The organism is Pontixanthobacter sp. CEM42, from assembly GCF_017812015.1.
In the GTDB taxonomy this organism is placed as follows: domain Bacteria; phylum Pseudomonadota; class Alphaproteobacteria; order Sphingomonadales; family Sphingomonadaceae; genus Pontixanthobacter.
In genome coordinates, this window is sequence record NZ_JADQTN010000001.1 from 275515 (window position 1) to 736887 (window position 461373).

Sequence of the window (461373 nt, forward strand, 5' to 3'; positions counted from 1 at the left end):
ATATCGTTGATGCAGTCAGAACAGCCGGTGGCAAACGCGGAGGCCGTTTGGCCGGTGTTCACCCGGTGGACTTGGCCGCAAAGTCGCTCGATGCGCTGATGGAGCGTACCGGTGTCGATCCGAACGCCATCGATGATGTTGTCATGGGCTGCGTCAGTCAGGCTGGTCAGCAAGCGATGCAAGTGGGTCGTAATGCGGTTCTGGCGTCCAAGCACTTGCCGCAATCGACCCCTGCTGTGACTATTGACCGCCAGTGCGGCTCCTCGCAGCAGGCAATCCAGTTCGCAGCGCAGGCAGTCATGTCGGGCACGCAGGATGCGGTGATCGCGGCGGGCATCGAAAGCATGTCACGCGTTCCGATGGGATCGAACGCGACGTTCCATATGAAAGAGGGATTGGGGCATTACAAATCGCCCGGTCTCGAAGAGAAATATCCCAATGTGATGTTCTCCCAGTTCATGGGTGCAGAGATGATCGTGAAGAAGCACGGTTTCTCCAAAGATGATCTCAATCAGTTTGCCTTTGAAAGCCACAAACGCGCCATCGCGGCGACCAATGCGGGTGCGTTCGAGAACGAGATTGTTCCGGTCACGGTGGAGACGCCTGAAGGCGAAGAACAGCACACCGTTGATGAAGGGATTCGCTTCGATGCGACGTTGGAAGGCATTGCTTCGGTTAAGCTCATCCAAGAAGGCGGCTCTGTGACAGCTGCCAGCGCCAGTCAGATTTGCGATGGCTCCAGCGGCGCACTCGTCGTGTCAGAAGGATATCTGAAACAGCATAATCTCACGCCAATGGCGCGGATTCACAATCTGACTGTGACTGCAGGCGATCCGGTTATCATGCTGGAAGAGCCGCTTTTCGCGACTGATAAAGCGCTCGAACGTGCTGGCCTCAGCATCAATGACATTGATCTGTACGAAGTGAATGAGGCGTTCGCGCCCGTTCCGCTGGCGTGGCTGAAGCACACCGGTGCCGATCCGGACAAGCTCAACGTCAATGGCGGTGCGATTGCGCTGGGTCATCCGTTGGGTGCATCAGGCACTAAACTGATGTCGACATTGGTCCATGCGCTGAAAGCGCGCGGCAAGAAATATGGTCTGCAAACGATGTGCGAAGGCGGCGGTGTCGCTAACGTGACGATTGTCGAATCGCTTTAATATCTACCCCCAGTTTGTAATTTGAATTCAGAGAGGAAATTTCCATGGAAGTAGGCGCAAACACACCCGCAGTCGTAACCGGCGGTGCATCGGGCCTTGGTGCAGCAACTGCGCGCGCATTGGCGGCAAAAGGCGTGAAGGTCGCAATTTTCGACCTTCAGGAAGAAAAGGGCCTCGCAGTCGCTGCCGAGATTGGCGGCGTTTTTTGTGAAGTGAATGTCACTGATGACGCTTCGGTTGATGCCGGCTTTGCCAAGGCGCGTGAGGCGCACGGACAAGAACGTATTCTCGTGAACTGCGCTGGTACCGGCAATGCGATCAAAACGGCTAAGCGTGACCGCAACACCGGCGAAATCTCGCATTTCCCGCTCGACGCGTTCAACTGGCTGATCCAGATCAACCTTGTCGGCACATTCCGCTGCATCGCCAAGTCGGCAGCAGGTATGATGACGCTCGATCCATTGAGTGAAGACGGCGATCGCGGTGCTATCGTCAACACAGCATCGGTTGCCGGTGAAGACGGCCAAATCGGTCAGGCTGCCTATTCCGCGTCCAAAGGCGGCGTGATCGGCATGACTCTGCCGATCGCACGCGATCTGATGCAGGAAGGCATCCGCGTGAACACGATCCTGCCAGGCATCTTCGAAACACCGCTGATGGCAGCTGCACCGCCGCAAGTGAAAGAAGCGCTGGCGGCGTCGGTTCCATTCCCGAAACGTCTGGGTCACCCCGAGGAATATGCGCATCTCGCACTGACCATGATCGAGAACGGCTACTTCAACGGTGAAGACGTCCGTCTAGACGGTTCGATCCGTATGGCACCGCGCTAAGGTGCTTTCCTACTCGCCAGCGTTGCGGGTACGACTAGACACATGATTATGCCGCCTCTTTCTGTTCTTAGCGCTTTTAAAATGCGCGAGAATGGAAGGGGCGGTTTTTCTATTTGGACCCTGTTCCATGTGTTCCATCCTGTAGGGTTTCCCGAGGAGAATCAGCCATGACCGACTACACCCAGATCCTGCTTGAGAAAGACGGGCCGATTGCGACGATTACGCTCAATCGTCCTGAGAAAATGAACGCCTATACGCGTGTCATGATGCAGGAAATGATTGATGCATTCGATGATACCGACGCTGACGATGCAATCCGGGCAGTGATTGTGACGGGTTCGGGCGAGCGGGCATTTTGCGCCGGCGCTGATCTGACGCCCGATGATGGATCGAAGCCTTTCTCCAGCCAGACCGAAGTCACTGACCTGTCTGATGAAGTGGTTCGGGATGGCGGCGGGCGACTGACCCTGCGGATGTTCCAATCGACCAAGCCGTTGATCTCAGCCTGTAATGGCGTAGCAGTGGGCGTGGGCGCGACGATGCAATTGCCTATGGATATCCGCCTGGCATCGGACAATGCGCGCTATGGCTTTGTGTTTGCACGGCGCGGGATCGTGCCGGAGGCGTGCTCGAGCTGGTTCCTGCCGCGTCTGGTCGGGCAGCAGCAGGCGCTTGAATGGTGCATGACCGGGCGTATTTTCGATGCAAAGGAAGCGCTGAAGGGCGGACTAGTCCGCTCAATCCATCCGCGGGCTGAACTGATGGATGCGGCGTGCGAACTGGCCAATGAAATCGCTGAGAACACGTCGGCCGTATCGGTGGCAATGACGCGGGCAATGTTGTGGCGTTTGCCGGTTGAGGACCATCCGATGAAAGCCCACCGGATTGACAGCCGGTCGATCTACAAACTCTCGCGCGGCAAGGATGCAGCGGAAGGCGTGCAGAGCTTCTTGGAGAAGCGTCCACCGAGTTATCCGGGCAAAGTCTCTAAAGACATGCCGGATTTCTATCCGTGGTGGGACGAGCCGGAATATAAATAGGGCGAGTATAAGTGCGCCTGAATACGAATGATCCCATGCCGCTTGGCTATTCGCGCACTTGCCAAGCGAAACGGTTTCATTAGAAACCTTCTGGATGAGTGACACGCCTTTCCGCCTTACAGATTTTCTGCCGTACCAATTGTCGGTCGCGTCGAATGCGGTCAGCAACAGGATTGCGGCGGCATACCACGACGCGTTCGGTCTGAAGGTGACCGAGTGGCGCGTGATGGCGATGCTCGGCGATGCGGGCGGACTGACCCAGCGTGAGCTGACGGAGAAGACGCTGATGGACAAGGTTGCGGTGAACCGAGCCTGCAAAGTCCTTGAGGTTCGGGAACTCGCTGTGCGTATTCCCAACAAGAGCGACGGACGCTCGCATCATCTCGAATTGACCGATGCGGGTGCAGAAATGCACGCCAAGATCGTGCCGATGGCGCGAGAGATCGAGGAGAGCTTGCTGGCTCTGATGAGTGATGAGCAGCAGACAATGTTCCGCGATCTACTCGATCAAGTCCGCAAGCAGGCTGAATAGTTCAAACAGGAACGAGTTCGGCCTCGAAGCCGTAAAGCTTCGAGGCCGAACTCGGTGGTTAGTAAGGGCCTCTCGGCTCTGGTTTTTACAACGAACTCCCGCGCGTTTTAGCTCGGGGTTCCGTCTGCAAAGGCATCGCTGATCGAACAGGCTGCAGGGCCCAAGATCACAACAAACAACACAGGTAGAATGAACAGGATCAGCGGAATGGTCATAATCGCTGGAAGACGTGCTGCTTTCTCCTCGGCGCGCATCATCCGCTCGTTACGGAATTCGGCTGAGAGAACGCGCAGGGCCGATGCCAACGGTGTACCGTAACGCTCGGTTTGAACCATAGTGGTCACCACGCCGCGGACCGATTCCAGATCAACGCGGTATGCGAGGTTATCGAATGCCATCTTCCGGTCGGTCAGGAAGGACAGCTCAATCGCGGTAAGGGCAAATTCGTCACCCAGTTCCGGATAGGCCCGGCCCAGTTCCTTCGCTACGCGGTTGAACGCGGCGTCGACTGTGAGACCAGCCTCGGCGCAAATAACCAAAAGGTCGAGCGCGTCAGGCAGACCCTTACGGATCAGGTCCGTACGCTTCTTGGACTTGTTCGAGAGATAGATCTCCGGACCTTTGTAGCCCGCAAACAGCAAGGCTGAGAACGCACCAAGGCGCTTCATATTGCCCCATTCGGGGAAGTAGTCGATCACATAGATAAACAGGAAGCCGAGGCCGCCTAGAATGATCGGCGCAACCAAGCGCAATGCAATGACGATAACCGCCAATTCTTTGTTGCGGTAACCAGCATGGGCCAGCTTTTGCTGGATGATTGCGACTTGGCTGTCCTGAAGGACTTTCATCCCCTCCAGCCGGTCTTTCATCTTTTCGGTCTGATCGGTTTTGCGGATCAGACTAGCGCGTTTTTTGCCGCTTGATGTGACAATGCCGGCCTTCAGCTCGTCGCGGCGGTCATTGAGTGCTTTGACGCGCTTGGCCATCGGATCTTTGACCGTGACGGCAGCATAAATCGCGAGAACAACGGCGAGCGCTGCGACACCTGCGAGGATCGTCCCGACGAGAATAACGTCGAAACCGAGCAGAGTTGGTCCTGGTGCTTGGTTGAGCATGTTCTATCTATCCTCGCTCAGATCTCGAAATTGACCATTTTGGCCATGATGAAGGCGCCGATCGACATCCACAGCATTCCGCCAAGGCCGATTGCGATCAGGCGATCATCGGAGAAGAAGCCGCCGAGATAGCCCGGGTTGATCCACCAGATCATGCCGAACACGATGAAAGGCAGAGCGCCAACGATATAGGCCGAGGCTTTCGATTCAGAGCTCATTGCTTTGATCTTCAGCTTCATTTGCATACGCTTACGCAGCACGTCGGACAGGTTGGATAGCGTTTCCGCAAGGTTACCACCGGTCTCACGCTGAATCGCGAGCGTGATACAGAAGAAGTTGAATTCCGGAATGCCAAGGCGGTCAGCCGTGTCCTGGAGAGATTCCTCCATTGTTCGGCCAATCTTGATCCGTTCAACAATGCCTTTGAATTCTTCGCCGACAGGGCCGGGCAGTTCTTGCGCGACTACGGCGAGTGTTTCCGTTACCGGTAGGCCCGAGCGAAGTCCGCGGACTAGCAATTCGATCGCATCGGGAAATTTAGCGTTGAACTGGGCTGTTCGGCGTTTGATGAAGAAATTCACCACCATATGTGGGAATCCTAAGCCGACGACAGCGCCAATGCCGAGCGCCATCATCGGCGCTCCGGAACGCAGATAGATCAATACTGCTGTGGCAAGGCCGAGACCGAGCGATGAATAGAAATATTGCGACAGCGACCAGCCCTTGCCGGTCCGGTCGAGCCGAATTGCAAGTGCGTCAATCCGCGAGCCTGAGCCAGCAACTTTGTGGCGCATGGGCTTGCGGTTGGCGATGGCCTTTTTGAACTGCGATTCCACTTTCGTATCGGTGTTTTCCGAGTGACGAAAACGGAGCGATTCAAGCCGGCGCTGTCCTTCTTTGGCGGCAGATGGCCCTGCGAACAGCGTGTAGCCGATCACCATCAGGGCCATAAGCCCGCCTCCGACTAGCAGGAGCTGAAGAATATCCATGCTCTTTGTCTGCCTTTCCTACATCCGCGCGGGCCGTGGCTCGCAAAAGTTTCTGGGTGACCGCGATCCGGTTGGGGACCGCAGCCGCTCAACGTCTCGATCAAGCCGTTGCAGGCTCTACGTTCTTGCTTTTCTTCGTCGGCAGAAGCGATTTAAGATCGAAGCTACCGAGAAGCGATTTCTTGGCAGGCTCTTCACCATCGGCGTCCTCATCGACCGCACCAAGGATGCGTTCGGCAAGCTGTTTTACGACGTTGGTCGCCTTCGCCGATTTGTTCGCATCGACAAATGTTTGTCCAAGCTTCGCGGCATTGGCAGCAGCCTTAATGTCGAACGGAACGGTGAAATCGATCTTACGTTCGATTGATGCTTCGAAATCGGCTTTGCTGATTTCCGCAGTGCCCGGCTGGACTTTGTTGGCCACAACGATAGGCGTTGCGTGCTCAGCATTGGTTTTCAGCCACGACAGGATACGGATCGTATCGCGCGCCGAAGCCAGCGTCATTTCAGTGGTCAACACCACAACATTGACGTCCGCCAGCAAGTGCGGGAAGTTGATCAGCATGTTGCGCGGCAGGTCGATCATGGTCATTTCGAATGCCTGACGGAACTCTTCTTCCAGCTGGATGAAGGCCGAACCATCGGTCATCAAAGGTGAGTTGATCGGGGCTTCTGCCGACAGAATCGCCAGATTGTCATTGGCACGGATCATGGCGCGTTCGATAAACAGACCGTCAATCCGGCTTGGGTTATCGATAGCGTCAGTCAGACCTCGGCCGGGCTCCAGATCGAGCGCGAGAGCGCCCGTTCCGAAGTGAACGTCGAGATCCAGTAGAGCCGTTGGTAGCTCATGCTCGTCACTGAACAGCCATGCCAGTGATGTCGCGAGCATCGAAGCGCCGACCCCGCCGCGTGTTCCCACGACGGCCGTGGAAATATGGCGCTTTGCTGCTTCAGGATCGCTTGCACGCGGTGCAGAGAATACGGCTTGAGCCTGATTCAGCGAGTCGCGGAGTTGACCCGCGGAAAGCGGCTTCAGCAGATAATCATGAATACCGCTGGCGAGTAGGTCGCGGTACAGACGAACATCGTTCACCTGACCAACCGCGATCACCACAGTTCCGGGCTCACAAACCTCAGCCAGAGCGTTGATGTCGTTCAGCGGATCGCCGCTTTCCGACAAATCGACCATCAAGATGTTCGGGCTTGCGGCAACCGAGAGCGATTGGACGGCGTTACGAAGGCCGCCTTTCGCGCATTTTTCGGGCTGCCAGCCCATTTCGATGACGACCGGGCGCAGAGCGTCCAGAGCGGCTTCATCGCAAATGAAAGCGGCGAAAGGATCGCGGTTACCCGCTGCGCCTTGTTTCCATGGAGCGTTCATGACTTATCCTCCTTCACCGGTTCCGCCTTGGGCGAGACCGCCTTCACCGGTTGGTGCTTGGTTGCGGTAACTGTCGATAGCCTTGTTGGAAGTCGATACGATGGTTTCACCGGTACCTTCCTGACCTTTGATCAGATCTTCCGGATTGGCGACCATTGCCGCCAAATTGGCGTTGGTAGCGCAGCCATATCCGGGGCTGGTGGCATTGTTGTAATTCATGTCCGACTTGGCCGACCAGTCAGGGCAACCGGGGACATATGCGTTAGACCGTGTGATCACGACCCGAACATTACCTGGCTCAACGTAACCGGCGGTTACTGGTGCGCCTTGATTGATCAGAATGCCGTGACGGCCAGCCAATTTCGACACAGCTTCACGTGTTGCGCTGCTGGACATCGGATCGTCGATCGAAACGCGGTCACCATAGCGTAAATCCATGGCGTCGAACCAGCCCGACAGACGTTGCTGTTCAGGGATCGAAAGACCGCCAACTCCTGCACGCACGTCGAGCGTGTAATTGGTCCGTTCGACAACCGGCTGCTTGACACTTTCAAGACTGCGATTGGTCGGCATGCCGCCACAAGCACCGAGCGTAAGCCCGATAGAAAGGGCGAGTACGCCAGCTAGTTTGCGAGTATTTGCAATAGGCATCATCTTCACCTTTCTCACTTGAGGCTGAAGCCGGGAGCGGCGGCGGCTTTTGCGCTGCGTTCGCTATTCCGGTTCTTGTCATTATTGTCCGCACGCTTCGGATTCGACGGTTCGTTCGATGGCAGAACTGCTGCCGGATCAATCCGCGAAACTTCGGGCGGTGGAGCATCTTTGTCGCGCGCAGTTGGCATTGGACGCGAACCGCCGGTCACACCGTCATTCTCACGATAGCCAAGGAAGCTTTGCGCTTCGGTGGCCGCGCGGAATGCGTCGGTTGGCAATTTGATGTCGTTCGCGTTCACCGGTTTGACCAAATACGGTGTCACCACGATCACAAGTTCGGTTTCACCGCGGCGGAACGACTTGGAACGGAACAGATTACCGAGGATTGGAACGTCACCGACGCCCGGTGCCTTATCGATGGAATTTTGCGCGTTGTTCGACATTAGACCCGCAATCATGAAGCTCTGGCCGGAACCGAGCTCAATGGTTGTTTCCGCCCGACGAATTGTCAGAGCCGGGATCTGGAAGCCGTTCAGCGTCACAGCACCTTGGCTCGATAGTTCCGAAACTTCCGGACGGACGCGCATCGAAATGCGGCCATTGGCCAGAACGGTCGGCGTGTAAGACAGGCTGACACCGAACGAGCGATACTCGACTGCGGTTGCACCGAGGCCCTGTGAAATCGGGATCGGGAACTCACCGCCAGCCAGAAATTCGGCCGTTTCGCCTGAAAGTGCTGTCAGGTTCGGTTGCGAAAGAGTGGTCACAAGACCGCTACGTTCCGCAAGATCGAGTGCGCCCAGCAGGTTAAGACCAAGAAAACGACCAAAACCGGCGATCGTTGCGCCACTGCTGGTTGTATCGACACCAGGGCCGAGGATGGTTTCAACTTCGCCAGTGAGTGGGTTGAAGACCTGCGTACCTGGATTCGCCACACCTGGGCCCACACCAAGTGGTCCAGCAGTGCTATACTCACCGGTAGACAGGGTCCGGCCGTTACCGATACCGAATTTGACACCGTTGCCGCCGTCAATCGACGACAGATTGCCGCCGATCTCACGAACCAGCGAACGGCTGACTTCGGCAAATTTCACTTGCAGATTAACCTGCAGTGGGGTCGCCATTTTCAGGCGGCTGATAACATTTGCATCGTCGCCAACAAAGGCTTCGACAAGGCGTTCTGCCTCAGCGGCATCTTCAGGAGCAGCCACGATACCGGTCAAAAGAACGGTGTTCGTGCCCATCGTTGCCACATTGATTTTCGCGTCAGGCATAGCCAGCGTGAGCATTTGATCGACAGTGCCGATATTGGAACCCACACGGATATTTGAAGACCAGACGATATCACCGGCGGCGTTGCTGGCGTAAATCGTGGTCTCGCCGCCTGCTTTACCAAATACGTAAAGCTGGCGCTGCGATTTGACTTGGACATCGGCAATACCGTCATCGGCGATGAAAACATCAGCCATTGAGCCTGGCACGGTGACCAATTTACCGCTGCCAATCGACAGAACAATGTCCTGTGCAGGGCGGGCGACGGATTGGGCATTGGCGGTGCCAGCCGGAATCCCGACTAAGGGTGCCAAGGCCATTCCAGCCATCAGCAATGTTGCAGTAAGGCGGCGTTTCATTGGCTTGCCCCTGGGTTGAGTGTCGAGAGTGGTGGATGTGCTTTTCATGACGGACCTCACTGCACTATGCCGCCTGCGACCGGGATTTTCGGCGCATTTTGGGATATGCTTTGTTGGGTCTGACCGACCATACCTTTGGCATTGTTTGAAACCGCGCGGCCATTACCGACTGGAACTTCAGTCGTGTTCTTGCCGCGAGTGACGCGGACCGACGGACCGCGATTTACCGGGCCTTTGTTGGCGCCAGCTGGCACGCCCATGCGGGGCGGCGCAGGTGGGGTCTTGTCGGCCTTCTGCGGCACGCTGCTGCGCTGGAAGCGGGAGACATCACCGCCGGTTACGAAGGTTGTCGCTTTGTCGTTCGGACGCGACATGGCTTTGCGCAGAAGGGCTTCTTCCTCTTCCGGCGTCGCATCATCAGGAACTTTGACGTCACCAGATGCGATAGCCTTGTCGAGCTCGCCTTGATTGTCGGCGATCGAGCGCAGCGACAGGCTAAGCGTACCGATAGTTTGGGATACTGCGACTTTCTCTGCGATCCGTGGGGTCACTTCCAAAGTAACTGTCCGGAATGCGCGAACGACTGTTTTACCAGCGTCGTTTGTTTCCTGTGTGGTCGATTGATCGGTTGCTAGAACGCGCAGATTGCGAAGAATGGTTTCGGAAGCCTGCAGAGGCTCGCCTTCGCCGCCTTTAACCGTTTGGGTAAGGACCAAGTCCACGCGGTCACCCGGGAAGACAAAGCCGCCAACACCGGTTTTCGCCGACACTGGAACAGTCACAGCACGCATGCCTGGGCCGAGGGCCGCAGCAAGGAAACCGCGATCGCCGGGCTTAACCAGCGAACCTTGTGTAACAGGCTCACCTGCAGTGATCGGATGACGGACAACCGTACCGAGCAACTGGGTGACGTCAGATTCACCGTCGATGAAATAGGCGTCTTGCAGAAGCTCTTCGGGCCACATCTGATAACCGATCGAGTCAGCTGTGATGATTGTACCGACGTTAAGCCCACGCTGTGCCACCAGAACCTTTGGTCCTTGTGGTTCCGGTGCGGCTTGTGCTTCGGGAGCCGATGCCCCCGCGAACATGCTCCGTGCTGCAAGCGCAGTGCCGACCGCAATGATCAGTGCTCCGAGCAACAGAACCAGCTTTTTCCTGTCCATGGCTAATCTAGCCCCCTATTTCGCCCGACGGGATTGCGGGCATTGGTTGAAACTCGTCGTTACGACCTGAATGGTTAAAATCAGGTTCACCCGACGCCGATCGCCTGAGAAGCGCTCGGATAATAATGTACTGAAAGGACCCACAGGCCCGCGGTTGAGATCGCGACGCCATATGGAATGGCGAGCCGCTCCTTTTGCCGTCGCATCACGTGCCATGCGCCCATCACAATGGTCAGCAGGCCGCCAACGATCGCCATGATTATGAGCAACTCGAGGAACCAGCCCGGCTGGATCCACAAGGCGAGTGCAGCAATAAGTTTGACGTCACCGCCGCCCATTGCGCGCAATGCGAACAATCCGGCGAGGACGACGAAAGCAGCAAGCGCAACGCCCAATTGAATGGCCACACCGGGCCAAAGCGACAATCCGCTAGCCCACCAGAACAAAGGTGCGCCCAGCGCAATCCCGCCGTTCAGCCAATTATCGATATGACGATGACGAATGTCAGTGAACGCCGCGATCAGCAGCGCGATTGCCAATGCAACCAGCAGTCCGTATTGGAAATATTCGCCCAGCATATTGCCCCCAAAGGTAACCTTCGGGCACCGGTGCTACAGCCGAGTGCTTACCAAATAGTAACCAAACGCAGGAGGATGGTATTAGCCAACCACAACAAGCCGGTGTGAACCCTGATCATTCAGATGCTGCGTTCAACCGGCGCGCTATTCCTGCTGCCGCTGTTGAGAGCACCTGGTCCGCGAGCGACGGTCATCAAATCCGCCGGATCGATTGGCCGGGCGTAAATGGCGATGCCAAAGGCGGCGTGGCTGCACGCGGTTCGATCTTGTTCTTTCCCGGGCGCGGCGACAATTACGAAAAATATCTGGAATCGCTGCAGCAATGGCACGAGGCCGGTTGGAAAGTGACTGCCGCCGATTGGCGTGGGCAAGCCGGATCGGGCCGCCTCGGCGACGATGCTATAACCGGTCACATTGACGATTATTCAATCTGGATCGATGACCTGGCGGCATTCTGGAAAGAATGGATCGCCTCAACACCGGGACCGCATGTGCTTTCCGGCCACTCCATGGGCGGCCATCTGGTACTGCGTGGTCTGGTTGAAAGACAGGTAACCCCCGATGCAATGTTCCTGTCTGCGCCGATGTTAGGTTTTTTCGGCAATGTCTTGCCGCGATCTTTCATGCACGGGGCAACGAAGTTGATCAAACGCCTGCGGGGCGACACGACCCAAGCGTGGAAGTGGAGCGAGAAGCCGGGAGAGATACCCGTTGGCCGGATCAACCTTCTGACTCATGACAAAGAGCGTTATGCCGACGAACTATGGTGGCGTGAAAACCGGCCTGAACTGGTTATGGGACCCGGCAGCTGGGGCTGGGTGGAGCGCGGCTATGCCTCGATGGGGGCCATGTTCGCGCCGGGTGCGTTAGAAGCCGTTAATACACCGGTGCTGCTGATCGGAATATCGAATGACAAGTTGGTCGATATGAAAGCGATCAAGGAGGCTGCAGAACGGTTGCCGAATGGCGAACTGCTCGCTTTCGGCAAAGAAGCGCATCACGAGATTTTGCGCGAAGTTGATGAAGTCCGCGACCGCGCCATGGATGGAATTGCCGAATTTCTGGACAGGACTGCGCCGAAGACGTGAGCGAGACGCGCTACGATTTTGCGATTGTCGGGGCTGGGATGGCGGGGGCCAGCCTCGCGGCTGAGCTTTCGCCGCACGCCAGCGTTCTAATGATCGAGGCTGAAGATCAACCCGGTTATCATGCGACTGGCCGTTCCGCTGCATTCTGGGACGAATGCTATGGTGGTCCCGATGTCGTTCCACTGACGTTGGCTTCTGGCGCTTTCTTGCGAGAACACGATTTGCTGACGCAGCGGGGCGCACTCCACATCGCCCGTGCACAAGATAGCGCTAAGGTGGACCGGTTCCTTGCTGAATTCTCTGGCACTGGGGCGACCATTGAGCGCCTGGATCGTGGCGAAATGATCAAAAAACTACCGGGCCTGCGCGAAGAATGGATCGAGGCGGTTTGGGAACCAGCATGCTGCGATATCGATGTCGGCGCGTTGCATGCGCTCTATCTGGCGCGTGCGAAAGCTGGTGGAGCAAAGCTAGCCGTCAGAGCGAGGATCACGCAGGCTGGTCATAAAGGCGACTGCTGGCAATTGCGCTCAGCCGATGGCCGGGAGTTTCTGGCAAGTACGCTGATTAATGCCGCCGGAGCATGGGCTGATGAGCTGGCTGATATCGCTGGTTGCGGTAAGTTGGGTATCACCCCTTATCGCCGCACGGTCGCGCAATTGCGGACCAATCCGGCTCCATCGCAAACGCAGCCATTGGTGCTCGATATATCGGGGCACTTCTATTTCAAGCCCGAATCCGGTCGATTATGGCTGAGTCCGCATGATGAAGAGCCATCGCCCGCCTGCGATGCAGCGCCGGAAGAGCTTGCGGTCGCAGCTGCAATCGACCGGCTGCAGCAGGTAGTACGTTTGGATGTTGAGCGGGTCGAAACCAAATGGGCGGGGCTGCGCAGTTTCGCGCCCGACCGTTTGCCGGTTTATGGAACCGATGCGCGTGATACGGACTTCTTCTGGTTTGCTGGACAAGGTGGTTTCGGCATTCAAACAGCACCCGCTGCTGCTCAGCTTGCAGCTTCCATCCTGCTCAATCAGCCGATGCCAGCGCCACTCGCCGGGATCGACCCGAAAAAATATTCACCACGGCGCTTTGGGTAGATTTTCCTGCGTCAGCCTTTAGGGTGCTACCCAACAACAACACGTAAGGAGAAAGTCCCATGGGTCACCATTTCGAAATCTACAAGGACAAGGCCGGAGAATTCCGCGTGCGTTTCAAATACAACTCGGAAATCATGTTCTCGACCGAGGGCTATTCGTCGAAGTCGAGCGCTCAAAATGCAATCGACTCGATCAAGTCTAACGGTCCTGGTGCCGATGTAGTCGACAATTCGTAATTCGGCGACAAGCTGAAATCTAGTAAGGGCGCGGCCGGTGGCTGCGCCCCTTTTGTATCAGCGGACGGAATCCGCCTGATCGCTCGCAAGTTGGTCAACGCGCTCATTCTCAGGGTGCCCCGAATGGCCCTTCACCCAGTGCCAATGCATTGTGTGCGGCTCAGATGCGGCGATCAGTTCGTGCCACAAATCTTCGTTGCGAACTGGCTTTTTGCTGGCATTTTTCCAGCCGCGTTTCTTCCATCCGTGCACCCATTTGGTGATCCCATCGAGGACATATTTACTGTCAGAATGAAGATCGACTTCGCAAGGCTCGGTCAGCGCTTCCAATGCCTTGATGGCTGCGGTCAGTTCCATGCGGTTATTGGTTGTTTCCGGATCGGAGCCCGACAGCTCTTTCTCGTGCTTGCCAAGCCGCAATAGCGCGCCCCATCCGCCCGGACCGGGATTTCCCTTGCAGGCGCCATCCGTGAAGATTTCAACGCGTTTCATAAGTCGTTACCTGCCTGCTTAGCCAAGCGGAGCAAAGGCCTCGCTGCCCATTGCATCATATTGAAGCAACCGTTTGACGTAATCCATCGGATCTTTGCGCATCACTAGCGCTTCTGCCGGAGTATTCAGCCAATCATAGGTGCGCGTCGCGATAAACCGCATCGCTGCGCCTTTGGCGAGCAGCGGAAGCGCGGCCTGCTCTTCACTGCTAAGCGTGCGCTTCGATGCGTATCCTTTTAGCAGTGCGGTAGAGATGTCAGGCCGAAACTCACTGCCGTCAGCAGAGAAACACCAAGCGGTATGCGCTACGGCCAGATCGTAAGCGAGAAAATCAGTGCAAGCGAAGTAGAAATCGATCAGTCCGCTGACCGAGTTTCCGAGCACCAGCACATTGTCAGGGAACAGATCGGCGTGAATTGTCCCGATGGGTAGGTTCTGCGGCCAATCGTTGAGCAGCGTTGGAAGGTAAGTGTCGATACTGCCGGCCAATTCTGCGTCAATTCCGGCAATGGAATCTGGCCCACACCGATCGAACAAGTCTTGCCAATCGGGCGGGCGCAGATCATTGGTTCGCGTCATTGAAAAGTCGCCCGCAGCAAGTTGGATTTGTGCGAGCGCGGCGCCAACTTCAAAGGCTTGTTCGGCGGTTGGGTGATCGATGGAGACGCCTGGCAGGAATTCAATCAACGCCACCGCTTTGCCATCCAGATCACGATAGGCGTTGCCTTCGCGATCGTGGATCGTTGCAGGCACCGGACAGCCTTTGGCCGCAAGATGATCGAGCAGGTTCAGAAAGAACGGTAGCTGCTCGATGTCGATCCGATATTCGTACATTGTCAGGATAAAGCGTGCGCCAGCGCCGTTCTGACCTGTGGTTTCGATCAGCCAATTGCTGTTGGAAATTCCCTCGGCGATGCCCTTTGCCGAGACCAGATTACCAACATCATATTCGGCGATCAGCTCGTCGAGCGTTTCTGCGCTGAGATGGGTGTACACGGCCATCTTGAGTCAGGTTCTATTGCGTGAGTTGGCGCGGGAGTTTGAAGACCATCTTCTCTTCGGTTGTGACCAAAGTGTGTTCTTCTACCTCGCGCCATTCGGCGATCTTGTCGACCACTTCGCGCACCAATTCCTCAGGCGCGGAAGCACCTGCGGTAAGGCCCAACGTGCCAACACCCTCGAGCCAAGCGGGATCGATATCCGCAGCACGGCGGATCAGCTTTGCGTTGGTCCCGCATTTCTCGGACACTTCAACCAGCCGCAACGAGTTTGAACTGTTGCCTGCACCGATCACCAACACCAAATCACTGCCTGGCGCGATCTGTTTGACCGCTGCTTGCCGATTGGAGGTCGCATAGCAAATGTCCTCCGCCTTGGGTCCGACGATATGCGGAAACTTCGCCTTCAGCGCATCGACGATTTCTGCGGTGTCATCGACCGAAAGCGTGGTCTGTGTGAGGAAGGCCAGCGGATCGTTGTCGGTAAATTCGAGCGCCGCAACATCTTCGACCGTTTCGACCAGCGTCATCGTGCGTTCGGGCACTTGGCCCATCGTCCCGATCACCTCGGGATGGCCGCGATGACCAACGAACACGATATGCCTGTCGGCTTCCAATTGACGTTCAGCCTGCCGATGAACTTTGCTCACCAGAGGGCAAGTCGCATCCAAATAGTCGAGCCCGCGCCGTTCGGCTTCTTGGGGGACGGCCTTGGGTACACCGTGCGCGCTAAACACCACCGGTGCATTGTCGGGCACTTCGTCCAGTTCTTCGACAAAGATCGCACCTTTCTGGCGCAGGCCATCGACGACATATTTGTTGTGGACGATCTCGTGCCGGACATAGACCGGGGCACCGTAGCGTTCGAGGGCGCGTTCGACGATCTCGATTGCGCGGTCAACTCCGGCGCAAAATCCCCTGGGGGCTGCGATTAAAAGCGTTATTGCAGGCTTGGCCGTAGCAGAACTTGAAGGTTGCAAGGGAGCATTCATATCCGGCCCTCTAGCGCTTTGCTGCACGGGCCGCTAGGGCCGCAACTGGCGAAAATGGCAATGACGCCTAGCCGAATGTGAATTTGAAGGACTTATTCCGCATGAAACTCCGTCGTCCGATTATTTCTGTTGTCGTTCTGGCCGCGGCGCTTGCCGGTTGCGCACGCGAAGGTGAGTTGGTCGTTGGCCAAGGGGTCGGCGTGACTGCCGTGCGCACAGCATGCCCGGCTGTCGGAATTCCTGACTATACTGGCGATGTTACGACGTTCCGCACACCCGGTACGGTCACTGCTGACCAGATCGATGTGGTTGCGGCGATCACCAATCTGCGCAGCACCTGCAACGAGACAGGCGAGAACGTGTATTCGGAAGCGAAATTCGACGTCCTGGCTCGCCGCACCGACACACGCGGTGCGCGGCAAGTTCAGCTTCCCTATTTCTCGACCGTTCTGCAGGGCGGATCGGCTGTGCAAGCCAAACGCGTCGGTACGATTACGCTCAACTTCGCCGATGGCGCAGAGCGCGCTCAGGCGAGTGCATCCGCCGGTGCCTTTGTGAACCGCGCTGCCGCAACGCTGCCCGATGATATCAAACAGCGCATCACACGACGACGCAAAGCTGGTGATCCTGATGCGGCGCTTGATCCACTGGCTGACCCGGTTGTCCGTGCGGCACTGAATCGCGCGACGTTTGAACTGCTGGTCGGTTTCCAGCTGAGCGAGAACCAACTGGCGTATAACGCCACCCGTTAGTTAGCGCGCGAATTTCGCATCTGTTCCGGCCCGCAATAGGGCGGTTACCCTTGCGATTCTGGCCAATTCGGCTAGGCGCGCGGCATGTCTGAAACGATGTCTGAAATGAACACTCTTCACGCCGCATTTGCGGCCAAAGTCGATGCTGTGCTGAGCGCATTGGAAGCGGATGGCGCGTTGCCGCCCGAAACGCCGCGCTCCAATGTTGCGGTTGAGCCTCCACGTGACCCTAGTCATGGCGATTTGGCGACGAACGCCGCGATGGTTCTGGCAAAGCATGCCAAGACCAATCCCCGCGCTCTGGCAGAGCAAATTGTCGAAAAACTCACCGCTGATCCAGACATTGTTGAGGCCGCAATCGCGGGTCCGGGTTTCATCAATTTGCGGCTGTCTGATCTGGCTTGGCAGAATGAGCTGGCGGCCATCGCCGAACTGGCTGACGATTACGGCAAATCAGACATGGGTGCCGGCACAACAGTCAATGTCGAATACGTCTCCGCCAATCCGACTGGCCCAATGCATATGGGCCATTGCCGCGGTGCGGTAGTGGGCGATGCGCTGTCATCACTGCTCGAATTTGCCGGGCACAAAGTCGTTCGCGAATATTACGTCAATGATGCTGGCAGCCAGGTCGATACGCTCGCGCGGTCCGCACATCTGCGGTACCGCGAGGCGCTGGGCGACGATATCGGAGCTATTCCCGAAGGCCTCTATCCTGGCGATTATTTGGTTCCGGTCGGCAAAGCGCTGGCAGATGAACTTGGCAACACATTCAAAGATGCGCCTGAGAGCGAATGGTTGGTGCTATTCCGCGAAAAAGCGGTGGCGGCAATGATCGAAATGATCAAATCGGACCTCGCTCTTATGGGCATCCACCACGATCTTTTCTCATCCGAAGCAACCTTGCAGGCTGAAGGGAAACCCGAAGCTGCTGAGGCATGGTTGCGCTCGCATGATCTGGTATATGACGGTGTGCTCGAAGCCCCCAAAGGCAAGGCACCGCCTGAGGATTGGGAGCCGGTTGAGCTGCCGTTGTTCCGGTCGACCAAATTTGGTGACGATCAGGACCGGCCAATCAAGAAATCGGATGGCAAATGGACCTATTTCGGTGCTGATCTCGCCTATCACATGCAGAAGGCAGAAAAAGCTGATGCGCTGATCGATATTTGGGGTGCCGATCACGCTGGTACCGTCAAGCGTATCAAAGCGGCCGTCGCTGCACTGGCAGAGGGCGAGAGTAAGACAATCCCGTTCGACGTGAAGCTGGTCCAGATGGTGGCGCTAATGCGTGACGGTGAACCGCTGAAAATGTCCAAACGTTCGGGCAATTTCATCACGCTCGCGGAAATGGTCGATGAAGTTGGCAAAGACGTCGTCCGTTTCACAATGCTGACCCGTAAACCAGAAGCCCAAATGGAATTTGACTTCGCCAAAGTGGTTGAGGCGTCGAAGGATAATCCTGTGTTCTATGTGCAATATGCGCATGCGCGGATCAGCTCGACGCTGCGCAAAGGTGCGGCGGAAGGGCTGATGCCATCCGCCAGCGGTATTGCACTGCTTGGTGAGGAAGAGCTCGGTCTCGTCAAACAGGCTGCACAGTTCCCGCGGATAGTAGAGGCCGCTGCTCAGGCGCGCGAGCCACACCGGATTGCCTTCTTCCTGTATGACCTTGCCGGTGCGTTTCATGCGTACTGGAATCTGGGCAATGACAAGCCTGAAAAGCGGTTCATCGTGGCACAGGAAGCTGAATTGAGCGGAGCAAGGCTTTTCCTCGCGGCACAGATCGGGCAAGTTATCCGAAATGGACTGGCTTTGCTTGGGGTTGAAGCCGTCGAGGAGATGTAATGATGATGGTCCCAGAGAATGGCCACGTGAATGACCACGATGACGCGATTGAGACAGAGGAGCTGTCTCTCGTTGACGAGGATGAGTCGCTACCATGGCTTGAATCCGATTATGATGATGAAGATGAAGGCTTTGATTCAACGCGCTTTATCGGATTTGTTCTGTTGTCACTGGCGGTGCTCGCACTGCTGATCGGTGCCGTGTGGTTCTTCAGCAATCGCGGCCCAGATCCTGAGTTGGTAGCGGATGGTAGCACTATCGAGGCACCGGAAGGCCCAGCTAAAGTACGTCCCGAAGATGCCGGTGGTAAAACCTTTGAGGGTACCGGCAATGTTGCCCCGCAAGTAGGCGAAGGCCTGTCTCGTGAAGCGCGCTTGGCCCAAGGCAATGCACCGAAGCCGAGCATCGATGCCGCAACACCTGAAAATCAAGCCGCTTCGAGCGAAGAAGCGGGCAGCTCTGTCGGCGTGCAAGTCGGTGCGTTTGGTACCAAAGCTGGCGCAACGCAGGCGTGGAGCACACTGACCGGGCAAACGCAGGCTTTGAAGGGCTTCAAATACCGCGTTGTCGAGGGTCAAGTCGATGGTGGGACGGTGTTCCGCCTGCAAGCTGTGGCTGGCGATGCAGCGGCCGCAAGGCAGCTATGCAACGCGCTGAAAGCTGACGGAATTGCTTGTCAGGTGAAGAACTAGACCAATGCTATTGGTTTTGGGGCTGTTTCGCTGCGGAACAGCCCTGATTTTCCACACTGCTTAGCGCTACCGTGCTTGCCTATGGGGCGTGAGGCTGCGATTTTCACTCTATGACACCCGCAATCTTCGGCATCGCCGGAGCAACCCTGACCGATAACGAGCGAGCCTTCTTTCAGGAGGTCGATCCGGCCGGCTATATTCTGTTCGGCAGGAACTGCGAAACGCCTGAACAATTGCGGGCGCTGACCGATTCCTTGCGCGACATTCACGGGCGGAACCGGCTGCTGGTGTCGATCGATCAAGAAGGCGGCAGAGTGGCTCGCTTGCGGCCGCCATTGTGGTCGTCGTTTCCGGCTGGCGAAGCATTCGACAAACTCTATCAAATTGCCCCTGCTAGCGCGATTGAAGCGGCTCGTATCAACGCGCATGCGATGGGGCTGGAATTGGCCGAGATGGGAATCTCGGTCGATTATCATCCGCCGCTCGATGTCCGGCAGGCTGGCGCGCATGATGTAATCGGTGATCGTGCTCTGGGTAGTGAACCGATGCAGGTTGCTGCACTTGGTCGGGCCATTCTCGACGGGCTGGCGAAGGCAGGCGTGGCAGGCTGTATCAAGCATATGCCGGGGCATGGCCGCAGCATGTGCGATACGCACAAGGAAATGCCGACAGTTACCGTTAGCGATGAAGAGTTGGAGTGGGATATTGCGCCGTTCAAAACGCTTTCGCACGCACCTATCGGAATGACCGGACACTTGCTGTTCACGGCATGGGACGCAGAGCAACCGGCCACGCTATCCCCCTATATTATCGAAGAAATCATCCGCAAACGGATCGGCTTTGACGGCCTGTTGCTGACCGATGATATCGATATGCAGGCGCTTGATGGCACTGTTCCTGAACGGTCCGAAAAGGCCATTGCGGCAGGCTGCGACGTGGTGCTCAATTGCTGGGCCAAGATTGACGATATGACAGAGACCGTGAAGCGGCTACCGGCGATGTCTGGAAAAACCGCTGTACGGTTGGACAATGCACTGAAGGTTGCTGATAGTGCGGAAGAGGGCGGCGATAAGGCTGAACTGCTCGCCAATCGCGATGCTTTGCTCGCGATAACAGGAGTGGCCGCATGAGTGATACAACTGAAGAGCAAAAGCAGACAGAAGACCAAGATCAGCAAGGTCTGATGTTCACCGAGGCTGTTGCTAGTTCCGATTCGGAATGGATTGCGCCGGGCACAGCGGAAACCGAAGGTACTGCGCTCTATCTGGAGCTGGACGGGTGGGAAGGACCGCTCGATCTGTTGCTCGATCTGGCGCGGCGGCAAAAGGTCGATCTGCGCGCGATTTCTATTCTGTCGCTGGTTGATCAATATCTCGACTATATTGAAAAGGCAGAGGCTCTGAAGTTGGAGCTGGCGGCGGACTATCTGGTGATGGCGGCATGGCTGGCTTACCTGAAATCGTCGATGCTCCTGCCTAAAGAAGAGCAGGAAGATCCAAGCCCCGAAGAATTGGCGCTGAAGCTGCAATTGCGCCTGCAACGCCTTGGCGCAATGCGCGAATCGGCGGCACGCCTGATGGCGGGCGACCGGATTGGCCGCGATGTGTTTGTGCGCGGATCGCCCGAAGGCTTGCGGATCGACCGCAAGACGCAGTGGCGCTGCGATATGTACGGGCTGATCCAAGCCTATGGGCAGGTCAAAGCGCGAACGGCCCCGGCAATCCATATGGTGCGCGAGCGACCGGTGATGACGCTGGAAAGCGCTCTCGACCGCGTATCCAATATGCTTGGTGTAACGCTGGATTGGATGCGGTTGGAAGAGTTTCTGCCGCCCCATGCTGAACCGCGCTTGCGCCGGTCTGCGCTGGCATCCAGCTTTGTCGCGGCACTGGAGTTGGCACGCATGGGTAAGGCCGAAATAGCGCAGGATGAGATCTTTGGTCCGATGCGATTGCGGCGGATGCGCGCATGAGTTCGGATGCTCCTGAGAACGCCGTCGATGATCTCGAACGGGCGGTAGAGGCGACGTTGTTTGCCACTGAGGAGCCGATGTCGGTCGAGGCGTTGGCAGGCCATCTTGGCGACGCTGACGTTCCTTCGGTACGCGCTGCGGTTCAAAGCTTGGTCGCGCATTACGAAGGGCGCGGCATTCATCTGGTTGAGCGCTCCAAGAAATGGCATTTTCAAACCGCAGCCGACCTTGCGCATCTCCTGCGCCGTGAGCGTGAGCAGGTGCGCCGCTTGTCTCGCGCCGCGACGGAGGTTCTCGCGATTATCGCCTATCATGAGCCGGTCAGCCGCGCCGAGATCGAATCGGTTCGCGGTGTCCAGACGGCCAAGGGGACGCTCGATGTGCTGATGGAAGCAGGCTGGGTTCGTATAGCCGGTCGCCGTGAAGTACCGGGGCGGCCTGTGATTTATACAACGACACCTGAATTTCTTCAGCACTTCGGCCTTGCCTCTCGGCGTGATTTGCCTGGTGTCGACGAGCTTCGTGCTGCCGGTCTGCTTGATCCCGTCGATGATGCTTACGATGCGCTGATGACGCCGGATGAGGAAGATGAAGCATCCGAGGAGGGCGCTACGCCGGAAGAGACCGAAACCGACGCTAAGGAAAGCGCTGAAACAGATTTATCGGGTCGCGCTGGCGCTACCCCGTCTTAATCCCTATATTGGGCCAGAACCTTTGGCTCATACCAGAACGGAAACCCATCATGTCGCTTGGCCCTTGGCAGCTCATTATCATTGCAATCGTCATTCTCGTCCTGTTCGGACGTGGACGCATATCCGAAATGATGGGTGATTTCGGTAAGGGTATCAACAGCTTCAAGAAGGGCATGAACGAGGATGAAAAATCCGATTCGGCGCCGAGCAAACCTGCCGGTCAGATCGAACCGCCAGCCGCAGATGTGAAGGCCAAATCCGAAGATCAGGCCACCAAGCCCGCCGACAATTCCTAAAACCCGCTAAGGCGCCGCCCGCATATGTTCGACATTGGTGCCCTTGAATTGCTGATGGTGGTAGTTGTTGCGATCATCGTCATCGGCCCTAAGGATATGCCCGCTGCGCTACGTGTGGCTGGCCGCTGGGTTGGCAAGCTGCGCCGCGCTTCCGCACAATTCCGCAGTGGTTTCGACTCCATCGTCCGCGAGGCGGAGATGGAGGATATGGAGAAGAAGTGGAAAGAGCAGAACGCCAAGATCATGGCAGAAACGCCTGCCGGTGAGATGGGGCCACTGCCAGAGAGCGAGGCGGATGTGGCGATGCCGACAGGCGATGAGCAGCAGGGCGAGCCCGCCGACTTGATGGCGGATGTGAAACCAGACGCCGAAGCTGCGCCGCCCAAGAAAACGCCCAGCGATGAACCGATGTTGCCGCTCGACTCTGACGGGAAACCTTAGGCCATGGCACTCGGGATCGACGATATAGATGAGACTCAGGCTCCATTGCTCGACCATCTGATCGAGCTGCGCGCGCGGTTGGTACGCTGCGTTTTGGCGCTGCTCGTCGCGTTTGGTGTGTGCCTCTATTTCGCCGATCCGATTTTGGGTTTTCTGATCCAGCCCCTGAAAGGTGCGTTTGCGGATGGGCAGGGGCAACTCATCTTCACTAAGCTCTACGAAGTGTTCTTCGTCGAGCTGAAGGTCGCTTTGTTTGCCGGATTCTGCATCAGTTTTCCGTTTATTGCGAACCAATTATGGGCATTTGTCGCGCCTGGCCTTTATGCGAACGAGAAGAAAGCTTTCCTACCGTTTCTGCTGGCTACACCGCTGTTATTTATCGCAGGGGCCGCACTTGCCTATTACATTGTGATGCCGACGGCATTCACCTGGTTCCTTGGCTTTGAAGGCGCAGTTGGAGGGCTTGAGGTAGAGGCACTGCCGACCGCCAATGAATATCTTGGCCTTGTCATGCAGTTCATTTTGGCATTCGGAATATGCTTCCTGCTGCCAGTGCTGTTGTTGCTGCTGCACCGGGCGGGCATTGTTTCGCGCGAGCAGCTGGCAGGCGCGCGGCGCTATATCATCGTCGGTGTGATTGCTCTGGCGGCGATTGTGACGCCGCCCGATCCGGGGTCGCAGCTTATTTTGGCAGTGCCATTGCTACTGCTCTTTGAGGGATCACTGCTCATCATGCGGATCACCGAGCGCAAGAACAGGTGCCAAGACAAAGCTGATGATAAGGGCGAACAGCCAGCCACCGGCGCCTAACACTCAATAAGTGATGTCCTTCGTCTGGAGGATCACTTGGTGTGCTTCTTGGGAAAGATCGGCTCGGCAGCCATTTCAAATTTGCAGCACGCACAAAAAAAGCGGGACCCGAAAGTCCCGCTCTAATTGTTCAACTTAAGACGTTGTTACGGGCTTGTTGGCTCGTCGTCTTCGTTACCACCGGCAATGATGATGCCTGCGATAATCGCTGCAGCAGCTAGAATAGCGAGGATGATGCCCGCGCCGCCCGAATCACCGCCGAGATTGCTCTCTTCAGTAACTGGTGCAGCAGCACGGTCAGCATCAGCACTTTGTGCGATGGCTGGCGATGCAGCCAGCGAAACAGCCGCTGTAGCAGCAAGTAGGTTACGGAACTTCATTTCAATCGTCTCCTCAGAGCTCTCTAATCTGTTCAAACTCTCTGGTTCACTAGGGGATTCAATGTACGGAAGCAACCCCAAAGTTCGTATCAGAATGTCTGATATGTTACCGAATTGTAACACTTATCCTGGTTGTTAGTGACCACAATTGTGATCGGAAACTGCTTATTTGATCTATTCTACCAAGTTGCCCGACTGCTCGGACAACCTCTCGCGATCCAATACACAATTATCGTTTCAATTCTATTAAGGTTCCAGAAACACACGAATTTTCAGGCGAACCGTTGCTTGTCGCCGACGATTTGAGTGCAGTGCAGCATAGATCAATCGGCTGAGTAGACTTCAATCCCGCCAACCCAAGTTGCCAGCACTAGCGTTTCGCGTATCGATTCGGGTGAGGAGAGCATCGGATCGCGATCGATGAATACGAAATCAGCTCGCTCGCCTTTTGCGAGTTTTCCGAATCGGCCTTCAGCGAACCCGGCATAAGCCCCGGCGGACGTGAATCCGGCGAGTGCCTGCTCTCTGCTGACAGCGTCTTTGGGGCGCCATCCGCCGAACGGCTGACCATCTGGTCCGGTCCGTGAAATAGCGGCTGCGATATTAGCAAACGGGTCAGGCGATTCGACAGGCGCATCCGACCCAAAGGCTAGCGGTGCCCCTATTTCAAGAATTGTCCGCCATGCATAGGCGCCTTCCAACCTTGCCGGATCAAGCCGCGCTTCGGCCATTACCCGGTCGGAAATCTGATGGACCGGCTGCATCGATGCGATAATGCCGTGATTGGCAAACTTACCGATGTCCGCAGTATCGACCACTTGCGCGTGTTCTATCCGCCAACGGCGATCTCCATCATAGGTGTCTGACATGTCAGCGATGGCGTTGAGAACCTCGGCATTGGCCGCGTCGCCAATCGCATGGATCGCTAGCTGGAACTTGTCGAGCGCGGCGCGGCTCATAAGGTTGCGCAACTGCGCGCTGGTTTGCAGCGGCAATCCGGTATTGCCCGGATCATCGGCATAGGGTTCTTTGAGCCAAGCTCCGCGAGAGCCGAGTGCGCCATCGAGATAAAGCTTCACGCCGTTCAGACGCAGCTTGTCGTCATACAACCATGGGCTCGGCCCCGGGCCGCCGATCAATTCCATCGCCTCAACACCGGCGGCATAAGACATGATTCGCATTTTTAACCAGCCGCCATCGCCTGCCCGTCGGAACGACTGCCAGTCTTCGATGGTGGTACCCATATCTGCCGCTGCAGTAATGCCGAATGATAGCAAAATGTCCTGCGCTTTCGACAGCGCCAAATCGCGATCTTCCGGTCGTGGAGCGGGGACGGCGCTTTGCACAAGCTGCGCGGCATTATCGACAAATATGCCCGAAGGCGCTTCGCTGCCCGCCACCCGTTCGATCCGCCCGCCTGTTGGTGAGACAGATGACGCGTCCACTCCTGCAAGTGTCATTGCGGCGCTATTCGCCCAACCTGCGTGGCCATCGACGCGGTCCAGCCACACGGGACGATCTGCAACTACGGCGTCCAATTCCTCGGCAGTCGGGAAACGACCTAGGCCCCACTTTTCTTGGTTCCAGCCGCGACCCAAGATCCAGCGCCTGCCGGGATTGGCGGCTGCATATTCCGCGATCTTGGCCTGTGCTTCTTCCAGCGAATTCGTGTCAGACAGGTCGAGCGTCAACGCGCCGAAACCGATACCCATCACGTGTAAGTGCGAGTCGATCAGTCCGGGAATGAGGTAACGGCCCTGACCATCATAACGATAGTCGGTGACGGGCTTCTCATCACCGCGTTGCAGAACCTGAGCGATCCGGCCGTCATCATCCACCCACAGGGCAACAAAGCGTTCTACCTTGCCGTCTTCACCAATCGCTATGCCTTGAACATTGTCGATCAATGTGTCGGCAAATGCGGGGGTAGCGATGACGGCAGCGGAGGCAGCCAGCGTGGTCAGTAAGTGTTTGATCATGCGTTCAATCCCGTAGGTATTATCGTGGTAATCTGCGTATCAGTGCGCTGGTGTCTTGTCGTCCAGCATCCATATCTTGGATGTCCTCGTAGAAACCATCCACCAGCTTGGTAACTGGACTGTCGAGGCCCAAACGTGTCGCTTCCTCCAGCGCATAGGCCAAGTCTTTGCGCATCCAGTCGACGGCAAAACCGAAGTCAAATTCGTCTTTGACCATCGTCTGCCAGCGATTTTCCATCTGCCAGCTTTGCGCAGCACCGCCGGAAATAGCTTCGAACACTTTGTCTGAATCAATTCCGGAGGCTTGTGTCAAACGGATCGCTTCGCTCAGCCCGCCGAGTACGCCCGCAATGCACATCTGATTGGCCATCTTCGCAGTTTGGCCCGCACCGGCATCGCCGACATGGACGATCCGCTTGCCATAGGCCTGCATGACAGGTTCGGCGCGAGCGAAGGCTTCTGTTGTGCCACCGCACATGACCGCGAGCGCGCCATTTTCTGCGCCTGCTTGCCCGCCAGAAACCGGTGCATCAATCGCCGCGATGCCGCGTTCGGCGCAGGCGGCATCGATGCTGCGCGCCATCTTTGCGGAAATTGTGGTGTGATCGATCAACAACGTCCCTTCGGCCATTGTGCTGAGCGCACCATCATCGCCCGTCAGAACTTGCTCGATATCCTGATCATTGCCGACACAGCTGATCACGATATCGACACCGGATGCTGCCTGTGCGGGCGTGTCTGCGATATCGGTGCTCCGGCCAGCCTCAGTCTGCGCGCTCTGCCATGCTTCGGCGCGAGCAGCTGTGCGGTTGTAGGCAATTACACGGTGTCCGGCCGCGGCCAGATGTCCTGCCATGGGTCCGCCCATTACGCCGAGCCCGATAAATGCGATGGTCAGTTGGTCTGTCATGCGAAGCGAATTACGGCGTTTGACCGGCAAAGCAAATGCCTATGCGGTGCAAACCAATCCTGTATTCCCCAACAGCCTGTTTTGGCTTACTCGCCGCAGAATGACAGGGAAAGCTACCGATCTTCTGACGCTCGATACCATTCGGGCTGCTGCCGACCGTATTAAGGGCGCTGTTGTGCATACGCCCACGATGCACAGCATTACGCTGTCCGCGATTACCGGCGCAGAGATTTGGCTGAAGTTCGAGAACCAGCAATTCACGGCTGCCTATAAAGAGCGCGGCGCTCTGAATGCATTGCTTCATTTGACCGATGAACAGCGCGAGAGGGGTGTAATTGCGGCGTCCGCTGGCAATCATTCGCAAGGGCTAAGCTATCACGGGCGCCGGCTCGGTGTGCCGGTGACCATTGTTATGCCGCGCACTACGCCGACGGTAAAAGTGATGCAGACCGAAAGCGTTGGCGGCAATGTTGTGCTGGAAGGCGAGACTTTCGACGATGCCTATGCTTATGCGCGTCAGCTCGAAAAAGAGCGCAACCTCACCTTCGTCCATCCGTTTGACGAACCAAATGTGGCTGCGGGGCAGGGCACCGTGGCGTTGGAAATGTTTGAAGATGCGCCCGATCTTGACTGTATCGTAACGCCGATTGGCGGGGGCGGGCTAATGTCAGGCATGGCCACAGTCGCCCGTGCTCTCAAACCGGATATGGAAGTGATCGGCGTTCAGGCGGAGCTTTACCCGTCAATGTATTCGCGGATCAAAGGGCAGGACATGCCCTGCGGCGGTGACTCTTTGGCCGAAGGCATTTCGGTCAAAGCACCCGGCGAATTCACCGCGCAGATTATCAAAGACTGCGTCGATGATATTGTCCTCGTCACCGAGCGTGAGTTGGAGAAGGCGGTATCGCTCCTTCTGCAAATCGAGAAAACTGTGGTTGAAGGAGCTGGCGCGGCAGGCCTCGCCGCAGTTCTCTCCAATCCGGAGAAGTTTGCAGGCCGCAAGATCGGTCTGGTCCTGTGTGGCGGCAATATCGATCAGCGCTTGCTGGCGAATGTGTTGCTGCGCGATCTGGCGCGTTCGGGCCGGTTGGCGCGACTTCGGATCACGCTACAGGATCGTCCGGGCGCGCTGTATAAGGTGATGACCGAGTTCGATAAGCACAACGTCAACATTATCGAAATTTACCATCAGCGGATTTTCACCAGCTTGCCCGCCAAAGGTCTGATCACCGATATTGAGTGCGAGGCGCGTGACCGTGACCAGCTTAATGCGCTGATCGAATCGCTCAAAGCGGCAGGTTATGCCGTTAGCCAAGTCGAACTGAACTGACGCATTCCGGTACAGCCTTATTTTGTGCAGAGAAATTGTGCAAAATAATCAATCATTAACCGTGTTATTTGGTTAAGGACCTTTTACCGGCGGGCTGTGCCATGCATAAGAATAGGCCTTCGACCACAGACCGATTCTTGCTTTAGAGGACACACAGCAAGCCGTGACGGCCCCCGTTCGCTTTCCCCGTTTTTTTGTAACGACGCCCGCGCCTTGTCCGTATTTGCCGGGCAAGAGCGAACGCAAGGTGTTTACCGAGCTCAAGGGTGATCATGCGGATCAGCTGAATGAAGCGCTGGGTCGGATCGGTTTCCGTCGTAGCCAGACAGTCGCGTATCGGCCAAGTTGTGCTGATTGTAACGCCTGCGTATCGGTCCGCGTGGTGGCAGAAGAGTTCACGTCCAGTTCAACCCAGCGCCGCAATTTGCGCCGGAACGGTGATCTGGTGGCAACCGAATGCCGGCCTTGGGCAACCGAGGAACAATTCGAACTATTGCAGCGTTATCTGACCGTTCGGCATCCTGGCGGCGGTATGGCTGCGATGGATGAAACGGACTATGCAGACATGGTTGAGCATACTCCGGTATCCAGCTATGTCATTGAATATAGAGAACCTTCCGACGGGAACGAGCCAGGCCGATTAGTAGGTGCCTGTCTGACTGATCGGCAGGGCGACGGGTTGTCGATGATCTATAGCTTCTACGACCCGGAACATGAGTCGCGATCAGGTCTTGGTAATTACATCATCCTCGAACACATTCGCCGTGCGGCAGAGCAGGGCCTTCCCTATGCCTATCTCGGATACTGGGTCGAAGGGTCCGACCGGATGCGATACAAAGTCCGCTACCGCCCGCTCGAGCGGCTCACCCGCAGCGGATGGCAGCGCCTTACCCGCGAAGAGCAGGACGCTCTTATCGCCAACACGGCTGATAAGCCGCGTGCCGAAGACGGAAGCGGTTCAAAAGAAGGTAATAGCGCGCAATACACCCCGAACAGCAGTAACGCGATCGACTAAATCGCGTTTGCGCCAGGTGGCTTGGATTGCTGCGGGTGCGTTGCTGCTCGCTGGTTGGACGACCGGTAGTGCGCCGGTATTCGCTCAAGATCCCGATTCACAGAACCTTGATGATCTGATCCCCGATTCTGCGGTGGAGAATGCTGAGGCATGGGCGGAGGATAGATCCGTTCCGGCTCCTGATGCCGACGTAACGGTGCAGCCTGATGAACCACTGGCGGAAATTCCCGAGCTTAGCGTTGAATGGCCGGATGATCTGGACCTTCCGCCAATCGAACCGCTGGAACCCGATGAAGACATCCGGTTTGCAGACACGAACTTACCGCCATTGCCGACTTTGCCAAGCGCTGCGCTTGACCGGATCGGCGATGATCTGGTGCTGGCATTTCCGGACAATGGCAGCGGCTTTCCGCAACGCGATGCATTTGTCAGTCGCTTCAGAGCGCTTTCGACCATCGCTGATCTTTCCAATGGCGATGAGAGCATTGCACAGCTCGCCGCGAGAGCGCGAGCCGACCAAGAGCTGTTGTCCGAAATGCTGCGGATTTATGGCTATTATGATGCGCAAGTTGTCCGCACTGTCGGTGGATTGCGCCCGGGCGCAGATGTGGCCGATGAACGACTGACGGTCCGCTTCGATATAATTCCCGGTCAGCGCTACAGCTTTGGTGCAATCGATCTGGGCAATCTCGGCACGGCTATTGATGCAGAGCGTCTTCGCAGCGCCTTTGAGATACAAACTGGCGATCCGCTGTCGAGCGACAAGATTGTCGAAGAACAGCTCGATCTCGATACCGCTTTGGGCGAAGGCGGCTATCCGTTTGCCGAGATGGGCGAACCCGATCTTCTCATCGATCACCGAGAAACGCGCGGAGATTTAACGCTGCCGGTGGAGCCGAACGGCAAATACACGTTTGGCGAAGTGGTCAGCTCCGACCCTGGCTTCCTGTCCGGCAAGCATATCGGATCGATTGCCCGTTTTGAACAAGGTGACATCTATCAGCGAAGTCTGACATTGGATTTGCGCCGCGCAGTGACCGCGACGGGGCTGGTATCTTCGGTCTCGGTAACCCCACGCGAAGTGACCCCGCCAACCGAAACCGAGCCGGGCGTTGTCGCTATGGACGTCGAAATGACCAAGGCGCCGTTGCGGACGATTGCAGGCGCGGTTGGTTATGGTTCGGAGGAAGGCTTCCGGCTGCAAGCAAGCTGGGAACATCGCAATTTCTTCCCGCCAGAGGGGGCGCTGAAATTCCGCGGAATTCTGGGTACACAGGAACAACTCGCAGGTGTTACTTTCCGCAAGAACAATTTCGGTGGTCGTGACAAAATCCTCACGCTGGATGCTTATGCCAGCACAATTGATAGCGACGCGTTTGATGCACGGACGGTGGCTTTCGTTGCCAATTACGAGCGTACTTCGAATCTGCTGTTCCAAAAGCCTCTGAGCTGGAGTGTCGGTTTTGAAGCCATCGCCACGAGCGAGCGACCGCCAGTGGTGAACGGTGTTGTGCCACCGCGCGAAACGTTCTTCGTTGGCGCGCTGCCGGTGAGCGCATTGATTGATACAACCGACAATCTGCTTAACCCGACCGAGGGATTCCGCGTTGGTGCTAGGCTCTCCCCGGAGGTGTCGAGCAACAATGGTGTTCAGAGTTTTTATCTCCGCGGGCAAGCGGATGCGAGTTACTACAAAGCGATCAATGATCGTGTGGTAATGGCGGGGCGCGTCCGGTTTGGTGCGATCCCCGGAACCGATCTGGACAATATCGCACCGTCACGGCGGCTCTATGCTGGCGGCGGCAGTTCGGTGCGGGGTTACGGGTTCCAACAGATTGGCCCGACAGATGCTTTGGGTGACCCAAGTGGTGGACGGTCACTTGTGGAATTCTCGCTCGAAGCGCGGATAAAAACCGGCTTTCTTGATGGTGCGGTATCGGTCGTTCCATTCGTGGATGCCGGTTCGGTGAGCAATGACACGACGCCTGATCTCGATGAAATCAAAGTGGGTGTCGGCATGGGAGTGCGTTATGACACCGGCTTCGGCCCAATCCGGGTCGATGTTGGTGTGCCGCTGAATCCTGGGCCGAACGACAATCCGGTAGCGGTCTATGTATCGCTGGGGCAGGCCTTCTGATGAGTGAAGCTCCTGCCAAGAAATCAAAGCGGTCGCGCTTGTTCAAATGGACAGCCGGAATCGTGCTTGGCTTGCTACTTGTGATTGTAGCGGGCTTAGCGTTCTTCAACAGCCCGTTCGGCAAGCGCTTTATTGCTGATCAGATCGCTCAAGTCGCACCCGCATCCGGCCTAAGGTTCGAAGTCGGCCGGATTGAGGGCGATATCTTCGAAGATGCCATTCTGCATGATGTGACAGTGTCCGATCCCCAAGGCGAGTTTCTGACGATACCGGTCGTAGAACTGGATTGGCGGCCTGTGAGTTGGATCACAAGCGGCTTGGATATCCGCAATCTAACCGCGCGCCGCGGTACGTTGCTGCGGGTGCCAGAGCTCTTGCCGGGTGACCCGGACGCGCCGATCTTGCCGGATTTCGACATCCGCATCGACCGGTTCGAGATGGATAATCTGACGCTGGCAGCAGGCGTGGTCGGTGATAAAGAACAGCGTGTCGATATGCTGGTCAAGGCGGATATCCGCGATGGCCGCGTCTTTGCTGAGATTGATGGCGATCTGGGGGCCGAAGACGAGCTCTACGCGCTCATCGATGCGGAACCCGACGGCGACCGCTTCGATCTCAAGCTGGAGTATGATGCACCCGCTGACGGCGTGCTCGCCGGATTGATCGGAGCAGAGGTTGGCTATTCCGCCAAACTGGTCGGCGATGGGAGTTGGAGCAACTGGACCGGCAATTTCGTCGCACAGCGCGAGGAAGATGCGATCGCCGCGTTCCGGATTACCAATGCTCGCGGGCAATATCGTGTGCTTGGGCAGGTCTATCCGTCTGAATTGGTCTCAGGCCTCACTGCCAACGCATTCGGCGAAGCAGTGTCGCTCGATGCAAAAGGGACTTTGCTCGATAGCGTTCTCAACGGATCGGTGGAGGTTGAAGGTCGGGCATTCTTGGGGGCAGGTGAAGGCGCGATCGATTTAGCGGGCAACAGCTTCGACGATTTCACAGTTATCGCGCGGCTAACCGATCCCGATCTGCTCGGCGGTGGAATGCGGATCGAAGGCGGCAATCTGGCCGCTACACTGGATGGCGCCTTTCGCGATTTGGCCATCGAGCATATCCTCGCGGCTGATAGATTCGTAACGGGTGAGACGCGTATTGCCGATCTCCGTCAGCAAGGGACGGCCACCTATGACGGAGCGCATTGGACGCTCCCGCTGGGTACCAATATCGGCCGCATTGAAACCGGAAATGTGTTGGCCGATCCGCGGCTGGTCGGCGGAAGGCTGAATGGCACCGTGATCTATACCGGCAGACAGGTTTTGTCGGACAACCTCGCGATCACTTTCCCCGATGCGAATGCGCGGCTCTCTCTATTCGGCGATACGGGAACCGGAATGTACGCCTTGCGCGGGCCAGTCACTGCAAGCGGTCTGCCACTTGAGAATATCGGGATATTGAACGGAACCGCCGATATCAATTTGCTGATCGGGAGCAATGCGCCTTGGGTGCTGCGCGCCGATTTCGATGGCCGGATACCGCGCGTGACCAATGACACGCTCGCCAATCTCGCCGGTCCGGACATTCGCCTGCGTGGCGGTATCTCGCTTGGCTCGGTCGCGCCCGTCGATTTCCGCAACGTCCGTCTAGCAGCAGAGAAACTGTCGCTGGTTATGGATGGAAACGTTCGTGAAGGCAGCACCAGCATTACCGGCAACGGTACGCATCAAGACTACGGTGATTTCACCGTCGAAGCCGCTTTTGCAGATAGCGGGCCAACTGCGACTTTGGTGTTCGCCAGCCCGCTGCCAGCTGCTGGATTGGAAGATGTCCGCGTAGCGATTGCACCAAGCGAAGAGGGTTTCGATATTTCGACCGAAGGGCAGTCGCTGCTCGGTGCGTTCAACGGCGAACTTGGACTGATAGCGCCTGCCGATGGCCCGACGCAGTTGGCCATTCGCGAACTCAATATTTGGAAGACTGCTGTTGAAGGAAATCTGACGCTGGCAGTTGGCGGTGCCGATGGGAGGCTTACGCTCAGCGGTGGCGGTCTGGCCGGCCGGATCGGTTTGGCGACGCGCGACGGAGGGCAGGAGTTCTCATTCGAAATCGACGCTAACCGCGCGCAATTTGGGGGCGATACACCGATTTCGATTGCCAGCGCCGATTTGGAAGGGCGCGGCTATCTGAAAGAAGGTAACTCGACGGTCGAAGCCAACGTGGTGGGGCAGGGCTTCAGCTATGGGACGTTGTTCGTCGGCAGAATGGCTGCAACTGCAGAGCTGGAGAATGGCAGCGGCGTTGCAACGGCTTCGCTCGCCGGACGGCGGGGTAGCCGGTTCAACCTGCAACTCAATGCCGGGATCGAACCTGAGCGGATCGCTGTTGCTGGGCGAGGGGACTTCGCCGGCAAGCGCATCACCATGCCGAGGCGCGCAGTCTTGTCCAAGCAGGGCGACGGCGGCTGGCAGCTAGCGGATACCCAGATCACTTACGGCAATGGCGGATTGATTGCGTCGGGCGAATTTGGCGGCGGAACGACCAGAGTCGATCTGGCGCTGGAAGACATGCCTCTCTCGCTGGTTGATCTGGCGATTGCCGACATGGGGCTGGGCGGGACAATCTCTGGCTTGATCGATTTTCGCTCTGCAGCGGGCGGTTTGCCGTCAGGCAATGCGCGTGTGCAGATTGACAACCTCACGCGCTCTGGCCTCGTTCTTTCGTCGAAGCCGATTGATCTGGCGCTGGTTTCGAAGCTCTCGGCGAACGAATTGGAACTGCGCGCTGTTGCCGATGAAGGTGGCACGCGGCGCGGCCGAGTGCAGGCGCGGATCAGCGCATTGCCGCAGTCGGGCGGTCTCGTATCGCGGTTGCGTCGCGGAAATCTGTTCGGGCAATTGCGCTATAACGGGCCGGCTGCATCTTTGTGGCGGCTCGCCGTGATTGAAGCATTCGATCTGACCGGTCCGTTGGCTGTGACTGCGAATGTGAGCGGCACAATCGCCGATCCGAGCGTCCGTGGTTCGCTGCAGAGCAACGATCTCCGCGTGCAAAGCGCACTGTCTGGTACCGACATCCAAAATATGTCTGTTCGCGGCAGTTTCTCTGGTTCCCGCCTCCGGCTTTCCCGTTTCTCCGGGAAGACGGCGAATGGTGGCAGTGTGTCGGGCAGCGGTACCATTGACCTTGTCGATCTGGGTGAACGCGGTCCGGCGCTTGATATCAAAGTTGCGGCGAAGAATGCGAGGCTGCTCAACGCCAACGGTATCGATGCCACCATCACTGGCCCGCTGCGGCTGATATCAAACGGTATTGGCGGTACCATCGCCGGACGTGTGCAGGTTGACCTTGCGGCATGGGCGCTGGGCAGCGCGGCGGAGCAAGCGGGACTGCCGCAAATCAAAACTCGCGAGATTAATATTCCCGCCGATATTGCCCCGGCCAGAGCGCGTTATCGTCCGTGGCGCTATATGATTGATGCCAAAGCCAACAGCCGGGTCGATGTCGATGGCTTGGGCCTCGATAGCGAGTGGAGCGCGGATATCCGGCTGCGCGGAACAACCGACGATCCGCGAATGGGCGGTGAGGCACGGGTGGTGCGCGGCTATTACAGTTTTGCCGGAACCCGTTTTGAACTGACGCGCGGGCGGATCGACTTTAACGAGAATGAACCGATTGATCCGCGCCTCGATATCGTTGCCGAAACCGACAGAACTGGGCTCAGCGTCGAAGTCGCGGTGCAGGGCAACGCTCTAACGCCGGAGATCACTTTCAGCTCGACCCCTGCTTTGCCTGAGGAGGAAATCCTGTCGCGTCTGCTGTTCGGCGGCTCGATCACTGAACTCTCGGCCACCGATGCGCTGCAATTGGGCACCGCACTGGCCAGCCTGCGCGGTGGAGCGGGGCTTGATCCGATCAACGCCTTGCGCACCGCAATCGGGCTGGACCGGCTCAGGATCGTCAGCGCCGATCCCGCTTTGAACAGAGGCACCGGTGTGGCGATTGGCAAGAATATTGGCCGGCGTTTCTATGTTGAACTCATCACCGACGGGCGCGGTTATAGCGCGACCGAGGCAGAGTTCCGGATCACCAGTTGGCTGTCTCTGCTCGCCAATGTTTCCACTTTGGGCCGTGAAAGCGTAGTGGCCGAGATCAGTCGCGATTACTGACTGCTTTTGGCTTCCAGTGCGTCGAGCCGCTGGTCATGCTCCTGATCTTTGAGCCGCGATTGCTCGGAATAGAGGTCTTGCCCGTCCATCCAACCACCGCGTTGGGTCAGTTCGCTTTGCATATTCTGCGATACTACCACCAGCATTGCGATGTTCTCGGTTAGCTTGTCGATCTTTTCGCTATTGGTATTCGCGGTCGAGCTGGCCTGCGAAATCTGGAGCATAATGAGTGAAAATCCGCCGACGATTAAAATGCTGAATGCGGCAATGCCCAGCTTGATCCAGAGATCGGCCTGAACCTTTGCGCTGAGCCCGAGGCGTTCGGGTTTTAGTGCTTCCAGTATGGCAGATGCATCGGGCGAGAGCGGCGCGTTCATGCAGGCTTCCCGTAAAGCTTGGCCTCTGCGTTACGGCGCCGGGTCAGCCCTTTCATCACCCGGCCGCCCGCGCGGTTCCAACGGGAAAATTCGCGCAAGGCGGCGGCATAGTCGCCGGCTTTGTGGCGTTTTGTGAGGGTAGCCCGACCAATCGCGCCGGTGTTGTAGTGAAAGCTTACCAACGCGTCGAACTGGTTCTGTGTGACGGGCGCACCGTCCAGCGCGCGCGCAACATCGTCGGCGTAGCGAACGAGATCGCGCTCTAAGCGCTCGTCGCATTCCGCGCGCGTCCACGCTGTTCCGGGGCCAATCCGGCCTTGGCCATCCAGTCCCGGGCCAGTTGCGCCCCAGCCGATTGTCCACGGATCACCGCCGGTTCCGGGGTCAGGATAGGCCTCCACCATCCCGTCGCTGCGTAGTCGTGCGCAGCCTTCAAATTGCTTGATCAATGCGATTCCCCGCGCGCCAATCCTACACGATGGAACACTTGGAACAGGGTCCAGAGATGAATTATCCGATACGGCGGTTGCCTCATCAATTGCCCGGTCCAGAGCATCGACTTTGCTCTGTTTGAAGCCTCTGCCAAGCATTTGGCGAACGGCGGCGAAGATAGCGGAGCGGTTGAGTGTTTGGGACATGGGGGCCTCGTTGAGTCGGGTAAGGAGACCGGACAATTAGGCAGGAAGATGCCGAGTAGGAAAATTGTTTTTTGCGCAAGCCACCGGGAGGCATCCGTTATCGGCTGGCCCAAATCTGTAAAGAGCTCTTGACTGACAAGAGTTCTTTACAGTAAAGAGATCTTTACAGGTAATAAGGATGATTCGGTGCTCAATCGATTAAAAGAATACCGCGAGGGGCGGGGCTGGAGCCAAGGTGCTCTTGCTAAATTGCTTGGCGTGTCACGCCAAACGATCAACGCGGTGGAGACCGACAAATATGATCCCAGCCTGCCGCTGGCGCTGCGCATGGCGAAGCTTTTTGAAGTGAGCGTGCCAGAGCTATTCATTGATGATTGGGAACCCGAAGAAGGAGCAGAATGATGTCCGAACAAACCCGCGGCCAAACACAAGAACGAACCCTCATGAAGAAATTCGGTATTCCGATGATTGCAGGCGCAGTCGCCGGCTTTATTGCTTCCTTTGCAATCGTAACGGTAATGAACCGCGGGGCTTTCGGCGATCTCGATGCATCGCGTGAAGTCGCGATGCTCGTCGCCGTTCTCTATGTGATTACCGGCGCTTCAGTATTGATCGGGGCCTTCAGCCCGGCGCTCGGTTCGCGCTTCCTCAATGTCGAAGATGCCGATGAATTGCGCGAGCAGAAGACGATGCTGACATATTCAGCGATTGGCATGTTCGCTCTCGCAGGAGCGCTGGCTTTGGCGGCGCTTGCAGCTCCGGTTGGTCCGGTGCCAGCGACTATTGCGGTGACCGGCTTTGCGATGATGCTGTTGCTCACATGGTTCACGGGAAAGCGGCAGGAACAGCATATGGACGAATTGATGAAAGCTGTCTCGCGGGACACAGCTGCAACGGCTTTCTATCTGGTATTTCTTATCGGCGGAACGTGGGCTCTGTTGGGGCATGTCGGGTGGACCGCAGCTCCGAAGGCGCTCGACTGGCTTACGATGTTCGTCGTGCTGATGCTCGTTGCGTCTTTCTGGGCCGCTGGGAAACGCGGGATGCTCAACCGCCGTTGACGGGCAGGGCGCTCGGCGGCACAGGTCTGCAATGCCGTTCTTCACGCCTAAACCGCCGATTACCAAGGATGAGTTCGACTGGTTGATTGCGTGTTTTGCTTGGCTGCGGACGGTACTGGATGATCGCGGAGTGACGCCGCAATTCGTGCTGCCGGGCCATCCGATGTTGGACAGCGCACGAACAGCGAATGAGCTGTTCGATGCGGTCAAGATCCTTGCCGGCATGGAGCAATGGCCGTGCCGGTTGGAGAAGGTCGATGATGATTTCGATCCGGGCGACATCCGTATCCAGCAGGAGGGCAACAGCGCTTGCGGGACATTCTCGGTTGAAGATGGCGAGGCGGTGATCCGGTACAGCGACAGCATGTTGCAAAAGCCCGACGCGCTGACCGCCACTTTTGCGCATGAGCTGTGCCACTATCTCTTGTGCAATGCGGGCGATCCGCCGGGTGGACCCGATTTGATTGAGCATTCCACCGATTGCGCGGCCGCCTATATCGGCTTCGGTGTGTTCCTAGCCAATGGCGCGCGCGAGTTTGCGCAATTCAATGACGGTGAATGGTCAGGCTGGCGGGCATCGACAACCGGTTATCTCTCCGAGCAGGCTCTAGTCACAGCGACCGCAATTTTCGCGCAGTTGCATGGCCATGATCTCGCGGGCGCTGAGATTGCGCTCAAGCCCTATTTGCAAAAGGACTTGCGCAAAGCGGTGAAGGCCGTGCGGCACGCGCACCCGGATGTCTTGCAGTCGCTCGATGGCGTGAATCTGCTCGACTGGAATTACGAGTAGTACCGCCGTGTTAAGCGGCTACCTCAATTCTGTGCTTGCACTTCTTTCTTTCGATCCCGGCGGAATGTGTCGTGACAGCTTGAGCATGTCTCACGCACCAGTGCCCATTGCGCTTTGAATGCGTCGGCGTCTCCGGATGCGGCAATGTCTGCTAGACTCGTTGCACGCTTCGCGTAGAGCCCTGCGATCCGTTCGAACTCCTCGCGCTCGGACCAGACGGTTGGGAGCGCGTTGGTCTCCTCGTTGACTGAACCCTCGGGAAACATGCCCGGCAATGCCTTGGCCCATCCAGCGAGCGCGCGCGCGGAGAACGCTAGTCCTTTCACATCGCCGCCGCTGTTCATCACCCCGAACATGCCGCCGAATAGCCCAGCTGACATCCAATAGCCTGCGCGCCGGCCAGCCACGAGGTCATCAACACTCATCTCTACCGCGGGTTGATGCGCGGCTGCTTGCGGAGCGGGCTGCGCGATGTCACCATGCTTTGCCGAGACTGCCGAGGTGAGTGCAAGCGAAGCAGACAGTATGAGAATGAGCGATTGCGGCTTCATGGATATCCTCCGAGATCAGGTTGCATTTATCAGATTAATTTATACTACAATGTAGTACATATAGGATATGGACGTGGAATCCAATAAGAATCTGGGCGAGTTCGAGATGCTGGTGCTGGCGGCCATCCTGCGGCAGGGCGGTGACGCGTACGGTGTTAGCATCAAGCAGGATATCGAAGCGCGCGCTGATCGGTCGCCGTCATTGGGCGCGCTTTACGCAACTCTTGCGCGGCTGGAGAAGAAGCAGCTGGTGCGCTCCACAATGGGCGAAGCAACGAAAGAGCGCGGCGGGCGGGCCAAGCGCCTCTACACCATTGAGCCGCTCGGGCAGCGTTTGCTTGAGCAGTCTATCTTGGCGCTGCGCAATATGACCGATGGATTGGTTTCATGGAGGTTTGGCGTGTGAGCCAGCAAGGCCATGACCCTTTGCCACTACTCGCGCGTGTCCTGCTCGGCTGGTTGGCGGGGCCCGCCTATAAAGAGCATGTTTTGGGCGATTTGCAGGAAGAGCTGTCCGAAAGGCAGGAGGGCGGCGAAGGTCGCATATGGATATGGAAGCAAGTCGTGATCGCGATTCCCGGCTTGCTCGCTCTGCGCACACAAGACTGGAATTTCAGAGCAATCGGACTGACGGTGATTTTGACCTTTGCGGCCTATGTCCTGCTGATCATTCTGAGCGTGACTGTCACCCGGCCCATCATGATGAGCATGCGCGATAGCTTCTCTGGCGGACCGTCATGGGATTATCTGTATTTCTATATGCTTGTCCGGCTGCCCGGCGTGTTCTTGGTTGGGGCGGCGATGGCGTATCTGACTTTTAAGCCAGCCACCGGCTTTCTCGGAAACTTTGTATGGCGAATGCTGCCACTGCTCCTGATCCTGATTGTGCCACAGATTTGGTACCTCCTCGCCGAAGGACAGGAGGAGTTCGCCGCGGGCCGGATCATTCGTGCTTTCGCCGATGGCATGGTTTTGTACGGAGCCGCTTACTGTGGACAATGGTTGAAGCTGCGCCAATTGGGCAAGTAGGGTGGGCAAAGAAAAAGGCGGCCGGATTGCTCCGGACGCCTTTTCTGATGTCGTGTGTGACGCGAATTACGCGCTATAATACATGTCGAATTCGACCGCTGCCGGAGTAGTTTCCAAGCGGCTGACTTCTTCCCATTTGAGTTCGGTATAGGCCATGATCTGGTCCTTGCTGAACACGTCGCCTTTGAGCAGGAAGTCATGATCGGCTTCGAGCGCCTCAAGCGCTTCACGCAGGGAACCGCAGACTGTTGGCACGTCGGCCAATTCGGCTGGCGGCAGATCGTAGAGGTTCTTGTCCATTGCTTCGCCGGGGTGAATCTTGTTCACGATACCGTCGATGCCGGCCATCATCAGCGCAGCCGATGAAAGATACGGGTTGGCCAACGCATCGGGGAAGCGGAACTCGACGCGCTTGGCTTTCTCGCCAGCGCCGTACGGAATACGGCAGGATGCCGAACGGTTGCGGGCCGAGTAAGCGAGCAGCACAGGTGCTTCAAAGCCCGGTACCAGACGCTTATAGCTGTTGGTGGTCGGGTTAGTGAAGGCGTTGAGCGCTTTCGCATGTTTGATCACACCGCCGATGTAGTAAAGGCAAGTGTCCGACAGACCGGCATAGCCATTGCCTGCAAAGGTGTTCTTGCCATCGTTCCAGATCGACATGTGGGTGTGCATTCCGCTGCCGTTATCGTCTTTAATCGGCTTCGGCATGAAAGTCGCGGTTTTGCCATAGGCATGGGCAACTTGCTGCACGACATATTTGTAGATCTGCATGTTATCGGCAGATTCGAGCAGCGTCGCGAAAGTCACGCCCAGCTCGTGCTGAGCGGCCGCAACTTCATGGTGATGCTTGTCGCAAGGCAGACCCATCTCAAGCATCGTCGCGACCATTTCGCTACGAATGTCGACAGCGCTATCGACTGGAGCAACAGGGAAGTATCCGCCCTTGGCACGTGGACGGTGCGCCATGTTGCCGCTGTCATATTCCTTGCCGCTGTTGGTTGGCAGTTCGACATCGTCGATCATGAAGCCCGAACCGGCATAACCGTCTTCGAAGCGAACATCGTCAAACATGAAGAACTCGGCTTCGGTACCCACGAAGATCGTGTCACCAAGGCCAGCAGCTTTCACATATTCTTGTGCGCGTTTTGCGGTCGAGCGTGGGTCGCGGGCGTAGAGTTCGCCGGTTGATGGCTCAACAATATCGCAGAACAGGATCATCATCGGCGTCGCACTGAACGGATCGATATAGTGGCGGTCCAGATCAGGACGCAGGATCATGTCACTTTCGTTGATGACTTTCCAACCTTCGATCGATGAACCATCGAACATCAGGCCGTCTTCCAGCTCGTCTTCACCCAATACGGATGAAACGATGGTCAAGTGCTGCCACTTGCCTTTCGGGTCGGTGAAACGAAGATCGACCCATTCGATGTCTTTCTCTTCGATAGCTTTGAGGATGTCTTTTGCGGTAGCCATAATGTTCCCTTTGGCAAATTGAGTGGGAGGGCAGTGAAACTGGTTGGCGATGGCCTGCCCCGTGCGGCCAAAGCCTCGAAATTCTAAATCGCGTCGTCGTCCTTCTCACCGGTGCGGATGCGCAAAGCGCTTTCGATGGGTGAGACGAAGACTTTACCGTCGCCGATGCGCCCGGTTTGTGCGGCGGCGGCGATGGCCTCAACTACGCGCTCTGCAGTGGCGTCAGATACGACGACTTCGAGCTTAACTTTGGGCAGGAAATCGACGACATATTCAGCGCCGCGATAAAGTTCGGTGTGGCCCTTCTGGCGTCCGAAGCCCTTGGCTTCGGTGACAGTGATTCCCGACACGCCGACTTCGTGCAGCGCTTCCTTCACTTCGTCGAGCTTGAAGGGTTTGATGATCGCTTCGATCTTTTTCACACGTACCTCTTTCGGGCCTCTCAATATTCAGGGGCCAAAATGACGCCAGCCCCCTGCGCAATTGGCCGACTCCGCATTGGCGGGGCCGGTCCATCGGAATTCCGATGGAATACTATCCAAGAACCGTGCCAGAACCAGCTTGTTCCGAGATTGTGTTGAGTAGGCCGCGCAACCCTCACAGAGTCCAGCGGAATATCGAGAATTGCTACGCAGGAGTGATCGGTGGAGCAGTGCGAAAGCTACAATCCTGCTCGATTCAAGGGCATGCCATGCCCAATAATTAGGCAGTCAGATTAAGCCCGGTGTCCGCTGCCAGTCCAGCCATCAGATTGAGCGATTGGACTGCTGCACCGCTGGCGCCTTTACCGAGATTGTCCAGCTTTGCGATCAGGCGGACTTGTTCGCCCATGCCGTCGAAGAATACGTGCAGCGTCATGCCATCGCATGGCGCGGCGTCTTTGCGCAGTAGCAACTCGCTTTGATCCGCGCCGAGTGGTTCGACCGTGACAATGGGGGAGCCCTCATAGAACTCGCTCAGTGCTTTGTGCATTCGCACTGGACCGGTGCCCGAGCCCATCGCCGCGAGCGGGATCGGGACTTCGACAAACATCCCGCGATGGGCATCCACCACAGCGGGTGAAAATAGCGGTGCATGTTTGAGCCGTGCGTATTGCTTCATCTCGCCTAGATGCTTGTGGCCCATCGACAGACCATATCCGCGCCAAGCGATCGTCTGGTCACCCTCAAACCGGTCAATTAGCGCGTTGCCGCCACCGGAGAAGCCCGACACGGCATTGACCGAATATGGCCAGTCTGCGGGCAAGTTCTTCGACCTGACAAGCGGCGCAATCAGCGCGAGAAATCCGGTCGGATAGCAGCCGGGGTTGCTGACCCGCTTGGCACCCGCAACTTCCTCAGCGCCAACCAATTCGGGGAAGCCGTAAGTCCAACCATCGGCCACGCGGTGCGCGGTGGATGCGTCGATCACTTTGGTCCGGTCATTGTCGATTAATGCCACAGATTCGCGCGCAGCTGCGTCGGGCAGGCACAGGATTGCAACGTCGCAATCGTTCAATGCTTCGCGGCGGGCTTCGGCGTCTTTGCGTAGATCATCAGGCAGAGTGACCAGCGCAAACTCGCTCCGTCCAGATAGCCGCTCGCGGATTTCAAGACCGGTTGTTCCGGCTGCGCCGTCGATAAATACGGAAGTGGTCATACCGATTGCGGCGTGACGGAATCTTTCGGGACGTAGCCGCTCGGGCCATCAGCACTGACGCACCCCCAGCACCAGTCACCGGCAACATCGAGAACCTCGAAAGTCGAACCTGCGTCAAGCGTGGTGACAGTGTCCGAGTGGGCATCCGCCTCCAGCTTCAGAGCGACCGGATCGCTGCCAACAGTATGGAATTGCGGGATAACATAATGCGGGACAAGATAGCGGTCGGCTAGCGCGATATGCGCCAGATCACCGCGCAGTGGCAGCGTTCCGGGCTCCGGGCGCACCATTGGCCCTTTCAAGCCAAGTATACCCTCTGGCAATCCGTATTGCGCTGCTTTGCTCACAGTCTTTGTTTGCCCCTGTTCGCGTCCACCATCAAGCGGATTGGCGCGCTTATACTCGCCAAAACACTACAGGCAAGTTTCGGGGTATGCTTGACCGTGTGAACGCCAGAGTGATCGCCTATTCGCCGTAGCGAGCGCTGAGCATATGGAACGCGGCGCGCAGACCGTAAGCGGCTCCGCCTTTGGGGCGCCCGGGCTTGGGGAAGGGACGCCACGCAAAGGTGTCGAAATGCGCCCATTCAATGTCATCGCCGACGAATTTGTCGAGGAACAGTCCCGCTACGCTGGCTCCGGCATAGGGATTGGCGTGGGCGTTGTTCAGGTCCGCGATGTCCGAATTGAGCCACTCGGCATAGCCGGCCGGGAGCGGTAGCCTCCACGGTTCATCATCATGCGCGCGACCAGCGGCGATGAGATCGTCCGCAGTCTTGTCCTGGCGCGTCATCAACGCCGGAAGATCAGGACCGAGCGCAATCCGCGCCGCGCCGGTGAGCGTGGCGAAGTCGATCAGCAGCTCAGGATTGTCTTCGCTCGCTCGGGTGAGGGCATCGCCGAGAATCAAGCGACCCTCCGCATCTGTATTGCCGATTTCAACCGTCAGGCCTTTGCGTGTTCGCAGCACGTCGCCGGGACGGAAAGCATTGCTGGAAATGGCATTTTCGACCGTGGGGACCAGCAGGTGTAGCCGCACTTTCAGGCCCGCACCCATGATCAGATCGGCCAGCGCAATAGCATGCGCCGCGCCGCCCATATCCTTCTTCATCAACTTCATACCGACCGCTGATTTGATATCTAGGCCGCCCGAATCGAAGCTGACACCTTTGCCGACAATGGCGATGCGTGGGTGCCTTTCGTCGCCCCATTCCATCTGGATCAGACGTGGCGCATGCGCTCGCGATGCTGCGCGACCAACCGCGTGGATCATCGGATAGTCATTTTCCAAGGCGTCGCCCTTGGTGACTTTGATTTCGGCTTTGTATTTCTTCGCAACGCGCTCGGCTTCGGCCTCAATCGCGGCTGGCCCCATATCTTCTGCGGGCGTGTTGACCATATCGCAGACTAGATTGACTGCTTCTGCCTCTGCAATCGCAGCATCGATATGCTTCGCTTGCTTGCTCAGAAGAATGCGCGCGCCGGGTGCGTCATCGTCTTTCTTATAGCGTTCGAATGTGTGCTGCGCGGTTACCCAGCCATGCATTGCAGCCTTTGGATCGTCCGATGCCAAACGGTAGGTGCCTTCGGGCAAAGTCTCTGCCAGCTTGGCGAGGCAATAACTGGAAAGTTCTTCGGGATCCGAAACACCGCCAACCGCGAACCAATTCTCACCGTCGGGCACTATGCCGACCTGATGTGCGGCGCCTTCAAATTTCTGCGCTTTTAGCGCGGCACGCTGGCCAGCTTTCAACTCTTTGGCGAAAGCATCATAGCCGCTTTTGTTGGTGAGGTGGATTGTGACCGCATCTTGCCCGCGGTCTGCCTGGATCAGATCATCTTTTTTGCTCATCGAGGCTATGTAGCGATTGCAGGCGCTCTGCCAAGTCTTGGGTCACGGGTCGACTCCACACTCGCAATTTCACGCACGCATAGCTATGTGGACCGCATGACAGAATATCAGATGATCGAAGGCACAGAGACCGTTGTTCGCGACGGCACAATCAAGCTGCACGGACCGGCGGGCTTTGAAGGCATGCGCAAGGCAGGCCAATTGGCCGCGAGCATCCTCGACGAGATAGCACCGATGGTGCAGCCCGGTGTCACGACGGCGGCGATTGATGACAAGATTCGTGAGCTGATGCTGGATGGTGGATCAGTGCCTGCGACGCTTGGTTATCGCGGTTATACGCATAGCTGCTGCATCTCGATCAACCATGTGATTTGCCACGGAATTCCGTCCGACAAGAAGCTCAAAGACGGTGACATCGTCAATATCGATGTGACCCCGCTGCTGGACGGCTGGCACGGCGATACCAGCCGTATGTATTTTGTCGGCGATGTGCCGCTAAAAGCGCGCAAACTGGTCGATGTGACGTATGAATGCCTGATGCTTGGCATCGAACAAGCACAACCAGGCAATCGCTTGGGTGATATCGGCGCGGCAATTTTGGAGCATGCGCAAAAGCACCGCTACGGCGTGGTCCGCGAATTTTGCGGGCATGGATTGGGCCGTTTGTTCCATGACGCGCCAGAGGTTGTTCATGCGGCAAAGGCAGGCACTGGCCCTGAGCTAAAACCGGGCATGTTTTTCACCATCGAACCGATGATCAATATCGGCAAACCATGGGGCAAGATGCTCGCCGATGGTTGGACCGCAGTGACCCGCGATAAATCGCTAAGCGCACAGTTTGAACACTCGCTGGCGATTACCGAGACGGGGAATGAGATTTTCACGACGAGCCCCAAGGGGCTGCATCAGCCGCCGTATAGCTAACCCTCCCGTGCTGCCCTGATCGCTGCGCCGCCCGCAAAGGGTGCTATCGCTATTAACAACAGACTGAATGCACCGGCATAGGCGATGCCGCTGGTGTCGGCGCGGGCGAGGCTGCCGGCGCCGAAGATCAGGATTGGCACGGCGAGCGGGATCAGCATTAGGCCTGACAACGCCGCTCCTCCGCGCAACCCTGCGGTTAGGGCAGCGATCATGACGCCGATAGCGGCGAGGCCGGGCGTGCCGGCTAGCAGACCCAAGAGAACAAGGCGGACTGTGTCGCCCTCCAATCCGAGAAGAGCGGCGGCTGGCAATGTTGCGATCAGTAGTAGCGGTGCGAAGCTCAGCCAATGGGCGAGTACTCTGATCGCAACCACCATCTCTTCCGACACACCGCGCAGTGCCAATTGGTCGAACACACCCAATTCCAGATCGGGGGCAATGAGCCGGTCCAGCGGCAGTATTGCTGCAAGCAGAGCCGCGATCCAAATCACGCCGCCGCCGGTCTGTGCAAGAAGCGGCGCGTCGGGTCCAACGGCAAAAGGATAGAGCACCGCCACCGCTACAAAGAACAACAGCGGCAGCATTGTCCCGCCCCGTCTTCCCCCAGGAAGAAGCATTTGCAAATCGCGCATGAGGAGCTTGCCGATCATGCGGTGTAGTCCCCCAACGCTAGCGTCTTGGCATCAGGCAAATTGATCGATTGGTGGGAAGCGGCGATGCAAATCCCGCCGCTGCCGCAATGCGCTGCGATCAGTCCCTCGATCTTCGCGACACCATCATCGTCCAAACCATTGAGCGGTTCGTCCAGCAGCCAGATTTGGGCGTTCTGATTGAGCATTCGTGCAAAGGCAGCGCGCTTTCTCTGACCGGTCGATAGGAAACGAATCGGCACATCGAGCAGGTCGGCAATTCCCATCGCACCGCAGCTCGCGGCGATGTCCTCGTGGCCATCCATGCTGGCCCAAAATTTGAGCGCATTGCCGAGTGCCAATTGCGGATCAAGCGCCGCCTTCTCATCGACCATTGCGAGCGTGCCAGTGTGTGCAGTGCTACCCTCAAAAGGGTTCAGCAGTCCTGCCAATATCCGCATCAAGCTGGTTTTGCCGATGCCGTTGGTACCGGTGATGTGCAGCGCCCCTCCGCCCTGCATTTCCAAATTCAACCCGCGAAACAGCACGCGATCACCTCTGCGGCATGCGAGATTGGTTGCGGAAAGGCTGCAGGCTTGCATGGCGGTGCGCGATAGGGGAAAGGTTGCCCCCTAACAAGCCAGCCAACATTTTACGGAGAATGCCATGAGCGTCGCGAGACTAACCCAAGCCGAGATGGACGCAGCTTTGACCGATCTGCCTGAATGGGCACCAGCGCGCGATGGCACCGCGATTGAACGGCATCTGAAGTTTGACAATTTCGTCGAGGCATTCGGCATTATGACCAGCATCGCGATCCTCGCGGAGAAGCAGGATCACCATCCCGAATGGTTCAATGTCTATAACCGCGTCGAGATTACCCTGACCACGCATGATGTACCGGGCGACGGCAATGGCCTGTCCGCGCGTGACGTGACACTGGCGAAGGCGATTGACGCGCTGGTTTAGTTTGGGAGCTTAGTTTGAGAGCTTATTTACCCAGCGGGCGGCTGTTCTGACGCACCATCTTGCGCAAACGGCCCGGCATCCAGCGGGCGGCGAAGCCTATACTCTTTGCAGATTTACCGACCAGCGTGTGCAGCTTTTCACCATGCACCGCGATCCATGCGGCTTTCGCAACCTCTTCCACTGGAGTGATCTCCAGACCGGCCTCTTTCACTCTTTCGCGGATGGCTTCATTTGTGCCTGCATTGGGCGCATGTTCGAGCAAAGGTGTGTCGATGAAGCTGGGCATCAGAGAGCGGACTTTGATCCCAAATTCATCCCATTCCGCATCGAGCGATTCTGTGATCGCACGCACGCCGAACTTGGTCGCGGAATAGACCGATGCGCCGCCGGTACCATATATCCCGGCAGCACTGGCAGTGTTGAGCAGGCAAGAATCCGGTGCGGTTTTCTTGAGGTGGGCGAGAGCAGCTTGTGCCCCGAAGAATACACCTTTCAAATTGATGTCGAGGCAGCGCTCGATCTCCTCGACCGAGTTCTCGCTAAGCGATCCGCCAAGCGGAATTCCGGCATTGTTGAACAGCACATCCATGCGCCCGCCCGATGCCTGGACAAAGGCTTCTAGCGCCGTGTCCCAAGCCGCACGATCACGTACATCGAATTTGTGGCTGAACGAAGCGCCATCAGGGATCAGTGCAGCGGTGCCTTTCATGCCCTCGCTATCGATATCCCCCAGCCCGACAAACCAGCCGCGTGCGCCGAAATATTGCGCGACCGCACGGCCAATCCCGGACCCACCGCCCGTAATGAAAATCGCCTTATGATCGCTCACGCACGCACTCCTGAATCTTATTTTCGGGACGCTTTGGCTTATACGAGCGCTTCGCTCAAGCCTTTCACATGCTGCGCGCCTTCGACCAATTCTGCGGTCGATGCGGATACGGTGTCGCCGATAGGCTCCGACCGGCCGCCCAGCCATTCCGCGAGGAAGTTCTCGGTCACCGCGTTGAACGCGATATTGTTGGCGGGATTGGCGAAACCGTGGCCTTCATCGGGGTAGAGGACATAGGTCACTGGAATGCCTTTTTCCTTCATCGCGCCAACGATCTGGTCGCTCTCTGCCTGATTGACGCGCGGATCGTTTGCGCCTTGGCCGATCAGTAGAGGTTTCACGATATTGCCCGCGGAATTGAGCGGACTGCGCTCCTTCAACATCGCAAGGCCCTCTGGCGTATTGGGGTTGCCCATCCGCTCATGGAATTGCGCGATCATCGGCTCCCAGTAAGGCGGGATAGTCGCGAGCAATGTCTCGAGATTGGACGGGCCGACAATGTCGACGCCGCAAGCGAATATATCGGGCGTGAAGGTCAATCCGGCCAGCGTCGCATAGCCGCCATAGGACCCACCCATGATCGCGATTTTGTCTGCCTGCGCGATGCCTTTGTCGACCGCCCATTGGACTGCATCGATCAGATCATCATGCATCGTTTTGCCCCACTGCAAATCCGCAGCAGAGATGAAGTCTTTGCCGAAGCCGGTAGAGCCGCGGAAGTTCACGCTCAGCACTGCATAGCCACGATTGGCGAGCCATTGGTGGTACGAGTTGAAACCATAAGCATCGCGTGCCCATGGTCCGCCATGGACCAGCAGGACCATCGGAACGGGGTCGTCTGCGCCAGCCGGAGCGGTCAGATAAGACGGCAGCGTTAGACCATCGCGCGCTTTCAATTCCAACGTCTGCATCGGTTGCAATGGTGCGCCAACCAGCTCTGGCCGACCGGTGTAGAAGTCGGTCAGCGTCTGCGCTTCGCGGTCATAAATATAGGTCTGCGCCGGCGCGGTCAGCGGATCGTTCCAGATGATCCATTTGGTATCATCTTCGGTCCGGCTGGAGACGCCGAAATCGCCTTCCAGCTTCTCGCCGAGCCAGTCGAGCGATGCGCCGATATCGGGATCAATAGCGGTCCATTCGGTCGTCAGGTAAGTGAAGGAATAGGCCTGCACTTCGCCGGTTTTCGGATGGCCCATCACGCCGCCAATATCGGCCTTGTCATTTTCTGCAATCAGGGTGCGTTCGCCGGTTTCGACATTGTGCGCAAACAGGGCGGCAGTGTTACGGCCGCGGCTGTCGATCCAATACATGATCGAACCGTCAGCGGTGAAGCCGGCGGGCTGGGTGGTTAGCGAATCTTCGAGGCCGGTGCTGTCGCTGGGTTCCTCTGCGATTGCACCATCAACAATCGGGAAGAAGTCCATTCCGCCTTCTGCATTGGGCGCGACCGCCAATCGCAGTTCCAGATTATCATCGGCCATAAATCCGGCATAGGCATCGTTCTGCTGGACTAATGTGAGTTCACCCGAATTGAGATCGAGCAGATAGGCGTCGTGGAACCGCGCATCACGGTTGTTCAGCCCGATCAGGATTTTGTCACGGATGGTTTCGGATGATCCGATCATATCGACGCGGGTATTTTCGAAATCGGTCAGAGTGCGCTCTTTGGCGGTGGCGATATCGATGCCGTAGAGCAGGAAATTTTCGTCGCCGCCCTTGTCTTGTATATAGAGTAGGCTCTGCGCATCGGGTGCCCAGAAATATTGCTGGATCGGGCGTTCCGTCGCGCTCGTCATTGCCTTGCCGGCAGCGGGTTCATCAGATGGAGCCATCCACACATTCAGCACGCCATCGAGCGGTGCCAGCCAGCTGAGCCATCTTCCATCCGGGCTGATTTGCCCGCCCGCTTTGGTGGGATTGCCGAATAGATGTTCGCGCGGAATCAAGGGTGTTGTTTCAGTGGTCATAAGGTGTCGGCTTTCTGAGTGACTAGCTGGCGTGAACCTCAATATTGGGGCTCGGGCCGCGCAATCAACCGACAAGGCTTATCCTGTCAGAGCGCCGGATTATCGTAACAATGCCACGAGAATATCGCGAGGGCACCGCGATGGGGGCTGTACTTCTCAGCCAACGCGCGCGCTTCTTTTTCTGAAGGGCGTTCGGGCAGTTTTAGCAGTTTGTGCATCGCTGCCTGCACAGCCAGATCGCCAGCAGGCCAGATGTCGGGACGACCCTCGGCGAACAGCAGATAAATCTCCGCTGACCAGCGCCCGATACCTTTAATGCGCGTGAGTTCAGCGATGGCGTCCTCATCATCTTCAGGCAAATTGTCGAGTTTCAGCTCCTCGCTCACTACCAGCTCGCACAGCGACCGGGCGTAACCTTGCTTTTGCCGTGACAGGCCGCATGCACGCAGTGCGTCGAAATCGCGTGAGAGCAATTCGTCGGGTGCGATATCCTCGCCCAATTCGATCTCTAGCTTGTTCCACACGGATGCCGCCGCAGCGACGCTGACTTGCTGACCAACAATGGTGCGCAGCAAAGTCCGGTAGCCGGTCGGGCGGATGCGCGGTTCGGGATAGCCAGCGGCTTTCAAAGCTGCGCCAAAGGCGGGTTCTATCGCTGCGGCATGGTCGACGCCCTGCTTGATCTGCTCCGTCGTCAATCCCATTTGCTGTCCCTATCGCTTGCAAAACGCGGTCCTGTCTTTTAGCAGCCGCGCAAATCGGCCATTTCCGGCCTTCAAATATTCGGAGCCTGCTCATCATGCCCAAGCTGATCGTCGTCAACCGTGATGGTGAAGAATCAACCGTAGAAGTCGGCGATGGCCTGACCGTGATGGAAGCTATCCGTGACAATGGCTTTGACGAATTGCTGGCGCTGTGCGGTGGCTGCTGCTCTTGCGCGACTTGCCATGTGCATGTCGATCCGGCGTTTGCAGAGAAGCTGCCAGAGATTAGCGAAGACGAAGATGATCTGCTGGAAAGTTCCGATCACCGCGCCGAAAATTCACGGCTCAGCTGTCAGGTGCCGTTTACCCAAGACCTCGACGGCCTGAAAGTGACCATCGCGCCAGAAGATTGAGTCTGTTTGTTTAGGCCCTCAGTTGCCGGGCGGAATGCATCCGCATTCCTTGGCTACCTCGCATAAGCTCGGGCGGCCGGTCGGCCTTGCGGTCAGCTAGTCGCTGACCGTTCCATTCCAAGCGATCAGCATTGCGCCGGTTCTTGGTCACGGCAGTCAGCGCACGACTGTGCGCCGCCCGGTAGGGCGGAAGCCTAAGTGAGCGGATGCGAACGCCGGCGCCTGAGGCTAAACAAACAACTCTAACCCCCGTAGTTGAACTGCGTTGAACTGGTGCGCACCAGCACCTAATTCACTCACCATGATTACCAATATTCCGCGCAAAGACGCGATTGAACTGATCGGCAATACGCCGCTGGTGCTGCTGCAAGCGGCCAGTGAAGCGGCGGGTTGCGAAATTTACGGCAAGTGCGAATTCGCCAATCCCGGTGCGTCGGTCAAAGACCGCGCTGCGCTGGGCATTATCCGCGATGCCGAAGCCAGCGGCGAGCTCAAATCGGGCGGCACGATTGTCGAGGGTACGGCGGGCAATACCGGTATCGGGATTGCGCTCGTGGCCAATGCGCTTGGCTACAAGACCATCATCGTGATGCCGGACAACCAATCCAAAGAGAAGATGGATACGCTGCGAGCCTTGGGTGCCGAACTCGTTCTGGTTCCACCCACCAAATTCTCCGACTGCAACCATTTCGTGCACACCTCACGCCGTTTGGCCGAGGAAACAGATGGTGCGATTTGGGCCAACCAGTTCGACAACACAGCTAACCGCAAGGTCCATATCGAAACGACTGCCGCCGAAATCTGGGACCAGATGGAAGGCCGCGTTGATGGCTTCACCTGTGCTGCCGGAACCGGCGGCACGATTGCCGGTGTCGGTCTGGGTCTGAAAGAGCGCGATGAGAATGTGCAGATCGCACTGACCGATCCGCATGGCGCGGCGCTGTATAGTTACTACGCCGATGGCGAGCTCAAATCCGAAGGCAATTCGGTCGCTGAAGGCATCGGGCAGGGCCGGATCACCGGCAATCTCGAAGGCGCGCCAATTGATACGCAGTTTCGCATTTCGGACGAGGAGGGCCTTGAATGGGTCGCTCGCTTGCTCCGCGAAGAGGGCATGTGTCTTGGCTTGTCATCGGGTATCAACGTTGCTGGCGCAGTTGCGCTGGGCAAGCAATTGGTTGCCGATGGGCGCGAAGATGCGCGCGTCGTGACTATTCTGTGCGACACAGGCTTCCGTTACCTTTCAACGCTTTACAATGCGGAATGGCTCGCCTCGAAGGACTTGCCGGTTTTCGATTGGCTCAAGAGCTAAGCTGTTTCTCTTTGACTAAACTATCCGTTCGGCTAGATTCTGCGCATGGCCAATCGTTTCATAAGCCGGATTTTGCACGGACCCGCTGACCAAGTGGATGCACCACTTGGCGGAACGCGGGCAGAGGCTATCCAGCGGCTTCAAGTCGGCTTATCCGGCATCGTTTTGATGATCATCCTTGTCGCTTTGGCAGATGTCGTAAGCGAACGGGCAGAGCAAACCGACGCGGCGAGCGTGCCCGAGGCAGCCGCCACAGTTGAACCGGAACCGGTTGAAGCGCCGCAAAGCGATCCACTGGCGGAGGCCGGTGTGGTTCCGGAACTGCCAGCGGAGCCAGAACCGAGCCCATCGCCGACGGCCAGCGTTCTGCGACAGGACATTCTGGTACCAGATGCGCAATAAAGCGTGACCGCACGAAAGCTTGCATCTCTCGCCATTGCCGTAGCCGTTCTGATTGGCATCGCCGTTTGGACTTTTGCCCGCGCACCGGTCCCTGCCGATGATAATCAGCCAAAGCAAAGGCTTGGTCTAATGACCTCGCTGCCGATCTATTGGAACGAAGCCGCCGGACTTGGCGAAATGCTCGCGGATGATCAGCACGAGCATTGGGTCAGGCAGCAGCTGGAGCAGCGGTTTGAACTGGTCCCGCTGGATATTCTGTCTGCGCCGGATAGACTCGAGCCGAACGATGAATTGGCTGATTTGGATCTGCTGCTGCTTGCGCAACCCAACGCTCTCGCACCCGCTGATTTTGTCGCGCTCGACAATTGGGTAAAGGGCGGCGGCAAATTGCTATTGTTTGCTGACCCCATGCTGACCGAACATTCCGAGTTTGGCTTGGGCGATCGCCGCCGTCCGCAGGATATGGCCTTGCTCGGACCAGTCCTGATGCGTTGGGGGTTGCCGCAATTCTATGATGAGGATCAGCCAGATACGCCGCGCCTCGTCACATACGGCGACACCGCGATCCCGCTCCACAATGCGGGGCGGTTCGAAATTCTGCCTGCTGAGACAGCGACCTGTGAACTGCTGTCTGAGCGAGTCATTGCCTACTGTGCTATCGGGCAAGGCTCAGCTTTGATCGTGTCCGATGCTGCGGTGCTGGAGCATGAGGCCGATTCAGCAATTGCTGGCGAAGCGTTGGAAAAGCTGCTAAAAAATGCGTTCAATTCGGCCCAATGACAAGCTGCGATACAGCTCCAGAATCGCTTTGGGGATTTCAGGGGTGAGACGCCCGATTTCGGAGTCTCGGTGCCTATTTTTCGGGGATTTCACGGGGAATTGCCGGGATATCGTGGTTTTTCAGGGGCAAGTAGGGTGTTATTGGGAGTGGCATTAAGGATATTATCTCTTTAATAACAGTAGTTTAACGAGTAATCCCAAAATATCCCTTAATTTTCCCTAGCATCCCGCGTTTTCGCGGGTTATCACCGCTTTCCATCAGACATTGAGTCTCCTGCTGCGTTTCACATTCGTGAGGCGAGCTGCCCGTGCCTATGCGCGGGCGGAAGCGGGGAAGATGTGTCTGGAGAATGTGGTTGAACCAAGGATTTGGGGGAAGAAGTGGCGGAAGCGCGTCACAGTTACAGCGGACAGGCCTTGACCCTTCTGGGGGACAAGGACCGCTTCGTTATACCTCCCGAATTCCGCAAAATCGTCCGCGCCTCCAGCGATGATAAACGCATCCTGTGCCTCGCCAAACATGACCGTTGGGATTGCCTGGTCGGTTTCGGCCTATCGCGTCAGGAGGAGCTTGAAGCGCAGTTAGACCGCGAAGAAGATGCGGCGCTTCGGCTCGGCCGCGACTATGATCGCGAGCTGCGTTCCAACTTGCTGTTTGGTTTTGAGCGTATTCCGTTCGATGAGAGCGGCCGTTTCACCATGCATGATTACCTTCGCAAAGACGGTGGTATCGAGGACATGCTGTTCTTCCGTGGCGCTGGGCAATCCTTCACCGTTTGGAACCCCGCCATTCTCGACCGGCAGGGCAGCGAGTGGAATCCGGTTAAGTCCAGCTGTGCCGGTTTGGTCAAAGAGGCCGAGGCCAAGAGCCAAAAGAAGGGCCAGAAAAAGGGGGCGCGCAAATGATCGCTGCTTCCCACGATGCACCGCATGTGCCGGTCCTGCTGAAAGAAGTCGTCGACGCGCTCGCTCCAAAGCGGGGTGCTGTCATTATCGACGCCACCTTCGGCGCTGGCGGATATACCCGTGCGCTCCTGGATGCAGGTGCAACTGTGCATGCGTTTGACCGCGATCCCGATGCGATTTCCAGCGGATCGAAGTGGCCCGAAACTCAGGAGCAACCGCCCCGTCTGGTGCTGCACGCGCGCCGTTTCTCCGAGATGGTTACGGCAATGGCAGAGGCTGGAGTGTCCCGAATTGACGGTATCACGATGGATATTGGCGTATCTTCGATGCAGCTTGATCAAGCTGAGCGCGGCTTTGCATTCTCATCCGATGGCCCGCTCGATATGCGGATGTCGCAGGACGGTGAGAGCGCTGCCGATTTCCTGAATTCTGCTGAAGAAAACACTATCGCTGACGTACTCTACCAATATGGCGAGGAGCGTCAGTCGCGCCGCGTGGCCCGCGCAATCGTTGCCGCGCGTCCGCTCGAAACGACCGGCGATCTGGCTCGCATTGTCCGCAAAGCGTTGGGCTATCGCGCAGATGCGCAATCGAAGCGTGCACCCAAAGATCCGGCAACGCGCAGCTTTCAGGCGGTTCGCATCCATGTGAATGCGGAACTTGAAGAATTGAAAGAAGGTCTGGCTGCTGCCGAGCAATTGCTGGGTGAGGGCGGGCGGCTGGCCGTGGTCAGCTTCCACAGCCTCGAAGATCGTATCGTGAAGCGGTATCTGAAAGACGCATCAGGCGGCACTGGAGGTTCACGCTATCTGCCGGAAGTCGAGCAGGCGCCTGCGATCTACGGCACAATTTCCAAAGCGATCAAAGCGGGCGATGCAGAGGTCAATGACAACCCGCGCGCGCGCTCTGCAATTCTGCGCCATGCAATCCGGACCGATGCTCCGGCAAGGGTAGCGGCATGATGAGCGCTGGTAGCCGTCTCCGTCAGATCGGTTGGTTCGTTGCGCTCAGCATTTGCGTAACGGGTTTCGTCGCGCTGACATTCCGCGTGAATGCGGTGAAAAGCGAAGTGCGTTTGGCTGAACGGACAATCGTTGCGCTGGAGCGCGAAAAGCTGCTGCTTGAAACAGAATTCCAGACGCGCGCCAACCAACAGCAACTTGCCAATTGGAACCGCGTCGAGTTCGGCTATCAAGCGCCGAAGGCTGATCAATATCTTGAGAACGAGCGTGAGCTTGCCAGCCTGGGCATGCCGCGCGCTGTTGGCGCACCTGATCCGATCCGTGTCGCAATGGCTCCGAAGGAAGCAGAGCAAGGCGGTTTCCCTGCTTTCGTCTCGCCGCTGACTGGTCAGCCTGCCAATGCGGCTGAAGTCGTTGACAACGAGCCGGCTCAAGAGCGGCCGGAAACAGATGGTGATGACGGGCGTACGCCTATGTCAGCACCGCGCTCACTGTCCGAGCGTCTCGCAATCGACAACCCGCTGAGCGGCCCGATGGCGGAGGTCAGCGAATGAACACGATCGCTGTCAACACGACATTCTCCAGCGGACGCAGCGGTGTATCGACGCTGCGCAAGCGTTCAATCACTATCGCCCGACTTCGTGTCTTGTGGGTGGCAATCATCTTTGCCTGCGTGGCGTCTGCCGCGGTCGCACGCATCGGCTACCTTGGTGTGAGTGACAACACGATCCGAACAACATCGCTAGCTGACGCTCTGCTGCCACCGCGCGGTGAATTGACGGACCGCAATGGCGTTCCGCTCGCGCGTGCATTCCCTGCCTATGCGCTGTGGTATAATCCGAAAGCTCTTGGCGATCCGAGCGATCCGTTGGTGAAAAGCGCGCGCGATGTTGCGGTTGAACTGCAAGCGATTTTTCCCGCGCTCGATATCGAAGTAACGGCTGAGAAACTGGCTGCAGGTCGCCCCGGATACCTGCAACGCCGTGTTCTGCCTGAACAAGCCAATCAAGTTATGGCGATTGGCGAGTTGGCATTGGAACTGCCGCGCGAAACCGACCGCCACTATCCGCAAGGATCGATGGGCGCGCACGTGCTTGGCTATGTCGATGCCGAGGGGCAGGGCAAGGTCGGCATGGAGCAAGTGCTCAATGACCGGTTGACCGATCCTGCATTGCGCGGTGAGCCGGTTGCATTGTCGATCGATATGCGCGCGCAAGGTGCGTTGGAAGATGAACTGCGCCGCGGCATGCTAGCGACCAATGCGAAAGGTGCTGCTGGCATCGTTCTGGACGTTGATACAGGTGAAGTGATGGCGCTTGCTTCGCTGCCCGAATTCGATCCCAATAAGATCGATGCCGAGGGCGTGAACTATATGTTCAACCGTGTGACCAATCAGGTTTACGAGTTAGGTTCGACTTTCAAACCGCTGACTGTGGCCGCCGCCATCGATGCGGGTACGGTGCGCGATTTTGGTCGCCGCTATGACGCCTCGCCGGTCGAAGTTGGGCGTTTTAAAATCAAGGACAGCCACTTTATCGGCAACCATCTGAACGTTGCCGAGACGCTGATCCATTCGTCGAACACAACTACCGCGCGCATCGCGGATGAGCTTGGCCCGACCAAGCTGCGCCAGGCGATGATCGATATGGGCATGAACGAGCGGCCTTATATTGAGCTGCCTGCCAAGGGCCACCCGATCTGGCCCGGAGAGAAATGGCCGCGTCTGCGCAATATGACTGTCGGCTATGGCCACGGTATTGCGGTGACACCGCTGCATCTGGCGAATGCCTATGCGGCAATGGTCAATGGCGGCGTTTGGCGTCCGGCGACTTTGCACAAAATTCAACCGGGTGCTGCGCCGAAAGGCCGCCGCGTGTTTAAGGCTTCAACCTCCTCACGCATGCGCCAATTGCTCCGCATGATCGCGGTTTACGGCACCGGTAAGAACGCCGACGCACCGGGTTTCCGCGTCGGAGGCAAGACCGGCTCGGCTGAGAAGCCGGGCAAGGGCGGATACCGTCAGACCACGCTGGTTTCGACATTCGCCGCAGCATTCCCGATGGATAAGCCGCGCTACGTAGTGGTCGCAATGCTGGACGAACCGAAGGGCACAACCGCAAGCTCGTATCAGCGGACCGCCGCATGGAACGCTGCGCCGATTGTTGGCAAACTGATCCCACGTATTGGCCCTGTCCTAGGTGTACGGCCGGACACTTCGCGCGACATTGATCTGAGCGACCTTAAGCCGCTTTTGGGAGCGGAATAATGGAACTCGCGGCGCTCGCATCGGCAGCGGGGCTTGAAGTGACTGGCGCTGAAAATGTGTCCGTCACCGGTTTCGCTATCGACAATCGCAAGGTCGCCCCGGGTACAATCTTCGGCGCATTCCAAGGCGCGCGGGTAAACGGCGAGGATTTTATTCCTGCTGCGATCTCTGCCGGTGCCGCTGCAATTGTCGCGAAGCCAAGCGCCAATGTTGACGGGGCACTCCATATCCCCGCTGATGAACCGCGTCAGGCATTTGCCCAACTGGCCGCGCAATTCTTCAAACCCGCGCCCGATGTTATCGTTGCCGTCACTGGCACCAATGGGAAAACTTCGACCGTTGAAATGACTCGCCAAATCTGGCGCATGGCAGGCGAGCGGGCTGCCTCTATCGGAACGCTCGGTGTGACTACACCAGACGAGAGTGTGTCTACCGGATTGACCACTCCCGATATCGTAACGTTCCATTCGAATATGAGCGGATTGGCGCGCGAAGGCGTGACACATGTCGCGTATGAAGCATCAAGTCACGGCCTCTCCCAATATCGCAATGAAGGCCTGTCAGTTGTCGCCGCAGGTTTCACCAATTTCAGTCGCGATCATCTCGACTATCACAAGGATATGGACGAGTATTTCGCGGCAAAAATGCGGCTGTTTGACGAAGTCGTAAATGATGATGCCACTGTTGTAGTCTGGACCGGAAATAGCGAGTGGACGGCCCGGGCAGTTGAGCATGCGCAGCAACGGAACCTGCGCGTGTTCACCGTGGGTGAGCAAGGCGAGACTATTCGCCTGCTCACTCATGCGCCAACACAATTGGGGCAGACGCTTGAGATAGAACATGACGGTCAGAAGCGGACCATCAATCTCCCGCTGATCGGGGCCTATCAATCCGCGAATGCACTGGTGGCTGCTGGTTTGGCGCTGGCCACTGGCGGAAGCGCGAGCACAGTGTTTGATGCGGTCGCACGCTTGCAGCCTGTTCGTGGGCGGTTGGAACGCGCTGTTATCACGCAGGCCGGTGCGCCAGTCTATATCGATTATGCGCATACGCCCGATGCGCTCGAATCCGCAATTGAGGCCCTCCGACCGCATGTGAACGGCAGGCTGATTGTCGTATTCGGTGCGGGCGGTGATCGCGACCAAGGCAAGCGCGCCGAAATGGGTCGGGTTGCCGTTGAAAAATCGGACTTCGCAATTGTCACGGATGACAATCCGCGCGGTGAAGATCCTGCAGCAATCCGCAGCGAAGTGATGGCTGGCGGAGAGGGTATGCGCGAAGTCGGTGACCGCCGCAAAGCTATTGCCGCTGCGATTGCCGAGGCTGGCCGCGACGACATCGTGCTGATCGCCGGCAAGGGACACGAACAAGGCCAGATTATCGGTTCAGGAGAGACGATGCGGGTATTGCCGTTTGATGATGTGACTGTCGCGCGAGAATGCGCAGCGCCGCAAAATCTGGATCAGGGAGTGAGTGCATGAACGCCTTGAAAGCCCTTCGCTCATGGCCCGCGCAGAAGCGTGATGCTTTGCCGCTTGCACTATGGAGCGCTGCAGAAATTGCTGAAGCTGTTGGCGGAACCGCCAGCGCTGAATTCCAAGTTTCCGGTGTTGAAATTGACTCGCGCGATGTCCGTTCGGGCGATCTGTTTTTCGCACTGAGGGGGGAGACCATGGACGGCCACCGTTTCCTCGACAAAGCCTTCGCCAATGGAGCGACTGCTGCTGTCGTCGATCGTGCTGTCGACTATCCGCATATCCTAGTCGCGAACACTAACACCGCGCTCGAATCACTTGCCTCAGCATCGCGTGACCGCTCGACGGCAATCCGGATTGGTGTGACCGGTTCGGTCGGCAAAACGGGCGTGAAAGAAGCAATCTTTAGCGCGCTCGACCGGGCTAGCCGCGGCGCAACGCATCGCTCGGTGCGTAGCTATAACAACCATGTCGGTGTCCCGCTTAGTCTCGCGCGGATGCCTGTTCGCAGCCATTATGGCGTGTTCGAAATGGGCATGAACCACGCTGGCGAGATTTCAGGCCTGACCGCGCAGGTCAAACCGCATGTTGCGGTCATCACGACCATCGCTCCCGCCCATATCGAAAACCTTGGCAGCATCGAAGCCATCGCCGCTGCCAAGGCGGAGATTTTCGAAGCCGTTCTGCCTGGTGGCACCGCGATTATCCCAGCTGATAGTCCGCAATTCGAATTATTGCATGACGCAGCCAAAGCGCAGGGCGTCAACATCGTCTCCTTCGGCAAAAGCGATCACGCTGATGTTCGCCTGCTTGATGCGATTCCGGTTGCCAACGGCGGGTCGCTGATAACCGCAGATATGGGCAATGAACGGGTTTGCTTCTCCGTAGCGGAACCGGGCGAACACTGGATCAGCAATGCTCTGTGTGTCATGGCGACGGTCCGTGCAGCGCGCGGCGATCTTGGCTCGGCCGGTCTTGCGCTCGCTGAAATGGGCGGCCTGAAAGGACGCGGCGCACGGCTCGAGATTGCAGCGATCAGCGGCAAAGCGCTGATGATCGATGAGAGTTACAACGCCAATCCGGCGTCGATGCGCGCAACCTTGCGGCAGCTTGGGCAAACACCGGCGACACGGCGTGTTGCGGTGCTTGGTTCGATGAAAGAACTGGGCGATTTTGCGCCGCGCTTTCACGCACAACTTGCTGAACCACTGGCTGAGGCAAATGTCGATTTTGCGGTGCTGGTTGGCGATGAGATGTCAGCGCTAGTTCAGGCTCTGGTTCAGGACTTGGGGAAAGGCGCGGGCGCGGCGCTTGCGGGCGGACTCAGCTTCGCGCATTGCGATGGCCCTGCAGAGGCTATTTCCGCCTTGGAAGAGTTCGGCATCACGACCGGTGACGCCATCCTTGTCAAAGGGTCCAATTCGGTTGGCCTCGGCAGACTGGTCGCACATTTCGCGGCCAGAAATTGACTTGGGGAGGGCGAAAAGCCTGAATGCTCTATTTGATCGCCGAGTGGCTGAATTTTGAAGGGGTTTTCAACCTCATCCGCTACCAGACCTTCCGGTCCGGTGCGACGCTGATAACCGCGTTGGTTATTGGCCTGATTATCGGCCCCCGCTTCATCAATATGCTGCGCGTCCGGCAGGGCAAGGGTCAACCGATCCGTGCCGACGGGCCGCAATCGCATTTGTCGAAAGTTGGTACGCCCACCATGGGCGGGCTGATGATCCTGATCGCGCTCGTGCTGTCGATGCTGCTATGGATGGACCTGCGCAATCCGTTTGTGTGGGCCTGTTTGGGCGTCACCGTGGGCTTCGGCCTGATTGGTTTCCTCGATGACTATGACAAGGTCACGAAGGCCAGCCATAAGGGTGTTTCTGGCAAAGTACGCTTGTTGCTGGAATTTATCGTGGCGGGCATCGCATCGTGGCTGATCGTCAGTCAGATCAACACCAACCTCTACGTCCCGTTTCTGTCCGATGTTTCGATCCCGCTCGGTCCGTTTTACTATGTGTTCGCGGCGACTGTTATCGTTGGCTTTGGCAATGCTGTGAATCTGACTGACGGGCTTGATGGGTTGGCGACGATGCCGGTCATCATTGCTGCGGGTACGTTGGCAATTATTGCATACTTGGTCGGCCGTGCCGACTTCTCCGAATATCTTGGTATCCCGCATGTTCCGGGCGCTGGTGAACTCGCGATCCTGTGTGCGGCGATCATGGGTGGCGGCTTAGCCTTCTTGTGGTTCAACGCTCCGCCGGCTGCAGTCTTTATGGGTGATACGGGCAGCTTGGCTTTGGGCGGCGCGCTTGGCGCGATTGCCGTTGCCAGCCATCATGAAATTGTCCTGCTGATTATCGGCGGTTTGTTTGTCGCAGAGACCGCTTCGGTTATCATTCAGGTCTTCTGGTTTAAACGCACCGGAAAGCGGATTTTCCGCATGGCGCCGATCCACCACCATTTTGAGCAGAAGGGTTGGGCGGAATCGACCGTGGTCATCCGTTTCTGGATTATTTCCATTGTTCTCGCACTTGCAGGATTGGCCACGCTGAAACTCAGATGATCACCCCATGATTACCTCTCCCGCCTTTAACGGCAAGCGCTATGCCATTCTCGGCCTCGCCCGCTCGGGCCTCGCCGCGGCAGAAGCGCTGCTCGCAAGCGGGGCGCAGATTACGGCGTGGGACAGGCAGGATGTTGCCCGCGAAAAGCTGGAAGGCCGCGCGGAAATTGCTGATCCGCTGGACATTGATCTGACCGGTTTTGACGGTGTGGTTGTCTCGCCCGGAGTACCGCTGAATACGCATCCGATCGCCGAGTATGCCGCCAAATTTGGCGTCCCAATTATTGGCGACATCGAATTGTTCGCCTTGGCGCGCGACAACCTGCCGCCGCACAAGGTGGTCGGGATTACCGGCACTAACGGCAAGAGCACGACAACTGCGTTGGTGGATCACATCCTCAAAACAGCCGGCGTTCCATCGCTCATGGGCGGCAATATCGGCATTCCGATTATGGAGCAGGATCCGCTGCCCAGCGGCGGTACGTATGTCCTAGAACTATCGAGCTATCAGATTGATTTGACGCAAAGTCTCGCTTGCGATGTCGCAATTCTGCTTAACGTAACTCCCGATCACCTTGATCGTTATAGTGGTTTTGAAGCCTATGCTGCCAGCAAAGAGCGTTTGCTGACGATGCAGGACGGCGGATGGGCAGTCGTTGGCACAGATGACGACACTTCCCGCGTCATCGCTGATCGGCGGGCTGTGCAATTGCTTCGGATTTCAGGTCGTGAGTTACCCAAGAAATTGAGAGGGTTGCCCTTACTACAGGGTCCCCACAATTGGCAGAATATCGCCGCGGCGAGGTCAGCCGCAGGTTATTTGGGCCTCAATGAGCCTATGATCGAAGCTGCTATCAAGACCTTTAAAGGCCTGCCGCACCGGATGGAAGTCATCCGCGAGCACAACGGCGTGCTGTTTATCAATGACAGCAAGGCGACCAATCAAGCATCCACTGCGCCTGCGCTCGCTGCGTTTCCGCCGGCTCCCGACGCGCGCATTCACTGGATCGTCGGTGGTCTCGCCAAAGAAGACGGGTTGGGCGAATGTGCCGACCAATTGGGCAACGTCGCGGCTGCCTATACAATCGGTGAGGCCGGGCCTCGGTTCGAGGAATTGCTCGATGGGAAAGTCCCGGTCCGCAATTGCGAATTACTGTGTGATGCCACTCGACGAGCGGTGGAGGCTGCCAAGCCGGGGGATATCATCTTGCTCTCGCCAGCTTGCGCCAGTTTCGATCAATTCCGCGACTATGAACGGCGCGGCGAGCATTTTCGTCAAATCGTCGACATGCTGACCGATCACGAGGGAGATGCTGCGGCATGAATACCTCTCAACCTTACATCCCGCGCGCTGGAGAACGGATAGTGTCGTCCGAACGTTTCCAAAGCTCAAAGCGAGCGGAACTCAAAATCTGGTGGCGCGAGATTGATCGTGTGCTGCTGTTCTTGGTTATCCTGCTGATGGCGTTCGGCGCAGCTGCGGTTGCCGCGGCATCGCCCGCAACTGCGCGGCGGCTCTCGACAATCGATGTCACGCTGCCCGATTTGTATTTCTATTGGGCGCATCTGAAGTGGCAGTTCATCGGGATTGTTACCCTGATCGGCGCATCTATGCTGTCGCGTGACAACGCACGGCGACTAGGGGTGCTGGTGGCCGCCGGTGCGCTATTCATGCTCATTCTAGTGCCAGTGCTTGGCAGCGAGGTGAACGGAGCAAAACGCTGGATCAACCTTGGGATGCGCTTCCAGCCATCCGAGTTTTTGAAACCGGGCTTTGCGATTGCGCTGGCATGGATCCTGTCTTGGCGTCTGCGTGATCCGAACCTGCCGGTTTTGGCGATTGTTAGCGGGCTGATGGGCTTCGTGGGCGTGCTTCTGATGCTTCAACCAAACCTTGGCGCGACGCTGCTGTTTGGCGGTGTTTGGTTTGTGCTGGTGCTCCTGTCGGGAGTGTCGATCCAGCGGATTGGCGCCCTAATCGGCATTGGCGTAGCCGGCTTCACCGCGACCTATTTCCTCTATGACAATGCTCGCAATCGAATTGATGCATTTCTCGGTGGCGGCACAGCTTTCGACCAAGTCGATCTGGCGCAACGCACACTGCTCGCGGGCGGTTGGACCGGGAGCGGTTTATGGCTCGGCGTGCGCAAACTCAATCTGCCAGAAGCGCATACCGACTATATCTTCTCCGTCATTGGTGAAGAGTTTGGCTTGATCGTTTGTGCGCTGGTTGTGTTCCTCTACCTTGCGATCATCGCGCGTGTGCTGGTGCGCCTGGCTGATGAAGAGAACCTGTTTGCGCTCCTCGCCGGGGCAGGGCTGGTGACGCAAATCGTCGGGCAGGCATTCATCAATATTCTGGTCAATCTGCAGCTATTCCCATCCAAGGGTATGACCTTGCCGCTGGTGTCCTATGGTGGATCATCGACCATTGCGGTTGGTCTTACGGTCGGCCTATTGTTGGCGATTACGCGCAGAAACCCGTTCTTGACCCGCGAGACCCCGGGGCTGCGCACAATCTTGCCAGCAAAGGGCGCTTTAGTTCAGAAAGTTGGGCGCAAATGAGCGGCGCGAACAAACATTATGTCTTGGCAGCAGGCGGAACCGGCGGACATCTGATCCCGGCTTTTGCGCTGGCGACCGAATTGGAGCGGCGCGGCCATCATGTCGCGTTGATCACGGACGAACGCGGCGCGAATATTCCGGGTAAGCCAGATTTCCTGCCAGCGCATGTCCTGCCAGCGGGCCGGTTCGGCAAGAACCCGCTCAACTGGATAAAAGGCTTTCGCGCGGTGATGGAAGGCCGCAAAATGGCTTTGCGTCTGTTCGACAGTTTTGAGCCAAGCGCCGTGATCGGCTTCGGTGGTTATCCTGCACTGCCTGCATTGCTCGCCTCAACATCCGCAGAAATCCCCAGTCTGGTGCACGAACAAAATGCAGTGCTCGGCCGGGTAAACCGTCTGCTCGCTGGGCGAGTCCAAGCAATTGCGACGGCCTATCCCGAGATCAAACGATTGAAGGACAAGCACTCGAGCAAAGTCCATCTAGTCGGTAATCCAGTGCGCCCTGAAGTACTGCAATTACGCGACCAGCCATTCCCGGCGTTCACCGAAGATGGCTTGCTGCGCATTCTTGTGATCGGCGGAAGTCAAGGCGCGCGCATTTTGTCCGAAGTCATTCCCGATGCGCTGTCGATGTTGCAACCCGCCTTGCGTTCACGCTTGCAGATCACGCAGCAGTGCCGTCCAGAAGATCTCGACGCTGTGCGAGAGAAGTACAAGCAGTACGATATTCCCGCAGAACTCGGTACATATTTCGAAGATATGGCCGCGCGTCTGGCTGACGCTCATTTGTTTATCGGGCGCGCAGGAGCGTCTTCAATTGCAGAACTGACTGCGGTTGGCCGACCGGCGATCCTGCTCCCGCTTCCCATTGCGACTGACGATCATCAAACCGCCAATACGCGGGAGATGACCAAAGCGGGCGGGGGCCGTGCCATTCGCCAGCCAATGATGACGGTCAAGAATCCTGACGACTATGGCGAGAGCAAGGGCAACAAGATCCGGGTAGCTCAGGCGGATATCCTACAAAAACTGGCAAAGGATATCTGTAAGCAGATACTAGCGCTGGCGCAGCGTCCCGAAACGCTCGCCACTGCCGCCCATGCGGCATGGAATTGCGGCAGGCCCGATGCGGTCAAAGACCTCGCCGATCTGATGGAGAGCTTTGACGGCGCAGATATGATGGACGTCATCCGTGTCGGCGCAGACAATACCAGCGGCGCCAAGCAAACCGCCCATGTACCCACTGGCGCGACGAAGGATGCGACAGAATGAAGGGCGTCGGCACAGATATCGGGGTAATCCATTTCGTCGGCATTGGCGGCATCGGTATGTCCGGCATTGCCGAGGTAATGCACAATCTGGGCTATACGGTACAAGGCAGCGATATGGCCGAAGGACCGAGCGTTTTGCGTCTGCGTGAGCGCGGTATCGCGGTGTCCATCGGTCACGAAAAAGAGCATGTCGAAGGCGCGGCAGTCGTCGTCATTTCGACCGCTGTGAAGCGCACCAATCCCGAAGTGGCGCATGCTCTCGAGAACCGGATACCAGTGGTACGCCGCGCGGAAATGCTCGCCGAATTGATGCGGCTAAAAAGCACCGTTGCAGTCGCGGGAACGCATGGCAAAACGACAACCACCAGCATGATCGCGGCGCTACTCGATAGCGGCAATATTGATCCGACGGTGATCAACGGCGGTATCATCGAACAATATGGCTCAAACGCGCGGCTCGGCGATAGCGATTGGATGGTTGTCGAAGCGGACGAAAGCGATGGCAGCTTCTTGCGGCTCGACGGCACGATTGCAGTCGTCACCAATATCGATCCCGAGCACCTCGATCATTATGGCGATTTTGACGGAGTGAAGGACGCGTTTGTCGAGTTCATTCACAACGTCCCATTCTACGGCGCAGCGATCCTGTGCATCGACCACCCAGAGGTTCAGGCCGTGGTCGGTAAAGTGCGCGATCGCCGCGTGGTTACCTATGGTTTTTCTCTCCAGGCCGATATTTGCGGCGTGAATGTCCGCCCGGTCGATGGCGGAAATGTGTTCGATGTCGTCGTCCGGCAACGCGGGGAAGAAGATCGCCGGATCGAAGGTGTGAAGCTGCCGATGCCGGGCCGCCACAATGTCCAGAATGCGCTTGCTGCGATTGCAGTCGCGATAGAAATGGGCTGTGACGATGATGTGATCGTTGGCGGTTTCAGCCTCTTTGGCGGGGTACGCCGCCGCTTTACCAAAGTCGGCAATGTCGCAGGCGCAACGATCATCGATGATTATGCGCACCATCCGGTCGAGATCAAAGCCGTGCTCGGCGCCGCGCGCGAAAGCGTCACTGCAGGCTCTGGAGGCCGCGTGATCGCAGTGATGCAGCCGCACCGCTATACACGCCTGAATGATCTGATGGATGACTTCCAAAGCTGCTTCAACGATGCGGATCAGGTCTATGTGACTCCGGTCTATGAAGCTGGCGAAGATCCTATCGCGGGCGTGAATTCTAACTCGCTTGTCGAGGGCCTGAAATCTCTAGGCCATCGTTCCGCCGCGACTATTGCTGACCAAGGCGATCTTGCCAAAACGCTGGCCGCCGAAGTTGGGGAGGGCGATCTGGTCGTTTGCCTCGGTGCGGGTGACATCACCAAATGGGCCGCAGGCTTGGCTGATGCGGTGGAGGCGGCGCGCTCGTGAGCTTCCGGCAGCACAATGATTGGGCGATGAATGATCGCGGTGGTGCGCCTTCTTCAGAGGTTGAAGGCGCTGTGTCGGCTCCTGTTCCGATTGAAGGTATTCGCGGTAAGCTGACCGCCGATGCGCCTTTGGCGAAGCTGGTCTGGTTCAAAGCTGGTGGTCATGCCGATTGGCTGTTTGAACCTGCCGATCTTGATGATTTGACCGATTTTCTGGAGCGTTTGGATGGCCAACTGCCGGTTATGGCGCTTGGTTTGGGCTCCAACATGATTGTTCGCGATGGCGGAGTGCCCGGCATAGTAATCCGGCTTGGCAAACCGTTCTCCAAAGCAGAGGCGTTGGACGATTGCATCCTGTCATGCGGCGGCGGAGCCAGCGGTATTCTGGTCTCCTCGACAGCGCGTGATGCTGGTATTGCTGGGCTTGAATTTCTGCGCGGTATCCCCGGAACTGTCGGCGGTTTCGTACGGATGAATGGCGGAGCCTATGGCCGCGAAGTGTCCGACATTTTGATTGATTGCGACGTGATATTGCCGGGCGGTGAGCTCGTCACACTGCCTGCCGCCGATTTGCAATACACCTATCGTCACTCGGCTTTGCCTGATGGCGCGGTGGTCGTATCGGCGCGTTTCCAAGGCGCTCCAGGTGATCCCAAGGAGATCGGTGCAGAGATGGACCGCATCGCCGAGGCGCGCGAGAATTCACAGCCGCTTCGGACCAAAACAGGCGGCTCAACTTTCAAAAATCCTGACGGTCAGAAAGCGTGGCAATTGGTCGATGCGGCTGGCTGTCGCGGCCTGATGATGGGCGGCGCTCAGGTCAGCGAGAAGCACACCAATTTCATGATCAACACGGGTGACGCGACCAGCGCTGACATTGAAGGCTTGGGCGAGGAAGTCCGGCGCCGTGTATATGTGCATTCGGGTGTCGAGCTTGAATGGGAAATCCAACGGGTGGGCCGGGCATGAGTGTTCTTACTCAACCGTTCCGCACGAGTGCAATTGAGAGGCTTTGGCTCGCGAGTGTCTCGACTTCGCTCGACACGAACGGAGTGTGGGCATGACTCTCCCCAAACTCCATATTGCGGTCCTTATGGGCGGTTGGGCCAATGAACGCCCTGTCTCACTTATGAGCGGTGAGGGCTGCGCTGACGCGCTCGAAGAACGCGGCCATACAGTCACGCGGATCGATATGGACCGGCAAGTTGCAGCGCGCATTGCCGAGGCTGCTCCGGATGTAATTTTTAATGCACTGCATGGCGTGCCAGGTGAGGATGGCACGGTGCAAGGCATGCTCGATCTAATGGGTATTCCCTACACGCATTCTGGCCTCGCAACCTCGGTCATCGCGATTGACAAAGAGCTGACAAAGCAAGCGCTGGTCCCCGCAGGTATCCCGATGCCGGGCGGTAGGATCGTACGGAGCGAAGAGCTGTATGAAGGCGACCCTCTGCCGCGCCCCTATGTGCTCAAGCCGGTCAATGAAGGTTCGTCCGTCGGCGTTGCGATTGTCACCGACGACAGCAATTATGGTAATCCGATTCAGCGTGATGCGGTTGGTCCGTGGCAGCAGTTTGAGAGCTTGCTGGCCGAACCCTTTATCAAGGGGCGCGAACTCACCACGGCGGTGATCGATGGCGAAGACGGCCCCCGGGCGCTGACCGTTACCGAGCTTGTGCCCAAATCGGGCTTCTACGATTTTGACGCGAAATATACCGACGGGATGACCGATCATATCTGTCCCGCCGATATTCCGGACAACATCACGGCTCTATGCCTCGATTATGCCGTGGGAGCGCATAAGGTGCTCGGATGTAAAGGCACAAGTCGCACCGATTTCCGCTGGGATGACGAGCAGGGCGAGCAAGGCCTGTTTATCCTCGAAACCAACACGCAGCCCGGCATGACACCGCTCAGCCTTGTGCCCGAGCAGGCGAAATATTGCGGCATGAATTACGGCGATCTGGTGGAAGCCATTGTCGCCGAAGCGCTTCGGGTGGCCGAAGTAAAGAGGTCTAAAGGAAACGCCCATGGCGACTGTTAAACGCAAAGCAAAAGGCGTGCGCCGTTCTGCAGCCGCCAAAGGCCGCGCCAACACGGCGCGCAAAGCAAAGGCGCACACAAGTTCGGTGATGGATTCCGCAATGGCGATCCTGCCTTTCACTGAAGAGCAATTGCACCGTGTTTTCCTCGCCATCATCATTGGCGGTGCAGTTGCGCTTGCATGGTTCGTGGCGAGCCTCGCAGGTGTTCCGGCAATGGCGCAGCAGCAGATCGCAGGTCTTGCCACGAAGGCAGGATTTGAGGTTCGGCATGTCAGTGTCACCGGCGTTAACCGGATGAATGAGCTTAAAATCTACAACAAGGTTCTGGGCGAGCAGGATCAGCCCATGCCGCTGGTTGATCTCGAATCCATTCGCGCCGATTTGCTGGAATTGAACTGGGTGAAAGATGCCCGCGTATCACGTCAGCTGCCTGATCGCCTCGTGATCGATATTGTCGAGCGCACACCGCATGCGGTGCTTGCAAAAGCTGATCGGCTCGTTTTGATTGATCCGACGGGTGAAGAGCTAGAACCGATCTCTCTGGCCAATGCCAAGGGTATGCTGATTGTCACCGGCCCTGGCGCGAAGAAGCAGGTGACGGCGTTGACCGATCTGCTTGACGCTGCGCCAGCCTTGAAACCGCAGATCAGCAAGGCTGAATGGATCGGCAATCGCCGGTGGAATCTTACATTTGCGACGGACCAAGTGCTTGCCCTGCCGCAAGGTGAGAAAGAGGCATCGAGCGCCTTGGTTGCGTTTGCGCGGCTCGACGGAAAAAGCCGGTTGATCGGCGGCAAGGTCGCGACTTTCGATATGCGCGCACCGGAGCGGATTTACATGCGTATCCCCGGTCGCTCGGACGAGACGCTTGATATGAATGGTGGTAGCTGATGGCACTTCCACGGATCAGTAAAGTCTTTGGCGCGGTCAATGTTGGGTCATTCCGCATTTCCGCCATGATCATGGGTCTGTCCGAAACAGGTGAGATGATTGTGCTCGGCTCAGGGCATAGAGCCAGTCAAGGGATCAAACGCGGCTACATCACCGATATGGCAGCCGCGACTTATGCGATCCGTGATGCGGTAGAGCGGGCAGAGAAAAACGCCGGGACCAGCGTGTCCAGCGTCTGGATCGGCTGTGCGGGCGCAGGCCTCGCCAGTCAGATTGCCAAGGTCGAAATCGAGATCGGTGGACGGCGGATCGAAGAAGAGGATATCGAGCAATTGCTGCTCCATGCGCGTGATAGCATTCAGCCCGATGGCCGGATGGTTCTGCACGCACAACCCGCGCACTATACGCTGGATGGCGCGCATGGTGTCGCCAATCCGAAGGGCCTGCACGCCGAACGCTTGGGCGTTGATGTCCACGTAATGCTCGCTGACGGTGCACCCGTTCGGAATTTGATCGAAGCCGTGCAAAACGCCCATCTGGATGTTGAAAGTGTTGTCGCTGCCCCAATTGCGGCAGGTCATGCCTGCCTCAGCCCCGAAGAACGCGAACTCGGCACTGCCTTGATCGAAATTGGCGGGGAGGTGACCAATGTGTCTCTCTATGCAGCCGGTATGTTGCTGGGTCTGAAGGCGATCCCGCTTGGCGCGGCCGATATTACTGACGCGATTGCATCTGCTTTTGGCATTCGCCGGTTCCAGGCAGAGCGCCTCAAATGTGTCGCTGGCTCTGCCATTGCAAGCCCGACCGACCACCGCGAGATGATCCCGATTGGCGGTCCCGGTGATGAAGCGGTCACAACCACTGCGCGCGGTGCTGATGATAAAAACCGCATCCCTAGAGCTGAACTGGTTTCAGTAGTCACAGAGCAACTCTCACGGCTGACCGATGAGATTGGTAAAGCTCTCAAAGAGATGGGCTTTGCTGGCGCGCGCGGAAATCAGGTTGTGCTGACCGGAGGCGGTGCAGAGTTGGCGGGTATTGCAGAGTTCACCCAAAGCGCTTTGGGTCGCCCCGTTCGCATCGGTAAAGCGCCGACATTGCGCGGCTTGCCAGAGGCACATGCGACGCCCGGCTTTGCAACGCTTTCGGGCCTGTGTCTTTACGCAGCGGACGATCCTGTCGACATTCGTGCGATCGATCCAACCTATCAGGAAACAGTCAAGCCGAGCGGATCGGCGATGGTCAATCGCATCTTCCGGGCCGTGAAAGAGTATTTCTGAGTGGAAACCCTTACGTTAACCACTGTGGATAAGCGGAATTTCCCGATTCACCGCCGAATCGCTTTGTGCCAAGCCAATCCCCAGTCTTTTAAATTGCGCACTTTCCCTTGGAGGGACACCCCATGAGCATCAATATTGGCCCCGCAGCATCTGACGAGCTTCGCCCGAAGATCACCGTAATCGGTGTCGGCGGCGCGGGCGGCAATGCCATCGCCAACATGATTGCAGCAGAGATCGAAGGTGTCGACTTTATCGTCGCCAACACCGACGCGCAGGCGCTTAACACTGCGGCGACCGATGCACGCATCCAGCTCGGTCCGGATATTACGGGCGGTCTTGGCGCGGGTGCTCGTCCCGAAGTGGGTAAGGCCGCGGCAGAGGAAACCGTCACTGAAATCGAAGATGCGCTGGATGGCGTGAATATGCTGTTCATTGCGGCTGGTATGGGCGGCGGCACCGGTACCGGTGCGGCGGCTGTGATTGCCGAAGCTGCTCGGCGCAAGGGTGTGTTGACCGTAGGTGTTGTCACCAAGCCGTTTCTGTTCGAGGGCACGCGCCGGATGCGTGCTGCGGAGTCGGGTATCGAGGAGCTGCAGAAGCACGTCGATACGCTGATCGTTATTCCGAACCAGAACCTGTTCCTGGTCGCTAAGGCTGAGACCACTTTCAAAGAAGCATTTCAGCTGGCGGATGAGGTTCTCCAGCAGGGCGTGCGTTCAATCACCGATCTGATGGTCATGCCTGGTCTTATCAACCTCGACTTCGCCGATGTGAAATCAGTGATGGAGGAAATGGGCAAGGCGATGATGGGCACTGGCGAGGGTGAGGGTGAAAACCGCGCACTCGAAGCTGCAGAGCGGGCCATTGCCAATCCACTGCTGGATGGTGTGTCGATGCAAGGCGCGAAAGGCGTCATCATTTCGATCATTGGCGGCGAGGATATGAAACTTCTCGAAGTTGACGAAGCCGCGAACCATATTCGCGAACTGGTCGATGAAGACGCTAACATCATTTGGGGTTCGGCATTCAATCCTGACCTCGACGGCAAAATCCGCGTCTCCGTTGTGGCGACAGGTATTGAACCCGGTGCTGGCGCGGTTGACGCCAGCGGTGAAACCCATTCGCTGTCGCTTGGCGCATCGCGGGCACCAAAACGTCCTGTTCTCGAGCTTCCCGAAGATGAAGAAATCGAAGAAGAAGCTCCGGCAGCACAACCGGCGGCTTTCGCAGGCTTGGACCTGAGCGACGAAGTAGAAGAAGACCTTGGGGACGATGGCGATGTTGACGGCATCGTCGATCCACTGGCTGGCTTGCGCCAAGACATCCCTGAACCATATGAGGCTGAAGAAGCACAAATTGCCGACCCTGCCGATGACAGCGCGCATGCGAACCCCGGCGATGGAGACGGGTTTGTGGCGGACGCTCAGTCAGAAGAAACGCCGGATGACGCCGATTGGGGTGAAGACCCTGAAGTGGCGGCTGTCGAGGAGCCACTGGACCTAACCGCGGAAGCAGGCGGTGACGTTGCTGCTGAACCTGCGGAGGAACCCGAAGAGGCCTCTGATCAAGACGAGTTGCTGCTGAATGCCGACAAATTGGCGGCCGAAGATGAGCCAGTGCAAGCGCCAACCGGACGACGCCGTGGGCTAATCTCCGGTGGTGAAGGTGGCGATTCTGGTGGCGGCGGTGCCGGAAGCACATTGTTTGAACGCATGGCGAATCTGTCGCGCGGCTCGCATTCCTCGGATGAAGAGGAAACCGAGGACGAAGATGAGGATGGCGACGACAATGATGGCGGCGCGCTCAACATCCCGCGTTTCCTTGGGCGCCAGAACAACCAGTAATCGCACCATCAGGCCGGCTGGCGGCCAGTTCGGTTGCGGTTCAGCCAAATACGCCCATATTTGCGCGTATCATTTGGAACTGCGCCCCTACTGGCGCACCGTTGGAACGGAAACTATGCCAGCCTCGGCAGCAATTTTATCGATGAAGACTACGCACCGCGCGGCGCTGTCGAGCGGTCGCCGCCCGACAGCGAAATTGCTGGCGTTGTGCGGCATGGCGCTAGCTGGTGGCGTCATCGGCACGCCGCTTAGTGCTCAGCAGTCAGCCAACACCGTTTCCCAGCCCGTTGTGCAGCCTTTGCCATCGCCGGATGTTACACGTCTCAACACCGCACTGCGCCGATTGTCCCGCAATTCGCGCAATGTGAGTGCATTGATTGAAGCGGGTGAAGCCTCGCTGGCCGTTGGCGACATCGATGCCGCAATCGGCTTTTTTGGCCGGGCAGAAGAACTCTCGCCCGAAAATCCACGCGTGAAAGTCGGGCTCGCCGGTGCCTATGTCCGGCAGCAGCGGCCGATAGAAGCACTTGCTCTTTTCGACGCGGCGCAAGCGGCGGGGGCGTCCACCGGTTCGCTCGCGGGTGATAGAGCGCTGGCCTACGATCTGGTCGGCGATAATAGGGCTGCGATGGGTTTCTATCGGCAGGCTCTGGGTCAAAAGGATGATGCAGAAACGCGCAGACGTTTTGCGTTGAGCCATGCGATAGCAGGTGATCGAAGAGCGTTTGAAGCTGTGCTGGCGCCGCTTATCGAAAAACAGGACTTTGCCTCCTATCGAACCCGGGCATTCGGTTTGGCCATCCTGGGCGATGAAGCCGAAGCAGTGGCCATTGCCGAAGCGGTAATGCCGCAAAATCTCTCCGCCCGTATCGCGCCTTATTTGCGCTACATGCCGCGTTTGACTAAAGCCCAGCAAGCCGCTGCCGCGAATTTCGGCGCGTTCCCGCGTGCGGCACAGATTGGCCGTGATACGCCGCAGATCGCGCAATATACCGGCAACAACGCCGCCGCGCGCAATGTTGATGCGCGGTTGGCACCGCAAGGTGAGCCTCTTGGACCGCGCGTTGACACAACCAGTCCCCGGCGCCGTCCAGATCGTGGACGTAGCGCTGTCGAACGCGCTGACGTGCAGCAATTGACTGAAGCGGAAATTCGCCGCGCAGCCAGAGCAGATCGTGCCGCTGCGTCGGACCCGTCCGCACGGACGACTGCTCCGCGCCGTGTGAGAGTCCGCCGCGACAGTTCTGCCGATGAGCCGCGCGCCTTGGTAAAGGTTCCGGACGTGATCGTCGAAACGCCAGCATCGGAAGCGCCAGTACAAGTAGCCCGAACGTCTACCGAGTTGGCGCCAACAGAACCGGTTGCGGAGCCTGCTGCAGCGGCAGTCACGCAATCAGCGAGAATTGCTTCAGTAGCCGACACAACCCCGCAGCCCATTGAGCAAGTCGACACCGCACCATCATCTGCTGCGTCGCTGCCATCGCCGGGCTTTGATCTTGCGAAAGTCGCCAATAATCCTGTGGTCACCTCCGATGCACCTGCTGGAACGTCACCGATCACGCCAAATGCCGAAGAGGTTGAGGAAGCCAAAAGTGTCGCGGATGCGTTCGCGAGTTTTGCCGAGCCTTCGCAAAAGACTACGCCCACGACGGGCGGCGTCGACATCACGAAGATTACTCCACCGCGCGAAGTGGCTAAGAAACCGGAACCCAAGGCAGAGCCGAAGAAACCGGATCATCCGCGCCGTTTCTGGGTACAGGTCGCAACGGGCCGTGATCGCGGTGCGCTGAAATTCGATTGGCGGCGGATCAGCCGGAAGGCGCCCGACGTGCTGAGTGATCTATCACCCCATGTTACGTCATGGGGACAATCGAACCGTCTCCTTGCCGGCCCCTATTCCAGCGCCAGAGCAGCACGTAATGCTATGAATTCGCTGAAAGAAGATGGCGTAGACAGCTTCACCTTCACCAGCCCTGAGGGGCAGGAAATCGACCAGTTGTGATCCTGCCTGCGGGTTGATCCAGACTGCGTGACAGTGCTTTTACACAAGCTTTGAACAAGCAAAATGACTTCTCCCCAACGCTGGATGGGTAGCGGATTGCGCTTGTTGGCGCAGACCTGCATCTCAGCACTCATGCTGAACGGCACCCCCCGATGAGAGCGACCACGCACACTTTGTCAGCCAATGATGATGCTGCGCCGGTAGACATGCTGGCGGCGCTGTTTGAGGCGCGTGGATGGCCGTTTAAGGCCGAATCCAAAGAAGAAATCTCGGGCGAAATTCAAGGCAGCTGGGCCAAATATCAATTGCGTGCAATCTGGCGGACGGACGACAATGTCCTACAATTGCTATGCTTGCCCGATGTCCGGGTCGCCAAGGAGAAACGCGCGGCGGCTGTCGAGCTGTTGGCGATGGTGAACGAGCAGATATGGCTTGGCCATTTCGATGTTTGGTCCAAAGGCGGCGTGCTGGTTTACCGCAACGGTGCGATGCTTGGTGCGGACGGAATGCTGAGTCTCGATCAGGCGCAGGCGCTGGTCGAAACCGCTGTTGAGGAATGCGACCGCTTCTATCCCGCGTTCCAGTTCGTTCTATGGGGCGACAAGTCGCCCGATGACGCGTTGGAAAGCGCTCTTGTAGATACGTCTGGCGAGGCTTAGCTGAGTGCCTCATCAAAGAGGCTTGATATGGCATTCGACAAAATTCTAATCGTTGGGTTTGGCACTATGACCGGTGCAATGGTGGAAGGGTGGCTTGCCGCTGGAAGCGATCCGTCGCGCTTTGAAGTCTATCATCCGCGCAAGAGCGACGTCGCGCATGGTCTAAAGGTCCATAACACGTGGCCGAATGAGCACTTCGATGCTGTTTTGCTGGGCGTGAAGCCGCATATGGTTGATGATGTTGCGGAGGGTCTAGAACCCATTTTGGGTCCGGATACGGTGCTGATCTCGGTCCTCGCGGGCAATGAACTGGCGAGCTACACGGCGCGTTTCCCACGTGCAGCTGGCATTGTTCGCTTTATGCCTAATCTGGCTGTGGCGCTTGGCAAATCACCCAATGCGTTGATCGCGAAAGATCTTTCGGATGAGCATCGAGATGCGGTGACCCGGCTGGCTAGCGATATCGGAACCGCAGAATGGGTCGAAGATGAAAGTCAATTCGATCTGGTCACTGCGCTTGCCGGATCGGGCCCGGGTTTCGTTTATCGGTTTACCGATGCGCTTGCTGCGGGTGCTGCCAGTCTCGGCTTGCCGCTGGATCAGGCTGCGCGGCTCGCCGTTGCGATGGTTGACGGGGCAGGAGCGCTTTCTGCGGCGTCAGAGCATTCTCCGAAAGAACTTGCCAAGCGTGTCGCTAGCCCCGGCGGAATGACGCAAAAGGGGTTGGATGTGCTCGATCAAGGTGATGCCTTGAACGTCCTAATGACGGAATGTTTGCGCGCCGCTAGAGATCGCGGAACCGAGATGGCTGCGGTTGCGCGGGGTGAAAATCAAGAAAATGGTTAATTATCAACGGCAGTGAATGTCCGGTTTCCCTTGAAAAATGACGAATAAACACCGATATTGCTGTCAGAGCCGGAGCCTATAGGGGCACCGGAATAAGGAGTTTGAATCGAAATGGCTGATTGGAACGATACTCAGCGATCTCAGCAGCAGTCGTTTACCGGAGCCTCGGTGCCGCGCACGGGCGAGGTCTATGACGAAGGCCTGCGCAAATATATGCTCGGTGTATACAATTACATGGCTTCGGCAATTCTGTTGACTGGTATCGTGTCGATACTGACCGCGGAAACGGGTCTTGTGTTTGCGATGTTCAACCTCGAGACGGGTAGCCCGTCGCTGTTTGGTTGGGCAATGATGGCTGGTCCCTTCATCCTGGTGATGTGGCTGCAATTTCGTATCTTCAAGATGTCGGTATTGTCCGCCCAGATAGCCTATTGGGTCTATGCAACTGCGGTCGGAATATCGATTGCGACGATCTTCATCGCCTATACACCGATCTCGATCGCCCAAACATTCTTCGCAACGGCGGCGGCATTCGCCGGCCTGAGCTTATACGGTTACACGACGAAGAAAGACATGTCGGGCTGGGGGACCTTCCTGATCATGGGCATCTGGGGGCTGTTCGCAGCGATGCTGCTCAACGTGTTCGTCTTCCAATCACCATTGATGGATATGGTCATGAGCGGCGTTGGTGTTCTGCTGTTCGCAGCGTTCACAGCTTACAAAACGCAAGAAGTGAAGAACATCTATTCGCAGGTTCGCGGCAACACTGAAATGATGGCGAAGACCACCATTTACGGCGCGCTGCACCTCTATATGGCGTTCATCAATATGTTCCTGTTCCTGCTGCGCTTCATGGGTAGCCGCGAATAACGAACTGTCGCATAATTGACTCACTCGAACATGCCCGGGATGCCATACGCATTCCGGGCATTTTCTTTGGGTAAATGCAGCGTTAGGGTTCCTCTTCATGCCAGCGTAATGCAGGGTATGGGAAAATGTCCGGGGGATACGGATCATCGGCTTTGGAGGGCCTCTGAATGTTCGCGACGAACAAATCTAGAATCCGCCTTATATCGGCGGCAATTGGCTTAGCGCTGCTGGCAGGGTGCGTAACGCCGCCACCTCCGCCACCACCACCACCTCCTCCGCCTCCGCCACCACCGCCGGTCGTTAAAGTGATCCCGCCGCGTCCAACTGCACCGGGTAGTGCAGCATTGGGCATGTATATCCCGCCGCGCGGCAGCGATGGTTTGCGTAGGACTATCAATTATGGGCTGAGCAAGCCGCAGACCTTGTGGAACTTGCGCTCGGCACTCAACGTTGCAGCACTCAATTGCCTTGATCCGCAATATGTTTCGATTTTGCCAGCATATCGCTCGTTGTTGGAGCGCCATCGGAACAAGCTGAAACGCACCAATGACTCGATCCTAGCGCAGTATCGTGCGGATTACGGACGAACCTACCGTGCCGAATATGATGGCTATATGACGCAGGTTTATAACTACTATGCGTTACCGCCTGCCAAGACCCAATTTTGCCGGACAGCGGCGGCGATAGCCAATGAATCGCTGACGGTTGAAGTGGGTCAGCTGGACCTATTCGCAAGCATTAATCTGCCGCGTATCGAGCAGGTGTTCGACAATTTCTACTCGGCCTATGAGAAATATCAGGTCGATGTCGTCGCGTGGGATGCCGAATATGCGCCCAAGCCGGTGCCGGTTGTGGCCAGCAGTGTTGGACAGCTCGTGCCGGCGCAGGACGTGAACCAGGTGACCGGACTAGGTGCAACGCAGCCCGTTGGTCCATCCCCGATCGGCCCATCGATCACACCGGATGCGACTATTTACACGGTTGATGTTCCGCCATCTGCATCGACTGCACCCGTGATATCGACTACGTTGCCGCCCGTTGGCACGGTTGACGCGAGTACGGCTGCTCCGTCGATCACCTTGCCATCGCCAACCGAGCCGGTGACGATTGAGGCGCCGAACGACACAGGTATTGCTCCGGGATTTACACTATCCCAGGATCCGGTGACCACCGATGTTACAGTGCCAACTCAGGCACCCGCGACACAGCCGGTTTTCGTCAGCAATCCGGTCGTCCAACCGACACTGGACGAAGAGGGAATCTCTGATGGCGGTGAAGGTGGAGACGACGTGGGCAACGGGATCGAGTGATCTGACGTCGGCTGTCTGACTGCTAGCCAATTGGGGTCAATGGCCCTAAAGGGCCGTCCATGCATTTTCTCGACCAAGCCAAGATCTATCTGCTGTCCGGCCAAGGCGGTCCCGGGGCTGTCAGCTTTCGGCGTGAGAAGTATGTCGAATATGGCGGACCTGACGGCGGCAACGGCGGCAAAGGCGGCGATATCGTTTTCGAGGCTGAGCAGGGCCTCAATACGCTAATTGATTTCCGTTACGCGCAGCACTTCAAAGCAAAACGCGGCGGGCACGGCATGGGCCGCGATCGGACCGGCGCGGGCGCCAACGATCTGGTCATCAAAGTGCCTGTCGGCACGCAAGTCTTGTCGGAAGACAAGGAAGAAATCCTCGCCGATTTCACCGAAGTGGGGCAGCGCATTGTCTTCCTTGAAGGCGGGCAGGGTGGACGCGGCAATGCGAGCTACAAAAGCTCCACCAACCGCGCTCCACGCCAGCACCAACCGGGTGGACCATCAGAGGAATTGTGGGTCTGGCTGCGGCTAAAATTGCTCGCGGACGTTGGCTTGTTGGGGCTGCCCAATGCGGGTAAATCGACTTTCATCAACCAAATTACCAATGCGAACGCCAAAGTCGGGGCATATGCCTTCACCACATTGGTGCCGAAACTTGGCGTGGTCCATCACAAGGCGCGCGAATTCGTGATCGCTGATATTCCTGGCTTGATTGAAGGTGCTTCCGAAGGCGCTGGGATCGGCGACCGGTTTCTGGGTCATATCGAACGCTGCCGCGTGCTGATACACTTGGTGGACATCTCCGGCTCCGATCCTGCAGAGGCGATGAAAACCGTTCAGGACGAGCTTGCGGCGCATGGTGAAGGTCTGGTCGACAAGCCGCAATTGATCGCGCTCAACAAGACCGATCTGGCTGACGGCGAGTTGGTTGCAGGTTTTGCTGAAGAACTCGCAGAGGCAGGTGCAGAGCGCGTATTCGCTGTCTCAGGCGCGACCGGTGACGGCATGGACGAACTGCTCAATGCGGTGCTTTCCTACCTACCCGACCGTACTTCGACAGAGACCAATGCGGCGGAAGAGGAATCGGTGGACGAAGCGAAGCCTTGGTCGCCCATCTGATTTCTAGTCACGGGCGTGCTTCAAAAACGCCTCGTTGCCCGCTAGTCCATGTGCAATGGCGATCAAGGCTCTCAATCAACTGACCGAAGCGGACCAGTGCAAGGTGCTGGTTCTCAAGATTGGTTCGGCGCTGCTAGTTGATCCAGCAGGAGAACCGCGTGCCCGGTGGTTGACCGGTCTGGTCGCTGAAATCGCCGAAATGCACGAGCGCGGGCAGAATGTTGTGGTGGTAAGTTCCGGAGCGATTGCGTTAGGCGCGGCGCGTTTGAAACTTCCTAAGGGTGGTCGGGCTAGTCTGGCAGATGCGCAGGCAGCTGCGTCGGTCGGGCAGATTGCACTCGCGGGCCTGTGGTCGGACTTGCTCGAAAAGCATGGCCTCTCGGCGGCACAAATGCTGGTGACGCTGGACGATCTTGAAGAACGGCGGCGTTATCTCAACGCATCGTCGACCCTATCGCGCTTGCTTGAAGCCGGCGTCGTGCCGGTGGTGAATGAGAATGACAGCGTGGCGACGGAAGAAATTCGGTTCGGTGATAATGATAGGCTGGCGGCCCGCGTAGGTCAGGCAGCAGGCGCAGACGCCGTAGTTCTGTTGTCTGACGTGGATGGACTGATGGATCGCAATCCCGAAGACCCTGATGCCAAGCTGGTTGAGATCGTGAACGGTGTTACGCCAAGCATTCGTGCGATGGCGGATGGCGGTTCACGCTCTGGGCTTGGTTCCGGCGGTATGGTGTCGAAAGTGCAAGCGGCGGAGATTGCCGAACGTGCAGGGATCGCCTTGGTGATTGTAAACGGGCAGCATGAGCGACCGATTGCCCATGCGCTGAAACATTCGCGCGGAACAATATTCGTGCCTCAAAGGCAGGACGGCGCCCGGCGCGCTTGGCTGGGCGGGCGAATTGCACCGGGCGGTACTTTGATTGTCGATGAAGGCTGCATTTCAGCGCTGGCAGGTGGTGCAAGCCTTCTCGCTGCTGGGATTGTCGAGGTCGATGGCGTGTTTGATCGCGGCGATTTGGTATCGATTATCGACGGCGATGGCTGCGCCATTGCTCAGGGGCTAGCGGAGTACGATTCCGAAACCTGCCGCGCAATCAGCGGCAAACGGCAGGCCCAGCAAGCTGAGATACTCGGACATGCGCCAAGATCGGCAGTGGTTCACCGCGATCAAATGGTGATGCTATGAGCGGAACCATCGCGATTACCGGAGGCACCGGCTTTGTCGGTCAGGCGGTGCTGGATGCAGCTGCGCGTCAGGGCACTGACGTACGGGCGTTGGCGCGAAAAGTACCGGCTGATCGACCCACTGTAGAATGGGTGCCGGGCAATCTTGCGGATATTCCCGCGCTAGAGAAACTCGCAGGCGGAACGGACGCAATGATCCACATTGCAGGCCTGACGAATACGCCTGATCCCGCAGAATTTGAAACTGCCAACGTTACTGGAACTCAAGCGGTGATAGACGCCTGCAAAGCGGCGAAGGTCAAGCGCTTGGTGTTCGTGTCATCGCTCTCCGCTCGCAAGCCGGAATTATCGCAATATGGCGCGTCGAAGCTCGCGGCGGAGAAGCTCGTCGAGGCAAGCGGCCTGGATTGGACCATTGTTCGCCCCCCTGCCGTTTATGGCCCGCGCGACAATGACATGTTCGAGCTGTTCAACAGCGCACGGTTTGGTGTGGTTCCGCTACCGCCGGGCGGGGCTACATCGTTGATCCATGTTGATGATCTGGCGGAGTTGCTGCTGGCTCTCGTACTGTCTTCGCCGGAGGTACGCCGTAAGATGTTCGAGCCTGACGATGGCCGCGTAGGCGGTTGGTCGCATAAGGAAATGGCGCAAGCTATTGGTGTAGCTATGGGGCGCAAAGTGTTCGCCCCGCATTTGCCAAAATTCGTGCTGTCCAGCGCTGCCAAGGCGGATCGGCTGCTGCGCGGAGACAAGGCCAAGCTTACCGCAGATCGCGTTGGCTATATGTGCCATCCGAACTGGGTCGCGCGGACGGACAAGGCTGTGCCACGCGATATTTGGAAAGCGGTTATTCCGTCGCGGGACGGGCTCAAATCAACCGCCGAATGGTACCGCAAACAGGGTTGGTTTTAGAACGCTGGATCGAAACCGGGCGGTAGTTCGCCATCATCGCCGATGGGCGTGTGGATGCCGCATTCGGTCTTGTCCCACCCTTTCCAACGGCCGGAACGTGGGTCTTCACCGGGGGCGACCTTGTTGGTGCAGGGGCCACAACCAATCGACGGGTAGCCTTGTTCCACCAGCGGGTGGCGCGGCAGGTCATGCTCTTCGAAATAGGTCTGGATATCTTCGGAGGTCCAATCGATCAGCGGGTTGATCTTGAGACGGCCTTGAGAGTCTGATGTATCCACTTCAAAACGTGGCAGATTGGCACGCGTGGCTGACTGGAACGCTTTGCGGCCAGTTAGTGTCGCATCGAAATCTGCCAGCGCATTGGCGAGCGGAATGACTTTGCGGATTTCGCAGCAACCGTCCGGATCGTAAGACCAGCGCAGCCCGGTCTCATCCTTCGTTGCGAGCGTTTGCGCATCCGGTGTCAGATTGCGCAGATTGGTCAGGCCGAACTTTGCCACCACTTCGTCACGATAGGCGAGAGTTGCATCAAAGTGTTTACCCGTGTCGAGAAACAGCACCGGAAGATCGGGCGCAACTTCGCTGATAAGGTGCAGTAAAACAGCACTTTCTGCACCAAAGCTGGAAACAGTCGCAAGATCGCCGACCATATTGTCCTCGATCATGTTTCGCAGCATTTCTCGCGTGTCCTGCCCACGGAACATGCGGTTCAGGCGTACTGCATCATCATCCGAAAAACGCGGTCCGGTATCGATACGATCAATGTCTCTGGCGATTGCGCGCATATCATTCATTAGGCCCAACTCCATGACGAATGTTCCAAATTGGGTTCCGCCCATCGGTGGTCGCCTGATAGACTTCGGGCCACGTATCGAGAGCAGCCTGCGCGTCGGCCTCGTTCATCGCCACATCGGGTTGGAACGCATCAAAACCGCAGCGGCGCATATTGTTGAGCTGATCAACCAGCACGTCACCCACAGCGCGGATTTCACCGGTGTAGCCTTCTTCGCGCAAAACGCGCGCAGCCGAATAGCCGCGACCATCGCCATAAACGGGGAAGTTCACTTCCACGAGGGCGATACGATCGAGATGCGGCAGCAGGTCGCGTGCATCGTCGCCCGGCTCGATGCGGACTGCGGACGAGTTTGATTGTTCAAGAAATGCATCGACAGTCACGCTGGCGTGATCGACCATCTCGTCGTCGCGGAAACGGAATTGAACGCCGTCAGGGCTTGTTCCCAAATCAGTCATAAAGCGCCTCCTTGAACGGAGCCATGCCAATGCGATTATAGGTATCAAGGAAGCGCTCCCCGTCCTCCTTTTTCGCAAGGTAGACATCGGTCACCGTGTCGACAGCGTTGAGCACGCCTTCTTCATCGAAGCCGCGTCCGGTGATCTTACCGAGCGCAGTATCCTCCGCCTCGCTACCGCCGAGCGATAGCTGATAATTTTCGACGCCCTTCTTATCGACGCCCAGGATCCCGATATGACCGGCGTGATGGTGCCCGCACGCGTTGATGCAGCCCGATATTTTGAGCTTCAATTCGCCCAGCTTGTCCTGCTTGCCGCCTTCGGCAAAACGTTCGGAAATCTTCTGCGCGAGCGGGATTGAGCGCGCATTCGCGAGGCTGCAATAATCGAGGCCGGGGCAAGCGATAATATCACCGATCTGGTCGAGATTGGGCGTGCCCAAGTCGGCCGCGTCGAGCTTGGTCCACAGCGCGTGCAGATCGGCGATCTTCACATGCGGTAGAACCACGTTCTGCGTGTGCATAACGCGCATCTCGTCAAAGCTGTATTCCTTGGCGAGGTCCGCCATCAGATGCATTTGCTCGGCTGTCGCATCACCGGGAATGCCGCCGACGGGCTTCAGGCTGATGACTGCGCTGACATAGCTGTCATGCTTGTGGCGATGCGTGTTGCGGTCGACCCACAGCGCGAAATCGGGATCGCTGCGGTCGACGGTTTTCGCGCCATCCTCAAATGCCGGATCGGCGAAGTACGGCTTGATCCGCTCCAGCTCAGCGAGTGGCGGCTCAATGCCTTGTTCGAGCAGATGCGCGAACTCTTCTTCGACTTGGCGGGTGTATTCCTCGGCTCCCAATTCATGGACGAGAATCTTGATCCGCGCTTTGTACTTATTGTCGCGGCGGCCGTAGCGGTTATACACGCGCAAGCACGCCTCGGAGTAAGTGATCAGCTGATCGAGTGGCACGAACTCGCGGATATTCGGCGCGATCATCGGGGTCCGGCCCATGCCGCCGCCGACATAAAAACTCGCGCCAATTTCGCCGTCTTTCTCGACGATCTGGATGCCAATATCGTGCAAGCGCATCGCGGCGCGGTCGGTATCGCTGGCGATCACCGCGATCTTGAACTTGCGCGGCAGATACATGAATTCCGGATGGAAGCTCGACCATTGTCTCAGCAATTCGGCATAAGGTCTTGGATCGACTAGCTCATCCTGCGCAGCGCCTGCGAAATGGTCCGAGCTGATGTTGCGGATGCAGTTACCACTGGTCTGGATCGCGTGCATTTCGACTTTGGCTAGATCGGCGAGAATATCGCCCGCGTCTTCCAGCTTGATCCAGTTGTACTGGATATTCTGGCGCGTGGTGAAGTGGCCATACCCGCGGTCATATTTGTCCGCGATATCGGCCAAGACATGCATTTGCGCGGAGTTGAGCGTGCCATAAGGAATGGCGACGCGCAGCATATAGGCGTGCAATTGCAGGTATAGGCCGTTCATTAGCCGCAGCGGCTTGAACTGGTCTTCGCTCAATTTACCTTCGAGACGGCGCTGCGCCTGATCGCGAAATTCGGCAACGCGGGCATCGACCATTGCTTGGTCATATTTGTCGTACTGGTACATTTTAAATCACCCACTCGCCGATATCGGGATCGGCTGGTTTGAGAGTCAGGTCGGGGCGGACGGTCGGGCCAAGCGCGCGGACGCGGTCCTTGATGTGGGCAGGGCGCACACCGTTTTCGTCTTTGGTTGCCTCGATAGAATAGGGGACATTGACGCGGCGGGAGGATTCCTCGCGCGCCATGATTTCGGCGGCTTGATCGCCAACATCGACGGCATTGTCGACATGCGCGGACCAGCTGACGCCGTCCCACCAGACGACTGCACCGGTCTTCAAATCATTGCCTGTTAGAATAATCATTGTGCGGCCTCCATCGCCACTTGCGCCACGGCGTTGTTTGCGCGCGCGGTTACTTCGCCAATTACAATCAGCGCGGGGCTGATGACTTTCTCACGCTCCACCAGATCGGGAAGAGCCGCGAGCGGACCGCGCAGCACGCGCATTTCAGGTCGCGCGGCGTTCTCGATTACGGCAACGGGCATGTCAGGCGTCAGACCGTCTTCCATCAGCTTCTCGGCGATCTGCGGTGCGGTTTTGACGCCCATATAGATCACCAGCGTGCGGCCCGGTCCGGCAAGGCCAGCCCAGTTCTGATCATTCAGCCCTTTGCACTGGCCAGCAACGAAGCTGACAATGCTGGCGCTATCGCGGTGGGTGAGGGCAATCTGTGCAGCGGCTGCTGCGCCATTGGCGGCGCTGATGCCGGGGACAACCTCAACCGGAACACCTGCGACGTAGCAATCTTCCATTTCCTCGCCGCCGCGTCCGAACACGAATGGATCGCCGCCTTTCAGCCGAACGACATCGCGGCCGGCACGTGCTTCGCGGACGAGTAACGCGTTGATCTGGTCTTGGGGTAGCGTGTGCTTGGAGCGCTTCTTTGCGACCGAAATCAGCGTTGCATCGGGCCGCGCCATGGCGAGAATTGCCGGATCGACCAGACCGTCATGAACGATCAGCGAAGCCGATTGCAGCAACCGCGCCGCGCGCAGCGTCAGCAACTCCGGGTCGCCGGGACCCGCCCCGACGAGATAGACTGTACCTGTTTGTTCCATGGGGCCGAAATGGACCCGAGGCAGCGCTATCGCCAGTTAGAATGCTTGTCAGAGCAGGAAGCAAACATATTGAAAGCGGATGTAACCAATCTGGAAGTTCAGCTTTGCGGGCTAGGCGGTGTCTTGTCGGCTCTTCTTGGGTTTGTCTTCGACCCGTTGCGCCACGGCTTCGATCAGCTGGTCGAGCTGCTCACTTCCGCGAATATTCAAATCGCGCTGCGGGAACGGAATTTCGATGTCGTTCTCTTGGAACAGGTTCCAGATCCGCTTGAACACATCCGAACGGATATTCGCCAGACCGCCCTCTGGGTCTTGAATCCAGAAGCGCAGCTCGAAATCGACCGAACTGTCGCCAAAGCCCATCAGGTTCACGCGAGGTTTGGGGTGGCTGAGGATACGATCGGTCTCTTCAACCGCCTGATAAAGCAGCTTCTCGACCAGATTAAGATCGCTGCCATAGGACACGCCAACCGGCGCGCGCACGCGCACATCGCGCGAGCTATAGGACCAATTGACCACCTGATTGATCATTAGATTTTCGTTCGGGATCAAATATTCGGTCTGATCGCGGGTAATCACCGAGATAGCGCGAATGCCGATCTTTCGGATCTGGCCAAAGCCTTCATTGCCCGCCTGATCGGTAACCGAAATAACGTCACCCGGCTTAATGGATTTGTCCATCAGCAGCAGAATGCCCGAGATCAAGTTACCGAAGGTTTTCTGAAGACCGAAACCAATCGCCAGACCAAATGCACCGCCGAAGAAAGCGAGGGCGGTCAAGTCGATCCCTAACAAGTCGATGCCGAGGAAGAAGGCCGCACCCCAGATCGCAATGGTTGTGATTTTCTCGGTCAGCAGACGCTGAGTATCATCCAGCCGAGTCAGACGTTTAAGCAGCGAACCACACAGCCGCGTCGCAATCCATGCCAGTGTGATGACGAAGAAGATTACGCCAATGACGACAATGCCATCCCATAGCGAGATGCGCATATTGTCGCCGATACTGATCGCCATAGCATCAAGCGAGTCGACCATGCTGCCTAAAGTTTCGCTCTGGCCCGAAACGGCCTCGCCGATTTCCTCCGACGCGCCAACAGCTTCGGTCGGCTCTGCTGCAGGCGTCTCCGCCGGTGACGGGATAGCCATCAACGGTTCGCCGGTCTCTGGATCGAGAATCGGCTCACCCGTTTCCGGATCCATCACGGGCACGGCTTCACGGGCTGGCACACCCATCATTTGCTCACCCGTTTCCGGGTTTATGAGTGGCTCGCCCGTTTCTGGATTGAGCAACGGCACAGCCTCGGCTTGAGGCGTACCGGTTGTGTCAGCGCTTGTCGGCGTAGCAGCCGGTTGGCCGGTTATGGTCGTGGTCATTTTTGCTCCATCGCCGCAAAGCCCTGCGCCAAATCGGCAATCAGGTCTTTCGGGTCCTCCAATCCAATCGCTAGCCGAACGCCCAGATGTTCGCCAGTGCCCCATTCGGTCGGCGGCCACGCTGATGCAGAACGGTTTTTGCCCGGATCGAAGGGAATGGCGAGGCTTTCATACCCACCCCAACTGTAACCGATATCGAATAGTTCCAGCGAGTCGACCAATCGCGCCCGCGTTTCAACGTTGGCATCGGCGAGGATAAAGCTAAACAGGCCGCATCCGCCGGAAAAGTCGCGCTTCCACAGATCATGCCCCGGTGCTCCCGGCAGCATTGGACACAGAATATGAGAAACTTCCGCACGTGTTTCCAGCCATTGTGCGATTGCCAACGCGCTTTCGGTAGTGCGCTTGAGCCGCAATTCCATCGTTCGCAAACCGCGGAGAACCAACGCTGCGTCATCGGGCGAAACAACGGTGCCAAGACGCTGCGCCGAAAGACGCAGTTTACGGTAGAGCCTTTCGTCAGCCGACGCACTGCCCATCAGCACATCGGCATGGCCGCCTGCATGTTTGGTCAATGCGGTGATCGAAATATCGCAGCCATATTCCAACGCCGGGAAGCCAAGCGCGCTGGCCCAAGTGTTGTCGATCAGGCTGATTGCACCATTCTCACGCGCGATCTTGGTCAGCGCCGGGATATCGCACACTTCGATGGTCAGGCTGCCGGGGCTTTCGAGTAGCACCGCTTTTGTTCGGTCACAAAACAGATCGGCGTAGCCATCAAGGTCGAGCGGATCGAAGAAGTGCGTCTCGACGCCCATATTCTTCAGCACCGTTCCAGCAAGCGCGCGGCTTGGGTCATAGGCATTGTCCGTCATTAACAGGACATCGCCATGCTTCAGCACAGCGAGCAGCGAATGCGAAAGTGCCGCCAATCCGCTGGGGTAGAGCATCGTTCCGAATGCACCCGGTTCCAATTCGGTCAGCGCGTCTGCCAGCGCCCATTGGGTAGGGGCCCCGCGTGTGCCGTAGTGGAATTGGCCGTCCTCATTCGGATGACCGTTCTTCATGTCGGCACAGTCTTCGTAGAAATGCGTGCTAGCGCGCCAGACGGGCGGGTTGACCACTGGGCCAGTCCATTCGCGGCGGCGGCCAGCACCGACTAGGCGAGTGCCCAAGCCCTTCTTTTGGTCGTCGCTTTCGCTCATCGCGCGGGACCTGTCTCTTTCGGCGTATCGGGATCGGCACCCCATTCGCCCCAGCTTCCATCATAGAGCGCTGTATTGGTGTGGCCGAGCAGTTCCAGCGCGAACAGCACGACGGACGCGGTTACTCCGCTGCCGCAACTTGCGGAGATCGGACGATCCCAATCGAGGCCGCTTGCATCGACAGCAGCGCGCAGTTCGTCTGCGTCTCTGAATGTACCGTCATCGCGCAGTAATTGCGCGAAATGCAGGTTGCGTGCACCGGGGATATGACCACCGGCAAGGCCGTGAACAGTATCCTCGATCTCTGCTGTAAAGCGGCCTGCATCGCGCGCATCGACCACTTGTTCCGCGCCCGTTTCGCAATTGGCCAGCATGTCGGCTTTGCTGCGCACATTAGCGCGGTCATCCTGTGCAGCCGAATAGGCGGAGGAGGATACGTTCGCCGAACCGTTATCAGTCGGCAGACCTTCAGCCTTCCATTTGGCGAGGCCGCCATCGAGAACGGCGACATTTTCGAAACCGAACATCTTGAAGATGAAATACGCGCGGCAGGATGTGCGCAGCGCGCTATCATCATACAGAACCACGCGGTCGGTCGCGATCACGCCTAGCTCGCTCAATCGCTCCGAGAATTGCTTTGCCGTAGGTAGCGCGGCGGGAACCGGTGAGCCCAAGTCTTTGAGCGTTGGCAGGCCGAGATAGCGAGCACTTTTGATATGCTCGCTGGCAAATTCCGCCTCGGGATCACGCTCTGCTGCGGGCAGATGCGCCGACGCGTCCAAAATGACCAGATCGGTTGCGCCAAAGACGTCGGACAACCACTCGCTTGAAACCAGAATATCCATGCCATCTGACTAGCGATGTCGGCGCGATCAGTCGAGTAGGCGTAGGCCGATATTGCGATAGGTCTGTGCCATTTCGTCGAGGCGGAAGGGCTGCAATTTGGCACCGCGTTCAGGTGGTTTGTTACCGACCACGAAAGTGCAAATTATCGGATCAACCTCGGGCGCCTCGACGCGAAGACGAAGCAGCGGGACATAAAGCGCCGCGCCGCGCTGGGTAATTGGACGGATCGCTCTGACCGGCAGGCTGAAGCTGCCTTTGACTTCATGCGTTCCGCGACCATCGATTGCGGCGACAAATGCCGTCTCCGCCAACTCGGTGTGCTCATTGGCGACTTGCTCGCTTACCGGGGCTTGTCCGTGCGCAGTGACCATATCGACTTTGATTGAAATCTCGCCGAGCGACTGGTTCTGGAGGTTCATCAGTTCGAGCCGGTACGATATCGTGGCGTTCATCAGACTACGGCTGAGAGTCAGCGCTTGCGCTTTGATCTGCAGAGATGATTTGGTGCTTGTAGGCTTGTCGATGCCCGCGATCAGCGGTGGTTCAACGGCTTCGGCCTCTTTCTTTGCAGGTTCCGGTGTTGGTGGCTGTGAACCTGGCAGCGGAGGCAAATCAGCTGCGTCGCTGGATCTGCTGACCCATTTGGACGGCGGCTCAATCTCGGGAACGCCCGCAGTCGCAGGTTGGCGCTGACGCCAGAACACGAAAATGCCACCGAGAGCGATCAGCAGTGCGACCAAAGCAGCAATCCACAAGGCGATACCGCTCGTGGACGTCTCTTCTCCGGCCGCGCTCTGCGCTTCAACTGGCGCAGCTTGGGTCGGCAGAGTGGCTGTGGGATCGAATTGCAATTGGTCAGTGGCGGTTGGTGCCGCGCTGGTTGGGGTGACCGTTGGTGACGGGGTTGGTGCTAATTGTGTGGGCGACGTCGATGCAGTCGGAACCGTGGTGCGCTGCGGAGAAGGTGTGGTTGCCGCGGTCGGTCGTGCAACTGGCTGACGTGTTGGAGCAGGTGTGGGCGTGGAACTAGCCGTTGGTACCGCTGCAGGCTGCGTCGCTGTCGGCGCCGGAGTGAGTGTTTCGGTCGGAATAACACGCGGAGCGACCGGAACTGGCCCTTCGGTATCAACTGGTCCCTGGACCTGCGGTGTGGCTGTTGGCGTCGGCGTAGGCAGCCGGAAATCAGGCACTGAAGTGGGCGCGCCCAAAGCGGGAACGGCCAGCGCGATTGCAGTCAGAGATACAGCGGTTTTGAATTTCATGGTCGGAGTCGAGATGTCCAGCAGGGCGTTCGAGCCAGCGCGGGGCTGAATAGTCACTGAACCCGCGATATACTACAGGTGACTTGTGCGAAAGCGTCGATCACGGCATCAGCGCGGCATGAGTGACACAGTATCTAACGAATCCGGCGATTCCGGCCCGCAATTTCTGGGCCAGCAAACCCCACTTCCCGCATCACCCGAAAAGGCGGTGCTCGATTACGTGCCCAATCCGCGTCCAGACGCGCTATATCTGACGCGGTTCGCTGCACCGGAATTTACTTCGCTATGCCCGGTGACCGGGCAGCCCGATTTCGCCCACTTGGTGCTGGACTATGCGCCCGGCGAGACGATTGTTGAGTCGAAAAGTCTCAAGTTGTTCCTCGGCAGTTTCCGCAATCACAACGGATTTCACGAAGATGTGACGGTTGGTATCGGCCAACGTCTCGCGGAAGAAATGAAGCCACGCTGGCTGCGCATTGGTGGGTACTGGTATCCGCGCGGCGGAATTCCGATTGATGTGTTCTGGCAAACCGGTGCGCCACCCGAAGGCTTATGGGTCCCTGATCAGGGCGTGCAGAGCTATCGCGGACGCGGTTAAACGTCTTTGACTGTATAGATCGAGATTGCCTCGGTCTTGCCGCGCACTGCCAGAGTATCGAGCTGCTTTAGCTCATCAACGCAACCCGCAGCCTGAACCGTCGCTTGGCCGATAACGATCGGCACTTGGTAGTCCTTGCAAGCGCCCTCCAGCCGTGACGCTGTGTTCACTGCATCGCCGAGCACCGAGTAGTCAAAGCGTTGGTCCGATCCCATATTGCCGACAACGCAGCTGCCTGAATTGATCCCGATCCCGATTTTGATCTCGGGCGCGTCGTCCGGCAGATGTGCGGCGATGGCTTGATTGATCGCCGGCATCGCCTTCATCATTGCTTGCCCCGCCGCGAGAGCATTTTTGGCATGGTCTGGATCATCCAACGGTGCATTCCAGAACGCCATGATGCAGTCGCCCATATATTTATCGATCGTCCCGCGATGCTCGATGACGATATCGGACAAAGGGTTGAGGACGCGATTGATGAGGGCCACCAGACCCTCGGGATCGTCCTTCATCAATTCCGAGATGGTCGTGAAGCCGCGGATATCGGCGAAGAGGATCGTCAGATCCTTGCGCTCTCCGCCCAACTTCAACAACTTTGGATTGCTGATAATCTGCTTGACCATCGTGGGCGCCACATATTGTCCGAACGCGCCTTGTACTTCGCGGCGGCGCCGCCGTTCCCGCGCAAAATCAAGCGCAGCAAGAGCGATAACGATCCCCAGAAGGGCGGCCACCAATTCGGCTGGCGACACCCATAAGCGTGCGTAGCGGAGCAACACCCATGATCCGAGCAAGCTTGCAATGACGAGAACAGCTGCCAGCGCAAATTTGATCGCTGGCGAGCGCGGCCTGGATGCAAGCAGCCCCAGAAGCACGCCCGCAAGGATCGCGACATAGCGGACCCAACCCGGTACTTCGTTGATCGACAGTCCATGCTTCAGATTGTCGAAGATGGTGGCCTGCACCTCGACTCCGGGTGTGAGCAAGCGAGTCTCAGCAGTGAAGGGCGTTTCAAATGCATCATCGCCGCCTTCATTGACGGTGATGTCAGTTTGCAGCGCGAGTCCGATTAGGACTACCTGACCTTCGAAGAAGCCGGGTTCGAGATAGATGTCCGGCTCCAACGCCTGATAGTACGAAACGGTTGGGTAGGCTCCGGGGCCGTCAAAATACTGAATCAGCCGGTTTGGATCTGCGGCATATTCCGGCTCGTCTCCGCTTGCGGTGAGCAGCGTGGCCATAAAACTATTAGAGTAAGCCGGCATTTTGCGGAGTACCCCATCGCCATCGACCGAAAGCGAGGCAACGCCAGTTTTCGCACCTGCTTCTAGTAGATCAGGCAAAGGTTCGGTCAGGATCAGCGTCGATCCATAGTCGCGCTCCACGATCTGTTCGCTCGCGGCGAGAACGACTTGCCCATCCATCGCATCAATCAGTGCTTTATCGCCGTCAGGAGCGCTTGGATCAGCGAACACGACATCGAAGCCGATAGCTTTCGCGCCCGCTTGCTGCAATGCGGTGATCAGCTCCGCATGCCGCTCACGCGGCCAGGGCCAGCCCTCTCCAAAGGCTTCGAAACTGGGTTCGTCGATTGCAACGATCACAACGCCCGGTTCGTCAGGGCGGGGCGGGGATGCGGTCGAGAATGTGTCGAAGGCTCGTCCGCCCAGATCGGCCCATGCTGGTAGCAGAGTGGTAAGACCTACCAACAGGGCCACGATTACCGCAATTATTGAGCGGAACAAGGCGGATTTGCCGGTCAGAAGCGCATACTCGCGCTCAGGCTAATCGTTCGTCCTGGACCCGGAATACCGGTGGCATCTTGCACTTGCTTGTCGAACAGATTGAACACGCCGAGATCGACATTTACTGTCCGGTCGAAGGGCTGCCAATTGGCAGTGGTGTTGAACACCACATAGCCATCAAGCGAGATGTCGAGATCATCGGTCCGCGGCCCGAAATAATCTGCAAATACCCGAGTTTTGAGCCGTATTGGAGCCTCGACAGTCCAGGTCGCGCCCAATTGAGCGGTTGCCTCCGGTACGAATGGAATGCGGCTTCCGGCAGGCACAAAACTGTTGGGATTGCCGAATGTCGCCTGTCCGAGCTGGTTGAAGTCCTGCCGCGCGCGGCTTTCGACCATTGCGTAATTAGCCCGGATGCCGAGATTGTCAGTCGCTAAGAAATTGGCTTCCAGCTCAATCCGGTCAAGCGTTGAACTCTCACCGCGTAATTGGATGCCGCCACTTGGCACCTCAAAGAACAACGCGCCGAAATCCTGTTTCTGATACTGCACGCTTGTGAAGAGACGCGGCGTCCATTCGGCATCCCACCGAGCCATATAGCTAAGAATGCGCGCATTTTGCTCCACCGGCGCGATCAACGGCTTGAGGCCAATCGCGGCTATCGGGGCGAACGAAAACGGGCGCTCGTCAGCTGTTTGCCGGCTAATCGTACCGCGGAGCCACTGTCCTTGCACTGGCTCGTATGCCGCACCCACATTAAAGAATATTCCGCTATCTTCATTGGTACCATTCGCCAGTATATTGACGGTATTCTGCTCATGCAGGAAACTTATCTGTCCTTGCAGAATGACCTTCTCGCCAAGTTCGTATCGTGCATCGGCATAGGCGCGGATCTCGCGGATGAAGGCCTCGTCAAAAAGGACCGTGCCGGGGATTTCGACCAAATTTCCATCCGCGTTTCGCGTGAATTGTTGATCCCGAAATACCAAATCAAGATTGGAATATTCCGCACCGATCCGGAGATCGAGATCACCGAAGCCTCGACTGTAATTGGCGGTTAGAAAGACAAATTCGTTTCGAGCAGCAATACGTGACGCTTCGTTGCTGTTGATCGAGTCCTCAATCCGGGTGGTTTCGTTCTCGTCGCGATACAGACCACCTATGGTAAGCATATTGCGGTGGCCGAATTGGTGGTTCCAGAATAGACCCGCGGTCGTTTTTTCGTTCTTTAGCCTCCGCAGCGGGCGCTCGCGGCGATTGATTCCGATCTGGTCTGCAAAGCCTTGAGAGATCAGATTTACGGTGTCGCTATCTTCGTAATTGCCGAAGAACACGAATTTGTCCTGCGGCGACAGTTCAAACCCCACCAGTGTGTTAACGAACAGATTGTCAGTTTCCTGCCGATCGATAAACGGGCTGATCGTTTCGCGAGGCAAGACATCGTTGAATTGCAAGCGCTCTGCGGTAAATGTGTAGGCGAGCGGAATCGCGCCATTGGCGAGGCCCGTGGCGCTGATTCTCCCGCTGACGAGCTCGCGCTGATTCTCAGTCAGATAGGTGACTTGCGGTGAACCTTCGAAAAAGTTTCGCCGCGAGAAGACTAAGTCTTTCTCTGGCGAGACCACGCTCAACGGCTCCAACACGGCGCCTTGGATAAAGCTAGATACGAAATCATCGTCGAGACCATTGAAGGAGTCGAAGGTGCCATTGCGCGGGCGCAGGATAAAGGGTGATGCGGTTTGATTGAGGAATTGATCGGGGTATGAACTGGCGTTGAAGCTATCGAACACCCGGTCACCATAATAGCGGCCCCAGCCTTCGAGATTGAGGAAACGAAAGGACTGCGAGACGAGCGAACCGGACTGCTGGTTCTCTGACAGATTGACATACTCGCCGCCGCGATTCTGGAAATTGGCCAGTGCACCCCGCGCGCCTTGAATGGCACTGCCTGCATCAAAGCGGTGGAGCGCGATTGCGGTGCGTGTAAGCGGGATTGTCGGGCTGAGCGGGTCGAGCCGCGCGGCTGCGTCCAGTTGTTGCTCGGCCAAGTCGGGTTCGTTGTTCTGGTATTGCAGCTCCGCCAGACTGACAAAACCGCGCCCGAAGGATGGATTGCCCGCAGACGCAGCCAGTGCTTCCTCCGAGGCCGCATCCAGATCACCGAGGCGGACGTAATAGCCGGCCAGAATACGCCGGTTGATTGACAAATCCGGTTCCAAATCCATCGCCTGGTCGAGTGAGAATTTCGCTTTCCTGACTTCGTTCTGCGCGAGCAGGATCTCGGCTTTCAAGGCATGCAACGTTGCATCTTGGGGCTTAGTTGCGAGCGCGGCGTCGACAGCGGCCAGCGCCTCCTTAAAACCGCCTCTCTCAAGCCAGATCTCCGCTAATGTCTGTTGCACATCTGGATAGTCGGGCATGATTGCTGCAGCTTGCTCGGCGCGGGTCAGTGCAGCGCGCGGCATACCTTCGTAATCGGCGATGATCTCTGCTTCGAGTGCAATCAAGCGGCCATGATCCGGGAATCTGACGAGTGCCGCATTGATAGCTTTGCGTGCCAATTGGGGCTCACCAAGAAGCAGCACGATGCGCGTCTTTGCATCATGCAATCCAGGTGTGTCGGGGAAGCGGACCAAGCCTTCCTCAGCTAGCGTAATTGCAGAGCGCAGATCGCCTTCATAGGCCTTGATCAGCGCGCGCCCGAGATAGGAATTGGGCGTTTCCTCTGGCGCGGGATATTGCGGTTCCTGACCCAACTGCGCCGCAGTGAGATATTGTCCGTAGGTTCCGATGGCGCGATCTTCGGGTGTTGGACCAGCGGCCAAACCATCGAATAGCTGCTTCGCCTGTTCCCAATCGCCCTGATCGACCAGCCTCTGTGCTTCGGACAGATCGCGCGGGCCGCCCATCATCGCCAGCGCATCCTCTGCGCGGACATAATAAAGCATCTGCTCACGGCCCGATGGATTGACCAATTGCACTTTAACCGGGGCCTGACCGCGCCGGACAGTGGCGGCTTCACCCGAACCGACCGTGACGCTGCCAAATTCGTTGGACAGCTCAACCTCGCCTTCAAAGACCTCTAGCGTGCTGCTGTCGTTATCAGCGCTGATCGCCCATTCGGTGCCTCTGATGGCGGCGGTCGCGGACGGCGTGCGGACGCGCAAATTGCTCTTGCCGCGTGGCGACCGACCCCATGCTTTACCCTTGTTGAGTGAGACGTTGGACTGGGCATCGACCACCAATGTCGAATTGCGCCCGAGCCGAACCTGAGTGCGGTTGGCGAACAGGATCGAAAGCGTGCCTGAGCGATTGGTGCGCAGTACATCGCCTTGCTTGAGATCCTGACGGGCTTCGGCAGTGCGGAACGTGCGGGCGGGCACAAAGCGGCCTTGCTCACCGCCTTTTGCAGTGACGATCTTGCCCGCAATTGTTCCCGAGCGCTTTACCGTTTCGGCATGCGCAACGCTTGACCATGCCATGGCCAGCATCGCGGCGCTGCTGAGTAGAATCCTCACCCCATCATCCCCTGATGATCCGCATTTGCGTCGGACCATAATGGAGCGCTCCTGCTTTGAAAGGGTGCTGCCTACTTTTTAACCCGCCAATCGCGGGCATAGGTCGACTCTTCGTGATATTTGCGCTGCTTTGCCGCTGCTTGTTCTGCCAATTCTTCTGCGGTGGAGGCGCGGGCGTTCGTCTGTTTCAACAGTGCATCACGCCGGATCGGAATACATTGCGCAATCGGCGTACCAGCCGACAACAAATGATCCCCAATCGGGCCGGACCATACGAAGGGGATATTCACTGTCGTATCGAAGCGGTCGCAATCGACCATGCCGGTGAAGCAAGTGAAAGGCAGGTCGGGGCGGCTTAGTGGCTGCGCGAACAGCACAGAATATCCGTCGGGCACTTTGATCCGCCACGGATTGATGAATTTCAGCGGCATCGTCCTCTCGAAAGGCGGTTGGGGCGCGCCAATCTGGGCGGGATGATGTTGTTCTATCGGTTGGAAAGGAACGTCGGGCGCCCAGCCCATCTGGATCGAAACGCGGTCCTCCGGCACGTGCAATTGCACATCGAAAGGCAGCGAGATCATGTAACCGAGCGAGAATGTATCAGTGACCGGCAGGCACGCTTTGACGGTCAAGCCGGGAAGGCCGTTCGCGTCCTTCATTCCCATCTCACGGTCGAGCTGCTTGAACCATTCGGGCGCGGACCGGATCGAGCGTTCGGGTGCAGGAATTTTATCGAGCAATTCAGGATCGCACAGGAATTCAATAGTGTCGTCGGGCGCGGGGCCGGTCGGTTCTGGCGGAGGTGCTGGTTCAGGCGCCTTGTCAGGCTGCGTAAAGCCAAAGCTCACTTTGAAATCTGACACCGCTCGCTCTCCAATTAACGAGTGTCTGGGATGTCGGAAAAGCAACACGCTTGCAAGAGAGCCCATGAACCTTAGTCGCGGCAGCCAGAGCGCGACTGCGCGACGCGCGGTTAGCGCGAAGCCAAGCGGGCCGGATGGCTCGCGCCTGGCCTCTGAGGGATAAAAATATCAGAAGCGATGGTGCCGGCTACACGATTCGAACGCGTGGCCTGATGATTACAAATCAACTGCTCTACCAACTGAGCTAAGCCGGCCCATCATCTGCACGCCAGATTTGTCGTGCGGCGCGCCCTTTGGCTCAAAATGCGCCGAACGTCCAGCCCTCAGTTACAGCAATTTCGGGTGTGAGGCCCTTTGGTGACCATAATGCGGGGTTTTCTGCGACTTTCCGGAGCCATGCTGAGGTCAGAATTGCATCCGAGCTGTGATCGTCGATTGGCCCATCCGCTGGAACCGAAGGCGAATCGAGTACCGTCAGCGCGGTGTTCAGCTCGCCATAATCACGGATTTTGCTGCGGCTGGCAGACCGACCGGCGGCAATCGCGGTAAGGCCGGTGTAAATCTCTACGATGACTGAACCGGTCTCGGGCAACGGATCAATCGGCCAAACGGGGATTGTACCGTTCAACTGGTACAGCATCCGCATTCCCGTGAGGCTCGATTTACCCACCTGCGCTGCTCCGACGAGATTGAAATTGGAATATGGCTTGCACCCCATCGCTTGCTGAACGTGCTCTGTAAGGCGAAGCCGTCCGCGTTTATCCGGTGCGTTGGCTGTGTGAAAGCGATCTCCTTCGCGGCCGCCCTGACGGCGGAAATAGCGCGACAGTTCCGGATGATCGACGAAGCTGCTTGCTTCCATATTGGGGTCATCGGCGCAAATATCGTCGATCAACTCCCAAAGCTGTTTCGCATTGGCGGGAGTATCCGGCCAATCGGGAAAAAAGGCACCGCAATCGTCAAATGGCAGCGATATGCCAAGATCCATCCCGACCAACGTATTGTCTGGAAGATCATTGCGGAGGATGCCCAATACCTCTGCGCGCGACCACGCGTTGTCGCGATTGACCAGAACGGGTGGACCGCCAGCAGCATCGCATATCGCAACTGCAATACCCTTTTGGCGCGGTCCGGCCGCACCGGACCAGTCAATCGCGCAAAAATAGTCGAACCGGTCTGGTCTCATTCGCCCTGCAGCTCTTTCCGTTTGCGATCCCACCATTCCATCCGTTCGCGCACTTTGCGTTCAAAGCCGCGCTCGACCGGCTCGTAATAGGTCTGCGGCTCCATTTCCTCGGGCCAATAATTGTCGCCGGAAAAGCCGCCTTCAGCATTGTGATCATAGGCGTAGTCTTTGCCGTAGCCGATATCCTTCATCAGCTTGGTCGGCGCGTTGAGGATATTCTGCGGGGGCATCAGGCTGCCGGTCTCTTTCGCGGCTTTGAACGACGCCTTTTGCGCGGCATAGGCGGCGTTGGATTTGGGCGCAGTCGCAAGATAGAGGCACGCCTGCACAATCGCGACTTCGCCTTCGGGACTGCCGAGAAATTCGTAGGCCTGTTTGGCAGCAAGGCATTGGGTCAGCGCTTGCGGGTCTGCGAGGCCGATATCTTCACTCGCAAATCGGACAAGGCGGCGAAGGACGTAAAGCGGTTCCTCGCCCGCCGTTAGCATCCGCGCCATGTAGTATAGCGCAGCCTGCGGTTCCGATCCGCGCAGGCTTTTGTGCAAGGCAGAGATCAGATTGTAATGTCCGTCACGGTCCTTGTCGTAGACCGCAACGCGGCGCTGGAGGAACTTGCCAAGTCCTGCCGGATCAAGCGGCTCGGGAATGTTGGCAGCGTACAGCGTCTCCGCCTGATTGAGCAGGAAGCGACCGTCGCCGTCTGCTGATGCGACCAATGCGTCTTTGGCTTCATCTGTGAGGGGAAGGGGGCCTTCCAATTCCTCAGCCCGTTCAAGCAGCGTGAATAGTGCTTCCTGGTCAAGTCGCTGGAGGATCAACACCTGCGCTCGGCTAAGCAGCGCGGCGTTCAGAGCAAAGCTGGGATTCTCGGTGGTCGCTCCAACCAGTGTTACCGTGCCGCGCTCGACAAACGGCAGGAAGCCATCCTGCTGCGCGCGATTGAAGCGATGGATTTCGTCTACGAATAGTAGCGTGCGTTGACCGGCATCGACCGCTTTGTCCGCCGCAGCAAAGGCTTTTTTGAGATCTGCTACGCCAGAGAAGACGGCGCTGATCGCTTCAAACCGCATACCCACGGCATCCGCCAACAATCGCGCGGTAGTGGTTTTCCCGGTGCCGGGCGGCCCCCACAGGATCATCGAAGATAGCTTGCCAGCTGCGACCATCCGGCCAATTGCACCGTCGGAACCGGTTAGGTGATCCTGTCCGACAACTTCGTTAAGCGCACGCGGACGCAGGCGATCTGCCAGCGGCGAGTCCTCACGCGGCTCGTCGCGTGCGCGCTCCGGCGAGATGTCATCGGGAAACAGGTCAGTCATTCGTCGGATCAGATAGGCGCTTTGCCGAAGGATTGCATCAGCCACTTGTCAGATTGCAATTAAGATATATCTTAGAGCTATCTTAGTTATATCGAAAGGAATAGTGGAATGCGAGTTCACAAGATGAGAAAAATGCGTCGTCGCGGTTTCCCGATCGAAGCGATGTTCGCTTCGGGCAGTTGGGGCAATTGGGGTGGTGATTTCGGCCGTGATGGCCCGTTTGGCGGCGGCGGAGGACGCGGTCATAAGCGCAAACGCCGCATGTTCGGCACGGGAGAGCTGCGCCTAACACTGTTGATGCTGATCGGTGACGAACCACGCCATGGCTATGAGCTGATCAAAGCCATCGGAGAAATGACAGGTGGGACCTATGAACCGAGCCCCGGCGCCGTCTATCCGACGCTGCAAATGCTGGCGGATGAAGGTGTGATCACAGAAGCCAAGCCCAAGAAGGGCGACGAGGCCAAGAAGGCCTTCGAGATCACCAAATCGGGCAAGGAAGAACTCGCCGATCGTGAAGATGAAGTGGCAAAGATCGTCCAGAAACTCACTGCGATGTCAGGTAATGAAGAGCGCAATCGGGCTCCCGAACTGTTCCGCGCGATGGGCAATCTCGCGGGCGTGCTTAAAAACAAATACCGGAGCGGCGGTTTTGACGCTGGCGACATTGAAGAGATGGTTGATATCATCGATGATGCCGCAAAGCGGATCGAACGGCTCTAGAACCCTTGTCTTAGTTCGTGGTGGTGTGATTAGTTACATCACCACGAACATAATATTGTCGCGTTTTTGCAAAGGTTTGCAGGGGTGATTGCCTATTGCGCTACTGATCAGATTTCAGGAGTGCAGTATGTTCGATTCGGCCAAATTTGGTGCATTAGGTTTTGCCGCGGGGTTGATTGCATTGCTCGGCATTGGCTGGCCGCAAGACGTCGCCGCGCAGATTTCTGAGCAATGTAAAGCGGATTACCAGACCATATTTGATAGTTTGAATAATGGCGATGGCGCGAAGGTGCCGAGCGGTGCAATTAGTTGGGCGCTTAGTGTTGAGAAAGCAGTGAATGCCGGAGAAAGTGCCTGTCCAAAGATGGATGCCGAAACAACGGCCTATTTGGAGCGTGCCGGAAACGACCCAGCGTCAGTACAAAGTGTAGAGTCAAAATCACAGACTGCTCAAAAAGAACCAGGCGGGAAGATAACCGCGCTGATGCGTGGAAAGACTGCATACTCTGAAGGAAAATTTGGGACTGCGAAAAGAGAATATCAAAAAGCTTGCAGCGAGCGGGTGGCAGAGGGATGCTACCTCGCGGGCCTGATGACATGGAAAGGCGAAGGCGGTCCAAAGCAAGATTGGCGGGCCGGTGCCCAATTCAGAACCGCTTGTAGATACGGTGAACAGCGGGCGTGTGACCTTCTCAAGAAGGAGACTTTTCCAGACGCCTAAATGCTATGATCGTGATGCTGTAGGCAATCTGTGCAGTTGCGTTTGGTGCAACTTACAAAATGATGCTAAACCCCCTCTATTGATTTGATGGAGGGGAACATCACAATGGAAAACACTGATAAAGCGCCTTGGCACCTTTGGGTCGTGGGCGGCATCTCATTGCTTTGGAACTTAGGCGGCGTTGCCAGCTATATGGCGACCAAGACCGGCTACCTCGAAGCCATGGGTATGACCGGTGAACAGATTGAATATTTCACCTCATTTCCGGCTTGGGCCGTCGCCTTTTGGGCGCTCGGCGTCTGGGGATGTGCGTTAGGTTCGCTGTTGCTGCTGCTACGCAAGAAATTTGCGGTTATTGCTTACGGTGTCTCTCTCATTGGCCTGCTAGGAACGACATATTATGAACGCGCTGTCGCCATAATTCCTGAGAGCATGCAGACACACGGACAGATACTGTTCGCTGTAGCGATATGGACGATTACGATTGCGCTATTTTTCTACGCTCGCCGATTGTCGGCGGCAGGCGTTCTCCGCTAACGCCTATTTCTGACGCGCTTCAATCAATCGGATATAGGTATCGGCCACCGCTTGGTTGATCGCGTCCCAGCTATATTCGAGACTGCGTGCTTCGCCTGCTGCACCCTGTTCGGCGCGCAGACCGTCATCGGTGCAATAGGGAGCTAAGGCCTCTGCAAAGGCTTCAGCGCCTGTCGGCGGGACCAGCGTGCCCGTTTTTCCGTCCAGCACGAGGCTTGCCGCGCCGGTTGCTCCAGCGGCGACCACGGGCAATCCGCAAGCCATCGCTTCTAGTGTGACATTGCCGAATGTCTCGGTGATTGACGGGTTGAAGAACACATCACCGCTGGCGAGTGCTCGGCCGAGATCTGGCCCGGTTTGAAAGCCTGCGAATATGCCGCCCGGTAATGCTTTCTCGAACCATTTCTGGGCAGGCCCTTCGCCAATCACCAGCACTTTGTGCGGGATCTGGCGCTTGCGTAGTTGAACGATGGTCTCGGCAAAAATGTCGAGACCCTTTTCCATAACCAGACGGCCAAGGAACACGATAGCGATGTCGTCATCTTCAATGCCCAATGACCGGCGCCATTCGAGATCGCGTTTCTCAGATGCAAATATCGTTCGATCGACGCCGCGCGACCAGATGCTGATATCATCATGCATCTCTTGCTCGCGAAGGGTCTCTATCTGACTGTCGGATGGTGCGACCAACCCGTCACAGCGCTGGTAAAAGCGCCGCAGGATGGATTCGAGCCAAGGTTCTGTGAAACCAAGCCCGTAATAGCGCGGATACGTCTCAAACCGCGTGTGGACCGATGCCAAGATCGGCAATTTCTTATCGCGCGCCCAGCTGACGGCGCGGTGAGCGGACACATCGGGTGAAGACACATGCAGGATGTTCGGATTGAACGCTTCGATGTCTGCCTTGACCGCATGTGGCAGGCCAAGCGGGAAGCGGAATTCGCTACGCCCGGGGATTGCAACCGATGGCAGGCTGACCAAATCGCCTTGTGGCTCAAAGGCCGGTTCATCAATGGTCGGCGCATAGACGCGCACCTTCGCACCTTGCCTCAACAAATACTCGACCAGCCGGTTCAGCGCCTGATTCGCGCCGTCACGGACATAATTATAATTGCCGCTAAAAAGGGCGATACGAAGGTCGGATGTTTGCATTGCGATGCGCTTTATAGGGCTGCACTCGCTTTGGCGAGGGGGAGAGTTTTTTGTTAAGCCTAAGGCGCCGGGCGCGCGTTTTCTGTTTTGGCCCTACGGGCGCGAGGCATCCGCCTCGCTTGCTTCCTCGCATAAGCTCGGGCGCGCGGTCGCGCTTGCGGAGCCAAACGGCTCCGAACCATTCCAAGCCACCAGTGTTTTGCCTGTACTTGGTCGCGGCAGCCAGAGGGCGACCGCCCGACGGCCGGTCAGGCCGGAAGCCTAAATGAGCGGATGCGAACGCCGGCGCTTGAGCTCGAACAAACAAACTCCGGCGCTTGAGGCCAAAACAAACAATGCAATCCACCGCTCATTTTCTAGGAAATACCAATGCAGCTTGACATGCTGCGGCGCAACATTAGTGCGGCAAGTGGGCCACGCGGTCCCAACGCCGCGCGAGCTCTCTGTAAGGAGAGAATACATGACTGACGTACCTGCTCTGAAGCCAGAGCGACCATTCTTTTCGTCTGGACCAACTGCCAAATTCAAAGGCTGGTCAGCGAACATTCTTGAAACCAAAGCCCTCGGGCGCTCACACCGTTCTGCCGTCGGCAAGGCGCGGTTGAAGTATGCCATCGACCTGACCCGCGAATTGCTGGGCGTGCCTGACGATTACCTTGTCGGGATTATGCCGGGTTCGGACACTGGCGCGCTCGAATGCGCGATGTGGACGATGCTGGGCGCAGCACCCGCGACCGTCGCGGCGTGGGAAAGCTTCGGCAATGTGTGGATTCAGGATGCGGTTAACCAGCTTAAGCTGAAAGACCTCACAGTTCTCGACGCCGATTACGGCGAGATCCCTGATCTGGCGAGTATCCCGCAAGACAATGATGTTGTCTTCACATGGAACGGCACAACGTCGGGCGCGAAGATCAAGAACACTGATTGGCTCGAAGAAGGCCGCTCGGGCATCACGATCAATGATGCGACCAGCGCGATTTTCGCTCAGGAAATGGATTGGGCGAAGCTCGATGCCACAACCTTTAGCTGGCAGAAAGTCATGGGCTCGGAGGCACAGCACGGAATGCTGATCCTTAGCCCTAAAGCTGTCGCGCGGATCGAAAGCTACGATCCCGAATGGCCGCTGCCGAAACTGTTCCGCCTCAAGAAGGGCGACAAGATCAACCGTTCTATTTTCGAAGGCGCGACGATCAATACGCCGAGCCTGCTCGCGACCGAAGATTACATCATGGCGCTGGAATGGGCAAAATCGCTCGGCGGACGTCAGGCGATGTTTGACCGCGCTGATGGCAATGCGAAGATCGTGACCGATTGGGTCGAAGCGACGCCATGGCTTCGCAATATGGTCTCCGATCCGGAGCAGCGCACCAACACCGGTGTGTGTTTCGTGTTCCAGGGCGAATATTACGACAGTCTGTCGCCAGAAGATCAGGCCTCGGTGCCGAAGAAGATTGCTGCCAAGCTCGATGAGCTGGATGTTGGCTATGACTTCAATGGCTATCGCGACGCGCCGCCGAGCTTGCGCATCTGGTGCGGCGGTACGGTGGAGCAGGAAGATCTGCGCCGACTGCTGCCGTGGATCGAATGGGCTTACGCCGAGCTTCAATCTGCATAATTTTCCCGTCATCCCCGCGAAAGCGGGGACCCAGAATTATTGAGCGCACATTCCGCCGCTCTGGATTCCCGCTTTCGCGGGAATGACGAATATGAAGGTATTTAACATGACCAAACCAAAAGTTCTCATCTCCGATAAGATGGACCCGAATGCAGCGCGAATCTTCGAAGAGCGCGGCTGCGATGTTGATGTCATCACCGGCGAAACGCCGGAAGAATTGATCGCGCGTATTGGTGAGTATGATGGCCTCGCCATCCGTTCTTCGACCAAAGTGACGCAGGAAGTGCTCGACGCTGCGACCAATCTGAAAGTGATTGGCCGTGCTGGCATCGGTGTCGACAATGTCGATATTCCTTATGCCAGCGGAAAGGGCGTCGTCGTTATGAACACGCCCTTCGGTAATTCGATCACAACTGCCGAGCACGCCATCGCGATGGTGATGGCGCTTGCCCGTCAGATCCCGCAAGCGAATGCCCGTACGCAAGCTGGTGAGTGGCCCAAGAAAGACTTCATGGGCATCGAACTAACCGGCAAGACGCTTGGCCTGATCGGCGCAGGCAATATCGGGTCTATCGTCGCTAGCCGCGCGCTTGGCCTGAAGATGAAAGTGATCGCGTTTGATCCCTTCCTGACCGAAGATCGTGCTATCGAAATTGGCGTCGAGAAAGTTGATCTGGACGGCTTGCTGGAGCGCGCAGACTTTATCACATTGCACACCCCGCTGACTGACCAGACACGGAACATCCTCAGCCGCGAAAACCTTGCGAAAACCAAGCACGGCGTGCGGATCGTAAACTGCGCGCGTGGCGGTTTGATTGATGAGGCCGCATTGGCCGATCTTCTTGAGAGCGGTCACGTCGCAGGCGCGGCGCTCGATGTGTTCGAGACTGAGCCTGCTACCGAAAGCCCGCTCTTCGGCAAAGCCAACTTCATCTGTACGCCGCATCTTGGTGCATCCACCACTGAGGCGCAGGTCAACGTTGCACTGCAAGTGGCCGAGCAATTGTCCGATTATCTGGTCAATGGCGGCGTTACAAACGCGCTTAATATGCCGAGCCTAAGCGCAGAAGAAGCGCCGAAGCTGAAGCCCTATATGGCGCTGGCAGAGAACCTCGGTTCGCTAGTCGGGCAGCTTGCTCACGGAAATCTGACCAAGATCAGCATCGAGCGTGAAGGGGCCGCTGCAGAGTTGAATGGCAAGCCGATTACCGGTGCGGTTCTGGCCGGTTTCATGCGCCGCTATTCGGACACGGTGAATATGGTCAACGCGCCCTATCTCGCGAAGGAACGCGGTATGGAAGTGCGCGAAATCCGCAATGAGAAAGAAGGATATTACAACACCCTTCTGCGCGTGACGGTGGAAACCGAGCAGGGCAATCGTTCTGTTGCGGGCACTCTGTTCGGCAGCGAAGCACCGCGTCTGGTTAACATCTTCGGAATCGGGATCGAAGCCGATTTGCAGGGCCACATGCTCTATATCGTCAACGAAGACGCGCCCGGCTTTATCGGCCGGATCGGGTCGCTTCTGGGCGAGAACGGCATCAACATCGGTAACTTCAACCTCGGCCGCCGTGAAGGTGGAGGTGAGGCGGTTCTGCTGTTGTCGGTCGATCAGCCGATTCCTGCCGATGTGGTGAAAATGGCCTGCGCACTTGAGGGTGTGAAGGTTGTAACGCCTCTGGCGTTCTAGGCCTTTGTTGCAAACCTTCGTCATCCCCGCGAACGCGGGGACCCAGAGTATCACGCTCGACTTGGCTACACTGGATTCCCGCTTTCGCGGGAATGACGAGTTAGGTAAGGGGCATCGCTATGACCACGAACACCGATGATCTGCTGCCCGTAGGGCTATCCGACCGCCTTCCACGCGAAGCCGCAATTGCTACCCATGCGATGCGTGCTGTGCTGGGCGCAATGGATAGCCACGGCTATGATCGCGTGCGCCCGCCGCTCGTTGAATTCGAGAAATCGATGGCGGAGCGTATGGACGGGGTTCAGCCGCGAAAGATGTTCCGCTTTGTCGATCCGGTCAGTTTGCGGACGATGGCATTGCGGTCGGATATGACCGTCCAAGTCGGACGTATTGCAGCGACATCACTCGCAGCCGCGCCGCGCCCATTGCGGCTGTGTTATGCGGGCGAAGTTGCCACAATCACATCAGACCAGTTGGACCCTGCACGTCAGCGTTTGCAGCTTGGCGCTGAGCTCATCGGGAATGACACTGTGGCCGCTGCTGCAGAAGTCGTCGCTCTTGCAATCGAGTCGCTCGAAGCAGCCGGCGCGACCGGCATATCGGTCGACTTCACGCTTCCGGATTTGGTGGATATTCTCTCCGCCAAAGCGATGCCTTTGGATGCCGACCAAATCGCAGCTGTCCGGGGAGAATTGGACACGAAAGACGCTGGCGGGCTCAAACAGGCTGGCGGCGAAGCTTATCTTCCGCTCCTCTACGCAACCGGCGATTTCGATACCGCAATCGAACAGCTCGCTGCAATCGATGCAGGCGGTGCGCTGACCTCACGGATTGACGGCCTCAGAGCGATCGCAGCACGTGTGTCCGGCAAAGCCCGCATCACCCTCGATCCAACCGAACGGCATGGCTTCGAATATCAAAGCTGGTTTGGTTTCACGATCTACGCCGAGGGCGTTCGCGGAGCCTTGGGGCGCGGCGGAACCTACACCATCTGTGGAACCGACGGGGCCGCGACAGGCTTCTCGCTCTATATCGACCGCCTGATCGACGCGCTGGAAGAGGGTGAAGGGCGGAGAGATGCTGTATTCTTACCGCTTGATCATAACGCGAACGCCGCCGCGAAGCTTCGGGCCGAAGGGTGGCGTACCGTTGCCGCCCTTACTGAGGCTGATGATGGTGTTGCACTGAATTGCTCGCACATTCTTGAGGCAGATACAGTCCGCTCTTACTAACGGTATAGCGTGTAAGCCACGACGTGACCTTGCGTTGGTCACTGCCGTTGGATTATCTTGCCTGCTCAAACTTGCGTAGCAGAAGCGATACGATTGATCGTGATTGGAGGTACAGTGATCCGGATTATTTGCCTATTGGCGATGGTTGTTTTGGGTTTGAATCTGGGCGTACCGGCCTTTGCCCAACCCCAGCAACTTTCCGAAAGTTCATGCTCGGCGCTGTACGAAACGCTGCTCGCACGTGAGGTTCCGTATGGGGAGAGCAAATGGAGCGGCAAAGAAATCCAATGGATGGTCGAATACGAGGCAACACAGAGTACCGGGAAAAGATGTCCTGCGATTGATTTTGAAGTTGCTGTCAAAGAGCGTCCGGCAGGTTGGGTTGTCCGTGGCGCCACACGGGCGGCCAGCGCGGAGACCGGCTCAATAACCGGAAACGACATCGATGCAACGCTCAAGCGTCTTGATGCGGAATGCGATCCCAAAACCAATCGCAGAGCATGTTTCGAATATTTCGAACTGGTGAAGATGAACGATCCGCAGGCTTACATATCGGCTGAATGGCTCGCCGAGAACATCAACGCGGATTACTATTTTGTGGCAGGCGAGATGCTGGACTACGGACGCTATAAAACGCCGGTGAATAAGTCTCGGGCATTTGCCAACTACACGCTTGCATGCGACCGGAATCACAAACGCGCCTGTTTTGCCGCGGCGGATATGCTCTATTCGGGCGATGGTATCGTGCAAAATCGCGCGAAGGCGAATTATCTGGCAAGTCGCGCATGCACCAAATCTCTACCGCAAGCATGCCGATTGGCTGATGCGACGCGTTCAGCGATGAATTTTCGCAGTAGCACCGATGCTACGACAGTCAGGCGCGCTGCCAACAATTACGGCCAAACGCCATCGGCTGAGAACCAACCATATTGTTACAATCAAACCGGCGCGAACAACCGCACGCGCAGGGTCTGTGTGACCCGTGATTTTGCCCGGCGAAAAGGTTGGATCAAATAGGGCGCTATCTCACGTCAAGGCGCGGATAAACGCGTCGACCTTTTCTGTAGCGACATTGTCGGTGCCCAATTCGGTATTTATTCGCCTGTGATCGGTATTCGGAATCGCAAAGGATTGAGCATTGGCACCGCCCTCGCGTAGCCGAGCCGCCAAGCCATTCGATTGGTCGCGTGATTGTTGGCGTTCGGCAACATACAGAATGAGCCAGTCGGGTGCATCTGGTTCGCCGATGTGAGTAGTCGGGGAAAGCGCCTTTTGCCGGTCAACATCAGGACCAAACGCTGCAGTATAAAAGCGGGAGGCTTCGGCACTGCGCGATGCCATAGTCGCCGCAACATCGTACCCAGCACCATCGAGCAGCACGACACCCTTTATCGCCGCCAGATCATCGCCAAGATAAGTCGGATCAGTCGCAACCAGCGCGGCCAGATGCGCGCCTGCGCTATGGCCCATCAGAACAATTTTGTTGGGGTCAAAACCAAGATAGGCAGCATCGCTGCGCAGCTTTGCAATCGCGTCCGCAATGTCTTTGACTTGCTGTTCGACAGTGACGTTGGGCACCAACCGGTATCCGGTTGACGCATAGGCATATCCGGCTTTTTGAAAATGTGCGGGTTTTGCATGATTGGCCCGCCCGCGATCGCCCATCACCCAGCCGCCGCCGTGAATGAAAAGGATCAATGGTGGGGGCGCGTCTGACATGTTCATCGATGCTGTGGGGCGATAGAAATCGACCGCCTGGCGCGGGTCATCGCCGAAGGAAACAAGATCAAATCTTTGCGGTGCCATACGGGCTGGTGCACCGTTCTGTCCTGCGCGCCGCTGCTGCATCCGCTCGCGCAATTCGGCCGCACATGTCTCGCTCAGCTCGCTGCGTTTCTCGCGAAGGCAACTGCGTATCTGGCCACGATCCGATCCGCAGAGCTGGACAATTTCTTGTCTACAGTCGCTCGGCAGGCGCTGCTGTGCCTGGGCTGAGATCGAAATGCCAAACGCTAGAATTATGACTGCTGTGCCAAGTTGTGCACGCATAGCTTGCTCCTCTTGATCCGTTCCCAACTGTGCTTTGTCAAAGGTGATGAGTCCAGTCGCGGATTGTCGCGCAATGTCACTCCATATGGCTTGACCATTCGGGAGAGTCGGCGCTAGGCCAGCAACGCATTTCGGGCTGCTAGTCCGTCCATTTCATCCCTTACGTCGAGTCCTGTCGAAGGACGTTTGAGGATCCCCGGGCAGGGGTGAAGGAATACCCATGGCTAACGTAACTGTAATTGGTGCCCAATGGGGCGATGAAGGCAAAGGCAAGATTGTTGACTGGCTGGCCAGCCGCGCTGATGCGGTCGTGCGCTTCCAGGGCGGTCACAATGCCGGACATACGCTAGTTATTGACGGCAATGTGTTCAAGCTGAGCCTGCTGCCGAGCGGGATCGTGTCGGGCACGCTGTCGATTATCGGTAATGGCGTGGTGCTCGATCCATGGGCGCTGAAAGAAGAGATCGAGAAGCTTGAATCGCAGGGTGTTACAATCACCGATGATAATTTCGCGATTGCTGACAATTGCCCGCTAATCCTCCCGATCCATCGCGATTTGGACGGTTTGCGCGAAGCCGCTGCTGGATCGGGCAAGATCGGCACGACCGGTCGCGGGATTGGCCCGGCCTATGAAGACAAGGTCGGTCGCCGCGCGATCCGTGTGTGCGATCTGGCGCATCTCGATAAGATGGGACCGCAGCTTGATCGCCTATGCGCTCATCATGACGCGCTGCGCGCCGGATTTGATGAGCCGCCGGTTGATCGTGACCGGTTGCTCAAAGATCTGGAAGAGATCGCTGACTTTGTCCTCCAATATGCACAGCCGGTCTGGAAGCGTCTGAAGAAGGTCCGCAAAGCGGGCGCAAAGATCCTGTTTGAAGGTGCGCAAGGTGTACTGCTCGATGTCGATCACGGGACCTATCCCTTCGTCACCAGCTCCAACACGGTTAGCGGAACAGCAGCCAGCGGGTCGGGGCTCGGACCCGGTTCAACCGGTTTTGTACTGGGTATCGTCAAAGCTTACACCACGCGCGTTGGTAGCGGCCCATTCCCGACTGAATTGGACGATGATGACGGCCAACGTCTCGGCGAGCGTGGCCACGAATTTGGCACGGTCACAGGTCGCCAACGCCGCTGCGGTTGGTTCGATGCTGTACTGGTTCGCCAAAGCTGCGCGATAAGCGGTGTCACCGGTATTGCGCTGACCAAAGTGGATGTGCTGGACGGGTTCGAAACGGTCAAAATCTGCACTGGATACCGCCTGCGCGGTAAGATTATGGATTACTTCCCCAGCCATGCCGCCGACCAAGCCGAGGTCGAACCGATTTACGAAGAAATGGAAGGATGGAGCGAAAGCACCGCTGGCGCGCGCAGCTATGCCGATCTTCCTGCAAATGCGATCAAATATATCCAGCGCGTGCAGGAATTGATCGAAACGCCGGTCGCGTTGGTTTCAACCAGCCCCGAACGCGATGATACAATTCTGATGAAAGATCCGTTCGTCGATTGATGGTTCGGCGACGTGCCTTGGTTCTGCCGGCGTTGTTTGCGCTTGCTGCTTGTCAGCCAACGGCAACGCCTGATGGCATTGTTCCCACGGATGTTGACTTCCTATTGGTCGACAAATCTGACGGCACACTCGCCGCCTATCTGGATGGCGAGTTGATCAAGACCTATCGCGATATATCCTTCGGCGATGCTCCATCGGGCCATAAACAGTTCGAAGGTGACGAGCGTACGCCTGAAGGCCGGTACACAATTGACGCGCGCAACCCGAACAGCGCGTACCATCTCAGCCTACGCATATCCTATCCTAACGCACAGGATCGCGCCTATGCCGAAGGCGTGGGGCGATCACCCGGCGGCGATATTTTCATCCACGGCCAGCCGAACAGGCTGCCCATGGGCAAGCTTAGCGGCGACTGGACCGATGGCTGCATCGCCGTATCGAATGATGAGATCAAGGAACTATGGGATGCAGTTCCGAATGGCACTCCAATAGAGATACGCCCTTGACCTGATGATAGTTTGTTCCCAATATGTTCCAACCCTTCAGGAGTCGGAACATGGCGCAGGCAGATTTTCAGTACCAACCCACCGAAGTGACGCGCGACGGCGCCAATGATGCGGCGGGCTTGCCTGTCGCGGTGTCGATCTTCGCCGATAGGCCGCATGTTCGCGATACTATTGCGGACGATGCGTGTGCAGCAGGACTCCGGCTGGGGCAGGTTGGTGATGTAGCGGATTTGCTCGATGGCGCTGCGCAACCCTTGGGCGAAATTGTGCTGCTAGATTGCCCAGTCATCAACGGTCGCAGATTGGCAGCGATCATGCGGCTGGATGCGCGGGTTGCGAATAATGGTGCGCATTTGATCGTCTCGACTTCGGTTGACGCTCTCGACGATGTGTTTGGCTGTTTGGACCAATCCAATCCGCAATTGCTGGTCGATCCCAATAGGTCAGATCACGTAATTGCGCTTGGTCAGGTTCTGGCCAAAATGCCAAACATGCGGTTGCGTGACCTTTCGAATGATGACCGGCTGTCCCTAATCCGGCTGACCGAGCAAGTTGGGCAAATTGCCGAGCGTTTGGAGAGGTTGGGCGTTCAAGGGAAGGGCACAGATGGCGGCGCCTTCCGCTTTGAATCACCCTCGAACGACTTTGATGGCGAGAAAGACGAGGATGGATCCAAGCGACTGGTACGGAAACCGCGACCTTCTTTGCCAGACCCCCGGCTGGTGCGCCGGATCATTCGCCAACGGCAACTGCGGGCACGATTCTTCGATCATGAGCTGTTCGCCGATCCAGCATGGGACATCCTGCTCGATCTCACGGCGGCAAGAGCCGAGCATGTGCGCGTATCGGTAACATCGCTGTGCATCGCATCGGGTGTGCCGCCTACGACGGCGCTCCGCTGGATCAGCCAGATGGTTGATGTCGGACTGCTCGACCGGGTCGAGGATGAGACCGATAAACGCCGTGCTTTCATCGCTCTCAGCGAGAAAGCGGCAGAGGGCATGGCGCGATATTTTGCGGAACTTGGAAAAGCGGCTGCGCAGTCGATTTAGTACGCCGCTATGGTATGGATTAGACAGGCGAGGGATAGATGATGGCAGAGCATCCGAAGGTCGATTTCAAGAAGTCTATGAAAGGGGTATTCTCTGCCTCTTCCACAGAGTTTGAAGAGGTTACGCTTTCCAAATTCAACTTTCTGATGGTCGACGGCCAAGGTGCGCCCGGCACTTCGCAAGCCTATCTTGATGCACTCGGGATTCTCTATCCAGCGGCATACGGGATTAAGTTCTACAGCAAGCTGCAACTGAAGCGCGATTATGTTGTCCCGCCGTTGGAGGGACTATGGTGGTCCGATAATCTCGATGCGTTCACCGAAAACCGCCGCGATGAGTGGCGTTGGACGATGATGATCATGCTGCCGGATTGGATATCAGCCGATCACTATGGTGAAGCAATGGACACGGTACAGCGCAAGAAATCCGATCTGGATTTTACAGATTTAAGAATGGATTCGCTGGAAGAGGGGCGGAGCCTGCAAAAGCTGCATATCGGAAGTTACGCTGATGAGGCGCCTGTTCTGAAACATTTGCATGATGAGCTGATGCCCAGTCAGGGTTTGACTTTCAACGGTCATCACCACGAAATCTATCTAGGTGACCCACGCAAGGTCGCACCCGAGAAACTCAGAACGATATTGCGACAGCCGGTAAAGCCGATCTGACCGGCATCAAGGCATCTTCAAGATGATGGTAAGACCATGTGGCATCTCGCCATCATAGGGCAGCTCGCGCCGCAAAGCATCGGCGCGTGAGCGGTCGAGAATGGCAGCTGGCACTTTAGGGTCATGGATCAGCGTATCGACCGTTCCGAGCAAGCGCGCTTGCTTGAGAGTCAGGTCGTCGGGATCATCGCTGGTTAGCTGAATTTCGATTATCTGCGATGTACCGGGTTGCTCTGCACCAGCCAGCCAGTCGTTGACGCGTTCTGCCGCTTCAGGATCGAGCGGATCAAGTATGCCGCCCTCCGCCAATGCAGCGTCCAGCGCGTTGCGTCGGTCAGATCCATCGGGAAAACGCGCACGCATTGCATCACGGCTTTGTTCAAGCTTTGCAGCGAGCTTACCCAGCGACTGCGGCAGTAATTTCTCGAACCGCAAGCGTAGTTGCTTGGCCAGTCCCGCAGATGCGCCGGATGTTCCCATCGCGACCAGTACCGGGTCACGGTCAAGAATGCTCGGCGTGGTAAACTCACATAGCTCCGGCATATCGGCGACGTTCACCAACAAACCTTTGTCGCCGAGCCTCTTTGCAGCAGCGCGCGCCTCCTTCTCATCTTCCAGTGCTATGAAGGCTAGCTTCGCCTGATGTGCTTCGGGTTCTCCGCACGGGATACCGCCAGCGCGTTCGACCAGACGTGTCTTTGCCTCGCCCATCTCGCCTTCGCCGATGACCACCACTTTCTTTCCAGCGATCCGGTGGAGCAAGGGCAGGGAGCGGATCATAGCCAGTCGGGAACGCGCTCTGCGTCCATAATGGCTGCTGCGGCAAGGCGGTCCGCAACGACGGCATATTTGTCGCCATCAACCAGCACTTCGGCCACAAATCCGCGCGAATTGTAGCTTGAGGCCATGGTCGCGCCGTAAGCTCCCGCAGTGCGGAACACAGCCAGATCGCCCGATTCAAGCGTGTCCATTTCGCGGTTCATGGCGAAAGTGTCACCAGTCTCGCAAATAGGGCCAACGATGTGCGAAATGCTCTTCGCGCCGCTTGGCTCTACTGCCTCGATATCATGCCATGCACCATACATCGCGGGCCGGGCGAGATCATTCATTGCTGCGTCGACCACAACAAACGGGCTGGTGTTGGAACTGCGTTTCACCCGGATAACGCGAGCAAGCAAGATGCCGGCATTGCCCGCGATTACGCGGCCTGGCTCAAACGACAATGCGACGTCCCAATGTTTCGTCACCTTAGCCACCATCGCGCCGTATTCGGCGGGCGAGGGCAGGACTTCTCCGGCTTTGTAAGGCACGCCCAATCCGCCACCGAGATCGGCATGTGTGACTGTCTGACCCTGTGCGCGCAGCTCCGCAATCAACTCGCCGACTTTTCCGAATGCCGTTTCCAGCGGTTCCAACGTCGAAAGCTGACTGCCGATATGTACCGCAATCCCGCGCATATCGAGGCCGGGCAGGGCTGCCAAAGTCGAATAAATCTCAACCGCACGGTGGATCGGAACGCCAAACTTGTTCTCCGCCTTGCCGGTGGAGATTTTCTCATGCGTGCGGGCATCAACGTCTGGGTTTACCCGCAAAGCGCAACGCGCGATTTTGCCATGCGCCGCAGCAATAGCTGCCAGTTCGCGGCCTTCCTCCTGAGATTCGATATTGAATTGCCCGATATCGGCCTCAAGACCCTGCAGCAATTCCGCATCGGTTTTGCCGACGCCGGAAAACACAATGTCCTTGGGCGCCATATCGGCTTCCAGTGCACGGACCAATTCTCCGCCAGAAACGACGTCCGCGCCATATCCCTCCCGGCTGAGCACTTTCAGCACAGCAAGGTTGGGGTTGGCCTTCACGGCAAAGGCGATATGCGGATTCTTCACACTGCTCAGCGCCTCGCGAAATACGCGGGCGTGCCGCACCAGCGTGGCGCGCGAATAGACATAGACCGGCGTACCCACTTCCTCGGCGATGCGGGTCAACGGAATATCTTCGGCGTGCAATACGCCGTCACGAAGTTGGAAATGGTCCATAAGGTCTATTCAGCCATCTATTCCGGGGGCGGAAGATCGAACGGATCGTCTTCACGCTCCTCGCTACGGCGGCGCAGTTCAACGCTGCGTTCGGGCGCGGCCTGCGGTACTGGGGTTAGCAATTCTTCTGCATTTGGCGGAGCCTCGGCACCGGTCGGAGCAACAGGTAGTGTCGAGCCTTTAAGCGGTTCAAGATCACCTTTCTGTGCGCAGGCGCCCAAGGCGCCTAAGGCCGCGATACTGATCAGCGCGCGTTTCATGCTCCACTTTCCTCTGACATGCCCAGCGCTCGGCGCGCGATAGCAACTTGGCACTTTACCTGTTCCGGCGCGGTTCCGCCATAGGATGCGCGTGCAGCCACCGACGCCTCAACCGAAAGTGCCGAGTAAACGCGCTCGTCGACACGGCTGTCGATCTCTTGCAACTCGTCGAGGGAAAGTTCGTCCAGCGCTACGCCCTTCTGCTCAGCCAGCTTGACTGCTGCACCGGTAATATGATGGGCCTCGCGAAACGGGATATCGGCTTCGGTCACGAGCCAGTCGGCAAGATCGGTCGCGGTGGCATAACCGAGCTCCGCTGCCTGCCGCATCCGGTCGGTTTTGAATGTGCTGTCAGCAACCATTCCGGTCATTGCCGCAATGGAGAGAGCCAGCAGGCTCGCCGCTTCAAACACCGGCGGCTTGTCGTCCTGCATGTCCTTGGAATAGGCGAGCGGTAGACCCTTCATTGTCACCATCAATGCAGTCGTCGATCCGATCACGCGCCCGGCATGTCCACGAACCAGCTCTGCCGCATCGGGGTTCTTTTTCTGCGGCATGATTGAGCTGCCGGTGGATAGGCTATCTGCCATCCGGACAAAGCCGAAGGGCTGACTGGCCCAGATGATGAATTCTTCGGCAAGACGCGAGAGGTGTAATGCGATCTGGCTCGCCGCCATCAGATAATCGAGCGCGAAGTCGCGGTCCGATACTGCATCAAGGCTGTTAGCCGTCGGACGATCAAAACCAAGCGCTTCGGACGTCGCATCGCGGTCAATCGGGAAACCCGTTCCTGCTAGTGCCGCCGATCCAAGCGGACTTTCATTCATCCTAACCCGCGCATCCGCCAGACGAGAACGATCACGCCGTAACATTTCATAATAGGCCATCAGATGGTGGCCCAAAGTCACCGGCTGCGCCGTCTGAAGGTGCGTGAAGCCGGGCATGATGCTGTCGGCATGGACACCAGCCTGAGTGACCAACGCTGCCTGCAAGCCGGCTAAACCGGCATCGGTCTGCTCCAGCATATCGCGGACCCACAGCTTGAAATCCGTTGCGACTTGATCGTTACGACTGCGCGCTGTGTGAAGCCGTCCCGCGACCGGTCCGATCAGCTCAGCCAGTCGACCTTCGGTGGTCATATGGATATCTTCGAGATCCCAATCCTCGGGAACGCCGTCCGCCTCGTATTCTGCGGCAACTGTGTCCAGACCGTCGGAAATCGTCTTGGCATCTTCGGCGCTGACGATGCCTTGCTCGCCCAACATCGCGACATGCGCTTTGCTGGCGACGATATCCTGCCGCCACAGCGCTTTATCGAACGGAATCGAAGCGTTGATTTCGCGCATGATCGCGCTAGGCCCTTCAGCGAACCTGCCGCCCCACATCTGATTGGAACCCACCTTGTTATTACCGTCTTCGCTCACGCGCACTGCCTTGATGCTCGCCGGATTATCTCTGGCGTTGAGCGCCTGCGATAGTGGGGCAGAGGCTCCGGGGCAAGAACAGGCCGGTTTGGGCGGCGAGAAGGCGAACTTGTTGGGCGAAATCGACCCAAGCTACGCTGGCGAGTTGATGCCTGCGATCAATGTCGCTGATCCGGATGGAAAGCAGCTCAATCTGGGGGCGCTGCAAGGGCGGCCCGTGCTGCTCAACCTGTGGGCGACCTGGTGCGCGCCCTGCAAGGTCGAAATGCCGATGCTGAATGAACTGGCGAAAGAGAACGAAGCGTTGAAAGTGCTGACCGTCAGTCAGGATTTTACCGCGTTAGAGGAAGTGCCAGCCTTCTTGATGGAGAATGATCTCGATCAACTTGAGCCGTGGCTTGATCCCGATGGGAAGGTTGCGATTGCTGTCGGATCAAGCGTGCTGCCCACGACCATTCTCTACGACGAGTCGGGTGTGGAAGTGTGGCGTGTGGTAGGCGACTATGATTGGTCGAGTGCGGAAACACAGGAAGCGATTGCGGTGGTTCTGGCTGAGTAGGTTGGCGCACCCGGCGCTTCGCTTGGGAGTTTTCGCTAGATGAAACCGTCTCCCAGACGGTTTCATCTAGCGAAAACTGGTGGGCGATGACAGGCTCGAACTGCCGACCCTCTCGGTGTAAACGAGATGCTCTACCAACTGAGCTAATCGCCCGATCCTTAATCGGAAGCGCTCTAATAGCGCCCAAAAGTGCAAAAGCAATTACCAATATGGAATTCTTTGTACGATTTTCCTGTCCGCGCTAAGGGCGCAGCATGACACCAGGCTATATTTCCATCTTCGCCACCGGCGGTACAATCGCCGGAATCGCGGGCTCTGCAACCCGGCGTGACTATCGCCCGGGGCAAATCGGGATCAGTCAATTTCTCGATTCGCTGGCCGAGCTCGATCTTGGTGTCGAACTGCGCGGCGAGCAATTTGCCAATATTGGGTCGGAGGATATCGGACCGGAACTCTGGCAGCGGCTGCATGGCGCTGCTTTGGCTGCGATGGAGGATGCCGATTGCCAAGGTATCGTCATCACGCACGGTACCGACACGGCGGAGGAAACGGCGTTCCTTCTCGACCAGACGTTGCCGACGACCAAGCCTGTGGTTCTGGTCGGAGCGATGCGGCCTGCCGATGCAGTGGGTAGCGATGGTTTGCGTAACTTTGCCAACGCGGTGCGTGTTGCGAGCGATCCCGATGCGGCAGGGCGCGGCGTTATGCTGGTTATGAGTGACCGCGTATTTGCTGCGCGCGATGCCCGCAAAGCACACACGGAGATGACCGATGCCTTCAAGGGCTTCCCGCGCGGGCCGATTGGTCATGCCACGCCGACATCGCTTGAATGGTTCGGCCCAGCATGGCGCGTTGGCGAAGCGGCGCGGTACGATTTTCACCTCGATATGCCCAAAGTCTCGATCCTCTACGCCTATGCTGGCATGTCGGCTGAGAATGTGACGCAGGCGGTGCACGGCGGTGCGAAAGGCATTGTCCTCGCAGGCTTTGGCCATGGCAATGCGCCCGCCGCGATACGGTTTGCATTGGCCGAGGCTGTGAAGGGCGGAGTGCCTGTGGTGCGCGCGTCACGCGTGGATGAAGGGCTGGTCGACCGCGAGCCTGAGGATGACACAAGCAATTTCATCGCTGCACGAGCGCTTGGTCCGGCGCGGGCGCGAATTCTGCTCCAACTGCTGCTTGCGAACGGGATCACTGACCCGTCGCAAGCGCAGAAGGAATTTAGCAAACGCTGATTTTAAGTGTGCCCTCAGCTATGGGGTGTGACGAGATACTTCTCGCCGGTACGCATCGCACGGTAATCAATCGCTGCGTCTTTCTCGAGCATTTGCTCCAGATTGACGTGCGCTTTGTAGTTGCTGGCGAAAGTCGTCTTCATATTCTGCAATACGCGGGTGCGCATGCGGATCACGGTCTCCATGCCCGCCTTGGCGAGGAACGGTGTCAGCAACCAACCGGCTACATGCCATTGCAGGCCGTATGAAGGCGTCAGAATGGTAGGGCCGAGATCGAGGCGGCCATATTGGTACATCTTCTTGTCCTGGTTCGAACCATAGCGGCTGAATTCGGTCATTTTCGATGCGGCAACCTGCTCCATCGCTTTCAGGCAGGCATCAACCATTTTGCCGCCGCCAATCGGATCGAAGCCGAGATAGGCGTCGGTGGCGTCAATCGCGGCGCGCAGCTGCGCCATGAAATCATCGTCGGACGAGTTCACCACATATTCCGCGCCTTGGCTCTTCAGCAGATCAACTTGTTCCTGCTTACGCACGATGTTGACCAGCTTCATGCCATCTTCCTGACAGATGCGGTTGAGCATTTGGCCTAGGTTCGATGCTGCGGCGAGGTGGATGATCGCATCGTGACCTTCCATTTTCGCTGTTTCAACGAAGCCCAACGCCGTCATCGGGTTCACAAAGGCAGATGCGCCGTCAACCGAGGAAATGTCACCGAGCGGCAGGCACATTGGTGCATCCGCGATGCAATATTCGCCGAACGCATTGCCCGGTACACATGCAACGCGCTGACCCATCAGGGCTTGCGCCATCGGATCGTCGCCGGTCGCCACAACGGTGCCTGCGCCCTCATTGCCGACGACTGCTTTCTGGCCATGACGGCCTTTGGCACCGGACAGGAATGGCTCCGGCATTTGCGCGACGATCTTGCCGGCCGAATATTCAGCGTTCTCAAGATCGCACGCACTGAACAGCAAGGCGAGATCTGACGGGTTAATCGGAGCAGCTTCCATTTTGACCAGCACCTGTGTGCCTGTCGGATCGGCCACAGTGGTTTCACCCACTTCAACTGTCAGCGTTCCGTCGGCGTCCAAGGTTGAGAAGATTTGCTTGCTAGTCGTGGTCATTGGGTTCTCTCCGTAGAATTGGGTTGCGGCGTGGCTACGCTGACCAAGCCGGTTTGGCTAGGTTTCATTTGGATACTTAGCTGCGACGAAATACAGCCCTTGAGGCGGTGCGTTCCGGCCAAGCGCTTGGCGATCCTTGGCTTCGAGCGCCTCTTGCAAACGCTCCTTCGACCAGCGGCCCATACCGACATAAGCGAGGCAGCCAACCATTGATCGTACCTGATGATGCAGGAAGCTGAGGGCCTCTGCCTCGATGTAAACCCATTCGCCGTCTCGTCGCACATCCAGCCGGTCGAGCGTTTTGACCGGGCTTTTCGCCTGACAATTGACCGAGCGAAATGTTGTGAAATCATGCAGACCGACCAGCACCTGCGCTGCGTCATGCATCGCGACCTCGTCCAGTTCCTGCGGCACCAGCCACGCCCGTTTCCGCTCCACTGTAAGAGGCGCTCGGCGATTGCAAATCCGGTAGAGATAGCTGCGGCCAATACAGTCAAACCGCGAATGCCAATCGTCAGGCTTAATCTCGATATGCGTCACCGCGACCGGATCCGGGCGAAGCTGCGCATTGATTGCTTCCATCACGCGGAAGGGCGTCATCTCCGTTTCAATATCGACATGGCTGCGCATTCCATAGGCGTGGACACCTGCGTCGGTGCGGCCCGCCGATTGCATCCGTACCTCTTGGCCGGAGAAAGCCAACACGGCCTCTTCGACCGCCTGCTGCACGCTCGGTCCGTGCTTCTGCCGCTGCAGTCCCATAAAGGGCGTGCCGTCAAATTCGAGAGTGAGCGCGAAGCGGGTCATATGAGCTCTAAATCACATTCGTCATCCCCGCGAAAGCGGGGATCCAGTGTGGGCACGTGGAGCTTGATACTCTGGGTTCCCGCTTTCGCGGGAATGACGAAGATAAGAAATTCAAGACAGTGCAGTTCCAGCAGCAACGGGCGAACCTCGGAGAAACTCTTCAACATCCATTTTGGGCTTTCCCGCACGCTGGATTCGCGCGGGGCGCAATGCTGCCTCACCGCAGACGATGGTGAGTTGATCGTCGATAGTGTTTCCGGCCACGCCGGTAGCTTCCACCACTTCTGCCTTCAACACTTTAACTCGCTCGCCATCCAGCTCGAACCATGCACCGGGGAAAGGAGCAAGACCGCGAATTTTGCGTTCGATGACTTCGGCAGGCTGAGACCAGTCGATCTTTGCCTCTGCCTTGTCGATTTTGGGGGCGTGGGTCGCCTCGCTATCATCCTGCGCTACCGGTGTGTGGTTTTTCAATTCGCGCAAAGTGCCGACCATCAACTGCGCGCCGAGTTCGGCCAATTCTTCGGTCAGTTCTCCGGTGGTCTTGTCTTCGATGGGAGTGCGGACGGTCGCCAGCATTGGGCCGGTATCGAGGCCTGCCTCCATCTGCATAATTGTCACGCCCGTGCCCGGATCGCCTGCCATGATCGCGCGGTGAATCGGCGCGGCTCCACGCCATCGGGGCAGGATGGAGGCGTGCACATTCAGGCATCCATTGGCAGGGATATCGAGCACCGCTTGCGGCAGGATCATGCCATAGGCCGCGACCACGGCGATATCGGGCTTCAATGCCGCAAATGCCTCCTGCTCTTCCGGCTTTTTGAGCGAGGTCGGGCAGCGAACTTCGATCCCGCGTACCTCTGCTTCAATCTGCACCGGCGAAGGCTGCAACTTTTTGCCTCGGCCCGCGCGGCGTGGCGGCTGGGTATAGGCTGCGACAATCGTATGACCGGCTTCGTGCAGCGCGACCAATGTCGGCACGGCAAAGTCCGGTGTTCCCATGAAAATGATGCGCATGACGGTGCTTGTCGGCCTTCCTATTAAGCGCGGTAAGCCCTAACTATGCTTCCATGGCATCGCAAGAGATCGAGACATTGGCATCGGCATTAGCGCGGCTCCCCGGATTGGGACCGCGTTCGGCGCGGCGTGCGGTGCTGTGGCTCGTGAAACGACGCGAGAATTCGCTCGATCCTCTGGTTGAGGCGCTGGAGGCAGTGCGAGACAAGCTGATTGAATGCGACATTTGCAGCAATGTAGATACGCAGAACCCCTGCGGCATCTGTGCCGATCCGCGCCGTGATCAGCGCTCGATCTGCGTGGTGGAGGATGTGTCCGACCTATGGGCTCTGGACCGCGCGAAATTGTTTACAGGGCGATACCATGTGCTCGGCGGGAAACTGTCAGCAATGGATGGTGTTCGGCCTGAAGATTTGAATATTGGTACCTTGCTAGAACGCGTTGAGGCCAAAGAGGATGGCGTCGGGATCGATGAGATCGTGCTCGCCATGAATGCGACTTTGGAGGGGCAAACCACCGCCCATTATATTGCCGAGCGTTTGGAGCAGCATCCGGTGCGGATTACCCAACTGGCCCATGGCTTACCGGTGGGCGGCGAACTCGATTATCTGGACGAGGGTACGCTGGCGCAGGCGTTGAGAGCGCGGAGGCCGGTAGACTGAACTTGCGGCAGCGCACAACGCGCACTAAATAGCCCCCATGGCTATCCGTGAAATTCTTGAAGTGCCGGACCCCCGGCTGAAAACCGTGTCCACCCCTGTCGAAACATTCGATGACGAGCTGAAGACGCTCGTCGAAGATATGTTTGAAACGATGTATGACGCGCCGGGCATTGGCCTCGCCGCGATACAGGTTGGCGTGCCCAAGCGGGTGCTGGTGATCGATCTGCAAGAGCCCGATCAGGAAGCCGCAGAGGAAGACTGCTGCGATGATAGCGGCTGCGGTGAAAAACGTGTTCCGGTCAAGAAAGACCCACGCGTGTTTATCAACCCTGAAATCCTTGATCCGGCAGAGAACTTGGCAACCTATCAGGAAGGCTGCCTGTCAGTCCCGGAAATTTACGCCGACGTGGACCGTCCGGAAACATGCAAAGTCCGCTATCAGGATTTGGACGGTAAGACTCATGAGGAAAAGCTCGACGGCCTTATGGCGACGTGCATCCAGCATGAAATGGATCACCTCGAAGGTATCCTGTTCATCGACCATCTCAGCCGTTTGAAAAAGCAAATGGCGCTGAAAAAACTGAACAAGCTGCGTAAGGCGGCTTGATCTTTCTTTGTCGTCATTCCCGCGAAAGCGGAATTCAGACTGACGAAGCACGAAGCTACCCTAGATTCCCGCTTTCGCGGGAATGACGAATATGTGTATCCGTTGTCGGAACGCCCTAGCGTTCTTGCTCCGTTCCGCTTAGGTAAATGCGATGGATAACACCGTTTTGACAATTCTCATTTTGATCGCGGGCCTGCTCATTGGCGGAGGCGCGGGCTGGTTCTTTGGTTCGCGACCTGTTGCGGAGTGGCGCCAACGTTTTGCCGAGCGCGACGCTGAGGCCAAGGAAGCGACCGAGAAAGTCAGTCGAATGGCGCCGGAATTGGCGACTATGAGCGATCGTGCAGCGCGGGCGGACGGGCTGGCGGCGCAGCTCGATGCCACCCGCGAAGAACTGACCGGCCTGAAGGCGCAGGCAGCCGGATTCGCCGAACAGAAGAAACTGCTCGAAGAATCTCGGGAGAAGTTGCTTAAAGAGTTTGAGAATACTGGTGCGCAGGTGCTTGGAAAAGCTCAGGAAGCATTTCTTCGGCGCGCCGATGAGCGCTTCAAGCAATCCGAGGAAACCGGGGAGCAGAAGATCAAGGCGCTGTTGGAGCCGGTCGGCCAGCGGCTGAAGAACTACGAAGAGCAAGTCGCCACTTTGGAAGCCAAACGTGTCGATGCTTTCGGCCAACTCACCGGCCTGATCGACAATATGCAAAAGGGTCAGGAAGAGGTCCGGCGCGAGGCGCAGCGGCTCGGCAACTCGCTGACGAATGCCCCAAAAGCACGTGGTCGATGGGGCGAGCGCGCGCTGCAGAATGTCTTAGAACAATGCGGCCTGTCGCAGCATACCGATTTCAATTTGGAGCAGTCTGTCGACACATCGGAAGGCCGTTTGCGCCCGGATGCTATTGTCAACGTGCCCGGTCAGAAGAAACTGATCATTGATGCCAAGGTCTCGCTGAATGCCTATCAAGAAGCGTTCGAGGCGGACGATGATGATGACCGCAAAGTGTCACTGACTGCCCACGCTAAATCAATGCGCAATCACGTGCAGCAATTGGGCGCAAAATCCTACCAAAGCCAATTCGATGAAGCGCCCGATTATGTGGTGATGTTTGTGCCCGGCGAACATTTTATCGCGGCGGCACTGGAGGCTGATCCGGACCTGTGGGACTTTGCTTTCCAGAACGGTGTGCTGCTCGCCTCGCCGACGAATCTTGTCGCGATTGCACGGACAATTGCGCAGGTCTGGCGGCAAGATCAGCTTGCTGATGAAGCGCGGGAGATTGGGAAACTCGGGACAGAGCTTTATGATCGCTTAGCCAAAGTTTCAGAGGATTTGGGCAAGATGGGTACACATCTTGGTCGTGCGGTCTCTAGCTATAACGACTTCTCCAAGAGCTTCGATAGTCGCGTCTTGGTGTCAGCTCGCAAGATGCAAGAGAAGGGCGTTGAAATCGGAAAGCGCCAAATCGAAGAGCAAGATCAGATTGAAGCGACCCCGCAACTACCATCGGCATAGAGCCCCGTTCATCCTGAGCCTGTCGAAGGATCGCACTTCTTTCCTTTTCCGCAGTTGGTGAATAGTGACCACTCATTCGGCTCATCGAAAGCGGCCGATTAGCCTGCTATTTTCCTACACGGATTTGGTTTGCTAGGCGCGGCGTTGTTCTTTGAAAGCGCCAGTTTCTCGTAACAAAGGCGACAAAGGCGGGCTTGCTCCTGTTGTGTCGCTTTCGCAGATCGCATTATAAGCCTTTAATAGTGCTATGAAAATGCGGAACTTCCAAAGGCGACACGCTGTCGCCTTTGTCACCCGGTCAATCAAGCTTCGCCAAAACCTCATAAGCCAGCACCGCACCGGCCACCGCCGCATTCAAGCTGTCGGCGCGGCCTTTCATTGGCATTGTGACGCGTAGGTCGCATTCGTCTTCGTAGGCTTCAGGCAGTCCACGCGATTCATTGCCTACCAAGATGAAGCAGGGCGCGGAGTAGGGCGCGCCGCGATAGTCCACCGCATCGCGCAGGCTGGCGGCGACCAACTGGCCCGATCCGGAGCGGAGCCAAGGTAGGAATTCATCCCACGTTGATCGCCCGATTTGCTGGGTAAAGACTGCACCCATGCTTGCGCGCACGGCTTCCATCGAAAATGGATCGGCGCAATCATCGATCAGGATAAGTCCGCCAGCGCCTACCGCGTCACATGTGCGCAGCATGGTTCCAAGATTGCCCGGATCGCGCAGCGCTTGTGCGACCATCCAGATCGGGCCTTGCGAACGATCTAGCGAGACCAGCGAAGTGTCAAACTCGGCAAACACGCCTACAACCGCTTGCGGGTTATCCTTGCCGGTGATCTTGGTCAGAATGTTGGGCGTGGTTTCGATAATTTCGCCGCCCGCGTCCGCGACGGCAGCCTCAAGTTCATCAAGCAGCGGATGCGCGTCGCGCTTTCCGGTCATCACTAGTGTTTCGGGCAGTTTGCCGCATTCGCGTGCATCGGTCAGCAAGCGCAAGCCTTCGGCCAGGAATTTACCTTCGCGTTTGCGGTGTTTCTTCTCGCGCAGGTTGCGGAGATATTTGACTGTCGGATTGGAAAAACCGGTAATCTCCCGCCGTTCCCAAGCCCGGTCGTTCTGCGACATTATTCCTCGCCAAACCCGTCACTAATCAGCGCGCCTAGATCTTCGAGAACTGCATCGCTTCCTTCGCCGCTAACGATCAGATCAATCGAGTCACCTTTGGCTGCACCAAGCATCATCAGACCGAGGATTGATCCGCCCGCCGCCTCATTGCCATCCTTGGCAATTTTGACGCTGATGCCTTCGGGAAGTTCGGCAACGGCACCGACGAACTTGGCACTTGCGCGCGCATGCAGACCGCGCTGATTGACGATTTCGAGAGTGCGGCTAACTTCGCTCATGATGCTGCCGCTTCCTCTCCGAGGAATTCTGATGCGATAGTGATATAGTTGCGTCCGGCGTCGCGCGCGGCTTTCACGGTTGCGTCCATATCGCGCTTTCCGCGAATTCCGGCGAGCCGGATCAGCATCGGCAAATTAATCCCGGCGATGACTTCCACCTTGCCAGCTTCGAGCAATGAAATCGCTAGATTTGACGGAGTGCCTCCGAACAGGTCGGTCAGGATCACGACGCCTTTGCCGCTATCGACTTCGGTGACGGCGCTGGCAATATCGGCGCGGCGCTGTTCCATGTCGTCGTGCGGCCCGATGCACACAGTCGCGACGGCATCTTGTTTGCCGACGACATGCTCCATCGCATTGACGAATTCGTCAGCCAATTGGCCGTGGGTTACCAGGATCAAGCCGATCATAGCGCTGCCATGTGTCCGTATTTTGCGCGCTGTGCAAGGGGCGAGGGTGATAAGCGCATGATCACCCTTGGCGACCCTCGATCTCATCAGCGGCGCGTGAACCCAGATTGCGATGCAGCACTGTGGGTGAGAACCCTTCGTGTTGTAGCGCCTGCGCCATCTGAGCAGCGGTAAATACCGAACGGTGCCGGCCACCTGTGCACCCGAAAGCGATGTTCACATAGCTTTTGCCTTGCGCCTGATAGCGCGGCAGCAATGTCAGCAGCAGATCGCGGATTTGGGTGAATACTGCATCAAATGCAGGATCTTTTCGGATATGCGCGCCGACTGGCTCATCAAGCCCGGTCTGCTCGCGCAGCTCTTCAATCCAGTGCGGATTGTCGAGGAAGCGCATATCGAATACCAGATCGGCCAGCGGCGGCGTGCCTCGCGCGAAGCCAAAACTGGAGATAATGACCGACATATTTTGCGGCGCGCTGCCCGCGAATTGTTCGCGGATAGATTGCTGCAGCTGGTTGCTGGCAAAGGTGCTGGTATCGATCACTGCATCAGCCCAACGGCGCAGCGGTTCGAGCAGCTCGCGTTCTGCCTGAATGCCTACGCGAACCGGGCGTTCCTGAGCCATCGGATGGCGACGGCGTGTTTCGTTGTAGCGCCGCTCCAATTCACCGCTGGCGCAATCGAGGAACAGCGTAGTGATGAGCAGGTCGCCACGGTCCGACAACTGCTTCACACTTTCGATAATATCCTGCGGAACGAAGCCGCGTGTTCGCGAATCGAATCCGATGGCGAGTGGTGTTCGTTCGTTGTTGTTGTCAGCCTGCTCGATCAGTCCGCCGAGCAGGCGGATCGGAAAATTGTCGATCGCTTCCCAGCCCAAATCTTCGAGCACACGCAAAGCAGTTGTTTTGCCTGCTCCAGATAGACCGGTAACCAGCAATATCCTTTGCCGTTTATCGGGGGAGGCTGGTTGCGAATCGTCGGTCATGGGATGCGGGGTGTGAGCCTAAATCACCTGTATGAAAAGGCCTAGCGGCCCTTGTGTGCCATTGCGGGTAAACCATGCAGGTCCAAAGCAGCTTCGACCCTGATCGGGTCGGCTTCATTGTAGCGGGCGAATTGTATGGCAGGAATATCGTGACCCAATATCGCGAGCATCGCTGCTTCCTCAACATGGCGGGGTGCGTCTGGCGTAATCGAGAGTAACAGCGAGACTGGCGCGCTGACGCTGGGCTTTTCGACAAGTCCGACATTACGGATCTCGATCAGGCCACCAATATTGGGTGGAGGAGAGGCGATGAGCGAGCCATCCTGCGCATCCAATCTCACTCCGTCGTCACCGATCAGGCTTGCCCCACGATCAATCAGGGACAGTGCCAAGGTGGTTTTTCCGCAGCCAGGTGATCCCTCGATCAATACAGCCCGACCTTGGATAGCAATGGCGGTTGCTTGCCGTAGTTGGGTTTTGGTCATGGATTTGCCGGGCTAGCCGCCGGCAGCACCAGCTTCAAACACGCTCCGGGCGTTCCATCGGGCCGGTCATGCGCGGTCACGGTCCCGTCATGCGCTTGGGCAATCGTGCGCGCGATGGCAAGGCCGAGGCCGCTGTGATTGCCGAAATCTTCTTCGTCCGGCCGGACGGAGTGGAAGCGGTGAAACACTTTCTCTCTGGCTGCTTCGGGTATGCCTGGTCCTTGGTCGCATACCTCCATGGAAACATGGTCGCGCTCCATAGATATCCGGACGTCAATCACGCCTTCGGACGGAGAGAAAGACACTGCATTGTCGAGCAGGTTTTCGATCACGCGCTCGAGGCGCATGGGCACACCATTGACCATCGCACCACCCATTGGTCGCGCAATTTCGACGCGCTTTTCGCCGTTCTCCGCGCGGTATTCCCGGCGCTCAATTATGCCTTCGGTGAGTACGGCCAAATCAACGAGTTCGAACGTCGCGCGCGATAGCTCCGCATCAATCCGGCTAGCGTCCGAAATCTCGGTAACGAGCCGGTCAATCCGCCGGACATCGTGCGAGGCAATATCGGTAAGCTGCTTGCGCAGTTCCGGGTCTTCAACACGCCCCATCGACTCAATCGCGCTGCGCAGACTGGCCAGCGGGTTCTTGATTTCATGCGCAACATCGGCAGCGAAATGCTCGACGCCATCAATCCGTTCGCGCAGCGTTACGGTCATGTCCGATACCGCGCGCGCCAGCAGTCCGATTTCGTCATGACGGTCGGGCAGACGAGGGACTTCAACCCCGCGATCACGCCCAAGCCGAACACGAATTGCTGCCTTTGCCAGCGAACGCAGTGGCAGAACAATTGTCCGCGCAAGGTAGAGCGACAATGCGATCGAAATGAGCAGCGTCAAGAATACCGCGCTGACAAGACTAGAGCGGGCTCCGCGCACAGTCTCGGTGATGTCTACAGCGTTGCGGGTAGTCAGAAGCGTTGAACCGACCAGACCGACAGGAGCAGCAGCATTGATGACCGGCGTGCCGTCAGGTGCATCGCGCAGCTGAATTTGCGATAAGCCCTCTTCGCGTGCGCGCTCAAGTTCGGGCCAGGAATCGGCTTTGGCTTCTTCGGGTTCGATATAGTCGGGGATCGGCTCTGCACCGACAATCGTGTCGACGGCACGGTCGAGGATTTGCGCAAAGTCTTCCTGCCAATCGTCGGTCGTCGGATCGCCAAAGGTAAAGGCCGGTTCGTCCAGTTCAAAACTGTCCGCCCACAGGTTCCCTTCGGCATCGAACATCCGCAGGCGCATGCTTTGTTCTTTGCCGATCTGAATCAGCAAAGCTTCCTGCCGTTCGCGCGTGGCACCAGCGAGCGCTTCAGCTGTGATCTGCGCCTCGATCCGGGCAAGTTTGTAACGCTCGTCAAGCAATTGTTTGCGATAGGTATCGAGGTAAAAAATACCACCACCGAGCAAGGCGAGCGGGAGAATGTTCACCGCCAGAATGCGCGAGGTGAGCGACACCCAGTGGAACCAGCTCATACGCTCAATTCCGGCATCCAGCCGGTCGCCAATCGTGCCGTTAGCCATCGGTGAAGCTATACCCTGCGCCATAGAGCGTTTCGATGGCGTTGAAGCTTGAATCGGCAACGCGGAACTTGCGCCGCATCCTCTTTATATGGCTGTCGACCGTGCGGTCATCGACGAACATGTCATCGGGATAGGCAGCATCCATCAATTGGTTGCGCGACTTGATGACGCCAGGGCGAATAGCGAGCGCCTCCAAAATCAGGAACTCGGTAACGGTGAGTGAGACAGGCTTATCATCCCATGTTACGTGATGCCGCGCCGGGTCCATTGTTAGCCTGCCGCGAGTGAGGATTTCTGCTGCTGGCTCGGTAGTGGAAATGCTGCTGCTGAGCATAATACCGGCGCGCGCATCGCTGCGGCGCAAGATCGCGCGAATTCGTGCGAGAAGCAGTCTGATGCTGAATGGCTTCGCGATGTAATCATCCGCGCCTTGTGCAAGACCGGCTTCTTCGTCCTGCTCATCATCCTTGCTGGTCAGAAAAATGACCGGAAGGGACGACTTATCGCGCAAGTGGCGAAGCAGTTCCATCCCATCCATACGCGGCATCTTGATGTCGAATACCGCCAAATCAGGCGGGTTTTCCAGCAACGCTTTGAGTGCCGCTTCGCCATCGGAATACACGCGCGTTGCGTAACCTTCTGCCTGCAGAGCGATGGATACGGTCGTCAGAATGTTACGGTCATCATCAACCAGCGCGATCACTTGCTGACCAGCGCTTTGCTCCGCCTGCGATGATTGCTGCGACTCTGCCACTAACTTCCCGTCTCCACATCTTGTGATTTGCAGCAGGACTAGCCCGTTCGTTGCGATCAGACAACGCGGCGATTTAACTTACCGGCTTGGGAGGTGTGGTGGAGGCGAGCATGGACGTGAATTGTGCACAGTCCGCTGGCGAAGATGCAGACTCGGTTTGACGTAGCGGCGTGGCGTCATTATGCGCTGCATCGCGCGCCCGTGCATTCGTATGCAGGCGAATCGAACAACACCGCACCCGAGCCTTTCTTGGTGGCTAAACGGTCATCGCAAACAGGCTTGGTAAGGAGATTTCAGTGACGACCCCCCTCTCTTATCCGCTTTCCAATCAGGGCATTGCCACCGATGCAATGATCCACCCGAATCTGGGCACCGCGCAGCTGGTCGAGCAGGCGCTTTCGAATGGCGAGGGACGGCTTGCCAAACATGGTCCGCTGGTTGTCGAAACCGGTCAGCACACCGGCCGCTCGGCAAAAGACAAGTTCATTGTCCGTGATGAAACCACTGAGGACACCGTGTGGTGGGGCAAGGTCAACGCATCGATGACGCCGGAGCACTTCGCCAATCTAAAGGAAGATTTTCTCTCCGCGGTCGGCCAGAAACATACACTCTATGTCGCCGACCTGTTCGGCGGTTCGCAGGCGGAACACCGCGTAAATGTGCGCGTGATCAACGAGCTGGCATGGCACAATCTGTTTATCCGCACGCTGCTGGTGCGTCCGACTGCGGAAGAGCTTGACGGCTTCACCCCGGAATACACCATCATCGATCTGCCTAGCTTCCGCGCAGATCCGGAACGTCACGGTACGCGCAGCGAGACTGTGATTGCTGTCAATCTAACGGAGAAACTAATCCTGATCGGCGGAACAAAATATGCTGGTGAGATGAAGAAGAGCGTCTTCGGTATTCTCAATTATCTGCTGCCGGCCAAGGGCGTGATGCCAATGCATTGCAGCGCGAATATCAGCCCCGAAGGCGAAACCGCGGTGTTCTTTGGTCTGTCGGGTACAGGTAAGACGACCCTGTCCGCCGATGCGAGCCGCACGCTGATCGGCGATGACGAGCATGGCTGGTCAGACGAGTCCGTGTTTAACTTCGAAGGTGGTTGCTACGCCAAGATGATCCGCCTCTCGGAAGAGGCCGAGCCAGAGATTTACGCCACCACCCGCAAGTTCGGCACTGTGCTGGAAAATGTAGTGATGGACGCAGATACGCGCGAGCTCGATTTCGATGATAACTCGCTCGCCGAAAATACGCGCGGTGCCTATCCGATTGAATCGATCCCCAACACCTCAGTCGACAATCTCGGTCCGGTGCCCAAGAACGTGATCATGCTCACTGCAGATGCGTTTGGCGTGCTGCCTCCAATTGCGCGCCTCACACCCGATCAGGCGATGTATCACTTCCTTTCCGGCTACACGGCTAAGGTTGCTGGCACAGAGATTGGCGTAACCGAACCAGAGGCGACCTTCAGCACATGCTTCGGCGCACCGTTTATGCCGCGCCACCCGAGTGTTTACGGCAATCTATTGAAAGAGCGTATCGCCAAAGGCGGCGTTACCTGTTGGCTCGTCAACACCGGTTGGACCGGCGGCAAATATGGCGTTGGCAACCGGATGCCGATCAAAGCGACCCGCGCGCTGCTCAATGCGGCGCTTGATGGCTCTTTGAACAACGCTGAATTCCGTAAGGACCCCAATTTCGGATTTGAAGTCCCCGTCACGGTTGCGGGTGTAGATACCGCGATTCTTGATCCGCGTTCAACCTGGGCCGATGCCGAGGAATACGACCAGACCGCGCAAAAACTGGTGCAGTTGTTCGTCGACAATTTTGCCGAATTTGAAGCGCATGTCGATGAAGGTGTCCGTCAGGCAGCGCCGACTGCTGCCTGATCAGAACCATCCAGATTTTACAGTTGGAGAGGAGACCCTCTTCCCGCATGCGTCAAGTTTGCGGGAAGGGGGTTTTTCTTTTGCCAAGACTCGGTCAATGTGGGCGCACATTTATTCTGATGGAGCGTCCACATGAGCATTCTCGATTCTATCCTCACCCAAGTATCCGGTTCGCCGGACACCGTTGCCGAATTGGCCAAGAAGGTCGGTATTGATCCCGCGATGGCGGAGAAGGCGGTGGCGGCATTGGGGCAGTCGCATGCTGAAGACGGGGACACTGTCGAACTGGCTGCAGGAAAGACCGGAATTGATAGCGGAATACTGGGCAATATCATGTCGCAAATGGGCGGCGAGGGCGCGCTTGGTGATCTGGCAGGAAAGTTCGGCGGAGACTCCAAGCTTGGGGGCTTGGCGTCGATGTTGGACCGCGATAGCGACGGTAACCCGCTTGATGATATTGCAGGCATGGCATCCGGCCTGTTTGGTAAGAAATAATTCAAAAACACACTGATTTCAGGAGAGAACTATGAGCCTCGCAACAATGCTGCAACAGAGCGGCGTCATCGAAAGTATGGCTGGTGAACTGGGTATCGACCCGCAAACAGCCAAAGTTGGCGCAGGTGCGCTGCTCCCAGCGATTGTTGCGGGCATGGGCCGCAGCGCTTCGGGTTCAGGTGGCGGCGGTGCGCTCGGCGGTCTCGGCAGTCTTGCCGGCGCGATCATGGGCGGTGGCGGGGGCGGCATGCTTGATGCTGTTCTCGGCCAATCTCCGACACCGACGCAGCAAGGTAACGATATCCTCGGCAATATCTTTGGCAGCAAGGATGTTAGCCGCGGCGTGGCAGGCGAAGTCGCTGCGCTGACCGGTATCGACGAAGGCATCTTGAAGAAAATGCTCCCGATCCTCGCAATGGCAGCAGCCGGTTACATGGCGAAAAACGCGACAGGCGGCGGCCAAGGTGGTGCCGGAGGCGGCGCGTTGGGCGGTATTCTTGGATCAATCGTTACCGGGATGATGTCACGGTAAGCGATCCGAAATCAGCATTCAGAACGGCGGCGGAAGCGATTCTGCCGCCGTTTCTTATCTACTCGGCTTCGTCGGGTGAGTCCGCTTCGTCATCATCGTCTGCCTGTGGCTCAGATCTAACCGACATAGCGGCAGATCTGCGACTGAATGGCGTCCCCTCTTCGGCTTGTCCCAACAGTTCGATCAGCCGCTTTGCAGCTGCGGCTTGTGAACCACCGTGCGGGTTTCCGGCCAATGGAGCGAGACTTTGTTGAGCTAGGGCTATCTTTCCTTCGCGCGCCTGCATCAGTCCGACATTCATCCATAGAGAATGATCGAAGGGAGCAAGCATGGCTGCTTTTTCAAGCGCAAGTTTGGCTTGTTCGGGCGGGGCCTCGCCGCGCTGCACATAGCTGCGATAGTAATAGATAAGCGGGAGCGGGTGATCGTTTTCAATTCTGTTGAGCGCGCTGAATGGCTTCATCGCTGCCTGATAGGCTGCCTCTAGATCATCCGCGTCCTCTGCCATGCGGAACAATGCGTAGCCCTTTTGGACATAGGCATTCCCTTTAGCCGGATCGATTGCGATCGCTGCATCAGCGGCAGCAATCGCCGCGGCGTCATTTCCGGAATCATACTCGGCTTCTGCCAGTGCAGTGAGGACCCCGGCATCACCGGGATATTTCTCCGCGACTTTCCGCGCATCGACCACCACTTCTGCCGCTTGTTCCGCATTCACGCCTCGCTGTGACCGCATGCGGATAGGCATCATTTTCGCTTCTCCCTCGGAGAGTCTGCGGATCGAGACTTCACCAAATTCGAGCCATTCGGGCTGAAGCCGGTAATTGAACATACGGCGCTGTTTCAGATAGCGCTTTAGTTGTTTTTCGAGCTCATCGAGGTCGCCGAAAACAGCTTCTGCAGCCTCCATTGAAGGCACGCCACTCGCGACCTGTTGCCAATAGACAGACAATTGGCCCTTACGTTCGTCATCGAATGTCAGGAAGTGATAGAGCAGCCAGCTACGACCATAAAACGCGTCATACTTCTTGCCTTTGTTCTTCTCGTAAAGTTCTGAATCGAGCAGCTCATAGACTGAGACATCGTCGGCAAAGGCCAGTTCGTTTGCGCGGTGGAGGGCAGGGCGCCCCACTTGGACGCTGCCATCTCTGTTGAACGATGACGCGGCAAAGAATTCGGCAGCGCCTTCGCTCATCCAGCGCGGCATTGCGAAGCGCGAGGTGGAAATAAGGAAGTGGTGCGCATATTCATGCAGCAACACGACAGTCGAGAAATCCGGGTATCCGTTGGTCAGGCGTATGTCTTGAACAAAAGCCTTGGAGCCACCGGCACGCGGGACGTAGAAGCCTGCGATATATTTGCTTTTCGTGCCCGCCAGTTTGCGAATGTCGCGTTGGCTGCCAGCCGCAAAAATCACCACCCTGTTGGACGGACTAGGTTTTTCTACTTTCCGGCCGGTAATGAATTCCATTGATGCGTGATATTGTTCCAGCATCTCCGCAAAGCGCCGCACATCTTTCTCGCTATCATCCGCATAGATGACAAAGTGATCGCTTTGCGCCTCATGCCATTTCGCATGTGCCGGTGAAACCATCCCGATGACGATTAGAAAAATGATCCAGTATTTCACAATAACTCCCGCCGTCTGAAGGGCAGCGTAATGCTTTGTGATCAATCAATAAAGGGTGTTCTTTTCTTGAGTGTTTCAGGCGCAGAAAACGGAATTCTTGCGGCTCAGCCTTTTGTTGCGGCGATATACCGATCAACATTCTTCTCCAGCACATCCATTGGCGCGTTACCGCCTAGGATGACGGCATCGTTGAATGCTTTCATGTCGTAGCCAGCGCCAAGCTCCTTCTCGGCCTTGCTGCGCAGGTCAGTGATCCGGCTGTGACCTAGTTTGTAGCCAGTGGCTTGGCCGGGCCAGCTGCAGTAGCGGTCAACTTCGCTGGCGACTTCCTGCGGTTTGGAGCCGTTGCGAGAGACAAAGAAATCGACTGCCTTTTCACGGCTCCAGCCTTTTGCGTGGAGACCTGTATCGACCACCATGCGGCAGGCACGGAAGGCGAGCGACTGCAGATAGCCGAGCCGACCGACTTTGAAATCGTCATAGGCGCCCAGTTCGTCTGCCAATTGCTCGCCATAAAGCGCCCAGCCTTCGGAGAATGGATTGAAGGCGAGGATACTGCGGATCAGCGGCAAGCGGTTGGAATATTCGCCTTCCCATACATGGCCGGGAATCGTTTCGTGATAGGTCAAATCGGCCAGATCATATTTGCGGTGCAAATCGGTGCTGCGCAGATTGATGAGGAACCGGCCCGGTATCGTGCCGTCCTTGCTGCCTGCACCGCCATATGCGCCGGGTGCGCCAGCCTCTTCGGCAATGGGGATGCGGACTACTTCAAGGTTAGGGTCAACAAGCGTGTTAAACGCGCGCGGCATCTGAGCTTTGATCCAGTCGATACGCTCATCAATGAAAGCGAAGATTTCCTCACGGCCTTTGTCGCCTTCGGCGAATTTGTAGCGCGGATCGGCGCTGAGTCCCTGCATCCTCTCGCCAACGGAGCCAGTCGTATAGCCGATTTCGCGCAGGATCGGGTCCATTTGCGCATGCAGTACTTCGAGTTCTTCCAGACCTTGCTGGTGAATCTCGTCAGCGGTGAGGTTAGTGGTTGTGCTGGAACGGAGCGCCCATTGGTACCACTCTTCTCCATCAGGCTGCTCACGCATACCCGGTGCGCTCTTGGCTTCAGCGCGTTGCGATTTCAACTCGTCAAGCTGGCGTTGCAGTGCTTCGATAACGGGCTTGCCCTCGACTTCCAGCACGGCTTCGATTGGCGGCCTTTTCAGTCCAGCCTCTGCCGCTCTCTCGCTAAGCGCAGAGGAGAACAGTTCACCCCTTTGGGCGCTGGCAATGGTCAGTTCGAGCTGCGGAATGGCTTTGTCGATCAGGAAGTCGGGCGGAATAACGCCCATTGCCCGCGCGGCTTGCATACGTGACAACTCACCATCGAGGACGGCAGGAAACTGCTCGACTCGGGCGAGGAATGCGTCGGCATCATCATCAGTCCGGACGGGATGGTCGAGCTGCATAAAGCGCGGCACGCCTAGATAGGCGCCGACATTCTGGATCACCACATAGGGTGCGGTGCGCCAGCTTCCGACGGGAGTATCACCATAAGGGAGCGCGAAACCAGCGAGCGCGGTTTCATATCCGCTGGCGACAACTTCGAAATTGGTGCGGGTGTCGGCATCGAAATCCGACATGTCGAGGCCGCGGATACGCTCCAAATCATCGCGCAAGGTTGCGGCGTAGGCATCTTGGCCTGCTTGCGTTTGATCTTCCAGCTTACCGCGCAACGCAGAGTATTCACCGGTGTCTACCCCGAGCCCTGTCGCCCGCGCCGGCTCATGCGCGAGCAGGCGATAGGCAATAGCTTCCAATTCTTCCTCTGGAGTGCCGGAGAGCGTCGTTGAAACGGGTTTGCAGCCGGGTAGGACGGCCAAAGAAACACCCGCCCCAATCCCGTAAAGGGCTTGGCGGCGGGTGATCGAAAATGTGTCAGGATTTGTCATCCTGATTGTCTGACGTGGCGGGGCAAAGGTGTCAAACCTGCCGCCCAAGATAGGGTGCCACGATCAACAGATGTCAGTCGAGAAACTCGGCGGGTACTGTGCCGCCATTCTTGGCGAGTTCCTGCATCGTTTTCTTGTGCAACCAGATATTCTCGTCAGCGGAGCCCGAATAGTTGGTGTCGCCTAGCTCACCCGCCAATTCCTTGCGGTTGGCGAAGCTTGCATCGACGCCGATCAGCTTCAGCAGATCGACGATTGATGTGCGCCAGTTCAGCTTGTCCGCGCCAGGCATTGCGTCGAGCTTGGCAGCGACGTCGACCACACCAACGGGGGCGGGGGCATCGGGTGCTGCTGCCGGTGCTGGCGCTGCTTCTGCCTTTGTCTCTTCCTCGTCACCGCCGAAGATCGCGTTTTTAATTGAACTGAAAATACCCATAGCTTTCGCTCCCGTTATAATAAAATTACTGCCGGCCAGAGAATCCCGACTTGCAAATAATACAACGGTCATAGGACGGTATTGTTCCGCTGAAAAGTGGTTCCGTTCCCCCGTATGAACGGGTAGGGAGAGCCTATGAATTTGGTGCTTTCATTGGTGGTCTTGGCGTCATTCGGTTTGCTGCTGGGCGCGTTTGCTTTGTGGCGGCGTGGCGGCGAGCCGAAGCAGGTATTTCTAATGGTCCTGCTTGCCCTGATTGCGATGGCCAATGTGGCAATCTGGACGGTGCCCGATGCCGAGGGGACGACGCCCCTCGACCAGATCGAGCAAGCCGAAGATGCGGCTACCGAGTGACGATCCTTATTCCGGCAGCTGCCAGAGGATCGACTTGCTGTAAGTGTCGGTCACTTTCTCACCATTGCTGTTGAGCGCAGGCTCAAACCGCGCGCGGCGTTTTACCAGTTGGCACGTCGCTCGGTCCAATGCGCGGTGTCCGGTTGATGCTGTGATCTCGCAATCAATCACGCGCCCATTGGTGCCAACCGTAACGGAGAAGCTCGCCATGCCTTCAAACCCGCGATTGACCCAGCTGTCCCGATAATCATCATTGGTAACCCACAGACCAGCGTTGTTGCTGGGTTTGGCGGCTACGGGATCGAAGCCCGGTGGCGTAGGAGAAGGATCCACCCCGCTTCCAGTGCCAGAACCAGCTGGAGGCAGTAGATCTTTCAGAATTTCGTCGCTTGCCGATGGTTCGTCAGTTGCATCCATCACAGCCGAATCCGTCGGGATGTCGTTGATTGGCTGCGGAATAAAGATCCGGTTATCCTTCGGCGGTGTTTGCTCTTTTTGATCCGGTTTCGGGTCAGGTGGTGGCGGTTTGGGCAGCTCAACTTCCACATTCACCCCCTTGAAAGGGATATCTTCTTCCGGAACGAATACCTTGGTCGCCAGACCCAGCACCAGCACGGTCCCGATTACACCATGAATTATCGCAACCCCTGCGATCGCTGTTTTTCTGTTCGCTTGTCCTCCTTGATCGACATACGCCATGATTTTTCTCCTCTCCTTCGTTGCAGTTATCTGCAATCTATCAGGTATGTTACAACGTAACATGTATATGAGGCAAGTGTTGGGCGCGATATATCGCGTGGCGTTTTGCCACTTATGGAAGTCCAAACGGTGCGAAAACGGGCCCGTAGCCGCCCGTAAATTACCTGATTGGGCGTTACTTAATCGGACAGGCCGGATCGAGGCGGAAGTCGAGATAATTATCGACTGATGCCATCAGCTCGTCCTGCTCATTCTCGAAGAAGTGGTTCGCCCGCGGGATCTCTTCGTGATGAATAGTGATGTGCTTTTGCGTCCGCAGCTTGTCGACCAGCTTCTGGACAGCACTAGGCTGTACAACTGTGTCGGCAGTACCTTGGATAAAGATACCCGACGCCGGGCACGGCGCGAGGAAGCTGAAATCATACATGTTTGCAGGCGGCGCAATCGAGATAAAGCCGCGTACTTCGGGGCGGCGCATCAGCAATTGCATACCGATCAGCGCGCCGAAGGATACGCCTGCGACCCAAGTAGTTTGCGCCTCCGCATGGATCGACTGGACCCAATCGAGCGCTGCGGCTGCATCGCTCAGCTCGCCAATGCCGTTATCGAAGCTGCCTTGGCTGCGTCCGACACCGCGGAAGTTGAAGCGCAATGTAGCAAAGCCGCGATCGGTGAAAGTCTTGAACAGCTTTTGCGTCATCTGCTCGTTCATCGTGCCGCCGCCTTGCGGGTGCGGGTGCAGGATCATCGCCACCGGTGCACGGGGGCGAGGAGCTGGAGTGTAACGACCTTCAAGACGGCCTTCGGGGCCGGGAAAAATTACGGATGGCATGGTTTAACCTGTCAGATGGTTCAAACACGCGGGTAGCGCGCTGTATTTCGCCGTCTATATAGTGATCAATGCAAATTTCGCAATTGCGATAACCATATCAGAGGTAACGATCCCAGACCGTATCTATCTTGACCATGCTGCGACCACTCCAATCCGGCCCGAAGCGCTGGCTGCTATGCAAGAGGGTTTCGCTATCTGGGCCAACCCCAGCAGCCCGCATGCCGAGGGCCGCAAAGCCAAGCAAGCGCTGGAGGATGCGCGCGAACGCGTGAAAAGAGCGCTCGGCTGGGATGGTGAAGTGATCTTTACCAGTGGAGCGAGCGAGGCGCTATGGATCGCCCTCAATCGCGCAAAAGTAGACCGGCGGATTGTGAGCGCGGTGGAGCATGATGCCGTGTTTCGGGCTGCGCCGGATGCTGAAGTGGTCCCGTTAGGCGAAGGCCCGTGCGTAGGCCGTGCGGGGATCGAAGAAGCGATTACCGATAAATCTCCGGCAATTATCGCTATCCAGCATGTGAACTCTGAAACCGGCACCATGCAGCCAGTCGAAGCCTACGCCGCAATCACCAAGCAAAACGGCTCGCTCCTGCTAGCCGATTGTTCCCAAAGTGCGGCTAAGTACAGAATACCGAAAGTCGATTTGGCGGTCATCTCGGCGCATAAGTTCGGCGGTCCGATTGGTGTTGGGGCGCTGTTGGTGCGAGACTTCGGCATGATTGAACCCATTGGGGGACACGAGCGCGGCTATCGCCAAGGAACGGAGAACCTTCTTGGCGCAATGGGAATGGCGGCTGCACTCGATGTTTGGGCTGCGGCCGACGAATACGCGCACTGGGATGCTCAGGAGGCACTGGATAATGCAATCGAAGCGGCGATAGCTGCTGGTGGCCAGCATTTGGTCACGGGCGGGGACATGACCGCATACATCAATGCTTTGGCCCATCCGACCCTAAGCGCCCAAGCCCAACTTATCCGGCTCGATGCGATGGGCTTCGCCGTGTCTGCAGGCAGCGCGTGTTCTTCGGGTACGCTTAAAAAGAGCAGGGTGCTTCATGCCTTCGGCGTTGATGACGATACGGCCGCGCGGACAATTCGTGTTAGTATAGGTTGGAATACAACCGCAGAGGATCTGCACCGCTTTGCCGAGGCATGGAAAAGCCTGTCCTAGATCACACTGTCACCCCGGACATGATCCGGGGTCCTGCTTCCTTCCTTTTCCGAAGCGCAAAAGAAATGCGGGATCCGCGCTTTCGCCGGAATGACGAAGTTGGCATAGAGTGAATAGTGATATGATCTATTTCGACTACCAAGCGACAACTCCACTGGCTCCTGAAGCGCGCGATGCGATGTTTCGTTGGCTTGACGGGCCGGACGGGTCCGGCTTCGGCAATCCCAACAGTCCACACCGGATGGGGCGGCAGGCGGCTGCTGCGATTGAACTGGCGCGGGATCGGGTGGCGGCGTTGCTGCCGCCAGGCGGGAAGGTGATCTTCACGGGTGGCGCGACCGAGGCGCTTAATCTGGCCGTTCGCGGCACTAAGCGGAGCGATCGGGAAGATCGCGTCGCCGTTTCCACAATCGAGCATCTTGCGGTTGGCGACACGGTTCGCTCGCTTGATTGTCCGGTTGAGGACATTACGGTTGACCAAGAAGGCATTGCCGAACTGCCTGACCATTTCACCAAATCGACCCGTATGGTCGCGGTGATGCAAGTGAATAACGAGATCGGCACGATCCAACCCACCGTTGAGGTCGCCCGAAAGGCCAAGGATGCGGGCGCTTTGTTCCTGTGTGACGCCGTACAATCTGCCGGCAAAATGGAGGTTGCCAGCGCCGACTTAATCGCAGTTGCAGGGCACAAGATGCACGGTCCCAAAGGCGTCGGCGCGCTGTGGGTTCGCGATGGCGTCGAACTCGACACGGTGCAAACTGGTGGCGGTCAGGAGCAAGGCATTCGGGCGGGCACACTCAGCCCGGCTTTATGCGCTGGCTTCGGAGCCGCCGCACAAGTCGCCAAAGAACGGATGCAACGCGATGCGGAGCATGTTGCTGCGCTTTGGAACCGCGCCCGCGATATGTTTGACGGGTGGGAACTTAATGGCAGTGCGGAGGCGCGCTATTTCGGCAATCTCAACGTCCGGAAGGATGGCGTGGATGTTGCGCGGCTGATGTCCGATGCACGCGATGTATGTTTTTCTGCCGGTTCGGCCTGCGCCAGTGGATCGGGTAAACCGAGCCATGTCCTTGCCGCGCTAGGCCTTTCGAAGGAGCAAGCGAAAAGCTCCATCCGGCTGGGCTTTGGCCGATACACCACCATGCAAGATCTGGAAAAAGGCGTCGGAGCAATTCTCGCCGCTGCGAAAGAGCAAGGCGTCTGATGGTCACAGTCACGTTCATCAACGCCGATGGTGCGACCGCCCAATGCGAAGCCGAAGAGGGAACGTCGCTGCTAGAAGTGGGTCAGGCCGCGGGAATGCCGCTCGAAGGAACTTGCGAGGGACAGATGGCGTGCTCCACCTGCCATGTGATTGTGGCGAAAGACTGGTTCCACCGGCTTCCCGAAGCTAGCGAAGAAGAGGAAGACATGCTCGATCTGGCATTCGGCGTCGAACGGACCAGCCGCTTGTCCTGCCAGATCGATGTCACCTCGGATATCGATGGTCTATCGGTACGCATTCCGTCCGAAAGCCGCGATATGTCAGGCTCCTAGGGCCTCAATCCTCTGCCGGTTCTGCCTCGACGGCAAAGCCTTCGCCTTTGCTCCGCAGGCTGAGGCCAGCACGCCTCCAGATCCAGCGCAATGCGAAGAATAGCAGGCCGAGTGGGATCAAGACCGTGAGGCCTATGATAACTGCGGCAAGGATCGTGCCGAGGATTGACCCGATTGACGAAACTGCACTCGCAACCGGTCCGGTAAAGCTACCCGAGCTGCGCGAACCCGAATTGTAATTCACCGTAACTCTGCTGAAGGCTACGCGGCCCTTCATTTCAGTTAGCCAGCTGCGCGCTTGATCGATTTCTTCATTGACCTGCGCAACGCCGCGCTCGGCTTCGACCAGCTCAGCGACAGTGCCACTGCGATTGCGCAGAATTTCCATCAGCCGGTCGCGCAGCAACGTCCGTGCGCGCAGTCTTGCTTCGGTATCGACGATCTTTTTCGACAAATCTTCGCCGCCGATGGACAGCGAGATTTGCTCGCCATCCATAGCCTCGGCAGAACCTGCGAGCTCGCTACCGAACGCGCGGGCCTCGCCAGCGGCAACGGCCAATTGCAGCTGTCCGTAGCCATAGTCGCCCTCCGAGCCGGATTGCTCCATGGAAATGATCCGGCAGACGGTTGTGCCCTTCTTCTCGCACAGATCGGCATGGCGCTGTTGCAACGGAGCAATACCATCAGCGCTAATGCGGAAGCCGTAATCGTAAACATAGGCAATTTGCGGGATGTTGACCGGGATTGTGGTCTCAGGGACGCCTTCTTCAAACCCCTCGCTGGGATCGCTGCGCGCTATCGTCTCGTTAACTTCGGCCGCAGACGAGTCACCAGCGGAGGCCTCCCAGAAGCCGAATTGATTTTGGGGCGCTGCGCCTTCGACTGCCTCGCCGACTGCTTCGGCGGCTACTTCTTCTGTTTCATAGGCAGCTTGGTCGCTGGCTCCTGAACAACCGGACAGTACCAGTGCCGCTGCGAGAGTTGGTAGGATGGCGTAACGCATATCAAACCTCCATTGCCTTAATTTCGCCACAATTGTGACACGATTGAACTCAAGGTCAAGCCAATCAACCGAATTTCTTTGAGATACCGCCTTGAATCGCAGAGCGTAGGCGTTCAATTGCAGTCGACCTACTGCGACAAGATCTCGCAGACGAAATCCACTAGGTGGGGCATTTCATGCGCGAGACACTTCGCAAATTTATCGAGTCGAGCCGGTTCGAATGGACCATTACGGCGGTCATTGTCGCCAATGCCATTGTGTTGGGGTTCGAAACGGTGCCGTCGATCATGCGCGAATATGGCGGCGTGCTGCAGTGGCTCGACCAGATTGCGATTGTGATCTTCGTGATCGAAATATTGCTGAAGTTGTTCGTTTATCGCTTCAAATTCTTTGCGAATGGCTGGAATGTCTTCGACCTGATTATCGTTGGCGCGGCCTTGGTTCCTGCAAGCCAGCAATTCAGCGTACTCCGCGCGCTGCGTATCCTGCGCGCGTTGCGACTGATCTCGGTGGTCCCGAGCATGCGCAAAGTGATTGTCGGCCTGTTCAAAGCGATTCCCAGCATTGGCACGGTAATCGTCATGCTATTGCTGCTGTTTTACATCAGCGCGGTGATGGCAACGAAGCTGTTTGGTGAGGCATTTCCGGATTGGTTCGGCAACCTTGGACTCTCGCTCTATTCGCTGTTCCAGATTATGACGCTGGAAAGCTGGTCGATGGGGATCGTGCGTCCTGTGATGGAAGTTTACCCCTATGCTTGGGCGTTCTTCGTACCGTTCATCCTGCTCACCAGTTTCATTGTGCTCAACCTGTTCATCGGTGTCATCGTCAACGCAATGGCCGAGGCAACGGGCGAAGAGGCGCATGGCGAACGCGAGATGATTATCGCCGAACTCAAGGCGCTACGTGCGGATGTGGCGACTTTGGGAAGGAAGCGAGAGGGATAATTACAGCGAGTAGACCGCGCGGCAGGGCCTGCTAGGACTTTCCGTGACGGAGGAGAGAGAAACATGCAGATAAGCCGAATATTCCTTACGCTGTGCGCTAGCTTGGCACTGACCAGTGCGGTTTACGCGCAGGATGCGGAAGAGGATACGCCGCCACCGGCTTTCCCCGAGACCGAGATCTTTTTATTCGATTATGATGCAGGGGCTTCGGGCGATGCGCTGTTTGGTGGACAGAATGTTACCGAGCGCGCCGGCTATGACAACCAGCCCTACTTTACCAAAGACAACGCGACCTTCCTCTATTCGCGCGATGACGGCACGCAGACCGATATCTGGGAATATGATATCGCCAGCGGCACGCACACGCAGATCACGCGCACGCCCGAATCCGAATTCTCGCCGACACCTTCACCGGACAACACCACAATCTCAATGGTGTTCGAGCGCAATAATTCGATCTGGCATTTGGGCCGCAGCGCGCCTGAAGCTCCCAAATGGTCATTGGAAGCCGCCGGAGTCACTGAACCGGTTGGCTATTTCGCGCGCAATTACACGACCGGCGACATCCTCTACTGGTCGCGCTATGGCTTCAACGTCGCGCTGACCAGCGCCGACAAACCCGCCTATCACTTCATCAGCGGCCATGCTGTGCCAGCAACACCGCACGTCATCCCGGGCAGCGAAGAAATCAGCTTCGTCCACCGCCAGACCAATGAACAAGTCTGGATCAAGGCTTTTAACCCCAAGACCAAAGCTATCCGTCCGTTGACTCCGATAGTGGGCTCCAACGCCAACTACACCTGGACCCCGAACGGCGCGATCCTGCAGATCGAGGGGACCGAGGTGCACCGCTGGCGTGATGGTGCTGAGGGCTGGGAGGTGATTGCTGATCTCTCCGACCATGGCATCGCGTCCGCCAACCGTATCGCCGTCAGCCCCGACGGCAAACGGATTGCGGTGGTTGGGTTGCCGACGGGGTAGGGTTGGCCGCTTACGACCCAATTTCGGATGTTAGCGCCCATGATGTCTTTCTCCCAGGCAGGCAGAGTTTTCAACACCTCGGCATGACAAAAGCTAGGGGCAAACCGGTCGCAGCTAGGTACCAATCGTGCTAGCCCCCAAGTCAGGAGAATTGTCGAATGAACTTGGTCCGGACCGTCGCTGCGTTTTTCAAGACGTTTTCCGGAATCACCAGCTCCACGGAGGAGCTGGTGATTGGAACCGAGATTGCGCAAGCGAGACAAGCTCAGAAACTCCATGAGCGGGCTCAAATTGGCAAGGATTCCCCGCTGTCGGACCTTCGCTACTCGAACGCAGAATGCCGACTTTGGCGCTGGCTGAGTTCGCCCATCGACAGCTCGATAGAATCAATTGTAGCGATCTTCTCAGGGTCAGAAGAAGCAGATCGAACCTTGATGCGAGACAGTCTCTCCATGGACGATTTCTATACGCTTTTGACTTTCGCTCACCGGTGCGCTCTTTCGACTTTACGGAATGGCAATGCCAGCAGGATTGAGCGCGCATTTATGGCGTTAGCCATGATTGATCTAGAAAGGATCGATTGGCGCGATATTGTGGTTGCGAGCGGTCTGCTTGTTTACGCCGGCGAGAAGGCGGGAGCGCCTGTCCCAACCATCTTAAAGAGATCGATGCAACTTGCTGAGCCGAAGACTGCCCAAGCCCTGCTGCAGCGGCGAACCGCAAGTATCAATCTCGCTACAGAATGTGGCTATCAGGAAGTAACCACACCTGAAGGCGTGGCTCTGTTCCATTCCAGATATGAAAACTTTTCGCCGGCGGCAGACCTTATTCGACTCGCGTTCAAATGTGCCGTCGCGTTGGAGAGTAATGGATACGAGATCAGTGATTTAGAGGTCGCCACCGATCTGCCCAAGGTGTGGCTGGGCAGCCCTGAAGACGTAGTAATTGGGAAGCTCTCGGGCTGTGTCAGCATTCATGGTACACTGGCCTTTGATCCGGCTCCGGATTCATCGGGACAATCGATTCTTGTTTTCGTGGCGGAAGCGGCCAGCGAAAGTGACGCGGCTGAGCTTGCGGATGCAGTCAAAAATGCTGCTGCGTCGTGGCATACCAAGATCGGAATTGCAGTCCACGGGCTCTGCGCAGTGATTATCCAGAGGTCCGTCTTAGCCGATACACCGGCGCTCGAAGATGCGCGTTCACTGGAACGTCTACGGAACGTCTTCGAGCGTCTGCTTGACCAATCACAAACAAGCCTCACGCTGGACAGATGACCGCTGTCAGCATTTGCGATTCTCGTGATTTTTTGTCAGGATTCTGGCTGTAAGCAGGTGTCTGATCCCCAGCAATCGAATGTCCACCTTCGCACCTCAGTTTCCATGAGTTGCCATTCCGCTTCCCACCTCACAATCGGACATAATCGCTGAGACTGGGCATTTCCCTGTGGAAATGCCTCTCCCTCTCGTTGAGGCGCCTTGCTAGAGAGCGGCCATGGCCGCGAGTGATACTAAAAATTCCGATTCTGATCCCTTCGACGCGATTGTCGATGCACCGTTCGATTCTGCGTTGTCGGAACGGTATTTGGTCTATGCCTTGTCGACGATTACCGCGCGCTCGCTGCCCGATCTGCGCGATGGGTTGAAGCCGGTTCACCGGCGCCTGTTGTGGACGATGCGGCAACTCAAGCTGGACCCGTCCAACACCTTCAAAAAGTCCGCCCGCGTCGTTGGTGAGGTTATCGGTAAATTTCACCCGCATGGCGATACGGCGGCTTACGATGCGATGGTTCGGCTCGCGCAGGACTTCTCGCTGCGTTATCCGCTGGTCGAGGGGCAGGGTAATTTCGGCAATATCGATGGCGATAATGCTGCGGCCTATCGTTACACCGAAGCGCGTCTGACCAAGACCGCGATGCATCTGATGCAGGGGCTGGACGAGGGCACTGTCGACTTCATCCCGACCTATAATGGCGAGGAAGAAGAACCCGAGCTGATGCCGGGCCTGTTTCCTAACCTACTCGCCAATGGCACAAGCGGGATTGCAGTGGGCATGGCGACCAATGTGCCGAGTCACAATGTCGCTGAGATTATCGATGCGACGCTGGAACTGATCGACAATCCGCATGTCGAGCATGAGCGGCTGATGGAGTTGTTCCACGGGCCTGATCTTCCGACCGGCGGCCTTATTGTCGATAGCCCGCAGATCATCTCCAAAGCTTACGAAACCGGGCGTGGGTCCTTCCGTATTCGCGGGCGCTTCCATGCGGAGGAAGCTGAGAAGGCAGAAGACAAAGACGCGGGTATCGAGCGGCTCGGCGGCGGGCAATATCAGCTCGTGATCAGCGAGATCCCGTATCAGGTGCAAAAGGGCAAACTGATCGAGCAGATCGCGCAGCTGATCGCCGACAAGAAGCTGCCCATTCTCGAAGATGTCCGCGATGAAAGCGACGAGAATATCCGACTGGTGCTGGTTCCGAAGAACCGCAATGTCGATCCCGAATTGCTCAAGGAATCGCTGTATAAGCTAACCGATCTGGAAACGCGTTTCGGCCTGAATCTCAATGTGCTTGATGCCACGCGTACCCCACTGGTGATGGGTCTGAAGGAACTTCTCCAGAACTGGACAACTGCGCAGATCGAAATCCTGCGCCGCCGCACGCAGCACCGTTTGGACAAGATTGCTTCGCGGCTGGAACTGCTCGAAGGCTATATCATCGCCTTCCTCAATCTCGACCGTGTGATCGAGATTATCCGGACAGAGGATGAGCCGAAACCGGTGATGATTAAGGAGTTCGGCCTCAACGACCGCCAGGTTGAAGCTATCCTCAATATGCGCCTCCGCAGCTTGCGTAAGCTGGAAGAAATGCAGCTGCGCGATGAGAAAGACGCGTTGCTTATGGAGCAGGACGAGCTTGAGAAACTGCTCGGTTCACCCGCGCGCCAGCGTACGCGCCTGAAGCGCGATCTCGGGGCGTTGCGCAAGGAATATAGCGAAGACACCGATATTGGCCGCCGCCGGACGACCATCGCCGAAGCTGCTCCGACTGTCGAATTCAGCATGGATGCGATGATCGAGAAGGAACCGATCACGGTCGTGCTGTCGCAAAAGGGCTGGGTACGCGGCGCGAAGGGTCATGTCGATCTGGATACTGACGATCGCAAGGGCGACTTCAAATATAAAGAAGGCGATGCAGCAGCCTATGCAATTCATGCGCAGACGACCGACAAGCTGCTGATCGCGGTGGACAATGGCCGGTTCTTCACGCTCGGTTGTGACAAATTGCCCGGTGCGCGCGGCTTTGGTGAGCCGATCCGCAATACACTCGACATCGATGCCGAGACGCAGATTGTCGGTATCGTCGTTTACAAACCGAAGGGGCAACTGCTGCTCGCGGCATCGAACGGCAAAGGCTTCGCTGCCGAAATGGACGAGATGCTAGCCGAGACCAAAAAGGGCCGGCAAGTCGTCAATCTGAAAGGCGATGCTAAATTCGCGGTGATGCGCGAGATTGCCAAAGAGCATGACCATATTGCCGTGGTTGGCGATAACCGGAAACTGGTTGTGTTTAGTCTTGAAGAATTGCCGATCCTGGGGCGCGGGCAGGGCGTGATGCTGCAGCGGTACCGCGATGGCGGCCTGTCCGATGCAACGACGTTCACACTGGAGGATGGCCTCAGCTGGGCGATGGGCGGCAAGGGCGACCGGACCCGTACTGAAGCCGAGATATGGCAATGGAAGGTCGCACGCGGTGCGGCTGGCCGATTGCCGCCGCAGGGTTTCCCCCGAGATAACAGCTTCTGACAATAGGTTCTAAAAACGAAAAAGAGGGCCAAGTGCGATTGCTCGCTCCTGACCCTCTTCCGCGACCCGAAGGTCTCTGAAGCCGCGTGATGGCACGGCCGCAGAAGCACTTCAGGCATTCGGGAACCGCGCCACCACCTTAAGAGGGAGGAAGCGGCAGCGGGCGGTTCCGATACGGGGATTTCCTGATTGACCCTTACGTTAAGGGAAGCATTATTAAGCTAAGCTGAAGCAATAATAATTCAGCCTGCTATTCATCTATGTCTTACGACTGACGACGTCGTTGAGGGCGATTGCCACCACCTTGGCCACCTTTCGATGGACCTTTGCGGTGCCGCGGTTTCCCGCCTCCGGCTTGGCCTGCGCCTTGTCCGCCGCGATCATCGCGGCGTTTGGCGTTCACCACAGGCTTGGTAACCGGCCCCTTCTTGTGACTGATGGTCTTTGCACGGCCATAAGTCGGTTCGTCGCGTGTTTCACTGCCACGATTGCGCTGATCGCGATCTTCGCGGCTGCGATAATTGCCCTGGTCGGGACTGCGACCTTCGGCATCGCGCCAATTGCGGTCGCGCGGTTGCTGAGGCTTCTTATTCTTTGGCTTGTTCTGGGGCTTGCCGCGACCACCGCCGCCACCTTTGCGAAAGCGAGCATTGCGGTCGTCGGGATTGCGTTCTGCACCAGAGCCTTTGCGTGCCGGAGCAGGCAATCCCTTGGCCTGGGCGATAAAGTCTTCGGGGATCGGAGCCGGAGTGAGTTTTACACCCGTCAGCCGCTCGATATCGCGAATATAGGGCCGCTCGTCAGGTGCGACATAGCTTACTGCTAGCCCGCTGCGACCGGCGCGTGCTGTCCGGCCAATACGGTGGACATATTGCTCCGCCACGTTGGGAATTTCGAAGTTGAACACTGCGCTAACGCCGGGGACATCGATCCCGCGCGCGGCAATATCGGTCGCGACCAGAACGGGCACACTACCACGACGGAACCCGTCGAGCGCGCGGGTCCGCTGTGCCTGTGACTTGTTGCCGTGGATTGCGCCGGCATTGATACCAGCGGCGACCAAATGGCGCACAACACGGTCTGCGCCATGCTTTGTGCGGGTGAACACTAACGCGGTTTCAATATCGCCATTCTCGATACCTTTGCGCAGGCTGATGGTTAGCAGCGCCTGCTTTTCTTTCTGGTCGATATAGGTGCTGAACTGGTCAACACGCTCAGCCGTGGTCGATTGCGGGGCAACTTCGACACGGACAGGGTTGTTGATGAAGCGCTTGCCAAGCTCGACAATGCTCTTTGGCATGGTTGCGGAGAAGAACAGGCTCTGACGCTGCTTGGGCAGCATGTTGGCAATGCGGATGAGCGGCTTGATAAAGCCGAGATCCATCATCTGATCAGCCTCGTCGAGAACGAAGATCTCGACATTGCTGAGTGACAGCGCGCGTTGCTCGCACAAATCGATCAGACGGCCCGGTGTCGCAACGAGGACGTCGCAGCCAGGAACCAGCTTGCGTGCTTGTTGGCGCACTGGAAGGCCGCCGAAAACACATTGCACACTCAGATCGAGGAAGCGCGAATAGTCGCGCATATTGTCAGCGATCTGCGCTGCAAGTTCGCGCGTGGGCGAAAGGATCAGCATCCGGCATGAAGCCGGTTTCCGCGCTTGCGGATTTTGCGCGAGGCGGTGAAGCGACGGCAGCGAGAACGCGGCGGTTTTGCCGGTACCCGTTTGTGCAACACCGATCAGATCGCGGCCATCAAGCAGAGCAGGAATCGAATCCCGTTGGATAGGGGTGGGTTCGGTATAGCCCTTCGTGTTCAATGCACGGAGGATAGGCTCAGCCAGGCCGAGTTTTTCAAAATAAGACATAATAACTTTCAAATGTGCGCCAGACGGACTCCCAAAAACATCGAGAATCCGCGCGCAAGTAGGTCCTTACGGCGACCCAAGCGTGAAAAGGGAAGCATGCGATTAACGCAAATTCCGTGCATTGGTTGAGGGACTAAGCCCTTGCTTTGAAGGGGAAGTTCACGCTCACAACCAATTTCGCAGACGATTTCTGCGCCGGACGTTGAGGGGGATGTAGGAGCGCAAAGCTAAATAAGCAATGAAATTACGTCTCAGACGCGTTTCGTTGCGCTAATTCTTCATCCAGTATCGCCTCCACACGGGCACGATCTGGAAACTGCTCTTCCACCCAGCGATCTTCGACTGCGTAACGGATGCGAGCGATTTTCGGCCCTGCTTCGATTCCCCGAGCGACTATCTCTCCGCCTTTGAGCGGGAACTCGGGGATTTCCCAACCAGACAATTTGTTGAGCGAACCGCCGGCCAACAACACACGGTCGACTGCGCACTCGCGCCCCTTCCGGTACGCTAAGGCGCGCGAAGCATATTGGTCCTGCGGCTTCCGCGCCGCAACGCAGGAAAGGCGTTCGCGCTGTGCCCGCGAGAGTCGGAGCCGTGATGCAACAGTTTCGGCGACCGGTGACAATGCTGGCAGCAGCGCAGCAAGACGGCGGAGCGGATCGGCTGCGACATTTTGTGCATTCTCCGCAGAAATCAAGGCGTCCAGACACTCAAGTTCATGCTTGCCTGTCTCGGGCAGGATGACCGGCAAGATGCCGTGCTTGTGCATTCGTGTGACGGTCGCGTGCGGCTCTGGCAGGGCCAGTAAAGACAGCAGTTCTTTGGCCACACGCTCGCGGCTCAACTCCTTCAGGGTTTCGGCCAGTTCAGCGCAGGCTTCCTCTGCCTCCCGATCCAAATCCGCACCAAATCGCGCCTGGAAGCGGAAATAGCGGAGGATACGTAGGTGGTCCTCCCGAATTCTTTCACGCGCATCGCCGATAAAGCGAATTCGGCGGTCACTTAGGTCCTCCATCCCGCCGAAAAAGTCGGAGATTACCCGAGTCTCCGGATGCGCGTATAACGCGTTGATTGTGAAGTCTCGTCTGGCGGCATCGTCGCGCCACTCGCTTGCAAAGGCGACTGTCGCGCGGCGGCCGTCAGTCGAGACATCCTTTCTGAGCGTTGTGATCTCAACATGTCCGCCGGGCAGAACTGCCGTGATAGTACCGTGATCGATTCCGGTTGGCACAGAGCTTATTCCCGCTGCCTTCAGGCGATCAATAACCAAGTCTGGCGTGAGCGGTGTCGCTGCGTCAATATCCTCGACGGACGATCCGAGCAGGGTATCGCGAACTGCACCGCCAACCCAGCGGATATTGTCCGCGCCGAGCGTGGCGACAAGCTGCGCGAGGTCTTCGCGTTTGGTCCATTCCGCTGCTGGCAGGAGGTCAGCCATGGAGCAATTCCTCCACCGCGATACGGCGTGAAAGATTGGCGATGATCGCCGCAGTTACGCCCCAAATTCTGAAACCTTGCCAGTCCATTTCCAGATAATGCCGCATTTCGCCACGCCAGAACACCTCGTTCTCAGTCCAATTCGACAGATTAAACACCTGCTCGACGGGAACCTCGAACCACGCCTCGACTTCGCGAGGGTGCGGGACAAGGGGCAGATCGGCAGGAACCACACCCAAAACAGGCGTAATGTCGAAGCCGGTGCCGGTTTGATATCTGTCGGTTGTGCCGATCAGGCGGACATGTTTGCGGTCGAGCGCCAGTTCTTCCTCAGCCTCGCGCAAGGCAGCCTCGACAGCGGTTTCGCCCCCATCCACTTTGCCCCCGGGGAAAGCGACTTGCCCCGGATGATCGCGCATTGTCGTTGGTCGCTGGGTCAGGATCAGACCCGGCTCTGGCCGATCTGTAACAGCGATCAGCACGGCGGCGTCCGCGGTGCGCTCCGCGACGGCGAACCGCTCATCGCTGATAAGATCGGGTATATCCTCTTGGTGGCCACGTTCGAACAGGTCGGACAGCCGGTCGAACAACGCGCTCATGGGCGATCTATTTGGTTTGGCAGCAATGAGAATTGCGCGCCTTGGCTCTCGACCGTCCAGTCGTCACCCGATGCCAGCGCGATATCTGCGAGCTGTTGATAGGTGCTGCGGTTGAGCTTTGCCTCGCATCCGCGACGGACCAACAAATAAAGCGACGGCGTGTCTGTGTCGCCGCGAGCGATTAGCGGATTATCCGGTCCAGCCACGACCAGCTCATCGGTGTTCAAGCGAAAGCCCAATCCGCCATCGCGTTCGGCAACATCGATGGCAATGAAGGCTGCGTCATCGACTTCGATCGAGAGTTTCTGGAATGGCGTGACCAGCCAATAGGTGCCCGATTCATCGCGCATTAGCAGACTGGCAAAGGCACGGACCATTGCGGGACGTGTGATTTCACCGCCATTGTGAAACCACGTTCCGTCGGCGGCGATCCGCATCATGCTGTCGCCGCTATTTTGCGGATCCCACTGTTCGACCGGCGGCAGTTTACGCTGCGCCACCTGCTCGGCGATTTGTACAAGCGAGAGGTCAGCCAGTTCTGGAGGAGGTGTGTAAGGCATTGCTGCGGCAGCGATGCCAGACTTGGACTATTCCTTCAACGCCGACGGCCATGGGCCAAGCATTCCTTCTTCCGGAAGGATCGCGGCATTGTCGCAGCGCACCAACAAGCGGTCGCGGTCAAACGGGCCAGGGCAGTGCCAATTTTGCGTTGCTTCGGAGGCAAATCCGAAAAAGCGGCCATAATAGTCAGGATCGCCGATCATCACTTGCGGTAGGGCCGCACCCGCGTCGATTGCGCCAAGGGCTGCCAGCATGAGCGCCTTGCCATAGCCCTCGCTTTGCTTCTCGGGCAGCACCGCCACGGGGCCGACCATAATCAACGGGTGATTGCGGCCATCGGGATCGGTCAGAGCCACTGGCCACAATTGGATTGTGCCTGCGAGATACTCGTCATCATCGAGCGCGGCAAAGCTCAACGCTTCCAACCATTCCACGCCCTCACGAATGCGATAGGCTGTGCGCGCCTGACGGCCTTCGCCGAAAGCACGATCAAGCAATTGCTCGACCAGATCGGCATCGACATTGGCGAGAGGAATAATTGTAGGCATTGCGGGCGAGCCGATAGGGCGCGCCAGCAAGGCTGTCGATCAATTTCCGCTATTGCGGGACGTGGTTCAGCTAGTGGAGGTCAGTTCGCCGGTGTTAGGCGCAGCAAGCGCCCGTCTTCACCGTCTTCGATGACCCATAGTGCGCCATCGGGTGCTTCCAGCACACCACGCAGACGCGCATCGAAATCGTATCGTGCCGCTTCGGTTGCGCCTTCACCGTCGATTTTTACGTGAACCAAGGCGTTGCTGGACAGACCCGCGATCAGTGCTGTGCCTTTCCAATCCGCAAACATATCGCCGCTGAGGAAAGTCATGCCTCCCGGTGCAATAACCGGGGTCCATGTGATTGCCGATTGCGCGAGGTCCGGACGTGTATCGTTATCGGGGATCGGGTCGTTATTATAATGTACGCCGTCCGAAACGACCGGCCAGCCATAATTGGCACCCGCTTTGACGAGATTGAATTCATCGCCGCCTTTCGGGCCATGCTCGACATCCCACAGCCGGCCTTCCGCATCGAAATCCATGCCGAGGATATTGCGGTGGCCGTAGGACCAGATTTCTGCAGTTGCGCCGCCTTTATCGGCCATCGGATTGCCTGTTGCAGGCGTGCCATCGAGATTGAGGCGTACGATTGTGCCGATATTGTTGGTATTGTCTTGCGCGGGCGCCATTTCCTGACGATCGCTCGAAGAAACAAACAAATGCTCGCCGTCAGGAGAAAAACGGATACGATGCCCATAATGCCCGCGACGGCTCGTTTTTGGTCCCTGACGCCAGATGACAGTCAAATCGTTGATCGCACAGCTTTCCGCAGTATCGCATGATAAGGTCCCGCGACCCACAACCGCGCCGCGGGTGTCGCCATCACCGGCTTCTGCCCAGCTAAGATAGATCATCTTGCTGGTTTCATAATCGGGCGCAAAGGCAACATCGCCGAACCCGCCTTGACCTCCATAATCGACTTCGGGTTCGCCGGTCACGGAACCGATAGTACCAGTCGCAGGGTCGAAGAATTTCAGAGCGCCCGATTTCTCGGTGACGAAGACCTTACCGCTGCCCGGTTCAATCGCCGCCGCCCATGGTTCATTATACTCGCCATGCGTTGTGACCGTGAACGGTCCCACTGTTTCTGCTTCCGCTGTCGCGACAACAGCTTGCGTTTGCTCTGCGCTGTCCACCGATGCGGCGGCGCCGCAGCTTGTGAGAGTTAGCGCGAGAGGCGATAGCGAAAGGGCGATAAGGGATTTTTTTGAGATCATCATGTTAGCTGCAACTCCCGAAAACGGATTTGGTGCCAAGGGCTACGAAATTGGCGTTGATGAGGCGGGAAGGGGCCCGCTGGCCGGACCCGTTGTGGCGGGAGCAGTCGTGCTTTGCAAGCCGCATCCTGTTGGTCTTGATGACTCTAAGAAACTGACCGCGAAGAAGCGCGCGGCATTGGATCTTGTCGTCCGGGAGCGCTGTGCTTGGGCAGTGGGCGTGGTCGATGTTGATCAGATCGACGCGCTCAATATTCTTGGGGCGACCATGCTAGCAATGACGCAGGCTGTAGGGCGGCTGACACAGTTATTGGGCAGCACACCCGATGCGATCTTGATCGATGGCAATCTGTCGCCCTCGGGGCGCTGCGACGATTGGCGGACCGATGTGTGGGGGAAGGGGAGGCCTATCATCGGCGGCGATGCGCTTGAGCCAGCGATCTCTGCCGCTTCGATTGTCGCCAAGGAATGGCGTGACCGAGTGATGTGCGCAGCCGCCGAAGAATATCCGCATTATGGCTGGGAACGGAACAAGGGTTACGGGACCAAGGATCACATGGCAGCTCTGCACGAACACGGACCAACTCCGTTGCATCGCCGCAGTGTTGCGCCAGTCGCGCAGCTTACTCTTATCTAACCCGCCCCTATTTAGGCGAGTATCTCGCGTGCTTCGGCGGCGACGACGTCTGCGATGGCCGCATAGCTATCGGCAAAGGCTGCACCTTCACGCCAGATAGCGGCGATCGAGCGTTGCTGTGACCAACCCTCGATCTCGAATCTGCCGACCATGTCTTCGCCGCCTGTCTCGGAGCGCAAGTACAGTTCGGGCAGTATTGCTAAACCGAGGCCAGATCCGGCCATTTGCCGCAAGCTATCGAGGCTGGTGCCTTCGTAATCGCGGAGCAATTCGGCTCCCATCTCTGCGCAAATCGCCTCTGCTTGCTGGTGCGAGGGGTGCCGCCGGTCCAGACTAAGCACTGGCTGTCCGGCAAAGTCGGCGGTCGTGAGGGAGGGGTTCTTGAACAATGGGTTGTCCGGAGCCCCGACCAGATGGAGCGGCTCACGAAACAGTGGCTCACTATGCAATTCGGATCCGATCACCGGCATCGGTGCGAGCATCATATCTAGCCGGCCGTTACGCAATTCGGTGAACTGGTCGGCTGGAATGCCCTCGCGGATATAGAGTTTCAAATCGGGAAAGTCTTTGTGCAGGCGGACCACGGCGTGCGGCATCAGATAAGGCCCGATCGTCGGCGAGACCCCCAGCCGGATTGTCCCCGCCATGCCATCCTGCCCGCGATCGGCAATCGCGCGGATCTCTTCCATATCGCGCATCACCTTGCGCGCGCGGCTTGCTATCTCGCGGCCTATTGGCGTCAGGCGCACGGGTCTGCCGCGCTCCACAAGCTTGGTGCCGAGGCGCAGCTCCAGCTCCTTTAGTTGCTGGCTGAGAGTGGGCTGGGTGACGTGCACGCTATCGGCGGCGCGTCCGAAATGTTCGGTGTCCTCGATAGCGACCAGATATTGCAATTGACGTAGTGTTGGCATGATAGATAAAATCTATCAAAAATAACTAATACATACAATTGGAATTATCGAGCGTCCGCTGCAATATAGTGTCCAACAGGGCAGCAAAAGGAGATTTCAATGAAGAATTATCTCAAGAAATTGCGCCAGAGACATCGCCGGATCGATCGCTTGATCGATACCAGCAAGTCATATGGCAAGCAGGACGAAGTGAAAGTCCTCAAGCGTATCCGCTTGCAGCTTAAAGATCGAATTGCCGAGGTGCAGGCAGGCAGACGGCCTGTTCCGCAATAAATCGGTAAGGGCGACGTCCGGCTCCCTCATCCCCTCCTCCCGAGGAACCAGGCGTCGCCCCAAACATTACAGAGACCTAGCAGCGGCGCTGGCGGTATATTCCGCGGCGCCGTTTGCTATAGAGGCCTGCAAAGGGCTTGCTTAAGGGGCAAAGAATTATGGTCGTTCAGAACGCGGTTGAGACAACCGGCAAATATTTGCGGGACTTTTTGAAAGCGGAAAGCGCCGGTGGCATCGTCTTGATGGTCGCGGCGTTTTTGGCATTGGTGGTTGCCAATAGCAGCCTGTCCGATTGGTATCTGAGCACGCTGGCCACGCCGGTCGTGTTTACAGTTGGCGGAACTGGTATCGAAAAATCCGCATTGCTGTGGATCAATGACGGCCTGATGGCGCTGTTCTTTTTCCTCGTTGGATTGGAAGTGAAACGCGAAGTTTTGACCGGCCAGCTATCGAGCTGGAAGCAAGCCTCTCTCCCCTTGTTCGCCGCGATTGGCGGAATGGCCATTCCCGCGCTCGTTTTCCTAGGCATCAACTGGAATGAGCCCGAGAATTTGGCAGGCTGGGCGATCCCGGCTGCTACTGACATTGCGTTTGCGTTGGGTATTCTGGCGCTGCTCGGCAGCCGCGTTCCGGTTGCATTGAAGGCGCTGCTCCTCGCAATTGCCGTTATCGATGACATCGGTGCGATTGCGATTATTGCACTGTTCTATACGCCGGGTGTGCAGACCGACATGCTCTTGTCAGCTGCAGTGGTATTTGTAGCGCTGCTGCTTATCGGACGTGCGCGTATCGGGTCGCGAATCCCTTATGTCATACTCGGTGTGATCCTGTGGTATTTCGTTCTGAAATCGGGCGTCCACGCCACGCTGGCAGGCGTCGCCCTGGCCATGACCATTCCGCTGACCGATCGCAATGGCGAGAAAGTGCTCGAGCATATGGAGCATGGTCTGCACCCGTGGGTCGCGTTTCTTGTCGTCCCGATCTTCGCCTTTGCTAACGCTGGCGTTGGGTTGCTCGACATCGAAATGTCGGCCCTCTTGGCACCGCTACCGCTGGGCATCGCTTTGGGTCTTATCGTCGGTAAGCAAGTTGGCATCGTTGGCTTCGCATGGATTGCGGAAAAGACCGGCATTGCCAGTCTGCCCGAAGGTATCAGCTGGATGCAGATCTGGGGTCTGTCATTGATCGCCGGTATCGGTTTCACCATGAGCCTGTTCATCGGTAACCTTGCCTTCGCATCGCCGGAGCAGATTGCCGCTGTGAAGCTGGGTGTCCTGAGCGGATCGCTGGTCGCTGCACTGGGCGGGGTGTTCATTCTCCGCGCAGCGAGTAAACCTGCTGCATGACAACAGCGGCACTGCTGGTCCTTGCGGGCCTGATCGGACTTGGATTTGGCGGCGAATGGCTGGTGCGCGGTTCCGTGGGGATTGCGCAGCGGATGGGCATATCCAATCTCGTTACGGGATTGGTGATTGTTGGCGCCGCCACCTCCATGCCGGAAATGGTTGCCAGCATTCAGGCGGCCATGATCGGTTCGCCGGGAATTGCCTGGGGTAATATCGCCGGATCGAATATCTCCAACACGCTGCTTATCCTTGGTGCTGCAGCATTGGTGGCACCGATTGTTCTGACCGGGGCAGGGCGGCGCGACGCGGTGGTGGCTTTGGCGGCATCGGTGCTGATCTGGGTGCTTGCATGGCAGGGTATTGCATCACCGCTGCTTGGCTTGGGCCTACTGGTTCTGCTCGTGATCTATATTGTATGGCGTTACCGCCACCCGCGTCCTGATGACGAGGAAGAGGATGAAGAGCCGCCCATTCTATGGAAGGCGATCCTGTTCTTTATCCTTGGCGTGGTCACGTTGATTATCGGCGGCAAATTGCTGGTCGATGGTGCAGTCGATATCGCGCGTTTTGCGGGTCTGAGTGAAACCGTGATCGGTTTAACGGTAGTTGCCATCGGTACATCGCTGCCCGAACTTGCGGCATCTGTCGCTGCGGCTTTGCGCGGCAAATCGGGTCTCGCGCTGGGTAATGTCGTCGGATCAAACATCTACAATCTGCTGCTGATCGGCGGCGTTACGATGACTATCGCACCGTTCCCGATTCCGCCTGAATTGGTTGATGTAGAGTTGCCGCTCGTGATTGGCTCAGCGCTGATGTTGCTGTTGCTCTGCTGGTTCGCAAACCGGATCAATCGCTTGCTCGGCGGCGCGCTCTTGCTTGGCTTCGCGGCATTCAACGTGATGCTGCTCACGTAAATCACCACTTAAATCAGCAAGAGAGTCTTTCGCGCAACACCCCACCATATCGAGTCTGTAATTCTAAGCAGACTCAATATGTTGTGGGGGACTCTTTTCGTTCTCTCTTGGTTCCGGCATGGTTAGCGGTCTGTTAACCATGTTCTGCGAAAACTCTTTCCTTGACGTGGAGTCCGCTTGGACTCACCCTGTGGATAACTTCAATCGGGGGAATAAGTATGGGGGTCCGAGAGACCTTACTAAAGCGCGCACCAACCAAGGCCCGTGCTAAAAAAGTAGAAGTCCAGAAGGCTGATTTGCCGCTGGGGAAAATCCTGTCTGGCGACTGTGTAGAGGCGATGCGCAGCATCCCTGATGCCAGCATCGATCTGGTGTTCGCAGACCCTCCGTATAATCTGCAACTGGGTGGTGATCTCAACCGCCCCGATGGTTCACAAGTCGATGCGGTTACCGATGATTGGGACCAGTTCGACAGCTTCAAAATCTATGACGATTTCACCCGCGATTGGCTGACCGAAGCAAAGCGCATTCTGAAGCCCGATGGCGCTCTGTGGGTCATCGGCAGCTACCACAACATCTTCCGCGTCGGCGCGATCTTGCAGGATCTGGGGTTCTGGATTTTGAACGATGTCGTGTGGCGCAAATCAAACCCGATGCCCAATTTCCGCGGCACCCGCTTCACCAATGCGCATGAGACTTTGATCTGGTGCAGCCAGGGTGAGAAGGCGAAGTACCACTTCAACTATCGTGCGATGAAAACACTCAATGACGAACTGCAAATGCGCAGCGATTGGGTGTTGCCCATCTGCGGCGGCGGAGAGCGTTTGAAAGAGGGCGGCACCAAAGTGCACCCGACACAAAAGCCCGAAGCGCTGCTGTACCGCGTGATGCTGGCTACGACCGAGAAGGGCGACGTCGTGCTCGACCCGTTCTTCGGCACCGGCACCACCGGCGCGGTTGCCAAGCGTCTGGGCCGCGACTGGATCGGCTGCGAGCGCGAAGGCGTCTATACCGAGGCGGCTCTCAAGCGGATCGAGAAAGAACTCCCGCTAGACGAAAGCGCACTGCAAACGATGCAGGCGGGGCGCAACGCACCGAAGGTCGCGTTCGGCGCATTGGTCGAAAACGGCTACATCACACCGGGCACCAAAATCTTCGACAAAAAACGCCGCTGGATCGCAGAAGTCCGTGCAGACGGGTCAGTCACGCATGGCAAACAAGCCGGCTCAATCCACGGGTTGGGCAAAGAGTTGCAAGATGCCCCGAGCTGCAATGGCTGGACTTTCTGGCACTATGAGGTCGATGGCGACGTGAAGCCGATTGATGCAGCGCGGCAGGACTATCTGCTGGCGGTTGAGGACTAACGGTTCAGCAGTCGACATCAGTTGCAGCGGTCTCTCGGCCTAATTCTCACTTCTGTCGTCTGATTCGCCCTGTCATCATCAACCCGTCGCGGATGTTCAGACCCATCAGCGTGAGGTTGATCGCACCAGCAACGAGCTCGAGGACTTGTACGCCATAGAACCAACCATCGAACGCTCTGGCATCTGCCTTCGAGGCAAGGAACATCGCAGATGGAACCAGTATCAGCAGTCCATTGGCTGCGATGAAGGGCATTCTCTTCTTCTTGGCCAGCGTCTTTGGGTCTTTGCGTCTGGCGCCCAAAGACATGCCCGACCCGCCAGTTATCATCAGGGCGGGGATGAGGAGAGCCATCCCATAAAGGACTGCCTGTTTAACCGATGCGATTGTTGAATGGCTGCCGAATAGTTCGGAAATCACGGTTGACGACCAGAACGTCAAAATCGTGAGAAAGCCTATCGCTCCGGCGATCGCATGAATGCGCGTTTTCATCGGGTTAGACCCAATCAATCGACGCAGAGGCCGGGGACAGCCAGTTTTTTGAAGAGGTGAGGCGAAACCGTCGCGCTATCGGGATAGCGTGCAATACGAGCTTGAAATTCGGGGTTTGTGAAAGCGTCACGGAAGCTGGCCATGCTTTCCCAGACAGCATAATTCAGGAAGGTAGCGCTGCCCGAAATGCCTTTGTGCAACTGGGTCGAGATATAGCCGGGCTGCTCTTTCATAAACTCGGCATCATGTGCCCAGGCTGAGATCAGAGCATCTTCATCAGCGAGGTCGATAGTAAAGACGTTGATGAGCACGACCGAACCATCCTCATTGACCTGCATTTGGTCCATCAGGCTCGTTTCGCTGTTCATTTCAACTAATTGCGGCATTCTGTGTTCCTTCTCTTAATTCGAATTTTCTAATCGTTCGCTGATGGTCCGCAGCAGTTTGAGTGCACGCGACACCTCCTTTGCCGACAGAGCTTCCGACAGATTGTTGACCCATGCGGCTTGTGCCGCGTTGATTTTGGCCATGACTTTTTCGCCCTCTTTGCTCAGATCGAACAGAGGGGCGCGTTTGTGGTCGATATTGGGGAAGCTGCTGACGAGATCGCGCTCCAGCAGATCATTGATGATCCGCTGCACGCCTTGCCGTGCCAAACCCATACGGCGGGCGATCTGGGAAACGGTAAGGGGTTGCCCCTCCTCATCAATTGCGCCGAGCACTTGCCAGCGTGCACTGGTCAGCCCGAAGGGCCCGGTTATCCGGTTACCGGCACCGAGCAGTTCGCCATTGAGCCGAAAGACTTCCAACACAAGCTGCGTAAGCGCTTCACCATTGAGAGTTCGAATCGTCATTGGTAGCGTGTAACCAAATTGACAACATATTGTCAATATATGGACTTGTGATGATTGGGGAGAGGGAATTGATGCGAGCTTTGGGCAATGTTCCAACTGGTTGGCCTGGCTCAAAGCATCTTGCGTAGTTGGGTTTGCCTTGGCAGTTTAACCATCACCACCATGCCCGAAAGTTGAACCATGCCAACCCGCCTAGTCATAGTCCTCATCACACTAATGCTCCCATCCGCGGCATTCGCCTTGCCCGAGGGCGACGGCAAAGCACTGGTCGAAGGCGTATGCAGTTCCTGCCACCGGGCGAGCATTATCGAGCGCAGCTCCGGCTATTCGCGGGACGATTGGCAGTTTCTCGCCTCGACGATGATTGACTTGTCGAACAACCCGGAAACCGAGGGCAAGATTCTCGACTATCTCGCGGCCAATTTCCCGCCCAGCGATAATCGTGCGGCAACGCCTGTTGTGGGTCCGCTGAAGCTGCGGTTTGAGGAGTGGCAGGTGCCTACGTTGGGCCAGCGCTCGCGCGATCCGGTTGAGGACAAGGACGGCAATATCTGGTGGGTGGGCCAGTGGGGCGATATTCTTGGGCGGCTCGATCCACGCACTGGTAAAATGGACGAAGCCCGGCTGCCGAGAGGGGCCAAGCCGCATTCGGTCAATATCGGTCCAAACGGCTTTGCCTGGTATACGGGCAATAAAAATGCCACTATCGGCAGGTTCGATCCCGCGACCGGTGAAATCACCGAATATCCAATGCCAGATGAGGCCGCGCGCGATCCGCACACGGCTGAATTCGATGCTGACGGGATCATGTGGTTCAGTCTGCAGGGCAGCAATATGATCGGCCGTTTGGATCCGGCGACAGGTGAAGTGAAACTCGTCCCTAGTCCGCGCGAGAGGTCGCGCCCTTACGGCGTAAAGATCGCCAAGGATGGCACCATCTGGGTGGCTTGCAATGGCGCAAACTGCCTGTTGCGCGTCAACCCGGAGACCATGGACGTCACGGAAATCACCTTGCCGCAGGAACGGACAACGGTACGGAGGCTCGATATCGATCCGGACGGGGTAATCTGGTGGGTCAATTCCCGCTTGGGCGGTTTGGGGCGCTATGATCCGGTAAGTGGCGAGATCAAAGAATGGGCATCCCCCAGCGGCCCTAAATCGCACCCCTACGCTATCGCAATATTCGATGACGCTGTTTGGTATAATGAGAGCGGCGTCCGCCCTGATATGCTCGTCCGGTTCGAACCGGAGACCGAGACATTCCAGAGTTGGCCGATCCCTTCTGGCCCTGTCTATGGCGGTATCTTGCGCCACATGCGCACCACGCTGGATGGAAAAGCATTGCTGATCCATCAGAGCGGGACCAACCATATCGCCCGGGTGACTGTGGATCGCAGTGAATAAGCACAGCGGCGTCTGTCCTACGGCTCTCCAACACGCTAAACTGGCCGCATGACCAGACCCTTTCCGACCTACCACGATTCCTTCTCTTGGACCGTGTTCCATGTGTTCCATCGTGTAGGATTTACCGAGGGGAGAACCTCGCATGACTGATCAAATTTATATTCGCCCTATCGGGCTATCGGAAAGCCCGCAAAGCGAGGAGGGCGATACTGTCCGGCTGGCTGGCGGGATGGTTTACGCGCATCGGTTTGCGGTGTCGCATCGTAGTGCAGGCAATACAGTTCAGCGGTGGCTGACAGCGCCGTCGGGCATGGACGATGTGCTTTGCGAGCTGCCGGGTGATCTGGCGAGTGAGGCGCAAGAGCAGTGGGCGGCGCTGGCTGCTACGCACGCGCCTCTGCAATTGGGCGACCGGACAATTGCGCTCGATCAGCCGCAGATTATGGGCATTCTCAACGTCACGCCCGACAGCTTCTCTGACGGCGGTGATTTCCTCGATAACCCCGATGCGGGCCGCGCGCATGCTGCTGCCATGTTCGAAGCAGGCGCAGCAATCGTCGATATTGGTGGTGAAAGCACGCGGCCCGGCGCGCCTGCGACTTGGGAAGGTGACGAGCTGGAGCGCGTTTTGCCGGCGGTCGAATATTGCTCCGCGATGGGCGCGGCGATCAGTGTCGATACACGGCGTCCGGCCGTGATGGAGGCTTCGCTCGATGCAGGCGCGCATATTATCAATGATGTGTCGGCGCTCCGGCATGATCCGCGTAGTCTGGAACTGATGGCAGCGCGTGGGTGCCCGATTGTCCTGATGCATGCTCCCGGAGAAGGTGAAGACCTCCACGCGAATGCTGACTACGCCCATGTAGTTTATGACGTTTTCGACTGGCTTAGAGCCGCCCGTGACCGCGCAATTGCGGCCGGTATCGAGCGCGCCAATATCATCCTCGATCCCGGTATCGGCTTCGGCAAATCGCTCGCGGAAAACCTTGCTCTGATGAATGCACTGCCGCTGTTCCATGCACTGGGTCAGCCGCTGCTGCTGGGTGCAAGCCGCAAGCGGATGATCGGCGCGTTATCCAATGAAGCGCCAGCAGAGCAGCGCCTTGGTGGCAGTATCGCGCTGACGATTGCGGGGATGAATGCCGGAGTGCAACTCCACCGCGTTCACGATGTTGCGCCTGCGATTCAGGCGCGCAATGTGTGGCGCGGAATGCGCGATGCGGCGCTTACTGACTTTGCTGATCTTGGGGCTGCTCTTGGGCCTGATCTTGGGGCTGATCTTCCGACAGAGTAGGTTCGGAATCGTTGGCGTATTGTGGAGCGCGCGCGCGGCCGATCAGTGTCTTGAGTGCATCGGCAATCCATTGTTCGTCGACATTGTCATAGTCGGTCGCGACAGGCTCTTTGGAAGTCAGCGTGTAGGCGCTTCGGTTGACAGTATCGCAACCCAGCACAGCCTTTCCATCCTGCAGCTTCACCGAAATGGCCACGGTGCGCATGCTGTGGACCTTGATCACATATTGCTTGAAGTCGGATGTCGCGCCTTCTTCAGCAAGCTCGAAATCACGCCGACCTTCAAATGATCCCTTCACCAGCTCGACCAAGCGCGCGAGTTTGGGCGCTTCGTCCCGGTCCCAGCGGAACCGCTCGAATTGCGTATCATCTACAACGCTCGAAAACTGGTCACAAACCTGCTGGAATTCGTCCTGTGCCATGTGTGGTCCTTGCGCTGGATCGTGCCGCAACTGGCCCAATCGCAACTGGCCCAATCGATGGAGAGTAAGACTAGCGTGATAAGCCTTAATATCGCGTCAAAATGGCGAAATATCGCAAGTTTGTAACCGATGAGGTTGTAGCTGCGAACAGCAGCATGGGCGGAGAGAAACACAGTTAGAAAGACAACACATGACATATCCACTCAGCCGCCTAACGCGCATTTCCGCAGCAACTTCTGCTGTGGCTATTTTGGCATCAGCATCGCCTGCCTTGGCCCAATCGGGCGACGAATTTGAACCCGAAGGCGGCGTCTATGTTTCGGTTCTGGCCGGCGTGACATCGCCGAGCGACAACGAATTTGAAGGCGTCCAAGCACCGGTCGCTCCGTCACCAGGAACAGCAGGCGCCCCGGCATCAGTCGATGTCGGGTTTGACGAGGAATTCTACGGCGCAGTCGCGCTTGGTTACCGCATTCCAAAACGCGTTTTCGGTATCTTCCAACCGAGCATCGAAGTCGAATTCAGTCGCACATCGCCGGATGTTTCGAACGGTTCGTTCAATGGCGGAAGTCAGACCTTCAGCGGCAATTTCGATGTGAACACCTATTCGGTGAACTATCAATCGGATATCCGCTGGTCGAACAATCAGCGCGTCATCCCGTTCCTTGGCGGCGGTATTGGTATCGCTGATGTGGATGCCAATGCGCAGTATTTCCCGAACAATGGCGCAACCGCACCGACTTTCGCCGTCACTGGCAGCGATCAAGCGCTATCGCTCCACAGCAATGCAGGCCTGACTTTTGTTATCAACGACAATTTCGACCTCAACACCCGCGTCCGTTATCAGCGAGTGAGCGGACTAGACTTCGAGCGCCGCTTCATCGCGGGCACAAACGATGCGTTCAACGCGGATGTCAGCGGCGATTACGAGACTGTCAGCGTATTGGCTGGGGTCCGTTTCCGGTTCTGATCCTAGAGTGAGTAACCGCCGTCGCTGACTTGCACCGTTCCGGTGATGTTGGCGGCGGCGTCGCTCAGCAGATAGCCGATATTTCCGGCGATCTCGTCCGATGTGGCAAGCTTTCCACGCGGTGTTCCAGTTGCAAGCGCTTGCAAAGCGGCGTCGCGACCTTGCTCTTCGACCATCTTCTGGAAAGCCTCACCAGCGTCCCAAATGGCGGTATCGACCCCGCCTGGCGCGATAGCGTTCACGCGAATGTTCTGCTCTGCACCTTCTGCAGCAGCAATGCGCGCCATATGCGATACACCAGCTTTGGCGACGCCATAGGCACCGATTGCAGGTACCGCCTTATGACCAGTTATTGATGCGACCAGAACAGCACTCCCACCGCCGGATTTCCTCATCGCGCGCAAGGCCGAACGCAGTGTCAGAAATGCTCCGTCCAGATTGACGCTCATCACTTTGCGCCAATCGCTGAAGGTATGATCAGCCATCGGTGCAAAAGCGCCGATTCCGGCATTTACAATGGCGTGATCAAGACCGTTCAGATTGGCATCGAGTCCATCCCAGAAGCTCTCATCGCCGACATCGGCGGTGTGCAGTTCGGTTTCGCAGGATAGATCCAATGCGGCGAGTCCATCGGCATCCTTGTCGATCAAGATCAGCGTGCCGATACCGCGCTCATCCAGCCATTTTGCGGATGCCGCGCCAATGCCAGACGCTGCGCCGGTGATAAGGGCGGAGCGCCCGCTAAAATCGAAATCGTTTTTCATGGAGCCGCGCGTAGCAGCACTAGCTGCCAAGGCCTAGGCGGATTTAAGCAGCGTCGCCAATCCCAAGGTCGCCCAGCTTCCGGTAGAGCGTAGAGCGCCCGATGCCGAGGCGTCGTGCGACCTCTGTCATACGCCCGCGATAGTGACCAATAGCGAGGCGGATAACATCTGCTTCGATGTCTTCCAGCGGGCGCAAATTCCCGTCTGTGGTGTAGAGCATAACGCCGACACCCTCTTGCAGCGGATTGATCGCATCGTCGAGTTCACCGAGAATTTCGGACAATTGCGGGAAAGATTCCGCAGTCAGCGTTTCCTTGTCGCAGAACACGGCTGCGCGGAACAGGACGGCTTGCAATTGGCGGACATTGCCCGGCCAATCATAGGCTGCCAGCAAAGTCAGCGCGCCATCGCTAATCGATTTCTGGACCATTCCCGGTTGCTCGCCAAAGCGGGCAAGGAAGTGGCGTGACAATGCGGTGATATCGCCTTGGCGATCGCGCAAGGGAGGCAGCGAAATCTTGGTTTGCGAAATTTCGCTGAGCAGGTCCGGATGGAAATGCCCGATATTGTTTTTCTCATCGATCAAGTCGGTCAGCGGCAGATTGCTGGCGCAGAGCAATCGCACGTCGATCTTGAAGCCATGCTTGGCACCAACCGGACGCACAATACCGGTCGACATTGTTTCGGCCAGCTTGGCCTGTAGATCAGGGTTGAGACGGTCGATCTCGTCCAAGATCAGTGTACCGCCGTCGCATTGCTGCAACGCGCCGATTTGCCGGTCGAATGCACCGGGGAAGGCGTTTTGCTCATGTCCGAATAGGACAGACTCGATAGAATTGGCGGCAACGCTGCGCACATTGATAAGGCGCATCGGCGCTTTGGCACGCGGGCTGGCCGCATGCATCGCGCGGAGCAGCATTTCCTTGCCGGTTCCGCTTTCGCCTTCGATCAAGACAGGTCCATGACCGCGTGCAGCTTTGGCAGCTTTGGCCAATGCCGAGCGGAAATCTGGCGAGTTGCCGATCATCGCGTCGAAATCGAGCACGGTGTTCATTTTTTCGGTAAGCGGTTGCAGTTCGTCTTTCGGCGCTTCCTGCTTGGTCGAACTACGGAGTGCCTGCATCAGCCGGTCGGGTGAGACCGGCTTGATCAGATAATCTGTCGCACCCGAACGCATCGCCTCAACCGCGAGAAGCGGGCTGGCGCTGGTCGTCAGCATCAGAATTGGCATCGCCGGGCGGCGGGCTTTGAGTTCTTCGATCAAGGTGCAGGCGTCATCCCCTGGCACCCATTGGTCGAGAATAATCGCGGAGCATTGCATGCCTTGCCGCGTTCCAAGCATCGCAATCGCGGTCTCGGAATCTTCGACAACAAGCGTGCGCCAACCCTCGCGCGCGGCGAGTGCAGTGATAAGGCGGCTTTGCGCCGGCTCATCATCGATCAGCATTAAAAGGCGCGATTCGCTCTCTGCCATAGTCTCCAAAACCGTCCCGTTGCGGTACAGAGCCTGCATTTAGAGCGAACCGGTAAAGGTCTAATTAAGGCTAAGAATACGTTTTCGACACTTGATGCCTCCGTGTCCGCGCTATAGACCCACTCCACAGAGGGCCAGTGCCCGAAATTGTTTCGAAAATATTGATTGGGGAATACGAAAAATGGCTTCGGCAAATGACATGAAAGCGGCGGAGAAAACCTACAGCTCCTTCATTTCCAACCTTAAATGGACGGTGCCCCTGATTGCGGTCATCACCGCCATCGTCGTCATTTTGATTTCCAACTAAGATCGCCGCTTTGCAAATCGCAGCCCTGAAAGAGCGCGCTTCTGGCGAGGCGCGCGTCTCGATCACTCCTGAAACGGTGAAAAAGTTCATCGCGCTGGGGGCCATGGTGACTGTCGAAAAAGGTGCTGGCGAAACCGCGTCGATTTCTGATGCCGCTTATGAAGAGGCAGGCGCGACCATTGCGACTGCGGCCAAGGCTGTATCCGGCGCGGAGATTGTCCTCGGCGTGCAGGCACCCGATGTTGCGGCGCTGAAAGGTGCTGCAAAAGGTGCATGGGTCGCTGCGACTTTCGATCCATTCGGCGATAAAGACCGTGTTGACGCCTATGCAAAGGCCGGTTTTGAAGCGCTTTCGATGGAATTTATGCCGCGCATCACCCGCGCACAGAGCATGGATGTCCTGTCCAGCCAGTCCAACCTGTCTGGTTATAAAGCAGTGGTTTCTGCTGCGAACGAATATGGTCGTGCATTCCCGATGATGATGACGGCTGCTGGCACAGTTCAAGCTGCACGGGCCTTTGTGATGGGTGTCGGTGTTGCCGGCTTGCAAGCGATTGCGACAGCGAAGAGGCTAGGTGCACAAGTCTCCGCAACCGATGTGCGCAGCGCCACCAAAGAACAGATTCAGTCACTCGGTGCGAAACCGATTTTCGTCGAGAATGTTGCAGGCATCGAAGGCGAAGGCAGCGGCGGTTACGCCACTGAAATGAGCGAGGAATATCAGAAGGCACAAGCCGAACTGGTCTCAGGCCACATCGCCAAACAAGACATCGTGATCACCACTGCGCTGATCCCGGGACGCGCAGCCCCGCGCCTGATTTCTGACGCGCAAATTGCGACAATGAGGCAAGGCAGCGTGATTTTCGATCTTGCGGTTGCGCAAGGCGGCAATGTTGAAGGCAGCGAGCCGGACAAAGTCGTCACGAAGCATGGCGTGAAGATTATGGGCTTCTCCAACACGCCCAGTCATTTGGCGGCGGATGCATCCGCGCTGTTTGCGCGCAACCTTTACAATTTCCTCTCGGCCTTTTGGGACAAAGAGCAGGGCAAGCCCGTTCTTGATGAAGAGATTGGCGACGCTGTGCGGCTGACGCAAGGCGGTAAGGTCGTGAACGAGAGGTTGCTCGGTTGAACAAGCTAGCTCCCCTTTTGCTTCTTGCTTTGGCTGGCTGCTCTCAGATGACGGGAAGCGGAGCAGACTACGGCCGCGATGAGGCGATTGCCGGTGCGGGTTTCCGTGCCGAGGCGTTTGAAGTTTATGCGAAGCTGAACCCGGTCTGTCCGTACACTGCGGATGCCAACCAGCTCGCGCGCTACGCTGAGCCAGCGGAACGTTTTCAGAAGTTGCGCGATTGGGTTGCGGACACACCGTTCACCGTTGATCTCGCGATTGTGGAAGGGCGCTTCCAGCATTTCTGGAGCGTCAACACAGCTGAATGCGGACCGACCGATACCGAAGAAGGCATGGCGGCATTCAATGCCGAGCTGGAAGATTTGAACCGGCGTCTGTCGGTTCTCGAAAAAATGGCGGGGATGATCTGATCATCGCGCCGAATATTTGTAATTCACTGACCTGAAGGAAGGCCGCACGTGGACTTTATCTCGATACTCTCGATCTTCGTAATGGCCTGCTTTGTCGGCTACTACGTCGTGTGGTCGGTGACGCCCGCTCTGCATACGCCGCTGATGGCGGTGACCAATGCAATTTCTTCTGTGATTATCGTCGGTGCGTTGATCGCGGCGGCAGAGGCTGGAAGCCCCGCCGCGAAATGGCTGGGGCTGTTCGGGGTCGTGCTGGCAAGCATCAATATTTTCGGAGGCTTCGCCGTCACGGAGCGGATGCTGGCAATGTATAAGAAGAAGGAGGGCAAATGATGATGTCTCTCCTCGCTTCCGGCGTCGCTGGCACCGAGATACCCGCATGGGTCGCGCTGGCTTATCTTGCCGCAGGCGTCCTCTTCATTCTCGCTCTACGCGGGCTGAGCTCGCCGCAGACAAGTCGTGCGGGCAACCGTTACGGCATGATTGGTATGCTGATTGCGGTCGTCACGACATTGGTGACTCACAATATCGCGAACATCGCCGAGATTGGCATTGCGATGTTCCTTGGCGGCATCATCGGCGTCACCGTAGCGCGAAAAATTGCGATGACGGCTATGCCAGAGCTGGTTGCGGGCTTTCACTCTCTGGTTGGTCTTGCAGCAGTGGTCGTTGGACTTGCTGCTTGGTTGGACCCGGGTTCGTTCGGGATCACAGATGCAACCGGGCAGATCCTGCTTGTTAGCCGGATTGAGCTGGGCTTGGGCATCGCTATCGGTGCTATCACTTTCTCGGGTTCGGTCATCGCATTCCTGAAATTGTCAGGGCGCATGAGCGGCAATCCTATTCTGCTGCCCGCACGCCATGCGATCAATTTGGGGACACTTGTTGCAATCCTTGGAATGATCGCGGCCTATGCTGTGTCCGGTGCTGGTGGCGCTGGCGAGGGGCAGTTGATCATCTGGATCACGGTTGCTGCCTTCATTATCGGCTTCCTGCTGATCATCCCAATTGGCGGGGCGGATATGCCGGTCGTGGTGTCAATGCTGAACTCTTATTCGGGTTGGGCCGCAGCGGCTATGGGCTTCACGCTTGGCAACACCGCGATGATTATTACCGGCGCGCTGGTTGGTTCTTCGGGCGCTATCCTGTCTTATATCATGTGCAAGGCCATGAACCGCAGCTTCATCAGCGTTATCGCGGGCGGCTTCGGTGCAGAGGCATCGGGCGGTGATGGCGAACCGCGCGAGCAGCGCCCTTACAAGCAGGGTAGCGCAGCAGACGCCGCCTTCATGCTGGAGCAGGCAGAGAAAGTCATCATCATCCCGGGCTACGGTATGGCAGTGGCGCAGGCGCAGCACGCTCTGCGTGAGATGTGCGATTTGCTGGAAGAGAAAGGCGTCAATGTGAAGTTCGCCATTCACCCTGTTGCAGGGCGAATGCCGGGCCACATGAACGTTCTGCTCGCTGAAGCCAGCGTCGATTATGACAAGGTGTTCGAGCTGGAAGACATCAACAGCGAATTCGCGCAAGCTGACGTGGCCTTCATCATTGGCGCGAATGACGTCGTGAACCCGGCTGCGAAAACCGATAAGTCATCACCGATTTACGGTATGCCAGTGTTTGACGTCGACAAGGCCAAGCAGGTGTTCTTCATCAAACGCAGCATGGGCGGTGTCGGCTATGCAGGTGTCGACAATGACGTGTTTTATATGGACCAGACCATGATGCTGCTGTCCGATGCGAAGAAAATGGTCGAAGAGATCGTCAAGAGCATCGACTAAAACATGAAAAAGCTGCTCATCTTTCTTGCTTTGGTCGCAGGTGTCGTCGCGTTCGCGATCAGCACGGGCGGTGTGGATGAGGTTGTCGAATGGCGCGTTGAAACCGCGCTGATGGATGCTGGCCTTTCCGAGAAACGGGCAACCTGCATGGCTGCGCGCATGACGGACCGGCTGACGGTGACCCAGTTACTCAAACTGCGCGACGGCATGGCCCCGCGTGAAGGCGAGCCGGAAAGCCCCAAAAACATTGGTGACTATATCAAGCGCGTGCGCCGGATTGGCGATGCAGAAGTCGTGGCGGTTACAGTTAGCTCAGCTGGCTTGTGCAAGCTGGGGATCGGCTAAGTCAATTTCAGTATTTGGTGAAGTTCACCGTCTTACAGAACACAACCACGCAGCCTTTGACCTTCAGAGTGCTGCCGCTCCGCCAAACCTGCGCGTTGAAGCTACGGCCATCTTCAGGGCTATAGCCGTTGCCTTTGAACTTGGTGCCATCGGCTTTCAGGTTCCAGAAAATCGGTAGACCAAGCAATTTGCGTGAGCGCTTCGCTTTGTCCGGGTTTTCCGTGTCGCGTGCGCCTCCCGCTGGTTCCTTGACCAAAAACTTGGAGATTTTGCCGCAAATCGAGCTGCCGCATCTGTAAAACTGGATTACCGACTTTCCGTCATCGGTCTTCCAATTGCCCACAATAGAGGCGGGCGCTGCTTGTGCAGGCGCAGCAAAAGTAACCGCTGCGATTGCAGGCAGGATCAGTCGGGCAGGTGTCATGTTTGGCATCCTCTTTTTATAGCTCTCTATGGATACGTTGGAAACTGCGACTTGGTTTCATATCAATTTTGGCGCAGGGTGGGTTTCAAAGGGAGACGTAGAATGAATAAGCTGAACCGCATGTGTCTTGCCGCCGGTGCTTTGCTGCTGGCCGCGCAGCCTGCATGGGCCGAAACAATCACTATTGCGCCGGGAGATGGCGCGCAGGAACGATTGCAGGAAGCGCTTATTCTGGCCGAACCGGGTGACGAGATTGTCCTGGAAGCTGGCCGTTTCGCCCTGACTGACGGTCTCAGTCTGGATGTCGATGGTGTTACCGTGCGCGGTGCGGGCATGGATCAGACCGTGCTCGACTTCTCAAACCAGATGGGTGCGGGCGAGGGACTGCTGGTGACCAGCGATAATGTCGTGCTGCGCGAATTTGGCATGGAGAACTCCAAAGGCGACGGGATCAAATCCAAAGGCGCTGACAACATCGTTTATTACAAGCTCCGCGTTGAATGGACGCGCGGTCCGCATGAAGAAAACGGTGCCTACGCGATCTATCCGGTCGAGAGCGAGAACGTGCTGGTTGATAGCGTAACCACCATCGCCGCATCGGACGCAGGCATCTATGTCGGCCAATCGAAAAACATCATCGTCCGCAACTCGGTGGCAAAGTACAACGTCGCAGGAATCGAGATCGAAAACAGCTACGGTGCGGATGTCTATAACAACCTTGCGGTGAACAATACCGGCGGAATTCTGGTGTTCGATCTGCCCGACATTCCGCAGCAGGGCGGGCGTGATGTGCGTGTGTTCGAGAACATTGTGGTCGACAACAACACCCGCAATTTCGCGCCGGAAGGCAATATCGTGGCCAGCGTGCCGTCGGGCATGGGCGTGATGGTGATGAGCCATTTCAACGTGGAGGTTTTCGGTAACGTTTTCGCAGAAAATGCGACCGGCAATGTTCTGATCACTGCCTATCCTAACGAGACCGAGGATGCGGATTACAACCCGCTGCCCGTCAATATTCTGGTGAAAGACAATATTCAGGGCCGCGCCGGATACAAACCGGCAATGCGCGGTGGCGAGATGCTGGCAGCGGCGTTCGGCGGGACTATCCCGCCGGTGACGCATGACGGCAATGGCAGTGATATTGTGGTGCAGGATGGTGTGCCGGTGCTGTCACTCGGCTTTACCAAGCCTGCACAGCCGTTCACTGAGGCGCAGCCTAGCGTCGTTGATCTTTCGGGCGATGCCGACAAGCCACTGATGCTTAAGCCGATTGTACTGCCCGAGGCGATGGAGGCCGTCGTCAAGCAATGAAGCGGCTTAGCCTCGCCATTCTTGGTGCTGCGGCGCTTTCCGCAGGCTCGGCGATCGCGGTTCAAGCGACTGCCATCGAAGTGACGGTCGTCAATGATACGGCAGTCCTCGAAACGCGGATGCCGCGCGCGCTTTCGGACTATGGCTTTTTTACCGATGCTGCAGGGCAGATTCCCAGTGCCAATGTCACGCCGTACCGGCTGAACACGCCGCTCTACACGGATAGCGCCAGCAAACTACGTTTCGCCTATGTGCCAAAGGGCAAGCAGGCGGTGGCCGATGGAGAAGGGCTGCTGAAGTTCCCTGTCGGCAGCGCGCTGATCAAGACGTTCGCTTATGGCGAGGGCGAAGACCGGCGCTTGATTGAAACCCGCGTTTTGCTGCATCGCGCCGATGGCTGGCTAGCGCTACCCTACAAATGGAATGACGAGCAGACCGAGGCGAAGTTGGCATTGGTTGGTGCTCGGCTCGATGTCGATACGCCCGAGCACGGTACGATTAGCTACCGCGTGCCCAACAAGAACCAGTGCAAGCAGTGCCACAGCATTGACGATACTGTCGTACCGATTGGTCCGAAAGCGCGGAACCTGTCGAGCGACTGGATGGCGGCAATGGTCAAGGCTGGCCATGTCGATGCGATGCCGCAGGGCACTGGCGCGCTGCCGGTTTGGGAGCATCGTCAGGAAGCGGATCTGAACGATACGGCCCGGGCCTATCTCGATGTGAATTGCGCGCATTGTCACCAGCCGCAAGGCAAGGCCTCGAACTCCGGCCTCGATCTGCGATGGGAGCAGGATGATCCGACATCTGTGGGTATTCGCAAACGCCCTGTTGCCGCTGGACGCGGTTCGGGCGGCTTGAACTTCTCGATTGTACCCGGGGATTCCTCGCGCTCTATCATGGTACACCGGATGGGCAGCGATAATCCCGGCGTCGCGATGCCAGAACTCGGTAAGACCACCGTCGACAAGGATGGAGTCGACGTTATCACGCGCTGGATTGATGCGATGCCGGAGAAGACGTTCTGACCCGGCGTTGCGCGGGACATGCTGTCCTACAGGTGCTCGGGACTGCTAACTTCGGCGAATGATAACAGGATCTGACATTGGACGAGAATTGCGGGCGAGAATGATCATCGATTGAGCGCTTGAATTTCTCACTTTGGACCCTGTTCCATGTGTTCCATCGTGTAGGGTTTCGCCGGTGAATATGAAGGATAATTGAAATGAAATGGCTTCTCCGAATCGTCGGGATTATCCTCGCGCTGCTGGTCATCGCGTTTTTGTTCCTGCGCACGCCAGATACCGATCCCGCAGAGATGCGCGCCAAATATGGCGGCGAGCCATCGCAATTTGTTGAGATGGCCGATGGGCTGACAGTCCATCTGCGCGACGAGGGGCCGAGAGATGCTCCGGTCATTATGCTGCTCCATGGCTCGAACGCGGACATTCATACGTGGCAGCCGTGGGCAGAAGCGCTCAAGCAAGATTATCGCGTCGTCCGGTTCGACCAGATTGGCCATGGACTGACCGGACCAGCGAAAGACGATAATTATGCGCTCGAAGCTTTCGTTGCGGACATCAACGATGTTGCGGATGCGCTTGAGATTGAGAAATTCGTGCTTGCTGGAAATTCTATGGGCGGCGCAATTTCAATGGGTTATGCGCTGGAGCATCCAGAGCGCCTGAACGGTTTGATACTGGTTGACGCAGGCGGTGCCGATATCAAACGCGAAGGTGGCGGGAACTTGCTGTTCACGCTCGCTGCGATGCCCGGAATCAACAAGGTTATGGGCCAGATAACGCCGCGCTCAATGGTGGAAACAAGCCTGTCCCAAAGCGTTTTCAATCAGGATATTGTCACCGATGAGGCGATTGATCGGTACTGGGAGCTGGGTCGCTATCCGGGCAACCGTCAGGCTACGCTCAAGCGTTTCTCCACGCCGCGGCAGGCATTTGATGAGGACAAAATCCGTGCCACTACCGTGCCAACACTCGTGATGTGGGGTGAGGAGGACTCGCTGATCCCATACGAGGCAGCGGGCTGGTATATGGACCGTCTGCCCAATGCGACCTTGGCCAATTATGGAGAAATTGGTCACATGCCGATGGAAGAAGCGCCCGTTCGCAGTGCGATGGATGTCAGAAATTTCATGGAAAATCTGACAGCAACCACCGAAGTTGGTGCTGAGTAGGGGTTAACGCAGCCCTATAGACGCGGGCCGATCTCCTGCATAAGCTGCGGCGTCGCGATCATGCTCGCGGGGTTTAAGCAGGGACGTTCGTTAGTGCGCAAATTGGGATTGATTGGTGGGATGAGCTGGGTCTCTACCCGGACATATTTTGAACAAATCAACCGGCTTGTCCAGCGCCGGACTACGCCTCGAACGACCGCGCCATTGCTGATGGAAAGCCTCGACTTTGCTTCGTTGCATGCGCTGAAGGATGATGCCGATTGGGATGCGGCGACCCAGCACCTGATCGCATCTGCCAAGCGGATGGAACAAGCAGGTGCAGAGGGTCTCGTGATATGCGCAAACTCGATGCACAAGGACTTTGCGGCGATTTCCGAGGCAGTCGATATTCCGATCCTTCATGCGGGCGACTGCATTGGCGCGAAGGTTGCAAAGGCAGGCAAAACCAACGTCGCGCTGATCGGCCGCCGCAACGTTATGACAGAGAGCTTCTTCCGCCAACGGATTGTTGCGCATGGGGTTGATTTGATGTCGCCCGAGATGGCCAATGTCGAGCTGATCGATAAGATCATCTATGAAGAGTTGATGGCCGGCAAAGCTAGCCGCGATGCGGAACGGCTGTTCAAAACGATTATTACGCAAAAGGAGCAACGCGGCGCTACTGCGATCATCCTAGCCTGCACCGAGCTGGAACTGGTGGTCGATATCAACGCCAATGTCCTGCCGATCTTCGACTCGGCTGGCATCCATTGTGAGGCGGCGGTGGATTGGATATTCGGTAAAGAAGAACAGGACGATTGATCTGTTGCCAGATTGTTCCCGTTGTCGGTTGGCACCGCTTTCTCTAAGCCGCGCTCACCGATGACACGCGCCCCATATGCCGCTGACCCGACCGCTTCGCGCGGCCGTGAATTCCCCGAAAACAGAGGTGGCACGCGTGGTCCGCGCAGTGAATTCCAGCGCGACCGCGACCGGATTATCCATTCGATCTCCTTCCGCCGTCTGCGTAGCAAAACGCAGGTGTTTATTGCGCCTGATGGTGACCACTATCGCACGCGTCTGACCCATAGTCTGGAAGTCGCACAGATCGGCCGTGTGATCGCGCGGACACTGGGTCTGGACGAAGATCTGACCGAGGCGCTGTGCCTCGCGCATGATATCGGCCATCCGCCATTCGGGCATGCGGGGGAGAAAGCTCTATCACTGGCGATGGAGAAACATGGCGGGTTCGACCACAACGCGCAATCACTGCGCACGCTGATGCGGCTCGAAAGCCCCTATTGCGACCATGAGGGGCTAAATCTGACTTGGGAACTGCTCGAAGGGCTGGCCAAGCATAACGGCCCGGTCGAGGAACCCGGTTGGGCGCTATCCGAGCTTGATGCCGACTACCCGCTTGCATTGCGCAAATATCCATCACTGGAGGCGCAGGTCGCAGCGATCGCGGATGATATCGCTTACGACAATCACGACATTGATGATGGGTTGCGTGCCGGCTTCATCGATCTGGATGAGCTGCTCACAATCGATTTCGTCGCCGACCAGTGGCGAATGGTCGAAAACCGCTTCCCCGGCGCGCAAAGAGAGCGTCAGTTGCGCGAGTTGGTCCGTGGGCAAATCGGGCTGATGGTCAATGATGTGATTGAACATACGCGCAATGCGATGGGCGGTATCGAAACGCTGAATAATGTGCACGAGGCCGGGCAGGTGCTCGCGACCTTCTCGCCCAGCTTTGCCCAGGCGGAAAGGAAGCTGAAGAACTTCATGTATGAGAAGCTCTATTACCATCCTGAGCAGCTTTCGACGGCGGAGAAAGCGCGCGATGTCGTGTCGCGGATATACGCCGCTTACGAGCAGGATGCTTCGCTTCTACCACGCGATTGGTACGCGACTTTGCCCGAAAGCGAACCTGCTCGCAGCCGTCACGTTGCGGACTATATCGCTGGTATGACTGACCGCTACGCCATCGATCAATGCGCCAAGATTTATGGTTCGGCACCCGATGGGTTGAGCAATGTCTGACCCTGTGAAGATTGCGATTGTCGGGGCTACCGGCCTGATTGGCCGCACGATTATCGAGCAGGCCACCGGACGTGAGGATGTACGTATTATCGGCGTTGCCCGCCGCGAAATGAAGTTGCCGAAGGGCGTGCGGATGGAGCTGATGCTTGCCGATCCTAGCCAGTGGGGAGAAGTGATCGGGCAAATCAAACCGGACGTTCTGGTCAGCGCTTTGGGCACAACGTGGAACAAATCTGGCAAGAGCGAAGAAGCCTTTCGCGCGGTTGATGAGCACCTAGTTCTCGATACTGCCAAGGCCGCGCATGATCACGGTGTGAAACGGATTATCGCGATAAGTTCGATTGGGGCGGATACCGGATCGAAGAGCTTCTATCTCCGCGTCAAAGGCGAGGTCGAGCGCGATCTACTCAAGATTGGCTTTGACCGTGTTGATATCTTCCGGCCGGGCCTATTGCGCGGGGAGCGCAGCAATGATCGCCGGGCAGCGGAGAGGCTGGGTATCTTGCTTAGTCCGCTGACCGATCTGCTGTTGCACGGAAAATACCGTAAATACCGCTCGACCTCGGTGAAGGACGTGGCTGATGCTGCACTGGCGCTGTCGATGCGCAAAGCGGCAGGCAAGTTCAAACATGACAATGATGCAATTTTGCGGGCGGCCCATAGCCTCCCGCAGTTGCAGGGGTAGCACAGGGGAAAGCCATGTGGGATTTTGTATTCAAGTCGGCAAATTTTCTGGCGATGCTGGCGTGGTTTGTACTGATCCTGTTGCCGCGTAAGCCAATCACACTAAGCGCGGTAATGTATCTGGGCGTCGCGCTCCTCTGCCTAGTGTATTCCGTTAGCATGATCTCGATCATCGGCGGTTTTGTTGATCCGGTCGGACCGGATGACGCGCAGGGTGGCTTCACCAGTATTGAAGGCGTGCGCGCATTGTTCGCATCCGATGGTGGCCTGACAGTGGGCTGGGTTCACTATCTTGCGTTCGATCTGTTTGTCGGCCTTTGGATAGCACGCGATGCCGATGCGAAATATTTCTCGCGGGTATTGCAGGCACCTATCCTGTTGCTCACCTTCATGCTCGGCCCGATTGGCTTGCTCTTGTGGCTTATTATCCGTGAAGGTCGTGCGCGGACTTTCGGCTGGAAACGCAACCGCATCAATGTGTGATCGAGCACTTCGATGAAGCGTCACGCTCCTGCGACATTGCGCAATCGAGAGGCGATTGCTGACGTGCTTGGCTGTGAACTTCCGCCTCGAGGAACGGTGTTGGAAGTTGCCAGCGGCTCTGGTGAGCACGTGATATATCTAGCCGAGCGGTTCCCTGATCTGATCTGGCAACCCAGTGACTACGAAGACGATGCATTGGCATCAATCTCCGCTTGGTCTGTCGAAGCCAAGTTGACCAACATCCTTCCGCCAATTGAGTTGGACGCATCGATCGTTTGGAAAGAGATGAGTTGCGAGGCGATTTTGTGCTGCAACATGATCCATATCAGTCCGTGGGCGGCAACTGCTGGCCTGTTTCGCAACGCTGGACATGTCCTAACAGAAGGGGGTTCCTTGATTACATACGGCCCTTACATTGAGGACAATGTACTGACCGCCCCGTCCAATCTCGACTTTGATCGAAGTTTGAAAACGCGCGATCCGGAGTGGGGCCTGCGGAATGTTGCCGAACTGGATGCTTTAGCGGATGAGCATGGGCTTAGCCGTATCGCTCGCCATGCGATGCCGGCCAACAATTTGCTTCTCGTATACCGCAGGTAGAGCAACGCCCGCCCGGTTGATCGGACGGGCGAAACCCTGCGACCCTTGCGGGTGTTACTGATTAATTGATGGCATCCTCACCGGTTTGACCGACTGATTGGATGTCTTCGCCAAGGCCTTTTACCGTATTGCACGCCGTCGCAGTGAGCGACATTGCGGCGATACCGATGGCTATAAATACCTTGCGGGTCATGATCTCTACTCCAAAATTCTGCGCGCAAGTTGCGCTCGCATGTGAAGTAAAAACGCGGGGAGTGGTTTGCGGTTCCCTAAGCTTCGGTCGGGGCGGGCGTCTGTTTCGACAATACCCTCTGGCGCCATGCGACGAGTAGCCCTGAAGCTATGATGAGTGGAGCGCCGATTGCCAGCGTAGCCGGCGGGACGCGCTCGAAGATGAAATAACCGAACAATGTCGCCCAGATCAACGATGTGTAGTCCATGATGATGATCGTGGCAGCCGAACCGAAGCGCAGACTGGTGGTAAGTAGCATTTGCGCAGTCGCGCCGCACAAAGCCATCGCGAGGATAATCAGCCACGTTGTCTGATCATGGGCGCTGGCGACAAATGGCATGGCGAGGGCAGCAAGCGGTGCGGTGAGTGCAGTGAACCAGAACACAATCGCCCAAGGGCTCTCGGTCGTGTTCAAGTCTTGGATTTGGATAGAGATCAAAGCGACCAAGAAGGCAGCAATCAATCCCACAACTGTACCTGCCGGATTGAGCATATCGCCGCCTGGCTGCATCACGATCAGCACGCCGGCGAAGCCCAAAGCAATTGCTGCGCCGCGGTAGAAGCCGATCTTCTCACGGAACAACACCATAGACAGGATCACTGCCCACATAGGCGTTGTGAAGCTCAGCGTCGTGGCCTCTGCCAAAGGAAGCAGGACAATCGCGCCATAGACAAAAACCATGCCGGTAATGCCGTATACGGCGCGGCGGATATGCGCTGATAGGCGTTGGGTTTTAACAGTCGCGATCTTACCGATCAGCAGCAGAAAGCCACCAACCAACAGGACTGTTAGAGCTTGCCGCCAGAATATAAGCTCAAGCAAATGCGCACCGCGCTGTTCGGCCAGCTTCAGCAACGCCCCCATTGTCGCAAGCGTCAGCGCCGTTAGCAGGCGCACACCCAAAGCCAACATTGGGCGCGGAGAAGCAACGGAACCGTCCATTGCGCGGCCTTAGGGCAAGTAGAGTGCCGATCAACCGCACTTCTCCTATTGAGAAGCATAGTCCACGCTCCCATATGGCGCAGGCTATGTCATGGGCTGATCAGATCGAACGATTTTGGACGTTTGCCAGCGAGGCGGAGATTGTCGGCCTTTGGGGGCTGGCGCTGATCGGCGTTGCGATTTTTGCGCTGTTCGCCGAGAAACGCCGCAACAAAGTCGCGCGGATCGACCGGATCGGCTGGGTTCCGTGGACGAGTGTATTTATGTTCAGCGCGATGATCGGCGCAGGGTTGATCGCCCTCGCAGTGAAGGGAATATTCAGCGGCGAGTAGTCGCGGTTAGATACCAGACTAATTCCGATGCTGTTGGGCATCGCAAGCGCGACCGAGCGCCTGAGCTTATACCAGGTAGCCAAGCAACGCGGATGCGCCGCGGCCCGGCGACTGAGCTGCGGGTCTCTTTAGAGACACGCCTCCAAATACGCTTGATCGAAACCGAACTGACGCGATTTCTCGAGTGTATAAGGACGTAGGCCCGACGCGCGATATTCGCCGATGATCTTACCGTCATCATCCTCGTCCAGATATTCGAACTTGAACAATTCCTGCGTAACGATCACGTCGCCTTCCATCCCGATCACCTCAGTGATGTTGGTTGTACGGCGCGAGCCATCGCGAAGACGTTTCACCTGCACAATGATGTCGACCGATTCGGCAATCTGGCGTGAAATGGCTTCTTTTGGGATCTTGATGTCACCCATCAAAATCATGTTTTCCATACGGCCAAGACACTCGCGAGGAGAGTTGGCGTGAAGCGTACACATGGAGCCATCGTGGCCCGTGTTCATCGCGGCGAGAAGATCGAAACATTCTGCACCACGAATCTCACCCAGAATAATCCGGTCAGGACGCATACGCAGGGCGTTTTTAACAAGGTCGCCGATGGTAATCGCCCCTTGGCCTTCAAGGTTAGGTGGGCGTGTTTCGAGTGGAAGCCAGTGTGGCTGTTGCAGACGAAGCTCGGCAGCATCCTCAATCGTCAGAACGCGTTCACCCGGGTCGATCATTTTCGAAAGGGCGTTGAGCATGGTTGTTTTACCCGAACCCGTACCGCCCGAGATAACGACATTCATCCGGCATGCACCCGCGATTTTCAGCGCGGTGGCCATTTTGTCGCTCATCGAGCCAAACTCTTTGAGCATGTCGATCGTAATCGGTTTCTCGGAGAATTTACGAATTGAGATCGCAGTGCCTTTGAGCGACAGCGGTGGAACGATGACGTTCACACGCGAACCGTCTTTCAAGCGGGCATCGGCAAGCGGTGTGGTTTGGTCGACGCGGCGGCCAACCTGGTTCACGATACGTTGAGCGATTTGGAACAGATGGTTCTCATCGCGGAAGCGGATCGGTGCCTGCACCAGTTTACCGCTTTTCTCGATATATGTTTGGTCAGGGCCGTTGACCATAATATCCGAGATATCAGGATCGTTCAGTAGTTCTTCGAGAGGACCAAAACCGAGCAATTCGTCGATCAGGACTTTCTCGAGAGCAAACTGCTCACGGCGGTTCAGCGTGACCTTAAGCTCGGCCAGCACTTCCATGATGATTGGGCGGAACTCTTCGGACAGTTCTTCCTTGGTCAGCGTTGCCGCTGCCTCTGGATCAACCCGTTCAAGCAGGCGCGGAAGCACTTGCTCCTTGATCTTGTGAACGCTGGCTTCGAAACCGCCAACTTCTGCGTTGCCTTCCATTACCGCATTGGCGCGGTCGGCAAGGCGAGTCATTGCATCATTTTTGTTCGGCTGCCCGCTTGGTGCCGGCTCTGCAGGCGCGGTTGGATCTTCGCCTGGTAGAGGCGGGAATTGTTCACCGCCCGGAGGTGGAACATCTTCCTTTGCAGGCGCGGCGCTTTCGCCGCCCTTCATCGGGCGGGCTACGCCGAAAGAGGGACGTGCGCCGGGTTTCATCCCGCTTGGTCCATTCTTACGTCCGAAAGCGCTCATCGTCGCGTCCCCTCTATGCAGCCCATTGGTTTGGAGCCGCGAAATTCATTGTTCAGCGCTGGACCAAGAGACCCAAGCACCTGTGATCAGAAATGGTGAATAGGGCGGAAACCTTATTTTTTCCTAAAGCCTTGCGAGGTTCTTGCGGTTATTGGCTAAAAAATTGCTAAGAGGATCCCGATGAGTTCCGACAAACCGCGCGCTGTAACGCTTACATTGACTCGTTTTGCTGAGCCTGATTCCTTGGTGCGCCAATCCCTGGCGCATGCACTTGCGCAAGAGGGTGTAAGCGGTGAGGTCGTTTTTGTTGAGCAGCAAGTCGATTCCGCAATCACTGCTGACGATTTTCCGGGCGCGAAACTGGAATTGCGGATTGTCAGAAGAAAACTCGCTGGCTTATCTGCGGCGCGCAACTTGGCACTTGATGAAGCACGACACGGCTTGATCATGTTCCTTGATGCTGATGCGCTTGCTGCACCTGACTACGCGGCTCAATTGGCGGCAAAACTTGTAAATGACGATGTTGCGGTTGCCGGCGCACGCATCGTCCCGCAATGGCCGGGAAATCCACCTGCTTTGGCCAAGGCACGCGCAGTATATGACCAATATTCATTGCTCGATCTTGGAGGTTCCACGCAGCCCTATCACCGTGTGGTTGGAGCGGGTTTCGGCGTCGATATGGGCAAGTTGCCGCGTGACTTTCGTTTTGATGAGAATTTGGGTCGGCGAGACGGGCGGTTATTCGGCGGCGAAGAGAGCGATTTTACGACTAGGGCACGCGCGCTCGGATATCGTTCGCTGTATGTCGGCAGTGCAGTTGTTACCCATCTGATAGAGCCGGAACGTACCGGGCTCGGCTGGATTGCAAAGCGGCTGGTCTATGCCGGCCATGGCCGCGCGAAAATGGGCGGAGCACCATCGCCGGGTGGGAAACGGACCAATGCTGATTGGTTACTCGCGCCGCTTTATGTACCGCCTTACGCAATCGGATGGTTGTGGGGTAAATTTTCTGGCTAGATGCTGCGCTGTGAGAGGATGTTCCTTAACCTCGCAAAACGCTTTGCCAACGGGAGAAGATGATGCGGAGCGCGGCAGACGAATTGCAGCGGTAGTGCCTTTGCAAATGCTTCGGCCAGAATACCGGCGGCACGTTCTTTGATGGCAGGATTGCCACCTTTTCCCAGATCGTATGCGATCGCATTGTCGAGCCCGCACAGTGCCTGTCGGAATCGCGCAGTGGTTGCCTCTTCTCGCCGATAAAATACATCCAGAAGAGCAGCCAAATCATCGGTGATATTCGCTGGATAATGGCGGCCGATTGCGGCACTTGCGATTGCGTGCGCGAAATGGCGTTGGCGATCCAGTTTGGTAGAGGTAATGTTGGTGGCATGCATCCGGTACTGGATTAGTATTCCGCTAAGCGATGCGCCCAGACCTGAAGAAGCCAATGCGGCGGCCAGCCCGTAATCGCCTGCGATTGGTAAATTCTCATCATATCTAACCGGAGTGCCATCGGGCATTCGTGCACGGAAGCAAAAGCAATGGATCATTGGCATCCGGATCCGTGCAACAAATGCACATGTGTTGAAATCCATCGCATTATGCCGTGTGTATCTCGGCGATCCATCAGCCTCGATTGATCGATAACCGCCGCCGACTATCAGGCAGTCGGGGTGCGCGTTGAGAAAATCGAATTGGCGCTGTAGCATATCGGGCTGTGCGATATCGTCGCCATCCAAACGTGCGATAAGCGGCGCGCGTGCATATTGCAGGCCTTTATTCGCGCTGGGGTAGGGACCAAGGTTTTCAGTGTTCCGGATCACGCGAACCCGGTCATCACGTTGCATGTAGTCTGCCAGCACAGCTTCGGTTGAATCTGTCGAACAATCATCGACCACGATCAGCTCGAGATCGGACATAGTTTGCTGCAGGATACTATCCACGGCCTCGACAAGATAACTGCCGCCGTTGAAAACCGTCATTAGTACAGTGATTTTAGGGACAGGTTCGGGCATCTTTATCCGGATAAAGTTGGACATCTGCAGGAGCGCTTTGTGACATCGCCACTATGGTCGATAATTCTAGCATCGCGCAATGGCGCAGACACTTTACCGCGCTGTTTGTCCGCACTTGTTGAAGCGATACGGATTGACCCGAGCGTTGAGGTGCTACTGGTAGATAATGCGAGCACCGATGCAACGCCTGACATCATGCAGGAGTATTGCGCGGCGCTGGATGCTCAGATTCTGTCCGAATCGCGTCCGGGCAAGGCTTATGCACTGAACTCTGCGATAGAGAGTGCGGCGGGCGATTGGTTGGTTTTCATCGATGATGATATTCTGGTCGGCCCAGGGTGGTTAGAAGCGTATCGACGTGGTGCCGAACACTCACCGGTAGCATCCTTACTCGCTGGGCAATTAAGACCGGATTGGGTTGGAAATCCTCCCGAATGGCTGGTTGCCATGGCGAATATCGGAAAAGCATGCGGGTGCACCAACCCTGAAGCGCCTTATGGCCCTTACTCGGCGCTTGACGTCAAAGGTGGAAATTTTGCCATCCGGCGAAGCGCGCTGGGAGCAGTCAGATTTGATGAGAAATCTTCCAATCTGGGCGCAACCAAAACAAAAGTCACTGGCGGACTCGACACTAAAATCGCGCTACAAATGGCACCCGTCGATGGAGGTATTCTACATGTACCCGCCGGGACAGGGCGCCACATAATCAGTGAAGATGAAATGCGCCTTAAATGGGCCTTCAAGCGGCAAATGCGGATAGGACGCAACTTTGCGGCAGCAAATCCCTCTAGTGTCGTCGGTATTATCAAAGCTGTTTCGAAGACGGTGATATTCGCGTTGATCGCACCATTGGCAATATTGTTTAGGCAGCATTTATTCGCAGGCAGATGTATTTTGGGACTGGCTACAAACCTTGGTCGACTTGATCGTTGGTTTGGTTAAAAACTATTGTTTCCAATGTGATAAATCACGTTGTAGAAAACTTTCGAGCCACAGGACATCGTTGGCGTGACGTTCAACGAGCATAGCACGGCATCCATCATCCATTGGCGGATTTGCGGCTTCGGCAATATTTTTCTGCCGTAGCCATGATCTGATTCGGTACCGTGTCTCAGGCTTGAAAAGTGGCCTAGTGAACTTCCCGATCCATCCTGGTGGATAGGAGGCAAGATCTTGCATCATGCGCGATCGCGCGCGCTTGGCACCGTTCTTGGTCGCGAGATTAGTTGAAGCGGCTATTGAAGGATCAAGTCCAAGCCACTTGTATGTTTCGCGTAGACATCCTTCAGCGTCTGATTTCAAATCATCAAGCAGAATAACGCGCACATTGTTTCGGCCGAATTGAGCGACGAACCGCTGGACATTCTCACGCATGGCATAGACGCGCGAATAGAGCAGATTTTCGGGAAATCCGCGGCGCAGTGGTTGGGGATTGGCCGCGCGGGGGAATTCTGCTTCAAGCGATTTTTGGAAGTCGTCCAAGGTCTCAGCGCCGTTGAAGCGGAGTTGATGAAACATTGAGTGCACTGCCTCTGCGGGATGACGGAGAGCGATAATTATCTTTGAGTCAGGCGACTTTGCAGCAATTTCGACCGGCGCCTCTTTCGCATAGAAATAGTGCGTAGACCCATCGAGTGCGTATTGCTCATCTGTGCGTCTCTCATAAGCGGAGAGGTAGTCCTGCTCGCTATACCGCCCAGATCCGGAGGTCAGATCAGAACCGAAGTAAACCGGCTCCTTCAACTGCGGCGCGTAAATACTGGGATGCTGTGCAAGCCAGTCATAAAATGACGTTGTCCCGCATTTTGGAGCGCCAGCAAGGTAGAGATTGGGGAACGGTGTACTCATGCTCTTTGCTTTTTGCCCGTAATGAACTGTAATAACGAGGGATCGAAACCCAACGCACGTCGGACCGCTCCAAGCGAAATTATGTTCCAGACGACGAGCCCTGCCGCAACACCTATCGCTGCGCCGGCAGTGCCTTGATAAGGGATCAGTAACGCCGATATGCTCAAGGCTATGGTGACACCCGTGGCTTTGGCAATGGTGGCGATGCGTGTGTGACCAGTCATCGTCAGAAGGTAGCCAACCGGGCCGCAGGCTGTGTTGAAAATCTGCCCCGCACCCACGATCCACAACAAGGCGGCTACACTCACAAAATCCGCGCCGAAAATTTGCAATATCCATGTGCCAAGCCCGGCAAGGATGAGTGTCGCGAGGGTCGTCAAACCAGTTGTGGCGAGTGTGTAGACGCGCGTTACACCGATCAAGCGTGGCAGCTGCTGGGAATTCCAGAGCTCCGAAATGCGCGGGGCATAGCGCATGGCGGCGGCACTCGCAGGAAGGGCAATTATCGGCGTGAGGCGGGCAATCGGCTGGTATAGGCCAGCCTGCTCGGGCGACGCCAGCAAAGCCAACATCAGCGTGGCGAACTCACTCTGGACGATCGCGAGAAGCGACAGGCCGAAAAATGGTGCTGCTTTGCCAAGCCATCGTGGTTTGGCGAAATGGGCAACGACCGCACTACTGTGCGTTATAAGATGTATGCGCACCAACAAGGCAGCTGCGATCACGCCGCCGAAACCAGCGACGGCGAACAGAATGAGAAAAGCGGATGGCTCCAGCGGGGCAAAGGTCAATGAAAGGCCAATCAGCCCGATCAGTAGCAATGGACGCATGATTTCACCAGGCCATTGCGCGCCGGCGACATCGCCAAAACCCTGCGCGATCCCGCGCAGCAACTGGATAAATGCTAGCACCGGGATAATGGCTGCACCAATCAGAAGGACCGATCGATATTCAGGCCAAAAGCCCGCGATGGCGATGACGATCGTAGCTCCAACCGCGGACAGTAGTAGCACGAGAGCCGCCGCGCGGCGTGCGAACGGCACAAGCAGATGCGTCGCCTTGCTAGCCAGCCAACCGGCGATTTCACGGACTGCGAGCGACCCAAAGCCGAACAGAGCCAGCGTAGCCCCGATCTGCGCTGCAGAAAGGGCGACCGCGACCATGCCATATCCCTCCACACCAAGCAGGCGTGCGGCGATAACCGCTTGCGCAAAAGATAGCGCCAAACCAGTTACTTTGATCGCGACACTGACTATCGAAGCTTTTGCTACAGGACCTGATGCAAGCGTGCGCCCCTTGCGCGCGAGGTCGGATATCACGGATTTCATTGTTTTGTTCCGGCGAGCGACAGTACCGCAGGGGCCACGCGATCCCAGCTGAAGTGTTCGCGCGCAGCCGCTTGCGCTTCGTGACAGAATTCCGATCTTGCGTTTGGCGACAGTTTCGCAACGCCATCTATTGCATCAACCCACGCCGACGCCTCTCCGCAAGCGAGCAAGTGCCCCGTTTCGCCATCGATTACTGCATCACGCAGCCCGCCGTGATCGGCCGCGAGTACTATCCCACCAGCGGCAGCCGCTTCCGGAGCGACCAGACCGAACCCTTCATACTCGCCGTTCTCCGGTTCGATATTCGGCACGATAACGCACAGTGCCTTACTATATGCTAGGGCAAGTTGGTCGGGTTCGAGGCAACCGAGATAGTCGACTCGTGGATCGTCGATCACATGCGCTTCGCTTGCGTCCCAGCCGGTGCCGGCAATTTGCAATCGGATATCGGCGGGCAGGTGCGGCAGGACCTCACGAGTGAACCAGCCGCAACCTTTACGGTGAACCAAGCGACCGGCGAATAGAATATGGCCGTTATGCTCGTTGTTTTTAGGGGTTGGAAAATGCTGTGTTCCCAATGGTATAACGGCGGAATTGCGCCATCCGGTTTCGCTCGCAACCTGTGCAGTAGCTTGGGAGTTCGCTATGATTCTGGCGCGCGAAAGCAGGCGTGAACCCAACCGCAGATAGGCGCCATAAAGCCGCCCTTTGACACCGCCTCTGCGATGATAAGAAACGTCCGTACCATGTGCTGCAATTAGGACGGTGGTCGCTTTGCTTCTGAACACAAGCGGCAGGGCCAGCGGCCAGATGGCCATATCGCCCAATAGCAATGTCGAGGGCGTTGATTTTCTGCTCCAGTATCTTCGGAACACGGTGAGCGGGAACAGCAATAGGCCGAGCACGGAAGCCGGCATGCCGTTGCGCCTGCCTGGTAGTGCCACGAGGTCGATCGCCTGCAACTTCGCTAGGCCTTCTGCCAACTTGAGCGACCATGTCTCCATGCCGCCCATTGCAGGCGCCCATTTGCGCGTCACAAACAGAAAGTCGGCATCTGTACTCATCAGAAATACGTCCAGATCGGGCCCGGTGGCATGGGGGCCTCGGGCATAGTGACACCATCCGCCCACATGAGTTCAGCGTTGGTTGATCCGGCAGATGTGATTGAGGTGACGCCTCTATCAAGCGTAACCATCTGTCCTTCACGATATGTCTGCCCGTCAATTTGGATCGTGCCTTGCCGGACGTGATACTCGCCCGGCACGCGAACGGTCCAATTCCGGGTTTGACCCACAGGAAGTTCAATGCCCGCGAGCCAGAATGGGCCCCATGCGTGGATGAAGGTGTCGCGGATTGCGGCGGCGTCTTCGGCTAGAAATTCACCAGCCGGTTCATCGGTCGTGAGCAACCGTGTCCAAGCGCTATCATTTTCGACCACCAATGGGATTGTCTCTTTGGCCATCCCATCTCGATAAACGCGCTTCTCCGCCCACAGATATGATTCGATCCCCCAAGGGGTCATGAATCCGTTTTTCTTATCGAATCCAGCCAGCATAAAGTTGGCATCGAAATATCGGACGGGTTGATCAAACATTCTGTCAGCCGTTTCGATAAGCGCGATTTGGTTGGCTTTTGCCCGATGATCGACTGGCAAGAACTGGATCGGCAATACAATGGTCACTGCCGCGACGATCAATGCGGGACGGTATTTTTCGAGTGCGAGTTTCGCGACGGGCGCACAGGCCACGAAGACAGGCGGCAGAATGAACGCGTAAAAATACGGTGCAGTGTTGTGATAGAACAGGAACGTAGTAACTGGCAGCCACAATCCGATCAAAGCTATACGTTTGGCGGCAGCTGTGGCCTTCCAAGTGGAAGGTGCAAAGGCGATCAACAAAGCGCCGACGAACCCGGTTGTGATGGCTTTGGGTATGACGTTCCAGTAAGGCTGGATGCCTAATGAGAACATTTTTCTCGCAGCGCTTCTGCCCGCATTTCCCGTTTTGGTGACGTGATCAGCCTCTAGAGCGAGGCTGTGCAACCAGTAAAAGAACGCGCCAGCCACCGTGACGGCGGCGGCAACCGCTACAAGCCGTATGGCCGCTCGCGTATCATATCCTTCGTCGGCCCAACGTAACCACGCTAAGCCTGCGAACGCGGGGGCCCAAAGAATGCTCTTTATGGTGGTCAGGAACGCCAACGCTGTCAGGCAGCCAATCGCTATGATCCATAGTGTAGTCAGGCGTTTCCAAGCGAAGAGAGCCAGCGCACCCGACAAAAATGCCGCCGCCATTGGATCCGTGCGGAATGAGAATCCATGCATGAAGACGAACCCAAACGAAACATAGGCAAGAGCACATAGAAGTGCTGCATCTTGAGTGCTGAATCGCCGGGCCAGCGCGTAAATGGATCCCAGTGTTACCAGCTCAAACGCGAACATTACGTATCTCGCGATGATTATGTGATCGACCGAGACGCCCGGAAGCCAAGTGATCCAGCCGAACAGCCGAACATGCAATGTCTGGATTGCGCTTGTTAGAACGCCTTCTTGGGCGAACTGCCAGACCTGATGGTAGAAGAAAAACTCATCCCAGTTAACGGCGACGAGCGAGATCATGACTGCCTGCAGCACGATCGCTGCCGCCAATGCATAGCGGAGCATTTGGTTGGTAGAGAGTGGCACTCTCACCTTTTGAGGCTGTATGATCGCTTCGGTCATCGTTAGGTACCGGTCGCGGTTCTTTTGGAATCTTGCTCGTGTGAAGGGGTGTCGACCGGATCTTCCGCCGGCACAGACAGCATAACGATATGATCACGCAATTCGCGTGTTTCGGCTAGGTTGGTTTCGATCAGCTTGCGGTTCGACGCAACCAAATCGGCGAGCACTCCCATGATCGCGACCAGTGTCCCGAGCACCAGCAATGCGCCGCCTATGACGAGCGATTGGATATGACCGTCGCCAGCGCCGGTCGCGTAGAACCATATGAACCGCATAATCGGTGCGAGGCCGATCAACGCGATCAGAGCACCGCTACCGACGAACACGCGCAGCGGGTTGTGCGTGGTATAGGCTCGGGCAATTGTGATGCCGGTATTGATGATGAAGCGCGGGATCGATGTGAACAGGCGCGAAGGCCGCATTGTCTCGTTGGTGCGGATCGGCACACTCTTGATCGCAAGGCGCTTGCGGCCCGATTGGATCAACATATCGGTGGTGTAGCTGAAATCGGTGGTGATGTTGATTTGCTGTGCGGCGGCGCGTGTGATCGCACGGAATCCACTGACCGCATCGGTGATGTCGGTCCGCGATAGCCTGCGAACGACAGTGCTACCCAAGCGTTGCAGCAGACGTTTGAACGGGCCGAAATGGGCGTTGTTTGCGACACCGCGATCGCCGATGACCACGTCTGCTTCTCTGGCAACAACTGGTGCGACAAGTTTGGCGATGTCCTCACCGACATATTGGCCGTCGGCATCGGTGTTGACGATAATATCTGCACCGGCATCCAGTGCGGTGCGGATGCCGGTCCGAAATGCTGCGGCCAATCCGCGATTACGGCGATGGCGGACAATGTGATGCACACCCCAGCGTTTTGCGACTTCGGACGTACCATCATGGCTACCATCGTCGATCACCAGGATTTCGACAGTATCGATCCCGTCGATCCGGCGCGGAATCGCAGCCAGCGTTGCGGGCAGGTCCTCCGCCTCGTTAAAGCACGGTATCTGGACAATTAGCTTGGTCATTGGCTTAGTTTGGCCCCCAAATGCACGCAAAACCGCGCGCGTCGGAGTGATTTGGCAGCGAAGGCTTTAAGGAAGTGTAAACCACGTCCTGAAAGATTTTGGTCAATCCTGCGGCGCGGTGCGCGTCCGGAGAGCAGCAAAGCGTGCTTCGCAACCAATCAGCGATTGAAACATAGGCGATACGCGCTACACGAAATGCAAAGCTTTTGTGCGCAAAGCGCGCGCGAAATTTGAACAATTTAGAACGAAGGCACCACTCCAATGTGCGGAATTATTGGCATCGTCAGCACTCAGCCCGTTGCAGATCGTCTGGTCGATGGTCTTAAGCGGATGGAATATCGCGGGTATGACAGTGCGGGCGTGTGCACCATCAAGGACGATCAACTTGTTCGCCGCCGCGCCGAGGGTAAGCTTGGCAATCTTGTAGCAGAGCTTGGCGGTAATCCTGCTCCGGGCAATATTGGCATCGCGCATACGCGCTGGGCCACCCATGGGGCACCGACTGCGCACAATGCACACCCGCACGCCACAGACGAAGTAGCGCTGGTGCACAACGGCATCATCGAGAATTTCAAGCCGCTACGCGATGCGCTGCAAGCGAAGGGCCGGAAGCTCGAAAGCGAGACTGATACCGAAGCGGTCGCGCATATGATTTCGGAAGAAGTCGAGAATGGCGCGAGCCCGGAAGATGCGGTGAAGACCGTGTTGCCGCAATTGCGTGGGGCGTTTGCGCTGGCAATCGCGTTCCGCCAAAATCCCGATATGCTGATCGGCGCTCGGCTCGGGTCACCTTTGGTTGTCGGTTATGGTGACGGTGAAATGTTCCTTGGGTCCGATGCGCTGGCATTGGCTCCGTTGACGCAGAAAATCGCCTATCTTGAAGAGGGCGATTGGGTGGTCATCACGCGGGACAGTGCGACCATATATGATCAAGAAAACAATGTAGTAGAACGCGAAGTTACCACATCCGGTGCGTCGGCTGCGGCGATCGAGAAGGGCAATTATCGCCACTACATGCAGAAAGAGATTTTTGAGCAACCTACCGTAGTTGCGCAAACTCTCAGCAGCTATGTCCGCCAGGCAGATGAGACGGTTGCATTGCCGCAAATCGATTTCGATCTGTCCAAGATTAACCGCATCACAATCGTGGCCTGCGGCACTTCCTATTACGCGGCGATGGTCGCAAAATACTGGTTTGAGCAATTTGCCCGTGTCCCAGTCGACTTGGATTTCGCCAGCGAGTTTCGATATCGCGATCCGGTTTTGGAGGAGGGCGGGTTGGCCCTGTTTATCTCCCAGTCTGGCGAAACCGCTGACACGCTCGCCGCTCTGCGGCATTGCAAAGCGAATGGCCAGACAATCGGCGTTGTCGTCAATGTTCCGACCAGTTCCATGGCGCGCGAAGCGGATCTGTTGTTGCCAACCCATGCCGGGCCCGAAATTGGCGTGGCGTCGACGAAAGCGTTCACTTGCCAGCTAGCCGTCCTTGCCGCGCTGGCCGCGCATATGGCGGTCAAGAAAGGCAAGATGGACCGTGCGGAGGAGCAAGACGTCGTCCACCATTTGCTCGAGGCGCCTGCCGCACTCAATGCTGCGCTCGATCATGACGAAGATATCGCCAGCATGGCGCATCTGATCGCCCCGGCGCGCGATGTACTCTACCTTGGCCGAGGTCCTGACTTCCCATTGGCACTTGAGGGTGCGCTAAAGCTCAAGGAAATCAGCTATATTCACGCAGAAGGATATGCATCGGGTGAAATGAAGCACGGACCGATCGCGTTGATTGATGAAGAGGTTCCTGTGATTGTTTTGGCTCCGTCTGGGCCGTTGTTTGAAAAGACCGTTTCCAACATGCACGAAGTCCGCGCGCGTGGCGGTCAGGTCGTTCTCATTTCCGACCGCGAAGGTCTGGAAGAAGCCGGGGAAGGCTGCATCGCAACCATCGAAATGCCCAAAGTGCACCCGCTCATCGCACCGCTCGTTTACGCGGTTCCGGTGCAGTTGTTGGCGTATCACGTTGCCTGCGTGAAAGGGACCGATGTCGACCAGCCGCGGAACTTGGCTAAGTCCGTAACGGTTGAGTAACTGGTAGATTGCTCTGTTAGGCTGGAAAATTTCGTTTCAACCTGCTGTAAATAAGAGATATAATCTCTGAACTGGCACGTAGGGCATGGATCAATTTTCGTTGGCACGCTTTACTGTGCGATAACCTTTTTTGGTTACCGACACTCGCGTGAGTGAGAACCAATCCAGTCTGCCGGTATTACCCGAGCGCCTTCCGGCACTCGCTGTGCTAGGGCTTAGCAGCCCTGGCGAGGCTGATTGGGCACGTCTGCGCGGACTGCAATACTCACGGTTGTCCGAAAATGTGCTGATGCGGTTGCTCTCTCAAGCCATCGTCGCGATTATGGTGGTCTGGCTATATCTCGATGTCGTCGGACTACCGGTGATGGGCGCGTGGCTCGCGGTTCTGCTTTGTGCAACCGTGTATATCACGCAATGTGACAAGGCATTTGCCGGCGCGGACAATCGAAAGCTCACGCAAGAGGAATTCCGGAGACGGATCGTTGCCATTACGATTATGGGCCTGACGTGGGCGGTTCCGCTTCTATTTTTTGCCGTCCAAGGCACGCTGGTCGAACTCCTTACACTCTGGATTACGCTATCGGCGTTGATTGTCGGGTTGGTGTTGGTGGTTGCAGCCGCACCGCTCGGCTCGGTTATCTTCGCGATACTGACTGGTCTAGCGGCAGCGATCTCGGCAGCGATCTTCGGTGCTTACGAGACCTCTGTGATCATTGTCGTTACGATTGCAATTATTTGCCAAGGCACTGTGGAGTCGGCGCGCACATATCTCACCGCGCGGATCGCTCAGGACGGCATGGCAGAGAAGAGCGAAGTTGTTTCACTGCTTCTGCGCGAGTTCGAAGAGAACCAAGCCGATTGGCTGTGGCAGGTTGATACGAACAAACGTATCCGCTCGGTTTCACCGCGTTTCGCTTTTGCATTGGGCAAACAGCTTGAGGAGATCGAAGGTAAGTCGTTCCTCCAAATACTTGCCGGTGATGCATGGGAAAGCGGAGAGTTCTCGCCCAGTCTTCATGAGTTGGCTGATAGGCTCAAGGAGAAAGAGAACTTCTCCAACCTGATTATCAAGGTTGAGATAAATGCCGAGCAGCGTTGGTGGGAACTATCAGGCACACCGATGGTCGATGATTACGGAGTCTATGTCGGATTCCGTGGTGTCGGATCTGATGTAACCGAACAACGCGAATCGAGCGAGAAGATCGCTTATCTTGCGCGTTATGACACTCTGACGGGACTACCCAACCGGCTGATGCTCAACGAAGCACTGCGCGATGCGATGCGCTATGCGAAGCAATGGCGTACACGCTGTGCATTCCTGATGCTCGACCTCGACCGGTTTAAAGCGGTCAACGATTCACTGGGGCACCAGGTCGGTGACAAGATGCTTGCTAAAGTATCCGGACGGTTGACCGAACTGATGGGCGACAACGCCATGTGCGGCCGCCTTGGCGGTGATGAGTTCGGGATCGTAATCCGCGATGCATCGACCAAAGGCAGCGTGGATGCGTTGGCGCGGCGCATTATCGCCAGCCTGTCGAAGCCGTATGATATCGACGGCAACACACTTTATGTGGGTGCCAGCGTCGGCTCTGCTGTTGGGCCGCGTGATGGTAAAACCGTTGAAGAAATCATGCGCAATTCAGACCTCGCTCTCTACCGTGCGAAGGATGAAGGCGGCGGTGCGCATTGCCAGTACGAGCCAACATTACACGTCCATGCCGAAGAACGGCGCAAGCTGGAAGCTTCGCTACGGCACGCGCTTGATCGCAATGAAATGTCGCTCAATTTCCAGCCGGTTGTTGATGCGAATGACGAGACCGTTGTCAGCTTTGAGGCACTGGTCCGGTGGAACAGTCAAGAGCATGGTTTTGTGGGTCCGGACAAGTTCATTCCGCTGGCCGAGGATACCCGCCTGATCATTCCGATTGGTACGTGGGTGATGGAGCAAGCCTGTATCGAAGCCTGCAATTGGCCCTCACATGTCCGGATTGCCGTGAATGTTTCGGGCGAACAGCTGATCGAGCCCGATTTTGCTTCGACCGTCATTCGTGCGCTGTCCAATAGCGGACTGGAGGCGCACCGGCTTGAGATCGAAGTGACTGAAAGCATCTTCCTGCGCGATGCGAATATCGCGCGCGCTGCGTTGGAGCAGGTGATCGCGCTCGGTTGCACGGTTGCGTTGGATGACTTCGGTACTGGATACTCATCGCTAGGGTATTTGCGGAAACTGAGCTTCTCTACCATCAAAGTGGATCGTAGCTTCGTTCAGGGCGCGGTGCAGGGCAGCGCTGAGAGCCTAGCGATCATTAATGCTGTTGTTGCCATGGCCGAGAGCCTCGAGATGTCGACTACGGCTGAAGGCGTTGAGAACGCTGAAGAAGCAGAATTTATCCGCAAGCTCGGCTGTAAGAAAATCCAGGGCTACTACTTCGGGCGGCCTATGCCAGCCAGCGAAGCGCGCCAGGTGTTTGTCCGCGAAGGCCTACGCCGCGCTTAGTTGGTCTGTTCGCTTATGCGCGGACCAGCCCTTTGACAGCATTTTCAAACAGCGCGCGACCGTCGCTGCCGCCATGCGTCTCTTCGATGGCGCGTTCGGGGTGGGGCATCATGCCCAGCACATTGCCTGCTTCATTGAGAACGCCCGCAATATCGCGGCGCGATCCATTGACTGTGTCGAGATAGCGAAATGCCACACGGCCTTGGCCTTCAATCCGGTCAAGGGTCTCTTCGTCGGCGAAGAAATTACCGTCATGATGGGCAACCGGGATATGGATTGTCTCACCGGCTTCGTAGCCGGCAGTGAACAGCGACTGGTTGTTTTCAACCTTCAGCGGAACATCGCGGCACACGAAGTTCTGGCTGGCATTGCGCATCAGAGCGCCAGGCAGCAACCCGCTTTCGGTTAGCACCTGAAAGCCGTTGCACACACCGAGCACCGGTACGCCTTTGCCCGCAGCTTCGACCACCGCTTTCGTAATAGGACTGCGCGCAGCCATCGCTCCTGAGCGAAGATAATCACCGTAAGAGAATCCGCCGGGCAGCGCGATAAAATCCAATCGGTCGGGTAAGTCGGCATCACCGTGCCATACACGGATCGGCGCGCTACCCGATACCTGCTCAAGAGCCACCGCCATGTCGCGGTCGCAATTGGATCCGGGAAAAGTGATAACTGCGGAGCGGAAACCCATCACGCGTTTTCCCTCTTGGGCTCCAACTTCTCAATCCGGTAATTTTCGATGACCATATTGGCCAGCAGCTTGCGGCACATTTGGTCGAGATCATCATCCGATGTGCCATCGGCCACGTCCAGTTCGATCAGTTTGCCCGCACGGACATCGTTTACGCCGGAAAAGCCGAGCGCTTCGAGTTCATGATGGATTGCACGGCCCTGTGGGTCGAGCACTCCGGGTTTCAGCGAAACGTGGATATGGACTTTCATGGCGGTGCCCTTTGCTTGGAATGGCGCAGCTTAGACTATGCGCGCAGCCTATGCCGCGCAGCCGCGCGCGGGGCAAGATGGCAAGCGCGATTAGCTGTCGGAAAAGCGGTTCATTCGCTGGCCGGGGCGGGTTCCTCTGGCACTACGCGAAACTCCACAGCATCGCCGGGTTGGAGATATTGCACGGCCAGAGCCTGCAATTCTTCACCCGTCATTGCGGTGTAGCGATCGGTAGCGGTCTGGAAGCGCTTGATGTCATCCGGATCGCTCTGAGCCCGATTGACCAGACTCATCCAGCCGTTGTTGTTCTTGAGGCGGTTTTCCAATGCTTCGAGGACCGGCTGGCGCGCGCGTTGCATTAGATCCTCATCAGGCGCGTTGGCAATGAGATCTTCGATGACTTCCAGCAACGCGGCCTTGGTTGCATCAAGCTGGGTGACATCGACAGATGCACCCATCGAGAATGTACCGTAGCCTACGTAGGTGCTCGACGGGCTGCTGGCGACGCTGGGCGAGTAGGTCTGCCCTAATTCCTCGCGCAGTTTTTCAGTGAGCTTCAAGCGTGTCACTCGTGCAAGCATGTTCAATTGTGAGGTCAGTTCCCAATCTGAATCGTCGGTCGTTGGCCAAACCAGCCTGATCATTGCCTGATCGGGTTCGCCGGCATGAGTGACGGTGTGCAATCCGCGGTTCCCGGTGAACGCACGCATGCGGCGTTCGTCATCATAGGGTTTGAAAGCGTCTTCGCGGCGGGGCAATGCGCCAAACGTCTCGCCAACCAGACCGATAGCCTCTTCCTCATCGATATCACCGACAATCGCGATCTCGATAGCACCCTTGGCAAGCCGGCTGCTGATCGTTTCAGCCAATTTTTCGTATTCAAGCGCGCGATAGTTCTCGACCGGTTGGCGCGTGAAGCGCGGATCGCCGTCAGATAAAATTGCGCGCGATGCTTCCGAATAGGCCGAGCCAGGTGTTTTCCCAAGCCGGGCAAAGAAATCGTCGAGGCTCTTCCGCCATGGCCCAAGACCCTCTGGGCGGTAGCCAGGGTCGGTGACAAACGCCGCAAGCAAATACATTTGCAGTTTGAAATCGCGCGGTGTCGTGCGTGCGCGGCTGACGAAGATATCGCTACCAAGACCAAAGCTTCCGGAAACCGAACGGCCTGCCAGGATCGATTGCAATTCGTCGGTGCTATGCTTGCCCAAACCGCCACTGCTGAGCAGGCCCGCAAGCTCTACCGCCAATGGGTTATCACGCGTCCGCAGCATTCGCCCGCCATCGATAGACATGCTGACATTGATCGCATTGTCCTGCAAATCGGTCCGCTTGAGATTGAGCATCACGCCATTGGCAAAACGGATCGTTCGGATACCGAGATCGTCGGAGGTTGTGTCAGAAGCGATGGGGCCTGGCGGACCAAAGTCGGTATAAGCGAACTCGGCTGCGGCTTTGAACTCAGGCGCCACCAACTCACGATCATATGCTTCATTCACCGCGTTTCGAAGCGCTTCAGCACCGCCTTCCGGCGCTGTCTTGCCACTAAATCGGATCAGCGGGTTACCAAGCTCGTAATACTCTGACCGCATCACCTCGATAACCGTTTCGGGCGTGATCTGGTCGGCGAAGGCGTTGAATCTATCAAGCGTAGCCTTCGGCCCGGAAACCACACGATCGCCCCGCGCCATCGTGAATGCGCTGCCAACGAAGCGGCCATTGCTACGTGTGCCGAGATCAGCTGCACTATTCTCGTAAGCGGTGCGCATATTGGTGACTTGCTCGGTGATTTCCGCTTCGCTGAAGCCGAATTGCAAAGCACGCCGGAACTCATCAACGGCAGTATCCAAACCGCGTTTCCAACCACCCTCTTCGGTGCTGACTGACACCTGGATAGTATCAGCCTCTTCGAAGAACTCGTTCACGCCAAAGCCAACGCTGCGAAATGGTGGATCTTCGCTACGCTGTAATCGCTGGAATCTGCGCGATAGCGCACCTCTGCCGACGCGTAGCAGCAAAGCTTTTTGGCGGTTTTCAAGTGTGTCCGGTTCATCAACGAACGGCACATGGCGGAAGATCGAGACAGACTCGGTCAGCGCTGGATCCAGATAAATATCGGTTTCACCAGTTCGGGAAATATCGACCGGCCCAGCTTCTAGCTGCTCTGGAATCGGCGCGGCTTTCCAATCAGCGAACCGCGCACGAATTTTTTGCTCGACCACGCCAGGATCAAAATCGCCAACAACAACCAGCACGGTATTTTGCGGAACATACTCGCGTTCCCAGAAGGCGCGGAGACCGGCTGCGTCAGCAGCTTCGAGCGTTTCCAGAGTCCCAATGGGCAGTCGCTGCGATAGATGCGAGCCGGGGAAACCGAATGCCAGACTATCGACGACATTCTTCAAGCTGTAATTGTTGCGCACGCGGCGTTCGGACAGGATTACGCCACGCTCACGCTCGACAGCTTCCTCCGCGATGGTCAGTTCGCTGGCCGTCTCGCGCATCAGCATCAGCGCGGTATCGAGCAAATCGGGATCGGCTTTGGGCAGGTTGAGCTTGTACTGTGTCCGCTCAAAACCGGTACTGGCATTTGTGTCCGCACCGAATGCCAAGCCTTTGCGTTCCAGCAGCTTGACCATTTCGCCCTCTGGTACATTGGTCGATCCGTTGAATGCCATGTGTTCGACATAGTGCGCAAAGCCGCGCTCTTTGTCGCGCTCGTTGATCGATCCTGTGTCCACCTCCATGCGGACCAGCGCAGTATTCTCCGGCCGGTTATTTCGCCGGATAATGTAACGCATTCCGTTGTCGAGCTTGCCGAAATGCCAGCCTGCTTCGGGCGTGAACTCGCTGTCTTCGAGATCCCAGTCTAAGGGATCCCATCCGACAGGCTTAGTTTCGTCCGCAGGAACGACCACGCTGGTGCCTTGTTCCTCCTGCGCGAGGGCGGGAGTGGCAAGGGCGGTTGTCAGAAGAAGCGAAAGCGCTGCGCGCGCAGAGAAACGGGAAATCATCCCCGCCTCATGGCGAACTCTGGCTGAACCCGCAATGACGGACCGCGTTGGCTATTTCTCAATAGCTTGGCGATAGATGTGCCGACATGCTCATGGACCTTGTCTACAATCCTACAGCGGGCAGCTTTCACGAAGGGCGTTTGGCCGCGCTGATCGAAGCATTCCGTTTGCACAATATCGACGCGCGACCGGTAGCAACGGCGATCGGGTCGGTTGCGCTGTCGGCAAATGCCGATTGTGTTTGCGTTCATGGCGGCGATGGGACTTTGCGCGATACGGTTCAGGCATTGCGCGCGCGCGCAAGTTCGGTACCGCTATGCATTGCACCTGCCGGTACGATCAACCTCGTCGCGCGCGAACTAGGCTATGCGAAGGATCCCACAAAACTCGCCGGGCAAATACGCGCGGCATGGGATCGCGGACCGCAGAGCTGGACCCGCTCTCCACTTTACCGGCTGGGCGATACGCCTATCGTTTCCTGCATGAGTGTCGGGCCGGATAGCGCGGCTGTTGCGGGAATCAAGCCGGCGTTGAAGCGGCGCATCGGTCGGTATGCGTATGTGGTCTCGGCGATGCGGCAAATGTATCGTTGGCAGCGCCAACCAATGGCTCTTACGGGCGAACTTGCCGACGGTACGCCCTTTGCGTGCGAAGCAGAGATGATGATTCTCTCACGCGGCGCACTCTATGCTGGCCCTTTTCGTCTTAGCCCAGCCGCAGGATTGAGAAGTGACAGCGTGGAATTGATCACAATCCGCCGCTCGACACGGTTTTCCGCGATGGCATTCAGCGCCGCTGCAGCGGTTCGTTTACCTGTCGGTAAACTCGGCCTGTGCGAAATTCGCAGTGTACGCCGTATTTCGTTTGAAGAGACGGTTATACCGCTGCAGATTGATGGCGATATTATGCCGTATGGAACGGGTTCCATCGCGCCCAGCGGGCTCAATCTTACTTACTGCATCTAGCTGGGTTACTTCTTCGCAGGTTTTCCGCGCATCTTGCCGCGGTGAGCGCTCATATCGAGAACTTCGCCCGGGCTGTTATCGTCATTGTTGAGGATACCGAGACGCCGTGCAACTTCCTGATAGGCGTCTTCGATCCCGCCAAGATCTTGCCGGAAGCGATCTTTATCCATCTTCTCGTTAGTGTTCATATCCCACAGGCGGCAGCCATCAGGGCTGATTTCGTCCGCCAGAATGACGCGGCTGAAATCGCCATCATAGAGGCGGCCAAATTCGAGCTTGAAGTCGACCAGTCGGATGTCGATTCCCGCAAACATGCCGCACAGGAAATCATTCACGCGGATCGCCATGCTGGCAATGTCTTGCATTTCTTCCTGACTGGCCCAGTTGAAACAGGCGATATGTTCTTCGGAGATCAGCGGATCGCCCAGCGCATCGTCTTTGTAGTAATACTCGATCAGTGTGTGCGGTAGTTGGTCACCCTCTTTCAGCCCAAGTCGTTTGCAGATCGAACCCGCAGCGACATTGCGCAGGACCACTTCGATCGGAACAATCTCTACCTGCCGCACCAATTGCTCACGCATGTTCAACCGGCGGATGAAGTGAGTGGGGATGCCGATGTGGCTGAGGCGAGTGAACACATATTCGCTGATGCGATTGTTGATCACGCCTTTGCCGTTGATCGTGCCCTTTTTTTCAGCGTTGAAAGCCGTTGCATCATCTTTGAAATATTGGATGATCGTGCCCGGCTCTGGGCCTTCGTAAAGGATCTTGGCCTTGCCTTCATAGATTTGGCGACGACGGGACATGCGGGTTCCTTCAAAATAGCAGCGCCCCGGCGGACTGCGATAGTGCCGGGGCGTTTGCATCGTCTTACAAGCGAATTGAGCTTGGCGCAATCAGGGTGCGATTAGAGCCGCTTCGTCTTCCACCGTGAGGATTGGCTTGCCGCGATGCGCCATGCGCGCCATTGCGGTGCAATGACAATTCGATTTGAACGCGACGGAGCAATCGGCTCCTTGCTGATTGACCGTGCGGAGCGCCGCAATGCGATTACTCTGGCGATGTGGCAGGCAATCCCTGCCTTGCTTGATCAGATCGAAGGAGAGAGAGGTCTGCGCGCTCTTGTTGTTAGGGCCGCAGAGAGCGGTGCGTTCAGCGTCGGTGCGGATATTCGCGAAATGCTTGCCAACAAGGGTGACGCGGTTTGGTTGGCAGACAATCATGCGGCGATTTCCGATGCGCAGCACCGGCTCGCACGTTGTTCGATACCGACGATCGCGTTTGTCGAGGGCGATTGCATTGGCGGCGGTTGTGCAGTGGCGTTGGCGTGCGACATTCGCATTGCTACGCGAACTGCCCGGCTCGGAATCACACCCGCGAAGCTGGGCCTGGTCTATCCCTTTCACGACGTGAAACTGCTGGCCGATCTGGTTGGCCCCGGGCAGGCGAAGCGCTTGCTCTACACCGGCGAATTGATCGACGTGGAGGAAGCGGCGCGGATCGGTTTGGTCGAGATTATTGCCAATAGCGCCGATGGCGTTGTCGAGACTATCGCAGCGAATTCGAGCGGATCAAACCGCACAATGAAGCGGATGCTGCGCCGGATTCTCGATGGTCAAACGGAAGAAGATCTCGCGACAAGCGACATGTTTGCGGCGGCTTTCGAGAGCGATGATTTCGCCCAGGGTACCACAGCTTTTGTCGAGAAGCGCAAACCGAAGTTCACCGATTAGGAGAGACCGATGGACGTATCAAAGCTGATGTATCGTGATCGTCTGATGGATGGTCAGCGCATTCTGGTGACCGGTGGGGGCACCGGCCTTGGTCGCGAAATGACCGAAGCATTTCTGACGCTCGGCGCCACGGTGCATATTTGCGGGAGACGTCAGAACAAGCTTGATGAAACTGCGCAGGAGTTGATGGAGGCTCATGGTGGGAGTGTGGTTGGTCATGCCTGCGACATCCGCGATGCCGAGGCGATTGATGCGATGGTCGATGCGATATGGGCAGATGGCGGCGCGCTGACCGGTGTGGTCAACAACGCGGCGGGCAACTTCATCAGCCGGACCGAAGATCTGTCGATCAACGGCTTCAACGCGATTTCGGACATCGTCTTTCGCGGGACATTTTATCTGACGCATAATATCGGCAAACGTCTGATCGCAGAGAAGAAATCAGCCAGTTTTCTCTCTATCCTGACTACATGGGTTTGGAATGGGGGGCCGTTTGTTGTCCCCTCCGCGATGTCGAAGTCGGCAATCAACACCATGACTCAAAGCCTTGCGGTTGAGTGGGGGCGCTATGGCCTGCGCTTCAATGCTATCGCTCCTGGTCTATTCCCAACTGACGGTATGAGCGCGCGGCTGTCACCGGGAGGGCGCGGTGATAATTCGAATGACCGGATGAACCCGATGGGCCGTCACGGCGAAATGCACGAACTTGCCAATCTAGCCGTATTCTTGATGGGGCCGGGCGCCGAATGGGTGAATGGCCAGACCATCGCCATCGACGGCGCGGGCTATCAGGCGAATAGCGGTAATTTTTACCAGACTCTCGCGCCGCTGGGTGATGCCGAGTGGGAGCAAATGCGCAATATGATCAAGGGCACCAACGCCAAGGACAAGGCCGACCGGGCTAGTTAGTCCGATCGCACGGACTTTCTATCTGGCACAGCATATCGCGTGTTTGACAACGTTATCAACTTGAGTAGTGTTACCTGTAAGGAGGGCTTTATGAAAAACGCAATTTCCATGATTCTTGCTGCTGGTCTGCTTGCATCTTGCACGGCGCCTGAAAGCGACAGCGCGGCAGCTGCAGAGAGTGACGGGGCATCAGCCATCGGGACACAAGTGCTGACGCTGGATGAAGCCGAAAAAGCCTCTGAAGAATGGGGCGAGTTCGTCAAATATTACGAGGGCGAAACGCGCGGAACGCGCGAGTTGCTGTCGGGCACCGCAGAGATTAAACCCGGTATGGAGATTCATCCGCCGCACACCCATGCCGAGGAAGAGTTCCTGATGGTGCTCGAAGGCCAAGGTGAATGGACGGTCGGAACTGAGACATTCGCCGCCAAGACTGGCGACATGCTCTACGCTGCACCGTGGGACAGCCACGGGATTAGGAACACCGGTGACACCACGTTGAAATTTGTGTTCTGGAAGTGGAATTCCAAGGGCATGGAAACGCCGCCAGAACCCAAATGATTATCGAATGATGGCCCAGCCGAAAGACACCGCAGCTTGAAGAATTGGGCAAGCCTAATTGCCGCGGCTTTGCTGACCGCGTGCACAGGCGCGCTCGCTGAAAAGCCGCCCGTCGTGGTGCACGTTGAGCCGGTTATGACAGAGCCGGTGTTCGAGCAGTGGCACCCGGTTGTGATCGACTTTGCTGGCCCCCAGACAAGCGAAGGCGCAGCGATCAACCCATTTCTGGACTACCGCCTTCAAGTCACATTTATGCACGAGAGTGGCACGAAGGTCATTCGCGGTTTCTACGCGGCCGATGGCAAAGCTGCGGAGACAAGCGCGGATAGCGGCAATGTCTGGCGGGTGCGGTTTGCACCGCATTTGCCAGGTGAGTGGTCTTATCGTGCCGAACTAAGAACGGGCGCAAAGATCGCCCTGTTGGATGATGATGCGGCCGGAAGGCTTGTTCCCATGCGGAATGCGGGTGGCTCCTTCACCGTGACTAAGTCTCAAACCGCCTCGGACGACTTCCGCACGCGTGGCCGGATCATCCAAAATGGTCGCCATTTTCGCTTTGCCGGCAGCGACAAATATTGGCTCAAGGGCGGCGCAAACAGCCCGGAGAACCTGTTCGGTTATGGCGATATAGACGGCACGTACCGGCAGGCTGAACAGGCCCGCGATGGTGAAGCCTCATCGGGCTCAGAACTTCACACATACGCTCCGCATTTGCGCGATTGGCGCGCGGGTGATCCGCAATGGCAGAGCGGGAAAGGCAAGGCACTGATTGGCGCTCTGAACTACCTTGCTGATGAAGGGATGAATGCTGTCTATCTGCTGACGATGAATGTCGAGGGTGATGGCAACGATGTTTGGCCATGGCGCGAACCAAACGATCCCACGCGCTTTGATGTCAGCAAGCTGGCGCAGTGGGACATTGTTTTTACGCATATGCAGCAGCGCGGGATCATGGTGCATTTGGTCACGCAGGAGACCGAGAACGAGCTGATGCTCGATGGCGGTGATACTGGCCCAATGCGGCAACTTTACTATCGTGAGTTGATCGCGCGGTTCGCGCATCATCCGGCGCTGACGTGGAATTTAGGCGAGGAGAATGGCCCGGTCCATTGGCGGCCTGAGGGACAAGACGTTGCACAGCGGATGGCGATGGCGGACTTTATCGACCGGCATGATCCTTACGACAATCCGATCCTGCTCCACACACATGCTGAGCAAGCCGACAAGGATGAAATTCTCACCCCGCTGCTCGGCCATGCTTCGCTTGATGGGCTGTCATTTCAGGTGTCCGATCCGCAATTGGTCAATGCTGAAACACGCAAGTGGCTGGCGCTTTCGGCCGCCAGTGACCGCCCATGGATGATCACGATGGACGAGATTGGTCCGTGGCATACCGGCGCAAAGGCTGACGTCGATGATCCGACGCATGATGTCATGCGCCGCCATGCTTTGTGGGGGGCGTTGCTGGCTGGCTCGGCAGGCGTCGAATGGTACTTCGGTGCTCGCCAAAAGGGCAATGATCTGACCACTGAAGACTGGCGATCGCGCGCGGAATTGTGGAAGCAGACCCGGAACGCTCTCGAGTTTTTCGAACAATATCTACCCTATTGGGAGATGATACCGTGCGAGAGGGTAGAGCCCTATTGTTACGCCAAACCGGGTGAAGTCGTTGCCGTCTACTTCCGGCCCGATCAGATCGGCTCTTTCACTTTGGATGGCGACGGCGACGGCTGGCAAATCCACTGGTTTGATCCGGTCGCAGGCGGTGATTTGCAGTCCGGGAGCGTGACCAGCGTGACAGGAACATCAAGCATCGGAAAACCGCCTTCTGAAGATCGCGACTGGGTGATGCTGGCGCGGCGCACGAAGTGAGGGGATAACATGCAGCCATTGTTAGATATCGCGCCGGAATCACGCGCTCTTTGGGCAACGGTGGCGGGAGTTGCCGCGCTGCTGTTCTTCATTCTGCATCGGAAATTCCCCGCATTTCCTGCGCTACTATTGTCGGCATTGCTAACCGGCCTTGCGGCTGGACTTTCACCGGAAGCAGTCATCGGATCCATTCAAAGCGGGATGGGCGGGGTGCTCGGCTTTATCGCGATCATTGTCGGGCTGGGTGCATTGCTGGGCGCATTTCTTGAGGCTGGCGGCGGCGCGCAGGCACTGGCGCGCTCGATCATTTCCGAGCGTTCGCCGGGCGTCGCGCGTTACGGCTTGGGTTTTGCCGGAATCCTGATCGCGATACCAGTGTTCTTCGATGTCGGATTGATCCTGTTGATCGCATTGGTGCGCGCTATTGCAAAACGCGCCGCGAAACCGGCGATTGCCTTTGGTTTGCCGCTGCTGGCCGGACTGGCTGCCGGGCACGCTTTCATCCCGCCCACACCGGGGCCGGTGGCTGTGGCAGACATTCTCGGCGCGCCGCTCGGCCTTGTCATTCTGTGTGGTCTGGCTGCTGGCATACCGGCAATGCTGGTCGCGGGACCAATCTATTCCGGCTTTGCCGAGCGGCGAGGCTGGCTCGCCTTCGGGACGATTCCAGACACTGACGACGAAGAGACCGCACAATTCACGCCAGGCCTCGCTGCAAAAGCGCTTTCAGTCATCGCCTTTCCGATTGTTCTGATCGTGGCTGCGGCCCTCGTCGGATCGAATGAAGAGGGTGCCGGCTTCGCGGCCCAGAGCATTGCCTTTCTTGGTCATCCCTTTGTCGCCTTGCTGATGGCATGCGGCCTTGCTGCGCTGCTGCTGAAGCCGGACCAGGCAGCAGATCAAAGCAAGTTGCGTGATGCCATCGAACGTGCGTTTGAACCAACTGCAGCGATCATCTTGGTGACCGGCGCGGGCGGCGCATTCAAGCAGGTGCTGATCGACACGGGCGCAGGTGATGCGTTGGCGCAATCCGCCGTGGGCATCGGTCTGACGCCGTTGGTTGCTGGCTTCGCATTGGCTGCAATCGTGCGGGTGGCACAAGGATCCGCAACTGTTGCTATGTTGACCGCAGCCGGCCTAGTTGCACCATTAGCGAGCGCGGCAGGTATGGACGCGTATGGCCTAGCCCTGCTGACGATATCGATTGCTGCAGGCGCGAGTGTGCTCAGCCATGTGAACGATTCGGGCTTTTGGCTCGTGTCGCGCTATTTTGGGCTGAGCATGGCAGAGACGATGCGCAGTTGGACGGTTGCTTCGACATTGGTCGGAGTCGTCGGCTTCGCTCTGATCCTGCTGATGGCTCTATTAGGCTAGTTTGCCGATAATAGTGTCGACCAGTTCGGTGACTGGCTTGCTCGCATGCAGGATCAAAGCACCATCGGGCACCGTCAACGCGGCGATCTGACTGTCTATTAGTTCTGGATGCATAAAGTGGTCGGTGCGTGTTTTGACACGCTCCGCCAAGGTTTCGCGCGATAGTTCGAGCATCACAAAGCGGATATCGCGGCGGCTTTCGTCGACCAGCCGCCGCTGGACATAGGGCGTCAGTGCTGAGCAGGCCGCGACGATCGTTGGCGCAGAAAGACTGTCCATCACCGATACCAGTTCGTCGATCCACGCGGCGCGATCCTGGTCGGTCAGTGCAGCACCTGCGGTCAATTTGGCGATGTTTGCTGGCGGGTGAAAGTCATCCCCTTCAACCAGCGGCCACGCCGTTTTGGCGGACAAAGCCTTGCCGACGGTCGATTTGCCGCAACCCGATGGCCCCATCACAACGATGGCTTGCGATGTAGTCATCAGTCGCCGCAGGTTTTGGTCGCGTCTGTGTCGGAATCGAGCCGGATATCCGAGAGGTCGACCTGCGCCGGACCGTTGCTACGTGCGGTAAATCCGCCGCTGATGGACGCCATATTGACACCGCGATCTGCGAAACAGGACAGGCTGATCCGGTAATCCTGCCACTCGCCTGCGGATATTGTGACGGGGAAATCGACTACGCAATCTTCACCGTCGGGACATGTCATTCCGACCGATATCGTTGTGGGTGCAGTGCCACCCCCGCGCGCGCGAAACGCCAGTTCCATCGCGCCGTTGCTCTCCCTCGTCCAATCGGCGTTGTCATGCGTGCCGAGGAACAGCGTGGGGCCTGCGTCCCGCCAAGTGACACGCATCGAATCTTCCTGAGCAACGCGGTCGATTGGTGCGAGCGTAAGTGCGCCGCCATTCCAAACGCGATCTGTCATGCGGGTCTGTGTGCCGTTGACACGGCCGTAGAGTGACCAGCGACCCTGCGGTTGCCCACCTGCAAACAGGACCGATGCGGATTTTGATGCATTGGCATCAATCCCAGAGATTTCGGACAGTGCGGCGAGGTTGTCCTTGTTGCCGTAGCTAAGTCCGTAGCCATAAGCGAACAGTGGATCGTACCCGGCAGTGCCGACATTGAGATCAGCCTGCGTTGCTGTTTTGGGCCACGAGAAAGATAGTCTGCCGGTGAAGTCGAATGCCGGATCGGTGCGGAACAGCATATCCGCTACACCGCCGCCTTCGCTGCCTGGAAGCCACGCGGCGACGAACGCATCTGAAGCGTTGATTTCAGGATTGGTCCACAGCGGCCTGCCAGATAGGAACACTGATACCACCGGCATGTTGCGCGCTTTGAAATCGGCGAGCTTGGCCGTGTCGAAGCCATTGGGTTCGAAGTCGACATTGTCGCGGTCGCCTTGGAATTCGGCATAGGCATCCTCGCCATAGACTGCGATCACTGCATCAGCTTGGTGATTGCCGGTACCTTCGGGGTCGAAGATGACCGTGCCGCCGTCAGCTTCGATTGCTTTGCGAATGCCGTCGAGGATCGATTGGCCGTTCGGAAACTCGTCATTGCTATGTGACCCGCCTTGCCAGGATAGCGTCCAGCCACCTGATGCTTTGGCGATACTCGCAGCCCCGTCGCCTACGACGAGCACGGTTTTGCCCGCATCCAGTGGCAGCGTTGCTTCGTTGTTCTTCAGCAGCACCAGTGATTGGCGAACGGCGCTGCGCGCAATCGCGCGGTGACTGTCTTGTGCCAGCAACGCTGCGTTACCCGCTCCGGGCCGCGTGCTCGGTGCACCGCGTTCGAACAGACCATAGCGTAGCTTTACGCGCAGGATCCGGCGAACCGCATCATCAAGCCGCTCCATCGACAGGCGACCCGATTTCACATGCGCCAGCTGGCTTTCATACAGGCCTTTCCAACTGTCGGGTGCCATGAACATATCGATTCCGGCATCGAATGCCTCAGGGCAATCGAGATTGGTACAGCCGGGAATTTGGCCATGTGCGTTCCAGTCGCTGACGACAAAACCGTTGAAGCCCATCCGGCCCTTCAGCACATCTGTGATCAGCGCTTTGTTGCCGGTCATCTTGATGTTCTGCCAGCTCGAGAAAGAGACCATCACCGTCTGTACCTGAGCGTCAAGTGCAGGCAGATAGCCGGTTGCGTGGATGTCGCGCAGTTCCTCTTCGCTGATCTTGGCATCGCCTTGGTCGGCGCCGTTCTCGGTACCGCCGTCGGCGATGAAGTGCTTGGCAGAGGAAATTATCCGGCCTTCGGACATGAAGTCATCGGTACCGAATTCGCCTTGCAGGCCTTCTACAATCTGGTCGGCGTAGGATGCGACGATGTCGGGTGTTTCAGCAAACCCTTCATATGCGCGTCCCCAACGATCATCGCGCGGAACCGCGAGGGTGGGGGCAAAGGTCCAGTCGTGGCCGGACACAATGAGCTCGCGCGCGGTGATTTGCATGATCTGCTCGATCAGTTCGGGATTATTTGCCGCGCCAAGTCCGATATTGTGTGGGAAGATTGTCGCGCCCAGCAAGTTCGCGTGACCATGCACAGCGTCGATGCCCCAGATCACTGGAATGGCGGTTTCAACGCCCTCCGGATCGACCGAGGCGGCGTAGTATTCGTCGGCCATATCCAGCCATGTTTGCGTATCGGCATAGGGCAGAGGGCCTGGTGCGGAATTGCCGCCGCTGAGCACGGAGCCGAGGCGGTATTTCTTCACTTCCTCCGGTGTGACCGAGGCTGAATCGGCCTGAATGGTTTGACCGACTTTCTGCTCCACGCTCATGGCCGCCATAATTGTGTCGATGCGTGCTTCAATCGCCGGGTCGAGTGGGGCTGGTGTTAGCTCAGGCCAGATATCCGGATGGATTACTCCGGCTTGTGAGGCTTCCGTTTGCTCAACTGAAGCACTGCCTGCCGAGATAGGCTCTGACGCGGTGGTTGTCGCGGCACATGCCGTAAGTGCAGTGACGCTCAGTAATCCGCCGACAAATTTGTGTACTCGTGTCATCAATAACCCGTCCCGTGTACCGACCTAGCGATGTTGATTCCCGCCAGATTCGAATTTTCTCATGGACATTCGAGAGAATTTTGACAAGGTTGTCAATATAGGATTTTCAGGGTTTTGCGGCTATAGACCGTTGGTGAGGGGATTGTGATGTTGACGCGTAGGACAATGCTGGTTGCGAGTACGGCACTGGCGGTGATTGGCTGCAGTGGGCGCGGCGCTGATGATGCAGCGGCCGGTGCGAAATCGGACTTCCTTGAAGTTCTTGACCCGGCCTTTTTCGATCTGGTGGCGCGTGATGTGCAGCTGGAGCAGCTGGGTGATGGCTATCAATGGTCCGAGGGTCCGGCTTGGGACACCAAACGTAGCCAGCTCTATTTCACCGATGTGCCCGGCAATGTCGCCTATGTCTGGAAAGAGGGTGAGGGTGTCAAAACCTTCCTTGACCCTTCAGGTGTTGGTTCAGACAATGCTGCCGGCTTTCGCGAAGCGGGTGCCAATGGTTTGCTGATTGGGCGCAACGGCAAGTTATTGGTTTGCAATCATGGCCGCCGCGCTGTCGAAGAGTTGGATATCGACAGCGGTGAACGGACCGTGCTGGTTGATAGATTTGAAGGGAAAGCCTTCAACAGTCCCAACGACATTATCGAGAAAAGCGATGGCACCCTATTCTTCACCGACCCGCCTTACGGGCTTGAGGGACTGAACGAATCTCCGCTCAAAGAAATGGCCGTGAACGGAGTCTATCGCCGCGACCCTGATGGCACTGTCGCGAGGATCGTTGATGATATGACGTTCCCCAATGGCGCTGCCTTGTCTCCGGATGAGCGTTACCTCTATGTCGCGCAATCAGATCCCGACGCGCCTTTGGTGGAGCGGTTTGATCTAAACGGGGATATGAAGGGCGAAGTGTGGTTCGACGTGGCACCATATACAAAAGGCACTCCGGGCCTTCCCGACGGTATGGCGGTCGCCACCAGCGGACATATGTTTTTAGCAGGACCGGGCGGCGTGCTGCTGGTCGATCCATCGGGCAAGTGCCTGGGACGAATTGGCACAGGCAGCGCGACCGCAAATTGCACCTTTGGCGGGGATGGCAGCACGCTGTTTATTACCGCACAGGACCGGCTACTCCGGATCAGTACCAAGGCGACTGGAGTAGGCGCGTTCTGATCGGATCAGTCACTTTGCTTCCTAATCGGGCATTCCTGCGATGAACAGATTTCGCAGACTGGCCGGCTATGGCGTGGGCGATTTTGGCCTCAATATCTATTGGCACAGCCTCTCTCTGATACTGGTCTTCTGGTATGCGGAAGTCGTTGGGCTAGAACCGAAGCAAGCCGGGATGATCTATTTCTTCGGACTGCTTTGGGACGCCGTGTCTGACCCACTGGTCGCGTCATTCAGCGCCAAGAGCCGCAGCAAATACGGGTCTTACCGGCCCTTTATCCTGTTCGGCAGCTTTGCGCTTGGCCTGTCATTTTGCCTGCTATTCTGGTCGCCTCCGTTTGAGGGATGGTTGCTGTTCTTTGCCTTGTTGGGGGCCGGGATCATCTTCAGGACGTGTTATACTATAGTCGCGGTGCCCTATGCTGCGCTGTCGGCGAGAATGACCTTCAGCAGTGTAGAGCGGTCCGAGCTTTCGGGCGTGCGGATGATCTTTGCCTTCTGCGGAATGTTGTGTGTTACCAGCTTCTTCTTCCCGCTTAGCCGTGAGATTGCTGGCGGCGTCGACAAGGACGCTGGCGGCTTTTTCGTGACTGCTGCAATCGGGGCCTGCGTTGCTACCATGGCATTGGTGCTGTGCTTCTTCTTTACCGAAGAGAACGAGCCGTTAGGCAAGCGTCCCGAAAGCGAGCCGCCCTACTTTCGGGGCTATTTTGATAGTTTGCGGCGCAACGGTGCGTTGCGTGTGCTGTTGCTGGTCCTCTTTATCAATTCGGCCAGCGGTGCGAGTATGCTGATCCCTATGGCATTCTATCTCGAATCCTTCTCGGAGCAGTTCGCGCGGAAGGAGGTGGTGATGTCCCTCTACGCATTCGCCACTTTGGCCGGAACACCGGTCTGGACGATTGTAGCGCGCAATTGGGGAAAGAAGACCTGCTGGTACATCGCCACTGGCTGGATGGTTTTGGTCGGACTGTCGCTACTCTTCCTTGGCCCGTTCCTGATCAACGGCGTGCCATTACAGATAGTCTTGTTCGGCTTCGCTGGGTCTGCTTCTGCAGTCATCATCTGGGCGATCATCCCCGATACCGTCGAATATGGCCAATTTGCATATGGACGGCGTGACGAAGGGGCTGTGTTTGGCTCCAGTCTATTTGTGCAAAAGGCATCGGGCGCTCTTACCGGACTGATGGTGGGCTTTGTTTTATCGGGCATCGGCTATCAGCCGGACCTGGAAGTTCAATCGGCGGAAACCGCAATGAAATTGAGCGATTTCATTGCGGTTGTACCCGCCGCGCTAATGATTGCGGCTTCCTTTGCACTTTACCAAATGCCATTGAGCCGCGATATCCATGCGCGGATCGTGGACGAACTTTCGAGATAAGGGGGTAGTTGATGGCCGGAGAATCCAAACCCAAGACGGCAAAGATGAAAGACGTCGCCGATCTTGCGGGCGTTTCCATCAAGACTGTCTCACGGGTGCTTAACAACGAACCGCATGTGCAGGACAAGCTGCGTAACAAGGTGAAAGACGCGGTTGCGAAGTTGGAATATGTGCCCAGTCAATCGGCACGGTCCCTGCGCGGGAACAAATCCTACAACATCAATTTGCTCTGCCATGCGAGCGACAGTAGCTACATCAACGCGATCCAGTTCGGTGCGGTTATTGCCTGTCAGAAGCTTGGTTATCAACTGTCGATCAGCTTGCTCGAGGATCTCCACAACCATAGTTTTGATGAAATCAAGGCTGAGTTAGAGCAGTTAACGCATCAACATCGGCCTGACGGTATTATGTTGGTTGCCCCCTATGCCGGCAATCGAATGATCGCCTTTGCGCTCAAAGAACTGGGCATCGATGTTGTCCGGATCGGCCCCGTCGATCTGACTGCTGATGGTATTTTGGTGGAGATCGACGATTACAACGCTTCGATCGAACTGACCAAGCATCTTATCGACCTTGGGCACAAGCGCATCGCGTTTGTTCGCGGCTTGGAGAATCAACGTGCGACGCATGTTCGCTTCGAAGGTTTCTCGATGGCGATGAATGCGGCGGGTCTAACCGTCGACCCAGAACTTGTCGTTCCCGGCTCGTTCGATTTCAGCTCGGGGATGACAGCCGGCCAAACATTGTTGGCACATGCCAACCCGCCGACAGCGGTTTTCGCGTCTAACGATGATATGGCCGCAGGACTGGTCACCGCTGCGACTATGGCGGGGGTTTCCGTGCCCGGTGATTTGTCTGTAGTGGGATATGATGATTCAGCCGTCGCCACGCGTATGCGTCCGGAGCTGACCACCATTCATCAGCCTCTGCATGAGTTGGGTGAGGTAGCTATTGAAAATTTGATCGATAGCTTCCAGCACAAGCGTACGGGCAGTTCACGGCGCGTTGTTCTCGATCACAATTTCGTTCTGCGTGATACGACCGCAGCGCCCAAGAATAAGTAAGAAAACGATCTAATCGCAGCGAAGAAAACTGCGGAAGAATCAAGTTCAGTATAGGAGTGACAACGATGTCGGTTAAACTCATAAGCGCACCAATCGGCCTTGCAACTTTGCTTGCAGCTATGGCCGCTCCAGCGGCTGTCGGCCAAGAACCTTCTAGCGAAACTGCTTCCGTAGAGCAGGCATTTCAGATGAAGCGCTGCGTCAATATGGGCAATGCGCTGGAGACGCCGAACGGAGTGAGTTGGGGCGGTCTCTATGGACCTGAGGACTACCAGCGCATCGCCGCGGCAGGCTTCGACACAGTGCGCATTCCGATCCGCTGGAGTGCTTACACTGGGCCGGCTCCGGAATATCGCATCCACCCTGACTTTATGAAGCTTGCCAAAGCGAATGTGCAAGCTGCGCTCGATGCTGATCTCAATGTAATTATGAACATCCATCATTTCGAGGAGATCATGGATAAGCCGGAAGAGCAGATGCCGCGTTACATCGCGCTTTGGAAAGAGCTTTCAGCGGCCTTTGCCGACGCGCCGGACAATGTGTGGTTTGAAACGCTCAATGAGCCGAACAAGAATCTGAAAGGCAAGCTGATGCGCCAGACACAAACTGCTGCGCTCGCCATTATCCGTTCGAAGAATCCGGAGCGGATTGTGATTTTCGGCGGTGAGGACTGGTCGGGCATTCGCTCGCTGGGCTCCAATGCGGCCACAGACGATCCGAATGTCGTGTACACCTATCACTATTACGACCCTTTCAACTTTACCCATCAGCAAGCGACGTGGCTGGGTGACGATATGCCAAAGGGCAAACGTGGTTGGGGGTCGAGCGAAGATCGCCAACAACTTGCTGCCGATGTCGCGACAGCTGTTGCCTTTCGCGACGCGGTGAAACGCCCGGTCTTTGTCGGCGAGTTCGGTGTAAATGATCCGGTCGATGCAGGCGAACGGGTCAAGTTCAACGATGCGGTTGCCGAGGCGTTGGAAGGCGCAGATATCCCGTGGTGCCTATGGGCCTATGGCAACACTTTCAGGCTCTATACCGACGAAAAAGGCTGGGACGAGCCCATGCTCCGTGCGCTGACGGACTAGGACGGCGCCGCTTAACTGTTCAAGAAGTCAAAGCTGGCTTTGGCGAAGGCGGCGGGATCGGTGGTGTCGTCGTTTTCGACATAGAAGCACTCGAGACCAGCGAGTTCGGTTTCGGCAAAGATTGCCGCGAAGTCGATAACGCCGTCACCAATATTGACCATTTCGCCAGTGGCTGACGAATCTTTGATATGGCAGGCCGTGAAACGTCCCGGTGCTATTTTGAAGAGTTCAATCGGATCGACGCCCGCTTTGTGCGCCCAGAAAAAGTCGAGTTCCATGGTTACCGCATCGGCGTCGGTGCGCTCGAGCAAAACGTCATACGGCACTTCGCCATCGAGAGTTTCGAATTCAAACTCGTGATTGTGATAGCCAACCGTCATGCCTGCGGCTTTTGCTGCGGAACTACGCTCATTGAGCAAATCTGCAATCGCGCGGTAATTGTCCATATTGCGCTCTTCGGGCGCGAGCCATGGCAGGATCAATTTTGTCTGCCCCATTAACGCAGCCGTTTCGATGGCTTCGTCAAACCCTTCGCGGAATTGCTCGACGCGGACATGGGTGGAATTGCTCACCAGTCCTAGAGCATCCATCGTCGCTTTGACTGCTTTGGGATCGTGCTCGAAATATCCGGCAAATTCGAGATCCTTATAACCAATCTCGGCGAGCGTTTTGAGAACGCTTTCATAGTCCTTCTCGAAAAGTTCGCGATATGTGTAAAGCTGGATACCGAGCTTATCGGTGTAGGGCTTTGCCACTGCCGCCGCACCCGATGGTGCAGCGCCATTGCAGGCCGCTAGGAGCACTGCGCTACTCGCGAGACTGCCTTCGAGAAAACGGCGGCGGTTAAGTGTCGGAAGATCCATCAGAGCAATCCCTGTTTCATTTGTGTTGCGGCGAAGTCCACTGCGCGGGCGGTCAGTGCCATAAAGGTCAGCGAGGGGTTCTGGCACGCGACCGACGAAAATGATGATCCATCAGTAATGAAGACGTTGGGCACGTCGTGGCATTGGTTGCGCCCGTTCACGACCGAGGTTTTGGGATCGCGGCCCATGCGTGCGCCACCCATCTCGTGGATACAATGACCCGGTATCGCTTCGCCTTCGAATGGCGTTATGTTGGTGCATCCTGCCGCTTCCAACATAGCGACTGCATCGGCTTTCATCGCGACGCGCATCTTTGCTTCGTTATCGGACCAATCGACGTCCATATGCGCTTGCGGAATGCCGTATTCGTCGGTCTTGGTCGGGTGGAGGCGGACTTGGTTTTCTTCACGCGGAAGCATCTCGCCGAAGCCTTGAATTCGCAGGCGCCACGTCCCGTCGGGTTGGCGTAACTCATTCTTCAGGTCTTCGCCAAAGCCGCGCCCTCCCAGCGCTCTCGTCCATGAACTGCGCGAGCTGCTGCCTTGATATCCGTAGCCGCGAACGAAGTCCTTGTCCGTGTCGCCGCCCAAATTGACGAAGCGCGGGATGTAAATACCGTTCGGTCTGCGTCCGGCAAAATAGTCATCTTCGAAGCCGGGATATTCGCCTTCCGCGCCGATCCTTGTGTGATGGTCCATCAGATACTTACCGAGTGTCCCGCTCGAATTAGCGAAGCCATTTTCGAAACTGTCAGACTTGGAATTAAGCAGGACTTGCACGGTTCCGATGGTCGATGCGCACATGAAAATGACGCGCGCCTGGTAGTCAGTGCTTTCCTTGGTTTTGCGGTTGATTGCCCGCACACCGGTCGCTCTGCCGGTTTCCGGATCATACAGGATCCGTTCGACGACCGAGTCCGAGACGAGAGTCATATTACCGGTGTTTTTCGCCGCAGGAAGCGTCGCTGATACGCTCGAGAAATACGCGCCGAAAGAACATCCGCGCTCGCATTGGTTGCGGTATTGGCATGAGCCACGACCGAGCGCCATTTGCTCTTCGGTCGGCTTGGTCAGATGCGCCGCGCGACCCGGTATCATCTTGCGTCCGGGAAAAGCTGCTTCGATTTTGGCTTTAGCGTCCTTCTCGACGCAGGTCAGTTCCATAGGGGGCTGGAAGATACTGTCGGGCAATTGCGGCAAACCCTCTGCCGAGCCACTAATGCCGACGAATTTCTCTACATAGTCATACCATGGCTCTACATCGGCATACCGGATCGGCCAGTCAGTACCATGGCCGTCGGCTTTGTTTGCGCCGAAGTCGGTATCGCTCCAGCGATAACTTTGCCGCGCCCACATCAATGACTTTCCGCCGACCTGATCGCCGCGTAGCCATGCGAAGGTTTTGCCATCTTCGACCGAGAACGGGTTCTCCTTGTCGTTGATGAAGAAGTTTCGCGTGCTCTCGCGGAAAGCGTAGCATGTCTGCTGCACCGGATATTCTTCATTCGCGAGTTTCGGGTCGACCCTGTCGCGATGTTTCATGTCCCATGGGTTCTGGTTCTCGCCAGCGTAATCGACGCTGTGCTCGGTCATTTTACCGCGTTCCAGAACGAGGGTTTTCATGCCCTTTTCGCAGAACTCTTTGGCCGCCCAACCGCCGGACATTCCCGAACCGACAACGATGACATCGAAAGGTGTGTTTTCAGACATTACTATTCAATTTCCCTTACGATGAACTCAGACGCCGCGGTCGAGCCAAGCACGGCCCACTTCTTCAAGCGGCAGACAGCCGTCATACCGGCCTGGTATTTCCTCAAATGACAGCTCTTCTGTCGCCTGTTCGGATGTGTAGAATCCGAAGATCGTCATATCGCGCAGCTGCTGCCACGTGGCTTTGCCGGACATATCATTCGCGCCATTGTCGAGCTCGGTCAGGATCAGCTTCTGGATGTCCTCTGACGCAGCAGCGAAGTCGGCTGCACCTGTTGCGACTGCCATCTCGTCAAAGGCCGCTAGACCCACCGCGAAGTCATCTTGCTGTTCTTCAGTGAAGTGGTCGACGAAAACCGCCTTGATATAAGCGGGAACACCAGCGGCCCGAGCACCGGGTGTGTCAGTCTCCGGAATAGTCAGATTGGTGACCGCATCTATCAGCTCTGCCTTGCCCGAGAGATCCGCATTTGTGCTGGAGCAACCTGCAAGCGAACCCATCAGCGGGAGTGCAACTGCAACCCCCGAAACGGTCACGATCCCGCGCAAGGCGGAACGCCGATCCATGCGTATCTGGGTTGGAGAATTCATCGCACTATGTCCTGTCATTCTGCTGGAGTGGCTGGTGCATCGCCGCTGGATTCGGCTTTGCGGCGATCGAGCAGCCAGATGGCTCCGAACACGACCAGCAATGGTATTGGCATCAGGGCGACGGCCTCGAATGCTTCAGGTGCGGCCTGCGCCTCAATGGCTGTCAGTTGTGCAGTTGCATCGGCGGTTCCGGCTTCGCGCAGTGCATTGAGTGCGTCGCTGCCACCCGCTTTCGCCGCCATGGATGCATCATACATCCGGCCCAAAGCCGGCAGCAGGAAGTAAATCGCCAATGCCCCGGCTGAACCGATCAGACCGATAAACCAGCTGCCACCGCGCGGATAGCGTTCGGATACGGATGCCATCATTGTGGGCCAAAGCAGGCTGACGCCCATGCCCCACACCGTCGTCGCGGCGACAACCATGACGGGGCTTTGTGCCTTGGCCATCAGGTAAAGTCCGACCATTGCAAGGAAGCTGCAGATCCATAGCAGACCGACGTTGGAGAACCGCTTTGCCAATGGCCCGGCGAAGTGGCGCACCACAAACATCAGGCCAGCGACGTAAACCAACAGCAGGACGGCGTTAAAACCAACTTTGGCCGATAGGGCAGCGTTGATCCACGCGCCGGGGCCGAGTTCGATCGATGCGGTCAGCAACATCGCGCCGAACCAGATCAGAAAGCCAGGAGAGCGAACAATTTCCAGCATCATATCTTTGAATGACACACCATCGGCTGCGCGTTCTGTCGGCGGGAACTTCACGCCAAGCAGCAGGACAATCAAAACAAGCGACGGCAGCAGCGCCGTTGCCATTGCATAACGCCATGGCATTTCGAATGTGCTGACTCCGAAGCCAATAAAACCACCAATGATGATACCCGCAGGCCACCAAGCATGAAGGACATTGAGCCGGTGCGTCTTGTCTTCCGGATAGAGCGCGGTGGTCATCGGATTGATCGCCGCTTCGGTCGCGCCCCAGCCGATCCCTTGCAGCAGCATCCCGTACCAAAACAGGCTGCGTGCTTGTTCAGCGTCGGCAGTGGCTGATCCCAGAATGGCAAGGAGCGTTCCGCCTACGAAACACACACCGGCACCGCGTAGGACATTTCCGATGCCCAGATTGTCAAGGAGCGGGCTGGCGAGGAAAAGTGTAAATCCGAAGCCTAAGAAAGCTGCACCAAATGCTGCACCGATGGCTTCGCCCGGATTGGACAATCCGGCGTAAACCTCGACTCGCATTTCACCAATCAGGCCTGTGCGTAGGGCGAATAACATCGCCGCAATGAAAAGCGCCAACACGCCGATCCAAAACAGGCGTGTGCGCTGATATTCGATTGCTTCCATTATTCCCTCTCCTGATGGCCGCCGATCTTTTGATCGTCCGGCGCTAAGGCCTATTCTGAACGTCTCGCGATCCCGAGAGCTCGTGCTATTTGTGCAGGGTCGGTCGACCCGCCTGCAAAATCATCGAATGCGTATTCCGTGGGGCGGATGATGTGGTCCGCGATGAACGGTGCGCCTTCGGCAGCGCCTTGTTCTGGATGTTTGAAGCAGCATTCCCATTCGAGCACAGCCCAACCGTCAAAACCGTGCTTGGTCAGCTTGCTGAAAATCTGCCGGAAATCGATCAAACCGTCGCCCAGCGACCGGAAGCGGCCCGCACGGTCTGCCCAATTCTGGTACCCGCCATAGACCCCCGTCTGTGCATCGGGACGGAATTCTGCATCTTTCACATGGAAAGCTTTGATCCGGTCATGATAGCGATCAATGAAGCCAAGATAGTCCAGCTGCTGGAGCATGAAATGGCTCGGGTCGTAGAGAATGTTGGCGCGTTTATGGCCGTTCACTGCGTCAAGGAATTGTTCGAAGCTCGCGCCATCGTGCAGGTCTTCGCCCGGGTGGATTTCGTAGCAAACATCGACACCGTTATCTTCGAACACGTCTAAAATTGGTGTCCATCGCTTGGCTAGCTCGGCGAAACCCGCTTCGACAAGTCCTGCGGGGCGTTGCGGCCATGGATAGACCAGATGCCACATCAACGCGCCGGAAAAACTGGCGTGACCCTTCAGGCCCAGTCGCCGCGAGGCAACCGCGGCTTTCTTCATCTGATCGACGGCCCATTCCTGCCGCTCTGCCGGTTTGCCGTGGACTTCTGGCGGTGCAAACGCATCGAACAATTCGTCATAGGCAGGGTGTACCGCGACGAGCTGACCTTGCAGGTGAGTCGAGAGCTCGGTGATTTCGACGCCATGCTCGGCGCAACGGCCGATCAACTCGTCGCAGTAATCCTGACTTTCCGCCGCAAGATCCAGATCCATGCAGCGCGGATCGTTGGAGGGTATTTGCACGCCTTTGTAGCCAAGGCTGGCGACCCATTCGACAATGCTGTCGAGACTGTTGAAGGGCGCTGTGTCACCCATAAATTGGGCGAGAAAAATGGCTGGGCCTTTTATCTCTTTCATGGCAATGCTCCTAAGACACCGCGGAATTCGGGCGAGGGTGCAAGTTCAGTCCATTCAGCACCGTTCTTACTGCTCGCCACAACCGCTTCGAGAAATGCCATGCCGCGCAAACCCTCGGCGATACCGGGTAGTGGCGTTGTCGGGCTGTAGGTCGGTGTGCGGATGATATTGGCGAAATCGCGGTAGAGATTACCGAATGCTTCCAGATAGCCTTCAGGGTGACCAGAAGGCAGGCGGCACCGGGCGAGCGCCTCATCGCAAAGCGGTTTGTCAGTCCCTGGACGATGAATGCGAATGAGACCGTCGGCACGTCGTTCGGTCAGCGTGTTCGGCTCCATCTGCTTCCATGTCAGACTGGAATGCTCGCCATATACACGGATCGAAAGCGAGTTCTCTTCCCCAACGCAAACTTGACTGGCGATCAACGTGCCGGTTGCACCGTTCGCGAGAGTGAAGCTGACCTCACCGTCATCGTCGAGCACCCGATCATCAAAATGACTGCGTAGCCGCGCGGCGACTGTGTCCATGCGCGATCCGGTGATAAATTCGACCAAGCTATGCGCATGACTACCGATGTCACCCATCGCCCCGGCAGGGCCCGAATATTGTGGATCGACGCGCCATGCGGCCTGCTTGCTACCGCTTTTCTCGGCATCGCCTGCGAGCCATCCCTGCGGATACTCGACCAGCACTTTGCGGATTGATCCGAACTCAGGCTGTGCAGCAAGATGCCGTGCCTGCCATACCAGCGGATAACCAAGATAAGTATGCGTTAGCGCAAAATGGGCGCCAGTTTGTTCGACGGTTTTGGCCAAATTGACAACTTCGTCGAAGGAAATGCCGGCTGGCTTGTCGCAAATGACATGGAAGCCTGCCTCTATCGCGGCTTTGGCAATCGGGACATGCAGATGATTGGGCGTGACAATGCTGACGCATTCCATCTTCGTACCATCTGCGCGCGCGGCTTCCTTGGCGAACATTTCGCTATAACGTTCGTAGCATCTATCCGCCTCAAGCCCGAGCGACTCGCCGGTTCGCCGACAATTGTCATGATCACGGCTGAAAGCGCCGCAGACGAGATCAATCCGGCCATCCAGCGCGGCAGCCATGCGATGAACAGCCCCGATGAAAGCGCCATCGCCTCCACCGACCATACCCATTCGTACGCGCTCGAACCGTGCCAAAATAGCGATCCCCGTCCAAATTCTTGTCTTACGTTGTCAATCAGATATGACTAATAGTATAGAGGCGTCAAGAGAGCGTGGTGGTAAAGTCGATAAAACAACACGTCGCAGGTATGATCGGAGCGGTAATCGTGCCATTCTTGCGATCAGTCGGGGAGGGATCATTTTGAGCGGAGCAGGCTCTGCAAAGCGGGTGAAGCAGGTGGTCGTCATTGGCGGTGGCACCGCTGGGTGGATGACCGCAGCGGGCCTCGCGAGCATGCTTGGGTCGACCGGCCTCAAGATCACCCTGATAGAATCGGACGCCATCGGCATTGTTGGGGTGGGCGAGGCTACACTACCGCATATTAAGCTGTTCAACGACACAATCGGTGTGGATGAGGCCGAGTTCATGGCTGCAACCTCAGCGACCTTCAAACTTGGTATCGAATTTGTCGATTGGGCGCGCAAGGGTGACAGTTACATTCACCCGTTCGGCGAATTTGGCCTCGCCAATCAAGGCGTTCCGTTTCATCAATATTGGTCAAAGATGCGGAATGATCCGGATGTCGGACCGCTTGATGAATACTCGCTGCCGGTTGTTGCCTGCCGCAAGGGCAAGTTCCAGCGGCCCTCCGACGATCCGCGCTCGGTTCTCTCGACATATCGCTACGCTTATCAGTTCGATGCGCTTCAATATGCCCCCTTCATGCGCAAACACGGTGAAGCACGCGGAGTGACGCGGATTGAAGGTAAAGTCACCGGCGTTCATCAGGATAGCGAAAGCGGCGACATTACGAGCGTCACGCTAGAGGACGGCCAGCAAATAGCGGGCGATTTGTTTGTCGATTGCACCGGGTTTTTCGGTCTGTTGATCGAGAAGGCGCTGGAGACTGGCTACGAAAGCTGGTCGGACTTCTTACCCTGCGATCGAGCTGTCGCTGTACCCTGCGAAAGCGCTGGGCCGTTGCTGCCGTATACGCGCGCTACTGCCGACAAGGCGGGATGGCGCTGGCGTATTCCATTGCAGCACCGGACCGGCAACGGACACGTCTATTCAAGCGGATTTACTTCTGACGATGCTGCGCAGCAGGCATTGGTTGATAATTTGGATGGCAAGTTGCTGGCGGACCCGCGCATATTGCGTTTCGCGACTGGTAAACGACGTAAGTTGTGGAACCGCAATTGCATTGCGATTGGATTGTCAGGTGGTTTTCTGGAGCCACTGGAATCGACCAGCATCTATCTGATCCAGGAAGGTATCACCAAACTGCTGGAGCTGTTTCCTGATACTTCTGATTTCACAGTTGAGGCCGAGGAATATAATCGCAAGATGGATCTGGAGTTTGAGCGTATTCGCGACTTCCTGATCTTGCACTACCACGCGACGGAGCGCGATGATTCCGATTTCTGGAACTACATGCGGACAATGAAAGTACCTGCATCGCTCACCGAGAAGATGGAATTGTTCCGGGCCAGCGGACGGATCGCGTCCTATGATCACGGGCTATTCCTGGTGCCAAGCTGGATCGCGGTTTTGCTAGGGCAGCGCATTGAACCGACCGGCTATGATTGGCGTGTCGATCAGCTTGATGCGGATGAAATTCGTCGGCACCTGGCCGGCTTGCGAACGCACATGGACCAAGCGGCATCGGGCATGGATGACCATGGCGAGTTTCTCTCCACCAATGGTTTGGCGATGAGCGCAGCATGAGCGGCAATCAGCCTTTCCGCCGAATTGCGATTGCGGGAGATGGATTACCTGCTGCATTGGCGGCTGCGTATCTAGCGAAGGCGTGCGGGCCTGCTGGCACTGAAGTCGTGGTCATTTCTGCACGTGAGACGGGACAGACAGGCGATGTGGTCGCGCGGCCTGACATGCTGCGGTTCAATGCAGAGCTTGGGATTGATCCGGTGACCTTGTGCAAACAGGGCATCGCTAGCCCGTTATTTGCGGTTGAAGTGCAGGGAGGTGCCGGTCCGGTCCTGTTACCATTCGCGCCCGCAGGTATTGCGAACAACGGTGTCGATTTTCATCACTACTGGCTACGTGCGACGCAAAACGGGTTGGCGAACCAGCTCGCTGACTATTCGTTGCCGCTTGCATTCCACGAAGCGAAACGCGGGTTGGCATTCGAATCTGCGGCGAGTTTCAAAATGCCTTTTGGACTGAGGTTAGACCGCGCAGCCTACGCACAATCGCTTGTGAATGCCGCGATGGGATTTGGTGTGCTTGGGACGGGCGGCGCGCTTGACGGAATCTTGGCGAGTGATAGCGCTGAGTGGCCGCTTCGCATCACGATTGCTGATAGCGAAATCGGCGCAGATTTTGTGGTCGATGTGACCAGTGATGGCGCTGCCGCGACGGCATTGGGCCGACGGCAATCCGGCTGGACAAACCGCTGTCTTTGGATCGCTGGCGATTGCAATATTCCCGGCATTGAGCTCTTTCGATTGCAACGGGCAGTATCCCGCTTCGCTAGCCTTGTGCCCACTCATGAGAGCGTTGCTGCCGACAGTGCCGAGTTCAATCGTATCTACTTTGCCGAGGAGCAGCGCATCACCGATATGGCTTGCCTGATAGAAGGTGACGAGGCCGCAATGAGGGCGCGCCCGGCATTGGCCCGGAAAATCGATGTGTTCAGCGCCTGCGGACGTATTCCGAGCGAGGATTACGAAGTGTTCCAACCATGCGAATGGCTGGCGGCACTCATGGCGCAGGGATATCTGCCAAAACGGCCCGAACGATTGGCAGAGCGTTTGCCCGAGGCGGAACTCCACACATGGCTTGGCAATCTGCGCACGCAAGTTGTCGAGCTGCAAAAGCAGATTGAGGCAGCCGCATGAGTGAGAACGCAATCAAACGTGTTGTTATCGCTGGAGGCGGAACCGCCGGTTGGATGACCGCTGCCGCCTTGTCCAAATTTTGCGGTCGATCTGGCGTCGATATCACGCTGGTTGAATCCGAAGCCATCGGTACTGTCGGTGTGGGTGAAGCGACGATCCCGCCTATTGGCAAATTCAACGATCACCTAGGCATCAACGAAGACGACTTCGTTCGGGAAACGCAGGCGACATATAAACTCGGTATCGAATTCGTGGATTGGGGCGGGTTGGGCGAACGCTATTTCCATCCGTTTGGCACCTATGGTTTCGATCTGGAAGGGATCGAATTCCACCATTTCTGGACTCGGCAAAAACAAGCGGGTGAAGACCATTCGCTCGACGCATATTCGCTTAATGCACTGGCTGGCTATGGCGGGAAGTTCATGCGGCCTGAAAAGGATCACGGGCCGGTTTTGAACAAGCTTGCTTATGCGTTTCACTTCGACGCGGGGCTCTATGCCGCTTTCCTGCGACGCCTGTCGGAGAAACAAGGTGTAAGCCGGATCGAAGGGTTGATCGGTGATGTCGAACAGAACAGCGAAAGCGGTTTGATTGAAGCGTTGGCGCTGCAAGATGGGCAGCGGATCGAGGGCGATCTGTTCATCGATTGCACCGGCTTTCGCGGGATGATGATCGAGGGCGTGTATGAGGCGGGCTACCAGGACTGGAGCCAATGGCTCCCGGTCAATCGCGCCGTTGCCGTGGCTTGCCGCCGGGATGGCGATCCGGAACCTTATACCCGCTCCACCGCGCGCGATGCCGGTTGGCAATGGCGCATTCCGTTGCAGCACCGAACGGGCAACGGCCACGTCTATTGCGATAAGTTTAAGGGTAGCGAAGCCGCCGAGTGCGAATTGCTTGAATCGTTGGAAGGTGAAGCGCTGACTTCACCCAATCATCTGCGTTTTACAACAGGGCGACGGAACCAGTTTTGGTCCGGCAACTGCATTGCGATTGGTCTTTCATCGGGTTTTCTTGAGCCGCTTGAGTCGACCAGCATTCACTTGATTCAATCAGGAATTTCAAAGCTGATCTCGTTGTTTCCATCACAGTCAGAGGCTCCGGTTGAGCGTGCTGAATATAACCGGTTGATGAGCGATGATTTCGATCACATTCGCGACTTCCTGATCCTGCACTACAAAGCGACGGCGCGCGATGATTCTGAGTTCTGGAACTACGTCCGCACGATGGATATCCCCGATAGTTTGGAGCGCAAGATGGATCTGCTCCGCTCGCACGGGCGCTTTTTCAAATATGATGCCGAGCTGTTTGATTTGACCAGTTGGCTCGCCGTAGCAGCGGGGCAGGGATGGGGGCCTGAGGGTTACAATCCAATGGCAGATGCTTTGTCCGATGGTGACGTGAAGGGCAGTCTGGCGAATATGCGCGGTGTGCTCCAGAAAACTGTCACCGCAATGCCCGCACATCAGGCGTTCATCGATCGCTATAGCAAGGCTGAGCCGGTCAGCTGGGAACGGAAGAAAACATGACCAGCCACGCGCTCGATCACATCGTTATCGTTGGCGGCGGAACTGCAGGCTGGATGGCAGCGGCGACCTTGTCGAACCTGATGCAAGGCACGAAAACCAAGATCACTTTGGTTGAATCCGAAGAGATTGGCACGGTCGGTGTCGGAGAGGCGACCATCCCGCCGATCATTGCTTTCAATGATATGCTCGGCATTGACGAGGACGAGTTCGTTCGTGAGACAAACGCCACATTCAAGCTCGGAATTGAATTCGTCGATTGGTTCGAGAAAGGGCATTCCTACATCCACCCCTTCGGCGATTTCGGTGCGGATTTCGATGCGATCCCGTTCTACCAATATTGGGTGCGCAGCAGTCTGGCGGGGCGAGACGACGATCTGTTTTCCTATTCGCTGATGGTCGAGGCATGCCGCCGCCAGAAGTTCATGCGGCCGGTGAAGGATCGTCCAGACTCTGCGCTGGCTGGGATCAACTACGCGTTTCAATTCGATGCGTCGCTCTATGCCAAATTTCTGCGCAAACATGCAGAAGCGCGCGGCGTTGAGCGCGTGGAAGGTAAGATCGTCACTGTCGATCAGGACGCGGATACGGGACATGTTACCACACTGACAACTGATAAGGCCGCCGAACTGAAAGGCGATTTCTTTGTGGACTGCTCGGGCTTTCGAGGCCTGCTGATCGAGCAAACGCTGGAAACAGGATACGAAGATTGGAGCAGTTGGCTGCCCTGCAACCGCGCAGTGGCTGTTCCGTGCGAGAAGGTTGGTGATCCTATTCCGTACACGCGTGCGACCGCGCGCGAGGCAGGGTGGCAATGGCGCATTCCGCTGCAGCACCGCACCGGCAATGGCTATGTCTATTGCAGCGACTTTCTGGAAGATGAGGCTGCCACGGAGACGCTGTTGAGCAACCTTGACGGCGCGCCGATCGCAGATCCTAAAATTCTGCGTTTCCTGACCGGGCACCGGAAGAAGTTTTGGAACAAGAATGTTCTGGCGCTCGGCTTAGCGGCTGGTTTTATGGAGCCACTTGAGTCGACCAGTATCCATCTGGTCCAGACAAGTCTTGCGCGATTGCTTACCCACTTCCCGGACAAGCGCTTCGACCAAACCGATATTGATGCGTTCAATGCGCGGACATTGCGCGAGTATCAGTTCGTCCGCGACTTCCTTGTGCTTCATTACACGGCGACCAAGCGTGACGACACACCATTCTGGCGTCACTGCAAGATAATTGAGCCGTCAGCCGATCTGAAACGACGCATTGCACAGTGGGAAGGGACAGGCAGAATATTCGAGGAGCCAAACGATATCTTCGGCACCGCAAGTTGGCTCGCAGTGCTGTACGGTCAAGGTTACCGGCCGCAATCCTATCACCCGCTAATCGAAAAGATGCCCATTAAGCGAATCGACGGTGTTCTCGCCAGCATTGGTAAGACAATTGATGCCGCTGCAGATTTTATGCCTGCGCACCAGTCTTTCATCGACAAGAACTGTAAGGCGGTAAGCTAGATTGGCCTGCCCAAGGCGCGCACCGAGCAAAGAGTCTTAAAAATGTCACACTTTTTGGCGGCGTGAATTCCCCACAGCTTCACTCGGCAATAAATCTTGACAAGGTTGTCAATTTGCGGTCAAACCAAGCTGGGATTATAAAACGTGCGGTCCAAAAGGGCCGGCAAGGGAGGATCAATGACTGACAGGTCTCAAGTTCGTTTCGGTGCTGCATCCAAGTCGCTTCTGCTTGGTGTTTCAACCATTGGTTTGTTGGCGGCTTCGCCAGCGATGGCGCAGCAAGCAGGCGAAGAACCAGCTGCAGAAGATATCGAGGACGGTGATGTAATCGTTGTCAGTGGTATCCGTTCATCGCTTGAGACAGCGCAAGATTTGAAGCGCGATTCCGATACATTCGTTGATGCGATTACCGCATCCGATATCGGCTCGCTGCCTGATCGTTCCGTTTCGGAAGCGCTCCAGCGTGTTCCTGGTGTTTCGGTACTGCGTTTCGCTGGCCCTAATGATCCGGATCACTTTGCGGTTGAGGGTAGCGGCGTTGTTATTCGCGGACTTCCGTTTGTCCGCTCGGAACTGAACGGCCGTGACGTGTTCGCGGCAAACTCCGGCGGGGTGCTCGGTTTTGAAGATGTTTCACCCGAACTTCTCGGCAGCGTTGTCGTGTTCAAGAACTCCACTGCTGACCTTATTGAAGGCGGTGCGGCAGGTACAATCGACCTTCGTACACGCCTTCCTTTTGATCAGCGGGGCCAAGTCATTTCGTTGAGCGGTGAGCTGCAATTCACTGACCTTGCCAACGAAGCGACGCCTGCTGGCTCGTTCCTCTATTCGAACGAATGGGAAACCGGTGCGGGTCGTTTCGGTATTCTCGGTAACATCTCTTACAACCGCTTGAAATCGCGCGGCGATGGTACCGGTATCGGTGATTATCGCGATCGCGATGATGGCGGCACGCCAAACGATACGTCAGATGACAATCTGATTACCGATGCGAATGGTCAGCCACTGTTTATTCCGGGTGGTGGCTCGGTCCGTGTACAAGAATTTGACCGTGAACGCTTCTCGATTGCCGCTGCTGCTCAATTTGAGAGCAATGACGGTCGGTGGCTGGCGACGGCTCAGTTCCTTCGCTCTGACTCCACACTCAACTGGGGCGAAAATGTCATTGAGACAGGTCTCGATGGGGCACCGCGTAGCCGGCCTGCACTTGACCGTTCGGACTTCACATTTGATGACAACGGTGTCTTCCAATCGGGAACGATTAGCGACAATACACAGTGGCGCGGCCCGAATGCGGCTTCCGCTAATCTGTCACCAACGGGCGGTCAGCAGATCGGCCTGTACCGCAATCGCTTGGAAGAGGATCTAACAACCGATTACGGCTTCAACCTGAAATTCTCGGCGACGGATCGTCTGCGCTTCAACTTCGATGCGCAATATATCGATTCAACGGCGCAGGTTTTTGACCTTACCAATCACTATAGCTTCTTCTCGCCGGTAGTTATCGACTCGACGGTTGGTTCAGTGCCATTGGTTGGTTTCACAACCGATCCGCGCAATGCGTTCATTCGTTCTGCGATGGACCACACCACCCAGAACGAAGCTGAGGCACTCTCCTTCCGCGGTGATGTCGAATATGACTTCTCTGATGATGGCTGGCTGCGTTCGGTTCGTGCCGGTGTGCGCTATTCGGACCAAGATATCCTGATCCGCGAATCGGACTTCAACTGGGGTAACATCTCAGAGGTTTGGACGGGCCGGAACTTCGCTGCCAATGGCGGCGGGACGACCCCGCTGATTCTGCCTGAAGGTAATGCTGACCCGGCTATTGATGCAGTGGTCGCGCCTTTGTTCGATACCTTCGTTTATGGCAATTATCAGCGCGGAATCGGGACAGGCTTCACGGGGCCGGTGCCGACATATGTTGGTCCCGGCGCGGACGACTTTGATGGCTGGCAGACAGCTTGGGGCAACGTCATCAACGCAATTGGCGGTAGCCCGAGTGGTTGGACACCATTGACGCAGCGCGGCGGCGTAGTGGCTGGAACACCGTTCTTGCCGAGTGAAATCGGTTCGGTGAAACGTGAGACATGGGCTGCCTACGCTCGCGTCGATTTCGGTTCGGACAATTTCTTCGGCGGCGAACTGTCGGGTAATATCGGCCTACGCTATGTGCGTACTGATCGTTCGGTTGATACGACGACGACCGTTGATAGCTTCGCGACTTTGTTCCCGGCTTTGGTGAACACCGCTGCGCCAGGTGATCCGACGACCAACCAATGTGATCCGGCATTCGCAGGGCGGGCAAATCCGACCTTCGTGGAACCGGCTGCGTGTGCGAATAGGGCAGCATTGCTTGCTCAGTTTGGCAATGGTCAAATCCTCGAACAGCAAGTCAATGTTGACTATGATGAGTGGCTGCCGAGCCTCAACATGAAGCTTGAGGCAGGCGGTGGACATGTCATTCGCTTTGCAGCCTCACGCACAATGACACGGCCGGGTGTGAGCCAGCTCAACGAACGTATCCGCGTAAACGTTCTGCCTGACACGCAAGCAGCGGTTGGCGCGCCAAGAACGTTTGGCGGTTTCTCTGCCAACGCTACGGGTAATGCGACGCTGACGCCGCAAATCTCGACCAATCTCGATCTCTCTTGGGAATGGTATTTTGATGACGCCGGTTCGATCACCGTCACCGGTTTCTATAAGAACGTCGATGATTTCATCGCTTTCGCACCGATCGAAATTCCAGCGCAGGTCCCGGGTCTAACCCTGCTGCGCAACTCTGAGGTCAACTCGGACGAGAATGGTGAAGTGAAAGGCTTCGAGATTGCTTACCAGCAATTCTACGACTTCCTGCCAGGCTTCCTGAGCGGGCTGGGGATGCAGGCGACATACACCTACATCGATTCGCAGGGCGTCGCGAATACGCTGGATCCGAACTTGAACAGTGATGATCCACCGACTGCACGTTTTGCGGTGGATGCAGATGTCTTCCCACGCATTTCAAAGCACAATTTCAACCTGATCGGTCTGTACGAGAAGGGCGGATTTGAAGGTCGTCTCGCATATAACTGGCGGAGCAGCTTCCAGCTGACCCCCCGTGATGTGATCTTCCCGTTCGCTTCGATCTATCAGAAGGCAACCGGCCAATTGGATGCATCGGTGTTCTATAATATTACCCCAGAATTTAAACTGGGCATCCAAGGGGTTAACCTGCTCGATGATATCACCGAAACGACTCAAACAATCGATGCAAGCGGATTGCAAGCGCCGCGGAACTTCTTCCGCAATGACCGCCGCTTCAACTTGATTGCACGCTTGAACTTCTGATCATTCGATCAGACGTAATAGCGATCTGAAATAGGGCCTTCGTGGTCCGATTAGAAAGCGGTCTGAGAGACCTCCCTCTCTCAGGCCGCTTTTTGCGTCCGGGGCAGTTGGTGCGGCAAGGACGCGCCAAAGCACCTTCATACCCGCCGAAAGCGGGCTTTGAGAGCCAATTCTGTCGAGAAAGGACCAATTCCGCAAGGAAAGTGGTGCCCGAGGGCGGATTCGAACCACCGACACCACGATTTTCAATCGTGTGCTCTACCAACTGAGCTACTCGGGCATCGCGTCTATTTGAGAGTTTTACACTGTCAAACGCCGCATTGGAAGCGCGCGTATGGCGAAGCTGGACGGACTTGGCAAGGGGTATTCGCGCCGAAGTTTAGTCCTGCTTTTCCCAGTCTTGTTTGGCGATCTCATCGGGCGAAGCGGGGCGGCCCGGAACGGCATATCCATCGCCGAACCACTGGTTCAAATCACGGTCCCGGCATCCGCGTGAACAGAAGGGATGAAACTCTTCTCTACGCGGCTTCTTGCAGATCGGGCATGGTTTGCGTTTCGCACTCATAATGGCACGGCCTGCGCGAAACCGGCTTCGAGAGCAAGGGTGGGATCAATCTCTATCCTGATCTCTCTACCGGTACGTTTGGCAAGGTCGGCAAGCCACTCTGTGGTGAGTTTGGCTTTGATCGCGGGATGGCAGGTTAGCCGGATTGCACCAGCGTCGAAGATGGCTTCCGCGCGGCGCATCAGACGCCGGGCAGCGGCGCCAGTCTGCGAATAGGTTAGCCGGTGGAGCAGTGAAGGGCGCTCCAGCCGGGCGACAATCTGGACAAAGCCAAAGCCGTTCATCGCGGTCTTCTCATGCGGCCAATCTGAGAGCGCTGTTGTGAGTGCTTCGTCCACTGCCTTGCGATCCGCTTTGGCGGCAAGCGTTGGGAAGTCTATCCCGATGGATCCACCCAGATCAAACCGCCGGATAGCCTTAGCGATGGGCGTACAGGCTGCCAAAGCCAGTTCGCGCGGTGAACCGTGGCCATCAACGTCAATCAGGGCCATTGCTGGCGTGGGAGAGAAGTGGAGCGAGCCACCGGTAAAATCATATATTCCCGACCAAGCTTCGTCCCAGATTTCTTCCCACTCGTCATGTGGAAGTGTGCGGACGACCCGCGCCGCTTCTCCGTTTGCCGCGAACGCTTCGGTCAGACTGAATGCCGAGCGTACAGCGAGATCGGTAGGACGACCTTGCGCCCGTTTGACGCGCGATTTCTCACCTATTTGGCTGCGCGTGATTTCTATGCGGATCGGAGCACCTTCTTGCGCATCCGCAGGGAGCTTGCTGACGAGAACCTCTTGGCCGCTGGCAAGCTGGGCTGTGCCGCGTGTGCTGCCTTTTGTTCTTGAAATCAGAGTGGCGTCTTCGATCAATCCGACACCGGCTGATCCGGGCCAATCGATCCGGGCAGCCATCACCTGATCCTGGTCGACCAGCAAAGCGCGATGCTCGCCGATACCTTCTTCGATCAGCCATTCAGCCAACGAGGAAGCCCGCCGATTTGAGTAGTGCGCGTGTCTCGAACAGCGGAAGGCCCATGACGGACGAGTGACTGCCCTGAATGCTCACAATAAGGCCCTCAGCGGCGCCCTGAATGGCATATCCGCCTGCTTTGCCATCCCATTCGCCGCTGGCGAGATATCCCGCGATCTCCTGATCCGATAGACGCTTGAATTTGACGATAGTTTCGTTGAGCTTTTCGCGCAGCGTACCGTCAGGCGCGAGCAGTGCCACGGAGCTCAAGACACGGTGACGACGACCGGATAGCAATTGCAGACATTTGCGTGCGGTCGCTTCATCCTCAGCCTTGGGCAGAATGCGCCGCCCCGCAGCCACAACCGTATCACCGGCAAGAACGTGGCCCTTTGCCGATGCGGCGGCCAGAGCTTTCTCGCGCCCCATCCGGCGCGCATAATCACGCGGCAATTCTTGGTCCAGCGGGTCCTCATCGATATCCGCTGGAGCGATTTGTGCGGGCTCAACACCAAGCCGAGCGAGCAATTCGCGCCGTCTCGGGCTGGCCGATGCTAGGATAAGAGCAGGCGCGGTCATAGCCGCACGCAGCAATCAAGCAGTAGGGGCGCCGGGACCACCTTGGCCCCCGGGGCCAGGACCGCCACGGCCGGGCATAAAGCGGTAGGTGATACGCGCCTTTGTCAGATCATAGGGGGTTAGTTCGCACAGAACTTCGTCACCCACGAGCACGCGGATACGGTTCTTGCGCATCTTACCAGCGGTATGGCCAAGCACTTCGTGCCCGTTTTCAAGCTCTACCCGGAACATCGCATTTGGAAGCAGTTCAACCACTTTCCCGCGCATTTCGAGGAGTTCTTCTTTAGCCATATAATTCCGTTACCTATGCAGTTCGTCGATTGCTGTTGCGCGCCCATACAAGCAGGCGGAACAAAAGGGAAGCCTAAGGCGTATGGGATCAAGTTTTCACTGTTTTGTCTTAAAATTGCGACACTTTGATACCGAATGGCGCTTGCCCCCGGGCGCTATCTCGCAAAAAGGTTTTTTATGCGTTTCCCGACACTTCTTTGCTCGACGGCTGCGGTCGCACTTGCCTTGCCCACCAACGGAGCTGCGCAAGAGGTAGAAGCGCAGCCGACGAACGACGAGCAGTCGACGATCAGTCAAGGTGACGAGATCGTGGTTGTAGGCCAGCGTCTGCGCGGTCAGGTCGAGACCGATCAGCCGCCTATACTGGAGCTGGAAGAGGAAGATATTGCCGCCTTCGGTGCGAATTCGATCACCGATCTTTTGGCGGCAATTGAACCGCAAACCAGTTCGACACGCGGGCGCGGCGGTGGTCGGCCGGTATTTCTGATCAACGGCGTCCGGGTTGGTAGTTTTCGCGAGTTTCGATCGTATCCGCCTGAAGCAATACGCAAGGTAGAGGTCTTGCCTGAGGAGACCGCACAGAAGTTCGGCTTCCCGCCTGATCGACGCGTTGTGAACTTCATCATGAAGGAAAACTTCAGCGCGATCACGGCAGAGGCCGAATATGAGGAACCATCGATCGGCGGTTATTCGCGTACCGAGCAGGAGGCCACTCTGCTCAAGATCACCAAAACGGGCCGGATCAATCTGAATGTTGAGTTGAGCGATGTATCCTCGCTGACAGAAAGCGAGCGCGACATCACCCAGACGTCCGGCAGCGATCCTGATGTTGCGACGGACCCCGATCCGGCTGAGTTTCGCACGCTGATTTCCGATGCGCGTGAGATTGAAGCGACGGCGAACTATGCCAAATCATCGTTGGAAACGGGCAGTTCGGTCGGCTTGAATGCGACGTTTAATCGGTCGGACAGACTAAATCTTTCAGGCTTGAACACTGTGACCTTAGTCGATGGCGCGGGGAACTCGGCAATCCGGACATTCGATGCAGATAATCCTCTGACGACGCTCCAACGCACCAATGTATTCTCTTCATCGGCCAGCTACAATCGACGCCTCGGACCGTTCCAACTTACAGCAACTGCTGATAGCAGCATAACCGATGCACGCACGCAAATTGGTCGCCGCGCCGATGTCACCGCGCTTGTTGCTGATGCTGCAGCTGGCAATTTTGCGATTGATGGTGTCATCCCGGTGCAGGGTGATGCAGGCTTCGACGAGGCGAATAGCATAACCTATTCCGGGAACAGCAAACTCACGCTTCGCGGCTCCCCACTTGAGCTACCGGCGGGCGAGCTCTCGACGACCCTGGATCTCGGTTACGACTGGAACCGGATAGATAGCGAAGACTCTAGAGCTGGTTCTGCCATTTCGTTGACGCGCGGCGATCTTTCGGGCGGGTTCAACATCGGTATTCCGATCACGAGCGCGCGCGACGAGGTGTGGGATGCGCTGGGCACGATCAACCTCAATGGACGAGCGAGCTTCAACCACCATTCTGACTTCGGCACGCTTTACCGGCTGACGGGGGGCGTTACCTGGTCGCCAGTTAAGAGTCTCAACTTGCAAGCAACTTACGTTTGGCGTGAAGTTCCGCCGTCGCTCAGTCAGCTTGGTAACCCGCAGATCACGACACTGAATGTACCGACGTTTGACTTTGCAACTGGCGATACGTCGCTCGTGTCGGTGACATCTGGCGGTAATCCGCTACTTCAGGCCGAAACGCAATCCGATTGGAGCTTCTCGGCCAATTGGGAATTTGTCGATAATGCGCGGTTCCGGATCGACTATTCGCGCAATACCTCCAGTGATGTGTCCTCGTCATTCCCGTTCCTGACGCCCGAGATTGAGGCCGCATTTCCGGGGCGCGTAACCCGCGATGCGGGCGGCACGCTGGTCGCCTTGGATCGCAGGCCCGTTGATTATTTCGAGACCCGAACCGAGCGTGTTACGTTTGGCCTCAACCTGAGGGGTTCGTTCGGCGAGAGGCGCCCGCAGCCGGAAGGACAAGGTGGCGAAGCCGGACGGAGACCAGGCGCTGGTCCAGAAGGTGCGCGCACAGAGGGCAGGCGACCACAAGGCACTTCCGGAGGCGGAGGCGGCCGTCCGGGAGCAGATCAGGACCAGTCTGACGCAGAGGGTCGGCGTGCTGTCTTCATGAAGTTCCGTGAACGCGTATGCGCGGATGACGGCGAAGACTTTCTCTCGCGGCTGGTTGATGCCGCCAATCGTGGTGAGAAGTTGGAGGAGTTCCCCGAGTTTGATCCGGCTCAAGCAGAGCGGATTTTGAACCGCTTGCGCAATGAAGACGGCACCATTGATACCGAACGATTGAAGCAATTCCGGACGCGTATTTGTAGCACCGATGGCCCGCCGGGACGTCGCGGAGCGGGAGGCGGACGAGGCGGGCGCCCCGACTTTGCCAATATGAGCGAAGAACAGCGCACGGCCTTCATAGCATTCCGGCAGCGTATATGCGCCGATGATGGCGAAGCGGTTCTGACTCGCTTGGTCGAGGCGACCAAAGACGGGAACATTCCCGAAGAGCTTGCCGTGTTTGATCCTGAACGGGCTCAACGGATAATGGCGCGGCTGCGCAATGACGATGGAAGCATCAATACCGAGCGGCTTGGCCGGTTCCGCGAGCGTATGTGCAGCGCTCCCGGCGGACAACCGCAGGCGGGTGGGCAGGGCGGTGGACGTCCTGCTGTTGCGCGCGGCGGGGGCTTCGGCAGAGGCGGCGACGGACGCGGACGGTTTTTCTTCAACGCCAATCACTCGGTCGAGCTCAACCGTGAAGTACTGATTGCACCAGGCGGACCGCTGCTTGATTTGCTCAATGGCGACAGTCTTAGCAGCACCGGCACACCGCGGCATAGTACGCGGATCGAGGCTGGTGCGTTCCGCAATGGATTGGGTACACGTTTGTCCGTTCGTTACACCGGTACTGCGCGGATCGATGGCAACGGTACATCAGGCAGCACCGACTTGTTCGTGGACGATCTTGCGACGTTTAATCTGCGTCTGTTCGCAGATCTGGGAAGAGTCTTGAAGAAAGACGAAGGCCTGTTCAAAGGAATGCGCCTGTCATTCCGGTTCGACAATATCTTCGATAGCCGCCGCATCGTGCGCGACAGCAACGGTGATATCCCGATCAGTTTCCAGCCGCTATTGGTTGATCCAACGGGCCGTTATCTGGGTTTTGAAGTCCGAAAGCTTTTTTAGTCCGGAGTTTAGTGCAGCCGCGTTTTCGGGAAGAGCAGGCTCGAGAGGCCTTTCGCCTCGAACGGTTTCCACTCACCTTCTCGTTGCGCTAACCGATCCGCAATCGCGAACATCACCGAGGGATTCACGCCAAGGCCGATATGGCTGGCGATCACTTCGATGTTTTCGGTGTTCTCATGGCTGCACGGATGCTGCACTGAACCGCGCCAGTGAACGACGCCGTCGCCTTTGGTCAGGATTGAGGTCGTTGGAACAGGTGGAGCTTCATCCAGACCGGTGAATTTACCAGCTTTAACAGGCTCCGGCTCTTTGCCGTTGAGATATTCGAACAGAATGCGTGCATTGCTGTGATTGCGATCATCGCTGATCGGACTGCCAAGCGAAATGACCATCCGGACCATGTCGGGGACCATTTTGGCAAGCTCTCGCGCAAATACACCGCCCAGGCTCCAGCCTACGATCGAGATCTTGCCGCCGGTGCGTTCGTAGAGTTCTTCAACGCAGCGGGCCATCGCTTCGACCCGTTCATTATCAACTTTGACATTGCGGCCGAGATCCCAGCCAGCGGTCTCATATCCAAGTCGATCGAGCAATGAGCGCATCGGACGCGTTGAGGCATCAGTCGCCATGAAACCGGGCAGAACCAGTACACCGTGTCCGTCGCCTTTGGGCAATGCGCCCATGCCCATTGCCGGACGCAGTGCGAGGAAGCTGGCGAATTCCGCCATTGCGCGCCCAGGCTCTGACAATGTCAAAATTCGATGCGGCGGTCTGGCGGCTTGAGCGGCCGGTGCTGCGTTCATTGTTGCAGTAGTCATTTCTTGGCTTTTCCTCTCGCCGTGCGACGGGTTGTTTTTGGTTTTGCGGCGGTCGTTTTGCCGCCTTTGGATTTCGTTGGGCTGGCGCGCTTGGCAGCGGCTTTTTTGGGTGCCGCTTTCTTGGCGGGCGCCTTCTTCTTCGCTGTGCTCTTTTTCACCGGACCCTTCTTGGGTGCCGCCTTCTTGGCAGTGGGCTTTTTCGCCGGAGCGGCAGCTCCCGCCGCCAGATCGCGGTACTCTTCAAAGCTTTCCTGAATGCACTCGGCATAAAATTCAGGGTCGGGCATCAATTCACGGCATGCGGTGAATGCAATGGTCGCCTCGTCGACATACGATTGCACCACATGGCCCAGACCCATTCCGTCGGTCAGGCACACGAGGCCCATCTGGCTTTCTAGCCGGGCGCCGCTGGAATAAATCGACACTGGCGGACCGGGAACATTGGTCACCACCGTAGAAAACGGCGCGCTAAGCCGGTCGGCAAGGCCAAGGCGGGTGTAGAGCTGCGCGCCCAGCGCCATAAACAGAGCGGGGCTGACCTTGCTCATCTCGGTCATGTTCCGCGCGCCCATTGCTTCCGTCATGGCCTTGCTGTTGGCAGTTTTGTCATGAACGAATTCAAGGCGCTCGATTGGATCTTCCAATTGTGTACCCAGCGGGGCGACCATCGCGGCGACTTGGTTACCCATATCGCCCTTCTCGTCTTTGGAACGAACCGAAATCGGTGCCATCGCTGTAAGAGTACGTCCCGGTAGATCGTTTTTGCTCAGCAAGTACCGGCGCATTGCTCCGCCAACGATGGCAAGGAATACGTCGTTGATTTTGCAACCCGGCGAAAGCGCACGGATCGATTTGATATCGGCTAACGGAACGCTGCGTCCTTCGACGACACGGGCGGGAGAAATCGTCCGGTTAAAGCGGCATTTCGGTGCAACCATGTCAGCGCTGACTTTGAAGTCCTTTGTCGCCAAACCCTTGATCGCATTGGCGATACCGGGTGCGGCTTTAGCGGCTACTTCGAGCTGTTTAAGCGGATTGGTCAGCGCACTAAGATAGGATTTGCCGAGCAGTTCGGCTGCATTCGGTATCTTTTCCGGTTTCCACTCATCAGGAGTGTTGGGTGGCGGTGCATCTGGCGTAATCGTGTGCATCGCCTCAAGCAGATCGACACCGCTCATTCCGTCAATTGCCGAGTGGTGAACTTTGGTCACCATTGCAAAGCTCCCGGGGGTCACGCCCGGGATATTGTCCAGCCCTTCGACAATGGTGAACTCCCAAGGTGGGCGCTCCAAATCGAGTGGGCGGGCGAAAATGCGTGCGGCTTGGATACATAGCTGCCGCCAATCACCTGGCTTTGGCAGTGCAATATGGCGGACGTGATATTCCAGATCGAAGTCTGGATCCTCTATCCAATAGGGATAATCAAGATCGAATGGCACTTTGACCAGCCGCTGCCGGATCGTGCGCGAAAGCTGCATCCGGCTCTCGAAAAAGCCCAGAATGTCCTTGTAGCGGACAAATCCGCCAGGGGCGGTTTCCGGATTATAAATGAGTAACGAGCCGATATGCATCGGCGAATTGCGTGTTTCCAGCGCGACGAAGGACGCATCCATACCTTGGAGTTGGCGCAAGTTTCGACTTCCTCTCTGCCCTCATCCCGGTCTTTTATATCATCGGCCGGGTCTGAAGCGTAATGCAGGCGTAACACACAATCGCCTGCCGTCAATGCCGACGGTGCATATGTATGCACAGCGCGAGGGCTGGATCATCATGCCTTGCAGATCGCCAAGCTGGCCATCAGGCGTGGGTCGGTACCTTCTTGGTCGCGCCGATATAGGTCCGCAGTGATTGGCGATAGCGCTTCATCGATCGGGCGGGCTTGCGCGATTGGACCAGTGGCGGAATGCTATCGTCCGCCGTCTCAAGGAGGCCCATTTCATCGATCAGGCGAGTAATTCCGGTCGAACTGCGAACACTCATACCTGCCATTCCCGGAAGATCGCGGCAATCGGCATGGGTGAGTCCGAATAGAAACAGTTCGCGATAGGCAACGCGTTCGGCCAAGCCGCTAGTTACGCGGAGACCCAGCTTCTCGGGAAGTTGGGCGATTGCCGCGTTGAAGCGCTCGAGCTGAACCTTCTCAGCGCGGCGAACGCGGTTCTTGATCAGCATCCAATCTGTCGGCTGATAGCCATTTGCAATACGCTCCTCGCGAAGCTGCATCACCAGATCGGCAAAGCTGCCAGCGCCGGTCATTTTCATTGTACCGACATTGAATTTGGCGACCGAGTCGAGGTCAACGAAGTTGGGATTTACCGGGGTGACCAGCTTATCCGCCAGAGCAATCGCGCGGCGCGCAATCGGCGAGTCATGCCCGGCAACATCGATGATGATCGTATCGCACCCTTGGCCGCTGCGCGCGATTTCCTGCATCAGCATCGCGCCGCTCTGGTGTGACAGCACCAGATGCTTCGGGGTGGGCAAAGTGACACCTAAACTGCGCGCGGTTGCTTCGCGGTTCTCCAGCGCGCGGTCAAAAGAGCGTTGGCGCTTATCCAGATCAATGGCGAGAATTTTGTGCCCGGCGCGGGCCAGCGCAATTGACGTGTGGAAGGCGAGGGTGGATTTGCCGACGCCGCCTTTTTCATTGGCGAATACAATAACGCGGGCGGAAATTTCCGGACGATTCCGGATGTCGGCGAGAACTACCGAGGGATGCTCACCATCGCAAACGCGTCCGGTATTCTCTAAGCTCATGTGTGTCCCCACAGCCCCAAAACTCGATTTCACCCATTCGATGCCGATCAGCGCGCGACTCGGGGAAAGGCGAATAGTGTCGCCAATTCACACGTTATCCACAAGTAAATTCGATTCTCGTTTTGAGACAAATGGGGTGCGAAAAGATTCTATCTTTTGAATCAGTTGAGTAGCTTTCATTCGACGCTTTCGAGGCTATGCTGGAATCATGTCCAACCCTCGTGAACCCTCCAAAGCTGGCAGTCCGCATGATCCTCGTGGTGCGGAGCGATTCAATGAGGAGAAGGCGACATACACGGTCGCGTCGGCCACGCCCGATCTGGATGCGGGGTTGGAAGCCATCCGCGATACGGTGAAGACTTTGAAGCCGGTACCGGGCGTTTACCGGATGCTCGATACGCGCGGTGATGTACTCTATGTCGGTAAAGCGCGGGTGCTCAAAAACCGCGTCGCCAATTACGCGCAGCCAAAGGGGCAGCCGCAGCGCCTGCTCAGGATGATCAGCCAAACGCGGCGGATGGAGATCGTTACCACCAATAGCGAGGCTGAGGCGCTGCTGCTGGAAGCGCAGCTGATCAAGCGCTTTCGTCCGCCATTCAATGTGCTGCTCCGCGACGACAAGAGCTTTCCCTTTATCCTGTTGCGGTCCGACCATGACTTCCCGCGCATTATGAAGCATCGCGGTGCGCGGCGCGCGAAGGGTAATTATTATGGCCCGTTTGCCAGTGCCGGATCGGTCAACACCACGATCAATGCGCTGCAAAAACTATTCCTGCTGCGATCATGTACCGATAGTTTCTTCAGCCGCCGTGACCGGCCGTGCCTGCTCTATCAAATCAAGCGTTGCTCGGCCCCGTGCGTCGACCGGATCACTACGGATGATTACGCCGCTCTGACCAAGCAGGCGAAGGACTTCCTTGGCGGAAAATCCGGCGCGGTACAGGCTGATCTGGAAAAGCAGATGGCCAAAGCGGCGGAGGATTTGGATTTTGAGACTGCCGCAATTCTGCGGGACCGGTTACGTGCGGCGACCTTTATTCAGGGCAGTCAGGCGATCAATGCCAGCGGTGTGGGCGATGCCGATGTGTTCGCGCTCGCTAGCAAAGGCGGGCAGATTGCGGTGCAGGCGTTCTTCATCCGTGGCGGGCAGAATTGGGGCCACCGCGCGTTCTTCCCGAGCCATACAAAGGGCGTGGAGGAGGATCAGGTACTCGCCAATGTCCTCGCGCAGTTTTACGAGGAAGTGCCGCCACCGCGCACCATTCTGGTCGACCGCAAATTGCCCGAGCAAGCGCTGATCGAAGAGGCTTTTGCCGCTGCTGCCGAACACAAGGTTGATATTTCTATCCCGCAACGCGGTGACCGGCGCAGCCTGATGAAGCAGGCGCAGCGCAATGCGGAAGAAGCGCTCGACCGGCGGCTGGCTGAGCGCGGCACGAAGGCCAAGACGTTGCGCGAACTGGCCGAATTCCTCGAACTTCCGGAGGTGCCGCAGCGCGTCGAAGTTTATGACAACTCGCACATTCAGGGTTCCAAGGCTGTCGGCGGGATGATCGTCGCTGGTCCCGAAGGTTTCATCAAAAACCAGTATCGCAAATTCAATATCAAGAGCGCGCAGACCGATGACGATTTCGGGATGATGCGCGAAGTGATGGAGCGCCGCTTTGCCCGCGCGATGAAGGACGATCCTGACCGCGAAACCAGTGGTGAAAAGGCGGTATGGCCCGATCTTGTGCTGATCGATGGCGGGAAAGGACAGATGAGTTCGGTTCGCGATACGCTGGAGGAATTGGGTATCGAGGATGTGCCGCTGATCGCAATCGCCAAAGGGCCGGGGCATGGCCGCGAGGGCCGCGAAGTGTTCCACTTCCCCGATGGCCGCGAAAAAATGCTGCCGACCAATTCGCCGGTCCTGTTCCAGCTCCAACTCTGGCGCGATGAAGTCCACCGCTACGCCATCGGCGCCCACCGCGCCAAACGCAGCCGCGCCATCACCGCATCACCGCTGGACGAAATCCCGGGCGTAGGTCCGGCGAGAAAGCGCGCTTTGTTGCTGCATTTTGGCACAGCCGGAAAGGTGAGGGCGGCGAGTTTGGAAGACCTGCAACGCGCGCCGGGGGTTAGTGGATCAGTCGCACAGACGGTTTACGATTTTTATCATGCTGGAGACGAAATTGTGTAGAAGAAGCAAGTATTGATAAAGAGGTGAGAGATTATGATTTCGGGATCTAGCGTAAAGCGGGCAATAAATCACATTGGTGCGTTTGGTGATACTGATCTCTTTCCTCGCCTGCCGGAAATGCGCTGCTATCTCGATTGCGCGTCAGAAATCGCTGATGACTGCGACAACCTCAATATAGGACAATACGAGCCTGCAGGGGCACTAGAAACACTGACTCCGAAGTCATGGTTGGGCTTTAGAATAGCTCACCAAATGACCGCAGCTGATAATATCATTTTACTGGCCGCAATTTTGGATTGTGCCCCTTTTCTAGAGGCATCGCGATTGCCTGCAGAGGATAATGAAGCATTTGCATATCGGTTTGAAGCTGGAAGCTCCCTGAAGATATTTCAGCCGTCAAGAAGCTACCATCAATGGCTGGCGCATCTAGCTGCATTCAGTGGCACCGACGATCCGTTTGCTGAAAATCGACCAGCTATCGCAACGGACATATCTGACTTCTATCAGCGAATATACTTCCATCGCGTCGAGAACATTCTTTTGGACGCTGATTGTCCATCCAAGCCCGCCAAACTAGTATAAAAGGTCATCAAGGCCGTTCGGGCAAACCAGTCCTACGGTCTACCTGTAGGGAGTACGGCATCGCGGATCATCGCTGAGTGCATTTTGAACGATACTGATGTATTTTTGAAGAATATGGGTTTGCGATTTAGTCGCTACGTGGATGACTTCCGAATAGCGATTCCAGAGGGCATGGAGGCCCACTCTGTGTTGTGCAAGCTCGCGGAGCATTTGATGCGAACGGAAGGCCTATCACTCAATGTTTCGAAGACCAATCTAACGACGGTGAATGATATCGAGGAGCGATCAAAAAATCGCTTGGGAGACGTCTTCACTTCGGCTGAAATGGAGAAGATGCAGGCATTTATCAAGCTGAGTTACGGCGATGACGATGACGACAGTGAAGAGGACATTATTGCGAATCCCTTCCTGACTTCTGAATTTCTGATGGATCGGCTGGATGAAATTGCTGACAAGAAGCAGGTCGACCTCTCCGTTTTCAAAGCGATTCTGAGAGCACTTCGTTTTTTGCCCGATATCGATGCAATCCGGTTGCTAAAGAAACACGCTGAGCTCTTGTACTATGTGCCCAGAGAATTTTGCCTCGTGCTTAGTGCAGCGGCAAAGCAAGATGACTTCAAACAAGACGAAGTCTCGGAGCGCGTCCGTGAACTCCTAGTCAAACCACCATTTTCTGACCTCGCATACGTAAGAGCTTGGCTCCTAAATCTTTTTGTTGATGGCAGTCTAAAGTTAAAAATGACCGATTGGCAATCTTATGACTTCAACCAGAGCATTATTGAGCGACGTTCGCATTTCTTTTTTCGCGGTATAGCGAAAGATCGAGCCTATTTTCGGGCTTTGAAGACCCAACTTGGAACTTTGAGCGAGTGGGATAAACCGGCGGCTCTCATCGCGGCTATGTGCTTGCCAATTGACGAGTATAAAAAATGGCTGTCAGTGGCTGGTCAGCACATCAAAGGCCCATTTTCGGCAACCTTTCTAGCTTGGTTGAAGAATAATCATGGAGATTTACCTCAGCTCTTATCTGAGTCTCACTCACCGGTTTGTAGCTAATTTGCAGCCACCATCTCCCGCTCAACCCAGCACGTATGGACGCCGCTGCTAATCTTGTGTGGTAGTTTCAGTCGGCAGACCGGGCCTTTGGTCACATCGCTTGCGTCCATAATCGCGCATTCGCTGGTTCCGGTGTTCTCGTCGATCAGGAACGTCACCAGATATCCGTCATCCTCTGAAGCCGCGCCTTTGCGCGGAACCATGGGGCTTTCGCTTGCATATATGCCTTCGGGTAATTCGAAGACTTGCTCCTCGCCCGTTTGGGTGTCGTGTTTTACATAGCCGTTGAACAGGAACCAGCCGGGGCGGGTGGTGGTGGACCACAAATAGCGCGAAGGCTTCATCAGATAGCCGGGATTGATCATGCCGAACTCGACAATCCGGTCGGACAGGCGTTCTTCGGTGGTTTCGCCGGTTTTCAGATTGAAGCGCCAGCGGTGCAGGCGGCTTTGGAAGCTGTGCTCATCCACATAGGCCATCATGTGGCTGTATTGACCGGCTTCTTCCAGCGGATCGGGCATCGGTTTCGCTTGGTGGTAGCCTTCGAGCACCACCTCATCGCCTTCTTCCCAAGCATTGGTCCAGTGGAGCACATATGTCGGGTCAGCCTCGAACCAGCGGATTTCTTCGGGCTGGCCGTGACGCGGGATAAGCGCGAAGCGGGTCGGCAGCCCTTCATGAATCCGTGCGGCGTGCAGGTCTCGTTTCAAAAGTTTCTCGTCCCAGAACAGCGGCATGTCGTTGAGGATCGACCAGTTTTTGGTGATCGCCATATCATGCGGCAGGCGCGGGCCGGGCAGCGGGATCGGGACATAGTGGACCAGCTTCCCAGCACGGTCGACCACGCCGTAATGCATGTAAGGCGCGTGGACGCTGTAATTGAAGAACATCAGCTCTCCGGTGGCCTCATCCACTTTGGGATGCGCCGATACGCCATCGATTGGTCCCCACGGGGCTTTGCCCAGATTCTCCAGCGTTTCGGGGTCAAGCATCCATGCCTCGCCGCATTGGTAGAAAGTCGCATAGGCCACGCCTGCATGGACGATAATGTCGGTGCTGCCGGTGTCTTTCAGCCCGCCATGCGCGCCGAAACCAGGGCGCTTGGATGTGCCTGGCGGGTCCATGAGGCCACCCCACAGCGAGCCACCCGCAATTTGCTCCTGCGTGAAGCAGTGTGTGCGGATGAAGCGGTTGCGATAGCTGACTTTGCCGCTCGAAATGCTCACCTGATGGACCATCGCGTCGCCATCGAACGGGTGATGGCGGCCGAGCGGCTGGTGTACGGGATTTTCGGTATTGCGCAGATAGATGCCGTCGATGTCGGCAGGAACTTCCCCCTCGATCACTTCCAACTCGGCGACGTCCACTTCTTCATGCAGCGGTGTCCAAGGGCCGGAGAGATAGGGATGATTGCTCGGCTGTAGTGTGGTTTTGACCGGCGGTTGGCGGGTGATCTGCATTCGGGTGTTCCTCTCAGAGTTGAGAGTAGCGCATGGCGGTCACGACGCAAGCGCTCCGGAAGCACGAGCGAGTTTGCGCCAATTTTGATCCAGATCAATGCGCGACTTTACGGCGCGACGCAAAAGACTCGCAAGGGAGCGCAGCCCCCGATTTCATGACGCTCCCTCTGACTGGAAGGAGTCACGATCATGCGATCTATCTTAGTTCACGTTTACAACGATCCCGGCATTGAGGCGCGTCTGCAAGTCGCGCTGGATATGGCCCGATCTTACGATGCGCATCTGACCTTTCTGCAGGTCGTGCAGCAACCCATCGTGCTCCCCGGCGACTACACCGGCACGATCACCGCACAAATGATGCCGGTTGTTCAGGAACAGGCCGACGAACTGCGCCAGGTGATCGAAGCCCGGTTGGCCGACGAGGACGTGCGCTGGGACTGGGTGCAGGAGGCCGGCATGGCCGATGACATGCTGATGAGCCATGCTGCGCTCAATGATTTGGTCTTGGTCGGCTGTTTGGCGCCGCAAGGGTCTGAAACGCAGCCATCGCGCCTTGCAGGGACACTAGCGATTGAAGGCAGAAGCCCGGTGATGGTTGCGCCCAAGGATGCCAAGGGATTTGACCCGACCAAACCCGCTCTGGTCGCGTGGAACGGTTCGCGCGAGGCCTCGCACGCATTGCGAGAGGCGCTACCAATGCTGAAGCATTCGACGTCTGTATTTCTGGCGACTGTGACCGACGAGAATGATCGTAAACGGTCCGCGCTGCCGCCGGTGGATGGCGCAGCCTACCTATCGCGGCACGGTATCTCTTGCGAGATCGTCGAACTGCCGTGTCTTGGACGGCATCCAGCGGAAGTCCTGCTTGAAGCCGCGGACAGTCGCGATGCCGGCTATATTGTGCTGGGTGCCTATGGCCATGCGCGACTGTTCGAGATGGTATTTGGCGGCGTCACGCGCCGGATGTTGAAAAATCCGCCGATACCGCTGGTGCTCGCGCACTAATCGACGGCTTTGGGTGTGCGGCGGCGGATCACGCCTTCTTGCGCGACACTGGCGACCAATTCTCCTCCGCGGTTGAAGATACGGCCGCGGTTGAAACCGCGTCCGCTGCCGCTCCAAGGGCTGTCTGTGGCGTAGAGTAGCCATTCGTCAGCCTTGGCGGGGCGGTGGAACCAGATCGTGTGGTCGAGGCTGGCGCCGTTGAGTTCGCCGCGCATCCAGCTGAGTCCGTGTGGCAGGGCGCTGGTGCCGAGCAGGGTGAAGTCGCTCGCATAGGCGATGATTGCGCGGTGTAGGGCAGGATCAGCAGGCAAAGGTGCGGCTGCTTTGAACCAGCTATGTGCTTTCGGCTCTTTCTTCTCGCTGTTCATCCAATGCAGGCGGTCGATGGTGCGCATTTCTATGGGGCGCGGGCGCAGCATCATCTTTTTTGCGACCTCGGGCATATTAGGCTGCTCGGCGATCATCTCACGCCGCAGCTCCATATCGGACTTCAGATCCTCTGGCGGGGCGACATCAGGCATGGTGTAGTCACCGTGTTCCAGTCCATCTTCCGCCTTCTGGAAACTGGCGGTGAGGTTGAGGATCGGGCGCAGCTGACCGTCTTCCTCGGCTTGACTGGCCACTACCCGACGATTGGAAAAGCTGCGTCCGTCGAAATCGCGTGCGATCTGATAATCGATGGGCGGTCCTTCTTTGCCGCCGCGCAGGAAATAGGCGTGAAGCGAGTGCGCGCCCTTTTCATCAGGCACAGTGTCCTGTGCAGCCATCAACGCTTGCGCAATCACCTGCCCGCCAAATACGCGGCCCACGCCGCCCTTTTGCGGATTGCCGGTATAATTGTCGTCGCTGTTCTTGGTGACGGTCAGCAAGCGGACGAGGCCAGCGACCAGCTCTTGCGGGGATTTAGGTTCGCTCATGAAACCGTTCTGCGTTGCAGTGCAGCGCAGGTCAACGATACTTAGCCTGCTAGCCCAAGCTTTCTGAGCGCGCGGAAGGCGTATGCTTTTGGCTTGTTTGATCCGGGCCAGCGCGAGGGCGCGGTTGGGTTCAGGCCAGCTTTGCGTAGAATACGGTTGAACCCGCGCGCATCGGCCTCTTCAAAGCTCCAATCGCTGCGCCACGTGATGGACAGCGAAATCGAACTGGTTGGGCCGTTGCGCACGAAATGCGGTGCCATGACGGGTACGAACAGAGCCTGTCCTGCCGTGATCGCGAGCTCGGTTCCGTGCTCGGCGAATTCATCCTGCCATGTCAGTTCGCGGGCACCGCCGGAATGGTATCCTTCGTGCACTTGGTCCGGTGCAAAGCGGGCATCGCCAGCGGGAAATTGAGTCATCACTTTCGACCCTTTGAGCTGGAGCAGAATGTTGTGCTCGGGGTCGAAGTGGTAAGGAGTGACGGCGTTCGGTGAAGAGATGAATATGAAGCCCTGCGGACGCAACATTGCGCCAGTTTTGGCCTCGATCTGAGGCTTGATTTCGTCGAGCAGCGATAGCAGCAAGGCGTTGTATCTTGGTGATTGTTCAATGTTCTTCAACACTGCCCAACTGTTGCTGGTCGCAATATGCCGGATCGTGTCTTGGATCGACAGACCTGTCGCTTCGGGTTTGCCATCCACGCCAATCGGCAGATCGCCGCTATTAAACTCAATTGAGTTTTCTGGAAGCTCGCCAGCCAGATCAGCCAATGCATCGAGCGTCAGTGCCGAATGGTCCGACATCTGATGATCAAGAATATGCGGTTTCTCCGGATAGTGCGTTGCAAAATGGGCGCGGGCTGCTTGGCCGAACACGCTGCGTTCCGTGTAGTCGCTATCCTCGTCCAAATCGGGCGTATGATCGTGAAAATTGTGCTGGCTATCCATCATCATTGTCCAAAGTCTTCCGAACCGCTTTCCGCGCGGATCATCTGTTTGAATGCGGCCTGTCGCAATGCACCACCAAGGCCGATATTGATCCGCACGATCGAGCGTTTTTCGCGCCAGATACGTTCGATCATCGGGTGGTCCGCTGCGGCACAACTGTCCGCCCAATCAATCGCAGGATCGTCGAGAAGCTTGAGGTTTTCGCGCTGGAGCAGAACGCCGGGCGAGAAGCGGGCATAAGCCTCATCGAACGTAGTCTTGAACGAAAACACGCCGGGCGCGCTGACAAAATTGGCAAGCATGGCAATCGGCTTACCGGATAGGGTCAGAGACAGGCGTTCCAAACGGCTGCTCTTGGCAGCACCCGCCAGCGATTGGCGGAAGAGCTGTTCGGTATCTGCGTTGGAAGCGAGGGCGGAGCCTTCCTTGCCTTTCCAACCGGCAGCTTCGACGGCGAGAAAAGTGTCGATCCAGCGTGTGATGCCGGCGGATCCGGATTGTCGCTCTATTGTGACAGTGCCCAGTTCGGACAGGCGGTTGTGCTGGCGGCGCAATTCCTTGCGTTTCTTGCCGCTCATGGAAGCTGTGAAATACTCATCCGACGTCTGATCGGAACGAAGCATTGCCCGCTCTTCACGGTGGACAACGGCGGCTGGTTGTTTCACTTCCAAGGAAGACGATAGCGCATCAACGAGCACGCTATCTTCTGGCAAATGCATCAGGTGCAGGAACAGGGCTGAGCGTGTGGTCGCCGATGCCCAATTTAACACTGCCTGCCAAAATGCGCGTTCGCTTCCCCTTGCGACGAGCGGTACGCCGCAGAATGCATTGTCATGTAACCATGCGGAAATATGCGGGACCGGGTAGCCGTAATAGGTCATCGCTCGCTCGATAGGGAGCAGACCGCACAGCACGCCGTTTTGGCGGAACGTTACAAGTTCGACCGCCCCTTTGGGATCGAATGCTTCGAACGCGGGGCACAGGTTCCAGCTGTCAAAAAACGGATTGGGTTCGGTGGCGATTTGGGTGAGGGCGTTCCACTCTTCGATGAAGCTATCATCGACGATTTTCTGCCAACTTGCCGATTGAATCTGCCCTGCGCGTACACCTTCAGGCGCTGCCGAAGCTGCACCGTCGAAGCTGTCTTTGCTGAGCGAGATGCTCGCCATGCATTAACCTTTACATCGCGCGGCAAAGTGCGCCGCACCGCGCGGTTAGCAGGTGAATGCTGATAAGGTTTTAACGAAGTCGCGAGTTTTCGCAGTCTGCACACACAAAAAAGCCCCGCCGGAATCGCTTCCGGCGGGGCTTCTGATAGCCTAGGCTATTGGGTCAGATCAGTGTGCCAGAGCCGCGAGAAGCAGCAGAGCAACGATGTTGGTGATCTTGATCATCGGGTTCACGGCTGGACCAGCGGTATCCTTATAAGGATCGCCGACTGTGTCGCCGGTAACGGCAGCTTTGTGAGCTTCCGAACCTTTACCGCCATGATTGCCATCTTCGATGTATTTCTTCGCATTATCCCATGCGCCGCCACCTGCGGTCATGGAAAGCGCGACGAACAGGCCGCCGACGATCACGCCGAGCAGCAACGCACCCAGAGCCGCAAAGGCACTGGCTGGTCCGTCAATTGCGCGGATCACGAAGAACACCACGATTGGGGCAAGAACCGGCAGCAACGAAGGAACAATCATTTCCTTAATCGCAGCCTTGGTCACGAGGTCCACTGTCCGGGCGTAGTCGGGCTTCTCGGAGTAATCCATGATGCCTGGCTTTTCTTTGAACTGCTCGCGAACGTCTTTCACAACATCACCAGCGGCACGGCCAACAGCGGTCATACCCATCGCACCGAACAGGTACGGGAGCAGAGCACCGAGGAGCAGGCCAACGATGACATATGGGTTCTCGAGGCTGAAGTTCACAGCCGCACGTCCGTCAACCACGTCTAGGCCGAGCTTGTCGGCAAAGGCGTTGAGGTCAGCAGTGTAGGCAGAGAACAGCACCAGAGCAGCAAGGCCTGCCGAACCGATTGCGTAACCTTTGGTCACAGCTTTCGTGGTGTTGCCAACCGCGTCGAGCAGATCGGTTTTCTCACGAACGCTTTCGTCCAGACCCGCCATTTCAGCGATACCGCCGGCATTGTCAGTGACAGGACCGTAAGCGTCGAGTGCAACAACCATACCGGCAAGTGCCAGCATTGCAGTCGCACCGTAAGCCAGACCGATCAAGCCAGCCAGCTCATACGCACCGATGATCGCTGCGATGATGACGATGGTCGGCAGAGCGGTTGACTCCAGGCTGATAGCCAGACCTTGGATCACGTTGGTGCCGTGGCCAGTTTCCGATGCCTTCGCGATCGACCGGACCGGACGGTAATTGGTGCCGGTGTAGTACTCGGTGATCCAGATAATGACACCAGTCAGCACGAGGCCAATCAAGGAGCACCAGAACAGATCCATACCGGTGAACTCGACCATACCGGTCCCAGCGTTGAGAACGGTGTTCATGTCGGTTCCGACACTACCAAGAGCATATTGCGTGACAAACCAGATCAGCGGAACGGACAGTACCGCAGTGACAAGGAAGCCCTTATACATCGCGCCCATCACGTTCTTCCCGCCGCCAAGGCGAACGAAATACGTGCCGATGATCGAGGTAACGATACACGCACCACCGATCAAAAGTGGCAATGCCATCAATGGCATCAGCAGATCGCCCAACTGGGTTAGCAGCAGCGCGGTAAGAACCATGGTCGCACCAACGGTAACAACATAGGTTTCAAACAAGTCAGCGGCCATACCAGCACAGTCACCGACATTGTCGCCAACGTTATCGGCGATGGTTGCCGGGTTGCGCGGATCGTCTTCGGGGATGCCCGCTTCGACTTTACCGACCAGGTCGGCGCCGACGTCAGCAGCTTTGGTGAAGATACCGCCGCCGAGACGCGCGAAGATCGAAATCAACGATGCACCGAAAGCGAGGCCAACGAGGCCGTCAATGACTGTGCGGCTGTTCGGTTCGAGAGCCATCGGGCCAACAAGCACATAGAAGAACACCGCAATCGCCAGAAGAGCGAGGCCTGCAACGAGCATACCGGTGATCGCACCAGCACGGAACGCGATTGTCAGACCTGATTGCAAACTGGTTTCAGCGGCTGCGGCTGTCCGAACGTTCGAGCGAACTGAGATGTTCATGCCGATGTAGCCGGCGATGCCCGAAAGCACAGCGCCGATGACGAAGCCGACTGCTGGGATCATGCCAAGAAACACACCGACCAAGACAGCGACGACAACGCCGACGATACCAATGGCAGTGTATTGACGGTTCAGATAGGCTTGTGCGCCTTCCTGAATAGCGCCGGCAATTTCCTGCATTTTTTCATTCCCGGCGCTAGCGCCGAGAACTTGGCGACTGGTTACAAAGCCATAAACAATGGCCAGCAATCCCAGTCCAATTGAGATAAATACTAGTTCCACGAGAACCCCCATACGTATGCATAGAATCAAAAAGGCCCGCTATTGCGGGTCCAAAAAGGTGCGTTGGCTATAGGGGCGCGTATGGGCTGCGCAAGCCCCAAGCGGCAGAAATCAACGAGTCGAGCCGGATTCCATGTGCTTAGTGGCTATATCCCAGTGGTGAGCTGCGTTCTGGGGCGGTGCCATTCAGGAGGATTGGCGAATCGGATGCTTCGATAACTTCTCCGATATGCGCCGCATTCACGGGCGACGAGGCGTTAATCGGAGCGGTGAACAGCAACTGGTAATCGTCACCCCAACGGAGCGCTTCGTCGCGGCGTTCTTCGCTCGTAGCAATGGGCACAGAAGCTGTGTCGATATCCAGCGTGACACTGCTTGCCTGGGCGATGCGACTGGCATCCAGAAGCAATCCGTCCGAGACATCCATGATTGCAGTCGCTAACGGCGCAAGTGCTTGGCCTTCTGTTAGAAGCGGAATGGGCCGCAAATAGGCTGAAGTGTCCGCCCCTGTGGCATCGCGCAGTGCCTCAAAGCCGAGCATCGCGGCCCCCACCGCACCGGTGATATACAAACCATCGCCAATTTGCGCACCGCCGCGCGATGGCACGGGCGAATGGGCGGCGCGACCTATTGCCGTGACGCCGTATGTGGGCGGTCCATCACTCGACACGGTGTCGCCGCCGAGCAGTGGGCATTCATAGGTTTCGAGAACCTCGGTCAGACCCTCAACAAACCGATCATCGTTTGTGGAGAGCATATGGCTAAGCAAGATGCCGACTGGCTCAGCGCCTTTGGCAGCCAAGTCGGACAGATTGGTCGCGACGAGTTTCCACGCCACATCGGCCATATCTTGAAACGGAAGATAGTGAACGCCGCTGACGATAGTATCGTGTGTAAGCACGAGAGTTTCGCCGCCTACTTCAAGAACGGCGGCATCATCTTCCAGCCCGCGCGCTGCGGGATGCGTGGCTAGTGCCCGCAAGCTATCGATGAAGGCGCTTTCGCCAGTCAGCGGACACTCTTGGCGACTGCGTCCAAGACACCGTTCACGAACTTGGCCTCTTTGTCATCGAAGAACGCTTTGGCGACATCGACATATTCGTTGATGACCACGCCCACTTTCACGTCGTTGCGGGCCATCAATTCGTAAGAGCCAGCTCGCAGAATTTGCAGCATTGTCTTGTCGAGCCGCGCGATGGTCCAGCTTTCGCTGAGCTTCTCGGTCAGCTTCTCATCGATCTCGTCGCGCTGTGCATCGACACCGCTCACGACATCGTCAAAGAAGTCGACATCGGCGTCGGCATATTGATCGTCTTCAATCTCGCGGCCCAAACGGTGCTGGTGGAATTCGTCCAGCAGCTTGGCGAGCTTCGTCTGTTCCATATGCTGCTGATACAGCGCCTGCACCGCGGCTAGACGCGCTGCGGAACGTGCTTGTGAACTGTGCTTGCTCATTTGGGCTTGCTCATTTGAGACGGCTTTCGATTGATTTGGCGTGTGCGGGCAGACCTTCTGCTTCCGCAAGAGCCATGGCTGCGGGGCCAATAGCGTTTAACGCGGTTTCGTCCAGTTCGATAAAGCTGGAGCGCTTCATAAAGTCGAGCACCGACAATCCGCTGGAAAAGCGCGCGCGACGTCCTGTTGGCAGCACATGGTTTGGTCCTGCGACATAGTCCCCAATAGCCTCGGGCGCATGCCGACCGATAAAGATACTGCCCGCGTGGCGAATGCCTTCAAACAGCGGGGTAGGGTCTTCGACCGCCAGCTCGACATGTTCAGCGGCAAGATCATTGGCCAGTTCGATGGATTGCTCCAGATCATCGACCACAATCACAACGCCGTGATCTTTCCAGCTTTGCTGGGCGACAGCGCTGGTCGAGAGCATCGCGGATTGCACATCGATCCGGTCGGCGACTTGGCGGGAGAAGCCTTCATCATCGGTAATCAGGATTGATTGCGCATTGGGATCATGCTCGGCTTGGCTAAGCAGGTCTGCGGCGATCCAATCGGGATCGTTTTGTCCGTCAGCAATCACTAGAATTTCGCTCGGTCCGGCGACCATATCAATGCCGACAACGCCAAATAGCTGGCGCTTGGCCTCGGCGACATAGGCATTGCCCGGTCCCGTAATGACATCGACGCGCTTTATGCGGTCTGTCTCGTAAGCCAGCGCGCCAACAGCCTGTGCACCGCCAACGCGCCAAATTTCGTCAACGCCTGCAAGGTGCGCGGCGGCGAGTACGAGCGGGTTGACCACGCCCTTCGGCGTTGGTGTCACGACGGCTAGTCGCCCAACGCCTGCGACCTTCGCGGGAATGGCATTCATTAGGAGCGAGGAAGGGTAGGCCGCGCGTCCGCCGGGCACATACAACCCGGCTGCATCCACTGCCTGCCAGCGTGCGCCCAACCGGACACCCGCTTCGTCGGTGTAGTCGCGATCTTCGGGGAGCTGTGCTTCGTGATATGTGCGGATACGATCCGCCGCCAATTGCAACGCATCGCGCAGGCCTGGTTCCAAATCGTCAAATGCAGTTTTGCACTGATCAGCCGAGATTGCCCAATCATCGTCGCTGGTCAGAGCGTGTTGATCGAAGCGCTGCGTCATATCCACCAAAGCAGCGTCACCACGCGCACGAACGTCACTCAGAATAGAGCTGACTTGGTTCGCGACATCACCACCGCTTTCGCGGCGATCCTCTACGATCCGGCGAAACTTCCGCTCGAAATCGGCATCATTGATCGACATGCGCTGCATCAGTCGGCGTCCTGTGCGGCGTTCGCGCGGAATGCTTCGACTAATGCGGCAACGCGCGGATCGGTCTTTAGCGCAGCGCGGTTCACGATCAGCCGAGCGGTAATTTCAACGATTTTGTCTTTTTCGACTAAGCCATTCTGCTTCAATGTCGCCCCAGTAGAAACCAGATCGACAATCCGGCCCGCCAGACCAAGGCTGGGTGCAAGCTCCATCGCTCCGTTTAATTTGACGCATTCGGCCTGAATACCCTGCGCCTCAAAGTGGCGGCGTGTGATATTAGGGTACTTGGTCGCGACACGAATATGGCTTGCACCGTCGATGCTTTCCGCGCCTTCCTTCGGTTCAGCCACCGACAAATGGCAATGGCCGATATCGAGATCGACTGGCGCGTAAAGGTCTGAGTAGTCGAACTCTTCGATCACATCGCTGCCCACGATTCCCACTTGGGCCGCGCCATGTGCTACGAAGGTTGCGACATCGAAAGCACGCACACGGATCAACCGCATATCCTCGCGGGTCGTCGCAAAGCTGAGCGAGCGATCCTTCTTGTCATGGAATGCGTCTGCCGGAACCACTCCGGCGCGCGCCATAACGGGCAGGGCCTCATCCAGAATGCGCCCTTTGGGCACGGCGAAGGTTAGCGGGGTTGTCATGATGCGCGGCAAATAGGCACTAGGGCTCGAAAGGGCAACGAAAAGGAGATTGTGTGGCTGCAAATGGAATTATGAACATCGTCGATGTGCCTGAGGCTATCGAATGGCAGGCAACCCATGCGGAGGAGGCCGGGGCACCAAATACCGGACGAGTAGTGCGTGCTCTGCTTGCGGTTCTGGACAGCGACACGGCTGTTGGCCGCAGGATGGCGACGTGGGAAGGACTGAGTCTTGAAGATGCAATGCCGCTACGTATCAATGGCGGATTGCACAATTTGCTGCTGACCGGTGCGGATCGGCGGTTGGAGCCGGTCTATGCGGGACTGACGACCGATCAGGCGACCATTGATGCGCTTGTCGTCGATCTGGTCGAGACTTTCGATACTCGGCTGCTGCCATGGCTCGATGGCCCGCCGCAGACGAATGAGGCCGGACGGTCTTGGGGGTTTATGAGCGCGCTGATGTGGCTGTCTGTACGGTTGGGACCAAAGTTCGAGATCAATGAATTGGGCGCAAGTGCCGGTGTTAATACGATGATGGATCGCTATCACTTCGATCTGGGCGGCGTGCCATCCGGACCAGCTACCTCGCCGATGCAGATCAAACCCGAATGGCGCGGTCCGCCGCCGCCGGATTCTCCCGTTGAGATTGCGGCTATTCGCGGGTGTGATCAGGCTCCTGTGGACTTGTCCGATCCCGAAGCGGCGTTGCGATTGAAGTCCTATGTCTGGCCTGAGGCAACGGCGCGGATGGGCAGGATTGAAGCCGCCATTCAGCTCGCCAGCGAGCAAGTTCCCGATTTGGTAAAGCAAGACGCGGGTGATTTCGTCGCGGAGATGCTGGAGCGTCCACAGAAACAGGGCGTAACGCGCGTACTCAGCCACTCTATTGTCTGGCAGTATATTCCCGAAGCCACGCGTGCGGACATCGAAGCGGCGATGGAAGAGGCTGGCGCTAAGGCAACCAAAGAAAAGCCGCTTGCATGGATTGCGCTGGAAACCAATCGCGCGACATTCCGGCATGAGTTGAAAGTGCGATATTGGCCCGGTGGAGACGAGGAAGTTCTGCTCGGATGCGGTCACCCACATGGCGCATGGGCAGAGTGGTTTGGCGACTAACCGCCAGTTTTGGCCAAGAACTCTTCCATCGCGGTATTGAACTTCTCAGAAGCTTCCCATGGCACGAAATGACCGCAATCGGGCACCTGCACCAGTGTCAGATCGTCAACCAGTTCATCCATGCCCTCGAGGTTTTCTGGCGGTAAGGCCATGTCGTCCATTGCCCAGATGACGAGTGTGGGGATGGTCAAATTCGGGAGTGTTGGTCCTTCAAACCCGGCTGGTAATTCGAACGGCGCATCCATATCGGGCACATCCATCTGACTGGCGCGGTACCAATTGAGCATCGCGATCCGCGTGTCCGGGTCTGCCCAGTCTTCGAGCTGTGCCGCCCGATCCTCGGTTGTCATCACAGAGGCGCTCTCCCACTCGGCTTCGCGGCTGAGAAACACCGCAAGCCCTGCCTCGCGGATAAAGTCGTTATGCGCGGTATCACGGAAGGCGCGGATATATTGGCTCGCCGCGCGTTGCGCAGGGTTAGTGTAGAGCAATCGCTGAAAAATCGCCGGATGCGGGGCGTTGGCGATAATCGCGCGTTCGACCCTTTGCACTTGCCCGCCAATGGCAACGCCCCACGCAATCGCGCCGCCCCAATCGTGACCGACGATCGTGAATTTGCCTACGCCCAACGCATCGGCAAGTTGGAAGATGTCGCCGATCAACTGGTCTGGCGTGTAGCTTGCTGCATCCTGCGGATTGGACGATCCGCGATAGCCGCGTTGGTCGGGCGCGATGCAGCGATAACGGTCTGAGAATGCCGGAATCTGGTGCCGCCAAGTGCGATGTGACTCCGGAAAGCCGTGCAGGAAAATGAGCACTTCGCCATCGCGTGGTCCTTCATCAACCACATCCAGCTCAATGCCGGAAGCTAGCGTCACCCGTTTCATAGCATCGCTCATACTCAGCCGTCCGCTTCCAGCTTTTCCATATAGCCCGCAGCGACCATCGCAGCGACTTGATCGAATACTTGGTCGGGTGTCTTGCGGGTTTCGCCCATCGCCTCTTCCATGCCGCGCGCTACGATGATTTCCCGCTCGCCCGCCTCGATAGCATCGACCATTGTCTTGGCCGCTTCTTCTGGTGGGATACCATTGTCGATCACTTCGTCACTCTTGCCGCGCTTGGTGCCATCAGCGGACAGTGCATTGCGTGACACATTGGTGGCGACCGAGCCCGGCGCAATCACATGCACATCGACACCGCTCACTGACATTTCCGCGCGCAGTGCATCAGCGTAGCCGATTAGCCCGAACTTGGCGGCACAATAGGCGGTCCGCATCGGCACGCCGACTTTGCCCGCGATGGATGAGATAAATACAAGCTTACCCGATCCGCGCTCACTCATATGTGGCAGCAATGCCTGCGTAGCAGCAATCTGTGCGGTCAGATCGATATCGATAATATCGCGATAGACCTGCATATCGGTTTTCACCGCGCGGCTGCGCTGCGAAACGCCCGCATTGGCAACAAACACATCGACATTGCCAGTCCACGCGATTGCTTTGCTCGTTGCATCGGCAAGAGCCGCATCATCGCGCACATCGAATGGCAGAATCAGCGTTTCGGTATCGAGGCTGTCCGCAACTTCCGCCAGCCGTGCTTCGTCACGGCCTGACAGAATAATCTTGGCACCGCGTCTGGCCCATTCCGCAGACAATGCCGCGCCGATGCCCGATGATGCGCCAGTGATCCAAACAACCATATCGCTCATGAATTTTCTCCCGGTGCTGATGCTTTGAGCGCAAGAGCATGCACGCGCTGGCCGGGGATATCACCTAGCGCCGCGTTGATCATGCGCTGGCGTTGCAGGCGCGATACGCCTTCAAAGGCGGCGCTTTCGATAACGATGGTAAAGTGCGATTCGCCGCTGCCGTCATCGCCCGAGTGCCCCGAATGCGATGCGCTATCGTTGATGATCTCGAGCTTCGTTGGAGCAAAAGCCTCTGTCAGCAGGCTCTCCATTTCTCCAGCCACTCTCAAATTAACACTCACGGGCAGTCTCTCCTGATTTGCAATTTGCTCGGGCGTCCCCATTCTAGGACGCTATGCGCGGTGACAGGTTCCATGGTCGGTTTGAGAGTGCGGGGCAAGAATGCCGTGCACCCGGCTGCACCGAACCTGGTGAATTTCGGGCACCCGGGCCGCGCGGTTCCGGATTTGACGGGCCGGGTCAATATCTGTGGTTCTGCCTCGACCATGTGCGCGAATTCAACGCGGGCTACGATTGGTTTGAAGGAATGAACGCGGAAGAGATTTTCGCCGCGCAATCTCCCTTGGCCGGCTGGCGTACAGAAAATCGCACATTCCGGGCAGATGCAGGCGTCGACGGAATGCCGCGCTGGGCCGACTTTGACGATCCGCTCGATGCAATCAGCGGGCGCGCCGCCAGTATCAAGAAACGCGCGGCCGGTAATGTGGCGGATTATGGTCGCTTCACTCCGCGAGAGCAGGAAGCGCTTACCGAAATGGGGTTGGAAACCGACACTGACCGTGCGGGCCTTCGCCGCCGCTATTCACAGCTTGTTCGCCAATACCATCCGGACCGCAATGGCGGCGACCGAAGCCATGAAGCTCGGCTGGGCAGGGTGGTCGAGGCGTATCAGTTACTGCGGAAAAGCGTGGCATTTAGCTAGCCGCCTATTTTCCAGCGATGGCTGCCTCGATCTTGGCGTGATCGATTTTGACCATTTCCATCATCGCGCCGAATACCCGTCCTTTCACGTCGGGGTCGTCATGCCCGAGCCCTTCCATCAAGACCCGTGGGGCGACTTGCCAGCGAATGCCGAAGCGGTCGGTTAGCCAGCTACAGGCCATCTCCGAACCTGTTTCGCCGAGCAGAGCATCCCAGTAACGGTCGGTCTCTTCCTGCGTGTCGGTGAAAACCTGCAGTGATATCGCATTGGTGAAGCTGTCATCGGTATTGCCGTTCATCGCCATCGCAAGCGTGCCAAGCAACGTCAGATCGATCGTCAACACATCGCCTGCTTTGCCTCCCGGCCAATCGGTCGACGAACGATTGATGGAGTGGATTTCGCTCTCGGGAAAAAGGTCGCAGTAGAAACGAACAGCATCTTCAGCCCCGCTCTCGAACCACAGACAAATCGCCAGTTTATCAGCGATTGCTTTCAGCCTCCGCAATTAGAGCCATATCGATGCCTTTCGCTTCCTTGTATTTGGGGCGGTCGCGGAGACGCTCGGCGTAGGCAGTGAACACCGGATCGTCGGGCAAAGACTTGAACATAATGCCCCAATCGACCTGACTGCCGACATAGACATCCGCCATGGTGAAGCGGTCACCGCAGATGAAGTCCTTGCATGACAATACCGATATGAGCGTTTCCACTGTCCGGTCATACGTACCGAAGCCAGCCATTGCCTCTTTACCATCGGGAACATCCCAACCCATCGATTTGGCGATAACTGCCTGTTCCAAAGGCCCTGCAGCGAAGAACATCCAGCGCAGGTAAGAAGCGCGCTCTTCGGCGGTCGGGAGTAGCTCTGGTGCGGAGGCTTCGGCGAGATACGCACAAATCGCGGCAGCCTCGGTGATCACATGCGCATGATCGCCATGATGGTGCACCAGCGTCGGCACTTTGCCCATCGGATTGGCATCGAGCAGTCCCTTGGGTTTGTTCGTCCAATCGACCAGCTGGGTTTCGTAGTCGGCACTTGCCTCATGCAGCGCCCAGCGAACGATCTGCCCGCGCGACATCGGGTTGGTGAAGAATGTGTAGTCAGCCATATTGGTCCCTCAGCCTTTGCTTCCGATCAGGGCGAAGAACGCGCCCTGCGGGTCCATGCCATTAATGATGTGGTCGCCGCCGGGGATTTCCATAGGCCCGGTCAGCACTTGCCCGCCACTGGCCTTCACGAAGTCGGCGGCTGCATCGATATTGGGCACGCGGAAATAATAGACCCATAGCGATGCGGGCATCATTTCCGGTTTCTTCATAATCGCGCCGACTGCGTAGTCATCTGTTTTGAACATTTCATATAGACCCATCGGGCCCATATCCATTTCGCTGTCCTTCTCCCAACCGAATAGGGAAGTGTAGAATGCCTTGGCAGAAGTGGGATCGTCGGTAACGAGTTCGTTCCATGCGCAATGACCATCGCGCGGGTCGTGCTTTGCAAAAGCCTCGCTCCCTTCCCCTAGGCTCATCAGATAGATCGGTGCACCTTGGGGATCGGCCAGAAAGGCGAAACGACCGACATTGGGGATATCCTGAGGCTCTAACATCACTGTGCCACCCAGCGTGGTGACATCCTTGGCCGATGCATCGACGTCGTTGACACCGACATAACCCGCCCATAGCGGCTGCGCGCCGCCTTCGGTCATCTCGTCGGTGAGCGTCATAAACCCAGCGACTTCGGTGCCGTTCTTACTGGCGAGAAGGTACTCCATGTCCGGTTGTCCGCCATCGGCGAATTCCCAACCAAGCAGTCCGCCATAGAATTTTTGCGCCGCGTCGACGTCCGGTGTCATCAACTCATACCAAACGAAATCGCCACGTTTGTCGGTCATTGTCTCTCTCCTCAATCGCGCCCCAATGTGTAGATGGCATCGAAACTGCCAAAGATCATCCGCTTTCCGTCGAACGGCATTTCTGGATGGCCTTGCATCCGTTCGTCCTCCATCATGTCCTTGTGGCCTTTGTCGCAGGTCTCGCGGTCGGGCCAGATGATCCATGAAAAGACGATCTTCTCATCGGGTTTAGCTTGTACCGCTTTGCGGAAATCGGTGCTGTCACCGTCTGGCACATCGGCTTCCCAATTCTCGGCGCATTCAAGTGCCCCATAATCGATAAACATTGGCCCCATGGCCTTAGCCAACGCAAGATAATCGTCCTTGCTAGCCTCTGGCACGGCGATCACAAATCCGCTGACATACATTGCACTACTCCTATCCCGTGTGGGTTGCAGCATGCGCGAAGAATGTGGCTATTGTTTGAAGGCCCAGCGCAGCGTTCGTCCGACGGTATGTGTGGCGATCTTCGTCGGCAGCAGCGACAGGCCGGGTTGCTTAAGACCGAGCATCGGGCGCGCAAAGGATGGCAGTAAATCGACAGCTGCCGTGCCGAGCATTGTCTGGACCCCGGGAGGAGTGCCTTTTGGCCGCTGGTTGAGAACCAGATCGGCCACTTCGCGCGCTTCGGTGGAGCCTGTCAGATCATCGCGAAATTCGTTGAACAACGCTTCCGCCTCAGCCTTCGTTTCGGGCACGGGATCGGCGCCCAACTTGCGAGCGATTACGGCGAACTGGCGGAAATACTCGTCTTGATCGGCATATGTCATCGCCGGGTTCACATAGTGTAGGTAAGCTTCCAGAAAACTGAGCGCTTCAGCGACGTGAACCCATGCCAAAGTGCGCGGGTCCTGTGCGGAATAGGGCGTGCCATCGGGCAATGTGCCGCCCACCTGCGCATGGATGCGGTTGACGCGGCCAATGATCTTCTCGGCCTCGTCACGGTGACCGAATGTTGTGATCGCAATAAACCGCGCAGTGCGCCGCAATCGGCCATGCATATCTTGGCGAAAATTGGAGTGGTCGAGCACGCCGTGCAGTGCAGGCGGATGCAACATCTGCAACAGCAGGCTGCGAATACCACCGACCGTCATCGACACCGCGTCTGCATGAACGAGGCGGATCGGCGAGTCTTTGGCGAACAGTGCATCATCTGATGGCGGGACGGGTTCTTGTCCCTTTTCGACATCATTGAACACCGCGCGAACGCGGCCGACCAATCGGTTGCGAACAAATTCGGATGGGCTGGGGCGTGGCACCAGCTTGTTATGCGGTACTAACTTGAAACCGCCAAGTTGAATTCACGCGCTCAAGTCGCCAATTCGGTTTTGAGGGCAATGGAGCAATGTGATGAAGATCAACGCCGATTTCGACCAACGCGTGATCGTGCATAGCGATCAGATCGATTGGGTGCCGTCACCCATGGCCGGTGTTGATCGCCGAATGCTGGACCGGATCGGTGGGGAGGTGGCGCGGGCGACCTCAATCGTCCGCTACGCGCCCGGCAGCAGCTTTCCCGAACATACCCATGGCGGCGGTGAAGAATTCATAGTTCTGGAGGGCGTGTTTCAGGACGAGCATGGTGACTATCCCGCCGGCACATATGTCCGCAACCCGCCGACGACCCATCATGTGCCGGGATCAGAACCGGGCTGTACCATCTTCGTGAAACTATGGCAATTCGATCCGGATGACCGGAACCAATTCTCAGTCGATTTGAACGCTGAGACGCTAGGGCCGGCTGAAGGCCAAAAAGGCATATCGGCTTCGACCATTCATCAGGACGAGCGAGAGACGGTATCGGTCGAGAAATGGGCGTTCGATGCCAAGCGTTCCTTCGATGCTCCAGGCGGCGCTGAATTGCTGGTTTTGGACGGTTTGGTGATTTTCGGTGGTGAAGAGCTGGGCAAGCATAGCTGGCTGCGAATCCCACCCGGAGATACGCTGAACGCGCAGGCCGGAAAAAATGGTGCTCGTGTGTGGATCAAGACCGGTCACTTGACTGACGTTACGGCACCCTAATTCTCCGACTGATACCGCCACAAGAATTCCTGCGTGCAACTACTCTTTCGGCGCTTGCAGGGACCCCGATGCGCGTCTAGGCGTTCACTCGATATGACAGATAAGACCTTCGATCCGACCTCCAAGACATCACTCGCCGCGCCTGACACAACTGTCGACGTGCGCGACACATTCGGTGTCGATATTGATTGGCAAGTACCTGCCTTTAGCGAGGCGGATGAGCGCGTGCCGGATCTCGATCCAAACTATGTGTTCGATGCGGATACCACACTGGCGATCCTTGCGGGCTTTGCCCATAATCGCCGAGTGATGGTGCAGGGCTATCACGGCACCGGTAAATCGACGCATATCGAGCAAGTTGCCGCGCGTCTCAACTGGCCGTGTATCCGGATCAACCTCGATGCGCATATCAGCCGGATCGATCTGGTCGGGCGTGACGCGATTGTGCTGCGCGATGGCTTGCAAGTTACCGAATTCCGCGAAGGCCTGCTCCCTTGGGCACTGCAGCATCCTGTTGCGCTGGTATTCGACGAATATGACGCGGGCCGTCCTGATGTGATGTTCGTGATACAGCGTGTTCTGGAAGCAGAGGGTAAACTCACACTGCTCGACCAAAACCGAGTGATCCGTCCGGACGCCGGCTTCCGTCTGTTTGCGACAGCCAACACAGTTGGTTTGGGCGATACCAGCGGCCTTTACCACGGCACGCAAGCGATCAACCAAGGCCAGATGGACCGTTGGAACATTGTGACTGCGCTGAATTATCTACCGGCCGAGGTCGAGCAAGACATCGTTGCGGCGAAGAACCCTGAAGCGGATCCAAAACAGATTGCAGATATGATTAAAGTCGCGGACCTGTCGCGCCAAGGATTTATGAACGGTGATATCTCAACCGTGATGAGCCCGCGTACAGTGATCACTTGGGCGCAGAACGCCGCGATCTTCAACGATGTCGGCTTTGCCTTCCGCCTCAGCTTCCTCAACAAATGTGACGAAGCGGAGCGGATGTTGGTGGCAGAATATTACCAGCGCGTGTTTGGCACTGAATTGCCGGAAAGCGTCGTCGGCCAGAACTGAGCTGGTTCAGGACATCTTGCAACCGGGACCTTTATCGACCGTTTCTGATAGTGTTTTGTGAGCTACTGCCGCTGCATCCCACGCTGCGGCACGCCCATCTTCGGGCAGGACCAAAAACGCGATCGGCTCCTCATCTACGCCTTCGTCGGCGGGTGGGAACACAAAGAGGCCCGACATGCCGGGTCTTTTTAGCAGGTCTTTCAGGATCTTGGGGCCGTCGGCTCCCTTCACAGTCGCGCCATCGCCAAAGAGCCCTAGCGAGTACCGGCTCAGGGTTTTCCAGTCGGTTGTGACATCTATTGCGATATTGCCACCCTGTGGCGCAATGCCGATCCGGTATGGGTGTGGTTTGTCGCTGAACACCCGATACTCTTGGCCTTTCAGAGGCACGGTCAGTCCGTTGGGATAGAATCTGATGTTGAAATATGCCCGTGGCTCGCGGTCTTTTTCAGCGATCTCGGTCAGTTCGATGACGGGCTTTTGCTCCTGAGGTAGATCAACATCTGGCCCCAAGTTCCACGTGCCTCTCTTGTAATAAATTCGGGTGCGCTCTGCAGTCGCGTTCCATTCCCATTCACCGACAGCGCCTTTGGGGCAGATCGGCAACTCTTGCGCAGATGCGGATTGGCTCGATAATATGGCTAATGCCAATGCTGCGAAGATCACCTTTTTCACGTTGATTTTCCTTTTGATGTGGCGAGGAGCCGCGTTTATCGGCTTTGCAACTGATCGGGTTTGACGTCCGGCAGATTGCCTAAGCGCCGCAACTCATCTGCAAATGTCTTTGCGCGCTGGAAACCGTTGGCGTGAGAGCGATCGAGCATAGCGAGAGCTTTCTCGTATGATCGTTCGATGCCTTTGCCATAGACATAACTCACGCCGAGATTGAACTGGCATTTGAAGCTCTGCAATTCCGCGCACTCTTTTAGCAATGCGACGCCTTTTGGCAGGTCTGTCGCTTCATATTTCTCGTCTAGATAGACTTTGGCTACTTCGTTCAGCCCGTCCCCAAACTTCGCGGCGCGGTAATGTTGTTCGGCCTTGTCCAGATCGCGCAGTATTTTAAGATTCACCATCCCTTTGAAATACGCGTCGCCAAGATTGATATGCGCGCGATCACGCATCTTCTCGTCCAGAAAGTCCATCATCGGCGCTTTCTTGATCCAGTGTGCGGCCTTTGCGAAGCGCTCGGCATCTGGGAAGCCTCTCTGAAAAGCGGCGGTTGCTTCGACCGCCGCATCACCAATTCCACCTTTCGCTGCGCGCTCCCAATATTCCCAATTCAACTGGCCGTTCGCCTGAATGTCACCGATATTGGTGCGGTTACGAATACCGTAGGTCTGGTCGCCAAAATAGACATTGCCGACGACATACTGCGAATGCGCATCGCCTGCGTCGGCGTGTGCTTTGATCTTGGTGAACGCGCTCTTGTCGCCATATGCGGCAAGTTTGCGATACCAATCGACTTCCTGCTCGAAGCTGCCGCCATGTCCTGTATCGAGCAAACGGATCAGGTACGATAAAGTGAATTCATCTGCGTATGCATTGTATGAAAGTTTGTAGTGCTCGACTGCCTTCTTGGGTGATTTCTTGACGCCTATGCCTTCTTCATGCGCTGCAGCTAACGTCTGATGTGCTTCAGCAATATCTTCACTTGTAGAAGTTTGCGCGGTGGTAACCGAGCGCAGCAGCTCGATACCCCTGTCGACGTTCTGATCGATCCAGTTACCCTGGATATACGCCTCGGCTAGTAACAGACGTGCGCCCATATGGCCTTGAGCATCCGCTTTTAGCGCATAGGTAAATGTCAGCTCCGGGGACTCGGGCAGACCCTGGCCGAGATAATACATGTAGGCGACGCGGTATTGTGCCTCGGCATGACCCTCATCAGCCAACGGCTTCAAAATTTTTGCCGCCGTATCGTATTGGAATTTGTCGAAGGCCATAAGACCAGCGGCGAGGTTGGTGGACTCAATAAAGTCATCGGCAGGTGGCATTTCCTCGGCGGCAACTGGCACTGAAACACACATCAGTGATGCAAGCGCGAGTGCGACCATTCGTGTCATGACGTTATACTCCGCTCAGCTTGCGCAGCCGTAATGTATAGCATCCCGGTGCCGTGGGCTTCCCGACCATCTCCCCATCGACAATGGTTGCTTCCATCGCCGACGCACCAAAACGTTCGGGCTTGTCGATCCACTCGCCCGGTTTGAGTTCGATTTGATAGGCTGGTGCATTCGCTATTTCGGCAAGGCCGCTCACTTTGAAGGCCCCCGCTTTCGCATCGGGATTGGCAGCTGTAGGGAAGAAATTGAGAACGCCGCTGATTGATCGCAGGCTGGCAAGCCGAATTGCGCGGGCGTCATTGCAGGGTCCGGCACCGGATTTGCATGAACCCGGAAGCGCATCGAACGGGGCGGGGCCAGCGTCCTCGATCGATAGCGTCATCCCGACTTCGCCAAAGCCGCAAATAAAAGTTCCTGCATACTGGCCGGTGATTTCAGCAATAGGACTTTGCTCGACCGCTGCATCTTGTGCCGCTGCGGTATGTGTAGCGGTAACGCCGATGGCGGTGCATCCGGCTAGAATTCCAATGGCTAAGGAACCGGCTTTGAGCGAACGATATTTCATGTGATGACCCCTCTCGATCTCGACTGCGTCGAGCGTAACGGCCGAACCGGCGCAGGACCTTGTAAAATCACGACATTCGTTTTGCGTGGAAGATTATCGCTGCGAAAATCGCTCGCCAAAGCTGTGTTGTTTATGTAATACAGTAAGTAATGGCTTCGCGGTTCTCCAGATTCTGGCCCTTTGGGCGCAAGTCTCGCGCAGAGACGGATCCATCGGACAATCGCTACTTTGCGCTTGAGGAACCCTACGGCAGCTCGTGGGATGACGAAGACGATGATGACGATCTGGTCTATCGGTCGGGCACTCCCACACCTGACTACGATGCGTGGGACTCGCAGCTTGATCGAGTCGACCGCAAGGTCGCCAATGCAGAACGACGCAAGCAGCGCTGGTGGCAGCCGCGTTATTGGAAGCAGCGCCGCAAACGTTGGTGGGCGGTGCGCATCGTTGCGGCTATCTTTGCGCTCTTCATCGCTATTGTTGCGTGGCTTGCCATTACCGCCCCGCTGTCGAAATCGCTCGAACCGATTGCAGCGCCACAGATCACCTTGCTGGCTGCCGATGGTACGCCAATTGCGCGCAATGGGGCAATTACCGATGAGCCGATCGACCTTGAGGCTCTGCCCGACCACGTTGTCGAATCCTTTATCGCAATCGAAGACCGCCGGTTCTTCACCCATTGGGGCGTTGATCCTCGGGGGATTGCCCGCGCGATGTGGACCGGGGTTGGCGGTGGAAGCACGATCACGCAACAACTCGCGAAGAACAGCTTCCTCACCCCTGAGCGCAGTCTGAGTCGTAAGGCGCGTGAGGCGCTGATCGCGTTTTGGTTGGAAACGTGGCTCACTAAAGAAGAAATCCTCGAGCGGTACCTTTCCAACGTCTATTTTGGCGACAATGTTTACGGCCTGCGTGCAGCATCGCTGCACTATTTCTACCGCAAGCCAGAGAACTTGAAGCCTGAGCAAGCAGCAATGTTGGCGGGCTTGGTGCAAGCGCCGTCGCGCTACGCACCAACGCGCCACTATGATCGCGCAGAAAAGCGGATGCAGCTGGTGGTCAAATCGATGGTCGCGGCGGGTTATCTGACACAGGCTGAAGCCGACGCCATGCCCAAACCTGTGATCGATGCGCGGGCCAAGAATGATGTGCCGACGGGGACATATTTCGCGGACTGGGCCTTGCCTGAGGTGCGAAAGCTGTCGGATGCCGGATATACCAGCCAGACTTACACAACGACGCTCGACTCGCGCCTGCAAGCGATTGCTCGGCGGGTTACCGGGCGTGCCAAACTGGGTGAGGCGCAGGTGGCATTGGTAGCCATGCGACCGGATGGTGAAGTCGTCGCGATGATCGGCGGCAAGGACTACGCCAAGTCGCCATTCAACCGGGCGACGCAGGCTAAGCGCCAACCGGGGTCGACATTCAAATTGTTTGTCTATCTGGCCGCGTTAGAAGCCGGGATGGAGCCGGATGATCCGGTCGACAACACAGAGATAGTTGCAGGAAGTTACCGCCCAAAGAACTCTCGAGGAAACTATTCGGACTCGCTGACGCTTGAAGAAGCGTTCGCACAATCGAGCAATGTCGCGGCTGTTCGCCTCTTCAATCAGCTGGGCGATGAGGCAGTCAGAAATACTGCGCGTGATCTGGGTTTGAATTCGCCCTTGCCCGCCGGTGATCCGAGTGTTGCATTGGGATCCTCGACAGTAACTCTATTAGAGTTGACTGCTGCTTATGCGGGTATTGCTGCCAATAGTTTCCCGGTCGAACCGCGTGCATTCGAGGCGGAAGAGGAGGGCTGGTTCGACTGGCTGTGGAGTTCCTCGGGTAGTCTGTCTGGCTCTGTCCATGACGATCTTGAGCAAATGCTCCGCGCTGCGGTCAACAAGGGTACCGGGCGTGCGGCAATGCTTAGCGGACCGAATTATGGCAAGACCGGTACCACACAGAACAATCGGGATGCTTTGTTTGTCGGCTATGCCGGAGAGGGCGAGAATGAATTGGTGGTTGGCGTATGGGTCGGCAATGACGACAATACGCCGCTCGACGGAGTAACCGGCGGCGGGATACCGGCACGTATCTGGCGCGACTTTATGCGGCAGGCTTTGGGCGCACCTGAGCGCTCCCGTCCAACACCAAAAGCCAATCCCTCGGGTCCAGTTCAGCCTCAGGACGTGCCTGATCTGGAGGATATTCCGATTGGCGAGAATGGCACGCGGCTGCGCGTTCGCGAAGGAGAGGGCGTAACGCTCACAACCGAAATTGAAGGGGTTCCGATAGATATCCGGCTGGACGAAGACGGGCTGAATATCGATACGCCCGATTAGCGGGTATCAGACGTCCGGCTCCGCCATCAAAATGTTCATGATCGCGGTTGCAATCGGCCGCTCTCGATCATCCTGCCACGCTTCGACCGAGACATTCGCATTGCGTCGACCCAGCTTGATAATTCGTGCTTTGGCATAGGTCGTCTTCTGTTTGCCCGCCGACAAGAATTGCGCGGTGATATTGATCGGTTTGAGTCGGTGCTCACGGCCTAAATTCTGCAGCTCTTTGCGGAGCAGCGCATAACCTGCGGTTTCCAGCAATCCGCTGGTTGCGCCTCCATGCAGATGCTGCGGACGGCCCTCGACATCGCTGCCGAATTCAAAGCCAAGCACGGGCGTGCCATCTTCATCGCCGTGGACGAATATTCCCAGCGACTTTGCGTATGGTGTCAGCGGGGCGTCAGACATTGCGCGGATCCTGACTGATAGACATGAATGTCGCTGCCATAGTCGCAACAGTGTCATCCGGATCGCCATCATGGGCGATCCCGCGAACAAAGGCCGCTGATCGTGTTAGCCGGTAGCATTCGACTCTGCCGAATACCGAACTACGCTCGCGGGCGGGGCGTTGATAGTCCACTCTTAGATCCAGCGTAGCGATAGGAACGAAAGCACGGTGCTTGGTCCAGATCGACAGGCCCGATGCCATATCAAGCATGCTGATGATTGGACCGGAGGCCAGAATTTCGCGCTCCACTTCGCCAACCAGATCATCGCGCCATGGAAGTTCCAGCTCGACCCAATCAGGCCCGTTGTCGCGAAAATTCAATCCCAGCTTCGCCGAATGGCCATGCCGCATCATGAACTGCGCAGTCTTTGCTGGGTCAAAAGGAGGGAGCTCAGTGGCCATAAGAGTGCTCTGTAAGGTCTCCCAACCCATTTCAATCTTTTAATTTAACAGAGGGAGATTTGAGGCTCAGCTTTCATCCTGTTCGGCGCATTCTGCCGTTCGTAATCAAAGGGTTGTCCGATGAATCTTCCATCACTTGATATCACTGAATTGCCCGGGCTGGAGTCCGCAGCAGGTATATTTGGTAGCCTGTCAGACTTGGCAACGGCGCATACCGATGACCGGATCGTCGTCATCATGGTATATGTGTATGAAATGTTCCCGCCAGAGAGCTTGCTGTGATCTGATGGGACGTGACGAAAGCCTAAATGCGCTGCGGGATGATCGTGTCTCGCAGCGCTTGGCCCAGACATCTTTGGAAACGGCGAAAAACTATTGGCTGGCGGGCGCAATAGCTCCGGTAAAAGCCGATCTGGCGCTTTTCGACTCGGGTGTGGCTTTCGATGAGTGCCTCGCTTTGAAACGATTGCTTCGGTCCAAGGACGCGGCGAACGACGCTTTGGCTGCGCTGTTCGACGCCATTGGTCTTTCGCTAAATAAGAACCCGTTGGGACAGGTGCCGTTTCGCCACCAGTATCAACACGGCATCGGTTTACTCCAACTGGTTGCTGCAGGCGATGCGGCCCTATCGCTGGTCCTTTATGAGCAGCAAAATCAACCGCCCCCGCAGTCGGTTTGCTTTACCGACACCGATTGTCATGAGCTTGTACTAGCCGGAACGGGCACCGCGCAGGTTCTTGAATTGGAAAGTCGCTGTGACCGTCCCGCTGATATCAGCTCGTCTGCGGTGCAGCTTTTGCCGGGCAAATGTCTCTCGATTGTCGGCGCGAACAAGGCCAAGCAAATGCAATCGGTCCGTGGATCCATGGTTGTACTGCGCCTCAGCCGGACGCCCTCAAGTCGGCAAGAGAGCCGTGAATATCGATTGGCGGACGGGAAGCTTCTTCACCGTGCATCGGGCGATCCGTCGGAAAGCCGGAAGGAAATGATTGCAGCGTTGCTTGGCGCAATGGAGCGCACAGATGCCGCGCCAGCGCTGGCCGAGCTGACGCGGCATGGCAGCGATCAATTGCGCTGGCAGGCTTTGCGCAATTGTCTCGCGTTAGATAGTGGGAAGGGCTTCCAAGCCCTAAGCACATTGGCGAACATGTCGGAGGATAGTCTGGCTGGTCAGGCTGGCGCTTTGCGGACGCAATTGCTGGCAGCGTATCCCGAATTGTCGAAGGTGGAGGTTGAACTATGCCCCGCGTGATTCAATGCGAGGACAACTCGACTCTCGTTCTCGGCGATTGCGTTGACGCTATCGCCGCAGATGGTTTCGAACCGGGTGATCGAAACAGCGTCGATCGCGCTGCTAGCTACCTTTGTCGGCTGGGTAATGATCGCGATTTTCTTGGTGATATCCTGATCGATCAACTCTGTACGACGGGCGGCAATGATCTCACCAATAGCGCATACGGAGCGCAGGCGATTATGCTGAGCGATGCACGCCACGGCTTTTTCCTGCGCGCCAATATCTGGCCAGCGAAAAATGACCCGATCTTCCAAGCCAGTGGCGGGCATAGTTTCTCTTACGGTACCCCGCATGATCACAATTTCGACTTTCTGACACTGGGCTATTTCGGGCCTGGCTATGCCAGCGATTACTACGAATATGATCACGATGCAGTTGCTGGCTTCGTTGGCGAGAAGGCAGGACTGCGGTTCGTCGAGCGCTCGACCCTCGATCCGGGTAAGATCATGCACTACCGCGCGCATTTGGATGTTCACGGTCAGCGACCGCCGGATAGTATGTCCGTGTCGCTCAATATCATGGCGATTGATCCGCGGCAGGCTTGGCGTGACCAATATGTGTTCGATACTGACGCAGATACGATAACAGGTGTGCTCAATCCAACCTCCACCGAAGTCTATTTGAGGCTGGCCGTGGGCCTTGGCGGAGAGAACGCTTTGGATTTGGCCGAGAATTTCGGGCGGATGCATCGGAGTGATCGTCTGCGGTTGGCATCATTCGAAGCCCGAAGTTTGCTATGCGACGATGCTCAGCAGGAGGACACATTGTGGCGGCAGGCCGAGCTATCGGGAAGCCGTTTGCTCACACATGAAGCGCAACAGCGGCGCGCGGCGCTCGCCTAGAGAATCCCGCCTGCCAGTGCATCAATCGCGCCTTGCAAGAACACTGCGGCGGCATGGCTGTCGATCCGTTCGGAGCGCTTGCGGCGGCTCATATCCTGCCCAATCATATCGCGCTCAGCCGAGGTGGTGGACCAGCGCTCGTCCCACAGCAGCACGGGCAGTTCAAATGCGGCGGACAGATTGCGGGCATAGGCGCGGCTGGCTTGGGCACGCGATCCTTCGCTGCCGTCCATATTACGCGGCAGGCCGATCACAATCGCACGGACAGAACGCTCTCGTATGATCTCTGCAAGGCGTTCGCGATCACGACCAAATTTGCCCCGGTCCAACGTTTTGCCAGCCGTCGCGAACTGCCATCCGGCATCGCATGTCGCGGTGCCGATAGTCTTGGTGCCAAGGTCAAGCGCGAGCAACGCCCCGCCATCGGGCAATGCCTCCCGCAATTCAGCGGCGCTGTCGGTGATCAGGGCGCTGTGGTCCATGATTCCACTCTGCGGCTGACATCCTGTTGCACATTCTTCCAGAATAGCGGGATATCGTAGACGTGATAATTGTTACCGGGCAGCACATAATTGCCCATTTCCGGCGGCGGACCGATCAGTAGCAAGCCGCGCTCGTCACAGCGCGCAGGGACTTCACCCGGGACCAGTTCGCCGGTCGAGAAATTGTCCTCCGGCACAAGGGTACCTGCATTCAGCTCCTTCGCTGCCTCACCGCCAATTTTGCCGGTGAGCGGGTTAGTGCACAGGATCGGGCTGTCGCCACGCAACTCGCCGTCAAAGCCGGTCGAAAGGCGATAGCTATCAAGAACCTGTTTCGGTCCAGCCGGTTCGGCAAAGCTCGACCAGCTTAGGATGCAACCCGATTGCTGCGCCGTGGCGCAAGGTGGCATGCCAAGCGCTGGTAGATCATGCTCGACCGAGATCGGCCAGCCAATGGTGTAGACTGCGGCTAGGCGGCTTTTTACTTCCGAAGCTGCAATTTCCTCTCGCAGCAATCGCAGCAAGTGAAGCGATCCTTGGCTATGGCCGACAAGCACAATCGGCGTGTCCGCATCTACGGTGGCGAGGAAGAAGTCATAGGCTTGCTTAACATCTGCATAGGCTGCTTCAATAGCTTGCGCTGCGTCTTCTGAATCCGCCAGGAATGCGCCCATTGTGGCTTGGCGATAGCGGGGCGCCCAGATTTCAGACGCCTGATTGAATGGACTCGCCATTCCGCGAACATAGATTTTGGCGATCCGCTGCGATTCCGCATCATCAAGCGGCGCATTCCACATCGATCCATCGAGGAAACTTGTCGGGTGGATGAAAAACACTGCGAAGTCCGTCTTTGGTTCCGCAGGACTTGGTATTGAGCGTTCCTGACCGCGTGTCGCGGGTTGCCAGCGGGCTGGGTCGCTCACACCAATCCCCGGGCGGGAAAACCACATGGCGGGGTCTTGATAGGCGTTTTGTTCGAGCGGTGCCTGCTCAACAAATTCCTCGCGCGGCACAAACACAAACTCTGTCAACTCTTGCGACCAGATGCGCAGAACGAAGAACCCCGCAATCGCCAGTATGATCAAGAAAGCGATGAAATAGAGAAATTTACGTGCCATCGGCAGCTTCCTTAGCATTTTCGTCTGCGGTTTGGTTTTGCTCTGCGCGGCGCTCCAGCGCGACTTTAATCATCGCGAGCAGCGGATCGGCGAGGAACAGGCCCAATATTCCGAATAGTACACCCATGATGAGCTGCGATGACAGCACCAGAGCAGGCGCCAGATCAACCGTCTTCCGCGCAATCATCGGAATCACAATATAACCGTCGAAATTCTGGACCAAGAAATACACGAAGATCGTGTACAGCCCCATGTCGGTCCCGCCAGAGAAGCCGACCAGAACCATCAATACGCCCGACAAGATCGCGCCGAGATTGGGAATGAACGCGAGCAGCCCGGTCAGGATTGCGAGCAATGCCGCCATCGGGACAGCGCCAATTCCGACCAGCGGACCGACGATTGCCAGCATCACATATGTAAAGACCCCTTCGAACACCATGCCGACCAACCGGCCAGCCATAAGGCGGCGCATTGTCCGTCCCATTTGTGAAGCGGTTTTGAAGAACTGACTCCGGCGATGCGCGGGCAACATCCATGCGACGCCGCGTTCGTACATACGCGGTTCGTACGCCAGATAGACTCCGATGATCGTGACCAACAATAGTGTGGTGAGCCAACCTAGAAGACCGCTGATAGCGCGGGTTACGGTTCCGACACCGCTCATTAAGTTGGTCAAGAGTGCCTGGAAATCGGGTGCATCTACCGCGAATCCTTGCCCACGCAGCCAATCAAGCGCGACACCCGCTTGTTGTTGGATAATCGCCGGGAACTGCGCTGCCTCGCGGGAAATTTGCGACCCGGCATATGTTATCAGCCAGTAGAAAAATCCTGCCATGAACAGCAACACCAACGATACACGCCAGACGCGCGGGATCGGCAATATGCGGGCAAGCAGGCGTGCACCGCCGTCGATCATAGAAGCGACAACCAGCGCACCGAAAATGATCAGCAGCGCTTGTGATATATATAGCGCCAGAACAACCGAGCCGATAACCGCAGCCCAAACAAACGCACGCTGCGCCTCGAAGCGGAGTTCCGGGCTGGAAATGCGCGAAGGGCTGGTGCCCAAATTTTCGTCTGGTCGGCTGCGCTTGCTGCTCACTCTTGATCTGCTCCATCCGCAATGGCTGGCCGCAGAGTGGTCCACGCCCGCCCGCCGCGCAAAGATGTCCACCAGCTGATCGGGTTCCAGCTTGTGCTGCCGTCGAGCGAGAAGGTGATGAACTCAGCTCGGCCGCCGATATTTTCGAGCGGGATCGGGCCGCTAAGACCATTGCCGGTGAAGTCGCGGCTGTCCGCAGAGTGATCGCGATTGTCACCCATCACAAACACATGGCCCTCAGGAATTGTGATTTCGGCAAAATCATCCAGCCGCTGGGTGTTATGGTCGATTATCAGATAGGACGCACCATTGGGCATCGTCTCGCGCAGGATCGGTGGTTCGCAGACAATCCGTCCGTCCGGCAGAGTCACCTTGTAGTCAAATGGTGCGCCATTCTCGATGTTATATCCGAAATTGCATGGCATATTGGCATCGATAGGAATGCGAAGCGGTGGTTCCGTTTCCTGCTTCACTGGCATGCCGTTGAGAATGATCTGGCCTTTGCGCACTTCGAAACGGTCTCCAGCACGCGCGACCACGCGCTTGATATAGTCTTCGTCGCGGTCTGGATGAACCGGGATTACGATATCGCCATATTCTGGCGTATCGGCCCAGATGCGTGTCTCACTGCGCGGCAGCAGATGGAAAGATGCGGATGCCCATGACCAGCCATAGGGGTACTTGCTGACCACCAGCCGGTCGCCTTCGAGTAGATTGGGCACCATTGACGCGCTGGGGATGTAGAATGGCTTTGCGACAAAGCTGTGGAACGCCAGAACTGCAAGCAGCATCAACGCCAGACCGCGCAATTCGGCGAGCCAGTTTACTTTTTCGGCCTTTTCGCCGGGATCGGTTTCGGTGCGTTCGGTCACAATTGGGGTGTCAGTGCTCATTGGTTAAAATGGTTCTGGGTTCAGGTCGGTTTGGGACTCAGGATGCTTTGGGCACGGCCTCGATAATCACGAATGCCTGCGCCCATGGATGGTCATCGGTGAGAGTAAGATGAACGACAGCCTCATGCCCATCCGGCGTCAATTCCGCAAGCCGCGCGGCTGCGCCATTGGTGAGGGCGAGGGTTGGCGCGCCCGACTTGGCGTTCACGACGCCGATGTCCTTCATATAGACACCGCGATAGAAGCCGGTGCCGACCGCCTTAGAGAAAGCCTCTTTCGCTGCGAACCGCTTCGCATATGTTCCGGCGCGCGTGTAGGGGCGTTTCGCCGCTTTCGCGCGCTCTACTTCGGTAAAGCTGCGTTTCTCGAAGCGTTCACCATGGCGGTCGAGCGCTTTGGCGATACGCTCAATATTGCAGAGATCTGATCCTAGACCGATGATCATGCAGGCCCCCTGAGGATAAGTGCAACAAGCAGGCCGAGCGCAATGATATGAAGCATCACCTGGCTCTTAAACAGTGGGTGAGCGAAGTCGCCATTGGCTCGCTTGATCGATCCAACATAACCGAAGATCTGCAACGCGACCCAGCCGATAGCGAACGTCACCAACACCCGCGCATTGAGCGCATAGCCGAGAAAGCCGATTGACAGAACGAAGATCGCGGCGGCAGCAAACCCCCAACGTTTCTGCGCGCCCGTTAGTTCTGCCGTTGCGTTGCTCACCGCGCATCATCCATCAGGCCGCGCATCTTGCGGACCGCGTTCTCCAGCCCCACAAAGATCGCCTCGCCCATCAAATAATGCCCGATATTGAGCTCCGCCAATTGCGGGATCGCGGCAATGGGTTGGACGTTCTCATACGTCAGGCCATGGCCGGCATGCGGCTCGATCCCGTTCTTGGCAGCAAGAGCCGACATGTCGGCAATCCGTTTCAGTTCAGACGCGAGGAGATCGCGGTCGCCGTCGAGATGCGCGTGGGCATATTCACCGGTGTGGAATTCCACCACAGGCGCGCCGAGTCGCAATGCCGCATCCAATTGCCGCTCCTCAGCCTCGATAAACAGGCTAACCCGTATACCTGCGTCGGTTAGCTGCGAAACGATTGGTGCAATACGATTATGTTGACCAGCGGCGTCGAGCCCGCCTTCGGTGGTCCGTTCCTCTCGCTTTTCGGGCACTATGCATGCGGCATGCGGCTTGTGACGAAGTGCAATTTCCAGCATTTCATCAGTCGCGGCCATCTCCAGATTGAGCGGCAGATTGGTCGCATCTTGAATGCGTTGCAGATCATCATCGCGAATATGCCTCCGGTCTTCGCGCAGGTGAGCCGTGATTCCGTCACCACCGACCGAAGCGACAATCTCTGCTGCACGCACCGGATCAGGGTGATCGCCGCCGCGCGCATTGCGGATTGTTGCGACATGATCGATGTTTACGCCAAGGCGGAGAGAGTTGATCATACGTGCCTTTTATCTGTTCGTGTCGAGCGAAGTCGAGGCACATTGGCCCAGTGCCGAATATCGGTCTCTCGACTTCGCTCGAGACGAACGGTGTGTAGGTGGCTGACTATTTTCTGCTTCCAGGCTTGGTAACGGGAACGGCTGCGAGTTCGGCTGGTACTTCATCGTCCGCGTAAGTGGGGAAGGTAATCTCGACCAATGCGTGATAGGGCACGTCGAAGCTCACATCACCGCCGGTCCGGTTGACCACGGAAACCAGCGCGAGGACTTCGCCGCCAGCTTCTTCCACAGCTTTCATTGCTTCTTTTGAGGACAAACCAGTTGTCACAACATCTTCAACCACAATGACCTTGGCGCCTTGCTCAATTGCGAATCCGCGGCGCAAGCCGAATGTGCCATCGGGCCGCTCGAGGAACATTGCCTCTTTGCCGAGTGCGCGGCCCATCTCGTGGCCGATGATGATCCCGCCCATTGCTGGTGAGATCACCACATCAATCGCAGAACGAATCTCTCGCGGCAGTTTCGCCGCGAGTGCAGCCGCGAGTCGGCTGGCGCGCATCGGGTCCATAAGTACCCGGGCGCATTGCAGGTAATGCCCGCTATGCCGCCCCGAGGACAGTTTGAAATGGCCTTCGAGCAGTGCTTCGCTGGCGCGGAATTCGGAGAGAATTTCGTCTTCTGTCATGATGAAACGCTGGTATTCCTGTTGATGGTTGCCCGTTAAGCAACGTGACTTGCGGATTTTTCTCCTAGAAGCGCTTGAGGCAGTGGGCAACCATGCGTATAGGCGCGGCAGAATAGTCCCCATCGGGGATGGTCTGGGCTGCGCATTGTGGCTCCAAACAACGAACGGAAAGCGTCAACATAATGGCTCTTGGTGATTGGTCCCGTCGGACTCTTCGGATTGTAACAACACTGTGGGCAGCGGCTCTGCTGGCTCTCGCGCCGCAGGTAGCGGTTGCTCAGGACGAAGCAGCGGAAGCTCCTGCTGCAGTGGAAGCGGCAGCTGAAACGCCTGCCGCGGAAACATCGGGCTACACACCGCTCGGTCCAGAATGGATCAAGGGTCAGCCGGTTGATGGCGGCATCGATTTTCAGCCGCAATATACGGACGACGGTCAGTTCGCTTATAAGATGCACACATATTTGCTGATGCCGGTTATTACTGTGATCAGCCTGTTTGTGCTGGGTCTACTGCTTTGGGTTGTCGTTAGGTACCGCCGCAACGCAAACCCAGAGCCGTCGAAAACTACGCACAACACTTTCATCGAAGTGGTTTGGACACTGGTACCGGTTCTGGTTCTTGTCGGTATCGCGATACCTTCGATCTCGCTGCTGGCGCGCCAGTACGAAACACCGCCTGAGGATGCTGTTACGGTCAAAGCGACCGGATATCAGTGGTATTGGGGCTACACCTATCCCGACAATGGCGGTTTCGAAGTCATTTCGAACATGCTGCCTGAAGACGAAGCAATTGCGCGCGGCGAGCCTGCGCAGCTCGCAGTGGATAACCGCATGGTCCTTCCGGCTAACACGCCGATCCGTTTGCAAACAACGGCTGCTGACGTGATCCACGCTTTTGCCGTGCCGTCGCTGTGGTTCAAAATGGACGCCGTACCGGGCCGTTTGAATGAGCGCCTGCTGACGATCAATGAGCCGGGCATTTATTACGGCCAGTGTTCTGAGCTGTGCGGTGCACGTCACGGCTATATGCCGATCACTGTTGAAGCGCTTCCGCGTGAGCAGTTCGATGCCTGGGTGCTGTCACAGGGTGGTACTGTCGGCGATGAAGAAGAAATTGCTGAAGATGCTGAGTCGGCTGAAGATGCCGCGGAAGCTGGTGACGCTGAAGGTGTTGCCGAAGCAGATGCTGCAGAAGCAGCACCGGCTGAATAAGCCTGATACCGATTATAACGCCTATTTAATTCAAGGTTAGAGAAACGCCATGGCAACAACCGCCGAAACACTTCCGATCCCAGAGGGTCAGAGCGCCGATCACGGGCATGATGCAGATCATAAGCCCGGCTTCTTTGCGCGTTGGTTCATGTCAACCAACCACAAGGATATCGGTACGCTTTACCTGATCTTCGCGATCTTCGCCGGTATTATCGGCGGTGCGATTTCGGGCATTATGCGGATGGAATTGGCTGCACCTGGCATCCAGTATCTCGGCTGGTGGGTAGATTTCATGGGCGGCGAGGCGTCGTTCGACGCTAACCTGCACATGTGGAACGTGCTGATTACCGCGCACGGTCTGATCATGGTCTTCTTCATGGTTATGCCGGCGATGATTGGCGGCTTCGGTAACTGGTTTGTGCCGTTGATGATCGGCGCGCCGGATATGGCGTTCCCACGGATGAACAACATTTCGTTCTGGTTGACCGTCGCTGGCTTCATGAGCCTGATGTTCTCTATGTTCGTACCGGGTAGCGCGGCCGGTTTGGGCGCTGGTACGGGGTGGACGGTCTATGCACCGCTCTCGACGACCTACGCTAACGGACCCGCGGTCGACTTTGCTATCTTCTCGCTTCACCTTGCTGGTGCGGGCTCCATTCTTGGTGCGACCAACTTCATCACCACCATTTTCAACATGCGTGCGCCAGGCATGACTCTGCACAAAATGCCGCTGTTCGTATGGTCGGTGCTGGTTACGGCATTCCTGCTGCTTCTTGCGCTTCCAGTGCTCGCAGCCGCGATCACAATGCTGCTGACAGACCGTAACTTCGACACCACCTTCTTCGATGGTTCGCGTGGCGGTGATCCGGTTCTGTATCAGCACTTGTTCTGGTTTTTCGGTCACCCTGAAGTGTACATCATGATCCTGCCGGGCTTCGGTATGGTCAGTCAGATTGTTGCGACCTTTAGCCGCAAGCCAGTGTTTGGTTATCTCGGCATGGCATATGCGATGGTCGCGATTGGTGTTGTCGGCTTCATCGTGTGGGCACACCACATGTATACGGTCGGCCTCGACGTAAACACCAAGATGTACTTCACTGCAGCAACGATGGTCATCGCGGTTCCGACCGGCGTGAAAATCTTCAGCTGGATCGCAACCATGTGGGGCGGTTCGCTTGAATTCAAATCGCCACTCGTATGGTCGCTGGGCTTCATCTTCCTGTTCACCGTTGGCGGTGTGACTGGTGTTGTGTTGGCCAATGGCGGCATCGACGACAATCTTCATGACACATATTACGTTGTGGCTCACTTCCACTACGTGCTGTCGATGGGTGCAGTGTTCTCGCTCTTTGCGGGCTTCTATTACTGGTTCCCCAAAATGAGTGGACGGATGCACAGCGAGTTCCTCTCGCACTTGCACTTCTGGACCTTCTTTGTCGGCGTGAACGTAATCTTCTTCCCGCAGCACTTCCTGGGTATCCAAGGCATGCCGCGTCGCTACCCAGATTACACAGCGGCCTATGAATATTGGAACCAGATCTCGTCGATGGGCTATATGATTATGGCCGGTTCGATGCTGATCTTCTTCGTCAACCTGATCTACGCCTACACAATGGGTAAGAAGGCCGCCGACAACCCATGGGGCGAAGGCGCGACGACGTTGGAATGGACATTGTCTTCACCTCCGCCGTTCCACCAGTTCGAAACTCTGCCGGTAATCGACGATAATGCAGATTATCACGATCACCGTCCGGCGAGCGCGTAAGCACTCGCCACGCTGCGCGGAACTACCTTCCACGTAGCCACACACATGAACATGGGGAGGGGCGCATCGGAAACGGTGCGCCCCCCTTTATAGGAGCAAGTCTTTCGAGACCGCACACGATTTAGAAATGTCATCCGGACCGACCCCTCAGGCGGCAGACGCCCAGCAGGCCCAGAGTGCCATGCCCACCGATTGGCGCGACTTTTTCGCGCTAACCAAGCCGGGCGTGATGCGGCTGGTGATCTTTACCGGCCTATGCGGCCTGCTTGCTGCGCCAGGCAGCATTCACCCGGTCATTGGTTTCACTGCCGTACTCTGCATCGCAATGGGGGCGGGCGGTTCTGCGGCGCTCAATCAATGGTGGGAAGCTGATATCGATGCGGGGATGAAGCGTACCTCTGCACGTCCGCTGCCAGCAGGCCGTATGAGCCGCGACGATGCGCGCAATTTTGGAATTTTCCTGTCAGCGGCCTCGGTAGGCATTATGGGAATCGCCATAGGCTGGCTCGCTGCGGGCATTCTGGCTCTTGCGATTGTCTATTATTCGGTCGCCTACACGATCTGGCTTAAGCCCAATACGCCGCAGAACATCGTTATCGGTGGTGGTGCTGGGGCTTTCCCACCGATGATTGGCTGGATCGCGGTAACCGGCGATATCACCGCCATGCCGGTGCTGTTGTTCGCGATCATCTTCTTTTGGACGCCGCCGCACTTCTGGGCGCTCGCGCTGTTTGTGAAGAGTGACTATGCAAAGGTTGGTATCCCGATGATGCCGGTGGTGAAGGGCGAAGCATCGACCCGTAAACAGATTTTTGCGTACAGTATTCTGCTTGTGCCGATTGCAGCGAGTCCTTGGTTCATTGGTGGAACGACTGCGCTCTACGGCATCTCTGCACTTGTATTGTCGCTCATCTTCCTTGCACTTTCAGTGCCAGTTACGTTTCGAAAAATCACCGATGGCGATACGCTGAAGCCGGAGAAACGGCTGTTTGCGTATAGCATCATCTATCTCTTCGTACTGTTTGGTGCATTGGTGCTGGACCGCGTCGCATTCTACCAAGGATGGATATCATGACCCCTGACGAGCAAACCGAAATTGAACGCCGCCGCAAGAGCCGCAATTTGGCTGTTGGCGCAACGCTGCTGTTCTTCGTTGTGCTGTTTTACGCCATCACAATTGTCCGCATGGGTGACTGACGATGGCCGGCGCGACTCTTGAACAACAGAATCTGAAAACCGGCCTGTTCGCTTTCGCTGGCGCACTGGCGATGCTGGGCCTCGGCTATGCTGCTGTCCCGCTCTATGATTTGTTCTGCCGTGTTACCGGCTTTGGCGGAACCACACAGGTCGCGACGGAAGCCGAAGCTGCCGAAGCTGAGCGGCTAGCAGCAACCGCAGCTAGCAAAACAATTTCGGTCCGCTTCGATGCCTCCATTGCGCGCGACGTTCCATGGGCTTTCAAGCCCGAGAAGCCGACACAGACTGTAAAGATCGGGCAGCGCGATCTGGCGTTCTATACGGCGCGCAATGACAGCAACGTGCCGATCACCGGTGCGGCGACATTCAACGTGGAGCCGGAGCAGACAGGCATCTATTTCCACAAGATCCAGTGCTTCTGTTTCACCGAGCAAACTTTGCAACCGGGCGAAGAAGTCCGCATGCCGGTGCTGTTTTATGTCGACCCAGCGATCTTGCAGGACGAGAATGCTAAGGATGTTGAGCAGATCACATTGAGCTACACCTTTCACAAAGCATACGATCCAAACGAGGATTCATCGGAAAAACCGGCTTCGTAAGGCTGGACCTGAGGCGCGCGTATGATTAAGGGCAGGCGCTAGGGTTTGAACCCAAATTTCAGACGGACACGATCCGACAAGAAGAGAATATTCATGGCTGGCACTAAGAACCACGATTACCACATTCTGGAACCCGATATCTGGCCGCTGATCGGCTCGATTTCAGCACTCACATTTACCACTGGAATGGTGTTCTACATGAACGAGATGGCCAATGCGCATCTTGTTCTGGGCCTCGGTATCGCTGGCCTGATCGCGACGTTCTTTAGCTGGTTTGCGAATATTGTACGGGAAGCAGAAGGCGGCGATCATACGCCGGTTGTTCAACTGCACATGCGCTATGGCATGATCCTGTTTATCGCCTCGGAAGTCATGTTCTTTGTTGGCTGGTTCTGGAGCTGGTTTGACTTTTCTTTGTTCCCGCAGCCAATCGAAATCATCGACGGCCAAACGATCAGCATGTTCGGCGAGTCCGGTGCTGCGGCCATCACCCAGTTCCCGCACAAGGGCATTGAGGTTCTCGACGCATTTGACCTTCCGCTGCTGAACACGCTGATCCTGTTGTGTTCGGGCACAACCGTTACTTGGGCGCACCACTCGCTGATCCACGGTGACCGTGAAGGTCTGAAGAAAGGTCTGTGGGCGACTATCCTGCTCGGCCTGGTCTTCACCGCAGTGCAGGCATATGAGTATGATCACGCGCCATTCGCGTTTGGCGGCAATCCTTATAGCTCGGCCTTCTATATGGCGACCGGCTTCCACGGGTTCCACGTCTTGGTCGGCACGATCTTCCTGATCGTCTGCCTGTTCCGGACATACAAAGGCCACTTTACTCCGCGCCAACACTTCGGTTTCGAAGCGGCAGCGTGGTATTGGCACTTTGTTGATGTGGTGTGGTTGTTCCTGTTCGTCGCCATCTATGTATGGGGCGGTTGGGGTGCTCCCGTATACGCGGGATGACCACTGACAAACACCAAACGAAAGGGCAGCCCGGTATCGCCGCGGCTGCCCTTTTCGGTTTGTGCCCTAAATGTGCAGAGCGCACGCTGTTTGACGGGATCGCTGCGTTCGCCCCCAAATGCACATCGTGCGAGCTCGATTATTCCAAGTTTAACGTCGGCGATGGTCCGGCCCGTTTTCTCACAATCATAATCGGCGCGCTTATTGTCGGGTTGGCGCTGTGGCTCGAAGTCAGCTTCATGCCGCCATTCTGGGTTCATGCCGTGCTGTGGGTGCCATTGACGGTTGCGGCTGTATTCCTCGGCCTTCGTGCGGCAAAGGCGGCATTGCTTTATGCCGAATATAGCCGTGATGCTGGCGAGGCAGGCTTGAAGAAATGAAGCTGCGTTCTCTCCCGATCATGCCAACTATCATCGTGGCCGCAGCGATTGCAATTATGATTGCCTTGGGCTTTTGGCAGATGAGCCGCGCGGATGAGAAAGACGCGATGGTCGAGCGTTTTCTGGCGGTGCGCGAACAGAACGAAGTCGTACCGTTCCCGCGTGTGGAAGCCGACATCGATGCCGCGCTATACCGTCGGAGCCAAGTCAACTGCACGCAGGTTCTATCGACCCGAAGCACGGCTGCCCGCGATCCCAACGGAACCAGCGGTTTGGCGCAAGTTGCACTCTGCAAGCTTGCGGGTGGCGGTCAGGCTGAGATCATGCTTGGCTGGACTGCGCGGCCTTTCGACAGCCTGTGGGAAGGCGGCCCGGTCACCGGCTATGTTGCTCCATCGAAAGAAGGGCCAAGGCTGGTCGCATCGCCGCCAACCTTTGGCCTGCAGCAACTGGCACCGCCCGATCCGCGCGACCTGCCGAACAATCATTTGGCCTACGCAGGGCAGTGGTTCTTTTTCGCGCTGACAGCGCTGATCATGTATATTTTCGTGCTGCGCGGCCATGCTAAAGGTAGCTGAAGTCTATCTGCGAAAGGCACGGCTTACTTGCTCCGTGTCGCGCGCGGCGGTTAGGGCTTGTACATGCCTTCGCGCAGATTGATTCCGTGTTCAATCCAGGCTTTCATGCAGCACAGCATTTGTGACCAGCCCTGACAATTTCCGTAGGATCCACCACGCGCTGCCTCGGTATCGCGCCAGCCTTCTTCGGCAATTTCGACCATTGTTCCGCCTTCGACTTCGCTGAACGTCATAGTGACAGTGGTGTTGTAGTCAGCGATGGCGTCTTCGTTATGTTCGGTCCCGTCGACATTCGGCGGGGTGCTTTCATAGGCGGGCCATTGCAGCACGATCCGTTTGTTGGGAACGACCTCGATAATGTCGACATCGAATGCACCGGGATAGTCGTGGAAATCCCATTGTACCGTTGCGCCGGGCTCCATCTTTCCCTGTGCGCCGCCAGTAGTGAAATATTGAGAGAGCTGGTCCGGTTCGGCCACCGCCTTGAACACTTCTTCGACTGGACGGGCGATACGGGTTGCGACTCTGAACTTGATTTCCATTGTGCACTCCCAACTTGATTCGCCTTTTAATATGTTATAAAAATATAACATGTCAAATGATGACAATATTGATCTGGTGTTCAAAGCGCTGGCTAATCCGGTCAGGCGCACGATCTGTGATGAGCTGAAACTGCGCCCGCTTACGACGAAACAACTCAGTGCCGGCTTCCCCGAATTGGATCGAACCACCGTGATGCAGCATCTGAAAGTGCTGGAGAACGCCGGATTGCTGATCCCGGTGCGTAAAGGGCGGGAGCGGTTCAATTATCTCGATGCGATGCCGATAGAGGAAATCCACCAGCGGTGGATTGGTCCCCATGCTGCTGCCGCATCGACTGCGCTTGCGCGGTTGAAGCACGATTTGGAGGAGGACGTGAAGGATAACCTTACGGCGCGCTAGTTCCCCTCGCTTGCCCTGCTGAGCCTGCACGGCTAACCGCGCTGGACGATGCAATATATCTCTACTCGCGGTAGTGCCCAGAACCCTTCAAGTGGGCCGCTTGATTTCGAAGGTGTCACGCTGGCCGGTCTCGCCAGTGATGGCGGGCTGTATGTGCCGCAGGAATGGCCGCGTTTCACTGGAGCGGAAATCGCTGAGATGGCCGGGATGCCCTATGCGGAGCTGGCTGCGAAGATCATGGCGCCTTTCGTTGGCAATTCGCTAAGTCAGGATGAATTGGGCGAATTGTGCGATGCCGCTTATGGGCGCTTCGCTCATGCGGCGGTGACTCCGCTGAAGCAGTTTGACGAGCAGCAATGGTTGTTGGAGCTGTTTCATGGTCCAACGCTGGCGTTCAAAGATGTCGCACTGCAAATGCTGGGCCTGCTGTTTGAGAAGTTCCTCTCTCGCAGCGACGCGCACCTGACCATTGTCGGTGCGACCAGCGGCGATACCGGCTCGGCGGCAATTGATGCTGTGGCTGGTCGCGAGAGGATCGACATTTTCATGCTGCACCCCAAAGGCCGGGTAAGCGATGTCCAGCGCCGCCAAATGACCACAGTGCTTGCGCCCAACGTCCACAACATTGCGATCGACGGTAGCTTCGATGATGCGCAGGCATCGGTGAAGCGGATGTTCAACGATGAAGCCATGGCTTCGTCCAAAGGCGGTCGCTTCCGCATTGGCGCGGTGAACTCGATCAACTGGGCGCGGTTGATGGCGCAGGTCGTCTATTATTTCGCCGCTGCGCTGCAACTTGGTGCGCCCAAGCGCAAAGTGGCGTTTTCGGTTCCGACAGGCAATTTTGGTGATGTCTTTGCGGGCTATGTCGCCGCGCAAATGGGCCTTCCTATCGAGCGCTTGATCGTTGCTACTAACGTGAACGACATTCTCCACCGCGCTTTGACCGATGGCGATTATTCGGCAGGCACGGTTACGCCGACTGCTGCGCCGTCGATGGATATTCAAGTTAGCTCAAACTTCGAGCGATTGCTGTTCGATTGCGGCGGGCGTGACGGCATTGCGCTGGCTGAGCAAATGCGCGGCTTCGAAGCTAGCAAGGCGATGCAATTGACCAATGCTCAGCGCGATGGTGCCGCCGGGCTGTTCGCTAGTGCGCGCGCCGATGCCGATGATATGGCTTCAGCAATGCGTTGGGCAAATGAAGCCGCTGGCGAGATCATTGATCCGCATACCGCGATTGGCCTGTTCGCCGCGCGGCAGGCCGATGTTGCAGCGGATACGCCTGTCGTAACGCTTGCCACAGCGCATCCGGCGAAATTCGTCGATGCGGTCGAGCGTGCAACCGGCACGCGGCCAAGCCTGCCCACCCGGGTCGGCGACCTGTTCGCGCGTGAAGAGCGGTATGACGAGCTGGTAGGTGATTACGATTCCATCGCTCGCTACGTCGCCGAGCGTGCAACGGAGTCGCGCTGATGGCGCAGCTTCGCGAAGAACCGCAAATCCTCGCGGGCTCGTCTTGGGACGACTACGGGCTGGTCGATAGCGGCAATGGGCGCAAGCTGGAGCGCTACGGCGATTACCGCTTTATCCGGCCCGAACCGCAAGCGATGTGGCAACCGCGCCTCGGCAATTGGGATGCGCATGGCGAATTCGTTCCCGGCTCCGACGAAGATGGTGGCGGCCGGTGGCAATATGACAAGCCGGTTCCACAAGCCGGATGGCCGCTGAAATGGCGCGATGCGGCATTTACTGCGAAATGTACGCCATTTCGGCACCTCGGCTTCTTCCCTGATATGGCACCGGTGTGGGACTGGATGCTGAAACAGCTCGACGGCAAGACCAACGCGGAAACGCTCAACCTGTTTGGCTATACCGGTGTCGGGTCGCTCGCACTGTCGCAAGCGGGGCGGGTCACGCATGTTGATGCGTCAAAGAAGTCTGTCGCCCAAGCGCGCGAGAATGCCGAACTCGCGGGAATGGAGAATCGGCCGATCCGTTGGCTGGTCGATGATGCGGCAAAGTACACCGCGCGCGAGGTGCGCCGCGGTCGCCGCTATGACGGGATAATCCTCGACCCGCCCAAATTCGGTCGAGGCCCCAAGGCCGAGACATGGCGGATTGAAGAAGGGCTGGCGGACCTTGTTTCCGATTGCCGCGATCTGCTGGATGAAAATAGCAAGTTCCTGTTCCTGACTGTCTATGCGGTGCGAATGTCGAGCCTTTCGCTTGCGGGCCTGCTAGCGGAAATGTTTGCCGACATGCCCGGCATTATCGAGCATGGCGATCTGGCTGTTCGCGAAGAGGGTGTTGGAGGTGAGGCAAATGGTCGCCTACTGCCGACCGCAATCTTCGCGCGTTGGTCGAATCCAAGCTAAGGAACCTCATGGCCGATTCGTTGATCTTGGAAGTTGCTGATCTTGAGCATGATGTCCTGACAGGCATCTACTCGGAAGAAACTGGCAAGCCGCAGCCTTTGCGCATTACTATTCAAGCCGAAATGAAAATCGCGGACCGGTATGATCCCGATACCCCGCTGGAGGCCAGTAAGAACTACATGGACCTGAAATTCGCGGCGACCGATGCGCTGCCCGAGGGGGTTCATTTCAAACTGATCGAGTCGCTCGCCGACCATATTTGTGAAACTCTGCTGGTGCAGGATGACCGGATCAAAGCGGTGACTGTCAAAATCGTGAAACTGGCGATTGCAGAGGCTAACGAGAAAATCGGCATTACAATGACGCGCGAGCGGCGCTGACCATCATGCAAGCGGTCTTACCCATCAAGACCTTGCCCGATGCAGCGCTGGATGCGGCGCAATCTTTCGCGTCAGATTGGCTGCCGGCAATCCGCGATCACTTGTCCAAGGACGAGCACTTGGTCGTGATCCTGCCTCAAGCGCCTTACGACCATGTTGATTGGCGCCGGGCTGCGGTTCGCGATCTGGCGCGCGCTTATGCTCCTGTTCGAGTGAATTTCATCACTTCTGGCCCAGATGGCGCTGTAGACGCATCGGTCGAGTATCTGTCCAATGCAGAGGGCGTAACGGGCCAATATCTGCCGCTAGACGCTGGTGCACACGCCGATGGATAGCGCCGCGCCATTGATCGATACGTTAGGACGACGAGTGTCCTATCTTCGCTTGTCGGTTACGGATCGCTGCGATCTGCGCTGTACCTATTGCATGCCGGAAAGGATGCAGTTTTTGCCGCGGGCAGAGGTTTTGACGCTGGAAGAACTCTACGACCTATCACGCGGCTTTATGGAGCGCGGGATCACCAAAATCAGGCTAACCGGGGGTGAGCCGCTGGTGCGTCGTGATGTGATGATCTTGGTGGAGCGGCTTGGCCGGCATATCGGTGGCGAGCTCGACGAACTCACCGTGACGACGAACGCGACACAATTGGCTGAGTATGCGCAGGGCCTCGCAGATGCAGGCATCAGACGCGTCAATATATCGCTCGATACCCTTGATCCTGTGACCTTTGCTAAGCTGACACGCCGTGATGTCTTGGCGAATGTGCTTGCGGGGATTGATGCCGCGCAGCAGGTCGGGCTTAGGGTGAAGTTGAACAGCGTTGCGCTGAAGGGCATCAATGATCGCGAGATTCCGCATTTGATTGCATGGGCGCACAAACGTGATTGCGATATTACGCTGATCGAAACGATGCCGTTGGGCGAAGTCGATGAGGACCGGATCGACCATTATTTGCCGCTGACAGTTGTGCAGGATGATCTGGAAGTGCGATGGCGACTGATTCCATCGGATTACAAAACGGGCGGACCTGCTCGCTATTACGATGTGGCTGAGACGGGTGGCCGTCTTGGTCTTATTACGCCGCTGACCAATAATTTTTGTGCGAGCTGTAATCGTGTGCGGGTTACGACGACCGGTCAGCTTTATCCTTGTTTGGGCGGTGGAGAACGAGTCGATTTACGCGCGGCGATGCGGTCTGATGATCCGCACGCCAATCTCGCGATGGCGCTCGACGAAGCGATGCGGATCAAGCCGGAACGGCATCATTTCCGCATTGACGAGGCGGGGGCAGAACCTGCGCAGCCGCGCCATATGTCGATGACCGGAGGGTGATATGACCGTGCGTATTCTCTTCTTGGGGCCGCTGGGTGATTTGGCGGGAACGCCAGAGATAGAAGCGCAGACACCGCTTGATTGGGCGGGCTTGTTGGCGTTGGTCAGCGATGCGCTGACTGACGAATTGCAGAGCGAGCGGATCAACGTCGCCTGTGCGGGTAAAGTGTTGGCGAACAAAACGGATTTGTTGGCGCGGGATGGTGATGAAGTTGCCTTACTCCCACCTGTTAGTGGTGGCTAACCAATGCGCGATATTCGCCTTCTGACCGAACCGTTTATTCCGGGCAGTTTGATCGGGCCGTTCTCCAACGCCAATCCCGGGTTGGGCGGCATCTGCACCTTCGTTGGCGAAGTGCGCGGAGAGGGCGGTGTAGAGGCTCTCGAGCTAACCCACTACGAGCCATTAACGCAGCCCGGAATGCACCAGTTAGCAGACGCCGCGTTTGCACGATTCCACTTGATGGGCCTGCTGATGGTGCATCGGATCGGTACACTCTATCCCGGCGAACCGATTGTTTGTGTTTCAGCCGCGGCGAAGCACCGCAGAGCCGCCATCGAAGCGGTCGATTTCTGCATGGATCATCTGAAAAGCGCAGCATGGTTCTGGAAACGCGAAAAGAGATCAGGCCGCTGGCATTGGATCGAACCGCGAACTGAGGATCATGCTGATTTGGCTCGCTGGGAATAATTGCCGGATTTGATCGCGATCAAAGCGGCCCGATAGCTTGGCACTTAGTCAGGACTCCAACAGCAAGGAGACCATCATGTCCAAGCACATTTCCCGTCAGATTATTGCCGAGCATGCGCAGGTTCAAGATACACTGACTGTCACGCCCGAGGCTGATCGCAGCTTCAATCTGCCGACTGGGCTCTATGTCATGAAGGCAGGGCTCTACTTCGCATTCTTGGGCATCTTGGCAGCAGGCTTCTCTTCGCCGCAGATGGTCCTGCCAATGGCAATCTTCGTGGTCTTCATGATCGCGTTTTTCGGGATTGCCGCCTTGTTTGTGAAAACCGATCCAGCAGCAAAAGCAAAAATCATTCGCTGGAGCCAATTCCGGTCGCGCGGCATCGATACTCTGACAGGCCGTCTCGCTATGAAGGACGCGGTCATTCAGATGCTGCTTCTTCCGGTGCTGATCGTCATTTGGGGATTGACGGTCGTCACTATCGCTGCGCTGGTCTGACTAGGAGAGCGGATCACTTGCAAGCTGCAGCCGCGCGGGGTCGACCAGTTCGATCCCGCGCGAACCATTTCGGCGAATGGCACCACTGTTTTCCAGTTTTGACAATTGCCGACTGACCGTTTCGATCGTGATGCCAAGCAGATTGGCAATCTCGCCGCGTGTCAGCGGGAGATCGAATGTGCGGGCAGGGTGGCACGGCGAATCACTCGCCGCTTGTGCAAGCGATAGGACAAGCGACGCGACCTTCTCGCTGGCGCTGTTCTTCCCGGTTAGTGCCAGCAATGCACGGGAGGCGTGCAAATCCTCTTGCGCGCGCCGAAAGAGCGCCTGCGTGAGTGCAGGGTGCTTGTCGAGTGCCTGTTCCATCGACGAGCGTGCGAAAACGCACAGGTCACAATCGGCCAATGCGACGACATCATATTCGGAAAAGGGTCGGAATAGTTCACCCACAAAGCCTGCCGGATGGATCAAGGCAAGGATCCGTTCGGTGCCATCGTAGTCCGTTGTGGTGACTTTGAGAGCGCCCGAGAGCAATGTAGCACAGGCGCTATCGCTATCACCGGCATGGAAGAGAGTGTCGCCGCGCTTGAGAGACTCGCTGCGTCCAGCGGAGGCGAGAGAGGCTCTTTCCTCGTCGGTCAGAACAGCACATGCGGCACGGTCGCGCACAGGGCAGGTGTCACAGGCGAGGCTCATTGACCGATACTGTTTCTTAGCCGAGCCAATGCGGCATCTTCTTCGCGCAAATAGCCGATAACTTCCTCGCGGACTTCTGCAACAGCCTCTCGTTGCTCGAAGGCAAGAGTAGAATCTACGAAGAGTAAGTCGAGATCAGCCAGTGCCACAGCAGTCACGCTTCGCAGCGAATCAAGGTCTGCCATGGCGATCTGTGCAGCCGCCCATGCGTCGCTGGTTACCTCGGCTCCGGCTCCCGATGTCACGGCACTGCGTGCGCCGGGCGCGGCGGCCATAAATGCCCGATGACTTTCTGATGCGTCTGCGCTGATCTGACCGAGCTGGTTGGCAATTTCTGCCCGTAGTGGCGCAGGCTCGATTGCTTCGGGCACAGCGAACGATCCGCTGACTCGCTCGGCATCGCGAATCGCCAGCGACGGGTAGGTCTTGTTGGACGAGGCGCAGCCGCTCAGTATGAGACTGCCAGCCGCAATCAGGATAAGGGGGGCTTTGTTTCGCATTGCATTCGCCTTAGCACGGTAAAAGCGGCTTTCCAGCCTGAAGCCCGCCTTAGGTGAAATATCGCGCGGCAATTTGTCAAAAAACAATCCCAAAAAACGCGGGCAGAACGTTGACTTAGGCGGGGCATTCCCTTATCGGCTCCCTTCTTTCCGGCGGACTGCCTTTCAGGCGGGTCATCGGGTGCGCCGTTTTTACAATGAGAACGGCACTGCAGATAAATTGAAAGTGATACGACCATGTTCGCAGTAGTGCGCACTGGCGGCAAGCAATACCGGGTTGCCGCTGGAGACAAAATCGCAGTTGAGAAACTGGCTGGCGAAGCCGGCGATACCGTTACTTTGGGTGACGTTCTTCTCGCAGGTGAAGGCGATTCGATTGCTGACGCTTCGAAGGTTTCGGTTTCGGCTGAAATCATCGCGCAGGCCCGCAGCGAGAAGGTTGTCGTTTTCAAGAAGCGCCGCCGTCACAATTATCGCCGTAAAGCGGGTCACCGTCAGTCGATGACGCTTCTGCGCATCACCGATGTGGGTTCGGGTAAGAAGGCACCTGCTAAGAAGGCCGCTGCTCCGAAGAAGGAAGCTGCACCTAAGGCTGCTGAAGAGAAGAAGGCACCGGCTAAGAAGGCCGCTCCTAAGAAAGAAGCAGCCAAGAAGGCCGCTCCAAAGAAGGAGGCCGCGGCCAAGAAAGCTCCAGCTAAGAAAGCTCCAGCTAAGAAAGCTGCGCCTAAGAAGGCAGCAGCCAAAAAGCCCGCCGCTAAGAAATAAGCATTTCCGAAGCTGACAACACAGATTTTTCGAAGAGTAAGAGACAATGGCACATAAAAAAGCAGGCGGTTCAACCAGCAACGGTCGCGATTCAGTCGGTCGCCGCCTTGGTGTGAAAAAGTTCGGCAGCCAGGAAGTGATTCCAGGCAACATTATCGTGCGTCAGCGCGGCACCAAGTTCTATCCCGGCAGCAATGTCGGCATGGGCAAGGACCACACTCTATTCGCCCTAGAAGGCGGCCGAGTGCGCTTCCACGGTGGCAAACAGGGACGCAAATATGTGTCCGTGGATATGGTAGCCGAAGCCGCAGAATAACTGGATAGTTCACTGACAGGACTATCCGACAGGATGGTCCAGCCGATTGATCGGCACTCCAGAGGGAGATTGGGTCATCCAGTCTCCCTCTTGTCGTATCTCCCTCTCAAAACAGCGAAAAGTGCTTTCGCTGCCACGGGAATGTCACGCATTGGTCCTATCGGGGCGATGCGGGGCTTGAGGAGAATGCATCATGTTCCATCGTACACAGAGGCTGTTCTTACGGCCCGCTTGGCCCGAAGACTGGCAAGCTGTCTATAAAGGTATCTGCGACGAGAGCGTGGTGCGCAATCTGGCGCGAGCCCCATGGCCGTATAAGCCGGAACATGCGCGTGATTGGGCAAGTCTACCGCATAATCCGGCAAGCCCCACATGGCTGATTACATTGGCCGACCAAGGTGAAGTGGTTGGCTGTATCGGTATTGATCCGCATGAGGGCGAGATCGAGATGGGTTATTGGATCGCCCGTAGGCATTGGGCGAAGGGCTTTGCCACGGAGGCAGGGCAGGCGGTCTTAGAGATTGCGCGGATGATGGGTCACGCGCGGATGGTGGCGAGCCACTATATCGATAACCCTGCATCGGGCCGTGTTCTGAGGAAGCTGGGTTTCCTACCGACCGGACAGACCGAAACGCGAATGTGCCTGGGGCGCGGCGAGAAAGTTCAAGCGACAGCCTATGCGCTCAGTTTAGACTCTACAGAATCATTGCGGGCGGCCTGACAGGGCCGCCCGCTTTGTGTTCTGGTTGAGTGAGCTTTTACTCTGCAGGCATCAGCGCATCGCTGAATTCGCCTTCGTAAATTTTGATCAACTCACGATCATCGTGGTCCCACGGGTGGAAGCTCGGTTTGAAGTAGGACAACCATGCAGGGAAAATCCGTCGCACTACACCCGGCGTCACCGTCAGATATTTGAACAGGCCCCAGCGTGCTTTCCAGTCGGTGATACCATCCTGCGCCAGCAGATTGATCGAGTCGGTCCAGCGGTTCTTGAAGAAACGTCCCGTAACGGTGAGCATAACCAAGCTGCGGACTTTCCAGGCCTTCCAGCCTGACCAGTCTTTAGTTGCATGGTTCCAGGTGTCGTAAGCCACCCCCTTATGCTCGACTTCCTCGACCGCGTGCCAGCGCCACATATCGCGAACTTCGGCATCGGCATTCTCGAAGTGCTTGGGGTTGGCGAGAAATTCATGCGCCATCATTGCAGTGTAATGCTCGAGCGCCATTGTTACGGCCAGATTGGCAATCGCCGGGCGGCCCTTGGTCAGGAGGAGCATTTCCTCCACACGCTTGTCGATTGCTGCAATGTCATATCCGGCATCTGCAGCGAGGCGATTGAAGGCAATGTGCTCGCGCGTGTGGTTGATTTCCTGCTTTACGAATGCGCGGATTTCGGCGGCAAGCTTGGGTGGAGCGCCTTCTCGATGCGCCTTAACGGCTTCGATAAAGAATGCTTCGCCCCGCGGGAAGGTCGCCGATAAGGCATTGTGCCAAGCGGTGCCGAACGCATCGCCGGCCCACCAGCGTTTGGGTGTGTTGCCACGGTTAAACCGCTCGTCACGCACAACAATATCAAGATCGTCGGGGGTGGGGTTGCCTTTGCTGCGCGCTTCGGTTGCAGCAAGATCGACTTTGGCGGGGGCGTTCACGGCAGGCTCCATAGCTTATTAACATCAATGTAAGTATGCTTTACTTACATCAGTGTCAATAAGGAATCGTTACCTTGGAGCTTTGAGAATTATTCAGCCGGCAGCGCCGCATCCGCATAGGGACTATCGGGCTTATTAATCAGTGCCCGATCATCGAGATTCCACGGGTGATAACCCGGCATCAAGATCTTCGACCACTCCCAGAACATCCGGCGCATCATCCCGGGTTTCCACCACAGGAATGCGTAGAGCTTCCACTTGGCCTTACGCCGGGAAAAGCCATCTTGCTCCAGCAAGCCAATCGCATCACGGATACGGTTGCCGAAATATTTCTTCGTAATCAGCATCGCGATCAGCGTTTTCACGCGGTAACGCTTCCACCGGCTCCAATCCTTGGTCGCATGCAGCCAGACATCATAGGTGATGCCTTTGTGCTCGATCTCTTCCGTTGCATGCCAGCGCCAGATATCCGCTGCTTCCTGATCTGCGCCCGCGAGATAGCGCGGATCGGCGAGCAGATGATGGCTGATCATTGCAGCAAAATGTTCCAGCGCAATGGTAATCGCAAGGTTGAACTCCTTGGGCCGGCCTTCGGTCAGTTCGAGCATCGCTTGGATGCCTTGATCGATGCTCTCGACGTTATAACCGTGATCCGACACCAGCCGGTTGAACGCCACATGCTCGCGCGTATGATTGATTTCTTGCGTGATGAACACTTTCATCTCGCGCGCGATATCTTCGGGAACATCGTCGCGGAACATCCGCATTGTGTCGATGAAGAACGCTTCGCCGCGCGGCAGGCTGGCAGAAACAGAATTGTACCAAGCGGTCGCCACTGGATCGCCCGAATGCCACCAGCGCGGGGTTTTGTGCTCGCGGTCAAACCGGCGATTGCGGACGATCAGCGCATGCTCTTCGGGTGTCGAACTGGAAATTCCGGTAGCGGGCTTGCTAGCCGACTTGTCGAGCGGTTCGGACCGTTCTAGGTCGATAGAGGTCTGCTTGTTCATGTTAAGAATCTACTAGGCATAAGTGTTAATGGCAACTCGCAAAAGATTAAGCCCCGAAGAGTCGCGCAGTTCCGCCTTAGAAGCGGCGCGTGCGTTACTTATTGAAACTGGACCGCAATCGGTAACTCTTAAGGCTGTTTCGGCAAGAGTTGGGCGGACTCATGCTAACCTGCTGCACCATTTTGGGTCAGCATCCGGATTGCAGAAAGCACTCGCCGCGCATTTGGCGACAACTGTGTGTGAAACGATCAAAGATGCCGTTCGCGCCAGCAGGGCCGGGTTGGGTAGCCCGCGTGAAGTGGTCGATCTGGCGTTCGACGCATTTGACAAGGAAGGGGCAGGGGGCCTTGCCAGTTGGATGCTGCTGACCGGCAATGAGGACGCACTCGATCCGATTATCGAAACAATCCATCAAGTCGTGGACGAGCTTGCGCCTGAAGAGGCCGAAGATCACGGCGGTGTAATGGCGATGCATGAAAACACGCTGACACTGGTACTGTTGGCACTGGGCGATGCGTTGATGGGCAAAGCCTTGGCGCGGGCTCTCAACTTACCTGATAGTGCTGCGCGTGATCGGGCCGAGGCATTGTTGACCGAATCTATCGCTGCTCGCGCACCAGAAGAGTGCTGCGATTAAGCCTCGCCTGAGGTGAGCTTCATCCAGTCGGGCGCTATTGCAGGATCAATATCGGCAACGCGCAAATGATCCACGGCTAAGCCCAATTCAGGATAGGCGGCTTTCTGCCGCTTTTCTATCGATTGATCGATGGGAACCACCACCAACCGGCGATTGACCTTCTGCCGCCAATTCATCCGCGCAGTGTTCTCCTGACCGATATAGCAGCCTTTCTCAAAACTTACGCCGCCAAGATCGACCGCATTGGTTTCAAGCCACAAGACATCGCCAAGCTCGGCATGTCCTTCGGGCACGCCCAGTGAAAGGCGATGGGTCCGCCAGCCTTTATCAGCGGGGATGTCCTCATCTGACACTGGCCCAAGCCAGCGCTGGCCAAGCTCTGCCAGTCGAGGGTCCGGAATGCCGCCCACGCCAAGCTTTGGCTGCCAAAACGCGCCCATACTGTCATCGCGCTCAATCGCGATCTTCCGGCGCAGGCGGTACAGCGACAGACGTTTGACCAAATCATCAGTCCGCGCTGCCTCGCAATCGACCAGTAGCGCGCCGTCCTCTCCATCCCATACCAGGAAGTCGAACATCGCCTTGCCCTGCGCGCTCAGCAATGCTGCCCAAACGGGCAATTGGCCCGACACATCATTTGTGACGAGGCCCTGCAGGAAGTCTGCAACATTCTCGTCATCATCGAGTGGGGAAAGGCGGATGATTGCGCGGTCGAACAGGCGTGAGTTGGGCATAGCCTCAAAGTGGCGCTTTGCCGGTGCAAATCAAGTGCTAGTCAAGTCTGATGAGCGGTCAGCAGAGTCTGTCCTAAGCAGTCAGTTTATGCCATGGGCTGCATTATGACATTCGCTTCGGATATCGTTGATTGTGCATCGCGAGATCGTGTTTCCAAAGCGAGTGCCAACGCACTTATTTCCTCCTTGGACCCTGTTCCATGTGTTCCATCGATTCAGTAGAGCGCTCTAAAGTATGAACGAAATTACCATCCGTCGGCCCGATGATTGGCATCTGCATTTTCGCGATGGTGACATTATGCGCGGCGTTGTGCCGCATACGGCGCGCCAGTTTGTGCGAGCGATTGTGATGCCGAACCTTTCGCCGCCGGTGACCGATGTGGCGAGCGCCAGCGCCTATCGCGACCGGATCATTGCGGCGGTGCCTGACGGTGTCGATTTTACGCCGCTGATGACATGTTATCTGACCGACGCGAGCGATCCCGATGAAATCGCGCGCGGGTTTGAGCAAAATGTGTTCACTGCCGCAAAGCTCTATCCCGCCAATGCGACGACCAATTCTGCAAATGGCGTGACCGATATCTTGCAACTTGGGTCGGTTCTGGACCGAATGCAGGACATCGGGATGCCACTTTTGATCCACGGCGAAGTTACTGATCATGATGTCGATATCTTCGACCGTGAGAAGGTGTTTATTGAACGGACAATGCGGCAATTGGTGGCTGATTATCCCAGGCTGAAGATCGTATTCGAGCACATAACGACAGCCGATGCTGCAACCTTCGTTCGCGAGGCTGGCCCGAATGTTGCGGCGACTGTCACTCCCCAGCATCTCCACATTAATCGCAACGCTATGTTGGTCGGCGGAATGCGGCCGCATGCCTATTGCTTGCCGGTGGCCAAGCGCGAAACCCATCGGCTTGCTTTGCGCAAAGCCGTGACATCGGGGTCAAAGAAGTTCTTCCTCGGCACCGACAGCGCGCCGCATTCAAAAGACGACAAGGAAAGCGCGTGTGGCTGTGCGGGTATTTTCAACGCGCCTTATGCGCTCGAAAGCTATTTGGCGGTGTTTGAAGAGGAGAGAGCTCTGGACAAATTCGAGGCTTTCGCGTCGGAGAACGGCCCGGATTTCTACGGTCTGCCCCGCAATGAAGGCACGGTGACGTTGCGCAAGCGGGAGGTCAATGTGCCCGATGCAATCGATGCCAATGGCACGGTCGTTGTTCCGTTTCATGCGGGCGATACGCTAAGCTGGGCGCTGACCGAGGCAGATTAGACCTTGGTTGTTGGAGGCTTCTGCCGGCGTGACCACATATCCCAAACGAATAGCGCGAGCGCGATCCAGATGAGCATAAAGCAAGCGAGTTGCACTGGTTTGAGCTCTTCCTGGAACACGAACAGGCCAAGCAAGAAGACTAGTGTGGGCGCGAGAAACTGGATGAAGCCGAGCGTCGAATAATCCATGCGGCGTGCAGCGACTGCAAAAAGCAGCAGCGGGACAGCCGTGAATACGCCGCCCAGCATAATGTAGAGGCTGAGCGTCATATCCTGAGTGAAAGCAGATCCTTGCGGCAGGCCAGCATAGTAGAGCGCGATACCAGCGGCGGGTAGCAGCAGAATAGTCGATTCAATCGTCAGCCCCGGCAATGATCCGACCGCAACTCGCTTGCGCAGCAGTCCGTAGGTGCCGAAACTGAAAGCCAAGGTCAGACTGATCCACAAAGTCGTCAAAGCCCCCGCGGCGAGGATAGCAACGCCCGATGCAGCGAAACCGACTGCAATCCACTGGCGGCGGCTCAATTTCTCGCCCAGGACCAGCGTGCCGAGCAAGACATTGAGCAACGGGTTGATGTAGTAACCAAGGCTACCGGCATAGACATGCCCGTTTTGGATCGCCCAAATATAGACGAGCCAATTTATGCCGATCAGAACCGAACTCGCAGCCAGCGTCAGCATCGTTTTGCGGCAACGTAGTGCAGCCAGCACTTCCGCAAATTGCTCTCGAAACGCGACAATGATCAGACAGAACGGTAGCGTCCATATGATCCGCCACCCCACGAACTCAAATGGCGGTACTGTTTCAACGAGAATCAGATAGAGCGGTAGCAACCCCCACATGATGTAGGCGCCGAGCGCAGCGGGTAGCCCCGAAGGCGTCTGGTGCGGTTCCTTTTCACTCATCAGCGGCCCTTAGGCCCAGCGAAATATCCTCGCAAGCAGCGTTTCATCGGTGAAAATTGCTCGTCTCGTCGTCAAAATCAAATTCTGACATGGATGTTGCAGTCCGTTCAGAAAAGTCGCCGTATTTATGAATTCACCGGACGAATCGACTTCCTCCCTTCGCCCGCAAAACATTGGGAAAGGAACGCATTATGACTTTGAAGACATTCAAAACCGCCGCCATCGCCCTGATAATTCCGGGTATTGCCCTCGCAACACCTGCATCGGCGGCCTCCGCGTCTGCACTTGCTGCGCCGAGCTCTTCGCACACGCAGTTCGTGACAATCCAAAGCGAGACAATCGCCGAGCACCATCGCGATCGTGACAATCGGTACAAACGTGGGCGCGGCTATCATCGCGACCAGTATCGCGGTGACAACCGCTACCGCGGTCAACCGGTTTACCGCGACACGCGTATCTGGCGCGGTCGTGACGGGCGCTACTATTGCCGCAAAGAAAACGGCACCACCGGCTTGCTGATCGGTGCCGCAGTTGGCGGCCTTATCGGGAATGAGATCGCCGGACGTGGCGATCGGACGCTCGGTGCAATTCTGGGTGCAGCAGGCGGTGCCATTCTCGGTCGAGCAATCGATCGCAGCAACTCGCGCTGCCGTTGACGCACATTCCAAGCTTCAGCTGTCCCCACCGGCAGCTGCGGCGCGGTTCCACCGAGCCGTGACGGGCGTCTGATCGTTCTAACCCGCGGTCAGGCGCCCAATTTCGTGGGTAATCATTGCACTGAGAGTTTCCCTAATAGGGACACCCAAAATTTTAACCCTGTTTTACAGCATTTCGTTAACTCTGATCGCAGAGAGCGAGCGGCATAGTTCTATTCAGCCCTCGACATGCGGAGTTTCGCAATGCCCAATCGTTTTCTTCTGACCACTGCTCTCGTACCATTGCTGGCGCTTTCCGCTTGCGGTGATAGCCCCGCTGACAGTGAGGGCGGCGAGGTGGATCCTGCGACCGAGCAAGCACTTAACGAACAGATCATGGTTGACCCCGATCTGGCCAACCAGAACGAGGCCAACGCGGCTCTTACAGGCGGCACCGATCAATCAATTCCACCAGAGAATATGACGCCAGAAGCGATCCAGGCCGCGCGCGACGCCGCCTATGCCTTGGTTGGCGGAAGCGATGGCTTGAAAGAGCTGCCTCAGCCTACAAACTACGCCTATCCCATTCCAGAGACCGCAACTTTGACCGCCGCATCGAAGGCATCGATTACAGCAGACGGCACGAACTGCGCGGAAAATGCCCAATATTCAGCAACATGGGCAGCGAAGTTGCCAGCGATTTTCCCGGTTTACCCGCGCGGTACCACGAAGGAGGCGGCTGGCACCGACGCTGGCGATTGTGCGCTTCGTGCGATCACTTTCCTTACACCAGTGCCGATGGAGGAAGTGCTGACGTTCTACTACAGCCGTGCGGAAACAGCGGGATACACAACTGAATATGCTGTCGCCGATCAGGACACGATTGTCAGCGGCGTGAAAGGCGGAGCATCCTATATCGTGTATGCGCGCCGCCTGTCATCAGGTCTGACCGAAGTTGACCTGATCACCAACGGGCTTTGACTGAGAAGTCAGTGAAATCAGTTTTGGCTGAGGCCAACGCCAATGGTTGCGCGTGGCTGATCCATCTCGGTACTGGCGACCGGATAGGCACAATAGTCGGCTGCGTAGAACGCTGCCGGACGGTGGTTGCCTGACAGACCCAGTCCGCCAAATGGCGCATTCGATGACGCGCCGTTTGTTGGCCGGTTCCAATTGACGATTCCCGCGCGAACATTGGCCCAGAACCTATTGTAATCTTGTGGACTTCCGCCAATCAGCGATGCGGATAGGCCGAAGCGCGTGCGGTTCGCCTCGGCGATAGCTGCATCGAAATCCTTGACCTTGATGACTTGCAGGAGCGGTCCGAATAGCTCGACATCGGGCCGGTCGCCCATATCGGTTGTGTCTATGATCGCTGGCGACAGGAATGGCAGATCGTCGTCCGGCCTGCGCATATGGCGGATTGCTTTGCCGCCATTGGAAAGAAAATAGAGGAAACTCTCAACCAGCTGCTCAGCAGCGGCATTGTCGATCACTGGCCCCATGAAAGGGGCGGGGTCAGCAAATGGCTCGCCAACAATCACGCGGCTCACCAGTGTTTTCACCTCGTCGATGATCGAATCATACATGCTTTCGGTCACAATCAGGCGGCGCGCGGCGGTGCAACGCTGTCCGGCGGAGGTGAAAGCGGATTGCACGATCAACGTCGCAGCATCGGTTACCTTCGGAGTATCGATCACGACAATCGGATTGTTGCCGCCCATCTCGAGCGCGACGATCTTGCCCGGATTGTTGGCCAGTTTCTTGTTGATTGCGATGCCGGCCTGTGCCGATCCGGTGAACAATACTCCGTCAATACCGCGATGTGCGACAAGCGCTTTACCCTCGTTAGGGCCGCCGACGAAAAACTGGGCAACCGCCGCGGAAATGCCTGCTTTGTTGAAGCATTCCATCAGCAATTGTCCGACTGCCGGAGTTTTTTCGCTTGGTTTGAAGATCACGACATTACCCGCGATCAACGCCGGAACGATATGTCCATTGGGCAGGTGCGCAGGAAAATTATAAGGGCCCAGGACCACCATAACGCCGTGTGGCTTATGCCGGACTGCAGCATTGCCTTGTAGCGCGCTGTTGAGCTTTTTCTGTCCGGTACGCTCAGCATAGGCGGTGACGGAGATATCAACCTTGTTGATCACCGCTTCGACTTCGGTGTGTGCTTCCCACAACGGCTTCCCGGTTTCTTTAGAGATCAGCTCGGCCATTTTGTCCGAAACTTTGCGCACTTCATTGGCGAAACGCCGGCAAGCCTCGATCCGGTATGCGAGTGGTTGAGCAGCCCAAGCAGGCCACGCACGACGCGCGCGGTCGACGGCCTTATCGACGTCATCAACCTTGCCACGCCACAATTCGTCACCCGTCGCGGGCTGGAAGGATATGATCTCTGTCTGGGACACGCCGTAAAACTTTCTCTTTTTGATTTGAGGTTTTAGCTCAAATCCCTATGGTTAAGCCACGTTAAGGATTGGGGGCTTGTAGTCCGAGTCGCTCCAAGGTCAATTTAATGGCCGCTGGTTAGCGATTGATGGACGAAAAACCAAATCCGAAAACAGGTGGCTGAAAAGTCATCGATGGGGGCAAAATATTCGATCGGCTGGCGGCTTCTGCCTGACTGATCTCCCCCCTCTGGGTCGCACATGAAATTAACGCCGGGATGTTTCCCGGCGCGACGAGTTCGGGCGTTCGCCTGATAAACAAAGAGGGTAGTAGATTATGCGTTATAAGTTGAACAAACTGGCAGGCCTCGCGGCAACCGCGTCGGCAACTGCGCTGGCGATGGGTGCGTTTACCGCGACACCTGTGGCAGCTGAAGAGTGTCTCTTGGATGATGGTTTCCTACCGGGGATCGCTGACGGTTTTGACACCACTGGCGGCGCGAGCGGCACTGATCCGAGTTCTTTGGCATGTGGAAACAACGCAGGCGCAAACGGCACTGCAACTACAGCAGTTGGTGTAAATGCCACAGCGAACCAAGCTGGTGCTACGGCATTCGGTCATACGGCCCGAGCATCGCGTGAAAGTGTTGCAGTTGGGCGTAGTACGGATGCTTCGGGCATTTCATCAACGGCTGTTGGTGCACGTGCACAAGCGACTGATAACTTTGCAACTGCCATTGGCTCATCTGCCAACGCATCTGCAGTTTTGGCGACAGCCATTGGCCGTCTGGCCTTGGCGTCAGCCGATCAGACAACTGCTTTGGGTTCTAATGCACAGGCTATCTCAGCAGGCTCCGTTTCTGTTGGCTCAGACTCGCTTGCCGATGGTGAAACCAGTGTCGCAATCGGTATCGATTCGCGCGCTTCGGGCAACGATGGCGTTGCAGTCGGTGAAAGTGCTCTGTCTTCCGGCCTCAACTCGGTATCGGTTGGTGCGGAAAGCTCCGCAACAATGCCTGGTACTTCGGCATTCGGTTGGCGCGCAAACGCGACCGGCGCACGTGCGACAGCGCTTGGTCACCTTGCCAATGCAACCGGCGAACGCTCGACTGCAGTCGGCGAAGCCGCATTTGCAAGCGGTGAGAATTCTGTTGCAATGGGTAACAACGCCAACGCGCTAGCAGGAGGTTCGGTTGCTATCGGTAATACATCGACTGCAAACGACACCGAAAACACTGCTGTAGGACAAAATTCGACTACCACGGGTGTTGGTGCGACGGCGATTGGTGACGGTGCGAATGCTAACGGCGTTGACTCAACTGCACTTGGTTCGCAGGCGATGGCTGTCGGTGACAATGCGTCTGCATTCGGTGCTAACGCCAGCGCGATGTTCGCTGGTTCAACAGCAGTTGGCGCGGGTGCTACCACTGATCGTGCCAATCAGGTTAAGCTTGGCGGAGCGGGTAGCTCGGTCACTGTTGGTGACATTGCTGCAAGCACGGCCGCGCAGACGGGTACAATCTTCCTTGCAACCACGGATGCCTCGGGCACTCTTGGTCAGGGCGTAGATGTAACCACACTGGCGACCAACGCTGCTCTGGCGATGACCAATGCCAACGTGGCAACTAACACCGGTAACATCGCAACCAACACTGGTAATATCGCGACCAACACGACGAACATCGCGACCAATACCACTAACATCGCAACGAACACTACGAACATTGCGACGAACACGGCTGGTATTGCAACGAACGTCACGAACATCGCGGCGAACACGGCCAGCATCATGACCAATACGGGCAACATCGCTACCAACACCACTGCAATTGGTACGAACTCGACCAACATCGCGGCTAACACCACGGCGATTGGTACGAACTCGACCAACATCGCGGCCAACACCGCGGCGATTGGTACGAACGCGACTGGTATCACTGCTCTGCAGACTTTGACTGCAACGCATACCACGCAGATCAACACTCTGTTCGGCCAGACTGCGGCCAACACTGCGGCGATCGACCGGGCTAACGAAGGTGTCGCAATGGCGCTGGCGATGGAATCGCCAATGCTTCCAGGTGACACGAACTTCGCTCTCTCGGGCGGCGTTGGTTACTTCGAAAACCAAGGTGCAGGTACGCTCGGTATGACCGCTCGTATCGGTGAAAACGCAGCGTTTTCGGCTGGTGTCGGTGTCGGTTTCGACAGCGGCGAAGTCGGTGCACGCGGTGGCTTCCAAGTCGCCTGGTAAACCGCTACACATGTGGTCATGAATATGATCACAAAGACAAAAAAAATGCCGGGGCGTTTTGCTCCGGCATTTTTTGTGGCTGCGTCAATCGCAGCGTTAGTCGCCCCGACGGAGGCTATGGCTCAGGCGCAACCACAGGCGGTGCAGCCCACTGTGCAGCCGCCGCCATCGGTGCGCCCAACACCTAGCCAGTTGGAGCTTTCCAAGATGATTTGGTCGACCATTGCGGCGGTCGATCATGCCAACCGCTCAGGCAATTATTCCGTACTGCGCGATATTTCCTCGCAGGGCTTCCAGATACAGAACAACGCTGCGCGTCTGACAGAGATTTTCACGGGACTGCGTAATTCGCAGATTGATCTGTCCAATGCCTTCCTGGTCCCGCCAACATATACCCGCGCGCCCGAAGTCATTCAGGACGGCGTATTCCGCGTTCAGGGGATTTTCCAGTTACGCCCGGTTGCGATCGGTTTCGACATGTATTTCCAATGGGAACAAGGCCGGTGGAAATTGGCCGGAATTGATGTTCAGCCCGCACAGATGGTTGAACGCGCGCCCGGCTAAGGCTGAATAACATGGCCGCTCGGGACGGGCGGTTTGCCATGTGCTTCACCGCACCGCCGGATTGCTCCGATCTTGTCGTTGAGAGGTTGCCAATCGTCGCGCTGGTCAATCGCTGACCAGATGGTTTCGACCTCATCAATCAGCATCGATTGCGGCATGCCCTCTGACCAAAAAGGGTGATCGTCTTCGACCGGAACATACCCGTCGAGTGCATCGGCCAGATCACCCTTGGCGTTCGCTCCGCCCCGATGGCGATAGAAAAACGCATCGGGTTGCTCGCCGCTGTCGCGCATCGCTTTTTCAGCTGCAGCGACCAAAGCGGCGTCCCGCTCTTCGCCTTGTGACTGCACACCCATTCGCCAGCACCAACGCCGCGCAATCGCTTGCATGTAAAGCGGTCCAAACCGCTCCATGGCCGCAATCAGAGGCGGCGCGTCGGATAGCAAACGCAAAGCTACCGCCAATTGCCCGCAGTTCCAATGCAGCGCCTCTGGTTGGCGGCCAAAGGCATAGAGCCCGTTGTGATCAAAATAGGCGGCGGTGAAACCCGGATCCCACTTGGGTAACCAGCGCCACGGACCGTAATCGAAGCTCTCACCTGAGATATTCATGTTGTCGGTGTTGAGCACGCCATGGACGAAGCCCGCGACCATCCAGCTTGCCGCGAGGTCAGCTAACCGCTCGACCACTTGATGCATCAACTGAACCGCCGGATCATCACGGCCAGGTGCATCATCCGGGGGCATCGGACCGGAAAAATGTTCAAGGCAGTATGCGACGAGCTGTTCCATCTGGTCGCTCTCTTCCAACGCCAAAAGCCGCTGGAATGTGCCGATCCGGATATGACCGTGGCTCAGTCTGACCATCACCGATGATCGAGTAGGTGAAGGCTCATCACCGCGCGTAAGTTCTTCGCCGGTTTCAACGATCGAAAGGGTTTTGGACGTGTTGACGCCCAATGCTTCGAGAAACTCGGTCGCTAAAATCTCCCGAACTCCGCCTTTCAGAGTCAACCTACCGTCGCCCGCGCGACTGTATGGCGTTTGCCCCGAACCCTTGGTCCCGAGGTCCATCAAGCGGTGATCGCTCGCCCGCATCTGGGCGAACAGGAAACCGCGCCCGTCACCGATATCGGGATTGTAGTGCCGGAACTGATGCCCGTGATATTTCAAAGCGAGGGGTTGGGGCAGATTGTGGGGCAGCGGAGCAAACCTGCCAAAATGATCGGCCCATTCTGCATCGGTCAGCCCCTCAAGTCCGATTGACTTGGCCGCTCGATCATTTCGATACCGAATCTGTACCTTGGGAAAATCAGCAGATTCAACCGGCACACCTAACCAATCGGCAAGAGTGTTGATTGCGGGATCGGGTATGTAGCTCACATCTTGCGGTTCTGCCGTCATCGCGCGATAGTGCGCTGGCGCGGTGCACTTCGCAAGCCGTGCTTGGAATAGTTACGGGAAAAGCCGCATTACCATGACCAAAGCGTATGTCGACCGTTTCTGGGATAGCCCCGACGGCCTGAAATTGCATTTCCGCGACTATCCCGCACGCGACGGAAACGCTGCTGGCAAGATACCAGTGTTGTGCATGCACGGCCTCACTCGCAATGCTCGCGATTTCGCGGCATTGGCTGAGCATGTTTCGGCAACACGGCGCGTGATCGTCACAGAAATGCGCGGACGTGGTGAAAGCGAATATGCGAAGGATTCCGCGACATATAACCCTGTGACCTATGTCGGTGATGTTCTGGCTCTGCTCGCGCAGGAAGAGATTGAGACATTCGTTGCCGTCGGCACTTCGTTGGGCGGTCTGATGACAATGCTTATGGCCGCGATGGATGCCAGCAAGATTGCAGGGGCGGTGCTCAACGATATCGGCCCGGTGGTTGATCCCGGCGGCATTGACCGGATTCGCGAATATGTGGGGCAGGGACGCAGCTATCCGTCATGGATGCATGCAGCGCGAGCATTGCAGGACGTTCACGGATCCTCACACCCGAAATTCGGGATCGACGAATGGCTCGATATGGCAAAGCGCGGCATGGTCGTGCAGCAAAATGGCCGGATCGCCTACGATTACGATATGACAATAGCCGAGCCGTTTCAGGATGATGATGGCGCTGCACCGCCTGATCTTTGGCCTGCATTGGAAGCACTTGCAGGGCGACCATTACTGTTCGTTCGCGGAGCACTGTCAGACTTACTGACTGTTGAGACATTGGCAGAGATGCAACGGCGATTGCCAGATGCACAGGCGGTTACAATTCCGGATGTCGGCCATGCGCCGCTGCTGGAGGAAGCGCCCGCGCTTGCTGCAATTGATGCGTTACTGGCGCAGATTCCGTGAACGACAATGAGGGTGGCGGCACGAACATGCGTCCGCGCATGTTACACCTCCACTCTACATTCGCTGCGGGTGGCAAAGAGGTCCGCTGTGCGCAATTAATCAATGCTTTTGGTCATAAGCTCAGCCACGATATTGTCTCGGCTGTGCCCGAAAGTATGGAGGCGCAGAGGCTTATTTCGTCAAGCCTTCCAGTTGCTTACCCTACAAAATTTCCGTCACTTCAAGGAAAACCCTTGCCGCCGCGGCTTATGCGAATAGCGAAAGCGATGAAACCATATGATCTCATCCTGACCTACAATTGGGGATCAATGGACGCGGTAATGGCGCATACGCTTTTCGGAAAGGCGATGGGACTTCCTCCGCTGATCCATCACGAAGATGGCTTCAATGAGGACGAGCAAGAAAAGCTGAAAGGTAAGCGCAACTGGTTCCGCCGGTTGGCGCTTGGCACGTCGACAGCACTGGTGGTTCCATCCGAGCAGTTGGAGGAGATCGCGCTGGATGTGTGGGATCAGCCGATAGGGCGCGTAAAACGCATCGCCAATGGGATCGACACGCTTGCTTTTGCCAAGAAACCAAAACCCAGTGCTTTGCCTGGTGTTACGAAACAGACGGGCGAGAAATGGGTCGGAACATTGGCTGGGCTGCGCGAGGTAAAAAATCTACCGCGTCTGGTCCGCGCATTTGCTGGTCTACCTGAGGACTGGCGTCTGGTGATTGTGGGTGAGGGGCCAGAACAGGAAGCCATCAGCAAAGAAGCGGTTCGCCTGAATATCAGCAACAGGGTTCATTTGCCGGGATTTGCCGCCAATCCAGCGCGCTATGTAGGTCTATTCGATATATTCGCGTTGTCATCCGACACAGAGCAATTTCCGATATCGGTGGTTGAAGCGATGGCGGCGGGAATTCCGGTCGCGTCAACCGATGTTGGCGATGTCGCTGACATGGTCAGTGATGCTAATGCATCATTTGTCGTGTCCAAAAGCGATGATACTAACTTGGCTAATGCTCTGAAAAAGCTGGCAGATGACGCAAATCTCCGCAAAACGGTTGGAGAGGCAAACCGCGTGAAAGCCCTCGCTGAGTATGACCAGAAGGTCATGATCGACACCTATCGAAGGCTATATAGCTCTGCGATGGGCAAGGTAATTCCTCGATGATCCTTCGTGCATTGGGCGCTTAACCCGCGGTTCACGCTGTGGGGGACACAGCACGGGGCAGCCCCCAACAATCACGTGGATCACGGTTTGAATCAATTGGCCTTTTTGGAAGGAGCAGAAGCGCGGGAAGTGCATCGCACTTTCAAGTTTTTGCGACGCTGCAACCAGGCCAATTGGTCAAATCCTGAAAGGACGTCTCAATGACTTCGATCTCGAACGCAACCACCCTTAGAAAGGCAACCAGCCTTCCCAGCGGGCGTTTCCGCCCGATATTTTCGTCATTGAGGCGCCATGACCTCGCGATTGTTGGGGGCTGCCCCCAATCATGAATTGCATCACTGCGCCCATCGGCTAAAGACGCGAAACCCTATTTTTTAAGCAGATTGGATGAGCCACAAGTGGCCCGCACCCCTACAACACCCGCAGAAAGTCCCGCCGATAAGCGCAAACAGCGCGAGGCTGCACAGGAAGATGTCCTGATGCGTGAAGTCGATGAAGCCGTCCGCCAGGATGAGCTTTCCAACTTCATGGAAAAATATGGCAAACCGCTGATCGCTGCGATTGTCATCAGCCTCGCCGCATTTGCGGGTTATCTCTATTGGGACGCACAGCAAGAAGCTGCGATGGAGAAGGAATCCGAGACGCTGATCAGCGCGATGGATCAGCTTGAAGTGAATAATCTCGATACGGCAAGCACGACATTGGAACCGCTCGCGAGCGAAGGCAGTGACGGCGGAAAGGCAGCGGCAAAAATGTTGCAGGGAGGGATCGCAATGCAGCAAGGTAAGTCTGCCGAAGCCGCCGAAGCTTTTGCGGCAGTTGCTGCAGATAGTGACGCTCCGCAAACCCTTCGGGATCTTGCAACGGTGCGCGAAGTCGCTGCTACATTTGACTCGCGTAGCCCAGAAGATGTGATCGCTCGTTTGAGCGCGATAGCGGTGCCTGAAAACGCCTATTTCGGTAGTGCGGGCGAAATGGTCGCGATAGCCTATCTGGAGCAGGGTAAGCGCGCCGAAGCGGGCGCATTGCTCGCGCAGATCGCTCAAGCCGACGATGTGCCTGACAGCCTGCGTTCCCGCGCGCGTCAATTGGCTGGTGTGCTCGGTGTTGATGCGATCGAAGATGTTGACGAGGTTCTGGAAGAGTTGGACGCTGACGGCGAAACTGTCGCGCCCACGGCCGAATAATCCTCTACGAGAGAGATAATCAGGAATTGACCTATGATTGGTAAGAAATTTTCGCACCTTGGCCGCGCAGCAGCGAGCGTGATTTTGCTCGGTAGCGTGGCTGCATGTAGCGGCGGTCTGTTTGGTGGTGGCGACAAGAAGGATACGCCAACCATTGGTGAGCGTATTCCGGTGCTATCGCGCATTGAAAGCGGCGCAACCGTCGATCCGTCACTGTCAAGCATCTCTGTCGTACTTCCGCCGGCAGCGGCGAATGCCGAATGGGCGCAAGCTGGCGGGAATGCCGCGAAGTCGAACGGCCATCTGGCACTTTCGGACAATCCAACTCTGGCATGGTCGGCACAAATTGCTGGTTCGACCAATCGTCGCCGTTTGGCAGCCGCCCCCGTTGTCGGCGGCGGAATGCTGATTGCGGTTGATACGAGCGGCGTAGTGCATGCCTATGATGCGCAAAGCGGCGCCAAGCGCTGGTCGCATAGAATGGACGTAGGCGGTGGCCTCGAGAAATCAGCGTTTGGCGGCGGCGCAACCTACGCATCGGGCGTGGTTTACGCCACCAATGGTGTGGGTGAGGTTGCGGCGCTGAACGCCGAAACTGGTGCCGAGCAGTGGAAAGTGAAGCCGGGTGGCCCGCTACGCGGTGCTCCAACTATTGCATTTAACGCAGCATTTGTGATGACACAGGACAACCAAATCCTGGCGCTCAACACGGCTGATGGAGCCATTCTTTGGCAGGAATCGGGATCAAGCACCCAAGCCGGCGTATTTGGCGTAGCTGCGCCTGCCGCCGGTCAAGGTTCGATCATTGCCGGTTACAGTTCGGGCGAGCTTGTTGCGCATCGCTATGAGAATGGCCGCATTCTGTGGTCCGACGCACTGGCACGCACCTCCATCTCGACCGAGGTTGGCGCGCTGACGGATATCGACGCTGACCCGATCATCGACAATGGCCGCGTATACGCGCTGGGTCAGGGCGGCCGGATGGCAGCTTACGAGCTGGTAACTGGCCAGCGCATCTGGGAAATCCGCGTTGCGGGTATCTCGACACCGGCAATCGCGGGCGAGTGGATTTTCGCCCTGACCGATGATGCGCGGATGCTCGCGATTGCGCGTGCTTCGGGCAAGATCCGGTGGATATCGCAACTGGCACAATATGATGATCCGGAAGATAAAGAGGGTCCGATTTTCTGGACCGGACCGGTTCTAGCAGGCGGTAATCTTTGGGCAGCGAGTACTGAGGGTGAGGTTTACAAAATGAGTGTGGGTGAGGGATCAGCCAGCCTCTATCGCGACCTGAAAACACCCGTTTCGCTTCCACCAATCGTTGCCAACCAAACGTTGTATATCCTCGACGACAACGGACGGATTCACGCATTCCGATAAAGTGCTGTATTTCAGCGGGTTAACCTCCCGCTGAGAAACTGCACCAGAGCGGTACGCGGCTTTCAAGCGTTACCCAGCTTTTAACCCTTTCGCGCTATGCGCTTGGGCATGAGCACGAACGAAGCCTCTGCACCTGCTGCAAGTGCGACAACCCTGCCTAAGAGTGACGTCTCTGCGGCGGTCGGTTTTGTTGGTCTGTTCGGCCTGTTCGCGTGGATCATGTTCTGCCGGAATTACGGTGCGTTCGCAGAGGCATTCAACCTCTCGGGACCGCGCGAACCGATGTCCGGACCATATGCAGCGCTCGCAGCATTGCTGTTCACCAGCGTGCCGATGATCCTATGGTCGGTGTTTGTCGACAAAGTGCACCGCCGGGCTTCGACAGGCATTGATTGGGACAATCCGCGCAAGCTTAGTGAAATTCGCAAAGCCTCGCTCACCAAGCTGACGGGTCTTTGGACCACTTGGATCATCATCGGTTTTCTCTACTGCGTCGCGCGCTGGTACTGGTCCGGCCAATATCTGTTCGCGATGGAAGTGATCGGCGCTGCGGCGCTCCCGATGTTCGTCCTATCGATCCCCTATGTGTTCTGGGTTGACCGTGTGATGGTCAATCAACGCGACCACGCCTGGCATTTCGGTGCAATGCTTCTGGGCCGTGAGGCCTATGACCCTGAAGAGGTGAAGAAGCACTGGCGCGCGTGGATCATCAAAGGTTTCTTTGGTGCTTTCATGATCTCCATTCTGCCGGGCGGCTTTGCAGCTATCGTCAACACTAATCTCACCGACATCGTCAATGATCCCGTTCGCTTCGGCATATTAATGATCGAGCTGCTGTTCGTGATCGATGTACAGATCGGAACGGTTGGCTATTTGGTCACTTTGCGGCCGTTGGATGCACAAATTCGCAGCGGCAATCCGTTCTTATCGGGCTGGCTCGCTGCACTCATCTGTTACCCACCACTCGTATTCGCCTTCATGGGCGCAGACGGAATGATCGCTTATGAGGTGAATACCGCAGGATGGACGCATTGGTTCGCCGGCAATGGTGTAGCGTTATACGCGTGGGCGTTCTGGCTGATCTTTCTAACCGGAATTTACGCTTGGGCGACGATTGCTTTCGGCTTGCGATTCTCCAATCTGACTTATCGCGGTGTGCTGACCAACGGGCCGTATCGTTATACCCGCCATCCCGCTTATCTGTCGAAGAACATCTTCTGGTGGTGTGCGACAATGCCGTTTCTCGTCACTAGCTATTCGATGGTCGACGTGATCCGTAACACCTTCTTCCTTGGTTGTGTCAGCGCAATCTATTACTGGCGCGCCAAGACTGAAGAAAAGCACTTGCTGCAAGAAGATCCGAAGTACCGCGAATATCACGCATGGATGGAAGAGAATGGCTTGCTGACCCGGCCGCTAGCGATGCTCAAGAAGAAGCTTCGCCCGCGGGGGCCGGTAATGCAGGCTGAGCCAGCCGAGTAAGCGTTACCGGATAAATGGATCGGTAAACCGAGCGTCTGTTTCCAAAGTTTCATCATCGAGCGTTAGCATAAAGTCGACCAGCGCCTGTCGGTCAGCAGCTGACAAATTGAGCCTGCGCGGCGCATTGCCGCCTTGGGTGAGGCGGTTGTCCAATGCCGGACCCGCGGCGACACCGCTGTCATAGTGCTCGACGACTTGGAGTAGGGTGGTGAAACGGCCATCATGCATGAAAAAGCCGGATTTCCCGACATTCTTGAGTGAAGGCGATTTGAAAATCGTCGTCTCGCCAGCATCCAAGCCATTGCTTCTGCTATTCGCGGTCAGTGCATAGGTTGGCGGAACATGGCACCGTGCACAGCCCGCACCACCGCCATTGCCCGGATTGTTCATGAAGAGCTGACGCCCTCGCTGCTCCGAGGCCGAGAAACCGGGCAGAGCCTCATCCAATGCGCGGTTGGGCGCTCCCGCCCCGAACACTTGCGCATAGGCACGATCCCATCGGCTGTCGGAACTGATCATCGAACGTTGGAATTGGGCCAGCGCACGCTCTAGCCTTGGCATTGTGATTGTGCTGTCGCCGAATGCGAATTCGAACAGGACTGGATAATACTCCAATGCGTCCATCTTGGTGATCAGTGCAGGCAGGCCACCATTATTATCCCACCCCATCTCAACCACATTGAGGATCGGCTGTGTGGCTTGGTCCTCGACCGAGTCTGCACGGCGATCCCAGAACATATCACCCGGTTCATAGTACCGGATATTGCCGAGCCGCATCGCATGGGCATCGGTAAACTGGCCGCCGTTGAAGCCTTCGCTGAATCGCTCATCATCATCGAAGCCGACAGCCTGCTGATGGCAGGTTGCGCAGGACGTTGTATCGTTCACGCTCAGCGCGGTATCGTAAAACAGCACACGGCCCAACGTGGCAATCGCATCATTCACTGGGTCATTGGCGGGCGTGTTGTCGATCTGCTGGACGGTGTTGTCGTAATAGACGGGCAGCGTGGGGTTGGCGTAGTTTTGCAAACTGGCGAGATCGATCTGGAGAAACTGCTGAACCACCGCATTGGCCGCCGCGACCGAGTCGGTTGGTGTCGGCGTTGGCGTTGGAGTCGGCGTGACCGTGACGCCGGTACCATTATTGGTGGTTGACGAGTCGCCGCCGCAGCTTGCGACAAGCGTTGCAAGGGCAATCGCCAAGGCAAGCGATCCACCCGATTGTGCTGTTAGTTTTCGCAAATTCAGTCCCATCCACTGACTTAAGAAGAGAGCGGAAATTGGTTTTTTGCGGTGAATGCTAAGTGAACATTTTCATGTCGATACGCCTCTGAGACATATCGTTACAAAGTGCGACATGAGCGACGCTACGGAAACCGCGTCTTGCAGTTTCAGAGCGGCGTGCTGCCACTCACTTCATACATAGTCACTTCGCGTTCGGTCACATCCAATGTCGCCGCGACAGTCATGAATTCAACCATATGTGCGGATTTGAAATGCGGGGCCAGTCGCTCTTTGCTGTCCCAAACCTCGCTAATCCGTAGCACGCCGGGCTCGGTCACGTCTTCTGCGAAATTGTATTCGATGCAGCCTTCTTCAGCGCGGGTTGCGGCGACCGCTTTGACCAGCGCCTCGCGCGCCTGCTCGACTTGATCGACGGGCAATCTGATTTTCCCAATGACAGTAATCATGCGGTCTCTCCTGCGGGGGTTAGAAGCTGTATTTGTAAACGCGTTTGATGTCGCCGTCCCACTCACCATTGTACTTGTCGAGCAGGCGCTGTGCTGGAACTTTGCCGCTTGCGACGATCTCTTCCAGAGTTTCGAGGAAGCCGGTTTCGTTGTCACCGCTGGTGTTCAGGCGCGCACGAGCGGACAGGCCTGCGCGGGCGATTCTCAGCACTTCCACGCCAAGGTCTTGCAGCCTGCCGCCGCCGGGGATGGGTGCGTCCAGGCCGAGTTTGGGAACCGCATTGCGTAGCGCCTCGCGTTCTTCCATCGTCCAGTCTTTGACCAGATCCCATGACGCATCGAGCGCGGTTTGATCGTAAAGCAGACCGACCCAAAATGCGGGCAGAGCGCAAATCCTGCTCCATGGACCGCCGTCAGCGCCGCGCATCTCAAGGAAGCTCTTAAGGCGGACTTCAGGGAATGCAGTCGAGAGGTGGTCCCACCAATCGCCTTCGCGCGGCTTCTCGCCCGGCAGTACCGCCAATTCGCCTTTCATGAAGTCACGGAAATTATGGCCTGCCGCGTCGATATATTTGCCGTCGCGGAAGACGAAATACATCGGTACGTCGAGCATATAGTCGACATAGCGTTCGTAACCGAAATCATCGTCGAACACGAAGGGTAGCATGCCTGTGCGATGCGGATCAGTGTCCGACCAGATATGGCTGCGATAGGACAGGAAACCGTTGGGCTTGTTCTCAGTGAAAGGCGAGTTTGCGAACAATGCCGTCGCTAGTGGTTGTAGCGCCAGACTGGTGCGAAACTTCTTCGCCATGTCCTGCTCTGACGAATAGTCGAGATTGACCTGAATGGTGCAGGTCCGCAGCATCATATCGAGGCCGAGATCGCCGACCGTGGGCATATGTCGCAGCATAATACCGTAGCGACCCTTGGGCATGATCGGTAGCTCTTCACGCGTTTTGTCGGGCCACATACCGAGGCCGATAAAGCCGACGCCGCATTTCTCTCCGATAGCTTTCACTTGCTCCAGGTGGCGCCCGGTTTCGGCACAGGTCTCGTGCAGATTTTCCAATGGCGCGCCTGAGAGTTCCAACTGGCCGGCAGGCTCTAGGCTGACGGTTCCGTCAGGGCCACCCATGGCGATAACCTCGCCATTCTCTTCGATCGGTTCCCATCCGAAATCGCGCAATGCAAGGAGGATATCGCGAATTCCGCCTTCCTCAGCATGCGATGGAGCATGAAAATCAGAGCGTTTATAAACGAATTTCTCATGCTCGGTGCCGATGCGCCAATCGCTCTTAGGCTTCTCGCCAGCTTGCATCGGCGCAACCAGCTGGTCGCGGCTTTCGATAATCGGGTCTGCTGCCCCGGAGGTGTCGCGCGTGCTCATGTCAGTTGCATTAGGCAACCGAAGGCTGCGTTACCAGAGAAATTATGAACCATTTGAACCCCCACTTGACTGATCTCCGGCCCAATCTCCGGCCCAATCACCAGCTACACCCATCCACAGGGATATCGCTGCGATTGTTGCTGTCTCACCTCGTAATATTCGCGGGCCGAGGCTGATTGGTTTCACATTTGGATGTGCAAGGAGAATTTTTCTTTCCTCGTCGTCAAACCCGCCTTCGGGACCCGTGATTAGTGCCGCTGGCCCCGTGGTTTCTTCGAACGCAGAGGCTGCCGCTTGCCCGCCCATTTCATCGGCAAAGAACAGCGTCCGATCATCCGGCCACTGCGTCATAATCGCGGAGAATTTCTCGACACTGGCAAGTTCGGGCAGGGCGGTGCGCGCACATTGTTCTGCTGCCTCTGTTACAATTGCCTGAGCGCGGTCCCTATTCAGTTTATTCGCAACGCATCGGCGTGTAATGATCGGTGCAATCCGCCGCACACCTAATTCGGTGGCTTTTTCAAGGACCAGATCAAAACGATCTTTCTTCAGGAGAGCAGGGCACAGCCAGAGGTCAGGTACTTCCTCCCGATCTCGCAGTCGATCTACCACGGTGACCGAAACAGATCGCTTGCTGCTTTGTTCAACCCGAGTGGCCCACTCCCCGGTTTGATCGTCGCAGAGTATTACCGCGTCTCCGACACCAACTCGCATAACTTTCGACAGGTAATGCGCGTGATTGCCATCGAGCTTTATATGTGAGCCTGCTTCCAGCCGCTGTTCGACAAATAGTCGCGATGCGCTCCGGGGCGGCCAAGCGGGTGTGGCGGGCATATGCGTGTGTTACAAGTTTGGCGGTGCTGCGTCATCCGATAAGAAGAATTCTTTCCTACTTGTCGATAGTGTGGCAGCACAATAACAGCAGGTTCCGCCCGACGAATTGGTCAAAATTGTCGTAAGCCCCCGGGATGGTACCTTGGTGTCGCAGATACAGTTTTAGTGTAAGCTTATGAAAAGCAGATGTAAATTTGAATTTCATTTGGGCGACAGGGTGTCGCCTTTGTCACCCGATTGTCGCCCTTTCATATGACTGCACTCACAACCCAGCGGCTAATTGCCGCAGTTTTCCTGACCCTTGGTGGTTGGGCATTGTTTGCTCCAGCTTCAGTGATCGAATTGGCGATCCGGCCTGAATATCGAAGCGACGATTTTCTCGCGACCTTCGCGATGGCATGTTTCGGCGCGCAGGCATGTATCTTCGGGATAGTCGCGATGACCGCGCGCTTTCGGAAGATCACATTCCTAAGCTACGGGATCATTCTGCTGCCGTTTTTCTGGTTCAACTATCACTACTATTTCGTCGAGCCTGTACTTACTGAAATTGGGCTGATCGATTTCGTGGGGAACACCATCATGCTGCTGCTGTGTTGGCACGGCTGGCGTGTAGCGCCTGAATGAGCGACCAAATTGTCCCTGATAGCGAGCACCGCAGTCTCGTAGGGCGCTTGCCGCAATTGCCACGCGATCTGGCGCAGCTGGCGCGGTTCGATCGACCTATCGGTTGGTGGCTGTTGTTCTGGCCCTGCGCTTGGGGATTATGGCTGGCGGGGCAGGGCTTCCAATGGGCACTGCTCGCATGGTTCTTGCTCGGCAGTATCGCGATGCGGGGCGCTGGTTGTGTTTACAACGACATCGTTGATGCAGATCTGGACAGGAAAGTCGCACGCACGGCTGTAAGGCCGGTTGCGAGTGGGCGCGTCTCGAAGAAAACTGCCTGGTTCTGGTTGTTGATGCTTAGTTTGATCGGTTTTGTAGTCTTGCTGCAAATCCGGTGGGAAGCGCAATTGGTCGCTCTCGGTAGTCTCGCAATGGTGGCGGCCTATCCTTTTATGAAACGGATTACATGGTGGCCACAGGCATGGCTCGGGCTGGTGTTTACGTGGGGCGTTTTGGTTGGCTGGGTGACAATCCGCTCGGACAATCTTGATGCGCTAGCTGCTCTCTATGCTGGCGCGGTGCTGTGGGTGATCGGTTTCGATACGATTTATGCTCTGCAAGATCGTGAGGATGATGCTCTGGTCGGCATTCGTTCCAGCGCGCTACGACTGGGCCAGAGTGTGAAAAGTGGCGTCACAGCATTCTACCTCGGTGCAGTTGCGTTGTGGGCATTGGCCTTTTGGCTGCTTCGGGCGGATTGGATCGCTTTGCTCACGCTGATCCCGGTCGCTGGCCATTTGCTGTGGCAAGTCACGACGCTGGACGCAAAGGACCCTGAAAACCCGCTCGAAAGGTTCAGGTCCAACCGCTGGGCCGGAGCATTAATGGCAGCAGCATGCTTCGTGGTTGGCAATGCGGGTGCTTAGCTCGCAAAATTAGTCGACCAGCTTGCCGGCTTTGATCACTGCATCGACATCGGCGAGCTCACCGATGTCCGCTAGCGGATCACCATCGACGGCAATGATATCGGCCCACGAACCGGGCTTGATTACGCCGACTTGTCCTTCCTGTCCCAGAGCATCGGCAGCATTCACTGTTGCTGCCTGAATCGCTTCTAGGGGTGTCATTCCATACTCCACCATCACGCGGAACTGTCCACCGACCAGCTCGTGCGGCATCACGGCCGCGTCCGATGCGAAGACCATTTTCACCCCGGCTTCGTGCGCTTTGCGGAAATTGTCACGTTGCGCCTGACTTAGCGCACGTTCCTTGTTGAGGTTTTCCTCAAGCACGCCATTCGCAGCGCCCTGCGACAAAGTGTATTCAGTATTGAAGATATCCATACTCAGGAATGTCCCGCGTTCCTTGGCGAGCTTGATACCTTCATCATCAATGTGGCTAGCATGTTCGATCGTATCGAAGCCCGCGCGGATCGCCGCTTTGATCCCTTTTGCGCCATGCGCATGAGCGGCCGCCTTTAGGCCCCAGAAATGGGCCTCATCAGCGATCGCGGTGAGTTCTTCGAGCGTGAGCTGCTGGATGCCCGGCGCGGTATTGCGCGAGAATACGCCGCCGGTCGCGCAGGCCTTGATCACTTCAGCACCATATTTGCGCTGCTCGCGGACGCGTTTGCGCAGTTCATCCGGGCTGTCACCAACAGCGGGGCTTTTCGCCTCGAAGCTGGGCGGCAGGAATGTCTCGTCGCAATGGCCACCGGTAGCACCAAGAGCATGTGCTGCGCCGACAATGCGCGGCCCCTCGATCCAGCCTTCTTCGATTGCCTGATCGATCCCGACTACGTTGTAGTCTGATGCGCCAAGGTTGCGGATAGTCGTAAAACCGCCATCGAGCATCTTCTTGGCGTTGCCGACTGCAACAGCGGTCCAGAACCGATCAGAGAATTGCAGCCCGCTATAGCCGCCATATTCGGGCCGACCATCGAGATGGACATGCATATCAATTAGGCCTGGTAGCAATGTATGGCCGGTTAGATCGATGACCTGCGACCCTGCAGGTGCAGCGCTATTGGTTGCGATTTCGGTTACCTTGCCATCAACCACGGTGATGAGGGGGGCATTGACGTATTCGCCGGTTTCGACATCAAGCAGTCGGTCAGCCGAAATAAACACCGTCTCCGCCAGTGCAGGGGAAGCCGATAGTGCCAGTGCACTGGCGCATAGCAGGTGAGATAACTTCGGCATGATAGTCCCCTTCATTGATAGTGCCCCGTCATACAGAGTGCGACGTGGTTGTGAACGGGCGTTCGCTCCTTTTCTTCGGTCGTTCCTTAAGGTCTCGTTTGCGTTCTTGGCGCTTTGGTGGGTCGCCAAACATTGGGCGGCGCAGGATGATCTCATTCATAGCTGACCACCTCGAACTCGACGCCATCCCAGTCGAAGAAGTAGAACGTGCTTGGTCCGGGATCGTATGTGCCATCGCTAAATGGCTCCAGTCCGGCATCAACGACGATTTGGCGGGCTGCTGCCAGATCATCGACTTGCAACGCGACATGATTGAGCGGCTGGCCTTTTGTGAAACCACCCTTCACACTTTCGTTGGTGTAGAGCGATAGGTAGTCGGTCTCACTACCGACATGGATGGTGTAGCCATTGCCCATTGATGGGCCTTCCCAGCGGATGTGCCAGCCGCACAGCTTTTGGAAAAATGCAGCGCTGCGTTGTGGATGAGTGACGGTTAGATTGGCGTGTTCGAGTTTGGCTTGGGGCATTGGGTTTTCCTGTTTTGAAGTTAGCGATTTTTGCGTGTGTGACGCATGTGCGAATCACGATGCTTGGTAATTCTGCAACCTCAAGCTAAGGTGAGGTCAAGATCTAATTTGAAGGAAAGATATCTTGGGAAGAGCGCTGACAAAAAAGGACTTTCTGTCGATCGGGGAAATCGCGCGCCGGACCGGATTGTCGGTTTCTGCTATCCGCTTCTATGAAGAGAAGGGGTTGGTGCAGTCGCTCAGGACGAGCGGGAACCAGCGCCGCTTTCTGCGATCCGATCTGCGCCGGCTCAGCTTTATTCTGATCGCGCAGAACCTTGGTCTTGCTCTGGCAGAGATCGAGGATGAGCTTGCTAAATTACCGCAAGGCCGCAATCCGACCGCGCGTGATTGGGCGAAGATCAGCACTTCGATCCGCAAACAGTTGGATGCCAAGATCGCACTGCTCGAACGCACGCGAGACCGGCTTGACGGATGTATCGGCTGCGGCTGCTTGAGTCTGAAAAAGTGCCAGCTTTACAACAAGGATGACCGCGCGGGTGAGGGCGGTTCAGGACCGCGTCACGTTCTGCAGAACTAAAGCCCTTCCGGCCCCAATTGCGGGTCAAGATCGCGCGGGCGTTTGAAGTGGATCAGCTTACCGCAATCCTTCTTCAAATCGGCCCAATCGTCGATATCCAATTCGAATATAGCGAATGTTGCCGTTGGAAATTTGGTCGCAGCGGAGTCAAACAAAGCATTCTCAGCGGCCGGCGCCACCAGCGCGTAGACTAATTCTTGCAACCCAGGATTATGGCCCGCGACGAGCACTGTCTCCGCATCACCGCCAAATTCATGCACCACATCGAAAATCGTATCGACGCTGGCGAGATAGAGTCGCTTGTCCCAATGCGGTTCAGCATCAGGCATTGCGGCTTCCATCGTCCGCTGCACCCGTTCTGCAGAGCTGGCGAGCACCACATCCCAATTGGTGCCATGTTCAGCCCCATACTCGGCAATATGACGCCCGATCAGCTTGGCACCTTTGCGCCCGCGATCATTCAACCCGCGATCAAAATCGCGCGTGCCGATATCATCCCAATCGGACTTTGCGTGGCGAAGGATACCCAAAATCTTCAAGAAAGGCTCGTTTTCAAAAGGGAATGCTATCCTCGTCCAGAGTGATGCCAGGGTTTTCCGGCTGGCGTGCTTTACCCGAAACACCTTCTGAGACCCGTTGTAAAGCCTCGTCCAGTGTCAACCGTATGACAGGCGTGCCCGGCGGGAAGGCGCTGAGCAAGCGGCTGGGGAAGGCAGCCGATAGTACAACAAAGTGACCTTTGTCGTCTTTGCTGCGGATCAATCGCCCGAAAGCCTGCGCCAATCGCGCGCGGATCATCCGGTCGTCATAGGCGCTGCCACCACCTGCTGCCCGGCGCGCGCGGTGCAGGATGCTGGGCTTGGGCCAGGGCACACCTTCCATCACGACACAGCGCAGCGATTCGCCGGGGACATCGACTCCGTCGCGCAGTGCATCAGTACCAAGCAGTGATGCCCGCGGATCATCGCGGAAAATATCAACCAGCGTGCCGGTATCAATCGGATCGACATGTTGCGCAAACAGCGGAAGCCCGCCACGCGCCAGCCGGTCTGCAATTCGTCCGTGCACCGCGCGTAAACGTTTGATCGCAGTGAACAGGCCCAACACACCGCCTCCCGCTGCCTCGATCATGCGCGCATAGCCGCCGGCCAATGCGGGCAGGTCGCCGCGCTTGATATCGGTGACAATCAGTACCTCTGCTCGGCTCGCATAGTCGAACGGACTTTCAGCCGAGGATAGTTGCGGCTGGACCTCGATATAGGGCGCACCGCTGGCGGCAACGGCGCTTTCCCAATCTTCGCCGTCCCGCAGCGTCGCCGAGGTCAGCATCACGCCATGCGATGGCTCCAAAACGACTTTGGCAAACGGTTTCATTGGATCAAGCCAACGGCGATGGACGCCGATATCAAACTCGCGCGCTTCGGAGCGTTCGACTGACAGCCAATCGACAAATTCGGGGTCACTTGGCCCGCCCATCCGGTTGAGCAGCGATTCCCACGCCGCCAGCAAATCCACACGCCAGCTCAGCGAATGCCGTGCGCCTTCGATCCGCGCGCGACCTTGGCCATCGAGCCAGTCGGGCGCGTCTTCTATGATCGATTCCAGTCTTACACCGAGCTTGATGAGCGGATGCCGGATTGCGGCGAGAGCGCTTTCTGCCTGTCCAGCAAGTTCAACGAAATTGCCGGGAAGTTGCGCAGCCTCGGTCTCGATGCCGTAGCCAGCCTCCTGTCCGCCGCTTTCGTCGCGCGCGTACGTGAGCGAGCGAACCGCAGCGAGTAGGCTCTCGACCGGCCCCCAAGGCTCGTTATCGTTCAATCGCTGCAACCAGCCATCGCTTGGAAGCGTTTGCGCTGCCTTGATCGCTGCTTCGACCGCTTCTCCGCCCGCTTCGTCATAGCTGGCAACATCGGCCAGCCGCGCAGCCAGACCGCGCCTGCGACCTTTGTTTTTGCGTTCCGGCCCGATGATCCAGCGGCGCAGTTCGATTGTTTCCTGCCCGGTGAGTGCGGCGGCAAAGGTCGAATCCGCAGCTTGCATCACATGATGGCCCTCATCGAAGATGATGCGGCTGGGGCGCTGTGCATGGTCGCGGCCTCTGGCGGCGTTGACCATGACCAAAGCATGATTGGCAATCACTAGGTCAGCCTGAGCCGAGGCCCGCGCCGAGCGCTCGATAAAACACTTTCGATAATGGGGGCAGCCCGCATAGACGCATTCGCCGCGTTGATCGGTGAGGGCAGAAATGCCGCGTTTGCGGAACAGCGTACCGAGCCAACCGGGCAGATCACCGCCGATCATATCTCCATCGCGGGAAAAACTGGCCCAGCGCGCAACAAGCTGCGCGAGGATCGCTGGACGGCCGCCAAAGCCGCCTTGCATCGCATCTTCCAGATTGAGCAGACAGAGATAGTTTTCACGGCCTTTGCGCACGACAACCGGGCGACTGCCATCAGGGCGTTGTTCCGGCCAAGCGCGGCGGCTTTCTGACCGCAATTGGCGCTGCAAGTTCTTTGTGAAAGTCGACACCCAAACTGTTCCGCGCGCAGCGTTCGACCACAAAGAGGCAGGCGCCAGATAGCCCAGCGTTTTGCCGATGCCAGTGCCAGCTTGTGCAAGCAGAACATGCGGCATATCGCGCTTGTCGCGGGGTTCGAAGACCTTGCCAGCAGCCTTGGCGTAATCGCGCTGGCCTTGCCGCCTTTCAGCACCATCGCCGGTCAGGTGGTCGAGTTGCGCTTCTATTGTGTCATCGGGAATGGATATCTGCGCGGGTTGCGGGCGCTCGGGCGTTTCTTCCCATTCTGGCAGCTTGGCGAACAGCCACTTCTCCGCCCGTTCAGGCCTACGGATATGTGGGGCCAATATCTGCGCCCATGGCCAACGCATCTTGGTGAGCGATTGGAGGCTGGACCACGCGCCATCGCGTTCGGCCCATTCTTCGCTCTCACAATGCTCGAGGATTTTTCCGGCGGCGAGTTGAAGCAGGGCGGGTACAGTGTCGTCGCTAGTCGGTTCATCCAGTTCCAGCGCATCAGCCAAGCCCTTTGGCGTGGGCACACAGAAGCGCGCCGGGAAAACGAAAGCGAAGAGCTCCAGCAGATCAAGCCCTGAAAGATCGGGATAGCCCAGCCGCGTGGCGACCAGCGGGGCATTGAGCATCAACGCCGGCGTATCCGCCGCCGCCATAATCGCCTCGCCCTTGGACAGCCCGCGTGTATTGCCGTTGGCATCGCGCAGCCATGTACCGGCATGCGAGGCGTGGAGTGCAGCAAGGGGGAGCGGCTGGGGCACTTTACCGCGTTAGAACCAATGCGAAACGCTATTCAAGCCAGCTACCGAGAAATCCGAGGATTGGTGGATCAGCAGTTTGTTAATCGCCGCAAGCTAGCATCTTTTCGAACATTGGAGGGATCGATGAATATTGGCCGGAAATTCGCATTAGCTTTCGCTGCGGTAGCTTGCGCTGCAACACCAGCGTCAGCGCAGCAAAACCCAGCGGCTGTGGTTCAGGCGCACGTAGATGCGTATCGTGCGGGCGATATTGATGCCTTCATGAACACCTTCGCCGCTGGAGCTGTGCTGACCTATGATGGCCAGCGTTTCGTCGGCAAAGCCCAGATACGGCGCGCTTACTCGACGAATTTCCAGCCTGGAGCCCCGACGATCTATATCGCCGGAAGCGAAATGCGCGACGGCAAAGTGGTGTTGTCAGAGGGATATGTTCTAGCCGATGGCACGGACATCTGTTGTTCGCTGTCGTCCTTCACTGTCGCGAATGGGAAGATCACGCGGGTCGATACATACTCCCCTAGCTAGCAGCAGCTCTCTTCGCGCCTGCAACATACGCTTGCAACATGGACGCAAAACCGCAAAAGGCTGCGCCATGACTGACAGCACACTCATGGAAACCGCGCGCAATTCAAAAGCATGGCCTTTTCAGGAGGCGCAGCGCTTGCTGAAACGCTATCCGGACGGGGTCAAACCTGACGGATCGCCTGTGCTATTCGAGACAGGCTATGGCCCATCGGGTCTGCCGCATATCGGAACTTTTCAGGAAGTGCTCAGGACGACATTTGTGCGCCGCGCTTTTGAAGCGATGACCGGCGCACCAACGCGGCTGATTGCGTTTAGCGATGATATGGACGGCTTCCGCAAAGTGCCGACGAATCTGCCCAATCAGGAAATGTTGGCCGAGCATTTGAATAAGCCGCTCTGCCGCATTCCAGACCCCTTCGAAAAGTATGAGAGTTTCGCCGCGCATAATAATGCGATGCTGCGCGAATTCCTCGACCGGTTCGGGTTCGAGTATGAATTTGTCGCTTCATCGGATCGCTACAATGCGGGCGCGTTTGACGACGCTCTGAAGAATGTCCTCGCGCATAATCAGGCGATTCTCGACATTATGCTTCCGACTTTGCGAGCGGAGCGGGCGGCGACATATTCGCCGATCATGCCGATCTCGCCAACCACGGGTGCAGTACTGCAAGTGCCGGTTGATGTCGTTGATGCAGCTGCGGGCACGATCCGCTTCACCGATGAAGATAGTTCGGTGATCGAGCAATCTGCTCTGGGCGGTCAGGCCAAGCTACAGTGGAAAGTCGACTTCGCGATGCGCTGGGTGGCGCTGGGCGTCGACTATGAAATGTACGGCAAGGATCTGACCGATACGGGGATCCAGTCGGGCAAGATTGCCAAAGTGCTGGGCGGGCGTAAGCCGGAGGGCCTAATTTACGAGCTGTTCCTCGACGAGAATGGGGAGAAAATTTCCAAGTCCAAAGGCAATGGTCTGACGATCGAGCAATGGCTTGAATACGGGACCGAGGAGAGCCTTGGCTTCTACATCTTCCCCAATCCGAAAAGCGCGAAACAGTTGCATGTCGGTGTGATTCCGCGTGCGGTTGATGATTATTGGCAGTTCCGCGAGCGTTTGACCGAGCAGCCGCTCGACAAGCAGCTTGGGAATCCTGCGTGGCATTTGCTGCGTGCGAAAGAGAAGCATGACGGGCCGGATGCGCCGGGTGCGGGTGATACGGTGCCGGTGACGTTTGGTTTGCTGCTCAATCTTGCAAGCGTGCTGGGCGCAGAAGCGACAAGTGAAAACGTTGCGGAGTATCTCGACAGCTATATCGGTGAGCCGACCAATAGCCCTGAGCTCAAGCAGATGATTGACGCTGCGGTGGCCTATACGCGCGACTTCATCGTCCCGACGTTGAGCAAGCGCGCACCCGCCGAGAATGAAGCGGCTGCGCTGCGGGCGTTGGATGCGGAACTGGCATCGGCTCCGGCGGATATGTCTGCGGAAGATCTGCAGACCAAGGTCTACGAAATCGGCAAGCAGGAGCAGTTCGGTTTCGAGAACCTACGCGACTGGTTCAAGGCGCTGTATCAGACGTTGCTGGGCAGCGATCAGGGGCCGCGTATGGGCAGTTTTATCGCGCTTTACGGCGTCGAGAATTCACGCAAACTGATCGCCGAGGCGCTGGAGCGCGCTTAACGCACTTTGTGGTTGAGCGGGCGGGTCCGGTACCATTTGGTCAGAACATATTTGACGCCCGCTTCCACCGGTGTTCCCGCGTGCAGCATATTCTCGTTGATCAAGCCCTCGCGATCAGCATTGTTCCAGATCAGCAGTACGCCGGGTTGCGGTGTGATGCGCAGGTCGAGATTGACGAAATGCGTCGCGCCGCCTTTTTCGACCGGATTGAGGAATGCCATCGCAGTCCAACTGCGTTGCCCGCCGCGTTTGCGCTCGATCTTCCAATATTCCTGATCGGGATAGAAAAAGTCGTTATGCGGCTTGAACTGCTGTCCGACTTGATAGCGCTGTCCTTGAATCGCCTCACCAAGCTGCGGTTTCAAGCCAAGCAAATCGTCAATTCGGCTAGAGATATTGGCCATAAACGGCTCATGCGGATTGAGATCGCCCGAATATGATGTGCGGAAACCGGTCGAGTAATCCTGATCAAACAGCTCACTTGGCTTTGCGATGGCATCAACCATCGCCAGCAGCTTCTGGCATTCGGGGCCCTTCAGGAAATGGCTGACTGCATACATATCAGCCTTGTCGCCGGTATCGAGCCGTTCGGCATCGGGATTGGCATCGAGTCGTTTGCGAACCGAATCGCCGACTCGTTTTAGCGCGTCTTTGTCAGGGGGAATTGGGGTCTTGGCCATGGCGGTTTTCTAGCATCCAATCGGCGCGCTTCAAGCCGCTGACTTGCCGAGAGCGCCCTGAATGTTAGGTTGCAGGCAAATTCAGGGAGATGGACTATGAGTGCTGAAGGGCAAACACGCTATTCAACCGGAGCGATGTGGTTCCACTGGATCATCGCAATTTTAGTGATTGTCACTTGGCGGGTGGTTGAGACCGCAGAGCATCTGGAAGGCCCCGATAAGGGGTGGTGGATGGATCATCACAAAGCGCTGGGTATCACGATACTGGTGCTCACTGTCGCGCGGCTGATCTGGCGTTTTACCCATGCAGTGCCTGCTAAAGCGAGCACAACACCAGCATGGCAGCATTTGTTGGCACGCACGCTGCACGTGCTGTTTTATGTGATGCTGATCGGACTGCCAATCGGCGGTTGGCTGGCCAGCTCTTACTTCGGTGGCAGCATCGACATATGGGGCCTGTTTACCGTGCCGGGATTACCCGTCGGCGAATCGCGGGAGACGGGCAAGGCGATCATCGGCCTGCATAAAACCGGAGGTAGCGTGCTGGTCTATCTGGTCGGCTTGCACATTCTCGGTGCGCTCAAGCATATGCTGATCGATAAGGACGGCAATCTCTGGCGGATGCTACCGTGGGGCACACCAAGGGCCTGATTGCGCTCTCGCCCAGCGAAACAAAAAACCCCCGCCAGATTGCTCTGTCGGGGGTTCCTTTTTCCAACCTCTCACCGGCCACTCATTCCGGCGAATAGGCTGTGACTTACCAGAAGAAGTCGTGGATCACGTCGACTGTTTCGCCGGTGTAGATATTCACAAGCAAAACGTCGTCATAGTACCGGACCCAGCGATACGGGCCGTAAACTTCGGGCAGACGGTAGGTCCAAGGATCGTTGATCCAGTACCGGTTGCTGTAGAACAGACTGTCGAGGAAGAACCCGACACTGATCCGGCTGTAGCGATATCCGCGATACGGCGAATAGTACCGGCCCAGGTTAAAGATGTTCCGGTTATAACGGCGGTAATTGTGCCAATTGTACCGCTTGTTATTGCGCCATTGATTGCGGTTCCACCGGCGATAATCACGTCGTGCCTGACGGCGATCCCGGCGTGCATCCGCACGGCGACCATCACGGTATCCGTTGCGATAGGCGCCGCGGCGATTGTCCCGATAGCTCCGGTTGCGGTTGTCGCGGTAGCTGTGATTGCGATCTACCCGACGCTGCGCTCTGCGCTCTGTTTGCCGGCGATCCTGACGGCGGTCAGCGCGGCGATCTTGACGCCGATCTACCCTGCGTTCGACCCGGCGATCCTGACGCCGGTCTGCCCGGTTATTGCGCTGACGCTCTGCACGTTGCCGTGCCTGAGCCGGTGCAATGGCTGGGCCGCGAGCCCGACGTTCTTGCCTGTTATCAACACGGCGATTCTGGCGGACCTGGCGTTGCTCGCGCGCCTGACGCGTTGGCCGTGCCTGATTGGTGCGGCGCTCCTGCCTTACCTGACGCGTCTGACGGCGTTGGTTGTTATTGGCGCGTGTTTCGCGAACTTCTGCCTGAGGCCGGCTGCGTGGCGCTTGCGTGGCACGGTTTGAACGGCGCTGTTGACGCGCTTGCTGGCGTTGCCCGCGATTTTGGCGAGCTTGCCCGCGATCAGGATCACCGCGTTCCGCACGTTGCGATTCGGCAGCAGCCGCTGCCGGAGCAGGAACTGCGATCAGGGCCATCGCCATAGCGAGGGCCGACGCGCTTCCTGCGGTCAGTAGATGTTTGATAGTCATACGGCTCTCCATTTAGAATGCCGCGCCCACCATGCGGCCCTGTTGATGTTTTGTCTTTTAGTTCAGCTTGGCTGACCCGAAACTGAACAAAAGGTAAAGGTTCTTGTTAATGTTGAGTGCGTTTTTGCTGAACATCCATATTCAAAGAGTTTCGATTGACCGATAGCGCTCAAGCATGGCTATAGGGCGTATGGACATCTCGTTAGAGACTATCGCGGATAATATCGCCAATCATCTGCAAACGGGTGCGAATAAACGCAAATCGGCGATGCATACGCCCGTGGTTGGAACAGCGGACGGCGATCTGCGCGTCATGGTTCTGCGTGAATTTGATCCCGTGGCGAACACGTTACGTTTTCATACTGACGGTCGTAGTCCGAAAGTTAGGGCTGTGGGGGCGAACCCGCAGGTCAGCGTGCTGGCCTATGATCCGGCGTCTAAGGTACAGATTCGAATGCGCGGGACAGGGCGCATCGAAACGGATAGTCCTGCAACCGATTCGGCCTGGTTAGAATCGACGGCCTTTGCCCGCCGGTGTTATTTGTCAGAGAAGGCACCGGGTGTCGTCTCTGGTCAACCCATTTCGGGTCTCCCCGAATGGGCCGAGGGTATTGCGCCAACTGATGATCAGGTCGCATCAGGACGCGCAAGCTTTGCGATCCTGATGATCGACGTGGCCGAATATGATTGGCTGTATCTGGCGAATAGTGGGCACCGCCGCGCGCGGCTTGTGGTTGGGGAGGACGGTAAGTTAGCCGGGAACTGGCTTGTTCCCTAACGCGGCTTAGGAAGCGCCGATAATTTCCAACTTAGCCAGCAGGCTCGCTTCATCGAATGGCTTCGTCACATATTCATCCGCGCCGACATCCACGGCTTGGTGAATATCCTTTACGCTCGAATGCGTGGTACAGAACACAACCTTCGGCCGTTTAGCATGGTTGAGCGCGCGCAATTCGGCCAGAAACTCGATACCGGTCATGATCGGCATATCCCAATCGAGGATAATGAGATCGGGCATGGCGAGTTTGCACTTCTCCAGAGCCTCTTCGCCATTCTCTGCTTCTGCCGTCACATAGCCGCGACTTTCCACGATCTTGCGCGCGACTTTGCGGATCATCCGCGAGTCGTCGACCAGCAGGCAATAGCGTGCCTTCTGCGTAGCACCCTGAACTGCGGTTGGTTTCGGCGGCGCAACGCGGCGACCATATGAAGGCGCGTTGTCGGCCTGCGGCGGAACTTCCGCCGGAGCTTCTGCCTCGGGCGCGATCGGAGCGGCAGACTTCGCATCAGCGGTTGGCCGCCCTTCAGGCTGTCCCTGTTCGGACGTATGCTCGGGCATATTGCGGCGTTTGATCAGATTGTGAATGGGACTACCTCCCCTTGAACGGAGCCATGTTCTTGGCTACCGTGGCCCGATCCGGCGAGTTCTTGCTCACCGGCAGTCTTGCGGACGTGGAGGTATGGCACCCAGACATCACCATATTCGGCTTTCTGATACCACAGATCGAGAATGTCGTAGGAAGCCCAGAACCCGCTCTGGTCTTGTAATCGGACACCTTCGCCAATGCGCGGCACGACGGAGAATTTCAGTCTCTCGTGCGATTGGGTGGTCTCGTTCTGGATTTCGACATCTATCATTGTTTGCGCCTCTGACTTCGACAGTGGTGCTAGATGAAATTGCTTGATGAATTGGAAACAAAGTGTTGCGGCGGCATTAACCATGCCTTCACTAGTTGACCGATTGTCTTGTCATTCAAGGGTGCGTGAGCCAATGAGTATCGCGTGAATCGGATCGCCGCCCTTTTTGCTTGTTTGGCGCTATGCGTGACCGCTTTGGTCCCGTCCGGCTATATGGCCGTGCAGGCTGCAGATGGCAGCGTGACCATCCGGATTTGTAACAGCCAAGGCAGCGGTGGCACTGCGATTGCGTCTGACCATCCGCTCTATGAAGCATTGCTGCAAAGCCAGCAGCAGCGCGATGGCCACGATGATACAGCAGATGATGAACCATGCGATACAGGGCCATCCTCACTGGCGCATCTGGATACAAAAGATGCCGGTGCCGAGCGCATGGCGTGCTCTTTGCCCGCACAGCATACGGCTACGGCGCTGACGGGCATCTTTCCCAGCGGCCTGCCGCCTTCAACAGGGCCGCCACTTTCCTGAAGAACCGGCTTCCGGGCGACGACGATCTGCGCCCGCATTTTTGATTCAATCAGGAAATTCACATGAGAACGACGACATTTTTTGCGGGCGCAATCGCGCTTGCCACCGCTCTGCATCCTATCACCGCCGCGCAGGCGCATGATGTCTATGCAGACGACCACGCACCCATCGGGGTGATGGCAGATCATGCTCACAAAAAGGGCGAGATCATGTTTTCCCTTCGCGCGATGCATATGGAGATGGAGGGCAATCAGATTGGTACCGACTCGGTCACGCCAGACACTATCGTGACCACAATTCCAAACCGCTTCTTTGGTGTTCTTGGCCAGCCACCAACATTGCGGATCGTGCCGACCGAAATGCGCACTGATATGTATATGCTTGGCGCGATGTATGCGCCGTCTGATAGCGTTACGCTGATGGTGATGGGCAATTATATCGAGAAGGAAATTGACCATATCACCTATCAAGGCGTCATTGGCACGACGCAGCTTGGTGCGTTTACCACCAACCCCAAAGGCCTAGGCGATGTGAAGGTCGCGGCTCTGTTTCCGCTGCTGGGTCATCCCGATCCGACGGACGATGTACGCGATGAGCTTACGCTCAAGGCCGGCATTAGCATTCCGACCGGATCGACCACCAAGACCGATGATATTCTGACCCCGATGGGCGGCAATCCGACGGTGCGGGTGCCGTATATGATGCAGCTTGGTACGGGTACGTGGGACTTGGAACCAGCGCTGACTTACAAAGCGCGGCGCGGTGAAATGGGCTTTGGCGTTCAGGGAAGCGCTTCGATCCGCACTGGCACCAATGATGAAGGCTATAGCTTCGGCGATGTCTATGAGGGCACCGCTTGGGTCAGCTACCGGCCCGCGCAATGGGTAAGTCTGTCAGGCCGGGTCAAAGCCCGCACGATGGGGCAGGTTGACGGCATTGATCCGTTCATTGTCGGCCCGGTCCAAACCGCAAATCCTGATTTTCAAGGGGGCGATCGGGTGGACCTGCTTGCAGGCGTGAACTTCGTGGGCACACATGGAGCGCTGGCCGGTCACCGGCTGGGCATCGAGCTTGGCAAGCCTGTCTATCAGGACCTCAATGGTCCGCAGATGGCCGGAGATTGGATGCTCACCGTCGGATGGCAGAAAGCGTTTTGATCTAAGCTGAGGTAAGTCTGTGGCGGGGTGCGTCTGACCGGTCGCGCTCCGCCTAGGCTACCTTCGCCGTGTCCTCTGCAGTGGGCAGATCAGTCTTACGCCGCGCTGGGGCTACAACCTCATCATTGCTCATGCAGACCGCATTGCGGCCCGAATTCTTGGCCTGATACAGCGCTTTATCAGCGCGGCCGAACAATTCGCCATATGTATCGCCCGCTTCGAAATCGGTGGCGCCAAAGCTGGCGGTCAGATGGGTGCTATCACCCATGCCATTGACCCGTATGCCGGTTACCCCAATGCGCAGCCGTTCTGACAAAGAGCGTGCGACCTTGCTGTCAGCATCCCAGATCAAGATGCAGAATTCTTCACCGCCGACGCGGCCACAGATATCGGTGTCGCGGACTGTATCCAGCACCAACGATCCAAACGCTTCAATTGCATCATCGCCGACCTGATGGCCCCAAATGTCGTTCACCTGCTTGAAGTGGTCGATATCGCCGATGATCAGAGCAATCGGCACATCTTGGCGCTGGGCCTTTGCGATTGCCTTCTCAACCCGCGCTTCGAATGCGGGGCGCGTCAGCAGACCGGAAAGCTTGTCATGCGCAAAATTCTCATGCACCGCGTTAAACTGGTCCTTGATGCAAGCGGCGATCAGCGACAGGCCCAAGACCATGGAGCCAACCCCCATCACCAGCGTCAACGCGATGTAGTAAACAGATTCGCGATAGTCGCTCACGCCAATATCCGGTGAGAACATGAACGACAGCGGCGGCCGCATGAACAATTGCATGACGTTGACGATGATCACCCACATCACGACCTTTTCGATCAGATCATTGTTGGGTTTCTGTGCAATCAGCAACGCCGCAACGCCGAAGATCAGGCCATAGGTGGTGTTGGCGATGTAGAGATCTGCTTCGATGTTATTGCCAAACAGCAGCGATACGATTCCCAATCCCCCGCCAAGCACGGCGATACCGGTCAGCGCGCGCATCGGCACCTGGATGCTGACCCGGTTCAGGATGCCCCAGACCATCAAAATGCAGCCAATTGTGTACGGGATGTTGGTCAAGCTCACATTGGCGCGGCCCAGGCTGACGGGCGTCAATTGCGAGATGAAAAAGCCAAGAGAAAGGCACGTGTACCCCAGCGCCATAGCGAGAGTCGCTTGGCGCGTGCGGTCACGGCTCCATAAAATGAAGAAAGTGATCGCAAATACTGCCGCGGTCAGCGGCGTTAGTAGTGATTGAACTCCCTCGCTCACGCGGGTCTCCTGATAGTCCTCGGCTATGCGATAGGAGGAGGGGGTTAATTTGCGGTAAGGATGCGGGTTAGGGATGAGTCGCAGCGTGACGATGGGTTTAGTTGACAAAGTACATCCCGGGACGGGCATATTATGCGCCACAGGACATTTGTATTGCCGGATTCACATTTCAAAGAGCCGATGAGAGGCTAGCAAGGGATGCGCGTGTAGGAAAATCGCAGGAGTGGGGAGGGCGTGATATGGACTCTGCATGCATGACGAGTTTCAACCTTGCGTCTACATCATGGCGTCCTCGCGAAACGGGACACTTTATACTGGCGTGACTTCACATCTGTTGCAGCGCGTAGCTCAGCACCGGGAAGGCGCAATCGCCGGTTTCTCTGCTGACCATAGTACAAAACGGCTTGTGTGGTTCGAACTTCACGGAACGATGGAGGATGCGATCCTGCGCGAGAAGCGGATCAAGAAATGGCGGAGGGCGTGGAAGATTGAGCTGGTCGAGAAGGACAATCCGACGTGGCGCGATCTGGCCGAGGATTACGGGTTTGAGGCGTTGGGTTAAGGTGGCTCAGCAGAACTAGACTCAAACTTCGTCATTCCCGCGAAAGCGGGGAGTCGTAGACGTGCGAAGCACAATCCAGAGCAACCAATCACGAAGCCACCCTAGATTGTCCTTTGGATAGCTTCGCTTCCCCGCTTTCGCGGGAATCACGAGGAGCCTAATTCCATCCGGTTAGTCTCAGGCTAGACCTTCTCTAAGTCGTCAAACTTCAACAGCGCTTTACTGAGGTCTACCCTTGGGAGGTCAAGTTCGACAAGCTTTCCCACAGCCAACTCGTCGTAAGCTTTGGCTGCTCGATATGCTCGACCGGAGTTCTCGCGAACAATCTCGACCAGACCTTGGGCAATTGTTTCCGCTTGAGCCTCACGGTCGGCAAGCATTACCTGCTGATCTCCTGGAATCCGGTAGGTTGTCTTTCCATCGGGACCTTCATGTCGCTCTTTTGCACCTTCATAAATCTCAGAGAGCCGTTCTTTCTTTATCTTGAACTCTTGCAACAAGGCGATTTGTGTTTCGTAGGGTCTTCCAAGCAAATCTATGCGATTAATGAGATCAATGCCTGTCTCATCGGCAAAAGCGGAGAGCTCCAAATAGGCAAACGGGTTCTTTAGGTCCGTTCGAGTTCCGGCAAGCGCTGAAAGCCTCTTGTGCAGCTTCGATTCATCGCGTGTATCGATCATTAGATCGATCTGTTGTCGTGTTGAAAGTATGTCGTTTACGACACTTGTTAGAACCGCATAAAACCGTATCCCAACTAGCCGTTTCTGATGTCTACGTTCGTCACGATTCCTTTCGGTTTCTTCTCTGGAAGCATTTCGTGCCAGAAGATAGGCTGGGATGGCACTACCGGCGGAGCCTACAATAGCCCCGACAATCGCAGCCCAGAATTCGCTCCCCAAACCGATCACCTAGTCAGCTTCTTATAAGCCAACCTCGTAGGTCGATCCGCAGCATCACCAAGGCGCCGCCGCTTATCTTCCTCATATGCCTCGAAGTTGCCCTCAAACCATTCCACATGTGAATCGCCTTCGAAAGCCAGAATATGCGTTGCTAACCGATCCAGGAAGAAACGGTCGTGCGAAATTACCACGGCGCAGCCGGCGAAGTTTTCGATGGCGTCTTCCAGCGCGCGCAGGGTTTCCACGTCGAGATCGTTGGTTGGCTCATCCAATAGCAGCACGTTGCCGCCTTCTTTCAGCATCTTCGCCATGTGCACGCGGTTGCGTTCACCGCCGGACAGTTTGCCGACGACTTTTTGCTGGTCCGCGCCTTTGAAGTTGAACGCGCCCACGTAAGCGCGTGTGCTCATGTCGTGGCCGTTGACTTTCATATAGTCGAGCTCGTCGCTGACTTCCTGCCAGACGTTGTTTTTCGGGTTCAGATCGTCGCGGCTTTGGTCGACGAAGCCCAGATGCACTGTCTCACCAATGTCGATGGTGCCGCTATCGGGTTGTTCCTGACCGGTGATCATTTTGAACAGCGTTGATTTACCTGCGCCGTTAGGCCCGATTACGCCGACGATACCGCCCGGTGGCAGCATGAAGTCGAGATTTTCAAACAGCAGCTTGTCACCAAAGGCTTTGGAGATACCCTTGGCTTCGATCACTTTGCTACCGAGGCGTTCGGGTACCTGAATAACGATCTGCGCCTTGCCCGGTTTGCGGTCCTGCTGCGCTTCCTGCAGCTGTTCAAACTTGCGGATACGTGCTTTCGATTTTGTCTGGCGGCCTTTGGTACCCTGACGGATCCATTCGAGTTCTTCAGACAGCGCTTTCTGGCGGCCGGAATCCTCGCGGTCTTCCTGCTCCATCCGCTTGGCTTTCTTCTCGAGATAGGTCGAGTAATTGCCTTCATAGGGATAGTACGACCCGCGATCGAGCTCCAGAATCCACTCGACGACATTGTCGAGGAAGTAGCGATCGTGGGTGATCATCAGGACGGCGCCGGCATATTCCTTGAGGTGGTTTTCCAGCCACTCGACGGATTCGGCATCAAGGTGGTTGGTAGGCTCGTCCAGCAGCAGGATTGACGGCTTTTGGATCAGCAGGCGGGTGAGGGCGACGCGGCGGCGTTCACCGCCCGACAGGTTCTCAACCGAGTGGTCGGATGGCGGGCAACGGAGTGCCTCCATCGCGATTTCGAGCTGGTTGTCGAGCGTCCAGCCGTCAACAGCGTCAATCTTCTCCTGAAGCTCGCCCATTTCTTCGCCCAGCGCTTCAAAATCGGCATCAGGCTCGGCCATTTCGGCAGTCACCGCGTTGAAGCGGTCGACCATGTCGGCAATGCCGCGCGCGCCGTCTTTGACGTTTTCGAGAACGGTCTTGCTATCGTCCAGCTCCGGCTCCTGTGCCAGATAGCCGACAGTGATATTCTCACCCGGCCATGCTTCGCCGGTAATGTCGGTATCGAGGCCCGCCATGATCTTGATCAACGTCGATTTACCCGCGCCGTTGGGGCCAACGATGCCGATTTTCGCGCCTTGGTAAAATTGCAGATTGATGTTCGACAAAACCGGCTTCTTCGCACCGGGGAAAGTCTTGGTCATGTTCTTCATGACATATGCGTATTGCGCGGCCATTTGGCGTGTCCTTCGAGAAGTCTTCAAATTTGTAGAATGTGGTGCGCAGATAGGGGGTGAATGCCCTCGGGGCAAGGCGGCTCGGTAGCTTTTCGAATCATCGTGGGATGACGGCGTCGTGAATAGATTGCAGCAAATTTTAGGTTGCGCGCTACTCGGATATTTGCAGTCAAATATATTAGTTCGACTCCCTATATCAATAGTGATACTCTAATTTGAGTCGCAATATAATATTAAGTACACAAAGAAATCATCCTATCCGACAGGTATTGAAAATGTCCATATATCACACTAAAATTACAGAAAATATTACTAACCCTGATCTAGATGGCGAGTGGGTTGAAATAGAAGGTTTGCGAGTTAATATTCAGCCTGCGGGAGCGGGTAATATTGCGCTCGTTACGTTTACTGCGCCATACGCTTATTGCACTAATACATATAACGCCAATGGTACTGGTTTCAGGATAATGAAGCATCAAGGCCGTGGTGGTAACCCGCTCGTGGTAGCGGCTGGAGCGTTCACGAATTGGGTGCCCAGCGAAAATGGGCGCGTGCCGGTTTCGATCACTGGAACTGTCGAATTGGGTGATCCAGAGCCGTTCCCTGTATGGGTTGAGTGGCAGTCCATTCGCGGATCGAACTGCTACATCCAGGCCCTGCAAGACGGAGCACCATCTGCCACGCTGACTGCGATTGTCGATTCTGCCGCCAACTAGGATTGAAAACAGGCCGTCGGGGATAGCATTCGGCATACGATTTACATTGTACGTTTAACGCGCAGTGTAAGCCGTTGCTGGGAGGTGTATTGTGACTAAGCTGACGGACAATTTCACGCTGGCGGAGATGGTCCGTTCGCAGCAGGCGAGCCGCCGCGGTATTCCGAACAATCCGGGGTCGCGGGAAGTGGTTGCATTGCGGATCCTCTGTGAGAATGTTCTCCAACCCGTGCGTGATCATTTCGGCAAGCCGGTCAATGTCAGCAGCGGCTTTCGTTCTCCGCGCCTCAACCGCGCGATTGGCGGATCGGGAACCAGCCAGCATTGTTTGGGGGAGGCCGCTGATTTCACCGTATCCGGCGTGAGCAATCTGGAGGTGTGTCGGTGGATGGAGCGCCGGCTCAATTATGATCAGCTGATCTATGAATTTGGCGAGCCGGGCTGGGTTCATTGCAGTTTCAGCGCTGACCGGATGCGCAATATGGAATTGTCCGCAGTGCGTTTGGGCGGGCGTGTGGAGTATTTGTCGGGTCTGCGCGCCTAAGAGCCTCGCAGCGCTGGACTTGGCAGACGCGCGCCGATAGCAGTCGCTGCTATGAAGAAATACGTCATAGCGCTCGCCGCACTTTCGCTTCCCCTCTCTGCCCAAGTTCCCGGAGGTGGTGTCTACAAATATCCTGCACAGCAACAGGCTGATGATGCCCTGACAGGTGATGAATTTGCGTGGGACTTCGTGGAGGGCATCACCACTGAAGTTGGACCACGTCAGGCAGGCACCGAGGCGGAAAAGCGCGCCCGCGAATGGGCGATGAACTGGCTCAACACACACGGCTTCGAGAATGTCGCTGACGAACCTTTCATGATGAATACTTGGGTGCCGGGTGAAGTTCACAAGGCTGAGATCGTAAGCCCGTTCCCGCAACCGTTGGTTGTGCAGCCGCTTGGCGGAACGCCTTCAACCGGCGCTGATGGAATTACTGCTGAGGTCGTCGAGTTCGAGAGTGTCGACGCGCTTGCGGAAGCGCCCGATGGCAGTCTTGAAGGCAAGATTGCTTACGTGACGCATGCCATGGCACCATCGCAGGATGGATCGCATTATGGCTATTTCGGTGGAGCACGTTTTGTTGGGCCGGGCTTGGCTTCGCAAAAGGGTGCTGTGGCGATTGTCATCAAGTCCATCGGGACCGATGAGCACCGTAACCCGCATACTGGCGTGATCCGTTTTCCTGACGGTGTTGATCCCATTCCGGCTGGCGCATTGACGCTGCCCGATGCGGCCAATCTGGAGCGGATGTTTGACCGTGCGGACGGCCCGATCACGTTGAAGTTGACGCTTACCCCGCGCTGGATCGGGGAAACGCAAAGCGGCAATGTTGTGGGCGAAATTGTTGGAAGCGATCCTTCGCTGCCGCCGGTTTTGCTTGCGTGTCATATCGACAGTTGGTGGAATGCGCCGGGCGCGTTTGATGATGGCGCGGGGTGCGGAATTGCGGCTGCGGCTGCGTTGAACGTATCGAAAGCAGGCAAGCCACTGCGCACAATCCGCGTGTTGATGGCTGGCGCCGAGGAAGTGGGCCTCCACGGCAGTGTCGCCTATTCCAAAGCGCATATCGATGAGCCTATCGGCGTTGCTTACGAAAGCGATTTCGGTGCCGACCGCATCTGGCGCTTCGAAAGCAATTTCCGAGAGACTAATGCGGACTTGCACACCAAGCTGGCCAAGTCAGTCGCGCGGTTCGGTGTGGCGAACTCGACAATCGTCGCGCGGGGCGGGGCGGATATCAATATCGCCCGCGACCAGAAAACCGCGATTATTGACCTTCAACAAGATGGCTCGCGCTATTTCGAATTGCACCACACGCCTGATGACACGCTGGACAAGATTGATCCGGCCCAACTGCGTCAGAATGTCGCAGTATGGACGCAGGTGACGGGTATTCTTGCGAACTACGAGGGTTCGATCAAAGGCCCAATCAAAGGCGAATAAGACCCTCGGCGGCTGGTGATGTGCGCTCCGGGAAAAGAGTGCGCATTGCCAATTCAGGATCGAGCCCGAAATGCCCTGACACGGCACCTGCCAGCACGGACTCAAGCGAGGCCGTGGGGTTGAGATCGCGACCTTCGAATAGGTCGCTCTGCCGCAATCCCGGCCAATCGGCGATTACTTTACCGCCTGCGACCGTGCCGCCCAGCAACAGTGCTGCACTGCCGGTACCGTGGTCGCTGCCATTGGTACCGTTTAATTTGACCGTGCGGCCAAATTCGGTGGCAACGATGACCAGCGTGTCTTTCCATTCGTTGGTCATGCCTTGCTGATAGGCAGCGAGTAGCGCGTCCAACTGACGGGCTTGCCGGCTGAACTGTCCTCGCTGACCGGCGTGACTGTCCCAACCGTTGGACTCGATCATCATAACGCTGGCGCCATCCGCACCGCTCATCAGAGAAGCGGCCAATCCGCCGACCTTCTCGGCATCGCGCAAATTGCGCATCTGGGTGTCGCCAGCCATCGCGCGGGTCTTCTGCGCCTCTGCAAATAGAGCGCCCAGTTCGGGATCGCTTTCGTAAATCCGGCCAACACGCGCCATCAAGTCTTCATCCGCGCCGGGAAGCGAGGTTGGGGCATAGCTGGAGACTGATTGCGGCCCTTGCATCGCTAGCGGAATTGACGGCGATAGTGCGAGCGCACGCACATCATTGGCCGGGAGCAGCCCAAGCAGCCGATTGAGCCAGCCATCGCGGACTGAATAGGCTTTGGCACCGCCCGATTCGATGACATTTTGGCCTTCAAAATGCGATCTCTCGCGATAGGAGGAGGCGACTGCCTGAATGAACAGCGCTTGCTTTTGTTGGAAAAGTGCGCCGATTTTTTCGTAGGACGGGTGAAGCGCGAACAGGCCATCAATCAGGCCTACTCCGTCGTAGTCCTCTGCAAATGCACCGCGCAGAGCATCGAATTGCGGATCAGCGACCGGTGCCAATGTCGCAAGGCCGTCAGCCGCGCCGCGTTGCAGAACGAATAGCAAGCGTTTGCTGGTTGCCGCTTGGGCAAGCGCCTTATGAGGGAGGGCTAGCGTTGCGCCGCCAGCGAGAATTGAACTGAGAACAAAGTTACGGCGGTTCAGCATGGTCATCTCCGCATCATTTCGGGGGAGGATAGCAGCAGCGCGAGTCCCTGTTCGGGGCTTTCGGCACGGCTGATCCAGGTCGCAGTGGAATCGTTCAATCCGTCTTGGAACAGGTGACGGGCGAGGGCGGGTACATCGCCTTCACGCGATAGAGCAGCGATTTGTGCTGCTACTTCGACACGGCGGATCAGTGCATCGGGGGCCGCCCAATTGTTTGCGGTATCGGGATAGCCTTGTGGGGAAGGCGGTCCCCACGGAACTTGGCCGAGCTCTTGCTGCATTCTTGTGAAGCGCCGCGCATTCATCCCGCTTCCACCGGTGGCGCGCAAGATAGCAATCGACCATTCCCACGGTGTGCGGAACTTCACTGGCTCAACGGTCCAAGCCTCGGGTGATTCTACAATCGCACGGTACAGCGAGGGTAGATTCCCTTCACTCTCGAGAAACGTTTTCTCAAGTCTTGCGACCATTGTTTCGGGCGGTTCGTCGCCAGCAAAATGCCGCGCTAGCTTGGTCGCGACATGCTTTGCAGTGGAGGGGTGCTTGGCTATTGTGTCGAGGATAGCGAGCGACTGCTCGTGCCCGTCCTGACGGTAGGTTTGGCCCATCACTGTGCGTGAGCCGGGCTCATGCAGATAGTTCGCCCAAGCCGAACCATTTGGAAGCGTTTGAGCGCGCCGGGCGCGGCTGATACCTGCTACAGTCCAACCCGTCAGCGCGCGCGCAAATTCGGTCACATCTGTTTGAGTGTACCCACCTTGCGCGCCAAGCGTGTGCAGCTCCAGAATTTCGCGTGCGAGATTTTCGTTAAGGCCAGCCTCGTCGCGACCCCTGCGTCGGCGCCTCACTGAGACCTGACTGTTGGGGCCGGTAGATTGGAATTGGTCAAGATAGATGAACATCGCAGGATGCAGCACAGCGGAGCGCAGCATATCGCGGAAATTGCCCATCACATTCGGTCGGATCGCTTCGAATTCATGTGAACCGGCCATCCCGCGGACTTGGTTCTTCTGGACCGAGACTGCGAAGTGGTTGGACCAGAAATGGACCATCCGTTCGGCAAAAGGGGCGTCGCTTTCAATTGCTTGCTGACCGCGCGCGGCGACTGCCTGAAGATAGTTGCGCCTGACAGTTTGGCGTACTTCTTGAACTTGCTCCCGACCACGATCTTCGGCGTTCGATTCGCGCGCCATCCGGCGGATGTTGCGGATGCTGAGATAGCCCTCGATCGCTTCAGTTGAACTTGGTTGGCTAGCGATCCCAGCGGGTCTTGGATCGTAGCGATCAAGCTGATCAAGCAGCCAGCGCTGCGGGTCATCGGGTAGCTGATCTTGCGGGCGGCCGCCAAGGCCAAAGCGGTTCCAGGCGATGCTTGTAGGTGTCATGGCGCATAGGGATATACCACAGAACCCGAATGTCAGGTCACAAAACGTATCAGATTGTCGCTTGGCCTATGGGCCCGGGCGTTCCACCGGTCTGATGTATGATGGTCGGGGAGACAGGATTTGAACCTGCGACCCCCTGTACCCAAAACAGGTGCGCTACCAGGCTGCGCCACTCCCCGACTCGATCATACTTACCGCAAACGGCAAACGGTGTTTGCTCGGTTGGCATCCGGTGGGCCCGGAGGGACTCGAACCCCCGACCTAGCCGTTATGAGCGGCCAGCTCTAACCAACTGAGCTACAGGCCCGTAGGATGCCTTAGCGGTGTGCCACACAGCTATCGCTGAGCAGCGGCAAGCGCCTAGCGGCGTCGACGCCCGCTTGCAAGCAGCAGTTTGCTGCAAATGCAAAATATCTGTCAGATTTCTACCGATTGCATGATTTGCTTCACCGTAGTCGAGCGAATCCCGCGCATATCAAGGTAGGTGTATATCCGCCGCCACCAATCATACAGCGCGTCCAGATCGTCCTCTGTATGGACATAGGGTGTGTATCCGGGCGCGAGCGAGGGGCTGTGGAATGACAGCACCAGCAGCGGCAATTGATCGTCAATCGCCATGTCGATCCCGCGCAAGGCCTCATCAGCAGTCACACCTTCCGGTGTAAGCGAGATACGTTCAAGCATCCCGATTTTTGATGCGATGCCGAGCATTCGCGGAATACGCGCCAATGCAGGGTAAAGCGCGCGGCCCTGCTTGCGCAGCATTCCCCAATAGACTGTGGTCAGTGGCAGTTCGAGAAGTTGCTTCTCATCATCGACCCAATAAGGCTCCAGCGGGTGCTTGCTGTAATCGGGGCCACCACCGGGTGTGTAATCGAAATTGGCCCGCACCGAACTGTCGATTGCGACGCCCGCGTCCTTCATGATCCGACTGGTTGAGGAACCAAGACCGTAGCGACCGGCGCGGTAAATTTGCGGTGCGACGCCGAAATTTTTCTCGATAGTGTCGCGCAGATTGAGGAACTTCTTCTCTTCCAGATCGGGCGGCAGGTTTCCCGCATAGCTGTTATGTGCGTTGACCTCTTCATCAAAGGGCGGATTGACCCATGGGTGAAGCTGGATGCCGACCTCGGCCTTGCCTTGGGCTAGTGGCTCGCGGAGAATATCCATCGCCTCTTTTGACGTCGCGATGGGCCAGTCGATCAAATAGACCGGGCTCACTCCGATCCCTTCGCAGAATTCCTGAAATTTGCGCAAGCGAGGGACGTGATCGAGCCCGTGCTTGCTCGCGCTGAACGGGCTGTTCCAGTCAAATTCTTCTTCGGTATCGACAGTCAGGAGCGATCGCTGGCCAAATGAAGGCGCAAACCGCACGTTGGCCCCTTTTGGGGGTGGTTGGATCATTGACCGGGACAAAGGCCGGTACTCCCCTGCTCAGATACAGCCAGTAGTTGTCTTAGGCCGCGTTATCGGAGCCTGTGTGGCTAGGTTCGGGCAGTGGCGCGGTCAAGAGCGGCAGGGTCAGCAGCAGCCAATCATCCACACGCGTCAGATCGCCTCCTGCTGCCCGCGCCTCGGCCCGGGCCAAGCGAAGCGAGAAGCCTGCACCGAACATGCCCGCGCTGATCGCGCCGCCTTGCGGTTTGCCGGTTGCGGCGAAGATATCGGTTTCCGACACCAGTGATGCGGGAAGTTCGCAACACAGGCGCGCAGCTTCATCTTGTTCCGCCAGCTCGATCTGTACGTTTTCACCTGCGCCAATAGTGCCGACCAAAGTTGCCAGTAAGCGCCACGCCAATGCTTCAGCTTCCTGCGCGTCCAGCGCGACCGGCGGTGTTTCTGACAATGTGTATTCGAACGAGGCGGCGCGGGGCTTCAGTACACTTTGCAATTGCATAAGCTGTTGTTGGACTATGGTCCCAAAGTCGCATTGACCGGCGGTCATATCGAGCGCACCGGTTTCCAGCCGGGCGAGGCGATCCAGTTCATCAAATCCCGCCAGCATTCGTGCGCTGTCACCGGCGATATTGGCGGCCAATGCACGGTATTCATGGGGCGTTGGCCCGAACAATTGTTGCTGGATGACTTCGGAGAAACCTTGAATCGCGTTGACCGGCGTACGCAGCTCGTGCAGCAATTGACGCAGGCGATCTGCTTCGCTGGAATCCTGCTCTTCGTTGCTGGTGCCATCCGCCGGGTTAGCGCGGCGGAACATACCAGCATAACCGAAGAAGCGCCCATCAGGCTTGGTGAAGCGCGGGCGGGCATCGACGACCCATTCGCCCGCGATTGTGGGCGCGCCATGGAGCGTCATCAGACGCTTTTGGATAGGCTGGCGATAACGCAACGCCGTTCCGGCCACACTCTTGTCGAGGATCATCCCGATCATCATCGGCGCGACTTCGCGGTCCGACCATTCGATTTTACCGCTGGCATCGGCTGTGAAGGCAAAGGCTTCAAGCGGCGCACGGCCATCAGCAACCTGCTCGCCCAGCGGGAGACGCGGCGAGTCTGCAGTGTCGGAGTTATCGCTTCGTGCCTTGCGGAATTCCTCAATCCGTTTGACCAGCGCGCCAATCGCCGTTTCATCGGCAGTGTCGGGGAGCATCTCGTCCTCGGTCAGCACGTCATTTGCTGGTTCGGGGGCCGGCTCAAGCGTTCGTGAGGACGGTTCTTCGACCGCTGACGATGCAGGTTTTGGCATCAAGATTGGGGCATCAGCCGCAACATCTGTTCGGTCTGGCACAGGCAAGCCGCGATCATAGATGCCTAAGCGCTCGAGCGTTTCGATCGTCGAATCTGGCAGATCGCGCCGGAGGCGCAGGAAGCCGCGCGCTCTGACGGGCAGGCGCGGTATCAGAGCGTCCCAGTCCTCTTGTGAGAGGTCTGCACGGGCTAGCGCAGCCGCAGCCACTTCGGGTTCGTCCTCTGCGAGATGAGCGGCCAATTCAGCGCTGCGAAAGCGCAAGCCGGGATCGCGGATCATCGCGGCGCGTTCGTCTGCGGGAATAGCCTCACCCAGCGCGCCCAGCCGCAGCCATGCTGCCGCAAGTAGGCTCTCGTCGCGTTCCCCTTCGCGCGGCCTCGGCTTGCTCCCCAGCAGATCAAGCAACTGCCGGAACTGTGTTCGTGCCGCACGGTCGCCCGCTGCGCGGTGGCGCAACACGGTGGCAAGGCGGTCATCGAAATGCATGGCGGTAAAGCTTGTCTCCGGGAGGGGCGATTGCACAGGTTCGGGCCCAGAAACACTCCGGGCGAGCTTGGGGTCTAGCCGATTCAATTGGCGAAGGAACAGGCCAGCGAGGGAACGTTGCAAAGCGGGACAATTGCTGGCAGAAACAATAATATTAGCCGTGAGCACTTGACGACACGGCAATCATTACGCGTGTTCGCACTATTGCAAGTGCGCAGAATAATAGGGGCACACAGGATGGCCAATCTGGACGAAATTGACCGGCATTTGCTCGCGGAATTGCAAGATGAAGGTCGCGTCACAAACGTGGATTTGGCGCAGCGTGTGGGCCTTACCGCGCCTCCATGTTTACGCCGTGTTCGGGCGTTAGAGGAAGAAGGCGTTATTCGTGGTTACCACGCTGAGCTTGACGCCTCGCAGCTCGGCTTCGCTATCACCGTCTTTGCGATGGTCAGCCTCAAAAGTCAGGCAGAAAGCGCGTTGCGGGAGTTCGAGGACCATATGAACGCGCTGCCCGAAGTGCGCGAAGTACATATGCTTAACGGCGAAATCGACTTTATTCTGAAAATCGTCAGCCGCGATCTGCAGAGCTTCCAAGAATTCCTGACAAGCAAGCTGACACCCGCACCCAATGTCGACAGCGTGAAGACATCGCTGACGATCCGGACTGCCAAGCACGAGCCGGGTGTGCCACTGGGGTGAGGTAGAAGACTATGCGCAGCGCCTTGATCATCGTCACAGTTTGTTCTCTCGCGATTGCGGCTTGCCAAACCCCGACTGATCAACGGACCTCTGGACCGCAGCCAGTCAGTCTGAGTCCGGAACAGTCTAACGGTGAATATCTAGCCGAAGCGCTTTGTTCGGGATGTCACGCAGTGGCCGCGGGTGAGATATCCGCTAATCCAGAAGCGCCTAGTTTCGTAGCTATCGCCAATCGTGATGAGGTCACGCAAGAGACATTGGGGAACTTCCTGCATGACTCTTACAGTTTTCCGAACCAGATGAACCTGGAGCTCTCAGATAAAGACGCTGACGAGATCAGTGCCTATATCCTCACCTTGCGAGACACTACGGCTGGCGGTGCCAACACTCGATAGAGGGTGGTGAAGATGATTGTGTCTCGAGGACCTATTTGGAGATGCTGAGCGGCTGATTGCGGTCAGCCATCCCGCTCCAACAACCAAAAAAATCCCATCACTTTCACCACTTTACCGGCGTCGTTGATCTCGGTGACGTCGAACCCATCCATGAGCCGCTTGCCGTCGAGATCAATCTTCCAATGATAGCGGCAGAAGTTGTTTTGCATGTCGATCTCTGACGCGTGTGAGTAAGTCGCACCTGGAATGCGTTTGTGCGTCCGGTGGACCATCGCAACGAAGGCATCGTGGCCGATGATATTGTGCGTCGGATCGACAAAGTGAGCGTTATGTTCCAACGCTTCTTTGGTCAGGCGCTCAATCTCGGCCGCATCGGATGAATTCCATATGAGCATCATCTTCTCAAGATTCTCGAATTTGGCGTCCACTGGACTTCTCCTGATATAAACCGACCGTCGGTTTGTTTTACAGGCCGTGTGAACGTGTGTAAAGCGGCGTCATGGTCACGCAGCAGAAACGGTCTGATACGACGCGCATGTTATTGTGCGGGGCGTTCAGAAAATCTCTGCTGGACAATGGTTTGAAGCAGACCACGACAGCCAGCGTGCTTGCCGCTACCGGCCTGAGCAAAGGCGCGATGTATCACCATTTTCGTTCAAAGAATGAAATCGTCGAAGCTGTCTATCGCGCAGAATCGCATGGCGCTATTCGCCGTGCAGTCGCGAAAGTCCCTGAGTCTTTGTCCGCGACCACACGGCTAAAACTCGCTTGTACTTCTTGGCTAAAGGAAATGGAGCAGCCGGAAGTTGCACACATTGTCCTCAATATCGGTCCAACTGCACTGGGTCTTGGTCGCGTGATCGAAATCGAGAACGAACTTAGCTTGAAGTTGTTTGAGCAGATTCTGGAACAAGCAAACGCTGCAGGAGAGATCAGCCTCCCAAAGCCCAAGCTTGCGGTACGGCTGATAAACGCAATGATCGGAGAGGTTGCTCTCCAGAAACGCGATGACCGGGCGGCCGCTTCTGAGGCAATAGGACCGGTAATTGATGCGATTTTGGAATCACTGGCTGCTTAGCTGTTGCTAGGCGCGATGCAGGTTCAGGGCACACGTAAGCGCGTGGGTTGGGCATTATTGCAGTTCATTGCTGGGCCGCTTTCAATGCGCCTTGGCTAAGTTCTTTGGCGTAACCGATTGAATAGGCCCAAGGGTCATCGCCATTGTATCGTGAGTGATAGCCAAAGTATCCAACCTTGCCGTCGGGCTTGCGGTAGAGAAACCGCATGCGGTTCTCTTCAGGGAGAGCGCCCATCATCCGGTAGGATTTCTGCGGAAAGCTAAAGGTGCGGAAATGCACTTTGTCGGTCTTCGAGGGATCTTTCTTGCTGGGAATTGTAGCGCTTTTGACATCGCTCAAATCGACCAGCAAGCCCTCTCCGCCCTCTGCAGAAAGCGTGAGGCCGCTGATTTTATTCAACAAGGACACGGCGATCTCCGGTTTGACTGCACCGGCCACGCTCACATCATAGATAATGCCCTCATGGCGTCCCTCTTTGGTCACGCCAATATACATGTGGTAGCTGTTGAACATGCCCGGCTTCTCGGACAGATCATCAGACGCCGCATACCAATCGAAGTTCGCTTTGAGATGCCGAGTTGATGCGAGATCACCATAGGGCGCGCGAAAGGTGAACCGGCGATCTTTCTCGGTTTTGTTGTGCCAAGGCATGTCTGCAGAAGCTTCCGCCGCAGTGCTGCTCTCATCTGTTTTAGCGGGTGCTTGACGCTGTGCAGCCAAGGGGCTTGCCATTGCGAAAAGCGCGGCAATAGTCAGGCATGATTGAATGGCTTTGAACATCGAGAAATCTCTTCGGCTGAGCTGTACCACATGTGGCAGCACTTTAGGCCCACATAGTAGTCGATAAGCCACTGCTAAAGTTGGCAAAACACGACAATATTGGCTTGCAAAGAGGCTTAACCCTTTTCGCGCTTCGCCAGATATTCCTCGAGCCATTTGATCGAGTAGTCGCCATTCAGGATATCATCCTGCCGGATCAGCTCCTGATGCAGCGGGACCGAGTGCTTCACGCCTTCGATGACCATTTCCTCCAGCGCGCGGCGCAGGCGCATGATGCAGCCTTCGCGGTTGCGGCCATAGACGATCAGTTTGGCGATCATGCTATCGTAATAAGGCGGGATTTTATAGCCGGCATAAAGCCCGCTATCGACGCGGACATGCATGCCGCCTGCTGCATGGTATGATGTGACTTCGCCGGGTGAGGGGGCGAAGGTGAAGGGGTCTTCGGCGTTGATCCGGCATTCAATGGCATGGCCGTTAAACTCGATCTCTTCCTGCTTGACCGAGAGCGGCTTGCCGTCAGCAACGCGGATTTGCTCGCGTACCAGATCGACGCCGGTAATCATTTCAGTGACCGGATGCTCTACCTGAAGGCGGGTGTTCATTTCGATGAAGTAGAATTCGCCATTTTCCCACAGGAATTCGATCGTGCCTGCACCGCGATAGCCCATATCGGCCATTGCCTTGGCGCATATATCACCCATACGGTTACGTTCTTCACTTGAAAGAACCGGAGAGGGCGCTTCTTCAAAAACCTTCTGATGGCGGCGTTGCAGCGAACAATCGCGCTCGCCCAGATGGATCGCGTTACCTTTGCCATCGCCAAATACTTGGAATTCGATGTGGCGTGGGTCGCCGAGATATTTCTCAAGGTAAACCGTCGCGTCGCCAAATGCGGCTTTGGCTTCGTTACCGGCAGCCTGCATCAGTGATTCAAGTTGGTCCTCGCTTTCGCACACTTTCATCCCGCGACCGCCACCGCCAGATGCGGCTTTGATGATGACCGGATAACCGATTTCATCCGCTATTTTTGCGGCTTCTGCGACTTCGCTGATCGCTCCGTCGGAGCCGGGAACGAGCGGCAGGCCTAGCTTACCCGCAGTCCGCTTCGCCTCAACCTTGTCGCCCATTGTGCCGATATGTTCGGGCTTGGGGCCGATCCATGCGATATCATGTGCTTCGACGATTTCAGCAAATTGCTGGTTCTCGGAGAGGAAGCCGTAGCCGGGGTGGATCGCGTCACAATGCGCAATCTCTGCTGCCGAGATAATCGCTGCGGTATTCAAATAGCTGTCGGTCGCAGAGGGCGGGCCAATACACACTGCGTGATCGGCGAGGCGGACATGCATTGCTTCCGCATCGGCGGTTGAGTGGACCGCAACTGTCTCGATACCCATTTCATGCGCAGCACGGTGAATCCGCAGCGCAATCTCGCCGCGATTGGCAATCAATATGCGGGAAATACCCATTGCGCGCTTACCCGATGACTACGAGCGGCTGACCGAATTCGACCGGCTGCGCGTTCTCGACCAGGATCGACTTAATCGTACCGGACTTGTCGGCCTCAATCGGGTTCATCACTTTCATCGCTTCGACGATGACCAGTGTGTCGCCTTCTTTCACGCTGTCGCCGACATTGACGAATGGCGCTGCGCCGGGCTCTGCCGAAAGATAGACGGTACCGACCATCGGTGATTTCATCGCATCAGCTGCGTCTTCCGCTGGTGCGGCTGGCTCAGCAGCAGCGGGGGCCGTCGCCGGAGCTGCGGCTGGCGCGGCAGGTGCCGGAGCCGCTGCAACAGGAGCGGCCGCTGCAACAGCAACGCCGCCACCACGCGACACGCGGATTTTCCGCTCGCCATCTTCCACTTCGATTTCAGTAAGCCCGGTATCTCCGAGCATTTCAGCCAATTCGCGAACCAGCTTCGTATCTACATTCATACCGGACTTTTTGCCGGTAGTGCCCTTTGTGGCGGCCATATATGCCTCATGTTTGTGTGAGCAGTATGTGCTTAAGCGATCCGCCTATTCGCCCAGCGCCGTCAGGGCAAGGGTTGATTGCACTTGCTAGCGGCGGATTTACAGCCTTGCCGCAGCGTCCAGCGCGACCAGATATCCTTTTGCGCCAAGACCTTGTACGGTTTCTGTGGCAGCCATTCCGACATAGGAAATATGCCGAAATTCTTCACGCGTCGTCGGGTCGGAGAGGTGCACTTCGATCACCGGCGTGCTGATTGCGCGAATAGCGTCGAGCAAGGCAATGGAGGTGTGGGTAAAGGCCGCAGCATTGAGCAAAACAGCCTTCGCACCCTCTGCCTGCGCCTCATGCAACCAGTCGACCAGATGGCCCTCGTGATTCGACTGTCGCAAGTCGATTTCGAGACCAAGCTCGCGCCCGCGATCCTCCAGCATTCCGGCGATATCATCGAGCGTTTCGGAGCCGTAAATATCCGGCTCCCGCGTGCCGAGGAGATTGAGGTTGGGGCCGTTGAGGACGTAGATGGTGTTGATCATTTGTCTATTTTTGTCCGTTGGGCCAGAGATCCATTACTCAGGAGAACCAAATGTCTTCAAAGAAATACTGGATCGGTCCCTTTGCGTTTCTGTCAGTTCTAAGTTGTGGAATTGGAATAGCCGATGCCGGTGAGGAATTGTTTTGTTCAATTGACCAAAGAGCTCAATACGAGGAAGTTGTTTGCCCAGACAGGATTGAATGGGATGCAGAGGATTGGTTTTTTGGCGGTCTCGCCGGTATTGCGACGTTAGCAGGTGTGTCGAACTATTCCAATATCGTGAGCGCTTTCCAAGGAGGGGCGCCAACTTATCCTGGACAACCGAGCAACCCCAGCCCGAATCCCGCCGATCGTGGAGGTTTTGGTGGATCTGGCCGTGGAAAAAGAGAGATACAGCTCGATGACGACTAAGCCTCCCTCTCTTACCTCAGTTCTCATTGCGGGATCGCTTTTGGTATCCGGTTTTGCGATTCTGACTCTACTATTCCAAATCTTCTGGTTTGTTGCGCTCTGTGTTTGTGTCATCGTCGGAGTCGCGGGTGCAGCGTGGATAGAGAGCCGTTCAAGCGCGCCTACCGATCCGTCCCCTTGACCTTACCCCACTGGCGCGCGGCGGTGTATCCTAGATAACCAGTCCCAAATAGCGCATACAGCGAGTCTGGCAGTCCGGCGAGATACGCGTTCATACCCGCGCCGATCTCTTTCGCTGCCGCCGGGTTGAAGGCTGCTAAGACGCCCATGGGGAGCGCCCACAGCAGTAGCACATACATGACATAGAGGAAGCTAGGGCGCGCGCGGCTGGTCCAAAGGTCTTTGGAATTGGCCTCTGCGACGATGGCGGAAAGGCGTGCTTCGATGGATTGTAGCTCTTGCGAGCCTTCTAGTTTGAGCAGTTCGAGTTTTGCTTTGGCGCGGGCTTCCTTGTCCAGAATGATCTTGTCGATAATGGAAGTGATCGGGCCGATTAGCGTGTCAAGAAGTGGCATGAATGCGCTCCGTTGGTTTACGATTCAAGCCTCAGCTAACCAAATTGGTTTGTGTAGGAAAGTCTTCTAACCGTTACTCGTCGGCGCTTGCCAGGAGCGCCTGTGCCAGTGCCAAGTGCGGGCGATCGAGCATCGCGCCATTCAGGCCGACGGTGCCTGCACCCGGATTGGCGTCAAATGCCGCGATAATCGCGCGCGCTTCGTCCAATTCTTCTTCGCTGGGCGTGAAGGCTGCATTAATCACGGGTACTTGGGCAGGATGAATGGCGAGCATCCCGCGATAGCCCTGGCTGCGCACCATCAAGGCTCGCTCGCGCAATCCGTCCAGATCGCGGAAATCGGACTGGATTGTTTCGATCGCGGCAACACCAGCTGCCGCTGCACCGAGCAGACATAGGCTTCGCGCCAGTTCGTATGTTGGCATATAGGCGCCGTTTGGTTGGAACTGCACGCGAGCGCCTAGGGCAGAGGACAAATCTTCTGCTCCCCAACTCATCGCAACCAAACGCGGCGTGCCTGCATAGTCGCCGGTGTGAAACATCGCTTTGGCGGTTTCGGTGACTAGTGCTGCCACCTTGGTCGAGCCGACTTCAATGCCATTTGCCACTTCGTGGTGACGGAGCATCGTGTCGAGCATCTCGACATCGCTGCGCCCTTCGGCCTTGGGCAGAAACAATCCGCCAGGTGCGGCAGGCATAATTGCGGCGAGATCGTCTGTCGCCTCATCACCTGACAGCGGATTGATCCGTACCCACAGACGCTCTCGACCTTCGCGCGATGTAAGGAAATCACGCACCAGTTCACGTGCAGCCGGCTTGTTTTCCGGCATTACCGAATCTTCGAGATCGAGAAGTACAATGTCTGCTTCGCTATCTGCCGCCTTACCCATCTTCTTTTCGCTATCGCCCGGTGCGAAGAGCCAGGAACGGGCTTTGAAATGGGCGGCGGTGGGCATTACGAAACTCCTTTTCACGCGCAGGGTTAGGGCGCGGCGCGGCGCATCGCAATGGCGGAGATTTGGCGGTGGGGGAGATTTCTGCTGCTTGGGCCACTGGTCGGGACGAGAGGATTCGAACCTCCGACCCCTACACCCCCAGTGTAGTGCGCTACCGGACTGCGCCACGTCCCGATTAGTGGCCCAAGCAGTTGAAGGCGCGCCTATAGAAGCGGGTGTGATGTAAGGCAACCACACTTGTGCCCCGCTGAGGCCGAATTCGCTCATAAATCACTGGCAGCGCGCGTTGCTCTGCTCTTGCAATGCTGCTAACCGCGCCCACTTATTGCCGAAGGGTAGCCGGGATACGCATTGTATCGACTGCCAACCTGAGGTTTGGGATTTCTAAAAGGGTATAGGTTCACTCGATGCTCAACATTCTTTCTGCTGCTGCAGGCGCTGGCGCGCCACCGGCCTGGATACAATTCCTCCCGCTGGTCGGTATGGGCCTGATTTTCTGGTTTCTGATTATCCGGCCGCAGATGCGCCGTCAGAAAGAGCACCAGCAAAAGATCGAAGCGATCAAAAAGAACGACAAGGTCGTGACTGCCGGTGGTCTGATCGGCAAAGTCATCAAAGTGGATGACGAGTATGCCGATATCGAATTGGCGCAGGGCGTTCGCGTGAAAGCGGTAAAGAACACCATCGGTGATATCATCCCGCCTGCTGGCAAAGCGGCTGCAAACGATTGATTTTGCGACTAAGCTCGGCAGTCAATGATTTTGGCGGCGGGCTGATAGAAACAGGGTTGCGGTAATGCTTGAATATCCACGTTGGCGTAAAATTTGGCTCTGGGGGCTCACGCTTGTTGCCGTCATCGCTGCGTTGCCGTCGCTGTTTTCGGTCGCAAATGTTGACTGGCCCGAAGCGCTTCCCAGCCCGACCGTTAATCTCGGCCTCGACCTTGCGGGCGGTAGCCACCTTTTGCTGGAGGCTGACCCCGAGCAAGTTGCTGCGCAGCGGCTCGAAAATATGGAAGAATCGGTTCGCGCTGAACTAAATGATGCAGAGCCGGCTATCCGGTTCGGCGACATGTCCACCCGCGGCGGCGAGTTGAGCTTTATGCTCGAAAGCACCGCAGATGTGGATCGGACGCGCGAAGAATTACGCCAAGTCTTGGATGGTCCAGGCCTCGTTCGCGAATGGGACCTTCGCGTTGAAGATGAAACGCGGCTTGTTTTGTCTCAAACAGAAGAGGGCCTTGAAGACGCCATCACGCAGGCGATGACTGCCGCCGCGGACGTCATTCGGGACCGTGTCGACAAGCTCGGCACACGCGAACCGACGATCTTGGGTCAAGGCGATACGCGGATCGTGGTGCAGGTGCCTGGCTTGCAAGATTCTGACGAGCTTAAGGAGCTGGTCGGCAAGACTGCCCGACTGGAATTCAAGCTGGTCGATTTGAACGCATTGCCGACTGAGGTAGCTGCAGGCGTAGCGCCTCCGGGCAGCCAGATTTTTCCATATGCGGACAGTTCACCACGAGCAGGGGAGTTCCTTGCGGTCCAACGATTGAACGGCATTAAGGGCGACAACCTCAGCGATGCGCGCGCAGGGGTAGATCCACAGGACAATTCGTCGATTGTTTCGATCACTTTCGATACCGAAGGCGGCCGTAAATTTGCTGAATTGACCCGGCAAAATGTGAACAAGCCATTCGCCATCATTCTTGACGGCAAAGTCCTGTCGGCTCCCAATATCAACGAACCGATCCTAGGTGGCGGTGCGCAGATATCGGGCGGGTTCACGCCGGAGACGGCGAACCAGCTCGCCATTGCGTTGCAATCGGGCGCATTGCCGGTTGATCTGAAAGTTGTCGAAGAACGGACAGTTGGACCCGACTTGGGTGCCGATTCAATTCGCAAAGGTCTGATCGCGATGATGATCGGATCGGTTGCAGTCGTTGCCTTGATGGTTGCCAGTTACGGGCGGTTCGGCGTCTACGCCACTGCTGCTCTGGGGATTAACGTTTTGATGCTGCTCGGCATTATGGCCGGGCTCAACGCAACGCTAACGCTGCCCGGTATTGCCGGTTTCGTGTTGACCGTCGGCGCGGCGGTTGACGCCAACGTACTGATCAATGAACGAATACGCGAAGAGCGAAGGCGAGGGCGGCGCGTTATCGCCGCCGTCGAGAATGGCTACAAAGAAGCCAGCCGCGCGATCTATGATGCCAACATCACCAACATTATTGCCGGTGCGCTGTTGTTCCAGTTCGGTTCCGGTCCGATCAAGGGGTTCGCCGTGGTCTTGGTACTGGGCATCGCGACCTCTGTGTTTACCGCCGTATTTTTGACCCGCATGTGGGTCGCTGGTTGGCTCCGCAAAGCGCGGCCACAAGATCTTAACGTCTAAAGGAGAACGACTATGCGACTGCTTAAACTCGTTCCCGAGAACACAAACATCAGGTTCCTCAGGTGGCGTGTACCGTTTTACGTCATCAGCATTGCTCTGATGATCGCGAGCTGGGGGCTCGTTTACGCTCAGGGCCTGAATTACGGCGTAGATTTCGCTGGCGGGCAGGAAATTCGCGCGACATTTGTCGGTGAGGAAACCGCTCCAATCGCCGAATTACGTACCACCGTCGGCGCACTCGAAGCTGTCGAAGACCCTGTGATCCAGCGCTTTGGCGAAGAAAATCAGGTTTCGATCCGGGTCAAGCTACCACCCGAGGCAGAGGGTGTACCCGAATTCGCCGACCAAATGGCGATTTCGATCACGAATGCGCTGAAGGAGAAACATCCTGACGTTCAGATTGATGGCGTGGATTCGGTGTCCGGAAAGGTTTCTGGCGAATTCCGGAATGATGCGGTTTGGGCGCTTGTGGCCGCTATGCTGGCCGTTGCGCTGTATATCTGGATCCGGTTTGAGTGGCAGTTTGGTGTTGGCGCTCTCTTCGCGCTGGCGCATGACGTTTCGCTAACGCTCGGCTTCTTTGCCCTGTTCCAACTGGAGTTCAGTCTGCAGATCATTGCCGCGATTCTGGCGATTATTGGCTACTCACTGAACGATACTATCGTCGTCTACGACCGTATCCGCGAGAACCTGAAGAAGTATCGTAAGATGCCGCTTCCCGAACTGCTCGATCTGTCGGTGAACGAGACTTTGGCGCGGACCGTGATGACATCGCTGACGCTGCTCGTCGCGTTGCTGCCGCTGCTGCTTTATGGTCCGGCAAGTCTGTTCGGTCTGGTCGCGGCGATCACCCTTGGCCTGTTCGTTGGTACTTACAGCTCGGTTTATATGGCCGCGCCGATCCTGATCTGGCTGGGCGTGAATTCGAACAGCTTCGTTCCGGAAGAGACGGTCGCCGACAAGCAAGAGAAGCTCGCTCGCGGCGAGATGTAATTTTCGCAATTACGCGGCGATTAACCGGTCGTAATAGTCTGCTAGCTGGGCGGCGTTGTGCTCCCAACTGAAGCGGCTCGCCATCGCCGTGACTTGCTGTGTTGTGGGTGGGTTTTTGAGCAGAGCTTTGACCCCGCCTGCGACCGCATCGAGATTGCGGTCTACGATAAACCCCGCGTGATCGCTGGTCACCAATTCACGTGCGCCGCCTGCATCGCTGATCACAATCGGTGTACCGCAAGCGAGCGCTTCGACCCATGCATTCGCGAGTCCTTCGCTAGCAGAGGGAAGCATCATCACATCAGCAGCCGATAGAATGATCGGAAGCAAGTCGTGGTCGACCGAACCGAGAAAATGCACCCGCTCGTCTACCCGCATATCCCGCGTCAGATTGCGCAGATGTTTCTCGTCCGGTCCCTTACCGACGAGCAGCAATTGCGCATCAGGAATACTGGCCAATGCGCCTATCGCTAAGTCCTGACCCTTGCGTTCAATCAAACCGCCTACAGACACCAATAGCGGTTTGTTCTCAGGCAATTCAATGCCGAGTGTCTTGCCCAGTTGAAGGCGGAGTCCATCATGGGCGCGAGGCCGAAAGCGGTCACGATCCAGCCCGGTATAATGCAGCGATATCTTGCTATAGGGCATGCCCAGATCGGACATGTCGCGGGCCAGTGCCTCCGATACTGCTAACAGGCCGATAGCATGTTCCGCAGCTTCGAGCATTTGCTCGCGCGCAAAGCCTTTGGTTCCCCAGAAACTGATGTCGGAGCCGCGCGCCTTGATCGAGCAGGGTAGACCCATTTCACGCGCAATCCATGCTGCCGCCGGGCCATCTGGATAGAAGAACTGCGCATCGACAATATCGAACGGTTGCTCAGCATGAAGCTGTTGCACCAGTGGCAACACTTTGCGCGCGATTACGCCCGGATTGCTACGTGCGCCCAAACTCGGGATCAGAGTGAATTTGGGGCGATGGACGCTGACGCCATTTTCGACACCATCAACCGCAGCTGCGGCCAAGGGCTTGTATTTGCCAAACGCTATCGGCGGTATGCCAATCGGGTTGATGACCGTTACATCCCAATCATCGCGCTTTGCCAGAGCCTCCAGCGATCGCGCAACGAACGTACCGAAGCGCGGTGTGTGCGCATTGGGGTAGAGCGTCGATAGCGACAGAACGCGCTTTGTGTCGCTAATTGCCGCAGTCATAGGGGGCGCACCAGCATTTCGGCGACCGCAATCCATGCGGGATTATCCACGACCTGCTGCTTCTCGCCAATCCCAGGTGGTAGCACGCCAACCAACGACCCTTGACGGTCGATCAACCTTCCGAACGCGAACCGGCCACCAGGGCGTGGGACCAGAACGTCGCGATTGATCGCGCCTCCTGCATCATCAGGTGAAAGTTGCCGCATCCATAACTGATCGCCACTACGGTATTCACCTGCGCTTATCGCAATGGAGAGAACCATCAGCGGGCTGCCGCTGTCGAGTTCGGTTGGCAAGACTGCTTCGGCGGGCGACTTGAGCGCCTCTGCACCGTTTGCAGTCAATGTCGCGACAACTTGCGGCGCTGCGCTCTGTTCCGAACGGACTAGTGTTTCGGGGTCAATTTCCAGCGCATCTGCGATCCGGTCCATCCATTTGATCGACAGATTGCGCATTCCGGTTTCAAGCCGCCCAATCGTCTGCGCAGTCGTCGGCGGGTCACAGGCCTCCGCCAGATCGGCAAGGGTCCAGCCCTTGGCTTTGCGAATATCACGAATGCGGTTGATCATAGAGATTTCCCGAAGCTAGATTCAAGCGAACCATATCGGTTTCTCTTTCCTACAGATGCACCATTTTGGCAAGTAGTGATTCGCACCTACAATTTGGATCAATAGGGAGAACTCAATGCGCCGCCATTTAGTCGAACGTGAACTGACCAGCGAAGGCCCGAAACATAGCCCAAAGCATAGCAAACCCCGGGCGCGACGGCGCAGCGCAACGGTCAATTTGGCGGAATCGCCTTTGTCATGGCTCCATGCACGGGGGCACATCGATGATCGCCTGTTTGCCGCGGGAGAAAAGCTGCGTGCCGACTACGAACGCGCGCAATTGGGCGCGACTGTCACAATGAGCTGGGAGCCTGTGCGAATGAAAGGAAAGGGTGCGGATAGCGGTTTGTCCACCACCGAACGCCAGATAGCCGCCAAAGCACGCTTCGATGCCGCAATTGCAGAAGCGGGCAGCGGCTTGTCCGATATTCTCTGGCGTGTTGTTTGTGCCGGTGAGGGTCTTCCAGACGCAGAGAAGGCACTGACCTGGCCAGCGCGCAGCGGGAAGCTTGTTCTGAAACTGGCGCTTGATCGCGTGGCCCAATTCTATCGAGTCAGTTGAGTAAGTTCCCGATCCGCTTGCGTAACACCGGCAACACATCCGCCTCGAACCACGGATTTCCGCCCATCCAGATCCGACTGCGCCATGCTGGGTGAGGCAGGGGCAGTACGTCGGGCAAAAACTCCTCGTAGCGTCGTACCCGTTCAGTCAAAGAGAGCTTGCGGGTCTGGGGCAAATAATATGCCTGTGCATAGGTGCCGACGAGCAATGTCAGGCGATCTTTCGGCAGCGTCTCTATCACACGATCATGCCATTGCGGCGCGCATTCTTTTCGGGGCGGTTTGTCGCCGCCGCTCGCTTTGCCGGGATAGCAAAACCCCATCGGGACGAGCGCGACTTTCGCGGGATCGTAGAACTGATCCTTGGTCAGCCCGGTCCATTCGCGCAGTCTGCCGCCGCTATCATCATCCCACGGAATGCCGCTGGCATGGACCTTTGATCCGGGCGCTTGACCGATGATGAGCAGCCGCGCTGTGTCGGAAAACTGAACCACCGGGCGAACGCCATCTGCCAAATGCGGTTCGCAGATAGTGCATGCAGCAATATCGCGATGTAGCGGTGTCATTCCTCGACTCTCTCGGCCAACCCAAGCCAACGCTCTTCGGCGGCGTCCTTTTCCAACTGGGCATTCTCAATGCCCTTTGTGATGTCGGTAAATTTTTGCGGATCGCTGGTATACAAGCCGGGATCGGAAAGGATCGTCTCACCCTTGCTGATGGCAGCTTCTAGTTCTTCGATCCGTGCCGGGAGCAGTTCGTAATCTCGCTGGTCTTTGTAAGACAATTTACTGCTTGGCTTTGCGGATTTGCGCGGAGCGGGGGCATCGGAAGCAGGTTTCGCTATCTTGCTTTTTGCAGGCTTACTTCGCTGCGAGCGTTTCTTTTCCCAATCCTCGTAACCGCCGGCGACGATATCGACGAAACCGCTGCCATCGAGTCCGAGTGTAAGCGTAACTGTCCGGTCAAGAAAATCGCGATCGTGGCTGACAATCAAGACGGTGCCGTCGTAATCCGCGATAACTTCCTGCAGCAGATCGAGCGTTTCCAGATCGAGATCATTGGTCGGTTCGTCCAGCACGAGCAAGTTCGATTTGCGGGAGAACTCGCGTGCCAATAGCAGGCGGGATCGCTCGCCGCCAGACATTGTCGCGACTTTGGTATCGACGATACCTGGATCGAACAGGAATTCCTTGAGATAGCCTTGGATATGCTTGCGAGTGCCACGCACATCGATCCAGTCGCTTCCCTCGGCCACGACATCGCGCACGGTCTTGTCGGGTGTGAGCAAAGCACGTTGCTGATCGATCTTCACACCGGTCAGCGTTTTGGCGATTGTCACAGTGCCTTCATCCGGTTCCAGCTCACCGGTTAGCAATTTCAGCAAGGTTGTCTTACCCGCTCCATTCGCACCCACCACACCGATCCGGTCGCCGCGCTGGATGCGCAGGGAGAAATCGCGGATGATTGCGCGCCTTTGTTCCCCGGCGCCATAGGATTTGGAGACCTTGTCCGCGACGATTACCGATTTGGATTTGTTACTATCGTCGCTTTCGAGGCCGAGTTTGGCAGTACCGGTCGGGTCCATCAACGCGGCACGCTGCGCGCGCATTTGCCACAGTTTTTCCAAGCGGCCTTGGTTGCGTTTACGGCGAGCGGTTACGCCGCGTTCCAGCCAGCGGGCTTCGATTTTCAGCTTGGCGTCCATCCGGTGCGCGATGCGGGCATCCTCGGCATAGACTTGTTCTTCCCACGCCTCATACCCGCCGAAGCCGACATCCTTCCGCCGGATAATTCCGCGGTCGAGCCAGATAGTCGCATTGGTCAGGCGTTTCAGGAAAGTACGGTCGTGGCTGATAACGATAAACGCGCCGTTGTAACGCTCCAACCAACTTTCGAGCCATTCGATCGCCGCCAAATCGAGGTGGTTGGTCGGCTCGTCCATCAGCAGCAGATCGGGATCTTGGGCGAGGGCGCGGGAAATTGCCGCGCGGCGCATTTCGCCGCCGCTAGCACCCTTTGCCGGCGTGGTCATATCGATACCAAGCTGACCGGCGATGGCTTCGACTTCGTAAGCCTCAGGCGGATTCTCGCCGGCCAAAGCAAAGTCCATCAGCGTATCGAACGGCGTGAAATCGGGTTCTTGTTCAAGCACTACAATGCGCGTGCCAAGTTTGACTTTACGCTCGCCGCGATCAGCCTCGATCTGGTCATTGATCATGCGAAACAGCGTAGTTTTACCCGCACCATTGCGCCCGATCAGAGCGAGCTTGTCACGCGGGCCGATATGCAGGTCGAGGCCATTGGTGTCAGGACCACCAAACAACCAGCGGCCGCCTTGTTGCAGGCCGAGGCCTTCCCAGCTGAGGATTGGTGGCTGTGCCATAGGTCGCGCGGGTTAGGCGTGTATGCGCCGGGCCGCAAGCAGTGTGGCTTACTCCGCTGCGGCTTTCTGTGCCGCGACCATTTGTTCGATATCTTTCAGCAGTTCATGGGCGTCGTAGACAATGCCGTCTTTGATCGTCCACCGAACACCGCCGACACGCTCCAGCACGTTGGTTTCGCGGTTCAAGCGCAAGTGACCTGTGCCATACAATGTCTTGAAATTGGCAAGCGGATTCTCAGGTGCGATGACAAGATCTGCAAGCTTGCCAACTTTGATCGTGCCGAACGGGGCGGGCGTACGTTTGGCCTGATAAATCTCGTCAGCGCCGTTCATCGTTGCGGCCTGGATGACTTCGAGCGGCGCGAAGCCGGCTTCCTGCAACATTTCAAACTCGCCGATATAGGCGAAGCCCCATGTCTGGTAGATATAGCCGGGATCGGAACCGACAGTGACGCGGCCGCCCCTATTCTTGAACTCGTTGGTCAGTCGCATCCACGGCGTATAAAATTTGCGCCAGGCAACTTCGTCCGCAGTTGACCAATCGTGATAATAAGAACCGTGATTTGTCAGGCTTGGCGCGTAGAAGTCCATCAATGACGGCAGTGTATATTTTGCGTGCCAGTCAGCGTTCCGTTCACGCATCACATCGCGCGATGCGGCGTAGATGTTGAATGTCGGGCTAAGTGTGACGCCGCTTTCAACCAGATGGTCGACATAGGCATTCCATTTGTCGCTGCCCGGTTCGACGATCTGATCCGCAAGCCGCGCGACTTCGGAGAAGCGCGATTGCTCATCCAGGTAATTATAGTCGTTGGGATAGCGTGGCAGTGCGCCATCTTTCAGCAGCGATTCCATATGGCCGTAGAAGTGAGTGACTCCGTCGAGGCCCATTTCGACTGCTTTTGCTGCGTTGACCTGCGCAACACCGCGTTGCCCCAAATGCGCAACCGTGCCGAGCTGCTGCTTCTCTGCCTCATCCAAAGCAGCCGCCATCACATCGGGCGCATCTGTGTTGAAGAATTTTATCCCGTCATAGCCAGTAGCAGCTGCCCAGCGGACCCACTCGCGGGCTTTGGCCGGTGAGTCGACCGGCCCTTTCGACCATTTGTCGCCCAGCACGGCATAGGCGAACAGGCGCGGGGCAACGATGGTGTTGGCGGCGCTACGGCGTTTGTCGTCCAGATCGCTTGTGCTTGGGCCGAAACCAAATGACACGCCGCGAACCGATGTCACACCATGCGCCAGCCATAGCTTGTATCCGTAAGACGGCTGCGGGGCCTTGCGCGGATCACCATTATGGCCGTGCACATCAATGAAGCCTGGCATTACATACATGCCGCGCGCATCGATTACGCGGGTCGCTTCTTCGAGAGTAGCTTCTGGAACGCCGCCGCGTGCGATTGCTGAAATACGATTGCCTTCGATAACAATGTCGACGGGCCCTTCTGGCGGGGCTCCTGTTCCATCGATCATTGTCGCGCCGCGCACGATGACAGTATCGTAGGGGCCTTCGCCTTCCGATGCGGTCCGTGCAGGCACTGGCTCCATCCCGTTTTGCGCGGAAGCGGTAACAGCCCAAAGCGATGCAATGGAAAGCAGAAGAATTCGCAGCATTGTGTGGTGGCCCCTCAAAGTTGTGGCAAGGAGCCTAGCGCCGGTTCAGACCTGCGCAAGCCTGCTGGGCTATATGTTGGACCAAATAAGGAGAATTTCTATGGTACGTTTTGCCATTCCATTGCTCGTTGCAACCGCGATTTCTGGCCCGCTTGCGGCTGCTGAGGTGCAGATTCAAGCTGCCGGTCCGGTTGTGGAGTTGTCGATTACTGAAACCGTAAAGGCTGCCCCTGATCTCGCGACCATTAGCGCTGGCGTCACATCCGAAGCGCGCACTGCAGTGGAAGCAATGCAGATCAATGCGCGCGAAATGACTGCGGTGATCACGCGGATTAAGGCACTCGGCATTGATGAGGCAGACATCCAGACGTCAGGCATAAATTTGAATGCCCAATACGACTATAATCGCCAGACGCAAAAACAGGTTTTTCGCGGCTACGCAGTCTCCAACCGCGTCAGCGTGACGCTGCGTGAGGTCAAGAAGACCGGGGAAGTGCTTGATGCCTTGGTTGCTGCTGGCGCCACGGACATTGGCGGCCCAAGCTTCTCCATAGATGACGACACTGCGGCAAAGGCGCAGGCACGCAAGGCGGCGATGGAAACGGCCAAGATACGTGCGATGGAATATGCGAGTTGGTCTGGCTACTCGGGGATAAAATTGCTCGAAATTAGCGAGGCGGTCTCGCGCAGCCAGCCTGTAATAATGCAGCGCGGATTTGCTGCTGACGCCCCTGCGGAGCTTGCTGCCACTCCGGTCCAGCCCGGAATGGTCGGCACAGGCGTAACTGTTACCGTCAAATATGAAATGACGCAGTAACGTCTGAACGCGCCGCGGCATCCACATTCAGACCTTGTTCAATCCAAGTGGCTTAGGCACATAGGCATTATGGAACGGTTCTTCGTCTCAATTATTGCCGGTACACTTGTCGCGACCGGTTTCGGTTCGATGCCTGCGGCTGCGCAATCGCGCACCGATCAAGGGGAAGCACGCAAAGAAATGCGTGCGGGCAATGTGTTGCCGCTTAGCAAGATCGAAAGCCGACATGTGAATCCGATGGAGGCCAAGGGCTACCAATATGTCGGACCGGCCTACGACTCGACAGCCATGGCGTATCGCTTGCGGTTTATCCGCGATCGCAAAATGATCTTCATCGATGTGGATGCGCGGACCAATAGGGTTTTACGTCGCAGCCAATAGAGAACCTGCAACACCGATAGATAAACCGCTGGTGAGTTGACGCGTTTGCAACAAAAGACCACTTAGCAAACAAACGAAACTCTGGGGATTATACCACTATGCGCATCCTAATTGTCGAGGACGAACCGACACTCGGCGGACAGCTCAAATCAACGCTTGAACAGAATGGCTATGCGGTGGACCTCTCTACCGATGGTGAAGACGGCCATTTCCTTGGTTCGACCGAGGATTACGATGCAGTGATTCTGGATCTGGGTTTGCCGGAAATTGACGGACTGACCGTTCTGGGTATGTGGCGCAAGGAAGGCCGGACATTCCCGGTTTTGGTGCTCACCGCGCGTGACAGCTGGTCGGACAAGGTTGCAGGTCTGGATGCCGGTGCGGATGATTATCTTGCTAAACCATTCCAGACGGAGGAGCTGATCGCTCGCCTGCGGGCGCTTATTCGCCGCGCATCGGGCAATACGTCTTCCGAATTGACTGCTGGTCAGGTGCGTCTTGATACGCGTTCGGGCCGAGTCACACTTGGGGGTGAGCCGGTGAAGCTGACCGCACAGGAATACAAGCTGCTCAGCTATCTGATGCATCACAAGGGCAAAGTCGTCAGCCGGACCGAGCTGATCGAGCATATTTATGATCAGGATTTCGACCGCGATTCGAACACAATCGAAGTGTTTGTGACGCGCATTCGGAAGAAGCTGGGTGCGGAAGTCATCACCACCATTCGCGGTCTGGGTTACAGCCTCGACGATCCTGACGAAGCGCCGCGCGCTTCCTAAATTGCAATGAACGCGCCTGAACCAGATTTAGTGGCAGAAACGCGCGTTTCAGCGGACGAAACGGGCGAAACTGCGCCTCATACCGGCAGTTTAAGCCGCCGCATGATGGTAATCGCGGCTGGCTGGATTCTGGTTTTGCTGTTTGCAGGCGGGTTCGCATTGGACCGCGCATTGGTTGATCTGGTCGAGGATAATTTTGACGATCAGCTGGAATATTTGCTCACTGGCATGATTGCCTCATCCGAGGTGGGGCCGGAAGGCGAAGTGTTTTACTATCGCCCGCTTGGGGATCAGCGTTTCCTCGAACCCAATAGTGGTCTCTATTGGCAGATCAGCGGAGAAGACCACGAAGATTGGCCATCGCGCAGTCTGTGGGATCGCACGCTTCAGATAAATCTCGATCATGTCGATGATGAGGTCCACTATTACGATAGCGACCAGTTTGAAGGCGAGCCACTTCGCATTGCCGAACGGTCGCTCACACTTCCTGAAAGCGATACGCAATGGACATTTGCTGTCGCATCAGCCCGGGAAGAGCTCGACGCGCAGATAACGCGCATTCGCTCCATTCTAATCTGGTCATTTGCCGTCCTCGGCCTTGGCTTGTTTGTGATGGCGGCATTGCAGAGCTTTTACGGCTTGCGGCCTCTACGGCGTGTCCGGATGGCGATCCAACGCATCCGGACTACAGGAACCAACCGTGTCACCGATCCTTTGCCATTGGAAGTTCAGCCACTGGTGGATGAGCTTAATATGTTGCTCGCTCACTCCGAGAAGCAAGCCGAAGAAGCGCGCACACATGCGGGCAATCTGGCCCATGCACTGAAGACACCGCTGACTGTGGTGAACAATGCTGCGACCGCGCGAGCACCCGATTTGCCAGACACCGTCATTCGTGAAGCAACCACGATGCGCCGCCATGTCGATCACCACTTGGCACGGGCAAGGGCAGTGGGGCGGCGCGCTGTTGGACTCGCGCGGACCAAAGTATCCGACAGCGCAGGCGCTGTGCTGCGCGCTGTGGAGCGGCTTTACCCTGCGGTACGGATTGATCTGGATGGCCGCAAAGAGGCGTTCGTCTCGATCGAACGGCAAGATCTCGACGAAATCCTGGGTAATCTGATCGAAAATGCGGCGAAATATGGCGGGGGTAGCGTGTTCGTTACCGTCGATGCTGAACCTGATGACACGCAATGCGTTATTTGGGTTGAGGATGACGGAATGGGTATTCCCGAAGAGAAACGGATCGAGATTTTTGATCGTGGTGCGCGTCTGGATACGGGTAAGCCGGGCACGGGACTCGGCCTCGCTATCGTGCGCGATGTCGCGGAAATTTACGGTGGCGGCGTCGAACTCGACGAGAGCGAAGATCTCGGCGGATTATTGGTCAAGCTCAGCCTGCCAAGAGCCCGTTAAGCTGCTCAGCTGTCCGGCGTTTCGCTGGCCCATTCTTGCACCAGATTGAGCAGAGCGGCATCATGCTGATTGCGGAACCGGTCATTATGCCAACGGAGTGTGCGCACGGTTCCAAGCGTGATTTCTTCTTCAAAATGCACGCCAGCGATATTGCCATCGGTCCAAACGACTGAAAACAGGACTTCCAAAGGAGAGCACAACAAGATGCCCTCCTGCCCCTTCCTCAGAGGTACATCGGTAATGAAGCGCGCTCCCGAGAGCGAAATGTCTTCAATCGCGCAATTAAAAACGCCATCGAGGAGAGTAATCGAACCGGGCATAAGCACACGAAATCGTTCCGCCGCACGTTGATCCGGCTGGATTGAATCGCTTCCGAAGACGGGCGAAAGATCGAGGGCTGCACTGGCCATTCATGGTTAATACGATGGAAACCATAATGTCCGGTAAACGCGAAGCGTATTCAGATGGTGTTCAAACGCATTGCTAATGATGGCGCATAGTGAAAGTGGCTAAGAGCAGGGGCGGGCATGATTGGCAGGATACTAGGCGGAGCATTGCCGCTGGGTAGTTTAACTGCTTGCGGATCAACTGCCGCTGATCCTTTCAACGGTGTCAGAACTGTTTTTCACAACCCCTACCAAGCACCCGATGCTGGACCGGTGACTGGCCGCGAATTCGGCTGGTTCGAGGGGCGTTTTTATCCGGGCAAAGGCAATGTGGTTTTTGATGGGCTTGGAAATCGCCGCGAGATGACGCATCGAGAGCGCCGTTATTGGAAGAAGCAACGAGAGCAGCGTGCTATCTTCGTGAGTCAGGCAGAGCCGGGTAAAGGTGGCGATGCTAATGGTCCGGGTGCTCCCGAGCTTTCGGAAACTGTGCCGGCTAGCAAACCGCAGGTTGAAGAGCGTCGAGAGCGTGAAACTGTAACACCGGTACGCAAGTCGAAGCACCCTTGCTAAGTTGCCGCCCTGAACTGCCGCCCTGAACTGCCGCAGCGCCAACTGCCAATTATGAACCAGTGTTTTCGCTTGCCGCCTTCTCGTGATGGCGGATCACTTCGTCGATAATAAAGCGCAGAAACTTCTCCGAAAATTCGGGATCGAGATGCGCTTCCTCGGCAAGTTTGCGCAGGCGGGCAACTTGCCGTGCCTCGCGGTCGGGATCGGCGGGCGGTAGTGTGGCCTTCGCCTTATACTCGCCAACAGCCTGCGTAATCCGGAACCGTTCAGCGAGCATGTGAATCAACGCGGCATCGATATTGTCGATGCTACGACGGAAAGCGGCGAGTTGTTGGTCAGGATCACTGTTGCTCATCATGCAAGCATCTATCACGCTCTTTGCAACGTTTCTACGCCGGTTCCGTCTTGCAAACGTTTTCAGGCGCGGCCATGAGCTTAATTCATGAGCGCCAAGGTCATTCCAATGCCGCGCAAGCGGGCAACACTCGATCCGATGCTGGCGCTAACCGCGCCCGGTATGAACTCGGTCAATGCGGTTATTCTGGACCGGATGCATAGCGAGATTCCGCTGATACCGGCATTGGCTGGTCATCTGATTTCAGGGGGCGGAAAACGCCTTCGTCCGATGCTTACACTCGCCGGAGCAGAGCTGGTCGGATATACCGGTGATCGCCACCACAAATTGGCGGCTGCAGTGGAGTTTATTCATACCGCCACGCTGCTCCATGACGATGTTGTCGATGGATCTGATTTGCGTCGCGGTAAGGCGGCAGCGAACATCATTTTCGGCAATCCGGCAACGGTCTTGGTCGGCGATTATCTGTTCAGCCGCGCCTTTGAGCTGATGACCGAGGACGGCAGTTTGAAAGTGCTGAAAATACTTTCCAGCGCCAGCGCGATCATTGCCGAAGGTGAAGTCGATCAATTGACCGCACAGCGGCAAATCGAAACGAGCGAAGAGCGCTATCTAAACATCATCGGTGCCAAGACCGCCGCTCTGTTCGCAGCAGCCAGCCGTATTTCCGCAGTAGTTGCCGAATGCGATGAGCAGCAAGAACGCGCGCTCGATGATTATGGTCGCAATCTGGGGGTCGCATTCCAACTCGTCGATGATGCAATCGACTATGATTCAGACGCTGCTGAAATGGGCAAAGACCAAGGCGACGATTTCCGCGAAGGCAAAATGACGCTTCCGGTTATCCTGGCCTATTCGCGCGGTTCCGAGACCGAGCGTAAGTTCTGGAAAGACGCGATCTCGGGTGTGATCTCGGGCGATGGTGCGCTCGCAGAAGCCATTGCGCTGATCGCGAAATATGATGCTGTCGAAGATACCCGCGAACGTGCGCGCCATTTCGCTCATCGCGCTATCGATGCGATTTCTATCTTCCCCGACAGCAATGCCCGGCAAGCTATGGCAGAAGCGGCGAATTTTGCCGTCGCGCGGGGGTACTAAACCGCGATACCAGCTTTCGTAGATCTCGTGTTGGCGCTAGAACTAATGCGTGGCTGATCTTCCCATTCATGCAGTTTTGCCTGACTTGCTGTCAGCGCTCGACAAAGCAGGCGCAGCGGTCCTGATCGCTCCGCCGGGTGCTGGTAAGACCACTGCGGTTGCACCGACGCTTCTGGATCAGGACTGGTGCACCGGCCAGATCATATTGCTCAGCCCTAGGCGAGTTGCCGCGCGCGCTGCGGCGGAACGCATGGCAGAAATGCTCGGCGAAAAGGCGGGCGAGACGGTTGGTTACCTGACGCGGTTGGATAGCAAGCAATCAGCCAAAACGCGCATTTTGGTGATGACCGAAGCAATCTTCGTAAACCGGATTGTTGAAGATGCCGAACTGGAGGGCGTCAGCGCGGTTTTGTTCGATGAGGCGCATGAGCGGCATCTCGATAGTGATCTCGGACTTGCGCTGGCGCTGGAGGCCCGCGCCATTCTCCGCGAGGATTTACGCATTTGTGTGATGTCGGCGACGATTGATGGCGAGCGCTTTGCTGCACTGCTTGGGTCAAAAGCATCGGTGATCGAAAGCGAAGGCAAAGCACATCCGCTGCGGATAGAATGGCTGGGTTCACGCGCGGAATTGAGTATCGAGGATCGCATGACCGAAGCGGTTCTAACCGCATGGCGGCAAGAAGAAGGCGATGTTCTAGCATTTTTGCCGGGTGTGCGAGAGATCGAGCGTGTTCGTGAACGCTTGACTGCCAAGCTGCCCGATGTGCCCGTGCTCCCATTGCATGGCCAAGTTGATCCGGCTGGACAACGCGCTGCGATAAAGCGTGATCGTGACGGTCTCCGGCGCATTGTGCTGGCGACTGCTATTGCCGAGACTTCGCTGACGCTCGACGGTGTCAGCGTGGTTGTCGATAGCGGACTGACGAGGCGGGCGGAGTTTGATCGTGCTGCGGGGACTACACACCTGATTACTGTGCGTGCGAGCCAAGCAGCCGCTGCGCAAAGGGCAGGGCGCGCGGCACGATTGGGACCAGGTGTGGCCTACCGTTTGTGGGAAGGGGCAGGCCATGCAGGACGACCCAAATTCGATCTACCTGAAGTTGAGACCAGCGATCTGGCACCGTTGATGCTGTCCCTTGCCAAATGGGGCACGGAAGACCCGGCATCGCTCGCTTGGATTGATCCGCCGCCCGCTGCTTCCATTGCATCGGCACGCAAACGGCTGCGCAAGCTGGGCGCACTGGATGAAGCGAATGCGATTACCCCGTTTGGTAACCAAGTGGCTTCTCTGCCGATGGACCCGACCTCTGCCGCAATGATCCTGTACGGTGCCGAAGCCGGTCAGGCGGAGCCCGCGGCGCGGTTGGCACTGTTGTTACAAGAGCGTGGCCTTGGTGGCAGGAGCGAGGATCTACTCCAGCGATTGGATCGGTGGAACGGCGACAATTCACCGCGCGCCAAAGCCTCACGCAAATTGGCAGCGCGCTGGACGCAGCGGGCGGAACGTTTGATTTCGGGTAAGGAACCTGAACCCGTTAACCCGGCCTTGTTCCTCGCATTTGCCAAACCGGACAATATCGCCAAACGGCGCGATACCGCTGGCGAAAACTGGGTGTCAGCGGGCGGACGGGGCTACTTTCTTGATCCTGCATCACCGCTTAGCTCTGCCGAATGGTTGGTCATTGGCGATGCGCAAGGGCAGGCTAAGGGCGCGCGGATAACAGCCGCGGCAAAGCTCGATCCAAACGAAGTCGAGGCACATCTTGGCCACTTGATTGAACGCCAATCCACTTTGCGTTGGAATGCCAAAGAAGAACGCGCTGAGGCGAGGCAGGTTCGTAAGCTTGGCGAAATTACGATTGCCAGCGGACCCGATCCTCAGCCTGATCCTGCCGCTATGCAGGACTTGCTGATGGAAACAGCGCTTGATCAGATTGATGTGATATTGCCGGCAGAGTTGGTCGCTCGTGCGCGGTTCATCGGGCTCGGATATTTCAAGGACCAACTGATCGAGAACGCTGAGCTCTGGCTAGCACCTTTGCTCTCTGGGCGCCGTGATCTGACACTGCCCAAGAGCAAATTGGCTGATTCAATACTTGGCCAAATGGATTGGAATGATCGCCAAAAGTTGGACTCGCTGGCTCCGCGCGCGTTCACAACGCCTGCCAATACGCACCACACGATCGACTATGTAGGGGAAGGCGCTCCGTCAGTGGAGGTAAGAGTGCAGGCGCTGTTCGGCCTTGATCAACACCCGATGATTGGCAGCAAACCACTACTGCTCAATCTAACAAGTCCAGCTGGCCGACCGATTCAGGCGACTCGCGATCTACCCGGTTTTTGGCGCGGTAGCTGGCGGGATGTCTGCAAAGATATGAAGGGGCGCTATCCAAAACATCGTTGGCCTGAACAGCCGTGGTTGGAAAAGCCGAGCCTTAAAACGAAGAACGCCTTTTCACGCGGCAAAAACTAAGAATCCGGTCAACTACCAGTTGACCGCAAGGCCGACCGGCCGCCCGAGCTTATGCGAGGTAGCCAAGCGGCGCGGATGCGCTGCGCTTGGCGACTGAGGGTGTTCCAAAGGAAATCTTGATTTCTGCATGGAACTAAACAATGGAGATTTCATGGCTGCACGAATTTACCAACGCCCGCAAAGCGCGATGCAATCCGGCAAAGCCCGGACCGACGAATGGATTCTTGAATTCGAGCAATCCGAGGCCCGCAAAGCGGATCCGCTTATGGGGTGGACTGGTAGCGCCGACACGCAGGCGCAGGTGCAACTGTCATTCCCGGACAAGGATGCGGCGAAGGCTTATGCTGAGAAATACGGCATTTCTGCGCGGGTGCATTCTACGCCGCAGAAGACCCTGAAAATTCAGGCCTATGCGGATAATTTCCGCTAGCAACTAGCGCGATTTTAGCTGGCGTCCTCGTCAGGAAGCTCACCTAACTTGATTGGCAAATCATTGGCTTGCCAAATGGCCTCTCCGGACTCGAAAGCGCTTTTGCAATCGGTCGCATCATGCCCGATGTCGTCAACCAGATATATGGTTTCGGACGCATAATCGCCGGTGAAACGGATATCGTCGCACCGCCCATCTTTGGCGAAGGCAGAGGTATCGTCACCGAAGATGATTTTCTTGTCGTCCGCCGGAGCATTGAAGAACGGGTTCAGACTGATGCTCTTCGCCGAATAGGCCGCACGGCAATCGCTGGCATCCTTGCCAACACCGTCCACGAGCAGAGCATCGGCCATAGCTGGTCCGACAAATCGTACATCATCGCACTCGCTGTCGTTGGCCCATTCACCGCTATCGTCACCCCATTTGATCTCTTCTACAGACAAGCGCGGTATGTTGGCTAGAAAAGTCAGGTCACCGCGCTCATAGGCTGCCGAACAATCGCTCGCATCTGCGCCAATGTCGGAGTCCAGCAAAACGGTGCTGGTCATTCCCGATCCGGAGAACCTGCTGTCGTCGCATTCGCCATCATTGGCGTAGCGGCTGCTATCGTCACCGAAGTCTATTTCCTGCGCGATCACCGGATGCGGCATTGCGATTGCGAGAATGGCGAGACAAGGAAGAAATTTGCGGCGACGTGACAGCATTTGGTACTCCAGAAGTGGATATGCCGGACAGCACTATCAGGTTTTCTGGTGCTTGCCATAGGCGGCGCTGCATTGTGGCGGCGCGCAATGGCTCACGATTGCTGCTTGATTCTGCACCGCCCCGACGCCATATGCCCGTCCGGGAGTCGGGTGGACGTTTGCGTTCGCCAACCTGGTCAGGTCCGGAAGGAAGCAGCCACAACGATTTGCGACGGGTCGCTCGGCTCCTTTTCTATACATATTCGTGCAATCAGGCGCATGACAATCTTATCGGCAGCGCCTACCAAACATGCATGGGTGATTCACCAGACAATTCGGGCAACCCTCCATGGGAGACTGAGGAGCAGGAGGCCGCACCGACAGCAGCCGAACTGGAAGCTGCGGGTCAGGATTCTATGTTTGGCGGTGCTTCGGAAGAGCCGCCTGCGGCCAAGCCTGAGCCGAAAGCGTCAGCGAAGCCAGTCGAGGCGCCTGCCGATACTGATCAGCCCTACCGCGTACTCGCGCGGAAATATCGGCCTCAGACATTCTCCGAATTGATCGGTCAGGAACCGATGGTGCGCACGCTTGCCAACGCGATTGAGCGGGACCGGCTGGCGCATGCGTTTTTGATGACGGGCGTTCGCGGGGTCGGGAAAACCTCGACTGCACGTTTGATTGCAAAGGCTCTGAACTGCATCGGACCGGATGGGCAAGGCGGTCCGACCATTGATCCGTGCGGCCAGTGTGAGCCGTGCACAGCAATTGCCGAAGGTCGGCATATCGATGTGATCGAGATGGACGCTGCGTCGCATACCGGCGTTGATGATGTGCGTGAGATTATCGAAGCGGTTCGTTATGCTGCGGTTTCGGCGCGTTACAAAATCTACATCATTGACGAAGTTCACATGCTGTCACGCAATGCTTTCAATGCGTTACTCAAGACGTTGGAGGAACCGCCAGCGCATGTGAAATTCCTGTTCGCTACGACCGAAGTCGACAAACTGCCGGTGACAGTGCTCAGTCGGACGCAACGTTTCGATCTGCGCCGGATACCAACAGACTTGCTGCAATCGCATTTCGGCAAGATTTGCGGCCTCGAGAATGTTGAGGCTGAAGAGGAAGCGCTCAATATGATCGCGGCCGCCGCCGAAGGATCGGTGCGGGATGGCCTCTCGATTTTGGATCAAGCGATTGCCCACGCTGATCTTGGCGGGGAGGGGCAAGTTACTGCCGCTCGCGTTCAAGACATGCTGGGACTGGCCGACAAAGGCGCGCAGCGCCGGCTTCTGGGGCTGCTTTTCGAAGGCGATGCCAAGGGCATGCTGGCCGCCATTGACGAGCAATATTCGCTCGGCGTCGAACCGCTCGCGTTGATGCGCGGCATTATGGATCTGGTGCACCGGATTACCGTCGCCCAAGTCAGTGGCGGCGAAGCAGATGCGCCGACCAGTGAAGAGCGTGACGCCCTGAAGGATTGGGCCGGGCGTTTGTCGCCGGGCCAGTTGCACCGGCTGTGGCAGATGTTGCTGAAAGGGCATGACGAGGTGCGCCAAGCACCGGATCCGCTTGTTTCAGCACAAATGGCACTATTGCGCGCGCTTCACGCTGCCGATCTTCCAGATCCGGGTAAGCTGGCGAAGAAGCTTGAACATTTGGCAACCACGGGTGTTGCCGCTCCAGCAGCAGATAGTGCGGGCGGTGCAGCTGGTTCGGGTGCCGCGAAAACCAATGTGAGTTGGAAGCAATTGGTGGAGAGCGTTCAATCCAACGGCAATCACCTCGCAGCGAGCATCATGCAATTGCAGGTGCGCGTGGTGTCGCTTGAAGCGGGCACTTTGCGCTTTTCTCGACCCGGCCAGTTTAAAGACGATATCGGTCCGCAATTGCGCGATGCGCTGATGGGGGCAACTGGTGAGCGCTGGACGGTCGAAGAGTGTTCGGAAGAGGGTGAGCCCTCGTTGGTCGAACAGCAGGAGGCGGAGCAGCAACTGGCGAAAGATGCGCTCTTGAAGCATCCGCTGGTCGAGGCCACATTTGCAGCATTCCCCGATGCCGAAATGGTTGAAGAAGATACGGCCCACCCCCAGGGCCAGCGAAATTGGAGTAAACGCGCATGAAATCGATGGAAGAAATGATCCAGGCTGCTCAAAAAGCGGCAGAGACCATCCAGACCCAAATGAACGACGTCCAAGCGAAACTCGACGCAATCGAAGTCGAGGGCGTTGCTGGTGGCGGTCTCGTCAAAGTGAAATGTTCAGCGAAAGGCCGCATTCTGGGTGTCGACATCGACGAAAGCCTGATGAAGCCTGAAGAAAAGCACATGGTCGAAGATTTGGTGACTGCCGCATTCAATGATGCGCGGGCAAAGGCTGACCGTGTCTCCGAGCAGGAAATGAAGAACATCCAAGGCGGCATGGGGTTGCCACCGGGTTTTGAACTTCCCGGTATGGGCTGACGCTTCGGCGCGGCAATTGTGCCAATTCAGCGCAATGCTGAGGAATTTCTGTCGCTGTTGATCTGGTCGGCTAGCCTGACCACATGATCTTCGGTCGTTACATTTCTGTCCTGATAACCGCTTTTGCGACGCTGGCGTCATCGGTTGCATTCGCTCAAACGCGCTCCACGACGATGGGTGTGTCTGCAGTGGTCCAAACCAACTGCAGTGTGGCAGCGACTCCGATGGCGTTTGCCGGTGGCATAGTAACCAGCTCGGCGAGCGTCGAGAGTGCCGCGCGGATCCGTGTGGATTGCACCGCTCCGGTTGCCTTCACGGTCGATATGGATCGCGGCGAAAATCCCGCCGGAGAGCAACGCCGGATGGTGAGCGAAAACGGTGATTTCCTTGAGTATCAAATCTATTCGGATGCAGCGCTCACTCGCGAATGGGGGGTATTTAGCGAGGGCGTTACCAGCGACGCGGGCCCGACCGAGCTTGAGTTGGTTGCTTATGGTCGTATCAACTCCGTCGATCTGACAACGCCATCTGGCGGCTATCAGGATACTGTGACTGTCACCGTCAGTTTCTGATCGCAATCACCAAGGATACTTATCGGCAAAGGTTAATTCTGGCCCGATTCCGTTAACCGGATCTCATTACCCAATTGCAGGCCCACGCGCGTTAATCACGCACGATACCAAAACGGGGCCGCAATTTTCTTGAACTTTCGTGGAATTCTAGGCGTGCTGGGTCTGATGACCGGCGCAGTGATTTCGGGACCGGCCTTCGCGCAGGCCGCCGATGCCACTATGCCTATGTCTGCAGAAGTTGTGCAGCGGTGTAACGTCACTGCGACGCCGATGCGGTTCACTGTCGCCAATCCCGGGGCAAATACCAATGTCGACAGCTCGGCCACTGTCCGTGTCGAATGCTCTGCATTCTCGTTCTTTTTGGTGGAATTGGATAATGGTGAGAACGCTGTAGGCAATCAGCGCCGCATGGTCGGCGCTTACAATGGCGGCACGCTGAACTACGAAATCTACAAGAACGCAGCCCGCACGCAGCGCTGGGGACAAGGCTTCTTCGGCGGGCGGCTTGGACTGATCTTTGGCACCGGCGCGGTCAATTTTACCGCTTATGGGCGGATACCGACGGTGACGACGTTCGACGCAGCCGATGCTTACTACGACAACATAGTGGTCACTGTCAGTTTCTAAGCAAGAGTATGATGGGTCCAGATCCGTCGATCAGCACTTGGGCGTTAACCTAATCTAAGCCATCTTTGGCTACTCGGTCTTGGTTAAGAAAACCGGGATCGCACACTTGAATTTTCGCAGAATTACTGGCGCGCTGGGCCTTGCGGCTGCAGCCTTGATATCGGGACCGGCCTACGCGCAGGCTTCCGATAGTGCGGCCGTGCCTGTGTCCGGCGAAGTGCGGGCACGCTGCGATGTGCAGGCAACGCCGCTGCGCTTCCAGATCGCTAATGTCGGGACAAGTGGCGATTCTGAAGCGTCTGGCACAATCCATTTGCGCTGCACCCGCTTCACCTTCTTCACTGTTACGATCGACTATGGCCAGAACCCTAACGGTACACAACGGCGTATGATCAATGATGATGGCGATTACCTTGCTTATGATGTCTATCTCAATGCCTCCCGCACACGGCCATGGGGCCTCGGCAGCCAAGGTGTACGCTTCCGCGCGAGTGGCCCCGCAGAGGGCACATTCAACGTCTACGGACACATTCCCAATGTCAGCACTTTCAACCCTGCTGGCGTCTACCGCGACACATTGACTGTTACTGTCGAGTTGTAAGCGGGTAAGGCACGGGGCCGCCGGTCCACAGCTTCTTCCAAATCGAGCATTGCAGGGTGGCTCACCGCTTCCCATATCTCTGTCATACAGGTAGCGCTAAATCTTTGGGCGCACCGGATGCAACGGACGATAGTATGAGCAAATACCCCCTTCTTCCCCTTCGCGACATCGTGGTCTTTCCCGGCATGGTCGTGCCGCTATTTGTGGGCCGCGACAAATCGGTGGCCGCACTGGAAGTGGCGATGGAGGGTAGCAAAGACATTTTCCTGCTGGCCCAATTGGATCCAGGTTGCGACGATCCGCAGCCAGATGACCTTTATGATGTCGGCGTGGTTGCGCAGGTTCTGCAGCTACTGAAACTGCCTGATGGTACTGTACGCGTGCTTGTTGAAGGCACATCGCGGGCCAAGCTTAACGAGCTGCGTGCCGAGGGCGAGCATGTGATGGCTGATATCGAGGTGGTGGAACCCGCCACGGCATCGGGCAGCGAAGTCACCGCTATGATGCGCTCGGTCACTGAGCAATTTGGTGAATATGCCAAGCTCAACAAGAAGCTGGGTGAAGATGCCAGCGATGACATTGGCGAGATCGACGATGCAGGCGCTTTGTCTGATGCGATTGCTGCCGCGATCAATACCAAAGTTTCCGACAAGCAAGCGTTGCTGACAGAGAATAATCCGCTGCGCCGTTTGGAAATGGTCATGTCCTTCATGGAGGGCGAACTGTCGGTGCTCCAGGTTGAGCGGAAAATCCGCGGCCGTGTGAAGCGCCAGATGGAGAAGACCCAGCGCGAATATTATCTCAACGAGCAGATGAAAGCGATTCAGAGCGAACTCGGCGGTGAAGCCGAAGAAGCCAACGAGATGGCCGAGCTTGCTGAGAAGATTGAAAAACTGAAGCTATCGAAAGAAGCGAAAACTAAAGCCGACAGCGAGCTCAAGAAACTCAAAGGCATGCAGCCTATGAGCGCCGAAGCGACTGTCGTACGTAACTACCTCGACGTGCTGCTCGGCTTGCCATGGGGCAAGAAGAGCAAGCTTAAGAAGGACCTCGGCAAAGCGCAGGAAATTCTCGACGCGGATCACTACGCGTTGGAAAAGGTCAAAGACCGGATCATCGAATATCTCGCGGTGCAAGCGCGGACCAATAAGCTGAAAGGCCCGATCCTGTGCCTTGTCGGCCCGCCGGGTGTGGGTAAGACCAGTCTCGGTAAATCAATCGCGCGTGCAACCGGGCGCGAATTCGTGCGTCAGTCGCTTGGCGGCGTTCGCGATGAATCCGAAATCCGCGGCCACCGCCGGACCTATATCGGTTCGCTCCCTGGTAAGATCGTGACCAATCTCAAGAAGGCCGGAACCAGCAACCCGCTGTTCCTGCTCGATGAGATCGACAAGATTGGTCAGGATTTCCGCGGCGATCCGGCATCGGCACTGCTCGAAGTGCTCGACCCTGAGCAAAACTCGAAATTCCAGGATCACTATCTCGAACTCGATCTGGATCTGTCAGACATCATGTTTGTTACGACGGCGAACAGTCTCAACCTGCCGCAGCCGCTGCTCGATCGGATGGAGATTATCCGGCTTGAGGGCTACACAGAGGACGAGAAAGTCGAAATTGCCCAGCGGCATTTGCTGGCCAAACAGGTCGATGCGCATGGTCTCAAAGAGGGCGAGTTCGAACTGACCGAAGCTGGGCTGCGCGATCTCATCCGCTTCTATACCCGCGAAGCCGGTGTGCGGACGTTGGAACGCGAAATTGCCCGGCTAGCCCGCAAGAGCCTGCGCAAGATTCTTGAAGGCGACGTCACCAGTGTCGTGATTACACCAGACAATCTCGGTGACTTTGCCGGTGTTCGGAAATTCAAACACGGCATGTCCGATGAAGAGGCACAGGTCGGTGCGGTTACGGGCCTTGCATGGACCGAAGTGGGTGGTGAATTGCTGACCATCGAGAGCGTGACCACGCCCGGCAAGGGCGAAGTCAAAACGACCGGTAAGCTGGGCGAGGTTATGACCGAATCCATCGCGGCGGCGTTCAGCTTTGTGAAGGCGAGGGCGCCTGCATACGGGATCAAGCCATCGATCTTCCAGCGCAAGAACATCCACATTCACTTGCCCGAAGGCGCGGTGCCAAAAGATGGCCCGAGCGCGGGTGTGGGCATGGTCACCTCAATCGTTTCGACACTGTCGGGCATAGCTGTCAGGCCCGATGTGGCGATGACGGGCGAGGTTACACTGCGCGGGCGAGTGTTGCCGATTGGCGGACTCAAAGAGAAACTGCTGGCAGCACTGCGGGGCGGGATCAAAACTGTTCTGATTCCAGAAGATAACGTGAAAGATCTCGCTGAAATTCCGGACAATGTGAAGGACAGTTTGGAAATCATTCCCGTCGGGCATGTCGATCAGGTGCTCGAAACCGCACTAACATCGGCACCGGTCGCTATCGAATGGACAGAGGCCGACGATCTGGCAAGCCAGCCTGGTGCACCAGCGGCGAGCGATGTGGTTCCGCGTACTGCGCATTGATTGTTGCAGCGCAGCGACTCGGAAAGGGTCGCTGCGCTGTTTCACTTCGAGCAGCAGTCTATACTTGCCGTAGCGTCAGCGATTCATCGCAATTTATCGTATTTTATCTCAATTCTTGCCGTTCAAGCGAGAATTGCCTTTGACAGCAGCCGCAAAAATCCCTTCTATCCAGCATCTTCGCTGAGGCGCCTCCTGCGCCTCGCGGCGCAAAATTTTTATGGGGGTTCAAGGATGAACAAAAACGATCTGATCAGTGCAGTCGCGGACGCAAGCGGCCTGTCGAAGAGCGATGCAGCTAGCGCGGTTGAGGGTGTTTTCGATTCGATCGTCAAGGCATTGTCGAGCGGCGACGAAGTGCGCATGGTTGGCTTTGGCACTTTCTCGGTTGCGAAGCGTAAAGCATCGACTGGACGGAACCCGCGCACTGGTGAGCCAATGACGATCAAGGCATCGAACCAGCCTAAGTTCAAAGCCGGCAAAGGCCTCAAAGACGCGGTCAACTGATCACTTGCTGATATCGGGTCGGACTGGACCCGAAAGAAAAGGCCCCGTTTGCAGTTGGAGCAAACGGGGCCTTTCTTTTGTCCTGTATGAACCGGCGGTCGTTATTGCGGCAGTTTGATCAGTGCAGTTGGCGGGGCGCTATCGATGCTGTCGCTATCAATCTGCCATTGCAACGTGCGGCCTGCTGCGGTGTCGCGATATCCCTCGTCAGTATTGTTGGCCAGGATTTCGCCATCGGTGGTGATCGTGAAAGTACCCTTGGTGTTCTTAAACAATTCCGACAGGTCCGGGTCGCTCGAGTTGCGGCTACGCTCCATACTTGCAAGCATCAACCAGTTCATCGATCCACCGCTCAGCGCGCCACTGCCGCCGCCCCGCGCAAAGCCGGGGGCTTCGATCCGCACGGTGTCGCCGTCACGGCGGAAAGCATAGAGGAACGGCTGACCAGAGCTCATCCCTTCCATGGTCGGGAAGGTGAAATCATGATCGATCCGGCTGGTGATCGAAAAATCGACTTTGAACAGACCTTCGCCAAGATATTCGACGCTGTTCCAGCCACGCTGACGTTCCAGACGCTCGGAAATTTGTTGCCCAGCGCTCGGATCATTCGGATCGATACCGCCGAATACGGCTTGCATTTGCTTGGCTTCGCGCTCTTGACGTTCGCGTGCGCGCTGCTGACCCTCTTCGAAGGTTTTCTTGCGCTCCACAAGCTCTTCCTCGGTGCATTCACGATCGTCATAAGTGGTTGCATCCTCCGCCGTGGCCACAATAATTGGTGGGGGAGGCCCTTCAGCGGCGCGTTCCGCGGCTGCCTCAGCAGCATCTTCTTCGACGACGGCCTCGACCGCTTCCACCGCCTCTACAGATTCCACAGAAACCTCTCCCCAACAGGTTTGCGAGTCAGGGTCCCACTCTTTGACGCTGTTTCTGTTCCGTGACATCTGCGCCAGCTCAGTCATACCGAGGAAACGGATCTCACCGTTATAGGAATAGGTGAATGTCCCGTCTGATCGAAGATCGAGCTTTGCGTCGAAATTGCCGGGTATCATGAAGCAACCTGCAAGCATCGCTGCGCCAAGGGCTGCGAGCAAGGTGGCCGAGATACGGCGTATAGGTGGGAGTTTCATAGGGGCTCCTTGATCTGTGACTCAATCTGTACGCGTGGCGATAGCATAAAGCGCGATGGCCGTCGCATTGGATACGTTGAGGCTTTCTATACTGCTGCTTATCGGGAGTTTGGCGAGGGCATCGCAGTGGCCGGCAATATTGTGGCGCATTCCGTCCCCTTCTGCGCCCATGACCAGCGCAACAGGCGTTGCGGCAGGGAGAGCTTCGGCCAAGGTTGTCTCAGCTTCGCCTGCCATGCCTATGCGCCAATATCCCGCCTCGGCCATTTGCTCCATCGAGCGTGCGAGATTGACGACGCGCACCCATGGGACAGTTTCTAACGCGCCGGACGCCGATTTTGCGACGACACCGGATTCGGGCGGGGCGTGGCGGTCTTGAGTAACGATTGCTGCTGCACCGAACGCCGCAGCGGACCTCAAGATTGCACCGACATTGTGCGGATCGGTTACCTGATCGAGAACGACCAAAGGCTTGCCGTCAGCAGTGGTTAGAACATCATCAAGATGAATGTCCTCCAGCGGTGCGCATTCGAGCACGAGGCCTTGATGCGGAGTGTCCTTCGATACCAGCCGGCCAAGATCGGCAACCTCGGCATATTCAACCGGGAAGTTGTCCGGCAATTCGCCATCAAGCGAAGCGATGCCTTCGCGCGTCGCCCATAGCTTGTGGTGGCTGCGATCCGGGTTCTGCAAAGCAGCCTCGACCGCGTGTCGGCCCCAGAAGCGCACTTGACCGCTGCTGGCGCGTCCACTTCCGCGTCCGCCTTGCATCCGGCCTGCGCGGCCTCGTAATGCGCGTTTTCCGCCACCTTTGGCCATTGAACTTCCTTAAAAACACCGGGAAAACACCGGGAAAACATTGGGTAAAATCGTTTGATTTTCGCGCCATGCCAGCAGGCCCATTGACAGGCAAGCGCAGCTTCGCCATTGGGGCGCCTCTCGGCAGGTTAGCTCATGTATTTGAGATCACCAGCACGGCGGGATTTCCCGCCAGAGGCAAGCCAGTGGACAGGTGGCCGAGTGGTTAAAGGCAGCAGACTGTAAATCTGCCCGCGCAAGCGTACATAGGTTCGAATCCTATCCTGTCCACCACTTGCCCTCTTCCATAAAATGGCACCTTCTCAGTGGCGCTTGCAGCCCGACAATTGGCCGGTTCTTATCGTTAGATAGTGCCATCTACGCATACGAATGCAAAAACTGATGCATTTTGGCCACTCGGTTGCAAAGTTGCGTGCTGAAACTGCAGCATTGCGTTGTATGTCGTCATGTGGTTGTGCTTTACCTGATAATTACATGAGTTGGGTCCGTTTTGCGGAAATGGCTCTTGAACAAAAAGCGCTCAACATAGGGCGCGTGATAAAAAGGGAAGAGGATGAAAAAAGCTCTACTGAGTTCGACGGCATTTGCGCTCGCTTTCGGCATGGCCGGAACTGCCCACGCGCAGGATGACACCGATGGCGCGGAAGAAGGTGCAGTTGATGAGGATGTGATCCTTGTTACGGCAACCCGCCGCGCAGAAGACGTGCAAGATATTCCGATCGCGGTTACCGCGGTTAGCCCGGTTCAACTTGAACGGCAGGGCGTCGTGAACGTTCAGGAAATTACTCAGGTGTCGCCGAGCTTTTCGACATCGAACGCACAAACATCATCTGGCTCGGTCGTGCTGCGTATTCGCGGTGTTGGTACAACATCGAACAATATCGGCTTCGAAAGCGCAGTTGGTATCTTCGTTGACGGTGCGTATCAGTCGCGTCCCGGCGTAGCTCTGTCGGAATTTGTTGATGTAGAGCGGGTTGAAGTTCTTCGCGGTCCGCAAGGTACTCTGTTTGGCCGCAACACATCGGCTGGTGCTTTGAACATCACCAATGTTCGCCCTGATCTTTCCGAATTCGGCGGGTTCGTAAATGGTACATACGGCAATCGTGATCTGCTGAGCCTGCAAGGCGCGATCAACGTTCCGCTTGTCCAAGACACTTTGGCGCTGCGCGTAACCGGTGCTTATCGTGAGCGTGACGGGTTTGTCACAATCGTCGATGGCGCTGGCAACCGTGTTGGCGAATCGAACGGTTCTGATCAGTATTTGCTTCGTGGCCAGCTTGGCTGGGAAACAGAAGGCGGCATCCGTGGTCGGATCATCGCTGACTATGCTGAGAGCAAAGCACCGTTCGGTGCAGCCATCGAAGTTCTGCAATCGCCGGTTGAAACAGCTGGGCTGTTTGCAGCAGTCGGCTTGGGTGCCACAGGCGGCATGGCTGTCCCCGGGACCACTACCAATCCGTTTGATAACGCTGCAGCCGAAGCATCAATCGACAATCTTACTGCAACTGCCAATTTCGAACCGGTTACGAGTTCGGAACAATGGGGTATCACTGGTGAGATCGAGATCCCGCTCGGTGAGAATGCCGATCTGATTTATATCGGTTCCTACCGCGAGTATGACTCTTTCGAGCGGTACGATTCTGACTTCTCTGGCATTGACGTGTTCAACGTCGACGCTGGTATTGTCGGCATCGAAACAATGACTCATGAGCTTCGCGTGCAAGGCGATGCGATGGACGGCAAACTGAACTGGTTGGTCGGTGCATATTATTCTGAAGAAGACATCGCCCAGCAGGTCGATTTCTCGCTTGGTCAGGATTACGGTGAGCTAATCGGTGCGTTGTTCTTCGCGCCAACAGGCGGCGCCTTTGGCGCCAATCCATTGACTGTTCTATCAGGCGGTGTTGATCCGGCCGGTGTAACCAATACCAACCTATACACGCAGAACAGCAAGAGCTGGTCGGTATTTACGCACAACACGTTCAACATTACCGACTCATTGGCACTGACCATTGGTCTGCGTTATTCGGATGAGAGTAAGGACGGTTCGTTCGCCCAAGGTGCGAATAACAATCCGCTGTGTCCGGCGATCCTCGCGTCGATTGGCGCAGGTAATGTACCGGCGGCTCTCGTGAACAATGTGTTCGGTACAGGTTGTTTCGCCTTCACCGCACCAGCAGATCTTCCGCAAGCAGCAGTATTCCCGCTGCCGCGGACGTTCAACTCTTCATTTGAAGACAATGAACTGATCTACACTGGTAAAGTCAGCTATGCATTTGCCGATCCGGTGAATGTCTATGCGAGCTTTACGCACGGTTACAAATCGGGCGGCTTTAACCTCGATTCAACGGCTGCCGCAGGCGGCGCTGATCCGCGCTTCGCTTCGGAAACTGTCGATGCCTACGAGATTGGTTTGAAGGCACGCTTCCTTGATCGTGCTGTCACTCTGAACATTGCGGCCTTCCGCGAAGAGTTCCAGAACTTCCAAGTTCTCGAATTCACGGGTGCGCAGTTCACTACGTTTAACGTGCCGAAAGCGAACTCGACTGGTGTCGAAATTGAGACGGTTGTCCGTCCTAGCGATAATCTGACGATCAATAGCGGCGTGACTTACACACGTGCTCGTTATCCGCAGGATTGCGCAGGTACGCAGACGTCGCTCAACGTTGTATCGCTATGCGGTAACTCGCTGACCAACGCTCCGGAAATTGTGGCGATCATGGGCGCGACGTATGAGAAGGATCTGGGTAATTACCTTGACTTCTTCCTCTCGGGTCAGATCCGTTTCGAAGATGACCGCCGGACCTCGACACAGGCAATTGACCCAGCAAGTCTGGCCAACCCAGTGCTGGTTCCGTTCGATGTTCAGGACAGCAATACCAAGATCAATCTGCGTGCCGGTATCGGCGCTCAGGATGACATTTGGGCAGTTGAAGTGTTCGCGACGAACCTGACCAACCAAATTACGCGCGGTGTTACTTTTAACACTGTGCTGCGTTCTGGTTCGCGGTCTGCGTTCCCTCAGGAACCACGCAGCTACGGTGTGACGCTGCGTTCGAAGTTCTAAGCTTCGCGCCAACAAAACACAGGAAGGGCCGCTTGCTTCGCGCAGGCGGCCCTTTCTTTTTGCGTGGGTGGGATTGGCGAGAAGTCTTGCCCCGCGCCGTGGCTGGCATTAGCTAGGCCGAATGAAAGCAACGCATAAACCCGTCATTTCCTCCACCGGCCTGTTCACTCCGGCCGAGAGCATTTCCAACGCAGAACTGGTTGAGAGCTTCAATGCTTATGTCGCCAAGTTCAATATCGATAACGCCGATGCAATTGAAGCCGGTGAAGTGGAAGCGCTTGCGCCAAGTTCGGTCGAGTTCATTGAAAAAGCCAGCGGCATCAAGGCGCGGCACGTGATGGCGAAGGAGCCAGTACTCGATATCGATACGATGTCGCCACGTTGGCCAGAACGTAGCAATGATGAGCTGTCGATGATGGCAGAAATCGGCGTGAGGGCCGCCAAGCAAGCGCTTGAGACAGCTGGCCGCGACGTTAAAGATGTTGACGCGGTATTATGTGCGGCGTCGAATATGGAACGCGGCTATCCGGCGATGGCTATCGAAATTCAGCAAGCGCTTGGTATTAATGGTTTTGGCTTTGATATGAATGTTGCGTGTTCATCGGCGACTTTCGGCATACAAACAGCCGCAGACTATATCCGCGCGGGCAATGCGAAATCGGTACTCGTGGTAAGCCCTGAAATTACCAGCGGCCACCTAAACTGGCGGGACCGCGACAGTCACTTTATCTTTGGCGATGTAGCAACCGCCGTATTGGTCGAGGACGCTGCAATTGCTCCGGAAGAGCATTGGGACATTCTCGGCACCAAGCTGAAGACTGTGTTCTCAAACAATATCCGCAACAATTTTGGCTTCCTCAATCGGGCGAGTCCTGAAGGGGAAGGCAAAGCTGACAAATTGTTCGTTCAGGAAGGGCGCAAGGTTTTCAAAGAAGTCGTCCCGATGGTCGCCAGTATGATTGTCGAAGAAGCGGAACGATTGGGTGTCGATCCGGAGTCCATCCGGCGTTTATGGCTACACCAAGCCAATACCGGAATGAATCGGCTTATTGCGCATCGTGTGTTGGGGCATGAGGCGAATGAGGACGAGAGTCCGACAGTGCTCGATACCTATGGCAATACCTCCAGTGCCGGTTCGATCATCGCCTTCCATCTGCACAGTAAAGATTTGAAAGCGAACGATACTGGTCTGATTTGCAGCTTCGGAGCGGGATATTCTGCCGGAACGGTGTTCGTGCGTAAGGTTAATTGACCCCTTGCACGCGGCTTGTTTGGATCGGTGCAACCGCCTAGGTGAACGCCATGGCAGGTGAAATTCTCGACAATCAGGGGCGCGGTGAAGCGAATTGGCAATGGCCGTCGATTCATCCAGAGGGGCGCAAGTTCGGCGTTGCCGCGGCGGGTATCGCGCTCGTCACAATTTTCCTTTTCGATCTGGAATTGATTGGCTGGCCGCTGCTCGCGCTGGCAGGCGGTATTTTCGCATTCTTCCGGGATCCAGAGCGGGTCGTACCGCAAGATGAAAACGCGATTGTCGCGCCTGCTGACGGATTGGTCTCTCAGATTATAACCGTTGAACCGCCGGCTGAACTGGTTGGCGATGACGGAGCGGGGCAGCTGGGACTGCCCGCCGGACCGGTGACGCGCATTTCCATCTTTATGAGTGTATTTGATGTACACATTAACCGTACGCCGATTGGCGGTGTGGTGAAGCGCCTCGTCTATATGCCGGGCAAGTTTATGAGCGCAGATCTCGACAAGGCGAGCGAAGAAAACGAACGGCAGCATATTCTGGTCGAACGGACCGACGGTATGCTGGTTGGATTTACGCAGATTGCCGGATTGGTCGCACGGCGGATTATTCCGTTCGTAAAGCCCGGCGATATCGTTGCAACGGGGCAGCGCGTTGGACTTATCCGCTTTGGCAGCCGCGTAGATGTCTATCTGCCGGCCGGTACTGCATCTAAAGTGCTGCTTGGACAAAAAACCGTTGCGGGTGAGACGGTGCTTGCGGAACTTGGACAGCAGAACCTTATCGAAGGCGTTTCGCAATGAGTGATGATCGCCCGCGCGTTGGACCGAAATCCGCCGAGGATGAACCTGTCGAAGCTGGAAGGTCAAACCGGGGGCTCGCGCTGCGAACAGTGGTCCCGAACGCAATTACTGCAGCGGCACTGTGTTCTGGGCTGACTGGTATCAAATTCGCGATCTCGGGCGACTGGTCGTTGGCGGTGTTTGCGATAATTCTCGCTGGTGTGCTCGATGGAATTGACGGGCGGATTGCGCGTTTGCTCAAAGGGCAGTCGCGTTTCGGTGCGGAGCTAGACAGTTTGGCAGACTCTCTGTCCTTCGGCATGGCACCCGCGATCATATTCTATCTTTGGACGCTGCAGGACCTTCCGCGCCTAGGTTGGTTTGCTTCGCTTGCATTTGCAATTTGCTGCGCTTTGCGCCTCGCACGGTTCAATGCCCAGATCGATACTGACGAGCAGCCACATAAATCGGCTGGCTTTTTGACAGGTATTCCCGCGCCGGTTGGGGCGGGGCTGGCGTTCTTGCCGTTCTACCTATGGATGGCGACAGGTCTGGAAGAGTTCCGTCTGCCTTGGGTCAACGCGATATGGATGGTGGGAATTGCGTTTTTGATGATTTCCAACATTGCGACGCTCAGTTGGACCTCGATCAGGCCGCGCCGTCAGTTCCGTTTGGAAGTGATTGCCTTTGTCGGATTGCTGTTTGCTGCGATGCTGTTGGAGCCGTGGTGGACGATTGCAGCAATCTCGATCGGTTATCTGGCACTCATGCCTTGGGGCCTAATCCGTTACAGCCGGATCAAGCGGCAACGGGCAGCGAACGCGAAACCTTAGTATAATTGCAGCGCGCCACAAGCTGGCGCGTGATCACGGTGCTTGGGCGCAAAGCTGCCGCTTGTACCGACTCAGCATAATCCCGATTCTCCAACTTCGCGGCGCGGCTCAATTGTTTGAATGCGCGCGCGCCGCGAATGAAACTGTCGCTAAGCGATATCACGACGACAGCCGACGTGATGGCAAATAGAGAGATCAAAGCAAAGGCGAGCATTTTTGTATGTCCTAATCTTTTGCACAGGTGCCTGTTGGCATGCTGTGGATAAACTGAGTACGCTCCGACAACGGATTTGGTTTCACAATTGATCCGTTAAACGCACATGTTCACTATATGTTCTCGTCAGTCAAGTGCTATTTCACCTCGGTGAAGGGCGGAATTGTGATTTCTGGGTAGATTTCTACATTTCGCCTCGCTAAAGGGCCGCATCCGCAACGAAGACGGTCGAATCATCGGTCGTTCGGACAGGCGGAAATTCACATGGGAAGCACTCATACCGGTGCCATTGCGGGATCTCCGCTCGGTTCCAGCTTCCCAGAGGAACAACCGGAAGGAATTTACTTATGGCGGCACCTACCGTCTCAATGCAGCAATTGATCGAAGCCGGAGCGCATTTCGGTCACCAGACCCACCGTTGGAACCCGCGCATGAAGCCGTATATTTTCGGCGCGCGTAACGGTGTTCACATTATCGACCTGTCGCAGACTGTGCCTTTGTTCGCACGTGCGCTCGACTTTGTTGAATCGACTGTCCGTTCGGGCGGTAAGGTTCTGTTCGTTGGTACCAAGCGTCAGGCACAAGAGCCTATCGCAGAGGCTGCCAAGGCATCGGGCCAGCACTTCGTCAACCACCGTTGGCTCGGCGGCATGCTGACCAACTGGAAGACCATCAGCCAGTCGATCAAGCGCCTCAAGACTCTTGAAGAGCAGCTTTCGGGCGAGACGTCTGGTCTGACCAAGAAAGAAGTTCTGCAGCTGACACGTGAGCGTGACAAGCTGGAACTCTCGCTTGGCGGTATTCGTGACATGAACGGCATCCCTGATGTCATGTTCGTGATCGACGCCAACAAGGAAGAGCTGGCGATTAAGGAAGCCAACGTTCTGGGTATTCCGGTTGTGGCCGTGCTCGACACTAATGTTGATCCTTCGGGCATCGCATTCCCCGTTCCGGCCAATGACGATGCAAGCCGCGCAGTACGCATGTATTGCGATGCGATTGCCGAAGCAGCTGTATCGGGCAAGGGCGGCAAAGTTGCTGACTCCGGTGTCGATGTTGGCGCAATGGCTGAGCCTCCAGCCGAAGCGTAAGACTTGAAGCCCGGGCACTTGAAGCTCTGGCTTTAATCACGATCTCAGCGTCACATTCCCGTAATGGACGCGAACTAGCGCGCCGGACATTCCGCATCCCGATCTTGGGTGAAACAAGCGGGTCCGGCAGCGCATATTTTTGAAAGGACAAAGCAATGGCTGGAATTTCAGTCGCTGACGTTAAAACACTGCGTGAAAAAACCGGCGCGGGCATGATGGACGCAAAGAAGGCGCTGACCGAAGCTGGTGGCGACATCGAGGCTGCGGTTGACGCTCTGCGCGCCAAAGGCCTCGCGACCGCACAGAAGAAATCGAGCCGTACGGCTGCTGAAGGTCTTGTCGGCGTCGCTGTCGATGGCACCAAAGGCGTATCTGTTGAAGTGAACTCCGAAACGGATTTCGTTGCGAAGAACGAACAATTCCAGGACTTTGTCCGCAGCACGACCACTGCCGCGCTTGGCGTGGATGGTGATGATGTCGAAGCTCTCAAAGCGGCTGCATACCCTTCGGGCGGCACCGTTGGCGACAAGCTGACCGACAACATCGCAACCATTGGTGAGAACCAGCAGGTCCGCCGCATGAAGACCGTTTCGGTCGATAACGGCGTTGTCGTTCCTTACGTCCACAACGCTGCGGCTGACGGCCTCGGTAAGATCGGCGTTCTGGTCGCTCTGGAAAGCGAAGCCGGCGAAGACGTTCTTGCTCCATTGGGCAAGCAACTCGCCATGCACATCGCTGCGGCATTCCCGCAGGCGCTGAACGCAGACGGCCTCGACGCTGACATGCTCGATCGTGAACGTTCGATTGCGGCAGAGAAAGCTGCCGAAAGCGGCAAGCCTGAAAACGTGCAGGAGAAAATGGTTGAAGGCGCGGTGAAGAAATTCGCCAAAGAAAACGCTCTGCTCAGCCAGCTGTTCGTGATGGACAACAAAACCCCGATCGCAGACGTTGTTGCCAAAGCTGGCAAAGACGCCGGTTCGGAAATCGTCCTGAAGGACTATGTCCGCTTCCAACTCGGTGAAGGCATCGAGAAAGAAGAAAGCGATTTCGCGGCAGAGGTTGCGGCTGCTGTCGGCGGGTAAGCCCTTTCGCAAGATCGGCTAACAATTACGGCCGTCGGACCTTCACGGGTTCGGCGGCCGAATTGTATCTGCCGTCCGAGTCGCACGAGTTAGTTGATGAAGTACATCCGGCGTTGAGCTCGTTCCATAGAACAAGCCTCTCATTGGGTTGGATGCGATTTTCAAAGAGCCGGATGCGACGCTAGCGCGGGTTTGCGATGTAGGAAAATGATCGAGGCGTATTGTTTAAAATTCAAGTCTCGGCGAGTGTATCCATCTACTGATGCAAGGAGTGATAGATACGGTCCATGCCGGATGAAAAGGTTACCGAAGCTCGAAGTGAAATTGGCCGTGTTCTATCGGTAGTAATGGCCATCGTCATTGTCGTCACCATCACGGCCGTTATCGCATTCGGGCAGGGCGTGGAACAAGAACGACGCTATAAGTTCACCAGTGCGCCGTCGAACGAGCAGCTTGTAGACGCAAGAGAACGTTGCAAAGCACAGCAGGCTCTAAACTTACCGACTTGCATTGATGAAGCAATTCGAAATAGCCTCGACGATCGGCTGGGCCAAGAAGACTTGAAAGCCCAACAGGGTATGACGTTTTGGGCAGCTATCATGACGTTGGTTGCCGCTTTTACAGCGATAATCACAGCACTTGGTGTCTGGTTCGTAAAACGCACGTTAGATGCGACCTTAAAGGCTGTCGAGGATACAAGCGAGGCGACAGCGGCAATGGTCGAGGCGAACAGGTTGACTGCATCCTCCCAACGCGCGTGGATCGATATTGAGCCAGAGTACAGGATCGAAGGTCGGCCTCAAGATCGAATTTTCATTAGTACAAGCAGTCATTTTAGTAACATTGGCCGATCAATCGCCACCAAGGTCTACCGCATGTCGCGCCTGCGAAGCGGCACTGGGGCGAGTATTACTGAAGACTTTAACGATCTGTTTCGAACCATGATAAAGTCCGGCGGCGGCTTGACGCTAATGCCTGGCCGTCAACTAAGCGGAGGTCAAACCGCAAGCGGACTGTCGTGTAGTTCGTTCAATTGGGACGAGAGTAGTCATACTAACCTCTGCCTCATTTCTATCGTCATCTATGAAATCGAGGGGGACACACGGAAGCACTATTCGCGTGCGATGTGGCACTTTCAACGCTCCGAGGATTTGTACGGGCCAGGCCAACGCGATCTATCTTGGGAAGATATTAGAAATGGCGATATTGAGATAGACTCGAATAGTTATTTGGATTGCACCTAGCGTAGCCTAGGGGTGCAACAGCCCCTTTCCCTTTGCGCCCGTGGGCGCGTGCGTATAAGGACAGCGGCAACCTCACATCATTCGGATTCTTCTGACCTATGTCTGACCAAAAATACAACCGTGTCCTGCTGAAACTTTCGGGCGAGGTGTTGATGGGGGATCAGGATTACGGGATCGATCCGGCCTATGTCGCGCGGCTGGCTGAGGAAGTGAAGGCGGCCAAGAATACGGGTCTTGAAATCTGCCTGGTTATTGGCGGCGGGAATATTTTCCGCGGGGTCGCGGGGGCTGCGCGCGGGCTCGACCGGACTACGGGCGATTACATGGGTATGCTGGCGACGGTGATGAATGCGCTGGCGATGCAGAATGCGTTGGAGCAAGCCGGTGTGCCTACACGTGTACAGTCAGCCATTCCGATGTCTTCGGTGTGCGAGCCCTACATTCGCCGCCGGGCAGAGCGTCACCTTGAAAAGGGACGTATCGTTATTTTTGCAGCGGGCACGGGCAACCCGTTCTTCACGACCGATACCGGCGCGGCGTTGCGCGCGGCTGAGATGAACTGCGATGCTCTGCTCAAAGGAACCAGCGTTGACGGCGTGTATGACAGCGACCCGAAGAAAAACGCCGATGCCAAGCGCTTCGACGAAATTACCTTTAGCCGCGTGCTGAATGACAATTTGAAAGTGATGGATGCGACCGCCGTCGCGCTGTGCCGCGAAAACAGCATTCCCATTGTCGTCTTCTCGATTAGAGAGAAAGGCAACGTAGCAAAAGTGATCGATGGCAACGCCGTCCAGACAGTTGTGAGAGAGGAAGCCTAAGATGGCAAAGTACGACAAAGCCGACATAGAGCGGCGCATGAATGGTGCGGTAGAGTCGCTGAAAAGCGATCTTGGCGGTCTGCGCACTGGCCGGGCAAATACGACATTGCTCGATCCGGTGGTGTGCGAAGTGTATGGCGCGATGATGCCGCTTAATCAGGTCGCAACCGTGTCCGCGCCAGAACCCCGCTTGCTGACGGTGCAAGTGTGGGACAAGTCGAACATGGCAGCGGTTGAGAAGGGCATTGCTCACGCTAATCTGGGCCTGAACCCGATGATCGATGGCCAGACATTGCGCCTGCCGATGCCCGATCTGACCGAGGAACGCCGTAAGGATCTGGCGAAACTCGCGGGCAAATATGCCGAGAACGCGAAGATCGCGATCCGGAATGTCCGCCGTGACGGCATGGAAGCGCTGAAAGAAGACGAGAAGAAGAAGGAAATCTCCGAAGACGAGCGCAAGCGGTCCGAGGATGAGGTCCAGAAGCTGACCGACAAATTCGTCGCCGAATGCGACACCGCGGCTGAAGCCAAAGAAAAAGAAATCATGACCCAGTGATCGGATCGCTCGGGGGATTTTCAAAGTGAGTACGCAGGCCAAACACGTCGCCATTATTATGGATGGCAATGGCCGCTGGGCGAAGCGCAAGATGTTGCCGCGCGCGATGGGCCACCGGCAAGGTGTCGAGGCCGTGCGCAAGCTGGTGCGCAGTGTCGAACCTATGGGGATCGATTGCCTGACGCTCTATGCATTCTCCTCCGAAAACTGGAAACGGCCCGAGGAAGAAGTCGGCGATTTGATGAATTTGCTGCGCAAGTTTGTCAAATCCGATCTGCCCGAATTTATCGCCAATGATGTGCGCCTCAAGATTGTCGGCGACTACAAGGCGCTCGCGCCCGACATCGTTGCGCAGCTTGAGGATGCGCTGGAGAAAACCTCCGGCGGCTCGCGTATTCTGGCGGTCGCACTGAATTACGGTTCGCAGCAGGAAATCGTGCAAGCTGCAGCCAAGGCTGCTGAGCAGGGCCCGGTGACTGAAGAGGGTATCGCCGCAAACCTCTACACCGCTGATCTTCCGCCGCTCGACCTGCTGATCCGCACCAGCGGAGAGGTTCGCCTGTCGAACTTCCTGCTGTGGCAATGCGCCTATTCGGAGATGGCGTTTGTCGATGTTCTGTGGCCTGATTTCACGCCTGACCATCTGCAACAAGCGCTCGACGATTTCGCCGACCGGGAGCGACGCTTTGGCGGACGGTGAGGCGATAGAAAAGAAGGTGTCTGACCTGCCAGTGCGGGTGGCGTCCGCGATTGTGATGGTTGCGATTGCCGGTGCAGCGTTATGGCTTGGTGGCTGGGTCTGGTACGCTTTTGTGGCACTTGTCGCCGGGATATGTTTGTTTGAGCTTATCCGTCTTGTTCGGGGTGCTTTTGGTTCGGGTACGGCGCAAACCATCGGAGTGGTGGGGGGCGCGGCCTATATCGGCTTGGCAGGCTTCTCTTTGGCGAATTTGCCACCTGCAGTGCTGCTGGGCGTTATCGCGGTGGTCATTGCCACCGACGTCGGTGCATATTTTAGCGGACGCGCCATTGGCGGTCCGAAGATTGCGCCGAAGATCAGCCCTTCCAAGACTTGGGCTGGATTGATTGGCGGGATGATTCTGGCTGGAGTCGTTTCAGCCTCGTTCTTCTTATACAATGTCGGTGAAATACGGTTTTCACTCATGGTTGGTGTTGCTGCAGCCATAGGTGCGACCTTGGCTATACTCGCTCAATGTGGTGACTTCTTCGAGAGTTGGCTCAAACGGAAAGCGGGAATGAAAGACAGTTCAAATCTAATTCCTGGCCATGGCGGTGTGTTTGACCGGATCGACGGGATGCTGCCCGTGGCCATTGCCGCTTTGCCACTGTGGGCGATGCATCCATGACCCGAACAATTTCCATCCTCGGTGCAACCGGTTCAGTCGGCGCATCTACGCTTGATCTGATCCGGCGGGAGCGGGATAAGTGGCGGGTTGTGGCGCTTACTGCGAATTGCAGTGCAGCAGAGCTAGCGAAGCTGGCTATCGAGTTTGACGCTGAGATTGCGGTGGTGGGCGACGAAGCCTGCCTTGCCGATCTGCGCGAGGCTCTATCAGGCACTTCCATCGAGGCAGCTGGCGGCGCGCAGACGCTGTGCGATGCGGCTGCACGTTCAGTTGATATGACCGTGGCGGCGATTGTCGGTTGCGCGGGTCTTGCGCCGGTAATGGCGGCGATAGAGCAGGGCGGCACCATCGCGCTCGCCAATAAGGAAGCACTGGTCTCGGCGGGCGATGTGATGACAGCTGCCGTCGCGAAACATGGTGCGACGCTGCTGCCGGTCGATTCCGAGCACAATGCGATTTTCCAATGCCTTCAGGGCAATAACATTGAGGAAGTCCGCTGGATCACGCTTACAGCCAGCGGCGGGCCGTTCCGCGAATGGACACAGGCGCAGCTTGAGGCAGCAACGCCCGAACAGGCTGTCGCGCATCCCAATTGGGATATGGGCGCGAAAATCAGCGTCGATTCGGCGACAATGATGAACAAAGGCCTCGAATTTATCGAGGCGCATCACCTTTTTCCCGTTGGCCTCGATCATTTGCGAATGGTGGTTCACCCGCAAAGCGTGATCCATTCGATGGTTGAGTACCGCGACGGATCGACACTCGCGCAACTTGGCCCGTCGGATATGAAAGTGCCTATTGCATCGTGCCTGGCATGGCCCAAACGTATGAGCACCGGCTGCGAACCGCTTGATTTGCCTGCGATTGGTGAGCTCAGCTTCTTTGCGCCCGACGAAGAACGCTTTCCCGCGACCAAGCTGGCGCGCGAGGCGGTTCATGCGGGTGGAGCAGCCCCGGCCACACTCAATGCCGCGAATGAAGTGGCGGTCGCGGCGTTTCTAGCTGGTCAGATAGGGTTCACGCAGATCGCGGCAATAGTGGCGGAAACCCTCAATAACGATATACAGGCCGCACCAAGCACCTTGGAAGAGGTGCTGACGGTCGATAGCGACGCAAGAACGCGCGCTGCGGAAGTTCTGGAGAGAAGCTGACTTGTTCGAATCTGTACCAATCTGGATGATGATCCTGGGCTTCCTGCTCGTTTTGGGACCACTGGTCACCGTGCATGAGCTGGGTCACTATCTGGTCGGTCGCTGGTTCGGCGTGAAGGCGGACGCTTTTTCTGTTGGTTTCGGCAAAGAGTTGGTCGGCCGGACGGACAAGCACGGCACCCGTTGGAAACTTTCTGCTCTACCGATTGGTGGTTATGTCCAGTTCCGAGGCGACATGAATCCCGCCAGCATTCCCGATGCGGATGCTCTGGAAGGATTGTCTCCCGAAGAACGCGACGGCAGTTTTCACCATGCAGCCTTGTGGAAGCGGGCATTGATTGTGCTGGCCGGTCCGGTGACGAACATTCTTGTGGCACTCGGCATATTTGCTGCATTCTCGATGATCTACGGAAAGGCTCTGCCAGCTGATCCCGCACAGCAAAATATTATCGCGAGTTTCGCCGAGGTCTCTGCTGCTCGCGAAGCTGGTCTCGAGGTTGGCGACAAAATCGTTGCAGTGAATGACGAAACATTGACTGACTTCCGCCACTTGCAGCGCAGCATCGCGCTGTATCCGGGCGAAACAGTCGATATCTCCTATTCGCGCGGCGGCGATGTCACCACGGTTCCCGTCACGATTGGCAGTTTCCAAGAGAAAGACCGTTTCGGCAACGAATCCAAGGTCGGCAGGATTGGCATTGCGCCGGAGCCTTTCGAACGTGTCTTTGAACCGGTCGGTCCAATCGAAGCGACTTCGCTAGCGGTCACGCAAAGCTTGATGATCGCCGATATGATGGTCACGGGTATCAAGCAGATATTGACGGGTGCCAGATCGGTACGCGAACTTGGCGGTCCGATTAAGATTGCCAAATATTCTGGCGAGCAGCTCAGCCTAGGGATGTTCGAGTTCACCTTCTTCGTCGCACTGATCTCGCTTAATTTGGCATTCATCAACTTGCTGCCAATCCCCGCTCTCGACGGAGGGCACTTGGCTTTCTACGCGGCAGAGGCAATCCGGCGCAAACCGGTGGGTCCTGTCGGCACTGAATGGGCCTATCGCACAGGCGTCGCATTGGTATTGATGTTGATGATCTTTGTGACGGCAAACGATGTGGTGTCGCTGTTCATTTAGGACTGAGGCGCAGATCGATGGATGTACGCAGGGGAGTGGGTTCTTACACCGCTTGATTGGGGGCACTGCATCGGGCAAGGGCGGCAACACGCATCTTGGCCGACAGGTCGAGTGATTTGAGAACGAAATTTTTATTGGACGGGATATCCGTGTCTATGAATGGACGTAACATGCGCGGCGATACAGCAATGACAAATGGTCGCCGGCTGGCGCTGGCTCTGCTTGGCGGAACTATGCTGGGCGGAATGCCGAGTATCGCTTTGGCGCAAACAGCTGGAACGCAGGCCACAGAAGAGGGTGCTGGCGAACAGCCGGCTCCCGCTCCGCTGGCCGCACCGAGCCCGGATACTATCCGGTCTATTGCGATTACCGGCTCACAGCGGCTCGAGCCGCAAACGATCCTGAGCTACATTACGCTGCGCCCGGGCCAGCCCTATTCGCAGGCCGCAGCCGACCAAGCGTTGAAAGAGCTGTACGCAACCGAGTTGTTCTCCAACGCCAGCGTGCGAAACGATGGCGGTAATGTCATCATCGAGGTCGTCGAAAATCCGGTGATCAACCGTATCATTCTTGAAGGCAATAAGCGCATCAAGAATGACAAAATCGTCCCCGAAATCAAGCTGGCACCGCGGCAAATTTTCACTCGTTCCAAAGTGCGTGCGGATACTGCCCGTATTGTCGAGCTGTACAAGCGCGGCGGTCGTTTCGCGGCTACGGTTGAGCCGAAGATTGTCGAGTTGAGCCAGAACCGCGTCGATGTGGTCTACGAGATCAGCGAAGGACCGAAATCCAAAGTTCGCCAGATCAATATCATCGGCAACGAAATTTTCTCCGATGGCACGTTGCGCGGCGAGATGGTGACCAAGCAATCGCGCTTCACCACCTTCTTCAGTTCCAACACCAGCTATGACCCTGACCGTCTGGCATTCGACCAGCAAAAGCTGCGTCAGTTCTATTTGACCGAAGGCTATGCCGATTTCCGCGTTGTTTCGGCGGTGGCGGAACTTACGCCGGACAAAAAAGACTTCATCATCACTTATGTGGTCGAGGAAGGCGAACGCTACAAATTCGGCGAAGTGGCGGTCGACAGTCAGATCCGCGATTTCGACAGCGATTTGATGAGCGACCGGCTGCCTATGAAAACCGGCGATTTTTATGACGCGAAGCTGATCGAAGATACGGTTGAGCAACTTAGCGAACTGGCCGGTACATTCGGCTACGCATTCGCTGATGTGCGCCCGCAATTCCAGCGGAGCAAAGAAGATCTCACAATGGGCATCACCTTTGTCCTAAACGAAGCACCGCGCGTTTATGTCGAGCGGATTGATGTGAACGGCAATACGCTGACGCAGGACAAGGTTTTGCGCCGCGAATTCCGTATCTCCGAAGGTGATGCGTTCAACTCCATTGGTGTGAAGCGTTCGACCAACCGGATTAAGTCGCTTGGCTTCTTCCAAGAAAATTTCGAAATTGAGCAGAAAGACGGCAGTGCGCCTGACCGGATTGTTCTTGAGGCTAACGTCGAAGAGAACCCGACGGGCGAATTGCAGCTTTCGGCCGGCTTCTCCTCGATTGAAAGCTTCATTCTGTCGGCTTCGATCCGTCAGCGGAACTTCCGCGGACGTGGTCAGACCGTTGGCGCAAGCGTCAACTATTCGCGCTTCTCACGCTCGTTCAATCTGAGCTTCACAGAGCCTTATGTGTTTGACCGCAACATCTCAGCCGGTGTCGATTTGTACCGCCGCGATTTCAACAGCTTCAACTTTACCGGTAGCGATCGGAATACAACGTTTCGGCAATCGACCACGGGTGCTTCGCTTCGCGTCGGTGTTCCGTTGTCAGAGTACATGTCGCTGGTTGGCAGCTATACGTTCAATTATGATGACGTTACGCTCGATGAGAACCAGTTCTTCGCCGATCTGGACGGCGACGGGGTACGTACCTGTGAACCACTGATTGCAGGCCGCTTCTTGTGCGAAGCGATTGGTCAGCGTGTCAGTTCAATTCTCGGTGTGACACTGGCATACGACAATTTGGACAGCCGGTTCCGTCCGACGCGCGGCTCCAGTGTATCTTTGACTACCGAAATTGCCGGATTGGGCGGTTCGGTGAAATATATTCGTAACCGCGCCAATGCGAAACGTTATTGGAATGTGTTCAACGGCTTCATCTTCTCGGTTTCGGCCGAAGGTGGTGCGATCAACGCTTGGGGCGGTGCGGATGTTCTTCTGACCGACCGTTTTTTCCTTGGTGAGCCGCAGATTCGCGGGTTCGATATTCGCGGCGTCGGTCCGCGCGTTTTGCGCCAGCCAATTCGCGATGACGGCAATGGCAATCCATTGCTTATCACCGATCGCGACCAGATTTCTGACGATGCGATTGGTGGTAACGCTTACTATCTTGGCCGCGCAGAGCTTGAAATTCCGCTCGGCACAGGGGCTCGTGAGTTGGGCTTGCGTCCGTCGATCTTTATGGATGTAGGTGCGTTGTTCAACGTGACCACACCGCAATTGCAACAGAGCCCGTTCCCAGGCGGACTGGCATTCCAACTGCGTGACAATAGCGGTAATCCGCTGTTTGTGACCGCTGCAGGCTTGCCGACCACAGATACGGTAGATGACATGGGCAATGCCCTTTCGCCGCTCAACCGGACTATTGCACCGTTCCAAGAAGTGTTCTTGGGCGACTCCGCTTCACCTCGCGTCACGATTGGCGTCGGGGTTAACTGGAACTCTCCGTTTGGACCGTTCCGGATCGATTTCGCCCACGCGTTGCGTAAGCAACCGGGCGACGACACCAAAAAATTCTCCTTCAATGTAGGAACTCAATTCTAATGAAAACTCTTATTAAACCGGCACTTGCTGCTGGTCTCGCTATGGCCGTCATGGCTCCTATGGCAGCGCCCGTTCAGGCACAAGTAGCTGGAATCGCAACGAGTACGCCAGAAATCGTAATGGTTCGCTCCGCCGCGCGTATCGCTGGTTACTCGGCGATCAACACAACTTATGCGACCCAGATCCAGCAGATCAGCACATTGCGTCAGCAGATTGCTACACAAACGCAGAGTCTCGACACGAATAGCGATGGTCAGCTGACACAGGCTGAAGTAGATGCAAACCCGACGGTTCGTGATCAAATTCAGGCTAACCAAACCACCGTTGATACGCTCAGCGCACCGATTGCTTTGGCACAATATTACGTGATCGAGCAGTTGATCAATGATTACGGCAATGCCCAAACGCAGGTCATCCAAGCGAAGAACATTCAAGTGATGCTCGCGCCGGAAGCATTCCAATATGCCGCCGAAGGTATCGACGTAACCGATGATATTCTGGCTGTCGTCAATCAGCGTCTGCCAGCGGTCGCTACTACGCCGCCACAAGGCTACCGTCCGCGTCAGAATACTGTCGATACGCATCAGGCGGTTCAGCAGATTATCCTTGCCGCAGCGCAGCGTCAGGCAATTCAGCAAGCGCAGCAGCAACAGCAAGCCGCACCGGCGCAGCCAGCGCCGACTGGCCGTTAAGACACACGATAGATCCTTGGGGGCAGGGCTATGAGTACCGACAATGGCGCCAACGAAAATGCTGGGGCCGCTTATGACATTCAAAAGATACTCAAGGCTCTGCCGCACCGCTATCCGCTACTTCTGGTAGATCGCGTCAAGTCACTGGAACTGGGCGAGAAAATTCACGCGGTGAAGGCTGTGTCCTTCAATGAGGAATTTTTCCAGGGGCATTTCCCCGGTGCGCCAATTATGCCCGGCGTACTTCAGATCGAAGCGATGGCGCAAGCCGCTGCGATTTTGGGGATCGAAACCCTGGAATTGGCGGGCACAGGCAAGCTGGTGTTTTTCATGGGAATCGAGAACGCCAAGTTCCGTTCACCTGTAACGCCGGGCTGTCTGCTCGATATGCATGTCGAATTCGTCCAAAAACGCAGCCGTGTCTATAAATTCAAAGGTGTGGCTAGTGTGGAGGGCAAGGTGACCTGCCAGGTCGAATTTACCGCGATGATCGCTGATCCACCCACCGCGTAATTTTCTTGCCAAACACTCGCGCCACCGTTACTGGCGCGCATCTTATTTCAATTGCAGCTCCGGTCGGAACCGGGGCGAATGCATAAAGGACATATGCCATGAAGGCCGAAGGACATCCCGATTACCACATGATCACGGTCAAAATGACCGATGGTACCGAGTTTCAAACGCGCTCCACATGGGGCAGCGAAGGTGACACTTTGTCGCTCGAAATCGACCCGACCAGCCACCCTGCGTGGACCGGCGGTAAACAACAGCTGCAAGAAGGCGGCCGCGTTGCCAAATTCAACCAGCGCTTTGGCGGTCTGTCACTCAAAAAGAAGTAAATCGTACTTCGATCGAAATAGAAAAGGGCGGTCCTGCGGGATCGCCTTTTTTCGTTTGGGGGTTTGCGAGTGATCAGAGACGCTGATTAGCGGGGTTGGCAAATCGATCAAACCGGTCATAACTGGTTCCGGTTTTGGGGGCTTCTTGATGCATTTATCGCACCGATTGTTGGCTTTGGGCATGTCCGCGCTTGTCCTTCATGGCTGCGGTGGATCCGATGGTAGCCCCAGCGTTTCGACGCCTATTACTGGGGGCACACCAACGCCGTCTCCCACGCCAACCCCCACACCAACGCCAACAACAAGCGGTTTTCAGTTTGGTCGCGCGGTTAATACGGATGCGGGCGCACCGCTTGCCAGCCTTGATCCGCAAACCGGTGCTTTGCACTACGCGCTCTATGCCAATCACACTCAAGCCAACGCAGACAATATGCTGCCTGATTTTTCCCATGCAGGATATGGCGGTGGCGGTGTCGCTTTGCCGAGCTATGCCAGTGTTGCCGTACAGCAGACGCTTAGTCCGCAAGCTGGTGACAATCGTGCGGCAATTCAGGCTGCGATTGATGCAGTCGCTGCTTTGCCCGCCGATGGCCGCGGTATTCGCGGGGCGGTGTTGTTGTTGGCGGGGGAATATCAGGTCAGTGGACCGATAGAAATCACAACCGGCGGAGTAGTTCTGCGCGGCGAAGGGCAGGGTGCCAATGGTACCGTGCTCACCGCGACCACGACGACACCGCAATCCACACTGATCGTGGTTCGCGGACAAGGGTCAGGCCGGCGTCCGACCGCTGCAGCGAACCCAGCCCAAACCGACATAACGCAGAGCTTTGTCCCGGTAGGCACGGTCAGCGTGGACGTTGCAGATGCGAGCGGCTTCGCCTCCGGTGATCCGATTGCGATTGTGCGGACGCCAAACGACACGTGGCTGGGTGCGAGCGGCGTCAATATGGCGCAATATGGATGGGATACGGGCAGCTACGCACTTGCGATCGAGCGCACGGTTACGGGTGTTTCCGGGAACACAATCACCTTCGATGCGCCGGTTACTGATGCGATCGAGACGCAATTTGGCGGCGGCTATGTCTATCGGACGGATACCACCGCCCGATTGCAGCAAGTTGGTGTTGAAAATCTACGGCTTCAAACGCTCGATTATGCGGATGTAACACGCGAAGATCGGGCATTCTTCGCGATCGCTTTCGCGGAAGTCGAGAACAGCTGGGTGCGCGATGTGACATCACGTTTTTTCTCCCAGGCATTCAATTTCTACGACGGTGCGCGGTTCAACACGATGCAGGATGTGGCTTTCATTGATCCCGATTTTGAAGTGGTCGGCGGGCAGCATTATGCGTTTGATTTCAAAGACGCTGGGCAGAATTTTTTCCAGCGCTGCTACAGCCGTGAAGGGCGCCACAGCTTCACTTCCGGATCGCGCGCGACTGGTCCCAATGTGTTCCTCGATTGCCTCGCCGAAAACAGCACCAATGATAGCGGGCCTCATCATCGTTGGGCGACAGGAACGCTTTTCGACAATGTGAAGGACAGTTTGCTCCGTGTTCAAAACCGTACGACCTCGGGCTCGGGTCACGGATGGGCGGGCGCGCAGCAATTACTGTGGAACAGCGAGCTTGATGAGTATGTGCTGCAAACACCGCCCTTCGCTATGAATTGGGCGGTTGGAATTGTCGGCAACCGGATCGATGGCAGTTTTTCACCGGGCGAAGCAGACGGAATGATCCAAAACGCCGGATCACGTGTCGCGGTGCGCAGCCTTTATCTACAGCAGCTTGAGGACCGTCTTGGGGTACAGGCGGTGACGAATATCACCTTACCTGCACAGCGCAGTGGCCCCATCTGGACTGAGCTGGCAGCGTGGGCGGGTGAAGGAAAGTTCAGCCCGTAGTTTGGGGGGCTAATTCTTCAAACGCGTTCTAGCGGTATATGTGGACCGTCGGGTTGTTCAATCCGGATGACGTCTTTGGCGCGCACGACACCGCCGTCAATCGCAACGGTCATGATTCCGGCCTTGCGAATGAGACCATCGGGCGATTTCTCGATCACTTCGCTTAGCAACCCTGATCGGAAGTTCTCGATCTGCTTGCACGGGTTGCGCAGGCCAGTGACTCGAAGAACTGCGCTCCCGCCGATATGGAGCAACGTTCCGCGCGATAGGTCGAGCAGATCTATTCCGCGCGTCGTGATGTTTTCGCCCAGATCAGCGGGAGCGATTGTATAGCCTTTCCGGCCAAGTTCCTCGAACAGTTCGGAATGGATCAGGTGGACTTGGCGTAAATTGGGTTGATCGGGATTTGCTACGACGCGCGAGAGGTGTTGAACCCGGTCACCCGCATGCGCATCCCCTTCGACGCCGTAGCCCGCACGAATCGTAATCGCGTCGACCACCTGTTTAGAGAATCGATGAGTCCCATCTTTAGCCACGGCGAGGACATGCGCCGCAGTCATCCCCATTCCCGCTCACGGTACCACTTGGTCAGGACATATTTCAGGCCCTTACGCACTTTCATCCCGTGGTGCAGCGTATTGGGATTGACCCGGCCATCAGAGCGGCGATTGTTCCAGCAAAGCAGCTTCCCCGCCTCCGGCTTGAAAATCTTGTTGATCGCTTTGAATCGGGTGCCGCCGCCAGCATCGACATCGTTGAGATAGATCATGAAAGTCCAGGTGCGCTGCCCGGCGACCGAGCAGTATTTTTGGAAATCCTGTCCATCGGGCGCAAAATAATCGGTGTGCGGTTTGAATTCCTGCCCGACATCATAGCGTTGGCCTTGCAGCGGTTCGCCATGTTTGGGGTCTATTCCTGATAACTCGGCGAGCAGCGCCTCCATCTCAACCACGGCAGGCGCATCGGGCGCTAGGTCGCAGGTTTCGCTGGTACGGAAATATTGATCGCCATTGTCATCGGCGATGGTTGAGGGGCGGCGCTCTGCATCAATCCGTGCGATCAGGCGCTTGCATAGGTCTGGTGTAACGAAATCGCGCAATTGGAATATCTCGACCTTGGGCGAGGGGACGCGCTGGATACCACTACGCATAAGCAGCTTCTCTGCCGAAGATTCGCCCGCCAATCCCATGCTACGGAGTGTTACCCAGCCAGAGCGACTTCGCAAGCCGCGTAATAATGTTGCGCGAAGCGTCCCGGAATGCAGTTTTCGCTTCCCAAATTACAAAACCTATGCAATTGGCTCGCGCCCGCATCGGAAGCGGCTTGACCGCGCGGCGTGCAGGGCTAACAGGCCCGACAGCACGGCTTCAAAAGACGATGCGGACAGAATTGTGGCGACCGTAGCTCAGTTGGTTAGAGCGCCGGTTTGTGGTACCGGAGGTCGGGGATTCGAGCTCCCTCGGTCGCCCCATTCTTTCCCTTTTTGGCCGTCAAAACCAGCGCGGATACACCGCTGCGCAATTGGGGCAATGCAGATGACGGCATTCTGGACCGAAGCAGATTTTGATGATCACGAGCACGTTCAGCTCGTGCGCGATCGCAATTCCGGTCTGACAGCTATTATTGCGCTCCATTCAACGCATCTTGGCCCCGGCGCGGGTGGCACACGCTTCTGGCACTACGCCGAACCCAAAGACGCAATCCGTGACGCACTGCGACTGAGCCGCGGTATGAGCTACAAGAATGCGATGGCCGGCCTGCCTATGGGCGGCGGCAAAGCAGTGATCTTGGCTGACAAGGACCGCACAAAGACGCCCGAAATGCTGGCAGCATTCGGCGATGCGGTGAATGCGCTTGGTGGTCGTTATGTAACGGCGGAAGATGTTGGCATCAGCGAAGCCGATATGGTCGCTGTGTCCAAGCGCACAGATTATGTTTCCGGGCTGCCAGTTACCGGCGATGACGCCGCTGGCGGCGATCCCGGGCCATTTACTGCCATGGGCATCTATCACGGCATCAAAGCCGCTGTGCAGCACAAGCTCGGCAAAGATACTGTTAAAGGCGTCCACATCGCTATTCAGGGTATCGGCAGCGTTGGCGGCGGCGTTGCCCGTCTGCTAGCTCATGATGGCGCGAAGCTGACACTTTCGGACATCAATGAAGATCGCGCAAAGGCCTTGGCAAGCGAGTTGGGTGGCGAATTCGCAGCGTCTGACGGAATAATGAGCGTCTCGTGCGACGTGTTCAGCCCCAATGCACTGGGCGCAATTTTGGACGACGAGGGAATTGCCCGGTTGGACACGCCGATTGTTGCGGGCGGGGCGAACAACCAGCTCGCGCGTCAGGGGCATGGCCAACAGCTTGCGGATCGGGGTATTCTCTATGCGCCAGATTACGTCATCAATGCAGGCGGTATCATCAGCGTTGCGATGGAATATCTGTGCAAGCAGCACGGCGAACCCTGCGATATCAACGAGGTACGCAAGCGGATCGCGCAGATCCCGGGGCGACTCGAAGAGATATGGCAGGAAAGCGCCAGCACTGGCGTTTCATCTGATGCAGTTGCCGACCGGATGGCGCAAAAACTGATCGGGCGCGGCTGACGGGGGATTCGACCATTGAGCATACTGGTCGATCATTGCTTGCTACCCCTAGCATCACCTGTAAAAGCTAGTGCTTGAAATCATGCACGGCTTTGCGAATCCCAAACGTTTTCTAGCTCTGGCGAAGTGGCTCACGCCGCTTCTGCTGGTCAGTGGACTTGCCTTGGCGACAATTGCCTTGGTTTGGGGCCTATTCTTTGTTCCGCCTGACCGCCTGATGGGGGAGACCGTACGCATCTTATTCATCCACGTGCCGGCCGCTTGGCTGGGTATGGGCGGTTGGACTGCGATTGCGATTTCCAGCCTGGTATTGCTGGTGTGGAAGCACCCGCTGGCGAGCCTTGCGGCGCGCGCTGCGGCGGTGCCCGGCGCGGTATTTACCGCATTATGCCTGATCACTGGCTCAATTTGGGGACGACCCACGTGGGGAACATGGTGGGAATGGGATGGCCGGCTCACGTCGATGCTCGTCCTGCTGTTCCTTTACTTCGGATATATTGCACTGGCGCAGGCGGTTAGCCGCGAAGGCGGGTCGAGCCGTATCCCGGCAATCTTTGGTCTTGTCGGTGCGATCAATATTCCGATCATCAACCGCTCGGTAGTGTGGTGGAATTCGATCCATCAACCGCCGAGCATTACCGTTGGCAAAAGCGCAATTGACCCGGCATTCCTCATTCCGCTTGGAGTGGCCGTTCTCGGCTTCTCGCTGCTGTTTGGCGGAGTAGTATTGGCCCGGATGCGCGCACTGCTTGCGGAAATTCAAACCGAGGCGCGTCTTCGCCGCAAAGCGTCAGGGAGCGAATAATGCGCGAGAATTTGCCGCAATGGGATTTCGTGATTGCGTCATATGCTGTCGGTATTGTGGCAGTGCTCGCTCTGGTCGCCTGGAGTTGGGCGTCGATGCGCAAGGCCGAGAAACGCCGTGAAGAGGTGAAACGCAAGTGAGTTCTGTTCTGAAGGCAAAGCATCAGCGTCTGGTGCTGATCATTATTGCGCTGATTGCCATTATTGGGGCGGGTCTGCTCGCATCTTATGCACTGCGTAACGAAGCGAGCCTGTTCTATACGCCGGATCAGATTGCCGCCAATCCGCCTGCACCGGGTCAGGCCATTCGCCTGGGCGGAATGGTACAAGAAGGATCACTCTCGACAATGGCAGACGGGATCACTGTGTCGTTCACGGTGACTGACAAAGAAAGCTCGACCGTGCCGGTGCGCTATACCGGCATTCTACCCGATCTGTTTGTTGAGGGGTCGGGTGTCGTCGCCGATGGCCGCATGGATCCGGACGGCACATTTATTGCTGATGAGCTGCTCGCTAAGCATGACGAGAATTACGTTCCGCGCGAATTGCAGGACATGGACCAGCATTCGCCCGACAAGACACTCGAGACGCTGGAGTCTGTGACTTGATCGCAGAGCTGGGCCTTGCTGCTCTTTGGCTGGCGGCGGCTTTGTCCGCGCTGCAATTGCTGGGCGGCGTCTTAGCGCAGCGCAAAGAAGCGAGTGAGATCGCGCGTCTCGTTCGTCCTGCCGCGATTATGCAGGGGGTGTTGGCCGGTTTCGCATTCCTGATGCTGCTGTGGCTGTTTTATGTGACCGATCTCTCGGTCAAACTGGTCGCAACAAACTCTCACTCGGCGAAACCATTGGTGTTCAAGCTGGCTGGTGCATGGGGCAATCATGAAGGTTCGATGCTTTTGTGGGTGACCGTTATGGCACTCGCAGGTGGACTGATTGCACTGGTTGAACGACGGCTACCCGAAAAGACGATGTTGGCCACGCTTTCTGCGCAAGCCTTTGTCGGTCTTGGTTTTTATGCGTTCTTGTTGCTGAGCTCGAATCCCTTTGAACGCCTGCCACAGCCCGCGTTGGAAGGAATTGGACTTAACCCGCTGCTGCAGGATATCGGGCTCGCCTTCCATCCGCCGACTTTGTATTTTGGCTATGTTGGCCTGTCAGTGGCGTTTAGTTTTGCTGTTGGCGCGCTGCTGACGCGGCAAGTCAACCCGAACTTTGCCCGCGCGATGCGGCCATGGGTATTGGGCGCGTGGATATTCCTAACGTTGGGCATCACCGCAGGCAGTTATTGGGCGTATTACGAGCTGGGCTGGGGTGGCTGGTGGTTCTGGGACCCGGTTGAAAACGCATCGCTGATGCCATGGCTGGCAGCGACGGCGTTGTTGCATTCGGTCGGAGTGTTGGCAGCGCGTGATGCGCTCAGGACGTGGACGATTATGCTCGGCGTAATCGCGTTCTCGATGTCGATGCTGGGCACATTCCTTGTCCGTTCCGGTATTCTGACTTCGGTTCACGCGTTCGCTGTGGATCCGGAGCGTGGGTCATTTATTCTAGTGCTGCTGCTGCTCTACATTGGCGGTTCGTTGCTGCTGTTTGCATTGCGCGCAAATACCGTTTCCGAGGGCGAACGGTTCTCCGTAACAAGCCGCGAAGGGGCGCTGGTGTTCAACAATGTGATGCTGAGCGCGCTGCTTGGCATTGTGCTGCTCGGCACGCTCTATCCGTTGCTGACCGAGGCATTTGACGTTCGCGTTTCGGTCGGACCTCCATATTTCAATCCTGTCGGTGCGATCTTCACCATCCCGATGCTTCTGATTATGGCGGTCGGCCCGCTGCTGCGCTGGCGCGGTGACAGTTTCGCGCGGATCAAAAACTCGGTTGCGATAGTCGCGGCGATTATGCTGGCAGTTTTGGCACTGGTCCTGATCCTTGGGTCATATGGATTGCTGCCGGTCCTTGGCCTCGCCGTTGCAGCGGGACTGGCCGTGGGAAGCTTCCTACCGCTCAGAGGGCGCAATTTGATGCGTGCGCCGCTCTCCCTGTGGGGCATGGTGATCGCGCATTTCGGCATTGCCGTCGCGCTCTTCGGCATGGCGAGTGAGACTGCATTCTCTGAGGAGAAACTGGCGGCTGTACCTGTCGGCGAAAGCGCTCAGGTAGGTCCATGGAATGTCAACTTGGAGCAAGTTGCTCCGGTCGCTGGCCCGAACTGGACCGCTATTCAAGGGCGTTTGGCGGCGAGCTATGATGGCGGTGATCCGGTGATACTCACTCCGGAATCGCGCAACTTCTGGGCTCCGCCGCAGGAAACAACCGAAAGCACGCTTGCAACCCGTTGGAACGGACAGCTTTATGCTGTGATTGGTAACCAAGCCGCTGATGGCCGTTGGCAGTTACGCCTGTGGTGGAAGCCGTTTGTGACCTTCATCTGGTATGGCGGCATTCTGATCGCACTGGGCGGTTTGCTCGCTTTGATAGGAAGGCTCCGCACTGACCTTAAGCGGCGCTATGTCAAATCGCGTCAGGCAGACCGGGCGAAGGAGGCCGCCGCGCTATGACCAGTCTGAAAGTCTGGATTCCGCTTGCGATTTTCCTGCTGTTCTGCGGAGTGGCGGCATATCAGCTGACTCAACCCAAGGATGAATTTGTCGAGAGCACTATGGTTGGTAAACCGGTGCCCGATTTTGAACTGCGTCCAGCTTTGGCTGAGCTTCCAGGGGTGTCGATCGCTGATCTGAAGGACGGCAAGCCGAAACTGCTCAACATTTGGGCGAGTTGGTGCGTGCCCTGCATTGCAGAGGCACCGCATCTGGACGTTCTCAAGCGGCAAGGCGTGGAGATCGTCGGCGTCGCAATCCGTGACCGTCCTGAAGATGTTGCGCGGTTCCTCAATCAGTATGGCAATCCGTACACCAAAATCGGCGCCGATGATCTGTCGGAAATCCAACTGAGCATTGGTTCGTCTGGCGTACCAGAGACTTTCGTGGTCGATGGAAATGGCATCATCAGGCACCAGCATCTCGGCGATGTTCGGGCGGAGCATGTTCCAGTGCTTCTGCAGAAATTGGCGGAGGCCGGGGCCGGGGCATGAACCGTGCAATTGCCTCAATATTGGCTGTGTTGTCCCTGTTCGCGCTTCCATTAGCCGCACAGCAATCACTTCCGCCCGCGCCACTTGCATACGAACAACTGGAAGACCCGGCGCAGGAGGAGGCTGCTCAGGCGCTCATGGAAACGCTGCGCTGTCTCAAATGTCAAAGCCAATCGATTGCCGATAGCGACGCCCCGATGGCTGGCGATATGCGTCATCAAGTCCGCAGCCGTATTCAAGCGGGTGAGGAGCCTGAGGCGATCCGCGCATGGCTGGTGGAGCGCTATGGCGATTATGTCAGCTACGCCCCAACGGTTAGCGAAACTACGTGGCCATTATTTGCTGTACCGGTTCTGCTGCTGCTGGTTGCTGGCCTGATCCTGTGGCGTCGTTTGAGGAAAGCATCATGAGCTGGCTCCCGGTTATCGCGCTGGCTTTGGCTGCATTTCTAGTGGCAGCGTTCGTCCTAAAACTGCCAAAAAGCGGCTGGGCTTTATTCGGCGCTGCGCTACTCTTCGGGTTGGCAGGTTACGCTATGCACGGTTCGCCCGGTTATGCAGGTTCACCGACCGAGAACGTCCCGGAAGCCAATCCCAACAACGCGGCGATGGTCGATGCACGGCGGGAATTCTTCGGCATGGATAGCTTGCCCAGCCGGTATGTCATTTCCTCCGATGGATTTGCGCGCAACGGGCAGTTCGAGGATGCTGCAGGATGGATGCGCAATGCGATCAGCGAAAACCCGAATGATGTCGAGGCATGGGTAGGTCTAGGCAATGCACTGGTTGAACACGCCGACGGCTCGCTGACGCCGGCCGCGCTTTATGCCTACTCACAAGCGGAGCAGATCGCCCCGCAGAACCCCGCCTCGGCCTATTTCCTTGGGATTGGCCTATTGCGGTCGGGCCGGGCAACAGAGGCGCGTGGCGTTTGGGCTCAACTGATCGAGAACGCGCCTGAGGACGCAGAATGGGTCGAGCCAATGAAGCTACGCTTGGAGCGGCTCGATGCGATGCTTGCACAAATGGGCGGGCAACAACAGGTGACGCCGGGACAGTAGCCAACTGCGTGTTGCGGTGCACAAGCGTAGCTGCTAGTGGCCGCCGCCTTTCGACTGGTGATTGATTGCGCGCCGTTTAGACGCAATCGGGATACCTGATTTATGGCAGAAGCCTCGACACATAGTGTTCAACCGCCGCCGGGCTCGCAAACGGGGCATAGCGCCTCGAAAGCTGCGCTTGCCGTTGGTGCGATCGGTATTGTGTTCGGTGATATCGGCACCAGTCCGCTTTACGCCTTTCGTGAGACATTTGTTGGCCCGCACCCGCTGGCGCTCGACACCGCGCATGTGCTCGGCGTTATCAGTCTGATTTTCTGGTCGATGACCCTGGTTGTGGCGATCCAATATGTCACCATCCTGATGCGTGCCGATAATAAGGGGCAGGGCGGTAGCCTCGCCTTGGTCGCGCTGATTTCGAGCCATATTAGCGGCAAGAAATATGGCTGGGTCGCGGTGCTGCTCGGCGTATTTGCGACATCGCTGTTTTATGGCGACAGCATGATCACGCCGGCGATTTCGGTGCTGTCCGCTGTTGAAGGTCTGACAGTGGTCGATGAAGGCCTGTCCGACTACGTGATACCGATTGCACTGGTCCTGCTGATCTTCCTGTTCGTGCTGCAAAAGCGGGGTACAGCGAAGGTCGGTGCGCTGTTTGCGCCGGTGATGATCGTCTATTTTACCGTTATCGCCAGCATGGGCGCGTGGCAGATTGTGCAAACACCTGACATCCTATGGGCGCTAAACCCGTATTACGCGGTGAATTTCTTCATTATCGACGGCTTCACGGCGTTTCTGGCGCTCGGTTCGGTGGTATTGGCGGTTACCGGTTCAGAGGCGCTCTACTCCGATATGGGGCACTTCGGGCGCGGTCCGATGCGGTTATCATGGTTTGGCTTTGTGATGCCGTGTTTGCTGCTCAATTATTTCGGGCAGGGCGCGATGATTATCGGCCTACCGAATGAGTTGGCAGTAGAAGCGATCCAGAGCCCGTTCTTCTTCCTGGCAAGCGAGGAATGGCGCTTGCCGCTGGTTTTCCTCGCCACCTTCGCGACCTTTATCGCCAGCCAAGCGGTTATCTCGGGCGCATTCTCGATCACTCACCAAGCGATGCAAATGGGCTATATTCCCCGCCTGTCGATCCGCCACACCAGTGAGACCGAAGGCGGCCAGATTTACATCCCTATCGTGAACTGGGCGCTGATGATTGCTGTCATCGTGCTGGTCCTGACGTTCCAGAACAGTTCCAACCTTGCCTCGGCATACGGCATCGCGGTGACCGGTGCGGTCACCATCGATACGTTGCTGATGGCGGTGCTGCTGGTAGGCGTGTGGAAATGGAAGTGGTGGTATGCCGCGCCGGTCGTACTGCTGTTCCTGATCGTTGACGGAGCCTACTTTGCCGCGAACCTCGCGAAAGTACCCGATGGCGGTTGGTTCCCGCTAATGGTTGGTGCAGTCGCCTTTACATTGCTCACCACATGGGCACGTGGTCGCAAGCTGATGCGCGAACGTATGAGCGAAGTTGCGTTGCCGATGGAAATCTTCGCCAAATCGGCCAAAAACAGCGCAACTCGCGTTCCTGGCACCGCGATCTTTATGGCGTCTGCCAAGGGCGGGGTGCCCTCCGCATTGCTGCACAATATCAAGCACAACAAAGTGCTGCACGAGCGGGTGGTGATCCTGACGATCCAGATCGCCGAGATACCCTATGTCGATCCGGACGGACGCTGCGAGTATTACGATCTTGGCGACGGCTTCTTCCGGGCCGTGTTGCATTACGGCTTTATGGAAGCGACCGATGTGCCCGAAGGCTTGAAAAGCATGGCGGTATGCGGCGGTGAATTCGACATGATGCACACCAGCTTCTTCCTGTCGCGCCAAACGCTGCTGCCGTCCGACAAGCCGGGCATGCCGATCTGGCGGGAGAAGATCTTCGCGTGGATGCTGCGCAATTCAGCGACCGCGATGGAGTTCTTCAGACTGCCGACGAACAGGGTTGTGGAGCTAGGAAGCCAGGTGCGAATTTAGATCTGGTTTACCTGGTGTTCGTCATTCCCGCGAAAGCGGGAATCCAGAGAAGTCGATCGCTGAGCCACCCTGGATTCCCGCTTTCGCGGGAATGACGTCGGTTGGAAGTATTAAGCCGTCGGTGGCTCGTCCTTCACCACATCATCCTCAGCGCCAACATCCAGGCCATGCTTCATCAGCATCGGGATTTGGGTGAAGGTAAAGATGAAGGTCAGCGGCATAAACACCCAGAACTTGGCCCATAGCCATGTCTCGAATGTGCCGTTTTCGACATTGTAGAGATAGCGCAAAACTTCATTCAGCCCGGCAAGGGCGAAGAAGAAAAAGCCCCAGTTGCGCGACAGTTTCAGCCAGCCTTCATCGCTCAGCCCCTCGAATGCGGCCTCTAGCAGAATTTTGAGCAGAGCCTTCCCCTTCCATGCCCAGCCAATGACCAGTGCGGCGCCGAACAGCGAGTAGATGATTGTCGGTTTGAGCTGCACGAATGTCGGATCGCCGAAGAAGATCGTCAAACCGCCAAAACCGACAATCAAGGCGGTCGAGAACCATAACATTGGCGACACTTTGCCTAGCTTAACCTTGGAAAAGACCAGCGCAATCACGGCGGCCACCATAAAGGCGAGAGTGCCTTTGATGACTGCAGCAATTTCGCCGACAGCATCGCTTTCTTCGGGCGCGAAGTATTTGTAGACTGCCAAGAACACGACTAACGGGCCGTAATCGACTGCGACGTTGAGCCAACCAGAACTCTGTTTCTTTGGCGCTTCTGCTTCAGCCATCAGGCCACCCCCGCAATCACTTTGGCGACCAGATCGGGATCGAATGGTCGCAAATCATCAATTTTCTCGCCGACACCAATCGCGTGAATCGGCAAGCCATATTGCTCTGCTGCTGCGACCAGAACACCGCCGCGTGCGGTTCCGTCCAGCTTGGTCATAATCAGGCCGGTAACGCCTGCGACTTCCTTGAACGTCTCAATCTGGGCGAGGGCGTTTTGGCCGTTTGTGGCGTCGAGCACGAGCACCACATCATGCGGCGCTTCTGGGTTCAGGCGGCCGAGGACCTTGCGGATTTTGGCGAGCTCATCCATCAACTCGCGCTTGTTCTGCAGGCGGCCAGCGGTGTCGACCACCAGCGCGTCGATTCCTTGATCGGTCGCAGCTTTGACGCCGTCAAACACGATGCTCGCGGGATCACCGCCTTCCGGGCCGCGAATGATCGGTACATCGATACGCTCTGCCCATGTCGCCAGCTGTCCGATGGCTGCGGCGCGGAACGTGTCACCCGCCGCCAGCATCACGCCGTAATCGTCTTCCTGAAACAGGTGTGCCATTTTCGCGATGGTAGTTGTTTTGCCGCTGCCATTGACGCCGATCACAAGGAGGACTTGCGGGCGCGGAAAGGCGGTGATTTCGATAGGAACCGCAACAGGACGCAAAATCTCGGCGATTTCTTCGGCGACAGCTTCTTTCAACTCGGTCTCGGTGATGTTCAGGCCGAACTTCTTCTCGGAAAGCTTTGCGCGAATACGTGCGGCTGCCGATGGACCTAGGTCCGACATAATCAACGCATCTTCGACATCATCCAGTGTAGAGTCGTCGAGCTTCGCCGTGCCCACGACTTCGGTCAGATTGGTCGACAAGCGTTCCGACGTTTTGCGGAAGCCGCCGAATAGCCGGTCTTTCCAGCTCGTTTCGCTCATCGTTGCAAGCCCCCATCTCTTAACAAACCAGCGTCCAAGGCGGTCGGTGTGATTGTGAGAATAGTGCCCGGCGCAGTGCCTTCGGGAACCGCCACTCTCGCGAAATTGGGCGCATAGCCTGTCTCGTCGCGTTCGGCGAGGACTGATAGTGGTTTGCCGACTTGCTCCGCGAGCCACGCATCGCGTTGGTGGGCCACATCGCTGCGGAGTTCAGCCGCGCGTTGCTTGATCAGAGAGCGCTCCAACTGCGGCATCCGCGCGGCGGGCGTGTTGGGGCGGGGCGAGTACGGGAAGATGTGGCCATGCACGATATCGACCGCTTCGATGATCGAACGGTTCTCCGCGTGCATTGCGGCATCTTCGGTCGGAAAACCGGCGATCAAATCAGCACCAATGGCGATTTCCGGGCGGCGCGCTTTCAGCCGCTCGACCAAAGCAACGGCGTCGGCGCGCAAATGTCGGCGTTTCATGCGCTTTAGCATCATATCATGGCCATGCTGCAGCGAGAGATGCAGATGTGGCATCAGCCGCTGTTCCTGCGCAAACAGTTCCTCCAGTAGTGGATCGATTTCGATCCCGTCGAGCGAGGACATCCGCAGACGTTGCAATTGCGGGAAGGCATTAAGCACCGCCTCGACCATTGTGCCCAATTCAGGCGTGTCAGGAAGGTCATGTCCCCACGATGTGACATCGACGCCGGTGAGTACGACTTCAGGGGCGCCTTGCTCCAGATGCTTTTCGACTTGTGCGAGCACTTGCGGGATTGTCATTGACCGGCTTTTGCCGCGCCCCTGCGGAATAACGCAGAAGGTGCAGGCATGGTCGCAACCGTTCTGAACGGTGACGAAGGCGCGGGTGCGGCTCGGGACAATCGGTGTTGTTTCGACCGGCACATTCCATGCGCGGGGATCAAGTTTGGTGGTGTTGGCGATTAAACCGTCAACTTCGGGCATCGCGCTTAGCTGATCGCGTTCGATATCGGCTGCGCATCCGGTTACCAGCAGACGCGCATCTGGTCGTGCTTTGCGGGTTTTGCGAATGGTCTGCCGCGTTTGCCGAACCGCTTCCATCGTCACGGCGCAGCTATTAATGACGACAATATCGTCCTCGTCCGCCAGCATGGCCTTGATCTGCTCGCTCTCGGAAATATTGAGCCGGCAACCGAGAGAGATCACTTCTGCAGTGGCGGCTTTTGTCACGCGTAATCCGCCCACTCGAATGAGCCACGGAAAGCTTCGGTTGCGGGGCCTTCCATAATGATCGATTCACCGTCTGCCCATTCAATGTTCAGCTCCCCGCCGGGCAGTCGGACGCGCACCGGGGAGGTCACTAAGCCCTTCCGGATCGCGGCAACCGCCGTCGCGCAGGCGCCGGTTCCGCAAGCTTTGGTGAGACCCGCACCGCGCTCCCACACGCGCAAATTAATCGCGCCGTCACGAACATCAGCGACGTTCACGTTAATCCGCTCTGGAAATAGCGGGTCATTCTCGATCTCTGGCCCGAGCCGATCGAGCGGTATCTCTTCGCAATCACGTACAAAGAAGATCACATGCGGGTTGCCAACATTTACAGCGGAGGGATTGTTCAGCATTTCCCATGACACGGGCATCGCTCCGGTGTCCATCGCATAGTCGAGCGGGATGCTGTCCCACTCAAACCTAGGAAATCCCATATCGACCCGCGCACCGCCTTGTGTGGGCGATAATTCGATGATCCCACCGCCAGTTTCTACCTTGGCAGGTTCTCCGTGGAGTAGGGCGACGGCCCGCGCGGCATTACCGCAAGCTTCCACCTCTCCGCCATCCGAGTTGAATATCCGCATACGGAAATCGGCGCTGCTTGATCGTTCCAGCAGGATAAGTTGATCGCATCCGACACCCGAGCGCCGATTGGCAAGCGCAGCTGCGCTTTGCTCGCTCAGGGTTGGCAATTCTGCCTCACGCGCATCGAGCATGATAAAATCATTGCCGAGGCCGTGCATCTTGATGAAGGGAATGCGCATTACCCAGCGCATTTATGCATCGCCGGGGCTGCCGTCTAGTGGTGCGGTGTAGCCGGTGACCGGCTGAGGCGATTAAGCGCGGTTGCGCTGTTGATCGATGGACTGCTCTTCGGTCGGGACATCATCGGCGCTATCTTCGGCAATTCCCAGCACTGCGAGCAGTCCGTGCGCGGCCAATCGCTTGCGCACATCGTCGGCGCTTTCCGGACGGCCATAGTGATATCCTTGGCCCTTCATCGCGCCTTTGCCGCGCAGGGCCTCGAGTATCCGCTCATCTTCGATGCCTTCGGCAGTGACCGGCATCTCGAGCCCATCACCGAGCGAAATGATCGCAGTAACGATCTTCTCGCTCGCATCTTCCTCGTTCAGCTCTCCAACAAAACTGCGGTCGATTTTCAGTCGATCGAACGGCAGCGAACGAAGCTGCGCCAGGCTGGAATAGCCAGTGCCGAAATCGTCCAAACTTATCTTCACACCCTGGTTTTTCAGGCTGGTAATCATCGAGCGGACGATACCAACATTTTCGTGAATGCAGCTCTCGGTAATTTCGATCTCAAGCCTGTTCGCCGGGAAGTTATGTTTGACCAGCATTTTGAGCAATTTCTGCGAGAACCACGGATCGCGCAATTGCACAGGGGATATGTTGACCGACAGCGTCAGCTTGGGGTCCCATTCCTTGGCGTCGGCGAAAGCTTGCTCGATGAGCTGCTCGGAGAGTTGAGCGATAACGCCAATCTCTTCTGCTACCGGGATAAAAATTGCCGGATTCACTAGGCCGAGATCCGGTGATTTCCACCGTGCAAGCATTTCGAAACCGACGATCTCGCCGGTGTCCAGATCAATTTGTTGCTCGTAGAATGGCACGAATTCACCGGCATCAACACCGCGGCGGATGCCGGTTTCGAGTTCGTTGCGAAAACGCAGTTCGTTTTCCATGGACGCTTCGAACCAGAAGTAGCGGTTTTTGCCGTGACCTTTTGCGTGGTACATCGCAATGTCGCTGCGATGCATCAGCAATTGACCGTCAGGTACTTCCTTGTCGCGCAATTGCGTGGCGACAGTGGTTGTTATCCCAACCGACATGGTAATCTCAACAGAAACACCGTCGATGTCCTGTGGCTTTGAAACTTTTGCGATTAGTTGCGATGCGATTTGATCGACTTTGTCCGGTGCGCGTTGATCGAATGTCACGACACACGCAAACTCATCACCGCCCAACCGTGCGAGCAATGCGCCAGCAGGCAGCGTTGAGCGCATCCTCTCAGCGGCGGTTTTCAGTACCTGATCGCCAACTTTATGACCGTTCAAATCATTGACTTGTTTGAAGTTATCAAGATCAATCATCAGGAACGCGACAGCTTCATGGCCGTCCGCAGCTCCGGCAATGAGGTCGTCGGTGGCTGGCATAATGCTGCGCCGATTGAGGCATCCGGTTAGCGGATCCGTCTCTGCCAGCGTCTGCGCTGTTTCTTCCGCTTTACGGCGCTGCTCGATCTCGGAAACTAACTCACGATAGCGGCGCATGCCGAATATGATCAGGGCGATATTGAGGAGCAATGCGTTGATAATGAAGTTGTCCGGGCCTTCAGATCCCGACATCCAATTGCGCACGATTTGCGGGAGTACCGCACTGCCTGTGCCGATGAACATCAAGATCGCGGCGACAGCTATGCCGAGTGCGACAATATCACGCTCTATACGCCGTTTAGCGTTGCTGAGATTGGTGCTCTTTTCCGACATATGTGATCCGGACAAAGTAATGCCCAGAATTCCCCCTTACGGCGCGACAACCCGAGCCTTATGTCGCAGGGCATTGAAGAAGTGGTTAATATGGCCAATGAGGTACCCTAAGGACTTGTACGGAGCGCTGTTGGAACTGCGATCCGCAAATCGATAATCGACAGGAGCAATGCCATGCCGCGATACTGGCTGATGAAATCCGAACCCGATGCATATAGCTGGGACGATTTGGTAGATGAGAAGGAAGGTACTTGGGACGGGGTTCGCAACCACCGGGCCAAGAATAATTTGGCGGCGATGGAAGTCGGCGATCAGGTTTTCTTTTACCATTCCAATGTTGGATTGGAGATCGTCGGTATTGCCGAGGTGAGCGTGGCCGGGATCACTGATCCGACCGATCCGACTGGTAAGTGGGCCGCTGTAAAAATCGTCCCGAAGCAGAAATTACCTAAAGCGGTGACGCTAAAACAAGTCAAAGCCGATCCGAAACTCGCCGATATGGAACTGGTCAAATTGATGCGCTTGTCGGTTAGCGAAGTTCGCCCGGCCGAGTGGAAGCATATTCTCAAAATGGCCGGAGCCTGACTGCAGAGTAGCCGAATTTTGCATAATCGGGATGCTTAATGTCCCATCGTGCGACGGTCACAATTCCAGCACAGCGTGAAGGTTAGCGATGCGTTAACGCGCTTGGTATGAGAAGATCACTAGTCCTCACTGATGAAACTGCGGGTCACCCGTTCCTTGCATCTTTAGCGCCACATATTCGGAAGGAAGTGCCGCCGGTTAAGGCGCGTGAAGGGCTGAGACTGACGCGCGATGATATTCGGGGTTTCGTCGCCGCTTATCTTGGATGCTTTGTCGCGGTGTCGATCTTTATCAGTTAGCTTCCGCTTCGACGGCAGCTGCTGCTTCAAGCTCAGCTTTGTATAGTCGGCGACCTAACCAAGCCGAGAACAGGCACATAAACGCGCTCATCAGCAGTTGTTCAGTGATCGAAATACCAGCCATATTGAGGCCCATCGCGGCAAGCGAACCAACAACCATCGCGCCGGAATTTACGATGTTGTTAGCCGCAATTGTACGCGCAGCATGTTCGGGCGCTGCTCGGGTGGTCAAAAACGCGTAAAGCGGTACCACGAACATTCCGCCGGCCACGGCAATGCCCAGCAGGCTCAGCAACAAAAACGTTGCCATCGGCCAAGCGAGAAACTCGGTCACGCCGAGCATTTCTGTCGGCTTTTCCGCTCCCCATAAGACCGATACAAAATAGAACGCGACGACAAACAGTCCCATGAAGATGACCGAGATCGGTGAGTAACGGGCTGACACTTTGCCTTTCAGTAGAGCGTTGATAGCGACCGATCCGATGGCAACACCAACCGAGAAAACAACCAAGAATAAGCTAGCCACTGCAGGCTCTGCCATAATAACATTCTTGGCGAGCGGCACAAACTGGATGAACAGCACTGCGCCGATGGTCCAAAAGAAACTGATCGCCAAAATGGCGTAGTAGACTTCACGGTTGTGCATCGTTTCGCGGATCAGATGGACCGATGCGCGAAAGATGTTCCAATCGAGCTTTTCCGGATGTCCCTCCTGAGGTGGTGCATCGGGCACTTGGCGGCTCACGAAATAGCCAATGATCGCTGTAACGATGATCCCGGCCGCCGCATATTCGACTGCGATCCACCCGGCCAGAATAGTCCCGGCAAGAATGGCGATGTAGGTTCCTGCCTCGACCAGGCCGGTGCCGGCCAGCACTTCACCCTTCTTCAAATGTTGCGGCAGGATCGCATATTTGATCGGCCCTAAGAACGTCGATTGAACGCCTGTTAAAAACAAGGCGAGCAGCAGTAGAGGTATGGCGATTGCAGTAACTGCGATCCCTTTCCACGCCAGATACAGGCCGGTTGCGCCGATCAGCATCAGCAATATCTCGCAGGCTTTCACGGTGCGGATGATCTTCGCCTTGTCACGCATATCGGCCAATTGCCCGGCGAGGGCTGACAGTAGAAAGAAGGGCAGGATAAACAGTCCCGACGCGACGGCACTGAATGTGCCCTCAGAACTGGGAGAATTATACACCTGATAGACCACAAACAGGACCATCGCGTTCTTGTAGAGATTGTCGTTGAAAGCGTTGAAAAGCTGAGTCACAAATAGCGGCAAAAAGCGCCGTTTACGCAGAAGATGCGTTGTTGTGGTCATGGATCCCCGCGCAAAAGCTTCTGGTCTGAAACCAGTAATTTGGCCGGTCTAAAGGTTTGCGGCGCTCGAACAAGGGCTAAGAGCGTGAACAAGATCAAACATGTGCTTTTGCGCTGTGCGATACTGCGGTAAGGGCGGCGTAATGTTGACCCTGCCAAACATTCTGACTCTATCGCGTATCGTGGCGGTTCCGCTGCTCGCGGGACTGTTATGGTGGCCTGAATGGCGGCTCGGATACGCGCTGGCTACTGTGCTCTATGGCCTGATGGCGATCACCGACTATTTTGACGGCTATCTGGCGCGTTCGAGTGGGACAGTGTCCAAATTGGGCATCTTCCTCGATCCTATTGCGGACAAGATCATGGTTGCTGCAGTAATTTTGGTGCTGACCGCGCAGGGCTATCTGCGTGGACCATATGTAGGCGATCTCCATATTATCGCCGGACTGATCATCTTGATGCGTGAGATCGCGGTGTCCGGACTACGCGAATTCCTCGCTGGTTTGCAGGTCTCGGTTCCGGTCACAAAACTCGCGAAATGGAAGACCACGCTGCAACTTATGGCGCTCGGGGCGCTAATATTGGGGGGCGCTGTGCATGGCCCACCACCGGTTCTGCTTGAAAATGCGGCGCGGCCGTTATCTGAGCAATGGATTCATTTGGTCGGGCTAGGCAGCCTGTGGGGTGCTGCCATCCTAACGGTGATTACAGGTTGGGATTATTTGCGGGTCGGCCTCAAACATATGGATTGAGTGCCGGTGTAGAACGCCCTTACTCGATCATTCCTGCGGCTTGCTCGCGAATTTCAACCAGCGGAATGCCGAAGCGGTCACGCGGATCGTCGCGATCAAACTCTTCATCGTCGCTATAGCCGAAATGCTCGACAACTTTTTGATGTAACGGCAGATCGAACTTGATTCCGGCATTCTTGCCGAGGCGCCAAACAATCCGACCGGGCATGGCCACTTTATTGGTCAGCTTGATTTCGATTTCTGCGCCCTCTTGGGCATGCTCCTCTACAGTTTCGATCATGCAACCGCCGCTGGAGAGATTGTATAGCGAGGCGACAACGCCTTTGCCGTCAATCCGACAGTCGATTTCCTGATCAACTCTGAAGCGATTATATGAACGCATGTCCCGACCCTGCTTTTTGTTTTTCTAGCCGGTAACGCGTAGCGCAGTATTCACAAATAAAGAGTAAATAGCGAACTTACGCGAAGCGCAGGCGGGCTCGTCTAACCTGCCTTTAATTCCTGTGCCAACAGCTTGAATTCATCCGCACGCGGTGAATTTTTGCGCCATATAAGTGCGATCTCGCGGCTGGGGTTTACTGCTTTCAACGGTCGGACAATGACATCGGTGCCCGTCAGAATCCCGGAATCGATAGCCATTTCGGGCAGCATGGTCATACCAAGATGATTATCGACCATTTGCACTAGCGTATGCAGACTGGTGCCGATCATTGTCGCACTGGAACCAAGCTCCGGGCGGTTGCAAGCGGCGAGCGCGTGTTCCTTCAGGCAATGGCCATCTTCAAGCAGGAGCAGCTGGCCTTCGTCGATCATCGAGGCCGGTATTTCTTTTGGAGGATCGCGCGGATCGTCTTTCGGGAAGGCCACGAATAATTGATCGTTGGCGATATGCTCGGAATCGATCTCGCCCGCCGGGAAAGGCAGTGCCAACAGCACACAGTCTGCACGGCCATGATGAAGAGATTCAATCGCATCCGCGCTGGTTTCCTCGCGGAGAAACAACTTCAGGGCAGGGCGCTCTTTGCGAAGACGAGGCAAGATGCGCGGCAAGAAGAACGGTGCGATAGTCGGGATAACGCTCATGCGTAGCTCTCCTGACAGGGGCTTGCCCGAAGCCTGAACGAGTTCGCTCAGCTCTTCCGCTTCCCGAAGCAGACGATGCGCTTTTTCGACAACCGAATTGCCGAGCGGTGTGAACCGCACCACGCGACGGCTGCGTTCCACCAGCGTTACACCAAGCAGCGTCTCCAGTTCGCGGATGCCAGCAGATAGCGTCGATTGTGAGACAAAACTTGCCTCCGCCGCACGCCCGAAATGGCCGTGCTCATGCAGGGCAACCAGATATTGCAACTGCTTGATTGTGGGGAGGTAGGTGCTCACTCTTCAGCAGCTGCACCGGCCTCTTCCGCCGAGGCCTCTTCTGCCGCATCTATCATATCGGCGCGCATATCGTCGACGCTGCTCATTACCAGCTTGCCGTCGACCACCGCGAAACCAGTTTTTCCCTCGACCAGTGCGAGCGCGTCTTTGCCGAACACTTCGTAGCGCCAGCCATTCAGGATCGGCAGGTCGCGAATTCCAGCCGCAAGCGCTTCCATCTCATCGGACTTGGTTAGCAGGCGGCTGGCGACGTCAATTTCGCGCGCGCGGATTTTGAGTAGCAATTTTAGCAGGTCAGCAACTAACGCGCCTTCTTTGCCGAGTGGGGCGCCGCGCTTGTTCTTAACCGGCATCTCTTCTTTCGGGAGCGGTTCCGCATCCGTCAGAATCTTCATCAGCCGCTTGCCAATGTCATTTTCGCGCCATGCATTGGAAAGCCCGCGAACTTTGGCCAGATCGGACTGCTTTTTTGGCGGATGAGCGGCGATATCTGCCAGCGTTTCGTCGCGCATGATGCGGCCGCGCGGGATATCCTTGTGTTGTGCTTCGCCCTCGCGCCACGCGGCCAGCCCTTTGAGGCGGCCAAGCACTTGCGGATTGCGGCCCTGCGAGCGGATGCGACGCCAGGCATTGTTCGGATCGTTGCGGTAATTCTCAGGATCCGCGAGCTTTTCCATCTCCGCATTGAGCCAGCCGCCGCGACCTGTCTTGATCAGCTTTTTCAGCATCAGCGGGAAAATTTCGGACAGATAGGTAACATCACCAATAGCATATTCGATTTGGCGGTCGGTCAGCGGGCGGCGGCTCCAATCGGTGAAGCGTGCGCCTTTATCGACTGTGGTGCCGAGCCAACTCTCGACCAGATTGGCATATCCGATCTGCTCGCTCTGGCTGATTGCCATCATCGCGATCTGGGTGTCGAAGATAGGGTGCGGGGTTTTGCCGGTGAGATTGTAGATAATCTCCACATCCTGTCCGCCAGCGTGGAAGATTTTCAGCACCTCCTCATTGTCGCACATCAGATCGAGCAGGCTGGTCAGATCAATGCCATCGGCCAGCGGATCAACAGCCGCCGCCTCTTTATCATTGGCGATCTGGACGAGGCACAGTTCGGGGTAATAGGTGTTCTCGCGCATGAATTCCGTATCGACGGTAACGAATTCGGATTGTGCAAGGCGGGCGACCAAATCATCGAGAGCTTCGGTCGTGGTAATCAAATCATGTATTTTCATGTCATTCTTTACTATGCGGGCGGAGTACCGCCACTCGGGACCCGCATCAGCGTTCTGTCACCTTGACAAAACACCGCGGTTCCCCTGTTAGCCCGCCCAGAGTTTAGAGCGAGAGCGCGAACGACGCGCCCTTAGCGCCATAGCGGCGAAATTGGAAAGATATTAGATGCACGCTTATCGTACCCACAACTGCGCAGCCCTTACCAAGGCAAATGTCGGCGAAACTGTCCGTTTGTCGGGCTGGATTCACCGCAAACGCGACCATGGCGGCGTTCTGTTCGTCGATTTGCGTGACCATTTCGGGCTGACCCAGATCGTTGCCGATGAAGATTCGCCTGCTTTGCCTATTCTCGATGGTTTGAAGCTGGAAAGCGTTGTCACCATCGATGGCGAAGTAAAAGCCCGCGCCGAAGGCACGACCAATGACAATCTGCCAACCGGCGACATTGAAGTGTTCGCACGTGCAGTCTCGGTTCAGTCCAAAGCAAACGAATTGCCGCTGCCGGTTGCGGGCGAGCAGGATTATCCCGAGGATATTCGCCTGAAATACCGCTTCATCGATCTCCGGCGTGAGACGATGCACAACAACATTATGCTGCGTAGCCAAGTGATCTCTTCGATCCGCCGCCGTATGACCGATCAGGGTTTCAATGAAATCCAGACACCTATTCTGGCGGCATCGAGCCCTGAAGGCGCACGCGACTATCTGGTGCCAAGCCGTCTGCACCCCGGCAGTTTCTATGCGCTTCCACAAGCGCCACAGATGTTCAAGCAGCTGCTAATGGTTGCCGGTTTCGACCGCTACTTCCAGATTGCGCCGTGTTTCCGTGACGAAGATCTGCGTGCCGATCGCAGCCCCGAATTCTACCAGCTAGACCTCGAGATGAGCTTCGTCACACAGGAAGACGTTTTCCAAGCGCTTGAGCCTGTGCTCGCTGGTGTGTTTGAGGAATTCGCTGACGGCAAAAGCGTAACGCCCGCAGGCGAGTTTCCGCGCATCCCTTATAAGGAAGCGATGTTGAAATATGGATCGGATAAGCCCGATCTGCGCAACCCGCTGTTGATCAGCGACGTCACCAGCCATTTCACGAAATCAGGCTTCGGTTTGTTTGAGAAAATCGTTGGCGGGGGCGGGGTGGTCCGTGTGGTCCCTGCGCCCAAGACCAACGAGAAGAGCCGCAAGTTCTTCGACGATATGAACAATTGGGCCCGCGGTGAGGGTTTCGCTGGTCTTGGCTATGTCACCCGCAAAGGCGGCGAGTTCGGCGGTCCGATTGCCAAGAACCACGGCCCTGATCTTATGGCGAAGCTCTATGACGAGCTCGGCCTTGGTGACGATGACGGCCTGTTCTTCGCGGCTGGCAAAGAGAAAGAAGCGGCCAAGCTGGCTGGTGCTGCGCGGACTCGTGTTGCCGAAGAGCTCGACCTGATCGAGGAAGGCTGCTTCAAATTTTGCTGGATCGTCGACTTCCCCATGTTCGAATATGACGAAGAGCAGAAAAAGGTCGATTTCAGCCACAACCCGTTCTCTATGCCGCAAGGCGAGATGGAGGCGTTGGAAACGCAAGACCCGCTGGATATCCTCGCTTGGCAATATGACATCGTCTGCAACGGCTATGAGCTGTCCAGCGGTGCTATCCGGAACCACAAGCCCGAAATCATGTACAAAGCCTTTGAGCTTGCTGGCTACGACAATGCGACCGTCGACAAAGAATTTGGCGGCATGATCGAGGCATTCAAACTGGGCGCACCGCCGCATGGCGGTTCTGCCCCAGGCATCGACCGCATCGTGATGCTGCTCGCCGATGAGCCGAACATTCGCGAAGTTATCGCGTTCCCGCTCAACCAAAAGGCACAAGACCTGATGATGGGCGCGCCGAGCGGCGTATCAAACGCTCAGCTGCGCGATGTACATATCCGCGTTGTCGAACCGCCAAAGCCCCAAAGCGAACAAGGCTAACTGAACAAGGTTGAACGAAACATTCAGCGGTGATTAAAACGCCCGAGGCTCATTTGATGGAACTGAGCACTTAGGGGGTTTTTGATGACAGTTAGTTTTGCGCGCCGTTTATCGGCTGGTTTTCTAGCGATTGCTTGCGCGGGCCTGTCGGCTGGTGCTGCCAATGCCGAAACTCTGCCAGTGGCAGGTATCTATCCAGCTGGAAATGACGCCGCTGCGTCTGTAAACTCTATCGCGATCGAAAATTTCGGCGGCGACAAGGGCTCCTCGCTCAGCTTTGCCATATCCGACGCGCTTGAGGGTGCGGTGCTCTATGGCGAGCCGTACTTCCAAATCTTCGCCAGTGATGATGGGAATGCCGATGCAATATTGCGCGGAGAAGCCAATGGCGAGGCAGTCGAAACCGAATTGGATGACCGCAAAGTCACCAAATGCGAGAAGAAGGACAAGGACAAGAAGTGCATCAAGGAGAAGGTAACATATTACGCCTGTTCACGGCTTGATGTCCGTCTCTATCCACAAATCCGCTTGATCGGGGCCGATGGCCGCGAGATTTATCGCAAGCGTGATAGTTTGTCCGCTTCGGAAGATTATTGCGCGGATGATAGCTCCACACCTTCTATCGAGGAAATGCTCGACGGGATGGTGAACAGTTTCGCCCGAACGGTGCGTTATGATCTAGCGCCAGTCTATCGCAACCAAGACATCCGTGTTCTCGAGAGCCGCAAGGGCATGACGGGAGACGCCAAGAATGCGTTTCGCAGTGCGGTCAAGCTGACCAAAACCGATATCAAGGCCTCCTGCGACGGGTTCAGGGCTCTGGAATCCAGCGATCCGGAGCATGTGTCGGTGTTGTTCAATATTGGTCTGTGCGCGGAGGGAGAAGGCGAGCTTGATCTGGCGGCCGACTATTACCGGCGCACTTTGGCGGCTGAGCCGGGCAAAGACTATGCCGAGAGTGGATTGCGCAGAATTGGCCGGCGCGAGCGTGCAAATACACAGTTAGATGCGCATTATGGTCCGGAATTAGAGGACGGCGCTGCCGAAGTTGGCTCACCAAATTCCTGAACTGGTTTTGCCGAACCCTTGAGTATGTGCGGTGCGATACCCACATCTCATCCAAGCCTGCAGGAAGACCCCCTTGCCAGCAAGGCCGCCGTTCATTAGGGCGACAGGTGAAAGTTTAACCCCCAAATTGAGAGGGAAATTATGAGCGATAGTGCTGACCGCGTACAGAAGATTGTTGTTGAGCATCTTGGTGTTGAGGCCGACAAGGTAACTCAAGAGGCCAGCTTCATCGATGATCTCGGCGCAGACAGCCTCGACATTGTCGAGCTGGTGATGGCGTTTGAAGAAGAATTCGGTGTGGAAATTCCTGACGATGCGGCTGAGAAAATCGCCACCGTTGGTGATGCCACCAAATATATTGATGAGCACAAGGGCTAAGCGCCTATCCCGCTGTGCTCGCTTAGTGGCCTGACCCCAAAACTTTTGAGTGGGCCGGGTGGCCAGCGGGAAATTGACAGGCTCGCCCCTTAACTGGGTCGGGCCTGTTGTTTTTTGGAGCTGAACGCTCTGTTGGAGAATGCAATGCGTCGTGTTGTCGTAACCGGACTTGGTCTTGTCACGCCTTTGGGTGGTGATGTCGAAACGTCATGGGCGAATATCCTTGCTGGCAAGAGCGGGGCAGGCCAGATCACGCACTTCGATACCGAAGGGCACAAATGCACCATCGCATGCGAAGTTAAGTCGAAAGACCACGAATACGGCTTCGATCCCGATAAACGCGTCGATCATAAGGTTCAGCGCCAAGTCGATCCGTTTATAGTGTTCGGCATCGATGCCGCGGGACAGGCTTTGGAAGACGCAGGTCTGGAAGAGATGTCTGACGCGATGAAATTGCGCGCTGGTTGCTCAATTGGCTCAGGTATTGGCGGGCTTCCGGGGATCGAAAGCGAATCTCATGTTCTGCGCGATCGCGGCCCAGGCCGGGTTAGCCCTCATTTTGTCCACGGACGGCTGATTAATCTGATTTCCGGCCAGGTTTCGATCAAATACGGCCTGATGGGCCCAAACCACGCGGTCGTGACTGCGTGTTCGACCGGTGCACACTCGATTGGCGATGCCGCGCGGATGATCCGCGACGATGATGCGGATATCATGCTCGCTGGCGGTGCTGAGGCGACAATTTGCCCGATTGGCATCGCAGGCTTTGCACAGGCGCGTGCGCTCAATATGAGCATGAATGACCGCCCGGAAGAAGCCAGCCGCCCCTATGACAAGGACCGCGACGGTTTTGTGATGGGCGAGGGCGCCGGTGTGGTCGTTCTCGAGGAATTTGAGCACGCCAAGGCGCGCGGAGCGACAATTTACGCTGAAGTGGTCGGATACGGCCTCTCAGGCGACGCTCACCACGTTACTGCTCCGCATCCTGAGGGTTCCGGTGCTTATCGCTCGATGGAAATGGCGCTCAAGAAGGCAGGCCTGACCCCGTCAGACATCGATTACATCAACGCGCACGGTACATCGACCATGGCGGATACTATCGAGCTAGGGTCGGTTAAGAACCTGTTTGGCGACGCAATCGGCAATGTATCGATGAGTTCTACCAAGTCAGCGATCGGCCATCTTTTGGGCGGTGCAGGGGCCGTAGAGGCGATTTTCTGCATTCTGGCGCTGCGCGACCAGATTGTGCCGCCGACGCTCAATCTTCACAATCCGGATGACGGCACTGACGGTGTCGATCTGGTGCCGCTGACTGCGAAAAAGCGTGAGGTAAAGGCAGTACTGAACAATAGCTTCGGCTTTGGCGGAACCAACGCCAGTCTGGTGATGAAGAAGGCTGACTGACCATGCGTAAGCTAGGCTGCGCCTTAGTCGCGATTGTGGCGCTGCTAGGCCTTGCTGCGGGTGGGTGGTTTACCGCCGGGTGGTATGGCTCTTCAGAAGTTAGCGAAGATACGCAGTTCGTTGTCTCTTCCGGCTCTAGCCTAACATCGGTCGCGCGCCAGCTAGAAGCTGATGGCCACATCGCCTCAGCCGACGCATTCTTGCTCAGAGCCAAGATATTGGGCGGCGGGGACCCGGTGCAGGCGGGCGAGTTTATGCTGTCTGCCGGGGTCAGCCCCGCACGCATTCTTGAGACATTTCAGAAGGGCGATGTGATCCGCCGTTTCGTTACCATTCCAGAAGGAATGCCATCGATCATGGTGCATGAAAGATTGATGGCTGAACCACTGCTGACGGGAGAAATTCCCGTTCCAGAAGAAGGCTCTATTCTGCCTGATACATATGATTTCGAGCGTGGTGAGGAGCGCACCAAAGTGCTTGCGCGGATGCAGGTTGCAATGCGCAATTTCCTCGCTGAAGCTTGGCCGAAACGGCAGCAAGACATTGCCGTTAGTTCTCCCGAAGAAGCAGTGACGTTAGCTGCGATTGTCGAGAAAGAAACCGGTATTTCATCGGAAAGACAACAGGTTGCAGGGCTTTATTCAAATAGAGTCAAGGAAGGTATGCTACTTCAGGCAGACCCGACGATTATCTATCCGATAACTAAAGGAAAACCACTTGGTCGGCGTATTAGGCAATCTGAAATACGTGCTTTAAATGATTATAATACATACACAATGACTGGTTTGCCTAAGGGGCCGATCACCAATCCGGGAAAAGCCTCGATTGAGGCTGTACTAAACCCTGCCAAAACAACGTCGCTCTACATGGTCGCGGATGGTACCGGCGGGCATGTATTTTCGGATACTCTGGCAGAACACAATGCCAATGTTGAACGTTGGCGCGCGGTGCAGCGCGAACGCGGCGAGAGGTGATCCTCAATCGCTAGCGCAGCGTTCATAATCACTGCGGAACTGCCGCCTGATCTGGCGAAATGGGCGACTGCGCTTCGCACCGAGCATTTCCCGCCAGAGCGTAATTATCTTTCGGCGCATGTCACCCTGTTCCACGCATTGCCCCCATCATGCGCAAGCGAGGTAAAGACCGCACTTGCGACAGAAGCGGCTGAAAATGCGCCTGTTTACGGTCAGCTTGAAGGCGTGATGCCGCTGGGCCGCGGAACCGCGCTGAAGCTCGTGAGTCCGGCGATGATCGATATCTGGCGCAATTTGGCCGACCGGTTCCACGGTCTGCTCATCCCGCAAGACGGGCATAAACCCCGTCTTCACGTGACTGTTCAGAATAAAGTCCATCCCAAGGAGGCAAAGGCGCTGCAGGTGGAGTTGGCGCCGGTTATCGATCCGCGGGCGTTTCATTTCACCGGATTGTCGCTCCATATCTACCGCGATGGCCCATGGGAATTCGTTCGAACCTATCCGTTTCGCGGGCGCTGAGAAGTTTTCCCGCCGCGTGCGCGTTTGCTGTTGACCGAGCGACACGGCAGCCCTAAATGCGCCGCCTGCGCAGGCACACCGGTTGAACTGGGGCCGCGCTGGCCCGAAATCGGGGCCCTGAAAGGGGCGGAGTAGCTCAGCTGGTTAGAGCAGCGGAATCATAATCCGCGTGTCGGGGGTTCGAGTCCCTCCTCCGCTACCAACTTCCTCAACAGTTCGTCCCTCAGGTGAGCAGTCTCTCAACGCCGAGAACTGCACTCAGTCTTGCGAACGTTCTCAAAACAGTGTGCCTCGATGCCGAAAATCGGCCTGCCATTAACCAATTGGAAATGATGGAAATCGTGGGGAAATACCGAGGTTGACGCTACGGTGAGCAGCACTTTCTTGGCAGTGCGTCGACCTGAACACCGAATTAACCGCGAAATACGGCGGTATTCTGCCGTATTTTCACGTACCCGCTAACTGCTTGGTAACCCTTTTTCTCCATAAATCGCGGCATGAAAAATGCACGTAGAACATACTCCGTCCTTACAGCCGCGCTCGCTGTCCCGTTTTTCGCGACACCCGTCCTCGCTGGAGGAGTGCCTGCCGGCACGCTGATCGAGAACACGGCGAAAGCCACCTATGACGCGGGCGATGGTCCGGAGACGATTGACTCCAACACTGTCGTTCTCCGCGTTGATGAGCTTCTCGACGTTGCTGTGGCATCGCTCAATGCGGGGCCGGTCGCTACATCGTCTGGCGGTGCAGTGCTCACTTATTCGGTGACCAACACCGGCAATGGCCCTGAAGCGTTCACGCTCACGGTGAACCCGGCAGTCGGCGGCAATGACTTTGATCCGACAGTCGATGGCATTGCGGTCGATACCAATGGCAACGGGGTTTATGATCCGGGCGTCGATGACATCCTGACATCACCCGAGACCACCGAAATTCTCGATCCGGATGAAGCACTGACAGTATTCGTGCTGCTCAGCGTTCCACCGGCAGCCGTCGACGAGGACGAAGCGCAGGTCGATCTGCTCGCAGAAGCTGTTACCGGCACCGGTACGCCTGGCACCACCTTTGCGGGAGCGGGTGTAGATGGCGGTGATGCTATCGTTGGCCCCGATGGTGCTGACGACAACGCACTGGGCACGATCATAGTCGGCATTACGACAGTTGATCTGGTCAAATCAGCCATCGTGCGCGATCCGTTCGGCGGCACCAGTGTGGTTCCCGGCTCGGTCATTCAATACACGATCCGTGCTGACGTTACCGGCTCCGGTTCGGTTGATGATCTGCTGATCACCGACCCTATTCCAACAGACACAACATACGTGCTGACCAGCCTCACGCTCGACAGCGGTGCTCTTACCGACGCCGCTGATGGCGACGCTGGCGAAGCATCGGACGCGGCCGGAATTACGGTCGATCTGGGCACCGTCAATGGCGGCACATCCCATTCCATCACCTTCGACGTCACAGTCGATCAGTAAGGACTAAAGCAATGAAAAAAGGTCGCATTTTTGGAATTTTTGCAGCGCTGGCAGCGCTCGTTTCCGCGCCTGCCATGGCGCAAAATGGCCAGTCTGTCGCGCTGAACGGCGACGTGATGGTTGTCAAAACGATTAATGAAGACGGCGCAGAACCGCGAACAGAACTGGTTGAACCAGATCTGGTCGTTCCTGGCGACCGCCTTTTGTTTCGCACGAACTACGAAAACACCAGCGCCGAGTTGGTTGAGAATTTCGTTGTCACCAATCCGCTCAGCTCCGCCGTGCAACTGGCGCCCGACACATCGGGCGACCAAGTCGTTTCGGTCGACGGAGGTAAGAATTTCGGCGCTCTGAGTGCGCTGACTGTGACTGAAGAAAGCGGAACCGTCCGTTCTGCCTTGGCATCGGATGTCACACATCTTCGTTGGACGCTCGCCAGCCTTGAGCCGGGCGAAAGCGGCCAAATCACTTTTTACGCAATCGTTCGCTGAGAGGCGAATGGTAACTGTCTGGTCTCGTGGGCAGTCGGGGAAGCATGAGACATTGTAGAAGGACCAATAATATGAAACGCACTAAGCAATTGCTTGGGGCGGTGAGTAGCGTAGCTCTCATTGCCTTCAGCACAGCTCCGGCCTACGCGGCCGGAACTCAGGCGGGTCAGCCGATTACCAACGAAGTTTTCGTTGATTATCAAGTCGGTGGATTCGACCAAACCCAAGTCAGCGATACTGACACGATCACCGTCGACCGCAAGATCGACCTGACCGTGGCAGAGACCGGCAACATCGGCCGGACGCAAGTATCGCCAAACCAAACGCAAGCTGTCATCGAGTTCGAGGTTACCAACCTGTCGAACGACGTGGCTGACTTCGTACTGACGGCAACACCGGCAGCAGGTAATGACTTTACGCTCACCAACATCATCATCTTTGTCGATGCCGACGCCGATGGTGAATATGATGTTGGCGAAGAAGTCACCTATCTTGACGAACTGGCAGCCGATGGCGTCCAGCAAGTTCTGGTAGCAGCCGATATTCCGGTTACTGCAACAGCTGGTCAAACTGCTGATATCGTCCTGACTGCTCAGGCGGCAGAAGGTGGTACTATTGGTGTCGAAGGCGACATCTATGATGCAACCAACACGTCTGACGACACTGAAGCAAATACCGAAGACGGAACCGTTAACGCGGCCAACGTTGATACGGTTCTTGCAGATGGTGCAGGTGATGATGATGCTGTCGAAGACGGCGCATTCTCTGACACCGACGGCTATGTCGTTGCTGCTGCGGACGTTAGCGTCTCGAAAGCAAGCACGATCATTAGCGATCCGGTAAATGGTACTTCGAATCCGAAGCCAATTCCGGGTGCGGTTGTCGAGTATTGTATCGCGGTAACGAACGGTCCAGGTGCAGCTCTTGCGACTGCCGTAAACGTGGCCGATACGCTGCCTGTCGATCTCGAGATTGACGATGTGTTCGGTGTGTTCATCGACGGTACCGTAGACGGAACCGGAGACTGTAACGCCGATGGTACCGACAATGCGAACAGCAACTTTGTCGACAACGCCTTAGGCACACCTGATGAGGTTTCGGGCACGCTTAGCGATCTTCCTGCTAGCACGACCCGCACCCTCTACTTCCGTGCGACGATTAACTGATCATCTGATTAGTTAGGATCTACGCTAGTGCGTTTCACTTCCTCTCTGCGCGATTGTGCAGCAGTGCTCTTGGTAGCACTGCTGCATTTCATCGTGCTTGGAGGGGTGGCGCACGCGCAGACCATAACCAACGTTGCCCGGGCCGACTGGACCGATCCGACTGGAGCCAAGCTAACGCTCTCCAACCAGATCGATCTGGATGTTGTTCAGGCACCGACGACTATCGTTACTTTTGCGCCGTCACCCGGTTCGGGTTCGGTGCTGACATTCCAATCATCCTTGTGTGGGTCGCAGTCCACGCAGCCCGGTGGTGGTGGAACGTCGACAATCAGCGCTGGCGTGACGCCAACGTCTGAAATTCGCGTGGGTCAGGACCTCCTCTTCCAAGTGGATGTGCCGACCGCCAATATCGATCCCGCTGCGGTTGATAGCCTCAACGCTATCATTGAAACCAGCACTGGCGATCGGGAAGAAATTACGATCTTTGAAACCGGCGCAAATACCGGAATTTTCGTGGGTCAAATCCCAACAATCGGTATTCCGCCTTCAGTAGAGCAGGGCGATTGCCGTCTGAGCCTTGTTGATGGCGCGACAATCCAGATTGGCATTACCCGTGTCGGACAGACCGACATTGTGATCTCCACTTCGGTGAATGTGCTCGCAGATCCGTTCGGCCTTGTGTTCGACAGCGAAACCGGTGAGCCAGTAACTGGCGCACGTGTATCGCTGGTTGATGCGGTGACCGGACAGCCTGCTACCGTATTTGCTGAGGACGGTGTAACACCTTGGCCTAACTCGGTTATTTCGGGTCAGCCGATCACTGATGCGGCAGGCAATGTTTATATTATGGAGCCGGGCGAGTACTGGTTCCCGTTGGCGCCGCTGGGGCAATATCGCCTCGTGATCGAGCCGCCTTCGCCGTACACAGCGCCTTCCACCGCAACACCGGCACAGCTCGCACAACTCGTGCGTCCTGATGGTGGTAGCTTTATCATCGTCGATGGATCCTATGGTGGAGACTTCGCGCTCGTCGATCCAACGCCTGTGCGAATTGATATTCCGCTCGACCGGCCCAGCGTTGCTGTCAGTCTCACAAAAACTGCGTCGCGCAACACCGCGCAGCCCGGTGATGCTGTGTTCTATACCATAACCGCACGAAATCAGGACCAGACCCGCGTCAAACGCGATGTCACTCTGGTCGATACACCGTCTTCTTGGCTGCGCCTGAGGCAGGATTCGATCCGCCTCAATGGACAGGCTGCGCCGGATGCCGTTGATGTAACTGCTGATGGTCGGCAATTGACGATCCGCTTGGGTGACCTTGCTGGCGGAGCGGAAGCACGCGTGACATACGCGATGGTTGTCCGCGCCGACGCACCGCCGGGGCAAGCTGAAAACCGCGTAGTAGCAACCGATTCCAGAGGGAACAGCTCGACTGCTAGCGCTTTCGTGGACATCGAGCGCGATACGATCGCCGGCCGTATGACGATCATTGGACGGATTACCGCCGGAACCTGCGATATTCGCGATCCACGTGTCGGAATTCCCGGCGTTCGCGTGATGATGGAAGACGGCAGCTTCGCACTTACCGATGCTGACGGTCGCTATCACTTCGAGGGCGTAGTCCCCGGTACGCACGTCGTTCAGGCGGCTGAGCAAACCTTGCCAGAAGGCAGCGAATTCATCGATTGCTACCGCTCGACCCGTAGCGCAGGCAGCACAACGTCACGCTTCGTGATTGGCCAGGGTGGTTCGCTGCTCGTGGCAGACTTCCACGCGGTGGTTCCTGAGGGTGTTCTCGAGCCCATCGTCGAGGATGCCAACGCGGGCACACCGGAAGCGGGGATCGTATCTCGCGAGCGCGGTGAAAGTGAAGAGCCTGCCAAGCCTGCCGAGACAGAAGTATCCCAGGCCGACAAGGAAGCTATCGGCGACATCGATTGGCTCGCGCTGGGCGACGGTGAAGACGGCTGGTTGTTCCCGACTGCAGAACACAACCCACGTGCGCCTTCTATTCGTGTCGCGATCCGCCATCGCAAAGGACAGAAGGCTGATCTGTTCGTCAACGGCGAGCCCGCCAGCAATCTTGCTTTTGAAGGTATCAAAACGGCGTCTGACGGGCACTATGCGGTAAGTGTATGGCGCGGTGTCCCGCTGAAGAACGAAAAAACCGTTCTCACTGCAAACATCCTCAATTCATTCGGTGGTGTCTCGAAAGAGCTTGAGCGCGAAGTGTTCTTCGTATCGCAAGCAGATCGCGTCGAGTTCGTGCCCGAGCAATCGAAACTGGTTGCGGATGGCAAAACACGTCCGGTGATCGCTGTTCGCGTGACCGACCGCAATGGTCGCCCGGTCCGTGGCGGTATCTCGGGCAATTTCTCGATCAACGCACCGTATCAGAGCGCTTCGCAAATCGAACAACAGCAATTGCTTCAGCTGACCGGTAGCGGTGCCAGCAGCAGTGTTCGCTGGACGGTTGAAGGTTCTGACGGCATCGCGCTGATCGAGCTCGCACCAACGCTCATCAGTGGCTCCGTCCGTCTCGACTTCAGCTTCACAGACGGGGAAATCAGCCGCGAACAGGAGCTTGAGACATGGCTTGAGCCTGGCGATGTCGAGTGGACTGTCGTTGGCCTCGCAGAAGGTTCAATCGGTGCTCGCACCGTTGCAGACAACATGGAACGCGCTGGCCGCTTCGATAGCGATCTGGGCGACAATGCCCGTGTCGCTCTCTACGCCAAAGGCCGCGTGCTCGGTAAATATCTGCTGACGCTAGCCTATGACAGCGCGAAGCAGAGTGACGACCAACGCCTGCTCGGCGCACTGGATCCAAACGCATACTACACCGTGTTTGCAGACGGTTCGAGCCGCCGGTTCGATGCAGCATCGCGCGAAAAGCTCTATGTTCGGATCGAAACCGCGACTTTCTATGCGCTGTATGGCGATTTCCAGACAGGCTTCGACCAGACACAGCTCGCACGCTACAACCGCACCGCAACTGGTGTTAAGGCGGAAGCACGCATCGGCGCGATCCAAGCACAAGCATTCGCTGCTGAAATCGAAACACGCTTCCGCCGTGATGAAATTCAAGGGCAGGGCATCTCTGGCCCATACCGTCTCAGCAGCCGCGCAATCATCGCCAATAGCGAGCGTATCACGATTGAAACACGCGACCGCTTGCGTTCGGAAGTGATCGTGAACAGCCGTGAACTGGTACGCTTCATCGATTATGATATCGATCTGCTTTCAGGCACGGTCACATTCAGCGAGCCAGTCCTGAGCCGCGATTTCGACCTCAACCCGCAGTTCATTGTGATTGATTACGAAGTCGATGCGCTGAGCGGCGGTGAACTGAACGCCGGTGTGCGTGCAACTTGGACTGACAAGTCGGGCAAAATCCGCATCGGTGCAACGGCGATCACGGACAAGGGCGAGGAAGCCCGTACCAATATTGGTGCACTCGATCTGCGTGCCCGGATCGGTGAGAGCACCGAAGTACGCGCCGAAGTCGCGATGAGCCGCAGCGAAGGCAACAGCGCTGGCGGGTACATCCTAGAAGTTGAGCACCGTGCGGGTCCCGTTGATCTGCTCGCATATGTCCGCTCGCTCGACGCCGATTATGGTGTCGGCCAGCAGAGCGGTGCGGAACGCGGTCGCCGGAAAATCGGTGTCGATGCACGTTACGCATTCAACGAAAAGCTGTCGGTCGTCACGAGCTTCTGGCGCGATGACAGTTTGACGGACGGCAACCGCCGCAATGCAGCGCAGCTTCACGCCAATTACCGGACAAACAACACCGATCTGCAGCTCGGCATCTCGCACCTCAATGATCGTCTTGAAGATGGCACGACCAACAAGTCGACCGTCCTCGAAGGCGGCGTTACTCAGCGTCTGTTCGATAACAAGCTTGAGCTAAGCGCGACCAGCGCGATTGCGCTGGACCAGGCTGAGTCGGTTGATTTGCCTGCGCAGCATCGCTTCGCCGCGCGCTATGCCATTACGCCGGGTATCAAGCTGGTTGGTCTGTATGAAATCGCCAATGGTGAAAATATCGACGCGCGCACTGTTCGCGGCGGTATCGAAGTTTCGCCATGGCAGGGTGGCCGTTTCACAAGCACAGTCGGCCAGCAGCGGATCAATGAGAACGGCAATCGCAGCTTTGCAGCTTTCGGCCTTGCGCAAACGCTGCAAGTTTCATCAACGCTGACACTCGATGCAACTTTAGACGGCAGCCGCACACTCGGCGGAAACGATCCAGTGTCCGATATCGTCAACACTGCGCAGCCTGTCGCGAGCGGCGGCCAGCTTGGTCAGGATGGTAGCCTGTTCGAAGACTTCACAGCTTTCACACTGGGCGCTGCTTACCGCAAGGATCGCTGGAGCGCGACTGTTCGCGGTGAATATCGCGATGGCGAATTCGCTGACCGCAAAGGCGTAACATTCGGCGCGGTTCGCCAGTTGGGTGAGGGCAGCATTGTCGGCTCCGGCTTCACCTGGACCGAAGCAACCGGCCAGAATGGCGCGACTACCGAAATCTTCGACGGCGCGATTGCTTTCGCTCATCGTCCCGATGCATCCGAAATTGCGATGCTCGGTAAACTCGAATTCCGCAGTGACTCCGTCACAGGCGCTGTCGCTGGCGAAACCGGTGCAGCTGGCCGTACCGCACTGACCGTAACCGGCGATGCACAATCACGCCGCGTCATCGGTAGCCTGTCGACCAACTGGTCGCCGCGCGGATATGAAGAGCTCGATGGTATCGAGGGCATCGAATATCAGAGCCGTCGTGACGAATTTGGCGTGTTCGTCGGTGCTCGCTACAATTTCGATAGCTTCGAAGGGTTTGATCTTGCTGGATTTACTGCGCTGGGTGGTGTTGATGCCCGGATCGGTATCGGCGAGCAATTCGAAGTGGGTGCTACTGCAACCGTTCGCGCCAACCTTAGCGACAACACGACCAGCTTCGCCTTCGGTCCGAATATCGGTTTCGTACCTGCTGATGGAATGCTGCTGACCGTTGGTTACAATATCGAAGGTTTCCGCGACGAAGATTTCTCTGCCGCACGCAACACCGACAAAGGCATTTACGCCAGCGTTCGGGTCAAATTCGACGCCGATACATTTGGCTTCTTGGGTCTTGGGCGATGAACGAAAAATCGAACGCGCAAGCGCCAGATGTTAGCGCACGGTTAACCATGTTTGGCTATTCCAAACTCATGCGTTGTATGCCGTCCAAAGATCGGATTTTGACTGTGTTCTCGGTGATGTGGCGACTGATCGTTGCTGCATTTGCAATAGGCTTTGCGCAGGTTGCTAGTGCGCAGACAACAACGACTTACGTGAACGGCACCGACGGTACGATCAATGGCTCGACCACCTGCGCGGCGCCGCTGGTTCGCAACTTTGTGGTAAGCGGAACGAGTTTTACCGTCGCGGATGTCGATCTTGGCTTCTTTGCTACGCATACTTGGCGCGGCGATATTCGGATTACCTTGGAATCGCCTGATGGCACGCGCGTGCAATTGGTCGATGGTGATGCAAACAGTACAAGTGGCGATCATCTCAATGTATTGCTCGACGATGCGCATGGAACCACGGTCAATACAGATTCCGCTACGGGTGATCACGATACAACTGCGCCGCCGCCTTTTGACAATGATTTCAGTCCGAACGCACCCTTGTCAGCGTTTAACGGTGTTGCCAGTGCTGGTACCTGGCGTCTCGAAATCTGCGATATCTTCACCGGTTCTGACGATGGTATTTTCCGTCATGCCGAACTGTATCTGACGTCGGCGCCGCCATACGCAGATCTCTCGCTAACCAAGAATGTGAGCGCAGCTCCCTATGTTAATGGTAATGCAGTCAGTTACACATTGAGAGTTACCAATGCCCCGTCGTCGCCACTTGGTGCAACGGGCGTTCAAGTCAGCGATGTACTTCCAGCGGGTTTTGACTTCGACAATGCGAGCGGTGACGGGCTCTACGATGATGTAACCGGTGTATGGACAGTCGGGAACGTTCCGGTCGGAACCTTCAGGGAAATCGTGATAAATGGCACGGTCGATGCGACGTCTGGCGCAACAGTTACCAATGTTGCTGAAATTATTGCGAGCTCTGTGCCAGACATCGATTCGACTGTGAATAATGGCAATGCAAGTGAGGATGACTACGCCACTGCCAGTTTTACGGTTTCCGGCACACGCGTGGCCGGAACGCCGCCGAATCTCAACGCATTCTGCTCGGCAACCGATCAGATATTATTCGATTGGCAAGGGCGGCCGTGGACCAACGCGACCAACAATGATTTTACCCAGATCGGCATCGGCTCGATCAACTATGATCTGACCACCGACACGGCGTTCGTCGCTGGCTCACCTGCAATCAACTCAACCAACACAGGTGGAGTCGGAGCTGGAGAGCAGGGCCTGTTTGTCAATCTCAACAACAACCTGCAAACGGATGAAGCAACAATTGTGATGACGCTTCCCACAGCAGTGCCAGGCATGCAATTCACGGTGTTTGATATCGACTTCGGCAATAACAGCTTTGCCGACAAGTTGACCGTGACCGGATCGTTTGACGGCACACCTGTTACGCCCACATTGACGAACGGAATTGCCAATTACGTTGTTGGAAACATTGCAATTGGCGATGCCGGCTCCGGCAGCGCCAGCGCCGATGGTAATGTTGTCGTCACATTCCTCGCGCCAGTCGACACCGTAACGATTAAATACGGTAACCATACGACCGCACCGACCAATCCGGGCAACCAGTTTATGACGATTGCCGACGTCAATCATTGCGGTCCTGAGACCAATCTCAGCGTTACAAAAGTTAGTTCTATCGTCGGCGGTGCGAATGCCAAAGCGCTTCCGGATGCGACAGTTCGCTACTGTATTCTGGTCAACAATTCTGGCTCAGCCACAGCGACGTCGGTTGTTGCGACCGACAATATTCCGTCCGATCTCACATACACGCCAGGCACAATTAGAAGTGGAACCAGTTGCGGCACGGCAACAACGATCGAAGACGACAACAACGTCGACAACTCAGGCGATGAAGATGACCCGTTTGGCGCATCAATAACGGGTTCTACTCTTACGATGACCGCAGCCTCTCTCGGTCCGGCGGATAATATGGCGATCACGTTCGAGGCAACGATCAATTGATCTGACCTTGCGCGTGCAGGTCTGAATTCGAATTCTACGCTGCGCTGCACAAAAGCTGTTTGACCGTTACAATCGCGCGTCTAAGGTCTTCTGTGGATGGAGACTTCGCAAAACCTGCCGGAACCGCCAAGCATGGCCGATCTTTTGGAGCAGGAACCGATTGCGCTTTTCCTCGATTTCGACGGTACGCTGGTCGAGATTGCACCCACTCCAGATTCAATCTCGGTACCCAGCGATTTGACGCAGCGCCTTGCTAACCTTTCAGCTCGATTTGATGGTCGCTTTGCGCTTGTTAGCGGGCGTGCGCCTGCCAATCTTGAGAAGCATCTCGGCGGCCTGCCGTTTGCAGTGGCCGGATCGCATGGAGCGTCGCGCTTTCGAGCCGATGGTTCGGCTCTAGGGAGGGCTGCGGATGCTCTACCCAAGGTGGTTGTTTTGGCACTGAGCGAGTTTGCTGAGAGCAACGGTATCTCTTACGAAGCGAAGAGCCATGGCGGCGCGTTGCATTTTCGCGCGAAGCCTGAGCTAGAGAAAGCGGCAGTTGAATTCGCTCACGAGTTGGCTGCCCAGCAGGGTCTCGCACTAAAGACCGGCAAATGCGTCGTCGAGATTGTAGGTAGAGGCGCAGACAAGGCCTCAGCCGTGAAAGCCTTTATGGCTGAACATGATTTCGTCGGAGCGACGCCGATCTTTGTTGGCGATGACCTAACTGACGAGGATGGTTTCACCGCCGCGGCCGAATTTGGCGGCTTCGGCGTTGCCGTTGGCGATCGCCCCTCTCAAAACGCGCAATATAAACTCAATTCTGTGAAGGATGTGCATGAATGGCTGATGCTGTGACCGACCCCAATCTGGAACTCTGGCCGATTGGAAATTGTCAGGTGAGCGGATTGATTGACCAGTCGGCTTCGCTGGTGTGGGGCTGCGTCCCGCGCGTTGATGGCGATCCGGTATTCTGCGCACTGCTCAATGGTGAGAAGCGGGATTCGGGCGTCTGGCGGTTCGAGTTAGAAAACCAGACTTCAGTCACTCAGCATTACGAACGTAACACCGCCATTCTTGTGACACGGCTAGAGTCTGAAGATGGCAGCGCGGTTGAAATTCGCGATTTCTGTCCGCGTTATGAGCGGTCCGGAAGGATGTACCGTCCGGTCGCTTTCGCTCGCATTGTGCGCCCGGTTTCCGGTGTGCCGCGCCTGAAAGTCACGCTCAATCCGATGCGCGATTATGGCGCGACGATTGCTGAAAAAACTAACGGCACCAACCACATCCGCTATCTGGTCGGGCCGCAGGCGATGCGGCTGAGTACCGATGCGCCGGTCGGTTATGTGCTGGAATCGCGTTATTACCGGGTGGAAGCAGACCAGCATTTCTTCCTCGGGCCTGATGAGCCATTCGTTGGCAATGTCCGCTCCGAACTTCGCCGGATGGAGCAATCGACCGCGCGCTATTGGAAGCTTTGGGTGCGCGGCCTTCACATCCCGCTGGAATGGCAGGATGAGGTCATTCGTTGCGCAATCACGCTGAAGCTGTGCCAGCACGAAGAAACCGGCGCGATTGTCGCTGCTTTGACCACGTCGATTCCCGAGGCTGCGCATAGCGAGCGCAATTGGGACTACCGTTTTTGCTGGATCCGCGATTCTTACTACACTGTGCAAGCGCTCAACCGGTTGGGCGCTTTGGACGTGTTAGAGAAGTATCTCGGGTACCTGCGCAACATTGTGGACTCCGCACGGGGCGGGCAAATTCAGCCGCTCTATTCAGTAATGGGTCAGGGCGAGCTCGACGAAACGACCGCTGCGCATTTGGCTGGATATCGCGGGATGGGGCCGGTCCGCAAAGGCAACGCGGCGTACAAGCAAATCCAGCATGATTGTTACGGGCAGATCGTGCTTCCGACTGCTCAGGCATTCTTTGATCACCGGTTGCTCCGCATGGCGGACGACAATGATTTTGAGAGCTTGGAAGAAGTCGGCGAAATGGCGTGGAAGATGCACGACCAGCCTGATGCCGGCCTATGGGAATTCCGCACGCGGCAGGAAGTGCACACCTATTCTGCGGTGATGAGCTGGGCAGCGTGTGACCGCTTGGCCAAAGTCGCGGCGAACATCGACAAAGCTGACCGCCAGCAGATTTGGCAGGAACGCGCCGATGCCATCCGCGCCAAGATCGAGCAGGAAGCCTGGGTCGAGAATAGCGAGGAAGGCGGCCATTATGGCGCATCCTTCGAAAGCGACTATCTCGACGCCAGCTTGCTGCAGATGGTCGAACTGCGCTTTCTGCAGCCTGATAATCCGCGTTTCCAATCCACATTCACCGCTATCGAGAAAACCTTGCGGCGCGGCGAGCATATGCTCCGCTATGCGTCAGAGGATGATTTCGGCCTGCCCGAGACGGCGTTCAACGTCTGCACGTTCTGGCTGATTGAAGCCCTGCATTTGGCGGGCCGCGACGAAGAAGCACGAACATTGTTTACTGCGATGCTCAGCCACACAACCGAATCCGGCCTGCTGTCGGAGGACCTCGACTTCGAAACCGGGGAGCTGTGGGGGAACTTCCCGCAGACTTACTCGCTGGTAGGAGTGATAAACTGTGCCGGGCTGCTGTCCCGGCCATGGAGCGAAATGCGATGAGCAAGCTGGTAGTCATATCCAACCGCGTGGCGGTTCCCAAAGCGCGCGGCGTCGCGGGGGCACAAGGTGGATTGGCTGGCGCGCTCAATTCCGCACTGAAAGAACATCGCGGTATCTGGTTCGGCTGGTCCGGCGAGGAGTGCGAGGAATATACCGGCAGCATCAACATCCAGCGCACCGATGGCGTGACCACCGCGACGATGGATCTGCCCAAGCAGGACGTTGATGAATATTACAACGGTTACGCCAATTCGACGCTGTGGCCGTTGTTTCACTACCGGATAGATCTCACCGAATATGAGCGTGAATTTGGCAAAGGATATGAGCGGGTTAACGAGCGCTTCGCAGAAAGTGCCGCGCCGCTAATCGAGCCGGACGATCTGGTTTGGGTGCATGATTATCACTTGCTACCATTGGGCGAGCGACTTCGTGCGCGTGGCCTCAACAACCGGATTGGCTTCTTCCTGCATATCCCATGGCCGCCGACGCGGCTGTTCGTCTCGCTACCGTTTCATGAGCGGTTGGTAGAGACGATGCTGCACTATGATGTGTTGGGCTTCCAAACCGGCGAATGGCTGGAGAGCTTCCTGCATTACTGCCGAAAAGAGCTGGGCGCGACGGTCGATGAGGTAACCGGCCGTGTCGAATATGGCGGACGCGTGACTTACGCGAAAGCCTACCCCATCGGTATCGATTTCGCCCATTTGACCGAGCAAGGTAAGACCGAAGAAGCGAAGATCGCGGGTGAGAAACTTCTCGCCAGTACGCGCCACCGGACTGCGGCAATCGGCGTCGACCGGCTCGACTATTCCAAGGGCTTGCCTGAGCGGATCGACGGGATTGCGCGGTTCTTTGATCAGAACCCAGAACGGGTGCGCGACCTCATCTATATACAGATCGCGCCGCCAAGTCGTGAGGATGTCGAATCCTACCAGAAAATCCGTAAGGAACTCGAACAGAAGACTGGCGAGATCAACGGCGCCCGGTCCGAAGTGGACATCGTGCCGATCCGCTATGTGAACCGCGGGCATTCATTGGCTGAACTGTGCGGCTTTTACCGGACGGCCAAGATTTGCCTCGTCACGCCGCTGCGTGATGGGATGAACTTGGTCGCGAAGGAATATATCGCGGCACAAGATCCCGAGGATCCGGGAGTGCTCGTACTGTCGCGCTTTGCTGGTGCGGCACAGCAGATGGAAGAGGCGGTGCTGGTCAATCCGCATAGCCCCGATGATCTGAGCCATGCGATCAAGACGGCACTCGATATGCCGCTCAAGGAACGCAAGCGCCGTTATGAAGCGCTTATAAAAACTGTGCGCGATGACAACGTGCAGGACTGGACCAAGAATTTCGCAGACGATCTGGCTTTGCTCGGTAAGGAATGATCTACAGCGTTCGACCGTCCTCTTGAACCGGCTCATCGAACCGTCCTGCATTGCGCTCCATCAGTTCTTGCAATTCCATATGCTTCGGGCGTTCAGCGCGTGATTTCAGTACTTGATTGACGCGCCAGACCAGAAATTTCTCGTCAAACGGTTTGCGGATGTAATCCTGCGCTCCTTGATAGCGCAGCCTGCTGCTCATCCTTTGCACCCGTTGTCGCGGTAAACATAATGACTGGCAGATCGTATAGTTTCGGCGATGTCCGCATCGCTCTTAGCACACTGGCACCCGAAAGCTGGGGCATGTCCTGATCGAGTAACATCAGGTCTGGCCGTCGCCACCGCAGCAGTTCCAGAGCTTTCTTGCCATCGGTCACCCAACCGCAGGCATGGCCAGCATTGATCAATATTTCAGACGCCATTCCGGCGATCATTTCATCATCATCGGCTATCAGAATATGCGCCATGCCTGTCACTCCAAACGGTTCTTGGTCGGGTGATCTGGATAGGCGTGCAGCAGCCAAGGCCTAATGAAATGAAGGGCTGGGACGAATACCTAGTCAAATGGTCACTTTGCTTGTGATTATTGCAAGGGAATGGCAGGCGAGGCGCATGAGCTTTGACAGAGTATTGCCGCTCAGCGGCGTTCACAATTTTCGCGATTATGGCGGGTATGCGGTTGCTGGCGGAGGCAGGGTAAAACGCGGTTTGCTGTTCCGCTCGGGCGAGCATGGCAAAGCGACTGACGACGACTTAGCGGCGATCGATGCGCTTGATCTGCGTCATGTCATCGATCTTCGGGGCAATAGCGAACGGCGCGCCAATCCCTGTAAGCGTGGACCTGCGTTTGAGGCTCAAGTGCTATTCTTTGATGGCGAAACTGCTGGCTTGGCTCCGCATGTTGAGGCGGCAAAAGATGCAATTGATGCCGATGCGGCACATTCGGCAATGGAGCAACTCTATTCGCAGCTTCCGACGCGCGACAAGCTCAATTGGATATTGAAGCGTTACTTTGCTGCGCTAGCCAACGGCGAGGGGGCGAGTGTCGTGCATTGCCTTGCTGGCAAAGACCGCACCGGCATGGCGGTCGATCTGCTGCACCATGTTCTTGGCGTACACCCTGACGATGCGATGGAAGACTATCTGCTGACGAACACCGCTGGTGATCTTGACGCCCGCGTTGCAGCTGGCGCGAAGGCAGTGCGTGCGAAATATGGCAATATTGATGATGCGACCATCAAGGTGCTGATGGGAGTCGACGCCCGTTATCTGACTGCCTCGCGAAACGCGGTTGTCGATCACTTCGGCACTGTCGACGCGTTTCTGGAGCAAGTGCTGGATGTCGACGCAGCACGCCGCGATGCATTGCGCGCGCATCTGATTGAGTAACGATATCCACGCTATCCACGGCGAAGCGTCGACGGTGGTTGGACCGCAGCCTTGTCATGGCTAAGAGCGGGGCCATATTGGTTTCGACAATCTCTAGACGGATAAACACATGGCAACGCATCACACGAAAATGCTCATTATCGGCTCGGGTCCTGCGGGATATTCTGCCGCTATTTATGGCGCGCGTGCGATGTTGGAGCCGATTGTGGTGCAGGGCCTGCAGCCCGGTGGTCAGCTGACCATCACCACTGATGTCGAGAATTATCCCGGCTTCAAGGATGTAATCCAAGGCCCGTGGCTGATGGAGCAAATGCAAGCGCAAGCCGAGCATGTCGGCACACGGATGATGTGGGATACGATTGTCGAGGTTGATCTCGCCAATGGGTCGCCTTTCAGGGCGGTAGGCGATAGCGGTGATGAGTATATTGGCGAGACGTTGGTGATCGCCACTGGCGCACAAGCCAAATGGCTCGGCGTTGACGGTGAGCAGGAACTTGGCGGGAAGGGCGTTTCAGCCTGCGCAACCTGCGACGGTTTCTTCTATCGCGGTAAGAAGGTTGTTGTGATCGGCGGCGGCAATACGGCTGTCGAAGAAGCTCTGTACCTGACCAATCACTCCGATGATGTGACTCTGATCCACCGACGCGATGAACTGCGGTCGGAGAAAATTCTGCAAGAGCGCCTGTTTGCTAGCGACAAGATTACGCCGCTTTGGAACAAGACTGTGTCTGCCTTCGTGGCGGGTGAGAATGGTGCGCTTGGCCACCTCGATCTGGTCGATACCGTTTCTGGTGAACAGTCCACGATCGAAGCGGACGGAGCGTTTGTGGCTATCGGTCATGCTCCGGCGACCGAGTTGTTCAAAGGCAAGCTGCCGATGGATGATGGCGGCTATCTGCAAGTCGAAGCGGGTACACCGAAGACCGAAATCCCCGGTGTGTTTGCGTGCGGCGATGTGATGGATCACACCTATCGCCAGGCGGTCACCGCCGCTGGCACTGGCTGTATGGCTGCCTTGGACGCAGAGCGATTCCTAGCGACCCAACAGCACGCACAAAAAGAAGCGGCCGAGTAACCAGCCGCTTCTTGTGCTTGCCAGTTCCGGTACTTACCGGAGCGGTAATCTGCTACATATGAATGTCGAACACCTTGATCGCAGCGTGGAATATCAGCGCGATCAGGACGAGGCTCGACAACGCGAACAGTACAAACCGCACCATCACCTTGTTGGCAGTTGCTTGTACGAGTGAATGGATGATCCGCAAGCCGACATAGATCCACGCCAATAGCGCGTTCATCCCGTCGCCCTGACCGACCATCGCAAGGACAATTGCGACTGCGTAGAAGACCGTCGGTTGCTCGTGCAAGTGGTTGTAATTGTGCGCTTTCGATTGAACGTTGGAGGGCAGAGTCTTATCCAAAGTGCCCGTTACGGCAGCGTCGTCGGGACTGATCCCCGCTTTCGACATTGCCGGAATGCGCGTGACGTACATCCACGCCCACATCACCATGGTCCACGCCATGAGAATGACGACGGGTTTGAGAATTGCTGCTTCTACAATCACGGGCATAATCAAAGTACTCCTGGATCAGCGAAGAGGGTAACCATGACGGCGCGCACTGCAAGAACCAGTAGTGCGATTGTCGATGTTACAAAGATCAGGAAACGGATCGACACTTTGTTGACCGTTGCCTGCCAGATTGAATGAACGATACGCAGGGCGACATAGACCCACGCCAACGTCACATCGATCGCCCCGGCGCCCATGATCGCGAGGATCGCTATCGTCGCATAGAAGATGGTTGGCTGTTCCATTAAATGCGCGTAGTTGTGGGCTTTCCAATTGATGCTGTCGGGGATTACCCCTTCAAGATCTTGGCCACGGCCACCGGGTTTCGCGTCACCGAGCCCGCTGCCAGCCTTGCTGATCGCGGGCAAGCGGGTGCCGGCCATCCAGAACAGCATTACGATTGACCACAGCACCAGCACGGCTGCGGGGGCGAGAATTTGCGCTTGCATTGAAAGTCCCCTCAAAATTTCGGTGACCCTGCTTTCAGGTCTTTAGATTGTCAATTGCAACTAGCCTGCGTGACTGCGCTTGGCAGTGATTGTGCGGGCAAAACTCTCGGCATCGGTGTTACCGCCGGTAAGCATGATGACCGTGTTTCCATCGAGCTGGACTTTGCCAGCGAGCGCTGCTGCGAGGGCGGCGGCGCCGCCTGGTTCGAGCACCAATTGTAGTTTCGAGAAGGCGAAGCGTTGTGCTTCGCGCACTTCTTCATCTGTAACCGCGATGCCCGGTTCGGAGCGGTCTTGAAGAACCCATAAGTTGATCTCGGCTGTTGCAGGTGGCTGCAATGCGTCGCAGATTGTCTTTGGCGCATCGTCTGCCGCGCGAACAACTTTGCCTGCTTTCAGCGCTTGCCCGACCATGTCCCAACCGACAGGTTCGACGGGAACGATCTCTGCATCAGGACACGCGAGTGACAGCCCGGCTGCCAATCCGCCGCCGCCACAACAGGCGACAATACGAGAAGGCTCGCAGCCCAATTGCTGAGCGATTTCGATACCAGCGCTGCCTTGTCCTTCGATCACCCACGGATCTGCAAAGGCATGGACCAGCACCGCGCCAGTTTCGGCGATGATACCCGCGGCAACTTCGTCTCGGTTTTCGCCTGGTCGGTTATAGAGAACGATTTCCGCGCCCAGTGCCCGCGTGGCGTCGAGTTTCACTTGCGGTGCATCACGCGGCATCACGATGGTTGCCTTGATACCAAGTCGTCGCGCGGCCCAAGCCACGCCTTGCGCATGGTTGCCGCTCGATACCGCGACAACCCCGCGCGCTTTTTCGTCATCCGTGAGATTGCTCAACCGGTGCCAACCGCCGCGGATTTTAAACGCGCCGATGGGTTGCAGGTTCTCGGCCTTTACCCAGCACCGAATGTCACCGATCTCGACTGGCAGCAGCGGCGTTGGCGGTAGAATAGCGGCGATCTCGCGGGCTGCTTCGATCACGCCTTCGCGGCTCGGATTACAGGTCTCGCTCATTCGGCAAGTCCTACACGATGGAACACATGGAACACAGTCCTGTGACTCGAATCATCCGCAGTTTCGAAAGGATGCCGGCTCATGCGCTCAGACTACGTTCGCGGCGTGTTGTAGGAAAATCGCGGATCGTTTGCGGCGGCCATACATTGCCCTAAAGAGCGCGCAAGATTCGAATTCGGAGAAATTACTATGTCGACAGTCCTAGTCATCGGTGCCGGCGGCGTCAGCTCGGTCTGCGTCCACAAGATGGGCATGAACGCCGGGATATTCTCGGACATCCATCTGGCCAGCCGCACCAAGAGCAAAAGCGATGCGATTGCCGCTTCGGTTAAAGAGCGCACCGGCCAGAACGTAGCGACTTACGAGATCGACGCAGAGGAAGTGCCTGCGATGGTCAATCTGATCCGCAAGGTTCAGCCATCGCTCGTCGTCAATCTAGCGCTACCGTATCAGGATTTGCCGATCATGGATGCGTGTCTGGAAACAGGCGTGCATTATCTCGACACCGCGAATTACGAACCGAAGGACGAGGCCAAGTTCGAATATCACTGGCAGTGGGCCTATCACGACCGTTTCAAAGAAGCGGGAATCATGGCGCTGTTGGGATCAGGTTTTGATCCAGGCGTGACCAGCGTGTTCACTATGTGGCTGAAGAAGCACAAGCTGAAGACCATCCGGCAGCTCGATATCCTCGACTGCAATGGTGGCGATCACGGACAGGCTTTTGCGACCAATTTCAACCCAGAGATCAACATTCGCGAGATCACCGCGAATGCGCGCCACTGGGAAAACGGCGAATTCGTTGAAACGCCAGCGCTCAGCACAAAAGTCGAGTTCGACTTTGATCAGGTCGGCCCGAAGAACATGTACATGATGTATCACGAGGAGCTCGAAAGCCTCTCGAAATTCATCCCCGAATTGGAACGCGCGCGCTTCTGGATGACCTTTGGCGATGAGTACATCAAGCATCTGACCGTGCTGCAAAATGTCGGTATGACCGGTATCGAACCGATCAAGTATCAGGGGCAGGATATTATCCCGCTGCAATTCCTCGCTGCTGTCTTGCCGAAGCCCGAAACTTTGGGTGAGACCACAACCGGCAACACCAATATCGGCGTAATCGCGACCGGCGAGGCTCTGGATGGATCAGGCGAGAAGACATTCTACATCAACAATATCTGCAGCCACGAAGCCGCGTTTGAAGAAACCGGCAATCAGGGCGTCAGCTACACAACTGGCGTTCCCGCAATGATCGGCAGCGCTATGATGCTCAGCGGGACGTGGGCTGGAGCCAATGGACAAGGGGGCGTGTTCAACATGGAGCAAATGAACCCCGATCCATTCATGGAGATGCTGAACGAGCACGGCTTGCCTTGGCAAGTAAAAGAGTTAGGATCCCCTGTATCGTTCTAAAGTTGGGGGACCATTATGCAAATCAGAGGCACGTTGCGGCCGCCGATGACTACAAAAAGTGTTGTGACACAAGAAGTTGGCCAAGCCAGAGGGGCGGAAAATTCTAAAGAGAAAGAAAAGCCAGGTTACATTGATAAATTGACCAGGTTGTTTCCGGTGGAGGGTGTTACACTATACCCTTTGGCCGTCGGAATTGCAGACAAAGACAAGTCTATATTGGTCGGCTTGATCATCTTTATCGCTCTTTTCGTTGGTGTTTTGCGATATTTTGCGACGCAGCCCGAGTCCGGTGGCAGCCCTAAGATACCCGCGATTGCCGTTTCTGTGTTTGCATTTCTACTCTATGCCTTCACTTTGGGCGGCTTCGGCTATGTTTTCGGCGACGTTGGCCGTCACATGCTGCTTAGCTCGTTCATCACAATTGTATTTACCGCATCACTTGGGGTGATGTCGTTTGAGGATGAAGAAGAAGCTTCAAGCGAGGATTAAAACTCGCTTTGCAATCGGGGTTAGCCGTTCTCGGCTTTCCCCGAATAGGCGATGACAAGCCGCAACACTGCCCAAGCCACGCCGGCCACAGCTGCTGCGATCAAGATCAAGCCGGTATCGGGCTGGAACAGGCGGATTGTAGCTACTGATGCGCTAAAGAGTCTCGGGACCACCATAAATATGAATAGGGCTGCGGCTATCGTGGTCAGCAGCGGGAACCACAGGCTGAACAGACCGAAAGCGCCCGACTTAGCGCGCAGCTGCGAACGGTGCCGCCATGCCCAAATCATGCTGAGAAAATACATAATCGGGAGAAGTGCCAAGCCAACAAACATGGTCTTCTGCCAAAAACGGCTCGCTTCGCCGGCGTAGTCTAGCCCGATAGCTCTTGCGGTGATGCCATTGCGCAGTTCGATCGTCTCTCCAAACCCTATGCCGCTTCCTGCATTCACCAGTACGACAACGCCCTTGTTCTCTGAGGGTATCATTGTTGCGAGCGCTTCAAAGCCGGGGCTCGCGCCGGAGTGCGAAACGGTGCCGTCCTCCCTGTCTATGAACCAGCCGAAACCATAGGATGGCGACACGTCGCCTGCCGGACGCATCATTGCTGCTTTGCCCTCAGCGCTCAGAACGTCATCTTCGCCGTTCATCATCATTTGCATATAGCGAGCTAGATCGGCGGCGGTTGCGACAATTCCGCCTTGAGGTGCGCTACCAAGATGGCTGGGGTTTTCTCTCATTGGGTGTTTTGATCCGAACCAGGGACGATGCCCTGTTGCCATTTGATCGTAGCTCTCGCCGTCTGAGACAAAGCTGTTCGCCATACCTACCGGCTTCATAATATTGGTTTCGACGTAGGTGACGTAGCCCGTGCCGCTAACCACCTCGATCAAACGGCCGAGAAGTTTGTAGTTTTGATTTGAATATTCCCATTGAGTGCCTGGTTCGTTGGCCGGCGTGAGCTTGGCAATTTGCGTGGCTTGATACGCAAGAACGCCATCGCCCCCTGTTTCCTCCGTGTGAGAGACATTCCCTTGGAAAGTCGAAAATCCACTCGTGTGGCTCAACAATTGGCGAATTTTAATCGCGCCGGCAGGCTGATCGACGAACTCGCTCAGATATTGTGATAGTTTTTCGTCCAGATCGATCTTCTCTGCTTCGACCAGTTGCATCACCGCCAGCGCGGTAAAGCTCTTCGATACCGATCCCGTAATAAATGGCGTGTCGGTAGAAACCTTGTCGCCGCTTCCTGTATTCTTCACGCCATGCGCAGCACTGTTTGTGATGACGCCATCATCGACCACTGCGTAGGCTAAGCCGGGAACGCCTGCTTCGCGCATTTCTTTGGCGATGAAGTCGTCGATGGAGTCCGTGGGGACACTTGCCTGCAATGCCGCCGTAAACCCGAACGCGAGTAGAACCAAAAGCCGCCGCATTGTCACTTCCCTCAATCCAATGCGGGCATGCTTAGCAGGCTTCGAAATATTGCCAAGCGAACCGCGATTGGACCGATGACATTGGACCGGTGACTTGGCGAACGATTGGGCTAAAGGAGGCGTATGACTATGGAAACCAAAGCTGGCGATCCGGGCGCGTTCGCCCAATTTGACCTCAATCGTGTCGATAGCCCTGCATTCGTTGTCGATACCGCAAAGCTCCGCGCAAATCTGCAAGTGCTTGCTGAAATTCGCGATGCGGCGGACATAAAGATGCTGGGTGCATTGAAGGCGTTCTCCATGTGGTCGGTCGCGCCGATTGTGGGCGACTATCTCGACGGCGTATGTACTTCCGGCTTGTGGGAAGCGCGGCTGGCGAGCGAGTTCTATGATGGCGAAATCTCGACTTACTCGGCTGCGTTCAAGCCCGATGAGCTTGAGGAAGTGTGCCGTCTTTCGGACCATGTGATTTTCAACACACCGCACCAGATGGAACGCGCTGCGCTCATACTTGAGCAAGCGAAAGCCATGGGCGGGGGCGTCGAAGTCGGGCTTAGGGTCAATCCGATGCATCCTGAGGGTGAAGTGCCCAAATATGACCCAAGTGCGCCGTTCTCCCGTCTTGGTTTTCCGGTTGACCAGTTGGAAGACGAGCATGTCGAGCCTCTGGACGGACTGCACTTCCATAATCTGTGTGAGCAGGGCTTTGAGCCGCTGCGCAATACGTGGGACGCGCTGAAAGAGCATATCGAGCCCTATTTCGGGCATTTCAAATGGATCAATCTGGGCGGTGGTCATCATATCACTCGTGCCGACTATGACCGTGAAGCTCTGGTCGAGTTTCTGATCGAAGTGAAAGAGGAAACGGGCGCAGAAATTTATCTCGAACCCGGAGAAGCGATTGCGCTGGATGCTGGGATTCTAACCGGTACCATTCTCGACCATCACTGGAACGGGATGCCGCTGGCGATCGCCGATATTTCTGCAACCTGCCATATGCCTGACGTGATCGAAGCGCCTTATCGTCCAGCAATGCTGGGTGAAGAAGAGGATGGGGCGGGCGATCCGGTCCGGCTTGGCGGGCCGTCATGCCTCGCAGGTGATGTGATCGGCGACTACCAACTGCCGGTGCCGTGCGAGCCGGGACAACGGATCGCGTTTTTGGATCAGGCGCATTATTCGATGGTCAAAACCAACACGTTTAACGGGGTGCAATTACCCTCGATCTGGCTGTGGGATAGCGAGGCGGATCAGCTCGAGCAGATCAAGAGCTTTGGCTATCAGGACTTCCGCGGCCGGCTTAGCTGACGGCTTTCGGGCTAGCGCTTCTCTTCGTTGAAGCTGACTGCCAGATCGGCGAGCATTTTGAACTGGCCGACCGTTTCTTCGATCTTCGTGCGATCATCAGCGGCGTTGATCGAACCGCTTTCAAACAGATTGCCGCTTTCAACCGCGATCACAACTTGGCCTGCGATAAACAGGCTGCGGATGTCATCGCCGTGAAACGCGTCTTCGATAGCGATCAACCGTTCGACATAGGTCGGATCGATCAGATAACGGGCCTCAACCTGATCATCCGAATAGACTACAAAGCGGTCCTCAAAGCCGGGATGGACCATGTCGACATGGCCTAGCTCGTGACCCTTGAATTTGACGTTGTCTTTGCGGCCACCGAAGAATTTTTTGTGCTTACCGGCGCGTTGGAGCAGCGTGGTGCCGTAGAACGGCTTCCCATATCCCATCGCCATGATGGCGCCGCGAAACACGGTGACCCATCGGCGGTTTTTGCCGGACCCGCGTTGCACTTCCAGATGGGCTTCGAACAGGCTGAAGTCGTGACCTGCAACCGATCCGCTCCAGCGGTCCTCGAAGCCTGCTCTGCCGTAATGCGGCACCAGACCATACTGCTTGCAATGTCCAAATTCCTGACCGGGCTCGAAATCGTGCTCATATGTCAGACCCAGCGATTGCGCGATTGCGTCATTGATACCGATCTTGGCTTCTTTTTTTGCGGCCGCCGTTGGCATGTAGCCCCAGAAAGCACCTCCCATTGCTGCGCCGAAAGCAAGAAACAGCTTCAGCTGCGTTCCGATCGGCACCAGCAGGAACAGAAAAGGCAAAACAACAACCGCCGCCAGCGCGACTTTGAAGTAGCGGCCCTTGGTCTTTGCCTTGGCTTCTTCGCGCACAGCTTCGTGCTGTTTCAGCCAGTCACCTAAGGGGCCGGCAAGCAAGCGATTGACGTCTGGAGCTTCAATCATGCAATTGGACCTTAATTAACTACCTTAGTGTATGTATACAGGACTGACGCTATCAAGGGATTAAGTCGTGACATCATTCATCATTTCTGCAGTCGTGCTGGTCGTTCTCGCGGTTTTCGTGGTCGGTATTTACAACCGCTTGGTAGGCTTGCGGCAGAACGTGAATCAAGGCGTGGCCGACATCGATGCACAATTGCGCCAGCGGCACGATTTGATCCCAAACCTTGTGAACACCGTCAAAGGCTATGCCGGACACGAGAAAGAAACGCTGGATTCGGTGATTTCCGCTCGTAATCAGGCAGCTAGCGGTCCCGTGTCCTCGAATGATGAAGCGCAGCTGCGCGTTGCGCTCGATAAGCTTCTCGCACTGGGTGAGGCCTATCCGGACCTCAAAGCGAGTGCGAATTTTCAGGAATTGCAGCGCGAATTGTCAAACGTGGAAGACAAGCTCGCCGCATCACGCCGTGCGCTGAACGCTGCTGTATCGCGCTTCAACACTGCGCGGGAGAGTTTCCCGGCCATTCTGTTTGCCGGCATGCTCGGCTTTCAGGAAGCAGATTTCCATCGTCTCGATGAGAGCGAAAAGGGCGTTGTGGATCAGGTGCCCAACGTAGCTTTTTGAGCGCGGGAAAACCTAGCGTGGCATGCGTTTTTTCTTGCGCACTGAGCCACAGAAATTATAGGGCCGCGTCAATGCTCCAAGGGAATTAGACCGTAAGGCAGTTCTGACCTTAACTTCCAACAGGGAGGCCCTTGATTTGCATATATATCCTGATGCCTCTGCTGTGGTCCGCGATTTGCTGCCGGACGAGCCGGTTATTCTCAATCGCCCTCAAGCCGCCGCGCGCGCGGCCCGTTTCTTTGTCGAGAAGTTTCCGGGCAAGTCGCTCTATGCGGTAAAGGCAAACCCGTCGCCAGCACTGCTCAAAATCCTGTTCGATAACGGCATCACGCATTTTGACGTTGCATCGATTGCAGAGGTTCGGTTGACACGCGAAGCTGTGCCAGAGGCGGAGCTGTGCTTCATGCATCCGGTCAAAACCGCGCGTGCGATCCGTGAGGCCTACCATCAGCACGGCGTAAAGACGTTCAGCCTCGATACGATGGAGGAACTGGAGAAGATCGTATCTGCGTGCAGCGACGAAGCGGGCAATCCTGCGCAGGATCTGCGCCTGCTGGTGCGTCTGCGTGTGTCGAGCGAATATGCGGAACTCTCGCTCGCGTCCAAATTCGGCATTGATCTGGCGGATGCTGGGGAGCTTTTGCAAGTCACCCGCCAGCATTGCGACTGGCTGGGCATTTGCTTCCATGTCGGCAGTCAGGCGATGAGCCCTCATGCCTATGTGCAAGGTCTTGAACGCGTGCGTGCCGCCATCGCCGATGCGAGCGTGGTGATTGATATGGTCGATGTCGGTGGAGGATTCCCCAGCATTTATCCCGATATGGAACCGCCACCGCTGGAAGACTATTTCAGCGTCATCCATCGCCATTTCTACGAATTGCCCATCGCCTACAATGCAGAGCTGTGGTGCGAGCCGGGCAGGGCGCTCTGCGCCGAATATTCATCACTGATCGTGCGCGTGGAAAAACGCCGCGGAGACGAGCTGTTCATCAATGACGGAGCCTATGGCGCGCTGTATGATGCCGCGCATGTCGATTGGCGCTTTCCCGTGGCGGCTCTGGAAGACGATCTGCGAGACCCGCTGGAAGAATTCGCCTTCTTCGGCCCGACCTGCGACGATGCCGACTACATGAAGGGCCCGTTCTGGCTGCCCGGCGATATCAAAGCCGACGACTACATTGAGATCGGCATGCTCGGCGCCTACGGCGCAGCCATGAAAACCGGCTTCAACGGCTTCGGCGATGCGGAGCAAGTTGATGTGGCAGACGAACCGATGGCGAGCCTGTTCAGAGGCGACCGCGCTGACCCGAGAGCCAGCGATAATGTGGTGAGTTTGCGCTAAGGCCAGTGACGGATATTTCATCTACGCTGAAAACTGACTAGACGATATCTTTTGTAAGTATCTTTAGTGTTAGGAGCCAAAGTTGAAAAACCCTCGCGCTCGATTTCCTGTAGAAAATCTTGTCTTGTTTGCCCCGATTCCGTTCTTGGCGTTTCATGCGTTTATCTTTTCTTGTTGGTATCTGAGGGACTACGCTCTTGATCTCGCCTTTATATTTGGCAGCATCATAATGCTGGTTTTTGGTCGAAGAATGGAGAATTATCTTCCCATTGACTATCGAGATGATGATCCGAACAAAACGTTTGCGGCGGCTTGGAAGCTACCACACCTTCTTGAGTTGGTATTTTGGTACGCGTTAACTGGGTTGGCGTATTATTTCTTATGGGCCGAATTTGGCTTTCCTCAGTCACTGGAGACAGATGCAGCCGGCGCAGGATCTTGGAAGCCAATTGCGCTTGGATACGGACTCTTCTTTCTTGGTGCATTCATTTTTGGCGGAGCGAAATTGTCCATCCAAAAAGCGGTTGGGCTGATCAGAGCTGATTTTGGGAAAGTTCTTTCTGTTCTACCGAGGATTGCATCGGTCTCAGCAATCTACATTTTTGTAGATGTGTTCTTTGCGGCGATTTATCGCCTAGCCTATATTGCAGATAGTCAGGCTTTCAGCAGGCCGATCGAGGGGTTTGTCGACGCTCTGTATTTCAGTACCATCACCATCACCACACTGGGGTACGGCGACATACATCCAGTGAGTTCATATCTAAAGGTGTTAGTTTCCATTGAAACTCTTTTGGGTGTTGGATTGTTGGCTGCGGTACTGTCGACCGCCATTTCGGTCGCTTTGAGTAGTGGAAAAATTGAGATCGGTGACAAGGAATCCGCCGAATAGAGCGTTTTCGTGTGACAACTGCCAGTACTCCTTAGACTCTAGCTATTTCATCTTGACGGCGTCGCACGGCGCCATTCCCATTTTTGCTATCTTGGCCTTCCAAAATACGGCCTACACCCTGCGATCGTAACCCGTTCCATCACACGCCTCGCGGGGAAGTAATCGCTCGTCGCGTTGTGCTGGCATACGCGGTTATCCCAGAAGGCAACCGAGCCTTTTTCCCAGCGGAAGCGGCATTGGATTTCGGGATTGGCAGCAGTCGCGTAGAGGTGGTCGAGAAGCCAGCGGCTCTCCTCTTTGCTCATGCCTTCTATATGGCTGGTGAAGGCGGTGTTCACATAGATTACTGACTGACCCGTTTCCGGGTGCGTGCGGATCACCGGATGCGTCATCGGTGGGTATTGGTCGTGCAGTTCCTCGGGTCGTTTGTTCAGCCGCTTGGCAAAGACCCTTGCGACATCGTGTACGGCGGTCAGGCCTTCGCATAATCGCTTCATTTCCGGACTGAGATTCTCATAGGCAAGGTGCATGTTTGCAAACAGCGTGTCGCCACCGACTTCGGGCACTTCGATGGCACGCAGAATCGAGCCGAGCGATGGTTTCTCCCGCCACGTCACATCGGAATGCCAGAAATTTTCCTGTCCCTTCTTTTTCGCGCCATAAGCGATACGCAAAATCTCGGGATTGTCCTGATTCTTGGGCGTTGCCGGATGCACTTCCAATTCGCCAAAATGGCGAGCGAAGGTGATGTGCTGTTCCGCTGACATGTCCTGATCGCGGAAGAAGATCACACCATATTTCAGCAGAGCAGCGCGGATTGCCGGAATGGACTCCGCAATGTCGTCCGCTGCCAGATTGATGTCGAATATCTCTGCGCCAATTGCAGGCGTAATCGGCTTTGCAGCCAGGTCCAGCGTCATCTCCGCTGGAGCGACCATTGTTTGATCTTGGGACATATTCTTCTCCCTATGCCGTCGCGGACTATGGGCGAAGAACGGCTGTCAGCCAAGCGCGTTGGAGACTGCTTGCTAGACGGCGCTGCGGCCGCCGCCGGGCTGAAACTCCTTGAGCGCGTTCCAATCCGGATCTTGAAACGCCTGGATCGCCAGAGGGTAGGGACCGTAGCCGGCTAGCGCCTTGTTGAAGCCCTCGACGAAAGCCTCTTGATCGGGCGTGAAGAAACGCCATTCCTTTGTGTCACCGACCGATATCACTGCAACGCATGAGCCCCAATCGCGCTCCTTATCGGAGACGGCTACAATTCGATTTTCGAACTCGTCCATTTGGTCAAAATATGTGCGGGCACGCGTGTTTGTTTCGCCGAGTTCTGTGGGAACCCACCGAACGATCATCAGCATGGAGAATTTCTTGCGATCTTTTTCCGCCGGCAGGTGGGCACGATACCTTACAAACATCGGCCCAGTGTCGGTGTCTGCCTGCGCCAGCACCCATTTATCCGTTGGGAATAGTCCGGTCGCTTTCTTGGCCATTGGTCTAATCCTTGAACCCCAAAAACCGTGCCGCTTCATCCACTTTCCGACGGACAATCTTTACCGGATTGGCCGGGAAATCCTCATCGGGCCAGCCCATGGCGACGGCTTTCATGATAACCTGATCGTCGGGGATGCCAGCATGTTCGCGCACAACAGGGCTTTGCATAATGCCTTGCGAATTGATCACACAGCCGAGTCCGCGACTCCAGGCTGCATTGACCAGCGCAGTCGTAACAGCGCCGCAATCGAAGGCGGTGTCGTCGCTATCCGACAGTTCCTTGTCATAGGTTACGATCACGCAGACCGGAGCGTCGAACTGGCGAAAGCCGCGCAGCACCCAGTCTTGTCGTTTTTCCTTGTCGTCGCGCTCGATGCCCATCGCTTCGAACAGCTGTATCGCGCAGCCGACTTGTCGGTCGCGGTGGACGCCTTGGAACGGGTGCCCGCGGCGGAATTCGCGGCTGTCAGGTTCGCCAGCAAGGATACGTTCGGTGTTGCCTTTGCGAATACGGTCGAGCGGTTCGCCTGAAATAATATGAAAGTGATAAGGCTGGGTATTCATCGAAGATGGAGACCGCATGGCCAGCGTTAGAATTTCTTCGATCAATTCGCGCGGAACGGGCTTGTCGAGATAGCCGCGAATGCTGCGGCGGCCGAGGACGACGTCGTCATATTTCATGGATGGATACGCCTTTGGAATGCGAGTGACTGTCTTTCAGCTGACAGTTGCACGCTTCGCACATTCGCGAAAGACATGATTTTGAAGCGATTAGAAATCCGGGCGCGCGTCGCCCGTGGCGCGAACGCTACGCAGCGATGCTGCTCGTCGCAATCTCGAGGAATTTCGGCTTGGACTCGTCGCGCTTGCCATCGGTTGGGCCAGCGGTTCCAGGTTTCTCAGGCAGACCGGCAGCAGCAATGGTGTAGGGCGGTACGCGGTGGCGCGTACACAGGCCGCCTGCACCGTCACTGGTGAGCTGTGTTTCAAACTCCACGCCAAATCCGGTTTCCTGAGTGTGGATCACCTTGCTCACTGCAAGCTGGCCTTCACCAAGATCAAGCACGACCTCCGTGCCGATATCGACGCCGACAATGCCTTCGATACCCGCGCCATTGCGCGACAGGTTACGCATCACGGCGTTGTAGTAATAATCCTCATGGATCACGCCGATACGGCGGAACACTGTCCGGCGGTCAGGACGGTATTTGTCGGGACCATCAGGCTCGATCACGAAGTCACCTTGCTCGATCCGTCTGAGTACTTCTTCGCGCAGCAAAGGCCGCGAGTAGATGAAACCTTGCACCAGCTTGGCGCCTTTGGATTTGACCACTTCGAGCTGGTCGAACGCTTCGACGCCTTCGACGGTGGTTTCCATGTTCAACGCGCTGGATAGACCGACAATAGCGGCGATGATTTTCGCGCTGTTCTTGTCTTTCTGGGTACAGCTTTCGACGAAGCTCTTATCGACCTTGATCTTGTCGAACGGAGCCGAGCGCAGATAGCTGAGCGAGGAATAGCCGGTCCCGAAATCGTCGAGCGCCAGGCGCACGCCAAGTTTCTTGAGGTTGGCGAACATCTGCTCGGTTTCGATACTGTCGCCGACGAAGATGCTTTCGGTCAGTTCGAGTTCGAGCCGGTCCGGTTCGAGACCCGAATGGGCAAGTGCATTCGCGACAACCGCAGGCAGTCCGGGGTTTGCGAATTGAACAGCAGAAACGTTGACCGCGATGCGGACGCTATTGGGCCACTCGGCTGCAGTTTCACACGCCGTGCGCAACGCCCATTCGCCGAGATTGTTGATCAGGTCGCTTTCCTCCGCAACCGGAATGAAGGCGCCCGGGCTGACTTCGCCGCGCTCGGGGTGTTCCCAACGCATCAGCGCTTCGAGGCACACGACTGCGCCGCTCTTGATCGAGACCACTGGTTGATATTCCAACCGCAGCTGATCCGCCTCGAGCGCGATCCGCAAATCGTCGAGCAGGCTTTCGCGCTCTTGCTCTTCGTTCTTCAAGTCGGCGGCATAGAAACGGAACTGCCCGCGTCCGCCATTCTTTGCAGCATAGAGCGCGAGATCGGCGCTCCGGATAATATCTTCGCGCTCTTCACCGTCGAATGGGGCAACTGCAATGCCAACAGAGGCACCGATAATGGCGCGTTTGCCCTCATCGAGCGGGTAAGGTTGCGACAGGATTTGTATGACTTTGTCGGCCAGCTCGCCGAGTTTGCCGCGATCATCTTCGTCGGAAATCAGAACTTGGAACTCGTCACCGCCTAAACGGGCAATCTGGCCGCGCTCGCCGACAATTGAACGCAGCCGCTCAGCGACTTCGATCAACAATGTGTCACCGGCTTGGTGGCCTAGTGTATCGTTGACGCGCTTGAACTTATCGAGGTCCATCATCATCAGCGCAAACGGCCGATTGGATGTCTTGAGCGCAGCGACCCGGGCGTCAATCTGCCGTTCCATATGGTGGCGATTGGCAAGGCCGGTGAGCGAGTCATAGTCGGCCAGTTTGGAATCGATCAGCTTGCGCTCATATTCGCGAGTCACGTCGTTGGCCGCACCGCGATAACCGATGAATTCGCCTGCTTCGTCGCGCACGGGATGACCGGAAAGGGACCACCATGTTTGACGGACATTTTCTCTTGGATTGTCGAGCGCAAAGCGAACAATCTGATCGCGGATCTTGTTGCGCGCCTTGAGCTGGAATTTGAGTGAGCGACCATTGTTGTCACTCTCATTGATATCATCGAGCTCGAAAATTTCGTCGAACGGACGGTCGATCAAATCGTCGGTTGTCCGGCCCAGCTTTTCCGTCGCTTGATCGGCAAGATAGATCAGTTTTCCGGCGGCATCAGTTGCCCAGATCCAGCCGACACCGGCTTTGTCGAACTCGTCGAGAATGCGCAACCGCAAATCGCCTCCACCAGCGGAAGCAGCGTTGTCGGACTTGCTAGATAGCCCCTGAAGAAAGCTCTTCATCGCCATAATCGGCCTAACCCACGAAAGTTTGCGCAAAATACATGCGCTGTGGCTAGCTTGTGATGGTTAATATCGGTTTAAGAACTGGTTCTTGGCCAGATCAGTGCAGCGATCAGGCAGCTTTCTGAAGTTCCAGATCGAGCCTATCCCAAATCTCGACCAGCGCGTCTGTCAGCTCGTCCATCATCGCTTCGGTGTGGGCCGGGCCAGGCGTGAAGCGCAGGCGCTCGGTGCCGCGCGGAACCGTGGGATAGTTGATTGGCTGAACGTATGCACCGTACTCGGCCAAAAGAATGTCGCTGATCTTCTTAGCGCGAACCGGATCGCCAACCATCAACGGTACGATATGCGTCTCGCTGATCATCACTGGCAGGCCAGCAGCGGCAAGTTTGGTCTTAAGCATCGCGGCATTGTGCTGCTGTGCGTCACGCTCTTCGCTTGAAGTTTTGAGGTGCTTCACGGCTGCAAGCACGCCAGCCACAAGTGCAGGGCTGAGCGAGGTCGTGAAGATGAACCCAGGCGCGTAAGAACGGATGCAATCGACGATCTTTTTGTCGGCTGCGATGTAGCCGCCCATCACGCCGAATGCTTTGCCCAGCGTACCTTCGATAATATCGATCCGGTCGGCGGCCTCATCACGCTGAGAAATGCCGCCACCGGTTTCGCCATACATGCCGACAGCATGCACTTCGTCGATATAGGTGAGGGCGTTGTACTTCTCCGCCAGATCGCAAATCGCGTGAATCGGGGCGACATCGCCATCCATCGAATAGACGCTTTCAAAGGCGATCAGCTTCGGCGTGTCCGGGTCTTCCGCAGCAAGCAACTCTTCGAGGTGTTCCAGATCATTGTGCCGGAACACCCGCTTCGGGCAGCCCGAGTTACGGATGCCCGCGATCATGCTGGCGTGGTTGAGTGCGTCGGAGAAGATCACGCAACCTGGCAACAGCTTCGCCATGGTCGAGAGCGTTGCGTCGTTCGACACATATCCGCTGGTGAACAGCAGGGCAGTTTCCTTGCCGTGCAGTTCGGCAAGCTCATGCTCCAGCTCTACGTGGTAGTGCGTATTCCCGCCGATATTGCGTGTACCACCGGAACCCGCGCCAACATCGTGCAGTGCATCTTCCATCGCTTCGATCACTTTAGGGTGCTGGCCCATTGCGAGGTAGTCGTTAGAACACCACACCGTGATCGGCTTTGGGCCATTGTGGCCGTGGAAGCAGCGCGCGTTAGGGTATTGACCCTTATTGCGGAGAATATCGATGAAG

Annotated in this window: 459 protein-coding genes, 9 tRNA genes and 1 other RNA gene (2 of these 469 cut by a window edge); 260 read left to right on the forward strand and 209 right to left on the reverse strand. The window is 56.7% G+C overall.

What is annotated here, in order from left to right; translation table 11 throughout:
* The 4 genes from J9777_RS01225 to J9777_RS01240 all read left to right on the forward strand — a co-directional run.
* A protein-coding gene (locus J9777_RS01225) for an acetyl-CoA C-acetyltransferase (RefSeq protein WP_209346984.1) crosses the window boundary here: on the forward strand, positions 1–1160 show its 3' portion. 13 nt of this gene lie to the left of the window's left edge; 1160 of the gene's 1173 nt are visible here — the last part of the coding sequence; the start codon falls outside the window, past its left edge; it ends in the stop codon at positions 1158–1160.
* Between the two features lie 44 nt (positions 1161–1204).
* Positions 1205–1990 carry an SDR family NAD(P)-dependent oxidoreductase gene (locus tag J9777_RS01230; protein ID WP_209346985.1) on the forward strand — a complete coding sequence of 262 codons (786 nt, stop codon included), beginning with the start codon at positions 1205–1207 and terminating at the stop codon, positions 1988–1990.
* 167 nt (positions 1991–2157) lie between these two features.
* Complete coding sequence (locus J9777_RS01235; protein WP_209346986.1) at positions 2158–3030, forward strand: crotonase/enoyl-CoA hydratase family protein; 873 nt, start codon at positions 2158–2160, stop codon at positions 3028–3030.
* Between the two features lie 94 nt (positions 3031–3124).
* Positions 3125–3562 (forward strand): MarR family winged helix-turn-helix transcriptional regulator, encoded by a 438-nt coding sequence (locus J9777_RS01240; protein WP_209346987.1) that lies wholly within the window; start codon positions 3125–3127, stop codon positions 3560–3562.
* Positions 3563–3669: 107 nt separating this feature from the next.
* On the opposite strand, the gene J9777_RS01245 is transcribed toward J9777_RS01240, so the two are convergent.
* From J9777_RS01245 to J9777_RS01275, 7 genes are all read right to left on the reverse strand, one after another.
* Positions 3670–4677, reverse strand: coding sequence for a type II secretion system F family protein (locus J9777_RS01245; RefSeq protein ID WP_209346988.1), 1008 nt, complete (start codon positions 4675–4677; stop codon positions 3670–3672).
* A 17-nt stretch (positions 4678–4694) separates the two neighbouring features.
* Positions 4695–5666 (reverse strand): type II secretion system F family protein, encoded by a 972-nt coding sequence (locus tag J9777_RS01250; protein ID WP_209346989.1) that lies wholly within the window; start codon positions 5664–5666, stop codon positions 4695–4697.
* A 100-nt stretch (positions 5667–5766) separates the two neighbouring features.
* Positions 5767–7050, reverse strand: a complete 1284-nt coding sequence (locus J9777_RS01255) for a pilus assembly protein CpaE (protein ID WP_209346990.1) — start codon at positions 7048–7050, stop codon at positions 5767–5769.
* 3 nt (positions 7051–7053) lie between these two features.
* The gene (locus J9777_RS01260) at positions 7054–7701 is read right to left on the reverse strand and encodes a CpaD family pilus assembly protein (RefSeq protein ID WP_209348549.1); all 648 of its coding nucleotides are present in this window, start codon (positions 7699–7701) and stop codon (positions 7054–7056) included.
* A 14-nt stretch (positions 7702–7715) separates the two neighbouring features.
* A complete protein-coding gene (locus J9777_RS01265; protein WP_209346991.1) occupies positions 7716–9335 on the reverse strand; it encodes a type II and III secretion system protein family protein in 1620 nt (539 codons plus the stop codon).
* A 56-nt stretch (positions 9336–9391) separates the two neighbouring features.
* The gene (gene cpaB / locus J9777_RS01270; protein ID WP_209346992.1) at positions 9392–10501 is read right to left on the reverse strand and encodes a Flp pilus assembly protein CpaB; all 1110 of its coding nucleotides are present in this window, start codon (positions 10499–10501) and stop codon (positions 9392–9394) included.
* Between the two features lie 86 nt (positions 10502–10587).
* Positions 10588–11079 carry a prepilin peptidase gene (locus J9777_RS01275; protein ID WP_209346993.1) on the reverse strand — a complete coding sequence of 164 codons (492 nt, stop codon included), beginning with the start codon at positions 11077–11079 and terminating at the stop codon, positions 10588–10590.
* A 104-nt stretch (positions 11080–11183) separates the two neighbouring features.
* Here J9777_RS01275 and J9777_RS01280 point away from each other — a divergent pair, with 104 nt between their 5' ends.
* The 3 genes from J9777_RS01280 to J9777_RS01290 are packed head-to-tail and all read left to right on the forward strand — an operon-like array spanning position 11184 to position 13500.
* Entirely contained in the window at positions 11184–12167 is a 984-nt protein-coding gene (locus J9777_RS01280; RefSeq protein ID WP_209346994.1) for an alpha/beta hydrolase, read from the forward strand.
* Positions 12164–13264 carry an FAD-dependent oxidoreductase gene (locus tag J9777_RS01285; protein WP_348631901.1) on the forward strand — a complete coding sequence of 367 codons (1101 nt, stop codon included), beginning with the start codon at positions 12164–12166 and terminating at the stop codon, positions 13262–13264. The genes J9777_RS01280 and J9777_RS01285 overlap by 4 nt, the downstream gene beginning before the upstream one ends.
* 59 nt (positions 13265–13323) lie before the next feature.
* Positions 13324–13500: a YegP family protein gene (locus J9777_RS01290; RefSeq protein WP_209346995.1), complete on the forward strand. Its 177-nt coding sequence runs from the start codon at positions 13324–13326 to the stop codon at positions 13498–13500.
* Between the two features lie 57 nt (positions 13501–13557).
* On the opposite strand, the gene rnhA is transcribed toward J9777_RS01290, so the two are convergent.
* From rnhA to ispH, 3 genes are read right to left on the reverse strand one after another with little or no spacing between them, the layout of a single operon-like run.
* Positions 13558–13992 (reverse strand): ribonuclease HI, encoded by a 435-nt coding sequence (gene rnhA / locus J9777_RS01295; protein ID WP_209346996.1) that lies wholly within the window; start codon positions 13990–13992, stop codon positions 13558–13560.
* A gap of 18 nt (positions 13993–14010) precedes the next feature.
* On the reverse strand, positions 14011–14994 hold the full coding sequence (thrB, locus tag J9777_RS01300; protein WP_209346997.1) for a homoserine kinase: 984 nt from the start codon (positions 14992–14994) through the stop codon (positions 14011–14013).
* 13 nt (positions 14995–15007) lie between these two features.
* On the reverse strand, positions 15008–15982 hold the full coding sequence (gene ispH / locus J9777_RS01305) for a 4-hydroxy-3-methylbut-2-enyl diphosphate reductase (protein ID WP_209346998.1): 975 nt from the start codon (positions 15980–15982) through the stop codon (positions 15008–15010).
* A 101-nt stretch (positions 15983–16083) separates the two neighbouring features.
* Between ispH and J9777_RS01310 the strand changes: the two genes are divergently transcribed.
* The 9 genes from J9777_RS01310 to tatC all read left to right on the forward strand — a co-directional run bounded on the left by J9777_RS01310 (position 16084) and on the right by tatC (position 23482).
* On the forward strand, positions 16084–16734 hold the full coding sequence (locus tag J9777_RS01310; protein WP_209346999.1) for a hypothetical protein: 651 nt from the start codon (positions 16084–16086) through the stop codon (positions 16732–16734).
* A gap of 96 nt (positions 16735–16830) precedes the next feature.
* On the forward strand, positions 16831–18579 hold the full coding sequence (gene argS, locus J9777_RS01315) for an arginine--tRNA ligase (RefSeq protein WP_209348551.1): 1749 nt from the start codon (positions 16831–16833) through the stop codon (positions 18577–18579).
* Positions 18579–19271, forward strand: coding sequence for an SPOR domain-containing protein (locus J9777_RS01320; protein ID WP_245228466.1), 693 nt, complete (start codon positions 18579–18581; stop codon positions 19269–19271). Before argS ends, J9777_RS01320 begins: the two co-directional genes overlap by 1 nt.
* A gap of 110 nt (positions 19272–19381) precedes the next feature.
* Complete coding sequence (nagZ, locus tag J9777_RS01325; RefSeq protein WP_209347000.1) at positions 19382–20401, forward strand: beta-N-acetylhexosaminidase; 1020 nt, start codon at positions 19382–19384, stop codon at positions 20399–20401.
* A 53-nt stretch (positions 20402–20454) separates the two neighbouring features.
* The gene (locus J9777_RS01330; protein WP_209348553.1) at positions 20455–21243 is read left to right on the forward strand and encodes a ScpA family protein; all 789 of its coding nucleotides are present in this window, start codon (positions 20455–20457) and stop codon (positions 21241–21243) included.
* Positions 21240–21935, forward strand: a complete 696-nt coding sequence (gene scpB / locus J9777_RS01335) for an SMC-Scp complex subunit ScpB (RefSeq protein WP_209347001.1) — start codon at positions 21240–21242, stop codon at positions 21933–21935. Before J9777_RS01330 ends, scpB begins: the two co-directional genes overlap by 4 nt.
* A gap of 50 nt (positions 21936–21985) precedes the next feature.
* Positions 21986–22231 (forward strand): twin-arginine translocase TatA/TatE family subunit, encoded by a 246-nt coding sequence (tatA, locus tag J9777_RS01340; protein ID WP_209347002.1) that lies wholly within the window; start codon positions 21986–21988, stop codon positions 22229–22231.
* A 24-nt stretch (positions 22232–22255) separates the two neighbouring features.
* Positions 22256–22672, forward strand: a complete 417-nt coding sequence (gene tatB, locus J9777_RS01345) for a Sec-independent protein translocase protein TatB (RefSeq protein WP_209347003.1) — start codon at positions 22256–22258, stop codon at positions 22670–22672.
* 3 nt (positions 22673–22675) lie between these two features.
* Entirely contained in the window at positions 22676–23482 is an 807-nt protein-coding gene (gene tatC / locus J9777_RS01350; RefSeq protein WP_209347004.1) for a twin-arginine translocase subunit TatC, read from the forward strand.
* 146 nt (positions 23483–23628) lie between these two features.
* Here tatC and J9777_RS01355 read toward each other — a convergent pair whose 3' ends face one another.
* From J9777_RS01355 to J9777_RS01365, 3 genes are all read right to left on the reverse strand, one after another.
* Positions 23629–23862 carry a hypothetical protein gene (locus tag J9777_RS01355; protein WP_209347005.1) on the reverse strand — a complete coding sequence of 78 codons (234 nt, stop codon included), beginning with the start codon at positions 23860–23862 and terminating at the stop codon, positions 23629–23631.
* 323 nt (positions 23863–24185) lie between these two features.
* Entirely contained in the window at positions 24186–25841 is a 1656-nt protein-coding gene (locus J9777_RS01360; protein ID WP_209347006.1) for an amidohydrolase, read from the reverse strand.
* A 19-nt stretch (positions 25842–25860) separates the two neighbouring features.
* Entirely contained in the window at positions 25861–26751 is an 891-nt protein-coding gene (locus J9777_RS01365) for an NAD(P)-dependent oxidoreductase (protein WP_209347007.1), read from the reverse strand.
* Positions 26752–26851: 100 nt separating this feature from the next.
* Between J9777_RS01365 and J9777_RS01370 the strand changes: the two genes are divergently transcribed.
* From J9777_RS01370 to J9777_RS01385, 4 genes are all read left to right on the forward strand, one after another.
* Entirely contained in the window at positions 26852–28081 is a 1230-nt protein-coding gene (locus tag J9777_RS01370; RefSeq protein WP_209347008.1) for a threonine ammonia-lyase, read from the forward strand.
* Between the two features lie 163 nt (positions 28082–28244).
* Positions 28245–29096, forward strand: coding sequence for an arginyltransferase (locus tag J9777_RS01375; protein WP_209347009.1), 852 nt, complete (start codon positions 28245–28247; stop codon positions 29094–29096).
* A gap of 16 nt (positions 29097–29112) precedes the next feature.
* Positions 29113–31233, forward strand: coding sequence for a BamA/TamA family outer membrane protein (locus J9777_RS01380; RefSeq protein ID WP_348631903.1), 2121 nt, complete (start codon positions 29113–29115; stop codon positions 31231–31233).
* Positions 31233–35393 (forward strand): translocation/assembly module TamB domain-containing protein, encoded by a 4161-nt coding sequence (locus tag J9777_RS01385; protein ID WP_209347010.1) that lies wholly within the window; start codon positions 31233–31235, stop codon positions 35391–35393. The genes J9777_RS01380 and J9777_RS01385 overlap by 1 nt, the downstream gene beginning before the upstream one ends.
* On the opposite strand, the gene J9777_RS01390 is transcribed toward J9777_RS01385, so the two are convergent.
* Together J9777_RS01390 and J9777_RS01395 are read right to left on the reverse strand one after the other, a co-directional pair.
* Entirely contained in the window at positions 35387–35770 is a 384-nt protein-coding gene (locus tag J9777_RS01390) for a hypothetical protein (protein ID WP_209347011.1), read from the reverse strand. The genes J9777_RS01385 and J9777_RS01390 overlap by 7 nt on opposite strands.
* Positions 35767–36408, reverse strand: coding sequence for a lysozyme (locus J9777_RS01395; protein ID WP_209347012.1), 642 nt, complete (start codon positions 36406–36408; stop codon positions 35767–35769). The genes J9777_RS01390 and J9777_RS01395 overlap by 4 nt, the downstream gene beginning before the upstream one ends.
* Positions 36409–36594: 186 nt before the next feature.
* Between J9777_RS01395 and J9777_RS01400 the strand changes: the two genes are divergently transcribed.
* The 3 genes from J9777_RS01400 to J9777_RS01410 are packed head-to-tail and all read left to right on the forward strand — an operon-like array spanning position 36595 to position 38259.
* The gene (locus tag J9777_RS01400; protein ID WP_209347013.1) at positions 36595–36810 is read left to right on the forward strand and encodes a helix-turn-helix transcriptional regulator; all 216 of its coding nucleotides are present in this window, start codon (positions 36595–36597) and stop codon (positions 36808–36810) included.
* On the forward strand, positions 36810–37469 hold the full coding sequence (locus tag J9777_RS01405) for a hypothetical protein (RefSeq protein WP_209347014.1): 660 nt from the start codon (positions 36810–36812) through the stop codon (positions 37467–37469). Before J9777_RS01400 ends, J9777_RS01405 begins: the two co-directional genes overlap by 1 nt.
* A gap of 31 nt (positions 37470–37500) precedes the next feature.
* Positions 37501–38259, forward strand: a complete 759-nt coding sequence (locus J9777_RS01410; RefSeq protein ID WP_209347015.1) for a hypothetical protein — start codon at positions 37501–37503, stop codon at positions 38257–38259.
* Positions 38260–38282: 23 nt separating this feature from the next.
* Here the strand turns inward: J9777_RS01410 and J9777_RS01415 are convergent, their stop codons facing one another.
* Positions 38283–38810 (reverse strand): cytochrome c, encoded by a 528-nt coding sequence (locus J9777_RS01415; RefSeq protein ID WP_209347016.1) that lies wholly within the window; start codon positions 38808–38810, stop codon positions 38283–38285.
* Positions 38811–38883: 73 nt separating this feature from the next.
* Between J9777_RS01415 and J9777_RS01420 the strand changes: the two genes are divergently transcribed.
* Positions 38884–39216 carry a helix-turn-helix transcriptional regulator gene (locus J9777_RS01420; protein ID WP_209347017.1) on the forward strand — a complete coding sequence of 111 codons (333 nt, stop codon included), beginning with the start codon at positions 38884–38886 and terminating at the stop codon, positions 39214–39216.
* Complete coding sequence (locus J9777_RS01425; RefSeq protein WP_209347018.1) at positions 39198–39839, forward strand: hypothetical protein; 642 nt, start codon at positions 39198–39200, stop codon at positions 39837–39839. The genes J9777_RS01420 and J9777_RS01425 overlap by 19 nt, the downstream gene beginning before the upstream one ends.
* 66 nt (positions 39840–39905) lie before the next feature.
* Here the strand turns inward: J9777_RS01425 and glnA are convergent, their stop codons facing one another.
* The 5 genes from glnA to J9777_RS01450 all read right to left on the reverse strand — a co-directional run bounded on the left by glnA (position 39906) and on the right by J9777_RS01450 (position 44804).
* A complete protein-coding gene (glnA, locus tag J9777_RS01430) occupies positions 39906–41315 on the reverse strand; it encodes a type I glutamate--ammonia ligase (protein ID WP_209347019.1) in 1410 nt (469 codons plus the stop codon).
* An 83-nt stretch (positions 41316–41398) separates the two neighbouring features.
* A complete protein-coding gene (locus J9777_RS01435) occupies positions 41399–41737 on the reverse strand; it encodes a P-II family nitrogen regulator (RefSeq protein ID WP_209347020.1) in 339 nt (112 codons plus the stop codon).
* A gap of 280 nt (positions 41738–42017) precedes the next feature.
* The gene (gene argC, locus J9777_RS01440; RefSeq protein WP_209347021.1) at positions 42018–42953 is read right to left on the reverse strand and encodes an N-acetyl-gamma-glutamyl-phosphate reductase; all 936 of its coding nucleotides are present in this window, start codon (positions 42951–42953) and stop codon (positions 42018–42020) included.
* Complete coding sequence (locus tag J9777_RS01445; RefSeq protein WP_348631904.1) at positions 42950–43300, reverse strand: hypothetical protein; 351 nt, start codon at positions 43298–43300, stop codon at positions 42950–42952. Before J9777_RS01445 ends, argC begins: the two co-directional genes overlap by 4 nt.
* A 118-nt stretch (positions 43301–43418) precedes the next feature.
* Entirely contained in the window at positions 43419–44804 is a 1386-nt protein-coding gene (locus tag J9777_RS01450; RefSeq protein WP_209347022.1) for a leucyl aminopeptidase family protein, read from the reverse strand.
* Between the two features lie 96 nt (positions 44805–44900).
* Between J9777_RS01450 and map the strand changes: the two genes are divergently transcribed.
* On the forward strand, positions 44901–45728 hold the full coding sequence (map, locus tag J9777_RS01455; RefSeq protein ID WP_209347023.1) for a type I methionyl aminopeptidase: 828 nt from the start codon (positions 44901–44903) through the stop codon (positions 45726–45728).
* Here map and J9777_RS01460 read toward each other — a convergent pair.
* Positions 45725–46378, reverse strand: coding sequence for a heme exporter protein CcmB (locus J9777_RS01460; protein ID WP_209347024.1), 654 nt, complete (start codon positions 46376–46378; stop codon positions 45725–45727). The genes map and J9777_RS01460 overlap by 4 nt on opposite strands.
* Positions 46375–46959, reverse strand: a complete 585-nt coding sequence (ccmA, locus tag J9777_RS01465) for a heme ABC exporter ATP-binding protein CcmA (protein ID WP_209347025.1) — start codon at positions 46957–46959, stop codon at positions 46375–46377. Before ccmA ends, J9777_RS01460 begins: the two co-directional genes overlap by 4 nt.
* A 64-nt stretch (positions 46960–47023) precedes the next feature.
* On the opposite strand from ccmA, the gene J9777_RS01470 reads away from it, so the two are divergent.
* Positions 47024–47326 (forward strand): 4a-hydroxytetrahydrobiopterin dehydratase, encoded by a 303-nt coding sequence (locus J9777_RS01470; RefSeq protein WP_209347026.1) that lies wholly within the window; start codon positions 47024–47026, stop codon positions 47324–47326.
* 22 nt (positions 47327–47348) lie between these two features.
* Here J9777_RS01470 and J9777_RS01475 read toward each other — a convergent pair whose 3' ends face one another.
* The 3 genes from J9777_RS01475 to J9777_RS01485 form a co-directional block, all read right to left on the reverse strand.
* Positions 47349–48155, reverse strand: coding sequence for an SDR family oxidoreductase (locus tag J9777_RS01475; RefSeq protein WP_348631906.1), 807 nt, complete (start codon positions 48153–48155; stop codon positions 47349–47351).
* Between the two features lie 38 nt (positions 48156–48193).
* Positions 48194–50122: a S9 family peptidase gene (locus J9777_RS01480; protein ID WP_209347028.1), complete on the reverse strand. Its 1929-nt coding sequence runs from the start codon at positions 50120–50122 to the stop codon at positions 48194–48196.
* 86 nt (positions 50123–50208) lie between these two features.
* Complete coding sequence (locus J9777_RS01485) at positions 50209–50826, reverse strand: DNA-3-methyladenine glycosylase 2 family protein (RefSeq protein WP_209347029.1); 618 nt, start codon at positions 50824–50826, stop codon at positions 50209–50211.
* A gap of 95 nt (positions 50827–50921) precedes the next feature.
* Between J9777_RS01485 and J9777_RS01490 the strand changes: the two genes are divergently transcribed.
* The 24 genes from J9777_RS01490 to J9777_RS01605 all read left to right on the forward strand — a co-directional run bounded on the left by J9777_RS01490 (position 50922) and on the right by J9777_RS01605 (position 77592).
* Positions 50922–51239, forward strand: coding sequence for a 2Fe-2S iron-sulfur cluster-binding protein (locus tag J9777_RS01490; RefSeq protein WP_209347030.1), 318 nt, complete (start codon positions 50922–50924; stop codon positions 51237–51239).
* 301 nt (positions 51240–51540) lie between these two features.
* A complete protein-coding gene (locus J9777_RS01495) occupies positions 51541–52551 on the forward strand; it encodes a cysteine synthase A (RefSeq protein WP_209347031.1) in 1011 nt (336 codons plus the stop codon).
* Positions 52552–52596: 45 nt separating this feature from the next.
* Positions 52597–52953 (forward strand): hypothetical protein, encoded by a 357-nt coding sequence (locus tag J9777_RS01500; protein ID WP_209347032.1) that lies wholly within the window; start codon positions 52597–52599, stop codon positions 52951–52953.
* Positions 52954–52956: 3 nt separating this feature from the next.
* Entirely contained in the window at positions 52957–53733 is a 777-nt protein-coding gene (locus J9777_RS01505) for a Gldg family protein (RefSeq protein WP_209347033.1), read from the forward strand.
* A 417-nt stretch (positions 53734–54150) separates the two neighbouring features.
* Positions 54151–54639, forward strand: coding sequence for a division/cell wall cluster transcriptional repressor MraZ (locus tag J9777_RS01510; protein ID WP_245228468.1), 489 nt, complete (start codon positions 54151–54153; stop codon positions 54637–54639).
* Positions 54636–55601: a 16S rRNA (cytosine(1402)-N(4))-methyltransferase RsmH gene (rsmH, locus tag J9777_RS01515; protein ID WP_209347035.1), complete on the forward strand. Its 966-nt coding sequence runs from the start codon at positions 54636–54638 to the stop codon at positions 55599–55601. The genes J9777_RS01510 and rsmH overlap by 4 nt, the downstream gene beginning before the upstream one ends.
* Complete coding sequence (locus J9777_RS01520) at positions 55598–56155, forward strand: hypothetical protein (RefSeq protein ID WP_209347036.1); 558 nt, start codon at positions 55598–55600, stop codon at positions 56153–56155. Before rsmH ends, J9777_RS01520 begins: the two co-directional genes overlap by 4 nt.
* Complete coding sequence (locus tag J9777_RS01525) at positions 56152–57867, forward strand: penicillin-binding protein 2 (RefSeq protein WP_209347037.1); 1716 nt, start codon at positions 56152–56154, stop codon at positions 57865–57867. The genes J9777_RS01520 and J9777_RS01525 overlap by 4 nt, the downstream gene beginning before the upstream one ends.
* Complete coding sequence (locus tag J9777_RS01530) at positions 57867–59348, forward strand: UDP-N-acetylmuramoyl-L-alanyl-D-glutamate--2,6-diaminopimelate ligase (RefSeq protein ID WP_209347038.1); 1482 nt, start codon at positions 57867–57869, stop codon at positions 59346–59348. Before J9777_RS01525 ends, J9777_RS01530 begins: the two co-directional genes overlap by 1 nt.
* Positions 59345–60811 carry a UDP-N-acetylmuramoyl-tripeptide--D-alanyl-D-alanine ligase gene (murF, locus tag J9777_RS01535; RefSeq protein ID WP_209347039.1) on the forward strand — a complete coding sequence of 489 codons (1467 nt, stop codon included), beginning with the start codon at positions 59345–59347 and terminating at the stop codon, positions 60809–60811. The genes J9777_RS01530 and murF overlap by 4 nt, the downstream gene beginning before the upstream one ends.
* A gap of 23 nt (positions 60812–60834) precedes the next feature.
* A complete protein-coding gene (mraY, locus tag J9777_RS01540; protein ID WP_209347040.1) occupies positions 60835–61905 on the forward strand; it encodes a phospho-N-acetylmuramoyl-pentapeptide-transferase in 1071 nt (356 codons plus the stop codon).
* A 7-nt stretch (positions 61906–61912) separates the two neighbouring features.
* On the forward strand, positions 61913–63229 hold the full coding sequence (gene murD / locus J9777_RS01545) for a UDP-N-acetylmuramoyl-L-alanine--D-glutamate ligase (protein WP_209347041.1): 1317 nt from the start codon (positions 61913–61915) through the stop codon (positions 63227–63229).
* On the forward strand, positions 63226–64470 hold the full coding sequence (locus tag J9777_RS01550) for a putative peptidoglycan glycosyltransferase FtsW (RefSeq protein ID WP_209347042.1): 1245 nt from the start codon (positions 63226–63228) through the stop codon (positions 64468–64470). Before murD ends, J9777_RS01550 begins: the two co-directional genes overlap by 4 nt.
* Positions 64467–65741 carry an undecaprenyldiphospho-muramoylpentapeptide beta-N-acetylglucosaminyltransferase gene (murG, locus tag J9777_RS01555; RefSeq protein ID WP_209347043.1) on the forward strand — a complete coding sequence of 425 codons (1275 nt, stop codon included), beginning with the start codon at positions 64467–64469 and terminating at the stop codon, positions 65739–65741. The genes J9777_RS01550 and murG overlap by 4 nt, the downstream gene beginning before the upstream one ends.
* Positions 65738–67156: a UDP-N-acetylmuramate--L-alanine ligase gene (gene murC, locus J9777_RS01560; protein WP_209347044.1), complete on the forward strand. Its 1419-nt coding sequence runs from the start codon at positions 65738–65740 to the stop codon at positions 67154–67156. The genes murG and murC overlap by 4 nt, the downstream gene beginning before the upstream one ends.
* Complete coding sequence (gene murB, locus J9777_RS01565; RefSeq protein ID WP_348631907.1) at positions 67153–68124, forward strand: UDP-N-acetylmuramate dehydrogenase; 972 nt, start codon at positions 67153–67155, stop codon at positions 68122–68124. The genes murC and murB overlap by 4 nt, the downstream gene beginning before the upstream one ends.
* A gap of 91 nt (positions 68125–68215) precedes the next feature.
* A complete protein-coding gene (locus J9777_RS01570; RefSeq protein ID WP_209347045.1) occupies positions 68216–69199 on the forward strand; it encodes a D-alanine--D-alanine ligase in 984 nt (327 codons plus the stop codon).
* Positions 69186–70091: an FtsQ-type POTRA domain-containing protein gene (locus J9777_RS01575; protein WP_209347046.1), complete on the forward strand. Its 906-nt coding sequence runs from the start codon at positions 69186–69188 to the stop codon at positions 70089–70091. The genes J9777_RS01570 and J9777_RS01575 overlap by 14 nt, the downstream gene beginning before the upstream one ends.
* Entirely contained in the window at positions 70091–71371 is a 1281-nt protein-coding gene (ftsA, locus tag J9777_RS01580; RefSeq protein WP_209347047.1) for a cell division protein FtsA, read from the forward strand. Before J9777_RS01575 ends, ftsA begins: the two co-directional genes overlap by 1 nt.
* 122 nt (positions 71372–71493) lie before the next feature.
* Positions 71494–73215 carry a cell division protein FtsZ gene (ftsZ, locus tag J9777_RS01585; RefSeq protein ID WP_209347048.1) on the forward strand — a complete coding sequence of 574 codons (1722 nt, stop codon included), beginning with the start codon at positions 71494–71496 and terminating at the stop codon, positions 73213–73215.
* A gap of 142 nt (positions 73216–73357) precedes the next feature.
* Positions 73358–75217: an SPOR domain-containing protein gene (locus tag J9777_RS01590; protein WP_209347049.1), complete on the forward strand. Its 1860-nt coding sequence runs from the start codon at positions 73358–73360 to the stop codon at positions 75215–75217.
* A gap of 152 nt (positions 75218–75369) precedes the next feature.
* The gene (locus J9777_RS01595) at positions 75370–75876 is read left to right on the forward strand and encodes a YbjN domain-containing protein (RefSeq protein ID WP_209347050.1); all 507 of its coding nucleotides are present in this window, start codon (positions 75370–75372) and stop codon (positions 75874–75876) included.
* A gap of 27 nt (positions 75877–75903) precedes the next feature.
* On the forward strand, positions 75904–76722 hold the full coding sequence (locus J9777_RS01600) for a pyrroline-5-carboxylate reductase dimerization domain-containing protein (protein WP_209347051.1): 819 nt from the start codon (positions 75904–75906) through the stop codon (positions 76720–76722).
* A gap of 111 nt (positions 76723–76833) precedes the next feature.
* Positions 76834–77592, forward strand: coding sequence for a Bax inhibitor-1/YccA family protein (locus J9777_RS01605; protein WP_209347052.1), 759 nt, complete (start codon positions 76834–76836; stop codon positions 77590–77592).
* Positions 77593–77674: 82 nt separating this feature from the next.
* Here J9777_RS01605 and J9777_RS01610 read toward each other — a convergent pair whose 3' ends face one another.
* A complete protein-coding gene (locus J9777_RS01610) occupies positions 77675–77944 on the reverse strand; it encodes a hypothetical protein (RefSeq protein WP_209347053.1) in 270 nt (89 codons plus the stop codon).
* On the opposite strand from J9777_RS01610, the gene J9777_RS01615 reads away from it, so the two are divergent.
* From J9777_RS01615 to J9777_RS01630, 4 genes are read left to right on the forward strand one after another with little or no spacing between them, the layout of a single operon-like run.
* Positions 77943–78902, forward strand: coding sequence for a hypothetical protein (locus J9777_RS01615; RefSeq protein WP_209347054.1), 960 nt, complete (start codon positions 77943–77945; stop codon positions 78900–78902). The genes J9777_RS01610 and J9777_RS01615 overlap by 2 nt on opposite strands.
* Before the next feature lie 59 nt (positions 78903–78961).
* On the forward strand, positions 78962–80017 hold the full coding sequence (gene obgE / locus J9777_RS01620; RefSeq protein WP_209347055.1) for a GTPase ObgE: 1056 nt from the start codon (positions 78962–78964) through the stop codon (positions 80015–80017).
* A gap of 55 nt (positions 80018–80072) precedes the next feature.
* Positions 80073–81206: a glutamate 5-kinase gene (gene proB, locus J9777_RS01625; RefSeq protein WP_209347056.1), complete on the forward strand. Its 1134-nt coding sequence runs from the start codon at positions 80073–80075 to the stop codon at positions 81204–81206.
* Positions 81203–82117, forward strand: a complete 915-nt coding sequence (locus J9777_RS01630; protein ID WP_209347057.1) for an NAD(P)-dependent oxidoreductase — start codon at positions 81203–81205, stop codon at positions 82115–82117. The genes proB and J9777_RS01630 overlap by 4 nt, the downstream gene beginning before the upstream one ends.
* Here J9777_RS01630 and J9777_RS01635 read toward each other — a convergent pair.
* The 9 genes from J9777_RS01635 to J9777_RS14720 all read right to left on the reverse strand — a co-directional run bounded on the left by J9777_RS01635 (position 82114) and on the right by J9777_RS14720 (position 90729).
* Entirely contained in the window at positions 82114–82911 is a 798-nt protein-coding gene (locus tag J9777_RS01635) for a phosphoadenylyl-sulfate reductase (RefSeq protein WP_209347058.1), read from the reverse strand. The two genes, J9777_RS01630 and J9777_RS01635, sit on opposite strands and share 4 nt — an antisense overlap.
* Positions 82904–83311 (reverse strand): DUF934 domain-containing protein, encoded by a 408-nt coding sequence (locus J9777_RS01640; RefSeq protein ID WP_245228583.1) that lies wholly within the window; start codon positions 83309–83311, stop codon positions 82904–82906. Before J9777_RS01640 ends, J9777_RS01635 begins: the two co-directional genes overlap by 8 nt.
* A 49-nt stretch (positions 83312–83360) precedes the next feature.
* A complete protein-coding gene (locus J9777_RS01645; protein WP_209347060.1) occupies positions 83361–84989 on the reverse strand; it encodes a nitrite/sulfite reductase in 1629 nt (542 codons plus the stop codon).
* A 1-nt stretch (position 84990) separates the two neighbouring features.
* Positions 84991–85287, reverse strand: coding sequence for a DUF2849 domain-containing protein (locus J9777_RS01650; protein WP_209347061.1), 297 nt, complete (start codon positions 85285–85287; stop codon positions 84991–84993).
* Positions 85284–86042: a uroporphyrinogen-III C-methyltransferase gene (cobA, locus tag J9777_RS01655; protein WP_209347062.1), complete on the reverse strand. Its 759-nt coding sequence runs from the start codon at positions 86040–86042 to the stop codon at positions 85284–85286. The genes J9777_RS01650 and cobA overlap by 4 nt, the downstream gene beginning before the upstream one ends.
* A gap of 111 nt (positions 86043–86153) precedes the next feature.
* Positions 86154–87416: a mechanosensitive ion channel domain-containing protein gene (locus J9777_RS01660; RefSeq protein WP_245228469.1), complete on the reverse strand. Its 1263-nt coding sequence runs from the start codon at positions 87414–87416 to the stop codon at positions 86154–86156.
* Complete coding sequence (gene metC, locus J9777_RS01665; RefSeq protein WP_245228470.1) at positions 87413–88621, reverse strand: cystathionine beta-lyase; 1209 nt, start codon at positions 88619–88621, stop codon at positions 87413–87415. The genes J9777_RS01660 and metC overlap by 4 nt, the downstream gene beginning before the upstream one ends.
* Positions 88618–89466 carry a sulfurtransferase gene (locus J9777_RS01670; RefSeq protein ID WP_209347064.1) on the reverse strand — a complete coding sequence of 283 codons (849 nt, stop codon included), beginning with the start codon at positions 89464–89466 and terminating at the stop codon, positions 88618–88620. The genes metC and J9777_RS01670 overlap by 4 nt, the downstream gene beginning before the upstream one ends.
* Before the next feature lie 27 nt (positions 89467–89493).
* Positions 89494–90729 (reverse strand): hypothetical protein, encoded by a 1236-nt coding sequence (locus J9777_RS14720; RefSeq protein ID WP_209347065.1) that lies wholly within the window; start codon positions 90727–90729, stop codon positions 89494–89496.
* A gap of 118 nt (positions 90730–90847) precedes the next feature.
* Here J9777_RS14720 and queF point away from each other — a divergent pair, with 118 nt between their 5' ends.
* Positions 90848–91327, forward strand: coding sequence for a preQ(1) synthase (gene queF / locus J9777_RS01680; protein WP_209347066.1), 480 nt, complete (start codon positions 90848–90850; stop codon positions 91325–91327).
* Here queF and J9777_RS01685 read toward each other — a convergent pair.
* The 6 genes from J9777_RS01685 to J9777_RS01710 form a co-directional block, all read right to left on the reverse strand.
* The gene (locus tag J9777_RS01685; RefSeq protein ID WP_209347067.1) at positions 91324–93045 is read right to left on the reverse strand and encodes an adenylate/guanylate cyclase domain-containing protein; all 1722 of its coding nucleotides are present in this window, start codon (positions 93043–93045) and stop codon (positions 91324–91326) included. The two genes, queF and J9777_RS01685, sit on opposite strands and share 4 nt — an antisense overlap.
* A 41-nt stretch (positions 93046–93086) precedes the next feature.
* Positions 93087–96590 (reverse strand): tetratricopeptide repeat protein, encoded by a 3504-nt coding sequence (locus J9777_RS01690; protein ID WP_209347068.1) that lies wholly within the window; start codon positions 96588–96590, stop codon positions 93087–93089.
* Between the two features lie 71 nt (positions 96591–96661).
* Positions 96662–97453, reverse strand: a complete 792-nt coding sequence (locus tag J9777_RS01695; protein ID WP_209347069.1) for a hypothetical protein — start codon at positions 97451–97453, stop codon at positions 96662–96664.
* A 178-nt stretch (positions 97454–97631) separates the two neighbouring features.
* Positions 97632–97707, reverse strand: a tRNA-Thr gene (locus J9777_RS01700).
* Between the two features lie 44 nt (positions 97708–97751).
* Positions 97752–98639 carry a hypothetical protein gene (locus J9777_RS01705; RefSeq protein WP_209347070.1) on the reverse strand — a complete coding sequence of 296 codons (888 nt, stop codon included), beginning with the start codon at positions 98637–98639 and terminating at the stop codon, positions 97752–97754.
* Entirely contained in the window at positions 98636–99958 is a 1323-nt protein-coding gene (locus J9777_RS01710; protein ID WP_209347071.1) for a replication-associated recombination protein A, read from the reverse strand. Before J9777_RS01710 ends, J9777_RS01705 begins: the two co-directional genes overlap by 4 nt.
* 132 nt (positions 99959–100090) lie before the next feature.
* Here J9777_RS01710 and J9777_RS01715 point away from each other — a divergent pair, with 132 nt between their 5' ends.
* The 3 genes from J9777_RS01715 (at position 100091) to J9777_RS01725 (ending at position 101939) form a co-directional block, all read left to right on the forward strand.
* Positions 100091–100681 (forward strand): PadR family transcriptional regulator, encoded by a 591-nt coding sequence (locus J9777_RS01715; protein WP_245228471.1) that lies wholly within the window; start codon positions 100091–100093, stop codon positions 100679–100681.
* Positions 100682–100808: 127 nt separating this feature from the next.
* A complete protein-coding gene (locus J9777_RS01720) occupies positions 100809–101402 on the forward strand; it encodes a hypothetical protein (RefSeq protein ID WP_209347072.1) in 594 nt (197 codons plus the stop codon).
* Between the two features lie 105 nt (positions 101403–101507).
* Positions 101508–101939, forward strand: coding sequence for a hypothetical protein (locus J9777_RS01725; RefSeq protein ID WP_245228472.1), 432 nt, complete (start codon positions 101508–101510; stop codon positions 101937–101939).
* A gap of 3 nt (positions 101940–101942) precedes the next feature.
* On the opposite strand, the gene J9777_RS01730 is transcribed toward J9777_RS01725, so the two are convergent.
* Positions 101943–103091: a glycosyltransferase family 1 protein gene (locus J9777_RS01730; RefSeq protein ID WP_209347074.1), complete on the reverse strand. Its 1149-nt coding sequence runs from the start codon at positions 103089–103091 to the stop codon at positions 101943–101945.
* A 460-nt stretch (positions 103092–103551) separates the two neighbouring features.
* On the opposite strand from J9777_RS01730, the gene J9777_RS01735 reads away from it, so the two are divergent.
* The 4 genes from J9777_RS01735 to J9777_RS01750 all read left to right on the forward strand — a co-directional run bounded on the left by J9777_RS01735 (position 103552) and on the right by J9777_RS01750 (position 108645).
* Positions 103552–104706, forward strand: coding sequence for a phosphoserine transaminase (locus tag J9777_RS01735; protein ID WP_209347075.1), 1155 nt, complete (start codon positions 103552–103554; stop codon positions 104704–104706).
* Positions 104707–104812: 106 nt separating this feature from the next.
* The gene (serA, locus tag J9777_RS01740) at positions 104813–106396 is read left to right on the forward strand and encodes a phosphoglycerate dehydrogenase (RefSeq protein WP_209347076.1); all 1584 of its coding nucleotides are present in this window, start codon (positions 104813–104815) and stop codon (positions 106394–106396) included.
* Positions 106397–106515: 119 nt separating this feature from the next.
* Positions 106516–107628 carry an ATP phosphoribosyltransferase regulatory subunit gene (locus J9777_RS01745; RefSeq protein ID WP_209347077.1) on the forward strand — a complete coding sequence of 371 codons (1113 nt, stop codon included), beginning with the start codon at positions 106516–106518 and terminating at the stop codon, positions 107626–107628.
* 114 nt (positions 107629–107742) lie between these two features.
* Complete coding sequence (locus J9777_RS01750) at positions 107743–108645, forward strand: sel1 repeat family protein (RefSeq protein WP_209347078.1); 903 nt, start codon at positions 107743–107745, stop codon at positions 108643–108645.
* A 9-nt stretch (positions 108646–108654) separates the two neighbouring features.
* On the opposite strand, the gene J9777_RS01755 is transcribed toward J9777_RS01750, so the two are convergent.
* Positions 108655–109677 (reverse strand): alpha/beta hydrolase, encoded by a 1023-nt coding sequence (locus J9777_RS01755; protein WP_209347079.1) that lies wholly within the window; start codon positions 109675–109677, stop codon positions 108655–108657.
* Between the two features lie 220 nt (positions 109678–109897).
* Between J9777_RS01755 and J9777_RS01760 the strand changes: the two genes are divergently transcribed.
* The 4 genes from J9777_RS01760 to J9777_RS01775 are packed head-to-tail and all read left to right on the forward strand — an operon-like array spanning position 109898 to position 113413.
* On the forward strand, positions 109898–111187 hold the full coding sequence (locus tag J9777_RS01760) for an adenylosuccinate synthase (protein WP_209347080.1): 1290 nt from the start codon (positions 109898–109900) through the stop codon (positions 111185–111187).
* Positions 111187–111693 carry a L,D-transpeptidase family protein gene (locus tag J9777_RS01765; RefSeq protein WP_209347081.1) on the forward strand — a complete coding sequence of 169 codons (507 nt, stop codon included), beginning with the start codon at positions 111187–111189 and terminating at the stop codon, positions 111691–111693. Before J9777_RS01760 ends, J9777_RS01765 begins: the two co-directional genes overlap by 1 nt.
* Before the next feature lie 50 nt (positions 111694–111743).
* The gene (locus J9777_RS01770) at positions 111744–112745 is read left to right on the forward strand and encodes a MarR family transcriptional regulator (RefSeq protein ID WP_209347082.1); all 1002 of its coding nucleotides are present in this window, start codon (positions 111744–111746) and stop codon (positions 112743–112745) included.
* A 38-nt stretch (positions 112746–112783) separates the two neighbouring features.
* Positions 112784–113413, forward strand: a complete 630-nt coding sequence (locus J9777_RS01775) for a GyrI-like domain-containing protein (protein ID WP_209347083.1) — start codon at positions 112784–112786, stop codon at positions 113411–113413.
* Between the two features lie 6 nt (positions 113414–113419).
* Here the strand turns inward: J9777_RS01775 and J9777_RS01780 are convergent, their stop codons facing one another.
* Genes J9777_RS01780 through argH form a run of 4 tightly spaced genes read right to left on the reverse strand, consistent with a single transcriptional unit; the run spans position 113420 to position 117094 of the window.
* Positions 113420–114193, reverse strand: coding sequence for a bifunctional precorrin-2 dehydrogenase/sirohydrochlorin ferrochelatase (locus J9777_RS01780; RefSeq protein ID WP_209347084.1), 774 nt, complete (start codon positions 114191–114193; stop codon positions 113420–113422).
* The gene (lysA, locus tag J9777_RS01785) at positions 114190–115449 is read right to left on the reverse strand and encodes a diaminopimelate decarboxylase (protein WP_209347085.1); all 1260 of its coding nucleotides are present in this window, start codon (positions 115447–115449) and stop codon (positions 114190–114192) included. Before lysA ends, J9777_RS01780 begins: the two co-directional genes overlap by 4 nt.
* Before the next feature lie 17 nt (positions 115450–115466).
* Positions 115467–115709, reverse strand: a complete 243-nt coding sequence (locus tag J9777_RS01790) for a hypothetical protein (protein WP_209347086.1) — start codon at positions 115707–115709, stop codon at positions 115467–115469.
* A complete protein-coding gene (gene argH, locus J9777_RS01795) occupies positions 115706–117094 on the reverse strand; it encodes an argininosuccinate lyase (RefSeq protein ID WP_209348559.1) in 1389 nt (462 codons plus the stop codon). The genes J9777_RS01790 and argH overlap by 4 nt, the downstream gene beginning before the upstream one ends.
* Before the next feature lie 16 nt (positions 117095–117110).
* Here argH and J9777_RS01800 point away from each other — a divergent pair, with 16 nt between their 5' ends.
* Positions 117111–117692, forward strand: a complete 582-nt coding sequence (locus J9777_RS01800) for a TlpA disulfide reductase family protein (RefSeq protein ID WP_245228473.1) — start codon at positions 117111–117113, stop codon at positions 117690–117692.
* 77 nt (positions 117693–117769) lie between these two features.
* Here J9777_RS01800 and J9777_RS01805 read toward each other — a convergent pair.
* Positions 117770–117845 (reverse strand) — tRNA-Val (locus tag J9777_RS01805).
* Positions 117846–117946: 101 nt separating this feature from the next.
* Here J9777_RS01805 and J9777_RS01810 point away from each other — a divergent pair.
* Positions 117947–118927, forward strand: a complete 981-nt coding sequence (locus J9777_RS01810) for an asparaginase (protein ID WP_209347087.1) — start codon at positions 117947–117949, stop codon at positions 118925–118927.
* A gap of 14 nt (positions 118928–118941) precedes the next feature.
* On the opposite strand, the gene J9777_RS01815 is transcribed toward J9777_RS01810, so the two are convergent.
* From J9777_RS01815 to fmt, 3 genes are all read right to left on the reverse strand, one after another.
* The gene (locus J9777_RS01815; protein ID WP_209347088.1) at positions 118942–120054 is read right to left on the reverse strand and encodes a zinc-binding dehydrogenase; all 1113 of its coding nucleotides are present in this window, start codon (positions 120052–120054) and stop codon (positions 118942–118944) included.
* 57 nt (positions 120055–120111) lie between these two features.
* A complete protein-coding gene (truA, locus tag J9777_RS01820; RefSeq protein ID WP_209347089.1) occupies positions 120112–120861 on the reverse strand; it encodes a tRNA pseudouridine(38-40) synthase TruA in 750 nt (249 codons plus the stop codon).
* A 111-nt stretch (positions 120862–120972) separates the two neighbouring features.
* Positions 120973–121878, reverse strand: coding sequence for a methionyl-tRNA formyltransferase (gene fmt / locus J9777_RS01825; RefSeq protein ID WP_209347090.1), 906 nt, complete (start codon positions 121876–121878; stop codon positions 120973–120975).
* A 53-nt stretch (positions 121879–121931) separates the two neighbouring features.
* Here fmt and recR point away from each other — a divergent pair, with 53 nt between their 5' ends.
* From recR to rmuC, 3 genes are all read left to right on the forward strand, one after another.
* The gene (gene recR, locus J9777_RS01830; protein WP_209347091.1) at positions 121932–122540 is read left to right on the forward strand and encodes a recombination mediator RecR; all 609 of its coding nucleotides are present in this window, start codon (positions 121932–121934) and stop codon (positions 122538–122540) included.
* 37 nt (positions 122541–122577) lie between these two features.
* Positions 122578–123147: a peptide deformylase gene (def, locus tag J9777_RS01835; protein ID WP_209347092.1), complete on the forward strand. Its 570-nt coding sequence runs from the start codon at positions 122578–122580 to the stop codon at positions 123145–123147.
* A 151-nt stretch (positions 123148–123298) separates the two neighbouring features.
* The gene (gene rmuC, locus J9777_RS01840) at positions 123299–124657 is read left to right on the forward strand and encodes a DNA recombination protein RmuC (RefSeq protein ID WP_209347093.1); all 1359 of its coding nucleotides are present in this window, start codon (positions 123299–123301) and stop codon (positions 124655–124657) included.
* Positions 124658–124955: 298 nt separating this feature from the next.
* On the opposite strand, the gene J9777_RS01845 is transcribed toward rmuC, so the two are convergent.
* The 7 genes from J9777_RS01845 to J9777_RS01875 all read right to left on the reverse strand — a co-directional run bounded on the left by J9777_RS01845 (position 124956) and on the right by J9777_RS01875 (position 130269).
* Positions 124956–125777, reverse strand: a complete 822-nt coding sequence (locus J9777_RS01845) for an RNA methyltransferase (RefSeq protein ID WP_209347094.1) — start codon at positions 125775–125777, stop codon at positions 124956–124958.
* Positions 125777–126055, reverse strand: a complete 279-nt coding sequence (locus J9777_RS01850) for an HPr family phosphocarrier protein (RefSeq protein ID WP_209347095.1) — start codon at positions 126053–126055, stop codon at positions 125777–125779. The genes J9777_RS01845 and J9777_RS01850 overlap by 1 nt, the downstream gene beginning before the upstream one ends.
* Positions 126052–126465 carry a PTS sugar transporter subunit IIA gene (locus J9777_RS01855; protein ID WP_209347096.1) on the reverse strand — a complete coding sequence of 138 codons (414 nt, stop codon included), beginning with the start codon at positions 126463–126465 and terminating at the stop codon, positions 126052–126054. Before J9777_RS01855 ends, J9777_RS01850 begins: the two co-directional genes overlap by 4 nt.
* A gap of 61 nt (positions 126466–126526) precedes the next feature.
* Positions 126527–127453: an RNase adapter RapZ gene (gene rapZ, locus J9777_RS01860; RefSeq protein ID WP_209347097.1), complete on the reverse strand. Its 927-nt coding sequence runs from the start codon at positions 127451–127453 to the stop codon at positions 126527–126529.
* 41 nt (positions 127454–127494) lie between these two features.
* Positions 127495–127938, reverse strand: a complete 444-nt coding sequence (locus tag J9777_RS01865; protein ID WP_209347098.1) for an HPr kinase/phosphatase C-terminal domain-containing protein — start codon at positions 127936–127938, stop codon at positions 127495–127497.
* The gene (locus J9777_RS01870) at positions 127935–129467 is read right to left on the reverse strand and encodes a stimulus-sensing domain-containing protein (protein ID WP_245228586.1); all 1533 of its coding nucleotides are present in this window, start codon (positions 129465–129467) and stop codon (positions 127935–127937) included. The genes J9777_RS01865 and J9777_RS01870 overlap by 4 nt, the downstream gene beginning before the upstream one ends.
* A gap of 40 nt (positions 129468–129507) precedes the next feature.
* Entirely contained in the window at positions 129508–130269 is a 762-nt protein-coding gene (locus J9777_RS01875) for a response regulator transcription factor (RefSeq protein ID WP_209347099.1), read from the reverse strand.
* Positions 130270–130565: 296 nt separating this feature from the next.
* On the opposite strand from J9777_RS01875, the gene J9777_RS01880 reads away from it, so the two are divergent.
* The 3 genes from J9777_RS01880 (at position 130566) to J9777_RS01890 (ending at position 133188) form a co-directional block, all read left to right on the forward strand.
* Complete coding sequence (locus tag J9777_RS01880) at positions 130566–132161, forward strand: phosphoenolpyruvate carboxykinase (RefSeq protein ID WP_209347100.1); 1596 nt, start codon at positions 130566–130568, stop codon at positions 132159–132161.
* Positions 132162–132293: 132 nt separating this feature from the next.
* The gene (locus J9777_RS01885; RefSeq protein WP_209347101.1) at positions 132294–132656 is read left to right on the forward strand and encodes a hypothetical protein; all 363 of its coding nucleotides are present in this window, start codon (positions 132294–132296) and stop codon (positions 132654–132656) included.
* Between the two features lie 31 nt (positions 132657–132687).
* Positions 132688–133188 carry a DUF937 domain-containing protein gene (locus J9777_RS01890; RefSeq protein WP_209347102.1) on the forward strand — a complete coding sequence of 167 codons (501 nt, stop codon included), beginning with the start codon at positions 132688–132690 and terminating at the stop codon, positions 133186–133188.
* 58 nt (positions 133189–133246) lie between these two features.
* Here J9777_RS01890 and J9777_RS01895 read toward each other — a convergent pair whose 3' ends face one another.
* From J9777_RS01895 to J9777_RS01905, 3 genes are all read right to left on the reverse strand, one after another.
* The gene (locus J9777_RS01895; RefSeq protein ID WP_348631908.1) at positions 133247–134818 is read right to left on the reverse strand and encodes a DUF1570 domain-containing protein; all 1572 of its coding nucleotides are present in this window, start codon (positions 134816–134818) and stop codon (positions 133247–133249) included.
* Between the two features lie 104 nt (positions 134819–134922).
* Entirely contained in the window at positions 134923–136764 is a 1842-nt protein-coding gene (locus tag J9777_RS01900; protein ID WP_209347103.1) for a DUF885 domain-containing protein, read from the reverse strand.
* Between the two features lie 73 nt (positions 136765–136837).
* A complete protein-coding gene (locus J9777_RS01905) occupies positions 136838–137200 on the reverse strand; it encodes a DUF3597 domain-containing protein (RefSeq protein ID WP_209347104.1) in 363 nt (120 codons plus the stop codon).
* A 135-nt stretch (positions 137201–137335) separates the two neighbouring features.
* Here J9777_RS01905 and J9777_RS01910 point away from each other — a divergent pair, with 135 nt between their 5' ends.
* Positions 137336–137554: a hypothetical protein gene (locus J9777_RS01910; protein ID WP_209347105.1), complete on the forward strand. Its 219-nt coding sequence runs from the start codon at positions 137336–137338 to the stop codon at positions 137552–137554.
* 6 nt (positions 137555–137560) lie between these two features.
* Here the strand turns inward: J9777_RS01910 and J9777_RS01915 are convergent, their stop codons facing one another.
* Both J9777_RS01915 and J9777_RS01920 read right to left on the reverse strand, forming a co-directional pair.
* Positions 137561–138253 (reverse strand): energy transducer TonB, encoded by a 693-nt coding sequence (locus tag J9777_RS01915; protein WP_209347106.1) that lies wholly within the window; start codon positions 138251–138253, stop codon positions 137561–137563.
* Positions 138254–138428: 175 nt separating this feature from the next.
* A complete protein-coding gene (locus tag J9777_RS01920; protein WP_209347107.1) occupies positions 138429–139085 on the reverse strand; it encodes an alpha/beta hydrolase in 657 nt (218 codons plus the stop codon).
* A gap of 61 nt (positions 139086–139146) precedes the next feature.
* Between J9777_RS01920 and J9777_RS01925 the strand changes: the two genes are divergently transcribed.
* The 3 genes from J9777_RS01925 to J9777_RS01935 all read left to right on the forward strand — a co-directional run bounded on the left by J9777_RS01925 (position 139147) and on the right by J9777_RS01935 (position 141795).
* The gene (locus J9777_RS01925; protein WP_348631909.1) at positions 139147–140253 is read left to right on the forward strand and encodes an aminotransferase class V-fold PLP-dependent enzyme; all 1107 of its coding nucleotides are present in this window, start codon (positions 139147–139149) and stop codon (positions 140251–140253) included.
* Positions 140254–140374: 121 nt separating this feature from the next.
* The gene (locus J9777_RS01930; protein WP_209347108.1) at positions 140375–141463 is read left to right on the forward strand and encodes a cysteine desulfurase family protein; all 1089 of its coding nucleotides are present in this window, start codon (positions 140375–140377) and stop codon (positions 141461–141463) included.
* Positions 141463–141795, forward strand: coding sequence for a 2Fe-2S iron-sulfur cluster-binding protein (locus J9777_RS01935; RefSeq protein ID WP_209347109.1), 333 nt, complete (start codon positions 141463–141465; stop codon positions 141793–141795). Before J9777_RS01930 ends, J9777_RS01935 begins: the two co-directional genes overlap by 1 nt.
* Before the next feature lie 4 nt (positions 141796–141799).
* Here the strand turns inward: J9777_RS01935 and J9777_RS01940 are convergent, their stop codons facing one another.
* A complete protein-coding gene (locus tag J9777_RS01940) occupies positions 141800–142798 on the reverse strand; it encodes a DUF4349 domain-containing protein (RefSeq protein WP_209347110.1) in 999 nt (332 codons plus the stop codon).
* A gap of 176 nt (positions 142799–142974) precedes the next feature.
* Here J9777_RS01940 and J9777_RS01945 point away from each other — a divergent pair, with 176 nt between their 5' ends.
* From J9777_RS01945 to parC, 4 genes are all read left to right on the forward strand, one after another.
* Positions 142975–143745, forward strand: a complete 771-nt coding sequence (locus tag J9777_RS01945; RefSeq protein ID WP_209347111.1) for an ion transporter — start codon at positions 142975–142977, stop codon at positions 143743–143745.
* 63 nt (positions 143746–143808) lie between these two features.
* A complete protein-coding gene (locus J9777_RS01950) occupies positions 143809–144726 on the forward strand; it encodes a hypothetical protein (protein ID WP_245228474.1) in 918 nt (305 codons plus the stop codon).
* Positions 144727–144884: 158 nt separating this feature from the next.
* Positions 144885–146000, forward strand: coding sequence for a hypothetical protein (locus tag J9777_RS01955; protein ID WP_209347112.1), 1116 nt, complete (start codon positions 144885–144887; stop codon positions 145998–146000).
* A 217-nt stretch (positions 146001–146217) separates the two neighbouring features.
* Complete coding sequence (gene parC / locus J9777_RS01960) at positions 146218–148527, forward strand: DNA topoisomerase IV subunit A (protein ID WP_209347113.1); 2310 nt, start codon at positions 146218–146220, stop codon at positions 148525–148527.
* A gap of 265 nt (positions 148528–148792) precedes the next feature.
* Here the strand turns inward: parC and J9777_RS01965 are convergent, their stop codons facing one another.
* The 6 genes from J9777_RS01965 to J9777_RS01990 form a co-directional block, all read right to left on the reverse strand.
* Positions 148793–150394, reverse strand: a complete 1602-nt coding sequence (locus J9777_RS01965; RefSeq protein WP_209347114.1) for a DEAD/DEAH box helicase — start codon at positions 150392–150394, stop codon at positions 148793–148795.
* A gap of 244 nt (positions 150395–150638) precedes the next feature.
* Positions 150639–151832, reverse strand: a complete 1194-nt coding sequence (locus J9777_RS01970; protein ID WP_209347115.1) for a CCA tRNA nucleotidyltransferase — start codon at positions 151830–151832, stop codon at positions 150639–150641.
* Entirely contained in the window at positions 151825–152430 is a 606-nt protein-coding gene (locus J9777_RS01975) for a CoA pyrophosphatase (protein ID WP_209347116.1), read from the reverse strand. The genes J9777_RS01970 and J9777_RS01975 overlap by 8 nt, the downstream gene beginning before the upstream one ends.
* Positions 152427–152990, reverse strand: a complete 564-nt coding sequence (locus J9777_RS01980) for a DUF1285 domain-containing protein (RefSeq protein WP_209347117.1) — start codon at positions 152988–152990, stop codon at positions 152427–152429. The genes J9777_RS01975 and J9777_RS01980 overlap by 4 nt, the downstream gene beginning before the upstream one ends.
* Positions 152991–153017: 27 nt before the next feature.
* Complete coding sequence (locus tag J9777_RS01985) at positions 153018–153539, reverse strand: N-acetyltransferase (RefSeq protein WP_209347118.1); 522 nt, start codon at positions 153537–153539, stop codon at positions 153018–153020.
* A gap of 80 nt (positions 153540–153619) precedes the next feature.
* Positions 153620–154804, reverse strand: coding sequence for a PQQ-dependent sugar dehydrogenase (locus J9777_RS01990; protein ID WP_348631910.1), 1185 nt, complete (start codon positions 154802–154804; stop codon positions 153620–153622).
* Here J9777_RS01990 and J9777_RS01995 point away from each other — a divergent pair.
* Positions 154803–155438, forward strand: a complete 636-nt coding sequence (locus J9777_RS01995) for a ribonuclease HII (protein ID WP_209347119.1) — start codon at positions 154803–154805, stop codon at positions 155436–155438. The two genes, J9777_RS01990 and J9777_RS01995, sit on opposite strands and share 2 nt — an antisense overlap.
* 11 nt (positions 155439–155449) lie before the next feature.
* On the opposite strand, the gene J9777_RS02000 is transcribed toward J9777_RS01995, so the two are convergent.
* Positions 155450–156349, reverse strand: a complete 900-nt coding sequence (locus J9777_RS02000; RefSeq protein ID WP_209347120.1) for a hydrogen peroxide-inducible genes activator — start codon at positions 156347–156349, stop codon at positions 155450–155452.
* A 99-nt stretch (positions 156350–156448) separates the two neighbouring features.
* Here J9777_RS02000 and J9777_RS02005 point away from each other — a divergent pair, with 99 nt between their 5' ends.
* The 4 genes from J9777_RS02005 to J9777_RS02020 all read left to right on the forward strand — a co-directional run bounded on the left by J9777_RS02005 (position 156449) and on the right by J9777_RS02020 (position 160246).
* Positions 156449–156622 carry a YdcH family protein gene (locus J9777_RS02005; protein WP_209347121.1) on the forward strand — a complete coding sequence of 58 codons (174 nt, stop codon included), beginning with the start codon at positions 156449–156451 and terminating at the stop codon, positions 156620–156622.
* A 158-nt stretch (positions 156623–156780) separates the two neighbouring features.
* On the forward strand, positions 156781–157968 hold the full coding sequence (gene nhaA, locus J9777_RS02010) for a Na+/H+ antiporter NhaA (protein ID WP_209347122.1): 1188 nt from the start codon (positions 156781–156783) through the stop codon (positions 157966–157968).
* Positions 157965–158882, forward strand: coding sequence for a calcium/sodium antiporter (locus J9777_RS02015; protein WP_209347123.1), 918 nt, complete (start codon positions 157965–157967; stop codon positions 158880–158882). Before nhaA ends, J9777_RS02015 begins: the two co-directional genes overlap by 4 nt.
* 218 nt (positions 158883–159100) lie before the next feature.
* The gene (locus tag J9777_RS02020) at positions 159101–160246 is read left to right on the forward strand and encodes a site-specific DNA-methyltransferase (protein WP_209347124.1); all 1146 of its coding nucleotides are present in this window, start codon (positions 159101–159103) and stop codon (positions 160244–160246) included.
* A 46-nt stretch (positions 160247–160292) separates the two neighbouring features.
* Here the strand turns inward: J9777_RS02020 and J9777_RS02025 are convergent, their stop codons facing one another.
* Genes J9777_RS02025 through J9777_RS02035 form a run of 3 tightly spaced genes read right to left on the reverse strand, consistent with a single transcriptional unit; the run spans position 160293 to position 161590 of the window.
* A complete protein-coding gene (locus tag J9777_RS02025; protein WP_209347125.1) occupies positions 160293–160736 on the reverse strand; it encodes a hypothetical protein in 444 nt (147 codons plus the stop codon).
* Positions 160737–160750: 14 nt separating this feature from the next.
* Entirely contained in the window at positions 160751–161122 is a 372-nt protein-coding gene (locus J9777_RS02030) for an antibiotic biosynthesis monooxygenase family protein (RefSeq protein WP_209347126.1), read from the reverse strand.
* A 15-nt stretch (positions 161123–161137) separates the two neighbouring features.
* Positions 161138–161590, reverse strand: coding sequence for a MarR family transcriptional regulator (locus J9777_RS02035; protein WP_209347127.1), 453 nt, complete (start codon positions 161588–161590; stop codon positions 161138–161140).
* A gap of 180 nt (positions 161591–161770) precedes the next feature.
* Between J9777_RS02035 and J9777_RS02040 the strand changes: the two genes are divergently transcribed.
* Both J9777_RS02040 and folP read left to right on the forward strand, forming a co-directional pair.
* Positions 161771–162994 (forward strand): hypothetical protein, encoded by a 1224-nt coding sequence (locus tag J9777_RS02040; protein ID WP_209347128.1) that lies wholly within the window; start codon positions 161771–161773, stop codon positions 162992–162994.
* 142 nt (positions 162995–163136) lie between these two features.
* A complete protein-coding gene (folP, locus tag J9777_RS02045; RefSeq protein ID WP_209347129.1) occupies positions 163137–164288 on the forward strand; it encodes a dihydropteroate synthase in 1152 nt (383 codons plus the stop codon).
* On the opposite strand, the gene J9777_RS02050 is transcribed toward folP, so the two are convergent.
* On the reverse strand, positions 164221–164709 hold the full coding sequence (locus J9777_RS02050) for a hypothetical protein (RefSeq protein WP_209347130.1): 489 nt from the start codon (positions 164707–164709) through the stop codon (positions 164221–164223). The two genes, folP and J9777_RS02050, sit on opposite strands and share 68 nt — an antisense overlap.
* Before the next feature lie 190 nt (positions 164710–164899).
* On the opposite strand from J9777_RS02050, the gene J9777_RS02055 reads away from it, so the two are divergent.
* Positions 164900–165679: an outer membrane beta-barrel protein gene (locus J9777_RS02055; protein ID WP_209347131.1), complete on the forward strand. Its 780-nt coding sequence runs from the start codon at positions 164900–164902 to the stop codon at positions 165677–165679.
* Between the two features lie 2 nt (positions 165680–165681).
* On the opposite strand, the gene J9777_RS02060 is transcribed toward J9777_RS02055, so the two are convergent.
* Both J9777_RS02060 and J9777_RS02065 read right to left on the reverse strand, forming a co-directional pair.
* Entirely contained in the window at positions 165682–166443 is a 762-nt protein-coding gene (locus J9777_RS02060; RefSeq protein ID WP_209347132.1) for an SDR family oxidoreductase, read from the reverse strand.
* 43 nt (positions 166444–166486) lie between these two features.
* On the reverse strand, positions 166487–167917 hold the full coding sequence (locus J9777_RS02065) for a sigma-54 dependent transcriptional regulator (RefSeq protein ID WP_209347133.1): 1431 nt from the start codon (positions 167915–167917) through the stop codon (positions 166487–166489).
* 181 nt (positions 167918–168098) lie between these two features.
* Here J9777_RS02065 and J9777_RS02070 point away from each other — a divergent pair, with 181 nt between their 5' ends.
* Genes J9777_RS02070 through J9777_RS02095 form a run of 6 tightly spaced genes read left to right on the forward strand, consistent with a single transcriptional unit; the run spans position 168099 to position 171892 of the window.
* On the forward strand, positions 168099–168224 hold the full coding sequence (locus J9777_RS02070; protein WP_209347134.1) for an aa3-type cytochrome c oxidase subunit IV: 126 nt from the start codon (positions 168099–168101) through the stop codon (positions 168222–168224).
* A 10-nt stretch (positions 168225–168234) separates the two neighbouring features.
* A complete protein-coding gene (locus J9777_RS02075; protein WP_209347135.1) occupies positions 168235–169356 on the forward strand; it encodes an NAD(P) transhydrogenase subunit alpha in 1122 nt (373 codons plus the stop codon).
* 47 nt (positions 169357–169403) lie between these two features.
* Positions 169404–169766 (forward strand): hypothetical protein, encoded by a 363-nt coding sequence (locus J9777_RS02080; RefSeq protein WP_209347136.1) that lies wholly within the window; start codon positions 169404–169406, stop codon positions 169764–169766.
* A gap of 48 nt (positions 169767–169814) precedes the next feature.
* Entirely contained in the window at positions 169815–170099 is a 285-nt protein-coding gene (locus J9777_RS02085) for a proton-translocating transhydrogenase family protein (protein ID WP_209347137.1), read from the forward strand.
* Positions 170096–171547 carry an NAD(P)(+) transhydrogenase (Re/Si-specific) subunit beta gene (locus J9777_RS02090; protein WP_209347138.1) on the forward strand — a complete coding sequence of 484 codons (1452 nt, stop codon included), beginning with the start codon at positions 170096–170098 and terminating at the stop codon, positions 171545–171547. The genes J9777_RS02085 and J9777_RS02090 overlap by 4 nt, the downstream gene beginning before the upstream one ends.
* A gap of 3 nt (positions 171548–171550) precedes the next feature.
* Positions 171551–171892, forward strand: a complete 342-nt coding sequence (locus J9777_RS02095) for a hypothetical protein (RefSeq protein ID WP_209347139.1) — start codon at positions 171551–171553, stop codon at positions 171890–171892.
* A 7-nt stretch (positions 171893–171899) separates the two neighbouring features.
* On the opposite strand, the gene J9777_RS02100 is transcribed toward J9777_RS02095, so the two are convergent.
* Entirely contained in the window at positions 171900–172316 is a 417-nt protein-coding gene (locus J9777_RS02100) for a DUF2147 domain-containing protein (protein ID WP_209347140.1), read from the reverse strand.
* A gap of 102 nt (positions 172317–172418) precedes the next feature.
* On the opposite strand from J9777_RS02100, the gene J9777_RS02105 reads away from it, so the two are divergent.
* From J9777_RS02105 to J9777_RS02140, 8 genes are all read left to right on the forward strand, one after another.
* Positions 172419–173627 carry a parallel beta-helix domain-containing protein gene (locus J9777_RS02105; protein WP_209347141.1) on the forward strand — a complete coding sequence of 403 codons (1209 nt, stop codon included), beginning with the start codon at positions 172419–172421 and terminating at the stop codon, positions 173625–173627.
* Positions 173624–174655, forward strand: a complete 1032-nt coding sequence (locus J9777_RS02110) for an SO2930 family diheme c-type cytochrome (RefSeq protein ID WP_209347142.1) — start codon at positions 173624–173626, stop codon at positions 174653–174655. The genes J9777_RS02105 and J9777_RS02110 overlap by 4 nt, the downstream gene beginning before the upstream one ends.
* 197 nt (positions 174656–174852) lie before the next feature.
* Positions 174853–175821: an alpha/beta hydrolase gene (locus tag J9777_RS02115; protein WP_209347143.1), complete on the forward strand. Its 969-nt coding sequence runs from the start codon at positions 174853–174855 to the stop codon at positions 175819–175821.
* 60 nt (positions 175822–175881) lie between these two features.
* Positions 175882–176622: an amino acid racemase gene (locus J9777_RS02120; protein WP_280842169.1), complete on the forward strand. Its 741-nt coding sequence runs from the start codon at positions 175882–175884 to the stop codon at positions 176620–176622.
* A 60-nt stretch (positions 176623–176682) separates the two neighbouring features.
* A complete protein-coding gene (locus J9777_RS02125) occupies positions 176683–177843 on the forward strand; it encodes a deoxyguanosinetriphosphate triphosphohydrolase (RefSeq protein WP_209347145.1) in 1161 nt (386 codons plus the stop codon).
* The gene (locus tag J9777_RS02130) at positions 177836–178528 is read left to right on the forward strand and encodes an NAD(P)H-binding protein (protein WP_209347146.1); all 693 of its coding nucleotides are present in this window, start codon (positions 177836–177838) and stop codon (positions 178526–178528) included. Before J9777_RS02125 ends, J9777_RS02130 begins: the two co-directional genes overlap by 8 nt.
* A 14-nt stretch (positions 178529–178542) precedes the next feature.
* The gene (locus J9777_RS02135) at positions 178543–179010 is read left to right on the forward strand and encodes an ABA4-like family protein (protein WP_209347147.1); all 468 of its coding nucleotides are present in this window, start codon (positions 178543–178545) and stop codon (positions 179008–179010) included.
* Between the two features lie 12 nt (positions 179011–179022).
* Positions 179023–179610 (forward strand): DUF938 domain-containing protein, encoded by a 588-nt coding sequence (locus J9777_RS02140; protein ID WP_209347148.1) that lies wholly within the window; start codon positions 179023–179025, stop codon positions 179608–179610.
* Between the two features lie 61 nt (positions 179611–179671).
* On the opposite strand, the gene J9777_RS02145 is transcribed toward J9777_RS02140, so the two are convergent.
* Both J9777_RS02145 and J9777_RS02150 read right to left on the reverse strand, forming a co-directional pair.
* The gene (locus J9777_RS02145) at positions 179672–179803 is read right to left on the reverse strand and encodes an entericidin A/B family lipoprotein (protein ID WP_209347149.1); all 132 of its coding nucleotides are present in this window, start codon (positions 179801–179803) and stop codon (positions 179672–179674) included.
* A gap of 76 nt (positions 179804–179879) precedes the next feature.
* Positions 179880–180785 (reverse strand): DMT family transporter, encoded by a 906-nt coding sequence (locus J9777_RS02150; protein ID WP_209347150.1) that lies wholly within the window; start codon positions 180783–180785, stop codon positions 179880–179882.
* Positions 180786–180871: 86 nt separating this feature from the next.
* On the opposite strand from J9777_RS02150, the gene J9777_RS02155 reads away from it, so the two are divergent.
* A complete protein-coding gene (locus J9777_RS02155; RefSeq protein ID WP_209347151.1) occupies positions 180872–181117 on the forward strand; it encodes a hypothetical protein in 246 nt (81 codons plus the stop codon).
* 128 nt (positions 181118–181245) lie between these two features.
* On the opposite strand, the gene J9777_RS02160 is transcribed toward J9777_RS02155, so the two are convergent.
* Positions 181246–182787, reverse strand: a complete 1542-nt coding sequence (locus J9777_RS02160) for an ATPase, T2SS/T4P/T4SS family (RefSeq protein ID WP_209347152.1) — start codon at positions 182785–182787, stop codon at positions 181246–181248.
* Between the two features lie 180 nt (positions 182788–182967).
* Between J9777_RS02160 and J9777_RS02165 the strand changes: the two genes are divergently transcribed.
* On the forward strand, positions 182968–183804 hold the full coding sequence (locus tag J9777_RS02165) for a glycosyltransferase (protein WP_209347153.1): 837 nt from the start codon (positions 182968–182970) through the stop codon (positions 183802–183804).
* Here the strand turns inward: J9777_RS02165 and J9777_RS02170 are convergent.
* The gene (locus J9777_RS02170) at positions 183801–184826 is read right to left on the reverse strand and encodes a glycosyltransferase family 2 protein (RefSeq protein ID WP_209347154.1); all 1026 of its coding nucleotides are present in this window, start codon (positions 184824–184826) and stop codon (positions 183801–183803) included. The two genes, J9777_RS02165 and J9777_RS02170, sit on opposite strands and share 4 nt — an antisense overlap.
* 15 nt (positions 184827–184841) lie before the next feature.
* Here J9777_RS02170 and J9777_RS02175 point away from each other — a divergent pair, with 15 nt between their 5' ends.
* A complete protein-coding gene (locus J9777_RS02175) occupies positions 184842–185744 on the forward strand; it encodes a glycosyltransferase family 2 protein (RefSeq protein ID WP_209347155.1) in 903 nt (300 codons plus the stop codon).
* Between the two features lie 3 nt (positions 185745–185747).
* On the opposite strand, the gene J9777_RS02180 is transcribed toward J9777_RS02175, so the two are convergent.
* The 5 genes from J9777_RS02180 to J9777_RS02200 are packed head-to-tail and all read right to left on the reverse strand — an operon-like array spanning position 185748 to position 191725.
* Entirely contained in the window at positions 185748–186650 is a 903-nt protein-coding gene (locus J9777_RS02180) for a sulfotransferase domain-containing protein (protein ID WP_209347156.1), read from the reverse strand.
* Positions 186647–187978 carry an oligosaccharide flippase family protein gene (locus J9777_RS02185; protein ID WP_209347157.1) on the reverse strand — a complete coding sequence of 444 codons (1332 nt, stop codon included), beginning with the start codon at positions 187976–187978 and terminating at the stop codon, positions 186647–186649. The genes J9777_RS02180 and J9777_RS02185 overlap by 4 nt, the downstream gene beginning before the upstream one ends.
* Entirely contained in the window at positions 187975–189042 is a 1068-nt protein-coding gene (locus tag J9777_RS02190; protein ID WP_209347158.1) for a glycosyltransferase family 4 protein, read from the reverse strand. Before J9777_RS02190 ends, J9777_RS02185 begins: the two co-directional genes overlap by 4 nt.
* Positions 189042–190661: a hypothetical protein gene (locus J9777_RS02195; protein WP_209347159.1), complete on the reverse strand. Its 1620-nt coding sequence runs from the start codon at positions 190659–190661 to the stop codon at positions 189042–189044. Before J9777_RS02195 ends, J9777_RS02190 begins: the two co-directional genes overlap by 1 nt.
* A gap of 38 nt (positions 190662–190699) precedes the next feature.
* Complete coding sequence (locus tag J9777_RS02200) at positions 190700–191725, reverse strand: glycosyltransferase family 2 protein (RefSeq protein ID WP_209347160.1); 1026 nt, start codon at positions 191723–191725, stop codon at positions 190700–190702.
* A gap of 261 nt (positions 191726–191986) precedes the next feature.
* On the opposite strand from J9777_RS02200, the gene glmS reads away from it, so the two are divergent.
* Both glmS and J9777_RS02210 read left to right on the forward strand, forming a co-directional pair.
* Complete coding sequence (gene glmS / locus J9777_RS02205; protein WP_209347161.1) at positions 191987–193810, forward strand: glutamine--fructose-6-phosphate transaminase (isomerizing); 1824 nt, start codon at positions 191987–191989, stop codon at positions 193808–193810.
* Positions 193811–193958: 148 nt separating this feature from the next.
* Entirely contained in the window at positions 193959–196310 is a 2352-nt protein-coding gene (locus J9777_RS02210) for an EAL domain-containing protein (protein ID WP_209347162.1), read from the forward strand.
* A gap of 13 nt (positions 196311–196323) precedes the next feature.
* On the opposite strand, the gene purQ is transcribed toward J9777_RS02210, so the two are convergent.
* The 3 genes from purQ to J9777_RS02225 all read right to left on the reverse strand — a co-directional run bounded on the left by purQ (position 196324) and on the right by J9777_RS02225 (position 200263).
* Positions 196324–197001 carry a phosphoribosylformylglycinamidine synthase subunit PurQ gene (purQ, locus tag J9777_RS02215; protein WP_209347163.1) on the reverse strand — a complete coding sequence of 226 codons (678 nt, stop codon included), beginning with the start codon at positions 196999–197001 and terminating at the stop codon, positions 196324–196326.
* On the reverse strand, positions 197001–197252 hold the full coding sequence (purS, locus tag J9777_RS02220; RefSeq protein ID WP_209347164.1) for a phosphoribosylformylglycinamidine synthase subunit PurS: 252 nt from the start codon (positions 197250–197252) through the stop codon (positions 197001–197003). Before purS ends, purQ begins: the two co-directional genes overlap by 1 nt.
* A gap of 110 nt (positions 197253–197362) precedes the next feature.
* Positions 197363–200263, reverse strand: a complete 2901-nt coding sequence (locus J9777_RS02225) for a M16 family metallopeptidase (RefSeq protein ID WP_209347165.1) — start codon at positions 200261–200263, stop codon at positions 197363–197365.
* An 86-nt stretch (positions 200264–200349) separates the two neighbouring features.
* Between J9777_RS02225 and J9777_RS02230 the strand changes: the two genes are divergently transcribed.
* Positions 200350–201228 (forward strand): diacylglycerol kinase family protein, encoded by an 879-nt coding sequence (locus J9777_RS02230; RefSeq protein WP_209347166.1) that lies wholly within the window; start codon positions 200350–200352, stop codon positions 201226–201228.
* Between the two features lie 5 nt (positions 201229–201233).
* Here the strand turns inward: J9777_RS02230 and purC are convergent, their stop codons facing one another.
* Positions 201234–202034, reverse strand: a complete 801-nt coding sequence (purC, locus tag J9777_RS02235) for a phosphoribosylaminoimidazolesuccinocarboxamide synthase (RefSeq protein WP_209347167.1) — start codon at positions 202032–202034, stop codon at positions 201234–201236.
* A gap of 171 nt (positions 202035–202205) precedes the next feature.
* Here purC and J9777_RS02240 point away from each other — a divergent pair, with 171 nt between their 5' ends.
* The 5 genes from J9777_RS02240 to J9777_RS02260 all read left to right on the forward strand — a co-directional run bounded on the left by J9777_RS02240 (position 202206) and on the right by J9777_RS02260 (position 207677).
* Positions 202206–202961, forward strand: a complete 756-nt coding sequence (locus tag J9777_RS02240) for an enoyl-CoA hydratase-related protein (RefSeq protein ID WP_209347168.1) — start codon at positions 202206–202208, stop codon at positions 202959–202961.
* Positions 202962–202970: 9 nt separating this feature from the next.
* Positions 202971–203870 (forward strand): SDR family oxidoreductase, encoded by a 900-nt coding sequence (locus tag J9777_RS02245; protein ID WP_209347169.1) that lies wholly within the window; start codon positions 202971–202973, stop codon positions 203868–203870.
* A 90-nt stretch (positions 203871–203960) separates the two neighbouring features.
* Entirely contained in the window at positions 203961–204431 is a 471-nt protein-coding gene (locus J9777_RS02250; RefSeq protein WP_209347170.1) for a cupin domain-containing protein, read from the forward strand.
* A gap of 36 nt (positions 204432–204467) precedes the next feature.
* Positions 204468–206303, forward strand: a complete 1836-nt coding sequence (locus J9777_RS02255) for a DUF5060 domain-containing protein (RefSeq protein WP_209347171.1) — start codon at positions 204468–204470, stop codon at positions 206301–206303.
* 9 nt (positions 206304–206312) lie between these two features.
* A complete protein-coding gene (locus J9777_RS02260) occupies positions 206313–207677 on the forward strand; it encodes a gluconate:H+ symporter (protein WP_209347172.1) in 1365 nt (454 codons plus the stop codon).
* On the opposite strand, the gene J9777_RS02265 is transcribed toward J9777_RS02260, so the two are convergent.
* Entirely contained in the window at positions 207669–208160 is a 492-nt protein-coding gene (locus J9777_RS02265; RefSeq protein ID WP_209347173.1) for a gluconokinase, GntK/IdnK-type, read from the reverse strand. The two genes, J9777_RS02260 and J9777_RS02265, sit on opposite strands and share 9 nt — an antisense overlap.
* A complete protein-coding gene (locus tag J9777_RS02270) occupies positions 208160–210706 on the reverse strand; it encodes a glycoside hydrolase family 3 protein (RefSeq protein WP_209347174.1) in 2547 nt (848 codons plus the stop codon). Before J9777_RS02270 ends, J9777_RS02265 begins: the two co-directional genes overlap by 1 nt.
* A gap of 147 nt (positions 210707–210853) precedes the next feature.
* Between J9777_RS02270 and J9777_RS02275 the strand changes: the two genes are divergently transcribed.
* The 4 genes from J9777_RS02275 (at position 210854) to J9777_RS02290 (ending at position 215406) form a co-directional block, all read left to right on the forward strand.
* On the forward strand, positions 210854–211876 hold the full coding sequence (locus J9777_RS02275; protein ID WP_209347175.1) for an SMP-30/gluconolactonase/LRE family protein: 1023 nt from the start codon (positions 210854–210856) through the stop codon (positions 211874–211876).
* Positions 211877–211916: 40 nt separating this feature from the next.
* A complete protein-coding gene (locus J9777_RS02280; protein ID WP_209347176.1) occupies positions 211917–213254 on the forward strand; it encodes a glycoside-pentoside-hexuronide (GPH):cation symporter in 1338 nt (445 codons plus the stop codon).
* 11 nt (positions 213255–213265) lie between these two features.
* On the forward strand, positions 213266–214318 hold the full coding sequence (locus J9777_RS02285) for a LacI family DNA-binding transcriptional regulator (RefSeq protein WP_209347177.1): 1053 nt from the start codon (positions 213266–213268) through the stop codon (positions 214316–214318).
* A gap of 65 nt (positions 214319–214383) precedes the next feature.
* Complete coding sequence (locus J9777_RS02290; protein WP_209347178.1) at positions 214384–215406, forward strand: glycoside hydrolase family 5 protein; 1023 nt, start codon at positions 214384–214386, stop codon at positions 215404–215406.
* An 11-nt stretch (positions 215407–215417) separates the two neighbouring features.
* Here J9777_RS02290 and J9777_RS02295 read toward each other — a convergent pair whose 3' ends face one another.
* From J9777_RS02295 to J9777_RS02320, 6 genes are read right to left on the reverse strand one after another with little or no spacing between them, the layout of a single operon-like run.
* Complete coding sequence (locus J9777_RS02295) at positions 215418–216269, reverse strand: sugar phosphate isomerase/epimerase (protein ID WP_209347179.1); 852 nt, start codon at positions 216267–216269, stop codon at positions 215418–215420.
* The gene (locus tag J9777_RS02300; protein ID WP_209347180.1) at positions 216269–217978 is read right to left on the reverse strand and encodes a GMC family oxidoreductase; all 1710 of its coding nucleotides are present in this window, start codon (positions 217976–217978) and stop codon (positions 216269–216271) included. Before J9777_RS02300 ends, J9777_RS02295 begins: the two co-directional genes overlap by 1 nt.
* A gap of 27 nt (positions 217979–218005) precedes the next feature.
* A complete protein-coding gene (locus J9777_RS02305; protein ID WP_209347181.1) occupies positions 218006–218569 on the reverse strand; it encodes a gluconate 2-dehydrogenase subunit 3 family protein in 564 nt (187 codons plus the stop codon).
* A 14-nt stretch (positions 218570–218583) separates the two neighbouring features.
* Complete coding sequence (locus tag J9777_RS02310) at positions 218584–219915, reverse strand: MFS transporter (protein WP_209347182.1); 1332 nt, start codon at positions 219913–219915, stop codon at positions 218584–218586.
* Positions 219916–219965: 50 nt separating this feature from the next.
* The gene (locus J9777_RS02315; RefSeq protein WP_209347183.1) at positions 219966–221033 is read right to left on the reverse strand and encodes a sugar phosphate isomerase/epimerase family protein; all 1068 of its coding nucleotides are present in this window, start codon (positions 221031–221033) and stop codon (positions 219966–219968) included.
* Positions 221030–222193, reverse strand: a complete 1164-nt coding sequence (locus tag J9777_RS02320; protein ID WP_209347184.1) for a Gfo/Idh/MocA family oxidoreductase — start codon at positions 222191–222193, stop codon at positions 221030–221032. The genes J9777_RS02315 and J9777_RS02320 overlap by 4 nt, the downstream gene beginning before the upstream one ends.
* 190 nt (positions 222194–222383) lie before the next feature.
* On the opposite strand from J9777_RS02320, the gene J9777_RS02325 reads away from it, so the two are divergent.
* The 5 genes from J9777_RS02325 to J9777_RS02345 all read left to right on the forward strand — a co-directional run bounded on the left by J9777_RS02325 (position 222384) and on the right by J9777_RS02345 (position 231410).
* Positions 222384–223910, forward strand: coding sequence for a tryptophan halogenase family protein (locus tag J9777_RS02325; RefSeq protein WP_245228476.1), 1527 nt, complete (start codon positions 222384–222386; stop codon positions 223908–223910).
* Positions 223907–225043, forward strand: a complete 1137-nt coding sequence (locus tag J9777_RS02330) for a tryptophan 7-halogenase (protein WP_209347186.1) — start codon at positions 223907–223909, stop codon at positions 225041–225043. The genes J9777_RS02325 and J9777_RS02330 overlap by 4 nt, the downstream gene beginning before the upstream one ends.
* On the forward strand, positions 225040–226572 hold the full coding sequence (locus tag J9777_RS02335; RefSeq protein WP_209347187.1) for a tryptophan halogenase family protein: 1533 nt from the start codon (positions 225040–225042) through the stop codon (positions 226570–226572). The genes J9777_RS02330 and J9777_RS02335 overlap by 4 nt, the downstream gene beginning before the upstream one ends.
* Entirely contained in the window at positions 226569–228080 is a 1512-nt protein-coding gene (locus J9777_RS02340; protein WP_209347188.1) for a tryptophan halogenase family protein, read from the forward strand. Before J9777_RS02335 ends, J9777_RS02340 begins: the two co-directional genes overlap by 4 nt.
* Positions 228081–228257: 177 nt before the next feature.
* On the forward strand, positions 228258–231410 hold the full coding sequence (locus J9777_RS02345; protein WP_209347189.1) for a TonB-dependent receptor: 3153 nt from the start codon (positions 228258–228260) through the stop codon (positions 231408–231410).
* Between the two features lie 204 nt (positions 231411–231614).
* Here the strand turns inward: J9777_RS02345 and J9777_RS02350 are convergent.
* The 5 genes from J9777_RS02350 to infA all read right to left on the reverse strand — a co-directional run bounded on the left by J9777_RS02350 (position 231615) and on the right by infA (position 233805).
* A tRNA-Phe gene (locus J9777_RS02350) sits at positions 231615–231690 on the reverse strand.
* A gap of 99 nt (positions 231691–231789) precedes the next feature.
* The gene (yacG, locus tag J9777_RS02355; RefSeq protein WP_209347190.1) at positions 231790–231975 is read right to left on the reverse strand and encodes a DNA gyrase inhibitor YacG; all 186 of its coding nucleotides are present in this window, start codon (positions 231973–231975) and stop codon (positions 231790–231792) included.
* Positions 231972–232946, reverse strand: coding sequence for a ribonuclease E/G (locus J9777_RS02360; protein ID WP_209347191.1), 975 nt, complete (start codon positions 232944–232946; stop codon positions 231972–231974). The genes yacG and J9777_RS02360 overlap by 4 nt, the downstream gene beginning before the upstream one ends.
* Complete coding sequence (locus tag J9777_RS02365; protein WP_209347192.1) at positions 232939–233514, reverse strand: Maf family nucleotide pyrophosphatase; 576 nt, start codon at positions 233512–233514, stop codon at positions 232939–232941. Before J9777_RS02365 ends, J9777_RS02360 begins: the two co-directional genes overlap by 8 nt.
* Positions 233515–233529: 15 nt before the next feature.
* The gene (infA, locus tag J9777_RS02370; RefSeq protein ID WP_209347193.1) at positions 233530–233805 is read right to left on the reverse strand and encodes a translation initiation factor IF-1; all 276 of its coding nucleotides are present in this window, start codon (positions 233803–233805) and stop codon (positions 233530–233532) included.
* 177 nt (positions 233806–233982) lie between these two features.
* Here infA and J9777_RS02375 point away from each other — a divergent pair, with 177 nt between their 5' ends.
* Positions 233983–237087 (forward strand): hypothetical protein, encoded by a 3105-nt coding sequence (locus J9777_RS02375; RefSeq protein ID WP_209347194.1) that lies wholly within the window; start codon positions 233983–233985, stop codon positions 237085–237087.
* A gap of 8 nt (positions 237088–237095) precedes the next feature.
* Here J9777_RS02375 and J9777_RS02380 read toward each other — a convergent pair whose 3' ends face one another.
* The 3 genes from J9777_RS02380 to J9777_RS02390 all read right to left on the reverse strand — a co-directional run bounded on the left by J9777_RS02380 (position 237096) and on the right by J9777_RS02390 (position 240662).
* Positions 237096–237905 carry an alpha/beta hydrolase gene (locus J9777_RS02380; RefSeq protein ID WP_209347195.1) on the reverse strand — a complete coding sequence of 270 codons (810 nt, stop codon included), beginning with the start codon at positions 237903–237905 and terminating at the stop codon, positions 237096–237098.
* Complete coding sequence (locus J9777_RS02385) at positions 237902–239536, reverse strand: wax ester/triacylglycerol synthase family O-acyltransferase (protein ID WP_245228477.1); 1635 nt, start codon at positions 239534–239536, stop codon at positions 237902–237904. Before J9777_RS02385 ends, J9777_RS02380 begins: the two co-directional genes overlap by 4 nt.
* A 166-nt stretch (positions 239537–239702) precedes the next feature.
* Entirely contained in the window at positions 239703–240662 is a 960-nt protein-coding gene (locus tag J9777_RS02390) for a division plane positioning ATPase MipZ (RefSeq protein WP_209347196.1), read from the reverse strand.
* Between the two features lie 208 nt (positions 240663–240870).
* On the opposite strand from J9777_RS02390, the gene uvrC reads away from it, so the two are divergent.
* From uvrC to J9777_RS02405, 3 genes are read left to right on the forward strand one after another with little or no spacing between them, the layout of a single operon-like run.
* Complete coding sequence (gene uvrC, locus J9777_RS02395) at positions 240871–242844, forward strand: excinuclease ABC subunit UvrC (RefSeq protein ID WP_209347197.1); 1974 nt, start codon at positions 240871–240873, stop codon at positions 242842–242844.
* A 33-nt stretch (positions 242845–242877) separates the two neighbouring features.
* Positions 242878–243426, forward strand: coding sequence for a hypothetical protein (locus J9777_RS02400; RefSeq protein ID WP_209347198.1), 549 nt, complete (start codon positions 242878–242880; stop codon positions 243424–243426).
* Between the two features lie 6 nt (positions 243427–243432).
* Positions 243433–244482 carry an RNA-directed DNA polymerase gene (locus J9777_RS02405; protein WP_209348567.1) on the forward strand — a complete coding sequence of 350 codons (1050 nt, stop codon included), beginning with the start codon at positions 243433–243435 and terminating at the stop codon, positions 244480–244482.
* On the opposite strand, the gene J9777_RS02410 is transcribed toward J9777_RS02405, so the two are convergent.
* Positions 244479–245942, reverse strand: a complete 1464-nt coding sequence (locus tag J9777_RS02410) for a carotenoid oxygenase family protein (protein WP_209347199.1) — start codon at positions 245940–245942, stop codon at positions 244479–244481. The two genes, J9777_RS02405 and J9777_RS02410, sit on opposite strands and share 4 nt — an antisense overlap.
* A gap of 189 nt (positions 245943–246131) precedes the next feature.
* On the opposite strand from J9777_RS02410, the gene J9777_RS02415 reads away from it, so the two are divergent.
* Complete coding sequence (locus J9777_RS02415) at positions 246132–246947, forward strand: universal stress protein (protein WP_209347200.1); 816 nt, start codon at positions 246132–246134, stop codon at positions 246945–246947.
* On the opposite strand, the gene J9777_RS02420 is transcribed toward J9777_RS02415, so the two are convergent.
* From J9777_RS02420 to hisG, 8 genes are all read right to left on the reverse strand, one after another.
* Positions 246944–247864, reverse strand: a complete 921-nt coding sequence (locus J9777_RS02420; RefSeq protein ID WP_209347201.1) for an acyl-CoA thioesterase II — start codon at positions 247862–247864, stop codon at positions 246944–246946. The genes J9777_RS02415 and J9777_RS02420 overlap by 4 nt on opposite strands.
* Before the next feature lie 41 nt (positions 247865–247905).
* Positions 247906–248817: a cupin-like domain-containing protein gene (locus tag J9777_RS02425; protein ID WP_245228479.1), complete on the reverse strand. Its 912-nt coding sequence runs from the start codon at positions 248815–248817 to the stop codon at positions 247906–247908.
* Complete coding sequence (locus tag J9777_RS02430; RefSeq protein ID WP_209347202.1) at positions 248814–249980, reverse strand: GNAT family N-acetyltransferase; 1167 nt, start codon at positions 249978–249980, stop codon at positions 248814–248816. Before J9777_RS02430 ends, J9777_RS02425 begins: the two co-directional genes overlap by 4 nt.
* A 168-nt stretch (positions 249981–250148) precedes the next feature.
* Complete coding sequence (locus J9777_RS02435; RefSeq protein WP_209347203.1) at positions 250149–252287, reverse strand: sodium-translocating pyrophosphatase; 2139 nt, start codon at positions 252285–252287, stop codon at positions 250149–250151.
* Between the two features lie 139 nt (positions 252288–252426).
* Positions 252427–253299 carry a thiamine-phosphate kinase gene (thiL, locus tag J9777_RS02440; protein ID WP_209348569.1) on the reverse strand — a complete coding sequence of 291 codons (873 nt, stop codon included), beginning with the start codon at positions 253297–253299 and terminating at the stop codon, positions 252427–252429.
* A complete protein-coding gene (gene nusB / locus J9777_RS02445; protein WP_209347204.1) occupies positions 253296–253742 on the reverse strand; it encodes a transcription antitermination factor NusB in 447 nt (148 codons plus the stop codon). The genes thiL and nusB overlap by 4 nt, the downstream gene beginning before the upstream one ends.
* Positions 253743–253752: 10 nt before the next feature.
* A complete protein-coding gene (gene hisD / locus J9777_RS02450) occupies positions 253753–255042 on the reverse strand; it encodes a histidinol dehydrogenase (protein ID WP_209347205.1) in 1290 nt (429 codons plus the stop codon).
* Complete coding sequence (hisG, locus tag J9777_RS02455) at positions 255042–255695, reverse strand: ATP phosphoribosyltransferase (protein ID WP_209347206.1); 654 nt, start codon at positions 255693–255695, stop codon at positions 255042–255044. The genes hisD and hisG overlap by 1 nt, the downstream gene beginning before the upstream one ends.
* A gap of 53 nt (positions 255696–255748) precedes the next feature.
* Between hisG and J9777_RS02460 the strand changes: the two genes are divergently transcribed.
* Positions 255749–256813, forward strand: a complete 1065-nt coding sequence (locus J9777_RS02460) for a DUF2332 domain-containing protein (protein ID WP_348631912.1) — start codon at positions 255749–255751, stop codon at positions 256811–256813.
* Here J9777_RS02460 and J9777_RS02465 read toward each other — a convergent pair.
* The 3 genes from J9777_RS02465 to J9777_RS02475 are packed head-to-tail and all read right to left on the reverse strand — an operon-like array spanning position 256810 to position 258775.
* Complete coding sequence (locus J9777_RS02465) at positions 256810–257700, reverse strand: alpha/beta hydrolase (protein WP_245228482.1); 891 nt, start codon at positions 257698–257700, stop codon at positions 256810–256812. The genes J9777_RS02460 and J9777_RS02465 overlap by 4 nt on opposite strands.
* A 14-nt stretch (positions 257701–257714) precedes the next feature.
* Positions 257715–258524: an SDR family NAD(P)-dependent oxidoreductase gene (locus tag J9777_RS02470; RefSeq protein WP_209347208.1), complete on the reverse strand. Its 810-nt coding sequence runs from the start codon at positions 258522–258524 to the stop codon at positions 257715–257717.
* On the reverse strand, positions 258521–258775 hold the full coding sequence (locus tag J9777_RS02475) for a BolA family protein (protein WP_209348571.1): 255 nt from the start codon (positions 258773–258775) through the stop codon (positions 258521–258523). The genes J9777_RS02470 and J9777_RS02475 overlap by 4 nt, the downstream gene beginning before the upstream one ends.
* A gap of 83 nt (positions 258776–258858) precedes the next feature.
* Here J9777_RS02475 and J9777_RS02480 point away from each other — a divergent pair, with 83 nt between their 5' ends.
* Positions 258859–259446 (forward strand): DnaJ domain-containing protein, encoded by a 588-nt coding sequence (locus J9777_RS02480; protein ID WP_209347209.1) that lies wholly within the window; start codon positions 258859–258861, stop codon positions 259444–259446.
* Positions 259447–259450: 4 nt separating this feature from the next.
* Here the strand turns inward: J9777_RS02480 and J9777_RS02485 are convergent, their stop codons facing one another.
* The 5 genes from J9777_RS02485 to J9777_RS02505 are packed head-to-tail and all read right to left on the reverse strand — an operon-like array spanning position 259451 to position 262597.
* Positions 259451–259951 carry a VOC family protein gene (locus tag J9777_RS02485; RefSeq protein ID WP_245228483.1) on the reverse strand — a complete coding sequence of 167 codons (501 nt, stop codon included), beginning with the start codon at positions 259949–259951 and terminating at the stop codon, positions 259451–259453.
* Entirely contained in the window at positions 259926–260555 is a 630-nt protein-coding gene (locus J9777_RS02490; RefSeq protein WP_209347210.1) for a glutathione S-transferase family protein, read from the reverse strand. The genes J9777_RS02485 and J9777_RS02490 overlap by 26 nt, the downstream gene beginning before the upstream one ends.
* A 9-nt stretch (positions 260556–260564) precedes the next feature.
* Complete coding sequence (locus tag J9777_RS02495) at positions 260565–261338, reverse strand: VOC family protein (protein WP_209347211.1); 774 nt, start codon at positions 261336–261338, stop codon at positions 260565–260567.
* 11 nt (positions 261339–261349) lie between these two features.
* On the reverse strand, positions 261350–261706 hold the full coding sequence (locus J9777_RS02500; RefSeq protein WP_209347212.1) for a DUF1428 domain-containing protein: 357 nt from the start codon (positions 261704–261706) through the stop codon (positions 261350–261352).
* 48 nt (positions 261707–261754) lie between these two features.
* A complete protein-coding gene (locus J9777_RS02505) occupies positions 261755–262597 on the reverse strand; it encodes an oxygenase MpaB family protein (protein WP_209347213.1) in 843 nt (280 codons plus the stop codon).
* 91 nt (positions 262598–262688) lie between these two features.
* Here J9777_RS02505 and J9777_RS02510 point away from each other — a divergent pair, with 91 nt between their 5' ends.
* Together J9777_RS02510 and cobS are read left to right on the forward strand one after the other, a co-directional pair.
* Entirely contained in the window at positions 262689–263360 is a 672-nt protein-coding gene (locus tag J9777_RS02510; RefSeq protein WP_209347214.1) for a cupin domain-containing protein, read from the forward strand.
* A 93-nt stretch (positions 263361–263453) separates the two neighbouring features.
* A complete protein-coding gene (gene cobS / locus J9777_RS02515; RefSeq protein WP_209347215.1) occupies positions 263454–264437 on the forward strand; it encodes a cobaltochelatase subunit CobS in 984 nt (327 codons plus the stop codon).
* A gap of 6 nt (positions 264438–264443) precedes the next feature.
* Here the strand turns inward: cobS and J9777_RS02520 are convergent, their stop codons facing one another.
* From J9777_RS02520 to J9777_RS02530, 3 genes are read right to left on the reverse strand one after another with little or no spacing between them, the layout of a single operon-like run.
* Positions 264444–265112, reverse strand: coding sequence for a hypothetical protein (locus J9777_RS02520; RefSeq protein ID WP_209347216.1), 669 nt, complete (start codon positions 265110–265112; stop codon positions 264444–264446).
* Between the two features lie 35 nt (positions 265113–265147).
* On the reverse strand, positions 265148–266503 hold the full coding sequence (locus J9777_RS02525; RefSeq protein WP_209347217.1) for an SEL1-like repeat protein: 1356 nt from the start codon (positions 266501–266503) through the stop codon (positions 265148–265150).
* 4 nt (positions 266504–266507) lie between these two features.
* Complete coding sequence (locus tag J9777_RS02530) at positions 266508–267068, reverse strand: hypothetical protein (RefSeq protein ID WP_209347218.1); 561 nt, start codon at positions 267066–267068, stop codon at positions 266508–266510.
* Between the two features lie 149 nt (positions 267069–267217).
* On the opposite strand from J9777_RS02530, the gene J9777_RS02535 reads away from it, so the two are divergent.
* Positions 267218–269398, forward strand: coding sequence for a transglycosylase domain-containing protein (locus tag J9777_RS02535; protein WP_209347219.1), 2181 nt, complete (start codon positions 267218–267220; stop codon positions 269396–269398).
* A 6-nt stretch (positions 269399–269404) separates the two neighbouring features.
* Here the strand turns inward: J9777_RS02535 and J9777_RS02540 are convergent, their stop codons facing one another.
* Positions 269405–269806 carry a PaaI family thioesterase gene (locus J9777_RS02540; protein ID WP_209347220.1) on the reverse strand — a complete coding sequence of 134 codons (402 nt, stop codon included), beginning with the start codon at positions 269804–269806 and terminating at the stop codon, positions 269405–269407.
* Positions 269799–270248 carry a PaaI family thioesterase gene (locus tag J9777_RS02545; RefSeq protein WP_209347221.1) on the reverse strand — a complete coding sequence of 150 codons (450 nt, stop codon included), beginning with the start codon at positions 270246–270248 and terminating at the stop codon, positions 269799–269801. The genes J9777_RS02540 and J9777_RS02545 overlap by 8 nt, the downstream gene beginning before the upstream one ends.
* 120 nt (positions 270249–270368) lie before the next feature.
* Between J9777_RS02545 and J9777_RS02550 the strand changes: the two genes are divergently transcribed.
* Genes J9777_RS02550 through J9777_RS02560 form a run of 3 tightly spaced genes read left to right on the forward strand, consistent with a single transcriptional unit; the run spans position 270369 to position 272384 of the window.
* Positions 270369–270530 (forward strand): hypothetical protein, encoded by a 162-nt coding sequence (locus tag J9777_RS02550; RefSeq protein ID WP_209347222.1) that lies wholly within the window; start codon positions 270369–270371, stop codon positions 270528–270530.
* A gap of 4 nt (positions 270531–270534) precedes the next feature.
* Positions 270535–271500, forward strand: coding sequence for a hypothetical protein (locus J9777_RS02555; RefSeq protein WP_209347223.1), 966 nt, complete (start codon positions 270535–270537; stop codon positions 271498–271500).
* Positions 271488–272384 carry a transposase gene (locus J9777_RS02560; RefSeq protein WP_209347224.1) on the forward strand — a complete coding sequence of 299 codons (897 nt, stop codon included), beginning with the start codon at positions 271488–271490 and terminating at the stop codon, positions 272382–272384. The genes J9777_RS02555 and J9777_RS02560 overlap by 13 nt, the downstream gene beginning before the upstream one ends.
* On the opposite strand, the gene ruvX is transcribed toward J9777_RS02560, so the two are convergent.
* The 8 genes from ruvX to pyrE form a co-directional block, all read right to left on the reverse strand.
* Positions 272381–272866, reverse strand: coding sequence for a Holliday junction resolvase RuvX (ruvX, locus tag J9777_RS02565; protein ID WP_209347225.1), 486 nt, complete (start codon positions 272864–272866; stop codon positions 272381–272383). The two genes, J9777_RS02560 and ruvX, sit on opposite strands and share 4 nt — an antisense overlap.
* On the reverse strand, positions 272848–273984 hold the full coding sequence (locus tag J9777_RS02570; protein WP_209347226.1) for a DUF3089 domain-containing protein: 1137 nt from the start codon (positions 273982–273984) through the stop codon (positions 272848–272850). The genes ruvX and J9777_RS02570 overlap by 19 nt, the downstream gene beginning before the upstream one ends.
* A complete protein-coding gene (locus tag J9777_RS02575; RefSeq protein ID WP_209347227.1) occupies positions 273974–275086 on the reverse strand; it encodes an AI-2E family transporter in 1113 nt (370 codons plus the stop codon). The genes J9777_RS02570 and J9777_RS02575 overlap by 11 nt, the downstream gene beginning before the upstream one ends.
* The gene (gene lepB / locus J9777_RS02580; protein WP_209347228.1) at positions 275083–275979 is read right to left on the reverse strand and encodes a signal peptidase I; all 897 of its coding nucleotides are present in this window, start codon (positions 275977–275979) and stop codon (positions 275083–275085) included. Before lepB ends, J9777_RS02575 begins: the two co-directional genes overlap by 4 nt.
* A 37-nt stretch (positions 275980–276016) precedes the next feature.
* A complete protein-coding gene (acpS, locus tag J9777_RS02585; protein ID WP_209347229.1) occupies positions 276017–276424 on the reverse strand; it encodes a holo-ACP synthase in 408 nt (135 codons plus the stop codon).
* Positions 276421–276702, reverse strand: a complete 282-nt coding sequence (locus J9777_RS02590; protein ID WP_209347230.1) for a pyridoxal phosphate biosynthetic protein — start codon at positions 276700–276702, stop codon at positions 276421–276423. The genes acpS and J9777_RS02590 overlap by 4 nt, the downstream gene beginning before the upstream one ends.
* Positions 276699–277439: a pyridoxine 5'-phosphate synthase gene (locus tag J9777_RS02595; protein WP_209347231.1), complete on the reverse strand. Its 741-nt coding sequence runs from the start codon at positions 277437–277439 to the stop codon at positions 276699–276701. The genes J9777_RS02590 and J9777_RS02595 overlap by 4 nt, the downstream gene beginning before the upstream one ends.
* A gap of 106 nt (positions 277440–277545) precedes the next feature.
* Positions 277546–278124, reverse strand: a complete 579-nt coding sequence (gene pyrE, locus J9777_RS02600) for an orotate phosphoribosyltransferase (protein ID WP_209347232.1) — start codon at positions 278122–278124, stop codon at positions 277546–277548.
* A gap of 182 nt (positions 278125–278306) precedes the next feature.
* Between pyrE and coxB the strand changes: the two genes are divergently transcribed.
* The 8 genes from coxB to J9777_RS02635 all read left to right on the forward strand — a co-directional run bounded on the left by coxB (position 278307) and on the right by J9777_RS02635 (position 284814).
* Entirely contained in the window at positions 278307–279335 is a 1029-nt protein-coding gene (gene coxB / locus J9777_RS02605; protein WP_209347233.1) for a cytochrome c oxidase subunit II, read from the forward strand.
* Positions 279336–279384: 49 nt separating this feature from the next.
* Entirely contained in the window at positions 279385–281100 is a 1716-nt protein-coding gene (ctaD, locus tag J9777_RS02610; protein WP_209347234.1) for a cytochrome c oxidase subunit I, read from the forward strand.
* Between the two features lie 127 nt (positions 281101–281227).
* On the forward strand, positions 281228–282175 hold the full coding sequence (locus J9777_RS02615; RefSeq protein WP_209347235.1) for a heme o synthase: 948 nt from the start codon (positions 281228–281230) through the stop codon (positions 282173–282175).
* Positions 282172–282297, forward strand: a complete 126-nt coding sequence (locus J9777_RS14725; RefSeq protein ID WP_268894022.1) for a hypothetical protein — start codon at positions 282172–282174, stop codon at positions 282295–282297. Before J9777_RS02615 ends, J9777_RS14725 begins: the two co-directional genes overlap by 4 nt.
* A gap of 2 nt (positions 282298–282299) precedes the next feature.
* Positions 282300–282896, forward strand: a complete 597-nt coding sequence (locus tag J9777_RS02620) for a cytochrome c oxidase assembly protein (RefSeq protein WP_209347236.1) — start codon at positions 282300–282302, stop codon at positions 282894–282896.
* A 93-nt stretch (positions 282897–282989) separates the two neighbouring features.
* Positions 282990–283856, forward strand: coding sequence for a cytochrome c oxidase subunit 3 (locus J9777_RS02625; RefSeq protein WP_209347237.1), 867 nt, complete (start codon positions 282990–282992; stop codon positions 283854–283856).
* The gene (locus J9777_RS02630; RefSeq protein WP_209347238.1) at positions 283853–284236 is read left to right on the forward strand and encodes a DUF983 domain-containing protein; all 384 of its coding nucleotides are present in this window, start codon (positions 283853–283855) and stop codon (positions 284234–284236) included. Before J9777_RS02625 ends, J9777_RS02630 begins: the two co-directional genes overlap by 4 nt.
* Positions 284233–284814, forward strand: a complete 582-nt coding sequence (locus J9777_RS02635) for an SURF1 family protein (RefSeq protein ID WP_209347239.1) — start codon at positions 284233–284235, stop codon at positions 284812–284814. The genes J9777_RS02630 and J9777_RS02635 overlap by 4 nt, the downstream gene beginning before the upstream one ends.
* 50 nt (positions 284815–284864) lie before the next feature.
* Here the strand turns inward: J9777_RS02635 and J9777_RS02640 are convergent, their stop codons facing one another.
* On the reverse strand, positions 284865–285356 hold the full coding sequence (locus J9777_RS02640; protein ID WP_209347240.1) for an SRPBCC domain-containing protein: 492 nt from the start codon (positions 285354–285356) through the stop codon (positions 284865–284867).
* A 49-nt stretch (positions 285357–285405) separates the two neighbouring features.
* On the opposite strand from J9777_RS02640, the gene J9777_RS02645 reads away from it, so the two are divergent.
* The 9 genes from J9777_RS02645 (at position 285406) to J9777_RS02685 (ending at position 291036) form a co-directional block, all read left to right on the forward strand.
* Positions 285406–285756, forward strand: a complete 351-nt coding sequence (locus J9777_RS02645; RefSeq protein WP_209347241.1) for a helix-turn-helix domain-containing protein — start codon at positions 285406–285408, stop codon at positions 285754–285756.
* Positions 285757–285804: 48 nt separating this feature from the next.
* Entirely contained in the window at positions 285805–287232 is a 1428-nt protein-coding gene (thrC, locus tag J9777_RS02650; protein ID WP_209347242.1) for a threonine synthase, read from the forward strand.
* Positions 287232–288134: a class I SAM-dependent methyltransferase gene (locus tag J9777_RS02655; RefSeq protein ID WP_209347243.1), complete on the forward strand. Its 903-nt coding sequence runs from the start codon at positions 287232–287234 to the stop codon at positions 288132–288134. The genes thrC and J9777_RS02655 overlap by 1 nt, the downstream gene beginning before the upstream one ends.
* Positions 288135–288142: 8 nt before the next feature.
* Positions 288143–288514, forward strand: a complete 372-nt coding sequence (locus J9777_RS02660) for a dihydroneopterin aldolase (protein WP_209347244.1) — start codon at positions 288143–288145, stop codon at positions 288512–288514.
* A 5-nt stretch (positions 288515–288519) separates the two neighbouring features.
* Complete coding sequence (locus J9777_RS02665; protein ID WP_209347245.1) at positions 288520–288849, forward strand: Rossmann fold domain-containing protein; 330 nt, start codon at positions 288520–288522, stop codon at positions 288847–288849.
* Positions 288842–289846: a GTP 3',8-cyclase MoaA gene (gene moaA / locus J9777_RS02670; protein WP_209347246.1), complete on the forward strand. Its 1005-nt coding sequence runs from the start codon at positions 288842–288844 to the stop codon at positions 289844–289846. The genes J9777_RS02665 and moaA overlap by 8 nt, the downstream gene beginning before the upstream one ends.
* Before the next feature lies 1 nt (position 289847).
* Positions 289848–290090, forward strand: a complete 243-nt coding sequence (locus tag J9777_RS02675; RefSeq protein ID WP_209347247.1) for a MoaD/ThiS family protein — start codon at positions 289848–289850, stop codon at positions 290088–290090.
* Between the two features lie 3 nt (positions 290091–290093).
* Positions 290094–290537 carry a molybdenum cofactor biosynthesis protein MoaE gene (locus J9777_RS02680; RefSeq protein WP_209347248.1) on the forward strand — a complete coding sequence of 148 codons (444 nt, stop codon included), beginning with the start codon at positions 290094–290096 and terminating at the stop codon, positions 290535–290537.
* Between the two features lie 76 nt (positions 290538–290613).
* On the forward strand, positions 290614–291036 hold the full coding sequence (locus tag J9777_RS02685; protein WP_209347249.1) for a hypothetical protein: 423 nt from the start codon (positions 290614–290616) through the stop codon (positions 291034–291036).
* Here the strand turns inward: J9777_RS02685 and J9777_RS02690 are convergent, their stop codons facing one another.
* Positions 291037–291732, reverse strand: coding sequence for a Crp/Fnr family transcriptional regulator (locus J9777_RS02690; protein WP_209347250.1), 696 nt, complete (start codon positions 291730–291732; stop codon positions 291037–291039).
* On the reverse strand, positions 291729–292232 hold the full coding sequence (locus J9777_RS02695) for a hypothetical protein (RefSeq protein WP_209347251.1): 504 nt from the start codon (positions 292230–292232) through the stop codon (positions 291729–291731). Before J9777_RS02695 ends, J9777_RS02690 begins: the two co-directional genes overlap by 4 nt.
* Positions 292233–292469: 237 nt before the next feature.
* Between J9777_RS02695 and rplU the strand changes: the two genes are divergently transcribed.
* From rplU to J9777_RS02710, 3 genes are all read left to right on the forward strand, one after another.
* On the forward strand, positions 292470–292997 hold the full coding sequence (gene rplU, locus J9777_RS02700) for a 50S ribosomal protein L21 (protein ID WP_209347252.1): 528 nt from the start codon (positions 292470–292472) through the stop codon (positions 292995–292997).
* Between the two features lie 46 nt (positions 292998–293043).
* Positions 293044–293313 (forward strand): 50S ribosomal protein L27, encoded by a 270-nt coding sequence (gene rpmA, locus J9777_RS02705; protein ID WP_209347253.1) that lies wholly within the window; start codon positions 293044–293046, stop codon positions 293311–293313.
* 193 nt (positions 293314–293506) lie between these two features.
* Positions 293507–294034: a GNAT family N-acetyltransferase gene (locus J9777_RS02710; RefSeq protein ID WP_209347254.1), complete on the forward strand. Its 528-nt coding sequence runs from the start codon at positions 293507–293509 to the stop codon at positions 294032–294034.
* 37 nt (positions 294035–294071) lie between these two features.
* On the opposite strand, the gene J9777_RS02715 is transcribed toward J9777_RS02710, so the two are convergent.
* Positions 294072–294962: a metal-dependent hydrolase gene (locus J9777_RS02715; RefSeq protein ID WP_348631914.1), complete on the reverse strand. Its 891-nt coding sequence runs from the start codon at positions 294960–294962 to the stop codon at positions 294072–294074.
* A gap of 89 nt (positions 294963–295051) precedes the next feature.
* Complete coding sequence (locus J9777_RS02720; RefSeq protein ID WP_209347256.1) at positions 295052–295972, reverse strand: metal-dependent hydrolase; 921 nt, start codon at positions 295970–295972, stop codon at positions 295052–295054.
* A 28-nt stretch (positions 295973–296000) separates the two neighbouring features.
* Between J9777_RS02720 and J9777_RS02725 the strand changes: the two genes are divergently transcribed.
* Entirely contained in the window at positions 296001–296609 is a 609-nt protein-coding gene (locus tag J9777_RS02725; RefSeq protein ID WP_209347257.1) for a TetR family transcriptional regulator, read from the forward strand.
* Here the strand turns inward: J9777_RS02725 and J9777_RS02730 are convergent.
* Positions 296606–297343 carry a folate-binding protein gene (locus J9777_RS02730; RefSeq protein ID WP_209347258.1) on the reverse strand — a complete coding sequence of 246 codons (738 nt, stop codon included), beginning with the start codon at positions 297341–297343 and terminating at the stop codon, positions 296606–296608. The genes J9777_RS02725 and J9777_RS02730 overlap by 4 nt on opposite strands.
* A gap of 235 nt (positions 297344–297578) precedes the next feature.
* On the opposite strand from J9777_RS02730, the gene pyrC reads away from it, so the two are divergent.
* Positions 297579–298619, forward strand: coding sequence for a dihydroorotase (gene pyrC, locus J9777_RS02735; RefSeq protein WP_209347259.1), 1041 nt, complete (start codon positions 297579–297581; stop codon positions 298617–298619).
* On the opposite strand, the gene rarD is transcribed toward pyrC, so the two are convergent.
* Positions 298616–299524, reverse strand: a complete 909-nt coding sequence (gene rarD, locus J9777_RS02740) for an EamA family transporter RarD (RefSeq protein ID WP_209347260.1) — start codon at positions 299522–299524, stop codon at positions 298616–298618. The two genes, pyrC and rarD, sit on opposite strands and share 4 nt — an antisense overlap.
* 191 nt (positions 299525–299715) lie before the next feature.
* Here rarD and J9777_RS02745 point away from each other — a divergent pair, with 191 nt between their 5' ends.
* Positions 299716–300180 carry a glycine zipper 2TM domain-containing protein gene (locus tag J9777_RS02745; RefSeq protein ID WP_209347261.1) on the forward strand — a complete coding sequence of 155 codons (465 nt, stop codon included), beginning with the start codon at positions 299716–299718 and terminating at the stop codon, positions 300178–300180.
* Positions 300181–300423: 243 nt separating this feature from the next.
* Positions 300424–301140, forward strand: a complete 717-nt coding sequence (locus tag J9777_RS02750; protein WP_209347262.1) for a hypothetical protein — start codon at positions 300424–300426, stop codon at positions 301138–301140.
* Between the two features lie 17 nt (positions 301141–301157).
* On the opposite strand, the gene astD is transcribed toward J9777_RS02750, so the two are convergent.
* A complete protein-coding gene (gene astD / locus J9777_RS02755) occupies positions 301158–302573 on the reverse strand; it encodes a succinylglutamate-semialdehyde dehydrogenase (protein ID WP_209347263.1) in 1416 nt (471 codons plus the stop codon).
* 316 nt (positions 302574–302889) lie between these two features.
* Here astD and J9777_RS02760 point away from each other — a divergent pair, with 316 nt between their 5' ends.
* A complete protein-coding gene (locus J9777_RS02760) occupies positions 302890–304803 on the forward strand; it encodes a YadA-like family protein (RefSeq protein ID WP_209347264.1) in 1914 nt (637 codons plus the stop codon).
* 45 nt (positions 304804–304848) lie between these two features.
* Entirely contained in the window at positions 304849–305367 is a 519-nt protein-coding gene (locus tag J9777_RS02765; RefSeq protein WP_209347265.1) for a hypothetical protein, read from the forward strand.
* On the opposite strand, the gene J9777_RS02770 is transcribed toward J9777_RS02765, so the two are convergent.
* Positions 305364–306770 (reverse strand): protein adenylyltransferase SelO family protein, encoded by a 1407-nt coding sequence (locus J9777_RS02770; protein WP_209347266.1) that lies wholly within the window; start codon positions 306768–306770, stop codon positions 305364–305366. The two genes, J9777_RS02765 and J9777_RS02770, sit on opposite strands and share 4 nt — an antisense overlap.
* Before the next feature lie 73 nt (positions 306771–306843).
* Between J9777_RS02770 and J9777_RS02775 the strand changes: the two genes are divergently transcribed.
* The 5 genes from J9777_RS02775 to J9777_RS02795 all read left to right on the forward strand — a co-directional run bounded on the left by J9777_RS02775 (position 306844) and on the right by J9777_RS02795 (position 312928).
* Positions 306844–307716 carry an alpha/beta hydrolase gene (locus J9777_RS02775; protein WP_209347267.1) on the forward strand — a complete coding sequence of 291 codons (873 nt, stop codon included), beginning with the start codon at positions 306844–306846 and terminating at the stop codon, positions 307714–307716.
* Between the two features lie 38 nt (positions 307717–307754).
* Positions 307755–308876 (forward strand): glycosyltransferase family 4 protein, encoded by a 1122-nt coding sequence (locus tag J9777_RS02780; protein ID WP_348631978.1) that lies wholly within the window; start codon positions 307755–307757, stop codon positions 308874–308876.
* A 398-nt stretch (positions 308877–309274) separates the two neighbouring features.
* Entirely contained in the window at positions 309275–310063 is a 789-nt protein-coding gene (locus tag J9777_RS02785) for a tetratricopeptide repeat protein (RefSeq protein ID WP_348631916.1), read from the forward strand.
* A 33-nt stretch (positions 310064–310096) separates the two neighbouring features.
* Positions 310097–311446 (forward strand): PQQ-binding-like beta-propeller repeat protein, encoded by a 1350-nt coding sequence (locus J9777_RS02790; RefSeq protein WP_209347268.1) that lies wholly within the window; start codon positions 310097–310099, stop codon positions 311444–311446.
* A gap of 108 nt (positions 311447–311554) precedes the next feature.
* Positions 311555–312928, forward strand: coding sequence for an isoprenylcysteine carboxylmethyltransferase family protein (locus J9777_RS02795; RefSeq protein WP_209347269.1), 1374 nt, complete (start codon positions 311555–311557; stop codon positions 312926–312928).
* Between the two features lie 3 nt (positions 312929–312931).
* Here the strand turns inward: J9777_RS02795 and J9777_RS02800 are convergent, their stop codons facing one another.
* The 4 genes from J9777_RS02800 to J9777_RS02815 form a co-directional block, all read right to left on the reverse strand.
* Complete coding sequence (locus J9777_RS02800; RefSeq protein WP_209347270.1) at positions 312932–314170, reverse strand: cytochrome c peroxidase; 1239 nt, start codon at positions 314168–314170, stop codon at positions 312932–312934.
* 149 nt (positions 314171–314319) lie between these two features.
* A complete protein-coding gene (locus tag J9777_RS02805; RefSeq protein WP_209347271.1) occupies positions 314320–314619 on the reverse strand; it encodes a putative quinol monooxygenase in 300 nt (99 codons plus the stop codon).
* Between the two features lie 19 nt (positions 314620–314638).
* Complete coding sequence (locus J9777_RS02810; protein ID WP_209347272.1) at positions 314639–316009, reverse strand: glutamate--cysteine ligase; 1371 nt, start codon at positions 316007–316009, stop codon at positions 314639–314641.
* A 42-nt stretch (positions 316010–316051) separates the two neighbouring features.
* Positions 316052–316843: a 16S rRNA (uracil(1498)-N(3))-methyltransferase gene (locus tag J9777_RS02815; RefSeq protein WP_209347273.1), complete on the reverse strand. Its 792-nt coding sequence runs from the start codon at positions 316841–316843 to the stop codon at positions 316052–316054.
* Positions 316844–317095: 252 nt separating this feature from the next.
* Between J9777_RS02815 and J9777_RS02820 the strand changes: the two genes are divergently transcribed.
* Complete coding sequence (locus tag J9777_RS02820; protein WP_209347274.1) at positions 317096–317467, forward strand: hypothetical protein; 372 nt, start codon at positions 317096–317098, stop codon at positions 317465–317467.
* The gene (gene ubiA, locus J9777_RS02825) at positions 317464–318372 is read left to right on the forward strand and encodes a 4-hydroxybenzoate octaprenyltransferase (RefSeq protein ID WP_209347275.1); all 909 of its coding nucleotides are present in this window, start codon (positions 317464–317466) and stop codon (positions 318370–318372) included. The genes J9777_RS02820 and ubiA overlap by 4 nt, the downstream gene beginning before the upstream one ends.
* Positions 318373–318381: 9 nt before the next feature.
* On the opposite strand, the gene J9777_RS02830 is transcribed toward ubiA, so the two are convergent.
* Both J9777_RS02830 and J9777_RS02835 read right to left on the reverse strand, forming a co-directional pair.
* Entirely contained in the window at positions 318382–319647 is a 1266-nt protein-coding gene (locus tag J9777_RS02830; RefSeq protein WP_209347276.1) for an amidohydrolase family protein, read from the reverse strand.
* A 152-nt stretch (positions 319648–319799) separates the two neighbouring features.
* Positions 319800–320174, reverse strand: coding sequence for a VOC family protein (locus J9777_RS02835; protein WP_209347277.1), 375 nt, complete (start codon positions 320172–320174; stop codon positions 319800–319802).
* 121 nt (positions 320175–320295) lie between these two features.
* Between J9777_RS02835 and soxR the strand changes: the two genes are divergently transcribed.
* Complete coding sequence (gene soxR, locus J9777_RS02840) at positions 320296–320754, forward strand: redox-sensitive transcriptional activator SoxR (protein ID WP_348631979.1); 459 nt, start codon at positions 320296–320298, stop codon at positions 320752–320754.
* On the opposite strand, the gene J9777_RS02845 is transcribed toward soxR, so the two are convergent.
* Positions 320751–321293 carry a histidine phosphatase family protein gene (locus tag J9777_RS02845; RefSeq protein WP_209347278.1) on the reverse strand — a complete coding sequence of 181 codons (543 nt, stop codon included), beginning with the start codon at positions 321291–321293 and terminating at the stop codon, positions 320751–320753. The genes soxR and J9777_RS02845 overlap by 4 nt on opposite strands.
* Before the next feature lie 13 nt (positions 321294–321306).
* Positions 321307–324048, reverse strand: a complete 2742-nt coding sequence (locus J9777_RS02850) for an ATP-dependent DNA helicase (protein WP_209347279.1) — start codon at positions 324046–324048, stop codon at positions 321307–321309.
* A gap of 123 nt (positions 324049–324171) precedes the next feature.
* On the opposite strand from J9777_RS02850, the gene J9777_RS02855 reads away from it, so the two are divergent.
* Both J9777_RS02855 and J9777_RS02860 read left to right on the forward strand, forming a co-directional pair.
* Complete coding sequence (locus J9777_RS02855) at positions 324172–324573, forward strand: nuclear transport factor 2 family protein (protein WP_209347280.1); 402 nt, start codon at positions 324172–324174, stop codon at positions 324571–324573.
* Positions 324574–324640: 67 nt separating this feature from the next.
* The gene (locus J9777_RS02860) at positions 324641–326251 is read left to right on the forward strand and encodes a lysine--tRNA ligase (RefSeq protein WP_209347281.1); all 1611 of its coding nucleotides are present in this window, start codon (positions 324641–324643) and stop codon (positions 326249–326251) included.
* Here J9777_RS02860 and J9777_RS02865 read toward each other — a convergent pair.
* Positions 326248–326931: a 2OG-Fe(II) oxygenase gene (locus J9777_RS02865; protein WP_209347282.1), complete on the reverse strand. Its 684-nt coding sequence runs from the start codon at positions 326929–326931 to the stop codon at positions 326248–326250. The genes J9777_RS02860 and J9777_RS02865 overlap by 4 nt on opposite strands.
* A 96-nt stretch (positions 326932–327027) precedes the next feature.
* Here J9777_RS02865 and J9777_RS02870 point away from each other — a divergent pair, with 96 nt between their 5' ends.
* A complete protein-coding gene (locus tag J9777_RS02870; RefSeq protein WP_209347283.1) occupies positions 327028–327582 on the forward strand; it encodes a cytochrome b in 555 nt (184 codons plus the stop codon).
* A gap of 106 nt (positions 327583–327688) precedes the next feature.
* Here J9777_RS02870 and J9777_RS02875 read toward each other — a convergent pair whose 3' ends face one another.
* The gene (locus J9777_RS02875) at positions 327689–328702 is read right to left on the reverse strand and encodes an RcnB family protein (protein ID WP_245228486.1); all 1014 of its coding nucleotides are present in this window, start codon (positions 328700–328702) and stop codon (positions 327689–327691) included.
* Positions 328703–328877: 175 nt separating this feature from the next.
* On the opposite strand from J9777_RS02875, the gene J9777_RS02880 reads away from it, so the two are divergent.
* Positions 328878–329480 (forward strand): pyridoxamine 5'-phosphate oxidase family protein, encoded by a 603-nt coding sequence (locus J9777_RS02880; RefSeq protein ID WP_245228487.1) that lies wholly within the window; start codon positions 328878–328880, stop codon positions 329478–329480.
* 6 nt (positions 329481–329486) lie between these two features.
* On the opposite strand, the gene J9777_RS14775 is transcribed toward J9777_RS02880, so the two are convergent.
* Positions 329487–330041, reverse strand: a complete 555-nt coding sequence (locus J9777_RS14775; protein WP_209347284.1) for a response regulator — start codon at positions 330039–330041, stop codon at positions 329487–329489.
* 14 nt (positions 330042–330055) lie between these two features.
* Positions 330056–330340, reverse strand: coding sequence for a hypothetical protein (locus J9777_RS02890; protein WP_209347285.1), 285 nt, complete (start codon positions 330338–330340; stop codon positions 330056–330058).
* Positions 330341–330526: 186 nt separating this feature from the next.
* Between J9777_RS02890 and J9777_RS02895 the strand changes: the two genes are divergently transcribed.
* Positions 330527–330868 carry a hypothetical protein gene (locus tag J9777_RS02895; protein ID WP_209347286.1) on the forward strand — a complete coding sequence of 114 codons (342 nt, stop codon included), beginning with the start codon at positions 330527–330529 and terminating at the stop codon, positions 330866–330868.
* 62 nt (positions 330869–330930) lie between these two features.
* On the forward strand, positions 330931–332025 hold the full coding sequence (locus J9777_RS02900; protein WP_209347287.1) for a transporter: 1095 nt from the start codon (positions 330931–330933) through the stop codon (positions 332023–332025).
* Positions 332026–332077: 52 nt separating this feature from the next.
* Here J9777_RS02900 and J9777_RS14780 read toward each other — a convergent pair whose 3' ends face one another.
* A complete protein-coding gene (locus J9777_RS14780) occupies positions 332078–333292 on the reverse strand; it encodes a GGDEF domain-containing protein (protein WP_209347288.1) in 1215 nt (404 codons plus the stop codon).
* A gap of 250 nt (positions 333293–333542) precedes the next feature.
* On the opposite strand from J9777_RS14780, the gene J9777_RS02910 reads away from it, so the two are divergent.
* Positions 333543–333854 carry a GIY-YIG nuclease family protein gene (locus J9777_RS02910; RefSeq protein ID WP_209347289.1) on the forward strand — a complete coding sequence of 104 codons (312 nt, stop codon included), beginning with the start codon at positions 333543–333545 and terminating at the stop codon, positions 333852–333854.
* 182 nt (positions 333855–334036) lie between these two features.
* Here J9777_RS02910 and J9777_RS02915 read toward each other — a convergent pair whose 3' ends face one another.
* Together J9777_RS02915 and ettA are read right to left on the reverse strand one after the other, a co-directional pair.
* On the reverse strand, positions 334037–334534 hold the full coding sequence (locus J9777_RS02915) for a hypothetical protein (RefSeq protein WP_209347290.1): 498 nt from the start codon (positions 334532–334534) through the stop codon (positions 334037–334039).
* 224 nt (positions 334535–334758) lie between these two features.
* Positions 334759–336432 (reverse strand): energy-dependent translational throttle protein EttA, encoded by a 1674-nt coding sequence (gene ettA, locus J9777_RS02920; RefSeq protein ID WP_209347291.1) that lies wholly within the window; start codon positions 336430–336432, stop codon positions 334759–334761.
* Positions 336433–336899: 467 nt separating this feature from the next.
* On the opposite strand from ettA, the gene J9777_RS02925 reads away from it, so the two are divergent.
* From J9777_RS02925 to J9777_RS02935, 3 genes are all read left to right on the forward strand, one after another.
* Positions 336900–337148: a hypothetical protein gene (locus tag J9777_RS02925; RefSeq protein WP_209347292.1), complete on the forward strand. Its 249-nt coding sequence runs from the start codon at positions 336900–336902 to the stop codon at positions 337146–337148.
* 91 nt (positions 337149–337239) lie between these two features.
* Positions 337240–337692, forward strand: a complete 453-nt coding sequence (locus J9777_RS02930; RefSeq protein WP_348631917.1) for a D-Ala-D-Ala carboxypeptidase family metallohydrolase — start codon at positions 337240–337242, stop codon at positions 337690–337692.
* A gap of 51 nt (positions 337693–337743) precedes the next feature.
* A complete protein-coding gene (locus J9777_RS02935) occupies positions 337744–339135 on the forward strand; it encodes a M28 family peptidase (protein ID WP_209347293.1) in 1392 nt (463 codons plus the stop codon).
* Here the strand turns inward: J9777_RS02935 and J9777_RS02940 are convergent.
* From J9777_RS02940 to J9777_RS02965, 6 genes are all read right to left on the reverse strand, one after another.
* The gene (locus J9777_RS02940) at positions 339122–340279 is read right to left on the reverse strand and encodes a DUF1501 domain-containing protein (protein WP_348631918.1); all 1158 of its coding nucleotides are present in this window, start codon (positions 340277–340279) and stop codon (positions 339122–339124) included. The two genes, J9777_RS02935 and J9777_RS02940, sit on opposite strands and share 14 nt — an antisense overlap.
* Entirely contained in the window at positions 340276–341658 is a 1383-nt protein-coding gene (locus tag J9777_RS02945; protein WP_209347294.1) for a DUF1800 domain-containing protein, read from the reverse strand. The genes J9777_RS02940 and J9777_RS02945 overlap by 4 nt, the downstream gene beginning before the upstream one ends.
* Positions 341659–341760: 102 nt before the next feature.
* Positions 341761–341837 (reverse strand) — tRNA-Pro (locus J9777_RS02950).
* Positions 341838–341891: 54 nt separating this feature from the next.
* Positions 341892–341965, reverse strand: a tRNA-Ile gene (locus tag J9777_RS02955).
* 110 nt (positions 341966–342075) lie between these two features.
* Complete coding sequence (locus J9777_RS02960; protein ID WP_209347295.1) at positions 342076–343062, reverse strand: polysaccharide deacetylase family protein; 987 nt, start codon at positions 343060–343062, stop codon at positions 342076–342078.
* A 52-nt stretch (positions 343063–343114) separates the two neighbouring features.
* Complete coding sequence (locus J9777_RS02965; RefSeq protein ID WP_348631919.1) at positions 343115–344887, reverse strand: histidine kinase dimerization/phospho-acceptor domain-containing protein; 1773 nt, start codon at positions 344885–344887, stop codon at positions 343115–343117.
* A 201-nt stretch (positions 344888–345088) separates the two neighbouring features.
* On the opposite strand from J9777_RS02965, the gene J9777_RS02970 reads away from it, so the two are divergent.
* Together J9777_RS02970 and J9777_RS02975 are read left to right on the forward strand one after the other, a co-directional pair.
* Entirely contained in the window at positions 345089–345553 is a 465-nt protein-coding gene (locus J9777_RS02970) for an Lrp/AsnC family transcriptional regulator (protein ID WP_209347296.1), read from the forward strand.
* A gap of 11 nt (positions 345554–345564) precedes the next feature.
* The gene (locus tag J9777_RS02975; protein WP_209347297.1) at positions 345565–345948 is read left to right on the forward strand and encodes a c-type cytochrome; all 384 of its coding nucleotides are present in this window, start codon (positions 345565–345567) and stop codon (positions 345946–345948) included.
* 62 nt (positions 345949–346010) lie between these two features.
* Here J9777_RS02975 and J9777_RS02980 read toward each other — a convergent pair whose 3' ends face one another.
* Positions 346011–346376, reverse strand: a complete 366-nt coding sequence (locus tag J9777_RS02980) for a hypothetical protein (RefSeq protein WP_209347298.1) — start codon at positions 346374–346376, stop codon at positions 346011–346013.
* Between the two features lie 107 nt (positions 346377–346483).
* On the opposite strand from J9777_RS02980, the gene J9777_RS02985 reads away from it, so the two are divergent.
* Positions 346484–347026: a TetR/AcrR family transcriptional regulator gene (locus J9777_RS02985; protein WP_280842184.1), complete on the forward strand. Its 543-nt coding sequence runs from the start codon at positions 346484–346486 to the stop codon at positions 347024–347026.
* A gap of 64 nt (positions 347027–347090) precedes the next feature.
* Here the strand turns inward: J9777_RS02985 and J9777_RS02990 are convergent, their stop codons facing one another.
* From J9777_RS02990 to aroQ, 4 genes are all read right to left on the reverse strand, one after another.
* On the reverse strand, positions 347091–347807 hold the full coding sequence (locus J9777_RS02990; protein ID WP_209347300.1) for a hypothetical protein: 717 nt from the start codon (positions 347805–347807) through the stop codon (positions 347091–347093).
* A 116-nt stretch (positions 347808–347923) separates the two neighbouring features.
* A complete protein-coding gene (gene accC / locus J9777_RS02995; protein WP_209347301.1) occupies positions 347924–349276 on the reverse strand; it encodes an acetyl-CoA carboxylase biotin carboxylase subunit in 1353 nt (450 codons plus the stop codon).
* A 7-nt stretch (positions 349277–349283) separates the two neighbouring features.
* The gene (gene accB / locus J9777_RS03000) at positions 349284–349787 is read right to left on the reverse strand and encodes an acetyl-CoA carboxylase biotin carboxyl carrier protein (RefSeq protein WP_245228488.1); all 504 of its coding nucleotides are present in this window, start codon (positions 349785–349787) and stop codon (positions 349284–349286) included.
* Positions 349788–349886: 99 nt separating this feature from the next.
* The gene (aroQ, locus tag J9777_RS03005) at positions 349887–350321 is read right to left on the reverse strand and encodes a type II 3-dehydroquinate dehydratase (RefSeq protein ID WP_209347302.1); all 435 of its coding nucleotides are present in this window, start codon (positions 350319–350321) and stop codon (positions 349887–349889) included.
* A gap of 50 nt (positions 350322–350371) precedes the next feature.
* On the opposite strand from aroQ, the gene J9777_RS03010 reads away from it, so the two are divergent.
* A complete protein-coding gene (locus J9777_RS03010) occupies positions 350372–350731 on the forward strand; it encodes a hypothetical protein (protein ID WP_209347303.1) in 360 nt (119 codons plus the stop codon).
* A 161-nt stretch (positions 350732–350892) separates the two neighbouring features.
* On the opposite strand, the gene J9777_RS03015 is transcribed toward J9777_RS03010, so the two are convergent.
* The 3 genes from J9777_RS03015 to J9777_RS03025 form a co-directional block, all read right to left on the reverse strand.
* The gene (locus J9777_RS03015) at positions 350893–351306 is read right to left on the reverse strand and encodes a holin family protein (RefSeq protein ID WP_209347304.1); all 414 of its coding nucleotides are present in this window, start codon (positions 351304–351306) and stop codon (positions 350893–350895) included.
* Positions 351307–351379: 73 nt separating this feature from the next.
* Positions 351380–352261, reverse strand: a complete 882-nt coding sequence (locus J9777_RS03020; RefSeq protein ID WP_209347305.1) for a CoA ester lyase — start codon at positions 352259–352261, stop codon at positions 351380–351382.
* 97 nt (positions 352262–352358) lie between these two features.
* Positions 352359–352435: transfer RNA gene (locus tag J9777_RS03025), tRNA-Pro, on the reverse strand.
* A gap of 233 nt (positions 352436–352668) precedes the next feature.
* Here J9777_RS03025 and yajC point away from each other — a divergent pair.
* The 3 genes from yajC to secF all read left to right on the forward strand — a co-directional run bounded on the left by yajC (position 352669) and on the right by secF (position 355648).
* The gene (gene yajC / locus J9777_RS03030) at positions 352669–352992 is read left to right on the forward strand and encodes a preprotein translocase subunit YajC (protein WP_209347306.1); all 324 of its coding nucleotides are present in this window, start codon (positions 352669–352671) and stop codon (positions 352990–352992) included.
* Positions 352993–353056: 64 nt separating this feature from the next.
* The gene (secD, locus tag J9777_RS03035; protein WP_209347307.1) at positions 353057–354655 is read left to right on the forward strand and encodes a protein translocase subunit SecD; all 1599 of its coding nucleotides are present in this window, start codon (positions 353057–353059) and stop codon (positions 354653–354655) included.
* 12 nt (positions 354656–354667) lie between these two features.
* Positions 354668–355648: a protein translocase subunit SecF gene (gene secF, locus J9777_RS03040; protein WP_209347308.1), complete on the forward strand. Its 981-nt coding sequence runs from the start codon at positions 354668–354670 to the stop codon at positions 355646–355648.
* A 9-nt stretch (positions 355649–355657) separates the two neighbouring features.
* On the opposite strand, the gene J9777_RS03045 is transcribed toward secF, so the two are convergent.
* Both J9777_RS03045 and J9777_RS03050 read right to left on the reverse strand, forming a co-directional pair.
* Complete coding sequence (locus tag J9777_RS03045) at positions 355658–356860, reverse strand: glycosyltransferase (RefSeq protein ID WP_209347309.1); 1203 nt, start codon at positions 356858–356860, stop codon at positions 355658–355660.
* Positions 356857–357429: a helix-turn-helix transcriptional regulator gene (locus tag J9777_RS03050; protein ID WP_209347310.1), complete on the reverse strand. Its 573-nt coding sequence runs from the start codon at positions 357427–357429 to the stop codon at positions 356857–356859. The genes J9777_RS03045 and J9777_RS03050 overlap by 4 nt, the downstream gene beginning before the upstream one ends.
* Before the next feature lie 115 nt (positions 357430–357544).
* On the opposite strand from J9777_RS03050, the gene J9777_RS03055 reads away from it, so the two are divergent.
* Positions 357545–358030, forward strand: a complete 486-nt coding sequence (locus J9777_RS03055) for a DUF6456 domain-containing protein (protein WP_209347311.1) — start codon at positions 357545–357547, stop codon at positions 358028–358030.
* On the opposite strand, the gene J9777_RS03060 is transcribed toward J9777_RS03055, so the two are convergent.
* The 3 genes from J9777_RS03060 to J9777_RS03070 are packed head-to-tail and all read right to left on the reverse strand — an operon-like array spanning position 358023 to position 362026.
* The gene (locus J9777_RS03060) at positions 358023–358595 is read right to left on the reverse strand and encodes a uracil-DNA glycosylase family protein (RefSeq protein ID WP_209347312.1); all 573 of its coding nucleotides are present in this window, start codon (positions 358593–358595) and stop codon (positions 358023–358025) included. The genes J9777_RS03055 and J9777_RS03060 overlap by 8 nt on opposite strands.
* Positions 358592–360412 (reverse strand): ATP-binding cassette domain-containing protein, encoded by a 1821-nt coding sequence (locus tag J9777_RS03065; RefSeq protein ID WP_209347313.1) that lies wholly within the window; start codon positions 360410–360412, stop codon positions 358592–358594. The genes J9777_RS03060 and J9777_RS03065 overlap by 4 nt, the downstream gene beginning before the upstream one ends.
* Positions 360413–360460: 48 nt before the next feature.
* Positions 360461–362026 carry an amidohydrolase family protein gene (locus J9777_RS03070; RefSeq protein ID WP_209347314.1) on the reverse strand — a complete coding sequence of 522 codons (1566 nt, stop codon included), beginning with the start codon at positions 362024–362026 and terminating at the stop codon, positions 360461–360463.
* Positions 362027–362126: 100 nt separating this feature from the next.
* On the opposite strand from J9777_RS03070, the gene J9777_RS03075 reads away from it, so the two are divergent.
* The 4 genes from J9777_RS03075 to J9777_RS03090 all read left to right on the forward strand — a co-directional run bounded on the left by J9777_RS03075 (position 362127) and on the right by J9777_RS03090 (position 365419).
* The gene (locus tag J9777_RS03075) at positions 362127–362843 is read left to right on the forward strand and encodes an SIMPL domain-containing protein (protein WP_209347315.1); all 717 of its coding nucleotides are present in this window, start codon (positions 362127–362129) and stop codon (positions 362841–362843) included.
* A 69-nt stretch (positions 362844–362912) separates the two neighbouring features.
* The gene (locus tag J9777_RS03080; RefSeq protein WP_209347316.1) at positions 362913–363224 is read left to right on the forward strand and encodes a hypothetical protein; all 312 of its coding nucleotides are present in this window, start codon (positions 362913–362915) and stop codon (positions 363222–363224) included.
* A 98-nt stretch (positions 363225–363322) separates the two neighbouring features.
* Entirely contained in the window at positions 363323–364003 is a 681-nt protein-coding gene (locus J9777_RS03085) for a response regulator transcription factor (protein WP_209347317.1), read from the forward strand.
* Positions 364004–364105: 102 nt separating this feature from the next.
* Positions 364106–365419, forward strand: a complete 1314-nt coding sequence (locus J9777_RS03090; RefSeq protein WP_245228601.1) for a HAMP domain-containing sensor histidine kinase — start codon at positions 364106–364108, stop codon at positions 365417–365419.
* A 5-nt stretch (positions 365420–365424) separates the two neighbouring features.
* Here J9777_RS03090 and J9777_RS03095 read toward each other — a convergent pair whose 3' ends face one another.
* Positions 365425–365829 carry a PilZ domain-containing protein gene (locus J9777_RS03095; RefSeq protein ID WP_209347319.1) on the reverse strand — a complete coding sequence of 135 codons (405 nt, stop codon included), beginning with the start codon at positions 365827–365829 and terminating at the stop codon, positions 365425–365427.
* A 117-nt stretch (positions 365830–365946) separates the two neighbouring features.
* Between J9777_RS03095 and J9777_RS03100 the strand changes: the two genes are divergently transcribed.
* Positions 365947–366378, forward strand: coding sequence for a hypothetical protein (locus tag J9777_RS03100; RefSeq protein ID WP_209347320.1), 432 nt, complete (start codon positions 365947–365949; stop codon positions 366376–366378).
* Between the two features lie 49 nt (positions 366379–366427).
* On the opposite strand, the gene J9777_RS03105 is transcribed toward J9777_RS03100, so the two are convergent.
* Positions 366428–366733: a chorismate mutase gene (locus J9777_RS03105; RefSeq protein WP_209348582.1), complete on the reverse strand. Its 306-nt coding sequence runs from the start codon at positions 366731–366733 to the stop codon at positions 366428–366430.
* Positions 366734–366820: 87 nt separating this feature from the next.
* Between J9777_RS03105 and J9777_RS03110 the strand changes: the two genes are divergently transcribed.
* The 3 genes from J9777_RS03110 (at position 366821) to J9777_RS03120 (ending at position 370737) form a co-directional block, all read left to right on the forward strand.
* Positions 366821–367831, forward strand: coding sequence for a polyprenyl synthetase family protein (locus J9777_RS03110; protein WP_209347321.1), 1011 nt, complete (start codon positions 366821–366823; stop codon positions 367829–367831).
* A gap of 49 nt (positions 367832–367880) precedes the next feature.
* Positions 367881–370307, forward strand: a complete 2427-nt coding sequence (hrpB, locus tag J9777_RS03115; RefSeq protein WP_209347322.1) for an ATP-dependent helicase HrpB — start codon at positions 367881–367883, stop codon at positions 370305–370307.
* A 151-nt stretch (positions 370308–370458) separates the two neighbouring features.
* A complete protein-coding gene (locus tag J9777_RS03120; RefSeq protein ID WP_209347323.1) occupies positions 370459–370737 on the forward strand; it encodes an ETC complex I subunit in 279 nt (92 codons plus the stop codon).
* A 14-nt stretch (positions 370738–370751) separates the two neighbouring features.
* On the opposite strand, the gene J9777_RS03125 is transcribed toward J9777_RS03120, so the two are convergent.
* Complete coding sequence (locus J9777_RS03125; RefSeq protein ID WP_209347324.1) at positions 370752–371441, reverse strand: hypothetical protein; 690 nt, start codon at positions 371439–371441, stop codon at positions 370752–370754.
* Positions 371442–371580: 139 nt separating this feature from the next.
* Here J9777_RS03125 and ffs point away from each other — a divergent pair.
* The 8 genes from ffs to J9777_RS03165 all read left to right on the forward strand — a co-directional run bounded on the left by ffs (position 371581) and on the right by J9777_RS03165 (position 378707).
* Positions 371581–371675, forward strand: an RNA gene (gene ffs / locus J9777_RS03130) — signal recognition particle sRNA small type.
* Positions 371676–371734: 59 nt separating this feature from the next.
* A complete protein-coding gene (locus J9777_RS03135) occupies positions 371735–373540 on the forward strand; it encodes a DNA polymerase III subunit gamma/tau (protein ID WP_209347325.1) in 1806 nt (601 codons plus the stop codon).
* A complete protein-coding gene (locus J9777_RS03140; RefSeq protein ID WP_209347326.1) occupies positions 373537–373878 on the forward strand; it encodes a YbaB/EbfC family nucleoid-associated protein in 342 nt (113 codons plus the stop codon). Before J9777_RS03135 ends, J9777_RS03140 begins: the two co-directional genes overlap by 4 nt.
* Before the next feature lie 83 nt (positions 373879–373961).
* Positions 373962–374450, forward strand: a complete 489-nt coding sequence (locus J9777_RS03145; protein ID WP_209347327.1) for a spore coat U domain-containing protein — start codon at positions 373962–373964, stop codon at positions 374448–374450.
* A 129-nt stretch (positions 374451–374579) separates the two neighbouring features.
* Positions 374580–375077 (forward strand): spore coat U domain-containing protein, encoded by a 498-nt coding sequence (locus J9777_RS03150; RefSeq protein WP_209347328.1) that lies wholly within the window; start codon positions 374580–374582, stop codon positions 375075–375077.
* Positions 375078–375183: 106 nt separating this feature from the next.
* Complete coding sequence (locus J9777_RS03155; protein WP_209347329.1) at positions 375184–375678, forward strand: spore coat U domain-containing protein; 495 nt, start codon at positions 375184–375186, stop codon at positions 375676–375678.
* Between the two features lie 134 nt (positions 375679–375812).
* Complete coding sequence (gene lon / locus J9777_RS03160) at positions 375813–378203, forward strand: endopeptidase La (RefSeq protein ID WP_209347330.1); 2391 nt, start codon at positions 375813–375815, stop codon at positions 378201–378203.
* 231 nt (positions 378204–378434) lie between these two features.
* Positions 378435–378707, forward strand: a complete 273-nt coding sequence (locus J9777_RS03165) for an HU family DNA-binding protein (protein ID WP_209347331.1) — start codon at positions 378435–378437, stop codon at positions 378705–378707.
* Positions 378708–378808: 101 nt separating this feature from the next.
* Here J9777_RS03165 and J9777_RS03170 read toward each other — a convergent pair whose 3' ends face one another.
* Entirely contained in the window at positions 378809–379837 is a 1029-nt protein-coding gene (locus tag J9777_RS03170) for a hypothetical protein (RefSeq protein WP_209347332.1), read from the reverse strand.
* A 21-nt stretch (positions 379838–379858) separates the two neighbouring features.
* Entirely contained in the window at positions 379859–380656 is a 798-nt protein-coding gene (rlmB, locus tag J9777_RS03175) for a 23S rRNA (guanosine(2251)-2'-O)-methyltransferase RlmB (protein WP_209347333.1), read from the reverse strand.
* 187 nt (positions 380657–380843) lie between these two features.
* On the opposite strand from rlmB, the gene J9777_RS03180 reads away from it, so the two are divergent.
* The 19 genes from J9777_RS03180 to J9777_RS03270 all read left to right on the forward strand — a co-directional run bounded on the left by J9777_RS03180 (position 380844) and on the right by J9777_RS03270 (position 401519).
* Positions 380844–380929: transfer RNA gene (locus tag J9777_RS03180), tRNA-Tyr, on the forward strand.
* 280 nt (positions 380930–381209) lie between these two features.
* On the forward strand, positions 381210–383723 hold the full coding sequence (locus J9777_RS03185) for a TonB-dependent receptor (protein ID WP_245228489.1): 2514 nt from the start codon (positions 381210–381212) through the stop codon (positions 383721–383723).
* Between the two features lie 121 nt (positions 383724–383844).
* Complete coding sequence (locus tag J9777_RS03190; protein WP_209347334.1) at positions 383845–384975, forward strand: beta-ketoacyl-ACP synthase III; 1131 nt, start codon at positions 383845–383847, stop codon at positions 384973–384975.
* A 50-nt stretch (positions 384976–385025) separates the two neighbouring features.
* The gene (locus J9777_RS03195; RefSeq protein ID WP_209347335.1) at positions 385026–385778 is read left to right on the forward strand and encodes a phosphatidylserine decarboxylase; all 753 of its coding nucleotides are present in this window, start codon (positions 385026–385028) and stop codon (positions 385776–385778) included.
* Positions 385775–386590, forward strand: coding sequence for a phosphatidylcholine/phosphatidylserine synthase (locus tag J9777_RS03200; protein WP_209347336.1), 816 nt, complete (start codon positions 385775–385777; stop codon positions 386588–386590). The genes J9777_RS03195 and J9777_RS03200 overlap by 4 nt, the downstream gene beginning before the upstream one ends.
* 561 nt (positions 386591–387151) lie before the next feature.
* Complete coding sequence (gene rpsB, locus J9777_RS03205) at positions 387152–387895, forward strand: 30S ribosomal protein S2 (RefSeq protein WP_209347337.1); 744 nt, start codon at positions 387152–387154, stop codon at positions 387893–387895.
* Positions 387896–388050: 155 nt separating this feature from the next.
* Positions 388051–388977: a translation elongation factor Ts gene (tsf, locus tag J9777_RS03210; protein WP_209347338.1), complete on the forward strand. Its 927-nt coding sequence runs from the start codon at positions 388051–388053 to the stop codon at positions 388975–388977.
* Between the two features lie 287 nt (positions 388978–389264).
* Positions 389265–390221, forward strand: coding sequence for a hypothetical protein (locus J9777_RS03215; protein ID WP_209347339.1), 957 nt, complete (start codon positions 389265–389267; stop codon positions 390219–390221).
* A 98-nt stretch (positions 390222–390319) separates the two neighbouring features.
* On the forward strand, positions 390320–391042 hold the full coding sequence (pyrH, locus tag J9777_RS03220) for a UMP kinase (protein ID WP_209347340.1): 723 nt from the start codon (positions 390320–390322) through the stop codon (positions 391040–391042).
* 1 nt (position 391043) lies between these two features.
* Complete coding sequence (frr, locus tag J9777_RS03225) at positions 391044–391601, forward strand: ribosome recycling factor (protein WP_209347341.1); 558 nt, start codon at positions 391044–391046, stop codon at positions 391599–391601.
* Positions 391602–391626: 25 nt separating this feature from the next.
* On the forward strand, positions 391627–392301 hold the full coding sequence (gene uppS, locus J9777_RS03230) for a polyprenyl diphosphate synthase (protein WP_348631921.1): 675 nt from the start codon (positions 391627–391629) through the stop codon (positions 392299–392301).
* 16 nt (positions 392302–392317) lie between these two features.
* A complete protein-coding gene (locus J9777_RS03235) occupies positions 392318–392968 on the forward strand; it encodes a phosphatidate cytidylyltransferase (protein WP_348631922.1) in 651 nt (216 codons plus the stop codon).
* A complete protein-coding gene (locus tag J9777_RS03240) occupies positions 392965–394119 on the forward strand; it encodes a 1-deoxy-D-xylulose-5-phosphate reductoisomerase (RefSeq protein WP_209347343.1) in 1155 nt (384 codons plus the stop codon). Before J9777_RS03235 ends, J9777_RS03240 begins: the two co-directional genes overlap by 4 nt.
* A 1-nt stretch (position 394120) precedes the next feature.
* Entirely contained in the window at positions 394121–395251 is a 1131-nt protein-coding gene (gene rseP / locus J9777_RS03245; protein ID WP_245228490.1) for an RIP metalloprotease RseP, read from the forward strand.
* 170 nt (positions 395252–395421) lie between these two features.
* Positions 395422–398085, forward strand: coding sequence for an outer membrane protein assembly factor BamA (bamA, locus tag J9777_RS03250; protein WP_245228491.1), 2664 nt, complete (start codon positions 395422–395424; stop codon positions 398083–398085).
* Complete coding sequence (locus tag J9777_RS03255; RefSeq protein WP_209347345.1) at positions 398085–398777, forward strand: OmpH family outer membrane protein; 693 nt, start codon at positions 398085–398087, stop codon at positions 398775–398777. Before bamA ends, J9777_RS03255 begins: the two co-directional genes overlap by 1 nt.
* 30 nt (positions 398778–398807) lie before the next feature.
* Positions 398808–399290, forward strand: a complete 483-nt coding sequence (gene fabZ, locus J9777_RS03260; RefSeq protein WP_209347346.1) for a 3-hydroxyacyl-ACP dehydratase FabZ — start codon at positions 398808–398810, stop codon at positions 399288–399290.
* Between the two features lie 98 nt (positions 399291–399388).
* The gene (gene rpmE, locus J9777_RS03265) at positions 399389–399616 is read left to right on the forward strand and encodes a 50S ribosomal protein L31 (RefSeq protein ID WP_160613663.1); all 228 of its coding nucleotides are present in this window, start codon (positions 399389–399391) and stop codon (positions 399614–399616) included.
* Between the two features lie 181 nt (positions 399617–399797).
* Positions 399798–401519 carry a glycosyl hydrolase family 28-related protein gene (locus tag J9777_RS03270; protein ID WP_209347347.1) on the forward strand — a complete coding sequence of 574 codons (1722 nt, stop codon included), beginning with the start codon at positions 399798–399800 and terminating at the stop codon, positions 401517–401519.
* A gap of 17 nt (positions 401520–401536) precedes the next feature.
* Here the strand turns inward: J9777_RS03270 and J9777_RS03275 are convergent, their stop codons facing one another.
* Entirely contained in the window at positions 401537–402079 is a 543-nt protein-coding gene (locus tag J9777_RS03275; protein ID WP_245228492.1) for an MOSC domain-containing protein, read from the reverse strand.
* Positions 402076–402708, reverse strand: coding sequence for a 2OG-Fe(II) oxygenase (locus J9777_RS03280; protein WP_209347349.1), 633 nt, complete (start codon positions 402706–402708; stop codon positions 402076–402078). The genes J9777_RS03275 and J9777_RS03280 overlap by 4 nt, the downstream gene beginning before the upstream one ends.
* 205 nt (positions 402709–402913) lie before the next feature.
* Between J9777_RS03280 and J9777_RS03285 the strand changes: the two genes are divergently transcribed.
* From J9777_RS03285 to J9777_RS03330, 10 genes are all read left to right on the forward strand, one after another.
* Positions 402914–402990: transfer RNA gene (locus J9777_RS03285), tRNA-His, on the forward strand.
* Positions 402991–403054: 64 nt separating this feature from the next.
* Entirely contained in the window at positions 403055–404122 is a 1068-nt protein-coding gene (locus J9777_RS03290) for a Glu/Leu/Phe/Val dehydrogenase (RefSeq protein WP_209347350.1), read from the forward strand.
* An 82-nt stretch (positions 404123–404204) separates the two neighbouring features.
* Positions 404205–404927: a heme ABC transporter permease CcmC gene (ccmC, locus tag J9777_RS03295; protein ID WP_209347351.1), complete on the forward strand. Its 723-nt coding sequence runs from the start codon at positions 404205–404207 to the stop codon at positions 404925–404927.
* Entirely contained in the window at positions 404927–405067 is a 141-nt protein-coding gene (gene ccmD, locus J9777_RS03300; RefSeq protein WP_209347352.1) for a heme exporter protein CcmD, read from the forward strand. Before ccmC ends, ccmD begins: the two co-directional genes overlap by 1 nt.
* The gene (gene ccmE, locus J9777_RS03305) at positions 405064–405534 is read left to right on the forward strand and encodes a cytochrome c maturation protein CcmE (RefSeq protein WP_348631924.1); all 471 of its coding nucleotides are present in this window, start codon (positions 405064–405066) and stop codon (positions 405532–405534) included. The genes ccmD and ccmE overlap by 4 nt, the downstream gene beginning before the upstream one ends.
* The gene (locus J9777_RS03310; RefSeq protein ID WP_209347353.1) at positions 405531–407480 is read left to right on the forward strand and encodes a heme lyase CcmF/NrfE family subunit; all 1950 of its coding nucleotides are present in this window, start codon (positions 405531–405533) and stop codon (positions 407478–407480) included. The genes ccmE and J9777_RS03310 overlap by 4 nt, the downstream gene beginning before the upstream one ends.
* Positions 407477–408013, forward strand: coding sequence for a DsbE family thiol:disulfide interchange protein (locus tag J9777_RS03315; protein WP_209347354.1), 537 nt, complete (start codon positions 407477–407479; stop codon positions 408011–408013). Before J9777_RS03310 ends, J9777_RS03315 begins: the two co-directional genes overlap by 4 nt.
* Positions 408010–408423, forward strand: coding sequence for a cytochrome c-type biogenesis protein (locus J9777_RS03320; RefSeq protein ID WP_209347355.1), 414 nt, complete (start codon positions 408010–408012; stop codon positions 408421–408423). The genes J9777_RS03315 and J9777_RS03320 overlap by 4 nt, the downstream gene beginning before the upstream one ends.
* Positions 408420–409073: a tetratricopeptide repeat protein gene (locus J9777_RS03325; RefSeq protein ID WP_209347356.1), complete on the forward strand. Its 654-nt coding sequence runs from the start codon at positions 408420–408422 to the stop codon at positions 409071–409073. Before J9777_RS03320 ends, J9777_RS03325 begins: the two co-directional genes overlap by 4 nt.
* 102 nt (positions 409074–409175) lie before the next feature.
* Positions 409176–411101: a potassium transporter Kup gene (locus tag J9777_RS03330; protein ID WP_209347357.1), complete on the forward strand. Its 1926-nt coding sequence runs from the start codon at positions 409176–409178 to the stop codon at positions 411099–411101.
* A gap of 110 nt (positions 411102–411211) precedes the next feature.
* Here the strand turns inward: J9777_RS03330 and J9777_RS03335 are convergent, their stop codons facing one another.
* The 5 genes from J9777_RS03335 to J9777_RS03355 all read right to left on the reverse strand — a co-directional run bounded on the left by J9777_RS03335 (position 411212) and on the right by J9777_RS03355 (position 416545).
* Positions 411212–411880, reverse strand: coding sequence for an inner membrane-spanning protein YciB (locus J9777_RS03335; protein WP_209347358.1), 669 nt, complete (start codon positions 411878–411880; stop codon positions 411212–411214).
* Positions 411880–412803 (reverse strand): signal recognition particle-docking protein FtsY, encoded by a 924-nt coding sequence (gene ftsY, locus J9777_RS03340; RefSeq protein WP_209347359.1) that lies wholly within the window; start codon positions 412801–412803, stop codon positions 411880–411882. Before ftsY ends, J9777_RS03335 begins: the two co-directional genes overlap by 1 nt.
* The gene (locus tag J9777_RS03345; protein WP_209347360.1) at positions 412800–414002 is read right to left on the reverse strand and encodes a MiaB/RimO family radical SAM methylthiotransferase; all 1203 of its coding nucleotides are present in this window, start codon (positions 414000–414002) and stop codon (positions 412800–412802) included. The genes ftsY and J9777_RS03345 overlap by 4 nt, the downstream gene beginning before the upstream one ends.
* Positions 413999–414805 carry a diaminopimelate epimerase gene (gene dapF / locus J9777_RS03350; RefSeq protein WP_209347361.1) on the reverse strand — a complete coding sequence of 269 codons (807 nt, stop codon included), beginning with the start codon at positions 414803–414805 and terminating at the stop codon, positions 413999–414001. The genes J9777_RS03345 and dapF overlap by 4 nt, the downstream gene beginning before the upstream one ends.
* A gap of 72 nt (positions 414806–414877) precedes the next feature.
* Positions 414878–416545: an EAL domain-containing protein gene (locus J9777_RS03355; protein ID WP_209347362.1), complete on the reverse strand. Its 1668-nt coding sequence runs from the start codon at positions 416543–416545 to the stop codon at positions 414878–414880.
* A gap of 174 nt (positions 416546–416719) precedes the next feature.
* Here J9777_RS03355 and J9777_RS03360 point away from each other — a divergent pair, with 174 nt between their 5' ends.
* Positions 416720–417130, forward strand: coding sequence for an EVE domain-containing protein (locus J9777_RS03360; protein WP_209347363.1), 411 nt, complete (start codon positions 416720–416722; stop codon positions 417128–417130).
* Positions 417131–417421: 291 nt separating this feature from the next.
* On the opposite strand, the gene J9777_RS03365 is transcribed toward J9777_RS03360, so the two are convergent.
* The gene (locus J9777_RS03365) at positions 417422–418753 is read right to left on the reverse strand and encodes an MFS transporter (RefSeq protein WP_209347364.1); all 1332 of its coding nucleotides are present in this window, start codon (positions 418751–418753) and stop codon (positions 417422–417424) included.
* A 142-nt stretch (positions 418754–418895) separates the two neighbouring features.
* Between J9777_RS03365 and pgsA the strand changes: the two genes are divergently transcribed.
* Entirely contained in the window at positions 418896–419504 is a 609-nt protein-coding gene (pgsA, locus tag J9777_RS03370; protein WP_209347365.1) for a CDP-diacylglycerol--glycerol-3-phosphate 3-phosphatidyltransferase, read from the forward strand.
* Between the two features lie 19 nt (positions 419505–419523).
* Here the strand turns inward: pgsA and J9777_RS03375 are convergent, their stop codons facing one another.
* From J9777_RS03375 to rnd, 3 genes are all read right to left on the reverse strand, one after another.
* Positions 419524–419886 carry a PilZ domain-containing protein gene (locus J9777_RS03375; RefSeq protein ID WP_209347366.1) on the reverse strand — a complete coding sequence of 121 codons (363 nt, stop codon included), beginning with the start codon at positions 419884–419886 and terminating at the stop codon, positions 419524–419526.
* A 101-nt stretch (positions 419887–419987) separates the two neighbouring features.
* Entirely contained in the window at positions 419988–420884 is an 897-nt protein-coding gene (locus J9777_RS03380) for a hydrogen peroxide-inducible genes activator (RefSeq protein ID WP_209347367.1), read from the reverse strand.
* On the reverse strand, positions 420881–422116 hold the full coding sequence (gene rnd, locus J9777_RS03385; protein ID WP_209347368.1) for a ribonuclease D: 1236 nt from the start codon (positions 422114–422116) through the stop codon (positions 420881–420883). Before rnd ends, J9777_RS03380 begins: the two co-directional genes overlap by 4 nt.
* Positions 422117–422282: 166 nt before the next feature.
* Between rnd and aspS the strand changes: the two genes are divergently transcribed.
* From aspS to J9777_RS03460, 15 genes are all read left to right on the forward strand, one after another.
* The gene (gene aspS / locus J9777_RS03390) at positions 422283–424076 is read left to right on the forward strand and encodes an aspartate--tRNA ligase (protein ID WP_209347369.1); all 1794 of its coding nucleotides are present in this window, start codon (positions 422283–422285) and stop codon (positions 424074–424076) included.
* Between the two features lie 84 nt (positions 424077–424160).
* The gene (locus J9777_RS03395) at positions 424161–425144 is read left to right on the forward strand and encodes a hypothetical protein (protein ID WP_209347370.1); all 984 of its coding nucleotides are present in this window, start codon (positions 424161–424163) and stop codon (positions 425142–425144) included.
* A gap of 141 nt (positions 425145–425285) precedes the next feature.
* Positions 425286–425522, forward strand: a complete 237-nt coding sequence (locus tag J9777_RS03400) for an acyl carrier protein (RefSeq protein WP_160613687.1) — start codon at positions 425286–425288, stop codon at positions 425520–425522.
* A 144-nt stretch (positions 425523–425666) separates the two neighbouring features.
* The gene (gene fabF / locus J9777_RS03405) at positions 425667–426926 is read left to right on the forward strand and encodes a beta-ketoacyl-ACP synthase II (RefSeq protein WP_209347371.1); all 1260 of its coding nucleotides are present in this window, start codon (positions 425667–425669) and stop codon (positions 426924–426926) included.
* Between the two features lie 2 nt (positions 426927–426928).
* A complete protein-coding gene (mltG, locus tag J9777_RS03410; RefSeq protein WP_209347372.1) occupies positions 426929–427900 on the forward strand; it encodes an endolytic transglycosylase MltG in 972 nt (323 codons plus the stop codon).
* A 51-nt stretch (positions 427901–427951) separates the two neighbouring features.
* Complete coding sequence (locus tag J9777_RS03415; RefSeq protein WP_245228607.1) at positions 427952–428419, forward strand: 2'-5' RNA ligase family protein; 468 nt, start codon at positions 427952–427954, stop codon at positions 428417–428419.
* 125 nt (positions 428420–428544) lie between these two features.
* Positions 428545–428621: transfer RNA gene (locus J9777_RS03420), tRNA-Met, on the forward strand.
* A 295-nt stretch (positions 428622–428916) separates the two neighbouring features.
* Positions 428917–429897, forward strand: a complete 981-nt coding sequence (locus J9777_RS03425) for a hypothetical protein (protein ID WP_245228493.1) — start codon at positions 428917–428919, stop codon at positions 429895–429897.
* An 11-nt stretch (positions 429898–429908) separates the two neighbouring features.
* Positions 429909–430388: a hypothetical protein gene (locus J9777_RS03430; RefSeq protein ID WP_209347373.1), complete on the forward strand. Its 480-nt coding sequence runs from the start codon at positions 429909–429911 to the stop codon at positions 430386–430388.
* A 71-nt stretch (positions 430389–430459) separates the two neighbouring features.
* Complete coding sequence (locus J9777_RS03435) at positions 430460–431554, forward strand: hypothetical protein (RefSeq protein ID WP_209347374.1); 1095 nt, start codon at positions 430460–430462, stop codon at positions 431552–431554.
* A gap of 27 nt (positions 431555–431581) precedes the next feature.
* Positions 431582–436702, forward strand: a complete 5121-nt coding sequence (locus J9777_RS03440) for a hypothetical protein (protein WP_348631925.1) — start codon at positions 431582–431584, stop codon at positions 436700–436702.
* Positions 436699–438723 carry a proprotein convertase P-domain-containing protein gene (locus J9777_RS03445; RefSeq protein ID WP_245228494.1) on the forward strand — a complete coding sequence of 675 codons (2025 nt, stop codon included), beginning with the start codon at positions 436699–436701 and terminating at the stop codon, positions 438721–438723. Before J9777_RS03440 ends, J9777_RS03445 begins: the two co-directional genes overlap by 4 nt.
* Before the next feature lie 132 nt (positions 438724–438855).
* Positions 438856–439563 (forward strand): trehalose-phosphatase, encoded by a 708-nt coding sequence (gene otsB, locus J9777_RS03450; RefSeq protein WP_209347375.1) that lies wholly within the window; start codon positions 438856–438858, stop codon positions 439561–439563.
* Positions 439548–441356 (forward strand): glycoside hydrolase family 15 protein, encoded by a 1809-nt coding sequence (locus J9777_RS03455; protein WP_209347376.1) that lies wholly within the window; start codon positions 439548–439550, stop codon positions 441354–441356. Before otsB ends, J9777_RS03455 begins: the two co-directional genes overlap by 16 nt.
* Positions 441353–442741 (forward strand): trehalose-6-phosphate synthase, encoded by a 1389-nt coding sequence (locus J9777_RS03460; RefSeq protein ID WP_209347377.1) that lies wholly within the window; start codon positions 441353–441355, stop codon positions 442739–442741. Before J9777_RS03455 ends, J9777_RS03460 begins: the two co-directional genes overlap by 4 nt.
* Before the next feature lies 1 nt (position 442742).
* Here the strand turns inward: J9777_RS03460 and J9777_RS14635 are convergent, their stop codons facing one another.
* A complete protein-coding gene (locus J9777_RS14635; protein WP_245228495.1) occupies positions 442743–442940 on the reverse strand; it encodes a hypothetical protein in 198 nt (65 codons plus the stop codon).
* Positions 442885–443205 (reverse strand): response regulator, encoded by a 321-nt coding sequence (locus tag J9777_RS03465; protein ID WP_245228496.1) that lies wholly within the window; start codon positions 443203–443205, stop codon positions 442885–442887. The genes J9777_RS14635 and J9777_RS03465 overlap by 56 nt, the downstream gene beginning before the upstream one ends.
* A 145-nt stretch (positions 443206–443350) precedes the next feature.
* Here J9777_RS03465 and J9777_RS03470 point away from each other — a divergent pair, with 145 nt between their 5' ends.
* Both J9777_RS03470 and trxB read left to right on the forward strand, forming a co-directional pair.
* Positions 443351–444127 carry a tyrosine-protein phosphatase gene (locus J9777_RS03470; RefSeq protein ID WP_209347378.1) on the forward strand — a complete coding sequence of 259 codons (777 nt, stop codon included), beginning with the start codon at positions 443351–443353 and terminating at the stop codon, positions 444125–444127.
* A 109-nt stretch (positions 444128–444236) separates the two neighbouring features.
* Positions 444237–445202, forward strand: coding sequence for a thioredoxin-disulfide reductase (trxB, locus tag J9777_RS03475; RefSeq protein WP_209347379.1), 966 nt, complete (start codon positions 444237–444239; stop codon positions 445200–445202).
* 52 nt (positions 445203–445254) lie between these two features.
* On the opposite strand, the gene J9777_RS03480 is transcribed toward trxB, so the two are convergent.
* Genes J9777_RS03480 through J9777_RS03490 form a run of 3 tightly spaced genes read right to left on the reverse strand, consistent with a single transcriptional unit; the run spans position 445255 to position 447176 of the window.
* Positions 445255–445698 carry an MAPEG family protein gene (locus tag J9777_RS03480; protein WP_245228497.1) on the reverse strand — a complete coding sequence of 148 codons (444 nt, stop codon included), beginning with the start codon at positions 445696–445698 and terminating at the stop codon, positions 445255–445257.
* A gap of 2 nt (positions 445699–445700) precedes the next feature.
* Positions 445701–446147: an MAPEG family protein gene (locus tag J9777_RS03485; RefSeq protein ID WP_209347380.1), complete on the reverse strand. Its 447-nt coding sequence runs from the start codon at positions 446145–446147 to the stop codon at positions 445701–445703.
* A gap of 60 nt (positions 446148–446207) precedes the next feature.
* Complete coding sequence (locus J9777_RS03490) at positions 446208–447176, reverse strand: pyridoxal-phosphate dependent enzyme (protein ID WP_209347381.1); 969 nt, start codon at positions 447174–447176, stop codon at positions 446208–446210.
* 189 nt (positions 447177–447365) lie between these two features.
* Between J9777_RS03490 and J9777_RS03495 the strand changes: the two genes are divergently transcribed.
* Positions 447366–448589, forward strand: a complete 1224-nt coding sequence (locus J9777_RS03495) for a saccharopine dehydrogenase family protein (RefSeq protein WP_209347382.1) — start codon at positions 447366–447368, stop codon at positions 448587–448589.
* Between the two features lie 15 nt (positions 448590–448604).
* Complete coding sequence (locus tag J9777_RS03500) at positions 448605–449078, forward strand: hypothetical protein (RefSeq protein WP_209347383.1); 474 nt, start codon at positions 448605–448607, stop codon at positions 449076–449078.
* Positions 449079–449098: 20 nt separating this feature from the next.
* On the opposite strand, the gene J9777_RS03505 is transcribed toward J9777_RS03500, so the two are convergent.
* Positions 449099–450514: a serine hydrolase domain-containing protein gene (locus J9777_RS03505; RefSeq protein ID WP_209347384.1), complete on the reverse strand. Its 1416-nt coding sequence runs from the start codon at positions 450512–450514 to the stop codon at positions 449099–449101.
* A 129-nt stretch (positions 450515–450643) separates the two neighbouring features.
* Between J9777_RS03505 and J9777_RS03510 the strand changes: the two genes are divergently transcribed.
* Positions 450644–451822 carry a carboxynorspermidine decarboxylase gene (locus J9777_RS03510; protein ID WP_209347385.1) on the forward strand — a complete coding sequence of 393 codons (1179 nt, stop codon included), beginning with the start codon at positions 450644–450646 and terminating at the stop codon, positions 451820–451822.
* 11 nt (positions 451823–451833) lie between these two features.
* Here J9777_RS03510 and J9777_RS03515 read toward each other — a convergent pair whose 3' ends face one another.
* Positions 451834–452775, reverse strand: coding sequence for a DUF3137 domain-containing protein (locus J9777_RS03515; protein ID WP_209347386.1), 942 nt, complete (start codon positions 452773–452775; stop codon positions 451834–451836).
* Positions 452776–452842: 67 nt separating this feature from the next.
* Between J9777_RS03515 and J9777_RS03520 the strand changes: the two genes are divergently transcribed.
* The 3 genes from J9777_RS03520 (at position 452843) to J9777_RS03530 (ending at position 455628) form a co-directional block, all read left to right on the forward strand.
* Positions 452843–453397: a LemA family protein gene (locus tag J9777_RS03520; protein ID WP_348631927.1), complete on the forward strand. Its 555-nt coding sequence runs from the start codon at positions 452843–452845 to the stop codon at positions 453395–453397.
* Positions 453398–453533: 136 nt separating this feature from the next.
* A complete protein-coding gene (locus J9777_RS03525; RefSeq protein ID WP_209347387.1) occupies positions 453534–454739 on the forward strand; it encodes a type III PLP-dependent enzyme in 1206 nt (401 codons plus the stop codon).
* Positions 454740–454821: 82 nt separating this feature from the next.
* On the forward strand, positions 454822–455628 hold the full coding sequence (locus tag J9777_RS03530; RefSeq protein WP_209347388.1) for a potassium channel family protein: 807 nt from the start codon (positions 454822–454824) through the stop codon (positions 455626–455628).
* An 86-nt stretch (positions 455629–455714) separates the two neighbouring features.
* On the opposite strand, the gene J9777_RS03535 is transcribed toward J9777_RS03530, so the two are convergent.
* The 5 genes from J9777_RS03535 to hemA form a co-directional block, all read right to left on the reverse strand.
* The gene (locus J9777_RS03535) at positions 455715–456584 is read right to left on the reverse strand and encodes a TauD/TfdA family dioxygenase (protein ID WP_245228498.1); all 870 of its coding nucleotides are present in this window, start codon (positions 456582–456584) and stop codon (positions 455715–455717) included.
* A 72-nt stretch (positions 456585–456656) separates the two neighbouring features.
* The gene (locus J9777_RS03540) at positions 456657–457118 is read right to left on the reverse strand and encodes a DUF695 domain-containing protein (protein WP_209347389.1); all 462 of its coding nucleotides are present in this window, start codon (positions 457116–457118) and stop codon (positions 456657–456659) included.
* Positions 457119–457122: 4 nt separating this feature from the next.
* Positions 457123–457800 (reverse strand): nitroreductase, encoded by a 678-nt coding sequence (locus J9777_RS03545; RefSeq protein WP_209347390.1) that lies wholly within the window; start codon positions 457798–457800, stop codon positions 457123–457125.
* A 127-nt stretch (positions 457801–457927) separates the two neighbouring features.
* Positions 457928–460105 carry an EAL domain-containing protein gene (locus J9777_RS03550; RefSeq protein WP_245228499.1) on the reverse strand — a complete coding sequence of 726 codons (2178 nt, stop codon included), beginning with the start codon at positions 460103–460105 and terminating at the stop codon, positions 457928–457930.
* Positions 460106–460217: 112 nt separating this feature from the next.
* Positions 460218–461373: the 3' portion of a 5-aminolevulinate synthase gene (gene hemA, locus J9777_RS03555; protein WP_209348594.1), read on the reverse strand. The gene runs 65 nt beyond the window's last position; the window shows 1156 of its 1221 coding nt (coding positions 66–1221); its start codon lies beyond the right edge, outside the window; the stop codon is at positions 460218–460220.

Coding starts and splice junctions, on each gene's coding strand:
- J9777_RS01965 (WP_209347114.1), bottom strand. CDS start 150,394: ATGTCTTATTTTGAAAAACTCGGCCTGGCTGAGCCTATCCTCCGTGCA.
- J9777_RS02285 (WP_209347177.1), top strand. CDS start 213,266: ATGGCCGGAGAATCCAAACCCAAGACGGCAAAGATGAAAGACGTCGCC.
- J9777_RS01745 (WP_209347077.1), top strand. CDS start 106,516: ATGACCACGAACACCGATGATCTGCTGCCCGTAGGGCTATCCGACCGC.
- J9777_RS03045 (WP_209347309.1), bottom strand. CDS start 356,860: ATGACTGCGGCAATTAGCGACACAAAGCGCGTTCTGTCGCTATCGACG.
- J9777_RS02945 (WP_209347294.1), bottom strand. CDS start 341,658: ATGACACCTACAAGCATCGCCTGGAACCGCTTTGGCCTTGGCGGCCGC.
- J9777_RS02635 (WP_209347239.1), top strand. CDS start 284,233: ATGAAGCTGCGTTCTCTCCCGATCATGCCAACTATCATCGTGGCCGCA.
- J9777_RS02730 (WP_209347258.1), bottom strand. CDS start 297,343: ATGCCCAACTCACGCCTGTTCGACCGCGCAATCATCCGCCTTTCCCCA.
- J9777_RS02225 (WP_209347165.1), bottom strand. CDS start 200,263: ATGATTTCCCGTTTCTCTGCGCGCGCAGCGCTTTCGCTTCTTCTGACA.
- J9777_RS02265 (WP_209347173.1), bottom strand. CDS start 208,160: ATGACTACATCGCAAGCCATCGTTGTGATGGGGCCATCGGGTTGCGGC.
- pgsA (WP_209347365.1), top strand. CDS start 418,896: ATGTTGACCCTGCCAAACATTCTGACTCTATCGCGTATCGTGGCGGTT.
- J9777_RS02275 (WP_209347175.1), top strand. CDS start 210,854: ATGTTGACGCGTAGGACAATGCTGGTTGCGAGTACGGCACTGGCGGTG.
- argS (WP_209348551.1), top strand. CDS start 16,831: ATGTCTGAAATGAACACTCTTCACGCCGCATTTGCGGCCAAAGTCGAT.
- J9777_RS03100 (WP_209347320.1), top strand. CDS start 365,947: ATGATTGGCAGGATACTAGGCGGAGCATTGCCGCTGGGTAGTTTAACT.
- J9777_RS01720 (WP_209347072.1), top strand. CDS start 100,809: ATGTTCGATTCGGCCAAATTTGGTGCATTAGGTTTTGCCGCGGGGTTG.
- J9777_RS02180 (WP_209347156.1), bottom strand. CDS start 186,650: ATGAGTACACCGTTCCCCAATCTCTACCTTGCTGGCGCTCCAAAATGC.
- J9777_RS01865 (WP_209347098.1), bottom strand. CDS start 127,938: ATGACCAAAACCCAACTACGGCAAGCAACCGCCATTGCTATCCAAGGT.
- J9777_RS02655 (WP_209347243.1), top strand. CDS start 287,232: ATGGCGCAGCTTCGCGAAGAACCGCAAATCCTCGCGGGCTCGTCTTGG.
- J9777_RS01950 (WP_245228474.1), top strand. CDS start 143,809: ATGCAGATAAGCCGAATATTCCTTACGCTGTGCGCTAGCTTGGCACTG.
- J9777_RS14725 (WP_268894022.1), top strand. CDS start 282,172: ATGACCCCTGACGAGCAAACCGAAATTGAACGCCGCCGCAAGAGCCGC.
- J9777_RS01250 (WP_209346989.1), bottom strand. CDS start 5,666: ATGGATATTCTTCAGCTCCTGCTAGTCGGAGGCGGGCTTATGGCCCTG.
- J9777_RS02295 (WP_209347179.1), bottom strand. CDS start 216,269: ATGGATCTTCCGACACTTAACCGCCGCCGTTTTCTCGAAGGCAGTCTC.
- J9777_RS01855 (WP_209347096.1), bottom strand. CDS start 126,465: ATGATCGGCTTGATCCTGGTAACCCACGGCCAATTGGCTGACGAATTC.
- J9777_RS01235 (WP_209346986.1), top strand. CDS start 2,158: ATGACCGACTACACCCAGATCCTGCTTGAGAAAGACGGGCCGATTGCG.
- J9777_RS01765 (WP_209347081.1), top strand. CDS start 111,187: ATGGTTCGGCGACGTGCCTTGGTTCTGCCGGCGTTGTTTGCGCTTGCT.
- J9777_RS14720 (WP_209347065.1), bottom strand. CDS start 90,729: ATGAAATTCAAAACCGCTGTATCTCTGACTGCAATCGCGCTGGCCGTT.
- J9777_RS02545 (WP_209347221.1), bottom strand. CDS start 270,248: ATGGCCACTGAGCTCCCTCCTTTTGACCCAGCAAAGACTGCGCAGTTC.
- J9777_RS02060 (WP_209347132.1), bottom strand. CDS start 166,443: ATGAAAAACGATTTCGATTTTAGCGGGCGCTCCGCCCTTATCACCGGC.
- J9777_RS01890 (WP_209347102.1), top strand. CDS start 132,688: ATGAGCCTCGCAACAATGCTGCAACAGAGCGGCGTCATCGAAAGTATG.
- J9777_RS01725 (WP_245228472.1), top strand. CDS start 101,508: ATGGAAAACACTGATAAAGCGCCTTGGCACCTTTGGGTCGTGGGCGGC.
- J9777_RS02480 (WP_209347209.1), top strand. CDS start 258,859: ATGCGCGGTGACAGGTTCCATGGTCGGTTTGAGAGTGCGGGGCAAGAA.
- lon (WP_209347330.1), top strand. CDS start 375,813: ATGAGCAAATACCCCCTTCTTCCCCTTCGCGACATCGTGGTCTTTCCC.
- pyrC (WP_209347259.1), top strand. CDS start 297,579: ATGAACGAAATTACCATCCGTCGGCCCGATGATTGGCATCTGCATTTT.
- J9777_RS01610 (WP_209347053.1), bottom strand. CDS start 77,944: ATGCCCAATGCTGCACTACCCGGTGCAGTTGGACGCGGCGGGATCACT.
- J9777_RS01490 (WP_209347030.1), top strand. CDS start 50,922: ATGCCCAAGCTGATCGTCGTCAACCGTGATGGTGAAGAATCAACCGTA.
- rlmB (WP_209347333.1), bottom strand. CDS start 380,656: ATGGCCAAAGGTGGCGGAAAACGCGCATTACGAGGCCGCGCAGGCCGG.
- J9777_RS02425 (WP_245228479.1), bottom strand. CDS start 248,817: ATGATGATGGATAGCCAGCACAATTTTCACGATCATACGCCCGATTTG.
- J9777_RS02720 (WP_209347256.1), bottom strand. CDS start 295,972: ATGAACAAGCAGACCTCTATCGACCTAGAACGGTCCGAACCGCTCGAC.
- J9777_RS03365 (WP_209347364.1), bottom strand. CDS start 418,753: ATGACCACAACAACGCATCTTCTGCGTAAACGGCGCTTTTTGCCGCTA.
- J9777_RS01310 (WP_209346999.1), top strand. CDS start 16,084: ATGAAACTCCGTCGTCCGATTATTTCTGTTGTCGTTCTGGCCGCGGCG.
- J9777_RS01575 (WP_209347046.1), top strand. CDS start 69,186: ATGGCGACTGTTAAACGCAAAGCAAAAGGCGTGCGCCGTTCTGCAGCC.
- J9777_RS01935 (WP_209347109.1), top strand. CDS start 141,463: ATGGTCACAGTCACGTTCATCAACGCCGATGGTGCGACCGCCCAATGC.
- J9777_RS02490 (WP_209347210.1), bottom strand. CDS start 260,555: ATGGCTGACTACACATTCTTCACCAACCCGATGTCGCGCGGGCAGATC.
- J9777_RS01985 (WP_209347118.1), bottom strand. CDS start 153,539: ATGCCTACAATTATTCCTCTCGCCAATGTCGATGCCGATCTGGTCGAG.
- J9777_RS01275 (WP_209346993.1), bottom strand. CDS start 11,079: ATGCTGGGCGAATATTTCCAATACGGACTGCTGGTTGCATTGGCAATC.
- coxB (WP_209347233.1), top strand. CDS start 278,307: ATGGCTCTTGGTGATTGGTCCCGTCGGACTCTTCGGATTGTAACAACA.
- J9777_RS03080 (WP_209347316.1), top strand. CDS start 362,913: ATGGAACGGTTCTTCGTCTCAATTATTGCCGGTACACTTGTCGCGACC.
- J9777_RS02125 (WP_209347145.1), top strand. CDS start 176,683: ATGACACGCGCCCCATATGCCGCTGACCCGACCGCTTCGCGCGGCCGT.
- J9777_RS02675 (WP_209347247.1), top strand. CDS start 289,848: ATGACCGTGCGTATTCTCTTCTTGGGGCCGCTGGGTGATTTGGCGGGA.
- J9777_RS01915 (WP_209347106.1), bottom strand. CDS start 138,253: ATGGCGTATGTCGATCAAGGAGGACAAGCGAACAGAAAAACAGCGATC.
- J9777_RS02250 (WP_209347170.1), top strand. CDS start 203,961: ATGAAAAACGCAATTTCCATGATTCTTGCTGCTGGTCTGCTTGCATCT.
- J9777_RS02170 (WP_209347154.1), bottom strand. CDS start 184,826: ATGTCCAACTTTATCCGGATAAAGATGCCCGAACCTGTCCCTAAAATC.
- J9777_RS02805 (WP_209347271.1), bottom strand. CDS start 314,619: ATGATTACTGTCATTGGGAAAATCAGATTGCCCGTCGATCAAGTCGAG.
- J9777_RS02830 (WP_209347276.1), bottom strand. CDS start 319,647: ATGCCGAAGTTATCTCACCTGCTATGCGCCAGTGCACTGGCACTATCG.
- ftsY (WP_209347359.1), bottom strand. CDS start 412,803: ATGAGCGAAACGAGCTGGAAAGACCGGCTATTCGGCGGCTTCCGCAAA.
- J9777_RS02555 (WP_209347223.1), top strand. CDS start 270,535: ATGGGACGTGACGAAAGCCTAAATGCGCTGCGGGATGATCGTGTCTCG.
- J9777_RS03165 (WP_209347331.1), top strand. CDS start 378,435: ATGAACAAAAACGATCTGATCAGTGCAGTCGCGGACGCAAGCGGCCTG.
- J9777_RS01775 (WP_209347083.1), top strand. CDS start 112,784: ATGATGGCAGAGCATCCGAAGGTCGATTTCAAGAAGTCTATGAAAGGG.
- J9777_RS01770 (WP_209347082.1), top strand. CDS start 111,744: ATGGCGCAGGCAGATTTTCAGTACCAACCCACCGAAGTGACGCGCGAC.
- J9777_RS03120 (WP_209347323.1), top strand. CDS start 370,459: ATGGCTGCACGAATTTACCAACGCCCGCAAAGCGCGATGCAATCCGGC.
- hisD (WP_209347205.1), bottom strand. CDS start 255,042: ATGCAGCGCATGTCGATCAATGATGCCGATTTCGAGCGGAAGTTTCGC.
- J9777_RS03500 (WP_209347383.1), top strand. CDS start 448,605: ATGCAAATCAGAGGCACGTTGCGGCCGCCGATGACTACAAAAAGTGTT.
- fabF (WP_209347371.1), top strand. CDS start 425,667: ATGCGTCGTGTTGTCGTAACCGGACTTGGTCTTGTCACGCCTTTGGGT.
- J9777_RS02310 (WP_209347182.1), bottom strand. CDS start 219,915: ATGGAAGCAATCGAATATCAGCGCACACGCCTGTTTTGGATCGGCGTG.
- J9777_RS03280 (WP_209347349.1), bottom strand. CDS start 402,708: ATGGGATTGGCGGGCGAATCTTCGGCAGAGAAGCTGCTTATGCGTAGT.
- J9777_RS02340 (WP_209347188.1), top strand. CDS start 226,569: ATGACCAGCCACGCGCTCGATCACATCGTTATCGTTGGCGGCGGAACT.
- otsB (WP_209347375.1), top strand. CDS start 438,856: ATGGCCGATCTTTTGGAGCAGGAACCGATTGCGCTTTTCCTCGATTTC.
- J9777_RS02430 (WP_209347202.1), bottom strand. CDS start 249,980: ATGGCGAGCATCTCGCTCAGCAAAGACAGCTTCGACGGTGCAGCTTCG.
- J9777_RS02475 (WP_209348571.1), bottom strand. CDS start 258,775: ATGGAGAGCCTGCTGACAGAGGCTTTTGCTCCAACGAAGCTCGAGATC.
- J9777_RS01595 (WP_209347050.1), top strand. CDS start 75,370: ATGAGAGCGACCACGCACACTTTGTCAGCCAATGATGATGCTGCGCCG.
- J9777_RS03545 (WP_209347390.1), bottom strand. CDS start 457,800: ATGAAATATGACGACGTCGTCCTCGGCCGCCGCAGCATTCGCGGCTAT.
- rplU (WP_209347252.1), top strand. CDS start 292,470: ATGTTCGCAGTAGTGCGCACTGGCGGCAAGCAATACCGGGTTGCCGCT.
- rarD (WP_209347260.1), bottom strand. CDS start 299,524: ATGAGTGAAAAGGAACCGCACCAGACGCCTTCGGGGCTACCCGCTGCG.
- J9777_RS02570 (WP_209347226.1), bottom strand. CDS start 273,984: ATGGCACGTAAATTTCTCTATTTCATCGCTTTCTTGATCATACTGGCG.
- J9777_RS03065 (WP_209347313.1), bottom strand. CDS start 360,412: ATGGCACAGCCACCAATCCTCAGCTGGGAAGGCCTCGGCCTGCAACAA.
- J9777_RS02915 (WP_209347290.1), bottom strand. CDS start 334,534: ATGATCGATACACGCGATGAATCGAAGCTGCACAAGAGGCTTTCAGCG.
- J9777_RS02695 (WP_209347251.1), bottom strand. CDS start 292,232: ATGCGAAACAAAGCCCCCCTTATCCTGATTGCGGCTGGCAGTCTCATA.
- J9777_RS01755 (WP_209347079.1), bottom strand. CDS start 109,677: ATGCGTGCACAACTTGGCACAGCAGTCATAATTCTAGCGTTTGGCATT.
- secF (WP_209347308.1), top strand. CDS start 354,668: ATGCGACTGCTTAAACTCGTTCCCGAGAACACAAACATCAGGTTCCTC.
- J9777_RS02330 (WP_209347186.1), top strand. CDS start 223,907: ATGAGCGGCAATCAGCCTTTCCGCCGAATTGCGATTGCGGGAGATGGA.
- ispH (WP_209346998.1), bottom strand. CDS start 15,982: ATGAATGCTCCCTTGCAACCTTCAAGTTCTGCTACGGCCAAGCCTGCA.
- J9777_RS02055 (WP_209347131.1), top strand. CDS start 164,900: ATGACATATCCACTCAGCCGCCTAACGCGCATTTCCGCAGCAACTTCT.
- J9777_RS02865 (WP_209347282.1), bottom strand. CDS start 326,931: ATGGCCAAGACCCCAATTCCCCCTGACAAAGACGCGCTAAAACGAGTC.
- frr (WP_209347341.1), top strand. CDS start 391,044: ATGGCAAAGTACGACAAAGCCGACATAGAGCGGCGCATGAATGGTGCG.
- J9777_RS03105 (WP_209348582.1), bottom strand. CDS start 366,733: ATGAGCAACAGTGATCCTGACCAACAACTCGCCGCTTTCCGTCGTAGC.
- J9777_RS03290 (WP_209347350.1), top strand. CDS start 403,055: ATGACGGCATTCTGGACCGAAGCAGATTTTGATGATCACGAGCACGTT.
- J9777_RS02875 (WP_245228486.1), bottom strand. CDS start 328,702: ATGACTATCAAACATCTACTGACCGCAGGAAGCGCGTCGGCCCTCGCT.
- ruvX (WP_209347225.1), bottom strand. CDS start 272,866: ATGGACCACAGCGCCCTGATCACCGACAGCGCCGCTGAATTGCGGGAG.
- J9777_RS03510 (WP_209347385.1), top strand. CDS start 450,644: ATGGAAACCAAAGCTGGCGATCCGGGCGCGTTCGCCCAATTTGACCTC.
- J9777_RS02900 (WP_209347287.1), top strand. CDS start 330,931: ATGAGAACGACGACATTTTTTGCGGGCGCAATCGCGCTTGCCACCGCT.
- J9777_RS03275 (WP_245228492.1), bottom strand. CDS start 402,079: ATGACTGCGGCGCATGTCCTCGCCGTGGCTAAAGATGGGACTCATCGA.
- J9777_RS01815 (WP_209347088.1), bottom strand. CDS start 120,054: ATGACCACGACTAGCAAGCAAATCTTCTCAACCTTGGACGCCGACGGA.
- tsf (WP_209347338.1), top strand. CDS start 388,051: ATGGCTGGAATTTCAGTCGCTGACGTTAAAACACTGCGTGAAAAAACC.
- J9777_RS01885 (WP_209347101.1), top strand. CDS start 132,294: ATGAGCATTCTCGATTCTATCCTCACCCAAGTATCCGGTTCGCCGGAC.
- cobS (WP_209347215.1), top strand. CDS start 263,454: ATGACAGATAAGACCTTCGATCCGACCTCCAAGACATCACTCGCCGCG.
- J9777_RS01930 (WP_209347108.1), top strand. CDS start 140,375: ATGATCTATTTCGACTACCAAGCGACAACTCCACTGGCTCCTGAAGCG.
- J9777_RS01870 (WP_245228586.1), bottom strand. CDS start 129,467: ATGAGCTGGTTCCACTGGGTGTCGCTCACCTCGCGCATTCTGGCGGTG.
- tatA (WP_209347002.1), top strand. CDS start 21,986: ATGTCGCTTGGCCCTTGGCAGCTCATTATCATTGCAATCGTCATTCTC.
- lepB (WP_209347228.1), bottom strand. CDS start 275,979: ATGAGCACTGACACCCCAATTGTGACCGAACGCACCGAAACCGATCCC.
- yacG (WP_209347190.1), bottom strand. CDS start 231,975: ATGAGTGCGAAACGCAAACCATGCCCGATCTGCAAGAAGCCGCGTAGA.
- J9777_RS02090 (WP_209347138.1), top strand. CDS start 170,096: ATGATGATGTCTCTCCTCGCTTCCGGCGTCGCTGGCACCGAGATACCC.
- J9777_RS02495 (WP_209347211.1), bottom strand. CDS start 261,338: ATGACCGACAAACGTGGCGATTTCGTTTGGTATGAGTTGATGACACCG.
- J9777_RS01760 (WP_209347080.1), top strand. CDS start 109,898: ATGGCTAACGTAACTGTAATTGGTGCCCAATGGGGCGATGAAGGCAAA.
- J9777_RS02130 (WP_209347146.1), top strand. CDS start 177,836: ATGTCTGACCCTGTGAAGATTGCGATTGTCGGGGCTACCGGCCTGATT.
- J9777_RS02280 (WP_209347176.1), top strand. CDS start 211,917: ATGAACAGATTTCGCAGACTGGCCGGCTATGGCGTGGGCGATTTTGGC.
- lysA (WP_209347085.1), bottom strand. CDS start 115,449: ATGGACCATTTCCAACTTCGTGACGGCGTATTGCACGCCGAAGATATT.
- uvrC (WP_209347197.1), top strand. CDS start 240,871: ATGTCCAACCCTCGTGAACCCTCCAAAGCTGGCAGTCCGCATGATCCT.
- J9777_RS02855 (WP_209347280.1), top strand. CDS start 324,172: ATGAATATTGGCCGGAAATTCGCATTAGCTTTCGCTGCGGTAGCTTGC.
- J9777_RS03110 (WP_209347321.1), top strand. CDS start 366,821: ATGAGCGCCAAGGTCATTCCAATGCCGCGCAAGCGGGCAACACTCGAT.
- J9777_RS01630 (WP_209347057.1), top strand. CDS start 81,203: ATGAGCGGAACCATCGCGATTACCGGAGGCACCGGCTTTGTCGGTCAG.
- J9777_RS02815 (WP_209347273.1), bottom strand. CDS start 316,843: ATGCCCGCCACACCCGCTTGGCCGCCCCGGAGCGCATCGCGACTATTT.
- thrB (WP_209346997.1), bottom strand. CDS start 14,994: ATGGCCGTGTACACCCATCTCAGCGCAGAAACGCTCGACGAGCTGATC.
- J9777_RS03320 (WP_209347355.1), top strand. CDS start 408,010: ATGAACCGTGCAATTGCCTCAATATTGGCTGTGTTGTCCCTGTTCGCG.
- tatC (WP_209347004.1), top strand. CDS start 22,676: ATGGCACTCGGGATCGACGATATAGATGAGACTCAGGCTCCATTGCTC.
- ubiA (WP_209347275.1), top strand. CDS start 317,464: ATGAGCGACCAAATTGTCCCTGATAGCGAGCACCGCAGTCTCGTAGGG.
- J9777_RS01645 (WP_209347060.1), bottom strand. CDS start 84,989: ATGTACCAGTACGACAAATATGACCAAGCAATGGTCGATGCCCGCGTT.
- J9777_RS03430 (WP_209347373.1), top strand. CDS start 429,909: ATGAAAAAAGGTCGCATTTTTGGAATTTTTGCAGCGCTGGCAGCGCTC.
- J9777_RS02525 (WP_209347217.1), bottom strand. CDS start 266,503: ATGACACGAATGGTCGCACTCGCGCTTGCATCACTGATGTGTGTTTCA.
- J9777_RS02690 (WP_209347250.1), bottom strand. CDS start 291,732: ATGAGCCTCGCCTGTGACACCTGCCCTGTGCGCGACCGTGCCGCATGT.
- J9777_RS02660 (WP_209347244.1), top strand. CDS start 288,143: ATGGCCGATTCGTTGATCTTGGAAGTTGCTGATCTTGAGCATGATGTC.
- J9777_RS02165 (WP_209347153.1), top strand. CDS start 182,968: ATGAGTTCCGACAAACCGCGCGCTGTAACGCTTACATTGACTCGTTTT.
- J9777_RS03190 (WP_209347334.1), top strand. CDS start 383,845: ATGAAAGCAACGCATAAACCCGTCATTTCCTCCACCGGCCTGTTCACT.
- J9777_RS02080 (WP_209347136.1), top strand. CDS start 169,404: ATGACGGGAAGCGGAGCAGACTACGGCCGCGATGAGGCGATTGCCGGT.
- J9777_RS02890 (WP_209347285.1), bottom strand. CDS start 330,340: ATGATAGATGTCGAAATCCAGAACGAGACCACCCAATCGCACGAGAGA.
- J9777_RS03070 (WP_209347314.1), bottom strand. CDS start 362,026: ATGCTGCGAATTCTTCTGCTTTCCATTGCATCGCTTTGGGCTGTTACC.
- accC (WP_209347301.1), bottom strand. CDS start 349,276: ATGGGTATTTCCCGCATATTGATTGCCAATCGCGGCGAGATTGCGCTG.
- J9777_RS03270 (WP_209347347.1), top strand. CDS start 399,798: ATGTCCGCGCTTGTCCTTCATGGCTGCGGTGGATCCGATGGTAGCCCC.
- J9777_RS01735 (WP_209347075.1), top strand. CDS start 103,552: ATGACTGACGTACCTGCTCTGAAGCCAGAGCGACCATTCTTTTCGTCT.
- J9777_RS01230 (WP_209346985.1), top strand. CDS start 1,205: ATGGAAGTAGGCGCAAACACACCCGCAGTCGTAACCGGCGGTGCATCG.
- J9777_RS02685 (WP_209347249.1), top strand. CDS start 290,614: ATGTCCAAGCACATTTCCCGTCAGATTATTGCCGAGCATGCGCAGGTT.
- J9777_RS03015 (WP_209347304.1), bottom strand. CDS start 351,306: ATGCCACTTCTTGACACGCTAATCGGCCCGATCACTTCCATTATCGAC.
- mraY (WP_209347040.1), top strand. CDS start 60,835: ATGCTCTATTTGATCGCCGAGTGGCTGAATTTTGAAGGGGTTTTCAAC.
- J9777_RS02835 (WP_209347277.1), bottom strand. CDS start 320,174: ATGCCCCAAGCCAAACTCGAACACGCCAATCTAACCGTCACTCATCCA.
- J9777_RS02750 (WP_209347262.1), top strand. CDS start 300,424: ATGCCCAATCGTTTTCTTCTGACCACTGCTCTCGTACCATTGCTGGCG.
- J9777_RS02415 (WP_209347200.1), top strand. CDS start 246,132: ATGCGATCTATCTTAGTTCACGTTTACAACGATCCCGGCATTGAGGCG.
- J9777_RS02115 (WP_209347143.1), top strand. CDS start 174,853: ATGAAATGGCTTCTCCGAATCGTCGGGATTATCCTCGCGCTGCTGGTC.
- J9777_RS01940 (WP_209347110.1), bottom strand. CDS start 142,798: ATGCGTTACGCCATCCTACCAACTCTCGCAGCGGCACTGGTACTGTCC.
- purC (WP_209347167.1), bottom strand. CDS start 202,034: ATGTCCCGTCGTCGCCAAATCTATGAAGGCAAGGCCAAGATCCTTTAC.
- J9777_RS03090 (WP_245228601.1), top strand. CDS start 364,106: ATGATGGTAATCGCGGCTGGCTGGATTCTGGTTTTGCTGTTTGCAGGC.
- cpaB (WP_209346992.1), bottom strand. CDS start 10,501: ATGGACAGGAAAAAGCTGGTTCTGTTGCTCGGAGCACTGATCATTGCG.
- fmt (WP_209347090.1), bottom strand. CDS start 121,878: ATGCGCATCATTTTCATGGGAACACCGGACTTTGCCGTGCCGACATTG.
- J9777_RS02985 (WP_280842184.1), top strand. CDS start 346,484: ATGTTATTGTGCGGGGCGTTCAGAAAATCTCTGCTGGACAATGGTTTG.
- J9777_RS02245 (WP_209347169.1), top strand. CDS start 202,971: ATGGACGTATCAAAGCTGATGTATCGTGATCGTCTGATGGATGGTCAG.
- J9777_RS01405 (WP_209347014.1), top strand. CDS start 36,810: ATGTCCGAACAAACCCGCGGCCAAACACAAGAACGAACCCTCATGAAG.
- J9777_RS01550 (WP_209347042.1), top strand. CDS start 63,226: ATGAATACCTCTCAACCTTACATCCCGCGCGCTGGAGAACGGATAGTG.
- J9777_RS02145 (WP_209347149.1), bottom strand. CDS start 179,803: ATGACCCGCAAGGTATTTATAGCCATCGGTATCGCCGCAATGTCGCTC.
- J9777_RS02960 (WP_209347295.1), bottom strand. CDS start 343,062: ATGATCCAACCACCCCCAAAAGGGGCCAACGTGCGGTTTGCGCCTTCA.
- J9777_RS02035 (WP_209347127.1), bottom strand. CDS start 161,590: ATGACGATTCGAACTCTCAATGGTGAAGCGCTTACGCAGCTTGTGTTG.
- J9777_RS01900 (WP_209347103.1), bottom strand. CDS start 136,764: ATGACAAATCCTGACACATTTTCGATCACCCGCCGCCAAGCCCTTTAC.
- J9777_RS01650 (WP_209347061.1), bottom strand. CDS start 85,287: ATGATTATTCTAACAGGCAATGATTTGAAGACCGGTGCAGTCGTCTGG.
- J9777_RS02820 (WP_209347274.1), top strand. CDS start 317,096: ATGACTGCACTCACAACCCAGCGGCTAATTGCCGCAGTTTTCCTGACC.
- rsmH (WP_209347035.1), top strand. CDS start 54,636: ATGATCGCTGCTTCCCACGATGCACCGCATGTGCCGGTCCTGCTGAAA.
- J9777_RS02880 (WP_245228487.1), top strand. CDS start 328,878: ATGGCTATAGGGCGTATGGACATCTCGTTAGAGACTATCGCGGATAAT.
- J9777_RS01370 (WP_209347008.1), top strand. CDS start 26,852: ATGACAGGGAAAGCTACCGATCTTCTGACGCTCGATACCATTCGGGCT.
- J9777_RS01240 (WP_209346987.1), top strand. CDS start 3,125: ATGAGTGACACGCCTTTCCGCCTTACAGATTTTCTGCCGTACCAATTG.
- J9777_RS02790 (WP_209347268.1), top strand. CDS start 310,097: ATGATTGGTAAGAAATTTTCGCACCTTGGCCGCGCAGCAGCGAGCGTG.
- rpmE (WP_160613663.1), top strand. CDS start 399,389: ATGAAGGCCGAAGGACATCCCGATTACCACATGATCACGGTCAAAATG.
- infA (WP_209347193.1), bottom strand. CDS start 233,805: ATGGCTAAAGAAGAACTCCTCGAAATGCGCGGGAAAGTGGTTGAACTG.
- J9777_RS02365 (WP_209347192.1), bottom strand. CDS start 233,514: ATGACCGCGCCTGCTCTTATCCTAGCATCGGCCAGCCCGAGACGGCGC.
- fabZ (WP_209347346.1), top strand. CDS start 398,808: ATGAGTACCGACAATGGCGCCAACGAAAATGCTGGGGCCGCTTATGAC.
- J9777_RS01320 (WP_245228466.1), top strand. CDS start 18,579: ATGATGATGGTCCCAGAGAATGGCCACGTGAATGACCACGATGACGCG.
- J9777_RS01360 (WP_209347006.1), bottom strand. CDS start 25,841: ATGATCAAACACTTACTGACCACGCTGGCTGCCTCCGCTGCCGTCATC.
- J9777_RS03330 (WP_209347357.1), top strand. CDS start 409,176: ATGGCAGAAGCCTCGACACATAGTGTTCAACCGCCGCCGGGCTCGCAA.
- J9777_RS01635 (WP_209347058.1), bottom strand. CDS start 82,911: ATGAATGATATGCGCGCAATCGCCAGAGACATTGATCGTATCGATACC.
- J9777_RS02390 (WP_209347196.1), bottom strand. CDS start 240,662: ATGAGCTTAGAGAATACCGGACGCGTTTGCGATGGTGAGCATCCCTCG.
- J9777_RS02300 (WP_209347180.1), bottom strand. CDS start 217,978: ATGTCTGAAAACACACCTTTCGATGTCATCGTTGTCGGTTCGGGAATG.
- J9777_RS02645 (WP_209347241.1), top strand. CDS start 285,406: ATGTCAAATGATGACAATATTGATCTGGTGTTCAAAGCGCTGGCTAAT.
- J9777_RS02335 (WP_209347187.1), top strand. CDS start 225,040: ATGAGTGAGAACGCAATCAAACGTGTTGTTATCGCTGGAGGCGGAACC.
- J9777_RS01780 (WP_209347084.1), bottom strand. CDS start 114,193: ATGATCCGCTCCCTGCCCTTGCTCCACCGGATCGCTGGAAAGAAAGTG.
- J9777_RS02380 (WP_209347195.1), bottom strand. CDS start 237,905: ATGACTACTGCAACAATGAACGCAGCACCGGCCGCTCAAGCCGCCAGA.
- J9777_RS03425 (WP_245228493.1), top strand. CDS start 428,917: ATGAAAAATGCACGTAGAACATACTCCGTCCTTACAGCCGCGCTCGCT.
- ettA (WP_209347291.1), bottom strand. CDS start 336,432: ATGGCCGCGCAATACGCATATGTCATGAAGAACATGACCAAGACTTTC.
- J9777_RS03325 (WP_209347356.1), top strand. CDS start 408,420: ATGAGCTGGCTCCCGGTTATCGCGCTGGCTTTGGCTGCATTTCTAGTG.
- J9777_RS01590 (WP_209347049.1), top strand. CDS start 73,358: ATGAAGACTACGCACCGCGCGGCGCTGTCGAGCGGTCGCCGCCCGACA.
- J9777_RS03540 (WP_209347389.1), bottom strand. CDS start 457,118: ATGGCCAAGAAAGCGACCGGACTATTCCCAACGGATAAATGGGTGCTG.
- J9777_RS02005 (WP_209347121.1), top strand. CDS start 156,449: ATGAAGAATTATCTCAAGAAATTGCGCCAGAGACATCGCCGGATCGAT.
- J9777_RS02150 (WP_209347150.1), bottom strand. CDS start 180,785: ATGGACGGTTCCGTTGCTTCTCCGCGCCCAATGTTGGCTTTGGGTGTG.
- J9777_RS03335 (WP_209347358.1), bottom strand. CDS start 411,880: ATGGCTGAAGCAGAAGCGCCAAAGAAACAGAGTTCTGGTTGGCTCAAC.
- J9777_RS02025 (WP_209347125.1), bottom strand. CDS start 160,736: ATGAAAACGCGCATTCATGCGATCGCCGGAGCGATAGGCTTTCTCACG.
- J9777_RS03255 (WP_209347345.1), top strand. CDS start 398,085: ATGAAAACTCTTATTAAACCGGCACTTGCTGCTGGTCTCGCTATGGCC.
- J9777_RS03495 (WP_209347382.1), top strand. CDS start 447,366: ATGTCGACAGTCCTAGTCATCGGTGCCGGCGGCGTCAGCTCGGTCTGC.
- J9777_RS01920 (WP_209347107.1), bottom strand. CDS start 139,085: ATGCCATCCGTAATTTTTCCCGGCCCCGAAGGCCGTCTTGAAGGTCGT.
- rpsB (WP_209347337.1), top strand. CDS start 387,152: ATGGCGGCACCTACCGTCTCAATGCAGCAATTGATCGAAGCCGGAGCG.
- J9777_RS02860 (WP_209347281.1), top strand. CDS start 324,641: ATGACTGACAGCACACTCATGGAAACCGCGCGCAATTCAAAAGCATGG.
- J9777_RS01245 (WP_209346988.1), bottom strand. CDS start 4,677: ATGCTCAACCAAGCACCAGGACCAACTCTGCTCGGTTTCGACGTTATT.
- J9777_RS01415 (WP_209347016.1), bottom strand. CDS start 38,810: ATGAAGCCGCAATCGCTCATTCTCATACTGTCTGCTTCGCTTGCACTC.
- J9777_RS03140 (WP_209347326.1), top strand. CDS start 373,537: ATGAAATCGATGGAAGAAATGATCCAGGCTGCTCAAAAAGCGGCAGAG.
- J9777_RS02990 (WP_209347300.1), bottom strand. CDS start 347,807: ATGTTCAAAGCCATTCAATCATGCCTGACTATTGCCGCGCTTTTCGCA.
- J9777_RS01530 (WP_209347038.1), top strand. CDS start 57,867: ATGGAACTCGCGGCGCTCGCATCGGCAGCGGGGCTTGAAGTGACTGGC.
- ftsA (WP_209347047.1), top strand. CDS start 70,091: ATGGCACTTCCACGGATCAGTAAAGTCTTTGGCGCGGTCAATGTTGGG.
- J9777_RS02810 (WP_209347272.1), bottom strand. CDS start 316,009: ATGAGCACGCGCGACACCTCCGGGGCAGCAGACCCGATTATCGAAAGC.
- J9777_RS01705 (WP_209347070.1), bottom strand. CDS start 98,639: ATGAGACCAGACCGGTTCGACTATTTTTGCGCGATTGACTGGTCCGGT.
- serA (WP_209347076.1), top strand. CDS start 104,813: ATGACCAAACCAAAAGTTCTCATCTCCGATAAGATGGACCCGAATGCA.
- glnA (WP_209347019.1), bottom strand. CDS start 41,315: ATGGCTACCGCAAAAGACATCCTCAAAGCTATCGAAGAGAAAGACATC.
- J9777_RS01910 (WP_209347105.1), top strand. CDS start 137,336: ATGAATTTGGTGCTTTCATTGGTGGTCTTGGCGTCATTCGGTTTGCTG.
- J9777_RS03135 (WP_209347325.1), top strand. CDS start 371,735: ATGGGTGATTCACCAGACAATTCGGGCAACCCTCCATGGGAGACTGAG.
- J9777_RS02305 (WP_209347181.1), bottom strand. CDS start 218,569: ATGAATTCTCCAACCCAGATACGCATGGATCGGCGTTCCGCCTTGCGC.
- moaA (WP_209347246.1), top strand. CDS start 288,842: ATGGATAGCGCCGCGCCATTGATCGATACGTTAGGACGACGAGTGTCC.
- J9777_RS01480 (WP_209347028.1), bottom strand. CDS start 50,122: ATGACCACTGAAACAACACCCTTGATTCCGCGCGAACATCTATTCGGC.
- J9777_RS02095 (WP_209347139.1), top strand. CDS start 171,551: ATGAAAAAGCTGCTCATCTTTCTTGCTTTGGTCGCAGGTGTCGTCGCG.
- pyrE (WP_209347232.1), bottom strand. CDS start 278,124: ATGACAGAAGACGAAATTCTCTCCGAATTCCGCGCCAGCGAAGCACTG.
- J9777_RS02625 (WP_209347237.1), top strand. CDS start 282,990: ATGGCTGGCACTAAGAACCACGATTACCACATTCTGGAACCCGATATC.
- J9777_RS01970 (WP_209347115.1), bottom strand. CDS start 151,832: ATGGCTGACCTCCTGCCAGCAGCGGAATGGACCAAACGCGAAGACCTC.
- J9777_RS02065 (WP_209347133.1), bottom strand. CDS start 167,917: ATGGCAGAGAGCGAATCGCGCCTTTTAATGCTGATCGATGATGAGCCG.
- J9777_RS01995 (WP_209347119.1), top strand. CDS start 154,803: ATGTTAGCTGCAACTCCCGAAAACGGATTTGGTGCCAAGGGCTACGAA.
- J9777_RS01955 (WP_209347112.1), top strand. CDS start 144,885: ATGAACTTGGTCCGGACCGTCGCTGCGTTTTTCAAGACGTTTTCCGGA.
- J9777_RS02230 (WP_209347166.1), top strand. CDS start 200,350: ATGCTCATGGACCTTGTCTACAATCCTACAGCGGGCAGCTTTCACGAA.
- J9777_RS03400 (WP_160613687.1), top strand. CDS start 425,286: ATGAGCGATAGTGCTGACCGCGTACAGAAGATTGTTGTTGAGCATCTT.
- rnd (WP_209347368.1), bottom strand. CDS start 422,116: ATGAAAATACATGATTTGATTACCACGACCGAAGCTCTCGATGATTTG.
- J9777_RS03375 (WP_209347366.1), bottom strand. CDS start 419,886: ATGCGTTCATATAATCGCTTCAGAGTTGATCAGGAAATCGACTGTCGG.
- J9777_RS03535 (WP_245228498.1), bottom strand. CDS start 456,584: ATGTCCCAAGATCAAACAATGGTCGCTCCAGCGGAGATGACGCTGGAC.
- rapZ (WP_209347097.1), bottom strand. CDS start 127,453: ATGACCGACGATTCGCAACCAGCCTCCCCCGATAAACGGCAAAGGATA.
- parC (WP_209347113.1), top strand. CDS start 146,218: ATGGCCGCGAGTGATACTAAAAATTCCGATTCTGATCCCTTCGACGCG.
- J9777_RS02135 (WP_209347147.1), top strand. CDS start 178,543: ATGTGGGATTTTGTATTCAAGTCGGCAAATTTTCTGGCGATGCTGGCG.
- proB (WP_209347056.1), top strand. CDS start 80,073: ATGGCGATCAAGGCTCTCAATCAACTGACCGAAGCGGACCAGTGCAAG.
- J9777_RS01385 (WP_209347010.1), top strand. CDS start 31,233: ATGAGTGAAGCTCCTGCCAAGAAATCAAAGCGGTCGCGCTTGTTCAAA.
- J9777_RS01640 (WP_245228583.1), bottom strand. CDS start 83,311: ATGGTCGATCACGCCAGCGTGACTGTCGATGCATTTCTTGAACAATCA.
- pyrH (WP_209347340.1), top strand. CDS start 390,320: ATGTCTGACCAAAAATACAACCGTGTCCTGCTGAAACTTTCGGGCGAG.
- murC (WP_209347044.1), top strand. CDS start 65,738: ATGAAGGGCGTCGGCACAGATATCGGGGTAATCCATTTCGTCGGCATT.
- J9777_RS01460 (WP_209347024.1), bottom strand. CDS start 46,378: ATGATCGGCAAGCTCCTCATGCGCGATTTGCAAATGCTTCTTCCTGGG.
- J9777_RS02745 (WP_209347261.1), top strand. CDS start 299,716: ATGACTTTGAAGACATTCAAAACCGCCGCCATCGCCCTGATAATTCCG.
- J9777_RS03445 (WP_245228494.1), top strand. CDS start 436,699: ATGAACGAAAAATCGAACGCGCAAGCGCCAGATGTTAGCGCACGGTTA.
- dapF (WP_209347361.1), bottom strand. CDS start 414,805: ATGCGCATTCCCTTCATCAAGATGCACGGCCTCGGCAATGATTTTATC.
- hisG (WP_209347206.1), bottom strand. CDS start 255,695: ATGACAACCCCGCTAACCTTCGCCGTGCCCAAAGGGCGCATTCTGGAT.
- thrC (WP_209347242.1), top strand. CDS start 285,805: ATGCAATATATCTCTACTCGCGGTAGTGCCCAGAACCCTTCAAGTGGG.
- cobA (WP_209347062.1), bottom strand. CDS start 86,042: ATGGAACAAACAGGTACAGTCTATCTCGTCGGGGCGGGTCCCGGCGAC.
- J9777_RS03185 (WP_245228489.1), top strand. CDS start 381,210: ATGAAAAAAGCTCTACTGAGTTCGACGGCATTTGCGCTCGCTTTCGGC.
- J9777_RS03240 (WP_209347343.1), top strand. CDS start 392,965: ATGACCCGAACAATTTCCATCCTCGGTGCAACCGGTTCAGTCGGCGCA.
- J9777_RS02240 (WP_209347168.1), top strand. CDS start 202,206: ATGACAATTCGATTTGAACGCGACGGAGCAATCGGCTCCTTGCTGATT.
- J9777_RS01495 (WP_209347031.1), top strand. CDS start 51,541: ATGATTACCAATATTCCGCGCAAAGACGCGATTGAACTGATCGGCAAT.
- J9777_RS01265 (WP_209346991.1), bottom strand. CDS start 9,335: ATGAAACGCCGCCTTACTGCAACATTGCTGATGGCTGGAATGGCCTTG.
- J9777_RS01500 (WP_209347032.1), top strand. CDS start 52,597: ATGGCCAATCGTTTCATAAGCCGGATTTTGCACGGACCCGCTGACCAA.
- J9777_RS01525 (WP_209347037.1), top strand. CDS start 56,152: ATGAACACGATCGCTGTCAACACGACATTCTCCAGCGGACGCAGCGGT.
- truA (WP_209347089.1), bottom strand. CDS start 120,861: ATGACCCGCTTCGCGCTCACTCTCGAATTTGACGGCACGCCCTTTATG.
- J9777_RS03395 (WP_209347370.1), top strand. CDS start 424,161: ATGACAGTTAGTTTTGCGCGCCGTTTATCGGCTGGTTTTCTAGCGATT.
- J9777_RS01980 (WP_209347117.1), bottom strand. CDS start 152,990: ATGCCTTACACACCTCCTCCAGAACTGGCTGACCTCTCGCTTGTACAA.
- trxB (WP_209347379.1), top strand. CDS start 444,237: ATGGCAACGCATCACACGAAAATGCTCATTATCGGCTCGGGTCCTGCG.
- J9777_RS03125 (WP_209347324.1), bottom strand. CDS start 371,441: ATGCTGTCACGTCGCCGCAAATTTCTTCCTTGTCTCGCCATTCTCGCA.
- J9777_RS03145 (WP_209347327.1), top strand. CDS start 373,962: ATGATCTTCGGTCGTTACATTTCTGTCCTGATAACCGCTTTTGCGACG.
- J9777_RS02190 (WP_209347158.1), bottom strand. CDS start 189,042: ATGAGTACAGATGCCGACTTTCTGTTTGTGACGCGCAAATGGGCGCCT.
- J9777_RS03010 (WP_209347303.1), top strand. CDS start 350,372: ATGTCTTCAAAGAAATACTGGATCGGTCCCTTTGCGTTTCTGTCAGTT.
- J9777_RS02315 (WP_209347183.1), bottom strand. CDS start 221,033: ATGAAAGAGATAAAAGGCCCAGCCATTTTTCTCGCCCAATTTATGGGT.
- J9777_RS02375 (WP_209347194.1), top strand. CDS start 233,983: ATGCGTTTCCCGACACTTCTTTGCTCGACGGCTGCGGTCGCACTTGCC.
- mltG (WP_209347372.1), top strand. CDS start 426,929: ATGCGTAAGCTAGGCTGCGCCTTAGTCGCGATTGTGGCGCTGCTAGGC.
- J9777_RS01850 (WP_209347095.1), bottom strand. CDS start 126,055: ATGAGCGAAGTTAGCCGCACTCTCGAAATCGTCAATCAGCGCGGTCTG.
- J9777_RS02535 (WP_209347219.1), top strand. CDS start 267,218: ATGGCTTCGCGGTTCTCCAGATTCTGGCCCTTTGGGCGCAAGTCTCGC.
- J9777_RS02870 (WP_209347283.1), top strand. CDS start 327,028: ATGAGTGCTGAAGGGCAAACACGCTATTCAACCGGAGCGATGTGGTTC.
- J9777_RS03170 (WP_209347332.1), bottom strand. CDS start 379,837: ATGAAACTCCCACCTATACGCCGTATCTCGGCCACCTTGCTCGCAGCC.
- J9777_RS02100 (WP_209347140.1), bottom strand. CDS start 172,316: ATGACACCTGCCCGACTGATCCTGCCTGCAATCGCAGCGGTTACTTTT.
- J9777_RS03085 (WP_209347317.1), top strand. CDS start 363,323: ATGCGCATCCTAATTGTCGAGGACGAACCGACACTCGGCGGACAGCTC.
- J9777_RS03075 (WP_209347315.1), top strand. CDS start 362,127: ATGGTACGTTTTGCCATTCCATTGCTCGTTGCAACCGCGATTTCTGGC.
- J9777_RS02270 (WP_209347174.1), bottom strand. CDS start 210,706: ATGACACGAGTACACAAATTTGTCGGCGGATTACTGAGCGTCACTGCA.
- J9777_RS03465 (WP_245228496.1), bottom strand. CDS start 443,205: ATGGCGCATATTCTGATAGCCGATGATGATGAAATGATCGCCGGAATG.
- J9777_RS03055 (WP_209347311.1), top strand. CDS start 357,545: ATGCGCCGCCATTTAGTCGAACGTGAACTGACCAGCGAAGGCCCGAAA.
- J9777_RS02185 (WP_209347157.1), bottom strand. CDS start 187,978: ATGAAATCCGTGATATCCGACCTCGCGCGCAAGGGGCGCACGCTTGCA.
- J9777_RS02015 (WP_209347123.1), top strand. CDS start 157,965: ATGACAACAGCGGCACTGCTGGTCCTTGCGGGCCTGATCGGACTTGGA.
- J9777_RS02000 (WP_209347120.1), bottom strand. CDS start 156,349: ATGCCAACACTACGTCAATTGCAATATCTGGTCGCTATCGAGGACACC.
- J9777_RS02665 (WP_209347245.1), top strand. CDS start 288,520: ATGCAAGCGGTCTTACCCATCAAGACCTTGCCCGATGCAGCGCTGGAT.
- J9777_RS02970 (WP_209347296.1), top strand. CDS start 345,089: ATGGCCAATCTGGACGAAATTGACCGGCATTTGCTCGCGGAATTGCAA.
- murF (WP_209347039.1), top strand. CDS start 59,345: ATGAACGCCTTGAAAGCCCTTCGCTCATGGCCCGCGCAGAAGCGTGAT.
- nhaA (WP_209347122.1), top strand. CDS start 156,781: ATGGTCGTTCAGAACGCGGTTGAGACAACCGGCAAATATTTGCGGGAC.
- J9777_RS02910 (WP_209347289.1), top strand. CDS start 333,543: ATGCATGACGAGTTTCAACCTTGCGTCTACATCATGGCGTCCTCGCGA.
- J9777_RS03215 (WP_209347339.1), top strand. CDS start 389,265: ATGCCGGATGAAAAGGTTACCGAAGCTCGAAGTGAAATTGGCCGTGTT.
- J9777_RS03515 (WP_209347386.1), bottom strand. CDS start 452,775: ATGATTGAAGCTCCAGACGTCAATCGCTTGCTTGCCGGCCCCTTAGGT.
- J9777_RS02465 (WP_245228482.1), bottom strand. CDS start 257,700: ATGAAACGGGTGACGCTAGCTTCCGGCATTGAGCTGGATGTGGTTGAT.
- J9777_RS02320 (WP_209347184.1), bottom strand. CDS start 222,193: ATGGGTATGGTCGGTGGAGGCGATGGCGCTTTCATCGGGGCTGTTCAT.
- J9777_RS01670 (WP_209347064.1), bottom strand. CDS start 89,466: ATGGATATTCTGGTTTCAAGCGAGTGGTTGTCCGACGTCTTTGGCGCA.
- J9777_RS02760 (WP_209347264.1), top strand. CDS start 302,890: ATGCGTTATAAGTTGAACAAACTGGCAGGCCTCGCGGCAACCGCGTCG.
- J9777_RS03470 (WP_209347378.1), top strand. CDS start 443,351: ATGAGCTTTGACAGAGTATTGCCGCTCAGCGGCGTTCACAATTTTCGC.
- J9777_RS02640 (WP_209347240.1), bottom strand. CDS start 285,356: ATGGAAATCAAGTTCAGAGTCGCAACCCGTATCGCCCGTCCAGTCGAA.
- J9777_RS01395 (WP_209347012.1), bottom strand. CDS start 36,408: ATGTCCCAAACACTCAACCGCTCCGCTATCTTCGCCGCCGTTCGCCAA.
- J9777_RS02615 (WP_209347235.1), top strand. CDS start 281,228: ATGTCATCCGGACCGACCCCTCAGGCGGCAGACGCCCAGCAGGCCCAG.
- ctaD (WP_209347234.1), top strand. CDS start 279,385: ATGGCAACAACCGCCGAAACACTTCCGATCCCAGAGGGTCAGAGCGCC.
- J9777_RS02020 (WP_209347124.1), top strand. CDS start 159,101: ATGGGGGTCCGAGAGACCTTACTAAAGCGCGCACCAACCAAGGCCCGT.
- J9777_RS02775 (WP_209347267.1), top strand. CDS start 306,844: ATGACCAAAGCGTATGTCGACCGTTTCTGGGATAGCCCCGACGGCCTG.
- J9777_RS01710 (WP_209347071.1), bottom strand. CDS start 99,958: ATGACTGACCTGTTTCCCGATGACATCTCGCCGGAGCGCGCACGCGAC.
- J9777_RS03550 (WP_245228499.1), bottom strand. CDS start 460,105: ATGAAGAGCTTTCTTCAGGGGCTATCTAGCAAGTCCGACAACGCTGCT.
- J9777_RS01945 (WP_209347111.1), top strand. CDS start 142,975: ATGCGCGAGACACTTCGCAAATTTATCGAGTCGAGCCGGTTCGAATGG.
- J9777_RS02620 (WP_209347236.1), top strand. CDS start 282,300: ATGGCCGGCGCGACTCTTGAACAACAGAATCTGAAAACCGGCCTGTTC.
- obgE (WP_209347055.1), top strand. CDS start 78,962: ATGCATTTTCTCGACCAAGCCAAGATCTATCTGCTGTCCGGCCAAGGC.
- J9777_RS02795 (WP_209347269.1), top strand. CDS start 311,555: ATGAGCACGAACGAAGCCTCTGCACCTGCTGCAAGTGCGACAACCCTG.
- rmuC (WP_209347093.1), top strand. CDS start 123,299: ATGGATAACACCGTTTTGACAATTCTCATTTTGATCGCGGGCCTGCTC.
- J9777_RS02540 (WP_209347220.1), bottom strand. CDS start 269,806: ATGTCTGACGCCCCGCTGACACCATACGCAAAGTCGCTGGGAATATTC.
- J9777_RS03360 (WP_209347363.1), top strand. CDS start 416,720: ATGCCGCGATACTGGCTGATGAAATCCGAACCCGATGCATATAGCTGG.
- J9777_RS02470 (WP_209347208.1), bottom strand. CDS start 258,524: ATGAGCGATATGGTTGTTTGGATCACTGGCGCATCATCGGGCATCGGC.
- metC (WP_245228470.1), bottom strand. CDS start 88,621: ATGAGCGAAAGCGACGACCAAAAGAAGGGCTTGGGCACTCGCCTAGTC.
- tatB (WP_209347003.1), top strand. CDS start 22,256: ATGTTCGACATTGGTGCCCTTGAATTGCTGATGGTGGTAGTTGTTGCG.
- murG (WP_209347043.1), top strand. CDS start 64,467: ATGAGCGGCGCGAACAAACATTATGTCTTGGCAGCAGGCGGAACCGGC.
- J9777_RS02940 (WP_348631918.1), bottom strand. CDS start 340,279: ATGACCATGCTGAACCGCCGTAACTTTGTTCTCAGTTCAATTCTCGCT.
- J9777_RS14775 (WP_209347284.1), bottom strand. CDS start 330,041: ATGCCCGAGCATACGTCCGAACAGGGACAGCCTGAAGGGCGGCCAACC.
- J9777_RS02410 (WP_209347199.1), bottom strand. CDS start 245,942: ATGCAGATCACCCGCCAACCGCCGGTCAAAACCACACTACAGCCGAGC.
- J9777_RS02140 (WP_209347148.1), top strand. CDS start 179,023: ATGAAGCGTCACGCTCCTGCGACATTGCGCAATCGAGAGGCGATTGCT.
- J9777_RS03435 (WP_209347374.1), top strand. CDS start 430,460: ATGAAACGCACTAAGCAATTGCTTGGGGCGGTGAGTAGCGTAGCTCTC.
- secD (WP_209347307.1), top strand. CDS start 353,057: ATGCTTGAATATCCACGTTGGCGTAAAATTTGGCTCTGGGGGCTCACG.
- J9777_RS01790 (WP_209347086.1), bottom strand. CDS start 115,709: ATGAAACGCGCGCTGATCAGTATCGCGGCCTTAGGCGCCTTGGGCGCC.
- J9777_RS02345 (WP_209347189.1), top strand. CDS start 228,258: ATGACTGACAGGTCTCAAGTTCGTTTCGGTGCTGCATCCAAGTCGCTT.
- J9777_RS02400 (WP_209347198.1), top strand. CDS start 242,878: ATGATTTCGGGATCTAGCGTAAAGCGGGCAATAAATCACATTGGTGCG.
- accB (WP_245228488.1), bottom strand. CDS start 349,787: ATGGCCGCCACAAAGGGCACTACCGGCAAAAAGTCCGGTATGAATGTA.
- ccmC (WP_209347351.1), top strand. CDS start 404,205: ATGCACGGCTTTGCGAATCCCAAACGTTTTCTAGCTCTGGCGAAGTGG.
- J9777_RS01520 (WP_209347036.1), top strand. CDS start 55,598: ATGATGAGCGCTGGTAGCCGTCTCCGTCAGATCGGTTGGTTCGTTGCG.
- J9777_RS02530 (WP_209347218.1), bottom strand. CDS start 267,068: ATGAAATATCGTTCGCTCAAAGCCGGTTCCTTAGCCATTGGAATTCTA.
- J9777_RS02110 (WP_209347142.1), top strand. CDS start 173,624: ATGAAGCGGCTTAGCCTCGCCATTCTTGGTGCTGCGGCGCTTTCCGCA.
- murD (WP_209347041.1), top strand. CDS start 61,913: ATGATTACCTCTCCCGCCTTTAACGGCAAGCGCTATGCCATTCTCGGC.
- J9777_RS03485 (WP_209347380.1), bottom strand. CDS start 446,147: ATGCAAGCGCAAATTCTCGCCCCCGCAGCCGTGCTGGTGCTGTGGTCA.
- J9777_RS03195 (WP_209347335.1), top strand. CDS start 385,026: ATGGCAGGTGAAATTCTCGACAATCAGGGGCGCGGTGAAGCGAATTGG.
- J9777_RS01615 (WP_209347054.1), top strand. CDS start 77,943: ATGTATATCCCGCCGCGCGGCAGCGATGGTTTGCGTAGGACTATCAAT.
- J9777_RS02030 (WP_209347126.1), bottom strand. CDS start 161,122: ATGCCGCAATTAGTTGAAATGAACAGCGAAACGAGCCTGATGGACCAA.
- J9777_RS02975 (WP_209347297.1), top strand. CDS start 345,565: ATGCGCAGCGCCTTGATCATCGTCACAGTTTGTTCTCTCGCGATTGCG.
- J9777_RS01975 (WP_209347116.1), bottom strand. CDS start 152,430: ATGAGCGCGTTGTTCGACCGGCTGTCCGACCTGTTCGAACGTGGCCAC.
- J9777_RS01730 (WP_209347074.1), bottom strand. CDS start 103,091: ATGCAAACATCCGACCTTCGTATCGCCCTTTTTAGCGGCAATTATAAT.
- J9777_RS02680 (WP_209347248.1), top strand. CDS start 290,094: ATGCGCGATATTCGCCTTCTGACCGAACCGTTTATTCCGGGCAGTTTG.
- J9777_RS02200 (WP_209347160.1), bottom strand. CDS start 191,725: ATGACCAAGCTAATTGTCCAGATACCGTGCTTTAACGAGGCGGAGGAC.
- J9777_RS02290 (WP_209347178.1), top strand. CDS start 214,384: ATGTCGGTTAAACTCATAAGCGCACCAATCGGCCTTGCAACTTTGCTT.
- J9777_RS01605 (WP_209347052.1), top strand. CDS start 76,834: ATGGCTGATTGGAACGATACTCAGCGATCTCAGCAGCAGTCGTTTACC.
- J9777_RS01450 (WP_209347022.1), bottom strand. CDS start 44,804: ATGAGCAAAAAAGATGATCTGATCCAGGCAGACCGCGGGCAAGATGCG.
- J9777_RS03460 (WP_209347377.1), top strand. CDS start 441,353: ATGAGCAAGCTGGTAGTCATATCCAACCGCGTGGCGGTTCCCAAAGCG.
- J9777_RS02725 (WP_209347257.1), top strand. CDS start 296,001: ATGGCAACTCGCAAAAGATTAAGCCCCGAAGAGTCGCGCAGTTCCGCC.
- J9777_RS01425 (WP_209347018.1), top strand. CDS start 39,198: ATGGAGGTTTGGCGTGTGAGCCAGCAAGGCCATGACCCTTTGCCACTA.
- J9777_RS03505 (WP_209347384.1), bottom strand. CDS start 450,514: ATGCGGCGGCTTTTGGTTCTACTCGCGTTCGGGTTTACGGCGGCATTG.
- J9777_RS02765 (WP_209347265.1), top strand. CDS start 304,849: ATGCCGGGGCGTTTTGCTCCGGCATTTTTTGTGGCTGCGTCAATCGCA.
- J9777_RS01390 (WP_209347011.1), bottom strand. CDS start 35,770: ATGAACGCGCCGCTCTCGCCCGATGCATCTGCCATACTGGAAGCACTA.
- ftsZ (WP_209347048.1), top strand. CDS start 71,494: ATGAGCATCAATATTGGCCCCGCAGCATCTGACGAGCTTCGCCCGAAG.
- J9777_RS01260 (WP_209348549.1), bottom strand. CDS start 7,701: ATGCCTATTGCAAATACTCGCAAACTAGCTGGCGTACTCGCCCTTTCT.
- J9777_RS01485 (WP_209347029.1), bottom strand. CDS start 50,826: ATGGGATTGACGACGGAGCAGATCAAGCAGGGCGTCGACCATGCCGCA.
- J9777_RS03490 (WP_209347381.1), bottom strand. CDS start 447,176: ATGAGCGAGACCTGTAATCCGAGCCGCGAAGGCGTGATCGAAGCAGCC.
- J9777_RS02040 (WP_209347128.1), top strand. CDS start 161,771: ATGCCAACCCGCCTAGTCATAGTCCTCATCACACTAATGCTCCCATCC.
- J9777_RS01470 (WP_209347026.1), top strand. CDS start 47,024: ATGAGCGTCGCGAGACTAACCCAAGCCGAGATGGACGCAGCTTTGACC.
- aroQ (WP_209347302.1), bottom strand. CDS start 350,321: ATGATCAACACCATCTACGTCCTCAACGGCCCCAACCTCAATCTCCTC.
- acpS (WP_209347229.1), bottom strand. CDS start 276,424: ATGATCATCGGTCTAGGATCAGATCTCTGCAATATTGAGCGTATCGCC.
- J9777_RS02260 (WP_209347172.1), top strand. CDS start 206,313: ATGCAGCCATTGTTAGATATCGCGCCGGAATCACGCGCTCTTTGGGCA.
- def (WP_209347092.1), top strand. CDS start 122,578: ATGGCTATCCGTGAAATTCTTGAAGTGCCGGACCCCCGGCTGAAAACC.
- aspS (WP_209347369.1), top strand. CDS start 422,283: ATGCACGCTTATCGTACCCACAACTGCGCAGCCCTTACCAAGGCAAAT.
- J9777_RS01330 (WP_209348553.1), top strand. CDS start 20,455: ATGTTCACCGAGGCTGTTGCTAGTTCCGATTCGGAATGGATTGCGCCG.
- J9777_RS01410 (WP_209347015.1), top strand. CDS start 37,501: ATGCCGTTCTTCACGCCTAAACCGCCGATTACCAAGGATGAGTTCGAC.
- J9777_RS02630 (WP_209347238.1), top strand. CDS start 283,853: ATGACCACTGACAAACACCAAACGAAAGGGCAGCCCGGTATCGCCGCG.
- J9777_RS01570 (WP_209347045.1), top strand. CDS start 68,216: ATGACTCTCCCCAAACTCCATATTGCGGTCCTTATGGGCGGTTGGGCC.
- J9777_RS03200 (WP_209347336.1), top strand. CDS start 385,775: ATGAGTGATGATCGCCCGCGCGTTGGACCGAAATCCGCCGAGGATGAA.
- map (WP_209347023.1), top strand. CDS start 44,901: ATGACAGAATATCAGATGATCGAAGGCACAGAGACCGTTGTTCGCGAC.
- J9777_RS02420 (WP_209347201.1), bottom strand. CDS start 247,864: ATGAGCGAACCTAAATCCCCGCAAGAGCTGGTCGCTGGCCTCGTCCGC.
- J9777_RS03095 (WP_209347319.1), bottom strand. CDS start 365,829: ATGGCCAGTGCAGCCCTCGATCTTTCGCCCGTCTTCGGAAGCGATTCA.
- J9777_RS03355 (WP_209347362.1), bottom strand. CDS start 416,545: ATGTCGGAAAAGAGCACCAATCTCAGCAACGCTAAACGGCGTATAGAG.
- bamA (WP_245228491.1), top strand. CDS start 395,422: ATGCGCGGCGATACAGCAATGACAAATGGTCGCCGGCTGGCGCTGGCT.
- J9777_RS02155 (WP_209347151.1), top strand. CDS start 180,872: ATGTCATGGGCTGATCAGATCGAACGATTTTGGACGTTTGCCAGCGAG.
- rpmA (WP_209347253.1), top strand. CDS start 293,044: ATGGCACATAAAAAAGCAGGCGGTTCAACCAGCAACGGTCGCGATTCA.
- J9777_RS01810 (WP_209347087.1), top strand. CDS start 117,947: ATGACACCAGGCTATATTTCCATCTTCGCCACCGGCGGTACAATCGCC.
- nusB (WP_209347204.1), bottom strand. CDS start 253,742: ATGAGCAAGCACAGTTCACAAGCACGTTCCGCAGCGCGTCTAGCCGCG.
- J9777_RS02935 (WP_209347293.1), top strand. CDS start 337,744: ATGAAGAAATACGTCATAGCGCTCGCCGCACTTTCGCTTCCCCTCTCT.
- glmS (WP_209347161.1), top strand. CDS start 191,987: ATGTGCGGAATTATTGGCATCGTCAGCACTCAGCCCGTTGCAGATCGT.
- purS (WP_209347164.1), bottom strand. CDS start 197,252: ATGAAAGTCCATATCCACGTTTCGCTGAAACCCGGAGTGCTCGACCCA.
- scpB (WP_209347001.1), top strand. CDS start 21,240: ATGAGTTCGGATGCTCCTGAGAACGCCGTCGATGATCTCGAACGGGCG.
- J9777_RS01845 (WP_209347094.1), bottom strand. CDS start 125,777: ATGTCGCAGAACGACCGGGCTTGGGAACGGCGGGAGATTACCGGTTTT.
- J9777_RS02510 (WP_209347214.1), top strand. CDS start 262,689: ATGAAGATCAACGCCGATTTCGACCAACGCGTGATCGTGCATAGCGAT.
- J9777_RS02780 (WP_348631978.1), top strand. CDS start 307,755: ATGTTACACCTCCACTCTACATTCGCTGCGGGTGGCAAAGAGGTCCGC.
- J9777_RS03050 (WP_209347310.1), bottom strand. CDS start 357,429: ATGATCAACCGCATTCGTGATATTCGCAAAGCCAAGGGCTGGACCCTT.
- nagZ (WP_209347000.1), top strand. CDS start 19,382: ATGACACCCGCAATCTTCGGCATCGCCGGAGCAACCCTGACCGATAAC.
- J9777_RS02105 (WP_209347141.1), top strand. CDS start 172,419: ATGAATAAGCTGAACCGCATGTGTCTTGCCGCCGGTGCTTTGCTGCTG.
- J9777_RS02710 (WP_209347254.1), top strand. CDS start 293,507: ATGTTCCATCGTACACAGAGGCTGTTCTTACGGCCCGCTTGGCCCGAA.
- argC (WP_209347021.1), bottom strand. CDS start 42,953: ATGACCACTTCCGTATTTATCGACGGCGCAGCCGGAACAACCGGTCTT.
- J9777_RS02070 (WP_209347134.1), top strand. CDS start 168,099: ATGGCTTCGGCAAATGACATGAAAGCGGCGGAGAAAACCTACAGCTCC.
- J9777_RS02770 (WP_209347266.1), bottom strand. CDS start 306,770: ATGACGGCAGAACCGCAAGATGTGAGCTACATACCCGATCCCGCAATC.
- J9777_RS02160 (WP_209347152.1), bottom strand. CDS start 182,787: ATGAGCGCTTTCGGACGTAAGAATGGACCAAGCGGGATGAAACCCGGC.
- queF (WP_209347066.1), top strand. CDS start 90,848: ATGAGTGACACAGTATCTAACGAATCCGGCGATTCCGGCCCGCAATTT.
- recR (WP_209347091.1), top strand. CDS start 121,932: ATGGCATCGCAAGAGATCGAGACATTGGCATCGGCATTAGCGCGGCTC.
- yajC (WP_209347306.1), top strand. CDS start 352,669: ATGCTCAACATTCTTTCTGCTGCTGCAGGCGCTGGCGCGCCACCGGCC.
- rnhA (WP_209346996.1), bottom strand. CDS start 13,992: ATGAAACGCGTTGAAATCTTCACGGATGGCGCCTGCAAGGGAAATCCC.
- J9777_RS01905 (WP_209347104.1), bottom strand. CDS start 137,200: ATGGGTATTTTCAGTTCAATTAAAAACGCGATCTTCGGCGGTGACGAG.
- J9777_RS02550 (WP_209347222.1), top strand. CDS start 270,369: ATGAATCTTCCATCACTTGATATCACTGAATTGCCCGGGCTGGAGTCC.
- J9777_RS02120 (WP_280842169.1), top strand. CDS start 175,882: ATGCTCGCGGGGTTTAAGCAGGGACGTTCGTTAGTGCGCAAATTGGGA.
- J9777_RS03020 (WP_209347305.1), bottom strand. CDS start 352,261: ATGCCCACCGCCGCCCATTTCAAAGCCCGTTCCTGGCTCTTCGCACCG.
- J9777_RS02050 (WP_209347130.1), bottom strand. CDS start 164,709: ATGGCACAGGACGAATTCCAGCAGGTTTGTGACCAGTTTTCGAGCGTT.
- J9777_RS14635 (WP_245228495.1), bottom strand. CDS start 442,940: ATGAGCAGCAGGCTGCGCTATCAAGGAGCGCAGGATTACATCCGCAAA.
- J9777_RS03060 (WP_209347312.1), bottom strand. CDS start 358,595: ATGACACCGCTACATCGCGATATTGCTGCATGCACTATCTGCGAACCG.
- purQ (WP_209347163.1), bottom strand. CDS start 197,001: ATGGGTTTCCGCTCCGCAGTTATCACTTTTCCCGGATCCAATTGCGAC.
- J9777_RS01715 (WP_245228471.1), top strand. CDS start 100,091: ATGCGTCGTCGCGGTTTCCCGATCGAAGCGATGTTCGCTTCGGGCAGT.
- J9777_RS01255 (WP_209346990.1), bottom strand. CDS start 7,050: ATGAACGCTCCATGGAAACAAGGCGCAGCGGGTAACCGCGATCCTTTC.
- J9777_RS01365 (WP_209347007.1), bottom strand. CDS start 26,751: ATGACAGACCAACTGACCATCGCATTTATCGGGCTCGGCGTAATGGGC.
- J9777_RS02500 (WP_209347212.1), bottom strand. CDS start 261,706: ATGTATGTCAGCGGATTTGTGATCGCCGTGCCAGAGGCTAGCAAGGAC.
- J9777_RS01660 (WP_245228469.1), bottom strand. CDS start 87,416: ATGACCACGACCATAACCGGCCAACCGGCTGCTACGCCGACAAGCGCT.
- folP (WP_209347129.1), top strand. CDS start 163,137: ATGACTGATCAAATTTATATTCGCCCTATCGGGCTATCGGAAAGCCCG.
- argH (WP_209348559.1), bottom strand. CDS start 117,094: ATGTGGGGCGGCAGGTTCGCTGAAGGGCCTAGCGCGATCATGCGCGAA.
- J9777_RS03480 (WP_245228497.1), bottom strand. CDS start 445,698: ATGCCCGTGATTGTAGAAGCAGCAATTCTCAAACCCGTCGTCATTCTC.
- J9777_RS02595 (WP_209347231.1), bottom strand. CDS start 277,439: ATGATCAACTCTCTCCGCCTTGGCGTAAACATCGATCATGTCGCAACA.
- ccmA (WP_209347025.1), bottom strand. CDS start 46,959: ATGCAAGCCTGCAGCCTTTCCGCAACCAATCTCGCATGCCGCAGAGGT.
- J9777_RS03455 (WP_209347376.1), top strand. CDS start 439,548: ATGGCTGATGCTGTGACCGACCCCAATCTGGAACTCTGGCCGATTGGA.
- J9777_RS01355 (WP_209347005.1), bottom strand. CDS start 23,862: ATGAAGTTCCGTAACCTACTTGCTGCTACAGCGGCTGTTTCGCTGGCT.
- J9777_RS02925 (WP_209347292.1), top strand. CDS start 336,900: ATGAAGCATCAAGGCCGTGGTGGTAACCCGCTCGTGGTAGCGGCTGGA.
- J9777_RS01990 (WP_348631910.1), bottom strand. CDS start 154,804: ATGATGATCTCAAAAAAATCCCTTATCGCCCTTTCGCTATCGCCTCTC.
- J9777_RS01290 (WP_209346995.1), top strand. CDS start 13,324: ATGGGTCACCATTTCGAAATCTACAAGGACAAGGCCGGAGAATTCCGC.
- J9777_RS02560 (WP_209347224.1), top strand. CDS start 271,488: ATGCCCCGCGTGATTCAATGCGAGGACAACTCGACTCTCGTTCTCGGC.
- J9777_RS01600 (WP_209347051.1), top strand. CDS start 75,904: ATGGCATTCGACAAAATTCTAATCGTTGGGTTTGGCACTATGACCGGT.
- J9777_RS03315 (WP_209347354.1), top strand. CDS start 407,477: ATGACCAGTCTGAAAGTCTGGATTCCGCTTGCGATTTTCCTGCTGTTC.
- ccmD (WP_209347352.1), top strand. CDS start 404,927: ATGCGCGAGAATTTGCCGCAATGGGATTTCGTGATTGCGTCATATGCT.